A 461,373-nucleotide genomic window follows, 5' to 3' on the forward strand; every position below is an offset into this window, starting at 1 on the left:
ACCGGGAAGATCTTTCGAAGGTAACGGTTCCATCTCTTATTCTCCAATGTGCAGATGATATCATCGCACCTGCAACAGTAGGTGATTATATGCATAAGCATCTGCCTTATAGCAGTCTGAAACAAATGGTGGCCCGCGGACATTGCCCTCATATGAGCCATCCAGATGAGACGATACAGCTGATCGGTGATTATTTAAAAGCTCACGTGTGATAGCGGAACAAAAAGGATAGAGGTGACCCTCTTAATGGACAAACAATTGAATGATGCACCATGCGGTTTCCTCACTTTGTCAGAAGAGGGGTCGATCATAGCTGCCAACCGTACCCTTATCAATATTCTGGATTATGAACCGGAGCAGGTTATCGGCCAGCATATGAATACGATGTTGACCATTCCCGCACAGCTTTTCTGCCAGCTTTATTTTTTTCCGCTTTTGAAATTGGAGCATCACATCGAAGAATTATACATTTCCCTGAAAGCAAGAGATGGAGAAGAAGTCCCCGTCCTTATCAATGCTATTGCGAGACACAGTAGCGGGGCCTCTGTCTTTGATTGTGTTCTTATTCCAATGCGAAAGCGAAATGAATATGAAAATGAGCTGCTGATAGCCAGAAATGAAGCTCAAGAAGCGTTGCTTGCCAAACAGAAAGCCAATGCGGAGTTAGAGATTGCCTTGGAAACGCTGAAAGCAAAACAAGAAGAACTTCTTGAGATCAATAAACAAAATCAACAATTTAAATTAAACACCAAAAGAGAGCTTGAACTCGCCAGAAAGATCCAGAAAAACTCGTTGACTGAACCGATTGTAAACGATCAGGTGCAGATTGACTCTTATTACAATGCATCGAGTGATTTGTCAGGGGATCTTTACGGATTCTATCAAATCGATGAACACCGTTACGGCATTATTATCCTTGATGTGATGGGGCACGGGATTTCATCGGCATTGATTACGATGTCACTTCATCCTTTGTTTCAGCGCCAGATCACGCAAGGTCTCAGTCCCGTTAATGTCATGAAAGAATTAGACCGGCACCTTCACAGCTTGTTTCAAAATGATGAGGAAGCAAGACATTATTGCACTGCTATTTATCTCGAGATTGATATAGCACGGCAAAGCATTGATTATGTCAACGCAGGGCACCCGCCGGCACTATGGCAGGACGACAGCGGAACTCAACATCTGCTTCATGCGACCTCCCCTCCGATCGGGATGTTTGAAGACTTAGTGTTTGAGTCAAGCAGCCTTTCATATACGGATGGCGGAAGACTGCTTCTATACACGGATGGCGTCATGGATCCTACGGCTTCATGCTATTTATTTGATTTACTAAAAGAGCATCCTGATTCGCCGATCACTGACCTGAAGGAGAAAATCCTTACATCGCTCCAGCATCAAAAGGAAGCTCATCATAAGAGTGATGATGAATGTTTTATATTAGTGGATGTAAAATAAAATGATCCATGAGACATAACAATGATTTGTTACATCTCATGGATTTTTTTGTTTCAGCGTTTCTTTGGAATATGGCCTGATTCCGCATATTGAAACACTTGCAAGGAAGGCAGCGGATGACCATTAAAATCAAACAAAGCTTGATTATCTACAGCACTTCCCCCATACCACTTCCCGGCGTCCTCAGGATCGTATTCTGCGGCATAGCTTGAGGCCCACCCTGACCCGTATGTTTCCCATAACACTTTGTTTTTCTCTATCTGCGTCTTCGGCCCGACTGGAATCCACGCCGGCTCCCAATAGAAAACGCCAAGTCCTGCTTTACCCGTATTCGCTACTGCCGCCATTACATCTCTTACTGCAGTTGCCTGGCCTTGAACAGAAATGGGATATGGCAGCGTCTGCCCGCTTTTTGGCGCTGTATTTCCATGCCCATCACCGTCCTCAGCGGTATAGGTGTACGACGTCTCCGCCACCATGACTTTTTTGCCGTACGTATCGGCAACAGCCTTCAGCACGGAGGTCAAATTTTGTAATGTGCCATGCCAGAAAGGATAATAGGAGCTCGCGAACACATCATAATCTACTTTGTTTTTGCTGAGTGTTTCTGCAATAAATGAATACCTTCCAGCCGTTTCAGGATTGGTAAAATGCAGGGCGACCAAAATGCCTGGATTTGTCTCCCTGACCGCTCGGCTTCCTTCATGAAATAATTGGCACATCTTCGTCCAATCGGTTTCGCCGGCAAATCCTCCTGTTGTTTCATTTCCGACCTGAACCATGCCGATGTCAACGCCTTCCTTGATCATCTTTTGCAGACTTTGTTTCGTATACTCATAGAGCTTGGCTTTTTTTGCTTCAAAGCTGAGATTCGCCCAAGCTTTGGGCACCTTTTGTTTCGCGGGATCTGCCCAAAAATCAGAATAATGAAAGTCGGCAAGCACCTTCATTCCGTTCGCTGTCGCTCTTTTTCCGATTTCGATGGCTTTTTGAATATCATTGTTTCCCCCGCCATACCCGTTGCCATTTGAATCATACGGGTTATTCCAAATGCGGACGCGAACATAGTTGACCCCAGCCTGTTTTAAAGTTGTAAAGATGTCCTGGCGTTTTCCGCTTGTATTGTAAAAGGTGACACCGCTGTTTTCCAAAGCAATAACGCTGGACACATCTGCCCCTTTAATAAAGTCTTTGTTCATTCCCTCTACTTTTTTAACAAAAAGATCCTCTGCCCGAAGCTCTGGCATATGCTTCTCCTTCTCAACGGCAGCGGCAGATCCCGGTGAACTGAATGCACTCCACACGATGGCAGCCGCTAAGCACATTTTCACTCCATTCCTCATGATTCCACCCCTCACGATTTAGTAAGCGTTTTCTAAAATGCAGAAAAAAGAATCCGCCCATATCGAGCGGAGCATCAGCCTAATGTGTGTTTACGACGATTCTTACTTCATACTTTTCCATCGTCAGGTCGCCTGACAATATCTCTCCTGTCATCATGTCCTTCACACTCTGCTCAAACGTGACCAGCTGTTTTTCTTCCGTAAAATTCATGACAAAAATATAATCATTGTCCTGATCCTGCCTCGCTTGTACGGAGACGCCTTTTCCGTGCCGAACCGGAAAAACAGGTGAGAGAGACAGGTCTGTGATCAGACCCTCATAGAAATCACGGTGAAATTGATCCTCCAAACGCGCGCCGATAAAATACGCCTTGCCCTGCTGATATTGATGGCTTGTGACAGCTGGCGTACGGGCGTAAAAATCCTCTTGATACACCGCTTCTGTTGAAGCAGTTTTTACATCAATCACGGTTGCATAATCCTTCATTTCGTATGTTTTGCCGCGGTATGTGACAGCATTTCGATCCTTCGGATACAGCGTGTCAGTCTCAAGAGGCTCAATTCCGAAAATTTCTTGAAGATCCGGATGCCATCCGCCTGTGTACGTTAAATCATGCTCATTCACAATTCCGCTAATATACGTCATGACTAAGATGCCGCCATCAGCTGTAAACGCTTTTAAACGGGAAATGGTGTCCTCGCTGATTAAATAAAGCATCGGGACGATGAGCAGTTTATATGGTGAAAAGTCTTGTTCTTTCGTGATGACATCGACAGGGATATCGTGTTCCCAGAATGTGCGGTAATGCTGCTGAAGCGTTTGCGGATAACGTTTTGTCGCCTTCGCAAACCCCTGAGCATCCTCGAGCGCCCAATGATTTTCCCAGTCATATAAAATAGCGGTTTGTGCCGGCCTCTTCGTTCCGACAACCTCGGACAGCCATTCCAATGTCTCGCCGACCTTGGCCACTTCTTGAAAGACGCGGTTCTTAGGGCTGTTGTCATGATCCACAACCGCCCCATGCAATTTTTCTGATGACCCGCGTGATTTGCGGTATTGGAAATAGAGAACGCTGTCCGAGCCGTGGGCTATCATTTGCATAGATGACAGCAGATTCATGCCCGGGCGCTTCGCCTTATTGACGTTATGCCAATTGACCGCGCTTGGCGTACACTCCATTAATAAGAAAGGCTGCTGCTTCAAGCTTCGGTACAGGTCATTGATAAAGCCGACCTTCATCGCCAAATCAGCTGTGCTTTCCCAGTCATTGTGCCAGACAGGATAAGCGTCCCAGCTGATGGCATCGACATGTTTCGCAAATTTGCTGTAGTCGAGACCCTGATACGGAATTAAATCCGGTGTGTCAGCCATAAAGTTCGTTGTGATAGGGACATCAGGCGTCAGTTCTTTCAGCGGAACGATTTCATTTTCATAAAACGAAATCGTTTGATCGGTGACGAACCGGCGCCAGTCTAAGTTCAAGCCGTGCAAGCCGTTTTCACCGATCGGCGAAGGGCTTTCAATTTGTGACCAGTCATTGAATGTATGGCTCCAAAAAGGAGTCCACCACGCACGGTTCAATGTTTTGAGGCTGTTGTCGTATTTTGCTTTCAGCCACTCCCTGAAAGCATGCTGGCATAGATCACAGTGGCAATCTCCCCCGTATTCGTTTGAAATATGCCACATTAACAGCGCCGGGTGATTGCCGTATCGTTCTGCTAATAGGCGGTTGATATGCCGTGTTTTATCTCGGTAGACTTTAGATGTGAGACAGTGGTTGTGCCTTCCGCCGTGCAGCTGTTTGACGCGGGAGGCATTGACGCGCAAAACTTCCGGATAGGCTTGTGATAGCCAGGCCGGACGGGCTCCGCTCGGCGTTGCTAATATGACCCGGCCGCCTATACTGTGAATCCGCTCAAAAATATCATCCAGCCAGTCAAATTGATATACGCCCTCCTCCGGCTCAAGTGCGCTCCATGCAAAAATGCCGACAGAAAACGTATTCGTATGAGAAAGCTTCATCAGTTTGATATCGTCAGCTAAAATATCAGGCCGATCCAGCCACTGATCGGGGTTATAGTCTCCCCCATGAAGCATAAAATTCGCTTCGGTTACGTGCGTTTTTTCAAGCTTTGACATCACATTCTCCTCCTTATTCTCTTAGCCTTTCGTTCCGCCTGCGGTTAATCCGGACACAAAATTCTTTTGCAGTATGATAAAGATGACGGCAACCGGAATGCTGATAAGCAAGGCTCCGGCCGCAAATGTCGTATAGCTGGCCCCCATAACATCATTCACTAAATTGAATAGGCCGACGGGCAATGTATATGATTCAGGCGTTCTCAATATCGTTGATGACAGCACAAAATCTCCGAGCGGTCCTGTAAAGCTGTTCATGGCCACCACTGCCGCCATCGGTTTTGATAATGGCAGAATGATTTGGAAGAAGATTCGGGTGCTGCTGGCCCCGTCAATCTTGGCGCTTTCGTCTAAATCCATCGGAATCGAATCCATGTACCCTTTCATCAAATACGTATTCATCGGGATCAGGCCGCCGATATAAAGCAAGATTAACAGCCAGTGGCTATTGATCATGCCCAAGATTTGCGCCAATACAAACAAAGCGATTAAAGCCGAAAACTGAGGAATCATTTGCAGCAATAAAAAGAGGGTTAAAGCGTATTTCCTGCCTTTGAAGCGAAAGCGCGAAAACGCATAGGCTGTAAACGTCACACAGAGTAAAGACCCTGCCATTGTAAACAGGCTGATCTTCATTGAGTTGACATACCACTGCACATATTGAAGGCTTTCTTTGCCCGCAAATAATTCCTTGTAATGGTCGAATGTCGGATGCTTCGGAATGATGGATGTACTGATTAAGCTGTTGCCGGGGTTAAAGCTTGCGCCTGCCGTCCAAAGAAGAGGATAAACAATGATGACCGCCATACAGGCTAACAACAAGTAAGAGAAAAGGAGACGGAAATATTTTCTGACCTTCATATCTGCCAGCATGCCTCATGCCTCCTCTTTAAAAGACTTTGTCTGTCTGAACTGCCACAATGCGATGGAGATGACAAACACAGATAATAAAATCGTTAAAGCCGCAGCAAGTGAATATTGACTGGACTGCATTGTCAACTTATAAATCCATGAAACGAGGATGTCTGTCCCGCCGGCTGTCGATCCGGTTACAGCCGGACCTCCGCCATTAAATAGATAGATAATATTAAAGTTATTAAAATTAAACGTAAACTGAGTAATGATAATCGGCGCCATGGCGATGAACACCATTGGAAGCGTAATGTATCTCAGCTTTGAAAAGACAGAAGCGCCATCAATCGTAGCTGCTTCATACAGATCGTCCGGGATGGATTGCAATACGCCTGTTGAGACGAGAAAGATGTACGGAAATCCGAGCCAGCCCTGCATGAGAATCAACGCAAGCCTCGACCAATTAGCATCTGTCATCCACGGAAGCGGATCTATCCCGAAGAAAGCCAAGATGTCGTGATTCATCGCACCAAAGCTATCATTAAACAGCCCCGCAAAAATTAAAATCGTCACAAAACCGGGAACGGCCCATGGCAAAATCAGTATCGTCCGGAAAAAGCGTTTAAACCGAAGGTCTTTCTGGTTGACAATGATCGCGAGAAAAATCCCCAAGCTGACTTGCAGTGTGGATGCAGCAAGTGTCCAAACCACCGTCCAAGCCAGTACATCAAAAAAGGTCGACCTCCAAATATCAACTGTGAAAATATTTGCGAATGTTTGAAAACCGACCCAATCAATTAATTTTGCAGGAGGAGAATGATACAAATCATAGTTTGTGAACGCTAATGCAAAGCTGAATAAAATGGGGAAGATCACGGCGAAAATTAAAATAAACAAAGATGGGCCGCTGACGACATAAGGATAGCCCTCAGAAATGATATGCCGGTATTGTTCTTTTAAGGAACTTAATGGCTTGTTTTCGTCACGCTGTTTTCCGCTTTGAAACGCATCGCGAAGATTCACATAATACACCGCAAGGCCAAAGCAGGTCACGATGACAGCGATAATTCCTTCTGCCAGCAAGAAAACGGAATTATCCCGCGGCACTTCTGTTCCCAGTGTAAAGATTCCCCAAAACCCCATATTGAGCAGATCTCCAAAGACCGCAAAAAACGATGCGCCTAAGAAAAGAAAGACAAAGCCTTTTATCCATTGCTTGTTATAAAATTGCCCGAGCCCCGGGATGATAGACAGCAACAAAGCGATTTGACGATGCTGCACCGTTTTCACCTCTCTTACAATACAAATCTAGCTTTCTCTTTATTTTCCGCTGTGCTTTGCCTTGATTTGTCCTTTGGCCGTTTCAGCTGCTTGATCCAATGCTTGTTTCGGATCCGCCTTCCCTGTTGCAACTGTCTGTAATGCTGAATCAGCCGGCGTCCATATTTCATTCATTTCCGGAATATTTGGTGTTGGCTCTGAGAAACGGGATTGTTCAGTAACAGCCCGTGCCGCCTCACTTTTCATAATAGCCGGGTCATTGGCTAGGGATTTCACAGCAGGAACTTCTTTCGTCTCTTCATATCGTGTTTTAGAATTTTTTTCATTTGCCAGGAATACGGCTAATTCTTGCGCCAGCTCCGCATTCTTTGAAAATGCGCTGACGTTGTAGCTTTTAACGCCGATAAAGGAACTCATGTTTTTCCCATTTTCAAGCTTCGGCAGTTTCGTAATGCCATAATTGATTCCTGCTTTCGAAAAGGCTTCTACATTCCATGGACCAGAAATAATCGCGGCGGCTTTTCCTTCTGTGAACAGTGATTCCAACACGTTAATCCCTTGTTCTCCAATAATGCCTGCCGGGAATAAGCCCTCTTTGTAAAACTTCTGCATCAGCGCCGCACCTTTGACAGCGCCTTCATTATTGATTCCAATGTCTGACGGGTTATAGCTGCCGTCTTTGTCCTTTCCAAAAATGTATCCGCCGTATCCGCTCATTACACTTTCCGCATAATAAATTTGATCGAATAAGGCTAAAAAGCCAAATTTGCTGCCATCAGCAGTCTTTTTGGAATAGTCGTACCACTCTTCCAGCGTTTTGGGCAATTCCTTTTCTGAGATGAGATCTTTGTTGTAAAACAGCACAGTCGTTTCAACTGCTTTTGGCAGTCCATAAAGCTTTTGATCGACCATTTGAGACTGAATGGAAGCGTCAGTATAAAGTGATTGAACGTCTTTTTTGACATGTAATTCCTTGAGTAATCCTTCCGTGACAGCCGTTCCGATTTGGTCACCTGGCATTGTTAACACGTCAGGGCCTGTGCCGGCCGGTCCGTCCATTCGCAAATCTTCAATCTGCTTGGCATACGGTTTTTCAACGACTTTGACCTTCACATCATGCTCTTTTTCAAATGCAGCCACGGCGTCTTTAATGCCGTTGCTCTTTTCTTTATCCTCCCATACAACAAGCTCTGACCCTTTTGAACTCGATTTGGCGCTGCTGCTTTCCTTTGGGCCGCAAGCCGCCAAGGATAAACTGACAGCTGCGCAGAGCATGAACACGGAACACCTTTTTGCCTTTTTCATTGATTGTCACCCTTCCGGTAGAAATGAAAGCGCTTTTAAAATAATATAGCACGCTTGAGAAAATGTGTAAACAAACTATTTACTACTTTAGGTAAATTATTTTACCTAATTAAAAAAACGGCTTAGTATCCTAAGCCGTTTTTAATTCATACTCTTTCTAACGATTAATTCCGCGCCCACATATAAAGTTTTTACCGTCTTTCTCTTGTCCTGCACTTGTTCAAGCAGCAATTGAACAGCGTTTTTACATAATTCATGTATATCAATATGAAACGTCGTCAGAGGAGGCGAGACATACTTCGCGAAGCTGATGTTGTTGATACTCACAATACTTACCCTGTTCGGTATGGCAATTCCTTTTTCGTTCAGGGCTTGCAGACAGCCCACTGCAATCGGGTCCGCTGCGATCATAAAAGCAGTCGGAAGCTGGTCGCCTAATGTCTCGATCGCCTCTGACATCAGGCGGTAGCCGTTTTCTACAGAGAATCCGCGATGACAGAAAATATATCGCTCGTCCAGCATGCCTTTTTCCCTCATATAGGCTCTGAAGGTTTGTTCACGGATGTCCATTTCATCCTGATTGGTGTTCGGATTTTTGTATGTGCCGCCGATAAAACCGATGCTCTTATGCCCCTTCTCAGTCAGGATGTTTACCGTCTTCCTTGTTATTTGTGCTAAGTCAGGCCTTACCGAGTCAAAATGATCGGGATCAGGAGTTGAATCGATAAAGACGCCGTTTCCAGTGAGATTTCTAAGGAAAGCCAGCTCTTCATCTGAAAATGTGCCGACGGCAATAAACCCTTCCGTATGTTCAGGAATGCACTCAATTCCATCTGATATTTTATAAGTGGTCATATCGATATTGAATGCTTTCGCCAGTTTCTCTATTTCCAATCTCATCGTTTTAAAGTAGACATCTTCCAATTCTTCTTTATCTGTCAGCCAATATAAAAACGCAATATGTTTCACCAGCGGCCTTACTGTTTTTTTGCGGTAATTGAGTTTCTCCGCCGCTTCATAGATTTTCTCCCGTGTCTCATCAGGAACAGAAAGGCTTTCATCGTTATTTAAAACGCGGGAAACGGTTGAGATTGAAAATCCCGCTTCCTGCGCGATATCTTTAATTGTCGCCATTGCATCTGCCTCCATTATGCAGCTCGCATTCATTTTAGTAAAATATTTTACTTTCTTTTTCAAAAATGTCAAGCGTACAAAGCCCCTGGCTGCCTCATGTAAAAAGACTGAACCATTTGCGGCTCAGTCTCAGTTGTTCGTATCATCCGGAACCGGCAGAATTGCCCGGGAAATGAGTTGGTTATTGCACATTTTCCTCGAAATATCCCGAAAGCACATCTTCCACATTCGTCAAGTGCGCCAGCATGGCGGCTTCCGCCTGTGCACCGTTCCCGGCAGCCACGGCATTGTAAATCCGTTCGTGCTCCTCATACAGCCGCTGAACTGAGGTCTTCTTGGAAAACAGCCAGATTTTCCGCGTTTCTCTCATTGTTTCCAGCAGCAATGATGATACGTGATTCATCAAGTGTTTAAGAAGTTCATTTTGAGAAGCGTCCGCAAGCGCCAGATGAAATGCAAAATCTGCTTTCTCTCCCAACTCCCCGTCTGCTTCAATGCTCCCCATTTCCTTTAGTGCATCATGAATTCTTTCGAGATCTGCTTCTGTCCTTTTTTCAGCAGCTAATGACGCCACGCCGAGTTCAAGCAGTTTTCTGACCTCGAGCAGCTGCTTGACGTCCTCTTTTTTCATGAGAAGGGCGGCTGAGAGCGGCTGAGAAATTTGATCGAGCTCAAATTCCTTCAGGTACGTGCCTTCCCCCTGTTTCATTTCGACAAGCCCCATCGCTTTTAGCGCAGAAAGTGCTTCTCGAACCGCTGAACGGCTGACTTGAAAGTTCTCAGCAAGCGCCTGAACAGAGTCCAGTTTATCTCCAGGCTTCAATTCGCCGTTTTTGATCATATCTAATAGTGCATCCGCTACTTCTTCATATATTTTTTTTGTTTTAATTTGTTTGTATTTCATGCAATTCACCCCGTAACTTGTAGGTCTGGCTGTTTACGATCTATTATACTCTGTTTTATGGGCCGCCAAAAGATTTTGACTATTTTGTCAAAAAGTCTTGTACTTTGATTTTTTTCAAAATATAATGCTAGGTAACTGGTCTTATTACCCAGTCATCAGATGATCATATCATCTATAGAAACCGCTTACACACAACGCCAGTTTATGTTTCAAGGAGGGGTTTGGGATGCAATGGACACAGGCATATACGCCTATAGGGGGAAATTTGCTTTTATCAGCGCTTGCCGCACTTGTACCGATTATTTTCTTTTTTTGGGCACTCGCGATTAAACGGATGAAGGGGTATACAGCGGGCTTGGCCACATTGGGGATCGCCCTTGTCATTGCTGTATTGGTTTATCGGATGCCTGCGGAAAAAGCGCTGATGTCGGCGACACAAGGAGCCGTATACGGCATATTGCCGATTGGCTGGATCATTGTGACGTCTGTTTTTTTGTATAAAATCACTGTGAAAACGGGGCAGTTTGATATCATTCGCAGTTCGGTTCTCTCGATTACTGATGACCGGCGGCTTCAAGCCCTCTTGATCGCTTTTTCATTCGGGGCTTTTTTAGAAGGGGCTGCAGGCTTCGGAGCGCCTGTCGCCATTTCTGCCGCGCTTTTGGTCGGTCTCGGCTTTAATCCTCTTTATGCGGCGGGGATCTGTTTGATCGCCAATACGGCGCCTGTCGCCTTTGGCGCAATTGGAATTCCAATTACAGCCGTAGAAGGGCCGACAGGGATTCCGGCGATGGAGATTTCACAAATGGTCGGGCGGCAGCTGCCGTTTTTATCCGTATTTATTCCACTTTATTTAATCATCATTATGAGCGGGTTCAGGAAAGCCTTGGAGGTCTGGCCGGCGATTCTCGTATCCGGTGTTTCCTTTGCTGTTGTTCAATATCTCAGTTCCAATTTTTTAGGGCCTGAGCTGCCTGATGTTTTGTCAGCGCTTGTTTCAATGGCTGCGCTTGCTGTGTTTTTGAAATGGTGGAAGCCGAAAACAACATTCCGGTTTGCCGGTGAACAGGAATCGGCCGCTGCGATTGAAACGGCGCAAATGAATCCGACAGCGCCTGCGTACAGCGGCGGACAGATTTTCAAGGCTTGGTCGCCATTTCTGCTGCTGACGGTGATGATTTCCGTATGGGGCATTCCATCTGTCAAATCCGCGCTGACCGGGCATTATGAAGGCTCTGCTGTGTTCTTGACATGGTTGAATGCTGTTGGGGAAAAACTGACTTTTGCCCCTGGTGTGCCTTTTTTGAACAATCAGATTGCCAATGCTGACGGTACGCCGATTGAAGCGGTTTACAAGCTTGACGTGCTCGGTTCAGCCGGCACCGCCATCTTGATTGCCGCTGTGCTGTCAAAATTCATCACGGCAATTTCGTGGAAAGACTGGGGAGCCGTTTTTAAAGAAACAATCCAAGAGTTGAAGCTTCCGATTTTGACCATCGCATCTGTGGTTGGTTTTGCCTATGTCACAAACTCCTCAGGAATGAGCACGACACTCGGGATGACACTCGCGCTGACGGGTTCGATGTTTACCTTCTTTTCGCCTGTTCTCGGCTGGCTCGGCGTCTTTATTACCGGCTCGGATACTTCTGCCAACCTGCTGTTCGGCAACCTGCAGAAAGTCACCGCGTTATCGGTCGGCATGGACCCTGTTCTGTCTGTCGCCGCCAACTCCTCAGGCGGTGTCACAGGAAAAATGATTTCGCCGCAGTCGATTGCGGTGGCATGCGCCGCGGTAGGACTCGCCGGAAAGGAGTCAGATCTTTTCCGCTTTACCATTAAACACAGTCTGTTTTTGCTGCTGCTCGTTTGTATCATCACCTTTTTGCAGCATCATGTGTTCAGCTGGATGATTCCTTAAAAAAACCTCCCAACACGGGAGGTTTTTATTTATACCGTTTTCTCGCTGCCGAAGACGGAATGTTCATCTGATCGCGGTATTTAGCCACGGTGCGTCTCGAGATTTGGATGCCGTGCTGTTCATATAGCAATTCGGCAAGCTTTTGATCTGAGAGCGGTTTTGTTTTGTCCTCTTGATTGATCAGGTCTTCAAGATGCATTTTGACTGCATAATTCGACGCATCTCCATCTCCTGAAGCCTCGGCTTTTGCTGAGAAAAAGAGTTTCATCTCAAACAGCCCGTAAGGCGTTTGTATCGTTTTCCCTTTAATGGCCCGGCTCACAGTTGATTCATGAAGGCTTAAGCAGTCTGCTATCTCCCTGAGAGTCAGCGGTTTCATTGCGCTTCGCCCTTTCAGAAAGAAATCCTTTTGGCGTGTGATCAGCTCATTGATTATCCTCGTGATGGTCTGTTTTCGCTGTCGCAGCGCGCGGCTCAGCCAGCGCCATTCCTGATATTTCGCGGATAAATAAGAGACAGTATCCTGACAGGAGCCTGATGATAAAAGCGTACTGTACTGCGGATGCAGATCGATTTCGGGAAACGAGCGGGTATTCAGCTCCGCTGCAATGTGCCCGTTTTTTACAGTGATAAAAATGTCAGGCTCGATATACACATCTTGCTCTGGCCGGGCAAACAGAAGACCCGGTCTTGGATGAAGAGCCGCTATATCATCTGAGATATCCTGAATGGTATCAAGCGGAATTCCAGTCTCCACTGAAAGCGCTTTCCACTTTTTTTGCGCAAAAGCATCAAAATGAGCAGAAACAAGCATTTCCGCGTGTTCATTTCTATTCGGCAGCCGCTGTAATTGAAGAAGGATGCATTCCTGCAAAGATCTCGCGCCGATTCCAGCCGGCTCTAGTGACTGGAGTTTTGCCAAAACAGCCTCTGTTTCCTTGGCCGATACAGATAAGCGCTGTGCCGCCTCCTCCACATCTTCTTCCAAGTATCCGTTTGAATCAAGCGAATAAATCAGATAATTAAAAATCTTTTTTTCAGTGTTTGACAGATTCATATCGAGTGACTGCTGTTTTAACGCATCCTGCAATGTTTTTTGCGGATCACTTAATTGAAGGCCCGCTTCCTGTGCATTCATCCTGTTTTTATTTGTTTTATGGTAAGATAGTGGCGGTGTGTCTGTTTCCTTTCGTTCAATAAGAGGGTTTTCCAGTGAGAGCTCATCAATGTACTCGGCAAGCTCTGCCGAATGATAGCCAAGCAGCGTGATGGCCTGCCTGAGCTCCTGTGTCAGTTGAGGCTTTAATACTTGTACTTGCTGAAGTTTCATATCCATCTTGCTCACTCCCCTTTCTTCATTGTACATGATTGAGATCACACCGTATACATTTATGAAAAAGGAGCTGCCAAAGAAATGTCTGAACTTTTTTCCGTCCCTTATTTTATTGAGAATTTAAAACAGCATATTGAAATGAATCAGTCTGAGGATAAAATCCACGCGATGAACAGCTACTACCGTTCCGTCGTCTCAACGCTCGTGCAAGACCAGCTGACGAAAAACGCTGTCGTCTTAAAGCGGATTCAGCATTTAGATGAAGCATACAACAAAGTCAAACGTGGAGAATCAAAATAAACCTTCCGCTCACACGTGAGCAGGAAGGTTTTCCTTCTTTGAGGCGTCCTGGATGAGCTGGGTGCTTGGCACTCCTTCCATCCAGGTATGAAAGTAATTGGCGTTTTTCCCATAGGAATTATCAATGACCGTGTTTTCTTTTTGAAGAAGAGAAGACAAGATGTGGCCGTGCAGCCTTGATGTTTCCACCGATTCGTAACGGCTGAAAAACCGAATGGCTTTTTTGACGATATAATCCGAGTATTTTCCCCATATATACGCAATAGGCAAAGGGTTGCCCGCTTTTTTGTTCAGGACGTTGAGCGTTTGCAGAAAAGCGATCGTCCGGCGGTCTGAAGCTGACAGGACCGTGCGCCAGTCGTAGCTCTCCGCTTTTGCGTGTTCCTGAAGCTCCTGGTTTGCTTCATGATCTGTTCGGATAAATCTCAGCTTTTGATTAGACGGCTGCTGCGTGGGAATGACGGGAAACAGCTGATGAGCCATATCAGGCAGAAGCTGAATGCGATTTCTTGAAAAATAAGCCTGCGCCGTAGCATAGGAGGCTTTTTCCCTTGTCATGATGTGGAGATTCGCATGCTTAGAAAATATCTCCGCCGTCCGCTTGAGGTTGTCTTTGTTTTGAAAATAAATCGATTGCGGTAGGATCACAATTTTGTGGTTCGGATAGGTTTGGATGATTTTCTCTCTAAAGCCTTGATAATACGGATACAGATCCCCGAAGTTTCCGCCTCCCTGGCAGACGATGATAAGATTAGGGTCCAGCTTTCGCCCGACTGGAAAATTGTCAGGATTCCAGCGTTTTCTGACCCGAATCCCGTGTTCTTGAAAGAAGGCTTCTGTTCCTTTCATAATAAATAAATCCCCTACATTCCCATATAGAGGATAGTCCGCATATACGATCTCAGATTGTTTCGGAATGACGTCGAGCAGCCCGGACAATTTCTGTTTCAGGCTGATCATCGAATGCTTGCTGTCCATTTCTTCACCTCGGCATTTTGGAATAAGTGCAGTAGCACGTCAATGACCCGATCTTGCTCATCTTCTGTCATATTTGACCCGGATGGGAGACAGATCCCTTGCTTGAAAAGCTCTTCGCATACGCTTCCTGTATCTTCATGGGAATAAAACAAAGCAGGATCGAACAGCGGCTGGGTATGGAGCGGCTTCCACAGCGGACGGGCTTCAATGTTTTCTTCAGCAAGATGTTGAACTACGTCATAGGGGCTGAGCCCGTTATCAAGCGTGAGCGTGGTGAGCCAGCGATTGGATACGCCTGCTGCGTACTCCGGCATAAAGCGGACGCCGGCTAAGTGACCGAGTGCATTTTTATATCTCGTAAAAATGGTCCTTCTTTTCTCTACGCGCTCATCCAGCACCTCGAGCTGGGCAATGCCCACACCGGCTAAAATATTGCTCAGCCTGTAATTATGCCCCATTTCACTGTGCTGATAATGAACAGCCGGCTCTCGAGCCTGCGAAGCGAGAAATCTTGCTTTTTCCATTGCGGCTTCATCATTTGAAACGAGCATCCCTCCGCCTGATGTGGTGATGATTTTGTTCCCGTTAAATGAATAAATGCCGAAGCGCCCGAATGTCCCGCTTTGCTTCCCTTTGTAGACTGTTCCGAGAGATTCGGCTGCGTCCTCAATGACAGGAACTCCGTATGCATCACACAGGCTTACAATGTCATCCATTTTCGCGCTCTGCCCATATAGATTGACGGCAATAACGGCTTTTGGCAGAGTTCCGTTTCTTTTCGCTTCCTGCAATGCTCTTTCAAGGGCTTTCGGCGACATATTCCATGTGTCAGGCTCAGAATCAATAAAGACGGGCACCGCTTTTTCATATAAAATCGGATTGGCGGTTGCTACAAATGTGAAGGACTGGCAAAACACGCTGTCTCCTTCTTTTACCTCAAGCAAACGCAGCGCCAGATGAATCGCAGCCGTTCCAGAGCTGACCGCAGCTGCTGCTTTTACACCGACGCGTTCTGCCAGCTGTTCTTCAAATAAATTCACGAGCGGCCCAAGCGGCGCGATCCAGTTTGAGCGAAAGGCTTCCGAAATATAGTGCTGCTCCCTGCCGCTCATGTGAGGGGGAGATAAGTAGATTTTTTTATGCATAGAATCATCCTTTGTTTGATGTTTGAATGGAAGAAATGATGCGTGCCGGTGCCCCGGCCGCCGTTACCCTATCCGGTATGGAACGGATTACCGCAGAGCCGGCGCCGACAATGCTCCAAGCCCCGATTGTGATCTGCGGTATGACGGACGCACCGGTTCCAACGTGAGCGCCTTCCTGAACGGAAACCGCTCCTGACAGTGTGACACGCGGGGACAGATGAACGTAATCGCTGATTTGATTGTCATGCTCTGCCACTGCGCCCGTATTGATGATGCAGTGGGCGCCGATTCGCGCATCCGCCTGAATGATTGCGCCCGCCATAATCACTGTCCCTTCCCCGATAGAAGCCGATTTGCTGATAATGGCTGACGGGTGAATCAATGTAATAAAATCATCTTTCTTCAGTCCCAGTCGTTCAGTCAGCTGTTTTCTGACACTGTTATTTCCAACAGCAATCAAAAACAGCACATCGGGAATGAGCCTGCGCAATTCACTAATAGCTTCCGGCGGGCCTGTGTACCATTCTTTTCCGCCTTCGAACGTTTTGAATTTATCATCCAGCACCGCGGCTAAACGCGTATCTGCGCGGGCGTTAATCAGCTCTCTGATCACCTTTCCGTGTCCGCCGTCACCCACAATGGCCACGTTTTTCATGAGGACACATCTCCGCTTCCGGTAAACCGTTCCGCGGTCACATGATTGGTTTGCTGAATCCCTTCTGAAACAAGAACCTTTCGCACCGTCAAACATAGAATTTTCAAATCGAGAAAAAATGATCGGTTGTCAACGTACCAAACATCTAATTCAAATTTCTTTTCCCAGGAAATCGCGTTTCTGCCATTGATTTGCGCCCAGCCTGTGATACCCGGCTTCACCTCATGGCGCCGGGCCTGTTTTTCTGTATAAAGGGGCAGATAGTCCATCAAAAGCGGCCGCGGCCCGACAAGGCTGAGATCGCCCTTCAGAACATTCAGAAGCTGCGGAAGCTCATCAATGCTTAGCTTTCTGATCAGCCTGCCTGTTTTCGTCAGCCTAACTTCATCGGGCAGCAGATTTCCTTCACTGTCCCGTTCATCCGTCATTGTCCGGAACTTATACAGGGTGAACGGTTTGCCGTGCAGGCCCGGCCTTACTTGCTTAAAGAAGACAGGTGATCCTATTTTCAGCCTGACAACGGCGATGGTGAACAGAATGATCACACTCGTACAGCACAACAAAAAAATGGCGGCCGTCAGATCAAAAAGTCGTTTCAGGATCAAAGATTCACAGCTCCTTTCGTTTTTCGAAACCGTTTTAGTACCAGCTGTCTTTCCTCTTTTGTACAAACGAGCATAAAAGCGAAAACAGCATAGCAAAAGCTGACTGTCACTCCCGTCACTATCAGTGACGTCCAGCCGTCAATCTTCACAACAAACTGCATGGCCTTACAAACCGTCCAGGCAAACACAGCGGCTGAAAGAGGCCCGATGATGCCTTTAAAGAACACGTGCTTTTTACAGCCTGTAATGCGGGATACGTAAAGCGGCGTAAAGATGGCATTCTTTAAAATAAGGGAAATCGCCCCGGCCAATGTTATGCCGTACAGACCGAGATGAGCCGGCCCGCTCAGCGTGACGGCCAGCACCACATTCACTGCGCCTAACAGCAGGGTAACAATCGCCGGTGTTTTTTGTTGATTAAAAGCGGTCCAAATATAAAACAGCGGCATAAAGGCGAGACTGATCACCAAGTATCCGGCATGAATAAATAAAAGCGGTGCTATCGACGAAAAGGACGGTCCGAGCCAGATTGTCAGAAAAGGCCCCGCCAACCCGCCCAATAAGGCAGCAGGAAGTGCAAGCAAAAGGCCATTCAGCCTCACTGCCTTATTGGCGTAATTCATCAATCCGTCCATATCGCCTTTTGAATAATATGAAGTCATGATAGGCGCAAACAGGGATGCGACCGTTCCGGCCAAGCTGCGCAAAAGCAGCGGAAACTGGATAATCGCCGCGTATTTCCCGGATGCGGACGCTCCAAGCATCAAATTGGCGGTTAACAGATCAATCTGCAAAAAAAGCAGGACGCCGATTTGATTGACGGAGCTCCATGCGCCCGCTTGAAACAGCTCCTTGCTTGTGCGGAATGAAAGATCTTTCATACGGAACGAAAACCATGGAATCAGCTTTTTGAAGAAATAGAAAGACAGTACAGACGCGATGACAGCACCAGCTAAAGCGGCAAGCTGGATCTGCCAGATTTTTGGCGCAAAGCATGCAAACAGGAGCAGCACAGACAGCACGCGTACAAGCATTTGCACCGCCTGAATGGAACTTGTGATGTAAAGGCGGTTGGCATAAAATGGTGCAGCCCCGAAACCAGCCGTCAGAAACGTTAAGATAAACAGCAGACTGCCGATCAAAATCGACACACGCACATCAGCCAAAAGCGCTTGCGGCACATTCATAACGCGGTCAACAAAAGAAGCCGAGCCCGCAAGCGGCAGCAAGAGAAGAAATGAAATCAAAACAGAGGCCGCTAAATAATTGCTGATATACGCATTTGCTTTCTCCCGCTCTCCCCTGTGGGCAGCAACAGAAAAGAAGCGAACGACAACCGAGCTGAGAGCCACGGTGATAATCGAAAAGTAATTAATCACATTTTGTGTCAAGTGAACAAAGCCGAACGCTTCCACACCGAGCGTTTTGACAATAAAAGGCGTCATCCAAACCGATAGGAAAACAGACAAGAGAAAAGCCGTGAGATTCGCGCTGAAGTTTATCGTGAATTTCATGCCTGCTTCGCACTGCCTTTCATCGTCCCCCGCTGCTCGAAAAACAGCTTGATGAGAAAAGTGAGCCGCCATTTACACAGTGCCAATATCAAACGCTCTCCTCTTAATAATTTCTCATGCTGAAACGGTGTATGTCTGACAGCCTGCCGCACCATGTCATAGGACAAAATCTGTCTGATCTTTTTTTTGATGTCTTTCGGCGAATTCGGAGAAGCACAGGCATTTGCCAAAAGCATCGGAAGCTGGTGCCTGCAAATGTACACATTCAGATCTTCTTGGCATGCGCCTGCTAAGCCATAGTGATTGTAGAATGCGATTTTAGCCTGATATTGTTTTTGAAGATGTTCATCCATCGCCGGCTTATAAGGAATTTCTGTCAGGCTGTTCGGGTTTTCACGATAAATGTACAATCCTTCATCAAGCATTTTCACCCTCTCCGCTTCGCGAAAAGCGGACAAATTAAAGGGAGAGTCTTCAGCAAAACGGATGTCTTCCTCAAACATCAGATTCGCCCTATCAAAAAGCTCACGGCGGTAAAGATAACGCCATACATACCAGATAAATCTCGTTTCGTGAGCATATTTAAGCCATTCAGTCATTTCTTTTTTTGTCAGCACGCGGTTTGCCTCAAGCTGCGGCGCCACATATGTCCGCCTGTCCGGTGACTGCTTGTAAAAACCGCATCCGGCGATGTCGAGCCGATTTTGCTCCGCTTCTTCAGCCAGCCTCTGGAACATGGCTGATGATACATAATCGTCTCCGTCTACAAAGCCGATGTAAGTGCCCCGCGCGGCCTTTATTCCCGTATTTCGCGCTGAACTAAGCCCGCCGTTTGCCTGATGAATGACCCGGATTCTCGCATCCCTTTTTGCATAATCCTCTGCAATTTCGCCTGACCGATCCGGTGTTCCGTCATTCACGAGGATGATTTCAATATCAGAAAGCGTTTGGCCAAGCAAAGAATCAATGCATTCCCCTATAAATGGTTCAACATTATACAACGGGACAATAATGCTGACGAGCGGGGTCATTGCGCTTCACCGCTGATTTTGTCACGCAGACCTTTAAAATACACATCTCTCGGAAAGCCGCCACGGGGTGTTTCTTTTGTTAAAAGCTCATTGACTGCGGCTGTTACACGCTCCGGCTCCGGATCTTCAATCAGCTTCATGAATGGGATGTCTTTGAGCCATTGATAGCCTTCCATCACCTTATGGTCAAAGGAGCGAATAACAACACACGGCGTTCCTGTCAGCGCGCAAAAAATCATGCCATGAAGCCTGTCTGTGACGACGGCTTCTGCGCTTTGCAGCTTAGACCACAGTGCTTCAAGCTCTTGTTCCCGTGTATCGCGGCTGACCCGGCGCCCAATCGTTGTCGTAAAGGCATTGATCTCGCCGAATTCCTCATATAGCGCAGCTTTGAGCCGGTTTCTCTGCTCCTCCTGAAGCACGCTTTCCCGGTCCTCGCGCAAACACATATAAACCCCTTCGCGCTCTGCGGGGGCCTTGCTTCTGTCTAAATACAGCACCATGTCCGGCTGCTTCAGAATTGTTTTTTCTTGAAAATGCTGTTTCATAAATTGATACGTTGTTTCATCCCGCGCCATCAGCAACAGGCCCGGGTGCGAATTATAAATTTTCTGTGCCCGCTTCAGCTCTTTCCGCCCTTTTTTCGTGTCGGAAAAATGAGCCGTTGCCGGAAGCTGGACAACCCGATAGTCATGAAATGTTTTAATGATGAAGCGGCGTGTCCACTCCTCATAACGGTATAAATCCCCCATGTTTCCGCCGCCGATGATAAAGACCATATCCTCCGGATGGCGCGAGCGGATCAGGTTTTTTGCTGATTTGTAAATGTCCTTCATATCGACCTCGATGATGTCAAAGTCCGGGTATTCTTGCTCAAGAAATGTCTTGCTGGCATAAGCAATTGCGTGATCTCCCAAATTGTCATGTGACGGCAGCAGGGTCAGTATGATTTTTTTCTGATGTGCTGCGGCCTTTACCGGCTGGTCTGCCGCTCCCAGCCAATATTGGGACGGGTATTTGACCTTAAGCAGCAGCCATTCTGCAAAATTAATTTTCAACGATTGTAACGACATGTCCTCACCCTCTGTTTCTCATTTTGTACTCGATCACCCGCTGATACACAGCCGATGCCATCGCGACGAACGGAATCATTCTGTATTTCGCCATCAGAAGCAGGCATGACCGTTTTGCGTCAAAAGGCGCTGTTCCCGTTTTTGAAAGACTTTCTTGAAACACCGGGTCCGCGCATATCACGCCAACATTTCTAAGCTTTTCAAACAGCCGGCGGCTGCCGCTCGTTTTCCATTCATTCAGCATACAGATGCTGCTGTGAAGAACGATAAAGGTATCAAGCTCCTTGCGGTACTCCTCCAGTTTGTTGTTCTCCTGTAAAAACGCCGCATTCGCCTCATACAGCGCAAGCCCTGATTCAAACAGTTTTTTCTGATAGCGCTGCACAATGGAGGAAAGGTGAATTCGGTAATGATAGAGCGGCGCTTTTACATAGGATACCGAGCGGGCGAAAAAATGAGCCCTGAAGCTGAAAAACTGATCCTCGACATGCTCCAGCTCGCCTCGGAGCGGAAACGACAGCCGATGGGCTTCAATCATGCTTCTTCTATACAGTTTGTTCCATGAAAACCCTCTGACCTTCCCTTCGAATAATGCCTTGATATAATGCTCCTTCGGCTGATCCTGATAGGTTTGGGCAATGTCTGAGTCCATGGTTTTGCCAGTATCTTCAAACTCCGCGGCGTAATTGCAAATGACCAGATCAGTTTCATCGCCTGCTGCGCGGAGCATCTGCTCGCAATAATCAGGCTCGATCCAATCGTCTGAATCGATAAACGCGATAAATTCGCCGCGTGCAGCTTCAATGCCTTTATTCCGAACCGCACCGAGCCCCTGGTTTTCCTGATGAATCACCTTAAACCTGTTGTCCATTTTGGCGTATTCTTCCGCGATATCCGGGCTGGCGTCAGCTGAACCGTCATTGACGATGATGATTTCAATATTGTCCACTGTCTGGTTCCGCAGTGATTCGAGACACGTTCTGATATATGTTTCTGTGTTATAAACAGCGACTAACAGACTAACCGCAGGTGTTTCCATAATGACCGGCTCCTCGTGCATAAATTACCGGGAAAAAATCGTTCTGTAAGGCAGAACCGATGAATCAACCGGCATAAGCAAATAACTGTAAAGAAAATAACAAACAACGATAGCAATATAGATAAGAGCGTTCGATTTTTCATCAAATATCCTGACGAAATAAGGGACTAGGATCATTTGATACAGGCCGAAATAAATATTGAATCTGGCAAAAATCACGTCCTTTGTGGCCAAAAGGCCGAACAAAAAACCTAGCAGGCACAAATTGACGACAATATCAATTTGCGGCCACAGACTCCGCAGTCGTTCTTTATAGCAAAATGCAAGGAACAGCGGCAGAACCAAAACAGCGATTTTGATCACATTCATTCCATTTGTGTTTGTCATGAGCCATTTTTCATAATGGCTGTATGAGCTGTTTTCAAGTACAACGACAAACACAGAAATAAATTTTTGATATAAAAAGGTCATGCCGAGAAATAAAGCGGATAGGCCGAATATCGCCGGAGACCAGGCTTTTCTTCTGATAATAAAGTACACTGGAATCATAATCAGCGCGGACGAATGAAAGAGCGAGCTGACCAGCACAATCAGGAAATATCGCTTCCAGTTCCCGCTGATGATATAACGGAGCGCCCAAAACAAAACAGCTGCCACCATGTATTGCCTGATGCCGTTAAAAGACGCGTAATAATGAAAGGTTCCCAAAAATAAAAAGACACTCAGCTCAAACGGCCTGCCATAGTCGGCGAGTGTCTTTATAATAAAGCTATAGGTCACGACCGCAACCGTAAAATACATGATTTGCGGATCTTCTGTGATAAAATTCATCAGCCAAAGGAGTGCGGTAAACCCCGGATCTGTCGCTGTTTTCGCTGTGCCGAAACCGAATATCTGCCACACATTTTGATAATCGCCCGCCAATTCGTACAGCAGTGTGTACGTCTGAAAATCCGTGCCAACTCGGTAGCGGAGACCTGACACGAGCACAAGTGAAGCTAGCGGAATCCAGATCAAAAGCTTATTCGGCCGATACCCTGTGGCAAGCGAATCGTCACGGCCGCCGCACATTTTAGCGAACCAAGACCAAACAAAGACAATCCCCATATTGACGGCATATACAATCATCGGTTATTGTCCTTTTCCGTGCTGATGTTGTATACATTCAGCAGCGCTCCTACATTTTGCTGTGCATCGTAGCCAAGTTGGGCGAGTGTTTCCTTGATGAGCTCGCGCTTCGGCCTGCCTGCGGCGGCCGCTCTTGCAATGGTTTCAGCCCAAACGCTGATCGGCTCAGAGAGACTTAATCTTGTGACAAGCCCGAGCCCGGCGTCGACTTTTTCTGTAATGCTGTCTGAAATGATGCATGGAAGCCCCGACGCCTGCGCTTCCACAAGCACAACCGGCAAGCCTTCGTACAGAGACGGCATGACAAATACATCGAATGTACGCATCAATTCATGAATGCGGTCTTCAGTGCCTAAAAAGAGAACCTCTGACAACAGATCCTGCCGCCGCGCCTCCTCTTCCATTTTCTCACGCAGCGGCCCGTCACCTGCGAGAACAAGCTGAAAGCGAACGCCTCTTTCTTTGAGATGTGCGGCAAGCTTCAGGAGAAACGCATGGTTTTTCACTTCATGAAACCGGGCCACATGGCCAATGATGAGCCGGTCAGCTGCAATACCGCGGGCTGTTTTTTCTTCATCAGCCGCCTGCCCATTTGGGACGAACAGCTCAAGATCAATCCCGTTCGGAAGGAGGTGAACACGCTCCCGCTCCATGTTGGACTGTCCAAATAAAAACCTGCCCGCATCCTCTCCGCAGGCACACAGCGCTGTCGCATTCGCCAAGATGAGCCGCCTGAACACCATCAGCTGCAAGCGATCCTTCCAATTGAAGCCGGTCTTCCAAGACGTATTGTGGGAATGGCAGACCCTGATCGGCACTCCGGCGAGCCTTGCCGCAAGGGCGATAAAACCCGTTTGGAAATCTGTATGCGCATGAACGGCGCTGAACGGCCCGTTTTCTTTTATCGCGTTACTCACATTCCTCACAAATGTAAGCGGATTGCTTTGCCCAATGCTCGGGACATAAAAAAGCCGCCCGCCTAAGGATAAAATCTCTTCATCGTAAGCGCACGGATCATTTCGATACGTTAAAAAATCAAATTGTACTTTGCTTCTGTCCATTTTCCGATATAAATTCATCACCATGGTTTCCGCACCTCCCCTGTTCATGCCGCTGAGAACATGGAGCACGCGTTTTTGGCCGCTATTCATGCTTGACAAGCCCTTCCTTTTGGTTCATTACTCTTTTTTTGTGGTAGCGATTCATCACGGCTGCGGGCATAAACGCGCGGATTAACGGTTTTGCGATATATATGTAATCAGATATAGGAAGCTTCAAGCGTCTGCACGCCTGATAGACAAGGATGGCATTGTCGATCGAATACGTAAATGACCGCCGTTTGAATGCATCGCTGTCTTCCCTCACTTTATACAAGGCTTCCTGAAGATTATAGCCCCTGAAGCCCTCTTCAAAAAAGCGAAGCCACAAATCGATATCCTCCATTCGTCTCGTCCTGCGCACCGACCGGTAGCCTTTCAGCGTGCGGTAGGCACTCGCTCTCATCATAATCGTGCCGTGGCAAAATGGGGTCCCTTTTGCCATGACGCCCGGCTCCGGAACAGAAGGCAGGATGCGGGTGCCTCTTACGCCAAATTCATCAAACACAAGCATGCCGGTGCCAACCACCTGATAGTGGCGGTGTTTTTCTAAAAACGCGACCTGCTTTTCCAGACGGCGCGGAAACGAAAGGTCATCTCCGTCCTGACGTGCGATATAATCGCCTGTCGCATGCGAAAGACAATGATTTAATGATGCGGCAAGCCGCTTGTTTGTTTTGTTTCGAATCAGTTTGATGCGGTCGCTGTAATGCGCGGCATACTGCTTCGCGATGCGGAGCGTGCCGTCTGTTGACGCATCATCGCACAAAATCAGCTCCCAATTTTTATAGGATTGGCTGAGTATGGATTCTATGCTTTCTGCCAACGTGCGCTCGCAATTATAAATGCCCATAATGACAGAAACTTTCGGTCCTGAGTTCATACGCTTTTCTCCTTTGTATCCATATCCATGTACGCGGAATAAATATCTGCCATTTCTTCCACCGTTCGCGCCTCCGAAAAGCGCAAGGCTGTTTTTCGGCCTTCCTGTCCAAGCTTTCGGCAGAGTTCCGGCTTGTGGTAAAGCTGTTCAATCCGGCGGGCAAAAGCAGCACTGTCACCGATTTTGACCAGAAAACCGTTTTCTCCGTCGCGGATGATTTCCCGATGCCCGCGGTTATCTGTGGCGATCGCCGGTTTTTCTGCCGCCATTCCCTCAAGCACATTCATGCCAAGGCCCTCTCTCGTGCTGGATGCAACAGATACATCTGCAAGCTGGATCAGCTCATGTATGTCGCGGCAAAAGCCGTAAAAACGGACATTGGCGGAAGCGCCAAGCTTTTCAGCTAACGTTCGATACGTTTGTTCCATTGCCCCTTCCCCGGCAAACACAAGGCGGAGCGAAGGAATGTTTTCTTTTAGCAAGGCTGCGGCTTCAATTAACAGCTTCTGATTTTTGTTCACATTAAGCTCAGCCGGATAAACCAATATAAAATCATCTTCACGGAATCCGTGTTTTTCTCTGAGTCTTTGCTGCTCTTTCGGGCTAACAGGCCGGAAACGCTCGGTATTGACGCCAATGCCGTGTATTTTCTGCGTCCTTCCGCCCGGCCTTTGAAGTCCTTTCGCCCGTGTATAATCCTCTTCATTGATCGTGATCAGGCAGTCCGTATATGCTGAAAGCCACTTTTCGACCGGATAGTATAGAAGCCAATTTTTCATCGGTGCCCCTTTGCAGAAGTGAAAGCCGTGCGCTGTGTACAGCACCTTCGTTCCGCACCGCCGCGCCTGCCGCGCCGCCAGCCTGGCGAGAACGCCGCCTACCGGTGTATGGCAATGAACCATGTCGTATTCATGGGTGTCGATCACTTTCTTCAGCTGCCTATAAACGGACAGATTCTGAGGGTGAAATGGTGACCTGCGAATCGGGATGGAGAATTTCTCATCCACATACGGCAGCTTGGTTTGTCCGCTCGCGGCGACATGAACCTCCCAGCCCATTCGCTTGAACCATTTAAAATAAGGGAGGTGAAAGGCCTTAAAATGATAATCAACAGTCGCGCAAAACAATATCTTTTTCGTCATTTTCACTCCCCCTAATGAACACTGGCAGCCGTCATGTTGTCTGATGTATTGATTGCCGCAAACAGCCTCGTTCTCAGGTCGGCTTCCGACAGTTCAGTGAAATCCTCGATAAAGCGCATCAGCACCGGCCAATCGCCGTCTACTGCTTTACCGATATGAATTTTTGGAAAGACTTGTTCAGCGTGGACTTCATTTTTGTTCAGTAATTCTTCATACATTTTTTCGCCGGGACGAATGCCTGTGAATTCAATTGGTATCTGCTCTGTCGTGTAGCCTGACAAATGAATGAGGTTTTTGGCCAGATCCACAATCTTTACGGGCTCTCCCATATCGAGAACGAAAATCTGGCGCCCTTTCGCCAATGCCCCAGCCTGAATCACAAGCCTTGATGCCTCGGGAATCGTCATGAAATAGCGGGTCATTGCCGGATGTGTTACTGTCACAGGGCCGCCTTTTTCAATTTGTTTTTTGAAAATCGGAATGACGCTGCCGCGGCTCCCGAGTACATTGCCGAAGCGGACAGCAACAAATTTGGTACTGCTGACTTTTCCAAGATTCATAATAATCATTTCCGCGAACCGTTTTGTCGCCCCCATTACATTGGCTGGATTCACCGCTTTGTCCGATGAAATCAGCACGAATGTCTCAGTTCCCGACATATCGGCTGCTTCCGCGACATTTTTTGTTCCGATAATATTGTTTTTGACCGCCTCTTCAGGATTGTGTTCCATTAAAGGGACATGCTTATGGGCAGCTGCATGGTAGACAACATGCGGCTCGTACTTTTTCATCAAGGTAAACATTTTATCGCGGTCCTGCACATCAGCGATTTCCGTATGGAGCACAATGTGTTTGCCGAATCGTCCATTCAGCTCTGTATAAATCGAATGAATGCTGTTTTCCCCATGGCCGAGCAGAATGATTTCCTTAGGCAAAAACGCGCTGATCTGCCGGCAGATTTCCGAGCCGATTGATCCGCCCGCTCCCGTGACGAGAACTGTTTTTCCTTTGATGCGGTTTGAAATTTCGCTAGTGTCGAGGGTCACCGGCTTTCTGCCAAGCAAATCCTCAGCTTTTACATCTCTGATTTGTCCGGCAGTTCGTGTGCCGAGCAGCATTTCATCAAAATGAGGCATAATTTTAATGCTAACTCCGGTTCGCACACATTCTTTATATAACACCTGAAGCTCATGGGTGCGGAGTGAAGGAATGGCAATAATAATATAGTTAATTTTGAGCTTTTGCACCGCAGGCATGATACTTTCTTTTCCGCCGATTACAGGCAGACCCATAATTTCTAATTTATGTTTCGTTTGGTCGTCATCAATAAAAGCGACAGGTATGATATCAGGTTCATCTTTCGAAAGCAGCTGCCTGACCATCAGAGTCCCGCCTGAGCCCGCCCCGATAATCAGCGCGCGGGATGAGGCGCAGCGTTTTTTTCTAATGCTTTCGTTTAATACTCTGGATAAAATACGCGTCCCTCCAATGGACAAAAGCTGAAGCACCCAGCACGCGGTTAACAGACGGAAGAACATCGTATGATACACAGCATACTGAATGACGCCGGTCACAGCGGCGGAAAGCGTAATGCCCTTAAGCAGGACAAGCAGCTCGCCGAGCCCGGTGTATGTCCACACCTGTTTATACTGATTGAACAGGAAAGCACACACATGATAGCTGAGGAGCAAGCTGACAGCGGTAAGCAGTAATGCTCCGGAGTCATAAAATTGATAGGAATCTTTTAAAAATTGATATCCTGCAATAACTGAATTTAAAACGAGGTAAGTATCCAGCGCAATAATCATTGACAGTCTTCTCCGGTAACTCAACCTATTCCCCCCTAATTCTTTTATCGGTTTAGCTGCGGCGGTTTTCGTCTCTCCAAAACATCGGCAGCAGCTAAACCGACAACACGTCCTATGTATATATCAGATAAGTGGGCATTTAACCCATCCTCACGCCCCGCCAGCGACGACCAGCATCTAAGGCAGCAACTTCAGCTGCCCACAGCAGAGCCGAGTGCCTCCATTGATACAGGTCAGGAGACATCACCTTTCCAAAAACTAGTAGGAATAGTGTTCCGATTTTTTCATTTTCTTTTTGTTTAAAAGAGCGCCTAACAGCTTCGCATTGGATTGTTCCAGTGCATCCTTTGCTTTCAGGACGGTATCGGTTTTTGTTTTTCCGCTTAAAACGACGAGCACGCTGCCGTCTGTCTGATTTGCCAGAATCTGAGCATCGGCAACAGCCAAAAGCGGAGGGGAATCAAAGATGACGAGGCTGAATTGTTCATAGATGTCAGATATTAAATCTCCCATTGCTTTTGAAGACAGCAGTTCTGCCGGATTTGGCGGGGTCGGGCCGCTTGTCAGGATGTATAAGTTATCGATCGGCGTCTTTTGCACCGTCTCACTGAGTGAAGCATTACCGACCAGCACATTTGTCAGCCCGGTTACATTCTCAACCTGAAACGTCTGATTGATGGTCGGCTTTCTTAAATCGGCATCCACCAGCAGCACTTTCTTTTCCTGCTGCTGCGCAAAGACAGCCGCAAGATTCGCTGCACTGAACGATTTACCTTCACCAGGCACAGAGGAGGTGACGAGGATGGATCGCAAGTTGGTCTGGACAGATGAGAACTCAATGTTTGTCCGGATGGTGCGATATTGTTCCGCAACAACTGATTTATTGTGTAAAACAGATATTTGAGCCAAACCCCGCCTTGCTTTCTTTTTTCTAAAGATCACTCGCTTCACTCCCCGAAATGTTTTATCCCGCGATTCCGCCCTTTTTGAACATCAGGAACGGAGCCTAAGCATGGCAATCCGGTTCTCTCGCTGAGCTGCCGTGCGCTTTTGCACGTATCATCGAGAAAATGCAGAAAAAATGCCAGTGTAATGCCGCCCATGACAGCAGCGCCAAGAGCCATGACCATATTTCGCAGCCGGGCCGGCTTGATCATCGGGCTTTCCGAAGCCTTCGCCTCTGATAATATATGTACGCCTTGTACATTCATTCTTTCATCTACTGCTCTTTCAAACTTGTTCACTAATGTGTTCGCAATCTCAGCCGCTTTCGCCGGATCGTGATCCTGGACGGCAACGGTGATAATTTCTGATTCATTTTCACTGCTGGTGATTACTTTTCCTTTCAGCGAGGAAGCCGATTCAGATAGGTGCAATTCCGCCTTGACCTCTTCCATCAAGGCAGTGCTTTTCATAATCGATTGGAACGTGCTGCTATACTGAAGATTTCGCTGGATGTCACTGAGATTCGAGTTTTCTTCACCGTCTGATTCATGAATCAGCACCTGTGTCGACGCCTGATAGGTCGGTGAAATAACCTTAAATTGCACAAAACCCGTAATCAGGGTAACGCCGATTGTGATGAGCAGAATCAGCACGAATCTGTGTCTGACAATCGCATATAATTCTTTAAAACTCATATTCTCATTCATGTATTCATAGCCTTCAGCCTTCCCGCGGCTGGCTTCCCGCGCCCCTTTCTGTTAATGATTGGATTATAAAAGAAAATAGTATTATTTAAAAATTGCAAAATAAGCCAATAAGTTCTCTTTAGAGAACAAAATCATGATTTTCCTCTAATTTACTGCACTTCCCTTATTATTTTAAATTTTATAAAGAACGAATAATTCCTTATAATGAACGAAATAACGACAGGAATAGAGGAGAATTTCACATTATGATTGGAAGAATTATCCGTTTATACCGTAAAAGAAAAGGCTATTCTATTAATCAGCTGGCGGTTGAGTCAGGCGTATCCAAATCCTATTTAAGCAAGATTGAAAGAGGCGTTCACACGAATCCATCCGTTCAATTTTTAAAAAAAGTTTCAGCGACACTTGATGTGGAATTAACAGAATTATTTGACGCAGAAACAATGATGTATGAAAAAATCAGCGGCGGTGAAGAGGAGTGGCGCGTACATTTAGTGCAAGCCGTACAAGCCGGAATGGAAAAGGAAGAATTGTTCACTTTTACGAACAGACTCAAGAAAGAACAGCCTGAAACGGCTTCTTACCGCAACCGTAAACTGACGGAATCCAATATAGAAGAATGGAAAGCGCTGATGGCGGAAGCAAGAGAAATCGGCTTGACTGTCCATGAAGTCAAATCCTTTTTAAAAACGATGGGAAGATGATGATCGGCTAGAGGGCTAACGTTCGCATCTTTAGGGTAAATCTGTTTATAATGGGTGAAAAAGGGAGAGGACACAATGACTCATCAAACAGTAACGACTCATTACGGCAAAGTAAAAGGCACAACGGAAAACGGCGTACATATATGGAAAGGCATCCCCTTTGCCAAGCCGCCTGTCGGACAATTGCGTTTTAAAGCACCTGAGCCGCCTGAAGCGTGGGAAGATGTACTTGATGCTACAGCCTATGGCCCTGTTTGCCCGCAGCCGACTGATTTACTTTCACTATCGTATGCTGAACTGCCGCGCCAGTCCGAGGATTGCTTGTATCTCAATGTATTTGCGCCTGACACTCCAAGTCAAAACCTGCCTGTCATGGTGTGGATTCACGGCGGCGCTTTTTATCTTGGAGCGGGCAGTGATCCATTGTATGACGGATCAAAACTTGCGGCGCAGGGAGAAGTCATTGTCGTTACACTGAACTATCGGCTGGGGCCGTTTGGCTTTTTGCACTTGTCTTCATTTGATGAGGCGTATTCCGATAACCTTGGGCTTTTAGACCAAGCCGCCGCACTGAAATGGGTGCGGGAGAATATCTCAGCGTTTGGCGGTGATCCCGATAACGTAACAGTATTTGGAGAATCCGCCGGCGGCATGAGCATTGCCGCGCTGCTCGCAATGCCTGCGGCAAAAGGCCTGTACCAGAAAGCCATCATGGAAAGCGGCGCTTCTCGAACGATGACGAAAGAACAAGCGGCGAGCACCGCGGCAGCCTTGTTACAAATCCTTGGGATTAACGAGAGCCAACTGGATCAATTGCATACGGTTTCTGCAGAAGATTTGCTAAAAGCGGCGGATCAGCTTCGGATCGCAGAAAAAGAGAATATCTTTCATCTGTTTTTCCAGCCCGCCCTTGATCCGAAAACACTGCCTGCTGAACCAGAAAAAGCAATAGCAGAAGGGGCTGCTGCCGGCATTCCGCTATTAATCGGAACAACCCGTGATGAAGGATATTTATTTTTCACCCCTGATTCAGACGTTCATTCTCAGGAAACGCTTGATGCTGCACTCGAGTATTTATTAGGGCAGCCGCTGGCCAAGAAAGCCGCCGATCTGTATCCGCGTTCTCTGGAAAGCCAGATTCACATGATGACTGATTTGTTATTTTGGCGCCCGGCCGTTGCCTATGCATCCGCACAGTCCCACTACGCCCCGGTTTGGATGTACAGGTTCGATTGGCACCCGGAGAAGCCGCCGTACAATAAAGCGTTTCACGCATTAGAGCTTCCTTTTGTCTTTGGAAATCTGGATGGGTTGAAGCGGATGGCAAACGCGGAGGTTACGGATGAGGTGAAACAGCTTTCTCACACGATACAATCAGCATGGATCACGTTCGCCAAAACAGGAAACCCAAGCACCGAAGCTGTGAATTGGCCGGCGTATCACGAAGAAACGAGAGAGACGCTGATTTTTGATTCGGAGATTGTGATCGAAAACGATCCGGATTCTGAAAAAAGGCAGAAATTATTCCCTTCAAAAGGAGAATAAACATGAGGAAAACAGGATATATTGGTGCTGTCATTGTTGTGGCAGCTTGTATCATTATTTTATCGGCCGTGTTATGTTTACGGGACACAGCCTATTACCAGCCTATGCGCTGGACTGGCATCACACTGTTTTTCGCGGGAATTATGATGGTTCCCACATACTCAGCAAAAAAAAAACCCGGGAAAGAGAAGTAATTCTCTTTTCCGGGTTTTGATGTTTCTTATAATTTTCCCGCACGAATATCGTCTGTCATTCCTTCATAAGGAGCCTTCGAAATCACTTTTTCATTGTCGACTCCCTCATTTTTCAGAAATGTAATTTCCGCAAATTCAGGTACAACGTATTTTGGATACGTTTCATATTTTTCGCGTGATTCTTTCATCAAGTCAATGTGGTCATTTTGGAAGCACACTGTAATTTCAGGATGTTCATGCACCCATTTCGGGAAGAAAATAATGCCGTGCATGCGTTTTTCATTTGGCATAAAGTTTAATGAAACATCCGTGCCAGTCGGCTCTGTCCAAGACACTTTATATACGCCTTCTGTCAGTTTGACAATATTCACTTCCTGATCCCGAACCCAGCGTCCGGCAACCATTCCGCTATGAATTCTATAATCAATTGTATGGTCGTTTTTAATATAAATCTCGTATTCCCAACCGTTTTCATACGTATAAATCATGTGGCTTCCGATAAAGTTGTCCATCTTTCACACTCTCCTTAGTCTTTTACTGTACTTCATAAATGTCTAGTCGAACGTAATCAGGGGTTCTTTCTGCGGAACCGATAAACAAGCGGTCATGCAGCCATTGATAGGCTTCACTGCCTGTTTCAAACGTCGGTACCGTACGAAAATAAACATGCTCCGGATCAATGATTTCCCCGGCTGCCGCTTGTTTTCGAAACGGCTCGCTGACTTGCCGTATTCCATTGTTTTCAATGTAAATCAGTTCATGATCTGCTGTTTCGATTACATACCTGGCAGATAAATCGGTTCTGCCGTCAGCACGAATCATTTGCGAATCGACGCCGCCCGGCAAAACACGTCCCTTTACTTCCCCGGTTATTGTTCCCGAACGAATCGAAATAAATCGTCTCAGCCCCAGGCCTGTCTCACCAATTGTGATAGGCGGATCAACCTTGATTTCTAAAGAGGCGAATGGTTTTAAAACCGGCTTCTTCAAGAGCACCACCTCACCTTCAGAAAAAATCATGTAACTATTTACATGTTCACTTTAACACCATTGCAGTTAACTGTCAAACAATAGGAACAAAAAAAAACAAGGACTGTTTGAAGACAGTCCTTGTCTGAAGCTAGCTTTGATACGCAAGATATGTGCTGACAGTGCTTTTTGCAAGACAGGCAGAGGAATCTATCATCGGAATCTCACTTTGAAAATGATCTAACACCGCATTTAAATCCGTGCAGGCTGAAATGATGATGTCTGCATGCTGACTGATTTCTTCATATAGCGTCTGCCACAATGCTTGTGTATGCTGCATATGATTTGGCTGTTTGATTGCGGCAATAAGCCGGTTCACAGCGTGCTGCCAATGGTCCTTGTGAACAACTTCTTGTCCATTTGCCTTCAGCCCATTTTGGTAGATGGCGGATTGGATGGTTGGCTCTGTTCCTAACACCACCGCTTTTTTTGCAGGATGCGGAATCTCTTTTATCGTTTCCTCAACGATATTTAACAAAGGAACCGACAATGACTGCTAAATCTCTTCATAGTAGACATGCGCCGTATTACAAGGCAGCGCAATGAAATCAACGCCTGTTTTCTCGAGCTTTACCGCTCCGTCGATAATCGCTTTTTTCATCTCATCATGGTCAATCGGACGATCTGCATAGAAGGGAGTCGGGCATGAATAGATCATCATGTGCGGATAGTCAATGTCGTTTGAAGCCCCATACAGCTTCTGACAGTAATCAATCACCTTATCAATAAACGGCGAGGTCGATTTCGGCCCCATTCCGGCTAATATTCCGATCATCTAGTTCATTCCTTTCTCATTCGTGCGGACCGCTTCTTCCTCTGAGCCATCCTCATAGAGGATAAAGCTTTTCGCAGCATCCTCGCCTAACATAAACTCGACTTCAACAGACAATGCTCGCAGAAAAAAACGCGTTTCCGAGGAAGGAAATAACTCCAGTCTCAGCTGCCCGGTGATCTCCAAATAAAGCCGTTCATTCTCGGCTGTCACCCGTGCAGCCGTCCCATCCTGAAGCAAGTAGCTGCCAACATAGCGGCTGTATATCGCCGTATCAATTGCTTTTTTCTTTTTATCAGCAGGACGTTCCGGGACCTCATATGGCTGGCCAAATAGAATATGTTCCGCCGCCTTCAGAATCGCTTGTTCATATTCAGTATCCTCTTCCTTATTACTCAAATAGATCAGCGTTTTACGATGATCGATATATCGGATCATCATCGTTGAATAGCCGGGCCATCCTCCGCTATGGCTGACAACCCGCCCTTTTTCAGGACTGTTTTGCAGTACCCAGCCAAAGCCATAATCAATTGTTTCTCCATTATTGAGGCGCACTGGAGAAAACGCGGATTCCTTAGAAGCCTTGCTGATGAATTCGTCCTGGTATAAAGCCTGATCAAAACGAAATAAATCGCTTGTGACAGAGTTCACCGTCCCATCCCCTTGTATGCCATCAAGGTACACAACATAGTTCGTTTCCTCCAGGTCGTCTGGAAGGACGTATGTTTCGGAGTGTACATCATACACATATCCATATGCATAATGATCAATTCGCTCAGGCAAAAGCCTCCTGTTATACACTCTTGTTTCATTCATGCCGATCGGTGAAAAAATACTTGTTTTCATAAAATCCGCATAACTCATGCCAGATGCTTTTTCAATGATAACCGCCAGCAGAACATACCCTGTATTGCTGTACAGCCAGCCTTCATTCGGTTCAAAATAACCGGGCAGCCCCTCATTCATCAGCATATCGACAATATCCTGATTCACCGCAATCTTGTTTTGATCCCAATTGGCAAAAAACCAACCTATATAATCAGGAAGCCCTGACGTATGGTTCAATAAATGCCGAATCGTTACGCCCTGATACGGAAAGCCAGGCAGCCAGCGCCCCACTTGGTCTTCATAGCTGAGAATCCCCTTCTCCTCCAGCAAGATGATTCCCAAAGCTGTAAAAGGCTTCGACAGAGACGCTAACTCAAACAAAGAGTTGGTTTGCAACGGGCGTTTTTCCGTCATTTCCGCATAACCAAAAGAGTGATGATATAAAATATCGCCACCCTCCGCAGCCAGAACCGTCCCGTTAAACTGATGTTTTTCGCCTAATGTCTCAAATAACGTCTGAAGATGCTTTCTTTTATTCTGCTTCATTTCTCCACCTCCCATAGCTTTGTACGTTACCAGGCTATGAACGTTTCAAATATTTTGAAATATCCCTCAGTTAGAGATCCTTTTTAATCGATCACGTATACACGCTGTATACTTTTATTTAGTGGAATGAAATCTTGTGCAATTTTCTGAATGATTATAAAAAAGGCAACTTTATGCCTATGCGACAGAGGCAATAAAAAATGCAGAGAACGAAAAGAAATTGATAGATATTTTAGTTCCTTAGACCTGTAATATTATAATCCGTTTATGTTTTTCTATCAAACAAAAGAGGAAAATAGACCAGTTGCAATCCAAACGAGAGTCTAATAGAATGAGGTCGAAAAGTAAATCACGCAGGTTTGTTACTGATAAAGCAGGCAAGACCTAAAATGTGTAAAGGGCAAAGTGTATACTTTGGCGTCACCCCTTACATATTTTAGGTCTTTTTTATTGTGCGTAACTGACTTGCCAACTTCAAACAGGAGGGCTGGAAGAAGCAGACCGCTAACACAGTACATACAAAAAGGAGACATGAACGATGAACATCAAAAAGTTTGCAAAACAAGCAACAGTACTAACCTTTACTACTGCACTGCTGGCAGGAGGCGCGACTCAAGCGTTTGCGAAAGAAACAACTCAAAAACCATATAAAGAAACTTACGGCATTTCCCATATTACACGCCATGATATGCTGCAAATCCCTGAACAGCAAAAAAATGAAAAATATCAAGTGCCTGAATTCGATTCGTCCACAATTAAAAACATCTCTTCTGCAAAAGGCCTGGACGTTTGGGACAGCTGGCCATTGCAAAACGCTGACGGCACAGTCGCAAACTATCACGGCTACCACATCGTCTTTGCATTAGCCGGAGATCCTAAAAATGCGGATGACACATCTATCTACATGTTCTATCAAAAAGTCGGCGAAACTTCTATTGACAGCTGGAAAAACGCTGGCCGCGTCTTCAAAGACAGCGACAAATTCGATGCAAATGATTCAATCCTGAAAGAACAAACACAAGAATGGTCTGGCTCAGCGACATTCACATCTGACGGTCACATCCGTTTGTTCTACACTGACTTTTCCGGTACACATTACGGCAAACAAACACTGACAACTGCACAAGTTAACGTATCAACATCAGACAACTCTTTGAACATCAACGGTGTAGAGGATCATAAATCAATCTTTGACGGCGATGGCAAAACGTATCAAAATGTACAGCAGTTCATCGATGAAGGCAACTACAGCTCAGGCGATAACCATACGCTGAGAGATCCTCACTACGTAGAAGATAAAGGCCACAAATACTTAGTATTTGAAGCAAACACTGGAACTGAAGATGGCTACCAAGGCGAAGAATCTTTATTTAACAAAGCATACTATGGCAAAAGCACATCGTTCTTCCGTCAAGAAAGTCAAAAACTTCTGCAAAGTGATAAAAAGCGCACTGCTGAATTAGCTAACGGCGCACTCGGCATGATTGAGCTAAACGATGACTACACACTGAAAAAAGTGATGAAACCGCTGATTGCATCTAACACAGTAACAGACGAAATTGAACGTGCGAACGTATTTAAAATGAACGGCAAATGGTATCTGTTCACTGACTCCCGCGGATCAAAAATGACAATTGACGGCATCACGTCTAACGATATTTACATGCTTGGCTATGTTTCTAATTCTTTAACTGGCCCATACAAGCCGCTGAACAAAACTGGCCTTGTGTTAAAAATGGATCTTGATCCTAACGATGTAACCTTTACTTACTCACACTTCGCTGTACCTCAAGCGAAAGGAAACAATGTCGTGATTACAAGCTACATGACAAACAGAGGATTCTACGCAGACAAACAATCAACGTTTGCGCCAAGCTTCCTGCTGAACATCAAAGGCAAGAAAACATCTGTTGTGAAAAACAGCATCCTTGAACAAGGACAATTAACAGTTAACTAATAAAAACGCAAAAGAAAATGCCGATATCCTATTGGCATTTTCTTTTATTTCTTATCAACATCATAAAGGTGAATCCCATATGAACTATAAAAAAGCAGGCAAATGGCTAACCGTATTCCTGAGCTTTTTAGGAATATTGCTGTTTATCGACTTATTTCCAAAAGAAGGACATGACCAAAAAACAAAATCAACACAGAAGCCGGACTACCGGGCGGCATATCATTTTACGACGCCGGATAAATGGAAAAATGACCCTCAAAAACCGATCTATTTTGATGGCAAGTATCATTATTTCTATCTATATAACCGGGATTACCCAAAAGGCAACGGCACAGAATGGCGCCATGCCGTCTCAGAGGATTTGGTGCACTGGACCGATGAAGGCGTGGCGATTCCGAAATATACAAACCCGGACGGTGATATTTGGACCGGTTCCATCGTGGTGGATAAAGAGAACACAGCCGGCTTCGGGAAAAATGCGCTTGTCGCGATTGTGACACAGCCCTCAGCCAAAGACAAAAAACAGGAACAATATTTGTGGTACAGCACAGACAAAGGAAAATCATTCAAATTCTACAGTGGCAACCCCGTTATGCCTAATCCGGGCACAGACGATTTTAGAGATCCGAAAGTGATATGGGATGACCAGGATAACAAATGGGTCATGGTCATGGCTGAAGGATCAAAAATCGGCTTTTATGAATCCGATAATCTTAAGGACTGGCATTACACAAGCGGATTCTTCCCAGAGCAGGCGGGAATGGTCGAATGTCCTGACCTCTACATGATGCGGGCAAGCGACGGAACGAATAAATGGGTTCTCGGTGCGAGCGCGAACGGTAAACCGTGGGGCAAACCAAATACGTACGCCTACTGGACCGGAAGCTTCGACGGAAAAGAATTCACAGCGGATCAGACTGAAGCCCAATGGCTTGACTATGGTTTTGACTGGTACGGCGGTGTGACGTTCGAAGACAGCAAAAGCACAGATCCATCAGAAAAGCGGTATGCGCTTGCCTGGATGAACAATTGGGATTATGCCAACAACACCCCGACAATGAAGAACGGCTTTAACGGCACAGATTCTGTCATACGCGAACTCCGGCTGCAAGAGCAGGACGGAACATACAGCCTCGTCTCACAGCCGATTGAAGCTTTGGAGCAGCTGACTGTTTCAACTGACAAAATAGAGGATCAGGATGTGAACGGATCAAAAACATTGCCGATAACAGGTGATACGTACCAGCTTGATACGGATCTTTCTTGGTCAGAGCTAAAGAATGCAGGCGTCAGGCTCAGAGAATCTGAAGACCAAAAACGCCATATTGATGTCGGCATTTTCGCTGAAGGCGGCTATGCATATGTCAATAGAGCAGCCACAAATCAGCCTGACAAAAGCAATACCTATGTCGAAAGCAAAGCTCCTTATGATGGAAGCAAACGTAAGGTGCATTTGAAAATACTTGTTGATAAAACAACGATAGAAGTATTTGTTGGTGACGGGAAAACCGTTTTTTCAAATGAAGTCTTCCCAAAGCCTGAAGATAAAGGCATTACTCTTTTTTCTGATGGCGGCACAGCCTCCTTCAAAAATATAACAGTGAAACACTTTGATTCAATTCATGAATAAAAACAGGTGCAGCGCAGGCTGCACCTGTTTTTTTATTAAGGGCGGTATTCTCTGTTACATATTGGGCATTGTAAGGAATATAAGGCTGGTTTCGAAGGAGGAAGCGAATGTCTAAACAAGGAAATTTTCAGAAATCAATGTCTCTGTTTGATCTGATTTTAATTGGGATGGGAGCCATCTTTGGATCAGCGTGGCTGTTCGCTGTCAGTAATGTCGCTTCAAAAGCTGGGCCCTCCGGCGCTTTTTCCTGGATCCTCGGAGGAGCCATTATTTTGTTAATCGGGCTCGTATATGCAGAGCTCGGAGCCGCTCTGCCCCGTACCGGAGGCATCATTCGATACCCCGTTTATTCACATGGCCACCTTGTCGGCTATTTAATTTCGTTTGTCACGATTGTCGCTTACACAAGCTTGATTTCCATTGAAGTGACCGCTGTGCGCCAGTATGTGGCTTATTGGTTTCCCGGCCTGACCATTAAAGGATCTGATTCACCGACCATTTCCGGCTGGATCTTGCAGTTTGCCTTATTATGCTTGTTTTTCCTGCTGAACTATTGGAGCGTCAAAACCTTCGCTAAGGCGAATTTCATCATATCGATTTTTAAATATATTGTGCCGATTACCATCATTATCGTGCTGATCTTTCATTTTCAGCCGGAGAACTTATCCGTTGAAGGATTTGCACCGTTTGGATTTACAGGTATTCAGGCCGCCATCTCGACAGGCGGCGTGATGTTTGCGTATCTCGGCCTGCATCCAATTGTATCTGTAGCAGGTGAAGTGCAAAATCCAAAGCGTAATATCCCGATCGCTTTAATCATTTGCATCATCGTTTCAACCATCATTTACACTGTTTTGCAGGTCACCTTTATTGGTGCAATTCCGACAGAAACGCTGAAGCATGGCTGGCCGGCAATAGGCCGGGAGTTCTCATTGCCGTTTAAGGATATTGCGGTCATGCTCGGGTTAGGCTGGCTTGCAACGCTTGTCATTTTAGACGCCATTCTGTCTCCCGGGGGAAACGGAAATATTTTTATGAATACGACATCTCGGCTCGTTTACGCCTGGGCGCGCAATGGGACATTATTTGGCATTTTCTCAAAGGTCAATAAAGAAACGGGGACACCCCGCGCTTCACTTTGGCTTTCGTTTGCCCTGTCCATTTTCTGGACACTTCCCTTTCCTTCGTGGAACGCGCTCGTCAATGTCTGTTCAGTCGCACTCATTCTTTCATATGCGATTGCACCCATTTCTTCTGCTGCGCTGAGGGTTAATGCGAAGGATTTAAACAGGCCGTTTTATTTAAAAGGAATGAGTATTATCGGTCCGCTTTCCTTTATATTTACAGCGTTTATCGTGTACTGGTCAGGATGGAGAACAGTCTCCTGGCTGCTCGGTTCACAGCTCGTGATGTTTTTGATCTATCTCTGCTTCAGCAAATATACACCTAAAGAAGATGTCAGCCTCGCTCAGCAGCTGAAATCAGCCTGGTGGCTTATCGGGTTTTATATTATGATGCTGATCTTTTCCTACATCGGTTCTTTCGGACATGGCTTAGGGATCATCAGCAATCCCATCGACCTCATTTTAGTCGCAATCGGCTCACTTGCGATTTATTACTGGGCCAAGTATACCGGGCTCCCAAAAGCCGCCATTGATTATGATAAATAAAGAAGCAAGAGGTTTTCTTGCTTCTTTATTCTTTACAAACATACATATACGCGATAAAATGAATGAGAGTCAGTCATTTCTAGGAGGTGTTCCTCTTGCCAAAACAAACATCGGGCAAATATGAAAAAATTCTGCAGGCAGCCATAGAAGTCATTTCTGAAAAAGGCCTGGATAAGGCTTCTATTTCTGATATTGTCAAAAAGGCCGGCACTGCACAAGGAACATTCTATTTGTATTTCTCATCTAAAAATGCCCTCATACCGGCTATTGCAGAAAATCTTCTCACCCATACACTTGATCAAATCAAAGGCAGGCTGCATGGGGACGAGGATTTTTGGACCGTTTTAGATATATTAATTGATGAGACATTTCTCATTACAGAACGCCATAAGGATATTATTGTCCTCTGTTATTCCGGGCTTGCGATCGACCACTCCATGGAAAAATGGGAAACGATCTATCAGCCTTATTATTCCTGGCTTGAAAAAATCATCAATAAGGCCATTGCAAACCATGAGATAACGGAAGGAATCAATTCAAAATGGACGGCCAGAACGATTATCAACTTGGTCGAGAACACTGCGGAACGATTCTATATCGGATTTGAACAAGATGAAAATGTTGAAGTGTATAAAAAAGAAATCTTTACTTTCTTAAAACGAAGTTTAGGTACTGCTTAAAAAATGACTGGGTAACACCGCTCATTTTTTAACGCCCTGAAAATGACTGACGTTCATTCATAAATTAGAGAGGTGTTTCATTTGAATTGGGTTCTTGTTTTGATTGCAGGACTTTTAGAAGTTGTTTGGGCCTCTTCCCTCAAACATGCCGATTCGCTTTTGGATTGGGTCATCATTTTTATCTTGATCGCGATCAGCTTTCTCCTGTTGATCCGCTCTTATCGAAAAATCCCCATGGCCGCCGCGTACACTGTGTTTGTCGGAATCGGAACCGTCGGAACATATATGACCGGAATTGTTCTGGGCGAATCCTTCTCAGCAGCCCAGATGTTCTTTTTAGCTTTGTTGCTGGCTGGCATTTTAGGAATGAAATTATTTACGAAAGAAAGCAAATCTCAGCCGGGAGGTGAACAATAATGGCATGGTTTTTATTAGTGATTGCCGGCATAGAAGAAATTATAGCTGCCGTTGCCATGAAATATATTGATGGGACAAGAAAAAAATGGCCGATCATTGTGATGACGCTTGGATTCTGCTTATCCTTTTACTGCCTGTCCCAAGCGATGATCGTCCTGCCTGCCGGAGTCGCTTATGCCGTCTGGACCGGCATTGGCAGCATTGGCGTTTCGGCGGTCGGGCTCATTTGGTTTAAGGAGCGGTTTCAGCTCTCACAGGTGATTTCTCTTTGCCTTATCCTAGCCGGCGTCATCGGCTTGCGTCTTACGTCTTCTTCATAAAATAAAGGCATATACAGCTGTATATGCCTTTGCCATTAAGCGTCGTGATGTTTTTGAAGATGAAGCGGCGGCGGGATGAGCCAGCCTTTGTTTTTTAGCAGCCTTAAGTATTTTGCGCCGGTTGCCGCTTTTGATATATGAAATTGCCCAAACATCATGGCAATATCCTCACGAATCGATTGCCCCATCATTTTGCTGCATGTCACAAGACCTGCAGCATTTTCCGCTGCCGCGGAGGCCGCCACATCCGGATCGAGAAACCGTGCACCAGGCGGAATATCGTTAAGATCTGCTGTCGGCGGTTCAGGAGAAGCCGGCGGCAGCGCCACCCCGTTTTCTTTCAGGATCGTGCTGACCTGTTTGATTTCATCTTGGCATTTCTCAATAGACTCACGAAGCAGCTTCTTCAGGTCGTCATCACCGACATGATTCAATAGCATCTGGTAATTGCCGACCATTTTATTGCCCGCCATCACATAACTCCACAAGCCGAATATCTCACCATAATGCATCGGTTCATCCTGCGGGTTTCCGCTTAAAATACCCATGTTCATCCTCCTCGCAAATTCAATATCGCACATCTCATAAACTGCCCGAGAGGAGGAAAATATATGTTGCAGCAAGAAAGATTTATGAAACAAAAAAGACAAGAGCGGCAAAATGCCAAACCCTTGTCTTTCCTGTTGTTCTATTGGACGCGCTCGGAGGGATTCGAACCCCCGACAGACGTGGTACCGGAAACCACCGCTCTATCCAACTGAGCTACGAGCGCATATGGACTGCGTTATGAGAACGTCAGCACAACTAATTATACGATAATTCCATTCAAATAACAACCCTCTATTTCGAGACACCACTTTTAAAATAGACACAGCATCTTAATTGGCAATTTGACATAAGATGGTTTGAACCCCTGTATTTTTGGGGAAAATGGGAAAAAGAGACGACTTTGCATATCAGGCCAGCTTTTTGTTTGACCTTTATTGACCAAAAATGTATCATGTAACTACATACTTACCTAAAAGGTGAAGGAGGAGCATTATGAATTTAATACCTACAGTCATTGAACAAACGAACCGCGGGGAAAGAGCGTATGACATTTATTCTCGTCTATTAAAGGATCGTATCATCATGCTTGGATCTGCGATTGATGACAACGTTGCGAACTCCATCGTGTCACAGCTTTTATTCTTAGCAGCAGAAGACCCTGAAAAAGAAATTTCTCTTTACATCAACAGCCCGGGCGGCTCTATTACAGCCGGTATGGCGATCTATGATACCATGCAGTTTATTAAACCGAAAGTATCTACAATTTGTATCGGTATGGCTGCGTCAATGGGCGCGTTCCTGCTTGCAGCCGGTGAAAAAGGCAAACGCTATGCGCTTCCAAACAGTGAAGTCATGATTCACCAGCCTCTTGGCGGTGCGCAAGGTCAAGCGACAGAAATTGAAATTGCCGCGAAACGCATTCTCTTGCTTCGCGACAAATTAAACAAAGTCCTTGCTGAACGTACTGGCCAGCCGCTTGAAGTAATCGAGCGCGACACAGACCGTGATAACTTCAAGTCTGCTGAAGAAGCGCTTGAATACGGCCTGATTGACAAAATTTTGACTCACACAGAAGACAAATAGTCACAACAAAACCTGCAGGAGCTGCGTCTCTTGCAGGTTTTTTATTTAAACACTTTTGATTCTATACTGCTCCCATTCCCCGTGTAACAGCTCAAGTGTCAGATCACTCGTCTGCCTCACAACCAGGTCAGCACCAATCATCGACTGTTCTTGACCGACTCCAACCGCAAACATCCCTGCGGATTTGATTGCGGAAATGCCTGCTTCTGCGTCTTCTATTGCCGCGCAATCAGCCGGGGAAACATCGAGCAGCGCTGCAGCTGTTAAAAAGATTTCAGGATCGGGCTTCCCCTTCGCAAGAGCTGCCGGGTCAACAATGGCATCAAAATCATCAATAATTGCCAAATGTCTTAAAATCTCGGGGGCATTGCGGCTAGAGGATGCTAACCCGATTTTTATATTTTCGTTTTTTAATTGACATAGAAGCCTGCCGATCCCCGGCAAAAGATCTTCCGGCGTCAATTTGCTGATCAGCGTTTGATAATATTGATTCTTTTGATGCATGAGTTCTTGTTTCTCAGCATTTGTATACTTTTTTTCCGCTCCGCCAAAAATAAGTATCCTTTCAAGTGACGCTTCTCGGCTGATTCCTTTTAGCCTTTCATTCATGTCTCTGTCAAAGGGGATATCGATTTGTTCTGCGATGTGCTTCCAAGCAAGAAAATGATATTCAGCTGTATCTGTTATCACTCCGTCTAAATCAAAAATGACAGCTCTCATATGCTAATGCCCATCACAGCTTCATAAGGTTTGAGGCTAATACTTTTCAAGTCAGCCGGCTCCTGCGGATAGTTCGAAATCAACACTTTCCAACGCTCATGAATCAGTTCCGGAGGCGCTTCGAACAGCGCCTTTTCTTCCGACAAATTCACAACGACGAGAAGCTTTTCCCCTTGATATTCTCGGAGGTAAGAAAAAACTTGCGGATCATTTTCCTGCAGCAGCTGATAATCGCCATATATGATGATCTTATATTGCTTTCGTAATTGAATGAGCTTCTGATAGTAATAGAAAATGGAATCTTGATCTTCCAAGGACTCTTTCACATTGATAGCTTGATAGCGGGAATTTACCGGTATCCACGGGGCTCCGGCTGTGAATCCCGCATGTTTTCCAGCATCCCACTGCATCGGTGTTCTCGCATGATCCCGTCCTTTTGTCATCACGGCTTTGAGAAACTCTTTTTCTGACATCGTTTTGTTTTCAACGACTAGCTCACGAATTGCATTTTTTATTTCAAGATCATCATACATCTCCAGCGGCATATCGCTGTTAACCATACCGATTTCTTCTCCCTGGTAAATAAACGGCGTTCCTTTCATGCCGTGCAGAACGGTTGCAAATGCCTTCGCACATTCCTTACGCAGCTTCCCGTCATTGCCCCAGCGGGAAATAACCCTCGGTTGGTCATGGTTTTCAAAATACAGGGTATTCCAGCCGACATTCATTAACCCGGTCTGCCACCTTGTCATCGTCTTTTTTAAGGCAACCAAATCGAACGGTTTGATCTGCCATTTCCCATTTGGCGAGTTTTGTTCTGTATCAATATCCATATGTTCAAATGTAAAGATCATATTCAGCTCTTGCCTGCTTGCGTCTGTATATTTTTTCGCCTCTTCAATATCAGAGCCGTTTGCCTCTCCGACCGTCATGCAGTCGTAATGAGAAAGCACTTCCCTGTTCATTTCTTGAATAAACTCATGAAGACGGGGGCCGTTAGAATGATAACGGCCGACGATATAGCTGCGGGTGTGATCCGTTTCGTAGTCCGGAAAATCGGTGTATTTGGAAATGGAGCCGATCACATCCATTCGCCAGCCGTCAACGCCTTTATCCATCCAGAATCTCATTACATCATAAACTTCCCGGCGAACGGCGTCATTTTCCCAATTTAAATCAGGCTGTTTTTTCGAAAAGTAGTGCAAATAATACTGTCCTGTCCTTTCATCGTATGTCCACGCCGAGCCTGAAAAGATCGATCCCCAATTATTCGGCTCTGAGCCGTCCGGTTTAGGATCTTTCCAAAAATAATAATCCCGGTAAGGATTGTCCTTCGATTTACGGCTTTCAGCAAACCAGGCATGTTCATCCGACGTGTGGTTCACAACCAAATCCATGACGATTTTCATTCCGCGTTTATGCACTTCATCTATCAGCTGAAACATATCTTCATTTGTCCCAAACTTTTCGTACATGTTTTTGTAGTCACTGATATCGTAGCCGTTGTCATCCTGCGGGGAATCAAACACCGGGGAGAGCCAGATGACATCCGCCCCGAGATTTTTGATGTAATCCAGCTTTTGAATCACACCTTGCAAATCCCCGAATCCATCTCCATTGGCATCATAAAAACTGCGCGGGTAAATTTGATAAACGACAGCTTCTTTCCACCATTCACTCATTAGGGATTCTCCTTTCACATCGTCCCTTTAGGACAACCGGTTCCGCATAAACTTTCATATGCAGCGGCTCGCCTTTTACAAGCTCAAACACGGCGCTCCTTTCGTCAACCGTCACATTGAGTAATCGGTTTCGATAATTGATGTTGAATGAATAGCCGTCCCATTCCTTCGGCAAAAACGGATGAAATGACAGCGTCTCATTCGCGGTGCGCATGCCCGCAAAACCGTGAACAATTGCCAGCCAGCTTCCCGTCATTGAAGTAATATGCAAGCCTTCTTCCGTATCATGATTGTAATTATCAAGATCAAGCCTTGCTGTGCGCTTATATAATTCGAGCGCTTTTTGTTCCAGCCTGAGTTCGGCTGCGAGAATCGCATGGACAGATGGCGATAGGCTTGATTCATGAACAGTCATCGGTTCATAAAATTCAAAGTGTCGCCGTTTTTCTTCCATTGTAAAACGGTCATTAAAAAAATACATGCCTTGGAGAACATCTGCCTGCTTAATAAAATTGGAGCGGAGAATTTTGTCCCATGACCAATTCTGATAAAGAGGCCGATCAGCTGGATCTAATTCATCAACTGTTTGCAGGTCTTTGTCCAAGAATGTGTCATGCTGAACGAAAATCTGCAGTTCTTCACTATACGGATAGTACATGTGCTGGATGATTTCTCTCCAGACGCTCAATTCTTCTTCCTGTATATCAAGAAGGCGGCGTTTCTCCGCTGAGATACTTTCGAGACTTTCTAATGTATACTCCAACGTCCAAGCCGCAATGACATTTGTATACCAATTGTTGTTAACGTTGTTTTCATATTCATTCGGCCCTGTGACGCCATGGATCATATACTTGTTTTTTCGTTTCGAGAAGTGAACGCGGTCGGCCCAGAATCTGCTGACTGCCACAAGAACGTCTATCCCATATTTCTCCATATAGCCGCGGTCGCCTGTATAATTGATATAATTGTAGATTGCATAGCAGATCGCGCCATTGCGGTGAATTTCTTCAAAGGTGATCTCCCATTCGTTGTGGCATTCATCCCCTGTAAACGTCACCATCGGATAAAGGGCCCCCTTCATCCCCAATTTTTCGGCGTTTCGTTTAGCAGGCTCCAACTGATGATAGCGGTACAAAAGCAGGTTTTTCGTCACCTCTGGCTCGGCTGTCGCCAAATACATCGGAACAGCGTAAGCCTCTGTGTCCCAATAGGCGGCACCTCCATATTTCTCGCCAGTAAATCCTTTCGGCCCGATATTCAAACGGGCATCGCCCCCGTAGTATGTCGAGAATAACTGAAAGATATTGTAGCGGATTCCTTGCTGAAGCTCCTCATCCCCTTTAATCTCAATGTCCGCTTTTGACCATCTTTCCTTCCATTGATCAGTGTGCCTCCGTTTTGCTTCTTCGTAACCGTTCTCAACAGCATTCGCCAAAAGCTCCTTAGCTTTCGTTAACAATTCTTCTTCCCGAAAATCACGGGAAGTCGTGACGATAATAAACTTTTTCAAAGATGCCTTCGTTTGGTAGCTGTAGCGATTCTCAACATACATCCCGGCTGTTTGAGAGCTTTCACTGACAAAGCCATCTGTCACGTTTGCCATTGCGGCTAAAACAGTAAAACGCGGTGTTCTAAATGGATTTTCGATCGTTTTTGCCGCTAAATAGCCGCTGTGGGAATCAGCCCCTTTCACTTCTTCCTGCCAAAACTGTTCTTGGTAGTTAGAATCTTCATTTGCCACATTTCCATCCAGGTATGGAACAAGCGTAATGACAGCATCTCCCGTCAGGCACTCCGCTTCATAATGAATCGCGCAAAGTTCTTTTACAGCAAGGCTAAGAAATCGCTCCGAGCTGATTCTGACGGTTTTATCCTGAATGCGGACAACAGCGCTTCGCCGCAGAATCCCCTCTTTCATATTGAGTTCCACCTCAAATGATTCGATTTGATTTTGATAGAGATCAATTTTTTCACCGTCAACATATAAGCCTATGCCCATAAAGTTCATCGCATTGATTACTTTACCGAAATATTCCGGATACCCGTTTTTCCACCAGCCTACTCGCGTTTTGTCAGGGAACCACACGCCTGCAATATATGTGCCTTGGTGACTGTCGCCTGAATATCCTTCTTCAAAATTCCCTCTGACCCCCATATAGCCGTTGGCAAGAGACGTCAGGCTTTCCAGCAGCCGCATGTGCTCCTTTTGAAATGTATTTGTTTTGATTTTCCATTCATCAATCTCAAATAACCGCTGATTTATCATCATTTCCTCCCGAATGTAAGTTTCCATTATCACGGCGGGTTTTTGTCAAATATCTAAATGCCAAAGTGATCATCAAAGTGACGCCGCACGAATGGATCATCAATACAGTAATTAAGTCAAAATGAACCAGGCCGATAGCAGCTGCCGCAAATGCCGGCAGTGCTGAAGCGCAAATCGCTATAGATGCCGCTTCCTTGAATGACGCAATAGAGACCATGTTTGATCTTTTTGTGATCCAAAGGCCTCCGGCAAGAACAACCGTTACAAACAGCTGGATCATAACAATCACCGCATATGCCAGGAGCATAATCATCGGCTTATACTGCGCCAACCACAATGTATCGATCAAAACCTCTACATCATGGGCGTTTGGATTCTCGAGCTTAACGTCCATTTTTGCATAGCCAACAGAAAACCCTGCTCCGTTTTGATCGGTCATTACCAGTCGATCAGGCTGAAATACGATGGCGTTGTCAAATCCCTTCACTTTCAATCGCCCATTTTCACCGCTTGTCTCATATTCATGCTTCATATCGACCGCCATCACATTCTGCCCATCTTCAATCCTCTCAGAGCTCTTCACGCCTGTTAGTTTTCCGTTTCTGATTTGAACACCTTGTAATTGATCAGCAAATGTATCATTCACCTTTTGAATCGCTGACGGCACGAAAGATGCAACGCTGAAACGATCCATTTTCAGAAACGAAACTGTCAACGGTGCCATCAAGGAGGCCGTTACAAACATAAAGAGAAAAGAGAGCTGCAGCCAGCTGAAGGTATTCCCCCAGCGGCAAACACCTGATGGAGATGCAACCGCCTTCAGGCAGCGGATGATAAAGCTTTTATTCTCCAGATTCTTCATTGAATTACCCCTTTGTTCCGCCGGCTGTCAAACCGGACACAAAGTTCTTTTGGAGAAAAAAGAATAGAACGCATATCGGCAGTGCGGCAAGGATGGCACCAGCCGCAAATAGAGCGACTTTTTGCTGCTGCGGATTTGAAATAAAGGACTGCAGCCCTACAGCAATGGTCAGCCTTTCCGGTGAGCGAAGCAAAAACTTTGCCAGCAAATAATCGCCAAACGGTGCCATAAACGCCCAAAGCGCTTGCACCGCGAGCATTGGCTTAACAAGCGGCAGAACGATTGAAGCGAAAATCCTCAGATGGCCCGCTCCGTCAATTCGCGCGGCTTCATCAATTTCTCTCGGCACAGTATCAAAATAACCTTTCATCAGCCACGTGTTCATCGGTATTCCGCCGCCGATATAGATGGCTGTCAAAAACCAGTATTGATCGAGTGCGCCTATCAGCATCGCCAAGACATAAAAAGCAGTCAGCGCTGCCATCGTTGGCACCATTTGAACGATTAAAAAGAATATCAGGCTCTTTTTTCTGCCTGCAAACCGATAGCGGCTGTACGAATACCCGGCAAGCGTCACGATTGTAACCTGCAAAACCATAACCGATAGCGCGATGACAAGTGTATTGCTGTACCAATTGAGATAAAGCGTTTCGTCAAATAGCCGCTTAAAATGATCCAATGTCCAAGCCCCCGAAAAATCGAGCTGAAAAGCCGCCGAATTCCCCACACGGAAGGCTGATGATGCCGTAATCAGCAACGGATATATAATGACAATACTTAAAAGCGTTAAAAACAAATACGTACAGATTCTACTAAGGAATCTGGCAGTTCTCGCGTTCACCTACATAACCTCCTCATTGCCAAAAGCATTCGATTTTTTGAAAGCAATCAGTGAAATTCCAATGACAATGAAAGAAATTAACAGTGTCACAGCCGCCGCAACAGAATATTGGGGTGATGTGCCTGTTGTCAGTTTATAAATCCACGAAATTAAGATATCGGTCGACCCGGCCCCGGCTCCCGCACTGCCTGGCCCTCCCTCATTAAATAAGTAGATGATCGAGAAATTATTGAAATTAAACGTATACTGAGTAATCATCACGGGTGCTGTCGCAAATAAAATCATCGGAAATGTAATATGCCGAAAACGCTGAATAAAAGTGGCCCCGTCAATCTTTGCCGCTTCATATAATTCACCTGGAATCGCCTGAAGCACTCCCGTTACCATGACATAAATATATGGAAAGCCGAGCCACGTCTGAATCATAATGAGGGCTGTCTTTGTCCAGAAAGGATCGGTCTTCCACGCGATCGCAGGCAGCTCAACAAACGGCAGATGATTGAATAGTGGAATCACCTGTGCATTCACCGCTCCTATGCTGTCGTTAAACATGTTGGAAAAACTCATGATTGTAATAAACGCCGGAACAGCCCATGGAAATAAGAAAATCATTCGAAATATCCGCTTGCCTTTGATAAAATCCTGATTGACGAAAAGGGCGGTCACAATACCTAAAATGATTTGCAGCGTTGTTGCGCAAATGGTCCAGATGACCGTCCAGCCGAGTACATTTACAAATGTTTCACGATAGGAGCCGAGGAAAAAAATATTCAAGAAATTCTTGAAACCGACCCAGTCAATCAGATGATTAGGCGGTATATGATAAAAATCATAGTTTGTACATGCAACAAACAGAGTCACCAAAACCGGAAAGATAATCACAAATACCATCATGATATATGCCGGCAGTGTAAAGAGATATGGAAACCCTTTATCACCCGCATAACTGAGCATATCCTTGGCCGATGTATTGATCTCCAAACCCGCCGCTTTCATTGCGGCGGTCTTACGCGAATCATGAATATTAAAGATATAGAACATGAGGAAAATCACCGTCACGATCAATTGCAGCGTGCCTTCAATCAGCATAAACAGCGAGTGGTCTTCACCGGCAACACTTCCCAATGTCATCAATCCGGTTAGCGCCTGAATACCGAAAACGCATAATTCAAAAGCAAACAAGCCTGTGATGGCAAGAAATAAGAGCCCCTTTGACAACTGCTGATTCGCAATCTGCCCAAGTCCTGGAATGATCGATAAAAGCCCTGCCTTTCGTTTTTGCTTTGCAAGTGTATGATGTTTATTCATTTTTCCGCCCTCTATTCTCCGGACGCTATCCCGCCGTTTTATTTCACATACTTTTCTTTAATATTTTCCTTTATGGTGTTTACAGCATCATCCGCTGCTGTTTGTGTGGATTTTTTTCCTGAAGCTGCATCAAAAATCAAACTTTCCGCTCCTGTCCATACCTCAGCCATTTCTGGAATATTTGGAGTCGGCGTTGCTGTTTCATATTGTTTAATCACAGCTGACGTCAGTTCATTCTTTTGCTCATCAGCTTTCTTCCTTGCAGCAGTGTTGGCTGGAACTTCGTTTGTATCCTCATAAAAAGCGTAAGCATTGGCATCATTTGTAGCATACTCAATCCATTTTTCAGCCAGCTCGGGTTCTTTTGTATATTTCGAGGCAACCCAGCCCTTCCCGCCGGCAAAAGGGGCGTATTCTTCTCCATTTGGCAATGTCGGAATGGGAGCCGCTCCGTAGTTCAATTTAGCTTCTTTATAGTTGGCAGCTGACCACGGTCCGCCAATGATCGCAGCCGCTTTGCCTTCTAAAAACATCTGTTGAATAAAGTCGTCTGCGCTTGAATTGTCTTGCATTCCTTTCGGCCAATAGGTTTTAAACCATTTCTCTGCATATTTCGCCGCTTCCACAGCCCCTTTGTTGTTCAGGCCGATGTCCCCGGAATCTGTGCCGTTTTTTCCAAATACATATCCGCCGTATCCAGCCAATAAGCCGTACGACATATAAAAGTCAGTCCATTTTGCTAAAAATCCGGTTGATTTTCCTTTTTCCGAAGCAAACGCGAATCGAGGATCCTCCATTAACTTTTCAAGGTCTTTAAATGTTTTGGGTGCTGTTTTTAAAAGATCTTTGTTGTAATACAAAATAAGTGTCTCAATGACTAGCGGCATTCCGTACACTTTGCCGTCAACTGTCACCTGCTGCATTTCTTTCTCTCCAAAGCTCTTTGTATGAGAGGGCTTAATGTCGAGCAAATGCCCCTGCTGTCCCAAACCGCCGATCCGGTCATATGCAGCAAGCATAACATCAGGCGCGTTACCCGCCGGGCCATCAAGAGGAAGCGCTTCCAACTGTTCGAACATTTGCTTTTCAACAATTTTTACTGTGACATCATTCTCTTTTTCAAACTTTGCTTTGATGCTTTCAATGTATTCTTTATACGTTTCCTCGACAGACACAGTCAGCACCTTTTTGCCATCAGCGCTTGCTGGATTTTTTGAACTTGAGCAGGCGGCAAGGCTGATTGCCAGAAATGATGCCGCCAATATGGCGAACCCCTTTTTAAAAAGAATCATCTCTTTTCCCCCTTCTATTTACGAAACTATAACAATTGTATTGCCCTTCAGAAAGCGGTTACAACAACTTTCGATTTGTTACCGATAACAGAATGTTATACTGGGGCGGCAGCACTCAAAATCAAAAATTCCCCCGGCTGAACGGCAATGACATCGTGATGATGAAGCGGCTGCTCTGTCCATGCATCGCAGATTTTCTTATTCCTTTCAATATTCAATTCTAGTAAACTGACGTGTTGAACCGCATTCCCCTGATTAAAGAAATAAATCAGTATTTTTTCATCGAGAGTCCGCGAAAAGCTGATAAAATCATTTTTGTCATCCAGCAGATTCCACTCAAGATGTCCTTCAGTCAACAAAGTGTTTTCCTGCTTGCGTAAAGCAATTAACCGTTTCATAAATCGCAGCATGTCCTGGTTTTGCTTTTCCGTTTCCCAAACCATACATTTCCGGCATAATGGATCATTTTCGCCGTCCAGCCCGATTTCCGTTCCGTAATAGATGCATGGTGAGCCTGTCTGGGCAAACATAAAGGCCAGCAACGCGCGTGCTTTCTTCTCATCATTGCGGCATCTGGTCAAAAGACGCTTTGTATCATGGCTATCCAGTAAATTAAACATCACCTCATTGGCCTGCTTCATCCCATTCATCAAATGTGCATTGACAAGGTGAGCCATACGTGAGGCTGGGATCGTCTGGTCAGCAAAGTATTCATTCATAGGTTCTGTAAAAGGGTAGTTCATCACCGCATGAAATTCATCCCCTCTAAGCCAGGGTTCGGCAGAATGCCAGATCTCACCTAAAATATAAACATCAGGCTTTTCTGCTGATACAGCCTTCCTGAATGTCTTCCAAAAAACATGATCCACTTCATTTGCGACATCCAAACGCCAGCCGTCAATGTCAAATTCCCGAATCCAGTACAAAGCAATATCAAGCAAATATTTCTGCACCTCGGGATTCGCCGTGTTTAGCTTCGGCATATCAGCTGTAAAAGCAAACCTGTCATAATTGTCTTCTGTGACAGGAAAAGAGTGAATATGGAACCAGTCTTTATAGCGGGATTGAGCTCCGTTTTTGAGGACATCCTGCCATTGCGGAGATGCGCTTCCTATATGGTTAAAAACCGCATCTAGCATAATTCTCATCCCCCGCTGATGAAGCTGGCTGACCAATGTACGAAAAAGCTCGGGATCCCCAAAATGAGTATCAATAGAAAAGTAATCCAGCGTGTCGTATTTATGATTAGAAGGCGCGGAAAAGATCGGCGTCAGATAAATGCCGTTCACCCCTAAATCCTCTAAATAATCAAGCTTGTCAACAATCCCTTGCAAATCTCCTCCAAAAAAATCATTGACGCCCGGGTCCTTGCTCCCCCACGGCAATGCATTCTTCGGTGACAAGTCTTCTCGTCCATTTGCAAACCGCTCCGGAAAAATTTGATACCAAACCGTTGACTTGACCCATTCAGGCGCTTGAAATGTATCAGCCTCATGAACAAATGGAAATTTAAAATAATAATGGATCGTCTCCAATGTTTTTTCGTTATAAGGGCATACACCCGAGCTTCCGAAAAAGATATCTTCATGATCGTCTGTTACAACAAACGCATATTGTAAACGCCTAAATGGCGGCACCACTTCAGCAAACCAATAGTCATGCACGTCTGTTGCGGCAATTTTCTTCATCGGCTGCTCGTTTGCAGACCAGCTGCCGTCGTTGTACTCATAGGGATCACCCCAAATGACTCGAATGTGATCTGCATCATCTTTTTTCGTCCGAATCTTGATATGCACTGTCCGCCCATCATAAGAATAAGCATCAGTACTGAATGGCTGATGGTGAATCGCTGCATATTCCATCATGTTTCCCCCTTTGATTTCCGTGTTATTGAAGCCGGCTCATAGTTTGAAAGTATCATGACGGAATAGCAGGAACAATCCTTTTCCCCCTGTTACCGATAACAGAATAAGGCGCTTACAGCGTTGATTCTCGTACAATTAACTCTGGTTCAAAAAATAGGCTTCCTTGAGCAGCACCGTCTTCATTCATTTTTTTCAGCAACATTTTCGCACAGGCTTCTCCCATTTCAACAACAGGCTGTCTGACCGTAGTCAACCGCGGTGAGGAGATGCGATCAAGAAACACACCGTCATTCCCGGTAACCGCCACATCTTCTGGAATTCGCTTTCCAAGCGATTGTGCCGCACGAATGACGCCGAGCGCGATTCGATCAGATGCGCAGACAAATGCCGCCTGATTGTCCATGGATGTCAGCAGTTCTCTTGCAAGGCCTTCACTTTTCGTAGAACTGTTGTCGACCCGAAACATATTCGTCTTTTTAAAGCTTTTATTCATCGCCCGTATATACCCCTGTTCTCTTGCACGTTCGAAAGGCTCATCTAAATCAATGCCAAAAAAGACCACCTCCCGCTCACCCAGCCCCATCACATGTCGGGTTGCCATAAAAGTGCCTTTCTCGTTATTCACATCGATAAAGTCATAGCCCATTTCATTTTGCCCGAATACGACGAGCGGCTTCTCAAACGCTTTTATTACACCTTCAAAATCAGTCCTTCTCAAGCCGGTGGCAATAATGCCGTCACATTGGCCAATATTGAGAGAATTTCTTGTCACAAGCTGGAGAGCATAGTGATTGCGATCCAGCTCCCTGCTGATTCCGGTCAGCAGGTTCATGTAATATGGTTCTGTCGTATCCATTTCCTCAAGAATCAATAGTTTTACAACCTGTGTTCTGTTTTGCACGAGCGCTCTTGCCGCATAATTAGGGATGTAATTCAGCTCTTTCATCGCAGAATGAACAAGCTTTTTCAATTCATCTGTCACCGTCTCAGGGTGATTGATCACTCGTGATACCGTCATTTTCGAAACATTAGCTTTTTTTGCCACATCTGACAACGTTGCCATTTTCATCCCCTCCTTAACTGTGCTTATTATCCAAACTAGTGAAAAAGTCCTCTATTACTGCTAAATATACAATACAGGCAAAAGAGAAATAAAAAAGAGATTTCCTTCTGGAAACCTCACATTGTTAAAAAACTCGGTTTTTAATACATTCTCTGCCCGGCAATTAGACCAAATACGCTATTCACAAGAAAGGACCTTTTTAAATTTCCGTCCACTTTTTCTCTAAAATCGGATAAGAATAATTTTGCATTTGCTCAATTAACTCATCCGGCCGTGATGAGCTGTGAATCAGCTTTAGGTGCGATTCGTTAGAAAACCCTTCTTGTATGCTGTATTTCACCATTTTCATCATCGGTTCAAAATATCCATTTACATTGTACAGTCCGATTGGTTTTTGGTGGATGCCGATCTGCGCCCAGCAAAGCACTTCAAATAATTCTTCATATGTACCGAACCCTCCCGGCATCGAGATAAAGCCGTCCGCCAGTTCGCTCATTTTGGCCTTTCGTTCATGCATCCCGTTTACTTCAATCAGCTCAGTCAGGTTTTGATGAACAACCTCCCCGCTGAACAAACCGCTCGGCATGACCCCGATTGCAGTTCCGCCGTTTTCCATAATCGCGTCAGCAATCGTGCCCATCAAGCCTACGCGGGAGCCCCCATAGACAAGCCCGATTCCCTGCTCAGCCATGTACGTGCCAAGCTCTGCCGCTTTTCTTTTATACGCTTCATTTCCCCCTGGGTTTGACCCTGCAAATACACAAATGGTTTTCATCTTGTCATCTCCGCATCTATATATCGTGTTAAATATCCCGAAAGACACTATATATTGTCCCATCTTCATGTGATAATATCAATATGAAATACATAAAGAATGCAGGAGTGATGATGTTGCAGCTGGCTGATGCAGAAAAATGGATGAAAGAGTTTTACGAAAAAAGAGGCTGGACAGAATACGGGCCGTTTATTCGGGTCGGCTTTTTAATGGAGGAAGCCGGAGAACTGGCCCGGGCTGTGAGGGCGTATGAAATTGGCAGAGACCGGCCGGATGAGAAAGAATCGTCACGCGCTGAGAAAAAACAAGAATTGATCGAAGAAATGGGAGATGTCATCGGAAATATCGCCATTCTTGCTGATATGTATGGTGTCTCTTTAGAAGACGTCATGAAGGCCCACCAAGAAAAACTGACAAAACGATTTGAGCATGCATAAAAAAAGCGGCCGCAATGGCCGCTTTTTTTAACCTGTGATTTCATCATGGTGATCAAAGAAATGCTGTTTTCCTATTTTGTGAAAAAGGCCTGTTTTATGCAGCAGCTCCTTCGGCTGCGATTGTAATCCTACAATCATCAGCTTTCCATTGTGGCGCTTAATTCGATTCATAATGTTCCCTAGCACCGCTTCAGCTGACGTATCCATATAGTGCACCTTATTCATGAGCAGGATGAGGGTTTTCGGTTTTTTCTGTACATGCTCCAGCAATGACGATTCAAGCGAATCAATTGATCCGAAAAACAGCGGCCCTTCTATTGCATACATGCTGACAGATGGATCTTCTCTCTTCGCCAGAACAGGATGCGATTCCTGATTGTGGATGCGGGTCGCTTCGCTCATTCTTCTGATAAAGAACACGAATGCAAGCAGCAATCCGGTTGCCACACCGATGATTAAGTCAAACAGAACCGTGAGGGCGAAGGTCGCCGCCAAAATAAAGGAATCAGCGTTTTTCAGTCTCAGCATATTTGCGACTTCCTTGCGCTCACTCATATTCCACGCCACCACCATAAGAATCGGTGCCATACTGGCAAGCGGCACATGGGAGGCATAAGGCGCGAATACAAGCAGGACAAGGAGAACGACTACACCGTGAACGACGCCGGAAACGGGGGAAACCGCTCCGTTTTTTATATTGGTCGCCGTTCTCGCAATCGCTCCTGTAGCCGGGATTCCGCCAAACAAGGGCGCTGCCATATTCGCAATCCCCTGGCCGACAAGCTCTTTGTTGCTGTCATGCTTTGAGCCCTTCATGTTATCAGCGACCATTGCCGACAAAATCGACTCAAGTCCTCCAAGAAGCGCGATGACAAGCGCTGCCGGAAACAGCATGACCATTTTATCCAGAGTAAGCTCAGGAAACTGAAATTCAGGCAAATGGCGGGGGATTTCTCCATAAGTTGACCCAATCGTTGCCATGCGGTCAGGGAAAAAGACAACCGCGACCACTGTGGAAATAAGAAGCGCCAACAAAGCGCCCGGCACTTTAGGCATCACCTTGGCGGATACAAGCAAAATGACGAGCCCGATCACAGCTGTCAAAATGGCATACACGTTAAAGGTGCCGAGCTGCTGCACAATTTCAAACATGTTGTGATGAAAGTTCTCATGTTTTTCAACATTTCTCAATCCGAGAAAATTAGCGATTTGTTCCGTAAAGATCAGCACGGCAATTCCGGCTGTAAAACCGACGATAACGGGTTTCGGCACGAATTTCATTATTTTTCCGAGCTTAAACAGCCCGAACAGCACCAGCATCACTCCTGCCATAAACCCCGCAATCAGCAGATTTTCCAAGCCATACTGCATGATAATGCCGAAAAGAATCGGGACAAAGGCGCCCGTCGGACCGCCAATTTGATATTTGGATCCTCCAAACAAAGAAATACAAATCCCAGCTATAACAACAGTGTACAGCCCATATTCAGGCTCGACTCCCGAGGCAATGGCAAACGCCATCCCTAATGGAATTGCCACGACACCTACTACGATACCTGCAATTAAATCTTTCTGAAATTTCTGTAAATTGTATCCCTTGAATCTCCCTGAGAATCGCATATTTTGCTATAACCTCCCTTATAAATGTGTGTTTATGAGCTCAGTTTCATAACCGTTAATGACCACATCTAGTTTTCCTGTTTCAGGATGAATGACAAGCCCGTGTACCGGCACCTTTTTCGGCAGCAACGGATGGTTCTTGATCAGATTCACACTGTGGGAAACGCTTTCTTCCACGCTGTGAAAACCGGTCAGCCACGTTTTCAAATCAAGTCCGGCGCTCGTCAGCAAATTCAGGCAGCTATCCTCTACTCCGCGTTCCTTTGCTTTCTCAAGAATTGAGGAAGCATTCAGTCCTGACATTCCGCATTCATGATGGCCGATAATGCATACCTCTTCAGCCTGCAATTCATAAATCGCCACCAGTATGCTTCTCATCACGCTTCCAAATGGGTGAGAAACGATGGCTCCCGCGTTTTTTACAATTTTAGCATCACCGTTTCTAAGCCCCATTGCTTGCGGAAGAAGTTCTGTAAGCCTTGTATCCATACAAGTGACAATGACGAGCTTTTTTGAAGGAAACTTTGTCGTTTTGTACGGTTCATACTTCTTCTCTCTGACAAACCGCTGATTGTGTTCCAAAATTGATGTTAAAGAAACCATTTGATTCATCTCCCATCCATATGATTTTGCAAGCCTTCTTCCCCAGCTTACAGTAAGGAATTATAGCATAGGAATTCACTGCGAAAAGGCTTTCAAAAAAAGACACTATAATTGGACTGTAGAATCAAAACATAAACATTTATATCTTTCAAAGATAATAAAATTTATATTTATTGAATCCTATAATCTGGCTCCAACTCGATATTGATGATTTGTCTGACAAAAAATATAGGTGAATTCTGATAATTAAAAAACTTTTTTAAGCGAATTTAGCTGTCCGATCTCCATTTTAAGTTCAAAAGAACCAGAAATTGAAATAGACGCAGCCATATTTTTAACATTTATTTATTTCCGATATAATAAAATGGACAACAGCAATAAAGGGGGAGCCTTGTTGAAACCATTTGTATTTATTACAAAACCGATTCCTGAAGAGATTGAAGCATTCATCGGTGAACATTGCCGTTATGAAGTATGGCAGGAGGATACGCTTCCGAGTGATGTGCTATTTGAGAAATTAAAAGATGCGGAAGGGCTTTTAACGTCAGGAACGTCCGGACCGTCAATCAATCGTGAATTGCTGGAACACGCGCCTAAGCTCAAAGTGGTCAGCAACCAATCAGTAGGCTACGATAACTTCGATATAGAAGCAATGAAAGAAAGAGGAGTCGTCGGCACTCATACACCTTATACACTGGATGACACAGTAGCAGATCTGGCCTTTTCTTTGATTCTGTCTTCTGCCAGACGTGTTGCCGAACTGGACCGTTTTGTCAGAGCGGGAAAATGGGGAACCGTTGAAGAGGAAGCGCTTTTCGGCATTGACGTTCATCATCAAACGTTAGGCATTATCGGCATGGGTAGAATTGGCGAACAAGCAGCGAGACGCGCCAAATTTGGTTTTGATATGGAAGTGCTTTATCATAACCGCCATCGCAAACAAGAAACGGAAGACAGCATCGGCGTTAAGTACGCTGAGCTTGATACATTGCTGGAGCAATCTGATTTTATTCTGCTCATTACGCCGCTAACAGATGAAACGTACCATATGATAGGCGAACGTGAATTTAAGATGATGAAGGATTCAGCAATTTTCGTCAATATTTCCCGGGGAAAGACAGTTGATGAAAAAGCGCTGATTCGCGCCCTTCAGGAAGGCTGGATCAGAGGAGCCGGCTTAGACGTATACGAAAAAGAGCCTGTTACCCAAGATAACCCGCTCTTACAGTTGGATAATGTCACGTTGCTTCCTCACATTGGTTCAGCAACAGCTAAAGTGCGCTTCAACATGTGCAAACAGGCTGCCGAAAATATGATCGCAGCCATTCAAGGACAAACACCGAAAAATCTCACAAGAGAATTTCAATAAATCAAAAATCCGGTCTGATACAGACCGGATTTTATATTACATACGCTGAAGAACAGCACGCTTATAAATATGGCGGGTAACGATATAATAAACAGCCTGGAACACAAAATAAATGAAGATGACAATTACTGCCTCAAAAAATAAGTTGGAATTCAGCATATTGCTTAACGCAGCATACGCAAAGCCGGCGTGAATTGTGCCCGCAATAAATGGGATGAAGAACAAAAATCCAATTTGTTTTCCAAGGATCGAGTGAATCTCTCTGTCCGTAATTCCCATTCTCTTTAATGCTAAAACTTGCACTCTTGTATCTTCTATTTCTGTAAACATCCGCAAATACAGCATGCTTCCTTGCACGATAAAAAACAGCACGCTGACAAACAGACCAATAAACAGCATTAATGCAACTCCCTGCTTCACGATTTGATAGCTTGGAGCACGCGTTTGAAAATCAGATGTATGTTCTTTCGGCACCATGTTTTCAAGCTTTTCAGAGACATCCACCGTCTCCTGCCAATTCTCAAGCTCATAACCTACCACTCTCATCTGTTCCTTCAGCGGCACATTCTGTGACAGACTGTCAAAGCTCTTTTCGCTGACGACCAATAAACGGCTGACTCCATCGACTGACATCAATATCCCTTTGTTTTGCTGCTTTTTCATTGTGTAGGAAAGTGTTTTTCCTGACTTCATATGAAATGCCGCTGTTTCCCCTTCTCCAAATGTGTCTTTCACCATCATTTGAAAAGGAACATTAATAAATGCTTCATTTTCTTGTAAATGAATAACTGGAAGCCCTTTTTCCTTTGCGACTAGATTATAGATATTTGCTGGAATCAGCAAGGCTTCCGTTTCTGTTTTCTTGTTTCCATACGGCAAATCTGATTGGAAAGTGACCGGAATCCCTGTTGTATCCACCTTATACTTGATAACAGCATGAGCTTTTTTCAATGTATGCTCAGCCGTCTCAGGCTTCATGACCTGAAATCGCGACGCGTCTTTTTCCACCCAGGAAACAGACTGAGGAATGCTTTGCTCCTCCTGCGTTTGTAAATCGGAATAAAACATATAGATGACACCTGTAGCTGTGAGTATGACCGCCGTAATGACAGAGGTTAAAAACAGCATGCGTGCATGATCCTTCAGCCTGAATATCATGTTGGAACGCACAATAATATTCGTGCCTTTATAGAAGCTGTTTTTCTTTCTGTACAGCATGCGGAAGAACGCCACACTGCTTTGGGTAAAAAAGAAATACGTCCCGATCAATACTAAGATCAAAATTGGAAAGACACGAAACATCATGTCGATCGCATTGGCTGTTGCAGATAAGTAATAACCGCTGCCAAGACATAGCAAAGACAGCACAGTGAGCAATTTCGAATAGACCGGCAGGCTTTTCGGCTTTTGGGCCGATTTAATCAGTTCAATGATTTCCAGCTTCCGAATCCGCCCCAGTGATAAAATGAGCAGCGTCTGAAACAGGATGAGAAAACCGACAGCTGTCATCACAAACGCTTTCGGTACAATGGCAAACGAAATCGGCACCTTCACGCTGAGCATCCATGTCATGATCATAAAAAACAGTTTTGAAAATAAAAGACCTGCTCCAATGCCGGCCGCAATCGCTGCAAGAGAAATGAGTGATTGCTCATAATAAATCATTTTGCGAAGCTGCTGCTTTGATGTGCCAAACAGCGTCAGCAGGCCAAACTCTTTCTTTCTTGCCTGCAAAAAAGCCGAATTGGAATATGTGATGAAAAATATACAAAACACAATGATGACGACAAGAGCTGCACTCAAGCATGTTTTGACAAGGCTTCCGCCATATATATTGTCTTCATTGACATCAGGATGAAAAATAAAAGATGTGAAGACAAAAAACACCGAAACGGCAAACACACAGCTTAAAAAGTAGGCGACATATCGTTGCAGATTCCCAAGAATGTTTTTACGGGCGATGGTTCTCAAATTCATGAAAATCGCCTCCCAACACACTCAAGGTATCCAATATACTTTGATAAAACACCTGCCTGTTTGTTCCTCTGTGAATCTCTGAAAAGAAACGTCCGTCTTTAATAAACACAATCCGTTTACAGAAGCTTGCCGCTGTAGCATCATGCGTAACCAATAAAATCGTCGCTTCCTTTTCTTCATTCAGCTGAGCCAGTGTGTTCATCACTTGCTTTGCCGATTTTGAGTCGAGGTTTCCTGTCGGTTCATCTGCAAGAATGAGGGCCGGATTGTGAATAATCGCTCTGGCACAGGCTGCCCGCTGCTGCTGCCCGCCCGACACTTCGTATGTCCGGTGGTCAAGAATATGCTTAATTTGCAGCGTATCCGCCAGTTCATCCAAACGGGCTTCCATTTCTTTCAGCTTTACCTTATCTAATGCGAGCGGCAAGAGAATATTTTCACGTATTGTCAGCGTATCAAGCAGATTAAAGTCCTGAAAGACAAAGCCGAGTTCTCTTCTGCGAAACATAGCCAGGTCCTGATCCTTTAACGTTTTCGGCTGAATGCCGTTGATCATCATCTCGCCCTGCGTCGGCTTATCAATGGTAGCCAGCAAATTCAGGAGCGTGGTTTTTCCGCTTCCAGACGGCCCCATAATCCCGACAAATTCTCCTTTTGCCACACTGAGATCAAAGCCGCTGAGCGCTTGATATGAGATTGTCCCTTTATTTGAATAATACGTTTTCGATAGGTTCGTTGTTTGCAACACGTTCATGTTCTGCTCCTCCTTTTTCTTTATTATAAAAAGGAAGTCAGCATCCTCCCATCGAACTTTCTTGCAATTCCGCTCCCCAACCTTACAATGCTGTCACATTCACGAGGGTGTCACTTGAAAACACGATGGTCATCACAGTGCCAGCTCCTTCTTCTGATTCCGCATACAGCTTATGGCCGAGACGGCTGCACACCTGTTTTGCTAAATAAAGGCCCATTCCAGTTGCCTCTTTCATGGTTCGTCCGTTTTCTCCGGTGAAAAACGCGTTAAAAATCCGCGGCAAATCCTGCGGCGGTATGCCGATTCCTTTGTCAGCAACCGACAATCGTGTCTCATGTCCCTGTGTTTCAATCCGAATTGTAATAGAGTCTCCCACACCTTGCTTTGAATATTTTAAAGCGTTGAAAAGGATTTGCTCGACAACAAAGGAAAGCCACTTTTGATCACTGGAAATCTGAACGGCATTTGGCGGTACATGTAATGTTGGAAAAAGGCGCCGTTTAATAAACTGACGTTTTTCCTGATTGATCAGTGAACGAACCATTTCGGCCAAATCAAAGGTTTGCGGCTTTACATCAAAGGCGAATTCCTCCAGCCGGGCCGTTTGCAGCATCATATCAAGACCGTGGCGAAATCTCTCATTCTCATCCTCCAGCTCCTCTAAAAACGTCGGAAAAGAGGGTGCGGTTCCGCTTTTTCCTTCCTGAATCATTAAGGAAATGACGGATACCGGTGTTTTCATATGGTGGACCCATTGATTGGTGAAGGTATAATGCTGCTTTTGCTGATTGATATATTGTGAGAGCCTGCTTTCGTATTGCTGCCCGAGTGCGTTGATCATTTTCGTCCAAAGCGCTTGCTCTCCTGTTCTTGGCTTTCGGGCTTTCAAAGACTGTCCGATGTCATTTGCAGCAGACGCTTGTTCTGCAAGCTTTTTGACATAGGTGAGAAAGGAAAATTGCCGAACGTAATCAGCAGCAAAACCTGCGACTAAAAGAGCACCAGGCAAAATCCATATGTATATCATATTTTCTTTGGAAGGTTCTGCGCCGCTCTCTATGATGCTTAAATACGCAATCAGCATGCTGGCCCCTATCCCTAATAATGAAAATAGTATAATGGCGAAACGGTCAATGAGATACGTCTTTAACACTCCGCTTCATCCTTCCGATTGACTTGAAATTGATAGCCCTGTCCTCTGATTGTTGAAATACAATCTTTCAGTCCGGCATTCTCCAGTTTTCTCCGCAGCCGGTTGACATTGACCGTTAACGTATTGTCATCGACAAAATCAACGTCATCCCATAACGCCTCCAATAGCACATCACGGGAGACAATTTTTTTATGCTCCCTCACAAAAATCGAGAGAAGCTGGAATTCTTTTTGGGAAAACAAAATCCGGACACTGTTCCACTCCGCTTCATTCTGATCAGGATAAATCGTCAGCCCGCCAAGTTCCACTATTCTTGATTCCTGCGGCAAAGAGGGCGAATATTCACCATATGTGCGGCGCAGGACTCTTTTGATTTTGGCCATCACTACCTCTAGATGGAACGGCTTTGTGATATAATCATCGCCGCCATTTTCAATCGCCATTACCTGATTCAGCTCATCGGTCCGTGCTGATATAAAGATAATCGGCGCATTAGAAATCGTACGTATTTGCCTGCACCAATAAAACCCATCAAAAAAAGGCAGGTTGATGTCAAGCAGGACAAGATCAGGCTTCATTTCTGCAAATTCCAATTTTATATCATTCAGCTGTTCAGCAATTTTTACTTCATATCCGTATTTTTGAAGATGACCGCCCAGCAAAGAAGCAATCCGCTCATCATCTTCCACAAGCAAAATCCGATACACGTTGATCCCCCTTATATGTACATCACGATGATTTTTCTAGAAGATTCCAAAATTATTATAGCATAAGGGAAACCAAGCGATTGTCTATAGAAAGCAGTCAAAATAGGTAAAGTTGTAAAAGCCAATAAAGTGATATTTTAACCGAAATATATAATATAGTTGACAGTTTTTAGTAAGTTCTCTTTTTCAATTAATAAAAAATTCATATGATTTTTTATTGCCTTTGGTTAAGTTATGTGCTTTTTATAATAAAAAAAGCTTGTGACTAAATCCAAACAAATGGATATAATCAACAAGCGAAAAAGTCTATAAAATATTCTAACAAAACCAAAATAAAAACTATTTTCCTGTAGTACCGTTAGTAGCTACTAACTTACCATTCACGATCCTTACTAGACTACCTTGTTTAACCATACTTCTTAAGACACTGCTATATTTTACGCTACTATATGTATAATAGTTTTCAGTAGCAAGAAATCTCCCAGTTTCATTGTTCATAAGATCCATCTGTTTATCTAAACCTGAAGACTTTGATTCATGTGCCGTTGCCCATACTTTTGCTCTATTATACCCATGGCTTGGTCCTCCGCCAAACGATTGTACTAGACGTGCATTCCAATAACTATGGCGAAATGCATCTCCATTTCCTTTCCCAAGTTGTTCTTTACCATAATATTTTTCCGCTTCCGCTTTAGCTTCTTGTGCAGCATTACCATACTTCACAAATTCAAGCGGATTACTTTTTGCTAAACGAATCTCTGCATCAGTTAAAGCTCCAAAACCGGGAATACTGTAATCCATAGCTGAAAAAGAAGTTGATTTATTTTGAATTGCTTGCTGAATTGCTTTAGCAGCAATTTGATTAAGTTCTTCTTCTGTATAATTCTTGTTAGCAATCTTTTTTTCTAGTTGATCATTTACTTTACTTAACATATTGAAGTCCGTATTTCTGAGTTCCTGTTCAGTTAAATATAATTTATTCTTTTTTGTGTGTTCGGTCTTTGAATATTGTAGTTTATCTGGTGAATACTCTTTGGCTAAAGCCGTTGATGAAGTAAAAATTGTTGCTGAAATTACTACACTTGATAACAGAATTATACTCTTTTTCACAAATTAAACCTCCAAATAATGTAATAACATGTAAAATTTTATCATATCAAAAGTGTATTATCAACAATTATTTTCACAAAAGGTATTTTTTGATATAGTTGAAATAAACTGTGAGAGGGTGATTAATTTGAAAAAAATGTTAATGTTAATTTCTGTCCTCTGTATAATTTCTGGTTGTGAAAAAAATTACACAGGTAAATTCACTGAATGGGGAGATACAGTAACAGAAGATAACAAAAAATGCTTTAAAGAAAATCAAATTCCTTATAAGATTGACAACGGTAAAATATATATTCCCGAGGATGCTTTTGATATGGCTATTAATACTTGTTCCTGATAGGTCACAACTATCTTCTTTGTTCACAAAAAAAGCTTGCAGATAACCTGCAAGCTTTTTACGTTACAAAAAATGAGTATTTAATTTCTCTTCAAATTCTGAAGGGCCGATATCCCTTTTTTGAATGTCACCGCCGTTTTCATGAATCGTGAAATGGCGGTCTGACATGACCATCCTTCCGCTCGGTGTCAGCTTTGAGGCAAGCGGTGATTTGTTAAAAGGAGATTTTTCATGAGAGTGAATCATGTCCTTCATGTTATCTAAATCACAGAGATCGCTCTCTTCAAGGGTAAAGGCGTACCCAATTTGCCAGCCTTCTCCTTTGTCCATCAGCAGCAAATGGCTGCCCATTTCTGTCTCTTCTTTTTTGATTCGGAATGACCCGACTGGTGACTGTACCGTTTCTCCGGAAAGCGGTATCGGCTGAAGCGCCAGGTTGATGCCGAAGCCAATATCAACGAGGTAATCGCCGTTTTCCGCAGACAGCAATACAGCAGCATGCGTCCCTTCTAGCGCCCATCCCTCTTGATTGCCTGCATAAACCGTTCCTCGAATGAGCTTCACATGAAACCCGGCATCACGCAAGACAAAATAAAGGAAGCCATTTAAATCGTAGCATAGGCCGCCGTGCTGTTCTTTGACCAGGCGGCGCCACAGATCTTCTTTTGTTACCCTATAATTCTCTTTTGCGAGTACGGCACGGTTTTCAAATGGAAAACGGTATGCCATTGCTTTGAGAAAAAGAGGAAGATCGCCGAAGCTGACATGGTCTTTCTCCCAGCCGATTTTCTGAAAGCAGTCTTTTAGAAAGTCACTCATTTTTATCACCTAAACTTCTTCTTGAACGTAAGCAGCCAGCTTCTCCAGCGCCTCTTGTTCATCTTCTCCCTGGGCAATCAAGGTAACCTCAGTGCCTGTGCTTACCGCCAGGCTCATCAGCCCCATGATGCTTTTGGCGTTTACTTTTTTCCCATCCTTCTCAAGAAACACATCTGACGTAAACCGGTTTGCTTCTTGTACAAACAAAGCAGCAGGACGTGCTTGCAGTCCTGTCTTTAATCGAACTTCCACTTTCTGTTGAACCATAAGATCTCCCCTTTTCTTTACGGTTATTTTAAAGTGACGGTTTGCCCTGTCCGCAGCTGTTCTGCGATTTCGTCAAGTTTTCTCAGCCTGTGATTGATCCCTGATTTGCTGATTTTCCCGCTTGCTACCATTTCCCCCAGCTCTTTCAGCGTCACTTCCTGATAATCAATCCGCAGCTGCGCGATTTCCCGAAGTTTTTCAGGAAGCGCCTCCAGGCCGATTCTTTCATCGATGTATTTAATATTTTCCACCTGTCTCAGCGAAGCGCCGATCGTTTTGTTTAAGTTGGCTGTTTCACAATTGACGAGGCGGTTGACCGAATTTCTCATGTCCCGGACGATTCTGACATCCTCAAATCGCAGAAGCGAGTTGTGAGCGCCGATTACGTTCAGAAACTCTGTAATCTTTTCAGCCTCTTTTAAATAGGTGATGTAGCCTTTTTTCCGTTCAAGCGTTTTGCTGTTTAACTGAAACTCATTTAACAGGTCACATAATGAATCGTTATGCTCCTTATAAAGAGAGAAGATTTCTAAATGATATGAGGAGGTTTCCGGGTTATTGACCGAACCTCCTGCTAAAAATGCTCCTCTCATATAAGAACGCTTGCAGCATCTCTTTTTGACCAGCTCTTTCGAAATACTTCGTTCAAACACAAAATTCTCCCCGAGTATTTTTAAATCCTCTAAGATCGCTTTTGCATTTTCTGAAAAACGCACAATATAGACGTTGTTCTTTTTCAGCCGCATTTTCTTTCTGACCAGCAGCTCGACCGACACGTCATATTGTTTTTTCAGCAATGTATAGATGCGGCGGGCAATCGCCGCGTTTTCGGTTTGAACATCGAGTACGAGATGGCGGTTTGTAAATGATAAAGCTCCATTCATCCGGATGAGTGCAGACAGCTCGGCGTTAATGCAGCAGTCTTTCACTTCCAGATTGGTTAATTCTTTTTTTGTTTCTGATGCAAATGACATATAGCCACCTCATTTCAAGGCTTCATTCTTTCAGTAAATCAACAAGAAGAGAGGCCACTTTATGTGTATCGTGACGAATTACGTCATTTTTATACGTTACGATTTGGTCTCTGATGACTTCAAGCCCCATCGCTTTCAGCTCATCAATATCAAAATCAACAGGACGTGCGGATTCCATTTCGTACTTACGCTTTATTTCGTCGGGAATGTCTTCACTGTTCACTAATATCGTATCAATAAAACCGCAGCCCATATGCTGATTGAGCGCTTTCACATGATCAGCAGCGGTGTAATGGAGCGTTTCACCGGGCTGAGTCATCACGTTGCAAATGTATACTTTTTTCGCCGGCGCCTTTATCACTTCTTCCCCAATTTTTGGGACGAGCAAATTGGGAAGAATGCTTGTATAGAGGCTTCCCGGGCCAATAATAATCAAATCCGCTTCCCTGATCACGTCTATCGTTTCCGGCAGCGGGTCAATCTGTTCAGGCGTGAGAAAAACACGCTTAATGCGCTGTCCGTATGCCGGAATCGTTGACTCGCCTGAGACCACGCGGCCGTCCTCCATCTCAGCATGCAAAACAACACTGGTATTTGCAGCCGGCAAAACCTTCCCTCTTACATTCAGCACCTTGCTCATTTCTGTGACAGCGTGAAAAAAATCACCGGTTATATTTGTCATCGCTGCCAAAATCAAATTCCCGAGAGAATGGCCTGTTAAGTCATTCCCTTTATTGAAGCGGTGCTGAAAAAGATCTTCAACAAGCGGCTCCACATCGGATAAAGCGGCAAGCACATTTCTGATGTCTCCGGGAGGCGGAATTTTCAGTTCATTCCGCAGACGACCAGAGCTTCCCCCATCATCGGCAACTGTTACAATGGCCGTGATGTCAACGGGTTTATGTTTTAGGCCCCGAAGCAATACAGAAAGTCCCGTACCGCCGCCAAAGATTGCGATTTTCGGTTTTTGTCCCATCTTATTTCCGGCTTCTCTTTTCAATGTCCCGGTGAGTAACATGAGTATAGTAATCCTTTTTGAAATAATCAGCTAGATTCTCGGCAAGTGTCACAGAGCGGTGCTGGCCCCCTGTGCAGCCGATCGCAATGACGACCTGGCTTTTTCCTTCTCTTTTGTAAGATGGAAGCATAAAGCTCAGCAGATCAATTAATTTCTCATTGAACTTTTGCGTTTCATTCCACTTCATGACGTAAGAGGAAACCTCTTCATCCTTGCCGGTCAGCGGCCGCATGCTTTCGATATAGTACGGATTCGGCAAAAATCTGACATCAAAGACGAGATCTGCGTCAATCGGGATACCGTATTTAAAACCAAATGACATCACATTTACGGTAAATGTCTCTCCTTGGTTTGAGGCAAAGTGCTTTACAATTTTTTCGCGTAAATCACGCGGCTTCATGTCAGATGTATCGTAAATGATTTGAGAACGGCCTTTTAATTCCTCAAGCAGCTCTCGTTCCAGCGCAATGCCTTCAAGCGGCAGGCCAGTCGCTGCCAGCGGATGCGAGCGTCTCGTTTCTTTATATCTCGTGACGAGAATGGAATCCTTCGCGTCCAGGAATAAAATTCGCGGTGTGATCCACGGATTCTCGGCCATTTCATCCAGCGCTTCAATCAGCCTGTCAAAAAATTCGCGGCCGCGCAGATCCATCACGAGCGCAACTTTGCTCATTTTCGAATTTGATTCCTTCATCAGCTCTAAAAACTTCGGAAGCAATGAAGGCGGAAGATTATCGACGCAGAAATAGCCGAGATCTTCAAAGCTTTGAATGGCGACAGTTTTCCCCGCTCCCGACATTCCGGTTATAATGACAAGCTGAATATCATGTGATTCACTAACACTCATCTTTCTCCCCCCTGACTTGTCTTTCTATTTGATATGCTGCGGGTCTAAACGATAACTGAGCAGCTCAAAGTCCGGTGTATACGTAAATGTGCCGTGCAGCAGCCCTTGTCCCTTCATCATAAAATCAAGGATATGGCCGTCTCCAGGGGCCATAGGCAGGCTCTGAATGTCATTGACATCATGCCACTGCAGCTTGCCTTCCTCGGATTCTGATACATTTTGTCCTGTATAAGAATCAGCGACAAACGTAAACATCATCCACTCGGAGACAATGTGGTCACCGTCTTTAATAATAAAGGTAAAAACGCCTTTTAATTGAGGATTTATGATATAGATACCAGTCTCTTCTCTGTACTCTCTGATGACGGAGTCTCTGACTGATTCTCCGCTCTCCATCTTGCCGCCCGGCGCGACCCACCAGCCGCGTCTCGGCTTTTGCAGCAGAAGAACTTTGTCATCCGTCTGAAGCACACAATTTGTCACTCTTTGCAAGTACGTCACCTAACCTTCGTCCTGTCATCGTCTCTTTATTATACCGCTTCAAGATGCCTCCCACAATGAAGAGACATTGACAATCTTTTCTTCTATTTTACAGCATATTCTTTCGTTAATTCAGATGATTTTGCTGTAATCGGCATTCATCTTTTATTTTTGGACAAAAAAAGGACACGGATAACTGGAGAATCCGTGCCAAAAAAGTGTATTCATTATAAAAAGGGGGTCAATTACTTTATTAATCATAACCGAAAAGCATTACACATGTGTTACAGCGGAATTAAAACCCAGTAACGTAATGTGAAACTCGTATGACAGCCCTTTTTATTTTAAGGTTTTCAGCGTTTCTTGAAGCTCTTCGACATAATGCTGAACGCTTTGTGCCGCAATGCTTCCGTCTCCTGTAGCCGTTACGATTTGACGCAGTGATTTTTCGCGAATGTCTCCGGCAGCGAAAATCCCTTCAACCTTAGTTTCCATGCGGTCGTTTGTTTCGATGTAGCCTTCTTCATTCGTAATGCCCAGGTTTTCAAACGGTTTAGATAGAGGAAGCATGCCGATGTAAATGAATACGCCATCTGTTTTGAATTCACTTTCTTCACCGGTTACCGTATCGACAAGCGTTACGTTACCGACTTTGCCGTTTTCCTCATGAATTTCTTTCACGGTTTTGTTCCATAGGAAGTCAACTTTTTCATTATCAAATGCTCTCGCTTGAAGAATGCTTTGCGCACGGAGTTTATCACGTCTATGAACAATCGTTACTTTTGAAGCGAAACGTGTCAGGTACACACCTTCTTCAACAGCAGAATCTCCGCCGCCGACAACAACAAGCTCTTTGCCTTTAAAGAAAGCCCCGTCACATACCGCGCAATAAGATACACCGCGTCCGCCCAATTCCTTCTCGCCAGGCACACCGATTTTTTTATACTCCGCACCTGCAGCAATAATGACGGCACGCGCTTTATATTCTTTTGAACCGGCTTTGACCACTTTGTACTCTTTGCCGTCAACGACTTCTTTAATATCGCCATAAGCGTATTCAGCGCCGAATTTTTTCGCGTGTTCAAACATTTTGTTAGAAAGCTCAGGCCCAAGGATACTTTCGAATCCAGGATAGTTTTCTACATCTTCTGTATTGGCCATTTGTCCGCCGGGAATTCCTCTTTCAATCATTAATGTCGATAAATTCGCTCTTGATGTGTATACAGCGGCCGTCATCCCAGCAGGGCCCGCGCCGATTATAATCACGTCATAAATTTTTTCTTCTGACACACTATTCACTCCTTAAACCATCTTTTCAAGTTTGGGCTCTTTCTTATAAGATAAGAATCCCCATCAAACGTATTCCTTACCCATATCCTATAAAATCTCATGGTGATACGCTATTTTTTTGCTCATTTTTTTTGAAACGCGATTAAATGTATTTCAAAAGGGTATGTATATATTAAAGAAAGAGCCTTCTGTCCATAGAAGGCCCTTGTCTTATTTATTATTGAACAACACGTCTTACATTACCATTGAAGTATTTTTTCCAGTAAGGGTTATTCATAGAATCAATTGAAACACCATGTGAAGAATTGTCATTAAGGAACGTTCCGTTTCCTAAATAAATCCCAACGTGACCGTTTACTTTGTATGTGTCAAAGAAAACTAAGTCTCCGCGCTTCATTTCTGACGGGCTGACAGCTCTTCCTTTATTAATTAAAGTGTCAGTGCTCGTTCCGCTAACAGGTCCAAGGTTAACACCTGCAGAAGCGTATGCCCAGCGTACGAATGATGAGCAGTCAAAAATACGATTGTTGATATCAGACTGAGTGCGCCCGCCGCCAAACTTGTATGGAGATTGTCCTACAATGCTTGAACCAACGCTGATCGCGCCTTCAATTCCGCCGGAGTTGCTGATAACAGTGCCGCCTGAATTGCTGTTTGAGCCGCTGCTCTTCTTAGAAGATGAGCCGTTAGACGAACTGTTTGATGAACCGTTAGAAGAATTGTCTGAAGAATCATCAGATGAGCTTGCTTTCGCTGATTCAGTTGTAGCCGTTTGGCTGTCATCTGTTTGTGTTTCATCAGATGCTTTTTGTGCTTCTTCCTGCTTTTTGATCAAAGCAGCAGCTGCTTCTTGTTCTTTTTTGATGCGAGCTTGTTCAGCTTCAGTATTTGCTTTTTGATTTGCAAGTTCAGACGCTTCTGATTTTAATTCGGAAATCGCTTTAGCCGTTTTCTTTTGGCTTGCTTTTGCTTCGTCGAAAAGCTTGTCTTTTTCATTAAGCTGTTTATCAAGGTCTTTTTGCATTGTTTCTAATTTAACCAATGCAGCTTGAACTTCTTTCAGCTTGTTATTCAAATCCGCTTCAGAATCTTCGAGCTTCGCTTTATCCTGCTCTTGCTGTTTGATTAAATCTTTGTCTGCGTCCACAATAGATGAGACCGCAGTCGCACGAGAGATAAAGTCACCAAAGCTTGTTGATCCTAAAAGAACATCTATGTATCCTTGAGATCCGCCGCTTTCCTGTAAAGAACGAACGCGTTTTTTCAGGATTTCATTGCGTTTTTCGATGCGTGCTTCTGTTTCTTTAATTTCTTTTTTCAGTTTTTTGATTTCTTCTTTTGTTTTATCATTTTCTTCTTTTTTATCTTCGATCTTGTTGCTTGTATCAAGCGCCTTAGCGTTAATGTCTTGCAGTTCTTTTTCAATCTTTGATTGATTTTCCTGAAGCTCAGTTAATTCTTTTTCCTTCGCTTCAATGCTGGATGCAACCTCAGATTGCTTGCTTTCGATTTTTTGTTTCTTTTCATCTAATGTTTCCGCCGATGCAGTTTTACTTGTAAATGGGATCAAAAAACTGCTTGTCCCGATGACGGAAGCCAAACCAAGTGTAATTAAACTCTTTCTCACTTTTTATATCCTCCCTTTTACTGTGAACCTGTCCTCATTTGGAATCGTATTTTGAACATCAAGTTTCGTTCCTCATACTCTACGAGGAATGATGGTTGTTTATGGTTAATTATTCTGTGCATCTCTTATTCTGGTTGTATAGCGTTTATTTCACATCATATGTAAAAAACACTAATTCCTTATGTACGAGAATCATTATACCATCAAGTTTCGACAAATTAGCGATAAATTTTATTACATTTATGTTTCAAACAGATGTCAAGCCACACATCATTTGTCATTTTTCTTAAGCGTGTAAAAAAACTGTCGATATTATTTTCTTAATATAATCTATCAAACAAAAAAAGAGTCGATTAAACAAATCGACTCTTCAAAATATACTATTCTAGAATATCATCAATATATTTCATATATTTCGTCAACGTTGCCGGAGAGATGCCAAATCGGGCTGCTGTGTCTTTTTTCGTGTCTTGCTTGCCATGGGCTTCTTTCCAAATATAACAGATCGCTGCCGCCCAGCCTTTCTCATTCTTCAACGGAGCGGCTGCGCGGATTTGCTGGATGACATGGAAAACCCAGCAGCTCATGACTTCTGTTGTCATCTCTTCTTTTTCAGCTTGCTCTAATAATTTGACCGTTTGATAGGCGAACAGCGCATCCTCTGAAACGTCAGCTGCCACAGAGTCTCCATTCAAAAGCAGCTTTACAAAGTGATTTTCAAAAGGAGCGGTAATTCTCTTTGAGCGTATTACCGCTTCAAGATGCTCCGTTTCTCCCTTTGTACTGCTGATATAATAGGCTGCGAGACGCTGTTCTACAGATGAAGGAAGTGCTTCCCTTCGCTCAACCCAAGGCGCAGGGCGGTCTTCTCCGGGATATTGCGACTCGACTTTTCTCCAGATCGTCTCGGCAAAGTCGGTATGCCCCGTAAAATAAGCAGAGCACGAGAGCCAGTAAAAGAATGTGTCGTCACCTTCAAAGCCGGTTTTATATAATGATTTGAGCCATTTATACCCAAGCTCGTAACGGCCGACAAGCGCCAAGGTAGCACCCAGTTTATAACGCTGTTCCAACAGCATTGGATAGACATTAGAAAGCTGCTCACTCAATTCCGCCACTTTTTCATCTTCTCTTTCATAATAGTAGAAAACGAGAAGATTGCATAAAGCGTGAAGATTTCCTTCATTATGAGAAAGCACTTCATACGCGGTTTGCTTCGCTTTTACAACGTTTCCGGAATAGAAATAGGCAAGCGCCAGATTGTTGTATGCTGACCAAAGCTCCGGATATTCAGCTGTGATTTCCTCAAGCGCGGCAACCGCTTCAGCAAGCTGGCCGCTTTCCAGCAATGATTTTGCCCGATCCTGTTTCATCAGCAGTTCATCCTGATCATACAACGAATCCTCAATGCCATCGTCCCCTAGATCGAGCAAATCAAGCAGACTATCGTTTTCTTCCGCGAATTCACCGTCCGGGTCCGCATCAGAATATGCGGCCGCTTCTTTATAAGCTTCTTGAAAGAGCCCCAAGTGGGCAAAGTTGTTCGCTTTAAAGTAATGGCACTCCGGCATTTCGGCCTCCAGATTAGCCATGATATAGTCAAGAAGATCGTTCGACTCTTGATACTGGCCCATTTCCGAGTAAATGACCGCAAGCTGTGAAAGCATCTCTGAATCCTCCGGCTCCAAATGAACCGCGCGCTGAATCAGTTTGCTTGCCCGTTTCAGATTGCGCTCTTTATACGCTTTCAAGCCTTTATGAAAAAAATATTGTCCATCTTGAAGCAGCTGGACAATTTGTGCGTGATTTTTATGTTCAGAAGTGTGTTTTCCCACAACTACCCTCCGTTTTATACAATATTACCGTCAGTAGTATACCATAAATCGTAAGCCCCTCAATAGTTCAAAAGGAAGGATTGGGAAATTCCCTCCTCTTTTTTATTGGCTGATTCGACCAAAATTTACCCGGCTTTGTTTTCTAAATCCGCGTTCATTTTCAGCTGCTGTTCAGCAAAATCCCTATAAAGATCATGGGAAGCCATTAATTCATGGTGTGTGCCACGACCGGTAATTTCCCCTTTTTCAACAAACAAAAGCTGGTCCGCGTCTACAACGGTAGATAGGCGGTGAGCGATAACAATTGTTGTGCGGCCCTCCATCAGCACCTCAAGCGCCTGCTGAACTGACTTTTCAGATTGGCTGTCAAGGCTTGAAGTGGCTTCATCAAGCATAAGAATGCTTGGGTTACGGAGAAGCGCTCTCGCAATCGCGATTCTTTGCCTTTGTCCGCCTGACAGCATGATGCCTCGTTCGCCCACTTCTGTATCAAGCTGATCCGGCAGCTCCATTATAAAATTGAGCGCATATGCCATTTCCGCGGCTTTTTCGATCTCAGCATCTGTTACATCTCGTTCTAATCCGTAGCAAATATTTTCTCTGATAGTCCCCGACATTAAAGGGCTTTCCTGTGATACATATCCGATGTGCTCCCGCCACGATTCAAGCGAATAAGTGTCAATCGGCTCGTCCCCCAGCCGAATAGCCCCTGCAGTCGGAGAATAAAAGCGTTCAAGCAGCTTAAACAGCGTCGTTTTTCCCCCGCCGCTCGGGCCGACGATCGCTGTCACTTTCCCTGCTTCAATGACGGCGCTGATCTCTTTTAAGATCAGCTGATCGGGCTTATATCCAAAAGACACGCGATCAAGCTGGATAGGCAGATGCGCATTTTCGATTTGTTTTCCCGTCACTGTATCTTCCTCTTCCTCTGCCAAGATCTCAATCATTCGTTCTGTTGCACCGATTGATTTTTGCAGCTGTGTAAAGAATGTTGTAATTTGGCCCATCGGCATAATAATTTGGAACAAATATAAAATAAAAGCCACGAGCGCTCCGGCCGTGAGCTCGCCTGAAGATACCTGCATGCCGCCATATCCGATGACTGCGACAAGGGCTGCCATTAACACGAGTGAGATAAGTGGGCCGACAAGTGATTGAACCTTAGCTTCACGAACGCCAAGCTTAAATAATGAGGAAATCCCCATTTTCCCGCGCCCATATTCGACATCCTCCGCATTTGAAGCTTTAACAAGTCTAATTTCCGGGAGAATTTGATTCAGCAGGCCTGTAAAACGAGCCGTTTCATCTTGTGTTTCCCGTGAAATGGAGAACATTTTCCGTCCAATCGGCACCAAGATAAGAGCGGCCAGCGGAACGACCACTAACACAAGCAGTGTCAGCTTCCAGTTCATAATAAACAAGATTGTCAATGATCCAATGACAGAAATGATGCCTGTAATAAATCCGCTGATATGGGTTGTAATCAATTCTTTGACAACCATCGTATCGTTCGTTACACGGCTGACTGTTTCTCCGGAAGCATTTGTATCGAAATAAGAGACAGGCAGCTTAATTAATTTCTTCCATAATAAATCCCGCAGCCCGGAAATGATTTTTTGTCCATTATAGTTAAGCGCATAGGTGGCATAAGCGCTTAAACCCGCCTGAACGAAAAACACCAGCGCGATCAAACCGATTTGCGTGCCTGACAGATTTGACATAGAAAAACCATCGACAAGCTGCTTCGTTAATAATGGAATGAGCAGGCTGACCAGCGTGGTTACTACACTGAGGGCAAGCGCAAAGGCGAGCTTTCCATAAGAAGGATTGGTCCGTCTTACTAAGGCAAAAAAGGGTTTCAATTTACTTTTAGATTTTTGTTTCTGGGTTGGCATATATTTTCCTCCTGTTTCAGCGTTCAGAAAGGTGAAAAGTCATAGCAAAAGGATGATTTTTACTCTTTCTCAATCATATCAATGGCGAGAGACTTTTTCAGTATATTTTTGCCGTGGTGAAAATAAAAGATCTCCCACTCATTGTTTGAATAGGAGATTTTTTATGTTAGACATCTTTCACTGGCTTCTTTTTTCTGTAAGTCAATGTTACATCCTGCTGCCGCAGGTCTTCAATTATCATTTTGTACCGATCAACTTTTGCGGTATGTTCTTCTTTTATCATCTGAAGGGCAGCTTTTCGTTTTTCGCTTTTCGACTCAAGTTCTTCTTTTATTTTTTTTACAATCAACCCTTTTTGCCCCTTGATTTCCTCTTTTAATGAAGCCTCAAATTTCTTTGTCAGGCTGAGAAAGTCGTTGATCGGTTGATTGAGGGCGCCCGCTTTCCCCTTCATTTCATCTTTGGTCAGAAACATATAGGTGGTTGATACAATTTCTGTTTCACTTTCTGAAAATAAGGAAGTCACTCTTCAAATTCCTCCTAAGGCTGAAAATCAAATAACTGAGAAATCATTTCTTCTTTTTCAAACAGCTTTTCAATACTCTCGCGGATATTTTTGATAAAATCTCTTTTTTCTGTTGTCTGTTTTTTTAATTCAGCAACAATTCCATCATTAGCAGGAAGCGCACCTGTGTGGAATGATTCATGAACTGAGATTTTTTCCAATTTATCGAATGTGTGGCTGAAACCAGCTGCAAGCCGGAATTGAAGGTCGAAGGCATAATGCGAAGGGTTTTCTTCCATATGATGAATCGCCGTGGTGATCGCCTGTTTTTTGTCTATGAAGTCTTCATCTATTTCCTGACTGTAAACCTTCTGGTACTGAGAAATCGCATCTTCCATATCTTCAACGATTTTCATACCGTTTTGATAGATTCTGACAGCGGATGAGAGATTGACTTGAATCGTTTCTCCCGAGCCGCTCTTGCCTGTAAAATAAATATCTGAGCCTTTATAGCTGAAGCCTTTTTCCTTCGACAAGGCGTTGAGCATTTGAACGATGCTGTGGCCGTCGACGATGAGTTTTAGTGCATCTTTTGTTTCTGTGTCGAGTGTTTTCACCGAGGACAAAATTGATTTAACATAGTCCACTATTTCACCAACGTCTTTTAAAGCTTGCATAAATTGGCCATGCTTTAGATGGTCAATGAAATGTTCGTAGCGTGATTCTATGCCTCGCATACACGCGTTAATATTCGTTAATTCTTTTTTGATGACTTTCTTTTGAGTTTCATCAATATACCCATTTTCAGCTAACTGATCTACGACCGGTCCGCTGTTTCTCAACAAGGTATGAAGAAAACCTAAAAACGACGGCAGTTCCTCTTTTATTCGGCCATACATTTGCTTTACATCATCAAAATGCTCATATAGGACACTTACTTTCTTTAAAGCACCGTCTGTGTTTTTCACTCTTTCTATTAGGTCTATGTCTATCCCACTGGCTGCCTTTATAAAACCGTTTAAGCCGTCTTTTTCATAGTCATCCTTATATTTTTGAAGGTATTTTTGAATTGACCTCACATCTTCGTCAGGAATCCCATCCATAATGTTTCGGATGCCTTTTACACTTGTATTAGTATCTGCCATCTTCACATCACCGAATGTAATGAAATCGGCCTTGCCGCTGACTCCATACAGCGGGTCATCTTTTGAGATGCGTTGGGTGATGTTTGCTGTTACGCCTTTGTCTTCATAATATTTTTGGATTTCTTTTTTTAACTTTTCTGGTGTGATATCATTAATATCTTTTAAGCGTCTAATATGAAATTTATGCATTAACCTATCTCTCAAATTCAAATCAGTTGCTAGTAGGTGGTCAACGCTTATTTGAGCTCCGTTAACCCCATAAACCTCATCAAATTCTCCGTCAATTAATTGAACCATCACCTGATTATTATTTGCCAGTGAGTGTCCCATAGCAAAGGTCTTTAAATCATTAGAATTCTCTGTTTCTCTTTTGGCATTTCTTACAAACTCTTTTGTCGCTTGGTACTGGCTGTCATCTATCCCTAAAAAGAGACCAAAGAAATTGTATGACCAGTCTTCGTTATCAGCACTACCCTCTGAAATAATATGAAGTTGATTAACGTGTTGTTTATCATCCTTAATATAAATAGCTGTTCCATCATAACCGGACTCTCTTATTGATGTATCTATTTTCGAATTTTTTTTAATAAGTTCATTAGATGTGTAAATTTCCACACTTTTTGGAAGGTCTCGATGTGTTTCTTCTTTGTATATTCGACGCACCTCGACTTCAAAATCTGTTTTAGCTCTCTTTATTTCACTTTCAATATCAGAAGCAAATCTTTCTTTATAATCGTACTCCAAGTCAATTAAACGCAGCTTTACATTTTCATTTTCAAATATATTCTTATTTTCCATTTTCTCTATTTCTCCTTTTTAACTTTTAAAAAGGTAATAGAATCTATTATTTTTCGCACTTTTTTTTCTGCTTCTTCTTTCTTTAATGAACAAACCTCTTCGTCCTTATAGCAAGAAAATCGAAAAGAATACTCTATTCCTAAATAATCCTCTTTTTTAGATTTAACATAACCAAAAAATCTATAAGAAAAATTATTCTTTTCATCCACATCATCAAAACTGCTTTTCTTTTGAGCAGAATATACAATTTTATCAGATAGCTCTCTTTCTTCGTATTTTCCTTTATAGCTATTTCTTCCGCTTACAATGTCAAGCATTGTATCCTTGTCATTCGCAAAACTTTTTTCTTGATGATAATCTAATTGCCCGTCATATTGAATGTTAGTTTTTTTATTGAAACTATCAAATACTATTGTTTCCTCATTTTCACCTTTACTTGAAAGATCAGGTACGTACTCCCCATCCTCGGGAAACAACATCCTAAACCCTTTCAGCTTAGATTCAAGCAAATAATACCCCGGCTCTTCTTCTTTCGTTGACACCATGTACTCTCTCGTTTTCTCGTCCTGAAACGCCGGAACTTGCGGCAGGTCTTTTGGATCCATGTCTTTTGGTTTTACGGCTTCTGTTTTATTGTCATTTTTGGTGTTTTTATCGTTGTCATGCATACTGCATCCTCCTGTCAGGGCAAGTAATAAGCTGAAGCAAATACATATGATCTTTTTCATTACGAACCTCCACGGGTTTTGTGAGAATAGAATTCTATTTTCGTCCCGAAAATAATTCTATTGACCTGGTTAAGAAATGATTATTTTATCCTCTTTCATGTTACATCATGGCTGAATTTGGATAAATAGGAAATCTGACTCTGTTTCGTTCTCTTTTCATTAACAAATCAAGCAAAACATCACAAACACATCAAAATACCTATTTCTTTTTTCATAATGTCGTTTATCATACGGCTTTTACCTTAACCTCTTCATCTTTATAGTAGGAAAATCGAAACGAATACTCTATTTCCCGATAATTCTCTATAAGAAAAACTATTCTTTCCCTCTACATCATCAAAAGCCTTTTTCTTTTGAGCAGATATCTCTCTTTCTTCGTATTTTCCTTTACATATCGCCAAAGGTAGTAGAGTTTATTATTTTTTTGACCTTTTCTTCATCGTCTTTCGGGTTTTGTTTACATGTATTTGCATTGGAGGAGCAGCTAAACATAAAAGAATATTCCATCCCTAAATAATCTTGTTTTTTCAATTTTATATAACCAAGGAAGATATAAGATGGTTTCTCTTCTTTGTCAAAGTTTTCTTGTTTTGAGGCAAAGTAAATATCTTTATCCTTCGTTTCTAATTTCTCAAAATCACCTTTGTATTCATTTTTACCGCTAATAATATCCAACATATTCTCCGGTTCGTTTATAAACGATTCATTTTGATAGAATTTTACTGAAGCATTCATTACTATATTCGTTTTTTTATTAAAGCTATCAAAAAATAGTGACTCGTTTGTATTTGAAGTTTCAGAGTCGGAATACTCCGCATCCTCCGGAAACAACATCCTAAACCCTTTCAGTTTAGACTCAAGCAAATAATACCCTGGCTCCTCTTCTTTCGTTGACACCATGTACTCTCTCGTCTTCTCATCTTGAAACGCCGGAACTTGCGGCAGGTCTTTTGGATCCATGTCTTTTGGTTTTAGAGCTTCTGTGTTATTGTCTTTTGTGTTGTTTTTTTCATTGTTGTTCATACTGCATCCGCCTGTCAGGACAAGTAATAAGCTAATGCTGATCAAGATGGTCTTTTTCACGACAAACCTCCAATAGGTTTAACTAATCAATATTACTGACCCGATTGAAAAGTGATTCTGTGTAAACTTTTCTTTATAGTCATACTCTAGGTTAATTATACGGAGCTTTATATTTTCATTCCCGAAAACATTCTTATTGTCTATCTCTACTTCCCTTCTTATAAAAGGTAATAGAATGAATGAGAGTATCAGTTCTTTCTCTTGCTTGATCTCCATTCAAAGCACAGGGTTGATCAACCTTTTTACAACGAACTATAAAAGAATATACTATTCCCAAGTACTCTTCATCACTAGATTTTATATATCCAAAATAACGAAAGGAATAATTGTATTTACGATCACTGTTTTTAAAAGTGCTTTTTTTTGATGCAGTATATACTATTTTCCCGTCAGTTTTTTCTTTCTTAAATTCACCTTTGTAACCATTCTCATTACTAATTTGGCGCAACATTGTCTCTGGATTATTAATAAAAGAAGATTTGTTATAGTAGCTAATTTGTGCATCTAAGAGTATATTTGATTTTTCATTATAGCTTTGAAATCCTATCGATTCGCTATTCTTTCCATTTGATGTGGAATAATTAGGAAGATACTCGCCATCCTCCGGAAACAACAACCTAAACCCTTTCAGTTTAGATTCAAGCAAATAATACCCCGACTGCTCTTCTTTCGTTGACACCATGTACTCTCTCGTTTTCTCATCCTGAAATGCCGGAACTTGCGGCAGGTCTTTTGGATCCATGTCTTTTGGTTTTAAGGCTTCTGTGTTATTGTCTTTTGTGTTGTTTTTTTCATTGTTGTTCATACTGCATCCGACTGTCAGAGCAAGTAATAAGCTGAAGCAAAGCAAGATCATTTTTTTCATGACGAACCTCCACGGGTTTTCGGCTAATTTGCCTAAATCATTTTATGACCTTAATTACAAAGTGATTTTTAGCTTTCATATTTTTGTATTCATTTTATTTCTCCTGTTTGTTGTAAAAAGATGATTGATTTTACGTGTTTTTTAACCTGGTCTCCTAAATGATCTTTATCTAACGTACAAGACTTTCTATTATTTGGACATCTAAACATAAACGAAAATACGATACCTGCTTGTTTTTTCTCGGGTGAGTTAATATAACCGAAATATCTGTATGAAAAGTTGTATTTGTTTTTATCATTTTGAAAATGATTTTTCTTATAAGCAATATAAATATCTTTATCTGCGTTCTCTAGCTTTTCAAAATTGCCATTATAACCATTTTCACTCCTAACTTGCCCTAACATTGTCTCAGGATTATTAATAAAAGATGTTCCTTGGCAATACTCTATTTGTGCATTTAACATTTTATTTTTTGTTTTATCATAACTATCAAATGCGATAATTTCTTCATTTTCATCACGGCTAGACAAATAGCTTGAATACTTCCCATCCTCCGGAAACAACATCCTAAACCCTTTCAGTCTAGACTCCAGCAAATAATACCCCGGCTCCTCTTCCTTCGTTGACACCATATACTCTCTCGTCTTCTCGTCCTGAAATGCCGGAACTTGCGGCAGGTCTTTTGGATCCATGTCTTTTGGTTTTAGAGCTTCTGTGTTATTTTCTTTTGTATTGTTTTTTTCATTGTTGTTCATACTGCATCCGCCTGTCAGAGTAAGTAATAAGCAGAAGCAAAACAAGATGATTTTTTTCATGACGAACCTCCACGGGTTTAACTGATAGATTGTTACAACATGATTATTTAGTTCTAGCCGTATTACAATATAGAATCATACTGAAAAAAGACCGCCGCGTTCTATCGGCAGTCTTGACCAGACATGATTGTTACTCTTTTTTCGAATAAAATACTCTGGATATAAACAGGCCAATGACCCCTAACAAGATGAATAAGACCGCTCTCCAAACAATATCAATCGAAGCAGAATCTATTAAAATTATTTTGGCAAGTGTAATGAATAAAAAGATCAGCCCAATTCGGTTCCATGTCTTGTCTTTGGTTGCGTAATAAACAGCATACATCACAATGACAAATATAAACCAAGACAGGGATACTCCGACGTTTACTGATACGCCGTCAATCCTATCCGACATCCATATGGATAATTTGCTGAAGAATACAAGCAGCAGCAATGAAACAGCGGACGAAACAACGATTGTGATTTGTTTATAATGTATTTTCTTCGAATACAGATAGCCGCCAAATAGTGAGCAGATCAGCAGCAGCCAAGAGACAATGCTGAGAACGTGTAATGAACGTGCCGGGTATTGTATGAGGCCGCAGGCTGCCTGTAATAATACAATCACTCCGGCAATGCCGATCAACCAGCTTTTTTTGCGGTATGACACGTAACACATCATGATTCCTTGTAAGGTGAATATGATGTACAGCAAGCTCACATTTTCAGCTAATCCATCCGCTGCCAATACATTAAAATAAATCATAGAAATGAGAAAAAACGTAAGTTTGATTTCGGCAAATTCTTTACTTTTCCATAAGCTTAACAACAGGTAAAACACAAATGCAGCAGTATAAAAAGCGTATAAGGCTGTATCGTTTTTCATGTACAGGACAACCCCTGTAATGAAAACGACAAAAGCTCCGATTGTAACAGCTGTGAGATAGACAGCTTTTTTAAATTGGCTGTTCGATCGTAAGGCTGATAGGATCGTAATCGCCTGCTGTAGGATAAATACAGCAAGTGTCCAACCCGTCACCTGCGCATCTGTAAATGATAAGAAAGCAAAAATCGCTAATATGAAAGCATAGTTTGCTATATTCCATGCTACACTGTACTTTTGTTTAACTGTCTCATATATTAAGCCTGCGAAAACCAATGACTCATATACATAAAAGATGTATTCATTTCCTTGTTTCCCGCCAAATAAAAAAGGATACAAGTAAACACCTGCGACGATAATCGCAATCAGTGTTTGTGATCGGTATTTTCTTGATATGTACACACCACCCGCAACGCCTGCAGCAAGAAGGATCATCGTAAGCGGCGTCGGTATAATCTGGTACAGCATGTTACCCGCAAACAAAGAAACAATATAGACAATATTACTGCCCGCCAATAATGAACTGCCCAATACACTGGCATTTTTCTTATGTGACCTGCTACCGAGAACATATAGCACAATAGAGACAATAAGTCCCGCCCCTACCCTCATATATGCGTTGATCCAGCCTTTTTCTGCAGCTGCCACAAATGCCCAAATCATACCAAGAAGAAAAACAAAAATAAAGATCTTCGGAAGCCAATTTCCCGCCATGTTTTCTAAAGTGCGGTTCTCTTTTCGCGGAGCCGGCGTCTTTTGTGGAACTTCGGTTTCCTTGTTGATTTTTGGATGCTCTTCCGTTTTGACTACTGCTTGTTCTTTCTTGCCAGCAGCGAGATATGCGATCTCCCTTTTGACACTTTCCAGTTCTTGTTCCAAACGTCCAACTTTTTTGTTCAGTTCATCAATTTTTTCGTTCACCATTCTCTCCTCATTTTTCGAATAATTAGCAGCCGCTTTTTCATACTATGTCTTTTCCTCACTATCCTGACCGGTTTGTATAAAATAATCCTAAAGACCTGATATCCATTTGGGATTTTCATTCTTAGTCATGTTACATCATGGGAAATTTTCGTTAAATAGGAAATTCGATTGGTTTTTTCATTTCTTCTATTAGGACAAGACAAATGGTTCAGCTGCCACAAATACATAAAAAAGGAGCTGACATATGAGCAGCTCCAATCCTTTTATTTTTCAGAATGGCGTTTTTTCAATACATCAAGCACATCATCCAGCGGCAAGGCTTGTTCTCTGAGCAGGACAAGCAGGTGATACAGCAGGTCTGCCGCTTCCCATTTGAGTTCCTCATGATCCCGGTTTTTCGCGGCGATGATGACTTCGGATGCTTCTTCTCCAACTTTTTTCAAAATCTTATCGACGCCTTCACGGAAGAGGTACGTGGTGTAAGCTCCTTCAGGCATTTCCGCTTGGCGTTCGGCGATTACGCGCTCCAGTTCGTTCATGATGCCGAATCGGCCCGCGGCCTGTTCTTCTGTTTGTTCCTTTGTAAAACAGCTGTAGCTGCCAGTGTGGCATGCCGGGCCTGACGGTTCTACGAGTACGAGCAACGCGTCCTGGTCGCAGTCATACCGGATACCTTTGACGGCTTGCGTGTTCCCTGAGGTATCTCCTTTATGCCATAGCGCTTGGCGTGAGCGGCTGTAAAACCATGTTTCCTTCGTTTCCAGCGTTTTTTCGTACGATTCCTTGTTCATATAGGCAAGTGTCAGCACTTCTTTGCTTGCCGCATCCTGCACGATGGCAGGAATTAATCCGTCCTCATTAAAACACAGTTCATCTGCCTGTTTCATCTCACATTCACCCCGTACTCTTTCAAGTATGATTTCACTTCTTTAATTGATGTTTCTTTATAATGAAAAATTGAGGCGGCCAGCGCAGCGTCGGCTTCCCCTTTTGTAAAAGCCTCAAGCATATGCTGCGCGTTTCCCGCGCCTCCCGAGGCGATAACAGGGACGGGGACAGCTTCAGAAACAAGCTTTGTCAGCCTGTGGTCAAACCCTTTTTTCTCACCGTCAGAGTCCATGCTTGTCAGCAATATTTCTCCTGCCCCGCGTTTGACGCCTTCTTTTGCCCACTCGGTGACCTCCCAATCTGTTTTCTTTCTGCCGCCGTGCGTGTAGACCTTATATGTGTCAGACTCTTTGTCATACTTGGCATCAATGGCAAGAACGATGCATTGAGAACCGAAAAACTCGGCTCCTTCTGCAATCAGCTCAGGGCGGAGAACGGCTGCCGTATTAACCGACACTTTGTCCGCTCCTGCTCGCAGAATCGTTTTCATATCACTGAGCTGATTGATGCCGCCGCCGACTGTAAACGGAATCGCAAGCTTCGCGGCAACATGCTCCACGACGTCAACCATCGTTTTTCGTCCTTCATGCGAGGCGGAGATATCAAGAAAGACCAGTTCATCCGCACCTTCTCGGTCGTACACTTCGGCAAGTTCAACCGGATCACCGGCATCCTTCAATTCGAGAAATTGAATTCCTTTGACAACGCGCCCTTCTTTGACATCAAGACATGGAATAATTCGTTTTGTGATCATTTGCGCTTCACCCTTTCAAGCGCCTCGCTCAGCGTAAACTGATTGATGTACAGCGCTTTTCCGATGATCGCTCCAGAGACGCCATCCGCCTGATAGCGGGCGAGGGCTTCGAGATCCGCGACAGAGCTGACTCCGCCGGACGCGATCACCGATTTCCCCGTTTCCTTAGCAAGCTCGACCGTGCTTTGAACATTTGGGCCTGACAGCATTCCGTCTGTTGCGATGTCAGTAAAAATAAAGACTTCCGCACCTTCATTGGCCAGCTCTTTGCCCAGTTCAGCTGCCTTAAGGGTTGATGTTTCCAGCCATCCCTCTGTTGAAACAAAACCGTTTCTAGCATCCAGTCCGATGGCAATCTTCTCACCATATTGTTTCAGCATTTTTTTGACAAACGGAGGATTAGAAACTGCTGAACTTCCCAGGATCACCCGATCGACTCCTGCTGATAAATATTCATAGACGTCATTTTCAGAACGGATCCCGCCGCCGATTTCAACTTTCAGATTCAGCTTTTGCGCAATCTCAATCACATGGCGGTCATTCACTCTTTTCCCTTCTTTGGCCCCGTCGAGATCAACGAGATGGATCCATTCGGCACCCTCTCTCGCAAATAACGCAGCCATGTCGTACGGTGAATCGCCATATATCGTTTCCTTATTATAATCCCCTTGAACAAGGCGGACACATTTGCCGTTTCTCATATCAATTGCCGGATATAATGTAAAAGCACTCATTTTTTCACCTTCTGTTCTGCTGCCATTTTCGTGAATTGGGTTAAGATGGACATTCCGACCGTGCTGCTTTTTTCCGGGTGAAATTGGGCGCCGAAGATGTTCCCTTTTCCGACTACTGCAGGCACTCGCACACCATAATCGGCGCTTGCCAGAAGCGCATCCCCCTCCATCCCGTCAATGTAATAAGAATGAACGAAGTAAGCGTAGCCTTGTTCTGTTTCAGACAGCAGCGGAGATTCGTTATGAAAGGAAAGGCGATTCCAACCCATATGCGGAACCTTCAGCTTGTTTCCTTTTTCATCTTCTGCTTTCAGCCTGACTGCTTTTCCTTTTAGCAGCCCGAGCCCTGAAGCGGTGCCGTTTTCTTCACTTTCTTCAAATAAAAGCTGCATGCCAAGGCAGATCCCGAGAAGCAGCCTTCCCTCTGAGACCATATCGTGAATCAATTGATCGAGCTTCGTGTGGCGCAAATTGTCCATCGCGTCTCCAAATGAACCGACTCCCGGCAAAATGAAGGCATCGGCTTCTTTCAGCGCCTCGAGGTTTTCAGAAACAAAGTACGGTACGCCGACACGCTCAAGCGCCTTTGAGACACTGTATAAATTGCCCATTCCGTAATCTATTACGCCGATCATTTACAGCATCCCTTTCGTTGACGGTATTCCTTTAACACGCGGATCGATCATTGTCGCTTCATCAAGCGCGCGCCCCAGCGCTTTAAAAACAGCTTCAATCATGTGGTGTGTGTTTGTGCCGTAATGAACGATGACGTGCAGGTTCATCCGGGCTTCAAGCGCCAGCTTCCACAAAAATTCATGTACAAGCTCCGTATCGAAAGTTCCGACTTTCGCCGCCGGGAAGTCAGCGCGCATTTCCAAGTGCGGCCGGTTGCTTAAATCAATCACAACTTGAGCAAGTGCCTCATCCATCGGCACAAACGCCGAGCCATAGCGTTTGATTCCTTTTTTATCACCCAACGCTTCAAGCAGCGCCTGTCCTAAGCAGATGCCGATATCTTCAGTCGTGTGGTGATCATCTATATCAACATCGCCTTTTGCGTTTATGGAAAGATCGAATTGGCCGTGTTTCGTGAATAAATCCAGCATGTGTGTCATAAACGGCACGTCTGTTTTGATATCCGCTTGTCCCTCGCCGTCTATTGCGAATGCCAGCTCAATATCTGTTTCGTTTGTTTTTCTGGCGCGTTCCGCTTTTCTCATTTAGAATTCCTCCGTTCTCTCGCTTCAATTGATCTGGCATGGGCTTCTAACCCTTCCAGTCTGGCAAAAGCCGCGATGCTTTCGGCATGCTCTTCAAAGGCTGATTGGCTGTAAGAAATAATGCTCGATTTCTTTTGAAAATCCGTTACGTTTAAAGGACTTGAAAATCTGGCTGTTCCGTTTGTCGGGAGCACATGGTTTGGCCCGGCGAAATAATCACCGACAGGCTCAGGGCTGTATCTGCCTAAGAAAATCGCACCCGCATGTTTGATACTGCCAAGCAAAGCTTCCGGAGACTGTGTGAGGATTTCTAAATGCTCTGGCGCGAGCGTATTGACGGTATCAATCGCTTCATCCATTGTGTCTGCCACATAAATACAACCGTAATCACTCACCGAAGCTTCCGCTATTTCTCGTCGCGGCAAGGTTTTCAGCTGCTCATTCACCTCGGCTGAAACCGCCTCGGCCAGTGCCATGGAATCTGTGACAAACACACATGAGCTGAGCTTATCGTGTTCCGCCTGCGAAAGCAGGTCGGCCGTAATTTCATGCGGTATCGCTGTTTCATCAGCCAGCACGACGATTTCACTAGGTCCAGCAATCATATCGATATCGACATCACCGAACACCTCCCGTTTGGCAAGCGCGACATAAATGTTGCCGGGACCCGTGATTTTATCCACTGGCTCAATGGTTTCTGTTCCGTATGCTAACGCCGCGATTGCCTGAGCCCCGCCCATTTTGTAAATGTCTTTTATGCCAAGCTCAGCAGCAGCAACCAAAACCCCCGGAGACAGCCGACCGTCTTTTCCCGGAGGCGTGACGAGAACGATTCTTTCAACGCCCGCTACGAGCGCCGGAATCACATTCATCAAAACAGATGAAGGGTATGCGGCCGTTCCCCCTGGCACATATACACCGGCGGAATCAAGCGCCGTCACCTTCTGTCCCAGCATTGTGCCGTCCTTTCTGTGATAAAACCAGGAGGATTGCAGCTGTCTTTCGTGATATTCCCTAATATTTTCGATTGCCTGCCTAATCACTTGAAGAAGATGTGAATCCAGCGAGGTGTATGCCTCCTCAATTTCCTCTTTTGTGACGAGCGGGCTGTTTATGTCGATGCCGTCAAATTTCGCTGTATAGCTGCGTACCGCCTGATCACCGTTTGCCTTCACATCTTCAATAATGGACCGGACCGCCTTTCTTTGCTCTTCCGTTCCGGCATCGATGGAACGCTTGAGAGAAAGCCGCTCCGCTCCGCTGATGGTTTTGATCTTCATTTTGCGGTTTCTCCTTCCACAACAAGAGATAGGCGGGATGCCATTTCGTCAATCACATCGTCTTTCATTCGATAGCTTACCGGGTTGACAATAAAGCGGGAGGTAATGTCACAAATGTGCTCCATTTCTACAAGCCCATTTTCCTTCAGCGTCTGTCCTGTGGAAACAATGTCCACTATCCGATCTGCAAGTCCAATGAGGGGGGCCAGCTCAATTGAACCGTTGAGCTTAATGATCTCGACTTGTTCTCCCTGCTCTCTGAAATAACTGGAGGCCACATTCGGATACTTTGTCGCGATTCGTGGCGCTACGCCGCTCGAGTCTGTATTCGGAAGTCCGGCGACTGCCAAGTGGCATTTGCTGATATTCAAATCCAGGACCTCGTACACATCGCGCTCTTCCTCCAGCATGACATCCTTGCCCGCTATTCCGACGTCTGCCACGCCATGCTCCACATACGTGGTTACGTCCATCGGCTTCGCTAATATGAAACGGAGATTTTCCTCCGGCACATCGATGATCAATTTTCTTGAATCTTCAAACTCCTCAGGGAGCTTGTAGCCCGCCTGCCTCAGCAGCCCTGCCGCTTCTTCAAATATCCGGCCCTTTGGCATCGCCATTGTGAGTAACTTACCCATTTTGCTCTTCCTTTCTGGCACCGATAAAATAAGTGACGTTTGCAAAAGATTTTGTCATCTGGTCGATATTTTCTATTCCCGATAAATCTTGAAGAACCACTTTTTTCCCTTTCATCCGTTCTTCATTCGCATAAGCGATGGCTTGCGCCCGCTGCTCTTTGCTGAAAATAACAGCATCTATATCACAAGGTTCGTCTTTCATATGAAGGGCTTCAATCAGCCGGTCGATCCGAAGCCCAAAGCCTGTTGCCGGAGCAGGTGAATCAAAATGGCCCAGCAGCTTGTTATAACGGCCGCCGCTTCCAATGACAAAACCGACATTCTCAGCGTACACTTCAAATAAAATCCCTGTGTAATAGCTCATGTGGCTGACCATATTCAGATCCAGGCGGACATTTTCCGTACATCCGTAATCCTCAAGAATATCCCACAGCGCCTTCAGTTCATCAACCACGCTTTTTCCTTGTGCAGAATCGACGATTTCCTCAGCACGTCCGCATACTTCTATGCCGCCCCGCAATTCGAGGAGCTCAAGCAGCCTGCTTTTATCAATGGAGGAAAGCGGGAGAGATTTGACATGCTCTCTGTAGCCGACGTAGTTCTTTTCATATAAGAACCTCCGCAGCACATCAGCCCGTTCAACGTTTCCGAGCACCTCAACAAACAAAGCATCCGCAATACCGGCATGGCCGATGGCAATTTTAAAGGATGCCAGCCCAGTGTTTTTTAATGCACCGACGACTAAAGCAATAACCTCCGCATCCGCGCTCGTCGTGCCGTCACCGATTAACTCCACTCCGATCTGTTCGAACTCTGCAGGACGTCCGCCTTCACGCTCCTGAGCTCTGAATACATTTGCCGCATAGCCGACTCTGAGCGGATGATCGTGTTTCAAAAGCTTTGATGCTGCCACCCTTGCAATCGGCCCCGTCATATCCGGTCGAAGCACCAATGTCTTGCCGTCCTGATCAAGAAGCTTAAACAGCTGCTGCTCTTCTATTGCTGATTGGACGCCAACGGTATCGTAAAACTCCAGTGTCGGCGTTTCCATAAATTGATATCCCCATTTATCAATCAAATCGGTTAACGATCGTCTCACCTTTTTTTTCGTTTCGTATAAACCGGGCAGTGTATCTCTCATGCCGTGCGGTTTTTCAAACATAAACATCAACCCGCGCACCTCCGTTGTCATCTTATGAAGGAAAATTCCGAATCCTTTAGTTCGCTAATATGATAATATGTTAGCAGATGAAAGAATGAAAATCAATGCTTAACTTCAGCCAGAATTTTTTTAGTCCAAATATCCTTCTCCTCATTATGAAAAAATCATGAACAATGTATTAAAGGTACGTAATATCTCAAATTCTTTATGTTTGGCATGCTATAATACAAATCAAATAGAGAACAAGGAGATAAAGATGAAAACACTGCGAACTCTATGTGTCCTGATGATTCTTTCAGGCGTTATTTTTTTCGGACTTAAAATAGATGCAAAAGATATAGATATTCCTTTTTTGAACAGCCTTAAAAAAGCGGTTTCTGACAGCGATACAGATACAGGTGCGAATAGCAAAAAGGAGCTGAAGGGAAGCGCAAAGCCGCTTGATGTCATCCTTTACAATCAAATGGACGCGCCCCGGCTCTATAACGGCTGTGAAGTAACAAGCCTTGCGATGGTGCTGAATTACGCGGGATACGACGTGACAAAAAACACCCTGGCAAACCAGATTGCCACAGTGCCTTTGACATACAGCAGCGGATTAAAAGGTAATCCGAATAACGGATTTGTCGGGGATATGGCAAATGGCCCTGGTCTCGGTGTCTACCATCGACCGATCTATCAGCTGGCGAAAACCTATGCCGGAGACAAAGTATCAGATCTGACTGGAAAAAGTATTTCCGCTGTTTATCAACAGCTTGAAAAAGGCAATCCAGTTTGGGTCATTACGACCGCCAGCTTTGCGCCAGTTGACAACATGCAGACATGGAAAACGCCAAGCGGAACGATAGAGATTACGTACAGCGAACACAGCGTCGCCGTTACGGGATATGATGAGAAATATGTGTATCTCAATGACCCGTATGGCTATAAAAACAGAAAAACCGATAGGACGAGCTTTGAAAAAGCGTGGAAACAAATGGGCAGCCAAGCCGTCGTTATTCAAAAATAAACATTTTGAATCCCCACTTTGCTCTATCCTGAGCAAACACGACGATATTCATGCTTTTTGTTTCAATCGGTAAGATTGATTCATTTTCCATTTACTTTCCAAAATTATCTTTACTTTCAGGCTGTCTGTTTTTATGATTAAAACAGATTCAGCCTTGCCCCGATCTATGTGAGAGAAGCCGGTGCAAGTCGCTGACGCTTCTCTTGCAAAAAATGAAAGATATCCGGGGAGGATTTTATCATTGAAAAAAATCGTGTCTATCCTATTTATGTTCGGTTTGGTTATGGGTTTCAGCCAGTTTCAGTCATCAACTGCTTTTGCAGCTGACAAAGTGGTTCACGAAACAATGATCGTACCAAAAAATACAACATATGACGGGAAAGGACAGCGGTTTGTGGCAGGGAAAGAACTAGGTGACGGAAGCCAGTCCGAAAACCAAAAACCTGTTTTTCGTGTGGAGGATGGAGCAACTCTGAAAAATGTGGTGCTCGGCGCACCTGCTGCTGATGGCGTGCACACTTATGGAAACGTTAACATTCAGAATGTGAAGTGGGAAGATGTTGGTGAGGATGCGTTAACCGTGAAGAAGGAAGGTAAAGTGACCATCGACGGCGGCTCTGCTCAAAAAGCGTCAGATAAGATTTTCCAAATCAATAAAGCCAGTACATTCACAGTGAAAAATTTCACGGCAGACAATGGCGGGAAGTTCATTAGACAGCTTGGCGGTTCAACCTTCCACGTTGATGTGATCATTGATAAGTGCACCATCACAAACATGAAGGAAGCGATATTCCGGACGGACAGCAAAACAAGCACGGTCAGAATGACAAACACACGCTACTCTCATGTCGGTCAAAAATGGATTGGCGTTCAGCATATTTACGAAAACAACAATATTCAATTTTAACAAAAAAGTCCGCTGATGTTTATTCAGCGGACTTTTTCAATCTTTCTTGCATTTCTTCCTTCGTATAGATGATCCTCATCGGATTCCCGCCGACAAATGCCCCGTCAGGCACATCCTTATGGACAAGCGTTCCGGCGGACACAACTGCGCCATCCCCTATTTCCACTCCAGGCAGAATGGTCGTGTTGGCACCAATCATTACTTCGTCTCCGATCAGAACTTTGCCGATCCGGTATTCCTGAATCAAATACTCATGGGCCAAAATGGTCGTATTGTACCCGATGATTGTATTCGTTCCGACTGAGATTTTTTCCGGAAACATGATATCTGGCATCACCATGAGGGCAAAGGATGTCTGTTTTCCAACCTTCATCCGCAGAAATGTACGGTACAGCCAGTTTTTCATCCCTATAAACGGTGTATATCTCGCAATTTGTATGACAATGAAGTTTTTAACGACCTTTACAAAAGGGACCGTTTGATAGACATGCCAAAGTGAGTTAGCTCCTGAGACCGGATGACGATCTGTTTTTCTCACAGATTACTTCACTCCAACAATTTGTAATAGATCACTCATTTTCTCAAGCATAAAATCAGGCTCATGCTTCGCCAGCATTTCCGGCCCTTTAATCGTCCATGCGACTCCTGCGGTTTTTGTTCCGGCGTTTTTCCCTGCCAGCACATCATGGTAATTATCACCGACCATAATGGCTTCCTCAGGCTTGCTTCCTAGCTGTTTCAGCGCTAACAGCACAGGCTCGGGATCAGGCTTCGCATTTGTCACATCATCAAGGGTAACAACCGTTTCAAAGAATTCGCCGATTCCCGTGAGCTTGAGGCCCATATTGACAGTATCTCTTAATTTTGTTGTCACAATCCCTAGTTTAAAGCCGGATTTTTTTAATGCATCCAGGGTCTCATATACCGTTTCATATTCAGTGACGAGTGAATCATGCATGTCATGATTGTATGCTCTGTACATAGCGATCATATCATCGCATTTATCAGGGTCCATCGAGGAGAACGTTTCAAAAAGAGACGGCCCGATAAACGCAAGGACATCTTCTCGTTTATACTTGCTCGGATAATAATGCTCCAGTGTATGCAAAAAGGACGCGATAATTAGTTCATTCGTATTAATAAGCGTTCCGTCTAAATCAAACAGAATCGTCGTTACTTGTTTGTCACTCATATTGCTTCCTTTCCAACCGCTGAGGGTTTCCACTTTTTCCATGTATGCGCAATAGCCATGGTCAGCAGAACTGCTGTGGTGACACGAATCAAAAGAAGAGGCCAGACCGGTATGCCGAGCGGAATAAAGACAAGTGTATCTTCCACGACCGCATGGCAGGCAACGAGAAATATAAATGCCAAAGTCATGTCCCGCTTGCTCACGCCGTCATCCTCGACAGCTTTGATCATGACACCCGCTCCGTAGGCCAGACCAATCGTCAGTCCCGCCACCATCGTCATAGACGTATTTTTATTCATGCCAAGCAGCTGCGTAAACGGCGAGAGCCACCTGGAGAACCGATGCAGCCAGCCTAAATCTCTTAAAAACTGGATGATGATCATCAGCGGGATTACTATTGCCGCCAGCTGCAAAACACCAAGCCCGGCTTTCGTTAAGGCTTCTGCCAGCATTGCCAGCCAGCTGTCCGGCGCAACGCTCTTCGCAGCGATAAAACCGTACTGTGCCGTTTCCTGTCCGCCATGCCAAATGAGATTGATGACGATGGCTGATACAGCGGCCAAACCGATGCGCACCGCCAATATAACGCCAATTCTGATGCCAACCTTTGCGGCAACTGTCGATTCGATAATCAAGTTATGACAGAATGAAAGCATAACAGCTAAAATAAAGACTTCTTTTACAGACAAATCCAATGTCAAAATCCCGGCAATTCCCGCATACAGATTCAGCATATTTCCCAGTACAAGCGGAATGGCCGCTTCACCGGAAAGCCCGAAGAGACCCATTACCGGTGTGATCAGCCGTACAAGCCAATCCATGACAGGCGTATGCTGAAGCAAAGTGACCAATAGTGTTACCGGGAAAATGACTTTACCGAGTGTCCATGTTGTTTGAAGACCTGCCGCAAGACCGGCCAGAAAGATCTTCTTCATCCCCCATCCCCCTTTGTTGACGTCTACTCCGCGTACCGCTCCTTCGAGTATCCCTTGACGCGTCTGAAGATGATGGCTGCCACAGCCAAAACAATCAACACGATTGAAATCACCTGAGCAATGCGAAGTGATTCTGTCAGCATTAAGCTGTCAGTCCGCATTCCTTCAATAAAGTATCTTCCGATTGAATACCAAATGATATAGATCAAGAACATCTCGCCTCTTCGCAAATTCGCTCTGCGCAGAAGCAGTAAAACAATAACGCCGACAAAGCTCCATAGTGATTCATATAAAAAGGTAGGATGATAATATTGCCCATTGATGTACATTTGATTGATGATAAATTCAGGCAGGTGCAGGCTTTCTAAAAAGGCTCTGCTGACAGCCTCGCCGTGCGCTTCCTGATTCATGAAGTTCCCCCAGCGGCCGATCGCTTGGCCGAGCAAAATGCTTGGCGCGGCAATATCCGCAAGCTTCCAGAACGAAAGGTTTTTCACTCTCGAAAACACATAACCAGTTAAAATGGCGCCAATTAGCCCGCCGTGAATGGCAATGCCGCCCTTCCAGATCTTAATGATCTCTCCCGGATGTGCCGCATAATAATCCCATTCAAAGGCAACGTAATAAATTCGTGCACAAATAATTGCAATCGGAATGGCAAACAAGACAAGATCAATAAACGTATCTTTCTGCAGCCCCCGTTTCTCACTTTCCCTCATCGCAATCCACAGCCCCAGCAAAGCGCCGAGACCGATAATGATTCCGTACCAATGGACGGCTAACGGCCCCAGCTGAAAAGCTATGGGATTGAGTGGTTCTATCGCTTCATTCATTTAACGCCAACTCCTATTCCTCTTGTTCACCGTCTTCAATGACGTCCGCCAGCTTGTTCGTAAATTGCTCAGCGGCATTCAGCCCCATCCGCTTCAATCTAAAGTTCATTGCTGCCACTTCGATGATGACTGCCAGATTTCGGCCAGGACGGACGGGAATCGTCAGTTTTGTGATTTCTGTATCAATGATTTTCATGGTTTCTTCCTCAAGCCCGAGACGGTCGTATTGCTTGCCCTGCTCCCAAAGTTCAAGGTTCATGACAATCGTGATTCGTTTATTGCTTCTGACCGCGCCGGCGCCAAACAGCGTCATCACGTTGATAATGCCAAGCCCCCTGATTTCAAGGAGATGCTCAATTAATTCCGGAGCGTTTCCGACAAGGGTATCCTGATCCTCCTGCCGAATTTCAACGCAATCATCGGCGACAAGACGGTGCCCCCGTTTCACAAGCTCCAGCGCTGTTTCACTTTTCCCGACGCCGCTTTTTCCTGTAATCAGCACGCCGACACCATATATATCGACAAGAACGCCATGAATCGCCGTGGTAGGCGCCAGCCGGCTCTCAAGAAAGTTGGTTAATCGGCTTGACAGTCTTGTCGTTTTTAGCGGCGATCTGAGGACAGGCACCCCATTTTTCTCAGAAGCGTCAATCAGCTCCTGCGGGATTGGCATATCTCTAGAAAGAATAATAGCTGGTGTTACATCAGTGCACAGAGACTCCATTCGCTGCTTTTTATCCTCTTCCGGAAGCTGTTCAAAGAAAGAAAGCTCTGTTTTTCCAAGAAGCTGCACGCGCTCTCTCGGGTAATATGTAAAATATCCGGCAATTTCAATGCCTGGTCTTGATAGGTCACTCATTGTAATCGGGCGGTTAATTCCTTCTTCTCCGCTGATTAATTCCAAATTGAACTGTTCCATTACGTCTTTTGTGCGAACCTTTGCCACGATATGTTCCTCCTGTTCCGGGCTGCCCCGAGCTTGCTCACAATACTTTCATTTTATCACTTTCGGGCTTGAACCTAAAACAGATTTTATAAAAGGCGGGAAAACACCTCAGCTGGTCTAGATCACTAGTCTGAAAAAGAGTAAAATAAAGGTATTCAAATTACAGAAAGGCGGATCATCTATGGCAGAGAGTCTTCTTATCAAAGGCATATCGATCGTGACAGAAAATGAAGTAATCAAAAACGGCTATGTCGGAATCAATGACGGAAAAATCAGCACAGTCTCAATAGAACGGCCCAAGGAGTCATATTCAAAAGAGATTCAAGCACCTGCGGATTCCGTTTTGCTTCCCGGCATGATTGACATTCATATCCACGGGGGCTATGGAGCGGATACGATGGACGCAAGCTTTTCCGCCCTTGACATCATGTCGTCAAGACTGCCCGAAGAAGGCACGACGAGCTTTTTAGCCACAACAATTACCCAAGAGCATGGGAACATTTCTCAAGCGCTGGTGAATGCAAGAGAGTGGAAAGCGGCTGAAGAGTCCTCTTTATTAGGTGCGGAACTGCTCGGCATTCATTTAGAGGGTCCCTTTGTTTCACCTAAAAGAGCCGGAGCCCAGCCAAAAGAGTGGATCAGGCCTACTGATGTTGCGCTGTTCAAAAAGTGGCAGCAGGAGGCGGGCGGACTGATCAAAATTGTTACACTTGCGCCGGAGGAGGATCAGCATTTTGAACTGATCCGCCATTTGAAAGACGAATCGATTATTGCGTCCATGGGGCACACAGATGCCGATTCCGCATTGCTGTCGGAGGCCGCCAAAGCAGGCGCGACCCATATGACCCATCTGTACAACGCGATGAGCCCGTTTCATCACCGAGAACCCGGAGTAATTGGAATGGCACTGGCTCATGATGGATTTGTGACAGAGCTTATCGCCGATGGCATCCACTCCCATCCTTTAGCGGCAAAGCTTGCTTTTCTGGCAAAAGGCAGCAGCAAGCTCATTTTAATTACTGATTCCATGAGGGCAAAAGGACTGAAGGACGGCGTATATGAATTCGGCGGCCAAAGTGTGACGGTAAGAGGACGAACAGCTCTTCTTTCAGACGAAACCCTTGCCGGTTCGATCCTCAAAATGAACGATGGCGCACGGCATATGCGTGAGTTTACAAATTGCTCTTGGATGGATATAGCTAATATAACTTCTGCAAACGCGGCCAAACAGCTGGGCATCTTTGACCGAAAAGGCAGTGTGGCAGTGGGAAAAGATGCAGATCTGGTGATTGTCAGCAGTGATTGTGAGGTAATTCTCACCATTTGCCGCGGAAACATTGCATTTATATCCAAGGAGGCTGACCAGATATGAAAGTAATGGAATGTCAAACGTATGAAGAGCTAAGCCAAAAAGCAGCCAGAATAACAGCAGCTACAATCAAAGATAAGCCTGATGCCGTTCTCGGTTTAGCGACAGGCGGCACGCCGGAAGGCACATATCGCGAGCTGATCCGCCTGCACCAAACTGAGAATCTCTCATTTCAAAACGTCACTACAGTTAATTTGGATGAGTACGCCGGACTTTCAAACAACGATCCGAACAGCTATCATTTCTATATGAACGACCGTTTTTTTCAGCATATCAACATCAAGCCTAACCGGCATTTTATTCCGAATGGAAATGCAGACGATTTGGAAGCCGAATGCCGACGGTATGAACAGCTAGTCGAATCCCTGGGCGGCACTGACATACAGCTTCTCGGCATCGGGCGAAACGGACACATCGGCTTTAACGAACCGGGAACGTCCTTCAAGTCGCGAACTCATGTTGTGACATTAAATGAGCAAACCCGCCAAGCGAATGCCAGATATTTTCCTTCCATAGACAGCGTGCCGAAAAAAGCACTGACAATGGGAATTCAAACAATACTCTCAAGCAAGCGCATTCTGCTGATCATTTCTGGAAAAAGCAAAGCGGAAGCTGTAAGTAAGCTGTTAGAAGGAAACATAAGCGAAGAGTTTCCCGCATCTGCTTTGCACCTGCATTCCGATGTTACGGTTTTGATTGATCGTGAAGCCGCGTCATTAAGACCTTGAAAGGAACATGCTGACTTATGCATATCAATAAACAATCGCCTATTCCGATTTATTATCAGATTATGGAGCAACTAAAAAACCAAATTAAGAACGGAGAGCTGCAGCCGGACATGCCTCTTCCTTCTGAGCGCGAATATGCCGAACAATTCGGGATCAGCCGGATGACGGTTCGCCAGGCGCTTTCTAATTTAGTTAATGAAGGCTTGCTCTATCGCCTGAAAGGGCGGGGCACCTTTGTCAGCAAGCCAAAAATGGAACAAGCCCTCCAAGGACTGACAAGCTTTACCGAGGATATGAAAAGCCGCGGAATGACACCGGGCAGCAAGCTCATTGATTATCAGCTTATTGATTCAACTGAGGAGCTCGCGGCTATATTAGGCTGCGGGCACCCCTCCTCTATCCATAAAATCACTCGGGTGCGGCTGGCAAATGATATTCCGATGGCGATTGAGTCCTCACATATTCCGTTTGAGCTTGCGGGTGAATTAAATAAATCGCATTTTCAGTCGTCGATTTACGAGCATATTGAAAGGTACAACAACATACCGATTGCCCGTGCCAAACAGGAGCTTGAGCCAAGCGCTGCCACCTCGGAAGAAGCACACATTCTTGGTATCCAAAAGGGAGCGCCTGTCCTATTAATCAAACGAACAACATATCTGCAGAACGGAACTGCTTTTGAGCATGCAAAATCCGTATACAGAGGCGACCGTTATACATTTGTCCACTATATGGATCGTCTTTCATAAAAAAAGCCTCCAACCCTTTTCAAGGATTGGAGACATGGCGAAAATCAAACTGGTCTGGTGCCGGACGATATGTCTCTTTTTTCGTCTTGAACTTCCAGATCGGTGATTTCGTTTTGCCGTTAAAACTGTCTTCCACGATAATGTACCAATAATAAACAGACTGCGGTTCAAGATGATCCCAGTGGAATTCAGCTGTATCCCCGCTCTTCACTTGCTCTCGTTTTCCGAGCTCTTCATTGGTATATACGTTACATTCAAAATAATCGGTTTCCACCTTTTTGATTCTTGGCTTCAAATCAAGCGAAAGGGAAAATTCATCCTTGTTGCCATAGGTATCCGTATCATAGTAATTCTTATCCTTTACATACGGAGAGTACGTCGATACGTGCACCATGTCATTGGCCTGGTCAAATTGAAGCAAACGCAAATACCCTTGCCCGCCTTCTGGCCCGCCCTGATAATCGGCCAACATTTGATGCACAAGACGATCCGGTTTTCCATCACCATCATCATCCAGCTCATCTGTTTTTCTCATCGCACTATGATAATGCCCGCTCAACACCATCACCACATTCGGATTCGGCTTCACGATTTCTTTGAATATTTTCTCTCCGATTGGGCTTCTGTTTCCGCTGACCAGCAAATACTCATGAAAAGCTAAAATAGCCATCCGGTCAGGGTGCTTCTTCAGTATCTGATTCATCCACGCGATGTCTTCATCCGTAATGCCCCATCCCATGTAAAGCATGATATAATCGTTGCCGTTGCTCGAAATCAGGTCATAATGTCCGCGGTTGTTTTTATAGGAACCGCCGTAATGCAATTTTTTATCAAAACGATCGCTGCCAAAATATTTGCCAAACGCCCTGTAGGAACCATCCTTATGCCCGACATCGTGATTACCGGCCAGCACGCCGTATGGAATTCCGTTCTTATCCAGAACGGACATTGACCGATCAGCGTTTTTCCACTGTCTGATATCGGCAGAATCATCTACAATATCACCCGTGTGGAACACATATTTGATATTGAGCTGCTTTTGATTATCTTTTATCCATTCGGTCTGTTTATCAAAAATATGCGGATAGCTTTCGGCGTAATACTGTGTATCAGACATCCAGACAAATGTGTACATATCCTTCGCAGGAGGAATTTCATCCTGTACGATCACGTTCATTTTCGACTCCCGTACAAAATCGGAGGCGATCACAGACGCTTTCAGCGTAAATGGTTTGTCATCCTTCGCGACAAAGCTGTCAACGGGCTGCCATTCATTGGTCCGATAATTCCAAGCATACATCGTCACCTTTCTCCCCGGCAAAGAACTGCCCTTCCAAACTGCTTCCGCCAAATCATTCTCATCCACGGATTGATCAACAGTCACTTCAAAGCGATGATAAGGGAAAAGCTCTTTCTTTTCTGTCGATACTGTTTTTCCATCAGCAGCAGATACCAGCTCCAATTCTTTATTCGTAAACGGAGTCTCACTTTCCGGCACAAAGCTTTTCGGCGGTTCAGTCAGTGACGCATGCTTAAATATTTTCACATGATTGCGCGCTGTATATTGAAATCCCCTATAAAAACCAACATCCATGGCATCATTCGTCGGATCCTTCACCCGCACAGAAAGCTTCGCCTTATGCGTGTCAGCTTCGGTGTCTATCACCTCCGGCTGGTCCGGATGCTCTCGTTCAATTTTAAACGTCCTCTCAATAACTGTTTTATTGCCCGCAAGATCCGTTGCCGTCACTTTTAGAGAATGTTTTCCCGGCAAAAGTTCAGAGGATGACGTATGATATGGAAGTGTAATGCTTTCCCCATCTAAAAACGCTTCCGCTTCCTCAATTTTGCTCCATTTATCATACATATCCGCCTGCAGGATAAGGTTTCCTTTATATGTTTGCCCCTCGGTAATATTCGGCTCAATGTGAGGCCCTGAATTATCTACCCTTACAACCAGGCTGACATTTTCCTTGCCGTTGCTTGCTTGAATATGGTGAGCGCCTTCAGAAAGCTTTGATGTGTCCCACTCCAGCAGCTGTGATGTAAACAGTCCGTCAGGCAGATTGAATTGAAATTGCCAGCTTTTATTCGAGCGCTGATTATCGCCAATCAAGAGTTCCTTCTCAGGGGAAACCCTCTCATCCCTGATTACCGTTCCATCCGATAACACCAATCGGGCGTTTTTGACTAAGAAGTCATCTCGGTTTTCAGCCGTATCAAACGGTGACACCTTTGAACCCGATCGTATTGTAATACGCTGCAGCTGCTTCCCTTTGCGCAGCAGCGTCTCCGGCAATGGAACAGAATAGGTGCGGTATTTATTTGTCGTATCATCGAACACTTGTAATACTTTGCCTTCCATCGTTACCGCGTTTTTAAAATAAAGATTCGTTTTCCTCGTATCAAACGCAAAATACACTTCTTTCTCCATCGCGGGCTCTGTCACTTGTTTTTTTCCGTCAATCCATAGCTTAATGCTGTCAGCTCGCCCGTCTGTCGTGGCTTTGAGAAACTGAGTTCCCGACAGCGTGTCTCTGTTTTCAATGTTCATCCGCAAACCATGCGACTTGCTTGTTTGTTTAATATCAATCATTTTAACAGGCGTTCTTGCTTCATTAATCCCGTCCCCGGCCGCCACGTAATACTCAAGCTGATCCTTCCCAATCAGTTCAGGCGAATACACAATATAATGGTAAAGATTATCGTTGCGGTCTTTTTCAGCAAGAATTCGCTTAAACGGTTTGTTTTCATCCGTCCGGTAGTAAAAAGCTGCTGTTTTCACCAGACTGCGATCCCTTATGTCAGCCCGCAGCTCAATGCTTTCAGCAGGGCGGACAGGCTTGCGGTCAGTCAAATCCTCAATAACCGGCTTTTCTTTATCCAGCTTGATTTTCCGTTTCTGCTCGGGTACCTGTGCCTGTAATACGGTTCCGGGAGACGGATTTTTTTCCCCGATTGAAATGTTCAAAAGTTCTGCAGTTCCGTTTAGCGGATACTTGTAAAGCACAGATGACAGCCGGCGCAGCGCATGTTTCCGATAATGCGCTGCCGAAATATCCTTTCCTGTATTCGTTGATATTACAACCGCCCGCGGCCTCGTATTGGCCATACCCTCTGTCTCGTCTATCACCGCAAGATTTTTTCCTTCTATTAATTGTGTCTGATAATACCGATTGAAATCCTCCGGCGTCAATTCTGGATGCCCGGCAGGCTTCAGCCAGATGACAAACGTTTCGCCGGATGGTATCAAGATCTTTTCATCAGGTCTCCAAATCAAATCGGAGTCTGGCCCTTCTTTTGGGTAGCGGTAACGGATATGGTAGTCTTTAAAATCAATCGTTCTGTCAGTCGTATTATAAATCTCAATAAATTCATAACCGTCTGCGCGTCCTATGTTCTTTGTATCAACCGCCAGCTCTGTGATCAAAAGCTCTGGAATATGCGCAAGGTCAGCCTGATATCCTTCAAGCTTCAGTTTCTGCGTCTCCGACTCCACCCGCTGCTTCCCATTCGACATCACAATGTAATACTCAAGCTCGCTGTTCCAAATCAAACGTTTCGGAATTTGCGCCAAAAACTTGCGGACCGCTCCGGGTGTCGGATCCATCGGCACCATTTTGTAGCCCAGCTCATTACTTTGTTTGTAAAAAAGAAAGGCGGAAAATGCTTGATACGAATTGTCGCGAACTTGAGCCTCAATCATTAGGTTGCTTCTCATTTCAGCTTTCACATCAATTTGAGGAGGATTTTCAAGCAAAGGTATGTAATGAGGCGTTTGAAATAGTTCCTGCTGTATAACAGGAAAAACTTTCGATTCATGATGGCCGCCAGACAAAACGGATAGAAAAGACAATAGCACAGAAGCGATAACTGTGTATTTCCTCACCAAAACACCTCCCTTTTCATGTATTTTGCGTCTGAACAGGGAAGCTTATGAGTTCATTTTTAAACAATGTCCAATCTGACAAAGCAACAAAAAGCAATTACTTCACTAATTTTTTAAGAAGGCTGCAGAACATGTAAAAAAGCTGCCTTTGCGGCAGCTTTTTTTTATTTTTTTCTAAGTGGCTCTAAAATGCCTTTTTGAATCAATAAATGAAACACCGACAGGATAACGGATGCCCATATCGCTGTGCCGAAGCCGTCGATTTGAAAACTGTCACCCATGATGGACGCAGTCATCATCAGCGTGATGGCGTTAATCACAAACAAGAAGAGCCCAAGCGTCACCATGGTGACCGGCAGTGTAAAAATAATTAAAAGCGGTTTAATCAGCACGTTTAATATCGATAAAATGAGGCTGGCGATAATCGCTGCCCCAATGCTGCTGATATGGATGGAGTCAATATATCCATCAATGACGATTAATAACAATGCATTGACTAAAATGCTGACTGCCCATTTTACCATGTCATTTCATATCCCTTTCTGACGGGACGATAAAAATCCAAATGATATAAATGAGCAAAACCGGTAAGACACTTGTCATAATTGCTAAGATGACAGTTATGACTCTGAGGAGTGATGCATCCCAATTGAAATATTCCGCGAGACCTCCAATGACACCAGCGATTTTCTTGTCTTTTTCTGAGCGATAAAGCTTATTCATTCGATCACCTCTGTGAGTACTTTAGTTTGATGGCGCCTGTTAATGATTCTGAGAAGACGGTGATGTTTTGATCATGTGCCTGATTTGAAGTGAACATCATTTCTTTTTGAATGGTTTCATTTTTTTCCTTCAGCATCTCAACATCCATTAATTCATGGGACAGCGAACCAAGATTGCTTTTCAGCTCTGCCTTCACTGCGAGATCGTCCGGAATCGCAAGCTCCACACTCCCAGTCGTTGTTTTTGCATAAATGGAGCGGCAGTCTGATTCTGTTACGTTAATCGCAATATTTCCGTTAAAGCTTTGAACGTCAATGGATTCGCTTTTCCCTCGGAGATCGATCAATCCGTTAATGGTTTCCGCTTCTATCGTTCCGCAGCTGTGGCTGGCGAGCTTAATTTGCCCGTTGGCCGTTTCAGCAATGGCTTTTTCAGCTGTTAAATGCGAGAACGACAGCACGCCGTTTGTCGTTTTCGCTGAGAACTCTTTTACATGTAAATGTTCCCCTCTGATCGGTCCATTAAACAGCTTCACCCGAATCTTATCATACTCCTTTTGAGGAATATACAAAGTGACATTCGTTTTCATCGTCTTTTTCTCAGTACGGATAAAAAACTTATTTCCTTTGATTTCGCATTCAATATGCTGAAGAAATGCATGTCTCGCCGCATCCTGGCTGTCAGCGCGATATACCTTTGCCTGGCATTCCGCTCTGATATCCTCATCTTCCCAAGGGACGATATTCACGCTGCCATTGGCAATTTGCAGCTCAACACTGGAAAAGTCAGTATCTTTAAATTGAAAAATGTGCTGAACATCATATGCATGGCCGAAGTTTAAATCAAGGTCAACTTCCTTGACCTTTTTCACAGCAGAATCAATCCAGTCAAATAGCTTGGCTCCTAAAGACGGCTTACCGCTCTCTTTTTTTGCCGTTGTAAATGGCTCTTCCTCGTCATGAACGTGAACTGAGAGCGCTGTGATTTTCTCTTCTTTTTCCTTATAGTCGCTGTCAAGTTTTTCAATCAGTGTCAAAGCCTCTTGTGCGGTAAGCTTCCCTTCCTCAACAAGCTTAAGGATTCGTTCCTTTTCTTGCTTCATTACGATCTCCTCCCCATTGTCTACTTATGCTGCACGCAGGACCTTAATGCCCTGAATCACATTCCAAATGATAATGCCAATGACAACCAAGAAATAAATAACCGCTCCCCCAATGATTACAAATACGGGAAGAAGGCTGTCTCCATCAATCGCAATAGCTCCGCCAAGTAAAGCAATAAAAAGGAACAGCCAGCCGACAAACGGAACAATGTGAGAAATAAGAGAACGTATCGCATGGCGTTTTGTTTCTTTCTCATTTACTACAAAATAAGCGACAATCGGCACAATGATTGGCGCAATGAACACACTGAAGTAACAAAGTGATGCAATAATAGCTTGATTACGGTTCAATTCATTCCACACTCCTATTGTGAATTGTCCATGACAAAAGATCAGGGACGTTTTACTTATTTATACGTTTAAAATCTCTTCAGGTTTCAAATTCATTCTTTAGACATGCTCCGATTTACGGAAATTGGATTTTAAAAAGTTTTAGAAGTAGAATCTTCCGGCTATACCGATTACAATATGTAAAAAGCTTACGGCAACCAAGGAGGCTGGACAAGCAATGGAGAAAGATACCAGTGACTATACAGTAACACAAGAATCCGTGTTAAAGCTGATTCATGAACAAAAAAGAATGAATCGTGAAATGATCGCCGAGCTTGAACAAATTCACGGACCCTTCCCGATCTCTCACGATATCCAATATATAAAAGTGCTGCTCGATAGCAGCAGCACGCATATTGTTCAAGATTTAATGAGTGTAAGTAAGCAGCTGTATAAGAAGACTTTATAATTGCGGAAAACATTTCATCATTATAACTGAAACAAAGCTAAAGGTTAGATGACAATATCTTGCCTTTTTTGTTTTGAAAAAACAAGTGATTCCCTGGCTGTCACACTATGATTGTAACAAAAAAAGCCTGCCGGCACATCCAGTTAATGGACTCTGTCGGCAAGCTGTGACTATCAGAAAGAGATAGCTTTTCAGAAATTAACGTAACAATTGAAGTACGTTTTGCGGCTGTTGGTTTGCTTGAGCAAGCATCGCCTGAGAAGCTTGAGAAAGAATGTTGTTCTTTGTGAACTCGCTCATTTCTTTCGCCATGTCAACGTCACGGATACGAGACTCAGCAGCTGTAAGGTTTTCAGAAGAAGCACCAAGGTTGTTGATTGTGTGCTCTAGACGGTTTTGTACCGCACCAAGTTTAGCGCGTTGAGCAGATACTTGATTCGTTGCTGCGTCGATAGCTCCAAGTTGATCGTCAAATGAATTAGTTGTGAAATCTGTTACTTTAATATCTTTGATTTTGATAGCGTCTGAACCTAAGTCAGCAGCTTTCATGCTCTCAATGTTTACACTTAACTGCTGTCCGCCATTCGCTCCAATTTGGAATGTAAGCTGTTTACCGCTTGCTTCTGAAAAAGAACCGTCTAACAGGTTTTTACCGTTAAATTGTGTACGGTCCGCAATACCTTTACTTCCGTCTTGCCCACCGATCTCTTCAATTAAAGAGTCCATTTCGTCTTGGATCGCTTGAAGGTCAGTATCATCTTGCGTACCTGTGTTACCAGCTTGAACAGTAAGTTCACGCATACGTTGAAGGATTGCATGAGTTTCAGTCAATGCACCCTCAGCTGTTTGGATAAGAGAGATTCCGTCTTGAGAGTTTTTAGAAGCCATTTCAAGACCTCTGATTTGTCCTCTCATTTTTTCAGAGATCGCAAGACCCGCTGCGTCATCTCCCGCACGGTTGATACGAAGGCCTGAAGACAGTTTCTCCATGTTCTTTTGGCTCGCACCGTTGTTTGAAGACAAACGGTTCAGTGTGTTAAGTGCTGCGATATTGTGGTTAATTCTCATGTGTAAATTACCTCCATGTGTATTTATTCTGAAATCAAAGACTTCCTTTTCTTTGATTTCTGGCGTATGAGATTCCAATAAAGCTTCTAACCTATGTAGATTCAGTTATTGATTAAGGATGCCTTTAAACCCCTTAATAGGGTTTGTCTGCTTGATTTGGAAATCATCATCCGCCTTTCAATTCATATATCGACAGCAATTTGTAAATGTTTAGGCGTTTTCCCAAAGAAATTTTACCCAAAGACGATTCTAAACCTATTATGCCGTAAAGAAAAAGCTTGCCTGCTAAGCCCCTGGATGGACTTGCTGACAAGCTGTTCTCTCTTAATAAAGTTTTTAAGATGTAGCCGTTTCTTTCGCTTCCAAGAGCGATTTCATGCGTTTTTTGTCACGCTCCATAACAGGCTTCAAATAACGGCCTGTATACGATTCTTCCACTTCGGTGATTTCCTCAGGCGTTCCTGACGCGACAATGGTTCCGCCTCCGGCTCCACCTTCCGGGCCCAAATCCACAATGTAATCGGCCGTCTTAATGATATCAAGGTTGTGCTCAATAACCAGTACAGTGTCTCCGTTGTCTACCAACCGTTGCAACACGACAAGAAGTCTGGCGATATCGTCGACATGCAAACCTGTCGTCGGCTCATCTAAAATGTAGAGCGTGCGTCCGGTCGAGCGTTTGTGCAGCTCTGATGCGAGCTTCACGCGCTGCGCTTCTCCGCCCGACAAGGTCGTCGCCGGCTGGCCGAGCGTAATATAACCTAAACCAACATCATAAAGGGTTTGAAGCTTGCGTTTGATTTTCGGGATATTTTCAAAGAAAGAAAGAGCATCTTCAACCGTCATATCAAGCACATCAGAGATGCTTTTTCCTTTGTACGTCACTTCAAGCGTTTCCCGATTATAGCGTTTGCCGTGGCATACCTCGCATGGAACGTATACGTCAGGAAGGAAGTGCATTTCAATTTTAATAATCCCGTCTCCGCGGCAGGCTTCACATCGCCCGCCCTTCACGTTAAAGCTGAAACGGCCTTTTTTATAGCCGCGGACCTTCGCTTCATTTGTCTGCGCAAATACATCGCGAATGTCATCAAACACACCGGTGTATGTCGCAGGGTTGGATCTCGGCGTTCTACCGATTGGCGCCTGGTCAATGTCGATGACTTTGTCTAAATGGTCCAAACCTTTTATCTCTTTATGGCTGCCGGGCTTCGCTTTCGCTTTATGAAGCTTTTGCGCCAGCGCCTTATGCAAAATTTCATTAACGAGTGTACTCTTTCCTGAACCGGAAACACCTGTAACTGCTGTAAACGTCCCAAGCGGGAACTTGGCATTCACTTTTTTCAGGTTGTTTTCTGAAGCGCCTTTCATTTCAATGTAACGTCCATCCGGCTTTCTTCTTTCAGGAGGCAATGGGATAAACTTTTTCCCTGATAAATAGCTGCCAGTTAATGAGTTCGGATCTTCCATCACTTCTTCCGGCGTACCTGCAGATGTCACCTGTCCGCCGTGAATGCCGGCACCCGGTCCAATATCTATTAAATAATCCGCTGCCATCATCGTGTCTTCATCATGTTCGACAACAATCAGCGTGTTCCCGAGGTCTCTCATATTTTTCAGTGCGCTGATCAAGCGGTCGTTATCACGCTGATGCAGACCGATAGACGGTTCATCTAAAATATAAAGCACACCGGATAAGCGCGAGCCAATTTGAGTCGCCAGCCTGATGCGCTGTGCCTCTCCACCGGACAGCGTTCCCGCTGCCCTGCTCAATGTCAGGTAATCGAGGCCGACTTTGTCCAGAAAGCTTAAGCGCTCCACAATTTCGCGCAAAATCAAATTGGCGATCTGCATATCCTTCTCAGAAAGGGTAAGGCCTTTGAAAAAGGCGAGTGCATCGGCTACAGACTGCTCGGTAATTTTTCCGATGTGGCGTCCGTCAACCAATACGGCAAGCGCCTCTTTCTTTAACCGATAGCCTTTGCACGTCGGACAAGACTTCTGAGACATATACTGCTCCATTTGTTCACGGATAAAATCAGAGCTTGTCTCCTTATAGCGTCTTTCAATGTTGCGCAATACGCCTTCAAATTGAATTTCACCTTCACGGATTTGTCCAAAATCATTTTCATATCGGAAATAAATCAGATCATCTCCGCTGCCGTACAGCACTTTATCCAGTTGATGCTTCGGCAGATCTTTGACCGGCACATCCATATCAATCCCGTAGTGGGTGCAGACTGCCTCAAGCAGCTGAGGATAATATTGTGAACTGATTGGTGTCCATGGGGCGACCGCATTCTCCTTCAATGACAAATCTTGATTGGGGATGACAAGGTCGGCATCCACTTCAAGCTTCATTCCGAGACCGTCACACGTCGGACACGCCCCGAACGGACTGTTAAACGAAAACAGGCGCGGCTCAAGCTCACCAACTGAAAATCCGCAGTGCGGACAGGCATGATGCTCGCTGAACATCAGCTCTTCCTCACCGATGACATCAATCATAACCCGTCCTTCACCTAAACGGAGCGCCGTTTCCAATGAATCTGACAGCCGGGCTGCCACGCCTTCTTTCACCACAATCCGGTCAATGACAACCTCAATGGAATGCTTCTTATTCTTTTCTAATTCGATATCGTCGGAAAGCTCAGCCATCTCGCCGTCAATTCTGACTCTGACATAGCCTTGTTTTCTAATCTGTTCAAGCACCTTGACATGAGCGCCTTTTCGGCCCGAGACAATCGGCGCCAGCACCTGAAGCTTCGTCCGTTCCGGATATTCCAGAATTCTGTCCACCATTTGCTCGATGGTCTGGGATGTAATCTCAATTCCGTGCTCCGGGCAATGAGGCTTCCCTACTCTCGCATATAAAAGACGCAGATAATCATAAATCTCCGTTACCGTACCGACAGTAGACCTCGGATTGCGGCTCGTTGTTTTCTGATCGATGCTGATGGCGGGAGACAGTCCCTCAATTGCATCAACATCAGGCTTATCCATTTGCCCTAAAAACTGGCGGGCATAAGCAGACAGCGATTCGACATACCGTCTCTGTCCTTCAGCATATATCGTGTCAAAGGCAAGGGAGGATTTACCTGATCCGGACAAACCCGTGACAACGACAAGCTGATCTCTTGGAATCGTTACATCTATATTTTTCAGGTTATGCGCCCTGGCTCCCTTCACCTCTATCCGATCCATAGCCATTTGTTCATCATCCTTCCGCTTTTAGCTCTAAAAGTAAATCGCGAAGCTCCGCGGCTCTTTCAAAGTCAAGTGCCTTGGCGGCTTCCTTCATTTCATGCTCCATCTGTTCAACGACTTTCTGGCGTTCTTTCTTCGTCATTTTCGACAGCTTCGGCGCGGCTTTTGCTTTGTATTCCGCTTTATCCTCAGCTGCTACTGTGGCACGAATGACATCGCGAATTTCTTTATTTATCGTTTTCGGCGTAATGCCGTGCTCTTCGTTAAACCGCTCCTGCTGCTCGCGGCGTCGTTTTGTTTCGTTAATCGCAATTTCCATAGACTTCGTTATTTTATCGGCGTACATAATGACGCGGCCTTCCGCATTTCTCGCTGCCCGTCCAATAGTCTGGATCAGCGAACGCTCAGAACGAAGGAAGCCTTCCTTATCCGCATCCAAAATCGCAACTAAGGATACTTCTGGAATGTCCAGCCCTTCCCTCAGCAGGTTGATGCCGACAAGCACATCGTACTTGCCAAGGCGCAGGTCACGAATAATTTCAATCCGTTCAAGCGTCTTAATCTCAGAATGCAGATAGTTTACTTTAATGCCGATTTCCTTTAAATAATCGGTCAGATCCTCTGACATCTTCTTCGTCAGGGTTGTCACAAGCACCCGTTCATCCCGCTCGATTCTTGCTTGAATTTCGCCGATCAAGTCGTCAATCTGGCCTTCGATTGGACGCACATCGATAAGCGGGTCAAGAAGCCCCGTCGGACGAATGATCTGTTCGACCATTTCATCTGTATGTTCAATCTCGTACGGCCCTGGTGTTGCTGATACATACACGATATTGTGCATATGCTTTTCAAATTCCTCAAAACGAAGCGGACGGTTATCAAGCGCTGATGGAAGCCGGAAGCCGTGATCAACAAGCACCTGTTTCCGCGCCTGGTCTCCGTTAAACATGCCGCGCACCTGAGGAATGGTCACATGCGACTCATCCACTACGATCATAAAATCGTCTGGGAAATAATCAAGCAGCGTATAAGGCGTTGAACCTGGAGGCCGCAGCGTCAAATGTCTTGAATAGTTCTCAATGCCGGAGCAGAAACCCATTTCACGCATCATTTCAAGATCATATCTTGTCCGTTGCTCTAAACGCTGCGCTTCAAGCAGCTTGCCGTTTTCGTGCATAACCTTCAGCTGTTCCTCAAGCTCTTTCTCAATATTTTGAATCGCTTTCTCCATTTTCTCGGCCCGCGTTACGAAGTGGGACGCCGGGAAAATCGCAACATGATCACGGTCGCCGAGAATTTCTCCTGTCAGCGCATCCACTTCCCGAATCCGTTCAATTTCGTCACCGAAAAATTCAACTCTGATACAATGCTCATCACGGGATGCCGGGAAGATTTCCACTACATCCCCGCGCACACGAAATGTACCGCGCTGAAAGTCGATATCGTTGCGGGCATATTGAATGTCTACAAGTTTTCTGAGCAGCTCGTTGCGCTCAATTTCCATTTCACTCCGCAATGAGACGACCATTTCCCGGTATTCCTCAGGCGAACCGAGGCCGTATATACAAGACACACTCGCAATAATAATGACATCTCTACGCTCAAACAGAGACGATGTGGCGGAGTGTCTCAGTTTATCAATTTCATCATTAATACTAGCGTCTTTCTCTATAAATGTATCCGTTTGAGGCACATACGCCTCCGGCTGATAATAATCATAGTAACTGACAAAGTACTCGACAGCATTGTTCGGAAAAAATTCCTTGAACTCACTGTAAAGCTGTCCAGCAAGGGTTTTGTTATGGGCAATCACGAGAGTCGGCTTATTGACTTCTTTAATCAAATTGGACACCGTAAATGTTTTCCCAGTTCCTGTCGCACCCAGCAGAGTCTGATGCTTCTTGCCCTCCTGAATTCCTTTTACAAGCTTTTCAATGGCTTTCGGCTGATCTCCCTGGGGCTGATATTTCGAGACTAACTCAAAGCGATCTTTCACAAAAATAAGCCTCCGTTTCTTTAACGAAATCTTCCTATAGATATAGTAACACAATGGAAAGCAAAATCACTAAAAATACGAACTAAAGTTCGGTGGTTTTTTATTTCCATTTGTTTTTGTGTATAAAAAACCTGCTTTTTAAACGTAAAAGCAGGTATTCGGTCTTTATATTCATTATGTCCGATTTATTCTTCTTTTTTCTCTGCAGCTTTTTTGGCCATATACAGTCCGCCAGCCACAAGTGATACAACATCCAATCCTACAATAAAATACGTTTCTGTATAGCCTTTTAAATAAGAGGCAAACAGCAATGCAGCTGTTAGAGCGATCGCCACATAATGATTAAAAGTGACTCTAGTAAATAGAACGACAAGCATAAAAGGGAAAAACAATGCAAAAACGGCTTTTGTAATCAACAAAAACCCTCCTCAGGGATTCTTCATCTGATCTGATTATAGTAAAAAATGAAGAATCGGACAATCATGCATTCGCTCCCTCTCCTACACAATACCCCTTTTCATCCAAAATCAATCACCATATTTGCATTTTGGTGCCGGACATTGTGCTGCTGTTCCACACAGCGGCACTTTTTTTGTTACATCATCAAGTCCGCCGCCAGATTCCTAGAATAAAAGAAAATAGGTATACAGCACCAGTTCATCCGTATATTTCATGATAATATAACTAACTTAACTATTCATTTTATTTAGGACTTTCTGCGTTTGACAGCATTTTCCTGAAAACCTACAATGGAATGATAGTGTTTACTATCATTTTTAAACACAGGCTCCGCCATAAAAAGACTAGAGAGAAAAATAAAATGAAGGAGAGAGGGGTTTCAACTATGTATTCTGTTTTATTTCGCCAGGCAGAAGAGTCCAGCCAGCTGGCTGGAGCAAAAGGAATGAATTTGATTAAATTGACCAAACACGGTCTTCCTGTTCCGGACGGGTTTATTATTCAAACGAACGCGCTCGCACGTTTTATGGAGGACAACCAGCTTCAAGAGACTAGCAAGAGCGTCGAAAGCGGGATCATTTCCGGAACATTTTCGGAAGAGCTGAAAAATGAGCTGACTAGTTCTTTTTATCAGCTTAGAGAATCATATCGATCCGTAGCCGTGCGTTCTTCATCTGCTTCGGAAGATTTAGAAGGCGCCTCATTCGCGGGTCAGTATGAAACCTACTTAAATATCAAAACAGAGGAAGAGTTTCTGGCTAAAGTGAAAGAGTGCTGGGCCTCATTTTTTTCAGGGCGGGTCAGCAGCTACAAGAAAAAAATGAACAATCAAATCACAGAGCCGTTAATGGGAGTGGTCGTTCAGGGGCTGATCGATTCAGAAGTGTCAGGTGTTATTTTCAGCCGCAACCCTGTTACCCATGATGATAGAGAGCTTTTAATCAGCGCCAGCTACGGGCTGGGTGAAGCTGTCGTTTCAGGAAGTGTTACCCCAGACACGTTCATTGTTCATAAATCTTCGTTTGAGATTCAGAAAGAAATAGGGGCAAAAGAAATCTACATGGAGTCTGCGGCAGAAGGAATTGCTGAAAAGGAAACGAGTGAAGACATGCGCAGCCGTTTTTGCCTTACAGATGAACAAGTGATTGATTTGGCTGAAATCACAAAAAAAACTGAAGATCTATACGGGTATCCTGTTGATATAGAATTTGGAATTGCTGATCATCAAGTATACCTTCTGCAAGCTCGCCCGATTACAACCATTGAACAGGACAAAAAGGCGGCAGAAGAAAAACGCAGCTTCATGATTACCGACGCTGATATGAATGACTTCTGGCTTAACATGGAGTCTAATATTGAAGGTCCGGTGAGTCCATTATTTTCATCCTTCATCGTGCCGGCATTGGAATATGGCCTAAAGAAGAGCATGCAAAAGTTCCCGATTGGTGTTGTTGTTGATGAAGTAAAACTTTATCGCGGACATATTTATTCCAAAAATCAAGGAGGGCAGCAGCCTCCTTCTGAAGACTGTGGCAAAGAGCTTTTCCCTATTTTATCGGAGCGTATGTATGACATCATCAATCACACCTATCTTCCTTTTTACCGGACACTGGACCAGCTCGCACAAACTGAGCATACTGCAGAAAGCGCACTGGATGCTTTTCGACAACTAAAGGCCTTTTATCTCAAGGCTTATGAAGAGCACTTCAATATCGTTTTCCCGCAAATCCTTTTAACAAACAAACTGCAAGCGATGTATCAGGAGATTCAAGGAGAGTCCGAAAACGCTCATTTTTACGAGATGCTGACAGGAAAAATGAACAAATCACTGGAAACTGACCGTTGCCTATGGCTTTTTTCCGTTGAAGTTCAGGAGAACCCGCACCTTCTGGCCATTTTTGAAAACAACAAGCCTGAACAGCTCCAGGAGAAATTGGAACAAACAGATGAGGGAAGGCGCTTCCTGAAGAACATCCATGAATTCTTGCAAGAATACGGATGGAGATCTGTTAAAAGTCATGATCTGATTGAACAAATCTGGGCGGAAAATCCGTATTTTGCTCTGGCCAATATTCAAAATTATGTCCGTAATGGCTATCACTTTGACAATGAATTTCAGAAAACGAAAGAAAAACGAGAGAAATTATACAATGAATTCTTGGAAAACATAGAAGATCCCGATTTACGCACAGAATTTGACCGCCTTTATCAATGGACGCTGAACGCTGCAAATATAAAAGATGATCACCACTTTTATATTGACGCCATGCTGGATGCCAAGGCGAGAATCTTTTTGCTGAAGGTAGGTGAATTGCTGGCGGAAAACGGTGTTATTCAAGATCGTGAGGATCTTTGGTTCTTATATGACGATGAAGTGGAACACGCGCTTCTTCACCCTGTATCCCTGCAAGAAAAGGCTGAAAAACGCAGGCATACCTTTCATGAGTATGAGCTGGCCCAAGCCCCTGCCTATCTCGGCACTCCGACAAAAGAACAGCTCAAAGCGGCTGAAGAAATCGTCGGCGCTGTGATAGAGGATGAAAAAAACACAGAGAATCATATTTTTGGCATTGCGGCGTCAAGCGGCATTGCGACAGGTCCGGTGAAGATCATTCGGGACGCCAATGAATTTTCTCAATTCGCGCCTGGGGACGTACTCGTTTGCAAGATGACCACACCGCTATGGACCAGCCTGTTTCAAGACGCCAAAGCGGTTATTACAGACACGGGCGGCATTTTGTCTCACGCTGCGATTATCGCCCGTGAATACGGCATTCCAGCCGTTCTCGGCACACGCACGGCAACAGAAAGACTGCGAGACGGAGACATCATCACGGTTGACGGAAGCAGCGGCAAAATCACAGTTGTCAGCCGGTCCTGATGCGTCCCCTCTTTCTTATACAAGCGGGGCGGGTGTATACTTGTCCTGCCAGTATATTCGTGAGGTGAAACGTATTGAGACCGACAAACAAGAGAATCCTTGACGCTGCCATGCAGCTGCTCGTCAAAAAAGGATATCGCGCAACGACTACAAAAGAAATCGCAGAAAAAGCAAATGTAAGTGAAGCGACGATTTTCAGAAACTTTAAAAACAAACAAGGACTAGTTGAGGCTTTGCTTTCTCAGCATTCTACAAACAGAAGCAGCATTTTGGAACAAACCGAAGGGGATTTGTACAAAGACCTGCTTCATATCGGAACCTGTCTCTTGGAGGAGCTCGAACATAGAAAAGATATCATTAAAATCAGCTTTCGTGAACCGGCCATGTTTCAGGATGTCATTAACCACGTCACTGAATATCCCCAATCTATGAAACAGCTATTGGTTGATTATCTCAAAACAATAGGTGAAAAAGGGGTTATTCAGACTGGAAATGAAGCGGAGCATGCCGACGTGTTCATGTCGATTATCTTCGGTTATTTTATTCACCGTCTCCATTTAGGAAACCGGGTCATATCAATGCCCCAGGAAAAAATGCTGAAGCACAGCACAGCTTTATTTGTCAAAGGAATTTCTGCTGATTAACTCCTTGGCATAATAAAAAGGAGGATCCTAATGAGCTCAAGAAAAGAATGGGCGCTGATCGTCTCGCTATTATTGGGGGCCATTCTGGTTCCCATTAACTCAACGATGATCGCGGTCGCGCTCTCATCTATTTCCCATACGTATAACGAATCCCTCGCAAGCATCACTTGGGTGGTTACTGTTTATTTAATCGTGATGGCAGTCACACAGCCGATTGCAGGAAAGCTCGGTGACATGTACGGCAATAAAACAATGTACTTATGGGGAGTCGGCCTATTTCTATTCGCATCCCTAGGCTGCGCTCTCTCACCAAGTCTGCTCCTGTTAATTGTCTTTCGGGCATTGCAGGCAGTCGGCGGGGCATTGCTTACGCCAAACAGCATTGCCATTATCCGGCATGTGGTTTCTGAAAAACGCCTGCCGAAAGTGTTTGGATTTTTCGGACTGGGCGCGGGACTTGGTGCAGCACTCGGGCCTTTTATCGGCTCTATACTGATTGACAGCTTCAGCTGGCATTCGATTTTTTGGGTCAACATTCCGTTCCTCGCCATTGCTTTATTTACGGCATTAACGATGTTTCCTCAATATAAAGAAAATAAATCTGACGCGCCGCTGGATATCATCGGCTCTCTCTTGCTTGCAGGCAGCATCGTTTCCATTATCCTGCTGACGAAAAATGAGGCTTCGTGGGGTTATGCGGTATACAGTGTATTAATACTTCTTTTTGTTCCGCTTTTTTTCAGAAGAGAAAAACGTACGCAGTATCCAATCATTGACTTTGCACTGTTTAAAAGCTCAACCTTTACAAATGCCAATCTATCAGTCTTGTTAAGCAATTTAATGATGTATGCCGTCTTATTGATCATGCCGTTGTTCATGACGAACCAATTTGGGCTTACTACGTCTAACAGCGGGATGGCGCTTTCCGTATTTTCGATCTTCATGTCAGCCAGCAACTGGGTGGGCGCACAGTTCCATCATAAGTGGGGAGCAAAAAAAATCATTTTTCTTTCATTTGCTATGATGGCTGGAGCGAATCTATTATTTTTGCTGTTAAGCAGCTCACATTCCGTCTTGTTTCTCATGCTGTCTCTTATCCTTGGCGGGCTTGCTTCCGGAGTCGGCCTGACCAGCATGCAGGTGTCATCCCTTGCCACAGTAGATCCTAGTATGTCAGGAGTGGCATCCGGCATTTTCTCGACCTTCCGCTATTTCGGAAGCATCATTTCATCAGCCTTAATCGGCCTGATTTCGGGATATCACACCCTATTTATGATTCTCTTTGCTGTATCCATTATCGGCGTTTTTGTTTCATTGGGCATCAAATCTGATGAAACGGCACGGATTGAAAAAAACTCAGCGTAATACAAAACAGCCCGGCACCGCATCTTCCTGCGGTGCCGGGCTGCCTTTTATGATCCCGAAGCGGCTGCTTCGTCTTCACGTTCATCCTTTACGAAGAGGATGCCCAATTCATGATGTTCTCCTTCATAAGAAGCTCGCTGGTCAAAACGAATTTCTCCATTCAAACCGATAATTTCAAGCTTCACATATGCACGGTTATGCTGGAGCGCCTCATAGAAATCGGAAACGTTCTTAACCGGTATCCCATTAACTTTTGTAATGATTTCTCCGATTTTCAATTCCAGGTCCTCAGCCGGCGTATTGGGGATAATCCCAAGCACCATCAAGCCCTGATCCCGTTTCGAGAAATAAAACGGAGCCGCGTTATCATTCACCCTTTGCTTTATAGACAGAAAAATGCGTCCTAACAAAGCTGTACAGACGGCTGCACCCGCAAGCGGCGTCCAAAGCAAGCTTGCTGCACCAAGAACTGTGACGGCAAGGCCGAGAATACAAACGCGTTTCGCTGTAATCCTTATACTCGTTTCAGGAAGCGATCCCTGTACCCTTTGTCCGAATCCGACAAAGTAAGGAATCCATAGAAAATGGAATGAGCCGCCGGGAACAGTAAACACGGGCCACCAGCTAAGATGCGATTCTAAACCATTACCGGGCACGAGAAGGAACAGCGGCAAAAGCCAAACCCGGTTTGCCAGCTGCTGTCCGATCGGCAAACCGCGGCTGCTTACGACAAGCGCCGGTGATGTTCTCACATGCGCAGAACGATAAGCAACCGCTCCTTCAATGATAATCAGCAAACCTAGAAACACAGCCACAGCCGGCCAAACAACTGCAAATCCTTGCGGAAATCTCTCCAGAAAGGGCTCAGCCTGATAGACTTGCAGTCCAAAACCTATCAGCATACTCACACTGACGATATATGCAGCAGACATCCAGTTTGCGCGAAGAGTGAACGCTGCCGCTGCAGTGATAACGGCAATAATCGCAAGTAAACCGAGAGGAATCGATATTCCGAGTCCACCTAAAACAACTGACAAAAGAAAACCTGGAATCAGTCCCTTTGTATATGTAAATTTCAGATCATCATAAATATCTGCTATTCTTGTATGAAAGGTTTTGCGTTCCCTTTTGATTCTTACATAGCCGAAAGCCAGAGTTATGATGATAAAAAACCAGAAAAGCGGGTGTAAGAAGAACAGGCCCGCGCTTTTTAACAGTTCAATTCCCCATTGAACAGACACTATCTCTCACCGCCTCAAGCCAAACATGTTACTCATATTCTATCAAATATTAAATGGCTTGGATATCCTCAGAAGAGTTTATCTCTCTTGCGTCATCCACAGCGTGACATTCGATAGTGAAAAATCCTTTAAATAGTGGTTTACGTCCACATCCAATAACCCGCTGATTAGATGCATCGACCTTTTTATATCTGTCAGATTAATTCCTAATCGCTTATGGTTTTTCATTAAGTAGTTAAAATAATGTTTGGCACATTCCTCATTAATGTCATTTACTGATTCGACATTGGTGTAATTGACCAAATATCTGCTGAACAGCATAAGAAGACTTAGTGCTTTTGTAGCTGAAAATGTTACGTCTTGTGTTCTGTCTTTTAATTGTTCCACTAATTCATAATATTTTTTCTCACGCACAATACTTGCCCTCTTCAATTGTGAACCCCCATTTTCTTTATCCAGATAAGCACGGGCCAGTATACGCAGCAGTACTGGAGTGCTAACAAGCATTCTCGCTAACGTTACTCTTTAAATACCTGTCGTTCAGCTGCCATAAACCTGATTACTGTTCTTTTTAGAACCTTCTTATATTGTATGAAGTAAACAAAGACTAGGCAACTTGCAAAAGTTTCATTTTAAATGCATATTAACTCGTTAGAAAGTCTCTCTCATATATTGATATCGGGTAATAACAGTCCTTTATAAATGTTTATTTGTGAAAATTTTTTTAATTTCTTGTCAAAAACTCATTTTTTATGTGACTTATGATCCATAATCTCTTTAAGCATAAAGAAACAGGAGATGGAATACCATCTCCTTTAATTGACAAATAATGATTTCAATGCTGTTTGAAGCTGCAAATCATTTTTTTCATCTGATTTTTTCTTTTCTATCTGCTGATTCAGTGCCTCTGCAGTGCGTGTGTCGATTACACCCGTTTTATTCAGCTTGTTTTGATCCTGAAAGGCCATAACCGCTTTTTTCATGTCTTTGCTGAAATAGCCATCCTCACGTCCCGGATCAAAGCTGAGACCTTTTAACAATACCTGCGCATGCTTGACATCTTCATTGTTCATGTCCACTTTAAGCGGCTCTTTCAGCTGCAACGGCCCTGCGGAAAAATAATCGGGCTGCTTAATCGCAATGGTCGGCTCAATTCCTTTCTTATGAATCCAGTTTCCATTTGGCGTCAGCCACTTGTAGAGCGTTAATTTGATGTTGCTGCCGTCCCCCATTGGCACAGCCTGTTGAACCGTTCCCTTGCCAAAAGACGTATCGCCTACAACATCATAATGGCCAGCCTCCTTTAACGCGCCGGCAAGAATTTCTGATGCGGAGGCACTTCCTTTATCCGTAATCACGTTGACAGGGTACGCTTTTTTATGGGCCAATGTTGAGAAATAACGTTTTTTATCTCCATTGCGTTCAGCAATCTGTATATACGGCTGATCCTTTGTAACGAAATGCTTAAGTATTTCTTCCACACTTTGAAGATATCCGCCCGGATTGCCCCGTACATCAATGACTAGTCCTTCTATTTCTTTTTTCTCAAGCTCTCTCAATGCTTTTGCAAAATCCTCTGCGGTATGCTCAGAAAAAGTAGAGATAGCGATATATCCGACAGAATGCCCCTGCACTTTTTTCTTTGATGCAAAAACAGTTTCAAGCGGAATCTCAGCTCTTTTGATCCGGAATGACAGCTGTTTCTTCGTTCCGGGCCGCTGAATCTTCATTGAAACACTGGACCCTTTCTTTCCTCTTATTTTTAACACAGCGTGGTTTAAATCCTTGCCGGCCATCGATTCTCCATTGATGCTGATAATTTCATCATTAGGCTTCAACCCGGCTTTTTCCGCTGGCGATTTCTTGAATGGGGAAACGATAATAATTTTGCCGTCTTCCATGCCAACCTCAGCCCCGATGCCTTCAAATGAGGAATCAAGAGAATCAGAAAATTGCTTAGCTGTCTGCTTGTCCATGTAAACAGAATAAGGATCATTTAGCGTAGACAGCATTCCCTGGATGGCTCCCTCGAGCAGCTTTTCTCTATCAACTTTTTCTACGTACTCATTCGAAATTAACTCATACGCTTTTTCGATTTTGTCCATAGCTTTATCCCGTTCAGAGTCAGCTTGTGCCGTCGCGGGAACTGCTGCAGTCTGGGGCTTATCCATCTCAAGCAGGTTGATTCCCGCATATACACCGGCGCCTCCAAACAGCATGCTCCCTGCTGCTATCACAGCCATTATTTTTTGATTCATCCTTTACTCCTCCTGTATGCCAGACTGTCTTTATCAAAACCTAGAGATAGTATATGTAAAGGATGGAGATTTCATGTAATCATAGAAGAAAAAGAAGGCAAATGAAAAGCCGCCCCGAAAGCGGGACGGCTTTTTCACTTTATACTCGCAGAAACTTGCGGATGGAAGTCAGACTTCCCCATACTCCAATTACTGCACCGATTGCAATCAGCACTAACGAAACTTGGAATACAAATGGATTATAAGGAAGAAGAGAGACAAATGATCCTTGAACCTTTGGAACGACCCATCCGATGACGTATTGGTACGTACTCAGCACCAATGCAATCGGGATCACAGAACCGAATACGCCTAGAAGCAACCCTTCAAGGAAAAACGGCCAGCGGATAAACCAGTTTGTCGCGCCGACAAGCTTCATGATTTCAATTTCTTTTCTTCTTGCGAAAATTGTAATTTTAATGGTGTTGGAAATTAAGAACATCGCCGTAAATACCAGTCCGATAATTAACGCGATTCCGATGTTGCGGGAAACGCCGACTACTTTAAACAAACGGCTGACCTCTTCTTTTCCGTAAGTGACTTTATAAACATGATCCATTTTTTCGATCTTTTTCGCCACGTTCGGCGTATCATGCGGATCTGTCGTTTTGACGACAAACGCATCATTAAGCGGGTTTTCCTGATCCTTCATCGTCAGGGATTTTCCGCTGTCGCCAAAGCTGTCAACCAGCTGGTCAAGCTCTTTTTCTTTAGATGAAAACGTAACACTCTGAATGCCCTTCAGTTTCTTAATATCGTTCTGAAGCTTGTCCTGCGCCTTCTGATCTGCAGTCAAATCAACCAACACTTTGATTTCGACTTGTTTCTCAGCATTCGTAGCCATGTTATTCAAATTCAGCATAATCACTAAAAACACGCCGACCAAAATCAGCGTAACGGTTACAGCACTAATGGATGCGAATGTCATCCATGTGTTTCTCCCGAGAGATTTAAAACTCTCACGCAAGTGGCGCCCGAGAATTTTAATCATATGAACCATACTCCCCTCTTGACTCATCACGCACAATGATACCATCTTCGATTGCAATGACACGTTTCTTCATGGTGTTTACGATTTCTTTATTATGTGTCGCCATCACGACTGTTGTCCCGCGGTTATTAATTTCCTCCAGCGTCTTCATGACTTCCCAAGACGTATCCGGATCAAGGTTCCCTGTCGGTTCATCAGCAATCACAACATCAGGGTTGTTCACAATTGATCTGGCAATAGATACACGCTGTTGCTCCCCGCCTGAAAGCTGGTCAGGAAATTGTCTCGCTTTATGCTTCAGCTGCACGAGATCAAGCACTTCAAGCACCCGTTTTTTAATGACAGACGGCTGTTCTCCAATTACTTCAAGGGCAAATGCCACATTTTCAAAAACAGTAAGTTTCGGCAAAAGCTTGAAATCCTGGAAGACAACGCCGATTTTACGGCGCACGAAAGGTATCTCTTTTTCTTTAATTGCCGCGAGATCTTTATGATTGATTAAAATTTGTCCTTTTGTCGGTTTTTCTTCTCTGTAAATCATTTTAATAAAAGTAGATTTACCCGCTCCGCTCGGACCGACAACATACACAAACTCGCCGGGATGAATGGCAACAGAAACCCCATTGAGCGCTTTTACGCCGTTCGGATAGGCTTTATATACTTCCTTCATTTCTATCATGAAATCACCTAATCTTTTATATCATTTTATCTATCACACGGTCATACTCTTCGAATGCATTCGACAATTTATGACCCATTCATTTGTAAAAAGATGAAAAATCTGAAAGTTTCCTTTTTCAATACACTTCATTATACGTCAAATTTAGACATAATACTATTACAGTTTCTTTTCATTCATATTGTTAAGGTATAAAAAAATCCTTGCCAGCACTCGGCAAGGATTTTCTCATCTTACTTTTTTTCTGACAGCCATTTGGCAATAACAGCGGCTTCATTATCATTTACAAGCCCCTTTGGCATATTGCCGCGGCCGTTTTTAATAATGCTTTCAATTTTGTGTTCGTCATATTTGCCTCCGACCTCTTGGAGATTAGGTCCTGACACACCTTCTAAATCCTTGCCGTGGCAGCCAACGCAGCTTTGCTGATATAATTCTTCCCCTTCAGATGCAGTGGCTTCCGTCTTGCTGCCGGTGTCTGTCTTCTCTTCTTTTGCATCGTTTGAACCGCAGGCAGCCAACAGAACAGAAAGCGCAAATCCAAGCATTAGTATCGATAACTTTGATTTCATGTTGAGAAGCACAACTCCTTTACGATCTCTTCCATATTATAACCTCGTTTAAGCGCGTTTGAAACCCTCGCCCAGCACCTCGCTCGCGTCTGCTACAATCACAAAAGCAGACTCATCAATCTGTTTGACGATTTGTTTCAATTTGGTGAATTCAGTTTGCCCCACCACGCACATTAAAATCGGACGGTCATCGTCGGTATATCCGCCAACTGCTGAAATTTTCGTCACGCCTCTGTCAATCTTCTGTAAGACAGCCTCCTTGACCGCCTGCTCCTGCTTTGTAATAATGAGTGCCATTTTGGAACGATTAAAGCCGACTTGCACAACATCAATGGTTTTGCTGGACACATAGACGCCAAGCATGGCATATAAGCCTTGCTCAATATTAAATACGATCATAGCGGTAATAACGATCATTCCGTCAATGATAGCAAGACACTTCCCCAATGACAGGCCGGAGTACTTATGAATGATCTGTGCAGCCAAGGCTGTTCCTCCTGTCGAACCTTTCCCTAAGTACACAATGCCAATTCCGACACCTATCCCGACACCGCCAAAAATTGCCGCTAAGAGTTCATGGTGAGTGGCTGGCTGAATATCCCTTGTCAAAAACACTACTAGCGGCAAAAAAACAGAACCTGCAAGCGTCTTTAGCCCAAATTTCCCGCCGAGCAAAATGACACCCGCAATAAATAAAGGAATATTAATAATCCACTGTACATACGCTGCTTCAAAACCGTATGATTGTAAAATCGTACTGATCCCGCTGACCCCGCCGGCGGCGATCTTGTTCGGAAGCAAAAATACATTAAAGGACACGGCTGTAATCGCTGCTCCTATCAGTATGTATACATAATCCCGCAAAATCCATAATGTTTTATTCCGTACGTCCATCAAAATATCCTCCGTTTCTTCCAATGCTCTCCGATAGCATTTTAATCCTTCCCTGATTAGATGTAAATAACACCCAAATACAGTGGTAATATGCTAAAGCAGCAGTGAAATCAAGGATATGAGGAATAAAAAAACACACCCGTATGCATCAGGTGTGTTTTTCAGCTTAGGAAAGCTTAGAACGCAGGTAGGCATCAATAAATGTATCAATGTCACCATCCATTACAGCTTGAACGTTCCCCATTTCTGTATTAGTCCGATGGTCTTTTACCATGGAATACGGGTGGAATACATAAGAACGGATTTGGCTTCCCCAGCCGATTTCTTTTTGTTCACCGCGAATTTCATCCAGCTCTGCCTGCTGCTCTTCAATTCTGCGCTGATACAGCTTGGCCTTCAGCATTTTCATGGCTCTTTCACGGTTTTTAATTTGTGAGCGCTCCGTTTGGCACGTCACAACCACATTCGTTGGCAAGTGAGTAATCCGAACGGCTGAATCTGTCGTATTGACGTGCTGTCCGCCCGCTCCGCTGGCACGGTACGTATCAACTTTAATATCCTCCGTACGGATATCAATATCGATCTCATCGTTAAATTCAGGCATGACTTCACAGGACACGAAAGACGTGTGGCGGCGGCCTGATGAATCAAACGGTGAAATCCGCACGAGACGATGGACACCTTTTTCCGCTTTGAGATATCCGTAAGCGTTGTGTCCTTTGATTAGCAATGTCACTGACTTAATTCCCGCCTCGTCACCTGGAAGGTAATCGAGCGTTTCCACTTTAAAGCCGCGGCGCTCTCCCCATCTTGTATACATTCTAAGAAGCATAGAGCCCCAGTCCTGTGACTCTGTACCACCAGCACCTGGGTGCAATTCTAAAATCGCATTATTTTTATCATACGGCTCGCTGAGAAGAAGCTGAAGCTCAAACTCATTGAACTCTTTTGTTAATGATTTTAGTTCTTTTTCAAGCTCAAGCTGGATATCTGAGTCCGGCTCTTCTTTCAAAAGATCATGAGTCATTTGTAATTCTTCGTGGGATTCATTCAATTTTTTATACGAATTGACATAATCCTTTAAACCATTTGCTTCATTTATAACCGTTTGAGCTTTTTGCTGATCATTCCAGAATTCCGGGTCAGCCATTTGTTCATCTAGCTCAGCAATGCGGGCCTCCTTTGATTCGAGGTCAAAGAGACCCCCTAAAGTCCGCTAAACGAGAAGCCATATTTTCGAGCTCTGCTCTGATTTCTGATAATTCCATTTCATTCACCTCATTAAAAGATCCGCAGGCGCCTGCAGGCGCCGCGGTCAATAAACGTGCCGGAACGAACTATTCAGTACGGCCGCAGCAATTTTTGTATTTTTTCCCGCTTCCGCAGTGGCATGGGGCATTTCGGCCGATATCAACCACTTTTCGAACCGGTGCTTTCTTTGCTTTTTTGTTATCGTCGCCTTCTTGCGGCTGATGGGCCGTGGTTTGGCCTTGTACAACCTCTTCACGCTCCAGATTGTTTTCAATCTCAGCTTTCATCACAAATTTTGCGACTTCATCCTCAATTGATTCAATCATATGCTCAAACATCGCAAAGCCTTCCATTTGATACTCACGCAGCGGATTCGTCTGCGCATAAGCACGAAGGTGAATCCCTTGGCGAAGCTGATCCATCGCATCGATATGATCCATCCATTTAGAATCAACGGCACGAAGAACGATAACTTTTTCGAATTCACGCATTTGCTCTGTGCCGAATTGCTCTTCCTTCGCATTATATTTCGTGATGATGCGATCCATAATGAGTTCAAGCATTTCATCCGGCTCTTTGCCGAAGATGTCGCTCTTCTCAAGTGCGCCTTCATCAAGATAAGTCGTGTTGATGAGCTCAACTAGACCGTCAAGCTTCCACTCCTCAGGAAGCTCTTCTCTTGGCGTGTAGGCTGCAATTGCGCGTTCGAGAGAAGACTTAATCATATTTTCAACGATTTCACGCAGGTTTTCAGAGTCAATGACTTCAAAGCGCTGCTTATAAATGACCTCACGCTGCTGGCGCAGAACATCATCATATTGCAGAAGTTGCTTACGCGAATCGAAGTTATTGCCTTCAACTCGTTTTTGAGACGATTCAACCGCGCGAGATACCATTTTGCTTTGAATTGGGGTAGAGTCGTCCATTCCGAAGCGGTCGAGCATTGCCATTGTCCGCTCAGCTCCGAATCTGCGCATCAATTCGTCTTCCATAGAAAGATAAAATTGAGTGATCCCCGGGTCTCCTTGACGTCCGGAACGTCCTCGAAGCTGATTGTCAATCCGGCGTGATTCATGTCGTTCTGTTCCGACAACAGCGAGTCCGCCAAGCTCTTTTACACCTTCGCCAAGCTTAATGTCCGTTCCGCGCCCCGCCATGTTAGTCGCGATCGTAACTGCGCCTTTTTGGCCGGCCTCTTCAATGATCTGCGCTTCACGTTCATGGTTTTTGGCATTTAACACTTGATGCGGGATTCCTTTGTTTTTAAGCAGCTTAGAAATCAACTCAGATGTTTCAACGGCAACCGTACCGACAAGAACTGGCTGTCCCGTCATGTAACGCTGTGCGACATCCTCCGCAACCGCCTTAAACTTTCCTTCCATCGTGCGGTAAATTAAATCCGGGCGGTCATCACGGACAACAGGCCTGTTGGTAGGGATCGTGACAACCTGCATGTTGTAGATATTGCGGAATTCTTCTTCCTCTGTCTTTGCCGTACCGGTCATACCGGCAAGTTTTTCGTACATCCGGAAGTAGTTTTGGAACGTAATTGTCGCCAAGGTCATGCTTTCGTTTTGGATTTCAAGCCCTTCCTTCGCTTCAATTGCCTGGTGAAGCCCCTCACTGTAGCGGCGGCCTTTCATCAGACGTCCCGTAAAGGAATCAACAATAACAACCTGTCCGTCTTCCACTACATAGTCAACGTCCTTTTGCATCGCAACGTGAGCTTTTAGGGCCTGGTTGATATGGTGGTTGAGCGCGACATGCTTCACATCAAAGAGGTTATCGATGCCGAACGCTTTTTCCGCCTTCGTCATTCCTTCTTCAGAAAGCTGTACAGCTTTTGTTTTGATATCGTACGTGTAATCCTTCTCCGCTTTTAACGTACGGACAAAAGCATTTGCCTGTACGTACAGCTTAGTGGATTTTGCAGCTTGTCCAGAAATGATAAGCGGTGTTCTCGCTTCATCAATTAAAATAGAGTCAACTTCATCTATTACCGCAAAATGAAGCGGGCGCTGAACCATCTGCTCTTTATAAAGAACCATATTGTCACGCAAATAGTCGAAGCCAAGCTCATTGTTTGTGGAATAAGTGATGTCAGCGGCATAAGCTTCCCGTTTTTCGTCTTTTGACATTGAGTTTAAATTCAAACCGACAGTCAAACCGAGAAACTCGAAAATTTTACCCATCTGCTCAGCATCACGGCTTGCCAAGTATTCGTTGACAGTCACAATGTGTACACCTTTACCTGTTAGCGCATTTAAATAAACAGGCAGAGTTGACGTTAACGTTTTCCCTTCCCCTGTTTTCATTTCCGCGATATTTCCGTCATGAAGCGCAACGCCCCCCATGAGCTGGACTTTGAACGGGAACATGCCTGTTACGCGGCGCGAAGCTTCCCGAACAACAGCGAATGCTTCAACAAGAAGATCATCCGTTGTCGCCCCTTTTTCAAGGCGCTCTTTAAATTCAATCGTTTTATGTTTCAACGCGTCGTCAGAGAGATTTTCATAGTCTCCGCGAATCGCATCAATATCGTTAGCAATTTTTTCGTATCTATTCAGCGTACGTTTTGTTGGATCAAACATTTTATTTAAAATTCCAAGCATTTATAACGCTCCTCTATCATCACATGCCTATTTTAGAGGCATGTATAAATAATTTACTAGTCCATGTATACCTCTCATTATCATATCATACCTTTTGTTATTTCCAAAGAATTTGCAAATAAGAAAAACAAAAACCTTCCGCGGACATCACGGAAGGCTTCTCTTCATTATTCAGTCGGTTCAATTAAGCCATATTTCCCGTCATTTCTGCGGTACACGACATTTGTAAGGTTTGTTTCCGCATTTGTGAAAACAAAGAAATTATGGCCGAGCATATTCATTTGCAAGATCGCTTCTTCACTATCCATCGGCTTTAAATTAAAGCGTTTCTGACGGACGATGTCCAAGCTCTCCTCCTCTTCTATATCATCTTGAACCGCAATATCTGTATCAGAGCCAAAGCCGCTGGCTAATAAATATTTCGGAGAGCCCTGCTCACGGAATTTACGGTTTACTTTCGTTTTATGCTTACGGATTTGACGTTCCAGTTTGTTTGTTGCGAGATCAATTGCGTTGTACATATCCTCGTTATGCACCTCGGATCGAAGCGCCAGATCTGTCATCGGAATCGTAACTTCAACCTTAGACTCCTTGTCATTGTAAAACTTCAAGTTGACGTTCACATCGGCATTCACGCTATGGTCAAAATAACGCTCCAGCTTGCCGATTTTCTTTTCGACATGATCCTTTAACGCAGGTGTCACTTCAATATTTTCTCCTCTGATGTGATAGTTCATCAAAGAACGCCTCCCTTTTATTAAGGATATGTATCTATTTCTCTTTTACCCTTTACAATTCCTGCTGAAACATAAATCTTTTGTGAAAATTCAGTGAACTTTGTCGAATATTGTTTGTATTTGCTGCTAATGGCGGTTCGGAGGTATATGTATATGCTGATTGAACAAAACAAATACCTCACACACGCCTAATTGATTAAAAAGGGTTCCATACATTGATGAATAGACAGCATCCATTTTCTATAGTGAATCAGAAAATGTTCTTTTAAATACTCGCAGAACTCATGAGAGGGAAAAGAGAAAGAGACCAATTGATCAAACTCTGCAAAAATTTGGTCAAATGCTTTCACACAAATTTCAGCACATCGCGTATCCATAATGAAGAGAAGCGTTGAATGTGTTGAATCCAAATAAAAAAAGGCTTGGATCAGATCTTGATAGATCCGATCCCCTTCTGTTTTTGATAAATTCTCTTCAGCCTCTATCAAATAACATAACCCTTCTTCAATGGTAAAAAGAAGATGATAATAAGCTGATAAAAGCGTATAATCTTCAATGCTCTTCAAGGCACTCACCTATTTACGCTTGTCATAATATGTGCCGTCAATCGTAATGTTGTTATATGGATTTAAATACGTCGTATGCATCACACGTTTTCTTTTCATCTGCTGAAGTTCTGTTGCGATTGACTGCTTCAGTCTTTCCATTTCCTTCACAATCAGCTGATCCCATGTCAAGATAAGTTTCATCTGCTTTCGCTCTTCTTCTGAAAGCGGCAGAGATATCTCCTGAATCAGTTCAGACCGTGTAGCCACAAAGTCTTCAATTTGCTTTAAAAGTTCATCGCTTTCCGGCGTATTTTGTATGTGTGGCAGCATACTCTTCGTCTCAGTGTATAGTTGATCTATGTTATTCATGCGATCCCGCCTGATCCGTGCCGGTCCTTCCGTTCACTTTGAATGGCTTGTTTCCAAGCATCGCGAAAATCTGTTACATAACCTTCAACCTCAGCCAGCATGCCCGTATCATTTTTGATATTTGCCTGTACCAATCTGCGATACATATAATCGTACATCGCACCCATAGAAGCGGAAAGCTCTATATTACGGTTAAGTGTAAAATTTAATTCCTGAATAATATTTTGCGCTTTAATCAGATTTTCATTTTTACGTTCCATATCATCATTCTCAATGGCCTGAGAGGCAAGTCTTATAAATTTCAAACAGCCATTATACAGCATAAGCGTCAGCTCACCGGGTGTAGCCGTATTCACTGAATTTTGCTGATAGGCTGTATAAGGATTTTGGATCGCCATGTGTCATCCTCCAAATTACATTTATTGTGCAAGAAGCTGTGATAAATAGGACGATTGTTCGTTCATTTTTTGAATCGCAGAATCCATCGCACTAAATTTTGTATAGTAGCGGTTTTCTATCGCGTTCAACCGGTCCTGCATTTTGATGATATCAGTGCTGATTGTGTTTAAATTTTTACCGATCGAGTAGTTATCGGCGCCCATTGTCGAGTTGCCGGCTTTTGCTTCAATGCTTTTCACCGTACTTTTCAGTGTGTCACCGATGCGTTTCATAATCCCTTTATCACTATAGGCGCTGCTGTTCGTTCCGTTTGTAAATAAAGCGGCGACACTTTGCGGATCTTCTTGTATTTTGGCTTTCAGTTTGTCTTCATTAATCTCCAAATGTCCTCTCAGTTGGTAAGTACTTGAAGTTGTGATACCAAATTCAGTTAATTGAAGGTTTTTACCATCAACATTTACTTGAGTATAAAAATCCGTCCGCATTTGGTTCGTACCTGTGCTGATGCTGCTATCATTTCTCAGCAAACCGCTTTTTGCCTTCTCTTCCCAGAGTTCTACCTCTTTATCGGACATGGCTTCTTTTTGTTCACTCGTCAGCGGCGTATAGTCTCTGTATTTTTCTTCTTGCAGCTTTTCGTTCAGGCTGTCAACCAATTCATTGTATTTATCCACAAACTCTTTAATTTGGTTGTAAATCCCGTCAACATCAGTTGAAACAGATGTGGTAACAGGGCCTGTGGCTGCAGTTGTATTTTTGATCGAATACGTAACGCCATTAACTGTGAAATTATTTGACAGCTTCTCCATTTCAAAGCCGTTGATCGTGACTTTTGCATTCGTTCCTTCTTTGTAAGCAGTAATCTTATTATCAGCGTCCAAAGAAAAACCTAGCTGACCGGACATAAAATCTGCTGTAGAAGCGTCTGCTGCCTGTATGCTGCCTCCTGCGCCTGTTGCTTTAGAAGAGAATGCAATCGTTTCCACATACTCTGTTCCATTCCAAATTTTATCTTTAAATGCTGATACGCCTAGATCTGAGCTGTTCAGTTTAGAAATCACATTATCAATCGTATCAGCGCTCGTCACACTGATGTTCACTGTTTTTGCCGTTGTCTCGCCAGGCGCAACAACGTTAAATGCCAAATTATAATCGCCTTGTGTGTATCCCGTATAATTATTTGCCTTATACGTTGCTGCGGTTGCCAAGCTCGCTACTTCAACAGTAGAAGAAGAGTTTGGCGCACTTGAGCTTCCTGTAGCAGTTAACACAGATTCATTTGAGCTTGTCACAGTTTTGCCCTGATACGTACTCGGATATGTCAGCTTATTTTTAGACATATAATCTTGGAATTCTTTTATTTTTGTATTTACTTCACGATAGCTGTCACGCTGCCATTCAAGAGTCTGTTTTTTTTGTGTCAGCCTGTCAAGCGGTGCTCTTTCTGTCTTCATCAGCTTTGAGACGATATCATCTATATCCATTCCTGACGCCAGACCTGTTATTCTCGTGACCATTTCAAACCACTCCTAATCTACTTTTTTTCATCTACAAATAACCCAAGATATTCAGTCATAGCCGCATAAAAATCAAGCCACCGTTTTGGCGGAATTTCGCGGATGACCTCATTTGTAGAGTCCTCTATTACTTTTACATAGTATTCATTTAACTTCTCATGAAGCTCAAACTTGAGGTGCACTTGCGAAGGTTCCAAAAGCTTGTTCATTTCCCCAACCATTTCAGAAAGGTTGGTAAATGAAACTTGATGAACAGGAACTGCATTCTCATTGTCTTTCTGATTATGTATTTGAGTATCGTAACGATCCCAAACAGGTTGTAACGTAGTGAGCCTTTCAATGTTCAATTGATCATCCCCTATGCCCCAATCTATCGTTTATATCGACTGAGTTGAGATAAGATTACACATATTTTTGGAAAAAAACTCATCTGTTTTAATTTCTTGTTCGGAAATGCATTTATAAAAAATCAGTGGAGAGAATCCAGTTATTATATCATGAGTTAGAGAAAGCAAGGAGAATGATTCGGAGTTAGAAATATAATAAAAGACCTTGGCAACGCCAAGGTCTTCTTTAAAATTAACGTAACAATTGAAGTACGTTTTGCGGCTGTTGGTTCGCTTGAGCAAGCATCGCTTGAGAAGCTTGAGAAAGAATGTTGTTCTTTGTGAACTCGCTCATCTCTTTAGCCATGTCAACGTCACGGATACGAGACTCAGCAGCAGTTAAGTTTTCAGAAGAAGCACCAAGGTTGTTGATTGTGTGCTCTAAACGGTTTTGCACTGCACCAAGTTTACCACGCTCAGAAGATACTTTGTTAATTGCAGAATCTACTTTAGTTAGAAGCGCATCTGTGTTAGCTGCCGTAGCTGTTGTTACTTTGTAATCTGCTTTTAACATGTCAAGACCTGTAGCAGCAGTACTCATATCTCCAATGCTAACTGTTAATTGTTGACCTTTGTTGGCACCGATTTGGAAAGTGAATCCATTTGTCTCCGTACCATCAAGAAGGTTTTTACCGTTAAAAGCTGTACGTTGAGAAATTCCATCTACCTCATCAAGAAGGTTATCAATTTCATCCTGAATTGCTTGAAGGTCTGTCGTTGCATCTTGAGTACCAGTGTTACCCGCTTGAACAGTTAACTCACGAACACGTTGAAGAATTGAGTGAGTTTCAGTCAATGCACCCTCAGCTGTTTGGATAAGAGAGATTCCGTCTTGAGAGTTTTTAGAAGCCATATCAAGACCTCTGATTTGTCCTCTCATTTTTTCAGAGATCGCAAGACCTGCTGCGTCATCTCCCGCACGGTTGATACGAAGACCTGAAGAAAGTTTCTCCATGTTCTTTTGTGCTGCACCGTTGTTTGAAGACAAACGGTTCAATGTGTTAAGTGCTGCGATATTGTGGTTAATTCTCATTTTTATTTCCTCCCTGAATATGTTGTTTAGGCACGTCCTTGTGCCTCAATTTTGTAATCGGCGGAGCCATTTGTACCCTCTCCCGGCTACATCATTAATATCGGATTGTCTCTGATTTTGTTAATACAAAAATAAAAAAATCCTCACTTTTTTTGTGAGGATAATGCGGAGATCATATCGCTGGATAACGACGCCGCACGGTTATTTTCTTCCTGAATGGTTAAATAAATCTCTTTCCGATGAATATCAATATGCTTTGGGGCTTCAATTCCAAGCTTCACTTGATCCCCCTCAACCGCAATCACTTTCACTTCAATATCAGTGCCTATTTGAATCGCTTCGTTTATTTTCCGCGATAAAACTAGCATGATTCTCCTCCAATCAGATGCTTTGTCGTATATGAGGAGTCGTGTAAAACGACTTGCTTAGCCATCATGTTCTTGCGATTCACAATTATGGGAGCCAATAAATTCGCAGTAGACTTTTCGAATGGCTCTGCCATGGTCAGTATTGTCATGACTTCTACGTCTTGAATATTATCGATCTCCAAAAGTTCAGCAGTTGATTCATCAAGGTCAAATTCATAATTCTTAAAGAAGATAAACGGACTTACAACGATGAACGCAAGATTTTCTGAAGTGACGGACTGCAGTGCCACGAATGGAGAGTCTTCTGAAAGCGGAAGAATGACGAACTGTTTTTCTTCTAAAAAACCTGGAATTCCGTTTTCAAAAAGAATGATTTGTTCTTCTTTTACGTTCATTTGGCCATGGTACTTCGTATGAATGATCATTGTTCACGATCCTTTTCTTTTTACTTTTCGGGTGATTCTTTCGGGTATTCTACATCTATATTTAAATCAGGGTATTGGAGCATGTCAACCTTAACATTTCCTGGCGTATATTCAACAATAGGCTTATGCGGCTCGGCCTGAATAACAGGCTTTCGCGGCGTAATCTGAACATCGAGCTGTGACGGAGTATATTGTATTTTCACTCTCGAAAGAGAAGGAGCATAATGTTCGCCTAATTGAATTTGGTGCATCTCAGAGTTCCTCCTTGCTTGTGAAGCGATTGGGTTCCCCTTATTTTCAATTCTCATAAGCTCGTCTCCCTCTTCGGCAGTACGGGCTATCCCCTCCATTACATCCTCATGTCCTTGTTGGGCGGCTTCTTCAATTCTCTTGAAAACATGCTTTCTGTCTAATTCTTCCCATGCTTGTGTCTGGTCAATCGTGAGTTTTCCAGGTGTCACCGATATTTCCATTTCCGCACTCGGCTGTTGGATCTCAAGATCGGCTTGCGGCTGCTCCATTTTTAAGCTGGCGGGCGTCGTTGTTAAACCTATTTTCCCTTGAACACTATGCATAATCAATCTGGGAATCTGCATCACTCTACCTCCTGAACTATAAAAAAAGCGAACTCCTAAGAGCCGCTTACTTTAAAAAGTCAATCAATGTAGGCTGAACAATTTGCGCATTAACAGCCAGAGTTGCCCTGTGCACACTTTGCTGCGCAATAAATTCAGTTATTACTTCTTCCAGTTCTACATCTTCATTGTCTGACAACACTTTGGTAGCTGTTTCTTCTTGAGCTGAAAGTCTTGTATTAACCAGTTCAAGACGATTATATCTCGCTCCAAGATCAGAACGTTCAGCGCTCATGCCGTCAGAAAAATGATCAATATCATCTAAAACACTGTCCATGCCATCTAGCGAGCCAGAACTTAGTGCTTTCTCAAAAGAATCAAGCATTTCAAATACATTCTGTCCGCTTTCAGAAGTGCCTCCAAAAGCTGACTTTGGATCTGAGTTCACTTTCAATGACATATTATTTGATATATTGACTACGACATCAGCTGTATCAGAAATTGTATAAGTTCCGTCTCCGTTATCTGTAACCGGAGGCTTATCTGAATTTGTCCCGTTAAAGATATATCTGCCGTTCACTTGTGTATTCGCAATATTTAAAAGCTGTTCCTTTAGCTGCTTCACTTCTACGCCAATCGCTTGCCGCTCCGCCTCGCCGTTTGTATCATTTTGAGCTTCAACCGCTAATTCTCTGACCTTCGATAGGATGTCAATTCCTTCTGTAATGTTTGTTTCAGTGTTTTCGAGCCAGGTAAAGGCTTGAGAAGCATTGCTTTTATACTGCTGCACTTGAGACAGTTGCGTATTATACTTTAAGCTTTTCATTGCTACTACAGGATCGTCGGAAGCCTTTGAGATTTTTTTTCCTGAAGAAATCTGTGACTGGAGTTTATCCAGCTTCGAGTAGCTCGAACCGATATATCTCAGTGAGTTTTGCTGTATCATGCCTTGTGTTACTCTCATATGACTTTACCTACCTTCCCCCAACACCCATGCCGTTGATCACTTTATCAAGCAATTCGTCTTGTAAAGTCACCATTCTTGCAGCTGCATTGTATGCGTGTTGGAATTGAATCATATTGGTCATTTCTTCGTCTAAAGAAACTGCGCTCATTTGCTGACGGTTTATGTCTGCATCATTCAGCTGTGTTTCTGTATTAGACGCCAGCCGATTAGCCTCTTGAGCTTCGATCCCTAGCTCGCCAATCAGACCCGCATAATAATCTAACACACTAGTTTCTTTGCCGTTAATGGTTATTTTGCCGGTTAAAACATTTGCTAATTTTGTAGCATTGGCGTTATCGTTTGCTGAACCAGTCAGTGAGAAAGCAATGTTTGCGCCTTTTGAATCTATTATACTGTCAGCCACTTTAATCTTGCCCGCCGCTCCCTTTGCAGGTTCAGTTTCACCGCCGGTAAAATCAAAAAAGTCTCCGCCTTGTTCACCGCTCTTGGTCAAACCATTTCTGTGCACTTCATTGAAAGCTTTGGCAAATTCAAGCGCCATATTGTCAAGATCAGAAAGCATTTCTGGGTATACGCCCTTTTCTTGACCGTCTGCTGTTATATACCCGTAAGACTCTATAAATCCTAAAAGAGATCCCTTGCTGCTGAAGGACTCCGCCTGCACAGCTTTATCTCCGATTGAAATACTTGATACTAAACCAGTTTCATTATCATAGTTGGCTGTAAGTTCTGAAACCTCGTAATTTTTACCGTCCAAAACAGTTCCAAGCGACTGTTTATTTTTATCAAGGATTTCAATTGATACAGTTCCCTCAGCAGACGAAAGTGCATTCCCGCCTGATTTGTTATAGCTGACTTTGATATCAACCATTGAGGATAATTTATCGATCAGTAAATCTCGCTGATCATATAAACCATTCGGAAGAAGCCCGACCGGTTCTACTTGTGCAATTTGCTTATTTAAACTGTTTAATTGAGAAAGCAGAGAATTGACATCCAACACAGTTGTATTTAACTCCGCTTTTAAATTCGATTGAACATTTGTAAGTGATTCAGAAATATAATTAAACGTTTCAGCTACAGCTTGTCCTTTTCGAGCAACAACAGAACGTGCACTTTCTTCATTAGTATTATTCGATAATTCCTGCAGGGAATCCCAAAACGAATTCAGCACACTGTTCAAGCCGCTGTCATCCGTTTCATTTAAAACGCCTTCCATTTGCGACAGCGCTTTAGCTTTCGTGTCATAGTATCCGGCACTGTTGTTTTGAAGACGGTATTGATAATCAAGAAAGATATCCCTTATTCTCTCAACTGACTTTCCTTGAACACCTGTACCCATTTGTCCAGCTGTTTTTTCTGCATTTTTGGATACCGCAGGGAAATAGTCAGTTGCCTCCAATGAGACCCGCTGTCTTGTATAACCATCAGTATTGGCATTTGCCACGTTATTTGCAGTCGTGCTTAACGCTGCCTGCTGAGCGCTTAACGCCCGCCTTGCAGTTTCAAGCCCCATAAAGGTAGATGTCATTTTCTGAATTCCTTTCTGCTAAGCTTTTGAATCAAAAAGTTTCATTCGGCTGCTCTTCGGCAGCTCAGCTTTAATTGATTTGCTGTAATTGAAGTTATTTTCCTTAGGAACCAGCATATCGTACGAAATAGAGATGAATTGCAGCGCGTCTCTTGTCAGCTGCCTATTCATCTCATTTACTTTTTTCAGACGTCCGAGAACTGTAGAAAGAGATTCGTATAGTTGTTCCAGCTCTTCCCTTTCGCTGCCTGAGGTTTTGGCGATACATGCGGTAATGGTGTTATTTTCGCTGTATCCGAGAAAGGCGGAGGTTGCTTTGATCCGGTCATCTTCTGTCTGCGTGATCGCTTGAATATATTTTTGCTCTTTTGTCAAAAGGTTTGAAAGCTCCTTTGTTTTGCCGGCTTTGAGCGCTTCCGTCTTTTCTTCAGACAGCGTGAGCAGGTGCTCATGCAGAACGCAAAGTCGCTTCAATTGTTCAATAATGGCCTTTGCTGACATGGGCTTTCTCCTTTTTATTGTTTTTTATAAAAATTAATCATATTTTTCGCTATGTGATTTGCGTCTACTTTGTATGACCCGTTTTCGATTTGCGCTTTAAGCTGCGCAATTTTTTCCTGTCGTGAACCAGCGACTGCGTCGGATGCATTTTGCATTTCTTTAGCCTGTGACGAAATTTCAATTTTATCTTGAGGCTGTGCAGCAGTTTTTTGCACCGCTTGCTTTTCATAATTTTTTTGATATGGATTAACGGATTGTGTTCCAAATTGATTGATTTTCATAGGATTCCTCTCGCTTTCCGTTGCAGTCTTTAAACAATCTTAACCCTTTTATCGACTGCGTTTTCAGTTAGTTTAGGGAATCAGCTGTTTTTGGTATTATAGGCATAGTATGTGTCTTTTTTACTATTTTCTTTCTCGATTTTCAGAGCGTCCTCGTGGTTCAAATGATCCATTTGAGCCTTGATATCGGACTGGCAAGCCTTGCAGAACTTGCCTTCTCGAATCGATGTTCCGCACCTTTCACAAGGGTATGCCAAATTAGGAAGATGAGTGATCTGAATTCGCTTCTGCCTGATGAATTTCAATATCAGCTCTTCTTCCACACCTGTTTCCTCAGTTATCCGGTTCAAAGTTGATTGCCGATTTTCCTGCTTTCTTAAAAATTTATAAACAGTCTCAAATGATTTTTCTTCTTCCTTAATACACGCCTGACATACGGTTTGCAGCTTTGTCTTTAAAAATAAAGTATTACATTTCGGACAATTCGCCAGTTCTCCCATCTTTTTTTCTCCTTATTCGATAATATGCCTGTGTCAATTTCTAGTGATTATATCGGCATAAAAACAGAATCATTTAGCTTCTGATTAAGGTAAAAGATGCCACTGAAGCGGCTTTTCCTTTTTCTAATAAGCAGCGCGCTGCAAAATGCAAAGTGGCGCCTGTTGTATAAAGATCGTCTATTAAAATGATATTCATACCTTCTGCTGAATTGTTTTTCGTATCAAAAATACGCGCGGAAAGCAGGCGTTCTGTTTTCTTTTTCTTAGACTGTTTCTCATTATTCAGGCGGATGAGGGGATGGTGGATGGGCCTGCCTAAACATTCTGCCAGGAGCTGTGCCTGGTTAAATCCGCGCTCCTCTTCCCGTTCCTTGCTTAGCGGAATAGGAACAAGAACAAAATGCTTATCGGGGTAAACCTTTGAAAAGGTTGAAGAAAAATCGCTTTTAACAGCATTTATAATTTCTGCATCTCCTCTAAATTTAAAACGGGAGAGCGTTTCTTTCATCATATCATTATATGTGTAAACTGAACGATTTTGGCGGAGCAGCAAGCTGTGACTGATCCTTAATTTCCACGCCTTACAATCCCTGCATACCGCATAAACGGATTGAGGTCTGCCGCATATGGTGCAGATATGTCCTGTAATTTTTTTCAATTTGCTTCTGCAGGAATGACAGACCTTTTCGTCAGGCTTTAATAAAAAAAGAGCTCTCCATGTAACAGCTTGAGAAAATTGCGAATCGCATAGCAGACAGATCAGTTTATGAATGCCTCCTCCTGCTTTGTTTGGCATAAATCGCTTGGACTCTCTGATACCACAGCTGCAGATTCAGCCAAAATGACAAGCATAGCCGTATTTTTTTGTTTATCTACCATCTCTGCTTTCGTATATGCGATCTTTTTAAGATCAGTAACGTAGGATGGTCTCACTTTGTTTAAAGAAAGTGCCAGTACATCGTTTTGGCATACTTGGCACGTGCAGGCCATGTGAAGCTGGTCCATATAACGGTCGAGCAGTTCTTTCATTACGATTTCTTTTGAATTGACAAGCATTTTTACAGCTCCTCATCATCGGTTATATGAGTATACTGTACCACGTTTTCAAATAATGGCTAGTCTGTTCATTCATTTTTTGCTGCCAAGCCGTTCATTTCTTTTATATGCTTTTTTGCATCGAGCATACTCTTTGTTTTGCCATAGTGAAAGAAAATGACATCGCCGTCTGCATGCTCTTTATGCCGGCCAGTTCTTCCTGCGATTTGAATAAGTGCGCTTTCCGTAAAGATAGGAGATTCCGCTCCTAGTACACCTGTTTGCACCTTGGGAACCGTAACGCCTCTTTCCAGTATTGTTGTTGTGATTAATAGATCGAGCTGACCATCTCTGAATCGCTGCACTTTCTCCTTTCTATGCTTGTCTTCCGCATGCACCGTCGCGGTTCGGCAATTAACATCTTTAAAGCTCGCAGCAGCCTTTTCTAGAATAGAAACGGAGGGAACGAATAAAAAAACAGGCGTCCCTTCTTTCACATGAAACTCTATCCATCTTTTCACCGCTGGCGGAATTTTATTTCGGTTTAATTTCTTCTTCCAGTTTCCACACCATACAAAGCGCGGTTCGGGTAAAGGTTGCCGGTGGTGTCTTGCGGGGATGCGAACTGAATGTAACTGTCCGTTCCGCGCTTTTCTTTTTAATTCTTTAGGAGGTGTTGCACTTAAATAAACGAGGGTGCTGTTTTTCTTTCTTGCTTTTTGAACAGCGAATTGAAGGGTTTGATCAGCAGAATACGGAAAAGCGTCAACCTCATCAACGATCATAACATCGAATGCATCTTTATATCGCAAAAGCTGATGCGTGGTGGAAATCATGAGCGGAGATAGCCGCCCTTTGTCATCGCTTCCTCCGTAAAGCGCTGAAATGTCAGCACCCTGAAAGGCAGCCTTGAGTCTTGGAGCAAGCTCTAATACAACATCGGTGCGAGGAGTTGCAATACATACACGCAGTCCTTGATTTAACGCTGATTCTATACCAGGAAATAGCATTTCTGTTTTGCCAGCGCCGCAAACCGCCCAGATGAGGAGCTCTTCTCTTTTTGATATTGCTTCAATTAAAATATTGGCGGCTTTTTGCTGTCCGCTTGAAAGCTTGCCATCCCATATCAGCTTAACAGACTTCCAGTTTTGTTTATCTCCATCTTTCCATGAATATAAAGGAACCTCCTCACTCACTCTACCCATCATGACACAGGAACGGCAATACAGCTGATCTTTTCCAAATGAGTGATAAAAAGAAAAATACCACTTATCAGTTTGGCCGCACCTATTACATCTATAGCCCCGTTTATTTATTGATATAGAATTTTCAGCGGTGATATAGCCATTCTTGATATGCCATTCAATCATCTCATCGGAAAATGGGAGCTCAGTCCTGAGCAAATGACGGCTTTGAAGCGTCTGCTGCAATTCTCTAGAAAAGGAAATGTGCTTTTCAGTTGGCACCTTCACATAGCACCGCCTCCTTTCGAGACAGTATGCCTGAATGAATAGTTTCTGTCGAACAATCAAAATAGAAATATAAAAAAATCTCCGTTGCTAAAACGGAGATTTGGCCTTATTTAAAACACCAGCAAATTCCTAGCGCACCTTCACCCAAATGAGTGCCGATTACCGCGCCAAAATAGCTGTTATAAAATTCAACATGAGGATATTTTACAGAAAGCTCTTCAATGATTTTCGCTGCTTCTTCCTCGCGATTAGCATGGATAACAGCAGCGCGCATAGGCAACCCTTTGCTCGCATCTTCGTCTAAAAGCTCATAAATTCGCGAAATTGCTTTTTTACGTGTGCGAATCTTCTCAAAAGGCACAATTACCCTATTGTCAAAATGAAGGATAGGCTTTACCTTTAGAAGACTACCAATGAAGGCTTGGGCGCTGCTTAATCGCCCGCCGCGCTGAAGGTGAGCTAAGTCATCTACCATAAAATAAGCTCGAACTGTTTTTTTCATTTCTTCCAGTTCTTTTATAATATCTTCCGGCGATGATGCTCCGTTTTTAATTAATTCAGCGGCTTTAAGAGCATAAAAGCCTTGGGCTAAACAGCTTATCTCTGAATCAAATGGATACACATCAATATTGTCGACCATTGAATCAGCCGTTGCCGCACTGCTGAATGTTCCGCTGATCCCGCTGGAAAGATGGATACTGATGACCGCATCATAAGATTTGCCAAGCTCTTCATACAACGCAACCAGCTCGCCGATTGGCGGCTGAGAAGTCGTCGGGAGCTCATTATGTTTTTTTACTTCTTCGTAAAAGCTTTTCCAGTCCAACTCAATTTCTTCACGGTAAGTCTCCTCCCCAAAAACAACCTGGAGAGGGATCATATGTATCTGATGTTGTTCACGCATTTCTTTCGGAATATATGCCGTGCTGTCTGTTACGACTGCAATATTCATAGCTTCGATACCTGCCTTATTGCTTTATAACTCTATTGTAAGGGAAACGGCAGCCTAAAAAAAGACCTGCCTAGAAAAAGGCAAGTCTCCTAATATACTATCTCATTTCTACCCAGCCATTTTTAATGGCGACCACAACGGCTTGCGTCCGGTCGTTCACATTCATTTTTTGTAAAATATTGCTCACATGGTTTTTAACGGTTTTCTCACTGATAAACAATGATTCACCAATTCCGCGGTTGCTTTTTCCGTCTGCAAGCATCTGCAGCACTTCACATTCCCGCCTAGTTAGAATATGTAATGGTCTGCGGATTTCAGGGTAAACCTCGTGTTGAGGATGTGCAGAAACTCCGCTTGTTGCAAGACGGCGGAATTCGTTAACGAGGTTATGCGTAACCTTCGGATGAAGGTAAGAGCCGCCCTCGGCAACTACTTTAACCGCTTCAATTAATGTATCAGCATCCATCTCTTTCAGCAGATAACCTCTTGCACCTGTTTTCAGGGCATGTGTTACATAATTTTCGTCATCGTGAATTGATAGAATAATTACTTTAGATTCAGGATACAGCTCAACAAGCTGTTTTGTAGCTTCCACACCATTTACGTTTGGCATATTGATATCCATGATCACAACATCAGGATGATAGTGCTCAACAATACGAGCCGCTTCGTCTCCGTCATCACCTTCGGCTACCACTTCAAAGGTAGGTTCAAAATCCAATATCCGTTTAACACCTTCACGAAATAACTGATGGTCGTCGATAATAACAATGTTTACTTTAGTCACAAGCCACGCCTCCTTGTATTATTGTTCTATATACTCTAGCATTCGGTCAATATGCCTTTTGGCTCTATTTTACAAATCATAGTCAAAGAGATAACGGAACCTTAATCATAATAAATGTCCCAAGACCTATTTTCGAATCTATTGTCATCGTTCCTTCCAATAAATCTACTCTTTCTTTCATGCCCAGCAAGCCGAATGATTTGTTTTTCTTCTCTTTCGCTTCCTTCAGGTCGAACCCTTTACCGTTATCTTTTATCATTAAAATCACAAAATCATTTGTGATTTCAACTTTGACTGTAATTTCTTCAGATTCAGAATGCTTTAGCGCATTAGACACAGCTTCCTGTGCGAGCCTGAAGAGCGCAACTTCAAACTGAGGCGCTAGCCGCTGATCCTCTGTTTCTCCAATACACTGAAAATGTATTTTGACCTTCCCGTTATATTCTTCGGTTGTATATAGATATTTTCTTAAAGTTGGAATCAGGCCTAGGTCATCAAGGGCCATCGGTCTTAAATCATATATAATCCTTCTCACTTCGTAAAGGGCATTCCGAACATTTTGACGGAGATTTTTAATTTCTTGGAATCCGTCCTCTGCACCCCGGTCACGGAAAATCCGCTCGATTAATTCCGATCTCATCATAACATTCGCCAGCATTTGAGCGGGTCCGTCATGGATTTCTCTTGAAACTCTTTTTCGCTCTTCTTCCTGCGCCTCAATAATTCTTAAGCCGAAATCCTGTTTTGCCTGAGCATCTGCAAGAAGCAGTCCGACTTCGCGCAGATCCTGATTCAAGTAATTAAGCACAACTGTAATTTGGCTTACTAATGATTCTGACCGCTCGATGATTTCCTGAAGCCCTAGCAATCTGCGCTCCAAATCATCCCGCCGTTCGCGCAATTGCTTCTCACGCTGCTGGATCATCGTCAATTCTACCTGCAGCTTATGGGCTTTTTCATAAGCATTGCGGATTTCCTCTTCACTGAATCTATGAAAATTACGGCTGACCTCGGATAAACGGTTTCTCGCATGGCGGGTTTGCACTTCAAGTTTATCTCCAAGCTCGATCACTTCATACACCTGCTGCTTAATTTGTTTCAGTTCTTCAACCAGCTGTTCATACTGCTGGCGTGACTGCTCCCCGATTTGAAAAACCTCGTCCTTGCTCCCGTCAACGGTTTTCAGCATCTTCATCAAAATAGAATCCAACACTTTGGAATCCATCTTTGTTTTATTCATAATTTCCCTCCGTCACGGCGTTGTCATATATTTTTATTATAAATGTAATTGATCTGCAAATTATGTCGAATTATAATGAAAGAATGCGTATATTCTAGAAAAAAACATTTTTATATACTATCTACTCTTTATGATACCAAAATACGCACAAAAATTCTAAAGACTGTACGAATTTGTATGGGCAGTCTTTTATGCTTAGCAGGAGGGTCAGCTAGCATGCTGCACAGCTATTTTACTGTGAAAGAAGCAGGAGAACACGAGATTGTTATAGAAAAATCGCGTTTTATCTGTCATTTAAGCCGTGTTTCTACCGAACAAGAGGCACAGGAATTTATACAGAAAATAAAGAAACAGCACTGGAATGCGACTCATAATTGCTCAGCTTACGTTATCGGCGAGAATGATCATATCCAAAAAGCCAATGATGACGGAGAACCAAGCGGTACAGCGGGAGTGCCGATGCTTGAGGTATTAAAAAAACGCGGACTTAAGGATACTTGCGCCGTCGTTACACGATACTTCGGAGGTATTAAGCTTGGGGCTGGCGGATTAATTCGCGCTTATGGGAAATCAGTGTCTGAAGGATTAAATCATATAGGTGTGGTAGAACGGAAGCTTATGCGTATCATGCATACTTCCGCAGATTACACATGGCTTGGCAAGATTGAAAATGAATTAAGGGAGTCACAATTTCTGTTAAAGGAAATCCATTATTCAGAAAATGTTGAATTCGAAACATACGTGGAAGAAAAGGAAACAAATGCTTTTTCTGAATGGATGACAGAACTGACAAATGGAAAGAGTGATATTAAAGAGGGAGAGTTGACGTATCTTGAAAAAGCCGTCAATCACATAAAGGAGACTGAATAATGGCTGAACGCGTTAGAGTGCGGGTGCGAAAAAAGAAAAAGAGCAAACGCAGGAAAATTATAAAAAGAATAATGTTATTGTTCGTCCTCGCATTATTAGTAGTTGTAGGGCTTGGCGGATATAAACTTTATAAAACCATTAACGCTGCCGATGATTCGTACGATGCCCTATCTCGCGGGAATAAATCAAATCTTCGCAGCGAAGTTGTAGACATGAAGAAAAAACCGTTTTCTATTTTATTTATGGGAATAGAGGATTACGCGACTAAAGGACAAAAAGGGAGATCAGACTCTCTTATTGTAGTTACCCTAGATCCTAAAAATAAAACCATGAAAATGCTGAGTATTCCGCGTGATACACGTGTGCAATTAGCCGGTGACACAACCGGAAGCAAAACAAAGATCAATGCCGCTTACAGCAAAGGCGGTAAAGATGAGACAGTTGAAACTGTTGAAAACTTCTTGCAAATCCCGATCGATAAATATGTCACAGTTGATTTTGACGGATTTAAAGATGTGATAAATGAAGTCGGCGGTATTGATGTAGACGTGCCTTTCGATTTCGATGAAAAAAGTGACGTAAACGAAAGCAAACGGATTTACTTCAAAAAAGGCGAGATGCATTTAAACGGCGAACAAGCCTTGGCGTATGCCCGAATGAGAAAACAGGATAAACGCGGAGACTTTGGCCGTAATGACAGACAGAAACAAATCTTAAACGCGCTGATTGACCAAATGTCAAGTGCAAGCAACATTGCTAAAATTGATAAAATCGCAGAAAAAGCCAGCGAAAACGTTGAAACCAATATTCGTATTACTGAAGGTTTAGCGCTTCAGCAGATTTACAGCGGCTTTACCAGCAAAAAAATCGACACGTTGAGCATTACAGGGTCTGATTTGTATTTAGGTCCTAACAACACGTATTACTTTGAACCTGATGCTACAAATCTCGAGAAAGTCAGAAAAACGCTTCAAGAGCATTTAGATTATACTCCAGATACAAGCAGCACTGGCACTTCCGGTACCGGAAGTTCAACAGATGGGACTGACAGTTCAAGCGGTTCTGACAGCAATGGCACAACAACTGACGGCACGACGAGCGGAAGCAGCTATTCGAATGACAGCAGCACAAGCTCAAACGGTACAACGAATTCAACAACTGGTTCATCCTATTAAAAAATGCCCGGTCCTTTAGAGGATCGGGCATTTTTGCGCAGAAAAAAAATCCGGCACATAAGCCGGAGTTTTTAATTCCTTTTCACCAGCCGTTTATAAAATTTCGTAAACGGTTTGAATTTTTCATTCACGAGTCCTGTCACTTCTGCTATGATTTGCATAAAAATGATTAAAATGAAGATAATAAACAAAGAGAGCCAAATTGTGGCAGTTTTAAGCACAATCGCACTGATACTGAAAATAAATCCAATCATATAAATAACTAAGACCGACATCCGATGTGAAAGGCCAAAGGCCATCAGTCTATGATGGATATGTGACTTATCAGGCGCTGAAATCGGCTGTTTGTTTAAGATTCTCCTGATAATAGCAAATGTTGTATCAAAAATCGGTACGCCTAATATAATAATCGGGATAACGATACTGAACAATGTGACACTTTTATACAAGCCTAATAATGAAAGAATCGAAATACTATACCCTAAAAAAAGTGAGCCCGTATCTCCCATAAAGATTTTTGCCGGATGAAAGTTGTAAAACAAAAATCCAAGCGTGCTGGCAATAACAACTAATGAGAGTGACAGAATGAGCACTTTTCCGCCGGATAGCGCCATGACAGCGATCGTTGACAGGCCAATAACAGAAAGACCGGCAGCAAGGCCATCCAATCCGTCAATCAGGTTAATTGCGTTCGTGATGCCGACAATCCATAATACGGTCAGCGGATAAGCCATCCATCCTAATTCAAATCGTTCTGTTAAAAAAGGTACTGAGAAAAAGTCCATTTTTAAGCCAGTGCTTACAATCATAATGGCTACACCTAATTGAATCAAAAACTTCACTTTTGCACTTAATTGATATTTATCATCAAGAATACCTAACACAATTATGATGAATGCTCCGACTGTAATAGCCGTCATCCTTGTTTCAGTGTATATACCGGATGCAAGCACGCCTGCAACCACCCCGATAAATATGGCCAGCCCGCCCATCCGGGGCATGATTTTGTCATGTACTTTTCGATTGCTGGGCTGGTCAACTGCACCTATTTTAATCGCAATCCTTTTTACGATTGGGGTTATGATTAAAACTGTCAGCAGCGAGACAATAAACGCAACAACAATGCGAATCATGCGTTCGTCAAGCATAAAGAAGTCTCCTTTGGAATTAAATAAAGTCTTTATTTATATAGAGAACCGTTCCTTCCATTATACCTTCTCCTTAGTTATTATAACAAGCTTCATCAAAAAGAAACACGTATAATCAAAAAACGCGCATCCCAATTTATAGGACTACGCATGTTTTTGAATCCCTGTATATTTCATAATTTGTCTAAATAAGCAATCCCAATCTTGGGTGCGGGCGATGTTTCGGCGCATTTCTTTATAGGTCTCGTCTCCGTTTTGTCCGAGAACTTTTTCACAAGCGGCTATAAAATCAATCGGATGATCGCCCTCTACATATTCGTATACATAAGGCTTTTGCATTTTTGAGGTTGACGGAAGATTAGTGCCTACAACAGGTTTTCCTGCTGCTAAAAATTCAAATAGTTTCAGTGGAAACACAGCTTGGTTATACGGTGATTGTTTATATGGCATGATGCCAATGTCGATAAGCTCCATAAAATGAGGCACTTCTTTTGGATCTGCCGGACCGGTCCATATAACATTGGGAAGTCTCAGCAGCTCTTGAAACGAAACGTCACCATTAGTGGCATCCGGGCCAACCCATAAAAATGTCCAATCAGGCTTTTGCAGGGCGGCGGCTTCAATCATTTTAAAATCGAGCTTCGGTTTAATCCCGCCAATAAAACCTAACACCGTTCCTTCTCTCCCCTGCAGTATACTGCGATCGGGAGCTTGTTTATGTGCAGAAAACAGCTCAAACTCCACACCGTTTTCCACAGTATGAACCTTTTCTCGTCCCGCAGTCAGTTTTTTGCCTACTTCCTTATGAAGATAATCAGATGAACAGGTAATTGAATCTGCTCGTTGTATAATTCTCAGCTCTGCCGATTTTATGACTTTTCGCCGGAATTCAGACAGCAGATTTGAACGCCCGCTGATCGGCGCAGCCCATAGGTCACTGCAATCATAAATGACCTGATCCCAAGAATACAGCCAAGACAGCAGCGGGAATCCCGGAAACGTGTACCATAAACAGCAGCGTTCACCGTTTGAAGAAGCAGATGCAAGCTCATCGAGTAATGGCGAGAGCTTATGTCTGTAAAAAACATCTGTATATCGTCCAAAACGAAACATTTTTTTCTGCAGCAGGTCTTTGACAGCGAATTGCCTGATGCCAGAATGAACTTCTTGAAATTCTTTCCCTTGGGCACGCGGAGCCGGACATACCCAAATGACTTCCTTCGTTTCCTCTTGAGCAGCTAAAAATTCTGCCAGCCGGTGCCTTCTGTATCTCAATTGGTCTTTTCCCCATTCAGCAGTGGCAACGATGACATGAATGATTGCTTCTTTTGTTTCCACCTTCATCACCTTTTCTCTCTGTTTGCGGCTATAATCTTTTTTTCACCGCGTTTTTTGCATATTGAACAAAACACCATGTCGCTTTCATGAAGTGAAGCCGTTCGATTTCCCTGTAGACAAACCACGTTTTTTTCGCAGCCTTCCATTTGTTGCTGGATATTGAGTTGTCGACAAGCCGATATTCAGCAAGGCATTCATTCATTCCATAGGCAGTAAATCCTTTTTTTAAAAGAGACAGCCATGTGGCTAAGTCCTGTCTCGTTCTTATATTTGGCATTTGGATCTGTCCCGTTTGCTCCCTGTCAATCATCACCGTCAAGCAGCCGATAATTGTATTTTTCAGAGCGTCATCGTACGTCAGACTTTCAGGCGCATGAATGAATTTATCGAGCGGGGTTCCGTCCTGCTCCATTAAGCTGTAGCCTGTGAAAGAAAACGCACAGGAGCGCTCCATCATAAACGCGAGCTGCTTTTCCAGTTTGTCTTTTTTCCATTTGTCATCACTGTCCAAAAATGCTACATAGCGTCCTTGGGCGCGTTCCAATGCTTTGTTGCGAGCAACCGCAGCTCCGCAGTTCTCTTCCAGATACACCACTTGAATTCTTTCGTCTATTTTTTCATACTGCTGTAAAATGTCGCGGGTCCCATCCGTTGAGCAATCATCCACGATAATCATTTCCCAATGAGGATGGCTCTGATCTAAAACCGAATGAACCGTGTCTTCAATATAGTCACGTGCATTATAGGAAGGTGTAATGACAGATACGAGAGGTTTCCAATTGGTCATGATCACATCTCCATCGTATGATTTTAAAAGGATTCTCTGAAAAATTCAGGAATGACAACGAACATAAAGGCAATCGTAAGGCCAATCATAACGCCGAGAACTGCTTTCTTTTTCGGAGACATTCCGCCGCCTGCTGTCTCACTCACGGTTTCAGAATCTGTAACACTGGCCGCTTTTAGATTAAGCTGAGTATTTTTAAGTTCATACAAAAATCTCTCTTTATCCACTTTGGAATCCTCGCTCACCTTCTCGCCTTCAAGCGCATCGATGCTGCTGCGGATGACGGCTTCTCTTTCTGCATACAGCTTTTGATCGTTTTTGAGAAAGGTGGAGGAAATGGCGTTTAGGACAGATTCAGTTCGATCCTTATCCTCGTCGCTATAGTTTAAAGTCAGTAACGATTTAGATTCTGTTTTGATTGTAAGCTTCTCTTTGATTTCTGCTATATCTTCATCCTTTTCATCAGGAAGCGCCTCCTTCAAAAAAGAATCGCTCTTTAGCAGAAGCGGAATCTCTTCTGTGCTGTTATAAACCGGATGATCATAGCTCCCCACAGCCAAAGTATCTTCAGCTGTATAGCTCTTTTGACCAGCGATTTGTGACGGCAGGATATACCCCGCCGCACCTAATATAATTGGCACCGCTATGATCCAAATGATATTTTTTTTTATGCGACGGGCTATTCTTATCAATATATCGTTCATATAAGTCTCCCTGCTTTTTGTAGTCTGTTTATCTGTACATCGGCTCAGGCATTTGTCTGGACCGCCTTAACACATTCACGGCGGCGATGACGAGCGCCATAAACACCCAATGGAAAAATAAATTTGAAACAGAGCTTGGGCTGATACTTGATACCAGGAAACTGACCATAGCGGTAATAAGCCCTTCTGTGATCAGTTTTGACTGATTTTCTAATTTTCTTTCATAAAACTTGTAAAGCACCCATATGAGGTAGGCATAAATGGACAGATATCCCAGCATGATGAACAAGCCAAAATTAGCAAGAATTTCAACGAGCCAGTTATGCACCTCTGCCACATTGTCCGTATCATATAAAGCATAATGCTCAAGATAATAGGATACATTTCCTGCCCCGACTCCGAATCCGTATGAATCCAGGAAGAAATGCCAAGCGTTTTTCAGCAGATTGGCCCGGGCCACATTTGATGGAAGCCTGTCATGAAATGAATGCAGCGTCTGCGGGGCCAGAAACAGCTCCCAAAACTTCGAATACATTTTGCTGGCGAAAAGAACTGCGAAAAGAGCAATTCCCGCCGCCGACAGCCAGATGGCCATTTTCTTTAAAATAGGCGGCAAAACAATGAAAATGTAAACTGCAACACCTGCAAAAATCCCCAGAAGACTGGCTCTTGAACCAGTAGCAAAAATTAAATACAACGCACAAAGCGAGAGCACAAGGCCAATCGCCTTGATGTATCCATTCTTACTGTTTTTCATCATTGTGATGTAAAAAAAGAAGCTGATCGATAAAAAGGTCGCAAAGTCATTTTGATTAAAAAAGACTGATGTCGGATAATGCTGCTTATACTCCGGTCCGCTGTACAATGTGGAACTCGCAAGATGATGGTGGGTGATATGATTGTAAAAACCAATGATCATCAGAAATACTGTCATCACCAGCCAAATGGCATAAACAATCATCAGCCGCTCGATTTTTTGCACGTACATGACAATGAGATAAATGAAGAAAATGCCCATTGCCAATAAGGCCAAATATTTGAGTCCGGCTGTTACCGATTTGGCCCACAGCAGAGAAACAAGGCCGTATATAAACCAAAAGGCGAAAAAGAGCAATATCCCTTTCACTTGCAGCCCATTCCATCTTTCGATATGGGTACGATTCCGAACCATGCCAATAATGTGAAGGCACCCGGCGGCAATGAGTAGAAGCCTGTAAAGGAACAAACTGAAAAATCCAAGATGAATGGCGAAAAATGCATTATTTAAAAAAGTGCAGGCGATCAAAATATAGATTACAGCCATAAAGAGCCGTTCTTTTGTTGTAAATGCGGTTGCAAGCGCCAGCGCGAACAGACCAATTGCCAACACCGCAAGCACAGCGGCCATCTGCACGAAACCTATATCTTTATGGATGGCTCCCACTAATAGAACGACTCCTAATATAGCAGCGGCCAGTAACGCTAGCGTATGGACCGCTGATCGTTTGATACTCACATGTTTAACCCCTTTCCTGATGTTTCAGGAGCCGGCGGCCGAGCCTAGCAGCCGGCAGCTTCAGCCAAGTAATACTTTTTCTTTTTATAAATTGACGCTCCCAAAGTCTTTAGCCAATTCCTCAAGCGGCAAACCCGGAAAATACTTGTCAGAGGGTTCCGTTCCTCGAACAGCGGGACGGCCGATAGAGTGGTAAATGTATCCGGCTGCCTGCATCTCTTCAAGTGAAAATAAATTTCTGCCGTCGATGATGATGGGCTGTTTTAAGAGGGTTTTCACTTTCACAAGCTCCATTTCTTTTACTTCCGGCCAGTCTGTTAAGATGAGACATGCATCTGTCTGCTCAATCGCAGCATACACATCTGTGTAATACTCGACCTGTTCGCCAAGGATTGCTGAAGCTTCAGGAATGGCAATCGGATCGTATGCTTTTACATGGGCGCCCAGCTGCTGCAGCATCGGGATAATATCAAGCGCTGGAGCAGATCTCACATCGTTCGTATTCGGTTTGAAGGCCAATCCAAGGACTGAAATGGTTCTTCCCTTGATGCTTCCCATAACAGTCAAAAGTTTATCTACAATATGAACACGCTGCTTTTCGTTCGTTTCAATGACAGCTTCAATGAGCTTGAATGGATAGCCGGCCGATTTTGCGATTTGCAGCAGCGCAGTTGTATCCTTAGGGAAGCATGAACCGCCAAACCCAATACCAGCTTTAAGGAACTTTCTGCCGATCCGGCTGTCAAGCCCAACGCCATCAGCAACCTTTGAAACGTCTGCGCCGACTCGCTCACAGATGTTTGCAATATCGTTGATAAAGGAAATCTTTGTTGCCAGAAATGCGTTCGCAGCGTATTTAATCATTTCTGCACTTTCTAGATTTGTTTTAATGACAGGAGCATGGAATGGCTGATGCAGATCCTCAATGATGGCAGCGGCTTTATGACTTGTTGAACCAATCACGGCACGCTCCATATTCATCGTGTCATGAATTGCTGATCCCTCCCGAAGAAATTCAGGGTTAGATACAACATCAAAAGAGTATCTTCCCCTTGAGGCTTTTTGAACGATAGATTGCACCAGTTTCCCTGTTCCGACCGGGACTGTGCTTTTATTTACGATCACTTTGTAGCCGTTAAGATGCTCACCGATTGTTTTCGCCGCCGCTTTTACGTACGTTAAATCAGCTTCACCTGTTTTTGACATAGGCGTTCCGACTGCAATATATATAATATCTGAGGCTCGAATGGCGGACGGGATATCGTTCGTAAAGGTCAGGCGCTGACCCAGCACATTTTTTTCAACTAAGTCTGCAAGCCCTGGTTCATAGATTGGGATTACTCCATTTTTCAGACTTCTGATTTTTGATTCGTCGATATCACAGCAAACAACTTTATTGCCGATTTCCGCAAAGCAAGTGCCTGACACGAGTCCCACATAACCTGTTCCAATCACAGCTATTTTTTTCACAGCGCTCATCCCTCTCCTGTAAAATGATCTTCCTATTTATATTGGTCGCAGTTTCTGACGATTAAACGGACGTTTTCATGACCGTCTGATACTGATGATGCAAGGCCTTGGCATTTTTTCCTGCGTCAAATTGAGCCTGCACAGTTTCATACAAATCATCTGCCACTTCAGGCTTCCATACTTGCTCATGTTCGTACCGAGTGATCGCTTCCGCCAAGGCTTGAGCGGATTTTGGCTTAATCAGCAGATGCTGGTGCTTTCCGAATAAAGATGCCACTCCGCCAACATCTGTACAGATGACAGGAATCCTTAACGCCAGCGCCTCAATTACAACAGTCGGCATTCCCTCACTGTAAGAAGGAAGCACGAATAGGTCTGCCGCAAGCAAATAGTCTCTTACCTGATGATTTGGGACTTGGCCTGTGACGATATGCCCCTTCTGCGTCAGCATCAATTTTGCGGGACCATCCCCAACAAAGACTGCCTGAGGAGGGTCCTGCAGGGATTCGATGGCTTCGGACAGTTCAAAAATGCCTTTCTCCCTGACCAGCCGGCCGACATAGACAGCCAGACGCTGATCGAGTGGCAGCCCGAGTTTTTTTCTGAGTTCTTCTTTCGTCTGCTCATTTTCCTGAAAGCGGCTGAGCTGTATGCCGATCGGCAAAACCGAGCTGTCAAAGCCCGAAAGCTTTTTGGCTTCTTCCTGAAGTTTGTGGCTGACTGCTAAAACGGCTGACGCTGAACCTACGGCACGCTTGAAGGCTTTAAACGCTCCTTTGCTGTAATGCGGATAGACATTCACATCACTGCCATGCAAGGTCAGGACATAAGGAATTCGCATTGACTCTGACACGACTGCCGCAGCCCCGCCCGATGGCATGGCAAAATGCGCATGGATCAGATCCGGATTTAGGTCGCGTTGTTTCATGGTTTTTATAACCGCTGATGCAATTCTCCGGTGAGGCTGCGCCCACTTCAGCTGGCCGGGAACTGCCCGGTAGAAAGGCCGGTAAACCGGTATCCCCTTCCTAATCTCATACTCCGGTCTGGCATCCTTTTTACGATATGTCTTTTTCAGCATACGGACAGGTGCTGAATGAAAAGGCCTTGGGCATATCACAGTGATATCAAGCCCGAGTTTCTGCAGCTCTTGCACCTGTGTCTCATGGAACACACCTTCACCAGGTTTCAGACTGCTCGGATATACGCTTGTGATCCACAAAATCTTCATGACAAACGTCCTTTTCTTAGTAGTTTGCTTTTCATTTGAGGGTACGCTTTTACCAAAAGAAAGAGATAGCACAGCGCCCCGGCCGCAACTGAAATGGCCAGCCGCATTTCTGCCTGCATACTGAAGTGTTCCGTACTCAGGCTTACACCAAACGCGATGATGCCCATCGCCGCAGTAATCAGAAACGGCTTCATAATCGACTGGAAATAAGCTGAAAGGTTAAGCTTGATGACATATGCCAAAAGCCAGCGCCCGATCAGGAAATTAACAACGCTGATAATGGCATACACCCATGCGACTGTCAGCAGGCTTCCCGTCTGTACAGCTGCAAACAGTGATAAGCCGTACAGCAGCAGCACGCCGGAATCCCAATAAAACGCTAAGTCAGCTCTTCCTTTAGCCAGCAGCACAGATCCATTTGGATTCATAAGCACTCTTAGTATTCCGACAATCGCCAGAACATTTAGGATCGGAACAGCAGCAAGCCATTTTTCTCCGAAAACCGCTGTGATAAAAGCGTCGGACACAGATACGAGCCCGATTAACAGCGGAAACGAAACAAGCGCCAGCATTTTTGTCATATTCAGAAAGCCTTCTCTGATCACGCTGTTTTCATATTTGTTTTTTGCGAAAACAGGGAATGCCACCCGTGTGACAATCGGATTGATCTTCAAAACCGGAATGGTGACTATCTGATAGGCGAGGTTATAAATCCCCAATGCTTCAGCACCAATAAACCGGCCGATCAAAATCATATCGATATTAGCTCCCAGCCTGTTCACAAGACGGGAAGAAAGCTGAAAGGCTCCAAAAGAAAAGAACTCCTTCATGCCTCTCAAATCAAAAACAAAAGCAGGATGCCACTTTTTCCGATATACAGCCCAATATAAAATCCCTTTACTGGATTGGAGCAGGACCTGAGAAATGACGTACGCCAAAATCGCATCCATCATAAAAACCGCAATCGCTAAATATCCGAATGACAATACATTTGAAAAAATCTCTATTTTGCTTAACGTATTAAAATGCAGCTGCTTTTGCAGCATATACTGGTACTGCTGTCCAATCGGCGCGATCAAAAACATAATCGCCAGAATCCGAACTAGAAACACCAGCTCTTCTCTTTGATAAAATCCCGCAATGACAGGACTGCTCACATATAAAAGAACAAACAGCAAAACGCCCGTCATAATGTTAAGCCAATACAATGTGGATAGCTGACGCTCCGTCGCGTCGTCTCTCTGAATTAACGCTGCGCCAAAACCCATATCAAGCACAATCTGGGCGAAAACTGTAACCGTTGTGATCATGCCGACGAGCCCAAATTCTGTTAAGGTCATCATATTTCCAAGCAGGGCAAACTGAACAATTTGTATGATTGTAATACACATAGTTGAAATACTTGTCCACTTTGCGCCGCTCATAATTTGTTTTGTAATACTTGGCATCATATTCCCTACTTCTTTTTAAGCTCAGATTGATGGTGAATACCGGCATTCCATTTTATCTTGCACCATCACCTGTCCAGACTACTTTACAAGTTTTTAACATAATTTTTAATTCTAAAGTGAAAGTCAGGTTGCGAATGTAATATAAATCAAATATCAGCTTTTCCTTCGGCGTCATATCGTAACCGCCGTTCACCTGAGCCCAGCCGCTCAATCCCGGTTTAACAGCCAGACGCTGCGTAAAGCCCGGAATCTCATTCTGGAATTTTTCCGTAAAAACGGGACGTTCCGGACGAGGGCCAATCATACTCATATCGCCTTTCAACACATTAAACAGCTGAGGAAGCTCGTCAATTCTCGTTCTTCTGATAAAAGCTCCGATCCTTGTCACCCGCGGATCTTGCTTCTGTGCCCAAACCGCACCAGACTTCTCGGCATCTATTTTCATGGAACGAAGCTTATAAAGCTTAAATGGTTTCCCGCCTTTCCCTACGCGTTCCTGCGTATAAATGGCAGGCCCCGGCGTCTCCAAACAAATCAATATTGAAAATACCGCAATCATTGGCAGCGCAATCGCCAACCCAATGAGCGCAAACCAAATATCCATTACGCGCTTTATTGCCAAATAACGAGCCGTCTTTTCAGATAATGTAAAAGAATGTATTTGCTGAACTGAGAATTCACGACTCACATTCATGCTTTTCTCTGCACTCACTGACACACACCTCACGATTTGTTTGGGATGTTATGATGACCTATGCCAGTCAGTTTAGCAGACGGATGTTAATTGGATGTAAATGGTATGTTAAGAAGTGTGAATTACGTGTTTTTTCTGATAAATGTTGTTAATACTCTTTTACTATTTTATATACAAGTCCTATTTGTTTTAATCATTTCATATAAAAAAGAGACAAATCTGTGATTAGATTTGTCTCTTTCGATTATCTGTAATAAGATACTGTGCCGTCATGAATAGCTTGTGCAGCTTTATCTTTATAAACCGCTTGCTTCAATTTACTCGCATCGGATGCATTAGTGATAAAGGCAGTTTCAACTAAAACACTCGGCATTTTAGAATATTTAATAACGTAGAAAGCAGCTGTTTTTACTCCCCGGTCTCTCGTTCCAAGATTAGTAGCTAACTTGGGTTGAATTTGTTCAGCTAGCCTCCTGCTATTTGTTGCTTGATATGTTGCATCGTAGTACGTCTCACTTCCATCTGGTGAGGAGCTGTCATTAGCATTAGCATGTATACTGATAAATAAATCTGCTTGTGCTGAAGCTGCTTTATTTACTCTCTCCTGTAAAGAATAAAACGTATCATTAGATCTCGACATGACTGGAAGAGCACCTGAAGCATCTAGCTTTGTATTGACTCTTTTCGCTATATCAAGGTTGACTTCTTTTTCGAGGAGTCCATTGCCGATTGCTCCTGAATCTTGATCACCGTGACCCGGGTCAATAAAGATTGTTTCACCAACTACCGGATTTTTTAGCTGATTAGCAACCTTGGTGCTTACAGCAGGAGTGTTTCCGATAATCGTGAAGTTTGACATGTTTTTACTTCCAATGATTTTACGGGCTCCTGTAGATAAATTTTCACCATTTGTAAGGATAAGAGATTGCTTCTTCTTAGCTGCCAGTGTAGCTCCTGCAATAGAGTCAGGATAGCTGAATCCATTGCTTACATATACGGTGCTTGTTGATAAATTAAGTTTTTGTACGATATTTGCAGCAAGCTCATATCTGTTTGAACCGCTAATTCTTGTAGGAGAAGGTAACTTGTTGTATACCGTATTGCTGATACTTCCAGTTCCTCCAACAACAACGGTACTCGAAATTCCCTTATCTTTTATCACGGACGTTGTCGCACTATTTATAGATGTTTTATTTGTAAAAAGAATTGGATACCCGTTTTTCGCTGCATAAGGAATGACGGCCGGAGCGTCTGCATATAAAAAGCCATTCAAAATAACAGCTTTTGAAGTCGCACCCATCGCTTTTGCCACCCGTGCAGCCGTATCATAACGGTTGCTTCCTGCAATTCGTTTAATACTTATCCCCAAACTTTTAATCTGGTTAGCAGTGTTGGAAGAAACAGCAGGTGTTCCGCCTACAATAATTACATTTTTAGTCTGCATCTCTTTCAATCTTGTTTTCGTTTCATACGAAAGCTTATCAGAGTTAGTGTAAAGCAGTGGCGCATTCTTCTGATAAGCAAGAGGAGCTGCTGAAATTGCATCTGCATAAGAACTCCCACCGACAATTACAGCTGTACTTGCAGTTGAATACATTTGCTTTGATATTTGAACAGCAGTGCCGTATCTATTGCTTCCCCCGACTCTTTTCACCGAGTTATCAGCCAAAGCTGTTGGTACAAAAAGTATGAGTCCCAAAAAACACATTGTTAGGACTTTTATATAAGAACGCAATTGATTTCCTCCTTAAAAGGCGTTTATCCTAAAATAATTAATAAGTTGTCAGAGTTGTACCTGGATAGTAAAATTTCAAAATTGAACTATATGAATCTCCAGCTTCTGCTCTTGCTTTTGCTCCATATTGACTCATTCCGATCCCGTGACCATATCCTTTACCGCTTATTGTGTACTTTGAAGTATCTTTTTTTACAGCCACATAAGTACTTTTAAATACAGTCGCTCCAATCATTGTTCTTAACTCACTCGTTGGTACACTTATGGTTGTAATTTTGCTCAAGTTATAGGAGCCAGTACTGCTTTTAACAAAATACTTCACTTTCATTGATGCTGTTTTAGCGCGCTGCCCCTGCGTCGTACCGCTAAAGCTCAAATCTTCAATACTTGCAATTTTGACAGAATCAGCGCTTGTTTCTTTATTTTTCAAGATCCAGTTCTTAACTCCAGAAAGTCTTGCAGAATCAGTTTCAGTTGCTGAAGACCACCAAGAAGAAGGCTTCGTTAAGTCCAGAGAATTCGTATCTAGCTGTTGTTTTGCTAAGGTAAGCGTCCAGCCAATTTGAGGATCCTTTGTATCTTTTTTTGCAATCAAGTAAGGTACGCTTGACGACCATACTTCATTACTAGCTTCTGTGTAACCTCCATTACTGGAAGAATAAGCTGCAGTTATAAGTGATCCATTATATTTCAGAACTTTCCCTTTCGTTTGCTCAACCGCTTTATTGGTATTTGAATTCCAACTGTATCCTCCATAAACTTGAAAAGCGGTTGTATCAGGTACAGTAGCTCCTGTTTTTGTTATTGAGTACGTTCTTGCAGCAACAGTTTGTGCTTTAAGAGCCTCAAGTGACCAGCTAGCAGGCATTTCATTCGGAATCACTCCTTTTAAGTAATCCTCAAATGGAATATTTTCATTTACCGGTCGGATATATTTAGTAGATTCAATTGAGAAATTAACCGTGCCAAGATACTGCTTTCCATCAAGACTAATCCTGTTTGAAGTAGAATAGTTTTCTGGTTTAATTCTTAGAGAGTTTCCGTAAGTTTTGATGTTTGCAAGATTTAATTTTCCGCTGCTGATTTTTAAATTATAGGTGTTACCGTTAGCTAAATAAAATTCATCAGCAAGTGAATTCTCAACTTCAGCAGAAATTGAACTGGTACTTCCAATAAAGTCGTATGCATATGTGGCTTTATCTTTCGTTATACTTTTAGCCGCAGCCGGAACGCTATCTTGTTTAATATATAAAATTTGGCTGTTTTTCTTCGAGGCAAGCGTTGCGCCTACCAATACGTCTGCATATTTTGTCCCGTTCGTCATTACGACTTTATCAGCCTTCAACTTTAGTTGTTTAATTATATTTGCCGTGAGTTCATATCTGGTCGATCCAGGAATCCTTTGCACAGTTGAAGTTTTTTTAATTTGGTTTTCTACACTATCACTGACGCTAAATGAACTGCCTATAATGATGACTTGTTTTGGCAAATCATAATCCGGAAGCTTGTCTTTATCTGTAAGCAAAATAGGATATCCGTGTGCTGCTGCATATGGAGCAATGGCTAAAGCGTCTTGAAAAACTCTTCCGGTTACAACGATCGCTTTATCATAGCTGCCCATTTGCTTTGCAATGTTTTCTGATAATACATATCTATTTTTTCCGCTTATTCTTTTTACAGCGCCATATGATTTCAGCTTGTTTTCTACATCTTTTGAAATGCTTCGCGCTCCCCCAATGATTAAAATATTATCAGGGCTATACTTAGCAATTTGTCTTTCAGTAGTCTTTGTTAACGTATCAGGCTGAGTAAATAAAACTGGCGCATCCAGCTTTTTTGCCAACGGAATAACAGGCAATGCATCAATAAAAATATCTCGGTTTACCAATATCACTGTATTAGGATTTTTCCACTGACTGCTGGATGCAAGAGTTGCAGTTTCATAGCGTGAAGCGCCTGCAAAGCGATTTGTAACAGCAACATTATCTCCAGTTACTTTATAAAATCCTGTAGGCGATAGACTGATGCTTGATTTATTTCCAATATAATTTGACAACTTAACTGAGATGTTTGAGTCTGCTGCAAAAGTAATTGATGGAATCAATAATAAGATTGCAGCAAGTGAACACACTATCAATTGTTTGCAAGATTTCAAAATTTCAGGTTCCTCCCTATATCTTAGTTGGCACGTTCAATATCTTTTAACAGAAGCTGACCCTCATTACTTTTCTCATATGTAATCGTGACCTTATCTCCATTGTTAAACTTATCAAGATCACTTGTCGATTCTTCAGTGATATCAAGACTAACCGCTTCATTATCTACTGTTACTTCTATTGTATGAGTATCAGCTAACCCTACATAAGTACCTTCTTTTGTTTCAATGTTACTGTCTGGCGATACATCTTCACCTTGACTCTTTTGACTATTAACCCCACAACCCGAGAGAAGCAATATAAAGAACAGTAAAGCAATAAATTTTTTCATTTTTTTCACCTCATTATATTTTATCGTCAACCTATTTTATATTTTAAAGAAAAATTAAGAAACAGTGAAACTTTTTTTTATAAAAAACGACTATTTTAGGATTTCATTCTTGTATTAAATAGAGTTGTATTTGTTGGAAATTTAACTCATAATGAAAATAATTTAACAGACGAGGTGCTAAGGATGAGGAACGAACGCAGAAAGAAGAAAAAAACTTTATTACTGACAATTTTAACGATTATCGGACTTCTTGTACTCGGAACTGGCGGCTATGCATACTACTTATGGCATAAAGCAGCATCAACCGTGGCAAGTATTCATGAAAGCATTGATAAATCGAAAAAGAGGGATAAAGAGGTCAGTATCAATAAAAAGGATCCTTTTTCCGTCTTAATCATGGGTGTGGATGAACGCGACGGCGATAAAGGCCGTGCCGATACGCTCATTTATATGACCGTTAACCCAAAAACGAATACAACCGATATGGTCAGCATTCCTCGTGACACGTATACAAAAATTATCGGAAAAGGCACAATGGATAAAATCAACCATTCATATGCTTTCGGCGGCACGCAGATGACGGTTGACACGGTTGAGAACTTCCTCGATGTTCCAGTTGATTATTTTGTAAAAGTGAACATGGAAAGCTTTAGAGACGTTGTTGATACACTTGGCGGCGTCACAGTAAACAGCACATTCGCGTTCAGCTATGACGGTTATTCGTTCGGCAAAGGAGAAATCACGCTGAACGGAAAAGAAGCGCTCGCTTATACCCGGATGAGAAAAGAGGATCCGAGAGGCGATTTCGGGCGCCAGGACCGACAGCGACAAGTCATAGAAGGAATCATTAATAAAGGCGCAAATATTTCATCCATCACGAAATTCGGAGATATGTTTAAAGTCGTTGAAAATAATGTGAAAACGAACTTGACCTTCGATGACATGTGGGATATCCAATCCGATTACAAAGGCGCGCGTAAAAAGATTAAACAGCACGAACTGAAAGGCACAGGCACGAAAATCAATGGAATTTACTACTACCAAGCTGATGAAAGCGCCCTTTCCGATATCACAAAAGAGCTGAAGGAAAGCCTCGAAAAGTAAAACAAAAAAGAAGCTTCGCACAATGTGCAAAGCTTCTTTTTTTATTTGCCTGTAAATGAATCCGGATGCTCTTTCCTATACCCGTAATGAAACAGTAATTCTTCCACAATCCGGCGGGAAGCCTCTCCATCTCCATACGGATTAGAAGCGTGGGACATTTTCTTGTACTCATCATGATCAGTTAACAGCTGTTTTGTCAGCTGATAAATGTTTTCTTCATCCGTCCCTGCAAGTTTCAGTGTTCCCGCCTCCACTCCTTCAGGCCGTTCCGTCGTATCACGCAGCACAAGCACCGGCTTTCCGAGAGATGGAGCTTCCTCCTGCACACCGCCCGAATCTGTCAGAATAAAATGCGATTTTGCCGCAAAGTTATGGAAATCAATCACTTCTAACGGTTCAATCAGATGCACTCTGTCCGAATCGCCAAAATGCTTCTGCGCCGCTTCCCGGACAACAGGATTCAGGTGCACAGGGTAAACGACCTGTACATCGTTAAACTCCTCAACAATTCTGCGGATGGCCTTGAACATGTTTTCCATTGGCTCACCCAAATTTTCCCGGCGGTGCGCGGTCAGCAGAATCATCTTATCATCGCCCACCTGATCGAGGACAGGATGTGAATAGCCGTCCCTAACCGTTGTGCGAAGTGCGTCAATCGCTGTGTTTCCCGTTACAAAAATAGAATCGGCTTTTTTATTTTCTTTTAATAAATTGTCTTTCGCCTGGCCTGTCGGGGCAAAATGCAAATCAGCAATCGCTCCTGTCATCTGGCGATTGAGCTCTTCCGGAAATGGGGAATACTTATTCCCTGTACGGAGCCCTGCCTCGACATGGCCGACAGCAATTTGATGATAAAAAGCGGCTAGGCTTCCGGCAAACGTCGTCGTCGTATCACCATGGACAAGCACAATATCGGGTTTGATGTCTTTAAACAGCTCATCCAATTTCACAAGTGCGTTAGACGTAATCTCTGCCAGTGTCTGCCGCTCCTTCATAATGTTCAAATCGAAGTCAGGCTTGATGTGAAACGCATCTAACACCTGATCGAGCATTTGTCTGTGCTGTGCAGTGACCGTTACGTATGAATCTATTTCAGGATATTTTTTCAATTCAAGCACTAGAGGTGCCATCTTGATCGCTTCAGGCCTGGTCCCGAAAACGGTCATAACTTTTAGTTTTTTCATATTTGTCACCTGATTTTCTGCTATAGTAAATAAATTCATACTACATATTCTACATGAAAATGTAGTATTTTAAATCATTTCATCCTTGATTCAAATAAAATGATATGAGTTTTTAATATTAAGGATAAAGCTTGTTTAAAAATGGTTTATCCTATATCATAAAAATGTGTAAAAACATAATGAAAAGGGTAAATAGAGAATAGTTTAACCATAAATTTTTTCGATCATAAGGAAGGTGCCTTTTAAATGAAAAAAGTACGTAAAGCCATAATTCCAGCAGCAGGCTTAGGAACACGTTTTCTCCCGGCTACGAAAGCAATGCCGAAAGAAATGCTTCCTATCGTTGACAAACCTACCATTCAATACATAATTGAAGAAGCTGTTGAAGCCGGTATTGAAGATATTATTATCGTAACAGGAAAAAGCAAGCGTGCAATCGAGGATCATTTTGATTACTCCCCTGAGCTCGAAAGAAACCTGGAAGAAAAAGGAAAAACCGAACTGCTTGAAAAAGTGAAAAAGGCTTCTAATCTGGCTGACATTCACTATATCCGCCAAAAAGAACCTAAAGGACTCGGACACGCTGTCTGGTGCGCGCGCAACTTTATCGGCGATGAGCCGTTTGCGGTTCTGCTTGGAGACGATATTGTTCAAGCAGAAACACCAGGGTTGCGCCAATTAATGGATGAATATGAAAAAACACTTTCTTCTATTATCGGTGTTCAGCAGGTGCCTGAAGAAGAAACACACCGTTACGGCATTATCGACCCGCTGACAAGTGAAGGCCGCCGTTATCAGGTGAAAAACTTCGTTGAGAAGCCGCCTAAAGGCACAGCACCTTCTAACCTTGCCATCTTAGGTCGTTACGTATTCACGCCTGAGATCTTCATGTACTTAGAGGAGCAGCAGGTTGGCGCCGGCGGAGAAATTCAGCTCACAGACGCTATTCAGAAGCTGAATGAAATTCAAAGAGTGTTTGCTTACGATTTTGAAGGCAAGCGTTATGATGTTGGTGAAAAGCTCGGCTTTATCACAACAACTCTAGAATTTGCGATGCAGGATAAAGAGCTTCGCGAGCAGCTCGTTCCATTTATGGAAGGTTTACTAAACAAAGAAGAAATCTAAACAAAAAGGCTATTGGACATTCATCCAATAGCCTTTTTTTATTTAGGTATCAAAGTCAGTGTATGTTTTTCATTATCAACTGCAAAAACCTGATCAGCGGCCCGCCGCAAAAATTAATAATATCTGACAAGTACACTGATTGTAGAGTTAAACAAACTAAATGAATGAAAAAATAAATACAAACATGCAGATTAAATAGTAAATATGTTGTATTCAATGCAAGCTAAGTAAACACCACTTGCTAAAAGAACAATGACTAAACAACCAGCATTACAAAATAATTAAATTAATTTGAAGCAATTACAACAGAAGGCAGTGAACTGAGCGAAAGTTCATTTTGGCTACCATATTAATCCCTTTTAATTTAAGAGCCAGGCCCTCAAATTCCTCTATTCGGTCGGCATGTCCAAATATATCCATCCATCATTTTTATGATTTGCAGAAATGTTCATTATCTCAATTTTCACGTTTAACCCTCCGTCGAAGAGTTAACTCTATAGACTTATTTTTTTAAACTGGTCAAAAAAATCAGTGTAATAATCCATTGTATAATGCACATAAAATTTGCCCCATGGATGGTTTTCAAAAGAATTATAGCTTTTATTTTTAAATAAATCTATCGCCTCGATATCATTGAAGCTATCTAATACATATGCGTCAAATTTATTCCAAATCTTATTATAATAATCAACATCAATTACTTTGATGTTCCCTCCATTTATAAGCAATTTTTTCTGATCTTCTTTATCAAAAAAGTGATGAACGTTTCTTGCACTATTTAAGATAATTTTGGTTTTAGGGCAATTTAATCTGACGTAGTTATAGAACAGATTAAATTTCTGTTTCCATAGTGCAAAATAATTTTCAAAATGATCTTCTATATTAAAACTTTGTTTTTTATTTTGAATTGTAAGTTTATAATAATTCGTTTTAGGGAGAGTCCATCTGTTATTTGTAACAAACTGGTTATCTGAAATTTCTACGTAGCCAAAATGCACATCTGCGAAAAAGTCCAAAATCAAAATATCTGGCTGAACAGATTTAATCTCGGTTAGAAAGCTATTCTCAAAATCCGTCTTTAAAGTGTTTTTTTCATGATTAGACATGTTCTCATTATCAATAACAATGTAGTTAGGTTTACTCATTGTTGAAATAATGGACGATTGGTTTTGGGTCAATACACAATCAAAAAAATTTTTATAATCAGCATTAAATTGAGAGTTAAAATTATCCCGTGTAACACAACTACCGTAAACCGCTACTTTTTTCATTTCTTTATTCCCTCTTTAATATTAGTTCCTAGACTAATAATTTGTTGATAAACACGTTTACAGTTTTCTTTATCCGTATACTTATAAAATCGATTTACTCTATCAATATATTTGGCATCCATTATACAATCGTTTTCCATACAATTTATCAGCTTATCGACTAAAGCATCTTTATCAGCAATTACTTCTCCAAACCCCATTGAATTGTAATCAAAATACCCTTTTTCCAAGTGATTTTTTTCGTATTGGAAGTAAAAAACAGGTTTTTTAAGATAAGCAAAGTCAAATGCAACGGATGAATAATCTGTAACTAAAATCGCACTATTATTGAAATGATCTCGATAACTTTCATTAATGTCCGCAATCCTCACTGAACTATTTTTGTTGAAATCTTTCAACTGCTGAACAATATTTGGATGCGGGAAGAATACGATCTCGTATCCTTTTTCATTAGCCTCATTAATAAGTTTAGCATCATTTATTAAATTATTAAGTTCATTAAAATAAACTGAGTTTTTAAAGAGTGGTGAGTAATCTCTTTTCCCTGTTTGCGGATTTATTTTTCCTACTAAATGATTTCTCCATGTTGGCATAATTAATATCTTTTTATGATTATGATTAACAAGCTTGTCAAATCTAGGAAATCCAGTTAGAATTACTTCTCTTTTTGAATAATTATAATGACCATTAATTATAGACTCATACTCAGGTTGAGCGGCTGTGATAAATAGTCTAATATTTTTCTTATACTTATTAAGCCATCCCGAAATATCATCTTTCGTAATTCCATGTTGAAGAAAAACAAAGTTAAATTTAAATAAGTCCTTATAATATTTCCTCATATTCACAAACGGGTTGACTACATAATCATCTGCATGTGAAGAGATAATTTCATCGGCAAGTAAATGTAAAAATTTGTGCTTAGGTGACCCGTATGCAACAACTGGTCCTATTTTTTTCAGCCTGTTATAATCTGGACTATCTTTACTGATAATAAAATATTTTTTGATGCCGTCATTCTGCTGCATTGCATATTCAAATAATGCTTCAGCATTATCATCTGCCTTGTTGATTCTATCCATAAAAAGCCATACTCTTTTATTTTTCTTTATTTTATAGAGGTGTTCCATAATCTTTCTTACATTTGATGCTTTCTCAGCACCTATTTTATTAAAGGTCTTAAAACGTCTTTGAGCCCGCTTTTCTTTTGCTCTAATAATCTGATTTTTATCTTTTAGAACTACTAAATTATTAAGTTTATGATCGAAATAAATCCCTATACCATTTTTGGTATAGAAATCAACTATATGTTTATCCAGCGGGAATAATCGTCCAAAGTTAATTTTTACTTTTATTAGTTTTCCATTTGATGAAATCATCATTTCAATATTCGAGTTACTTGCAAGCTCACCAACTGGGATATCAACCTTAAAGCCCAGGTACTCTTTAACTGGCTTATTTAAGCAATATAAGTTGTGTACTGTTCTATCAATTTTTTCGGCATGATATATCTTGTCATTGACACATGCTTTCACTTCTAATTCTGCGGCATCAAATAATGAACCAAAATTACCTTCAAGGGTTAAAATCCCCTTTTCAATGCTTAATAGCTCCATTGTTATAGCTTCATATCTCATAGAATTAATTAATTTCTCTTTAAAATATAAATTCACATTACGATTCAAAAAGATCTTTTTAAATACGTTTTTTTTATTTCGATATTTCAATTTGATTAAAAAATATTTTCTGTGCAAGTTTAGAGATTTTTGTTCAAAGATTATGTCGTCATCTATAAATGCAAGTATTCTTTCTAGCAAGTCAAAAAACTCTTCAACTTCCTTATCCGTCAAAACATCAGTTCTGTCTTCTATATTTATTCTCCACTGCAAGTCATAGGCAATCATATACTGAATGTATCTTGGAACGTATCCTAATATTGTAATACTATAATTAATTAATTCTCGAGAGAAATTCTTCAAATAATCTACATACCATTTTTTATCATTTTTACCTGTTTGAGTTGCAGATGACGCATCTTCTCTTCGTCGATAATTATATTGTCCTTCTGACACAATACCGTATACTTGGCGCTTCATTATAATTTTAGTCAGCCATTCACTATCTTCAGCGTAGGCCATATCTTCATTAAAAAAGTGATTTTTAACAGCTTCTTTTTTCACGAATGAACTTGGTGCTGATAATTGAATTCCTGTATGTTCTTTCAAGATATGAACTAGCCTAGTTTTATCAAATTTATAATTTAATAAGTGTGGACCACTTGTTTTACCAAACATCATCATTGGAATAGAAACTACATCGACTTTAGAATAATTCTTTTCAAAAAAATCATATACTTTTAAAAGGGTTGAAGGGGACAATGTATCATCAGGATCTAAGAAATTAATATATTTACCTTTGGCATATTTTAAACCCTCATTACGCGCACTACTTGCTCCGCCATTCTCCTTATCGATAAAGACTATATTGTCTGGATACGCTTCTTTATACTTTAAGCAAATTTCCCCTGATGCATCAACACTTCCATCGTTGACTAAAATCAACTGTATATGATGCTCAAAATCAAGTGCTTGATCAATTATGCTTGTTATTGCTTCATCTAAAAATTCTTCAACATTGTAAATTGCCATTATAATAGAAAAGAAAAAATTCTTTTGTTCCAAGTTTTCATTCTCCTTTAATTTATTTCTTTTTACTCAAGGGTATTAGATTCTAATCAACTTTTGAAATATTCTAGTTAAAACATTAACTTTTTGAAGATCAATTAAATTGTTGTCTTTTTCAACAATAAACCTAAAAAAAGTAACTCCTATCGGAAGTTTTAATTGATATGAAGAATATTTTCTATCCCTAACTGTGGTTCCCCAAATAACTATGTTCTTATGTTCTTGCTTGTTTATTAATTTTGCTTTTCTCAATTTTCTTCCATAAGAGATATAAACACTATTTTTATCGTTAATCACAGACTCTTCATTACTCAAACTTACCATTAGCTCAATTGAAAATTTATTGACTTTCCATGAAGTAATAACGATTTTTTCGTTTTCTAGTTTCCCTAATTGAATAAGTCTGTTGACAGGATAACCCCATCGTTTAAATGAAATGAGATACTCTTTTAAATATGTTTTCATGTTTTGTTTTACAATTAAATTCTCATCTATATATTTCAAAACGTGAAATAATTCCTTAAAAAACTCACTCTGTTCTATCTTATTTAGCACTTCATAAACCATGTTATTGTTTTTTTGAAATATAAATAATTTTAAATGATTAAGAATTAAACATTGAACATAAGGTATAACTTCGCTGTACTCTTCTAATGATCTTTTAACCATTTCACCATATCCATTTATAAGTAAAAAAGTATACCTGTTTTTTTTAGACCACGAAGTGTCTACTAGAGAATCCTCACTTTTTCTTTTTCTATAGAAATATTTAGCGGCAGGAATAAGGCCATATTTTTGTTCTTTAATTAAAAACGTATTAATAAATAAAACATCTTCCCAAAAATCCATTTTTTCATTAAAAGCAAGACCAAGACGTTCTATTGCTTTTTTTCGAAAAAATGTTCCACCTATGTGATAATGAATAGCAGTGTAATTATCAGTTATGTTTACAATGCTTTCACCACTTTTAAATCTATAATTAAGTGAGTGTTCTCCATTTTTATTATCGAAGAAAAATAGCGGCAGTACCGCTAAATTAATATCGGTATGCTTTTCAAAAAACTTTAATACCTCAGCAATAGCATTTAGTGAGACTTTGTCATCAGAATCTATAAACCCTATATATTTACTATTATCACAAACTTTTAATCCATTATTTCTTGCCATACTGACATTCGGTTCATCTTGATAAATAATTTTAATATTATTCGGATATGCAGTTGCGTATTGTTCACATATGTTTTTTGAATTATCTATGCTATTATTTTCAATCAATATTATTTCTATGTTTTTTTCAAAATTAATTGTCTGATCAATAATACTGTCAATGGCCTCTCTTATATATAATCCCGAATTATAAACAGGCATTACAATTGAAAACAACATCTCAAGTGCTCCTTTAAAATAATAAGTTTTTATCCGAGTAGTTCTTCCAACTTTTTTTGAATGAATCATCTTTTCCAACTAACAATTGATCATAAAATGAAGTAATGTTTTCATCCTGTTTATAGTCTCTTGTTTTATGTATGGCTTCAATTTACTTTTTATGTTGTTTTAAAAAGAGGTCCCGGAGCACACTTTTCAAAATCATAATAAAAATCTCTTAGTTTATCTCTATAAAATTTAATATCGGGAACATAACGCCTTTTTAAACCGACATAATAAGCAAATACTGAAGAATAGTCTGTTATTAATATATCTGATATTAAGTATAATTCTCTAATATCATTATGATCAGAAAAATCATAAGCAAAACCCATGTATTCAGTTAAGTTAATATTTTCAGATACAAGATAGTGGACCCTTAAAATAACAATATATTCATTACTTAATTGGTCTTTAAGACTTTCTAAATCCAACACCATATTAAATTTATATTTACCTTTAACATAAAATGAGTTATCTCTTTTTATTTTCAGCATTCCTTCATTGCTATTTTTTTTATATAAAAAATGGTTCCTTGGATAGCCCTATTCAATAAACATCTTTTTAAACTGAAACGCATTTTTGAAAATTTTCGTAGAGTAAGCATTAAGGGAAATGAGATAATCGCATTTACTGACTTCTATAAGAAAGTTTCTTTTATATTGTTCAGTCTTCATGCCGGGCATATGTACTTTATCCATGTCATTTGCATTTAGGGGAGTTCCGTGCCCAGTCTGCACATATGTAGTGTTTCTCGGTTTTGGGACCTATAGCGTCAAGCGACTGTTTGTTATCCAATATTTTGATGTAGCCAAATACAACAGCCATTTGAGAGAGATTTTTTCAAATATTTCTCATCTGAATCATCAAATAAATCTTTGTCTCTTTTATCTACACTCCAAAATATCCATATTCATATTTATTCTTATTTTCCTCAAGATACTCGAAAATTGCTCTTGGATTACAGCTGAATTGTTTGCCTGAATAGCTTTCGAAGATAAGTAATCTTTCGTTTCTGGGCAAAAGCCCAATTATTCTAAAAATAATTGAGTATACACTGACCAATAGTCTTCTATATTTCATTAAAATCTTTGATTTTATTTTAGACTCCTTAAATATCAAAGAATTAAATACTTATCTCAGCAAACAAGAAAAAAAGAAGCAACTGAATGATTCAAGCCTCTTTTAGTTAGTGCGTCTATAAACTAGCCATGTCTTTTTTGATTTGAGTAGTTGAAATGGCTTTTGTTCTTGAAAGGTAACCTTTCCAGCAGCTTCATATGTCCGTAGTGAAATAAATCAAATGTTCCGTACGTTATCACTTTCTTCATGAGATAACATCACCTTCCAACTGAGAGTACCAGAAAAAAACCAAAAACTTTAACAGGTTGTTTATCATTTCGACATATTATTTACGTACCATTAATAATGAACAATAATAGCATAAGTTCCTATAAAAGTTAAGACTCTTTAAAAATGTTAATCACCAGCATTTTTTGGTTATCATCGTCGAATTGTTGTATATTTTTTACAGTTTCGATATCTTATCTATACCCTTTATAACAAGTTTTCTTTTTCGGAAAAATCGATACTTTTGTCACGTTTTTAAGTGAAACGTTTTCTTTCTGCAACACCATTTATTTTGTACGCCCTTCTCATATTAATACATCGTCAAAACATGAAGGAATTGTAATGCGAATGTTAAAAGTTCCAAAAAGATTTTTGCGGTAAGATAGAGTAAAATGTTTTCAAGCTAAGAGACTTTAATCAAACTATACGAATGACACTTGTTTTTATAGACATATAGATGAAAGAGAAAGTGAAAAAAGCTTCTAACCTGGCTGACATTCACTATATCCGCCAAAAAGAACCTAAAGGTCTCGGACACGCTGTCTGGTCGCGCGCAACTTTATCGGCGATGAGCCGTTTGCGGTTCTGCTTGGAGACGATATTGTTCAGGCAGAAACACCAGGGTTGCGCCAATTAATGGATGAATATGAAAAAAACACTTTCTTCTATTATCGGTGTTCAGCAAGTGCCTGAAGAAGAAACTCACCGCTACGGCATTATCGCCCCGTTGACAAGTGAAGGCCGCCGTTATCAGGTGAAAAACTTCGTGGAGAAGCCGCCTAAAGGCACCGCACCTTCTAATCTTGCCATCTTAGGCCGTTATGCATTCACACCTGAGATCTTCATGTACTTAGAGGAGCAGCAGGTTGGCGCCGACGGTGAAATTCAGCTCACAGACGCCATCCGAAAACTGAATGAAATTCAAAGAGTGTTTGCTTAGATTTTGAAGGCAAGCGTTATGATGTTGGTAAAAGCTCGGCCTTATCACAACCACTCTTGAGTTTGCGATGCAGGATAAAGTGCTTCGCGAGCAGCTCGTTCCAGTTATGGAAGGTTTACTAAACAAAGAAGAAATCTAAACAAAAAGGCTATTGGACATTCATCCAATAGCCTTTTCTTATTTCGACATCAGTGTCAGCGTATGCTCTTCATTATCGACTGCAAAAACCTGATCAGCTGTGTTCACAAGAAAACGATTCTTGCTGCTGTCATACAATACATCGCTATCACTTAAGGATAGTGACGACGGGTTGATAGGTGAAATGTTATGAAAAATCAGTTCTGATGCTTTATCATTCTCCAGCACATAGCTGATTTTTTCATAATCAAAATCTAACGTTTTTCTGCCGTCAGTTGTATCTCCTTCAGTATATCCATTCAATTTCGATTGAATGCTGGTTCTGCTGTCTCCCAGGAATTTCAGAAAGTATTCATAGGAAGAAGCAGCGTTTTGCGAGACATAAGGCGTAAAGGCAGCGGCATGCAATTTAGCATGTTTCATATTAGTTGCAACAGCGCTCTTTTTCACAAAATAAGACTGTCCGTTAAACTTTATTTTCGCTGCTTGTTTGCCTTTTGCAGCTACCGTCACCTCTGTACCGAATGGCAGTGTAACGTCAGCCTTCTGTTTCAAATCCTGATCCTTATAAGCAGGCGCTTTTTTATTTGCTATAAACCCTTGCTTATTGACTGCAGTTAAGCGTTCTTCTGATTTGCCCTTTGCATCGCCATGATGGTTCTTCACTTCATTTTGCGGGATAGCGCCAAACGAAGCAATTGTGCGAAGCGGGGCATTAAAAAACATCGTTCCCGCCATGAATACAGTCAGGATAGACAAAATAGCAATTTGAACCGCATTAGCCAATGATTTTGGCTTTTTCTTCTTTTGGCGGAAACGGGCAAACGCTTCAGGATCTTCTTTCTTCCGCTCTTCCGTTTGCTCTTTTTTATATGTCTCTTTTTCTTTTTTCGAGAGCTTATTAAACCAGTCAATAAACGCTTTGTACTCTTTCACAACCGTTTTTGTTTCATCAAACATACGAAGCTCGCCGTAGTGCATCCAAGCGACGCGGTCACACATCTTTTCAATCTGGCCGATCGAGTGGCTGACAAAGAATATGGTTTTTCCTTGCTTTTTAAACTCATTTATTCTGTCTACGCACTTCTGATAAAACGTTTGGTCCCCTACGGAGAGCGCTTCGTCAATAATTAAGATGTCAGGGTCAATATGCACGGAAATCGCGAAACCGAGACGCGACTTCATCCCGCTCGAATAGTTTTTAACCGGCTGATTAATAAAATCGCCAATCTCAGCAAATTCAACGATGCTGTCATACATATCATCAATTTCTTTATTGGTTAACCCCATCATCAAACACTTGAGCCGGACATTGTCCCGGCCTGTTAATTGGTTATTTAAACCGGCAGCAATCGCAATCAGCGACGGCTGGCCGTTCATTTCAATTTCACCGCTGGTCGGCGGAATAATTTTAGCCAGCAGGTTAGACATGGTCGATTTCCCTGATCCATTTATCCCTACAAAACCGATTGTCTCTCCCTCATACACGTCAAAGGAGACATTCCGCACAGCAAAAAAACCATTATCCTTAGCCGGAAAAAACAACCCTTTAATCTTGTCCGATTGTTTTTTATACAAATGATATTGCTTTGAAACATTTCGAAACGAAACTTTTAGTTTCATCGTACAATCTCCTTACGTATTAAAGAAAGTCAACAAACTTGTCTCTGAATTTCATATGCAGGATAGAACCCACTAACAATAAAAGGAATGTGACCAACCAAAAGTACAGCGTGTACTTCATGTCATGGAAAAACCACGCCCCGTCTAAGAAGCTGTTCCGGAATCCTTCAATAATATAGAATAGTGGATTCAACTTCAGAACAGGCACTAATTCGGGGTGGCTATGGCCGAGTTTCGCATTAACATCCCAAAAAATTGGCAACAAGAAAAACAAAAGCCTTGTTACGGCCTGCAGCAAAAATTGATAATCCCTAATCAGCACACTGATCGTTGAGTTAAACAAACTAAAAGAAAACATAAAAGCAATCATACAGATGAAGTAATAAATATATTGTAACCAATGCACACTCGGGAAAACACCATTAACTAGTAGTACAATGATATAAATCCCCATCATAATCATATAACTAAATAAGTTAGACGCAATGGCCACGGATGGTAGAGAACTAATCGGAAAGTTCATTTTAGCCACCATATTAATGCGCTTAAATACACTGTTTGAGCCATCAAGTATAGTTGGACTGATGAAAAACCATGGGATTAATCCCGCCAGCATCCAAATAATAAAAGGCACTTCGCCCGCTCCGGTTGCCACAGGACCGCCCTTTCTAATCCCCATACCAAAAACGAACCAGTAGGCCAGCATTTGGATAAGCGGATTTAAGAACTGCCATAAGACACCTAAATAATTCATTTGATATTTAGACTTGGTTTCATAAGCCGCCAATCTTAAAATTAAAGGAAATGACGTTATTTGCTCTCTGAGTATTCGCAACAAATCATTCATTTTTTATCTTCCTTAGACTTAATTGTTTTTGGGAATCTTTCGTTTGAAAATTTGAAAGCACCGCTGACTATTGTAACAGATCCTGCATTTTTTTTCACTTCTCAACAAGTATCTAAAAAGCTGCCGAAATATCGACAGCTATACATTTTACAAAATAACGCAAATTATTCAGCTTTAAATACAGTATTAACTACCTTTTCTGATGAACGTCCTGACTCTAAATAGCAGAATTTCTCATAAAAGGGATCAAAAGAAACCGGAAGCTTATAATTAGGCGATGAGATTTGCTTAATAGCCTCAATCGTTTCTTCAGTAGTTTTTACCAATGGACCAGGAGCTTCTTTTTCAAAATCAAAGTAGAAGCCACGCAACTTATCCCGGTAGGTTTCGATATCAGGGACAAAGAAAAGCATTGGCCGTTTTAAATTTGCAAAATCAAAGAATACAGAAGAATAATCAGTAATCAGCAAATCAGAAACCATATACAATTCTCGAATATCCTCATAAGCAGAAAAATCATATGCAAATCCTTCAAAAGGACCTAAATCAAAATTCTCAGCTACCAGATAATGCATTCTTAAGATTACGATATATTCATTTCCAAGCTCTTGTCTAAGTTGATGCAAATCTAAATCAAGATCGAACTTATAACGCCCTTTTGCATAGAACTGATCATCTCTCCATGTAGGAGCATATAAAATGACCTTTTTATCACGAGGTATATTTAATCTACTCTTTATCAATGATATTGTTTCTTCATTATTATCATTATGAAGAAAATCATTTCTAGGGTATCCAGATTCAATCATTGTTTTGTTAAACTGGAATGCCCGTGTAAAGATCTCAGTTGAATAACCATTTGGCGAAATCAAATAATCCCAATTAGAAGCTTCCTTGATAAAATTCCTTTTATATTTTTTGGTGTTTGTACCAGGCATATGGACTTCTTCCATATCCATTGCCAATCTTTTTAAAGGTGTGCCATGCCATGTTTGTAAATATGTTGTATGACTAGGTTTCGGAATCCATAATGGAAGCCTGCTGTTAACAACCCAATACTCAGCTCTTGCCATAGCGAAGAGCCATTTTAATGAGAGGCGATTAATATAAGGAATTCCCTTTTCGTCAAATGGCGCTGAATATTGTTTGTTTACACTCCAATACATTTTATATTCAGGGTGGTTTTCCCGCATATATTCGTAAATCGCTCTCGGGTTACAACTGTATTGTTTCCCATTAAAACTTTCAAAAATGACTGTTTTCCTTTTAACTGGCATTCTGCTAGCCATCACGAATAGTGATTTGTATGTTTTAGTGATAATCTTGTTTCTCAATTTCGTGATTTTTTTTATTTTTGATACTAATCTCTTCTTCTTTCCTTTAACAAAGTATTTAATCCTTGTCTTAAGACTGTAGTCGTTTACTCTGATACCTAGAGTCTGCTTTTTCTTTTTCTTAAAGACCTCGTAACGAACTGGTGCGTTGTTTGTTTTTATAACACTTACTAGTCCTTTTAATTTGTTTTTTCGATTTCCTAGAACAAGAGCAGTGCTGTTAAACTGAATATCCGTTCCTTCATCGTCAATACATATATATTCCATAAAAAGACGATAAACATAACGTTTTTCATTTGAGAAAGGAATTTCTTTCAAAGGCACTTTCACTTCAAAATCATACAGTTCCGGGACAAAACCGTCTGCTCTCATATTTTCAAGCCCATGTGTTTTTCTTTCTAGCTTGATTGGAAACTTTTCCTCAATCGGTGTTTCTCCACCCTTTTTTAAAATAAGGTTCAAGTTTTTTATCCGGTATTGATTTTCAGAACTTAGGTAGCCCGCATAACCTGTTATGCTTATTTCTTTAGAGCTAATCTCGATTTGATCAAATCTGATGATTTTGGCCTCTCTTTTCACCTTAATAGAAAAGTTGCCTTTATCAGTTGTATAAGGTAAAATCAAAAGTTCTGTGGTTTGATCGACATGAAAGGCGCGCTCAATTGATTTTACTTCAGTAGTAAGACGCTTCAAGAGTGGTTCCTGCTCCGCATCTTCATGTTTTTGTCGAAATTCAACATAAAAATCATATGTTTGTCCCATTTCAACTGGCATAGGCAATACATGAGCATTTACCTCAGCTTTATACTCCAATGAGCCAGTGTTTTGAAGTGGAAATTCAGATTCTGTTCCTGAACGTCTCTCTTTCAGCTTTAAAAATAACTGGTGATCTTCTAAAAACTGGTGTTCTGAATCAATTGAGATCAACAATTCAAGATTTCCTAAATTGTTTTTCAAGCTTTTCAAAATACATTTAATCACAGTGTTTTCAATCATTACTTTTTTCTGCTCCTCTGTATAAAAGCTCTTTCCTTTTTGCTTCCTTTTATTAGTATCAACTACTAAGGACATACCCAAAATATTAACTCTCTTTTATTTCTGTGACCCTCCAAGAGAAATTGCCTTTTACTGTTGTATAGGACTCTACTCTATAGCCATTCGTGTCTATACTGTTTCCTGACAACTCTGTTTCTTCACTCGAAAGTCTTCGCATTGTTTTAATATGGTTATTTGCATTGAAAAGAATATAAAAATCAATGACTTTGGTTTTATTAGCCGCTATCTTTTCGATATCCACATCTTTTTCCAGATCAATTGCAAACAGTTGATCATTTTGTAAGTTTGTTGAAATAATTTCGGCCTTATTCTTTCTGTCCAAGCCCACTAAACTTATTTTTTTAATATCATCATGATCAAAGTTCTCAATGTCAATTTCTATTTTAGTTTTATCAAAATCCTCAGTATAGGAACTAATAGAAGGATCTTTTTTTCCAACCTTTTTAGAGAACTTCTCTCTCTCTACACGCACTTCAATCATCTGATTAAGAGCGAAAGCCCAATTTTCAATATAGTTGGGTCTTGAATATTTTTCAGCCATTTTAAAGGCTTGTTCTGAAAATTTCTGATGAGTACTTTCGTCTTTCATCAAAGAAATAATAGCTTGACCCAATTTCTCTATATTATACTGTTCAATGACATACCCATTTACTCCGTCAGTCACTAAACTCCTTGCTCCATAATCATAATCGTATGTTACAACTGGACACCCATTGCTCAGTGCCTCCATATTTGATAGACCGAATCCTTCAAAGTGAGAGGTTGAAATGGTTAGCCAAGCTTTTTGAAACTCTGCGTCAGGGTTATCTGTATAGCCTTTCAAAAAGACATTATTCTGCAGTTTAGTATCTTCAATCTCTTTTTTTATTTTTTCGAAATCTTCACCCGATCCAAATATATCTAGTTTTGCTTCAGGAATTTCTTTCACGACTAGACTAAATGCTTTTACTGCATGTATCAGATTCTTCATAGATGCAAGTCTTGAAATAATTACAGCTTTGTATTTTTCACTCGGCACATTCAATACAGCGGGATCAAGGGGCTTATCAATTGTATGCGGAGTAAAGAAAAACGTCTCTTGTTCCCCTGAGATCAATTTAAAATCTTCTAGCTGTTCCTCAGTTATAAAAAAGATAGCGTCTAAATTATACATCTGGCTAAATACTTCTTTATAGCGGCCTTTAATTTGATATTTATTGTTGCCGTAATGCTTGTTATGAATAATTGCTCCATAATAGGAAGAAGGTGATTTTTTCACTTTAAACACATGTTTGTCTTGCGGTCTGCTGTCCACTAAAAACAACTTAGGTTTATCATTTTCTTTTTGCAGATATTCTATCCAATATTGACGCAGTTCCGATTCATCTTTTACTTTTATCTCACCTTCAAGGGAGTACCATATAATATGAGATAATTGAACATCTTTTTCTTCATTGTTCCATACATAGAGTTTGTCTAAATATACTTGATTTTTGTCATTAATATATTCCTGCAGATACATCTTGTTTAGCTGCACATCATAATGAGTAACGAGAACTAAGTTTCCGTTCTTGGTATATTCCTCTCTCTTTATAAGCTGGTTTTTATCGTTCCAATAGTCGACATAACGGATAGTCTCTCCATCTCCATAATAGGATACAGAAATTTCATTACTATTCTTACCAAGTAATCTTGACACGGCTTTCGCAAACTTCCCCATGCCGGCTTGCTTTTTCACCTGGTCAAGGCCTATCCTTTCGTCATATGATCTTTTCTCATTTGTTCTTTTACTTAAAAAATCATCGAATAGATTAATAACTTTTGTGAATTTTTCATCAATCTTACCGTTGCTGTACAATTCATCAATCTTTGAAGACAACTCTAAATCAAAACGAAACGTTAAGAAAAAGGTGCTTTGGTTACACTCTTCTCCGAATAATTTAGAACGCAATAATAATGATTTCGTCAGACCGCCATAATTACTTGGCAGTCCGCCAGAGATAAAATAATAATCCATGTCAGGAATTTTTTTTATATTAGATTCACTCACCGCATGTAATGACAATTTATTACTCCCTTTCGGCATCTAGAATAAATGATCATTGAAATTTATATCTACCCGGACACTTTAGCCACAAAAACCAATGCAAGCATCAAAAAGTACTTCTTATTTCAATAAGAAGTACTTTAATTAGATATTGAACCAATGATATCAGGATCCTAAATTATAAACCAGCAATTTCCTCTTTGATCTTTGTTGTAGAGATGCCTTCAGTTCTTGGGAGGTAAACAACCTCACACTGATCCTTGAGAAAGTCAAATTTACCTTCCCAGTCATCCCCCATAACAAAAACATCAATATTATGATCAATAATATCTTGCTTTTTTTGTTCCCAGTTTTTCTCAGGGATTACTTCATCCACATATCGAATGGTTTCTAAAATTAATTTACGGTGCTCATAGCTGTGATAAGCTTTTTTTTGCTTTTGTAAATTGAATTCATCCGTTGAAATAGCAACAACTAAATAATCACCAAGCTGCTTTGCACGCTCAAGCAATTTAATGTGACCCCAATGCAATAAATCAAAAGTTCCATATGTGATAACTTTTTTCATTTAAAGAAACTCTCCTTCCTAATGTTAAACACTATTAAAAACACTACTGACGTTAGCGATTAAATTCTAAAAAACCTGTTTGTGTTCCTTATATCGACATATTTCTCGTATGTCTTCACTGATCATTAATTATAGCATACCGCCTAAAAAAGGTTAAGTACTCACAAGGAGAAAAACATTCCAAAATATGTAATTACATTCAGACCCCATTAGCACCAAGGACTGTTGTTCATTCGTTCATTCAATTGTAAAATTGGAAACATATTTAAATTTAATGTAAAGATAATGTTAATCCTTTGTTGAAGATTTGTGTTAAAATATAAGATAGCTTGATTTTGCTTTCAGAAACTCTCGGTTTTTAACTATATAAATAGAATCTTAAAGGAAGGAGGAGCCAGACATGCAAACAGAGACTATTCACAATATTCCTTATGTTAACAGTAACTTAACATCATTTATCAATTACTTAGAGAAACATTATATTGATCAAAAGATCGGTGCTGTCATTTCCACAGTCAACCCTGAAATTGCATTTGCAGCTAGTAAAGATCGGGACTACTTTGATGTACTATCTTCTTCAAACTTCATCTTGCCTGATGGGATCGGTGTAGTCATGATGTCACGTTTGACTAACAACAGGCTTCAGTCCCGAATTGCAGGTTACGATGTTTTTAAAGAGCTTCTTGGCATTGCTGACAAAAAGAAAAAACGTATATTTCTGTACGGTGCGAAGAAAGATGTTATCAAAGGTGTTGTATCCAAAATTTCTTCCGAATACCCTAACATTAAAATCGCAGGTTATTCAGACGGTTATGTTCAAGATCGCACCCTAGTGGCAAAACAAATCGCCAAAGCAAATCCTGACATGGTATTCGTAGCTTTAGGGTATCCTCATCAAGAGAAATTCATTCATAACTACAGACATTTGTTCCCTAAAGCCGTATCTATCGGTCTAGGAGGAAGCTTTGATGTATTTAGCGGTAATGTCAAACGCGCTCCTTCCTGGATGATACGTTTAAATTTAGAATGGTTCTACCGTTTAATCTTGAATCCATGGCGATGGAAAAGAATGCTAAGCATCCCTAAGTATGCTTTAACAGTTTTAAAAGAAGAAAAAAACAAAAAAACTTTCTATCCAAAGCCTGAAAAAGATCATACAAAACAGATATAAAACGAAAACTTTTTTATAAATGGATTGATAAAAATGAAAATAAGATCATTACTGGCGAATTGCTACTTGTATTTTTTATCGGCAATCGCCTTTTTTCTGCAATGGGTGAAACCCGAAGGCAAAGTGACCCTCCTGATCTCATTCCAAGCAAACGCAAAAGCGATTCTGGAGGAATATGAACAAGGACAATACTCATATAAACTTAATATCCTGTATACCCAACAGGCCTCGTCTATTGCCGAGAGCTTCCCTAATGTAGATGCGTATTTATTACAAGAAAAAAACCCTTTCCATCTCATTAAAGCTGTATACCTAATGTTTAACAGTAAAGTAGTTATAACAGATAATTACTTTCTATTAACAAGTGTGTTAAATAAGCGGAAGCAAACAAAATGCATTCAGGTATGGCACGCAAATGGCTCACTCAAAAAATTTGGTTTAGAAGACATTACAAATCTGCAACGGACAAAAGCTGATATTAAAAGATTCAAAAAAGTATATAATTCGTATGATTATTTAACTGTTGGATCTGAAGAAATGGCAGATATCTTTAAGAAATCTTTCGGTGTAAAAGATCATCAAATTTTAAAAATAGGTATGCCTTTAACAGATCCTTATTACAAAGAAAACAAGAAGAATAATTCGGCTACTCTAAACAAACAAAGAAAGAAGATAATCCTATATGCACCGACGTTTAGGGACTATGATATGCAATCAATTCAATTGCCCTTTACAGAAAAACAATTAATTCATCAGTTAAAAGAAGAATATGTTTTATTTGTTAAGTTGCATCCCGCCATTCAAAACAATATAACTATTAAATATTCTAGTGATTATATTAAAGATGTTTCTAATTATGCCTTGTTTGATCTGCTCGTGGCTGCAGACATATTAATTACTGACTATTCTTCCATTCCATTTGAATTTTCGATTTTAAATAAACCCATTCTTTTTTATACTTATGATTTAAAACTTTATCAAGAGAAGCGGGGATTGGTTGATCATTATCTTTCCTTAATACCTGGAAAGGCCTGCTGTGACAGGGAAACATTAATAAATGAAATACAAACACCATTTAATTATTCCAAAATAAAAAATTTTTCCGATAGATGGAATAAGTATTCTAAAGGAAACTCAAGTGGAAACTTATTGCTGTTCGTCGAAAATTTAATGAGCTAAATCCTGACACTTGTTCAACACAGAACAAGTGTTCTTTTTTCTCTTGACTAGCGAACGTATGTTTGGTTTAATGTATTTAGTTGCTTATGGCAGCAAATAATTATAGAGGTGGTAAATTCATGAGAAAAAAAGAACTGTTTGATTTCACCAACATCACACCAAAATTATTTACTGAACTTCGTGTAGCAGACAAAACCGTACTTCAATCATTCAATTTTGATGAGAAAAACCACCAAATTTATACAACCCAAGTCGCAAGCGGATTAGGAAAAGACAATACCCAAAGCTATCGCATAACTCGTCTATCTCTTGAAGGATTACAATTAGACAGCATGCTGTTGAAACATGGAGGTCATGGTACAAATATAGGAATTGAAAACCGTAATGGCACCATTTATATTTGGTCACTATACGATAAACCAAACGAAACAGATAAAAGTGAATTAGTTTGTTTTCCATATAAAGCAGGCGCGACTTTAGATGAAAATTCTAAAGAACTTCAGCGATTCTCGAATATGCCTTTCGATCATAGGGTTACACCTGCTCTTGATATGAAGAATAGACAGTTGGCAATTAGACAATACGATACAAAAAATAATAATAATAAACAGTGGGTGACAATCTTTAATCTGGACGATGCAATAGCAAATAAAAACAATCCTCTTTATACTATTAACATTCCTGACGAACTTCATTATTTACAAGGTTTCTTTTTAGATGACGGTTATTTATATTGGTATACAGGAGATACAAACAGCAAAAGCTATCCGAATCTCATAACTGTATTTGATTCCGATAATAAAATAGTGCTGCAAAAAGAAATTACTGTTGGCAAAGACTTGTCCACTAGATATGAGAATAACTTCCGTGAACCGGAAGGGATCTGTATGTACACCAATCCTGAAACCGGGGCAAAATCATTAATGGTAGGAATTACAAGTGGAAAAGAAGGAAATCGTATAAGCAGAATTTATGCGTATCATTCTTATGAAAACTTTATGAATCATGTGCCTATGCTTCGGTCCCCTTTATTAAAAACGGTGGGGCACCAAGATACACCTCCTGAAAGATTTCAACCATTTATTCAAACCTTCATTTTAGAATATAATGCTCAAAACAAAAAATGGATGGTTCCGACTTCAGGTTATTTACCATCTTACACATCAAATTTAGTCCGAAATATTACTATCAATGCAGATGGAAACTTGCAAGTCACATTAAATGAACGCTATATTAGTTTACTGCATCAATCGATAGAAGGAGATTTCCGATTAAAACAAAAGGATATCCGAATGGGGTCCTGGTATTTTGCCGGCGGAGAAAAATCAAATGTACTTGAAATAGGTTTTATGAAAGGGAGTACAAAAATTAGACCTGATGATGCAGCCATCTCAAATGCTTCAAGAATGAGTACTTTTATGATTGTTGCGGACAAGATTGAGGTGTGATGAACAAATAGGCTGTAGCTATTAAATAGCTACAGCCTATTTGCAACTTTCTTAGTTTTTATTGATATTCCGGAACATCAAAGTAAAGTGTGTAACCGTCCAGCAATGAGTACAGGCTGTACATGCGGTTTACTTGTTTGTACGCCCAGCCGATGTCTGTTGCGTATTGGTGTGTCGCTGTAGCTGACCATCTCATTTTGTACAGTGTGTCCTGATTGTATGCTGTGTTGTGAATATACGATGAGCCTATGAATTTGGCTCCGCCGATAATGGCCGCTTCTGGTGTGAACCAGCCTTGCTCGTACGCGTATTTAGCGCCGTAGTAATTTGGGTTGCTGTCGTAAGCGCCAATTCCGTACATGTTATATACGGTTTTTCCGTTATAGGTTAACCCATTGGCTAAATCAGATGTTCCATTGCCTGTTTCAAGGAGAGCGTGTGAGATTAAGTACAGCTCGTTGATGCCGTATTTATTGGCGGCATCGATAAATGCTTTTGCTTTCCCTGTCAGGATGCCTTTACCCGCAAGCACTTTCTGATTGACTTCAGTAGCGTTTAGTCCGGCCGTCTGTGACAGCTTGAGAAATTGGAAGTAGTATTTGCTGTCTCTGGAAAAGTTATTCGGGTCCACGTATTGAACCACTTCATCACTGCTTGCGTTTCGCCAGCCTAAATTAATTTTGGCCCAGCCGTTTGTCTGGCCGATGATTTTTACCTTATCGCCTTTTTTAAATTGCCCGATCACGTTCGTCGGGCTGACTTCCGGCGTTGACCGGATATTTAGTGCATCAGCCGTAACGGTTGATGTTGCTGTATTAATGTACGTGAGCGATACGTAAGCCGCCCCGTCTGTTTGCGGACTTACTGTCATTTGTTTTTGGACCATATCACGAAGCGAGAGATTGTAATTTGTTTTCATGATTTGCGGGCCGTTTTTGACTTTCACGATAGATGATGCCCATCCGTATAATTGTTTTAGCTTCGATGATGCCGCAGCAGCTGTATCATTGCCTGTGAACTGTTCGTTTACGCTGATTTTATAAAGCGTATTGCTTTTCGTTGTGTAGCTCGGAGTTAAACCTTGCGATTTAAGATAGGTTAACCCATTGTTCAATGCAGTTTTGCTGCTGAGCTGGGCTGTCACGATTTTGTATTGTGTATATGCCGTTTCACTTGTTTTTGCCGTTGTGCCGGAGGTATTGTTTTGTTTAAAAAATGCTAAAACGCGGTCAATGTCTTCTTGGCTGATGATGGCTTCAGTTGTGATTCGATAGCTGCTTGCTGCCGACTGGCCGGTTTTCTGGCTTGCTGCTGATATATGATTCGACTTGTTGAAAAACGTGAGTGCCTGATTGACTTTCGTTTGATCAAGCAGAGATTCAGTTGTGATCTTGAATGTGTCAGCTATTTGTTTTTTGACTGATTTCGCAGAAGCACTCAGCTGATTTTTCTTTAATAAGTTCAATCCCTTTGTGACTTTTGATTGGTCTGATGTTTCTTCTGAGATGAGCTGATATTGATTTTCTGCTGTAGTTCCAGCTGTTGTTTTTGTGGCTTTTACTTTTTTCTGAGCAAAGAAGGCTGCTGCTTTGTTTGCTTGCTGCTCGCCTAACATTTTTGCTGTCGTGATTTGGTAAGCCGCAGACGTTGTTGTTTTTTTGACGCTGGATGACGTATAATGCCATTTTTTCTTTTTAAAGAAAGTATCTACTTTTTGGAGCTGCTGTTTTGTTATCCCCTTCATATTCACGGTATATGATGTGCTTTTTCCAACCTGTTGGTAACTGCCTGATAAGCCGGTGTTTTTCTTGATCTGGCTGATGGCGTCCTTTACTGTATTCAGGCCTTTGAAATAAGCTGATTGGACATTGTATGACTCAACGGTTGTTTTTTGATTGATTGACTTGTAGCTGCCTGTGATGCCAGTGCTTTGTTTCAGCTGCTGCAATAGAGTTTTGGCATTCGCTTCACCTGAAATGGCGGCAGTTGTAAACGTATAATAGGCTTGTCCTTTCACCGTTTCCTTTAATGATGCCTGCAGCCCCGATTCCTTTTGAAAGGCGCTTTTGATCTGCGCTGCTCTGCTGTCTCCGACGATTGTGCCTGACTGGATGGTTGTGACAGACACCGAGTGTGTGATGGGCTGATACGAGCTTTTAATCCCCGTTTGCTTAGCCAGGCTCTGGATAAGCGCCTTGACTTTTGTCTCATCAGCAATGTCTGATGTCATGACATTCATATAGGGCTGAGGTGCTCCGTACGCTTTTACAGCGCCAGCTACTCCCGTCTCCTGCTTCAGCTTTGCCAGGATTGTGTTGGCCTGTTTTTCTCCGGAAATGGCACCTGACGAGATGGTGACATATGGCTGTTTGCTTCCGACAGGACTTGACTTTCCGGTAATCGATGTCTGTTTGGTGAGTCCGCTCAGTATTGCTTTCGCTTCTGAGTCGCTATGAATGCCTGAGGCGGAAATTTGGTAGGTCGTTGTTGTGCCTGAAGCCTGATAGGATGCATCCCAGCCAGTATCTTTTTCCAGTTTGGCGACAGCTTGTGAGGCTTGGCTTTCTGTACTGAACGTATTCGACGGCTCTACCTTATATATGGAGTAGTCGGTATACGCGGCGGCCTGGGCGGAACCAGACATGGCAAAAAAGGCAAGGGACGCGGCGGATAGAAGCATAGGTGCGATTAATCTCTTTTTCATTCCTTCTCCTCTTTCTTCTTCTATGAGTATATAAAACTAGTTTATTTATCGGCACGCGCATGCTTCATTTATAGGTGAATCACTTCCATTTTCTAATAAAAAAAACTTAATCTCGAAGTGAGATTAAGTTTAAATATGAGATACGATAAGCGTACAAGTTCCTTTCATCGTAAAATCGGGCATTTGAGCCGGCAAAATAAAGTGATCGCCTTTTTTGAGCGGACATGTTTCGCCCTCATACATCAGCAAACCGCTTCCTTCTGTCACGCTGCAAATCAGAAAGGATTCATCCTGAGCCATTTCAGCTTCGCCATTGATGTCCCATTTATATACCGAAAAATATTCCCCTTGAACAAACGTTTTAATGGTTATTCCTTTTCTTGATTCGGTCGATTCATCTATATACCCATCCACATGGGGAACTGTGGCGGCATTGACCGCTTTGGCAAAATGAAGCTCTCTCGGATTCCCGTTGCTATCAAGACGGTCATAATCGTACACCCGGTATGTGGCATCTGAATTTTGCTGAGTCTCTAAAACTAGTGCCCCCTTGCACAATGCGTGCAGCGTTCCGCTTGGCACATAATAAAAATCACCCGGTTTAATTTTGATCCTTCGCAGCAGGCCCTCCCAGTCACCACTGTTGATCATTGTGACAAGTTCGGTTTTTGAGCGGGCCGTATGACCGTAAATGATTTCCGCGTTTTCCTTACAGTCGATAATGTACCAGCATTCCGTCTTGCCGAGTTCTCCCTCTTCGTATTCTCCGGCATAGTAATCATCAGGGTGAACTTTAATTGACGTATCTTCCTTCACATCCAGCAGCTTTGTCAGAAGCGGAAACCGATCCCCCTCTACGCCGCCGAATAGTTCACGGTGCTCTTCCCAAAGCTCGATCAATGTCTTTCCTTTATACGGGCCATTCGCAACAGTGCTCGGTCCTTTTGGATGAGCGGAAATGGCCCAGCATTCCCCCGTTGATTCTGAAGGAATACCGTATCCAAATCTATCTCGTAAAGCGGTTCCGCCCCAGATTTTTTCTTTACACACAGGCGTTAGAAAAATTGGTGATTGCGTCATGATCCGTACCCCTCCCCTGTAAATAACTGATCATCATTTTCCCGGTGCGCCCCTCTTACAAACGCCCGTATAAGCTGCTTTTTTCAGATGTCAACATATGTACAAAGCATCATCTTTTCATGACCCCTTCAAAGAAAACGCTTCCTTTCTATTATATCACGTTGAAAAGAAGCTTTGTTTCAGCCTTTTCCTCGATAAGAATAATTCTCCTTTTTTGATACAAATTAATAAAAACCGTCAATCTGTTTATGAAGGAGAGAAACTATGCAAATCGACTCTGATCTCCAGAACAATTTAGACACACTGAAAAAAACATTGGGACAAAACGACGATATGATGTTTTATACATTTGCTTTCGGAGATAGCAGACGGAAGGCGTGTTTACTGTATATTGACGGTCTGACAGAGAATAAAATGCTGGCGCAATATGTCATTTCTCCTTTACAAAAAGAGGCTTTAGCCCATAAGGAATGCTCGATTGAAGACTTATCTGCCTTTTTTTTCGGCTTTCATCATAGCGTTGTTTCAACAATGAAAGAAATAGAGCAGCTCGTTTTTACAGGGCAAGCCATTTTGCTAGCTGATGGCTATCGCGGAGGATTAGCTTTTGACACAAAGTCAGTTAAAACACGCAGTCTTGAAGAACCCTCCTCCGAAGTTGTGGAACGCGGTCCTAAAGTAGGGTTTATTGAAAACCTGCGGACAAACACGGCGCTTTTGCGGGAAAGGACGAGTGATCCTAACCTTATCATCAAGGAAATGACACTCGGAAAAAGGACGAAAAAGAAAGTCGCTGTCGCTTATATTCAGGATATCGCCCCAGATTATGTCACCAAGGAAGTGTTTAAAAGGCTGAAATCAGTCAATATAGATGATTTGCCAGAATCGGGGACGCTTGAACAGCTGATTGAAGATGAACCATTTTCAATTTTCCCTACGATTTTAAGCACAGAACGGCCAGATCGTGTAGAGGCTGCACTGTTAGAAGGACGAGTGTCCATATTAGTGGATGGTACGCCGTTTGCTTTGATTGTGCCGGCTACGGTTGACGAATTTATTCATTCTCCCGATGATTACAGTCAGCGCTGGCTTCCAATGTCAGTTGTACGCCTTCTTCGTTATTCCAGCGTTCTGATCACCATTTATTTGCCCGGCCTGTATATATCTCTCGTTTCTTTTCACACCGGGCTATTGCCGACTAGAATGGCCATTTCCATTGCAGGCAGCAGGCTAAACGTACCGTTCCCGCCTTTTGTAGAGGCCTTTATCATGATCTTTACGATCGAATTGATTCGAGAAGCCGGATTAAGGCTTCCTAAACCGATTGGACAGACGATTGGCCTTATCGGCGGCGTTGTCATTGGGCAGGCAGCTGTTCAGGCGCAAATCGTCAGTGCCCTTATGGTCATTGTCGTTTCTGTCACTGCACTGGCATCCTTTACTGTTCCTTCATACGCTTATAACTTTCCGCTGCGGCTGATACGCATAGCTGCAATGATCAGCGCAGCAGTACTTGGCATGTATGGCGTCATTATGGTCTTTCTGTTTGTAATCGGTCACTTAATGCGCCTGAAAAGCTTTGGCGAGGATTACATTATCCCGATCATGGCGCAGCCTGGACAGGATTTGAAAGACACGGTCATCCGTATTCCTACGATGTTTTTAAAAAGAAGACCGACACGAAACGATCCCGAAGATAACATCAGACAAAGGTGATGGCTATGAGGAAATCAGAGCATAAACTGACATTTATGCAGACGCTCATTATGATCAGCAGCACATTGATCGGTGCCGGGGTGCTGACCCTTCCCCGCTCAGCCGCCGAAACCGACAGTCCGAGCGGATGGCTAATGATACTGATCCAGGGCGTTATTTTTATTATCATCGTTCTGCTTTTTTTGCCTTTTCTTCAAAAAAACAGCGAAAAAACCCTTTTTAAGCTCAACAGCATTGTAGCTGGAAAATTCATCGGCCTTCTATTAAATTTGTATATCTGTCTTTATTTCATTGGGATTGTCGGCTATCAAGCACGGATTTTAGGGGAGGTTGTCGGTTTCTTTTTGTTGAAAAATACGCCAATGGCAGTTGTGGTGTTTATATTTCTTGCAGTTGCCATCTATCATGTGGGCGGAGGCGTTTATTCCATTGGAAAGGTATACGCTTATATTTTTCCCATTACCCTTATTATTTTTATGATGCTTCTAATGTTCAGCTTTCGCTTGTTCCAGCTTGATTTTATCCGGCCGGTTTTTGAAGGAGGCTATCAAAGCTTTTTCTCTTTATTCCCAAAAACACTATTATATTTCTCAGGATTTGAAATCATTTTTTACCTGGTCCCTTTTATGAGAGATCCGAAGCAAGTGAAAAAGGCTGTTGCTCTGGGCATCGCGATTTCCACAGTGTTCTACAGCATTACTTTGCTCATTGTGATTGGCTGTATGACTGTGGCTGAGGCAAAAACGGTGACATGGCCAACCATTTCCCTTATTCACGCATTAGAGGTTCCGGGTATTTTTATTGAACGATTTGATTTGTTCTTACAGCTGACTTGGACAGCCCAGCAATTTGCCTGTATGCTCGGATCGTTCAAAGGCGCCCATATCGGGTTAACGGAAATCTTTCATCTGAAAAATAAAAATAATGCATGGCTGCTGACTGCAATGCTGGCTGCGACGTTTTTCATAACGATGTATCCTAAGGACTTGAATGACGTGTTTTATTACGGGACACTTCTTGGATATGCTTTCTTAATTGTGATTACAATTCCATTCTTCGTCTGGTTTTTAAGCTGGATACAGAAAAAATTAGGGAGGGGTCAGCTGCAATGAAAACAGCCACAAAGCTCGCAGTCATGTTTTTTATGCTGCTGGCCCTCTGCGGGTGCTGGGATGTCAAAAATATCGAGAAACTATCCTTTGCCAGAGGGCTGGCAATCGATGAGACAGATGATCACCAGTACAAACTGACGTATCAAAACCTGCTTCCCCAAAGCGAAGACAGCCAATCATCCGGAAAACCCGAATTCGTTAATGTGACGTCCCACGGGAAGACGATCCTGGAAGCAGTCAGTGATGTAGCCATCAAGGACCCTCCTGTTTACAGCGATCATTTAAAAGTGATTCTTCTGGGAGAAAAACTGATGAGGAATCAAAATGTTGACCAAGTCTTCAACCACTTTATCCGGGATGATGAGCTGCGGCGAAGCAGCTATTTGATGGCGGCCAGAGGGAAGGCGGCTGATATCTTTACAAAAGGAAAAACCAATCAGCAGCAGCCAATGCCTTCAGAAAAACTGATTGATTTGACAACTCACAGCGGGTATAACGGTAAGATTATGATACCGCTGCGCATCGGAAGAGCTTCTGTCTACTCTCAGAACGGGTACAGTTATCTTATTCAAGCCGTGAAAAACGAAAAGGGAAAAGCCAAGTATGACGGAGCAGGCATTATCAAAAGAGGCAGCAATAAACTCGTTGGATTTCTTTCAGCTGATGAAACCCAGACACTGACATGGGTCATGGGGACGATCCAAGGCGGTGTCATGCCGACGACAGATAAAGGGCATCCGATTACGTTTGAAATCAAAAAGTCGAAAACGAAAATTAAACCAGTCATTAAAAACGGAAAGCCTGTCTTTCAGATTACTGTTAAAACGAAAGGCATCCTGACAGAAGACCAAAACCCGAATGAAAATTCCTTCAGCAAAAGATATTTGCACAGGCTGGAAAAGATTTTTGAGAAAAAGCTTGAACGAGATGTAAAGCAGGTGATGGAAAAACTGCAGCACGAGTATAAAACCGACCCAGTCTTTTTCTCAGACCATATAAGGATTCAATATCCTGACTACTGGAATAAAGTAAAAGGGCATTGGGATGAAATATTTACTGAAGCTGATTTTAGGTACAATATTTCTTTTAAAATCATTAACTTTGGCTCGGTTGGAAAATGAGCAATCAAAAAGGTGCGCGTGATCGCGCACCTTTTTTTATGTTCCGACCGTTTGCTGTTTTCCGGCCTGTCCTCCTTGTCCGTTTTTGTCCCGTAAATCCTGCTCAATTTCTTCAAGGCTTTTTCCCTTTGTCTCTGTCACTTTAAATCGGACAAATAAGAAGGCCATGATACCGATTGCGGCATAAATCAGGAATAAATAACTGATTCCGATCGCTTCCATTAACATTGGATAGGTTAGTGAAACAATGAGTGTCCCAACGTGCAGCATTAAGGTCGAAACACCCGTCCCGATTCCTCTGACGTGAAGCGGGAACAATTCAGGAAGCATCACCCAGACAACCGGCCCCCAGCTGACCGCAAAGACAACGATAAACACACCTAAACAAATGACGGTCGTCCATGAGGCAGCCGGAGTGTCACCGAAAAAGAGATTTACTAAAGCGAGAACGATCAAGCTGATCACCATCCCCGCATTCCCGAATAGCAATAACGGCTTTCTTCCGATCTTGTCGATGACTTTAATCGCTACTAATGTCATGAGAACATTGACTGTGCCGATTCCGACCGTTCCTAAAATTGAAGCGGAGTTTCCGAACCCGACGTTTGTAAAGGTTTTTGGCGCATAGTAGATGATCGTATTCGTTCCGATAAATTGCTGCAAAAATGCCAATCCCAAACCGGCAATCAGGGCTGGGCGCACCCATGGATCGAACAGCTCCTTCAGGCCGCCTTCATCCTGCTTTTCCGCTTCTTTTATATCATGTATTTCCTGATCAATATCTGTTGTGCCACGCAACTTTTCAAGAATTTTCTTCGCTTTGTTTTCTTCGCCATTCGTGAACAGCCACCGCGGGCTCTCCGGCATAAACAAAATGCCAATGAGCAGGAGCAGTGACGGTACAGCAGCCAATCCAAGCATCCAGCGCCACGCTTCAGCATCGGCAAATATGTAATTGACAATATAAGAAAGAAGGATGCCGACCGTGATCATCAGCTGATTCAGTGATGACAGCGCCCCGCGCTTATGCTTTGGCGCCAGTTCAGATAAATAAAGCGGCACGATTGTTGTCGATGTTCCGACTGCAAGTCCCAAAATGATGCGAAACAGCACCATGACTCCCGTATTTGGGGCCAGTGCCACACCAAGACCGCCTATACAAAACAACAGCGCGGCCGCCATAATTGCTTTTTTTCTTCCGAAACGGTCAGTCAGCTTGCCGGCCGCTCCCGAGCCTAGTATCGCCCCAACCAGTAAGGAGCTGACAACAAGCCCTTCTGTAAACGCATTCAATCCTAATTCCTTTTTCATAAATAAAATAGCTCCGGAAATCACTCCGGTATCATAGCCATATAACGCGCCACCAAGAGCTCCGAAAAAATAAAGCCATATATTTGACTGCTTTTTCATAAAAATGACTCCCTTTCTCCATCAGCTGCAATGAGATAGTCTGTGGGATTTTTTTAGAAATCTTTTAGCCTCTTTTTCCGGTCATTAAACCTTTTAATTTTGTAGATCATGAGTCTTCCAATCATTTACTTGGATTTTTTTCAATGTCACCGAAACATTTTACCTGTTCCAGCGTCCAATATAAGGTGATTCAGCACATCATCGTTATCAATTTTCAAAAACAAGAAATTATAAATATAGGAATATTTATCGGAAAATGTCTTTCGAGGAGTTGCCCCATGGCAAAATGAATGGTACGCTTCAAATATTAAAGAAACGTGAGGTATTGATATATGGAAGAACGATCACAGCGCAGAAAGAAAAAGAGAAAACTGAGAAAATGGGTGAAAGTCGTTGTCGGTTTAATGGCTTTCTTAGTCATTGCGGCAGGCTCTGTCGGCGCCTATGCTTTTGTAAAGCTGAACAATGCTTCTAAAGAAGCGCACGTCAGCCTAGCACGCGGAGAACAATCAGTAAAACGGATTAAAGAATTTGATCCTGGTAAGGATTCTTTTTCTGTATTGCTCTTAGGGATTGATGCCAGAGAGAAAAACGGCGAGACCGTCGATCAGGCAAGAAGTGACGCGAATGTGCTGGTTACATTTAATCGGAAAGAAAAAACAGCTAAAATGCTGAGCATCCCGCGTGACGCCTATGTCAACATCCCCGGCCACGGGTATGATAAATTCACACATGCTCACGCCTACGGCGGCGTTGATCTGACTGTGAAAACAGTTGAAGAGATGCTGGATATTCCCGTGGATTATGTCGTAGAAAGCAATTTCACGGCTTTTGAAGACGTCGTAAACGAGTTAAATGGCGTCAAAGTAACAGTAAAAAGCGATAAGGTCATTCAGCAAATCAAAAAAGATACAAAAGGTAAAGTCGTTCTTCAAAAAGGAACACATACGCTTGATGGGGAAGAAGCGCTCGCTTACGTAAGAACACGTAAAGCGGACAGTGACCTTTTACGCGGGCAAAGACAAATGGAAGTGCTGAGCGCTATTATAGATAAATCAAAATCATTGAGCTCAATACCAGCTTATGATGATATTGTCGATACGATGGGGCAAAACTTGAAAATGAACTTATCTCTTAAAGATGCCATCGGCCTGTTCCCGTTCATCACTTCATTGAAATCAGTTGAGTCTATTCAGCTGACGGGTTATGATTACGAACCTGCCGGCGTTTATTATTTCAAATTGGATCAGCAAAAGCTGCAGGAAGTGAAAAAAGAGCTACAAAATGATTTAGGTGTATAATGAACGGGATGGCGATTACGCCATCCCGTTTTACATATTTCCTTGTTGAAAATTTTCAAAGTAACGTTTAGCCTTGGTTTATATGGATTATGTTTCGCAGACAAGCTGAACATACTACACGAAGCAGCTTCATTTTTAAGGAGGTTCCCCCTACATATGAAATGTATTGCGATTGATTTAGATGGAACATTGTTAAATAAAGAAAGCGTCATTTCTGCGGAAAACAGAGCGGCGATCAAGCGGGCCGTCGATGTCGGCATCCTCGTCACCATTTGCACGGGAAGAGCAACATTTGATGTAAAAGCGCTGTTGGATGACTTGGACATCCCTATTATTGCGGCTAATGGCGGCACGATCCACGACACGGGTTACCGTTTGATCAGCCGGACATTAATGGATCAGGAAGCCGGCAAAGCGATTGCTGATTACTTACTGTCAAAAAACATTTACTTTGAGGTATATACAGATGACCATCTGCTTTCTCCTTTTGACGGCGAAGCTAAGCTGCACGCGGAGCTAGACATTCTAAAGAGCGCAAATCCAAACGAACAGACAGATGAATTGTGGCAAGGGGCCATGACTCAATTCAAGCAGTTTGGCATTAAACCAATCCCTCATATCGAATCTGTTTTTGAGGGCGGTGAAAACATTTATAAGCTTCTTTGCTTCTCCTTTGATATGGACAAGCTGAAACAAGCGAAGGAAGAGCTGAAGCATCATAAAAAACTGGCGCAAACCTCTTCCGGAAAACATATTATTGAAATCCTGCCGGCCTCTTCAGGAAAAGGACGCGCGTTAACAAAGCTGGCTGACATATACGGAATTGAAACACAGGATATCTATGCGATCGGCGACAGTCCGAACGATTTGTCCATGTTTGAAGTCGCCGGACACCGTATCGCCATGGAAAATGCGATTGATGAATTAAAAGAAAAAAGCACCTTTGTCACAAAAAGCAATGACGAAAATGGTGTGGCCTACTTTATAGATCAGCTTCTTTCAGGGCAATATGCATAAAGAAAAGACTCCAGAGATTCTGGAGTCTTTTTTTTATTGCACCCGTATACTTCCTGCGTATTTATCCTTCCAATACGTGCTCGTGTTCATATTGGTGATGGTCACGCCGTTTGATAATGTGACATGAACAACTTGTCCGTTTCCGATATAGATGGCGGGATTTAAGCTTGTTGATTGGAAGAACACAATGTCTCCCGGCTTCAGGTCCGCCTTCTCAATCTTAGTGCCGGCTGTGTACTGGCTTGTTGCGTATCGAGGCAGGGAAATACCGGCTGCTTTCTGGTATACATACTGGACAAATCCAGCTGTATCAAATCCTGTCTCTGGAGACACTCCGCCCTGTTTGTAAGGCACTTCTCCGACATAAAGCGTAGCTTCGGATACAATCGGATTTTCTTTCGGGATTGTCAGGTTGTCAAATCGGCGAATGCCCGTCATTTTCGATTTCCAGTAATCCTCTGATAAATAGGAAATGGTTACTTTTTCTGATCGGCTTGCCTGAATAAACCTGCCCCCGCCCGCATAAATGCCTGCATGCGAAATTCCTGTTTTATACGTATTGCTGAAATAGACGACATCACCTGGCTTTATATTCTGAGTGGCTACCTTCTCGCCCACTGCCCACTGCTGTTCGGCTGATCGCGGCAGATAAATGCCGAGTGCCTGTTGAAACACATATTGCACAAGCCCCGAGCAATCAAAGCCCTCTGACGGTGTGCTGCCGCCAAACACATATGGAATGCCGATATATTTTTCAGCCTCCTGAACGACAGGAACATCAGCCGTTGCCGGATCGGCAGCGATTCGTCTCGCCCCGATATAAGACCCGCTCCAATAGCTGCTTTTTTTGTAATTGGTGATGATAACCCCTTTTGACTGTGTACTGTGAATCATTTGGCCGTCTCCGATATAGAGAGCGTTGTGTGTCGGAACAGTGCCGCTGCTTCCCTCTTTCTTGAAAAACAAAATATCACCCGGCTTCAGGTCTTCCGGTTTTACAGCTGTTCCGATTTTATACTGGTCGTTTACAGATCTCGGCAGATGAATATCAGCCTTACTGAAAACATATTGTATTAATCCTGAAGGGTCGAAGCCCTCTTTCGGCGATTCACCGCCGTATTTATACTGATAACCAAGCAGGCTTTTTGCTTCGCTGATGATCAATTCAGATGATGTATCAGCCTCCGCAATCTCCGCTTTTGTCATAATGGGAACCAAAAAACAAATGATAACCGCCACAAGCAAAAACTTCTTCCAGTTTGCTAGTGAGTTCACTTTTCGTATCTCCTCCTCTTTTTGCAGTTTTAACATCGGTATTTTTTTGAATATGTTAAGCAACATTTTGAAATTTTTACAGAATGAATATGCTGGGTAAATAAAAAGAGAGTGTCTCATCAGACACTCTCTTTTTTGAATTATTTATTGGTGCTTGCCGTTTCTTCCTGCTGTTGGATTTTATGCATCTCTGTATCAATCTTCTGTTTTTCCTGATCTGTCAGCTGATCATTGAATTTAAAAGCTGACATAAACATGAACACGATGGCTACGGCAACAAACGGCCAGATGGCTTTGACAAATTTCATCTTTATCACTCCGATTATTTAGATTTTAGTTTGTCACTATGATCAACATCAAACGTCAGTTTTCCGTCTTCTACTTTCCAAGCGAAATTAGAGTCTTTCGTCAGTTCGCGAATAATTGTTTTCTGTTTAAGGCTGTCTTTTTTCACAGGTGCAGGTGTCGCTTCATGGATATCGATCGGTGTCACTTCAAAGCGGCCTGTTCCATTTTTCTTCAGGTGATACTGAACAAGTGCACTGTCTCTCGTTCTCGTCCAGCCCTGGTCAAAGACAAAGTTTCCGAGACTGTAGAAAATAACGGTTCCGTTATATACTTCAATCGGTTCTAAGACGTGCGGGTGATGGCCGACGATGATGTCAGCTCCCGCATCGGACATGGCTCTTGCAAGCTGGCGCTGGCGGTCGTTTGGATCATTGTCATACTCTTGGCCCCAGTGTGACTGCACAACCACGATGTCCGCATATTTTTTCGCTTCTGAAATCATAGGGATGAAGATTTCAGGATCTGCGGGAAGCACGCCAGGTGTATTCTTTTTAGCTGCGAAGCCTTTCCCGGACACATCGGTAAAGCCAAGCGTCGCAATCGTTATCCCATTGACTTTCTGGTACGAAATTTTCTTTTTCGCATCACTTAAGCTGTACCCCGCTCCAACGATATCAAGGTTTTGCTTCGCAAATTCTCCAAGTGTATCTTTCATCCCCTGAACGCCGTAATCCATGGCGTGGTTGTTTGCGCTGTTGAGAACCGTGAAATTCATATCCTTCAATACTTTCACCGATTCTTTATTCGTCTGCAGATGAATCTCTTTATCTGCTTGTTTATAATTCTTTTGATAGGTTACCGGGTTTTCAAAGTTTCCTGCTACATAATCCGAGGATTTAAAGATCGGTTCAACATATTGAAAAATACTGTCTGCCCCTTTTTGCTCCGTTACTTTTTCAACATAGCGGCCCATCATAATATCGCCGACAAATGAGGCGGAGAGTACGTCGTCAGAATACGTTTTGACCTTCGGTGTTTCTGCTTGTCCCGCCCACATGAAAGCGAACATGAGGACAAAAACGATCGGAATGGCAATAAATACGTGCTTATTGGTTTTCTTTTTTTGCTGTTTTGTCAGCTTTAGCAGCTTTTCATGAAAGCTCAGTTCTTTTTTCATCGTTTGACACACCTTACATTAAATTAAGTAGTAAACAAACATGATAGCAAAGGTCGCTCCGCTCAATAGCAGCGTGCTTCCGAACGTAATCGTTAAACCTTGTTTCTGAATGGTATTGGCAATTAAACCTGGCACGATGATGCCGATTCCTCGAAATTCTGCGATTTCAAATGGTACAATCGGGTATAGAAAATCAAATGCGATTTTCAGTACGATCCCTGTTATCAGCATGGCAGCGAATTTTCTGCGTCCGTACAAAATCATAAATTTGGATAAACCGTATTTCACAATGACATACGTGAGCAAGCTCACTAGCAAAACAAGTAAAATAAAGACCGGCTGATTAAACACAAGTCCTAAATATCCCGGTACAACCAGTCCTGCCGGCACGATCCCTGTTTTTTCCGCGAAAATTAAACTGAGTAGTACACCTAAAATGAGTGCGATGTATAAATCTGATCCGAACATGTCTGCATTTCCCCCTAGCTTACGAGCTGCTTAACCTTGTATTCGTGGATTTTTTCAATTAAAGGCTCTGCGGCACCATGAATATTGCCGACGCCATATATGACACGATTGTGCATTCTTTTCTTTAATAATTCCATAATTTCATCTGTTGACTTATACTCTAGATCATGCAGTTTGTCTGCAGGAATTTTGCCTTCTTCATAGGCTTTTACGATCGGTTCTGTTGTTTCACCGATTAAGATCAGTTCACTTGCTTCAATATAAGGCAATACGTCATTTGCGAATTGCTGTGTCCGATCGACACGGTCTGCGCGGCAGTTCATGATGATGATCGGATCATCGGTCGGGTAACCGATTTCTTTTACACGTTTCCATATATTCAAAGTAGAAGAAGCGTCGTTTGCGGCAAACCCATTAACAAAGTGCCCAGGCTCGCTCGGACTGATCAACGGAAGAATTCTCATTGCTCCCGGATCTGGCGGCGCATTCAGCATTCCCTTAAATGCTGTTTCTTCATCAATGCCGAGTGCTTGAGCCACACCCAAGGCCAGAGAAGCGTTATCAGGGAATACCATGTATTCAAATTTACGTAAATATTCATCTGTAATTTTTGAGTTATCAGCAATGATGACTTTTGTGTTTCGTTCTTTTGCTTTTTGTTTAAAGAACTCGGTATATTCACTATCTGTAATGACAAGATGGCCATTATAAGGAATAGTAGCGGTAAACGCTTCCGCAATTTCATCCAGCGTCGGCCCCATGACATCCATATGATCCTCTAAAACGTTAACAATGACGCCGATATTGGCCTGCAGAAGTTCTTCCTGAAAGATGATTTGATAATCCGGGTTAACAGCCATGCACTCACTGACAATCGCGTTAGCCCCTCTTTCTACAGTTTCTCTCATGACTTCTTTTTGCTCTCCGATATTCGGCCCCTGTGGTTTCCGTTTAATCGGCTTTTCCTCCGGTGTGTCCCAGTAAATCATTCTTGCATCTGTACCTGTTGTTTTTCCAACAGTCTTGTAACCGGCTTCTATTAATATTCCGGTTGTCAGCCTTGTCACAGTCGATTTTCCTCGGATGCCGTTAATATTCACCCGAACAGGGAGGGCATCAATGTTTTTCTGATGTCGTCGTTTTTCTAATATTCCGATGACCAGTATGACAGCACAGGCTATAATGAGTAACCACATTGCTTTTCGACATCTCCTTCTATATTGTTGTAAATTCATTCATCAGTATATAGAATCACTATGAATTCTCAATCGGCATTATGTAACATAATCTCCCCTCATCGACTAAGCCAAAATTCTCTTTTGAAAGAGATTTTATACCTACAAACTGTTTTCTATTTTTGGTAAACAGCAGGACTTATACCTTATCTCTTTTTTTAAAAATCAAAAGGAATGCGCTTTCATTTTTCTTCTGATATCCTTCTGTACGTATAGTCACAGCCTGCTGTTTAAATTTAATATGCATTTCAAATCAATCTTTTTTTCAGCCTGTATTATCAAACTTCTCCCGCTCTCATGCATGTTTCCGGTTCTTATGAACACAAAATAGTTTGATCCTGTTTCTTAAGGATAAGGTCATAATGTCATCCTTTCTGCATGGAATAAGCAATATGAGGCCCATTCCAAAATGACTAAGGAGTTCCAAGATGAAAACGCTAAATTTACGAGTCCGAATTCTCTAACATAATTAAACATTTTCTGGGCTGATAGTCTTTCCTGTTTCTTTTCATTTACAGGTCTAAACGCATGACATTGAAACAATTTTAATAAAACTTAATATTTGTTCAAGAAATCTTCATCCATATTTGTGAAGACTTTGTCAAAAAAAGAGTGAAAACCTTAAATTTTTCAATTATATATACAATTTACAAATAGATTTCTTTTGATATTTTTATTGCCAACTTCGGATCACCCATGATAATCTATCTATGTAAACGGTTACATAAACGAGGAGGAGCTGTTTTGGCTACAATTAAAGATGTCGCCGGAGCGGCGGGCGTTTCAGTTGCGACGGTTTCCCGCGTCCTGAATGATAACGGCTATGTACACGAAGAAACGCGAACCCGTGTCATAGCGGCGATGGAGAAGCTGAACTATTACCCGAATGAAGTCGCCAGATCTTTATATAAAAGAGAATCCCGGCTGATCGGACTTTTGCTCCCGGATATCACAAACCCTTTCTTCCCCCAGCTTGCCCGCGGTGCGGAGGATGAATTGAACCAGGAGGGCTATCGCCTTATATTCGGCAACAGTGACGAGGAATTGAAAAAAGAACTTGAGTACCTTCAAACATTTAAGCAAAACCATGTTGCAGGCATTATTGCCGCAACGAATTACCCGGATCTTGAGGAATACAGCGGCATGAACTATCCGGTCGTTTTTCTGGACAGAACTCTTGAAGGGGCCCCTTCTGTGTCCAGTGATGGCTTTACAGGAGGAAAGTTAGCCGCCGAAGCTATCATTCACGGAAAAAGCCGGCGCATTACGCTCTTGAGAGGCCCCGCTCACCTGCCGACCGCTCAAGACCGCTTTAACGGCGCTTTGGAAATTTTACAGCAGGCTGAAGTTGATTTTCAGGTGATTGAAACTGCTTCATTTTCTATTAAAGATGCACAATCAATGGCGAAGAAGCTGTTTGCTGCTTATCCAGCGACAGACGGTGTGATTGCGAGTAACGATATTCAAGCCGCTGCAGTTTTACATGAAGCATTGCGGCGCGGAAAAAAAGTGCCGGAGGACATTCAAATTATCGGCTATGATGACATTCCGCAAAGCGAGCTGCTGTTCCCGCCACTGTCTACAATTAAACAGCCATCATATGATATGGGGAAAGAAGCAGCCAGACTGCTTTTGCGTATCATCAAAAAACAGCCGCTGGCAGAAACGGCCATTCAAATGCCTGTCACCTATATAGGAAGAAAGACGACAAGAAAGGAAGATGATGATGCGTAATATTTGTGTGATTGGAAGTTGTTCTATGGATTTAGTGGTCACCTCGGACAAACGCCCAAAAGCCGGTGAAACGGTTCTTGGCACGTCGTTTCAAACTGTGCCGGGCGGCAAAGGAGCAAATCAGGCGGTTGCCGCAGCAAGACTTGGGGCTCAAGTATTTATGGTCGGGAAGGTTGGAGACGATCATTATGGAACAGCTATTTTGAATAACTTAAAAGCAAACGGTGTTTGCATTGACTATATGGAACCGGTTACACACAAAGAAAGCGGAACCGCCCACATTGTGCTTGCTGAAGGTGATAACAGCATTGTCGTTGTCAAAGGTGCGAACGATGACATCACTCCAGCGTATGCGATACATGCGCTTGAACAGATTGAAAAGGTCGATATGGTCCTGATTCAGCAGGAAATCCCAGAGGAAACGGTTGATGAGGTGTGCAAATACTGCCATTCCCACGATATCCCGATCATGCTAAACCCGGCACCGGCCCGCCCGCTGAAGCAGGAAACAATTGATCACGCCACCTATCTCACGCCGAATGAACACGAGGCTTCGCTCTTATTCCCTGAGCTTACCATTTCTGAAGCCCTGGCGCTTTATCCGGCAAAACTCTTTATTACAGAAGGAAAACAAGGCGTCCGCTATTCAGCTGGCAGCAAAGAGGTGCTCATCCCGTCCTTCCCTGTTGAGCCCGTGGATACAACCGGAGCCGGTGATACGTTTAATGCAGCGTTTGCCGTGGCTCTGGCTGAAGGAAAAGACATTGAAGCTGCATTGCGGTTTGCCAATCGTGCCGCTTCCCTTTCTGTCTGTTCCTTCGGTGCCCAAGGCGGCATGCCGACAAGAAATGAAGTAGAGGAGCTGCTGTCATGAAAAAACACGGTATACTAAACAGCCATCTTGCCAAGCTTTTAGCTGACCTTGGCCACACTGATAAAGTTGTCATTGCAGATGCCGGATTGCCGGTCCCTGACGGCGTTTTGAAAATTGATCTTTCATTAAAGCCGGGTCTCCCGGCTTTCCAAGATACAGCGGCAGTGCTCGCTGACGATATGGTCGTCGAAAAAGTCATTGCCGCAGCTGAAATAAAAACATCTAATCAAGAGAATGCGAGATTTCTAGAAAATCTTTTCTCTAAACAAAAGATTGAATACCTTTCGCACGAGGAGTTTAAGCTGCTGACAAAAGAAGCAAAAGCCATCATTAGAACGGGTGAATTCACACCATATGCCAACTGCATCCTGCAGGCGGGTGTGCTTTTCTAGAAAGGAGGAGGAAACATGCAGATTGAAATGAAAGACATTCATAAAGCATTCGGAAAAAACCAGGTGCTATCAGGCGTTTCCTTTCAGCTCTTACCTGGCGAGGTTCACGCGTTAATGGGAGAAAACGGCGCCGGCAAGTCCACGCTTATGAACATTCTGACAGGCCTGCACAAATCGGATCAAGGTCAAATCAGCATAAATGGAAACGAAACGTATTTTTCCAATCCAAAAGAAGCGGAACAGCATGGGATAGCCTTTATCCATCAGGAATTGAATATCTGGCCGGAAATGACTGTTCTGGAGAATCTATTTATCGGTAAGGAGATATCCTCCAAGCTGGGCGTTTTACAAACAAGAAAAATGAAAGCGCTAGCAAAAGAGCAATTTGATAAACTCTCTGTCTCTCTTTCTCTCGATCAAGAAGCTGGTGAATGTTCTGTTGGACAGCAGCAAATGATTGAAATCGCAAAAGCGCTTATGACAAATGCCGAAGTGATCATTATGGATGAGCCGACCGCTGCTTTGACCGAACGAGAAATCAGCAAGCTCTTTGAGGTCATTACAGCATTAAAAAAGAACGGCGTCTCCATTGTCTATATTTCTCATCGCATGGAAGAAATTTTTGCGATTTGCGACAGAATTACCATCATGCGTGACGGAAAAACGGTGGATACAACAAACATCTCAGAAACTGATTTTGATGACGTCGTCAAAAAAATGGTCGGACGGGAGCTGACTGAACGATATCCAAAACGCACTCCTTCTCTCGGTGACAAAGTATTCGAGGTGAAAAATGCCTCCGTAAAAGGGCGTTTTGAAGATGTCAGCTTTTATGTTCGTTCCGGTGAGATCGTCGGTGTATCAGGATTAATGGGAGCCGGCCGGACAGAAATGATGAGAGCGCTGTTCGGCGTTGACAGGCTGGACACGGGCGAATTATGGATCGCTGGGAAAAAGACAGCTATTAAGAACCCGCAGGAAGCGGTGAAAAAAGGACTCGGCTTTATTACAGAGAACCGCAAGGATGAAGGGCTTCTGCTCGACACCTCGATTCGCGAGAATATTGCCCTGCCCAATCTGTCCAGCTTTTCACCAAAGGGTCTCATTGATCACAAGCGGGAGGCTGAATTTGTCGATCTGTTAATCAAACGCCTGACTATCAAAACAGCATCACCGGAAACGCACGCACGCCATTTGTCAGGTGGAAACCAGCAAAAAGTGGTGATAGCCAAGTGGATCGGCATCGGACCGAAAGTGCTTATCTTGGATGAGCCAACCAGAGGTGTGGATGTTGGAGCCAAACGAGAGATTTATACGCTGATGAATGAGCTGACCGAACGCGGCGTCGCTATCATCATGGTGTCATCAGAGCTGCCGGAAATTCTCGGAATAAGCGATCGGATTATCGTGATCCATGAAGGCAGAATCAGCGGAGAAATCGATGCGCGAGAAGCAACACAAGAACGAATTATGACACTTGCCACGGGAGGGCGGTAATATGAAAACGGAACAACTGCAAACAGAACACAAACGGATTCACTTCGACGGAGTCATGCAAAAACTCGGCCCGTTTCTTGGTTTATTTATTCTCGTAATCATTGTATCTATTTTAAATCCCAGCTTTCTTGAACCACTGAATATATTAAACCTGCTTCGCCAGGTCGCCATTAACGGATTAATCGCGTTCGGCATGACGTTTGTGATTTTGACAGGCGGCATTGATCTTTCTGTCGGCGCTATTCTTGCTCTGTCCAGCGCTTTAGTTGCGGGAATGATTGTATCCGGTGTTGATCCGGTTCTCGCGATCATCCTTGGCTGTATCATTGGTGCCATGCTCGGCATGATCAACGGATTATTGATCACAAAAGGAAAAATGGCGCCCTTTATCGCCACACTTGCGACTATGACTGTGTTTCGCGGACTGACGCTTGTGTATACTGACGGAAATCCAATTACCGGACTTGGCACAAACTACGCTTTTCAGATGTTCGGACGCGGTTACTTTTTAGGCATTCCTGTACCGGCAATTACGATGGTTCTTGCCTTTGTCATCCTTTGGGTGCTTCTTCATAAAACACCATTTGGACGCCGAACATACGCTATCGGCGGCAACGAAAAAGCCGCGCTCATTTCAGGCATCAAAGTGACACGCGTGAAAGTGATAATCTATTCTTTAGCCGGACTTTTGTCCGCTCTTGCAGGTGCCATATTGACTTCCCGCCTGCATTCAGCCCAGCCGACTGCCGGGGAATCGTACGAACTTGATGCTATCGCGGCAGTCGTCTTAGGCGGGACAAGCCTTTCCGGCGGCCGCGGCCGCATTGTCGGCACGTTAATCGGGGTGCTGATCATCGGCACACTTAATAACGGGCTTAATCTGCTTGGCGTCTCATCATTTTATCAGCTGGTTGTCAAAGGGATTGTTATCTTAATCGCGGTATTGTTAGACCGCAAGAAGTCAGCATAGGAGGGTTTTTACATGAAAAAGGCTGTATCCGTCATTTTAACGTTATCATTATTTTTGTTAACCGCCTGTTCGCTTGAGCCTCCTAAATGGGCAAAGCCATCAAACTCGGGGAACAAAAAGGAATTCACCATCGGCTTGTCCGTCTCAACGCTTAATAATCCTTTTTTTGTCTCATTAAAAAAGGGCATCGAAAAAGAAGCTGAAAAACGGGGAATGAAAGTGATCATTGTGGATGCACAAAATGATTCATCGAAACAGACAAGTGACGTGGAAGATTTAATTCAGCAAGGCGTTGATGCATTATTAATCAACCCGACTGATTCTTCGGCGATCTCAACGGCAGTAGAATCTGCAAACGCAGTCGGTGTGCCCGTCGTCACAATCGATCGATCCGCCGAACAAGGAAAAGTTGAAACTCTCGTTGCTTCCGATAATATAAAAGGCGGTGAAATGGCCGCGGCGTTTATTGCCGACAAACTTGGAAAAGGAGCAAAGGTAGCAGAGCTAGAAGGCGTGCCTGGCGCCTCTGCCACACGGGAACGCGGCTCCGGATTCCATCACATCGCAGACAAAAAGCTCAATGTCGTCACAAAACAATCAGCTGACTTTGACCGCACCAAAGGCCTGACAGTCATGGAAAATCTGTTGCAGGGCCATCCTGATATCCAAGCTGTTTTTGCTCACAATGATGAAATGGCGCTCGGTGCCCTCGAGGCAATTAACAGTTCGGGGAAAGACATATTGGTGATCGGTTTTGACGGCAATAAAGATGCGCTCGCTTCCATTAAAGACGGGAAGCTATCAGCCACCGTCGCTCAGCAGCCTGAATTAATCGGTAAACTGGCTACAGAAGCAGCAGATGACATTTTGCACGGAAAAAAAGTAAAAAAATCAATATCCGCGCCTCTCAAACTAGAAACACAAAAATAATAGTCAAGGATCAGATTTTTATCTGATCCTTTTTCATGTTTAGAAACCTGCGATAACGTGAATAGGGATATAGAGTGAATTATTTCTCTTACGTGAGGAGAGGAACGACATGAACAAACCAATAAAAATATTTTCAACTTTAGCACTTGCGGCTGGAATGACTGCGGCTGCTGCAGGCGGCGCTGACACGATCCATGCTCAACAGCCAGAAACAACTGTAAGCATTGATGATTTATACAGTTATCCGATTGATTCTTATTTGGTGTCAGCAGAGGCTCTAAATGTCAGAACGAAGGCTTCCGCATCAAGCCAGAAAGCCGATACACTGCACTTAGGCGATAGCTTAAAGCTGATTTCCTTCTCAAATGCTGACTGGGCAAAGGTTCATTATAAAAACGGAAAAACAGGCTTTGTCTCCACTCATTACATTGTAAAAGCAGCAACAACAGTAAAAACCAAAACAAAAACGAAAGTATACACATCCGCTGACGGAAAGAGCATCAAGACTCTCCCAGCAAACACAAGCGTTTCTTTTTTAGGCTGGAGTAAAACGAATAAAGGCGGTTTTGATTTTGATTGGGTATTCGTTGATTACGGCGGTGCGACAGGTTATATGAAAACACAGGATTTACACATGACAAAATAACTGAGAGGGATTCCGTATTTGTGCGGAATCCCTTTTATTATGAATGGATTTGTCACATTCCCACGATATTTCTCAGGAAATATTGTCGTATGCTGTGTCAAAACCTTACATGATCATCGACATTTTTGTTCACGCTAAAAAGCGGAGGTGTAAATATGGATCAATTTGAAGCAGCATATGAATCGTATAAAGCCCGGCAAACAACTGCCGATCAGGAAAATGTTCCATCTGGAAAAGAAGAAATTATTGCGGTTAGAAGAAATGAGGAAGACAATATTATCGCAGTGAAAACCAATACAGGAAGAGAGCTCGATTACCCTACAGCGCTGTCAGAAGCAAAAGCAGGAAAGCTCGCTCATGTTGATGTCTTTCATAAATACGGGCGTGACATTTTGCGAAGTGAACCGGACGGCACGAAGGAAAATAACCTGTCTGAACTGCCGGATTTTTAATCACAAACAGCCCTGCCATGTCGGGCAGGGCTTTCTTTTAAACAAAAGGCTGCTGGATGTATTCGGCTAATCGTTTTGCACTGAGAGAAATATCCTCTGAAGTTGCATAATTCACGCCATAGAACACATATGGAGGCAGATACTTCATACCGATCAGATTACTCGTGGCCTGAAATGGTTTCAATAGCTCACTGATCGAGTAATGATTGGCGCCGCCGGCTTGATATTTTTCCGCTTCGCTTCCTGTTGACACAGCCAGCATCAGCTCCTTGCCATGCAAAGCATTTCCTTCTGAACCAAAAGCCCAGCCGTAAGTCAGCACAAGATCCTGCCATTTTTTCAAGAGCGGCGGAGAGCTGTACCAATATAGCGGGAATTGAAAGACAATCCGATCGTATTGCTCGCACAACTGCTGTTCCTTCGCAACATCTATCGCTTCGTCCGGGTATTCCTTATAAAGATCCCGTACTGTGATATTGTCATGTTTGCTCAATTCTTCAGCCCACGCCTTATTAACAACTGACGTCTCCATATGAGGATGAACTGCCAAAACCAATATTTTCATCAGACCACACCCTTACTGTTTTGATGTTATTTTATCTAAAATCAGGAAAAGAGCCAAATAAAAAGAAAGCCCTGCAAAAAGGGGCTTTCTTTTTTTCTTTTATTCAGGGCTTCCTTCAGTTGTTTCGATATCTTTCGCAAAATCAGGGTTATCCAGATTCGCATTAAAGAAATCCGCTGTGTTCGGAAGTCTGAGATTCATGTTCATTTTTTGAGAAATCGTAACCGTGCAATCCTCTAGCACATAGTCAAAAACGTGTCCGCCTGAATTGCGTCCTTCGTCAATGAAGTGCAGATGATAGCCAGAAACGGCGATTCCGTTTGCATAAGCTGGCGTCAAGAAACCTACGATCGTTCCTCGCACGTTGTCGAAGTTGAAGATCGGCTGTGTTTTGACCGCTTCAACCATTGGCACGTAAGGTTTTTCTTGCAATTCTACCGTCCTTGTCTGCACCTTTTTAAACAGTCCGTCAATACGGATTGCGTAAAATAAGTTTTTGCTTGGCAGAATGCTGTTGATCTCTTTTTCAAACTCTTCACGTGTCATTTTCGCATCAATTTTGTGCGTCATGTCCAGTGTAAAGAATGTAAATGAACAGAACGGTGAACGGTCCCCTTTTTGGACCGGTGTCGCGGTTCCGTCTGAGCGGAGACGGTAAAATTCTCCGTCAAACCCAATCAGCTCTCCGTCAAGCTTGTTAAAGGTTCCGATACCGAAGTCACCATGTTTCGGAATCTCTGACAGTTCAAAATCCCCGTCATATACTCCGTCTAATAGAGAAGTCATTGTTGATACTTGATAAATCTGGCTCACAGGCTGATCTTTTTGGCCGCGGTGGAGCACTTGAATGTTGCTTTCGCGTTTCATATTTCCCTTCACTCCTTTTAATTAGTGCTGTTCATAAAACAGTGTCGTGATGCGCAGAGTGCTAGAGAGCTTTCGTTTTCATGAGTTCCCCGAATTCTTTCGGAAGCTTGTCACTTGCTAAATTAATGTTATCACTATAGTCAACCGGGACATCAATGATAACAGGACCTTCAGCGTTCATGCCTTGACGCAGAACATCTGCCAGCTGGTCTGGTGATTCTACGCGCAAGCCAGTTGCCCCGAAGCTTTCCGCATATTTCACGATATCGATATTTCCGAAATCGACCGCAGATGTACGGTTATATTTTTTCAATTGCTGGAATGCAACCATGTCATATGTGCTGTCGTTCCATACAATGTGTACAATTGGTGCGTTTAGTCGAACTGCTGTCTCTAACTCCATTGCTGAGAATAAGAAACCGCCGTCACCAGAGACAGAAACCACTTTTTCTCCCGGTTTCACCAATGAAGCGCCGATTGCCCAAGGAAGCGCAACGCCGAGTGTCTGCATACCATTACTGATCATTAATGTTAACGGCTCGTAGCTGCGGAAATAACGTGACATCCAAATCGCGTGTGAACCGATGTCACAGGTCACTGTAACATGATCATCGACTGCATTACGCAATTCTTTAACGATTTCAAGAGGATGCACTCTGTCTGATTTCCAATCTGCAGGCACCTGCTCACCCTCATGCATATATTGTTTTAAATCAGAAAGGATTTTCTGCTCACGTTCTGCAAAGTCCACTTTTACAGCATCGTGTTCGATATGATTGATCGTGGACGGAATGTCACCAATCAATTCAAGTTCCGGCTGGTAAGCATGGTCAATGTCAGCAATAATCTCGTCTAAATGGATGATTGTCCGGTCTCCATTGACATTCCAGAATTTCGGATCATATTCAATTGGGTCATAGCCGATAGTCAGAACGACATCCGCCTGCTCAAGCAGCAAATCGCCAGGCTGGTTGCGGAATAAACCGATCCGGCCGAAGTACTGATCCTCTAAATCTCTTGAAAGGGTACCGGCAGCCTGATATGTTTCAACAAATGGAAGCTGAACCTTTTTCAAAAGCTTGCGAACCGCTTTAATCGCTTCCGGTCTTCCGCCTTTCATGCCGACTAAAACGACAGGAAGTTTTGCTGTTTGGATTTTTGCGATGGCCGCACTGATTGCATCATCTGCTGCAGGACCGAGTTTTGGCGCTGCGACAGCACGCACGTTTTTCGTATTTGTGACTTCATTCACAACATCTTGCGGAAAGCTCACAAAAGCGGCCCCAGCCTGCCCTGCTGACGCTATCCTAAATGCATTTGTAACAGCTTCCGGTATATTTTTTACATCTTGAACCTCTACACTGTATTTTGTAATCGGCTGAAATAGCGCCGCATTATCTAAAGATTGATGTGTCCGTTTTAAACGATCTGAACGGATCACGTTTCCAGCAAGCGCAACGACAGGGTCTCCTTCAGTGTTCGCTGTCAGCAAACCTGTTGCCAAGTTAGATGCACCCGGCCCTGATGTGACTAACACGACCCCCGGTTTTCCAGTTAAACGGCCGACTGCTTGCGCCATAAATGCTGCATTTTGTTCGTGCCGGGCAACGATAATTTCAGGTCCTCTATCTTGTAAAGCATCGAATACCGCATCAATTTTTGCACCCGGAATGCCAAATACATGTGTGACACCTTGCTCCACTAAGCAATCAACAACAAGCTCCGCCCCTCTGTTTTTCACAAGGGATTTTTGTTCTTTTGTTGCTTTTGTCAACACCCTCACTCCTTATTATGCATTTTAACGTAAAATTTTAAATGACTTGTGATACGTTTCACTATACACTCTTTGGAAATTGACCTCCAATATCGATTCGCCTTATGATTAATATGTAATACGAATTATTAACCTATGGAAAGGAATGCATATTGAATGGAGCTTCGCCATCTTCAATACTTTATCGCGGTAGCCGAAGAGCTTCATTTCGGAAAGGCTGCCCGACGGCTGAACATGACGCAGCCTCCTCTCAGCCAGCAGATCAAACAGCTGGAGGAAGAAGTCGGGGTGACGCTTTTGAAAAGGACAAAACGATTTGTCGAGCTTACCGCAGCAGGAGAAATCTTTTTAAATCATTGCCGCATGGCATTGATGCAAATCGGACAAGGAATTGAACTGGCACAGCGGACGGCACGCGGCGAGCACGGCCATCTCGTAATCGGTTTTGTCGGATCAGCTACATATGAATTTCTGCCGCCGATTGTCCGGGAATATCGCAAAAAATTCCCATCTGTAAAAATAGAGTTACGTGAAATATCCTCGTCTAGGCAGCAGGAGGAGCTACTAAAGGGCAACATTGATATTGGTATACTTCATCCTCCCTTACAGCATACAGCTTTGCATATCGAAACCGCCCAAAGCAGCCCTTGTGTTTTAGCTTTGCCTAAGCAACACCCATTGACTTCTAAAGAATCAATTACGATTGAGGATTTAAGAGATGAACCAATTATTACTGTAGCTAAAGAAGCATGGCCTACTCTATACATGGATTTTATTCAGTTCTGTGAGCAAGCGGGCTTCCACCCCAACATCGTCCAGGAAGCTACAGAATACCAAATGGTGATTGGTTTAGTCAGTGCTGGAATTGGCATTACATTTGTTCCTTCCTCAGCCAAAAAATTATTTAATTTGGATGTAACTTATCGAAATATGGACCAAATACAGCTTAATGCAGAATGGGTTATCGCTTACCGCAAAGACAATCATAATCCGCTTTTAAAGCACTTTATTCATATTTCAAATTGTCAGCAGACAAGAACTAAAGAGAGTGATGCAGGTACATGAACGATACTTGCAATCTCTTTTTTCTTTTGGGATTCTTATGGAATTTTTATTAATATAATATAATCGCTTAGTACAACTTCATATCAGTATACGTATACATACAGTACAAATAGTTGGCAAGGACATTAGTAAGCGCATGACAATCGTCTGATTTTAAAAATGAAAGATAGAGAGGTGAAGTAAATTATTGAGTTCACCAGCATATTAACATTGCTCGCTTTTTTCGCAACACTGATTTTTATTTACTGGAGGCCAAAAGGACTAAATGAAGCTATCCCCGCAACATTAGGCGCTTTAATGGTTTTATTGTGCGGAAGTGTGTCATTGGCAGACTTAGGGGAAATAGGAACAAAAGTCACGGGTGCATCGGTTACAATCCTTGCCACTATGATTATGGCCATTGCACTGGAAAGCTTTGGTTTCTTTTATTGGGTGGCTGCAAAACTGCTCCAACAATCCAGGGGTTCTGGCATCAAGCTTTTTTGGCTAACCAATTTGCTCTGCTTTCTCATGACCATTTTCCTAAATAATGATGGGAGCGTTTTGATTACAACCCCAATCCTTTTGCTTGTACTAAAATATTTAGGTTTAAAAAAACATCAAAAAACCCCATATTTATTAAGCGGTGTTTTAATAGCCACAGCCTCTAGCGCACCGATTGGCGTAAGTAATATTGTGAATTTAATTTCTCTCAAAATCATTGGAATGGATCTTTATCTTCATACCGCCATGATGTTTGTCCCTAGTATGATGGGACTCATTTTTATGACTTGTCTACTGTTTATGTTCTTTTATAAACGTCTTCCCAAAAGCCTGCCAGATATACCGGGCCATTTTCAGTCTCTGCAGCATAGAAGGTACCATCCTCTTCATTCGCCGTCAGCTCCTTTACGAGAACGAAATCAAACAAAAATCATGCTGTTTGTGCTTGCATTTGTTTTTCTCGTCAGATTGAGTCTATTTGCAGCATCATATACCGGTATTTCTGTTCCTCTTGTCGCTGTCATCGGGTCTGTTATTCTTTTGGGCTGGAGATGGATTTATTTCAAAACCCCCCCAAAAGACTTGTTATACAAATCTCCTTGGCACATTTTTATATTCGCTTTTACTATGTATGTCTTAATTTATGGTCTGCATAATATCGGATTCACTGAGTTGCTTGTGAGCTATTTTGAACCAGTGGTTTCTGGAAGCCTCGCCCATGCAACTTTCGCATCGGGTATCTCTACTTCAGTCTTTTCTAATCTATTTAACAACCATCCAGCTTTAATGATCAGTACTTTTACCTTAACTGAAATGCCACTGAATCCTTCAACAACAAAAATCATCTACTTGGCAAATATTATCGGCAGTGATATCGGTTCATTATTATTGCCTATAGGAACCTTAGCAACGCTTATTTGGATGCATATACTAAAACAGCATGATGAAAGTATTTCATGGGGCGAATATATCAAAACGACCATTATCATCATTCCGCTGACTGTTCTTTTTACGTTGGCATGTTTATATGTTTGGATCAGTTGGTTATTTCTTTAGCACAGGATGAAACAAAAAACTGCCTTCTGTTTTTCGAGAGGGCAGTTTTGCATACACTAGGGTAGATGCATTGTCTTTAGATGATTTAACTTCCAAATGACCGGCTCTCCACTTGCGTTAATCAGCTCAATTATATTATTGGAAACATCTTTTAATAGTCCGACTTTTTCTGGCACCTCTCCCATATCGAATATGACCAATTCACCAATATATTTTTTGATCTGCTCCTCAAAATTACGGACAAGAGGAACATTGGAAGGCACGACAGGCAATTGTGAGTTATCAAGAGTATACGGTGTTTGTTCAGTTGAATAAGGGGTAAACCACTTTAAATGATGCATAGATATAAAAAGGATTTTAAATACGGGTGAGAAAAATACAATATAATCGTTTAAAACGTTTGTAACATACCCATGTATCGAACGACCCCCAGTTACATAAACTTCAATAAACTGGCCTTTGACCTTGTTTAATGTATTTCTATATGAAAAAGCTTGAGTTTCTGCCTCCGTCATAGAATCTTCTGGATTGATCAAAATTGATTTCTCAGTGTTGGTCATTATTTTCGCCTTGTTCATTTGATGAAGATGCAGCAATGGAATATAAAGATAATTGCAGCCATCAAATATAACAAAAATATCCTGTCCGACATCTATGAGGGTGCCAACAAACCTTGTATCTCCTGAAATGACAACCTCAACATCTGTGTCAAGTAATTGATTCAAACCTTTCACTATTCTCCTCCTTTAACTGAAAAAGGGCATCACTCAATCTGATGCTCCCCGTTATCAATTAAAATTTGCGTTTCCAGTGATAGTCTATCGTTCTGACAATCGTTTCATAGCTATAATCTTCTTTTTGTCTTCCTGAATTTTTGAAGGAACTTGAATAATCTGATGATCTTGGTGATCGTTTAGATGATTTTGACGAACTTTTTGAACGTGACGAACGACCAGATTTGGATGATTGATAATCTGAAGATTTTAGTGATCGTTTGGATGATTTTGATGAACTTTTTGAACGTGACGAGCGACCAGATTTGGATGATTGATCATCTGAAGATTTTAGTGATCGTTTGGATGATTTTGACGAACTTTTTGAACGTGACGAACGACCAGATTTGGATGATTGATAATCTGAAGATTTTAGTGATCGTTTAGATGATTTTGATGAAATGAACGAACTGCTGTCTTTATCATGATTGTCTTCTTGGTTTTGCTCATTCTTTTGATCCTCTTTTTTGTGCGACCCTTTTGGACCTAAGCTGATGCTTTTTATGTGAAAAGGATAGATGCGAAGCACCTCTTGATTTTTCACTAAAGTATAATGGCCGTCAGCATTATCTACAAGGATACCCTCAATTGCTTCCGGACCTCCACGATTAATGGAAACCCATTTATGAGTTAGGCTCTTAAAAACCTCGCTTAAATCATCAGCTTCCAGGACACCTGCTAGCGTCTGTTCTTCTATTTTCAAATCGGGCTCATGTTTACTTATGCTTTTGATGTGATGGATATTAAAATACACTACTCCATCCTCATTTGTGTGTAACGCAGCGTAATCATCTCCCAGCCAGACCAATCTCCCTTTTTTAGATTCTGGACCCCCTTGATTAAATTGAACTGATTGGTTCATTAATTGTCCGATTAAGCTATGAAAATCATCAGCGTCGGGCATTTCCTCAGTCTCAATTGTTGTGGTGCTATTATTGGTATCCTCAGTAATGCTTTTCACATGATCCAACTGATAATAAATTATTTTCTTTTCAGCTTGTAAAGCAATATAATCTGATTTTACAGCTACTAATTTTCCTTTTTTAGATTCCGGACCTCCACGATATACAGTAACAATTTTATCTTTCATTGAGTGCAAAAAGTTATAATAAGATATTTCATTATTTGAATGATATTTCATTCTCCTCTTGCTCATTCAAATTCCTCCTAGTCACTTATACATAGATGATAAACATACTGCATATATACGTGTCACATTTATTTGTTGAACTAATTCAATAGCCTAATTGTCGCTTTTTCAGCGGATACCCATTTTCACACATTTATAAAATACTTAAATGATTATTGAGGTATTGTGAACGGTTTATAATATACTCGCAGATCACATCCGGCTCACGGTCAAAACGCTCAATATCATTCTTTTTATACGGGTCCATCAGGACAAACGGCCTAATCCGTTCATACATCGCCATGATTTTCGGTTTCATATATTCTATTGTAAAAAGAGATTGGAGCGTTTTTTCTAACAGGCGCTTGTAAGACCTGCGAAAATCGGGTTCATCCAATATACGGGCGGTTAGTGTATTAAATCCTTGAATCCTTACATAATCGGCAGCCATCCGCTCTCCATGGATATCCCTGCCCCAGGTCGCGTCATAATCCCAAGGAATCACCTCAAATAATCCGGTTTCCCCGCTTCTGTATAATGCGTAGTTGTGGACAAACCCGTCATAGTTTGAGGTGAATACAATACCGGCAAGCCATCGCAAATACTTATCGACATCCACATGCTTTGTCACTTCTGATTTAAACTGAGCTTTAGGGACAGTATTAATTTTAAAAATCATATCCTGTAAATAAAAATCATCCTCCTCAGTCCCTGTCTTCTTTTCATATCCAAGCTCCAGCGAGGTCTTCGTTTCTCTTTCCAAATCGCTCATCAGAGAAAAGTTAGCATCATCATCCACCGCGTAAAAAATCGCACCGTCCGCCAGCTTCCTTTTTGCTAAGTAATATTCATCAACGGATTCTAGTTCAAGATAAATCCCTTCATTCTTCCCATTCAGCTTTACAAACACAAACTCTGCCTTTGGAGACAGTGTCCCTAGCTCTGAGAAAAAATCCAGAGACAATTTGTTTCTCATCAAGGAAGGATCTTTATACTCCGCATTTAAGTGAATCTCTCGTGCGCCGCGGAATAACTTAGGCTGATAAAAGGAAATATGGTATGACTTCTTTTTGAAGTCTCTGATATGTGATCCCCGATACGCAATATCAATATCCAGCCTTTTTTGGTTTACCTTCATCACAGCCGGCACCGGATCATCGTCCCATATATCCTTTTTTAATTCACGCAAATCTTTTGGATGAACAAACAGCTGATAAAGCGGTAAATTGGATTGATTCTTCATCCATAATCCCCCTTACAAATTTTAGGCGTTTATTTTTATGCGATCTCAGCGGAACACTTATACACTTTTTAAAACCGCGCGTACTATGAGGGTAGTAAGGATCTTCATCCTTAACATATTTTTAAAAAGGAGGATTTCAAATTGGGCCACTACTCCCATTCTGACATCAAAGAAGCGGTGAAATCCGCTAAAAAAGAAGGTTTAAAGGATTATTTATACCAAGAGCCTCATGGAAAAAAACGCAGTCATAAAAAGTCGCACCGTACTCACAAAAAATCACGCAGCCATAAAAAATCATACTGCTCTCACAAAAAATCTCGCAGTCACAAAAAATCATACTGCTCTCACAAAAAATCTCGCAGCCATAAAAAATATTACTGTTCTCACAAAAAATCTCGCAGCCACAAAAAATCACACCGTTCTCACAGAAAATCTCGCAGCCACAAAAAATCACGCAGCTTCAAAAGATCGTTCTGTTCTCACAAAAGATCTCGCAGCTTTAAAAAGTCACGTCGCACACACAAAAGATCTCGCAGCTTTAAAAAATCATGCCGTACACACAAAAGATCTCGCAGCTTTAAAAAATCATGCCGCACACACAAAAAATCTTACCGTTCCCATAAGAAACACTGCAAAAAGCACGATGATTATGACAGCAAAAAAGAATACTGGAAAGACGGCAATTGCTGGGTAGTCAAAAAGAAATACAAATAATTTAAGTTTCCATTGTTTCAATAGGCTGCCGGCTGAGGTACGGAAGCCTATTTTTTCATTTCCCCTGTATTAGATATATGTCATGACATAACATATGCAACCCGCATCATTTGGTTTCCTCGAAACCATTTCGTTATAATCAAGATATCCTAACGATAAAGGCGGTTGTTGCCATGTACATATTTCAAGCTGACCAACTTAGTGCCAAAGACACATACAAGCTATTGTCAGGTACCGTTATTCCCCGCCCCATTGCATTTGTGACAACACTTTCTTCAGGAGGAACGGTAAATGCCGCGCCTTTCAGCTTTTATAACGTCGTCAGCTCAGATCCTCCGCTCCTCAGTATTTCTGTGAACAGGGCGGGAGGGCGCCAAAAAGATACAGCGCGAAACGCAGTGGAAAACGGAGAATTTGTCGTTCATGTCAGTGATGAAGACATCATTGAAGATATCAATGAAACGGCTGCAAACTTAGGGCCGGATGAAAGCGAGCTTACGCGCACCTCGCTTCACCCTGTTGAAAGCAACGCTGTTTCGGTTCCCGGCATTCAGGAAGCCCGTGTTCGCTTTGAGTGCACATTAGAGCGGCATATTACCTTTAACAATGATCAAGGAGTCACTACAGCAGATCTGCTCATCGGAAGAGTCGTCTGCTTCCACCTAGACGAAAAGGTGTATGATGCAGAAAAGGGATATATTTTGACAGATGAATTAAAGCCAGCCTCACGATTGGCGGGAAACCATTATGCCAAGCTCGGGGAAGAATTCACACTGATTCGTCCCAGCTGAACAGAAGGACTATTTAAATAGAAGAAACTAGTCAAAAAGACCTTGTGATTACATAATGTTACCTATAAAAAAAGAACACCCGGAGAAAGCTTCGGGTGTTCTTTTATGAAACGTTTTTCCTTTTTCTTCGTATAAAGGTAGATTAGGAGGAATTGGAATGACAAACTTTTGGATTTTAATGCTGATCGCTATTACCACCAGCATGGCCTCTCAATTTTTTATAAAGAAAAAATACGGTATTGATAATTCCGGCTGGCGATATAAACATGTCAGCAGTACACACAAATGGATCGAAATCATTTTACTTATTTTGTTTGTGTTTTCACTCTCCTTTTTTCCAGTTGAATATTTGCTTCTCTTATTTTTTATTGTGATTGACTCAATACGTATTTTTGTGGAGTGGAATTATAGACCTGAAGATAAACAGTATATGTACCACATTGTAGAGGTCTCCCTCCTGTTTATGCTTTTGATTTATATTTGTATCCTATAGTTATTTAAACCCCCACAGCCGCTCCGTCTCCCCGGGGATCAGCTCCGCCTTGGAGAAATCCTTCTTCATCAACTTTGATTGCTGCCGCATGTCCCATCAGCGGATCATAGTCACCGACAACCTCCACGAGATGTCCGCTGTCTTTCAGTTTTTGGATTGTTTTCTCTGTGAATCTACCCTCGACTCTGAGGCCTTCGTATTCCTCTCCCCACGTTCTGCCCCATACCCAGCGCGGTTCGCTGATTGCCTGCTGTGGATCCATTCCGTAATCCAGCATTCGGGTAATGATGGCCGTCTGGGTCTGCGGCTGGCCTTCGCCGCCTTGTGTTCCGTACAGGATTTTCGGCTTTCCGCCTTTACAGACCATAGCCGGCATCAGCGTATGGAAGGTGCGCTTTCCCGGTTCAAGTGTGTTGACATGATGTTCATCCAATGAGAAAAATGACCCGCGATTTTGCAGCAAAATGCCTGTATCACCGGCAGTGACTGCAGAACCAAATTCAAAGTACAGGCTTTGAATGAATGACACTGCGTTGCCATCCGCATCGATTACGGCCGCATATGCCGTATCGCTTCCCACCGGCCTGCTTGCAGCCGGTACTGCGAGATAGCCGATTTCTTCTGCCAATTGTTTTGCATAACGTTTGTCCAATAGCCTTTCAAGCGGGATGTCTGCAAACGCCGGATCAGTCAGGACGGCATTCCGATCTAGAAAACTCTTTTTCAATGCCTCCACAAGCACATGATAATACGTAAAAGATCCATGTTCGATTTTGGTGAAATCATAGTTTTCCAAAATGTTCAGTGTTAATAAACCGGTAAATCCCTGAGAATTCGGCGGCGCCTGATACACACTGTATCCTCGATAATCACTTGATACAGGCTCCGTCCACTCGCCCCGGTGCGCTTTAAAATCATCGAGTGTCATGTAACTGCCGTTATTTTGTAAATACGAGACAATCCGCTGAGCGATATCTCCTTCATAAAATGCGCTTCTTCCTTTTTTGGCAATCATGTTCAAGCTCTCTGCAAGCTCTTCTTGCACAAACCGCTCTCCCGGAATAGGTGCTTTGCCTCTTCTTGTAAAAATGTCAGTTGTGTAAGGCGTGGAGACGAGCAGTTCAAGATTCGTTTCTGTGTGACGGCACTGATCGGCTGATACAGGAAACCCATTTTGGGCATAATCGTGTGCCGGCTCCAACACGTCCTCAAGAGACATGCGACCATACTCCTTCAGTACCGCATCCCAGCTATCAACCATCCCGGGCACAGTAATGGCACTGTCAATTCCCCGCAGCGGAATCACGCTTTTTCCCTTATATACATCTCTCGTTACGTTTTTTCCTGAACGTCCGGTGCCATTGTAGACTTTTACTGATTTTGTTTTCTGATGAAAGGTCAGCCAAAAGGCATCCCCGCCAAGTCCGGTCATATGCGGATACACAACCGCCAGGCAAGCACTCACCGCAACGGCGGCGTCAAATGCGTTACCTCCCTTGTCCAGTATGCGGTTTCCGGCCTGAGAAGCAAGATAATGCGGACTAACGACCATTTGCTTTGTACCGATGACAGATTTGTTCATCACAAGTCCCCTTTTTAAGAGATTTTCTTCAGTATAGGGAGCCTGATTTTTCACATCTACTGATCCGGCAGAAAAACTGACGAACTTTCTTCTTTTCGCAAACAATAAGATATTTATTCATTCATTTCGAAAACAAATAAAAAATTTTTCGTTCGAAACGTAACTTTTTATGATAAAATGATGGCTAAAAGGCTACGAAAGCAGGTGGAGCAATTGAGTCATGAATATCAAATCCCAAACCTTGTACTTGATGAGACTGATAAACAAATTCTCACCATTTTGCATGAAGAAGGAAGAATTTCTTATACGGATCTTGGCAAAAGAGTCGATTTGTCCCGGGTCGCCGTCCAGGCTCGTATCAACCAATTAATTGAAGCCGGCGTTATTGAAAAATTCACCGCGGTCATCAATCCCGCTAAAATCGGCATCCATGTATCCGTGTTTTTCAATGTCGAGGTAGAACCGCAATTTTTAGAAGAGGTCGCTCTTAAGCTTGAGGAAGAGCCTGCGGTCACCAGCCTTTATCACATGACAGGTCCGAGCAAGCTGCATATGCATGGGATCTTTGCCAACGATCAAGAAATGGAAGAGTTTTTAACAAAACGGCTGTATCCATTGCGAGGCGTCGTCAGTGTTGATTGCCAGATGCTGATCAAACGATACAAAAGCCGCATGGGAATGAAGCTGTAAAGGAGAGAAACAAATGAAAAACCATCCTTATCGGGATATGACGGCTGCAATGGTACGCACCGGCATATTAGGATTCGGCGGCGGACCTTCCGTGATTCCGCTGATCCGCCATGAAGCGGTCAATAAATATAAATGGATTGACGATGATGAATTCGGAGAAATATTAGCAATCGCTAATGCGCTTCCCGGGCCGATTGCCACAAAAATGGCTGCGTATCTGGGCTTTAAGCTTAAAGGCACATTAGGTGCCATTGTGGCGACACTCACCCACATTCTGCCTACATGTCTGGCGATGGTGGGCTTGTTTGCGGCAGTAAATGTGTTAAGCCATTCAGCAGTTGTTGCCGGCATGATAGGCGCCGTCACGCCGGTGATTGCAGTAATGCTCGGAATTATGGCGTACGAGTTTGGCCAAAAAGCGCTTAAAGGTTTCGGCTGGGTCACCGGAATCCTGTTTTTTATCATCGCTTTTATCGGCCTGCAAACGTTTCAGATCAATCCCGGCCTTGTCATTATCATTTTCTTAGCGTACGGGGCATTTCATTTTAAACTGAAAGACAAAGTCACAAATAAACATGATAAAGGAATGTCGGCCTCATGATATCGATCTATTTATTTATGGCGTTTTTTATCGCAAACCTACTGGGATATGGCGGCGGACCTGCATCTATCCCGCTAATGTTTGAAGAAGTCGTAAACAGATACAGCTGGCTTTCAAACGATCAATTCTCAAATATGCTCGCACTTGCGAACGCATTGCCGGGCCCCATCGCCACCAAAATCGCCGCGTATGTCGGCTACAGCGCAGGCGGTTGGCCCGGCTTCCTGATTGCCCTGATTGCAACCGTTGTACCGTCGGCGCTCGCATTGATCGTCCTGCTGCGCATCATCCAGCGCTTCCGTCAATCCCCTGTTATCAAAGGCATGACCCTGTCCGTTCAGCCTGTCATCGCGGTCATGATGCTCATTCTTACCTGGCAAATCGGCGCAGACGGCATCAAAGCAATCGGATGGATCCAATCTATTGTAATTGCGGGGATCTCCCTCCTTGCCATGACAAAATTCAAAATGCATCCGGCATTTTTGATTATTGCGGCGTTTTTATATGGAGGCCTTGTAATTCCTCATTTGTAGAAAAAAGCACCCTGAAAGGTGCTTTTTTATTTTGGACCAGAAATGCCGTTCGATATGACAGCTGTTTCTTCTCCTGCGTCACTCTTGATGATGTACTTGACTTGCAGCGTGGTTCCTGCCATTCTCACAGATTTCTTCAACTGGGGTGAATCGGTTTCAACATGTATCCAAACAGGAGGCTGGACCTTCCAAAATAAAAAGAATGCAAGAATCAGCATGCCAGCAATGACCGACAGCAAAAACTTCATATCGCATCGCTTCTTTTCAGTAAGCGGCTCGCAACGGACAGCGCCTGATGATCACGAAGAATATCGCCTGGACGATTGCCTTCTCCCAGCACATAACCTTTAAATGGCATTCCCATAAAATGAAAAATATGTTCAAATTGCTGAATCAGCGGCAGCCCTTTTATTTTTGGGTTGTCTCCGCCCACTGCTGTTACATATGCCTGTTTCGCTGACATTTGCTGTTTAAAATCAGGAAATCTCGGATCTCTCAACGTCTGTGACCAGCGATCAATAAACAGCTTTAATGTCCCTGACATGCCAAACCAATAAATTGGGGTGGCGAATACAAGAATATCGCACGGCAATATCCGCTCAATGATAGAATCGTAGTCATCTTGAACAGGACGAAAGCCGTCTTGGTCGTGGCGCAGATCTTCAATTGGCTGGATTCGATATTTCCGCAAATGAATGTGCTCTGCATCAAATCCTTGAACAGCCTTCTCCGCAAGAATATCCGTATTTCCGCCAGACCGAGTTCCGCCATTTATAACCGCAATTTTCATGATGCATCTGCTCCTTTGTTTACGAATGATTTTCTTCATTTTATAATGGATTCATCAATCAATACAGATGATTATTTCGATTAATCCAATCGCTAAAACCGATTTAGAAAGGAAGAGAACAAGTGGAATTGAAGCAGCTGATCACCTTTATTACGGCGGCAGAACATGTAAACTTCACCCTAACCGCCAAAATGCTTAATTATGCACAATCAAGCGTTACCTCTCAGATCAAATCACTTGAAGAAGAAATCGGGACGCCTTTATTTGAACGGCTCGGCAAGCGGCTTATCTTGACAGAAGCAGGAAAAACGTTCAAATCTTATGCACAGAAGATTATTGCGTTAACAGAAGAAGCGAAAATGGCCGCAAATCAAGTAAAAGAAACAACCGGAACCTTAAAAATCGGGGCGACGGAAAGCCAGTGCACATACCGCCTGCCGCCTATCATAAAAGAATTTAAACAGGCATTTCCCCAAGTAAAGCTCATATTCAAACCATATATCTCCAATGAACAAGCGAAAGAACAGCTCTTACAGGGCCAGCTTGATATCACCTTCATCTTGGATGTAAACCGGACGGAAGACGCACTGCACGTTGAATCTTTGATTCAGGATGAGATCAAAATGGTGGCTGCTAATGACCATCCTTTTCCTGCGGATTTACCAGTAACATTGAAGGATCTTCAAAACGAAACTCTTCTGCTGACAGAGGACGGCTGCTCGTATCGCACGCTCTTTGAGAACAATTTGCATGACTCCGGTGTCTATCCTAACAAATTGGAATTCGTCAGCATAGAAGCCATCAAACAATGCGTAATGGCCGGACTTGGGATTGGAATCTTGCCTGAAATGACAGTAAAAGATGATATTGCAGCAGGCCGAATGAAAGAACTCAATTGGCAGAGTGATTGCCCCGTTTTCACTCAATTAGCATGGCATAAGGACAAGTGGATGTCTGCGCCATTAAAGGCTTTTATCGATTTGACGCGGAAAACATTCAAATAAAATCTTTCCACAAGGACAAGGTTTTTGAGATCAGGAAAGCACACAGCATACAAAAAAACACTTGATGGCTTAGAGCCCCAAGTGTTACCCGTGATTTTTCTGATAAAACGTTCGCAAGACATGTGTTTCAAGGTCAGCCAGGCGGACAGGGATCGGCAGCCTGCTTTCTTGATTGATTAAGCTCATCGTGATCTGATAGCTGCTTTCTAAATCAATATAATTACCGCAAGACAAGAAAATAGGCTTCACGTCCCGCCGCGTCCGCAGCGCCCGGCCATATACCTCGCTGTCAATGAGAATATCGGTGTATGCGCCTACTTCATTTTCAGGCATCACGAAATCACAGCCTTTGATTTTGAGATAGGTTTTCGCAATCCCAATCGTCGGCTTACCCAGAAAAAAAGCCGCATGGGTGGCAACGCCCATATGATTGTAATGCAGATATCCGTTGCCATCAAACAAGAAGACATCCGGCTCCGTCTCCAGCTTTTTCGCTGCCTCGATGATCAAAGGCAGCTCACGAAACGCAAGAAAACCCGAAACGTACGGTACGCTGATTTTCCCCATGCTATGCACTTTTTCAATGACTTCTTTTGTATCAGCGTCAACCACGATAATACTGCACACCCCGTATGGTTCTCCGTTCTGCTCCCAATAGGCGAGATCGACGCCTGCGCAGGTGTTGATGGAGTCTGGATGGATCGTGTGGGATAGGTTGATACGATTTTTAAGGAATTGTTGTGTTTGAACAAAATCCGATTCATCTTTTAGATGAAAATCGTGAATTTGATGTATTTCCATTTTACTTGTATCCCTCTTTTCGCGCTCAATTGTCCTGCATGTCGATTTTAGCAATGACTCCAAATTATATCATTGAAAAAAGCAGATAGTATAATCTGCTTTTTTATTAATATTCATTTTTCATTTCTTTCATAAAAATATAATCCAATTGTTTAATTAATTCTTTAAGTTCAGTACATATAATATCCTCTAAAGGATTTTCCCAATCTCCGTTTTTTATTAGTTCAATCCCGTAGCTTCCGGCTTGATCACCTTCTGGGTACCACCCTACGTCAAGCAGCAATTTTTTTGTCTTATGAGAAATCTGTAGGAGATCTTGATTAAAGTCAAATAACCAAGCATCGTCATTTGCCTTTAGAGTCTTAGGATCAGTATCTTTTAAAGTAATATAATCAACGGTCCAACCAGCCGGTATCTTTAGCCTTAAGAAATTGGGAATCTGTTGGGTTAGCGGCTGCAAATTTTCTAAAACCCCGCTTCCCACATTCCAGATTTGATATTCTAACTCAACTAATAATTGTTCTATCTCATTAAAAGACTCATCTTCATAAATCTTATCTGTATGTAAGCCAGCTACTTTGATATAGTATTGATTATTTTCATAACTTACCTTAATAAAGGCCTTACGTTTTTCATTTTGCAGTATTAGTAATTCACATTTTTCTTGCATTCTTTTTTCTGAACATAAATTGTTCAGTACTACAGACCAGCCATTACAGATTTTTAATGGCTGCAATTGAGAAATATGGTCTCTTTTCATCCCGCTTCTCCTTGCACTCTACATTGTTATACTTTCTATAAAAAAACTTGCCGATGACAACACGGCAAGTTTTTAACTATAGCAATTCTAATACATCAGTAAACAAGGCATCTCCTAATGTTAATCTCCTGTTGAAAGGCTGTATATGCGGCAATTCACTCCACTCATACACAGTATCGTAGTAATCATACAAATAACTGAGTTCAATAAACCCTTTCTCTTGCATTATTTTATTAATATAGTTCGTTCCCTGAATGAATTCTAAAGATTCAGCGGTTCCTACAATGTCATAAGCGCCATCGATTAAATCGTGTCTTAGGGAATAACTATAATCTAATACATAAACAGGAACCAATTTAGATACTTTCATATTGATTTGCTGTTCTAAATGAAAACCATTTTCCCCAGAAAGACCTTGCAAATGGATATCAATTTCTCCTGAAGGATTGTTTAAATCTCTAACTTCAATTTTTTTCAAACCTTTTATTTGATTAAATTCATCAGGTACTTTTATTTTCTCTGCGCATTTGCTCTTGTACCATTCGTCTAATTCCCTATTTACAAATAGACGATGAAGCAATTCACCGATTTCAGGGTATTCATTAATAAATCTGATTCCATGTTCCATATTTTTTAACCATCCCATCTTCTTGAAGGCTCGCCTTTTTTCGTCTGCTTACCAGTTACAGGATCAAACTCTCCTAAATGCTCTGTTCTTCTGCGGTTCCACTTTTCTAATTTGCCATGCTGGGAATCCCATTGCCAATTAAATCCATCTCTATCTGTCCAAGATTTTCTTTTTAATCTTTCTTTTATTTGTATCATACCTCTATCTTCCATCCAGTTAGTTGGTTCCTTTAAACGATATCCATTTGAATTGTCTCCAACTATCTTCTCTCTATCAGCTATCGCAGCATTGTATTCTTCAGTCCGTTTCTTTTTACTGTAGTTAGTACCATTATGAGCAACGTAATCATTTTGAGTCATCCCCTCAGGTTTTTCCAACCATTGGGGTTTTTTAGACTGGCTACTCGCCATCTTCACAATCCCAAGATCCTTAACAGCCGTCTTTTCCACATCGACACGGACTGTCGGAATTCCGAATGTGAAGCCATCCGGAGTTACTGGGCGTTCTGCGTATACACGCACGTTTGTTGGGACTTTGAATTGTTTTACTTTTTCTAATGTCTTGTTAGCTGTTTGAACTTTTGAATGGGTTGCAAGCGGGATGCCTTTATCAATGTGTTTCGCCAATGCGCCGGCTCCAACTAAGCTCAGTACAGCTTCGAGCGCCCCCTGTTTCCGCTTCTCCTCAGACACTTTGTTTCCAAACATATCCCGTCCCGTGACGGCTTCTGAGAATCCGTTTGACGCAACAAGGCCGTATGCACCCATTTCTGTCATTTTGAGAATGTCTAAGGATTTGCCTGTTTTGTAGGCGTCTAAAGCGTGTTCAGCAGCGATAGCTGCTTTTCCGGTTTTGTAGATGGCTTTTCCGCCTTTGAAGGCCCGGCCTGCCCAGCCGACAACTGGTATGAATCCGGCAGCGGCCATAGCTCCTGCTGTCACACGTTCTGCGGTGGAGAGTTTTTCTCCGGTAACCGGATCAACGCCTTCGGTTGCTCTTTTATAATCATAATAGCCAGTGACTTCTCCAGTAAAGTTGCAAACTCCATCCCATGTTTTTTCGTACCATGGTTTGTTTGCTTCTTCCTCGGCTTTTTCCTGGAGACGTCTTGCTTCTGCTTGCTGGGTTTTTGCATCGATATAGGTTGTTCCTTGATTTTCTACTTCAATGACGCTTTTGTAGACTTCATTGCTGTGGAAGGCTTTTTTGTCATAGTACATAGGGGATGCGCTCTTGCCATTGCTGGTGGCCTGCATGAGAACAGAATATTTGGTGAGCACTGCGTTGTCCAGAGATTCTAAATTTTGATATTCAGTGGTCAGGGATTCATCAAGCTTATCGACAGCTGTGATCGTGTCACGTCTGATTTTTTGGGCATCGCCCATCTTATCTGCATAGTCGTCAAGCGTATACATGTCGAGATCAATAATATCGCTGATGCCTGACAAAATAGAATCGATTTCTTCTTTATGAGCGGAGACAATCTCTGAAGCCTTCAGGTCTCCATTGGGCAGCTCATGATCCAAAAATGAAGTTTCCACATATGAATCATTCAGTTCTTGATCTTTAATATCGCCTGAAATGCCATTTAAAAATGCAATTTGAGCAGAGACAAGCGTCAGCCAGCTTTCGACGATTTCGGCCTGCCCCTGAAAGAAATCTTTAATATTGTCCGCGCCTTTTCCTTTAAAATTATCGCCTAAATCTGCAACTCCCTGAAACGCTTTTTTCAGCGTGTTCAGCTGCTCCTCAAGCGTCTCATATTGCTTTTTTCTGCTCTTCGCTTCTTCGATTAAAGATTTTGATTCAAATACTTTACTCATCGCACTGCCCTTTCTGTTCTATTTTACCGCTATCGCCTCGTCCTGCTCTTTGAGTGAATCTACGTTATCCTTTGTATCCTCAATATTTTTCTGTACCGCTTTTTTGTAATCTCCGAGCATGGTTTTGATGTTCTCCTCACGCTCATGATATTTTTTCGTATAATCGAGTTTGTTTTTTCCATTGGACCCCGCGGCGCCGATTGATACGTCAGCAAGCGCATCTTTGACAGAATCTAATGTTTTGATTACAGTATCGTATTTCAATTTAATTTCTGACATAAAAAAGATCACCACAATTTAATAGATTTAATTTGATTAACAGCATCCTCCAAGAATTCTTCACCCTTAGCAAGAGTATGACCAGCAAAATTCGCTAGCTTTAATTCTTTGTCATAGAGAAATTTCTTAGATTCCAAATGAATAATCTCCATCTGAATCGAAGCCATATACTCGTTATATTTATCATTCACAATCTTGGATGCTTCCGATTTCGCCTCTTCTCTTCCCTTGTCGAAATCATCCGCTTTTGTTCCCGTCCAGTGCTTGCCCAATTCTGGTTTTACAATTTCTTTGATTTCAGTGATTGCCTCTTCTTGCAGTGTGTCTATGTCCTTTTTTGCTTTTTTCAGCTTTTCGATCTTGTCTTCCACGTCGGAAATTTTTCCGTTAAGCGAACTTTTGATATCCGCCAGCATACTTTCATAACCCATCTGAATCACCTCTTAATACTCAAAAAGTCGTATGGAGGGGCTGATGAAGATAGACTTTTCCATACTTTATTTCCATATATTATATTTTAAAATAGCCAGAAGGCGGCTTAAATAGGGTAAATGGCTTAATTTAGGCTTATAACACTCTTAAAACATAGGTATATGCTCTTGTTTTTGTTCGTTATACAGCTAATAAAAGCGTTTTACAAAATGGAAATATCTAAAGTCATAGTAATAAAGGCACTTGAAAGAGGCAGATGTTGTTGATCTGCCTCTGTTCATGTTTATGTTCTTCATCGGTTCGGCCACGTCTGATTTTGTCATTTGGCTTATATTATTTCCGCTTCTGATCAGGTATGACCCTTTGGATCAAAAGCTTGTATTAGCTGCAGTCCCAGTTGTACAGAACGTTTGAAAAATCTTTTTTCCTTAAATCGTCAGGTGTGATGAAAAAATTGGCGATGCCGACGTCTCCCCACATTGAATCGATATCATCGTCTGAATCAATTTGCAAAAGCATGATGGTGTGTTCTTTATATGCGTATTCCCGCGGATCATGCTGGGTAAAAGAAGCGTAGCCGCCAATTTTATGGCCAAATCCGTTTTCAGCCAGTTCATTATAAACGTCTTCTTCATCCTCGCCGAACTGGCCAAAGAACTCCATTGTTTCCATGCCCGTATACTGCTCAAATTGAAAATCTGTCGGCAGGACCCATTCCGAAGATTTCACAGGCTCAACTGCTGCTTCTGATAAAATCGGAAAATCACATTCGCCTGTGCCAATAAATGAAAAATCAGAAACAAGCTCGTCTTCGTTTTCTATGATATTTTCAAAATAGATCACTCTGAAATCCTTTTGTTCACATCGATCGTCAAAATTCAAGCCATAAACATCATCATGAACAGAAATGTAGAACTGCAGGATACCCGAAGAAGGATAGCCGTCAAGCTGGGGAATGTGCGAGAAATTAATCTGCGCCAGAAGCTTCATCGGCTGGCCATTTTCATCAGTCGGGTATGTTTCATGCTTGGGGAAATAGGGATCACCGGCAATTTTACTGTCATATCGTCCTGTTTTCCCTTTTCGGACATTCAATTTTACGTATTCTTTCGCTGATTTCTCCAGCAATTCGCGGTACGGTCTCATTTTTTCAGGCAGATGATTCATCAGATGACTCTCCTTTTCCGGCATCTCCAATAATTTTTGAAAGATTTTATTTTCTGGTTTTCTTCGTTTCTTCTAATGTTTTATCAAACGATTGTGTAAAGAAGCCCTAATTCTGCATACTTTTCCAAACAATAGTTAAATAGTAGCAAATGTATTCAGCACCCCGCAATAGACGAAAAAAAGACTGGTGCGCAACCAGCCTTTCTTTTTCAATTATTGAATTAAACCTGACGGCACAACCGCCTTTCGTCCGACAGAATAATACTCCACTCCTGCAGCCAAAGCTTCATCCAATGTGTAGCAGTTTCTGCCGTCAAATATGAGCGGCGTTTCCATCAAATCCGGATAAGCCTCTAACGGGAATTGTTTAATGTCAGACCAGTCGGTTAAAATCATGACGGCGTCGGACCCTTTGACAGCTTCCTCGATCGTCTCTTTATATTCAACAGCTTGCGGGAGAACATGCTTTGCATGGCTAACTGCAATGGGATCGTAGGCTCTAATACGGGCGTCGAGCGCAGCGAGACGGTCTGCAATGACAATTGACGGCGCTTCCCTCATATCGTCCGTATTCGGTTTAAATGACAGGCCTAAAAGGGCAATCGTTTTTCCCGTCACCCCGCCAAGCCTGTTCAGCGCTTTATCAACCAGCATCGCCTGCTGATTGTTGTTGACTTTGATAACCGATTTCAGCAGTTCAAAATCATGCTCGACATTGCCGGCAATTTGCACGAGGGCGTTTGTGTCCTTTGGAAAACAAGAACCGCCGTAGCCAATGCCCGCTTTTAAAAACTGGCTCCCGATCCGCTTATCCTGTCCCATCCCGTAGGCGACCGCTTCGATATCGGCGCCGACCTTTTCACATATATTCGAAATTTCGTTTATAAAACTGATCTTAGTGGCCAGAAAAGCATTTGAGGCATATTTGATCATCTCAGCGCTTCTGATATCCGTTTTGTAAATCGGGATTTGAAACGGACGGAAGAGCTCCTCAAGCGTATCGGCTGTTTTCTTATCGGCTGTTCCGATCACGATCCTGTCTCCATGAAACGTGTCAAAGATCGCCGACCCCTCACGCAAAAATTCCGGATTGGATGCGACCGATATACTGATAGGCTCAGCTAGATGTTCAGTGATCAGTCCATTAATCAAATCGTTTGTCCCGACGGGCACTGTGCTTTTCGTTACCACGATGGCATCTCGTTTGACATGCTGTGCGATGCGTTTGGCCGCATCTGTAATTTGCTCCAGATTGGCGTGTCCGTCGCTTTTCTGCGGAGTGCCGACCGCTATAAAAATGATGTCTGCCTGTGCCAAGCCTTTCTCATAGCTCGTTTCAAAGTTCAGCCGTCCATCAGCTGTATTTTTTCTCATCAGCTCTTCAAGACCAGGTTCAAATATGGGGGAAATGCCCTTTCTCATTTCATCAATCTTGTGAACGTCAATATCAATGCAGGTTACATGATGTCCAATCTCAGAAAGAGAAACACCTGTCACAAGACCGACATAGCCTGTTCCGATGACTGTAATATTCATTGTTTCCCTCCAACAGTTAAATTGCTGCTTTGCAGCTTCCGTAATATCGTATGAGAACATCCTATCATGAATGCGAATGATCTCCCGCATAGCCTGTCGGGTACAGAAAGTACAGATTTCTGAAATGTGATTCAATCATACAATACACTATTATATCGCTCTCAAAAAGAAAGTGGTGAAATGAGAATCGGCTGTTAAAAGAGACCAAACAATTTTCTTCTTTTGACCGGTTGCGGAGGCTGTCTGAAGATGGTCTGGTTCCGCAGGAGAAGCTCCGCATTTTCCGTCAGCATGTAAGGAAGGTCCGGGCCGAATTCTTTCTGTAAAACATAAAGGGCCTCTTGAGTGTGAAAATTTCTCGTTTTCACATTATGGGCATCTGAGGCTACGAAATGGATCAAATTGGCTTCAACCAGCCGGAGAGAAAATGCTTTCAGCTGCTTGCCGAAGGTCCCCGCAAGACTTCCTGAAGTCATCTGAGATGCTGCTCCTTTTTCCACAAGATGATACAGCAAGGAAGGGTTTTCGCGAATTCCCCTGTTGCGTTCAGGATGGGCGATAACCGGAATATATCCTTTCAGCTGCAAATCATAAAAAAGCTGCTCCGCATATCGAGGAACGTGATCAAACGGAAACTCAATCAAGATGTATTTTGTGTCATTCAGCGAAAGAAGCTGGCGTTTCGCAAGGTCTTGTTCCACATCGCCGTAGATTCTGATTTCCTGTCCCGGAAGCACATGTAAAGGGATGTCTTCTTTGATTAAACGTTTGTTTAACTGATCTGCTGCTTCTTTGACTGCAGCTGGCTCATTTTCATACACACCGTTTTTATGATGAGGTGTCGCAATGATCGTCCGGATTCCCTGACGAACAGCGGCCTTTGCCATTTCTATGCTGTCAGCTGAATCACCTGCCCCGTCATCCATTGCCGAAAGAATGTGACAGTGAATATCGATCATGTCCTAGCCCCCTTTTTCACAAAAATAAATAACGGGCACGATGCACGTTATTTATTTTGCATGAAATTGTCTTTGTTTCCGTAATAACCGTATTCAGAGTGCTTTGAAAGCTTTTTGCCGTTCATGATCGCTCCAAGGAGCTTGCTATTGCACGATTCAAGTGCTTCTTTCGCTTTTGCGGCTTGTTCTTTTTCTGTTTTTCCGCTTGAAATAACCAGAACAGAACCGTCTGCCACGTTGCCTAAAATCTGTGCGTCTGCTACGGCAAGAATAGGCGGCGTATCAAAAATCACCATATCATATGCCACACTCGCTTCGTCAGCAAGCTCCTTCATCCACTTCGAGGAGAGAAGCTCGGCCGGGTTTGGCGGGATCGGGCCGCTCGTCAGCACGTCAAGATGTTTTTCATTTGAGGCTTGCACAGCTTGCTCCATTGAGCTTTTCTTTAATAAAACAGATGTTAAACCAACCGTGTTTTCAAGAAAAAAGGCCGTATGTACTGTTGGTTTCCGCAAATCAGCATCAATCAGGAGCACTTTTTTTCCCTGTTGGGCAAATACGACAGCCAAATTGGCGGCCGTTGTTGATTTCCCTTCCCCCGGACAAGCCGATGTGATCATAACTGATTTCATTTGCCGGTCCACTGAAGCAAATTCGATATTCGTGCGAATCGTCCGATATTGTTCAGAGTTCAAGGATTTCGGTTCTGTCATTGCAATGACATTCCTGCGCATCCAAGAGCCTCTGCTTTTTCTAAGCGCCAAAATGTCCACTCCCCGCTTTTTCAGATTGGAAACCCTGTATGGCCTTTGCTGTTTTCTGCTCATTCGCAATGGTGGAAACCGTCCCTAAAACAGGTATGTCCAGCAGGGATTCGAGCTGCTCTTCCGATTTGATCGTATTATCCAAATGCTCAAGCAGGAAGGCCAGTCCGATGCTTCCCGCCAATCCGGCCGCAAACGCGATGGCGATGTTTAGAAGCGGCTTTGGCGATACAGGCGACGGATGTTCTGATACCTCGGCTTTTGACAAAATGCTGACATTATCAACATTCATAATGGATGTGATTTTGTCTTGAAAAACAGATGCTATAGTATTGGCAATATGAGCCGCTGTTTCCGCGTTTTCATCCCTGACCGATATGTTGACCACTTGGGAGTCCTGTTCGCTGGATACGGTAATTTTGTCATTCAGTTCTTGGGATGTCATCGACAGGCCCATTTCTTTAATGACTTCATCTAAGATGGCAGGGCTCTTAATGATGACATTGTACGTATTGATTAACTGAAGGTTGGTTTGAACATCGTTAAATTGGACTTCTTTTCGGTCGTTTTTCGATTGATTGACTAGAATCTGAGTTGAATTTTCATAGATGGGTGTAAGTGCGAAGAAACTAATGAGTCCGCCTGCAGCAGTGGCAGCTGCGGTTACAATCATAATCAAAAGTATGCGTTTTGTTAACGTTGATAATATCTCTTTTAAGCTAGTAGATTCTCCCATGATACCTCCAAATCTCTTATAACATCCTTTTCCATCTACGATTATACAACGTTGAAACCGCATTTCTAAAGCTTTTCACGTGACATAATTCGACATTATTTTACAAAACGTTATGTTCCTTCATTTTATGTAAGCGCTTCACCAACTGTCTTGACACTGCTGCCTCTTTTTCTCTTATTCAGGCAGTCACGTCATCTCGCATAAAAAAATCCCGCAAAAGGCGTGCGGGATTTTTATGTTGCATATCCATTTTTAATATGAGAAATCAAATTTTCAAGCATTTCCTTCGTCGTCATTTCAGATGACTGCTCACCAATTTCATGTGCATGCATCAAAATTTTCAGAAATTCTTCTTGATTCAATTTCTTTTCACTCATCTTTTTTTTCCTTTCAGCTTCCATAAGTTGAAAACACGATTATTATATGATGCCGGTTATCAATTTGCAATCTCTAATACATCATTCGACACATCCCATTTTTTATGTCCTTTTTTAGGAAAAACTTTTTAAGGCCGATGTGTTGCGATATAATAGAGAAATTGGATCTTTTTATTACGTGACTCGGTTAGGAGCGATAATCATGCTTCAGAATATGATTTCCAAAGACGATGTGCTGGCATCTGCTGAACAGTTAAAGGAACTTCTTCCTTACAATGAGGAAAATGTTCAGCTGATCAAAAAAGCCCTTATTTTATATCGGCAGGATTCAGTCTATCGTTTACAAGCAGTGAGTCCGACGGAAATTACGGCTTACGTGCAGGATGTTGTGCCTGTGCGGGTCACATTGAACTTGTTTGTCATAGTCAAAAGCGGCTGTTCATGTCCGTCCGGAAGAATCTGCCGCCATATGCTGGCTGTGTTTTTATATGTATATGCAATGTTCGAGCGAGTGGGTACTTTTACAGAGTATTGGCTGGAGAGGGAAAAGCTTGAGGAAAACAAGGAGCTCGTCCGCCGCCAGTTTCAGGAAAAGGTGCTGCCGAATGAAGAATCGCTTTCAAGCTGGCTCACTTTTTTTGATTCAGAGTTTTCTCTCTGGCAGGCACGCACGCCAGAAGGCAGCCAAAACATGCAGGGCCTCTATTACGGCTACCTGTCCGCATTAAAAAAACATGCGCCGAACAAACCGGAGCTGAAAAGCCTGTATCAGATTCATTCTGCGATTGCGGTTTGGCTTCGCATGTTCACATTGATCGAAGCAGGCAAGCTGAACCCCGAACAAGATTTTTATTCCCTCAATCCGTACGTTGAACAGCTGATGGATACAATCTACAGCTCTATTGATAAATTAAAAACGTACGCACTGTCTTTTGCGCTCGATCCATTTTTGGATAAAACACCGGATGTTATCCGGCATTTGCTGTTGAAAGAAGAAATTTTCCAATATGAACGCATCCGTGTCTTTGGTGAAATTTGGAGTGCGCTGCTTTCGCGTCCAAAATGGGTGACACGCGAACAGGAGATATTGAAAAAAGAAGCAGGACGGCGTTTTTCTCCTGAATTGCAATTCGGGCGCCTGCATTTGGAGTTCCTGCAAAAGAATGATGACGTTATTTTTGCGGAAGTTGATCAATTCCCGCCGGAAGCGCTCCCTTATACGTTCCAATGGCTGAGTGAAATGACTGCCAAGAAGGACTGGAAACGGCTTAAAACATGGTACCAGCAAATTGAACCGATTGCGATGGGTTATACGAAGCTGGATAAGCCGTTTAAAGAGATTCGCGATGTGATCGGCGAGCTGTTCCTTCTGCTGAATGCCTATGTGAAGCAAACCAATGATCAAGCGCTGTTTGAACGCTATGCCGCGGGCTGTCTGCCGTATACGTTCACAGAATACAGCCATCATTTATATGAAAAAAAACGCTATGCCGAGTGGATTGAAATTCACAGCCTTGTCGGCTTTTCCATCAATGAAATGGATAAAATCATGCTGAAGGAAATTGGAGCGAGCGACCCAGAGGCGCTTATACCCGCTTACCATAGAGAAGTGTCCTTTTTTATCGATCAGAAGAACCGCAGCTCGTACAAGGAAGCCGCACGGTATTTGAAAAAACTGCGCACCCTGTACAGAAAAGCGAAGAAGCTGAAGGTGTGGGAGCGGTATATTCAGCAGCTGAGCTCACATTACAAGCGCCTGCGCGCGCTTCAAGAAGAACTGCAGAAAGGAAAGTTGATTGATGGCGAGTCTTAAAGAAATTCTCATCCACGTCGAACAAATGGAAGATGGATCATTTACGCTCTCGGCCTTTGATGAGAATGAGCAGCCTCTTCCCTACACCCATATGAAAAAGCATTTGTTCCAATGGCATGAATCCTCATTTTATGGAACCTTTCTTGAGGATGTCAGCTTCATCGGGACGACTGCTGTTCTGCTATCTCCATGGATGACTGTAGAGCTTCTCGGCAAAAACTCGTTCAACTCATTCAGCTCCGTGCAGCTTACAAAAGAAACGGAGCCGCTGATCGAGGCGGCATCGACCATCTATGAATTTATCGCAGACGGCGATTTTATGCCTGACTATGAAGCATGGACAAACGGTGTTTTTCGCTGGAAGGACCGCGACAATATATTGGAAGGCTTTACTGCGGAATGGTTTTCCGCTGCCGTTCAGGATTACATCCAATATGACGATGACCTGCGGGAGAAATGGGAACACATCAAGGAGAAATCGCCTGCGGTTACGACATTCCGCGGCCATTTTCTTGATGAAGAGGATTTTTTGGAGGGGATTGGCTGGATTGACGATCAATCTCCATTTACAGTCGGCTTGCGCTTAAATGAACCGGACTTTGACGGAGACGATTGGAAAATCGAAATGTTTTTACGTGATAAAAAGAGCGGTGCTGTAGAATTTTTTGACGGGCTGAAGAGCCTCAAAAAATCGTGGCAGGCGTACAGCGATAAAATTGCGCGTGAGCAGGACCGCTTTCACAGAACGGTTCCGTGGCTGTCATTTGATTCAGGGACAACGCTGATCTCTGAGGAAGAAGCCTGGATCTTCCTATCAGAAGCAAGTGAGACGCTTGTCGATATGGGCGTTGAAATTCTGCTCCCATCCTGGTGGCAGATCGTCAGAGACAGCAACATGATGCTGAAGGCAAAAGTGTCGTCGGCCCCGCGCGGCGAGTCATTTGTCGGCATGAATGCGCTGCTTGATTTCAATTGGCGGTTTGCGACAAATGGAATTGAGCTGACCGAGGCTGAATTTAATGAGCTCGTCGCCAGCAACAGGCGCCTCGTTAATATACGGGGGCAATGGGTAAAAATCGATCCGCAGTTTATCAAACAGATGAAACGCCTGATGGAAAAAGCGGAATCGGAAGGACTCCACATGTCTGATATTCTGGCGCGCGAACTAATGGATCAGGGGGAAGGCGGGCTTGAGGATTCAGATCTGATTGATACATCCGCTTTTGCCGGTATTCAATTTGATCTGTCCAAACAGCTCAGGTCACTGATTCGAAAGCTCACTGCCGCAGAAAACCTGCCGGAGCACGAAGTCAGCCCTTCTTTCCAAGGGACACTCCGCCCTTATCAGAAATACGGCATGAACTGGCTGCTATTTCTGCGGGAAAGCGGTTTTGGCGCCTGTCTGGCTGACGATATGGGGCTTGGGAAAACGATTCAAATGATCGCCTATTTCCTGCACGTGAAGGAAAGCGGCCGGCAAAAAACGCCTCATTTGATTATCGCGCCGACATCCGTACTCGGCAACTGGCAGCGGGAGCTTCAAACCTTTGCCCCTAATCTGTCTGTCGCGCTCCATTATGGGCCGCGCCGTATAAAGGGTGATGATTTCGCCGCTCATTACGAAAACGCAGACGTGGTGCTCACTTCATACGGATTGTCTCATGCCGATTCGGAAGAGCTTTCTTCTGTGACCTGGAGCACGATTTGCCTTGATGAAGCGCAAAATATTAAAAACGCGCATACGAAGCAATCACGCGCAATCAGAAAGCTGAAGGGGCTTCATCATATCGCACTGAGCGGCACGCCGATGGAAAACCGTCTGACTGAGCTGTGGTCCATTTTTGACTTCATGAATAAAGGCTACCTCGGCAGTTTGACAGGCTTCCACAAACGCTATGTGCTGCCGATTGAAAAAGACCGGGACGAAAAGAGAATCGGACAGCTTCAGCAGTTAATCCGGCCATTCCTTCTCCGACGGACGAAACGTGATGAAGAGGTCGCGCTTAATCTTCCTGAAAAGCTGGAAGAAAAAGAGTTTATTCCGCTGTCAGCAGAACAGGCATCACTTTATGAGCAGCTTGTCAAAGACACGTTTGACCATATGACATCACTGACCGGCATGCAGCGAAAAGCACTGATCCTCAGCATGCTCGGACGGCTTAAGCAAATATGCGATCATCCCGCGCTCTATTTAAAGGAAGAGCAAACCGAGCTGCTGGCTGGCAGATCAGTCAAGCTCGAAAAATTGCTGGAACTGATGACAGCGATCCGCGCCCAAAACGAAAGCTGCCTGATTTTCACGCAATACATTCAGATGGGGAACATGATGAAGCGGCTGCTTGAAAAAACGTTCGGGGAACCTGTGCAATTTTTAAACGGGAGTCTCTCCAAGCAGGAGCGGGATACACTCGTTGAGAAATTCCAGAGGAAAGAATATCCGACACTGATACTTTCACTCAAAGCTGGAGGTACGGGACTTAATTTGACCGCCGCCAATCACGTCATCCATTATGACAGATGGTGGAACCCAGCGGTTGAAAATCAAGCGACTGACCGTGCATACCGCATAGGCCAAGAGCGCTTTGTCCACGTTCATAAAATGATTACGACTGGAACAATCGAAGAAAAAATTGATGCCATGCTCGAATCGAAGCAAACCCTGAACGATCAAATTATCCAAAGTGAAAACTGGATTACCGAGCTTTCCACACAGGAGCTCGAAGAACTGTTTACATTAAGCGCAACAGCGCAATGATCATGACTAAAAAAGCTGGCTCTATAGAGCCAGCTTTTTTCCGTTCATAGCCGTCACGCCGAATTTCCAAGAATCCGTTACGCCGGTTATCAACAAGGATGCACTTTTGGTGCAGCACCTATACCTATAGCAAATGCTTAATCATATGTGCAACACCATGTTCGTCATTGGTCAAGGTGACAGCGTCGGCTATCGCTTTAATATCTTTCCGGGCATTGCCCATCGCTACCCCTTTTCCCGCAGCCTCAAGCATCGATTTGTCATTTAAACTGTCACCTACAGCCGCGGTTTCCTCGAGCGGAATGCTCAGCCGTTCCGCAAGCCTCTTCAGCGCCTGCCCCTTGGAAGCTTTGCGGGAAGAAAGCTCAAAGTTGTGCTCAGCCGAACTGACAAGCGTCAAATCTTCAGCGTGCTCATATCTTTTCCAGCCTGCCTCAAGCTTTTCTTTAAAGAAAGAAAAGCCGAGAATATTATAAAAATCGATTGGCTGATCCGCTTCAAACAGCTCTTGAAAGGAATTAATGTAAGCAAAGCCCGATTGGCTGTATTGCACCTCGGCCGCCTGCATAAGAACAGAAAGATCTGCTTCCGGATTTGCGCTTCTGAATCGGTCCAGTTCAACGTCTAGAAGTTCTCTGCCGTTTTGCGGTGTATAAATGGCTGAACCTGAGAATACCTCGTAATAATAGTTTTCTGATTCAAGCCATGAGAGAATGTCATACGCCCTTTGCTTATCAATGGTTTCGTGATGATAAAGCCTGCCGTCGGGATCGTGAATGACGGCGCCGTTTGCGCTGATGACCCACGTTTTGATCCCCAGCGGTTCAAAAATTGACCTGACATCAAAATGAGCGCGCCCAGTTGACACCACTACTTCAATGCCGTCCCGCTGCGCCTGCCGCAGTGCGTTTTCATTTTCCAAGCTCACCTGATGCTTGCTGTTGAGTAAGGTTCCATCTAAGTCAATCGCAATTAATTTCATGTTTGTCAGCCCTTTCCTTCATCCTGCTCTGTCACGAGAAGCTCCACGCCGTTGCGGTCAAGCAAGTCACAAAATGCCTGATTCGGCAGCCTGTCTGTGATCAAGAGATCGATTTCATTCAGCTCTGCATACTGATAAAAACTGGTGCTGCCCAGCTTCGAATGGTCTGCAAGCGCGATTACCTGCTTTGCCTGCTGAATCATTTTCCGCTTCACCATGCCATCTTCTTCATGCGCAATGGTAATGCCGTGTTCGGAAATACCGACCACACCGATCACCGCTTTATCGACGTGGTAGCTTGAGAGCTTTTCAATCACAGAGGCGCCGTACAGAAAGCGGTGCTCCTTTTCCAGCTTGCCTCCCAGCAGATAAATTTCAATTCCTTCTTTATCGGACAGCACATCCGCAAGATTAATTGAGTTGGTGATTACGGTACAATCAACCGCTTGCAAATGCTTTGCACAGGCCTGAACGGTTGTCGAAGCATCTAAAATCACCCGGTCACCATCATGAATAAGCGATGCTGCAAGCCTGCCGATCTTGTTTTTTTCCTCTGATACTGTTTTCAAGCGGCCGGAATAGCTTTGAATTTTCTGATGAACAGTCGGCAAAATGGCGCCGCCTCTAGTGCGGATGATGACATTCTGTTCCTCCAGCTTTACTAGATCGCGTCTCGCTGTATCCCTTGACACTTTCAAGAGCGTACAGATTTGCTCTGTTGTAATTCGGTTATGCTGTTTTAAAAAATCCAAAATCGCTACTAATCTTTCTTCTTGATACACGCCCTCATTCCTTTTCTTAGCAATCATCTTTAAGTAATTATAAGTTTTTTATCGATTTTATTCAACACTATTAAGTGTTTTTAAGTGAAAATGCATCATATGAACCAATTTTTCCTAAATAAACAAAAAGAAAGAACCAGTCTGGTCGACTGGTCATTTTCGAGGGGATGATGCGGAGATCCGACTGAGTGAATGGATAGAAAACGGGAGGAGCGGGGGTTGTCAATCAGCAGCTTTTTCCCGGGGTTTAGGGTCCATAAAACGAACAGTGTCAGCCAATACTTCTGTTACATACACGTTAACCCCTTCTGCGTTTTCATAGCTTCTTGTCTGAATCCGTCCGCTTACGCCGACAAGAGAACCTTTTTGGCAATACAACGCGGTGTTTTCAGCTGTCTTTCTCCAAAGTGTGCAATTGACGTAATCAGCTTCGATTTCACCTGAAGCATTTTTGAAGCTGCGGTTCACCGCGAGCGTAACGTGGGCGACTGCCGCACCGGCGGAAGTATAGCGAAGCTCGGGATCTTTTGTAAGACGTCCGACAAGCATGACCTGATTGAACATGCGATTCCTCCTCTCCTTGCGGTTGTATGTATTGTAAATGATGCAACAAGAAAAGAAAAACGCTTAAAAATGGCTTTCAGCCTCTGTTTTTATCTTTCGTTTTCATTTTCCCTTCAGCTAAAAACATCTTTTGCTTTTTCCCTTTAAAGAAATATGTACTTTTTAAAAAACGGAAAAAGATTTGCTTCGTCAGCCAATTTTGCGTATTCATGCGCACATAGGAAGAACCATCCCACGCAAACCACTGAAAGCTCAACTTTTTTTCCGGCATTGACAGCTTGATTTTATACTGCTCCATGCCATCTTGTGTTTCGTATAAAAAACTTATCCTTCCTTTTTTGTTCAGATGGACCTCAAACACTTCCTTACGGCTTAACATATATGTTACTTCCTTTTGAATCAAATGGTTTTCAGAAGGAGCGCCGTCAATATAAATTTCCTTTAAATGAAATTGATTCATACCACATCTCTCCGTAATCCATAGTCAGTTACAGTATAATGAAAAAATAGAAATTATTAAATGTTTCACTCATACAAAATTCTTTAGCCTTAGCATTGCAGCATTTTTTCCTCGAAAACGTTTATGTTATAATGGAAGGCAAGAAATCTTTGGAAGTAATCGGGGTGAGAAGAAATGAAAACCTTTAAACTGGTTGACCTGAATGTGGAACGAGTGGACAAGGAAGAACAATCAATTGAACAGTTTCCTCTTATTGACGGACTGATTATCAATAAAGAAGACGGTGAAAATCACTGGCTGATTGAAGCGCTTGTACAGAAAGAACATCTTTCTTTTTTTGAACAGCTTCAAAACAGCCAATCTGAAGCCAAAGTATTTGTAACGATTACGAAAAAAAGCAATCGCCCCGCCCAGCTGACAGCAGCAGTGAAAAATATCGTCAAGCTGGAAGAAAGCATACAGGTTTTACTCTACGGACAAATGGTCACAAGAAAACAGCAGGGAACTGAGACCATACTCGAATCCCTTGTAAAAGAGGGCTATACAGGAACAAAACTTATTGAGGCATTTAAGCAAAAAATATAAAAAAGAAGCGAAAAAGCCGCCGTTCTAAAACGGCAGCTTTTTTTCACTCTAGCATAATTAATTGGTATGGCCAAAAGAATCAACCAATTCCCCTTTCACAACGAGGCGCCCTTCGGTTTTGACCGCCTTGTCACATGTGATTAACGTAATCTCCTTTTTGTTTGTCTCCTCAATTACATCTGCATCCATTTCCGATATGATGTCTTTAGATGTCACAGAATAGATATAATCCTTTTTAAAATCCGTGATAACAATTTGGGCACCTGTTTTTACGTTTTCCAGAGGCCCGAACAGAAGACTCTTTTGCTTCAAATGATGGCCTGCCAACGGATAATTCCCCTCGCCCATTTTTTGATCCGGGCGCATTGTTGCCGCCCCTATCAATAGATTTTCGTTGGTTGTTCCTTTTACGATCGGAAGCTCCAGATCGACGCTTTTAATCGTTATCCGTCCAATAACCGCTTTTTGATCGTGTTCAAAGCCGGCCTTTATGGCATCCATCAACTCAGGCGGTTCGATTGAATCAAATTCAAATTCCGCTTCTCTCTCATTATTTTTTTTCAGCTGCTCTACAGTTAAGGCCGACTCACTTTGGCTTTTGCTAAGATAGGCTATGATTCCTCCTTTGATATAAGGAGAAGAGATCAGCAGCAGTCCTAAAAGAATGAACACCGTAATGATCATTTTTTTGTACATGCAAAAAACCCTTTCTTATGCTTCCTTCTAAAAATGCGCCTTGTCAGTTTCACTTTTAAAAAAGCACCTGATCTGTTCTTCATTGATCAGGTGCCTTCCTATTTATCCTTTTTTTTGCTTCTTTCTTGAGGCAACAGCTAAGCCTCCGCCTGCCATAAGCAGCAGGATGCCAATCATGGCCGTCAGCATGCTGTCTGTATCTCCGGTTTTTGGAAGAGTGTTGTCTGTGTTCGTCTGACCATCCGAGCTGCCAGCTGTACCATTGGTTTTCGAATGATCTCCATCATCTTTACCATTTCCGCCCGGTGTAGGTTTATCAGGATGATCATGTTTATCTGGCGTTGGTGTTTTCACTTTTTGATTAGAAACAACGATCTCAACAGCTTTTGACTGTCCTTTTTCAATTGTGAATTCAATCGGTGTTTCATCAAGTTTGTAACCTTCGGGAGCCTTTGTTTCAATCAACTGATAGCTTCCAGGCGCAAGGCCTTTTACAGTGAACTGCCCAGTTTGATCCGTTTTCCAGAGTTCAGAAAGCTCTTTTCCATATCCGTCAGTTTTTACAGGCTTGCCGCTTTCATCCAATAACTTGAATTCAGCGCCTTCCAAAACGGTATTTTTATCATCTTGATCCACTTTTTTCACATTTACGTCACCTGGTGCCAAAATGTTTTCCGCGGTGATTTCGACTGTTTTCGTGTCTGTGTTTGTGATCTTGAACGATATAGGAGTTTGGTTCAACTCATAATCTTTAGGCGCTTTTGTTTCAACAAACTGATATTCGCCAGCTTTAAGGCCGTGCACCGTGATTTGTCCTTTGTCATCGGTAACCAAACCGGACTTCAGCACTTTGCCGTTGGCATCTGCCAAATTGAACTCCGCACCTTGCAGAACTTTATTTTTATCATGCTGATCCACTTTGGTGAGAACGACAAGGTTCTTTGTATTAACCGCTGTCACTTTCACTTGCTCAGGTTTGCCGCCATATTCTGCTTTAATGGTGAATAGCACTGGTTTTTCGGATAAAAGATATCCATCTGGCGCCTGTTTTTCAACAAATTGATAGCTTCCCGGCGCTAACCCGTCAACTTCAATTTTACCGCCTTCTTTTGAGACTAGATCGTCCCTCACAGTGTTCCCATCGCTGTCCGTGATTTTGAAAACCGCACCTGCTAAGCCTTTTCCATCTTGGTCTTCCTTCGTCAGCTGAACCGATCCTTGATAGTTCACGACGATCCCGGCATCTGCGGATTTTGGCTTTCCTGCGCCTGATTCAGAAATGATAAACTCTTTTTTCTCCGTGTTCAGCACATAACCGTTTGGCGCTTTCGTTTCAACAAAGGCGTAGCGTCCCGGTGCAAGACCCGTAGCCTTCACTTTTCCGTCTTTATCGGAAGTCAGCTCTTCTTGAACCGTATTTCCTTTTTCGTCGACAATGTTGAAAACTGCACCTTCAAGCTTCTTGCCTTCAGCATTTTCCTTCGTCAACTCAACGGAGCCTTTATGGTTAATAGCGATTCCGGCATCTGTAGCTTCAGGCTTTCCTTCAAAGGAATCAGAGATCTCAAACTCCATTTTCTCTGTATTCAGCACATAGCCCGCTGGCGCTTTCGTTTCAACAAAAGCGTAGCGTCCCGGTGCAAGGCCTGAAGCTGCGACTTTCCCGTTTTTATCCGAGGTCAGTCCTTCTTGAACCGTATTGCCTTCCTTGTCGATAATTTTAAAGACGGCTCCTTCAAGCTTCTTGCCATCGGCATCTTCCTTCGTCAGCTCAACAGAGCCTTTATCGTTAACGACGATTCCGGCATCTGCGGCTTCAGGTTTTCCTGCTGCAGATTCTGAGATGGTAAATTCTTTTTTCTTTGTATTCAGCACATAACCCGCTGGCGCTTTTGTTTCAACAAAGGCGTAGCGCCCCGGAGCAAGGCCCGAAGCCTCAATTTTACCGTCTTTATCTGAAGTCAGCTTCTCTTGAACGACCTTCCCATCTTGATCGACAATGTTGAATACTGCGCCTTCAAGTTTTTGGCCTTCAGCATTTTCTTTCGTCAGTGAGACTTTCCCTTGATAGTTGGTCATTTTCCCCAAATTAACATCAGAAACTTGATTCTTTTCATTCTTTGCGATTGAGAAGTGAATCGCTTTTGTATTTACGATAAAGCCTTCAGGAGCTTGTGTTTCTGTCAAGCGATAGTATCCCGCCGGCAAACCGTTCATTTCTACTTTTCCGTTTTTATCCGATTTGATATCTGTTCGTATGAGAGTATAGGTGCCGTCATTTGACTTTTTCTCCAGCTTGAAAACAGCACCTGCCAAAGGGTTGTTTTGTTCGTCTTGTTTGATAAGCGTCACCTTGTTCTGTTGATTTACGACTTTGTACAGCGCTCCTGTCTTGGAGGAGTTGCTGTCTATTTTCACAGAGACTCCTTTTGCATAAGCATCACTGATGGTATATCCGTCAGGCGCTTTTACTTCTTTTAATACATAGGAACCATAGCGAATATTTCCAAATGCAAGCTTCCCGCCGGCATCCGTCGTGCCAGTGCGGAGGAGCTGTTTGGAGTCCTCAGACCATAACTGGAATTCTGCTCCTTCTAGAGCTTTATCGTCCTCTCCAGTCTTAAAAATCGTCAGGCTTCCTTTTTCTCCAGATCCGGAACCGTCACCGCTTGAAATGGCAACAAAGATCGAGCTGCTGTTTTCTTGAGTCTGCTCCTTCACATTAGTTCCTGAAATGGACACCTTATTTTTAACATGGCCGCTCGTGCCGGCTATGTTAATTAGAGACCGGTATTTAATCACATAGGCACGGTCAATTTGTTTATAGCTTCCTATAAATGTAAGGACAAATGATTGTTCACCTGTTGTATTGTCCGTTTTGATGTCTAACGTGTAATCCTTGTCTTTTTGAAGCTCAAGATCGCCCGCGGTCAGATTTCCGCTGCTGTCTTTGACCACTCCGTTTTCATCATATTTTGCTTGATATACTTTAAAAGAATCTGCATCTAAAATTTGATTTTCATCCGGCGTGTCTGTGACTTTTACATCATCCAGCGTTGATTGGCTGGAGTTGACATTGATGTTCCAATCGATGTAGTTTCCATTTTGTTTGCCGCCTTTGAAAACCAGGCTTCCTCCGTTCGTAACTGAAACAGAGCCCGTCAACGTACGGTCTGCATAGCCGTCATTATAGTAGGTTGCCTTGTTTGTGTACTGATTCTGATCAATGACCTGTCCTTTGAGTGATGTCTTAAACTCAATCAGATATGGTACAGAATCGCCTGTTTTAAGATGTACCGTCAGAGTGCGTTCATTATTCGCAGAAGGCTCTTCGACATCATACTTGGAAGGATCAAGCGCGTCTCCTTCTGTGATCGAGCCGTTTTTATTGATCGTATAACTCTTAACGACAACGGAACCCGGCACAAATTGCTGAGGATCTGTTATGGCATCTTTGATATAAGGATTTTTCGTCGGCTCGCCGTTATAGTTGACGCCGATTTTCCACGTGATTTCCTTTGAAACCGCGTTGTATGAACCGTTTTTAAACCCATTATTTGATGTCTGGTGATTCGGCGTAAAACCGCTTGATACTTTATTCGTGCGCTCATTGCCGTTTTGATCAGTCCATGTCGACTGAGCTGTATTCTTAACGATTTCGTTAGAATAATCGGCATTGAATGTTGCCGTATAAGTGATCTTAAATTGACTGTCTGTTTTTGCATAATCCCCGATCAATGCCAAAGTAAAGCCTTTATGATCCGGTTTTTTTGTTAACGTGTAGTCTTTGTCTTTCTGCAATGTTTTGTTGTTCGTTATGTCTTGAAGCTTGAACGATTCATCAAGCAGAACCATTCCGCCGCTTTCAAATTGATCATTCAAAGTCCAATTGTTCATCAAGTATTTATTTTTATTAACGGTAATCGTCCAATCAACCGTCTTCTTTTCATAATCTACGTTTGAATATCCTTTGATGAGATTCTGCTGAATGGCTATTCCGGAAGCTTCTTTTGAATCCCCTGTTCCGGTCACCACGCTATTGGTGTATGTTGTAGATTTATCAATGATCACTCCGCTGTTGACCTTTGTTTGATATGTGATTTTGTAAGCGCTGGTAATGGTTTTATTAAATTTGATTTCAAATCCGTTTCCATTATCGATCAGCGTGTAGTCTTCGCCTTCCTTTAAAGGCGTTCCCGCTTGCTCGCCGCCATTCTGTCCGAAGGTAATAGGAACAACCTTCAAGGAATCTTTTACAAGATGCAAATCGCCAGTTCCAAAAGAATCTTTAATGCTGGCCTTGGATTGGTCGATCTGTTTCTCACCGTAGTTGTATGCAAGAGCCCAGCTGAATGTTTGAGATTCTCCATCATAGCCTGTTGATGATTTCGCGATCATTTTTCCATATTTGGCTGCAACAGTGGCTTCTGCAGAAATGGGCTCCAGTTGATCTCCGCTGAATGCTGCCTTGTTCGTCAGCGTTATATTTCCGCCTTCACTCGGCTTCGCACTATTGTCAATGTCGGTTTCGTATATAAGGCGGTAGGCTGAATCAATTGTTCCGTCAAATGTGACATTTCCTTTTGAATCAACACTGTAGCCGGAAGAAACTTCATTTCCTCTGCTGACAGAACCATCAATGTTCACATTGAGTTCATACACTTTAACTGAACGGTAGATTACGCCATCTGGAAGGCTTTCCGTGAGCTTGGCATTTTTGACTTGATCCAACTTTTTATTGACATCGACCGTCCATGTTACTTTACCAGGGTTGATGCCTTTATCCAGCGCACCTGATTTATCAATGGTTTTACTCACATTGGGTTTAAAATAAACTGTTGTTTCAGGCGTATCGGCATTCACAGGGAATGGAATCTTTTGTGTTGTCGAACCCGTAATTTTTTTCTCGTTGAACTGCGTATTGATAACCAAAGTACCTTTGACATGAGAACTTTCTTTTATCTCGCCGTTAAATGTCATCACCACATGTCCGTTCGTATCAATAGAAAATGTCCCGAAGGTGGTGTCTCCGGCGCTTAACGGCAGGTTCACAATGTCATTATGCATAATAAATTCTTTAGGCAAATCAAATTCATATTTATCGCCGGCATTGATTGTTTTTCCTAAATCGTCAGGAATGGCCCAATCAATTGAAATTTTCACCGGAGAATTCGTATTGGCGCGATTGCCCTTGTCATATGGCTCTCCGTTTTCGTCCGTCAATGTCACGCCAGTTAAAATATTTTGCGTGATTTGTTTTTCTTCAGTTTGCAAGCTTTTGAAAGCTGATTGACTTGAGGATGACACTTTTTTTGAGTCATCACTCTTAGAGGATTCGCCGCTCTTAGAGTCCGCTGACGGCTGTTGTTCTTCCTCTTTTTGCTCCTTGCTGGCTGAAGGTGCAGATTTGTCATCTGCTCCTTTCTGATCACCCGCAGTATCAGAAGAGTCGTTTTTTGGCTCTTCCTCCTCATCATCTGGTGTCTCCTCTTTCTTAACTGGGATGATCACCTGCTGGGTTTTGCCTCCCCCTAGCTGAAAAAGAGCTGCTGCTGTATGTTCATCGTCTTTTACATCTGCAGTAAACTTAGCTGGCAGTGTCATGGTCCCCTTGGCATCAGGAGAATCCGCGGATGCAGTTGTTAATTTTACCGTCATGGTGCTGCTGCCCGCCGGCACTTGATAGCTGCCGATGACCTGATCAGCAGATTTGATCTCACCTTCTGCACCTTTATCAAATGTAAAGCTTTTAGGTATCTCCACATTGATATCCTGTTCGCTATCTGCTTTTTTGACTTTTTCCAATGACCATTCATATGTCAGTGTCACGTCGTCCCCCGGTGTTAGTGCCGGTTCGCTTCCTTTTGATCCGTCAACAATCCGGCCCTTGGCGTCCTTAACTGTTACCGAATCGAAGAATTGACTGTCACTTGGCGTTACACCTACAGCCTGCGCTGTAAGAGTATAGCTGACGATCTGGCTGAAGAAGAAAAAGATGGCAAGGCTTATGATCATGACGATCCGCCCGCTTTTTTTCAGCCCTAAGGGAAAACTCCTCGTTCTCAACTTTTCATTCCTCCCTCTCATATCTATTTTTCACTTGCCGATTGATCCGCGAGACCATAACATCATGTCTCATCCCCCACAATGAACTGCTAATACCGAATGTGCTCCAAAACTAAGATTTGCCATCCGAACCAAACTACATTGTATGAAATGGAACTATACAATTTCTGTACAACTCAAAAATCATGTATGATTGAAGTGAATTGGAGAGTTGAAGATTCAACCAGGAGACATATGGCAAGCTGACATGTACAAAAAAACCAGTGTGCATCGAAAGGTAATCGACACATACTGGTTTGAGAGTTTTTTAATTAATTTGATCCTTCATTTGTTTGTAACGCTGATATTCTTTTATCGCCTCTTCTACCTTCCCGTTTTTGTTAAATAGCTGCAGCTTGTATTGCATAATTTTATGATCGCAAGGCTCAATTTTCTCGGCTTGCAGGCAAACGTCCATCGCTTGATGATCGTTCATTTCCTGAATATGATAATCGATCAGTTCATAAGCCTTTCCAAGCCAAAGCTGGGAAAGACGCGCCTTTTCCGGTTCTGCCCAAAGATAGCCGTGCTCCATTAGATAATGATTTTGATAGGACATGAAAATATCCATGTGCAGATGTAATGTAGCTTCATTGAGCGGAGGCGCCCCTTTGAGTAATTTTTCCCATTCCACAACATCGATTTTTGCGTCTGAAAGCCGAAGAATATATCCAGTATCAGTCTTCTCGATTGTTTGGCTGAAAGGGATCTGGCTGAATAATTTTCGTATTTGATAAATGGTGGAGTAAAGCTGGGTGCTTGCTTTTGAAATATCATAATGAGGCCAAAAAAGATCGATCAGCATGTCTTTACTGACCACACGGCCGTGATTGTGAAGTAAAAATAAGTATATTTCACGTGCTTTCGACGTTCTCCACTTGACTGGAATGTTTGTTTTGGCACCCTTTAAGATTTGATGAAACTGCAGGCTTCCAAAGCATTGGATCGAAAAATGCGCCTCGGTGTTTTCTGCATTTTGTCTGAGCATATGATTCGTTTTGATTCGTTCAACAGTAGTCTCAAGCCGCTTGTATACGACAGGCTTCAGCAAATAATCAATGGCATTCAGCTCAAACGCTTTGATAGCAAACTCATTATAAGCCGTGATGAAAACGACTTGGATGTTTTCATTCATCGATTGAATGGCCTCAGCAAGCTCAATGCCATTTACCCCCGGCATTTCTATATCAAGAAACACCGCATCTACAGCAGGAGTCTCAGGATGCTCCAAGGCTTCAACCGGATCTTGATACGCCATAATAGATTGAAAGGCGTTTGTTCGTTCAAGCATTTTCTTAAAATGAAGCAATGCCAAGTGCTCATCATCAACAATTAACGCTTTCACAAAACATCCCACCCTATATGTAAAATCGAGATATCAGTAAATAACTTCTATTATATCATGACAAATAACCCCTTTATCTGGATTCTTTTTCTTTCTATTGTAGTTTTTGAAATTTTGCACTTACAATATTTATAAAAAAATAGGAATTTAGAATGATCTGATCCTATTTGAATAAAGGAGCCATGATATGAAAGAGAAATTCATCTTTACTTCGATTATTTTCGGTTACGCTGCATTCTTTATGGTTTTCATTGCCATTGACCATTCTTCCGGGTCAACGCTTCCTGAGGCAAGGCATGGGGTCATGAACTTAGAGAATTGGGATTTTCAGAAGGATGGGAATGTACAGCTGAACGGAAAATGGACATTGTATCCAAATCAGATTCTGTCACCAAAAGAGATCGCTACAGCAAAAGGAAAAGATCCTCTCTTCGTTGATGTTCCCAGCAATGTAAAGCTGTCCAAACAAGGTATGAATGTGGATTACGGAACATATAAGCTAACCATAAGATCAAAGCAAGACCATCAGGTATTTGGGATCAGCACGTCGTTTATTTACAGCGCCAATCGCATCTATTTTAATGGACAACGCATTGGCCAAAGCGGAAGCCCTACAGATAACCCTGATTTCGCGGCACAAAACCGCCCATATACGAGCTTTTTTACGCTTCACAAGGGTGACAATGAACTTGTCGTACAATTTTCGAACTTCGGAAAAACGCCCGGATGGGGAATCGCAAAGCCAATTACTTTTGGCACTCAGGACCAAATAGTGCGGGAAAACAAAATTTCCTTTCTTAATGATACGATCATGATTACAGCTTTTTTCATTACTGGATTATATTTTCTGGGCTTTTTCCTGCAAAGAAAAAGAGATAAACATTTGTTGTTTTTTTCTGTTATGTGTCTTCTGTTTTCGTTCATTATTCTGATGATCGGAAAAGAGCGGATTATATTTCTCCTTTATCCGTCAATCTCATTTTCATTGCTAAATTCATTGAGGGCCATCTCTACAGTGTTTGTCAGCATTGCGGTTTTTCTTTATCTCTATTTTGCTTACAGAGAGATTGTTTCAAAGCGTTTTATTCGCATAGCCACCGTCTCTTCCGGACTGGTCTTAGTCACAGATTTTTTAACCGTCGGTTTTATCGGCCATACCTCGTACATCTTACATTCTGTGCTAGCCGTCTCGACTCTGGTTTATATTACATATATTTTTACGATTGCTGCGATCCGCAAAATGGAAGGAAGTCTGTATCTGACCATCGCCTCTATATCAATGAGTGCTTTTGTCATTTTAACCACCATATCAGCTTATAGCGGCAAAACAGCCTTTTCCTTTAATTCGATTTATTCATTGCCAACAGTTATCGCTTTGCTGGCGATCGTTCTGCTAATGGCACAGCAATTCGCCGGGGCATTCCGTGAAAATGAAGTGCTCTCGTGGAAATTGCTCAAAAGTGACCGTTTAAAAGATGAATTTATCGCCAAAACTTCACATGAATTCAAAACACCGCTGAACAGCATCATTAATATATGCCAGACCCTGCTGGCCGGCAAAAGAAAAAGAACAATAGAAGAAGAGAAGGAAAATATGCAGCTCGTCATCCGCATGGGCTACAGGCTGTCCAATCTCGTAAATGACATCTTGGATTTAGAAAAAATAAAGCAGGGCATGCTTCAAATCCACCCGGTTCCTGTTGATATTTATACTTTAGTTTGTTCGGAAATGAATTTCTACAATCTTTTATCGAGACATAAAAACTTGAATATGGTGAATCATATCCCGGACGATCTTCCTTTAGTGCTCGCGGATGAAAACCGCTTCCGCCAAATATTAACCAATTTAGTCGATAATGCAATTAAATATACAACAGAGGGCCAAATCACACTTTCTGCTTCAAGACTGAACGACAGCATGATCAAAGTGACAGTAACGGATACGGGAAGCGGCATTTCAGAAGCTGATCGCCAAACCATCTTTGAGTCTTTTCAGCAAGCCGAAGCGAATAAAGACGATGGTGCCGGTCTTGGCCTTAGCATTGTCAAACAGCTGGTTCAGCTCCAAAACGGAGACATTTGGGTCGAATCGAAAGAGGGAAAAGGTTCGGCATTCCATTTCACATTGCCAATCGCCCAAAATGAATCTGTATCTGAAACAAAGAAACGTCTTCCTGAATTGCATTCCAGGAAAGATCTGTCGGATATCTCATTTAGCACACCTTATTACTCTGAGCGTATTGACGCTCCAACCATTCTGATAGTCGATGATAACATTGACAGTTTGAAAATTTTGAGCGATATGCTTGAAGGTGTACCCTACAATGTGATTGCTGCGAAGAATGGAAAGGAAGCATTAGAAATCATCTCTTGCACGAAGCTTGATTTGGTTATTTTGGACTTGATGATGCCGGATATGACTGGTTTTGAAGTCTGTATGAAAATTCGCGAACGATTCAGCATGGTCGATCTCCCGGTTCTGATGATTACAGCAGCCATTATCGGCCATGACAAATACAAGGCGTTTCATGCCGGAGCGAATGATATTTTGCAAAAACCTTATCATTACTCTGAATTTATGGCGCGTATTCAAAACCTGATCATGATGAAACATACAGCAAATCAAGCGACAAGAATGGAAATGGCATTTCTCCAATCGCAAATCAAGCCTCATTTTCTTTATAATGTCTTAAACACGATTATTTCTCTCACTCATTTGGATATTGAAAAGGCCCGGGAGGTAACAGAGGAATTTACCAACTATTTGAGAATGAGTTTTGACTTTCAAAATACATCTGCCATCAGTTCCTTCAGACATGAGCTTTCGATTATCAATTCCTATCTTTCTATAGAAAAAACGCGATTCGGCAATCGGCTTGAGGTTCTTTTTGATATAGATGAAGACATTGACTTTATCCTTCCGCCTTTAATGATTCAGCCCTTGGTGGAAAATGCCGTTCTTCACGGTGTCAGCAAGAAAAGAGGCGGAGGATGGATTAAACTGACAGCTAAAAAACAAAGCAAAAATGAGTATTACATTAAAGTAGAGGATAACGGTGCGGGGATGCATCCGGAAAAACAAAAAGATCTCTTATCTGCGGATTTCGATCGCAGCGTCGGATTAAAGAATATCAATCAGCGGCTGAAACATTTTTGCGGAAGCGAGTTGATGATCAGCAGCAATCCGGATGCAGGCACCTCAGTCTCAATGCTCATTCATCTCGCTGAAACAACGGAAAGCCCCCCGGGACTGAAGGACATAGAACGCACCTAAACGAAAAAAGAGATAAAAAAAGACGCCGTTTCTAACGGCATCTTTTTTATTCCGGCGACTTCGTTTGCTGCTTCAGCAGGTCTCTGATTTCTTTCAGCAGCTCCTCCTGCGCATCCGCAGCTTCCTCCGCCGCCTCTTCTTCTGCTGCTTCTTTTTTGCGCCTTAATCCATTCAAAGTCCGAATGACGATAAAAATGGAGAACGATATAATTAAGAAGTTCACAATCGTCTGTATAAAGCTGCCATACTTCACTACAGCGTCGCCAAACGTAAACGACAGGCCTGAGAAGTCAAGCCCTCCCAGCAGCAAACCGACCAAAGGCATAATGATATCATTTACTAGAGATGTGACAATCTTGCCGAAAGCGCCGCCTATCACAACACCAATCGCTAAGTCTACGATATTTCCCCGCATGGCAAAGGCTTTAAATTCATTCCACATACAATCACCTGCTTTTCTATTTTTGTAAAGAAAAAGACAAATGTGCCCCTGGCCATCTGCCTTTTTTCATTTATTCTCCGAGGGCAAAAGTCAGTTCAACTTCGCAAACGACTTCGCCATCAACTGTGGCAACGCCTTTTCCGCGCCCGATTGTGCCGCGGGCACGAATGATTTCAACCTCTAGGTGAAGCTGGTCACCAGGCTTGACTTGTTTTTTAAAGCGGCAGTTATCAATGCCTGCAAAAAAAGCCAGTCTGCCGCGGTTTTCTTCTTTAATCAGCATCGCAACAGCTCCGACTTGAGCAAGCGCTTCTACGATTAATACGCCGGGCATAACCGGATACTGAGGAAAATGTCCGTTAAAGAACTCTTCATTTGCGGTTACATTTTTATAGCCTTTCGCCCGTTTGCCTTCTTCAACTTCCGTAATCCGATCCACAAGCAAAAACGGATAACGGTGAGGAATAATTTCTTTAATTTGCTGAGTATCAAGCATTGTCTTGACATCTCCTTCATCTGCATTAGTATGTATAGCAATCATCAAAGATCCAATCTGTACATTTGAAAAGTATATTATGAATTAATCTCTTTTTCAACTGCGCTAACTATGTAACCAACTGTCAATGAGAGCCGTCAAAAGTTATGATATGATAATTATAGATTTTACCAATAGCAAAGAGGTAGGAAAATGATTTCGAAGTTTATTGAAAAAAGAATGCTAAACATGTTAGACGAGTGGTATTCCGCAATGAGCAAACGCAAAATGAATCACGTTTGCACACTGAAAGAGAAAATTGACCAGCACCTTCCGAAGATCAAAAAGAACACAAAGCTTTGGATGCGTTATCAATTGTTTCAGGCCCGCCATCAGCTGCTTTTTGAAAACCAGAACGGACTCGATTCATTGTTCGATGACCTATATGGCTTGGAAGACAAAATGGATGATGAATTGAAGTACTATCTGTATTTTTTCTCTGGATTATATGAGATGGTCAAAACAGCTCCGAAACATGCAGTACATCATTTTAAAAAAGCTGAACAGTACCTGGCCGCCATTCAAAATACGTTTGAAGCCGCTGATTTATATTATCAAACCGCCGGCGCCTATTACTTGATGAAATCACCGCCGCTTTCCATCCAATACGTCAAAAAAGCATTACACATCTATTTGCACCAATTCGGCTATATCAAAAAGGTAATCACCTGTAAACTTTTGCTCGCCGTGAATTATATTGATCAAGAACGCTATGAAAAAGCTGAACAGCTTTTCAAAGAAATCATTAACAAAACCCAGCAACTACATGACGAAAACCTGCTATGCCACGCTTATTATAACCTTGGCTTTTTAAAAGCGACCGAGAAAAAAGACCAGGAGGCGCTTCTTCACTTTAGAAAAGTATTAAAGAATCAAGAATTTGAATTGAATTCACCAGTCTCATATCTTCATTGTGTGTACGAGTCTGTCAGAGCGCTGTTTAAAACAGGTAACATCACAGAAGCTAAAGCCGTCCTTCAAAAAGGAAAAGAATTATCTGAAAAGGTAGACATTCAAACCATTTATTTAAAATTAAAAACGCTTGAAGCCCTCTACACATCAGCGGAAGATCCCTATGAGCAGCTGCTCGAATATGTGATTGAATTAGAAAAAATCGAGGCGTGGGTGGATTTAGAAGTCCTGCTAGAAGATATTACGGAATACTACAAAAAAAAGGACGATTTCGAAAAAGCCGCTTTTTTTATCATGCGCGGCTGATTGAAAACGCCCATTTTCTTATTATCTGACTGAATTGACTAAACCGAGCATTTGATCTCCCATTGTGATCGTTCTGCTGTTCAGCTGATATGAACGCTGGGACGTAATCAAATCTGTCATTTGTTCTGAAATATCGACATTGGACATCTCAAGTGAGCCCTGCTGCATGCCAATGTTTTGTCTATTTGCGCCATTCAGCTCTTCAAAAGCTGCCGCATTATCAATAGAGAAAAGGTTATTCCCTTCCGATTTCAGCTCTTGAGGGTTATTCACTTGGACAACCCCAAGGTTAAACCGCTGAACCGCATTTCCGTTAGAGGCGGTTAACGTGCCGTTCTTATTGATGGTGATATTCTTCATTGAACTGTCGATGTTCACTGTATTGCCTTTTTCATCAAGAACCGGATACCCATTTCCAGTAACGAGCTGAAGCTGGTTGGCATTATTGGCTGAAGGCGTTAAATATAATGCTCCGTCTCTCGTATACTGGCGGTTTCCATTTACATTCACCTGAAGATATTGGTATGGTGACGTAAACGCGATATCAAGATCACGATCCGTCTTCTGAACGCTTCCTTGATCAGAGACAAGGCGTGAATTCATCATCGCTCCGACGCCAAGGCGCAAGCCGGGCGGCGTTTTTCGGGCTTTTGCCACTTCCTCGTTTTTTTCATCAACCTGATCGAATTGCTGTCTGACAAGCTCAGAAAAATTCGTATCTTTTGCCTTATAGCCGGTTGTGTTGCTGTTTGAAAGGTTGCTGCTGATTGTGTCAATCTGCTGCTGCAGCTGGTTTAAGGTTGTTGATGCCGTTAGCATTGACCTGAGCATGGTTCATGTCCCCCGTTTTTTTCTTCCGTTATCTTAAATTTTTCCGATTTCATTCGCTGCTTTATCCATACTTTTATCGTAAGCCTGAATAACCTTCTGATTCGCCTCAAACGATCTGTACGCTTCAGTCATTTCTGTATAGGCGCTCGTCACATCCACGTTTGAAAGCTCTGAGATGCCTTGTTTTAATGAATAGGATACTTGATTATTTCCAGCTGCGCTTGGCAGATCATTGCCGTCCGCCGTGCTGTACAAATCGTTTCCGTCCCTTTTCAGATTGCGGACATCTTCCGCCATTCTGACATCAATCTGGCCGGCTGTCCGTCCGTTTGTTGTCACAGTACCATTTTCAGACACAGTGAAATTCTCATTATCAACAGTAATTGGCTGGCCATCCGTCGATAAAACAGGGCGTCCGTTGATCGTCAGCTGATTATTCTCATTTAGTGAAAATGTGCTGCTTTTTGAATAACGGATTCCATCCGCTGTTTGAACCGGATAAAAAAGAGCCGCGTTTTCATTGGTTTCCGCATTGATCGGAACTTGATTTTCGACCAATGCAATGTCTGTAGGCTGTTCTGTAGACTTCAGGCTCCCCTGTGTAAGGAGTGGCTTAAGCTCCTGCATGTACACTCCCGTATTCACGGAACCGATTTCCGTCCTCGATGTTCCGGCCGGAGATTTTGATTCAATTCTGCTGAGCAGCATCTCAGGGAACGCTCGCATCGAGCCTTGATCAGCTTTATATCCTGATGTATTTGCGTTTGCAATGTTATTTGAAAGCATTTCCGTTCTTCTTTGCTGGGCAATCATTGCGGATGTTGCTGTATATAATCCTTTTAACAAATTTTCCACCTCTAAAAATGGCATTTTTTCCAGTTGTCATATAGGAACGTTTGTTCTATAATGAAAATCAGTATTTTATCCTATTATCGTCATTTAATATCTTTTCGTGAAGGCTTTTCATAAAAAAACCTCATTCTTTTTCAGAATGAGGTTTGTGAAATCAGCTTAGTTTGCGTTTAGGAAGCTTGTCCATATTATCAAGCATGACACCTGTGCCGATGGCTACGCAATCCATAGGATTTTCAGCAACGAGGACCGGTACCCTCAGCTCTTCGGCAAGCAGCTGGTCAAGACCGTTTAAGAGCGCGCCTCCGCCGGTAATAATAACGCCGCGGTCGATAATATCAGCAGAAAGTTCAGGCGGTGTTCTTTCAAGCACTTGTTTCGCAGCCTGAACAATAACAGCGACAGATTCACGAAGGGCTTCTTCAACTTCTTTACTGTTGACTGTAATTGTTCTTGGAAGACCGGAAACCATGTCCCGTCCGCGAATGGAAATTTCCTCGTGACGTGCGTCTGGGAAAACCGTTGCGACTTTAATCTTAATATCCTCCGCAGTACGTTCACCGATCAGCAGCTTGTACTCGCGTTTGATATAATTTAAGATTTCCATGTCAAACTTGTCCCCAGCCATTTTAATAGAAGAGGAGGTGACAATATCGCCCATTGAAATAACCGCGATATCCGTCGTACCGCCTCCGATGTCTACAACCATGTTACCGCTTGGCTGGAATATTTCCATACCCGCGCCGATAGCGGCAACTTTAGGTTCTTCTTCAAGGTATACATGTTTCCCGCCGCTTTTTTCTGCAGCTTCTTTGATTGCTTTTTGCTCAACAGATGTAATATTCGTCGGGCAGCAAATGAGCATGCGCGGCTTTGAAAACAGGCCTTTTACATTTAGCTTGTTAATAAAATGTTTCAGCATTGCTTCTGTTACTTCAAAGTCAGCAATAACTCCGTCTTTCAGCGGGCGAATCGCAACAATATTCCCAGGTGTACGTCCAACCATTCGTCTTGCCTCTTCGCCAACCGCCAGCACTTTGCCGCTGTTTTTATCAAGTGCAACTACGGAAGGTTCATTCAGAACAATTCCTTTACCTTTAACATGGATCAGTACATTTGCAGTACCGAGGTCAATACCAATATCCCTTGCAAACATCTATTTATATCCTCCTTGAAAATCTGTTTCACAGTAAATATCCACATTGTGCCCTAATTATATATATTATCATAAAATATAGAAAAAAAGTTGGAAGCACATTAAGTTCTTTACAAATTTTTGCGGATGTTTTATGAACGATTTCAAGAAGACAACGCCAGGCGATTACGATTGCTGAACAGGCTCTCCCTCGAGTATTTCATCTTTTTTATATTTGAGTTTTGTCGCTTCTCCTCCTCTTAAATGCCTGATGGATTTATGATAATCGAGTATTTCTTTCACTTCGTTTGCCAAGTCAGGGTTAATTTCAGGCAGACGCTCTGTTAAATCCTTGTGTACTGTACTTTTGGAAACACCAAATTCCTTCGCAATGACACGAACGGTTTTCTTTGTCTCCACGATGTACTTCCCTATCTTGATTGTTCGCTCTTTGATGTAATCGTGCACACCACTCGACCTCCCTAAAATGGATGTGAGAAGTGTGAAATGAGATCCGTATTCTGTAAAGAGTCATTCATTATGCCGCTTCTTTGTTGTATGGTTTTAAAACTAAGTTTGTGAAATATGCCCACGATCCCTCACCTCAAACACTCTCTTTGTTAGGTTTGTAACAGTGTATTAGCATTCTTTTGGGAATATGCTAAAAACTCAATAAGGACAAGGGGTGAAACGAACTTTTTCAGCATCAGCAAACTATTTCGCGTCACTAAATTTTCATCTTTACATCTATTCATCGCTCCTGTAGAATGAAATAAGCAATTAGTTACTTAGGTAAGTTTTTTAGAAGGAGACAGACATGACCTACGTCAACAGACACCTCATTCATCAAATCAACCAAAGCGCCCGCCTGATTGCCAAGAAAGCCAATGAACAGTTGGAGCCATTCGGCCTTTATTCATCTCAATGGTCAGTTTTATATTGTTTGCGTACGATCGGACCAATGACTCAAAAAGAGATTTGGTCCTATTTAAATGTGGAAGCGCCGACTGTCACACGGACGATCAAACGCCTGGAGGAGAACGGCTGGGTCCAGAGACGGCAAGGTGAAGACAAACGGGAAAAACTTGTTGTCCTCACCAAAGAAGCCGAGAAAAAATACGAAGAAATCAATGTGAAAATGCTGAAATTCGAGGAAGAGCTGCTTGCAGATTTCCGGGATGAAGATAAAGAAGCCTTTTCTCATTTATTCCGCATGTTTTTACAACAATGATAATAAGGAAGTGACATACATTTGAAAAAAGCGGATGCGATATGGACCAAGGATTTTATTATGGTCCTGCTTGTCAATTTATTTGTGTTTGTGTTCTTTTATACATTTTTAACTGTATTGCCGATCTATACGCTTCAAGAGCTTGGCGGCACAGAATCACAAGGCGGGCTTTTAATCAGCCTGTTCCTTCTGTCTGCGATCATTACTCGGCCATTCTCCGGGGCCATTATTGAGCGTTTCGGAAAGAAAAGAATGGCGATTGTATCGATGGCGTTATTCGCCCTATCATCTTTTCTGTATATGCCGATTCATAACTTTTCCCTGCTGCTCGGATTGCGGTTCTTCCAAGGGATTTGGTTCAGCATTTTAACGACTGTCACAGGTGCAATTGCCGCTGATATTATTCCAGCCAAACGGCGCGGTGAAGGGCTTGGATACTTTGCCATGTCCATGAACCTGGCTATGGCGATCGGGCCTTTCCTTGGCCTGAATTTGATGAGGGTGGTCAGCTTCCCTGTATTCTTTACAGCCTTTGCGCTGTTTATGGTTGCGGGCTTACTTGTTTCGTTCTTAATAAAAGTGCCGCAAAGTAAAGACAGCGGCACGACTGTATTCCGTTTTGCGTTCTCGGATATGTTTGAAAAAGGCGCACTCAAAATTGCGACGGTCGGTTTGTTTATTTCTTTCTGTTATTCAACTGTTACATCATATCTGTCTGTATTCGCCAAATCAGTTGATCTTTCGGATATCAGCGGATATTTCTTTGTTTGCTTTGCGGTGACAATGATGATTGCACGTCCGTTCACAGGGAAACTGTTCGACAAAGTCGGACCTGGCATTGTCATTTACCCATCAATCCTGATTTTCTCTGTGGGACTCTGCATGCTGTCCTTCACACACAGCGGCTTGATGCTTCTGCTTTCAGGAGCGGTTATCGGGCTTGGATACGGATCAATCGTTCCATGTATGCAAACATTGGCGATTCAGAAATCTCCGGCTCACCGCTCCGGTTTTGCAACGGCAACGTTCTTTACCTTCTTTGACAGCGGAATTGCTGTAGGATCGTATGTATTCGGATTGTTTGTAGCATCTGCCGGCTTCTCTGCCATTTATTTAACAGCGGGGCTGTTCGTTTTAATTGCCCTGCTCCTCTACACGTGGAGCCAGAAAAAACCTGCAGAGGCTGAAGGAAAAGTGTCTATTGCAGAATAACTTGTCAGACTGCCGGGAAATCCCGGCAGTCTTTTTTGCATCTAAAAAAAATGTTCCGCTCGATTGAACGAGAGAACGCCGCTTATAGCAATTATTCAATGACTTTCCGCGCAGGTGAATCAGGATCTAGCGTAAAGTCATACGACTCTTCATCACGATACATCGGATCGGCATAAATGGATTGCGAATCGTTATTTGTTGCTTTTCGATACGACGAAAACGAATCATATTCTTTCTTTTTCCACATCCATATTCCGTCTTGATCCGCTTCCTTGTGGTACACGTTATGATTGACCGTATTTCCTTCATTTTCTGTAAAATCGTTTCCGATAAATAACCTGGAATCACCGGCCGTCAAGATATTCTTTTCAATAGTGTTGTTTTTCGTATCGTACTGCAGCAGCAGCTGTCCGCCGTACAGTCCCTTTGTGTCATTCCGGTACATAATATTGCGGGCAATCAGAGAATTGCTGGTGCCGCCCCGCTTTTTGTCATATCCTCCGATTGAAATACCGGTGTACGCATTGTTGTACACTTTGTTATCTGTGATCTGAATGGCATTTGCATACTTTCCTTTGTGTTCAGATGTTGCTTCAATCCCAATATCGTTATCGTAAACTGTGTTGTTCTTAATCTCGATACCGTTTCCGCCATCGACATAAATCCCGCCCGCTGAGTAGTCGTCCCCATAGGCAGGATTGCCGTAAGTCGAGTTTTGATAAACCGTATTGTTTTCCACGACACCGTTTCGCACGTAATCGTTTTTATCTGCGGTTCCCTCATAACCAATTAGGTCAATCCCGATGTTGTTATTATTGCGGACCACATTGCCTGCAACAGTGAAGCCATCGATATTACCGTTCAGCACAACTGCTTCACTCGCTCCAAGCGTCAGTTTCTCAACTGTATTGTCCTCGATTCGGATGTCCTTCATGCTGCCAGTCCCATAAACTGCGATTCCGTGGGCATTTCCTTCATCCGCTGTTGTCTTAATACCCTGGATATGATTATCCTTAATGGCGATATGACTGCTGGACCCTGACACATAAATCCCCATAGCAGTTGCTTTCTCAGATGAAACAGAAAGATCTTGAATCGTTAAACCGCTGATGGCAATGTCATGTTTATCGTGAATGCGAATCAGCGGTGTTTCATATTCAGCGTTCGCAACGGATTCACCGGTAATCACGACGTTTTCATTTTCATAGTTTCGGAACGTGATAGGCTTTCCGTCCGTACCGCTGTGCTTCACATCAAGGATTTCATGATATGTGCCCTCCCGAATCATGACGGTTGTGCCGGGAGCTGCCTTCTCAGATGCGTGTGCCAATGTACGAAACGGTTTTTCTTTTGTTCCTTCATTTTGATCACTGCCATTTGGCGAAACATATAGGCAGTCTTCATCTCTTTCCTCATTCGCTTTTGTCTTATCAAACACGAAAGCAAGGATGCCCAGCGCTAAAACACCTGCCAAAAGAATAAAATACCTTTTTCTCATTTTCGATTCCCATTTCGTTTTAGAATAGATTTCTAAAACCATTATAAATGCTCTATTTATGGAAAACCATTTCAAAAATATGAAAATATACCGTTTATATAGATCTTATTCAGCCTGGCGGACCTGTGCAGGTTCAACCGTTTCAATCGCCGACGATGCAGGCGGGTGAACACGCATCAGAACAATGTAGAAAAGAAAGGAGATCAGCACACCTACAAACCAAGAGATATCGTATAAGCTCTTTAATGCAGGAACATACATGCCAATCAGCGAAATCAGCGCGCCTAACATTGTGGCTGCGAACGCACGGTAATTGTAGCCCTTCCAATACACATACCGTCCTGTTTCGGAATACAAGTCATCTACCGAGAGCTCACGTTTGCGAATGATAAAATAATCGGCCATCATCACGCCTGCCACCGGTCCAAGCATGCCGCCTATTAAGCCGAGAAACGCATACACGCTTGTCGCACTCTCCATCAGCTTCCACGGAATCGTAAATAAAGCGAGCAACGCTGTGATAAAGCTGCCGCGTTTGAAATTAATATATTTCGGCAGGGCATTCGCTATATCATAAGCGGGCGATACGATGTTCGCCGCGACGTTTACAGAGATCGTGGCGATGCAGAGCGTGATGACGGACAAGACGATGACATAAGGGTTATCAAACCGCGCCAAAATATCGACAACATCCCAAATCGGTTCTCCGAACGCGACCTGCGAGCCGGAGGTCACCGTAATACTGGCGAAAGCGAACAGCGCGAATGTTCCCGGCAAACCGTAAAATTGCCCTTTGATTTGCTCCTTTTGCGTTTCAGCAAACCGTGTAAAATCAGGTATATTTAAAATTAATGTCGCCCAGATGCCGATGATGCCGGTCACTCCGGCAGCAAACGGCCAGAATGTTTCTGAGAACGTATGGAACTTTCCTGGCTGAGAGTATATCGGTCCCAATCCTCCGGCAATATCGACGGCCCACCATACCATGCCGCCAAATACCAGATACACTAAAGGCCCTGCCCATACCTCAAAACGTTTAATTGACTCCATGCCGTGATGCAATACGAGTAAATGAACGGCCCAAAAGAATACAAAAGAAAGCAAACCAGACAAGTGAATGCCGAGAATGTTCCACTCGCCGCCAATTTCACCCCAGCCCGGCCACATATTCAAAAGCAAAATGTTCAGTGCCGTGCTGCCCGCAAAGGTCTGGATGCCAAGCCACATGATGGCTGTAAACGCCCTCAGAAGAGCGGGGATATTTGCGCCGTATATCCCGTAAGAAGCCCGGATGATCACTGGAAACGGCAGCCCGTATTTTGTCCCCGCATGGCCGTTTAAGGCAAGAGCGCAAAATAAGATAAGCGATGCCGTAATAATGATCGCCAGCACCTGCCAAGGCGAAAGGCCGATCGCGATTAATCCTCCCACCGTCGCGTATGTCGGTATATTATGTATACATCCCATCCAAATGGACGCAAAGTTCATTGCTCTCCATGTCCGTTTTTCCTGCCCCAAAGGCACCAGATCTTCATTGCTCAACCTGTTGGATTGCTGCTGACTCTCTTTTAATTTCATAGCCGGCTCCCCTTTCGATATTGTCTGCTTTCCATTTCATGTACAGTTTTCTGACATTCGATGTCACTTAATATAACTGAAGAATCAGACAATAACATTGGCTATGATGTACAATTTTCTTATTTGTATTTGAACAGCCTAAACAAGAAAAAGAGACAGACCCTCAGAGCCCGTCTCTTTCTCAAGATGCAATTTTCATTAATGCAGCAAATCTCACAGCCATTAACAGGCTTGCTCCTCCCGTGATGATCATAATGATTCCCATCATATCAAAATGGGCTGCCGTGATTTCCTCACCAAAAAGAATGCCAAGAATCACCGAAGACAAAATCGATCCTAGGTAACGGCAGGTTTGAAACAGGCCGGAAGTCGTTCCTACCATGTTGGAAGGACTCGTTTTCAGCATTGCTGCCTGAAGCGCGACATTTCCCAGTCCGTAGCCTATGCCCAAGAGCGATAGAATGAGGCCTTTCCCGATGGTCTCGACATTGATAAAAAAGATGGTTAAGAGCACAGCTCCAGCCGTCATCAAAAGCGCTCCAGCAAAGATTGGCTTGACAACACCTGATCGGTCGATCCATTTGCCCGTAACAGGTGACACAATGATGCTCATTCCAGACATAAACAGCATAAACAGGCCGCTCGTTTGAACAGAAAGGTGCATTTCATCCTGAAAATAACTTGGCAGGCCAAAAAATAAACAATAGAAGAAAACATTCAGCAAAATAAATTGAACATATACAGCTGACAGGTTTCGCTGTGTTTTAAACAGACGGACATCAATGAAGGGCTTATCCGTTTTCAGCTCGCGCCAGACAAACGCACAGAGCAGAAGCACGCCAAGCACACCTTCAACCGCATGCGGCGACGTGCTGAACGACAGCAGGAAGGATAGAAGGAAAATGATTCCCCCGGCAAATAAAACAATTCCAAGAATGTCGAGCTGCCGAATAATCGTTTTGATTCCTGCCCCTTTTTTCTGATCCTCCGGGAACATATACAGGCCCAAAAAGAAGCTGAGGATAATAAACGGCAAATTAACGATAAAGATCGCCGGCCAGCCGCCCCACACAATCAAAAATCCGCCGACTGTCGGCCCCAGCGCCGTCATGGCGGACGCAAAGATCGAAAGTACAGCCAGGACTGAAGCTTGGCGCTCATGAATATGATTCCGAATCAATCCGACACCTGACGGATAAATCGCACTGCTCCCCACCGATTGAAACAGCCGCATGACCAATAATGTCATAAATGTTGGCGCAAACGGCGCTCCGATGGCTGAAACCGCTACAAGAATAAGCCCGAATAAAAACAAGCGTTTCCGCCCAATTAAATCACCGAGCTTTCCCGTTACAGGCTGCGCTACGGCACTTGCCAGGTAAAACGAGGAAATCAGCCAAGAAACCGTTGTAAACGAGAGGTGAAACTCATGCTGGATGCTATGGAGCGCGAGAGAAATCATAGACGAGTTCAGCGGATTCAGCATTGTTCCAGAAGCCACCGCTGTTAAAAAAACAGCCCGGCTTTTTTTCGAAAACATCATTTCACTTGTTCCAGAAATTCTTCCGTTGTCCGCGATTTACCGATTCTCGGGAAAATAAAGCGCAGTGTGGCTTCATGTTCTTCCTCGCTGAACGTGGACATCGCATCTGTGATGAAAACTTGCTGATAGCCAAGCTGGAACGCCTCGCGCGCTGTACTTTCCACCCCGATGTTCGTTGCAATGCCGCACAATACAATCGTATCAATGCCGCGGCGTCTCAGCTGCAAGTCTAAATCCGTGCCAAAAAACGCACCCCACTGCCGTTTTGTCACCGTGTAATCTCCATCCTGCACACCGATTTCCGGAACAAATTCGGCCCAGTCCGCCGGCATCTCCCTTGAACCTTCCTGCGCGGGCTCATCCGTTTGCGGCTTTAGAGCGTCGGCTCCATCGTGAAAGGCTACATTTACAAAGCTGATGAACCCGTTCTGTTTCCGAAATTCATCTACAAGCTTTTTCGCATTCGGGACAACCTGGCCGCTTTGATCAATCGGCACAATTCCCTTTTGTAAATCAATGATCACCAATGCTGTTTTTTGAAAATCAATGTTGAGTGTATTCATCATACGTCTCCTCCTGATACTGTTAGTGTTTCTCACATCGCATATTTTACTCTTCACACTGCCTAAGTTCTTTTTTGATGCTTGTGAAATTCTCAGAAGGAGCGTTTTCTCATGATTTTTCTTTTATGTAATAGTAACAGGTTGTGCATACGAACAAACCGGCAAGCACTGTAATCATAAGGGGCGTCATCACTTCATCACCTGCCTGCCGTCTATCGGTTCCTGCCTGAAAATGCCTATGAATTTGCGGCGATCCACCCAAAGCAAGATGAGACACATAACCATTAATATCGTGCTAAGATCCTGCACGCCAATATCAAAACAATAGTTAATCAAGACGATGTTCACTATAATGGGCATAAAAATAACTGCCCCTAATGCAGCCGTTCGCGGAATCAGTAATAAAACAGCTGCTAGGATTTCACCAAAACCTATAAACAATTCATAGACATGAGAATAACAGAAAAATGTCCACGCGATGGTAAACCCCTTCCCGGCAGCCGCCTCGATTTCAGGCGTCACCTCGCCAAACTGGCCAATCACCACTTTCGCCAAACCATACACGAAAAAATTAAAGGCTAAAAACAATCGGAACGTCGCGGGAATCGACTTACATACCGTTCTCCTCAACCTGCCGCCTTTATTCATCATACATCCCCCTCAGTGTATTATTTGATGTAGTACAATTAATACAGTATAGAGCTTTCTAATCAATGTCAATTCCCTTTTCCGTTCATATGAACAGCTTCTTTTATAGATATAAAGTCTTATATCATAAAAAATGCTGTTCTTCTTTCTTTCCATCCCTCGATAACATTCCCTGAAAAACCATGTTAGGAAATCTTACATGAAAATGTTTTATCGTTCTTTTTTCTCTATAATGAAGAACTATAATAATTGCTTTTTATTCTGAAAGATACGGAGGAATGAGACATGCAAATGGGCGATACAGTTTTTATGTTCTTTTGCGCTTTACTCGTGTGGCTGATGACCCCGGGATTAGCGTTATTTTATGGAGGGATGGTAAAAAGCAAAAATGTGCTGAGCACTGCCATGCACAGTTTCTCTTCCATTGCCATCGTTTCCATCGTTTGGGTGCTGTTCGGATATACACTTGCCTTCGCACCAGGCAATTCCATCATCGGCGGACTGGAGTGGGCAGGCCTCAAAGGGGTCGGATTTGATCCGGGAGATTACAGCGATACCATTCCCCACTCGTTATTCATGATGTTCCAAATGACGTTCGCTGTCCTGACTACAGCGATTATTTCCGGGGCTTTCGCAGAGCGGATGCGATTCGGCGCTTTTCTTTTATTCTCGGTTTTATGGTCCTCCTTGGTTTACACACCCGTAGCGCATTGGGTATGGGGCGGCGGCTGGATCGGCCAGCTTGGGGCGCTCGATTTCGCCGGCGGCAACGTTGTTCATATTTCCTCCGGTGTGGCAGGACTTGTTCTTGCTATTGTGCTAGGCAAACGGAAAGATGGCACAGCGTCTTCTCCGCATAACCTTATTTACACCTTCTTAGGAGGAGCCTTGATTTGGTTCGGCTGGTTCGGCTTTAACGTCGGCAGCGCTTTGACCTTAGATGGCGTGGCCATGTATGCCTTCATCAACACAAACACCGCGGCAGCAGCCGGAATTGCCGGCTGGATCTTAGTTGAGTGGATCATTAACAAAAAACCGACAATGCTCGGAGCAGTATCCGGCGCGATTGCCGGGCTTGTCGCCATTACGCCGGCAGCCGGATTTGTCACACCGTTTTCTTCCATTATTATTGGCATCATCGGCGGGGCCGTCTGTTTCTGGGGTGTATTCTCGCTGAAAAAGAAATTCGGATACGATGACGCGCTTGACGCCTTTGGCCTGCACGGGATCGGCGGGACATGGGGCGGAATCGCGACAGGATTATTCGCAACAACCTCTGTTAACTCAGCGGGAGCAAATGGGTTATTCTACGGTGACGCAAGCTTAATCTGGAAACAAATTCTCGCGATAGCCGCCACTTATGTTTTTGTATTTATTGTCACTTTCGTTATTATTAAATTTGTAAGCCTCTTCCTTCCCCTTCGTGCAACCGAAGAAGAAGAATCACTTGGGCTTGACTTAACGATGCACGGGGAAAAAGCATATCAAGATTCTATGTGAGGAGTGACGTTATGAGCGGTCAAATGTTCAAGGTAGAGATTGTAACGCGTCCGGCAAATTTTGAAAAGCTGAAGCAGGAACTCGGAAAAATCGGTGTCACCTCTCTCACCTTCTCCAATGTTCACGGCTGCGGCCTTCAAAAAGCACATACGGAGCTCTATCGAGGGGTAAAAATAGAAAGCAATGTATACGAGCGTCTAAAAATTGAAATCGTGGTCAGCAAGGTGCCTGTTGATCAAGTGACTGAGATCGCTAAAAGGGTGCTGAAAACAGGATCGCCGGGTGACGGTAAAATATTTGTCTATGAAATCAGCAATACGATCAACATCCGCACAGGCGAAGAAGGACCTGAAGCACTTTAATGGTTTAGAAGAGATCCGAAATTCCGGGGTCTCTTTTTTTGTCCCCCATAAACACTGCTCCCTCTTCGAATTCTCTTCAAGCGTCATTCTTTCTGACAAACTCTTTTTGATTTGAAACTTTTTATGAGTATAATGAGTCTATTATTAAAAATGTAAAAGGTGATTATTTGAACTACGAAATTTTTAAAGCCATCCATGGTCTATCTCATCACAATTCCGTTCTCGATTCTATTATGGTCTTCATCACGGAATATGCCATTGTCGCCTATGCCCTTATCCTATTGGCGATCTGGCTGTTCGGGAACACACAAAGCAGAAAAAATGTACTTTACGCAGGCATCACAGGAATTGCAGGTCTTGTGATCAACTATTTGATTACACTTGTTTATTTCGAACCGCGCCCGTTCGTTGCGCATACTGTGCATACATTGATACCGCATGCTGCGGATGCTTCATTTCCAAGTGACCATACGACAGGTGCATTAGCGATTTCTATCGCGATGCTTTTCAGAAACCGTAAAATCGGCTGGCCGCTTGTCATTTTCGGGCTTTTGACAGGCTTTTCGAGAATTTGGGTGGGACATCACTATCCGGTAGATGTATTAGGCAGCCTCGTTGTCGCCATCATTATCGGGTTCCTATTCTTTAGATTTTCAGAACTGCTTCGCCCGTTCGTCGATTTGGTCGTGAGGATCTATGAAGCCATGATCAATAAACTGACGAAAAAACCAACCGATCAAAATTTCTAAAAAGACAAAAGCCGGCGTCTTTAACCAAGACAGCCGGCTTTAATATTTTTCATACATCTCTTGTTTTCTCCGCTTCGCCAACACATATAATCCATAAAACAATCCAATTCCAACAGCATCGATGAGCACATCTCGAATGCATCCATTCCTGCTGAAGAAGAGCTGAAGAACTTCTGTGAAAAAAGCAAACGCGAATGAGCCAACTGCTGCTGATCTTATGCTGCCCCGCTGTTTCCACAGCAAATAAGTCAGCACAAAGAAGGAAAACGCGTGCCCGATTTTTTGAATACACGCTTCAGGTACAGTAAGCTCAGTAAAATCCATAACGAAAAATTGAGACAGGTCAGGGTGCGGCTGAAAATGAAAAGCCACCGTTTGCGATACGACCATACCACTGAAGCTTTCCGTACAAACAGAAAGCAGGATAAAAAAGATCCAGCCTGCGAGCAATAGGCGGTTCATGACATAACCTCCTTTATAGTCTACGTGCTTATGTGTAACTACATAGACGATTAAATAAAGCAGAAAGTAACAAAAAAAACGCCCATCACACGGATAGACGTTTTCTAGATTAAGACTGTTCAGTGTCTTCTGTTGTGCTGCTTTCTTTAGAACCAGATTTGTCAGTTGAATCGTCCTTTTTCTCACCGGACTTTTCTTCTGTTCCTTTTTCAGTTGATCCATCCTTTTTTTCGGAAGATTGCTGAATGGATTCTTCTGTTTCTTGTGTGGCAGCTTTTTCTTCAGCAGCTGCTGCTTTTTCAATAGAAGAAACCGGCTTGTCCATAAAGTTTAACGGATTCATTGCGACTCCATCTTTACGGATTTCAAAGTGCACGTGGTTTCCGCTGTCTTCACTGTAAAGGTTCTTGCCAGATTTTCCGATCACTTGGTTTTGTTTTACTTTGTCACCTTGCTCAACACTTGCTTCAGAAAGGGATTGATACACAGTCGACAAACCGTCGGCATGTTCAACTTCCACAACATATCCCAGCACTGGATCTTTTTCAGCTTTGACAACCGTACCGCTCAGAGAAGCAGAAACATCGAAATCTTTTCCGTCTTTCTCAGCTAAGTCAATTCCTTTGCTTAGGCTGTACGTGTTATTATAGGTAACGAGTGCTGCTTCTTTCTCTTCTTTTGCGGCATCGGTTTCATAGAACTTTTTCACAACAGAAACGTTTTCAGAATCAACAACCGGCATTGCGACATTTTCCATTGACTTTCCTACTTCAACTGCATCGTCGTTGTTGTCATATGCAGAGTTTCCGCCGTTATCAGCTAACTGATCCTTTACCTCATCATTTGATACTGATTGATACCAAAGGACAGCTGTTAAAATGACGGCCGCACTGACTAAGTAAATTGCAGGGAACACCCAGCGTTTACGAAAAAACTGCTGAAGTTTTTTGACTTGAGAAGTTTTCTTTTCTTCCTCTCTCATTGTTTCATCACCTCAGCAACATTCTGAACACTTTTCTGAAAATATATACACCTATCCAAAAAAACTTTTTTTAGATGTAGTTTGCGCAGACTAATACGAAAATATGTCATTTTTTTTGAGAGGAGTGCCAAATACGCATGAACATGACATTGCGTCTTGCTGAACATAAAGATCTGGAGGCTGTTGTTGCGATTTATAATTCAACGATTGCTTCTCGAATGGTAACAGCCGATACCGAACCGGTAACTCCTGAAGATCGGATGGAATGGTTTTTGGGACATACAGAGTCACGTCCGCTCTATGTTGCCGAGGACGAAAACGGAAACGTCGCTGCCTGGATCAGTTTTGAAACATTTTATGGAAGGCCGGCCTATAATAAAACTGCGGAGGTCAGCATATACATTGACGAAGCATGCCGCGGCAAAGGTGTTGGATCATTTTTGCTTCAGGAAGCGCTCTGCATTGCGCCGGATCTTGGCATCCGCTCACTTATGGCCTTCATTTTCGGACATAATAAACCAAGCCTGAAGCTGTTTGAAAAGCACGGGTTTGCAGAATGGGGACTATTCCCCGGCATCGCCGAAATGGACGGGAAAAGATACGATTTAAAAATTTTAGGGAGAGAGCTGTCATGATTAGTTTGGATAAAGATGAAAACGAAATGGAAAATCATAATGAAGAAAACAGCCCCGTTGAGCAGGAGACTGCGCCTGCGGAAAATGAGATCCGCCAGCTGAGCGCCTCTGCTGTCAAGTCGCTATCCGCCATTGCCAAGTGGGGCAAAATTTCCGGCATCTTGTTCATTATTATGGGATCGCTTGTTACTCTGTCTGCTTTAATGACAGTGATTGGTGCCATTCCGGGCGTACTGCTCATTATTTCAGGCGTATTTTTAATGCGCTCTGCAAAAGCAGCCGCTGAAGCCGAAGGAAATCTAGCCGGCAGCGCTGGCGAAAGCATGCTTGAAAATTACGCGACATTTATTAAAATGCAGCTGTTTTACGCAGCATCCAGTATCGTCACCTGCCTGATCGGAATCATTGTAGCCATTTTCGTGCTGGTAATAATCGGCATTGCTGCTTTTGAAAATACCCCTTCGTATGATGATCCGGATTCTTACTATTATGAGGACGATCCGGTGTTTGAATAATGATGAAACAGGACAGGGCATGAGTTCCGGATCAAATGGAACCATGCCTTTTTTATTTGTCGATTTCCGTAAAATTGTCAATCAAAGCAGGCTGGCGTAAACACCAAGTATTGAAGCAAGCATACAATCAGACATCATTAGTAGAGGAAAATCAACCCAGAAATAAATAACAAAAAAACTGTCCATGAGGTCTGGTATCTGCATACAAAAAAACACCCGGATTGTCTGGAAAATCCAACAATCCGGGTGCAGCTTTTATTCATACATTTTCTTGCGTCTGTCTTCCTCAGTCAAAAATTCAACAAAACTCCGCATCGCAAACGGTTCTTCCTTTATCTGTCGTGCGTAGGAGTTTTTCCGTTCTTCTGAAAGGATGTCGCTCTTTTTGATCCTGTTCAGCATATAGATGTGAACCGTTTTTTGGATTTGTTTGTGCTGATAGCCTGCCTCTTTAAAAAACGCCAGCCCGAGCGCCGCCAAAAGAGCGAATATGCCCGCACTGATCAGGGATCCCCTGTCAGCTGAAGCGTGAAATAGAAAAGCAGCTAAATTAAAGAGAGAGAATGCAGCAAGCGGAATAGCAAGAAAACGGTAAATGACGGTTTTTTTCATGAAAGGCTGTACAGCCTTTTGAATTTTTTGCATTTCTGTTTTGATGAACCCCGGCATTTGTTCGACTCTGTAAAAGTTCATGTTATCCTCCCCCTTTATTTGTTGTTGCAAGGCTTCACGAACGTTATCATATGTGTTTATTTTAACGCAGGTGCAAGCCGGTTTTAAAGAAATCTGCCCGTATTTTTCACGAAGAATCTGGATCGCCGCTCTTTATTCTTTTAAAATGTGAGTGTTATAATTTGTAATGGGAATCAGATTACTGTTATTCATGGAATACTAATGGCAATCTTCTTGATAAATATGAATGAGCGGGGTTACAAAGTGAGTATTTCTTCCATCCTTTTATCACTTTTTTTCATTTTAAATATTCTTTTGGCGATCGTTGTCATCTTCAAAGAACGGCGCGATGCCAGCGCATCTTGGGCGTGGCTGCTTGTTCTTTTCTTTATTCCCGTTTTAGGCTTTATTTTATACCTATTATTCGGCCATAATCTTAGACGCAAGCATTTGTTTCAATGGGAAGACCGAAAAAAGATTGGAATCGAAAGGCTGCTGAAGCATCAGCTTGAAGATTTAGAAACTAAGCAATTCCAGTTCAACAACCGGGCAACCTTTGATAACAAAGATTTAATTTATATGCTGATCATGAATAATCATGCTGTGTTTACAGAGGATAATTCAGTTGACGTCATTACAGACGGACGGGATAAATTTCAGCGGCTGCTGAATGACATTTCAAAGGCTAAGGATCATATCCACTTACAGTATTATATTTATAAAGGTGATGAATTAGGCAAAAAATTGCGGGACGCTCTCATCCAAAAAGCGAAAGAAGGTGTTCAGGTCAGAGTGCTTTATGATGAACTCGGGTCCAGAACGCTGAGAAAAAAGTTTTTTAAAGAGCTTCGCGAGGCTGGCGGGCATGTGGAGGTCTTTTTTCCTTCAAAGCTCAGGCCGATTAACCTGCGGCTGAATTACCGGAACCATCGAAAGCTTGTGATCATAGACGGCATGACCGGGTATGTCGGAGGTTTTAATGTCGGAGATGAGTATCTGGGGCTTAATCCGAAATTCGGTTATTGGCGGGATACGCATATCAGGCTGCAAGGGACGGCCGTGCACGCCATCCAAACACGGTTCATCCTTGACTGGAACCAAGCTTCACATCACCATACGCTGACATATATTCCGAATCACTTTCCTGATTACGGCCCAAAAGGCAACGTCGGGATGCAGATTGTCACAAGCGGCCCTGATTCGGAATGGGAACAAATTAAAAATGGCTACATTAAAATGATATCGAACGCCAAGCGTTCCATTTTGATTCAAACGCCTTATTTTATCCCGGATGCAAGCCTTCTGGATGCATTAAGGATCGCTTGCCTTTCGGGCATTGACGTCAACATTATGATTCCGAACAAGCCTGATCACGCCTTCGTATACTGGGCCACGCTTTCATACATCGGCGATCTGCTGAAGGCCGGAGCGACTGTCTATATTTATGATAACGGCTTTATTCACGCGAAAACCATCGTGGTGGATGACGAAATCGCTTCAGTCGGCACAGCGAACATTGATGTCCGAAGCTTCAGGCTGAATTTTGAGGTTAATGCATTTATTTACGATATCACCATTGCTAAAAAACTGGTTTCAACTTTTAAAGAAGATTTGCTAGTATCCAGAAAATTCACCTACGAGGAGTACCTGCAGCGCCCATTGTGGATTCGAATAAAAGAATCCGTCTCGCGGCTGTTGTCGCCGATCTTATAAGATGCGCCAAAAACCCGGCCTTTACGGCCGGGTTTTGTCTTGATGGTCACAGTAAATAATGATCGCCTCCCGCAAAAAAGCGGCAAGACCTTCTCCATATTGATCGATCGAATCAGTAAATCGCGCGTCAGTGATATACACTTCTCCAAGTCCCCTGAAAATGTCGAGTGTGCAATCGTAATGATATTGGCAAATATGATTGCGAAATGCCCCCACTGCGTCCTGAACCTCTGCATCATCGGGCCCATGTTTCATTCGTGCCGCAATTCGTCTGTAAATCGAATCGAATTCAGACATGATCGAGCGCCAATCATCTGCCGAGTAAGAAGACGTCCTTTTCTCTGTTTCTTCTGCGATTTCCTTTCCATACAGCTTTCTGACTTCATCAGCGTATGTCTGCTGGTGCTCTTCAATGTCTTTCATGCTTAATCCGGCAAATAAATCCCGTTTATTCATCGTTTCCCCTCCATCAACGGACAAAAGCGTCCTGTCTATTGTTTGAATCATTTCTTCCATTCTTTGTTTTTTCTTCATCAATATTTCCTTTTGCGACTGAAGCGCCGCTTTCCGGTCAAAATTCGGATGATCCAGCATCTCTTTAATTTCATCCAGACGAAACCCAATTTCCTTGAAAAATAAAATCTGCTGCAGTCGTTCCAGATCTGCGTCACTGTACAATCGATACCCAGCATCAGTAAGCGCTGAAGGAATCAGAAGCTCAATATGGTCATAGTGATGAAGCGTCCGAATGCTGACGCCCGATATTTCCGCCACTTGTTTGACTTGATATTTCATACATAACACCTCCTCTTTTTTATCGTAAACAATCACGCAGCGTTAGGGTCAATCCCAAAAATGTTGTTTTCTATATACAAAACTTCTCACAAATAGTGTATAAAAGAAAAGTGAGTATTTTTTTGTAAAGGGGAGCTACTATACATGAATCCTGAAACAATGAACAAAACCCTCATCAGCATTTCAAAATGGGGAAAAGCTACAGGCATTTTATTTATTATTATGGGCGCAATTACCGCGCTTTCAGGCGCGTTCTTTTTTCTAATCGGTGCCGTGCCGGGCGTGCTTCAAATTATTTCCGGCATCTTTTTGATGAGGTCAGCTAGAGAAGCAGGCCAAATGGCTGAACACAATAGCGGACAGTCTGAAGACTTAATGCTGGAGAATTACGCGAAATTCGTAAAGATGCAAGGGATTTATTTGATCGTAAGCATTGCTGTATCCATTCTTGCGATCATCGCCTTCTTTATCTTTTTCATGCTTGGGATTGCTGACGGCATATTCAGCGATACGTACAGCACTTATTAATGAGAAAAACCCGGAGCTGGCTCCGGGTTTTTTATTATTCCGCTTCGCTTACCACTGTGAAGCGTTCATTTTTGTGTTCGGGATTTTCAAGCTCATCCAATACGGCAATGGCATAATCTGCATAGCTGATATAGCTGTCGCCTTTGGCATTTACGATGACATTGTCTTTCCCTTTTTGGTAAGAGCCAGTCCGTTTTCCTGCCGGATCAAAAAATGCCGCAGGACTGAGGAATGTCCAGGAAATAGAGTCTGTCTGCTGCAAGTCTTTCAGGTTCTCGCCTTGATTTGATGCAGTTGGCAAATATTCTTTCGGAAATTCCGGCGTATCCATTAAACGGGTTGTTTTGGCTTCATCAACAAACAGGCTTCCCGCTCCGCCAACAACAAGCAATCTTGTGTGCTTCGCGTCTTTTAAGATGCTGATGAGTGCTCTGCCTGCTTCTACATGAAGATGCTCCTGGCCAGGCGCTGCCCCAAAAGCATTTACGACCGCGTCAAAAGGCTTGATGTCTTCTGCAGTCAGTTCAAACACATCTTTCTCCAAAACCGCTACGTCCTGTTCCTGCACTTTTGAAGCATTTCGGACGATGGCAGTCACTTCATGGCCTCTTGTTTTCGCTTCTTTCAAAATCTCATTTCCTGCTTTTCCGCTTGCCCCGATAATTCCAATTTTCATTTTTCATTTCCTCCTTGTTTGTAACAATTTTAGTTACATGTTAGCGGTGAGAAGTCATCCCTTTTGTCTAAAAGAGATGATTCATAACATCTTTTAATGACTTGCTTGTCAGTTCATTTTCCATCGCTCTTTGGACACTTTCAAACGTTTCATCCAGGGCGTTCTGAATTTTTTTCCCTACCGGACATTTCGGGTTTGGGTTTTCATGAACCGCAAAGAGTTCTTCTTGCTTTTGGACAGCCCGGTACACTTCTAAAAGAGAAATATCAGCCGGATCTTTTCTGAGGCTTGCACCAGGCACACCTGCGCGTGAGGTGAGAATATCAGCTTTTTTCAGCAGGCTGATCATTCTTCGGACCACTACCGGATTCGTGTTGACACTGTCAGCAATGATTTCTGAAGATGTTTTTTCATCCATCGAGATGAGGGATAAAATATGAATGGCAACAGCAAGACGGCTGTTAATCATGTTTTTTCACCACCGTTGTAACTATAATAGTTACATTTAGTTCGTTTGTCAACATCTAATATACACTAAATACACGTGTTTTGTGCACCGTTTTTAGTCAATAGAACGGCCGGATGCACTCCGGCCGCGTCTTATCAGAATAAAAAATATCTTTGTCCAAGTGGAACATAATCGACAGGCTGGCAAGACAATTCCTCCCCGTCAGCGAAGACCTGATAGGTTTTTGGATCAACCTCGATTTTCGGCAAAGCTGAGTTCAATTTCATATCCAGCTTGCTCAGCTTTCTGATATTTTTGACAGGAGAAATTCTTTTTTGCAACCCTAAGCTTTCCGCCACACCCCGCTCTATGCTTGCCTGTGACATGAATGTAATCGAGGTTGAGTTGTTGGCTTTTCCGTAAGACGCATACATTTGGCGCATGAAAACCGGTTCAGGAGTCGGGATGGAAGCGTTTGGATCTCCCATTTGCGCACGTGCAATCATGCCGCCCTTTAAGACCAATTCCGGTTTTACACCGAAAAATACCGGGTCCCACAGAACGAGATCGGCAAGCTTCCCTTTTTCTACCGAGCCGACTTCATGGCTGAGCCCGTGCGTAATTGCCGGATTTATCGTGTATTTGGCAATGTACCGTTTTGCGCGCACATTGTCGTTCCCATTTTCGCCGGCAAGAGCGCCTCGCTGCTTTTTCATTTTATCGGCTACCTGCCACGTTCGGATGATCACTTCACCGACCCGTCCCATCGCTTGGGAATCCGATGATGTCATGCTGATCGCACCGATATCATGGAGAATATCCTCCGCGGCAATCGTCGCAGCCCTGATTCTGGAATGGCTGAACGCCACATCTTCAGGCACTTTCGCATCTAAATGGTGACAGACCATCATCATATCAAGATGCTCATCCATCGTATTAACGGTATAAGGAATGGTTGGCGTTGTAGATGACGGCAGAATGTTCGCGTAAGAGGCGAGCTTCATAATATCCGGGGCGTGGCCGCCGCCTGCACCTTCAATGTGATAGGTATGAATGACCCGGTCCCCAATCGCGTCGAGCGTGTTTTCCAAAAACCCCGCTTCGTTAATCGTATCTGTATGGATGGCAACTTGAATATCAGCCTCATCCACGACTTCCATACACGTTTTAATGGCGCTTGGCGTCGTGCCCCAATCTTCATGAAGCTTAAGGCCGATGGCGCCGGCTTCCACCTGCTCGATCAGCGGCGCTTTATCGGATGCATTCCCTTTCCCTAAGAAACCGACATTGATTGGAAACGCTTCGGCCGCTTCCAGCATTCTCGCCATATACCATGCGCCGGATGTACAAGTGGTCGCTTTGCTGCCGGTTGCGGGTCCTGTTCCGCCTCCCAAAAGGGTCGTCACACCTGAAGAAAGCGCAACTTCCATCTGCTGCGGACAAATAAAATGAATGTGTGTGTCCACTCCCCCGGCTGTTAAAATTTTGCCTTCACCGGAAATCACCTCTGTACCCGCTCCGATGACCATATGCGGATCGACACCATCCATGATATCAGGATTTCCGCTTTTTCCGACGCCGACAATCCGGCCATCCTTCACACCGACATCAGCTTTGACAATGCCTGTGTAATCCAATAGCACGACGTTGGTGATAACCAAATCCAAAGCGCCGTCCTTCCCTGTAATTCTGCCGTTTTGGCCCATGCCATCGCGGATCGTTTTTCCACCGCCAAAGATCATTTCTTCACCGTAGACTGTGAAATCCTTTTCGACTTCGATCCATAAATCCGTGTCGCCCAATCTGATTTTATCGCCCGTTGTCGGGCCAAACAGCTCCGCATATTCCTTCCGTGACATTTTCATCGGATTACACCCTCCATCCAGCCGGCTTGTTTTAAGTTGGCCAACGTTTTTTCTTTGCCGCGTTCATCGATAAACGTGTCAGCCATTCCGTTCAGGCCTCTAATTGTCTTGCGTCCTCCGATTTCCACAAGTGTGACCGTTTTCTGCTCTCCAGGCTCAAAACGGACCGACGTGCCCGATGGAACATCAAGGCGCATGCCGATCGCCAGCTCACGGTCAAATAATAAAGACCCGTTTGCTTCCGCAAAATGAAAATGCGAGCCGACTTGAATGGAGCGTGATCCGGTGTTTTTTACCGTAATCTCCCGTGTCTCACGGCCTTCATTAATCGTTATCGTTCCCTCAGCAATTTGAAATGCCCCCGGCTTCATGACTTCACCTCCGCAGAAATTGGCTGATGTACCGTAACAAGCTTTACTCCATCCGGGAATGTGGCCTCTACCTGAATGCTGTCCAGCATCTCAGGCACACCCTCCATCACATCTTTTTCCGTTAACACATGGCGGCCGGCTTCCATCAGCTCTGCTACTCCCTTCCCATCACGCGCGCCTTCCATAATAAAGCAGGTGATATAAGCGGCAGCCTCAGGATAGTTCAGCAGAACGCCCCGCGCCTTTCGCTGTTTGGCTAATTCCCCCGCTGCAAAAATGAGCAATTTTTCTTGTTCAACCGGTGTCAGTTTCATCTGTAATCCTCCTTCTTTTATCATATAAAGCGGATGCGGTTACTACGAATTTTTGGAGCATGCAGGCGGGACATCACCTCCCTTTCTTCAAGTACCGGGTCATACGGTAAGATGCCTTTCAAAGCGGCGTGCCGTTTCTTCATCGGCCTTTCCATGGTCGACAACCGTTCCCCTGTCGATCACATAAAGGTAGTCAGCACATGTTAACGCGTTTTCCAGACTGTGCTCGACTAAAACAATGGAAATGTCTTTTTTTCTGGAAATTTCTACGATAACTTGTCTGATTAGTTCGATAATTGATGGCTGAATTCCTTCCATTGGTTCATCAAGTAAAATAATTTTTGGATTTCCCATCAGCGCTCTGGCAATTGCAAGCTGGGTCAAGCATCTCCTTCAAAACGGGAAACCACTAAAAAAAATTTCTCCCTTGACCTGCCCCGCCCGCTTCTTCCAGTTAAGGAGGAAAAAATGTATCTTCCCTGCGGAACATACGCAATACCCGCTCCTGCCCGTTTTTCCGCCTTTTCGTTTTGAACAAACGTTTGATGAAACAGATAGCCTCCTGTTGGCGGAAGCAGCCGTATCATTGATTGTAACTAGACGTTACACTCCTGTCCGCAATCAGAACAGCTTACAGATGTCCATCCTTCAAAAACAGCAGCTGCTTTATCCTGCTGAAGAAGTTTTTTCATTTTTTCGCATATGTGGGCCAGCCTGAGGCGCCGTCTTCCATGATGGGTTCAAGCTTTTTATCAAGAACTCTGCCTTTTTGATTTCACCAACTGACGTTACAAAAGTTAACAACTCATGTCATTATTATATAGAAGAGGTTCATCAATTCAAATAATATTTGAAAAATTTAGATATTTTGACCAAACCAGCTGCTTTTTTTGTTATATTTATTCACATCAGAAAAAGTGAACAAAAAAAGACAAGAAACATATCGTTTCCTGCCTCTTCCGTATGATTAATCTTTATCTGAGAATTTATCCTTGGCTTCCCCGATATCCTTTTGGATTTCGCCTTTCGCCTTATCTTTTTTGCCTTCAGCCTTCATGTCCGTTCTGTCAGTCATATCTCCGGCTTTATCCTTCACTTCTCCTTTGGCTTTATTAAAGCCGCCTTTCATTTTGTCTTTTACACTATCGTTACCCATGTTGATTCTCTCCCCTCATTTATGTGTGTACTTGTTACCTTCCCGATCTGAGAGGCACTAAACATTCCAATGTTATTTATCGATTTCGTAGCGCTCTCCGTAACGGAGCACTTTATATATCGCCAGCCCGTCTGATGACTTCTTCTCTGAATACCGAACCGGCAGAAGGGCAAAAAACACGTAATACGTAGAAAAATAGACAAACTGATAGAAAAACACATTCGGCTTTAATACACTGTGTATAATCAGCAGATTGACTGCAAAAATCGTAATCAGATTAAACAGGCAGCCTCCGGCATACACGAGTGCATTTGAGAATCGATTGTCAATCTTCAAATCCCCGTATCGGCAAAAAGAATCGATAAAATAAATCGTTCTGAACCGTATTGGCCCAATCTTAAGCAGTGTTTTTCCCATTCCAATATCCAATGAGCCTTTTCCGCCAAAAATAAAGGCCATAAAGCTGTGCCCCGAAACATGTATGATCTGTACAAGCGGCAGAACAATGAGGAAAGACCATAGAAACTTCACCATATCATTGAAACCAAACATCGAATTCCCCCTCAATCAATCATGTATATCTGCATCCCAAAACGGCTTTTGTACAAAAAACAGTGCTGTAGCGATTTTTCCTGTTCTCCCCGGAAATAAACGTTCCGATGCTCCCCTTTTTTTGCATATAAAAAAACCATCTGCCCGCAGATGGTTTTGTTTCATACTTTATATAAACAATCGTTCCTTTGAATCATCTCTCTCATGCTGACCGCTTTTTCATAAAAATACACCGCTTCTTTATATTGCTCGCGATGACTGAAATAGGAGGCTGCATCTAAAGCAAATTCTTCAATATATACGTACAGGCCTTTTTCTTCCATATAATCAAATACTTCTTGAATCATATCCAAATTGACAGATTCCACATATAAGGCCTGCAGAAATTTATATTTTGCCAGACTGAAGAAGTCGTTACGCTTTTTGGCGATGGCAATTCCCTTTTCATAGTAGTGCATGGCAGCCTCGGCATCTTGTTTTTTGAAAAGAACGCGGGTCAGGCTGAAGAGCGTTTTTGGAAGCTGTTCCAGCTGATAATCCTCGAAGACAGGAAGCGCTTTTTCAAAGTATTCGGCGGCTTGATCCAGCTCCCCCTTGTCATCATAGCAATTCCCGATATTATAAAGGGCTGATCCGATCAAACGGGGCTGTCCCTCCAATAAAGCAAGACGGTATGCGTCATCCAAATGCTCAAGCGCTTTTTCATAATTTCTGTAGTCTATGTAGTTTCCTGATATGACGAAATGACATTGAATTCTTCTGACTCTGTAAAAATCATTAGCCTTATACGTCTCCAGCGCCTGTACGGCGTGGTTCATGGAAAAGTGCGTCTGCTTCATAATATAAAAGACTTCTGCCACTTTAAAATGAAATTCCGCTCTTTCAATTTCATCTTCTACAAACGCAAGCATCTTCTCAGCTTTCCGGTAAAAGGATATAGCGGAGATGTAATTGTTCTGTTCAAATTCGTACATTCCTCTAAACAAGTGAAAATAATACTCAGATAATCCGGAGATGCTGTCCTGATTGCTTTCCAGCCTTTTGATCAATTCACGATATTGAAGCTGAGATTCCTCGTGCAGGTCGGGCTTTACATAATCCAGCATAATCTGGTGCCTGTAGCTGATCAGCTGATAATACAAGAGAAGCAGCTGATCCTCTTCCATCTGTTCTATGTCTTGATCAATTTCTTTCTTCAGCTTTACGGCATCAGCCACTTGAAATGCTAAAATGTGCTTATACCACTTATTGATTTTCACTCCTACTTGAGATGACGGGATCTCGTACGCGGCCATGCCCCTCCAACCCTTTCTATTTTCTAATTGGTTATATTTTATCATAATGTATGGCTTTGGAATTAATTTTTCTTACAATGAATCCTTCTTTATGCCTATCCTTATATATTTCGGTTTTTATACGAATTTTTTGCACTCAGATTTTGATAAAAAAAGCTTACCGGACAGCGCCGATAAGCTTTTGACTTCATATTAACCGCCAATATAAGACATTTCCACTTTCTTTTTGCCTGATGCTTTTGATAGCGTACGATCGACTGAATACTGATCGATCCGGTTTTTCCAGACTGTGCCGATCATTTCTGACAGTTCGTCATCACTTAGTTCCTGACGAACCGGAGCTCTGAGGTCAAATCCGCTTGAAGCAAATAAACAGGTGAACAGCTCACCCCTCGCAGAAAGACGGGCCCTGTTGCAAGATCCACAGAACGCATCAGATACAGATGAGATGACGCCGATTTCTCCGGAGCCGTCCAAGTAGCGGAATCTGGAAGCCACTTCGCCTGTATAATTAGGTGCTATCGGCTCAACCGGCATGTGTTCATTGATCAAATCTATGATTTCCGCCTTCGTCATAACGTCTTTCTTTTCCCATTGGTTGGTATTGCCTACGTCCATAAATTCAATGAATCTCAGGATATGGCCTTTTTCTTTAAAATAACGGGCCATTGGCAGTATATCTTTTTCATTGACGCCCTTTTGGACGACCATATTGATTTTAACACCGAGCCCCGCTTGCTTCGCCGCTTCAATGCCTTCCAGCACCTTGCTGACAGAAACGCCGCGCCCGTTTATCTTTTTAAAACGCTCATCCTCTAAAGAATCAAGGCTGATCGTAACCCGTTTCAGCCCGGCTTCCTTGAGCCTCTCCGCATAAACAGGCAGCAGTGAACCGTTTGTCGTCATCGCAATATCACGGACACCCGGAATGCGGGCCAGTTTTTTGATTAGTTCCGGCATATCCTTTCTCATGAGGGGCTCTCCGCCGGTCAAGCGGATTTTTTCAACGCCAAATCTTGTGACAAAAAGTGTCGCAAGCCGTTCCAGCTCCTCAAATGAAAGCAGCTCCTCTTTCTTTAAAAAAGGATAGTCCGGACCGAATAATTCGGCGGGCATACAGTACGTGCATCGGAAGTTGCAGCGGTCTGTAACAGAAATGCGAAGGTCTCTCAGCGGTCTGTTTCTCTTATCCAACATCTGACGCGACTCTGTAATCATAGCTACAGCCCCTTCCTATCCCCCGATTCTCTCAGGGTGTGTATATACATTAAATGATTCGTTTCTGACAAATCCGATCGCTGTGATATTCAATTCTTCCGCCATTTGAATCGCAAGCTCCGTCGGGGCCGATTTGGAAATGACAATCGACACGCCGATTTTTGCCGCCTTTAACAGAACTTCTGATGAGATTCTGCCGCTGAACACAATCAGTTTGTCACGGACGGACATCCCATTTAGAAGGCAATGTCCGTATAATTTATCAAGTGCGTTGTGCCGGCCGATATCTGTGCGCATCAACAGCAGTTTCTCTGTGTCGCATAGCGCCGCATTATGGACGCCTCCCGTCTCCTGAAACGTCCCGCTCCTTTGCTGCATGTCTTTCATAAGCGCCATACATGCATCAGGCGATATCTTGATTTGGCTGACAGCCGTCTTGGCTGTTTTGACATCCTGCTGAAAATAAAAATGACGGCCCTTTCCGCAGCATGAGCCGATCACCCGTTTCGTATAATCCTTTTGATCCAACGTCTCAGGATGAACGAGGTCGACATAAACAAAACCGAGACTTTCATCTATTGTAAACCTTTTAATCTCTTTTTGAAATCGTATAACACCCTCTGATGCGAGAAATCCGATGACAAGCTCTTTGATATGCTCAGGCGTGCAAACGAGCGTCACAAATTCACTGCCATTCAGTATCACTGTCAAAGGGTATTCCGTCACCATCCGGTCTTTTATTTTGCTTATTTCCCCTTGTTCATAGCGCCATACATCCCTGACCGCAGTTGCTTTATCGTTCAATGTCTCTTCCCCTCCGCAATGTTCCTGCCTTTATATTTTTTCACACTCCTCGGATTTTGTCGAATTCTGAGACATAAAAAAGAGCCCTCTGTACAAAGGACTCTATGTTTGATTATGCTGATTCTTTCTCAGGACCGTAAACAGCACGATAGCTGCGATCAAGGTGAGAATGCTGACAAAAAAGAAGGCTGCCAGTTTTAGAAGAACACCAATCAATATGAATGCCACGGTGGCTATAAGAAAAATCATTCCTAATAATTTCATATGTTCAACCCCTTTTAAGGGTATCATTCCCGCCCAAGCTGTTTTTAAACCAATAAAAAAAGGCGCCTGGGGGAGCGCCTGATCATTAGGTTCCTTACTCAGTAAATTTTTGTGCTTCTTTTTCCCAAGCCTGTTCAAACTCATCCGCACTGTTCGCTGAAATGTATTCTCCGCCTCCAGCTACAGCCGCTTGTTTCATCTCTTCATTGCCTTTAACATCAAAGTTGAAGCCAATAATATTTACGATCGTGTCCACATTCGATGCACGAAGCTTTTCGATTTCCGCCGCAGGGTCTCCGCCGCACGTTTCTTCACCGTCAGTGATTAAGTACACCACATTTTTCCCGTCCGCGCCAAAAGCTTCAAATTCTTTTCTTGTGTCTGAAAGTGCTTTGGCAATCGGTGTCCAGCCAGTCGGCTTGATCTCACTCAATGAATTGTCAAACAGCGATCCTTCATATGGATGAAGGCCGTAAATGGTTTCCGTCGTGCTGCATGAAAGAGCTTTGCCGGACAATTTATTGTTTCCAGCATGTCCGAAAACGCGAAGCATGAGATTTGTATCCTTCGGAAGCAGCTCGGCAAAAGACTTTACTGATTTTTTGGCAATGTCTATTTTGCGCTCTCCCCCTGTTTTTTGAATCATGCTTCCGCTTCCATCAAACAAAACAGCTACATTTGTGTCAGTCTGTTTCTCAGCTGCAAAAGACGGGGAGGCAAAGGAGACAGTCAGCAATCCAATGATGCCGGCAGCCAGCAGTTTTTTTTTCATGTTTTTCTTCCTTTCTTTATCATATTTTCCAACTATAGTTGGATTCTTCTTTATGCTAGAATATGAAAATGCAAAAAGATATAGGGCAAGCTGCCTTTTGTGCTGCTTTCACTTCCTGTTCAAAATCACTTGAAATTCCGTTGATATGTAGCCTTTTTCGCCCAAAAAGCATATGCATATTGTGACATGATTCATTCTTTTTTCGCCTTGATCATCACAGAAAAACGGAAATCTGCTACTATGCTACAGGCTGATACCTGATTACTTTTGAACATTATGTTACATACCAAAAAGAGGCTGACCGCTATCAGCCTCTTTTTTTCTTATTTAGATAACATCAATGATTGCTGAGTGAAGATTTTCTCAACATCTTTTTGAGTATAAGCAGGGAAGTATTCACCGCCGCCTACTTTCGCAATCGCGTTCAGCTGTCCTTTGTATCCCTCTTTATAATCAAAACCGATCACATTCACAGTGATATTGTCTTTTTGCAGTTCCTTTGCTGTTTTAATCGGATTTCCTCCGCACGTTTCCTCACCGTCTGTCAACAGATACACCACTTTTTCCCCTTTTTCGTCAAGCTGGTCAAAAGAAGATTTCGCCTCATTCAGCGCTTTGGCAATTGGCGTCCAGCCAGTCGGTCCAATTGTATTGAGAGAATTGAGGAAGCTTTGCTCATTAAAGCTTTGGAAGCCGTATACGTTGCGAATGGCTTCACATGATTGAACTTTTCCGGAATTTTTATTGTTTCCTTCAGAGCCAAACACACTCATTTTCACCTGAGTTCCTTCTGGCAGTGAGCTTGCAAACTTTGAAATTTCTTTTTTGGCTGAATTAAATTTAGAGACACCGTCTATTCTTTTCGCCATACTTCCGCTGGCATCAAGCAAGACTGCCACGTTCGCAGGAGCTTTAGCCTCCGTTTCTTTCTTTTCAGCTGCAAAAGCAGGTGAAGTTAATCCAAATAACAATCCCGTCATCATGATCAGTGAAAATCTTTTCTTCATGTTCGTACCCCTTTACCAATTTGTTTCTGCGTGCAGATGTTCAACGCTGAACATAACCTATCGTAATCGACAAAAACCGAGAAATAAATAGGGCGGGCTTCCCCATTGCTGTTGTTTACTTTTGCATAGAAACCTATGTTTTTATTAGTGATTTCCACCTAACGCTCCTATGAAAAAAGAAGATTGTCCGCCTTTCGGCTTTCGTTATATGAGTCTGTCGAAGTCTGTCGACAAATGTGGATGACTTTACCACAATCTTAAAACCTGCAATCAGGAAAAAAGGACTGGTCCTCAAAGACTGCCAGAAGCTCCTCTAAACCGTTTCAACCGCCCTTAGATAAAAGACATTCAGGAATAGAAAAAGACGCTCAATGAGCGTCTTTTTTACTTTTTCGCCATATATTTATTCAAAAACGAATCGGCCTCAGAAATTTGTGTGCCCTGATAATAGTACTTCACGATGTCATCAACCGTTTTTCCTTCTTTCGCCATAAAATTCGCTCCGTATTGGCTCATCCCTACACCGTGGCCAAATCCTCTCGTCGTGACTGTAATTGTGTCTCCATTTCGCTTCCATTCAAAATCGGCGGAGTTGAGACCCAGCTTTTCACGTATGTCTCTTCCTTTCAGCGTCTTGCCGTTAATGACGGCTGTTGCGACCTGGTGGCCCGGTGTCTCTCCGGTAATCCTTCCTACTGCGCTAGACCCATCCAGCTTGACGCCGAGCTTTTGCTCAAACTCTGCTGCTGTAAAGGTTTTTGTTGACTTATATTTCGGAGACTTTTTATCCCATGGGCTTTTGACGCTTTTTAAATATGGGATAGCACTTGTCCAATAAGCTTCTGCATTCTCTGTGTAGCCATTGCTTGTGGAGAAAAAGGAGGCTTCAATCGGCTGGTTGTTGTACGTTAGGATTTTGCCTTGCGTACTGGCAACCGCATCTGTGATTTTCTTCAGTTTTGCTTCATAGCTTGTGCCCCACTGCTTTTTTAGCTCCGCTTTGTTTTTATACACCTGGAACATTTGTGTATCATCCACCAGTGAGCCTTTAGGGGCCTCAACCGCTGAATTTGACACCATCAGTCTGACAATAAATGTTCTGGCGGCGAGGGCCTGGGCTTTCAGCGCTTCAGGTTTAAAGGTTGCCGGCATTTCGGAGGCGACGACTCCAATCACATACTCTTCAAGCGGAATGTTTTCTACGGATTGATTTGCGGTTCGATAGACGGGAATAGAAACAGGTGATGCTTTCAATGTTTCTGCTCCTTTCGATGCTGGTCTCGTGCTGACTGCTGTCTTTTCTGATTCTACACTGGCCCCCGCTTCCTTATTATGCTGGAACGGTATAACCAAAAGGGTGGGAACCAAGAGAATCAATGCACATAGTACGGATAGTGTGATTGCGAATTGTTTCATATTCAGCTGCCTCCTGCTCGGGATTCGACTCTAGTCTAGTCTATGGGCAGGGACAAGCTAATATGACTCTCGTTTTGGACAGAAACTTTATTTGTCATTTACGTATTCTTTTTTGCTATTTTGCGCATAATGATGATAATACACAAAAAATAAAAAACCAGTATGCCAGAGTGACATACTGATTTTCAAGTAAGTTTATGCATTTAAGTCAGAAACGACTTCTTTATTCTCTTGCTCAGAAGCAGACTCATCATTTACACGTTCGATGTCTGCGCCCAGAGCGGCAAGCTTCTTATGGAAACCAACGTAACCGCGGTCTAAGTGCTTCAGTTCAGTAACACGTGTGTGACCTTCAGCCACTAACCCCGCAAGAATCAGCGCTGCACCTGCACGCAAATCAGTCGCTGCAACTTCAGCTCCCTGAAGCTGTACAGGACCGTTAATGATGACAGAACGTCCTTCAATCTTGATATCACCATTCATACGGCGGAATTCTTCCGCATGCATAAAGCGGTTTTCAAAAACAGTTTCTGTAATCATGCTTGTGCCGCTTGCACGAAGCAGAAGCGCCATCATTTGTGACTGCATATCAGTCGGGAAGCCCGGGTGAGGCATTGTTTTGATATCAATCGGTTTCAGTTCTTTCGGGCCGATGACACGCAGGCCTTCACCTTCATCCTTAATTGTTACACCCATCTCTTCCATTTTTGCGATTAAAGAGGTGAGGTGCTCAGGAACCGCTCCTTTTACTAATACGTTTCCTTCAGTGATTGCAGCAGCAACCATAAATGTGCCCGCTTCAATACGGTCAGGAATAATATGGTGTTTTACGCCGTGAAGCTTTTCGACTCCTTCAATTTTGATGGTGCCGGTGCCAGCTCCGCGGATTTTTCCGCCCATGCCGTTGATATAGTTTGCTAAATCAACGATTTCGGGTTCTTTTGCCACGTTTTCCAGCGTTGTTGTTCCTTCAGCTAAAGCAGCTGCCATAATCAGGTTCTCTGTAGCTCCTACACTTGGGAAGTCCAGATAAATTTTTGCGCCTTGCAGTCGGCCTTTTACTTCAGCTTCAATGAAGCCATTACCGACTTTGATTTCTGCGCCCATTGCTTCAAAACCTTTTAAATGCTGATCAATCGGTCTGGAACCAATTGCGCATCCACCCGGAAGCGCAACTCTTGCATGACCTGTACGCGCAAGAAGCGGCCCCATGACAAGCACAGACGCACGCATTTTACGAACATATTCAAAAGGTGCTTCAGTTTGCAAAGCGTATGAAGCATTCACAGTCACTTCATTATTCTCAAAATGCACATCTGCTCCTAAATGACGCAACACTTCGTTAATTGTATATACATCGGAGAGCGTAGGTACATCACAAATTACGCTTTTTTCTTCACTTGCTAATAAAGATGCAGCGATAACAGGTAAAACGGCATTTTTAGCGCCTTCAACTTTGACTGTGCCGTTTAACTTCTGACCGCCGCGGACGATGATTTTTTCCAAGGTATTCCCCTCCGCGTCCCTAAATTCTCTATATTAATATTCAGTCGTAACGATTGGTGTGCCAACCGTAACGGTATGTTTTCCGCCCATTCCTGCACTTCTAAGTGCAATTTGCAAATTCATCTTATGTTTCGAGGTCATAATGTACTCTTCCCACTCATCTGTAAACGCAGAAATAGAAACGAAATTTGGCTCAACTACATGTTCTACTGATCTTGCTTGAAATTCATTTAATAACTGATTTGCTTTTTTTTGCAAAACAATATTCATATTATCATCTAAATGACCATTTAGACAAGTAAAAATAACTACTTTTTCTTGGAATATCCCAAGTGTCTCCCGTTCAAACTGTTCATATGTATCATTCCAGCTATCCGGTGTCTCAAGACTCATTTGCTCATATAATAAATACGAAGTTGGGTTGTGTTTTTTGAGGGTTGTGACAAGCTGCAGTCTAAAAGAAGTGCGATTTTTTTTGTCAGTATATGTGCCAATTGCCTTTACGACTTTATCTTCCTGCGCAATCGTCCAATCATATTGACGATACTCTGATTTTAAACGTTGCACTTTTTGATCAAATTCTTTTTCGGTCAGTGACATGTTTTGTTTTGCATGCAATGTCCACTTATCTATTGACACATCTTGGCGTTCCATCCCCTCTGCTATTTGTGCCAACGGCGTTAATTCACTCGCATGAATGGTATGGAAAACAGCAATGACGAAGCTTAACATGACGGAAATCATAATGGCGTGGCTTACTTGTTTTTTCTTCATGTTCATCTCTCCCCCTTATCCCCAGTTTTACCGGAGGCAAGAGGCGCCATACGTAAAAATCTTCGTCAAAACTCGAGCTATTGCTTCAACCCGCTTCCTCCAACCATTCCCATGATGACGATAGTCAAAACCTATTAAAATAGATAGGGAAGCTGCTGTGAATAATTGAGGTAATCTAAAAAGAAATTCGCAACCGCCGTTCCAATAGCGATTGTCAGCAAAATCATAAGGAGTCTTGCCTGCACGACTTTGCCTTTTTTGATTAACGGATCTATATTGACGGCTTGCAGCGCCCACCAAGTCACTGCTATAAAAATCAGGTGAACGACAATGCCGATTGCAGCCTGCTGTCCCAATACACTCATCTATTACACTCCTTTCTCTGCGCTCATACCCTTTCTTATTATATAAGAAGCGCAGATAAAGATGATACATTTTATACAGAACGGAATAATCAGCCAAATCTAGGGCTAACCCCCACTTAAAGTGTGATTCTTTTACATGATATACTTTATTGGAAAGGAGCTGGCAAATGTGAATCATTCTTTTTTTCAGCCTGAAAAGCAATATGGTGAGGACCTGCCAATTTTTGAACAGGAATGGGAAGCAATTGCATTCTATTATGATTATAGACAGTCACAGATTGAAGAACTGAATGAATTGTGTCAGTTTTTTAACATTTCTCTTACCTATACGAGAGAAAGCCTTGAAGAGCTGGAAAACCTCTATTTTCAAAGTATACAAGAGCTTTTGCTTGCTGATTGGAATCTTCCTATTGAAGAATTCGAGAAAATGATCAGTGTTTATCTTATAGATTGCGTGATTGCCCGCCATGAAGATGCTGAATGGGTTGTAAAACCTTATCCGTATAAAGACGGCGCTTATACACTGGGCTTTAGAAGACATCGCAAATCGTGGCATACAATGAATACCTGTGATGGTTTATACTTGCGCCAAAAAGAGGATCGCCCGCTGCTGTCGCTGTTTGATTCTCTAGTGCGTTCATAAAAAAAATCCTTCTCATAAAGAGAAGGATTTTTTTCTTATTTCCCTGCTACATCCAATCTGTTCAAAGCCCGCTGTAACGCAAGCTCAGCCCGACGAATGTCAGTATCATCTGATTGAGAATTCAAACGCTCCTGCGCCCGCTGGCGTGCAGCTTCAGCGCGCTCTTTATCGATGCCTTCCGCTGTCTCGGCAGCCTGGGCTAGGATGGTGACCTGATCAGGACGGACTTCTACAAATCCGCCGCTGACGGCAACCATTTCAGTCTGTCCGTCTTTTTTCAGACGGACAGCGCCGATTTTAAGAGGAGCCACGGTTGGAATATGACCTGGCAAAATACCGAGATCGCCGCTTTCGGCTCTCACACTCACCATTTCGATATCCGCATCGTATACTGGGCCGTCGGGAGTAACGATATTGACTTTAACGGTCTTCATGCTTTTACCCTCCTAGGACCAGATTAAACTTCTACACCCATTTCTTTTGCTTTCTCAACAACTTCTTCGATACGGCCTACGAGACGGAACGCATCTTCTGGAAGATGGTCGTATTTACCAGCTAAGATTTCTTTGAAGCCTTGTACCGTCTCTTTTACAGGCACGTAAGAACCTTTTTGTCCAGTGAACTGTTCAGCCACGTGGAAGTTTTGAGAAAGGAAGAACTGGATACGGCGTGCGCGTTGAACGACAAGCTTGTCTTCATCACTTAATTCATCCATACCGAGAATCGCAATGATATCTTGAAGCTCTTTGTAACGCTGAAGCGTTGACTGTACTTCACGTGCAACAGCATAATGCTCTTCTCCAACAATTTCAGGAGCAAGGGCGCGTGATGTAGATGCCAACGGATCAACCGCAGGGTAAATACCCATTTCAGTTAATTTACGCTCAAGGTTTGTTGTCGCATCCAAGTGAGCGAACGTTGTCGCCGGCGCCGGGTCAGTGTAGTCATCGGCAGGCACGTAGATCGCCTGGATAGATGTAACTGATCCAACGTTCGTAGACGTGATACGCTCTTGGAGCTGACCCATTTCAGTTGCAAGCGTCGGCTGATAACCAACCGCTGAAGGCATACGGCCAAGAAGGGCTGAAACCTCAGAACCCGCTTGTGTGAAACGGAAAATGTTATCGATGAAGAACAGTACGTCCTGTCCTTGTACATCACGGAAGTGCTCAGCCATTGTTAGGCCTGTCAAAGCAACACGCATACGTGCGCCCGGCGGCTCGTTCATTTGTCCGAATACCATGGCTGTTTTGTTGATTACGCCAGAGTCACTCATTTCATAGAAAAGGTCGTTCCCTTCACGAGTACGCTCTCCTACGCCGGCGAATACAGAGATACCGCCGTGCTCTTGCGCGATGTTGTTGATTAATTCCTGGATTAATACGGTTTTACCTACACCGGCACCGCCGAACAATCCGATTTTACCGCCCTTGATGTAAGGAGCAAGCAAGTCAACAACTTTAATACCTGTTTCAAGAATTTCAACTTCTGTTGAAAGCTGATCGAATGAAGGCGCCTGTCTGTGAATCGGATCCTTTTTCGCATCCGCAGGAACCGGCTCATTCAAATCAATATTTTCTCCAAGAACGTTAAATACACGTCCGAGTGTTACATCACCAACCGGTACTGAGATTGGCGCTCCTGTATCTACAGCTTCCATACCGCGCTGAACACCATCCGTAGATGCCATTGCGATTGTACGGACTGAATCATCGCCTAAATGAAGAGCGACCTCAAGCGTTAAATCAATACCTACTTCGTTTTCACTTGCAGCTGGCTGTGAAATTTTAATCGCATTATAAATTTCAGGCAAGTGACCGTCTTCAAAACGCACGTCGACGACCGGTCCTAATACCTGGCTAACGCGTCCTTTCTTCATCGCTATCCCTCCTGACAAAATCTTTCTATTCTAAAGCGGCTGCTCCGCCGACAATTTCCGTAATTTCTTGTGTGATGGCTGCTTGGCGAGCACGGTTGTATGAAAGCGAAAGTGAATCGATAAGTTCCTTCGCGTTATCTGTCGCATTTTTCATCGCCGTCATTCTTGCAGCGTGCTCACTTGCTTTACTGTCAAGAAGCGCACCGAAGATTAAGCTTTCTGCATATTGAGGAAGCAAAACCTCCAGAACCTCCTCTTCAGATGGTTCAAATTCATAAGACGCCGTTCTTTTTCCGCCGCTGCTGCCCAAATCAGATAACGGCAGAAGTTTTTTCTCCGTTACTTCTTGAGAAATGGCGCTGACAAAATGGTTATAAACAAGGTGCAGTTCATCAAACGCACCGTCTATAAACATTTGGATCGTTTGACGGGCAAGATCCTTAATTTCTGTAAACGTTACTTCATCTCCAAGCCCTGTTAACTCGGAAATGATCGGAATCTCACGTTTCCTAAAGAAATCACGGCCCACTCTTCCGATGGCAATCACCGCATACTCATCCTTAGACTGATGACGTTCCTGCATGGCCTGATAAGCACTTCGTAAAACCGAACTGTTAAAAGCGCCGGCAAGACCGCGGTCAGACGTAATGACAAGGTATGCCGTTTTTTTCACTTCTCTGCTGAGAAGCATCGGATGCTTCACGTTGCCGGAAACTCTCCCGACGTTTGACACAACCTCTTGGATTTTATCCATATATGGCACAAATGATTTTGCATTGTTTTCAGCACGATTCAGCTTAGCCGCAGATACCATCTGCATGGCTTTTGTAATCTGGCTCGTTTTTTTCGTTGACGTGATCCTTGACTTAATATCGCGTAATGAGGCCAAAGATTTCACCACCTTTTCTCTTCATCTGCGTAAAAAGAGAGAAAAAGAGAACCTTTTTCTCTCATCAGCATTCGAGTTAGTTGCTTGGTGCAAATGTGCGTTTGAAGCCTTCGATTGCAGCTTTGAAGTCTTCATCAGCAGGAAGGTTTCCTGTTTTCGCAATTCCGTCAAGCAGGTCTCTATGGTTTTGGTCAAGGTACATGTAGTACTCTTCTTCAAAACGTCTGATATCCGCCACAGGAATATCATCAAGATATCCTTTTGTCAGCGCATAAAGAATGGCTACTTGGTTTTCAACCGGAAGCGGCTTGTTCAGATCCTGCTTCAGCACTTCAACTGTACGCGCACCGCGGTTCAGTTTTGCCTGAGTCGCTTGGTCGAGGTCAGAACCGAATTGAGCGAATGCTTCCAGCTCACGGTATGACGCAAGGTCAAGACGCAAAGTACCTGATACTTTTTTCATCGCTTTGATTTGCGCTGAGCCGCCGACACGGGATACAGACAATCCGGCGTTGATCGCTGGACGTACGCCTGAGAAGAACAAATCAGATTGCAGGAAGATCTGTCCGTCGGTGATGGAAATGACGTTCGTCGGAATATAAGCAGAGATATCTCCGGCTTGTGTTTCTACGAACGGCAGAGCTGTAATTGATCCTGCGCCTTTCGCGTCGCTAAGCTTTGCTGCACGCTCAAGCAGACGGGAATGAAGATAGAATACATCCCCAGGGAATGCTTCACGGCCTGGCGGACGGCGAAGAAGCAAGGACAGCTCACGGTAAGCAGCTGCTTGTTTAGAAAGATCATCATATACAACAAGAACGTGCTTGCCGCTGTACATAAATTCTTCTGCCATTGTAACCCCAGCATACGGTGCCAGGTACAGAAGCGGTGCCGGCTGTGACGCAGACGCCGTTACAACAATTGTATAATCAAGCGCGCCGTGTTTACGCAATGTTTCTACTACGCCGCGGACTGTTGATTCTTTTTGACCGATCGCAACATATACGCAGATCATGTCTTGGTCTTTTTGGTTCAGGATCGCATCGATCGCAACAGATGTTTTACCTGTTTGACGGTCACCGATGATCAGCTCACGCTGGCCGCGGCCGATTGGAATCAGTGCATCGATCGCTTTGATACCGGTTTGAAGCGGTTCATGAACGGATTTACGGTCCATAACGCCTGGTGCAGGGCTTTCGATCGGACGAGTTTTGCTTGTCAGGATCGGGCCAAGTCCGTCTACCGGCTGCCCTAGCGGATTTACGATACGGCCGATTAACTCTTCACCAACAGGGACCTCCATGATGCGGCCTGTTCTTTTTACTTCGTCTCCCTCACGGATCTCACTGAAAGGTCCTAAGATGACGATACCTACGTTTGATTCTTCAAGGTTTTGAGCCATACCCAAAACACCGTTTGAAAATTCGACAAGTTCACCGGCCATACAGTTGTCAAGGCCGTGCACACGAGCAATACCGTCACCGACTTGGATGACTGTACCTACGTCTTGAACTTCAATATCAGATTGATAATTTTGTATTTGCTGTTTTATCAGTGTGCTAATCTCTTCAGCTTTGATGCTCACTTAGGTTTCACCCCTTCTATCGATTTTCCCCGGCTAATTGACGTTCGATGCGCTGAAGCTTCCCGCTTACGCTGCCGTCATAAATCCGGTTTCCAATGCGGACTTTAATGCCGCCTATTAAATCCGTCTGCACTTCATTTCTGATTCTTAGTGAAGCGACTCCGGCTTTTTTTGCAAACACTTGTGATAATGGTAACATTTCTGCATCCGTCAGCGGTTTCACTGAATATACGATAGCGTCTTCTGTTTGACGGGCCACATTTGCGAGTTTGATAAACTCATCTGTGAACTCAGGGACAATCGCGGCACGATGGCGGTCAATCAAAAGAAAAATCGTATTGAGTACGGACTGTGACAAAGAGCCAAATGCATGTTGAATCAGCTCTTTTTTCTTCGCAGCCGGCACCTTCGGATGGTTTAACACATCATTCAGCGCTTTTTCATTTTGAAATACTTGTTTTACAACAATTAGCTCTTCTTCTACTTGATTCAGCTGAGCGGACTCATTGGCTATATCAAAAAGAGCTGATGCATATCGTTTAGAGACAGCTGATCCACTCATCGGCTTTCTCCTACCTCTTTAAGATAGTCCTGGATTAATTTCTCTTGAGCTTGTTCATCCAGTTCTTTTTCGATCACTTTCGACGCAATCATGACAGAAAGAGACGCTACTTGCTCACGGAGAGCAGAAACCGCCTGTTCTTTTTCCTTCACGATTTCAGTTCTTGCTGCTTCTTTCAGACGTTCAGATTCTGCACGTGCAGCCTGAATAATCTCTTCTTTTTGCTTCTCTCCCAGTTTCTTTGCGTTTTCGATAAGAGTTTGGGATTCTTGTCTTGCTTCTTTTAAAAGAACGCGCTGCTCTTCAATCAGCTGCTGCGCTTCTTTATTTTTTTCTTCAGCAGACGTAATTTCTCCAGCGATGTGGTCTTCACGCTGTTTCATTATGTTTAATAGCGGCCCTAAAGCGTATTTCTTCAGAAGCGCTAATAAGATTAACATAGCTAACAGTTGGAACAGGATATCTCCGCCGTTAAACGACAATCCTAGTTCAAGTGGTAATTGAGACATCTACTACGGCAACTCCCTTCTGCAGGTTTTTCTTTGCTGATCCAGCAGCCGCACTTGTCTCTTTTCAGCCGGCAAGGCGGGATGCTTATCAGACATAAAGCAATGGCGAAGGTTCTCTTGGAATGATCTTCGCCATTTTTAGTTCATATAAGGCTTTTATGCTTAGCCAAAGAACGCTAAGAATGCGATAACGACAGCGATAATAGGAAGGGCTTCAACTAATGCGATACCCATGAACATAAGAGTTCTTAGTTCTTTACCTGCTTCCGGTTGACGGGCAATCCCCTCTACCGTACGTGAAACAATCAAACCGTTACCAATACCTGCACCAAGTGCGCCTAAACCAATTGCGATCGCAGCTGCTATTAAATTCATGAAAAAGTTCCTCCTTTAAAATGTTATCCGTTTGGATATAATGTTTTAATGATCATGACTGATTTTATGAGACATGTACACCATCGTCAGCATCGTAAAGATAAATGCCTGGATGGCACCAATAAATAAACTGAATGCTTGCCATGCCAGCATCGGCAGAATCGCGCCGACTGTACCGACAAGACCTAGAGCCACGCTTTGCGAATAGTGGCTTGTCGCTAATCCTGCAAGCAGGCCGAGAAGAATCTCTCCGGCGAAGATGTTACCATAAAGCCGCAAACCGAGAGTCAGCGTATTCGCAAACTCTTCGATGATTTTCATCGGGAGCATGAATGGCACAGGTCTCAAATAGTCTTTGGAATATTCCTTGAGCCCTTTCATCTTCACACCATAGTAGTGGGTTAAAGCAACAACCATCACGGCTAGCGTTAATGTAATGGCAGGATCCGCTGTCGGAGACTTCCACCAGAGCTCATGTCCGATTGTAATAGAAAACGGCAGCCCCAGCATATTCGACACAAATATGTACATCAGCAATGTGACACCAAGTGCCAAGAAGTTAGCCCCTGTTTTTAAATCCATTGTACTGCCAATAATATTGCGGACGAAATCAACAATCCATTCCATAAAGTTCTGGGCTTTTCCAGGACGGATCGAAAGCGTTCTTGTCGTTAATATAGCAATCAATAAAACAATCACACTCGCCACAGTAATCATCAGAATGTTTGTCAGATTAAAAGTAAGACCTAGAAATTCTATAGTTCTGTAACCATGATTCAAAGGGTTTTCACCTCTCTTCCATTGATGAACGTTTAAGCTGGATAAAGGAATCTATCATAATGACAGGGTATATTGTCATTAATCCAATAACTGTACTTGCCATATGAAAATATTCGGGATTTTTATAGGCGACAGCCACAGCAAGAATCGCATTGCACCACCGCGCTGCGCTCCCGAGAGATCGTATGGACTTTCCTTTCTCAACAGCTCTGTCAAAAGCATTCATTCTCCTGACGAGCAGTAAAAAATTAAACAAACTGAAAACAGTTCCCAGAATAAGGCCTAAAAAAACGGTTTTATACGCTGTTAAACCATAACCCAGTACATACACTGCCAAAATGAACAATAAATATTTGCGTTGTCTGCTAAATGTAAGCTTGGGATCGTCCATCAATTATCTGTCTCCTGATGAAAAAATAATGTATAGCTTGGATACGGCAAAAATCAGCGGTTAACCCTTAGTAGAAGACCTTTTTTGACCGGCAAAAAACGGGCCTGTTCGAAAAAATCATTCATCCGCAAGCCTTGCAGGGATGCTGTTTCATTCGCTTAAATAAATCCTCATAATACGGGTTTGCTGAGAGGATTTACATTGGGGATGAGGACTATAATGAAAGCTATGAAAACCTTCTCATAATACCCTCGTTTAGCATACAATAGCCCCTAACATGTGTCAATCTGTTTAAAGTTAAAAAACTTTTTATACTTTACGTCTCCACAGAATGTTCACATTTTCACCTATAATTGTATACAAATTGACCGAATATCAAAAAACTGGATAAAAAAAAGAACCCCTTTATTTTGGGGTTTTCTTTTTTATTTTGTTCCAAACATGCGGTCTCCCGCGTCTCCGAGACCTGGAACAATATAGCCTTTTTCGTTTAATTTTTCATCAAGCGCCGCGATGTAAATATCAACGTCCGAATGATGCTTCTGCAATTCTTCCACACCCTCCGGCGCTGCTACAAGACACATGAAACGGATATTTTTCGCACCGCGTTTTTTGAGGCTGTGAATGGCTTCAACTGCGGAACCGCCTGTAGCGAGCATCGGGTCAACCACGATGAATTCACGCTCTTCCACATCAGAAGGAAGCTTGACATAGTATTCCACGGGTTTTAAGGTTTCAGGATCACGGTAAAGGCCGACATGCCCCACTTTTGCCGCGGGAATCAGCTTTAAAATGCCGTCAACCATTCCCAATCCTGCTCTTAGGATAGGAACCACTCCGAGTTTTTTCCCTGAGATGACTTTCGATTTTGCAGCCTGAACCGGTGTATTGATGTCCACTTCTTCCAAAGGAAGATCGCGGGTAATTTCAAATGCCATAAGTGTGGCTACTTCATCTACTAACTCTCTAAAATCCTTCGTACCTGTATTTTCATTCCGTATATATGTCAGCTTGTGCTGAATTAAAGGATGATCAAATACATAAACCTTTCCCATACTGTGTTTCAGCTCCTTTTTTATTGTCCCATCAACAATTACACACTTCTATTGATTCTACAAAAAAAGACATTGAGTTTCAAGAACATCGTCAAAAAACCCGCCGGGCATAAGCGCCATGCGGGTTTTTTGGATCTTAATAATCTAATTCTTTATATAAAGGAAATTTATCAGTCAGAGCAGCTACACGCTGTCTTGCTTCTTCAAGTTTCCCTTCATCTTCGTGGTTTTTCAATGCAAGCGCAATGATAGCGCCGACTTCTTCCAATGCGTCTCCGTCAAAACCGCGGCTGGTTACAGCAGCTGTACCAAGACGGATACCGCTTGTAACGAAAGGTTTTTCAGGATCGTATGGAATCGCGTTTTTGTTAGATGTAATACCGATTTCATCAAGTACGTGCTCTGCAACCTTACCAGTCAGTCCGAGAGAACGAAGGTCAACAAGGATAAGGTGGTTGTCAGTTCCGCCTGAAACAAGCTGAATGCCCTCTTTCGTTAACGCTTCAGCCAAACGTTTCGCGTTTGAAATGACGTTTTGTGCATATGTTTTGAAATCGTCCTGCAATACTTCGCCGAATGAAACAGCTTTTGCGGCAATAACGTGCATCAGCGGGCCGCCTTGAATGCCAGGGAAGATTGATTTATCAATTTTCTTGCCAAACTCTTCACGGCAAAGGATCATACCGCCGCGAGGACCGCGAAGTGTTTTATGTGTTGTTGTTGTAACGAAATCAGCATAAGGAACCGGGTTTGGATGAAGGCCTGCCGCAACAAGTCCTGCGATATGCGCCATATCCACCATGAAGTAAGCGCCGACTTCATCAGCAATTTCACGGAATTTCTTAAAGTCGATTGTACGAGGATACGCACTTGCTCCTGCTACGATAAGCTTCGGTTTATGAGCGAGGGCTTTTTCACGCACGTCATCGTAATCAATATATTGAGTTTCTTTATCTACGCCGTACTCAACAAAGTTATATTGAACACCGCTGAAATTGACTGGGCTTCCGTGTGTTAAATGGCCGCCGTGGGAGAGGTTCATCCCAAGTACAGTATCGCCTTGCTCCAAAATCGTGAAGTACACTGCCATATTTGCTTGTGCGCCTGAATGCGGCTGAACGTTTACATGCTCCGCTCCAAAGATTTCCTTCGCGCGGTCACGAGCGATATCTTCAGCGACATCGACGTGCTCGCATCCGCCGTAGTAGCGTTTGCCCGGATATCCTTCTGCGTATTTATTTGTCAAAACAGATCCTTGTGCTTCCATAACCGCTTCACTTACAAAGTTCTCAGAAGCAATCAATTCGATCTTAGTCTGTTGGCGTTCACGCTCATTTTTAATGGCGTTAAACACTTGTTCGTCTTGCGCAGGTAAATGTTTCATCAGCGAGATCCTCTCCTATCCGTATCCTGTTCTTTGTTTTACCATCACTATTGTACATGGTTTTTAAGGCCGATGTAAAAGATTATTTTTAAAAAATCTAAATTTTTATTGGTAAAAACGAATAATGATAACTTAAATTTAATTTAAAGTTCGGAATTTATATCACTGTCTTAAAATAAAAGAAAAGACTGGCCATGCAGTCCTTTCATTCGCAATCATAAACCGCCCGCACTCCGCCGATTAGTTTCGGCCGTGTACGCGCTAATGTCACATGGGCTGAACCGAGGCTGTTTTGAGAGACACGCACAGGGACAGCCACCGGCTTCAGATGCATGCCGATAAACGTATCGCCTATATCGATTCCTGCGTCAGCCTGAATGGTTTCAACAAGAACGGGAGACTTCATCTGTTTAAACGCATAAGACGCCATCGCGCCTCCCGCTTTTGGAACGGGCACGGCAGAAACGGTTGGAAGCCTGAACAGCCGGGCCGTGTCTGCTTCGACAACAAGCGCTCTGTTCAAATGCTCGCAGCATTGAAACGCGAGATGGATTCCCGTTTTTTCCCGAAGCTCGGCAAGTCCGCTGTAGATGCTTTCTGCAATGTCTACACTCCCTGATGTGCCGATCCGGCTGCCAGCCACTTCACTCGTGCTGCATCCAAGGACGAAAAGCTGATCTTGTTTCAATTCAGCCTGTTCCTGAAACTCAGACAGCATCGCCTGCCACGTTTGTTTCATCTCATTCATTAAACAGCACCCCTACAGGTTTTTCTCTTCATAATCTGAGATTTTTCCAATACGCGTTTGGTGTCTTCCTCCGGTAAACTCAGTGGTCAGCCAGATTTTTGCGATTTCCCGAGCCAAACCAGGGCCGATCACCCGTTCACCCATCGCAAGGATGTTTGTGTCATTATGCTCCCTCGTCGCCTTGGCGCTGAAGGTATCGTGCGCCAGCGCGCAGCGAATCCCTTTTACTTTATTTGCGGAAATGCTCATGCCGATGCCTGTCCCGCAAATTAAAATTCCTCTGTCAACTTCGCCGCTAACCACTTTTTCGGCCACCGGAAAAGCATAATCCGGATAATCGACAGAGCCGCTGCCGCAGTCGCAGCCCATATCAATATATTCAATTTGCAATTCGTCCATTAAATCTTTGATTTCATTTCGAATGTGAACGCCGCCATGATCCGATGCAATGGCTACTTTCATCTGCTTTTCCTCCCAGCGTGTGTGATGCGGCCCGCCCGCTTTATTGACCGCGCAGCCTGTCCGCTCTTTGATTCACACCATATGATGTGCTTTTCACTATATTCTACTCCTTCACGCAGGATTTGCAAATGACCTGTTTGCAGATATTCTGGCAACTTACCTGCCTTCTTTTTTCAGCTGTTTTGCCAGCTGCCGAAGAAGTTCTTCAAGCTCATCTCGCGTTTGTTTATAGATGTCAATTGAGCCGCCGAACGGATCGATAACATCCCCATGGCTGCCTGTGACATATTCTTTTAATGTAAACACTTTATCACGATAACGTCCAAATTGGCTGGCAATGATCTGTTTGTGCTGATGGGTCATAGCCAGAACCAAATCTGCCGATTCCATATGTTCTTCAGTTAATGGAGAAGACACATGATTAAGGGCAATGTGTTTTTCAAACAGCGCTTCGACTGCATGAGGCGTCGCTCTCCCATTAGGCGAAGCAAACACGCCTGCCGAGCGGACACTGACATTCAGCCCTTCCGTTTCTGCAATTGATTTAAAAAGCGCCTCAGCCATTGGGCTGCGGCACGTATTTCCAGTACAGACAAAAATAATATCCATGTCAGTCACCCCTTATTTTTCTCTATTATATATGAAGAAAAAAGAAACGGCGACTTCGTTTCTTTTATTGGTATATTAAATTGGCAATAGCAGCTTTAGCCCGAATACGATTAATATGATGCCCCCGAGCGCTTCGCTGTACGTGCCAAGCCATGACTGCACTTGTTTTCCGATCAGCAGGCCCAGCCATGTCAGCATCATGCTGAACAGCCCAAAAAGGGTGATTGTGAGGAGCGGATGCGAGCCGTATATTCCCAAGCTCAAGCCGACGGAAAAGCTGTCAAGGCTGACGCCGACGGCAAACAGCAATAAGCCCGGCCCTGCCGGCGACATCAATCGTTCTTCTGACTGTTTAAAAGAAGCCATAAGCATTTGAACCCCAAGAACAAAAAGCAGCGCCCCTCCGATATAAACCGCTAACACGCCGAGGAGCCCTGACAGCATGTTACCGGCCGCCATCCCCGCGAGAGGCATGATAACGTGAAAAAGGCCGATGATGAAACCGATATAGAATATCTGCTTCTTTCTGAGTTTGACCATGCCCATTCCAAGGCCGACAGAAAAAGCATCCATCCCTAAAGCAAACGCCATGATGCTTAATGTCATCAGTTCGCCTATAAACAAATCCGACATACATAAATAACCCCCTTGGACACGCCCCGCTTTTTTAGCCTATGCGTGTCCAAAAAGGGTTAGAACATCCGACTGCTTTCAGCGAATCACTCTTCCTCCGGCGGCTTTCATCAGCCTGTTCATAATGGCGAGACCGACACCTGTGTCCGGAAAGGATTCCGAGATAATAACATCCACATTATTCTCATCAAAGCTGCGTAAAGCATCATACAGCCCTGCCGCAACAGTCTCAAGCTGAGCACGTCTTCCGCAGCTCTTTACATAATCAGCGGAATAAACGCCCGCGTTTTCTTCTGTTGTCAGGACACCGACCCGTTTTCCGCCCTGTTGATATTCTTGAATGAGGTGCTGCATGCGCTCTGGGCTGCCTTCGCAAATCGCAAGCGGCGCTGTCGGCGCATAATGTGTATATTTCATCCCTGGAGAAATCGGCTTCTCATTTTGGTCGCTGAGCCCTTTATCCACATGGATCGGTCCGATCACCATTTCAATTTGTTCCTTCGTAATGCCGCCCGGGCGCAGGAGAACAGGGACGTCGCCCTCACATGAAAGCACGGTTGATTCGACTCCGATTCCGGTAGGGCCTCCATCCATAATACCGGCTATGCGGCCATCCAAGTCGTGAGCCACATGCTCCGCTTTTGTAGGACTTGGCTTGCCTGATAGATTGGCGCTCGGTGCTGCAATCGGCAGTCCCGATTCACGAATCAATGCAAGGGCAAGCGGATGATCCGGCATTCTAATAGCAACTGTTTCAAGACCTGCCGTTACACGAGGTGAAAGCGCACCGGGTTTGCAAGGCAAAATGAGCGTAAGTGCTCCCGGCCAAAACCGCTTCATCAATGTTTTCGCCTTTTCAGGCGCTTGGCCCGTTAAATCCTCAAGCTGACTGATATCCGCAATGTGGACAATCAAGGGATTATCGCTCGGCCGCCCTTTTGCCTCATATATTTTTTGGACGGCATCCGTATTTTTCGCGTTTGCGCCTAGGCCATATACCGTTTCTGTCGGAAAGGCAACGACCTCATTTTCTCGAAGCAAAGCGGCTGCTTGTGCAATTTGTGGATCATTTGTGGATAACTCGTCAGTTACATCCACAAACCATCTTTTCGTTTTCATTTCTGACCAAACTCCTTATTCACAACAATAAAACGATTGTTTTACGCGTGTAATCCTTTTGAAAGTATAAAAGATGTCCTGTAATAAAACAAGCGTTATCCACAAATTGTGGACAACGCTAATAAAGAAGTGGATAAGTATGTGTATAAACTGCATTTATCCAGACGTTTTTTTCATCAAAACGGCCCCTTCTGTTTGCCGCGATTCACAGAAATGATCAGAAGAGAACAGTTCTTCCGGTACACTTTCAGCTCTTTCAAATCCCATGGCCGTCAGAAAGTCCGCAGAGGAATGCTGATTCGCTACTAGATATACGGTTTTGATTTGATGCTTTTCGCACAGCACCTCCATGCTTTGAAAAAGCGTGACAATATGGCCTTGGTGAAGCTTGTCCGATATGACCAGCGATCGCAGCAGCCCCTGGTCACAGCTTATTTTTTCAATTCCGAGGCAGCCGGCAATGTTTTTCTCATTGTCCTCCAGCATAAGAAATTGAGTGAAGCCTTCTTTCACGCCTTCATAGCTGGTTTTCGCCTGTTTTAAAAATTCCTCAAGCACATCTCCGTCTTTTTCCCTTGCCACCCGCAGTTGATAAAACATCCGTTCACCCCGTTTTTCGTTCTTTCTTCAAATCTATGAGGCAAATCTATTTTTAGACCAGATGATTAGGAAAAAAGGTCGGAAATCCATTCGACTAAGAAGAATTTCACTTCTGTGCCGTCTTCCTTCTCTTCTTTCTCTTCTTTTTTTGCTTTCTCTGCTTTAGCGGTTACGTCCTCAAGCACTTTTTCAGTCTGCTTTTTTGAGGCTTCTTTATCTTCTTGCTCTTTGACGGCTTCCCCGTTAGAAAAATCGAGAAAGCAGAGGGGCGGGAACAGCACACACCACCAGTTGGCGCCGTCGCCGTTTCCAAGCGTGATCAAAATCGCTTCATACTCACCGGCTGGATAAACCATGTTGCCGTAAAGCTTTGTCGGAAACGAGATTTTGTCAAAATCAACGGATATCGACTGATTCGCTCCTTCTTTCTCCATCGTTTCCTTTGCAATCGCTTTGATTTCAGGCAGCTTTGAGCGAATCACACGACGCGCTTCTTCAATAGAAGTAATATCCTTTACCCAAGTTGTGATTTCTTTATTCACCGCATCTCTGATATGACGTTTTAATTGCTGGTCTTGATCACTATCGCTGTTTGCCAATATTCTCAAACGAATCGCCTGATCCGGTATGACCACCGGCTGATTTTCCGATTGCTGTGCCGTCTCTTCTTTCGCAAGCCCTACGAGCGCTCCGGATAATAAAAGAAAGATATATATACAAATGATTACTGTTTTTTTCATCGGTCCCCACCGTTCCTCTCCGTGCTTTGTTTCTAGCCCTATTATGGACAAGGAGAACCTGGGGTAAACGTGCAGGGTGAAAAAAATCTAGCAAGCTGTTAATCTTATTTATGGTACGATAGTGCTTTAGGAGGTTTAAGATGAAATACAATTATACAGTGCTCTTATCAGCATTCACGATGTCGGTTCTTTATTCGGTTATTTATATTCATTCATTTATTATTGCCGCTCTCATCACAATGGCATTTTATTTTCTGTTTCCTTATTTGATCTTCGCACTGCCGCTTCAAATCATGATGAATAAAAAGCCGAAACGGTTCAACCCTTTGTACCTGCTGTATTACCTTGCCGCTGCTTTTATTGCCAACGCGATCATTTTCGGCGTGCTTCAGCCTTCGGGACAATCTCTTTTTCAAAATACAGCCTTTTATCTTTTCGCTGTATTAACAGCTCTTGTCTATTGGATATGGGACTCTGTTTTACTGCAAAAAAAGGAAGCCTAAAAGGCTTCCTTTTTTATTAAAACAAAACCGTCAGCAAATAACATAGAATGGAAGGTATCGCCGCAACAAAAAAAGCGGCTGCCATTTTTAGACGTGATGTACGGCCTTCTTTGGTTTCTGAATGGTAGTTTGCCCGCTGATCGCTTCCGCTTACAGCCAAACCCGATGTGATGATCGCGAGCCCGACTAAAACGAGAGACGCAACGCCAAAAATCGCTTCATATGAAGGAGCCTGTGAAAAAATGGTGCCAATCATGCTCTCAATCGCGATGAGCAGGATTCCTGCTGTCAGGGCCTTTTTCATGTTTACATCCCCTTTGCTGGTGTTCAACAGCTTGATCCATTCACTCGCCGGCAAGCTGCTTATTTATTTTTATGAATCAGAGCGCATATGGTTCTGTCTTTTCCATTAATATCTTTCAGCACTTCCACTTCCGCATCCTTAAACGCCTTGAGGATCAAGTCTTTGACCGCCGCCCCCTGTTTCCAGCCGATTTCAAAAACGACAAATACTTTCTCCTTCATGACAAGCGGGATGTCTTCCATAAACCGCTTATAAAATTTCAGCCCGTCTCCGCCATCGGTGAGCGCGTGCAGCGGCTCATGAAAACGGACAATTTCAGATAGATCAGCCATTTCTTCCTCTGAAATATATGGCGGGTTCGAGACAATGATATCTGCTTTTTTTCCCGCCTTAATAAAAGGCTCAAGCAGATCGCCCTGATAAAAGCGCACATTCGCTCCAAGTTTTTCTGCATTGGCAGAGGCGACTTGCAGCGCCTCTTTCGAAATATCGACTGCTGATACAGAAAAGCTTTGGTTTTCAAGCGCAAGCGTGACGGCTATCGCGCCGCTCCCTGTACCAACGTCAACGACTTCGAGCCGGTCATCTTCAGAAAAGACATTACGATATTTTTCAAGCAAATGAAGGACAACCTCTTCTGTTTCCGGCCGCGGGATCAGCACATCATCATTCACCATAAATTCCCGCCCGTAAAAAAACTCTTTTCCGATAATGTATTGCACCGGCACGCCCTCTTTATGCATCTCAACGTGACGCGTAAAGCGATACAGTTCGTCGTCGCCAATCGGTTCCTGCAAGCTGGCGAGCAGCCTGCTTCTCTCCATTCCAGTATCATAAAGCAATAGCAGCTCGGCAGCATTTTCTTCTCTTCCCGCTTCGGTTAAATAAGAAGAAGCCCATTTCAGGGCTTCGAATATCGTCTTCATCTTAACCTTCCGACTGCTGAAGCTTGCTCGCCTGATCTTCTACGATCAGTGCTTCAACCACTTCGTCAAGTTTTCCTTCAAGAATCTGATCAAGCTTTTGAATCGTCAAACCGATTCTGTGATCCGTCACACGGTTTTGCGGGAAGTTGTATGTGCGGATACGTTCAGAACGGTCACCAGATCCGACTGCTGATTTCCGTGTTTGATCATATTCAGCCTGGGCTTCCTGCTGAAATTTATCATAGATTCTGGCACGAAGAACCTTCATTGCTTTTTCTTTGTTCTTGATTTGAGATTTTTCATCCTGGCATGATACAACAACACCTGTCGGCAAGTGCGTCAGACGAACGGCAGACATTGTTGTGTTGACGCTTTGTCCGCCCGGTCCGCTTGAAGCAAACGTATCGACGCGGATATCCTTCTCATGGATGTCAACCTCTACCTCTTCCGCCTCAGGAAGACAAGCTACCGTTGCAGTGGATGTATGGATACGTCCGCCCGATTCTGTTTCCGGAACACGCTGTACGCGGTGGGCGCCGTTTTCATATTTGAGTTTAGAATATGCGCCGCTTCCCGTAATCATAAAGATGATCTCTTTGTAGCCGCCTGTTCCGGTTACATTCGCTTCCATGACCTCTGTCTTCCAGCCTTGAAGCTCAGCGTAACGGGAATACATTCTGTACAGGTTGCCAGCGAATAAAGCGGCTTCCTCGCCTCCCGCAGCTCCGCGAATCTCCATGATAACGTTTTTGTCGTCATTAGGATCTTTCGGGATCAGGAGCACTTTCAAGCGTTCTGACAGTGTTTCCGTTTCCTTCTGAAGTTCAGAAATCTCTTCCTTCACCATGTCGCGCATCTCAGCGTCCAGCTTCTCTTCAAGCATTGCTTTTGCATCAGCCAGCTGTTCTGACGCATCTCTGTATTGTCTATATACGTCAACTGTTTCTTGTATATCAGATTGCTCTTTTGAATATTCTCTCAGCTTTTTCGGATCGTTGACTACTTCTGGATCGCTTAAAAGCTCATTTAATTTTTCGTATCGTTCTTCGATTGATTTTAAACGGTCTAACACGGTCTTCACCTCTGTTTTCCTGTGCGTAACATTCTCATTATAGTATAGTGATTAACCCCAGTCAAAAGCATTTCAATCCCAGCTTTAAAAGCCTCCTCTGCTATACTGGGAATCGAGGAGGGATATTGTTGCTGAAATCCATACATCATATTGCAATCATATGTTCAGATTACGAAAAGTCGAAAGCTTTCTACGTACATAAGCTTGGTTTTCAGGTGATTCAAGAAACGTACCGCGAAGAGCGCGGCTTCTATAAGCTTGATTTGTCGCTTAACGGCTCGTATGCCATTGAACTGTTCTCGTTTCCCGACCCGCCCGAACGCCAAACCCGGCCTGAAGCCGCAGGGCTGCGTCACCTCGCCTTTACAGTCAGCAGCTTGGATGAGGCGGTTCAGGCGCTTCATGAAAAAGGAATTGAAACAGAGCCAATCAGAAAAGATCCGCTGACCGGCAAGCGTTTCACCTTCTTTTTTGATCCTGACCAGCTTCCATTAGAACTGTATGAACAATAATATTTTTTGAAGAAAAAAAGGAGATACCCACTTTCTTTGCCGAATCTTTTCTTGTTTTGTCTAACGGGAAGGGAACCGCATTCTATGGTCGAATACCTAGCTAAAAAGGAGGTATGGGATCATGAATACAAATATGGTAGCAAGTGAACTCGGCGTCTCCGCAAAAACGGTGCAGCGGTGGGTGAAGCAGCTGAATCTCCCGGCCGAACGCAATGAGCTCGGACATTATTCGTTCACGGCAGAAGACGTGAAGGTTCTAAAATCTGTTCAAAAACAAATCTCTGAAGGCACGGCGATTCAGGATATTCATCTGCCGAAAAGCGCTAAAAAGCGCACAGGCTTCCTTGTCCAAAAAACAAATGGCGACACAGAACGAAGAATCGAGCAGCTTGAACAAAAGCTGGACACCCTTTTACAGCAAAGGCAGGACGAAAACGAACTGATAGCAAGGATTTCGGAGCTGGAACGCCAGCTGAAACAAAAAGCCGATGAAGGTGTATCTTACCAGCTGCTTCAGCACCGCAGAGAAATTGATGATATTCTTGTAGACCTGCAATCACTGACCTCACAAATGAGAGAATTCACCGCTCAGCCGATCCCCGAGACCGCTGCTGCTTCTGAAAAAACCAAAACAAGAAAAAAACCGCTGCTGTCACTGTTCAAATTTCAAACCTAAAGCAAAAAGCTCCCCGTAAAGGGAGCTTTTTTTGTTACGCAGTAAGCGCGATAATGATTGGAAGTGAAATCAAAGACAGAATCGCACTGACCACAAACGCAGTCGCAGTTTCTTCTTCTTGTTTCTCGAAACGAGTCGCAATCATGGCTGCAACGGCAGAACCAGGGAATGCAACAAGAAGGATCGCTTTTGTCATTTGGTCAGCTGGAAGTCCGACTGCAAGAGCAATCAGGAACATTAACGCAGGCTGAACCGCAACTTTTAGTAACGCAATACCGATAGCCGGCATACTGAGTTTAATTTTACGAATACCAACGGTAACACCGACAGCAAAGAGAGCAACACCAGATGTTGTGCTTCCAAGCTGATCGAGCATTTTAACACCCAGCTCAGGAAGAGTGAAGTTGAACACCAACACTAAGATCATACTGATTAACGGAGCAGCTGCAAGCGGCTCACAAAGACCATGCAGGATTGATTTTCCTGTCATCTTCCAGAAGCTGTCGCCGCCCTCTTCGTTTTTCTTAGAAGTCTCACCTACAGTAGCAACAATGATCGCGAGCGGATCAAGAATCGCGTTTACCACGATACCTGTGACCGCGATCGGAATCGCAACTTCATTCGCTCCGAATAAGCTTCCCAATACAGGAATACCCATAAACGCGAATGTCGGCTGTGCAGAGTTCAAAGAAAATACAGATGAGTTCGTTAAATCATACTTGAAAATAAATCTGCAAACCAAAAGAATGATGATGTAGAAACCAACAATCCCAATAATTAAAGAAATCATTAAAGGAACTTGTGATAAAAATTCACTTCTGGAAGTTGTCAAAATACCAGCGATAAAGTGAGCTGGAAGTGCGTATTTCGTTACTAACGTACTTACCCCTTTTGCCGACTTGGCATCATAACTTCCAAAATGTCCTGCAAACCAACCCAGCACGATAACAAAGAAGATCGGCGCCAGGAGGATTAAGATATCTAAGATGCTCAAAATATTCTCCTCCAAATCCTATGTCCGTATACTTTAGCTTTACAAAAAGCTTTCCCTCGGACAGAAAAATTTACTCGCTAATTATTTCGCGATGATTTTTTTGTATTCCGGTGTCCACATTGCATCAAGAACCGCTTGTTTCACATCTTCAGGCTGACGATTTGCCACGCCATCTTTAATTGCTGCTTCAGCAACGGCAATCGCAACTTGAATAGAAACCTCTTGAAGCTTATCAATGCTTGGAAGCAACCCTGCTCCGGGTGTTTCAAGATCAACCATTTCAGCAATCGCATCAGCAGTTGCAGCAAACATAGCAGGCGTAATGATACGCGCTTCAGCTACAATTGAACCAAGTCCAAGACCAGGGAACGCGAATGCGTTGTTAGATTGTCCGATTTCATAAGAAACACCGTTGTATTCTACATTGTCAAATGGGCTTCCTGTTGCAATAAGCACTTTTCCGTCAGTCCATTTGAACAGGTCTTCAGGAACTGCTTCAGCAAGGTGAGTCGGGTTAGACATCGGCATGATAACCGGACGGTCTACGTGAGATGCCATTTCTTTTACAATTTCCTCTGTGAACGCACCTGAAACCCCTGAAGTGCCAATCAAGATCGTTGGTTTCGCTTGGCGAACCACTTCATCGAATGGAATTTGACCTTTTTCATCGCGCTTCCAGTCTTTCACTTCATCCGCATTGCGAAGGTAAGGTTTTTGGAAATCAAGGATGCCTTCGATGTCTTCAGTCAGCAAGCCTCTGTAATCAAGTGTGTAGAAACGTTTGTTAGCTTCTTCTTCAGACAATCCGGCAAGCACCATTGTGTCACGGATTTGGTCAGCAATACCGATACCGGCAGAACCAGCACCGAAAATAACAACACGCTGATCTTTAATAGAAGCGCCTGTTTTCTTCATAGCGGCAAGCACACCAGCAAGTGTAATCGCGCCAGTACCTTGAATATCATCATTAAATGTCAGGATTTCATGATTGTATTTCTTCATGATATTGCGTGCATTTTTGTTGCCAAGGTCTTCCCAGTGAAGAAGCGCTTTAGGGAAGAATTTCAATGCAGCTTTTACATATGCGTCAATGAAAGCTTCATAGCGTTCACCTTGAACACGTTCATGCTTGTTCCCAATATATAAAGGATCGTTTAGAAGTTTTTCGTTGTTCGTACCGACATCAAGCACAACCGGGATAACACGGCTAGGGTCAATACCAGCTGCAGCAGTGTAAACAGCTAATTTACCGATTGCGATGTTAATACCGCCTACACCCCAGTCACCGATACCGAGAATGCTTTCAGAGTCAGTAGCAACGATAAGATCAATATCGCCTGCTGTCGCATGAAGGTTTTCAAACGCTTTTTCAATACCGTCAATGTTGTCGATTGACAAGTAGATTCCTTGAGGTCTTCTATATTCATGGCTGTACTCCTGAATCGCTTCACCAACTGTTGGTGTGTACACAACAGGAAGCATTTCGCGAAGATGGTTTTGCAGCAATTTATAGAAAAGAACTTCATTGCGGTTTGCAAGATCACTTAAGTAAACATTTTGACGAAGGCGGTCAGGCTGCGCTTGGAACTGCTCGTACGCGCGTTGTGCTTGTTGATCAAGAGAAAGTACAGTTGGCGGAAGAAGCCCTTCTAAGCCAAGTTCTTGTCTTTCTTCTAGTGAAAAAGCAACGCCTTTATTTAAAGTAGGAATAGATAAAACTTCTTTTCCTCTAAGAGTTGTTTCTAAGTGCCCTTCTTTGGTTTTTTTTATGTTATTCAAGCAAATCTCCTTCTTTCTTGAAATAGTTAACCAAGTTAAGTAATAACCCATCTAAAATATGACCGATCATGATCTTTATGCGACTTTGTGACAATTATTCGAACAATGTCTCAAAACTATTTACATTACGTAAGCTATTGTATGCCTGTCAAAATCAAAATTCAAGGGAAGAAAATTACTTAATTTTTTAATATACTTAATTAAATTTTTTAATTGAATATTATCAGAATATAAAAAAAACACCGGTGTTTTCAGCCGGTGCTTTCTATCTTTATACCCATGTTTTGGACTATTTTTTAGATTTTCCTGGGACTTCATGATGATGTCTGCATCTGGCTTCATACGATTCAGAGGCACCAACCAAAATGACCGGATCATCGTAAGAAGCAGGTTTGCCGTCAATGAGGCGCTGTGTTCTGCTCGCCGGTGATCCGCAGACAGAACAAACGGCTTGCAGCTTTGTCACACTTTCTGCAATCGCCATAATGTTCGGCACGACGCCGAACGGCTCTCCCCTAAAATCCATATCGAGGCCCGCTGCTATCACACGGTAGCCTTTATCGGCAAGAGATGATAAAACCTCAACAATTTCCTGATCAAAAAACTGCACTTCATCAACCGCAATCACATCTGTACTTTCACTGATGTGATCCCAAATGTCAGCAGCAGACGAAATGGCGTAGCTCGTCATTGATGTTCCATTATGGGAGACAACAGCAGCTTCGCTGTATCGATTATCAATCACAGGCTTAAATACCCTGACTTCCTGCTTGGCGTAAGTCGCTCTCTTCACTCTTCTGATCAGCTCTTCAGATTTCCCCGAGAACATGCTGCCGCAAATCAGCTCAAGCCACCCGCTTTGTTTCATTATGTACATAGGCTTCGCCCCCCTCTCTCTGCCAGCTGTGCTTTAGACAATATAAAAAACAGGCAAGATTGCTTCTTGCCTGTTGAGAAATCTATTATTACTTAAGACCGTATTTTTTGTTAAAGCGATCAACACGACCATCAGCAGAAGCGAATTTTTGACGACCAGTGTAGAATGGGTGGCATTCAGAGCAAATCTCAACGCGTACCTCTTCTTTTACTGAGCCTGTTTCAAATTCATTTCCGCAAGCGCATTTAACTGTTGCTTTTTTGAAATTAGGATGAATTCCTGCTTTCATTGTATCCATCTCCTTCCGCCCTGAATCCCGTGTGGAAACAGAGTTATTATTTCGGAGCGTTGTCCGAAACGCATATGAGAAAATTATATCAGTGATTTACTTCTTTTGCAAATACAATTTACCTTCTTGCAGATGATAGATTTGCCTGTTTCCATTCTTGATTGAGAATATCGAAAAATTCCTGGTTTGTTTTGGTTTTTTTCATTTTTCTCATGAACTTTTCTGCGAAATCAGGTGAATCAGACATCGTTTTGCGGATCGACCATAGACGATCAAGATGCTCTTTAGGCACAAGCAGCTCTTCTTTGCGCGTTCCAGAACGGCGGATATCAATGGCAGGGAAGATGCGGCGCTCTGCCAGAGAGCGGTCAAGGTGAAGCTCCATGTTGCCTGTTCCCTTGAATTCCTCATAAATGACATCATCCATACGTGATCCTGTATCAACAAGAGCCGTAGCAAGGATGGTTAAGCTGCCGCCTTCTTCGATATTTCTCGCAGCCCCGAAGAAGCGTTTCGGACGGTGGAACGCCGCTGGGTCAATCCCCCCAGAGAGCGTTCTTCCGCTTGGCGGAATCACTAAGTTGTAGGCGCGGGCAAGCCGAGTGATACTATCCATCAGGATGATGACGTCTTTTTTATGTTCAACGAGACGCATCGCGCGCTCAAGCACAAGCTCGGCCACTTTGATATGGTTTTCCGGCACTTCATCAAACGTTGAGCTGACGACATCCCCAGCTACAGAACGCTCGATATCGGTTACTTCCTCAGGTCTTTCATCAATTAAAAGCACGATTAGCTCTGCTTCAGGCTGGTTCGCTGTAATGCTGTTGGCAATTTCCTTCAGCAGCATCGTTTTTCCGGCTTTCGGCGGCGCCACAATCAATCCGCGCTGTCCAAATCCGACCGGCGCCATCATGTCCATAATTCTTGTAGACAAGAAGTTCGGCTTTGTTTCAAGCACCATTTGGCGATCTGGATAAAGTGGCGTAAGAGCAGGGAAATGCACACGCTCTTTTGCTGATTCGGGATCATCCCCGTTCACTGCTTCAACGTGCAAAAGTCCATAGTAACGCTCATTTTCTTTTGGCGGGCGAACCTTGCCGGATACTTTGTCTCCGTTCCGCAAATCGAAACGGCGGATTTGTGAAGCTGAGATGTAAATATCTTCTGAGCTTGGAGAGTAGTTGATCGGTCTCAGGAAGCCGAAACCTTCAGACTGGATGATCTCAAGTACGCCTTCCATAAACAACAGGTCTTCCTGTTCTGCATTCGCTTTCAGAATGGCGAAAATGAGTTCTTTTTTTGTCAGTTTACTGTAATAGGAGATTTTATAATGTCTTGCAAGTTCATAAAGCTCTTTCAATTTCATATTTTCCAATGAGGAAATAGATACGTCTTTCATAAAAACACCACGCTTTTCATAGTCAATATCTTACTCTGAACATGTCATCTGCTGCTTTTGCACAACATCCGCCAAAGCACATTCTTTTTTTAACATAAAGGAACTTCTATCGGTAACACTTCCACCCATGATCGGCGCTTTTGTTAAAAGGATTGTCTTAATGAGTTTTGAAGGAAGCGAGGACAAAAACATGAGAAGATCAATACTTATATCGTCTGTATGCGGTAGAAATTGAAACTTTCCTAGTGCTTAAAAGAAGGTATTACGCAGTAAAATTCGCAGCACTCTTTATTTTTACCTTATTTCAAAAAATTATTCAACTGAAATAAGGTTTTGACATGGAATTGATAGAGTTGACGCTTTTCTGCAAAAGTTAAAGCGGGCTCTCACCCGCTTTTTCTGTTTGTTATGGACGGATTACAAGATTTGGTTTCTTTTTCAAGCTGTGTCTGCCGTCAACGAAACGGACAGTGCCTGATTTTGCACGGATAACTAAGCTTTCAGTTGTTCCGACAGAGCCTTTAAATTGAACTCCTTTTAACAGCTCGCCGTCAGTAACCCCTGTAGCTGCAAAAATCGCGTCATCACCCTTCACAAGGTCTTCCATGCGAAGGACTTTGCTTAAATCAAGGCCCATTTTGTGACAGCGTGTGATTTCTTCTTCGTTTTGCGGAAGAAGTTTACCAATGATTTCTCCGCCGAGCGCTTTTAGCGCGACAGCGGATAGCACACCCTCAGGAGCGCCGCCTGATCCGAACAGGATGTCAACGCCCGTGTGGTCGAAAGCCGTGTTGATGGCGCCAGCGACATCGCCGTCATTGATCAATTTGATTCTGGCGCCGGCCTCACGAAGCTCGGAAATGATTTTTTCGTGTCTTTCACGGTTTAAAATGGTGGCAACGACGTCCTCAACGTCCTTGTTTTTTGCTTTTGCCACCGCTTTAAGGTTGTCAATGACAGGTGCTTCAATATCTATGCAGCCCACAGCCTCCGGGCCGACTGCAATTTTTTGCATATACATGTCAGGAGCATTCAGCAGCGTGCCATGGTCTGCTACCGCGATCACCGTCAGCGCGTTCCAGCCGCCGCTTGCTAAGATGTTTGTGCCTTCAAGAGGGTCAACTGCGACATCAACGCGCGGGCCGTACCCGTTTCCGAGTTTTTCCCCGATATACAGCATTGGCGCTTCGTCCATTTCTCCCTCACCGATTACAACGGTCCCTTTCATCGGCACTGTATCAAAAACGTCTCTCATTGCACTTGTTGCCGCTTCATCAGCCTCGTCCTTTTTTCCCCGGCCCATCCATCTCGCCGATGCTAATGCCGCAGCTTCGGTTACACGTACCAATTCCATTGATAAACTTCTTTCCATTTCAACACGATCTCCTCTCACAAGAAACCATTATGAATTTTGAAGCTGTTCTATTTCTTCGTCTGTCATTCTTTCACGCCAAATTGTAGCTCCAAGCCCCTCAAGCTTCTTCTCAAGGCTGCTGTAGCCGCGGTCAATATGCTCCAGTCCTGTAATTTCCGTGACGCCGTCAGCCATCAGTCCGGCTACCACCAAGCAGGCACCGGCACGAAGATCGCTCGCCTTCACTTTTGCGCCTTGAAGCTCGACAGGACCTGTGATGATGGCGGATCTGCCTTCCACTTTCATATTGGCACCCATCCGTCTCAGCTCATCAATGTGCTTGAACCTTGCCGAGTAGATGGTGTCTGTAACGACGCTTGTCCCTTTCGCCCTTGTCAGAAGCGCCGTCATCGGCTGCTGTAAATCCGTCGGAAACCCTGGATATACGAGGGTTTTGACGTCAACCGGCTTTAAGTTCTTCTGCCCGCCGACAATAAGAAGCTGGTCGTCGCTTGTTTCGATATGATAGCCCATTTCTCTCAGCTTTGCCGTTAACGACTCAAGATGAGTGGGAATGACGTTATCGATAATGACTTCCTTGCCCATTGCAGCGCCCGCAATCATAAATGTCCCGGCCTCAATTCTGTCCGGTATGATCGTATGCTTGCAGCCGTGCAGTTCCTGAACGCCGTCGATTCGGATCACATTGGTGCCCGCACCTTTGATTTTGGCGCCCATGCTTGTAAGCAATGTCGCGACGTCAATAATCTCAGGCTCTTTGGCAGCGTTTTCGATAATCGTTTTCCCTTCTGCCAAAACAGCGGCGAGCATAATGTTAATCGTTGCTCCTACGCTTACGACATCTAAATAAATCCGTGCGCCTCTCAGCCTTTCAGCTCGCAAATAAATGGCGCCTTGTTCATTGGTTACTTCAGCTCCGAGCGCCTCAAAGCCTTTGATATGCTGATCAATCGGGCGGGGCCCTAAGTGACAGCCGCCAGGCAATCCAATGACTGCTTGCTTGAAGCGGCCTAGCATCGCCCCCATTAAATAATACGACGCGCGAAGCTTTTTTACTTTCCCGTTAGGAAGCGGCATGCTGATCATCGACGTAGGGTCAACAACCATTTCCCCATTCTCAAAATGCACGTTGCCGCCAATTTCCTTTAACAGGTCACGCAGCGTTTCAATATCTGAAATCTCTGGAAGCCCTTCAATTGTCACCTCGGAATTTGCCAAAATGGTTGCAGGTATTAACGCAACAGCGCTGTTTTTAGCGCCACTGATATGTACTGTACCGTTTAACGAGTCACCGCCGGCAATATTCAACTTTTCCATGATAGTCTCCTTCCATAAGAAGATAGCTGCGGAGCTAAATAAAATGTCATTTTATTCTGTCTCTGCAAATAAAGCTCATGTCCAAAATCTAGCCAATTCGAAGAGAAAGAATACAACACATTGTAAAATATCAGGAAGAAAATAGCGAAGCTTTGCGGGGCACAGGTTTCAAAAGTTGCACAGAGACCCGCCGGCTTAAGAGACATCGTCTTCATCCGGCAAAAGCAGTACGCAAACCCTTCATTCCGATATCAGCTTCTGCAGCCCAATGATTCCTTCTCTGTAAAGCGGCGTCAGCATCTGAAGGTCCGCTGTATCAGGTCGGTGAAAAACAAAGGCCGCGGCAAACAGGCATAAAGCTGTTTGCCGCCCCTTTCATTATTTGTTCCAGTCTGCCAGGAATTGTTCGATTCCTTTGTCTGTTAACGGGTGTTTAGTGAGCGCATGAATGACTTTCAGCGGCATTGTGCCGATGTGAGCCCCTCTTAAAGCGGCTTCTGTCACGTGCTGCGGGTGGCGGATAGACGCTGCAATGATTTGCGTGTCAAGTCCGTGAATGTCAAAAATCTGTTTAACTTCTGAAATCAGGTCAAGTCCATTGTGGCCGATGTCATCTAAACGTCCCAGGAATGGAGATACATACGTCGCCCCCGCTCTTGCAGCAAGAAGCGCCTGGTTGGCATTGAAGATCAATGTAACGTTTGTTTTGATGCCTAAGTCAGTAAGTGCTCTCACCGCTTTTAAACCGTCAGACGTCATTGGAATTTTGACCGTAATGTTCGGAGCGATTTTCGCCAGTTCTTTTCCTTCCTCGATCATTTCCTCAGCTTTCAAAGAAATAACCTCTGCGCTTACAGACCCTTTCACGACGTCTGTGATCTCGCGAAGACGGTCGTGGAATGATACGTTAGCTTCCTTTGCTACTAAACTAGGGTTCGTCGTTACACCGGCGAGAATTCCTAATTCATTCGCTTCTTTAATTTCATCGATATTGGCTGTATCAACAAAGAATAACATTTTCAAAAAGCCTCCCTGATTAAGAAATTTTCTGAACTGTGAAATATGATTGCGCTTTCTATAGATAGACGGAAAACCGCCTGTCAAGCTGTCAGGCGGCTATAAAAAGTTCCAATTGAATTAAGCTTGGTTTGAAGAACCAAATTCACGCATTTTACCGATAACTGTTTCTTTGATCGCTTCACGAGCTGGTCCAAGATATTTACGTGGATCGTACTCGTCAGGCTTAGCTGCCAATGTTTCACGAACAGCTTTTGCAGAAGAAATTTGGTTTTCAGTATTCACGTTGATTTTAGCTGTACCAAGTGAAATTGATTTTTTGATGTCAGCAGTTGGAATTCCAGTACCGCCGTGAAGAACTAGCGGAAGACCAGTTGATTTCCCGATTTCTTCCATTTCTTTGAAGCCAAGGTTTGGTTCGCCTTTGTAAGGGCCGTGAACAGAACCTAATGCAGGTGCAAGGCAGTCGATGCCAGTGCGCTCAACAAGCTCTTGGCACTCTTTAGGGTCAGCGTAGATTACGCCTTCAGCGATAACGTCATCTTCTTGTCCGCCGACTGTTCCAAGCTCAGCTTCTACAGATACTCCGTGGAAATGAGCAAGCTCAACAACTTTAGCAGTTGTTGCTACGTTTTCTTCAAATGGATGGTGAGAAGCGTCGATCATTACAGATGTGAAACCTGCATGAATCGCTTTCGCACAAGATTCAAAGCTTGAACCGTGGTCTAAGTGAATCGCAACAGGAACTGTCACTTTGTACTCTTCCATAAGTGCTTTTACCATAGCAACGACTGTTTTGAAGCCGCCCATGTAGCGTCCCGCACCTTCGGAAACACCAAGGATCACTGGAGATTTTTCTTCTTCAGCTGCTTGTAAAATCGCTTGAGTAAACTCAAGGTTGTTTAAGTTAAATTGTCCTACAGCGTACCCTTTTTCTTTAGCTGTATTCAACATTTCCGTCATTGAAACTAAAGGCATGTCGAATGTCCTCCTTATGTAGCCTGATTGTCTTCTAGCGAAAAAAGCTTTCCACCCTAGCATGACCCATAATTTGCTGTCATATGTAAATCCTCAGATCGCTTTTTCTCCATAACTAGAATACCAACTTTTCGACAAATCGGCAACACAATGAGCTCATTCAATTGTTTCTTCTTTTTGTCAGTTAGACTTCAGGGGCAGATATTTTTTGACGGCGTCTCTGATTTCGTCGATGTCAAACGGCTTCGCAAAGTGCGTCAATGCGCCCAATTCCTTTGATTCCTGGATCATGTCGAGCTCTCCGTATGCCGTCATGATAATGACCCGGATGTTTTCGTCAATGACCTTCATCCGTTTTAGGATTTCGATTCCGTCCATGCCGGGAATTTTCATGTCTAAAAGCACAAGATCGGGCCGTTCTTTTGTCACAATGTCAAGCGCCTGCAGGCCGTTTGCAGCCTGAAACGTCTGGTAGCCTTCTTTATTGAACACTTCATTAAGCAAAATACGAATGCCGTATTGATCATCAACGATTAAAATTTTTTCATTCATCATTTTACACCCCAATATTATGATTTTCGTCAAAAGTAAGCAGTAGTGTATGTATTCTGTTTGATTTTCCTATTTCCTTTAATTATAATAGTCTACTTTACGACATTTTCTGAGCATTTTCTCTTTTGTTGTATACTGATATTGTACGTTATAAAGGAGGATTCACTTATGTTGAAAATATTTACGACGCAGTTAACAGGTATTTTTTCCCGCATTCAGGATAAGGAATCTGACGCGATTGAAGATGGGGCGCGGCTGCTTGCTCAAGCGGTGATCAGCGGGCATTCCATTTATTTATACGGAGCGAATGAACTTCAGGGCGTCTTTTATGAGGCCACTGAAAGCAAAGAACCCTTTCCATCTGTCAAAGCCTTTCCGGAAAGCGCTGAAGAAGTGACAGAAAGCGACAGGGTGCTGATGTTTTGCTCGGGGCCGGGCACAGCCGAAGAGCAGGCGCTCGCAAAAGAGCTGTATGAAAAAGGCGCGGGAGTCGTATGCGTTTCGCCCGCAGCCAAAGATAGCGCGGGAATAGAACAGTATTGTGATGTGCATATTGATTCTAAATTAAAAATGCCGCTTGTTCCCGATGAAGACGGCACCCGTTACGGATTTCCCTCTTTAATGACGGCACTGTATGTCTATCACGCTTTATCGTTTACCCTAAAAGAAATTCTGCAAGAGTATGCATAATATCTTATTGTACATGCTTGATCTTGCCGGAAACAAATAAAAAAGACTTGCCCGCTTTTGACAAACGGCAAGTCTTTTTTTGTTACTTCTGATTCGCAGCTTCGACAGACGCTCCGATAAAGCCTTTAAATAGAGGCTGAGGTCTTGTCGGTCTTGACTTGAACTCTGGGTGGAACTGAGAAGCCACGAACCAAGGGTGGTCTTTCAGCTCGATGATTTCAACAAGGCGTCCGTCAGGGCTTGTGCCTGAGAATACGAAGCCTTGCTCTTCCATTTGCTGTCTGAATTCATTGTTAAACTCATAGCGATGGCGGTGGCGCTCGTACACCACTTCATCCTGATACACTTCAAAGGCTTTCGTGCCTTCTTCAAGCTTACAAGGGTAAAGGCCGAGACGAAGCGTTCCTCCGAGATCCTCAACATCCTTCTGTTCAGGAAGAAGGTCAATGATCGGGTATTGAGTTGACGGATCAATTTCCGCTGAGTGAGCGCCTTTTAAGCCCAATACGTTTCGTGCGTATTCAATAGACGCCACCTGCATGCCCAAGCAAATGCCCAAGAACGGAATATTGTTTTCGCGCGCGTATTTTGTTGCGACGATTTTGCCTTCAACACCGCGGTCTCCGAATCCGCCCGGCACAATGATGCCGTCAGTTCCGCTTGTGAGTTCTGCGATATTGTTTTCTGTCACTTCTTCCGCGTTGATCCATTTCACTTTTACATCTGTGTCAAACGCATAGCCCGCATGGCGAAGGGACTCGACAACAGAAATGTATGCGTCAGGAAGCTCAACGTATTTGCCGACAAGGCCGATTGTAATCGTTTGAGACAGGTTGCTGACCTTGTTAACAAGCTCTTTCCACTCGGACATTTCCGCTTCTTCGCATGCCAATTTCATGTGCTCGCAAACAAGCTTATCAAGCCCTTGTTTTTGAAGCTCAAGCGGAATGGAGTAGAGGTTGTCCGCATCTTCACATTCAATAACCGCTTTTGTATCAATGTCGCAGAATAGCGCGATTTTATCTTTCATATCTTGAGAAATCGGCATTTCTGTACGAACGACGATGATGTTTGGCTGAATGCCCAAGCTGCGCAATTCTTTTACGCTGTGCTGTGTCGGTTTTGTTTTTAATTCCCCAGCAGCTTTAATGTAAGGGACAAGCGTACAGTGGATGTACATTACGTTTTCACGGCCGATGTCGCTCTTCATTTGGCGGATTGCTTCAAGGAATGGCAATGATTCGATGTCTCCGACAGTACCGCCGATTTCTGTAATAACGACATCTGCGTTTGTCTCTTTTCCTGCGCGGTAAACACGGTCTTTCAATTCGTTTGTGATGTGCGGGATGACCTGTACGGTTCCGCCAAGGTAATCTCCGCGGCGTTCTTTTTTAAGAACTGTTGAATAGATTTTACCTGTTGTCACGTTGCTGAATTTATTCAGGTTGATGTCGATAAAACGCTCATAGTGACCAAGGTCCAAGTCTGTTTCAGCGCCGTCATCCGTTACGAATACTTCACCGTGCTGGTACGGGCTCATTGTTCCCGGGTCAACGTTGATGTATGGATCGAATTTTTGAATCGTCACGTTCAGTCCGCGGTTTTTCAGCAAACGTCCTAATGAAGCTGCTACAATACCCTTTCCAAGTGAGGATACAACTCCCCCGGTTACAAAAATATATTTCGTCATTTCGTTTGCTCCTCTCTTCGCTCTTAGCTACATTTTTAAAATGTACTATTTTATAAAAAATCATTTAGCCTTTTAAATGATTTATAAGAAAAATGAGGGGTGAAAATAAGAAAGCTCCCTTTCAATTTCTTGAAAGGGAGCATAACGTACTATGTTCTCTCTTCGTTTTTGAAGAGCCCAAAATACATACTACATAGTTCGACTATGAAAGTCAAGATCGTTTTGAAGATGAAATCTTATACTATTTAACTTCCTCTTCTTCATCGTCATAGTCTTCATCATCTTCATCAACAATATCTTCTTCGATCTCAAGATCGTCGTCGTCTTCGTCAAGATCTTCATCGTCAAAATCGTCGGCTTCAAGATCGAGTTCTTCCTCAACTTCATCCAAATCAAGGTCGTCTTCGTCGATCTCTTCAAACTCGTCAAGATCAAGATCCTCTTCGACTGCTTTCTTCGCTTTTTTCTTTTTCGCCTTGACTGTCGGCTGTGTTTCTTCGTCAAGCTGATCATAGGGATACCAGCTGCGAAGCCCCCACGTCTGGTCAGAAAGTGCCAGGAAGCGGCCGTCAATGTTTAAATCTGTATAAAATTGAGCGATGCGGTCTCCAAGCTCTTCTTTTTTCACGCCGAGCAAAGATGCAATTTCATTTAAAAGCTCCTGAAAAGGAACTGGTTTTTTATGTTCTTCAAATAATTCGTGAGCGATTTCAACTAAAGCCATTTCCTTTAGCTCTTCCTGTGAATATTGTTTGATACCCAAGGTCGGACACTCCCTTTCTATTACTTATATGTATCTGTTTTATCAATAATGAAAGCGATTTTGTATCGTTCTTATACAAACCATACCTCTCATTATAAACAAAATAAAACAGAATATGCTACCCTTAACAGCGTTAATTTAAATAATTTTACAAGAGTGATCCGACTGAGAGATGTTTTCCGTTAATCCGCGAGCATTCTGGAGATGACAAGTCTTTGAATTTCTTGAGTGCCTTCATAGATTTGCGTGATTTTCGCATCACGCATATAACGTTCTACTGGGTAATCTTTTGTATAGCCGTAGCCGCCGAAAATCTGCACGGCTTCAGTCGTCACCTTCATCGCCGTATCTCCAGCCATCAGTTTGGACATGGCGGAAGCTTTTCCATATGGAAGGCCTGATGATTCTAACCATGCAGCCTGATAGGTCAGTAGCCTTGAAGCTTCTATCATTGTAGCCATATCCGCGAGTTTAAAAGCGATGCCCTGCTGCTCAGCGATCGCTTTTCCGAATTGCTTTCGCTCTTTTGCATATTGAAGCGCCGCATCAAGCGCCCCTTGAGCGATACCCACGGCTTGTGCGGCGATGCCGTTTCTGCCTCCGTCAAGCGTCTTCATCGCGATTTTAAAGCCTTCTCCTTCTTCTCCGAGACGGTTTGATGCAGGGACTACACAATCTTCGAACATGATTTCCGTTGTCGGTGAAGAACGGATGCCCAGCTTCTTTTCTTTCTTGCCTGTAAAAAATCCTTCAAAATCCTTTTCTACTATAAAAGCGGTAATGCCTTTTTTCTTTTTCTCGGGATCGGTGACTGCAAAAACAATATAAATATCAGCAACACCGCCGTTTGTGATAAACACTTTTGAACCATTTAACACATAGTCATCGCCGATTCGTTCAGCAGTTGTTTTCATGCCGCCGGCGTCAGAGCCTGACCCTGCTTCGGTCAAAGCGAATGCGCCGATTTTCTCTCCTAGGGCCAGCTGTGTTAAGTACTCTGTCTTCTGTTCCTCCGTCCCAAAGGCAAACAGCGGCCAGCTGCAAAGAGAGATATGGGCGGAAAGCGTCACACCGGTGGAGGCGCACACTTTTGACAGCTCCTCCACCGCAATGACGTAGGCCAAATCATCACTTCCGATTCCACCGTAATCTTCAGGCCACGGAATACCCGTCAGCCCCAGATTTGCCATTTCCCGAAACAGCTCGCGATCGAAGCGTTCTTGTTCGTCTCGTTCTGCCGCTGTCGGAGCCACCTCATGTTTCGCAAAATCGCGCACCAATTTTCGTATCATCTCGTGTTCTTCTGATAATGAAAAATTCATTCCTTCTCCCCCATTTTCAGATCAGCGCCTAAAACGGATTGAGCCAGAAGCTCGACAACGTCGTATGTTTTGACTTGGTCTTCGGCTTCCTTCGCCTTTGTGCCGTCCCCAAGCATCGTGAGACAGTACGGACAGCCGGAACTGATCACCGATGGGTTGACTGCGAGCGCTTGCTCAGTCCTGGCGACGTTAATCCTGTTGCCCGTTTCCTCCTCCATCCACATTAATCCCCCGCCGGCTCCGCAGCACATGCCGGTTTCCCGGTTCCTCTCCATTTCAATCAGCTGCACGCCCGGAATGGCTTTCAAAATCTCTCTCGGCGGATCATAGACTTCATTGTACCGGCCCAAATAGCACGAATCATGGAAGGTAATCGTCTCATGAAGCGGATGCTGCGGCTTTAACTTTCCGTTTTTTACAAGCTCGGCCAGCACCTCTGTATGATGATAAACCTCGCCTTCAAATCCGAAATCCGGATATTCGTTTTTAAATAAATTGTATGCATGGGGATCGATCGTAACGATTTTTTTGACATCATTTTTTTCAAATTCAGAAATATTCTTCTCAGCCAGCTCTTGGAACAAAAATTCATTTCCGAGGCGGCGCGGCGTGTCTCCTGAATTTTTTTCTTTATTGCCGAGGATCGCGAAGGACACGCCTGCGTGATTGAGCAGCTTGGCAAAGGAAATCGCGATTTTCTGGCTTCTGTTGTCGTAGGACCCCATGGAACCAACCCAGAAAAGGTACTCAAACTCTTTTCCTTCTTTTTTCATTTCTTTCACGGTCGGAATCTCAGCATCCGGCGCCGCGTCACGCCAGTTTTCGCGTTCCTTGCGGTTGAGTCCCCACGGATTTCCCTGCCGCTCGATACTAGTCATCGCGCGCTGGGCGTCACTGTCCATTTTTCCTTCAGTCAGTACGAGGTAGCGGCGGAGGTCAATGATTTTATCCACGTGCTCATTCATGACCGGGCATTGATCCTCACAGTTTCGGCAAGTGGTGCACGCCCAAATTTCTTCCTCTGTGATGACGTCGCCGATCAAGCTTGGATTGTAATCCAGCGCTGCTGCGGCTTCCTGCGACCCGCTGCCCGCTGACGCTGCCGCCAGCTGATTGCCTCTCGTATGTTGGAACGCTGCCGCGGGCACCCATGGCGAGCGCGAGGTGACGGCGGCGCCTTTTTCCGTGAGATGGTCTCTGAGACGCAAAATCAAGTCCATCGGAGACAGCATTTTTCCGGTGCCTGTTGCAGGGCACATATTGGTGCAGCGGCCGCACTCGACACATGCGTACAAATCAAGCAGCTGGGACTGCCTGAAATCTTCAATTTTCCCCGCTCCGTAGCTTTCTTTCGTTTCGTCGGTAAAATCTATTTTTTCAAGTTTTCCGGCAGATTCCATTCGATTGAAAAAGACATTTGCCGGGCCGGCGATTAAATGGGCATGCTTCGACTGAGGCACGTACACTAAAAAGCTAAGCAAGAACAGAAGATGGATCCACCATGCGATATAGAAAATCACTGCCGCACCTGTTTTCCCGACTCCGCTAAGCATAAACGCAATACCTGAAGCAATTGGCTCGCTCCAAGAAAGCCCATGCTCATGCCAGATCAGATTCATCCCATTCCCAAGCAGAACGGTCAGCATTAAACCTCCGATGAAAATCAGAACGAGTCCGGCTTTGAAATTGCGTTTCAGCCTCACGAGCTTTTCGATATAACGTCTGTAGAATGCCCATCCCACAGCAATTAAAATGAGAAACGTAACGATTTCCTGAAAAAAGGTGAAAGCGGGATAGACCGGTCCAAGCGGCAGATTACGGCCAGGAGCCAGTCCTTTGATGATAAAGTCAATCGCTCCGAACTGAACCAAAATAAATCCATAGAAAAACATGACGTGAATAATACCGCTTTTCTTGTCCTTAAGCAGTTTTTTCTGTCCGAATACATTCACCCATATGGCGCGAAGCCGTTCCTTGAACCGTTGATCAAATTGTTCTTTCTGGCCGAGCTTGATGTAGGCCAGTCTCGTTTTGACCAAGTACACAAACAAATAGACAGCGTAAGCGGTTACAATCAAAAATAATAATGCATTTGCGATGAGAAAGCCGCTCATTCCAATTCCCCCTTTTTACTGGATAAAGACCGCGATCCCCTACCCCCGAATCTGTATAAGATTACCTTTATGATAAATAATGAATGAGTGTTCAGTCAATAATTAAATTCCCGCTGTTCGGGCACACTACCTTTACTACGGAAAGGAGTGCCGGTATGAAGGTATTTATCGTGATTATGATCATTGTCGTTATTTTTTTTGCTTTGATTCTGCTTGATATCTTCATGGGCCGTGCTGGATACAGAAAGAAGGCGTACGAGCCTGTTTTTTCAAAAAAGAAGAGTGACATCGAATTGATCCACTGCGGATCTGATCTCGTTGAGCGGATGATGAAGGATATTCGCCAGGCCGCCTCTTCTGTTCACATGATGTTTTTTATTATGAAAAATGATGAGGTCAGCCACAATATGTATACCCTGCTGAAAACAAAAGCCCAGGCTGGCGTCTCCGTTTATTTGCTTCTGGATTGGGCGGGCTGCCGGGCAATTAAAAAAACGGCGCTGCAGACGATGAAAAATGCCGGCGTCCATGTCCATGTGATGAATCGTCCCCGTTTTCCTTTTTTCTTTTTTCACATGCAAAAGCGGAATCACCGGAAGATTACGGTGATAGACGGAAAAATCGGTTATATCGGCGGGTTTAACATCGCCGAAGAATATCTTGGAAAGAAGGCGAAGTTCGGCAATTGGGAGGATTATCATCTGCGTATAAAGGGAGAAGGCGTACATGATCTTCAAACGCTTTTTGCTTCCGATCTAAAACGAAATACCGGAATCACATTGGGTTCGGATGTTTGGCCAAAGCTTCAGCAAGGAAATATTTCACACAAGATATATGCGACCGACGGTTATTCCCTTGAAAACATATACTTGGCTAATATCGCCCAAGCGAAGAATCGTCTTACGGTTTGCACGCCTTATTACATTCCATCAAAACCGCTCCAAGAAGCCCTCCTCAATGCAAGAAAAAACGGCGTATCCGTGAGAATCATTGTACCGATGAAATCAGACCATCCGCTGGTGAGAGAAGCGGCTTTTACGTATTATTCGGAGCTCTTGGATGCCGGCTGTCTTATTTATCGTTATTATCAAGGGTTTTATCATGTAAAAGCTGTCATTATAGACGACCATCTCAGCATAATCGGAACAGCCAACTTCGATAAACGAAGCCTGTTTCTAAATGAAGAGGTGAATGTCGAAATTGATGACGAAGCGTTTACAAGTGAAGTCTATGCCACGATTGAGGAGGATATGAAAAAGTCGGAGCTGCTGACGATGGAGGATTTCAGCAAGCGCACATTCAGGCAGCGACCGGCGGAATGGCTCGGCAAGGCGTTATCTTATTTCTTATAAAGGAGAGTTCCTATGATTTTCAGATTCGGGTTCGTTTCAAATGCGATGAGCCTTTGGGATGCGTCTCCCGCTAAAACATTGACATTCGCGCGTTATTCAAAGCTTTCAAAGACTGAAAGAAAAGAAGCGCTTCTGACTGTGACAAAAGCCAATTTACACAATACGATGAGAACCCTTCACTATATCATCGGACACGGCATTCCTTTGTACCGTTTTTCCAGTTCGATTGTGCCGCTGGCTACGCACCCCGAAGTGATGTGGGATTTTGTAACACCATTTCAAAAAGAGTTTCGGGAGATTGGAGAGCTTGTGAAAACACATCAACTGCGAACAAGCTTTCATCCAAACCAATTCACTCTGTTTACGAGCCCGAAGGAATCTGTCACAAACAATGCGGTAACCGATATGGCGTATCATTACCGTATGCTTGAAGCCATGGGCATTGCTGATCGCTCCGTGATCAATATTCATATTGGCGGCGCTTACGGCAATAAAGACACCGCGACCGCACAATTTCATCACAATATAAAACAGCTGCCACAGGAGATCAAGCAGCGGATGACACTTGAAAATGATGATAAAACATATACGACGGAAGAAACGCTTCAGGTCTGTGAGCAGGAGGATGTTCCGTTCGTCTTTGACTTTCATCATTTTTACGCCAATCCAGATGATCACGCCGACCTGAATGAAGCGCTGCCCCGGATGATCAAAACGTGGGAGCGGATCGGCCTTCAGCCAAAGGTTCACTTGTCTTCCCCAAAATCGGAGCAAGTCATACGCAGCCATGCCGATTATGTTGACGCCAACTTTTTGCTGCCGCTGTTGGAACGCTTTAGGCAATGGGGAACAAATATAGATTTCATGATCGAAGCAAAGCAGAAAGACAAGGCGCTTCTCCGCTTGATGGATGAATTAAGCTCCATCCGCGGTGTCAAACGCATCGGCGGCGGCGCGCTGCAATGGAAGTCATAAATGTGCAAAAACAGGTTTACGGCTTGCTCGCTCTGGGAACATAGGCTATATAAGACAACAATCGATGGAGGAGAAAGATCATGAAAAACATCAAGTCTCTGAAAGTAGCCGCACAGGCATTTACTTTAAGAAATTTGATTCATCTTTATAAAATGTGCCATTCCGGAAGTCACGAGGTTTATATTTACTCAAAGAAAACGATGTGCAAAATCAAAAGCTTAATTGAGCTTGAAACATTCCGCATGGCTCATAACGAAAAGGAATATCTGATCGTAGTGGAAGGAACAAAAGCGCCACAGCTGATTGAGAAATTCCAAAATCTCATCGAGCCTGCTGAAAGAGAAGCGCTCTGACTTACATACAAAAAGGATAGACATCTGTCTATCCTTTTTCTTATGATCTTACAAAATGGAGCTGAACCGCTTGTCCAAATTGTTTCATCCCTTTTAGCCGCAGCTTTGTTTCGTTCGTTAGCTCTTGAAACAGCGGGATGCCGCTTCCTAACACAACCGGAATAATGGTGATGATGAATTCGTCGATGGCATCTTCTTTCATAAAGGCATTCACCAGCTCTGCCCCGCCAGCTATCCAGATGTTTAAGCCTTTTTCCTGTTTCAAACGGTCAGTGAAGGCTCTGGCTCCCTCATTGATAAACGTCACATGTTCATCCTGATAACTGTCGGGCGATCCTGTAAAAACATAGCAGGTTTTATCCTGATACGGGAAAACGGGGGTTAGCACTTTAACGTGCTCATATGTGCTCCGCCCTAAAATGACTGTATCAACTGTCTGATAAAAATCACTGTAGCCGTTGTCGCCTTCACCTTCAAATTCCTCAAGCCAATCAATGCTTCCATCTTCTCTTGCGATCATTCCGTCCAATGAAACAGCAATGTACAGCACATTTTTTCTGTCCATGTTCTCCCCCTATCGCTGCACCATTTGCCCGAATTGCGCTTGATGCAGCCTGCTGTATAGGCCTCCGGCTTCGATCAGGTCTTGATGACGGCCTTGTTCTTCAATCCCGTTGTTTGTAACGACTACAATTCTGTCCGCGTCTTTGATTGTCGCCAGCCTGTGGGCGATGACGAGCGTCGTGCGCCCCTCGGACAACTCTTGAAGCGCCTTTTGGATCGCCGCTTCCGTTTCCGTATCAAGGGCTGAGGTGGCTTCGTCGAGAATCAGGATCGACGGATTTTTCAAGAACATCCGCGCAATTGACAAACGTTGTTTTTGCCCGCCGGAAAGCTTCACGCCGCGTTCGCCAATCATAGTATCCAATCCATCCGGCATACTATGGACGAGATCTTCCAGATGCGCCTGCTTCACAGCCTGCCAAATGTCTTCTTCTGATGCGCCTAATCGGCCGTAGGCGATATTTTCTCTAAGCGTACCCGCGAATAAGAAAACGTCCTGCTGTACGACGCCAATTTGCCCGCGCAATGAAGAAAGCGTCATGTCTTTTATGCTGATGCCGTCAATTGTAATGTCGCCCTCCGATGCTTCATAAAAGCGCGGAAGCAGGCTGCAAAGCGTTGATTTTCCCGCACCTGACGGACCAACGAACGCAACCGTTTCCCCCGCTTGAATGGATAGGTTAATGTCATTGAGGACGTTGTGATGGTCATCATAGCCAAACGAAACATGTTCATAGCGGATATTGCCCTTCAGGCCAGAAACATCTCTCGCATCAGGTAAATCCTGAATATCCGGCTCGGTCTCCATGAGTTCCATATAGCTTTTGAAACCGGCGATCCCCCTCGGATACATTTCAATAATGGCATTAATTTTGTCAATAGGCCTGAACAGCACATTCGTCAGAAGCACAAACGCCACAAATTCCCCGTACGATAAGGAGCCGCGAATAACAAACCACGTCCCGCACAAAAGGACAAACAGCGTGACAAACCTGGTCAGCATATAGCTGATTGAACCGTTTTTCGCCATGATTTTGTAGGAAGAAAGCTTTGTGACACGAAAACGCTGGTTGTTGACGGCGAAGCGTTCTTTTTCAAACGCTTCATTGCCGAACGCCTGCACAAGCCGGATCCCGCCGATATTATTTTCTACCCGCGCGCTGAAGTCCCCGATATCTTTGTTCAGTGTGGTAAATGCTTTGGTCATCTTTTTGTTGAAATAAAGTGCCAGCCAAATGACGATCGGCATAATGATAAACGTTAATAATGCCAGCTGCCAGTTAATAAACAGCATCACTCCGAACGCACCGAGTATGGTCATGACGGCAATGAATAAGTCTTCCGGACCGTGATGGGCAACTTCACCGATATACATTAAATCGTTCGTCAGCTTCGACATCAGGGTTCCCGTCTTGTTGTTGTCGTAAAATTTAAACGGGAGCTTTTGCAAATGGTCAAAAAGCGACTTTCTCATATCCGTCTCGATATTAATTCCGAGCATGTGCCCCCAGTAGGTCACAATATACTGAAGAGCCGAGCTGAGCGCGTACACCGCAAATAAGCCGATTGAGGTCGCGATGATCAGCCCCCAGTCCCTGCCCGGCAGCAAGGTATCAATAAAATAATTGACGATCAAAGGAAAGCTAAGCTCCATTAAACCTCCCGCGATCGCTGAGAAAAAGTCGAGAAAGAACAACGTTTTATATGGTTTATAATATGAAAAAAATTGCCGCAGCACCCTATCTTCCCCCAATGTATAAATAACTGATAATATTTCTCAATTATACTATACACAGGCCGTTTTGAAAGATCAGATTTCTTTTTTCTTACAGAACCCCTGAAAACAAACGGGCAAATGACTCTTTTGTCCGGTCAGCCACGCCTCTTTTATAAAAGCCGACAGGGCTGAGCTTTTCACTTTCCTGCATATCCTCTTCAAAATGGGCCTCGAGGGTGCGAATCGCTTCAGCATCCGTAAAGAACACATTCACTTCAAAGTTGAGCTGAAAGCTGCGCATGTCCATATTCGCCGTGCCAACGGAGGCGAGATCGCCATCAATGATCATGACTTTTTGATGCATGAAGCCTTTTTGGTAGGAGTACACTTCAATCCCCTCAAGAAGCAGCTCCGGGAAATAGGATCTCGACGCGTATTGGGTCAAAAAGCTGTCGTTCCTCTCCGGCACCATAACCCTTACCTCCACGCCTTTTGTCGCTGCTGCTTTCAGCGCTGTGCGAATGGATTCATTGGGGACAAAATAGGGCGTGGCGATCCAGATTGACTTCTGTGCGGAAGAAATCATTTCATAGTATAGGTCGCTCATGCTTTCCTTCATGTCAGGGCCTGTCGCGACAATTTGATAAATGCCCCCTCCCTCCACGGGCACAGGGGTATTGTACTCTTCTTGATCAATTAACACTTCATTGGAGACGTATTCCCAATCCAGCATAAAGATAGCGTGAAGCGTTTGCACAATCTCACCTTCCAGCCGCAGGTGCGTGTCTCTCCAAAACCCGATGTACGGATCCCGGCTGATATATTCCTTCCCGACATTTAAGCCGCCCACGAAGCCGGTTTTTCCATCGATGATCACAATTTTCCGGTGATTTCTGAAATTCAGCTTCTGGTTGAAGAACCCGTATTTCAGCGGAGAGAACGGAACGATATTCACTCCCGCTTGTTTCATTCTCATAATGTCTCTTCTTGCCAGCTTCATGCTCCCTGCCGCATCGTATAAAAACCTCACCTCGACACCCTGGCGCGCTTTTTCCATCATAATGTCCATCATGCCGCGCCCAAGCATGTCTGATTTAAACATGTAGTATTCAATATGTATGTAAGACTCCGCTTTTCTCATCGCTTTGAAAAGTTCAGGAAAGGTTTCTTCGCCGTTTTTCAGCACTTTGATCTTGCTTTTCGTATTGATATTCATATGGGCAGCCCTGATGGAATATGTAAAGAACCTCTCTTGATTGTCCTTCAGCCCTGTCACTTCGGGCGTTTCCTCCTTGTCAAACAGCTTCCTGAGCTTCTCCCTGTTGTACATTCGTTTTGTCTTAAACAGCTTTCCCTTTACATAAAGCTGTCCGGAAAAGAGATAAAACACGTAGCCGACGATTGGAAAAAAAACAAGAATGTGGATCCATAACAGCGTGTGCTGCGAGGTGCGATTTTCAAGAATTAATGAATAGATGCTGAACAAAATAATGCTTATATAGCAAAGCAATCCTCCGTAAAACTCAAGTCTGGAAACCGGAAAAAACCATATGACATATGCCCCGATGAGCATCATATATAAAAAGAAAAATTCCAGTCTCCTTTTCAGCATCCTAATTCTCTCCTATCTGATTCGATTACCTCTGTATTACCTCTTTTTTCTAGTCTGTAAACCTTCTATGCAAAAAGCCTCACCGCAAAAAGCGGAAAGGCTTATGATGAGGCTTCCTGAGATTGGCCGGGTGTCATGTTCTTGAGCAAAACCGGATTGAGGGAGTAGCTGCTTTTGATTTTATTTTTGAAGAAGCCGACGATCAGGCCCGTGACCGCGATGGACACTAAGGAGCAGAGCCCTTTCAGCAAGCCGACTGAGAAAATGCCGGCCAGCACTGCGGCAAAATCGAAGAGAAAATTAACTGTCCCGGGGTTCCAGCCGCATCGTTTTTGCAGAAATAAAGCAAGAATATTGGCACCGCCGAGTGAAGCCTGATGGTAAAACATGAGCGACAGGCCGAGCCCGATCAGCGCCCCGCCGCAAATCGCCCCGGCAAGCGGTGAAAAAGAGGCAGACGGCAGCCAGTGATCCGCGCTTGTAAACAGAGTCAGCGCCGTGACTGCAAATACGGTAGATAGAGTGAATCTGATGCCCATTCTGATGAGAGAAAACACATAAAACGGGATATTGATCAGAAAGAAGATGATGGCAAACGAGGAGTGAAACCAGTATGTGAGGCTTAGTGACAGTCCAGCCGTGCCGCCGGTTAATACATGAGAATGTCTGAGTGTCAGGATTCCGGCGCTTGTCATAACACAAGCCATTAAAATGAGTAAAATCCGCTTCATTCTTCACTCTCCTTTTCAGATGATGCAATACAAACATAACAAGACTGCCGGCCGCCCAGCCATTATCTTGGCAGAAAATATCTTATGTTTTCATCAAGATAAAAAAATCCCCCTCTTGAAGGGGGATTTTTACGAGCGTTTCCGATACACGACATAGCTTCGAGTCAGATACTTGAGCGGCAGACTGAACACATGAACCAATCTTGTAAACGGCCACAGGATAAAAACAACGTAGCCTATCACAATATGAAACTTAAACCATAGCGGGACACTCTCCATCAACGAGGGGTCAGGCCGGAACAAAACGATTTCCCTGAACCACGGCCCGACTGTTGTCCGGTAATCAAAGCCTTTTGAATCAATGTTGAGAAACGTGGCCGCAACACCCGACAGCATCATGAAAAGCAGCAGGATGAGCGTAAGGATATCCGATGGCGAGCTGGTTTTGCGGATTCTTTTGTCAAACAGCCGTCTGTACGTCAGGATGACAAGTCCGGTACATGCCGCAATCCCCGCCGGCAGGCCTGCACCAATCGCCATTTTGTGATACATGTGCTCTGAAATGCCAATTGCACCATATACACCTTCCGGGATCAGAATTCCCATGACATGCCCGCCGACAACGCACAGCAGTCCCCAATGAAAAAGAGTGCTGCCCGCCGCAAGTTTTTTCTTTTCTAACATCTCGCTTGATTTCGCCGTCCAGCCAAATTGGTCATGCTGGTATCGGTAAATATGGCCGCCGATAAAGATCGTCAATACAATGTATGGCATCACGCCCCAGAGGATCTGTCCGTTCATGCCTGAACAGTCCCTTCAATGCTTTCACGAACGCCGAAGTTTTCCAGCGCGGCCAGCAGCACGTGCAGCAGCTCAGCGTATATGCTGTCATTTTTTTCGAGGCGGGATGCCAGCTCCCTTACATTTGACAGATATTTCTCAAACACACTTCTCGCTGCTTCAATTTCTGCAACTGCGGCAAATTCCAGCATCAGCGGCAGGTAATCTGGCAGTTCCTTCTCTGTCGGCAGGAAACCGGATTGCTGATAGGTGTTTTTTAAATGCAGCAATTCGATGCCGCGTTCCCTTTGCTCGCCTGAGTTAAAGTAGGTGACATACATATTTGTTTTTTTCCCGAAGTCGAATGTATAGACATAGTGTTCAATCAGCGCTTCCGGAGAAAAGCTGGCTGACGTCTCGAAAAAGTGCAGCAGCTTCTCCCGGATTTGCCGGTTGCCGATTTCTTGGATAAGAGCCTTCCAATCGGGAAGCTCGGCTCTCCACTCTTCATCCGGATAAGAGAGAAGACAGGAAAGAGCAGAGAACGTGATTTGCCGGTCTGTGGTGTTCATCTTGTTACACCTCATTTATCAAAAGTTAGAAACAGGAGCCGGGGCCGCCTGAAAATGATAAGCCGCAGCTTCCTTGTTCAGCGTATAAATCTGATACTTCTTCTCGATGGCTGCTCGGAATCACAAAGCGGTCATCATATTTGGCAATCGCAAGCAGCCGATACATGTCTTCAATTTGCTGTTCTGTTAAGCCGACACTGGAGATCAGTTCCGGATCGATTGATTTATTCGTCTGGACCGCTCTCATATACTGGCGCATGACAGACATTTTCTTTAATGTTGACCGAATATGATCCGTATCACCGGCTGTTAACAGCTGCGCCAAATAATCTATCGGGATTCTCATTTGGTCGATAGCCGGAAAAATATCTTCCGCCGTTTGCCGGCTGCCTTTTCCTTCAAAGAGATTCATAATCGGGCTGAGCGGCGGAATGTACCACACCATTGGCAGCGTGCGGTACTCAGGATGAAGCGGCAGCGCGATCTTCCAGTCAATGATCATTTTATAGATCGGTGATTGCTGCGCGGCCTCTATCCATTCAGCCGGAATGCCTTGTTCTTTTGCCAGTTTGGCAACCTCAGGATCATTCGGATCAAGAAAAACGTCCAATTGGGAATGGTAGAGATCCTTTTCATTTTCAACAGATGCCGCTTCCTCCACTTTGTCCGCGTCATACAGCATAACGCCGAGGTAGCGGATTCTGCCAACACACGTCTCGGAGCAGATGGTCGGCAGTCCCGCCTCCAAACGCGGAAAGCAGAGTGTGCATTTTTCCGCTTTGTTCGTTTGCCAGTTAAAATAGACTTTTTTATAAGGACACGATGAGACGCAATATCTCCATGAACGGCATGCGTTTTGATCCACAAGCACAATGCCGTCCTCCTCGCGTTTGTACATGGCGCCGGACGGACAGGATGAAACGCACGCCGGGTTGATGCAGTGCTCGCAAATACGGGGCAGATACATCATAAAGACCTCATCGAATTCTGTTTTAATTGATTCCTCCATCTTTTGCACGTTTGGATCTTCAAGTCCCGTTATGTGGCCGCCTGCGAGATCATCCTCCCAGTTCGGCCCCCATTCGATATTCATGAAATCCCCTGTCAAGGACGATTTCGGGCGTGCCACTGGCTGGTGTTTTTTCTGCGGGCTGTTCGTTAATGTTTCATAATCATAGTTCCAAGGTTCATAGTAATCATCAATCGTCGGCTGGTTCGGATTGTAGAAAAGGCCCGCAAGCCGGTTTGTTTTCGAGCCTGATTTCAGCTCGAGCTTTCCTTTTTTCAATGTCCAGCCGCCTTTATATTTGTCCTGGTCCTCCCATTGCTTCGGGTAGCCGATGCCCGGCTTTGTTTCTACATTATTGAAGTACATATATTCCGCACCGGTACGGTTTGTCCATGTGTTTTTACAGGTGACGCTGCACGTGTGGCAGCCGATGCATTTATCCAAGTTCATGACCATACCGATTTGCGCTTTAATCTTCAAGCCAATCGACCTCCTTCAGCTTGCGGATGACGACATTCAGGTCGCGCTGATTCCCCGTTGGGCCGTAATAGTTAAAGCCGTAGCTGAGCTGGGCGTAGCCCCCGATCATCTGTGTCGGCTTGACGTGAATCCTTGTCGGGCTGTTATGGGTGCCTCCGCGGTTATTTGTCAGTTTCGTGCCGGGCACGTTGATGTGGCGGTCTTGGGCATGGTGCATAAACGCCATTCCTTTAGGAATCCGATGAGACAAAACCGCTCTCGCGACGACTACGCCATTTCGGTTGAAGCATTCAATCCAATCGTTGTCTTTAATATCCGTGTCCTCTGCATCATCTTTATTCATCCATACGGTCGGCCCGCCGCGGAACAGCGTCAGCATGGGCAGAGAATCAAAATACATGCTGTGGACGGACCATTTGTTATGCGGCGTCAAATAATTAAGGACGATCTCTTTTCCCTCTTGATCAGGCCGCTTGCTTAGAAACGGGCGGTGCTGGAGGATCGGTTTAAATGTCGCCATCGTTTCACCGAATTCCATCATCAGTTCATGATCGACATAATAGGATTGTCTGCCTGTCAGTGTCCGCCACGGGATTAATTTTTCAACATTCGTCGTAAACGGCGAATACCTGCGGCCTCCTTTTTCAGAGCCGGTAAATGCCGGAGACGTGATAACCGTTTTCGGCTGGGCTGTAATTTGTTCGAACGTAAAGCATTCTTCCTCGCGCTCTTCCGCTAGGTCTTTCAGCTTCAGGTTTGTGATGTTTTCAAGTGATTCCCATGCTTTTACGGCGACCTTTCCATTCGAAGTGGATGATAGGGTTAAAACCGCTTCTGCCGCCTGCTTTGCTTCACTTATATTTGGACATCCCTTTGCCACGCTGTCTGAGGTGATTTCTCCCAGTCTCTTTTTGAGTGATTCATATTCATCGGCTATTGACCAGCTCATCCCTTTTGTTCCGCTCGGCTTTAAAGCAGCGTTAGGACCGAGTGCGGTCATTTTATGAAAAATGTGTTTGTAATCCCGTTCAACGACTTGGATGTTCGGCATCGTTTTTCCCGGAATGGCTTCACATTCGCCCTTGCTCCAGTCATTGATTTTGCCGAATGGCTGGGCCAATTCCTGCATGGTGTCATGGAGGAGCGGCGTCGCAACCACTTCTTTCACCGGCTCCAAATCGACTTCTTCTGCCAGATCGGAAACGGCTTTTGACAGCGCCTTGAAAATATCCCAGTCTGACTTCGATTCCCACGGAGCCGAGATCGCCGGAGCAAATGGATGAATGAACGGATGCATATCCGTGCTGCTGAGATCGTGTTTTTCATACCATGTCGCCGCCGGCAGCACGATATCGGAATACAGCGCCGTACCCGCCATTCGAAAATCAAGATTGATTAATAAGTCGAGCTTTCCTTCCGGCGCCTGCTCCCGCCATTTGATTTCTTCTGGGCGGATGCTGTCGCTGTCGTCATTCATTAAACCGTTCGTTGTCCCCAGCAAATGCTTGAGAAAATATTCATGCCCTTTTCCTGAGCTTGAGATCAGGTTTGCCCGCCATACAAAGAGATTCCTTGGGAAATTCACTTCATTGTCAGGATCTTCAATCGCGAATTTCAGTTTTTTCTCTTGGAGCTGTGAGGCCACGTACGCACCTACGTCTTCAGGTGTTGCTGCCCCTGCTTTTTCAGCTTCTTTATACAGATCGATGCCATTTTGATTGAAAGTCGGGTAAGACGGAAGCCACCCTAGCCGCGCCGCCAGCACATTGTAATCAGCGTGGTGCTTGTAGCGGGATGACACAGCAATCGGTGATGCCAAATCACTGATCGGCTGGTCCTCATAACGCCACTGATCTGTCGCAAAGTAGAAAAATGAAGTGCCGTTTTGCAGCTTGGGCACGCCCTCCCAGTCCTTTGCAGTTGCAATCGTCTGCCATCCTTCAGCAGGTCGGAGCTTTTCCTGCCCGACGTAATGGGCCCAGCCTCCGCCATTTACGCCTTGGGCGCCTACAAGCAAAACAAGATTTAACACTGCTCGGTAGATCGTGTCGGAGTTGAACCAGTGGTTAATGCCGGCTCCTACGATAATCATGGACCGGCCGTCTGTATCGATCGCATTTTGAGCAAACTCTCTGGCAATCTTAACGACAGCTTCTTTTTTGATTCCTGTCATTTGTTCCTGCCAGGCAGGCGTAAACGGCTCAGGATCATCATAGGAGACAGCTTGTTGTTCGCCGATGCCCCGATTTACGCCGTAGTTAGCCAGTATCAAGTCAAACACGGTCGTGACGTACGTCTCTTCACCGTTCAGGTTCATTTTTTTAATAGGAAGATCCCGCTCGAGCACTTTGTTTCCGTCATTTGAAAAATAAGGAATGCGCACCGTGCCGATTTCATCCTCTATTCCGAGCACAGAGAGACGGGGTTCAATCGCTTCCCCTGTTTCTTCATCGATCATATGCAGGTTCCATTTCTGCTGCCCATCCCAGCGGGAGCCCATTGTCCCCTGCGGTATGGCAAATGCGCCTGTCTGTTCATTCCAGACCGCGGGCTTCCACTGATCATGCTTTGTCTGCCGCCCGATGTCCTTCGCATGCAAAAACCGGCCCGCTGTGTATACGCCATTTTCTTTTGATAAGGTGACGAGAAATGGAAAATCAGTGTATTGCTTCGCATACTCAATAAAACGTTCAGTTTCTTGGTTCACGTAGAATTCCTGAAGAATGACGTGACCCATGGCCATCGCAAGCGCCCCGTCAGTCCCTTGGCGGATACTCAGCCAGTCATCCGCGAACTTTGAGGATTCCGCAAAATCCGGACTGATCGAAATGACCTTAGCGCCTTTATAGCGGGCCTCCGCCAAAAAGTGCGCGTCAGGGGTTCTCGTTAACGGCACGTTGGAGCCCCATGTGATGATATAGCCTGAATTGTACCAATCACTGCTTTCTGGAACGTCCGTCTGGTCACCCCAAATTTGCGGGGACGCCGGCGGAAGATCCGCATACCAGTCATAAAAACTGAGCATAGGGCCGCCGATTAACGACATAAACCGGGAGCCTGACGCGTGGCTGATCATGGACATGGCCGGAATCGGAGAAAAGCCGACATTCCGGTCTGGCCCGTATTTCATCACTGTATACAGCAGAGAGGCTGAAATCAGCTTCAGCACCTCCGGCCATTCAGCACGAACAAAACCGCCTTTCCCTCTCGCCTGTTTATAGGACTTCGCTTTTTCAGGGTTTTCAACGATCGATTTCCAGGCATCCAGCGGATTTTGATGCGTCTGCAATGCTTCCCGCCACAAATTGATCAGCACACCGCGCACGTATGGATATTTCACACGGAGCGGGCTGTAGATATACCATGAAAAACTGGCCCCCCGCGGACAGCCTCTCGGTTCGAAATCAGGCATATCCGGGCCTGTTGATGGGTAATTCAAATTTTGTCCTTCCCACGTGACAATTCCGTTTTTCACATAAATATTCCAGCTGCAAGACCCCGTGCAGTTAACGCCGTGGGTGGAGCGAACGACTTTGTCGTACTGCCATCTGTTTCTGTATACATTCTCCCAATCGCGATCTTCGCGGGTGGTTTGGCTATGTTTATTTGAATGGTGTTCTATAGGAGAGAAAAAATTCAATCTCCTAAACAACGGACTCATTTTCTTTTTCTTCATGAGAGTTCACTCCTTCCGAGTCAGGTGGTGCTAAGTTCACTATAAACAGAGACAGCGTGTTTCCTTGTGAACTATGTCACACACTCTGCTTTTTTCACAAAATGTTCACACAAAGGAGAAGGAAGGATTTTCACAGGATGTGAGGAAGGCCGCGTTCGCAGGACGCCTGATCATGAGCCGCCTTTCATTCAAAGATCAAAAAACCCGGCTCTATTTAAGAACCGGGCTCAGCATTTTCGTCTTGTGATGTATGCAAATACCGCAAAAATAATTGATAGGAACAAAAAACATTTTGCTGAAGCATGGCCAAAAAGTTCATTTGCAGCTGAGGATTGTAAGACATCATTTTTTTAAATATGTAATAAGGGATATTGAGAATCAAAATGTCTGAAGTGGCATTGACTGAGATAAAAGGCGATAAATAAAGCCCGCCTTTTTCATCAATCGGAAACACATCGCCTTTTTCCCACAGCGCAACGGTTTTCGACCCTTCAGGGAGCCTGGTGTCCATAAAACGGACACTGCCTTTTAATACAATATAAACAGATTGTGAATGAAGAAAGGATGGAGTTTGATCACATGAGCCGCTGATAAACGTGCCGTTTTTCAGCAAGGTTTCGACAATGGATAGAGGCACTTCATTAAACATGGGAAGTTGTTTCAGAAATAATAAATAGTCACACTGATTCATAAGAAAGCCTCCTGTGCTAAGGATAGCTTTAGTGTAGCTCGACTGAGCCTGTACAGCAGTGATGTATTTCACAGCCTGTATGAGAAATGTCACTTATCAGGAGGGTGACTGCATTTATAATGAAAGAAAAAAGGAGGGTTTCGATGAAGGCGCTGATTCCGAAGCAGCACGGCGCATGGGCGATGCTGCTGATCCCATTTTTACTAGGCATGGTCAAGGGAGGCCCCGTTATCTGGCATATCCCGCTCTTCCTTGGCTGGCTTTTCCTATACTTAGCGGTTTATCCCGTTACACTTGCCTTAAAAAAGAAACAAATCAAACCATATCAAAAGTGGATGTGTTATTACGGTTTTCCCGCCTGCTGCTTTTTGATGATCCCTCTCTTTCATAAGCCGCCTCTCATCTGGGTGGGCGTTTCTTTACTGCCGCTGTTTCTCATCCATATGTATTTTGCCCGCCGAAAAAATGAACGAGCCCTATTGAATGATGTTGCGGGTGTTTTGTTCTTTTGTTCGGGAGGTCTTGCAAGCTGCTGGCTGGGGATGGGAACCCTTGACGGCTGGGCTTGGTTTATTTTCTTGCAGTCTGCTTTATTTTTTATCGGGAGTTCCTTTTATGTGAAATCGGTGATCCGCGAGAGAAAAAACAGGGCATTTGCATACTGGTCATGGGGATACCACCTGCTGCTCCCCTTTTTATCCGCTCTTTTCGGAGCAGGATGGGCGTTTCTCGCTTTTATCCCAAGCAGCTTGCGGGCATGGTTTTTTCATGGCAGGAATTGGCCTGCGAAAACGATTGGCATTCTGGAAATCGTAAATGCCTGCTTCTTTTTTGCCGTCATGTGCTTCTTTATGACAAGGTAAAAAAACAAGGACACCGCTGTCCTTGTTTTTTTCAGTCAATATTGCAAATCTCCAGCGGACAATTTTCACACTCAATTTCACACCGCAAATAGTCCCGCTTGTGCAAAATAATTTTTCCAGATTCGTCTATCGAAATAACCCCTTGTTTGCGGAGATCTCCGAGCATACGGTTGACGCTTTCCCGTGCAGCCGCGCAAAACTTTGCCAAATCCTGATTTGTCAGGACAATATTAATCAGAATGCCGTCGCTTCGCTCCACTCCGTAGCTGTTTGATAAGCGGATAAGGGTGGAATAGAGCGCACCCTTTTTGCCGTGAAGAAGCAGATCCCTGATTTTGGACTGAATTTTCCGGAGATGGGTGCTCATCCATTTCATGAACTCAAATGTCAAAGCGCCGTTTTGGATTAATTCTTTTTCCAGCTTATTTTTATTAATGACGAGCACCTCGCCATCCTCTAGCACTTTTGCACTGAGCATATACCTCGGTTCTTCAGTGAAAAGTGTTAATTCACCGACGATATCGTTTTTTTGGCAGATTCTAAGCGTCAGGTCTTTTCCGTCAGATGTCAGCTTGCCGATTTCAATGAGTCCTGATTGAATCAGATAAAGCTCTTCTGCATCCATTCCTTCTCGAAACAAATACGTGTGTTTTTCCATTTTTCTTTTCGTGCTGATCGATTCCAGCAATTCATGCAGATCACTGGATATAAGATCACTATCAGATGGTCGAACAGAGAGAAAATTCATGAGCTCACCTCGAAGAAAGTCACGTTGTGTGTTTATTGTAACGTGAATTGATTTGTACCCATCGAGAAAAAACTAACAATCTTGTGAATGCTCCAGTGTTAGTTGATGCTCTGACTGTTTCTCTCCGTGTGCGTTTTCATTCTTTCCTGCCAATACATCCAGATCACAAGGACAAAGCTGGCTAACGCCACCTCTGAAAGCGCCATAAATCCGATCGCATATTGGCCTGTTGCCTGAAATACACTCGCCAATATCAGCGGAGGAAAAAAACCGCCTAATCCGCCCATGGCAGACACAATACCATTTGCAATCCCCGCTTGCTTCGAAAAATAGAAAGGCACCAGTTTAAAAACCGTCCCGTTTCCTATACCTGAGCAGACCGCCACAGTTAATGACCCAAACGTATAAAGGCCGATTGTCGGCGAGAACGATAAGATAATGCCTGATAATGTAAGCCCCGCAAAAACGAACATCAAGATGCGGAGCGGGCTTATTTTATCAGCCAGGAATCCGCCCGCAGGCCTGAGCAGCGTAGAGACCGCAATAAAGCCAGCCGTCCGCAAACCGGCATCCGCCGGACTCAGTCCAAAGTGCTCCACCAGAAAGTTCAGCAAATAGATGGTGAAGGCGACAAAGGCACCAAACGTAATAAAATAAAACAGGCTCAGAAACCACAGGACATGATTTCGGTAAACGGCTTTGATTTGAGTCTTTACAGAAACTTTGACCTTCTTCTCATGCCTGTCGCCGAATAAAACATGCAGTAAGGCAAAGACAGCCAGCAAAACCAGATACATCTGCACGGTTGCTTTCCAACCGACAGCTTGAGCGATAACCGGCGCCGCAAATGTCGTAACGGCTGTCCCGATATTTCCTGCACCGTAAATCCCATTAACGACACCATGCTTTTCCTTCGGATAATATTTCGGAAGAGAGGTCACCCCAATGGAGAATACCGCTCCCCCGATCCCTAAGAAAAAGCCGCCGGCGATTAAATCAAACAAAGAATCCGCAATACTGATCCAAAATACAGGAAACAAAAGCAAGATAAAGCTGATCATAAACATCAGCCGCGCGCCAAACCGGTTCGTTAAATACCCTAAAGGAATGCGGAGAAGCGACCCGAGGATCACAGGAATCGCCGTCACCAAAGAAATCTCGCCCTTGCTTAAATGAATATCTAATGTGATTTGGGAAATGAGTGATGAAATCAGCACCCAAACCATAAACCCTGCCACCAAGCTTAATGACTGTAACGATAATTGAATGTGTTGACGGTTGATCATTTGGCTTGCCCCTTTCAATGATTCAATAATCAGTCTTATCATACAAAAACTCGGCAAACAGGATTGTGAAATACATCACACGTTTTCCTCATAAAAAAAGGACAAAGCCCGAAGACTTTGTCCTTTGATCATCATTACATTTTTTCCGGAGCCGATACGCCAATCAGCTGAAGCGCGTTATTCAGCGTAATTTGCGTTGCCTTCATTAAAGCCAGGCGCGCGCGGCTTTTCTCTTCATTTTCAGGATCGATGACTTTCTCTGCGTTGTAGAAGCTGTGCAGAGCGGAAGCCAGGTCATAAATATAGTTTGTGACACGGTGCGGAATTCGTTTTTCCGCTGCTTCCGCCACTGCCTCTGGGAAGCCGCCGATCGTTTTCAGCAGATCATATTCTTTTTCTGATTGGATATGGCTGAAATCAAGGTCTGCCCCAGGTGTAAGTCCCTGCTCCTCCCCTTGGCGAAGCATGCTGCAAATACGGGCATGCGCATATTGTGCATAATACACAGGGTTTTCGTTAGATGTTGATACAGCAAGATCTAAGTCAAAATCCATATGTGTGTCCGCACTGCGCATCGCAAAGAAGTAGCGCACGGCATCCAAGCCAACTTCTTCAATCAAGTCACGCATCGTTACGGCTTTACCGGTCCGTTTGCTCATTTTCATTTTCTCGCCGTTTTTGTAAAGGTGAACGAGCTGAATGATTTCTACTTCAAGCGTTCCTTTTTCATAGCCCAGCGCTTCGATTGCCGCTTTCATACGCGGGATGTAGCCGTGGTGATCGGCGCCCCAAACGTTGATCAGCTTATCAAAGCCGCGGTCAAGCTTGTCCTTATGGTACGCGATATCAGGAAGCAGGTACGTGTACGTGCCGTCCTTCTTGATCAATACGCGGTCTTTATCATCGCCAAACGTCGTAGAGCGGAACCAAGTCGCGCCGTCTTCTTCATAGACATGGCCTTTTTCGCGGATCGCTTCAAGCGCCTTATCGATTTTTCCGTTTTGGTACAGAGACGTTTCGGAATACCACACATCAAACGGCACACGGAAGTTTTCCAAGTCCTTGCGCAGCTTATCCAGCTCGTATTTCAGGCCGTATTCACGGAAAAACGCGAGGCGTTCACTTTCCTCTTCATTAACAAAACGATCGCCGTATTCCTCAGCGAGACGCTTTCCGATCGCAATAATATCCTCGCCGCGGTAGCCGTCCTCCGGCATCGGTTTTTCCAAGCCGAGCGCTTCAAAGTAACGGACTTCAACAGAAAGCGCCAGATTGTTGATTTGGTTTCCCGCATCGTTAATGTAGTATTCGCGGCTTACATCATAACCCGCTTTTGAAAGCACGTTGCATAAGGAGTCACCGACAGCCGCACCGCGTGCATGCCCGAGGTGAAGGTCTCCCGTCGGATTCGCTGATACGAATTCGACCTGAACTCGTTCGCCGTTTCCGATGTTCGTTTCCCCGTATGCTTCCCCTGCTTCCAGTACAGACGGAATCAGCTTTGTTAAATATTGATTGTTCATATAGAAATTGATAAAACCCGGGCCGGCGATATCCAGTTTTTCAATCGAAGCCTTTCCTTTATCAAAATGAGCGACAATCTCTTCAGCGATTTGGCGCGGCGCTTTTTTTGCGACTCTCGCCAGCTGCATCGCCATATTTGTAGAGTAATCGCCGTGTGTTTTATCTTTCGGTGTTTCTAAAACGACATTAGGAAGCTGGCTTTCTTCAGCCAGTCCCGCTTTCAGAACGGCCGCTTTGATTTCTTCTTTCAGCACGTCCTTCATTTGTTCCGCAATGTTCATGCGTGAGTTCCTCCCTCATACGTGATCGTCATATTATGTAAATGCTCCTGCTCGTCTCCGACATGCATGTCATATGCGATGCTGATACGGCCATTTTCTTCACCGAGATCAGATTGAATCGATTTTGTGCTTGTTTTCAGCTCAAGCTCACCAAATGACATTTTATATTTAGCAATTGTGGAAGCTCCCGTTACGAAACGCTGATTCATTTTGACAGCGCCTGACCTCATGACCAGGACTTCGCCTTCGCTTACTTTCACAATCGTTTTGACTTTGCCTAAGTCGTGTTCTTCATAATAAGATAGATACACTTTATTTTGTTTTACATAGTAAAATCCGGTGGTGCGGAATTCGATGACCTCTTGGTTTCCGTCATCCTCAATCACAGACTTCACATGGAGTGTTATCGGTGTCTCTTGCTTCATTCTGACACGTCCTTTTCATCATTCCACTTTGACTTGAATAGTATAATCATTCGGTTTGTAAACTTCAACTGCTTCTATCTTACCATCATTGCTCATCAGATTTGAAGATAAACCTCATAAAAAGCATTTCCTTAATAGAAGAGAAAATCATATCACTAATTACCTTTAGGAAATGTTACATTTTTCCGAAATCTATCATTTCCATTTCACATTTTTTTCAAAATATATGTATTGAATTAGTAATTTGATAGTTTTAAGATAAAAGTACAACATAGATCTGCTAGAAAAACAAAAAAAGGGAGGATTCAATTATGAAAAAAGCTGTCATTGTAGAAAACAAAGGTTGTGCAACATGCTCGATCGGAGCCGCTTGTTTAGTGGACGGCCCAATCCCTGATTTTGAAATTGCCGGTGCAACAGGCCTATTCGGTCTATGGGGATAAGGTTCTCCAAAAAGGGCATAGTCTTTCTACTATGCCCTTTTTAAGTAAATTACAATTTTTAACTAAAATCTACCTCTTGAATATACATACACAATCGTTTTTCATTTGAATCATAGATATAGGGGATGGTATTTTGTTTATAGAGCAGATGTTTCCATTTATTAATGAAAGTGTAAGAGTTCACCAGCTTCCTGAGGGTGGCGTGTTAGAAATCGACTACTTGCGCGATAATGTCTCCATTTCTGACTTTGAGTACTTGGACCTCAACAAAACGGCTTACGAGCTTTGCATGCGCATGGATGGCCAAAAAACAGCTGAACAGATTTTAGCTGAGCAATGTGCCGTGTATGATGAATCTCCCGAAGACCATAAAGACTGGTATTACGACATGCTCAACATGCTCCAAAACAAGCAGGTCATCCAGCTTGGCAACCGGGCCAAACGCCATACAATCACCACGAGCGGAAGCAATGAATTTCCAATGCCGCTCCACGCCACATTTGAGCTGACGCACCGCTGTAATTTGAAATGCGCCCACTGTTATTTGGAAAGCTCACCTGAAGCGCTCGGCACCGTGTCGATTGAGCAATTCAAAAAAACGGCTGATATGCTGTTTGATAACGGTGTATTGACATGCGAAATCACGGGCGGGGAAATTTTTGTCCATCCAAACGCCAATGAGATTCTTGACTATGTGTGTAAAAAGTTCAAAAAAGTCGCTGTATTAACAAACGGAACACTCATGCGAAAAGAGAGCTTGGAGCTTTTGAAAACTTACAAGCAAAAAATCATCGTCGGCATTTCTCTTGATAGTGTCAATTCCGAAGTTCATGACTCCTTTAGAGGGAGAAAAGGCTCTTTTGCCCAAACTTGTAAAACGATAAAATTGTTGAGTGACCACGGTATATTTGTCAGAGTCGCCATGTCCGTCTTCGAAAAAAACATGTGGGAAATCCACGATATGGCCCAAAAGGTTCGGGATCTTGGAGCGAAGGCGTTCTCTTACAATTGGGTTGATGATTTCGGAAGAGGCAGGGATATTGTCCATCCAACGAAAGACGCCGAGCAGCACCGCAAGTTTATGGAATACGAGCAAAATGTAATTGATGAGTTTAAAGATTTAATTCCGATTATTCCCTATGAGAGAAAACGCGCGGCAAATTGCGGCGCTGGCTGGAAGTCCATTGTGATCAGCCCGTTCGGCGAAGTACGTCCGTGCGCCCTCTTTCCAAAGGAATTTTCATTGGGAAATATTTTTCATGATTCCTATGAAAGCATCTTTAACTCCCCTCTCGTCCATAAACTGTGGCAAGCGCAGGCGCCGCGGTTCAGCGAGCATTGCATGAAAGACAAATGCCCGTTCAGCGGCTATTGCGGAGGCTGTTACTTAAAAGGGCTGAACTCTAACAAATATCACCGGAAAAACATTTGCTCTTGGGCGAAAAACGAACAATTAGAAGACGTGGTCCAGCTTATTTAGGAGGGAAACGATTTGTCACCAGCACAAAGAAGAATTTTACTGTATATCCTTTCATTTATCTTTGTCATCGGCGCAGTCGTCTATTTTGTCAAAAGCGATTATCTGTTTACGCTGATTTTCATTGCCATTGCCATTCTATTCGGGATGCGCGCGCGGAAGGCTGACTCGCGATGAGCATTTTGGATATACACGATGTATCCGTTTGGTATGAACGGGACAACGTCATCTTAGAACAAGTGGATTTACATTTAGAAAAAGGCGCCGTTTACGGCCTGCTTGGGGTAAACGGCGCCGGAAAAACGACACTGATTAATACGCTGACAGGCGTGAACCGCAACTTCAGCGGGCGCTTTACGCTGTGCGGAATTGAAGCGGAGGCCGGCATGCCCCAGAAAACATCAGATCAGCTGAAGATTCACCGTTACTTCGCCGCCGATTATCCGCTGCTGTTTACAGAAATTACGGCGAAGGACTATGTGTCTTTCGTCCATTCGCTTTACCAAAAGGATTTTTCAGAGCAGCAGTTTGCCGGTTTGGCCGAGGCCTTTCATTTTTCAAAATACATCAACAGGAGAATTTCAGAGCTGTCCTTGGGGAACAGGCAAAAGGTTGTGTTGATGACAGGCTTATTGCTGCGCGCTCCCCTGTTTATTTTGGATGAGCCGCTCGTCGGTTTGGATGTGGAATCGATAGAGGTCTTTTATGAGAAAATGCGCGAGTACTGTGAGGCAGGCGGAACCATTTTGTTTTCTTCTCATCTGCTTGATGTCGTGCAAAGATTTTGTGATTATGCGGCCATTCTTCACAACAAACAGATCCAAAAGGTCATTCCGATTGGAGAGGAGACCGATCTGCGGCGGGAATTTTTTGAGGTGATCGGCCATGAATAGCATAATCTCCATCATGTCTTTGCTGTTCAAACAGCTTTACAGCCGGCAAGGGAAAAAGGATGCCATCCGCATTGCCGCAGGCCTTGTCATTCTGGCCGTCTTTGAAATCGGGCTGATCCGACAGGCTGGCATTAACGAATCGGTGTTAGGGAAAACGTATATCATACTCGCACTTCTCTTGATGAATGCGTATATGGTGTTTCTTTCTGTAACATCTCAATGGAAGGAATCTTATATGAAGCTGAGCTGCCTGCTGCCGATTTCTTCACGGAGCTTTTGGGTTGCCCAGAGTGTCGTTCTGTTTGTCGACACTTGTTTGAGAAGAACATTATTCTTTTTCATTTTACCGCTGTTCTTATTTGGAAACGGAACGCTGTCAGGGGCGCAAACATTGTTTTGGCTCGGCAGATTTTCGTTTTTTACCGTTTACTCCATTATTTTCGGGATTGTGCTAAGCAACTATTTCGCCAAAAAGAAGAACTGGATGTTTCTGCTGCATGCGGCGATATTCGCCTGTGTATGCCTCAGCGTCGCTTTTATGCCGGCCGCCACGATCCCGCTTTGCGCGGTTCATATCCTGTGGGCGGTGGTCATTGACTTTCCTGTCTTTCTGCAGGCGCCTCCGCAGCAGAGCAAGATGCATTCATTTTTGCGGCGATCTGAATTTTCGTTTTACAAAAGAGAATGGAACCGATTTATCTCTTCTAAAGCGATGCTGTTAAATTACGCGGTGATGGCGGCGTTCAGCGGATTCTTTTCGTTCCAGATGATGAACACCGGCATCTTCAATCAGCAAGTGATTTATATCGTGATTTCCGCCCTTTTGCTCATCAGCTCACCGATCGCTCTTTTGTATTCGATTGAAAAAAACGACCGGATGCTGCTTATCACGCTTCCGATCAAGCGGAAAACAATGTTTTGGGCAAAATATCGCTTTTATGCCGGTCTATTGGCAGGCGGATTTCTCCTTGTCGCGATCATTGTGGGTTTCATCAGCGGCCGTCCGATTTCAACTCTCACTTTTTTGCAGTGCATTGAGTTGCTGCTGGCGGGAGCGTTTATCAGGTTAACCGCGGATGAAAAAAGGCCCTTTTTCAGCTGGCAGACGGAGCAGCAGCTATGGAGCGGTTTCTCAAAATATCGGTCTTATCTGTTTTGTCTTCCCCTATTCTTAGCCACATTAGCCGGCACCGCTGTCTCCCTGGCGGTCGTTCCGATAGCCGGTCTGATCATAGTCTATTACCTGCAAAAACAGGATGGTGGTTTCTTTGATACAAGCAAAAGAGAACGGCTTGGAAGTTAACCTGCTGAAGACTCATCAATTTTCAACTATTTCAATCGCCGCGAGCTTTCTGAAACCGATCGAAAGCGCGGCGGAACCTGAGGAAGAAACAATTTATTTTTACGGCGCCGCCGCATACCTGAAGGAGCAAATCATTGACGCTTTCGGTTATGCTGCCGGCAGCCGTTTCATGTACTCGGCGAATCTCTTTTTTGATCAGCAGCTGAAAACCTGCGGGACCCGTTTGATTCACCCATTGTATAACGGGATTCTTCATGTTGACGCCCTAATGAAAACTTTTGCAGACATGTCTTTCCCTTCTTCCCTTTCACCCGAAGCCGTTGAAAAGGCCAGGAATAAGCTGCTGCTGAGAATCGAAAAGAAATTCACTGATCCCTTCTCCTACTCGGCGGCGCGCTTGGCTGAGGAGGTCTTCGGAAACCCGATGTACGGCACAGGCATGTTTGGCCGGAAAGACAGGATAAAGGCGATTCATCCTAAACGGTTTCTTGACGCAGCTGACTTTATCGTTGATTTAATGTCCCAGCAAAAACAGCTGAACATATTGGGACAAGTTCAAGCATGTGATGCTCAGGGACATGCCCCGCAAACGTCCGCTGTAACGTCCGGAAGAATACCCGTAAACCGGCATGTTTTTGAAACAGAGACACGCAGCGCTGCAGGCCCTTCCGTCTTGACACTCGGATTTGATTGCGGAGAAATGAAAGATGCCAGCGATTATATCAAAATCCAGCTGATAGACGGACTACTGGGAAAGTACGGCCATTCCGCTTTATTCAAACATTTCCGAGAGAAGGATCTGGCAGTCTATCACGTCATCACCCGTTACGATGTCATGAACAATTTGCTGCTTGTTTCTATATGTACGGATCAGCTTCATGAAAAGGATATACCTCCGCGCGTTTTGGAAGCTGTCTCAGCTTTTCAAACGAATGAGCGGGAACTGGAACAGGCAAAGCAATTTTTACGGAATGAAATGCTGCTGCAATTCGATTCTCCCGAAGGTCTGTTGGCCTATATGGGGATTCTTCGCCGCTTCTCCTGCACGAAAGAAGCCTTGCTGGATGGCATCTCAGCGGTAACATGCCGTGATGTATTGCAATTCATAGCGACTATCAATTATATCGGAGCTCATGTAGTAAGGGGATGAAGAGATGGAAAAGAAAGCCTTTTTTCAACAGCTGGATGAACGAACCGATATCAAATACACAGAAAGCGGGCTGAAAATATTCAGATTAAAATTTCCCCGCGCCCATCTGCGGCTGTGCAATGTGAAAATCGATTTCGGAAGCCGCGATGTCTGCTTACAGGCAGAATCCGGCGACACGCTGCTCCCGTATGGCACAGCGCATTTTTTAGAGCACCTTCTCTTCTGGCATAATGGCCGCAACCTGTACAATGATTTTTTTGCGCATGGCGCGCTTTTAAACGCATTCACTACCTACACCGATACCAATTTCATGTTTACCTCATTACCGGATCGGCTCAGACAAACGATCCCCATCCTGCTCGATGCTTTATGGAACCACTCATTTGACAAAAAGATTGTCGCTCAGGAAAAAGCTGTGATTACAAGCGAAATTCAAACAGCACACCTTAACCATCAGCTCTCATATCATTATCAGCTGATCAGCATGCTTTCTCCCGCCTCACCTGCAGCCGTTTTCCCCGCAGGCAGAATCGAGGATATTAACGCGCTGAGCATCGGTGATTTACAAAAAGCCTACAAAGCCGCCTACAAAGCCCATCGGATGACGCTGTTTTTGATTGGGGGTTCAGAAGATACGGAAATGCTTTTACCTCCTCACCTTCAGCTGCAGAAGCGTCCGCATGATCAAGCTAAAAAGAAAATCATCCCGGCGTGCCCTCCACCCCTTTCACAAAAAATGGTGCTGGGTGATGAGGAGCGGATGGAAGATACATGGACCGGATTACAGATCGGCGCACTTCCCGGGCAAAACGATCTGTTGACCGTAAAGCTTTATTGGGATATCGCGTCTCGTATTCTATTTCAATTAGATTCACCGTTTTTTCAAGAAATTCAGCAAACGTATCGCCTGGAAATCGATCGCTTGTCAGCCGAGACACATATATATGAGGATGGCGGTTTCTTGATCCTTCACAGTCAAGGGACCCATTCTTCAGCTTATATTGATGTCGCATCATACTACGTCACGCAGCAGAAAGAACAGGTTGCGTCCTGGCTTCAATACGGCAAGAACTCTTTGACGGACGCGATCATTTATGACAGCGATTATGTGCGTAAATGCTTCGAATGGGCGGCCGAGTGTGACAGGAGCGATTGCTCGTTTCTTGACATGTACCACATCATTCAAGATATGGATACGCAGATTTTCATGTCTCTCATTGATGCATTGGCATCTTCTAACAAAGCGATCATTCATGTTTCCCAGAAAGAGGCGATCAAACAATGAGAAAAAGCACTGTCTTTACCTTGTTATTGCTGCTTGTCGGTATGGCGGCTTATTCCTTCGGCTGGGTTCAGGCCGCCGCCGAATCCGCCGCCCAATATGTACAGATGATCAACAGTGATGCCGTGCGGCTCGGACTGCTGGCTTGTACCGCCGCCGTCCTGATGCTGCCTGCTTTTCTCTATCTTCACTATGTCACCCAATCCGTGAAAAACATGACAGCAGCTTTTCAGAAACTCACACAGTCTCATCAAAGCTGCTGTGACTTTCAGCAACACAACCTGTGCAGCCGCTATGCAGAAGACGTCAAATCGCTGCGTGACAGCTATAAAAACGTCCGCCAAACATACGTGATGGCTGCTGTATTATGCCAAGTCGTCATATTCGGCTGCATGTTTGAAATCGTCAAAGCCGTCCCTTTCCGCCTTTACACGCCCCCTGCCGTTTCAATGGGGCTTGCGCTGTTACTGATCTTGTATTTATTGTTTTGCATGCGAACGTATTTGCTGCAGCTTTTGCAGCACGGCAGCCTGTTCAGAAAAATGTTTGCGGGAGCGCTTGCAGCAGCCGGGATATGGTGGATGCTCAGTTTCACTATAAGTGAACTGCTGTTTCTGATCATCGTAGCGGCGATCCAGCAGATCGGATCATCAATATATAAGCACATCTCTGATCGCCGCCCCGCTTCTTTCGAACTATAAAGCTTCTACATTGCAATCGCAGACGGACCCGCGCCAACCGGAATCACCGTCACAGCTGTATAATCGCTCGTGCGGTACACGGTCACAGCATTGTCGTTGGGCTGTGCCGCATAAATATACTGATTGTCCGGCGTTACGGCGAGGTCAAAGGCGCCGGGCAGAGACACGTTTGCAATGATCCTCTGTCTAGCCGTATTAACTACGTATAAGTTTTTTATGAGAAACGGTTCACTATAAGGCTCTAGAAAATAAGCTCTAGTGCTGTCCAAAGAAAATACAATCGTTCTCAGAGTTTCAAATAAACGGTTAAAGTCGCTTCCCCTGCTTAATGGTGACAGACTGATCTCCGTTACACCTTTCGGCCACAGCTCGCCATTCAACACGTACGCAAAATTTCCAGCGTAAGGAGTTGCAATTAAACTGGGGAATTCAAATGAATCGATGATACTTTCTGCCAACTGACCTGTACTTACATCATATTTATCAACCGACCAACTGATTGCATTAGCGGTATAGACATACTGTCCATCCGGATCAAGAGCAAAGTCTAACGCGCCGGGTATCGGAATGACATCAATGACCGATTGAGAGGCTATGTTAATCATATATATAGATCCGGCGGCCATCACGTACGCGAACTCATCTGTTGAATCAAATTCGATCTTTCTCGGCCCTCCTCCAACAGTAATGGTATTTATGATACTCAATGTTTTATTATCAATCACTGAGACAAGGTTGGTATTCCCATGGAGGACATACGTGAATGCTTTATCGAAAGTAACGCCTAGATTAGTTGGCACGTCAGAAAAAGGGATTGTTTTTACTACCGTGTTTAAATCTGCATCAATAACCGAAACCGTGCTGTCTCCAGTATTAGCAGTAAACACATATGATTGAGGGTCTGGTGATGGCGGTAAAACAAGTGTACCGGTCACCGTAAGCGGACTGCCGTAGAAAGGCGGTACAATGAGAAGGTCTTCCACTGTTATTTGACTAAAATCAGGACAGCGGCCAGCCTGCGCTGCATAATAAACAACTTGGTCAATCTCTTCAGAATGAATCACAGAAACCGCCCCATTGCCTTGTCCATATTGATTTCGCACAGGCGACACACTGACAAGAAGAGTAACGGTCCCTTGTACTCTCACAGCATATCGAACACCGATATCTTCTGTTTCAGGCCCAGTCTTGATTAAGCAAGGCTCACTGGTGCAGGACAAATTGTCTGTACTCCATGTAACAGCCGCTGACGCTTCAGCCGAATCAACCTTAAAGCCCTCAGGGATATCTATAGGCACTTGAAACGGCACTTCCCGGCCGATTTCCTCATCACAAAAACAGAAACAATTTTCCTGTAAAGCAGAAAGATCATTCTTTTTCATGATTTCACGTCCTTTTAGAAATGCACAGCATTCAGTTGATTAGATCGCAATAGCTCCCGGTGAAACCCCAAGAGATATGATAGTTTCCACAGAATAATCATCCGTGTTGTAAACAGTGATGTTCTGCTCTAAAAAATGGGTTGCATACAGAAATTCGCCATTCGGAGTAAACGCAAAGTCTCTTGCCGATTGCGGAATATTTCCTATAACGCCTGCTCCATTCGGACTGACAGAATACAAATTGCCAGTGAAGCTGTCATGTAAATACACCTCTGATCCACTCGTAAACATTGCATATTGGCCGTCAGGCTCCAGTTCTTGGGTAATGCTGATCGTAAACGTATTTAGATCAATAACCGTCAAATAATTGAATAAGAATTCTTGTTCTAACACATACGCATACCTCTCCAGAGAATCTGTTTCTATGGATGATACGATAAGATCTCGTTCAATCGTTCCTATGACTTCACCAGTGAATAGGTCCACTTTTTGCACTAAACCAAAATTAAGAACATAGGCGAATAACCCATTGGGGTCGATTGCAACATCAAACCCTTCTACAGGAATCGACCTATCAACAGCCAGCGTATCAATTCCAATCACATAAATTGCAGTACCGGCGAAAACATAAGCAAACTCATGATTAGGGATACATTTGATCGATCGAGGCGGCTGATCCAGCATTATGGATGCTGTCACTGTTAATGTGTCATAATCGATGACAGAAATCACATTGTTGTTGAAGTGCAAAACAAACACAGCGCTTTTATCCGGGGTCACTTCAATATCTGTCGGCCTATATGGAAGAGCAATCGTTGTCACAACGGCATGAGTGTTTGTATCAATCACAGAAACTGATTGATCATTTGGATTCGCTGTAAACGCATAAACAGGCTCCGGTACAAGCACAATCGTCCCCGTCACCGATAAAGGACTGCCGTAAAAGGGCGGAACAACAACAAGGTTTTCGATCGTAATGTCACTGATATCCGGGCAATCTTCCGGTTCATCGGAATAATAGACGACTTGATCGATCTCTGCATTGTGAATGACGGAAACAGCCCCATCCCCTTGTCCATATTGATTTCGCACAGGTGAGACACTGACAAGAAGCGTAACGGTTCCCTGCAGGCGCACTGCAAATTGAACACCGACCTCATCAGGCTCAGGCCCCGTTTGAATTAAGCATCGTTCACTGACACAGGAAAGGCTGTCCGCATTCCACGTGACACTTGCAACAGCTTCAGCCGGATCAACGACAAACCCTTCAGGTAATTCAATCGGTGCTTGAAACATGGCCTCGCGGCTTGCTTCTTCCTCACAAAAACATAAACATTCTTCTTGTGCGGCTTCTGCTTTTTCTTTAAAGGAAAGCTTGTTTTTTCTCATATCTTCACTTCCTTTTCAGACATACACTGCTCACGCAGATATAACAGAATATGGAAGGTGAATCTGTTTGCTTGTACAAATTGCCGAGGGTAAAAGCGGTTTTTTGAAAAAATTCCCTCTGATATGCGGTGTAACGAAAGAAAACATTGCGGTTTTTTTGCGCTTCTCACAAGAATGAAGATGATAAAATATGACATATATAGAATAATGAAGGGAGGGATTTGCAAACGTGACAGGTGTCATATCTTCTTCTTCCATCGGAGAAAAGATTAACGAATGGTATATGTACATACGCCGATTCAGCATACCCGATGCAGAATATTTGCGACGAGAAATCAAGCAAGAGCTGGATCATATGGAAGAAGACCAAGATCTTCATTTGTACTATTCACTGATGGAATTCCGGCACAACCTGATGCTTGAGTACCTTGAACCGTTAGAAAAAATGAGGATTGAGGAACAGCCAAGACTGTCTGATCTGCTGCTTGAGATTGATAAAAAACAGGCTCGTTTAACTGGAGTCCTTGATTATTACTTTAATTTCTTCAGGGGCATGTATGAACTGGACCAGCGGGAATATCTGTCTGCTATTAAATTTTTCAAGAAGGCTGAAAGCAAGCTGATATTCGTTAAGGATCGGATAGAGAAAGCTGAGTTTTTCTTTAAGATGTCTGAGTCTTATTACTACATGAAACAAACGTATTTTTCAATGGACTATGCACGGCAGGCATATGAAATATACAAAGAACATGAAGCGTATAATATAAGGTTGCTTCAGTGTCACTCTTTATTTGCTACTAATTTCTTAGATCTGAAACAATATGAGGATGCCATATCACATTTTAAAAAAGCTTACTCTATGGCGGAAGCTGAGAATCAGCCCCAATTGATGGGGAGAACCTTGTACAATATCGGGCTTTGTAAAAACAGCCAAAGCCAATATGAGGATGCCGTAACATATTTCAAAAGAGCAATAGCTGTTTTTGAGGAATCTAATATTCTTCCTTCCCTGCCCCAAGCCTATTTTTTGATTACACAAATTCATTATAAATTGGGAAAAATGGATAAAGCCCATGCATATCATAGTAAGGGAATAGCTTATTCTCAAGAGGCCGGGGATTCAATCTATTTATCAGAGTTTGAATTTTTGAAATCTTTATACTTATCAGGCCCTGATGAAGAAGCAATTCAAAGGTTCTTTGATTTCCTCGAAAGTAAAATGTTGTATGCCGATCTTGAAGATTTCGCTCTTGATGTGGCAAAATATTATCACGAACGTGAAAATTTTCAAAAAGCTTCTGCTTATTTCTTGAAGGTGGAACAAGTAAGGCAACTTATTCAAGGAGGAGTGAGATTGTATGAAATTGAAGTCTAAACTATTACTCTCTTGTCTGGCCCTAAGTACTGTTTTCATCGCAACGAATATTGCAAATGCACCTACACACCAAATTGAAGTTGCACAACGAGGAATGATTTAACCGCCGTCCATCGGCGGTTTTTTTGTCCCCTCTTTACCCATCCTCCCAATCCATGCTATGATTCTTTCAATAATCTTGAAGAGGATGGCAATACAGTATGTCTCTGGAAAGTGTGAAAACCCACTTTACACAGTGGAATCGAGAAAATGATGTGATGGAGTTCGAAACATCGAGCGCGACAGTTGAACAAGCAGCTGAGACGATCGGCGTGAGCCCGGCTAGAATCGCCAAAACCCTGTCCTTCAGAGGGGAAGGAGATCAGGCGATTCTGATTGTGGCAGCCGGAGATGCCAAGATCGACAACAAAACGTTCAGGCAAACATTTGGCTTTAAAGCAAGAATGCTCTCTCCTGATGAGGTGCTGGAGCAGACAGGCCATGAAATTGGAGGTGTTTGCCCGTTTGGGTTGGCTTATGATCTTGAGGTTTATCTAGATGTATCGCTGAAACGGTTTGAGACTGTTTTCCCGGCTTGCGGCAGCAGAAACTCCGCTATTGAATTAACAACGGAAGAATTATCCGAATTTTCTTTCTCAAAAGCATGGATTGATGTTTGTAAAGGCTGGGAATAAAAAAACATCCAGACATCGTCTGGATGTTTACCTATTTCACAAACCCAAGCAGCATCTCACGGATGATTTTGCTGGCTGTGTTTGCCGTTTGCTCTGAGTGGTCATAAACCGGTGCGACTTCCACTAAGTCAGCGCCCTTTACATTTACCTCTGAACGCGCGATTTCATGGACGGATGCAAGCAGTTCTTTAGACGTGATGCCGCCGGCGTCAACCGTTCCTGTTCCTGGTGCGTGGGCAGGGTCTAATACGTCAATGTCGATTGTGACATAAACCGGACGGCCCGCGAGCTTCGGAAGCACTTCTTTCAGCGGTTCAAGCACTTCAAATTTTGAGATGTGCATGCCGTTTTCCTTCGCCCATTCAAACTCTTCCTTCATGCCGGAACGGATTCCGAATGAATACACATTGTGCGGTCCGATCAATTCTGCCGCTTTGCGGATCGGCGTAGAGTGAGAAAGCGGCTCTCCCTCATAATCAACGCGAAGATCTGTATGTGCATCAAAATGGATAATCGCAAGATCTGGGTATTTCTTGTACATCGCTTTAATGACAGGCCATGACACGAGGTGCTCCCCGCCCATACCCATTGGGAACTTCCCTTTTTCTAAAATGCTGTCCACGTACTCTTCAATCATATCCAAGCTTCGCTGCGGATTACCGAACGGCAGCGGAATGTCGCCGGCGTCAAAAAAGTTCAAATCAGCCAGATCACGATCTAAATATGGGCTGTATTCTTCAAGGCCGATTGATACCTCACGGATTCTGCTTGGGCCAAAGCGTGAGCCCGGGCGATAGCTGACTGTCCAGTCCATTGGCATGCCGTAAAGAATGGCGTCCGCCTCTTCCCACTCGGGACGGCTCGCGATAAATACTTTTCCTGAATAAGCTTCATCAAATCTCATCTATAATACCCTCGCTTTCCTGTAAAAAAGCGCAAGATTCGCTCCTGCGCCATACCATCATTATTTAATCAGGTCACTCACAAATTTCGGCAGTACAAACGCCGCTTTATGAATATCTTTTGTGTAATATTTTGTCTCAATATCGAAGAAACGGCTGTCTTCCACTGCAAGCGGATCATATTTTTTGGAGCCGATTGTAAATGTCCACAGACCGCTTGGATATGTCGGAATGTTCGCCGTATACAGCTTCGTAATCGGGAAGATTTCCTTCACGTCGCGCTGTACATTTGTGATTAATTCCGGTGTAAACCATGGGTTGTCCGTCTGTGCGACAAAAATACCGTCCTCTTTCAGCGCTTTCGCGATTCCTGCGTAGAATCCTTTTGTAAACAGGTTTACAGCCGGTCCGACTGGTTCAGTTGAATCTACCATGATGACGTCGTATTGATTTTCAGATTTTGCAATGTGCATAAATCCGTCATCTACCTGCACGTCAACGCGCGGATCATCCAGTTTGCCTGCGATAGAAGGAAGGAACTTTTTAGAGTATTCGATCACCTTGCCGTCAATATCTACAAGTGTCGCTTTTTTTACGCTTGGATGCTTCAGGATTTCTCTGATAACGCCGCCGTCACCGCCGCCGACTACCAGAACGTGCTCCGGATTTGGGTGCGTGAATAATGGCACATGCGCCACCATTTCATGATAGACGAATTCGTCTTTTTCAGATGTCATCACCATGCCGTCCAAAAACAGCATGTTGCCGAACTCTTCTGTTTCCACCATTTCTAAATGCTGAAACTCCGTTTGTTCTGTATGTAACGTTTTGTTAACCTTCATCGTAATGCCAAAGTTTTTCGTCTGCTTCTCTGTGTACCAAAGTTCGCTCAATTGTCATCTCCCTTTCCAGGCTGTATTCATTTATTGTAAGCGTCTAATCAGCTTTTATTCTCGGTTGAAATCTCATTTTCACCTAAGGAAAAAGTATAGAGGATGGCGGGAAAAAAGTAAAGATGCGTCCTGTTCAGCAATGTTTAAAAACGATCTTTTTTCCTCATAATAGTAGAAACATAAAAAAAGGGGGAACCCGTTGTGGATGCAATGACAAATAAACGGCTGAGACTGACGCTGAAAACCGTTCGCGCCTTTATCTTTTTAGGGGCTTTTGCGGCCTTTGCGGCAGCCGCCGTGTTTATGACTGTCATTTTGATAGCCAAATACCAGGGCGCTCCCTCGGTGCAGGTGCCGCAATCCACGATTTTGTATGCGAGTGACGGATCAAAGCTCGGGGAAACGAACTATGGCGAAAAGCGCTATTGGGTCCCCTTAAAGGACATGAATCCGACGATCGTAAAAGCGACAGTGGCGATTGAAGACCAGAATTTCTACGATCATCACGGCTTTGATTATAAACGCATGGCAGGCGCGGCGCTTGCTGATCTGAAAGCATTTGCCAAGGTTCAGGGTGCAAGCACCATCACCCAGCAATATGCGAGAAACTTATACCTTGAACACGACAAAACGTGGAAACGGAAATGGAATGAGGCATTCTACACGATCCGTCTGGAACAAAACTATTCTAAGGACGAGATATTAGAAGGCTATTTAAATACGATTTACTACGGTCATGGCGCCTACGGCATTGAAGCCGCTTCCCGCCTGTATTTCGGCAAGCATGCCAAAAACCTGACGGATGCGGAGGCAGCGCTTTTGGCAGGAATCCCGAAAGGCCCTTCCGGCTATTCACCGTATGTCAATGAGACGAAGGCCAAGGAACGCCAGAAAACGATTGTGCGGATGATGGAAAAGCAGCAGATGATCAGCCAAAAGAAAGCGGATGAACTGATCAAGGAACCTCTTTCCTATCAGCCTTTGAATAAACAAGTTTCCAAGAGAAAGGCCCCTTATTTCTATGACAATGCGATGAGAGAGCTGGAGAAAAAGCTTGGCATGACGCGGGAGCAAATTGAAACGAGCGGGTTAAACGTCTATACAACGGTGGATAAACGGATGCAGCGCATCGCCGAGGAGACCATTACCAAAACGGTTAACGCGGGCTCTGACATTCAAGTCGGATTTTCAGCCATTGATCCCCGCACCGGAAACGTTCTCGCCCTTGTCGGCGGCAGGGATTATCAAAAAAGCCCGTTTGACCGGACGACACAGGCGAAGCGCCAGCCTGCTTCGACGATCAAGCCATTGCTGTATTATAAAGCGATTCAAAGCGGATTTACGCCAGTCACTTTGATGAAAAGCGAAGAAACCGAGTTTCAAATTGATGCAAAGGGAGAAACCTATTCTCCAAGTAACTATAACGGATACTACGCCAACAAGCCGATTACGCTTCTGCAGGCGCTGGCGCTTTCCGACAACATTTACGCTGTGAAAACGCATCTTTTTCTCGGCACGAACAAACTCGTAAAGGCCGCAAAGGAATTCGGCATTACCGCCCATCTTCAAGCACTGCCGTCCCTGGCACTCGGCACTGAACCTGTGCGCCCGATTGAGATGGTCAACGCCTATGCCATGCTCGCAAACGGCGGAAAGAAAATCGAACCGACTTTTATTTCGCGAGTTACGGACGCGGCGGGCCATGTGCTGTACGAAAACCCGAGTCAGCATAAACAAGTTCTTGATGAAAAAGCCGCTTTTGTCACGGCGAGTATGATGACAGGCATGTTTGATACCGATTTAAACGGATATACATCGGTAACCGGACGAACGATAGCCAACCGCCTGACAAGAACGTATGCCGGAAAATCAGGAACCACCAGCGCAGACAGCTGGATGATCGGCTTCAATCCGAAGTTGGCCGCGGGTGTTTGGACTGGTTATGACAAAAACAGCACCATCGACTCGGTCGAAGAAAAAAGCTATGCTAAAACCATTTGGGCGGACTTCATGGAGAACGCGCTCAAGGGCGATCCGGAAACCGCGTTCAAGCCGCCAAAAGGCGTAACCGGCGTATACATTGATCCAAAGACAGGCTACTCATCAGGTCCCGGCTGCGCCGCAAAGCATTACACATATTTTGTGAAAGGCACAGAACCATCAAACGTGTGCTACGGGGCAGAACCCGCAAAACAAACAAAAGACCGGCTTCCAGCCAAAGAAAAGCCCGCTTCCGAGAAAAAATGGTGGGACAAATGGCTGGGGCGAAATCATTGAAAATAACCCGGCTTCTCGGAGGCCGGGTTATTCGTATGGTTCGTTCATAATCCATGGAAGCATTGTGATGCAATCGAGCTGAACAACCGGTTTCGGGAATCCATCGGGAATAAAGTGACCATCTCTCGGCAATTCAAATGATATCGTCCAGTTACGGTCCGGGTCCCATTCTTTTTTCCCTTCTATAATACGTCCGACAATAAAATAGCTGACCACATAAAGATGTCGGTCACCCTCAGGGCCAAATTCATTAATATCCGGACAAACTGACGGCTGAAGACCTAAATCTTCAAAAATCCGCACCTTATCAGGCGGCAGTGTTTTCATCACTTCCCTGTAATTTTGACAGAGCAGACACTCACACATATCAATTTCTTTCTCATACTGCTTTCTCGTTTCTTCTACGTCGGCTTTTATCAACCAGTCGCCGACTCGAATGGTTTCGTACATCATATCCCCCTAAAAATGAAAAACCCCGAGTCTTGTTTCGGCTCGGGATTTTCCATGTCCTATTTCTGTATCACCAGTTTACTCAATGTTCACGAAAAATATCTCAAATATTCTAAAAGTTCACAGAAAATTCACAAATTAATTGTCTTCCGGAAGCAGGCTCGTTTTTAACTCATCTGAGGAACGGTCCCATAGGCCCTGATCATGCTTTTTCAGAAATTCGCCTAGTACACGCTTCGAGCTGTCGTCCATTTTATCGACGATGATTTTCCGTTTCATGGATTTATCCATCAGATTCACATGCTCAGGCAGTGACTTGTAGCCTCTTCTGATGCTCCTGTCGACCGTCATTTCACAGGCTGTTACCCCTGCGTAATAAGGGCCCTCTTCTCTTCTGTCAATCGTCACCCACACAAGCCAGTATGGTTTGCCGTTTGGAACTTCTTCTTTATTCGGGAGAAATTTAATTCCTTTTTCAACGGTGCTGCGGGCATGCATGGCACCGATGTCTACGAACGCTTCTTTTTCCTCTACATCGACGAACACGGGAGAAATGTTATCAAGGCTGAGTGCCCCTACGCCAAAACCGCCGTGTCCGTCTGTCGGATCACTTTTGATAATATTAAACCCGATTGATTTTTTCTTTTTTTCTTCCATGAAGTTCTACCTCCTACAAAAGCGGTTGAAATATCGCTGAAAACAGCTTTAAAATCGAATCTCTTCCTGCATTAAGCAGCGGCCACAGCACATAAGATCCGAGCGGTGTCACAAACAGAACCAAAAACACGATAAAGCCGTAGTTCTCCGCTTGCGTCATTTTGGCACGCACGCTCGGCGGAACGAGATCTTCTATAATTCGATAGCCATCGAGCGGAGGAAGCGGCAGCAGATTAAATAAAAACAAGACAAGATTCAGCTGTATCCAAATAGAAAAAAACTGATCCAATCCCGTGCTGAATGCCGCAAGCATTTCCATTCCGTACGCATGCATCAACACTAACAAAAAGAAACCGATAAAGGCAAGAATCAGGTTACTGACAGGCCCGGCTATAGATACGAGCACACCGGCAAGCCGGGGTTTCTTAAAGAAACGGCGATTAACGGGAATGGGACGCGCCCATCCAAAGCCGGCCACCAAAATCAAAATGGTACCGAACGGATCAAGGTGCTTAATAGGATTCAGCGTCAGTCTTCCTTGTTTTTTCGCCGTATCGTCACCAAATTTGTATGCGACATAAGCATGGGCAAGCTCATGCATTGTAAACGACACAATTAGCGTGATGACGAGGTATGGCATTAAAGACAACGGATAATATAAAAAACGGTCCAAGTGAGATATCCCTCTTTCTCAAAATGCAAGAATTTACTTTATTCAGTATACTATAAGAAGCCTCTTTTTCTAAAGAGAGGAAACGAGATAAAGGAGGATTCAGCACACATGCCATACGTAACTGTCAAAATGCTCGAAGGCCGTACAGACGAGCAAAAACGCAATCTTGTTGAGAAAGTAACAGAAGCCGTAAAGGAAACAACCGGCGCTTCTGAAGAAAAAATTGTTGTCTTTATAGAAGAAATGAAAAAAGACCATTATGCCGTTGCAGGCAAACGCCTGAGCGATATGGAATAATCTCTATAAAGCCGGCGCTTCGCGCACCGGCTTTTTCTATCTCTATTGAGCCAGCTTCGCAATAATCGCCAAGAACGTCTTCTTCTCTTCGGCTGTTAAACGTTCAAACATCCCGTCAATCAGCTGCTGGCGGTTTTCAATCATTTGTTCAGCCGCTCCCCGGCCCGATTCAGAAAGCGTAATCCATACAGTGCGGCGGTCATTATTATTTCTGGATCTCTCAATAAACCCTTCCTGCTCTAAATGATTCAGAGCTGTAGTCGTGGCAGAGGGAGACAGTGTGACCTCCTTCAAAATATCCTTTATGGTGCAGCTCCCATGTCTGTATATGATCCGCAGAATAAATCCTCTTACATTATTCACGTGTTTCGGAACGGTGGCTTCATCTAATTGCTTCGTGCTTTTCAAATATTTTGTAAGTGCGTGATCCAGCAAATTTGCTTCCAGTTTGTCATGGTCCATGTCAATTTCCCCATTTCGAGATGCATTCATAACATACGAACGATATGATTTACTTATTATTTTACTGATTCCGAATAGGGAAAGTCAAAAAAGCAAAATGTGAATTCACAGCTTTTATCCTACATGCCTCGATTTTCCACCTGTTTCACAAGCTTATCTTTGAATGTCTGAAAAGAAACGTGTTCATTCTGCTGATGTCCGAATTGGCGGACGTTAACCGCATTCTCCTGCTCCTCTTGATCTCCAAGCACCAGCACGTACGGGATTTTCTGCATCTGCGATTCTCTGATTTTATAGCCGAGCTTCTCATTGCGCTCATCAATGCAGGCTCTTATCCCCGCCTGCTTCAGCTCCGCCTGCACCTTTCTGCAATAATCCAAGTGTACGTGCGAAACCGGTATGATTTGAACCTGGATCGGTGCGAGCCAGACTGGAAAAGCCCCGCCGTAATGCTCGATCAAAATACCGAAGAAACGGTCGATCGAGCCGAAAACCGCTCTGTGGATGACAACGGGACGAACCTTTTCATTGTGTTCGTTGATATATGTTAAATCAAATTTTTCCGGCATTTGAAAATCAAGCTGAATTGTCGCACATTGGTGGCTCCGTTTTAGGGCATCTTTTATGTGGAAATCAATTTTTGGCCCGTAAAACGCCCCATCGCCTTCATTGATCTCATAAGAGAGGCCAAGCTCCTCAAGGACGCGTGCTAAGGCACGCTCCGACGCCTCCCAAAGGCTGTCATCGCCTAATGAATCCTCCGGGCGAGTCGAAAGCTCAACTGAATACTCGAAACCAAATGTCCGATATACCTCATCAATCAGCCGAATCGCTTCTTTGATCTCACTCTCAATCTGATCCTCCCGAACGAAAATATGGGCGTCATCCTGACAGAACGTCCGAACGCGAAGCATTCCGTTTAAAGCCCCGCTGTATTCATGGCGATGCACCTGTCCGAATTCCGCCATGCGAATCGGCAGATCCCGGTAAGAATACAGGCTGTTTTTAAAGATGAGCATGTGGCCTGGGCAATTCATCGGCTTCATTGCAAACCTTGTATCATCCACTTCTGAGAAGTACATATTGTCGCGATAATGATCCCAATGGCCTGACTGCTCCCATAACCGCTGATTCATCATAAACGGCGTACGCACCTCATCGTAGCCGGCATTTGTTTGCAGTTCACGCGAGAAGCGTTCCAGCTCATTGCGGACAATCTGCCCTTTCGGCAAATAAAACGGCATCCCCGGCGCTTCTTCAGAAAACATAAACAGCCCTAACTGTTTGCCCAACTTGCGATGGTCTCGTTTTGCCGCTTCTTCCAACATATGCAGGTGCGCATCCAAATCTTTTTTCTTTTGAAACGCAACCCCGTACACCCGCTGCAGGACTTCATTTTTGCTGTCTCCCCGCCAATAAGCGCCTGATACTCTTGTCAGCTTGAACGCCTTGATCATTCCTGTAGAAAGAAGATGCGGCCCGCGGCACAGGTCAATGAATTCTCCTTGCTGGTACAGCGTGATATCCTCCCCGCGCGGAATATCCTTTAAAATCTCAAGCTTAAGCCGCTCGTCTTTTTGTGCAAACAGCTCTTCAGCTTTTTCGTAAGAAACCTCTATACGTTTGATTTCAAGGTTCTCATTTATAATGTGTTTCATTTCTTTTTCGATAGCCTCTAAGTCTCCTGATCCCAAGCTTTTCTCCAGCTTCATGTCATAGTAGAAGCCGTCTTCAATCACAGGCCCTACCCCCAATGACACTTCGCCGTACAGCCGTTTTACTGCTTGAGCCAGCACGTGCGCTGATGTGTGGCGAAGCACCTGCAAGCCTTCTTGTGAATCGAGTGTGACAATCGAAAGCTCAGCATCCTCCTCCAGCTTGAAACTGAGATCAACAAGCTTGCCGTTGACCTGACCTGCAGCCGCCTTCTTTTGCAGACTGGAACTGATCGAACCAGCTGCTTCCCTGATTGTGATGCCTTTCGGATATTCCTTGATCTGTCCGTCCGGAAGCTGAATGTGCACATGTTTACTCATTTTAAAACACTCCTTATTCATTGTTGTATATAAAAAAACACACCCGTCCCGCAGATAGGGACGAGTGTGTCATTAACCCGTGGTTCCACCCAAGTTCCCGACAAACACGATGTTGTCGGCTCGGTGCTGTAACGCAGCATAGACGGCATTGGATACTTTAGTTCCCCAATGCTGCTCCAAGGCGGTAAATGATATTCCTAAGCTGGGAAGCTCTCACCTTTTCTTCCCTCTCTGAAAACCGTAAAAATCATTCATGTCCTTTTCATCGCATATATTCAATTCATAAAAAAACACACCCGTCCCGCAGATAGGGACGAGTGTGTCATTAACCCGTGGTTCCACCCAAGTTCCCGACAAACGCGATGTTGTCGGCTCGGTGCTGTAACGCAGCATAGACGGCATTGGATACTTCAGTTCCCCAATGCTGCTCCAAGGCGGTAAATGATACTCCTAAGCTGGGAAGCTCTCACCTTTCCTTCCCTCTCTGAAAACCGTAATTATCATTCATGTCCTTTTCATTGCATGTATTCAATTCATATAAAAAAACACACCCATCCCTCTAAAAGGGACGAATGTGTTGATCATCCGTGGTTCCACCCAAATTCCCGATCAATTCAATTACACATGGTGATCGGCTTGAAGATGCTGTAACGCAGCATGACGGTATCAGATACTTGTTTTCCCCGATACGGCTCAAAGGCGGTAAGCTGCTTTCTCTGCGTTAGGAAGATTTCAGCTGTCCTTCCCTCTCTGGAAACCGTAAAAAGCATCTCATGTCCTTATCAGTGCCTGTTGTTTCAATAATTTTTTATATCTTACTATATATTCCCACAAAGCGCAATCAGTGATTTACATTTTTTCTGACGCGGCAGTCCCGTTATGGGCAGCCAGAAACAGCCATACAAGCAATGCAGCGAGGCTGTACGCCGCCCCCATCATCAAAAATGTAAACCCGGCACCGGCGTACCAAGTGGCGGACAGATGAATGATCACCCCGGTTATCGCTACGCCGACCAAAGCTCCGATTTGCCGGTTTGCATTTAACGCCGCACCGGCAATGTTCGCATGCCTTTGCCCGGCAGCCTGCATGATCACAGTTGTCATGGCAGGAACTGTAATACCGGTACAGAGGTTCATGACAGACATCAAAACCGCCAGCTGCCAATAAGGAAAATCCGGAGAAATCAGCACAAACAACAGCAATGCAATGATACAGCTGACCGCCATTGAGACAAACATAAGCTGCCCGGCTTCAAATCGATTCGCCAGACGGGCGAACAGCAGATTGCCGATCACAAAGACCGCCATCATCGGCAGCAGTTCAACACCGGCCATGAAGGAGTTTGCGCCTCCTGCTTCCTGCAAAAAAAGACTCAGCATAAACATGCCGCCAAAAAGAGCAAAATTCAGCAAAAACCCGATAAATTGGGCCGCTGAGAAACGGCCGTTTTTATATAAGGACGCCGGCAGGATAGGTGTTTTCGCAGAAACTTCCCGCAGCAAAAACAGCACAAATGCCAAAATCGCTGCAGTACATGCTAGAAGAATCACGGGCGAGCGCCAGCCCGCTGATGGCCCCTGTATCAATGCATAGGAAAGAAAGCCGAGAGCCATCATGCCAAGCAGATGCCCGGTGATGTTCACGCGGCCGGTTTTTCCCGGGACGCGGCTGAGAATTCGGTAAGCTGAAATGAGCGCAGCAGCCCCCAACGGCACATTGATCAGAAAAATACTCTGCCAGCCTGCCAACTGTACCAGCACACCCCCAATAAAAGGCCCAAGGGCTGAAGCGGCGGAAACAAGCGCGGCCCACAGTCCAAACATTCTCGCCCGCGCCCGTTCATCAGGGTAAGAGGCAGCCAAAAGGCTGAGTGAGCTAGGCATGAACAAGGCTGCGCCAATTCCCTGTATAAGGCGTCCGGCAATCAGCATCTGCCCATTAAAGGATGCAGCGCATAGACAAGAGGCGAGAACAAAAACAGCTAAACCCAGGATATAGATCGTCTTCGATCCGAAACGGTCGGCCAAGGCTCCGCCCGCCAGCAGAAGCGACGCAAAAGTAAGAATGTACCCGTCCACAACCCACGTTACACCTGAAAGTGACATTGAAAGAGTGTTTTTCATATCCGCCATCGCCACATTCACAACGGTTACATCAAGAGTAGCCATGAGAAAACCCAGAGCGAGCACGATCAGTACAGATATTCCTGTTGATGAATCTGTTTTGTGTAAAGATCCGCTGTTTTTCATTGCAATTGCCCTTTCATTTGCTCGTTTATCCAATCATCTATTTTTTCAAGATCATACAATTCCCCGACTCTGTCCATGACATGCTGCAGGGACTCTTCTTTCATGAGATTGGCCCATTTATCCTCGATTTCCCCCATGACTGTCTCCAGCACACAGTTTTCACCTTCGAATACAGATTGCAGCAGACCTTTTCCCTGATACATCGAACCTCTGCCTTCGACCGCTTGATAAATATCATAAAGCGTAATGTCCGCCAAAGGCTTCGTCAGGGTAAAACCGCCCTTCGTCCCTGGCAAGGATTCTGCCAAACCTGCTTGAACCAATGTTCTCATCAGCTTCTTCAAATAAGACGGAGACACGCGCAATCGCTGGCTTATTGCCTCTGACGTCAAAGAAGCCTGTACAGGCAGCCGTGACAATAAAAGCAACACAGAAACCGCCTGCTCCATCCCGGATTTCATTTTCATCATACACACTCCCAATTCATTATGGATAACTATTATCCACAATAGATCCCTTATCGGCTTTTGTCAATAAAAAAAGCAAAAGAAACGGTTCATTTCTTTTGCTTGGTATCCTTAACAAATCTGCTTCAGTTCCTCTATGTATTGAAGCGCTTCGTCATATTCTTCATTTGTATATTTTTGCTTGCTTTTGATTGTAAAGACTTTTTCTTTCTTTTCCTCATCCTCAAGCCCGTCAAAGTAAAGGATCGTGGAAACCAGCTCTAAAAACCGTGATGAACGGCTGTTTACACTGTCGATATAGCCTTTCATATCCGGCATGTTCAGATCAGCATGGTCTAAAAATGCGGAGCCTGTCTCAGTCAGCGAATACCGGTATTGAAAGTAGCCGCCCTTTTTTTCCTTCACCTCATGCAGAAATCCAAGGTTGCACAGCTCTTCAATCTGGAGCGTCAGTTCCTCTGAATATGGTCCGTAAAAGTGAAAATCATATTTCTCATAGAAAGGAAACTGCATTTTCTTGGCGATATAAATCATTTTCTGCAGCTTCTTTCGCCCGATGATTTCTCCAGAATCCGAGAACACCTTCATCAGTTTTGCATGTTCTTTCAACAAATTCCCGACATCTCCTTTTTCCTTCTTTCCAATTTCTATGTCAGTCCCAGCAGCTGCCGGATTTTCATTTTCGCTTCCGGATGTTTAGAGCCGTCACAAATCAAGTCCTTTGGATAGTACAGCTTGTGGTCCGTCCGCCGTTTACCGGAGATAGATTCCACAATAGCCGACTGCCTGGACAGCTCTTTAATTTGGCCGTTTTGCGTCAAGAGATGGATCGGCAGACGCTCCTCTTCCTCTCCCGGCCGGTAAAAATCGTATGGCAGATCTGAAGAAGAATCAACGACCAAATAATAGCTCGGATCGATCCCCGCCTCTTTGAACAATGACGTCAGCTCAAAATAAGCCGACATTTCTTCATTCGGATTGAATTCAACGTATTGGAACAGCTGGCGGTTAATGAATCTGCGGCACAAGTCGGATAAAATCGCGTCTTCTTCATCCTCCCAGGCCTGGAAGTAATACAAAATAATAGATTCATCCAGCTTTACATAATCCTCCAGTGTCAATTTCCCTTCAAAAATAGAATAAAAATGAACCGGAGCGTGAGTGAAGACATAGCCTTCATCGTGCAGCTGCTTCGCCCTGTGAAGAATCTTCGTTAAAATGACCTCTGCACTTCTGGTCACAGGATGGAAATAGACCTGCCAGTACATTTGGTAACGGCTCATGATATAGTCTTCGACAGCATGCATTCCGCTTTCTTTAATGACGATCTGATCCTCGCGCGGCCGCATCACCCGAAGAATCCGCTCCATATCAAAATGGCCGTAGCTGACGCCCGTATAATAAGCGTCACGCTGCAGATAATCCATCCGGTCTGCGTCAATTTGACTCGAAATGAGGCTGACCACTTGCTTGTTTTTATATGTTTTGGCAATGACTTCAGCAACATCCTGGGGGAAATCCGGGCTCACCTTTCTGAGCACCTGGTTAACCTCCGTGTCTCCCAAAATGATACCTCTTGTAAAATCTTCGTGGTCAAGGTGAAAGACCTTTTCAAATGAATGCGAGAACGGCCCGTGCCCGAGATCATGAAGCAGCGCCGCGGCCAAACAGAGTTCGCGTTCACTGTCATCCCATTCAGGGCGGCCTTTAAAGACGTCATCAACCATTCTCCTGACAATTTCATAGACACCGAGAGAATGGTTGAACCGGCTGTGCTCAGCCCCATGGAACGTCAAATAGGTCGTGCCGAGCTGCTTAATTCTGCGGAGACGCTGAAATTCACGGGTTCCGATCAAATCCCATATCAGCTTGTCCCGAACATGAACATAGCGGTGCACCGGATCTTTAAACACTTTTTCTTCTGATAATTTTCCATTTGGATACGCCATCGTCATTCCCTCTTTTTTTTAGCCGTGTTTCTATTATATCGACTCTATTCTTTGAAAACATCCTTGAATTTGCCCGGCGATTTGTTCCATCTTCATGAAAAACACATCTTGTGAAGCAAAAAAGCCTGACCTGAGGGCCGAGGCTAAGAAAAAATATGTTTTTACTTTTTTATTTTCTTTTTTACTTTGTCAATCAGCTCATCCTCTGTCGGAGCTGACAGCGGACGATTGTTCACAAAAGCAAATGATTTTTTCCGTCCGGGCCCGCAATAAGATTGGCATCCTACCTCAACCTTTGCGTCCGGGTCCACTTCTTTCAAACGCGGCAGCAATGTTTTGATATTAGTGGCTTGGCAATCATCACACACTCGAAATTCATTAGCCATGACGTACGCTTCCCTTCATTTCTATGTTCATCTATGTGAATAACCTAAAATCACGTTTCAAAAAAAATCACATCACTCTTCATTTTACAAGGATTCGACTGTTCCTGCAAGCCGCTCCATCCTTCGTATCTCCTATTCTTTCAGCCAATTTGTATAAATATTTTCCAACCTGGACATTCTAATACCATGAAAAGAAAAATGGGAGTTGAGATAAATGACAAAACAACGACAAGACGCTTGGTCAGAGGAAAACGATCTGCTTTTAGCCGAAACAGTGCTTCGGCATGTGAGAGAGGGAAGCACTCAATTGAATGCCTTTGAAGAAGTCGGCGATAAATTAAACCGGACATCCGCAGCCTGCGGATTCAGATGGAACGCGGTGGTCCGCCATCAATATGAAAAAGCGCTTCAGCTTGCGAAGAAACAGCGAAAACAGCGGATGAGAGCGCTCGGAAACGGGCAGCCTGCGAAAAAAAGATTATTATATCAGCCTCCTGCCGTTGATCCTGAAATCATTCAAGAAACCGCTGCAGAGGAACCAGTCAAAACGGATGCACCATCTGCCGAAAATGAGCAGCAGACTTTAATGTCTGGCGAACATATGCCTTTTGTTGATGAAAGCTTTAAGGAAGAGTTAGCTAGTCTATCACACTTATTGTCTCCTCAAACGCCTGCAGCTGCGCCTGAGATGACGATGAATGATGTGATCCGCTTCCTGCAGAATTACGAAGGCAATAACGAGCAATCATCAGCATTAAAAATGGAAAATGAACGTTTAAAGAAAGAAAATCAGGAATTGCAAAGCAAGACGGAGCAGCTTGAGGCAGAAGTTCAAAAGCTTGAAAAAGACCAAAAAACGATCCAAGAAGATTATGAAACCTTGGTGAAAATTATGAACAGAGCCAGAAAGCTAGTTTTATTTGAAGAAGATGAACATGCCTCTCCGTCCTTCAAAATGGACAGGAACGGCAATTTAGAAAAGTTAGCAGAATAACATAGTGAAATCCCAAAACGGGCAGCGGTTTTGGGATTTTCGCCATGTACAAAATCCCCCTTTTCTATTGAGAAAAGAGGATTTCCTCATTTTGCAGCCGGATCAGCTATTCTTGTAAAATGAGGCCAAGCTTATGTGAATCTATTAAGACATGTGAGCTGCCTCGGCCGTTTTATGTTTCCGAGGCGCAGCAGAAATGACCAAAAGCCCCAGCATCATAAGTGCAATGCCAATCCACGAGGAAGGCGAAAGCATTTCTCCTATGAAAAACACGCCAAGCAATGAAGCAGTCAGAGGTTCGGCTAAAGACAGCGTGACCGCCGCCGAGGCCGGAACCCCGGTAAGCCCTTTCGCAAACAAAAAATATGCGGCACATGTTGCAATTAACCCGATGTAAAGGCTCGTTCCCAGTCCTCTAGGGGTCAATATCCACGAGATATCTGACTGCCATAGTAGCGGCGTCAGCAAGATGGCGCTGATCATAAAGACAACGGCGGAAGTCGCTCGCGGAGGCTGGGTTTTCATCATCGCTTTACTGATGAGCGTATAGCCCGCAAAAGAAGCACCCGCTCCAAGCGCCATAAGAACACCACCCACATCAATCCGAACATTGGAACTGTCGGAAAACAGAAGCCAGCAGCCCGCTAAAGCCAGCACGGTCGCAATCCACCAGGAGTTTCGCGGGCGTTTCTTCAATACGGCCCACTCAAGGCTCCCGGCAATGATAGGCGCACTGCCGATGGCAATCACAGTTCCCACCGCGATTCCCGTTTCTTTAACAGCTGTGAAAAACAGCGGCTGGTAACACGCCATACAAACAGCGGCTAAACATATGAGCGGCCATGACCAATTTTCCACGTGAAGCTCCCGGCTGATCCAAACCGCAAGCAGCATGGCGCTTCCTCCTATTAATAACCTGAACGCGCCAAATGCCAGCGGTGTGGAGCTTTCTGGAGCCAACGCCTGAACGGTTCCCGTGGTCCCCCAGAAAAAAGCCGCAATCAATACAAAAAGGCTGTAAATATTCCCTTTCATCTGCCTCTCCCCTTTAATATGGATGCTAATGTCATTTTATCGTTTTTCTATTTGTCACGGTTATCTGTATGTAAGAAGGATTTATCTGAAAATAAGATTATTGGGGTAAAATGCCACTTGAGATAAAAAATGCATGCCGGCATATACAGCCGGCATGCGAAGAATGTTCACCCAAATACCTTTGCATTCCGCTCAGCCATCCGGACGAGGTTTTTCTCAAATTCCATTTCCTCGTCAATGGACAGGCCCGCTGCGTATAGATGGGTGCTTAACGCTTTTAGTTCTGTCAGTAAAGCGAACATTAAGTCTTGTACGGAGATGTCTGTTTGCAGAAGCTCACTTAAGGACGCCATCGTTTCCGGACGTATTTCCGGATAGACGCCTTTTTTATCATTTTCTTTATCCTTCAGCGCCGCTAGGTAGAATCGTCTGATCAAGTCGGCCCTTTCACTGCCGCTTTTATCCGCGCAGAGATAAATTTGAACAGCGACTCCGCCGCGAACGCGTCTCTGGGAGATGCCGGCGAACTTTTTGCCATTTATGCTAAGATCATAGCTGCCGGGACAATAAGACCCTTCAATTTCATAGGCTTCGATCTTTGCGTTGTACGGTTTCAGCATTCGTCTCATCAGCTCAACCATCGCTTCATATCCTTTGTCTATATCGATGCCTTTCTTTTCGTCCTCGAATATGAGAGAGATATTTAAAACACCTTCATCCAATACGACAGCAAGACCGCCGGAATTGCGTACGATCACACGGTATCCTTCACTCTCCAGCAAGGAAATGCCATCCTGCAAAAACGGAAGACGTGTATCCTGTATTCCAAGGACAATTGTATTGTGATGAACCCATGAACGCGCTGTCGCCGGCGACACGCCTTTTCCGACAGACATGCACAGCGTATCATCCATTGCGAAGGATTGCTTCGCATCAAATAAAGGGCCGAGACTGGATTGGTCAATGACTCTCCATTTCGGCTGCATCAGTAAATCAATCGGTTGGTTTGCCATCTATGTAAAACCCTTTCATGTTAGGCTTATGAACAAAAACTATTATATCATTTCAGTCGCTGCGATTGATAATTGCTTTTCAGCATCGTAATAAAAATTTCTTTGTTTTTGGTATTCTCCATGAGAGGAGAATGAATGTAAGACAGCTTGCGCTTTAACGAGAAATCTTTAATATGCAGAATTGAAATGTCGCGGTGAATCAAATCCTTATGGAGCACGCTTCTGGATAGAACCGAGAGTCCCATGCCGCTGATCACCGCTTCCTTTACACCTTGGTTGCTGCTGATGGTGAACATTGATTTCGGCCGAAGTCCATTTGAACTGAGCACATGATCGAGAAATTCTCTCGTCCCGGAGCCTTTCTCCCTTGTCACCCACGCTTCGTTTTGCAAGTCGCTGATTGAAATATCTCTTCGTCCGGCCAGCGGGTGCTGATTTGGAGCGGCAATGCACATTTCGTCCTCCATGAACGGCTCAATTTCCAGCTCATTCTCGTTTGTATGTCCTTCGATCAGCCCGATATCAGCCTGAAGCATCCGCACACGCTCGCTGACCTCCTCTGTATTGCCAATCATGACATCGAGATTCAGCTCTGGATACAGCTTTTGCAGCTGGGCCAATAGCGGCGGAAGAATATACTCTCCGATTGTAAAGCTTGCAGCGATTTTCAATTCACCCTTCACATAGTGATGATGTGCATAGATTTCAGCCTTGGCTTGTTCGTAGAGAAACACCATTTGCTTTGCTCTTTGATATAAAATGTCTCCTGTCGGCGTTGTCGTAAAGTGTTTTGGCGACCTGTTCAGAAGAGCGGTTTGAAATTCTTTCTCAAGATTTTTGATATGCAGACTGACGCTGGGCTGGGAGATCATCAGCTTTTCCGCCGCTTTTGTGAAGTTTTTTTCTTCTACCACCGCTATAAACGTTTTCAGCACGTCGTAATACAAAAACCCCACCCCTGTCATTAATGAAATATATGGTTATGATTAGTTTTCTTTATTGTACTCATATCATCTGTCTTGGTAAAGAAGGCTATACGGAAGCGCAAAAAAGGCAGCCCTCAGTCGAGAGCTGCCATCGTCTTCATTTTTATTACAGTGCTTGCACCGCTGTAATTAATGCGAGATTGTAAACATCTTCAGCGTTACATCCTCTTGAAAGGTCGTTTACAGGCATATTTAAGCCTTGCAGGATTGGTCCTACCGCTTCAAAGTTGCCCAATCGCTGAGCGATTTTATAGCCGATGTTTCCCGCTTCAAGGCTTGGGAATACGAATACGTTAGCGTCCCCTTTGATCTCGGAATCCGGCGCTTTTTTCTCAGCTACAGATGGAACAAATGCGGCATCAAATTGGAATTCGCCGTCAAGTGTCAGTTCAGGCGCTTTTTCTTTCGCAATTTTCACAGCATCCGCTACTTTTTCTGTTTCATCAGATTTTGCTGAGCCTTTTGTAGAGAAGCTGAGCATTGCCACGCGAGGCTCGATGTCGAACATTTTTGCCGTATTGGCACTTTCGATCGCAATCTCGGCAAGATCTTGGCTGTCAGGCGCAATGTTGATCGCGCAATCTGCGAATACGTATTGCTCTTCTCCGCGAGCCATGATGAACACGCCGGATGTCTTTTTCACGCCTTCTTTTGTTTTGATGATTTGAAGAGCCGGGCGGACAGTGTCAGCAGTTGAGTGAGCCGCTCCGCTTACGAGTCCGTCTGCAAGGCCTTTATACACCAGCATTGTACCGAAATAGTTCTCGTCTAATAATGCTTTACGAGCCTGTTCTTCTGTCGCTTTGCCTTTGCGGCGTTCTACGAATGCTTGTACAAGGTCTTCCATGCCTTCATATGTATGAGGATCATAAATCTTAACGCCGTCCAGCGTAAGATTCAATTCTTTTGCTTTTGCTTGGATCTCATTTTCATTGCCGATCACAATCGGATTCAGCACTTTGTTTCCTGCAAGCTTGCTGACCGCTTCTAAAATACGCTCGTCTAAGCCTTCAGGAAATACAATTTTAACGTCTTTTCCAGCTACCTTTTCTTGCACTGTTGAAAATAAATCTGCCACTATAAAACCTCCTCAAAAAGTTACAAAAACGCTTTCTTTTACTAGCATACTCTTCTTCCAATCAAATTCAAACAGCCAACTTTCATTATAGCGCTTTCATAAAAAAATCTTATTTTTCTAACTAATTTAAGTGACTCACTCTTCCCTTATAGGTTCTTCTATTTTGATGGAGTTATACGGAAGGGATGTTCAAGGTTTCTCCACAGTAGAATCGGATAAACTATGGTATAGTGAAGGCAATCATGAAAAGATAATAGGAGTGAAGATAAATGAGTGAACAGCAAATGACGAATGAAGCGGCAAAAACGCTTGACGGCTGGTATGCGCTTCATGATTTCCGCACAATGGACTGGACATCCTGGAAGCTGCTGTCCAGTGATGAGCGCCAATCTATCATACACGAATTCACCGGGTTGCTTGAAAAATGGGGCGTAGCTCAAAAAGAAGGAAAAGGATCGCAAACCCTTTACAGCATCGTCGGCCAAAAAGCTGATTTTATGCTGATGATCCTTCGTCCTACAATGGAAGAATTAAATCAAATCGAGCTTGAATTCAACAAATCAAGACTTGCTGAGTTCACCATTCCGGCATACTCCTACGTATCAGTGGTAGAGCTTAGCAACTACTTGGCAAGCGGTGACGGTGATCCTTACGAAAATCCGCATGTGCGCGCGCGCCTTTACCCTGAACTGCCGGAGTCTAAATATGTATGCTTCTATCCAATGGATAAAAGAAGATCCGGCAATGACAACTGGTACATGCTTTCTATGGAAGAACGCAGAAACTTGATGAGAAGCCATGGCTTAATCGGCCGCAGCTATGCGGGGAAAGTCAAACAGATCATCACTGGCTCTGTCGGTTTTGACGACTACGAGTGGGGCGTTACATTATTCAGCGATGATGTCCTTCAATTCAAGAAGCTTGTGTATGAAATGCGTTTTGACGAAGTCAGCGCCCGTTATGGCGAATTCGGTTCATTCTTTGTCGGCAATCACCTTTCGCTTGATACACTTCCTCAATTCCTATATGTATAATATCCCCTCCCGCCCTATTCGGCGGGAGTTTTTCAACCCATCTTTATCAGAATTTAAATAAAATTTGCTATTTTCCCCGTTTTTTCTTACGATGTAGGTAATAATCCAATTTTTTCAAAGGGGTGCAGTGATTTGTCAAAACGAACCGCATTTGTTATGGGAGCCAGTCAAGGGATCGGGAAAGCAATCGCTCTGAAATTAGCAGACCAGCATTTTTCCCTCGTCATTAATTCACGAAATTTGGATAATATTGAATCTGTCAAAGAAGATATTTTGGGCAAGCATCCTGAGGCGAGCGTCATTGTCCTTGCGGGGGATATGTCTGACCAGCATACGAGAGCGGGCATTTTTCAGGAAATCGATTCTCAATGCGGACGGCTTGATGTTCTGATTAATAATATACCGGGCGGCGCGCCTGACACATTTGATAACTGCAATATAGAGGATATGACAGCCACTTTCACACAAAAGACCGTTGCCTATATTGACGCTATCAAGCGTGCTTCCTCACTGATGAAACAAAATGAGTTTGGCAGAATCATCAACATCGTCGGAAATCTGTGGAAAGAACCCGGGGCCAACATGTTCACAAACAGTATGATGAATGCCGCTTTAATTAACGCCAGTAAAAACATTTCCATCCAGCTTGCTCCTCACAACATTACAGTCAACTGCCTGAACCCTGGTTTTATCGCTACGGACCGTTATCATCAATTTGTGGAAAATGTGATGAAAAAAAACAGCATATCCAAACAGGAAGCAGTGGAACAGATCGCTTCCGGGATTCCGATGAAACGGGTCGGATCAGCCGAAGAAACCGCAGCGCTCGCCGCGTTTCTTGCCTCTGAGGAAGCCTCCTACATCACAGGACAGCAAATTTCCGCTGATGGCGGCAGCATGAAAAGCATATAAAAAACATCCCGCTTTTTAGCGGGATGTTTCTTGTAATGACCCGAACGGCAGGTTCAGTTTTTGAATCCGCATAACAAATTCCCGCAGATCCTCCTGCTTCGACACCATTGAGATTCTGACATGCCTTTTTCCGTTGCTTCCGAAAATTTCGCCCGGTGTGACTACGACATGGGCATGCTCCAGCAAGTAATCGGAAAATTGGTGAGATGTCTCAAACGTATTCGGAATTTCAGCCCATATGTAAAAGGTTCCTTTTGGCTTCTCCATCTTCCAGCCCAATTCCTTTTCGCAAAGCGCCGTAAAAAAGTCAATTCGTTCTTTATAAATTCGTTTCAGCGATTCCGTTTGCTCCGGATCTCCGGAAAGCGCCGCACTCGCCGCCTGCTGCAGCCCGCCGAACATGCCGACAAATACATGATCCTGAAATTCATTGACGGCCTGAATGATCTTTTCATTCCCAACCGCAAACGCCATTCTCCAGCCTGCCATATTAAATGTTTTTGAAAATGAATAAAGCTCTGCTCCGACAGCCTTGGCATCCTCTGCCTCAAGAAAGCTGGCCGGTTTTTGATCGAATTCAAACGCCCCGTATGCAAAGTCATGAATCAAATGGATATGATGCTCTTTCGCAAAAGCAGCCGCTTTTGCATAAAAAGCCGCATCGGCCACAGCTCCAGTGGGGTTGTTCGGATAGTTTAAAAACATAAGCTTCGCTTTTTCCAGCACGGCTGGATCAATCTTTTCAAAATCCGGCAAATAGCCATTTTCTTCATACAGCGGCATTTCGTAAAGCTCAGCTCGCGCCATCGTAATCCCTGATAAATATTCAGGGTAGCCTGGATTCGGGACTAAAGCGATGTCTCCCGGATTGAGCAGGCATTGTGTCAGCACATACAAACCGGCTTTCCCGCCTCCGAAAAGGGTGACCTCCGTTTCAGGATTGATTGTCACGCCGTATTCTCTTTTATAGAAAGCAGCGATTGCTTCCTTCAAAAAAGGATAACCTCTGAATGGGCCGTATCCATGAAACGAAGGATTCAGAGATGCCTCCCGCAAAGCCTCGACGATATGCGGCGGAGTGGGAAGGTCAGGGTTTCCTTGTCCGAGATTAATGATGTGGGCCCCCGTTTTTTCCAATTCCTTTACCTTTTGAAAAACGAGAGAAAACTCCTGCCTTGGAAGTGTCTTGATGACATCGGACGGTGTTATTTCCATCTAAAAGACTCCTTTTTGCTCCGTTTTATTATCCCGTTCCAAAAACGATTTGTTAACAAGCTTCGTATGCAGAAACAATCCGCATACAATCACAACAATCAGCCCCATAATGACCGGAGCGCTGAAGACGTTGATTAACATTGAACCAACAGAAATGCATAATCCGATAGACGCTTCGGCTACTGAAAAAATGCGCCCTTGAATCTGGTTTGCCGCATTCTCCTGAACCTTCACCTTTGCAAGCACTTCCCCGTATTCCATCGCGATGAAAAAGAGGATCGCCGCGATGATAGAAACAGCGAATATCGGCGTGAATAAAAACAGCGCCAGCGAAACAATCGATAAAACGGTAAAGTACGTCAGGCCTCTATTGTTGTTAAAGCCCCATTTGCTGACAAGCGCCGCCCCGATAAAGCCGCCGAAGCCGATGCAGAATGTGAGGATAAAGTTGCCGATTTCTCCATCACCAAGAAAGCGGCTGACAATCGGAAAATAGCTGTACACAATTCCCCACAGCACAGCCATTGTAATCATCGTAAACATGGCGTTTAATACGAATGCATTGCTTTTGATTTCCTTGAGTCCTTCTTTAAAAGACTGAAAGGCCTCTTTGATGTTTTCAGATTGAATCGGCACAAATTGCAGTTTGATACGGCTGATAAAAAATGCCGAAATCAGGTATGTCACACCGTTAAAGGCCACAGCCAGCTCCACAGATCCGCCTAACAGAAAGAGCCCTCCGGCAGCCGCCCCGACGATAATGGAGATGGTTGTCGCTTTTGCAAATAACGTGTTGATGCTTTTAATATCTGATTCCAAGGACGACATGACGGCAAGACGGGCCGGATTAAAAAACACGCCGCTTCCATAAGAAATAAACAGCAGAGCCAGAAAAATGAGCGGATATTCGCCTTTTGGAAGAAATGTGAGCCCCAAAAAAATGATGCCTCTGATAATATCCGTCCACAGCATGATCTTAATTCTGTCTAACCGGTCGACCAGAACCCCCAAAAACGGCTGGAACACCATCGGAATGCTTCTGACCACGATGACCCCGGACGTCACCCAATAATCGTGATAATATGTAGACAAAATGAGCAGGGCAGGGAGAACACAATAGTCTCCCATGAAAGATAGCGCCTGCCCGTAAAGCAAGTATTTAGAGTTTGGCTTCAGCTGTTTCATACTGGCAGCACATACTTTGCCGTCAGCTTCGCATGCTGCTGAATTTGTCTGATTGATTCAGCGACATCCTGTGAATTGCTGCCTTTCAGTTCGAATGCAGCGATGGAGTTGAAAGCTTCGAACAGTGTCAAATCAACTGAAGTGCCTGGCGCTGCGGCCGAAAAAGAAACGATTTCAGTATCCCCTTTTAAAAGCCCGTCAGGCAGATCGATCGCTTCAATGACCAAATCCTCAGCAGTTTCTGGAATCTGGCCATTTTGTTTGAAATGCTGCGGGTACAAATGGCAGTCGGCGACATAGTAAGGCTCTTGATCCAATAATCCGTCAGGCAGATCGGCCTCTTTTCCGAAACAAAGGACATCTAATAATAATTGCGCCATATCAAGGCCGAAGACCTTTTTAATATTAGGGATCATATTCCAGCCGGCGAATCTGGCTGCCGATTCAATTAAACCCGGTTCTCTGTTTTTCATTAGCTTGATCTCTGTATGTGTTGCGCAATTTTGCAGGCCAAGACCTTCATTTGCCTTTTTGGCGGCTTCGACAATTTTCTTTTTCGCCTCTTCATCCAGAATGGACGGCGTAATGTGGGATGTTTCTGTAAATCCGATTTGCGGCGTTTTGTCATGAATGGCGATCGGGAAATACTCACCGTCGGCCATGATGCCTTCGATGCTGATATAGTCGGAGTACCCTTCTGTTTGATACCAGTCTCCATACTCACCCTGTAAAAATTCTTCAGCGATAAACGGCGCTTCAAACGTAACCGCCTTTGGCACGTTAATCGACTTCAGATAGTCATTGACTCTGTTAAATTCTGCTTCTGCCGTCTCAGTGTCCGTAATCAGCGTGACGCCGATTGAACTCGCTAAGTATGTAGGCTTTAAAATAAGAGGTGTGCCGATCTCTTCAAGTGCGGCACGGAAATCCTCAAGAGTTGTAACACGTTTGTTTTTGATTGATTTGACGCCAGCCTTATTAAAAGCGTCTCTCATTTTATTTTTATCTCTGGCATTTTCGGCAGCCTGCACGCCGGCACCTCTCAGACCCAGACGTTCACAGGCTTTCGCCATCGGGGCAATGAATAATTCATTGTTTGTTGTGATGGCATCCACCCCAAACATTTCGGCAACCTTGACGATTTGCTCGACAACCTCTTCTTCAGGCTTGTCATGGTCCTCATGCGCCCAATAAATGGAGTCAGGATGCTCAAAATCAGCTAAACTCTTAAAATAGTCTTTATCTTTTATGACCGCGACCGAGTATTTTTCAATCAATGCTGCGTGGGAGGCTGTAATTGCAAAAGGCCTTGGAATAAAGCTGACCAGGTTATATTTTTCAGCAGCACTTTTATAAAACATGTGAGGCGGGCAGCCTCCAAGATCAGCAATGACCAATACTGTTTTTCTCTCCATATGTAAAACACTCCTTCTCTATTGTGCGGTGTATCCTCCGTCTGCGGTGATGGCGCTTCCGGTCATATAGCTTGATAAATCCGAGGCTAAAAACAGCATCACATTTGCGATTTCTTCGGGTTTCCCCAGCCTCAGCAGCGGATTTACCTTTGCCTTTTCTTTTTTGATCTCTTCAAGTGTGCCTTCATTATTTTCAAGGAATGATTTTTCATTCAGCGGTGTGTCGATAATCCCCGGGCATACGCAGTTCACGCGAATTTGATGCTTCGCATAATCAATGGCCATTGATTTAGTCAGCTGCAAAACGCCGCCTTTGCTGGCATTATAGGCAGGAATATCAGGCCATGCCACGAGTCCGCCGACTGAGCATGTATTAATGATGTTGCCCTTGCCGGCAGCCAGCATATGCTTAAGTGCGTGTTTGCTCATTAAAAACGTGCCGGTCAAATTGACTTGCAGCACCTTGTTCCAATCGCTGAGCTCCATCTCGTGAATGGGCGCCACGATTTCGATGCCTGCATTATTAATCAATACATCCAGCCCGCCAAATGTATCGACCGCCGATTCAACAGCGTGCTGACAGGCAGCTTCGTCTGTAATGTCCGTTTGCACAAAATGCAGCCTGTCATTATTTTCTTTCCGTACCATTGCTTCTCCCTGCTTCTCGTCAATATCCGCCACAACCACATTGGCCTGCTGGTTCAAAAAAGCCTGAACCGCCGCATAACCAATCCCTGATGCGCCTCCTGTTATGAGGACGGTTTTATCGGTGAGGTTCATGATTATTCATCCGCCTTCATTTTTTTTGCTTTTGCCCTGTTATAGCGCGGCGGGAAGAAGATATTAATCGATTTTGATTCTTTTTCTGAACGGTTGATGGCACCATGATCTTCGCGAGGCTCACAGAAATAAGCTGTGCCGAATTCCATCCCGACTGTGCAGCCTTCGACCGTCATGTCATAGCCGCCGCCGATGCAGATGCCGATTTGTTCATTGCGATGTTTATGGAAAGGCATTTCTCCGCCGTTTCCAGGGATTTTGGCAAGCATAATCTCTACCCAATCCTCAACAAAGAACGTGACTTCCATGCCCGGCAGCAGGTCTCTTGTTTTGAAAATATCCAAAAAATAGTCCTCAGGACTTGTATACGTTTCATCAGCTTTCAGCCGCTTGATATCAATAGCAATCACTTCTTGGTCTGTGTCGTTTCTTGCCCCGTGAGGCACATGCGGCGGCGCGATATAGGCAGATTCCAAGGCTGTCATTTTTCTTGTCACATCTCCGACAGTCATCATCAGCTCGCCGGAAACGACCATGCCGATTTGAACCTCCTTATGCTGATGGGGTTCAACATTGGTATGCGGCGGGACGTAAGACATTAATACTTCAGTATCTCCTCGTACGGTTGAATACTGCCTCACTCCGTTTTCCCATTCAATTAATTTCGGAGTCGGGAAATAAAGCTCCTGCATATCTTCTTTAGTTTTCATCATCAACGTCTCCTTTTCCAAATAATGACCAGCTCATCGGAATGCTTTTGAATGTTTTTACAAAGGTTAGCCCGTACTTTTGCCTTGCAAGCTCATTGGTTAAGGCAATATCATACAAGCCTTCTTTTACTTTTCTTGCAGCTTGGCTGGTCGAATTGACCAGTTTGAAACGTACATCTTTGCGGGTAAAATATTTGATTAAATTAATAGGTGATGGATGTGAAACAACAACAGATGTATCAAGCATATCGTCTCTGAATTCAAAGTCAGGACGAACAGCCAGGCCGTACATCGGTGTATCGCACCTGAAGATCTGCAATAGCTGCAAATCCGGCCTCATGTAGAAATGCTTAATGCCGTCATAAGCGTGTGGGACGATGGTATATTCCAGCGGGCTTTGGAGTGTCCTTTCAATGCATGATTCAAAAGTATCATGCAAGGACAATTTACTGTTCAGCCCTTGTAGAAGAGTAAAATTGGAAATGAAATGCTTTGCTGCGTACTCACTGCTTGTCCCCTCAGGGCCGAGCGTGTTGACTGTAATGAGTTTGGATAGTGAATCAGTTCTTTTTTTTGTCTGAATGCTATTATCCAATATAATCATGAGCACCAACCAATCTTTTAAAATTTTAAGTAAATTTTATCCAGCGGAAATTGAACTGTCAATGTTTTTTGAAAATATTGATAATTATTCCCATACAAACAAAAAAACCCTTTAAAAAGGGTTTTTAATTATAGGAATTTAGAAACTTTGTTTATTGGGATAAGGACTGATCGGCCTTCTGCTCATGCTTGCCGTATTTTTTATATGCGAATACACTGAGTACAAATCCGAGCACTGTGATGGCGGCGCAAATCCATCCGACGGCCGCATAGCCGTATGCCACATAGACAGGTCCCATCAAAGCAGATCCTAATGTCACGGCCAGATTCGAGGCGAGACTGTAAAACACCATGATTTTTCCGCGATGACGCTCTGAGCAATCACTCAAAATGGTGCTGAGCAGCGTCACCGTCAAGCTTTGCATTAATCCCCATATAAATAGGCTGACAATTAACAGAAACATTGACGCCGGCGCATATGGTAAACATGCCAGCAGAACGCTGATGACCCCCAGCGCAATCAAAAGGGAGCGCATTTTTCCGACGCGGTCGGCCACCTTTCCTGTAATGACACTCATGGAAAACCCGATTCCGTAAATCATGATAAATAAGCCCGCAGCTGTGTTTCCTCCGGTAAAAACGTCCTGAAGATAGGTGCCTAAAAAGGAATACATACCGTAAAATCCAATCATATTACAAAAGGTTATCGTGATATAAACAGGTACACGCGGGACTTTCAGCGCATCCCGGAATGTTCCTGCCGGCTCTTCTTTTTCTTCCTCGCCGCTTGTTTGATGCTGGGCATGACGGCGCATTTCAAGGAGAATCAGCAGGACGACGAAAATGCCCATCAAGGCGAAAATCCAAAATGTCCATCTCCAATGCAGGACTCCGCCGATAAATGATCCGAGCGGCACTCCAAAAATCAGCGCCAGCGACCAGCTTGAAACGATCAGCCCCATCACTTTGCCCCGGTATGTATAAGGAACACGATCACCGACAACGGCGTAAGCGGTCGGCACAAACGCTCCGGCAGCCAATCCCGAAAGCGCCCGGCCTAAAAAGAAGAAAAAGATATTTTGACTCAAAGCGCATATCACTGTTCCTATGATAAAGATCATAAGCCCGGCCAATAAACTCAGTTCTCTGGAGTATTTATCGCCTAATGGAACCAAAAGCGGCGCACCGATAAAAATCATAATGCCGTAAATACTGATAGATAATGCAAGGACACTGACATCTGAGCTGAAGGCTTTTGCTAAATCCGGCAGCAGCGGTGAGATCACAAGCTCTTCTGATCCGGCCGCAAATACCCCCATCGTTAAAGCCAGTGCTAACAATAGCGGAAAATGATGTTTTGTTTTGATGTCATTGTTTTGATTGCTGTTCATTCTTTCTCAAACACCTCTTCCATAATCTTCTTATCATAAAGTTGTATTATAGTTTAGCATTGTTTTTTCATCATTTACAATTCGAACGAAACCTTTACATTTTTAATTATTTTCATTTAAATCCCAATATAGATTTCCTCGTTTCATTTTGAAAATCAACTGATTTTAACATACCAAAAAGCTCTCCGTTCTCCCGGAGAGCTTTTCCTATTGCGCCTCTGCCTGTTCTTTTTCTGCAGGTTCATGATTGATACGCTTTTTGATGCTCAGATGATAGTACGCATAGCAGAAAATAATGATCGGCACGCCGCAGTACAAGCCGATCCTTTGATCCGGAATGAAAATAAGGCTGATCAACACGCATCCGTATAAACAAAATCCGAGAATCGGGACTAGCGGATAAAGCGGCGTTCTGAACTCCAGATCATTCACGTTTCCGCCTTCAGCGAGGAAACGTCTGCGAAAGAAAAATTGCGACGCACAAATGGACATCCACGCTACAACTGTCACCATGCCCGAAATTGAGATACACCATAAATACACTGTTTCTGCGGCCATGACACTTGTCAGCAGCGAGCAGCCGGAAATGCCGAGGGTAATCAGCAGGGCATTCATCGGCACGCCTTTTTTTGTCAGTCTGGTGAGAAAGGAGGGGCCCATTTGATTTGATGAAAGTGACCACATCATGCGCGACGCCGCATACAAACCCGAATTGGCAACAGATAAAATCGCCGTTAAGATGACAAAGTTCATGATATCTGCCGAAAATGGGATGCCGATTTGATCGAGCACCGCTACAAACGGGCTTTCAATAACGCCCGCCGTTTTGTACGGAAGAATGGCAACCAAGACGAACATTGCCAGCACAAAGAAAAACAGCGTGCGCCAAATGACATTCCGAATGGACTTTGGCAGTGTTTTTTCCGGACTTTCACTTTCCCCTGCCGCAATGCCGACAAGCTCCGTGCCCTGAAAGGAGAAATTCACCATGACCAGCGTAAACATAACGGCCAGCACCCCATTAGGGAAAAGTCCCCTGTCAGTCATAAAGTTAGACAAAAAGGGTGTTTCGTGTCCGCCTTTAAAGTCAATCAAGCCAAACACAGCGGCTCCGCCAATCACGATAAATAAGATGATCGCCGCCACTTTGATGCTTGAAAACCAAAATTCCATTTCTGCAAAGCTTCTGACAGACAGCGCATTAATCAAAAAGATGACAATCCCAAACACGAGACACCATATCCAAATCGGAACGGAGGGCAGCCACCTTTGCATCAAAATGCCTGCTGACGTCAGCTCCAAACCTACTGTATTCGCCCAGCTGAACCAATACAGCCAGCCGATCATAAAGCCTGTTGACGGTCCCAGAAATTTAGTGGCGTAGGCCTGAAACGATCCGGCCACCGGCATGGCAACAGCCAATTCTCCTAAACAAAGCATGACGAGATACATTAAAAATCCGCCGATGATATACGCAGCAATGGCGCCGAGCGGTCCCGCCTGGCTAATGGTAAAGCCGGAGCCTAGAAACAGCCCTGTGCCAATCACCCCTCCCAAAGCAATCATAAACAAATGCCTGCTTTTCATGCTGCGCTGCAATTCATTTTTATGATTCTGCATCATCCTTCCTCCTTTGATTCTTTTGCCGTGATGGTCATCCGGTAGCTTTGCAAAAGATGGACGGTGGTTTGTTGTATGAGGAAAGGCAATACATGAAATGTGTATGGTTTATAGACTCGTTCCGTCCATTTATGGCCGTCTTTTCCATACACGCCCATATTAATGGATGGAATATTCAGCTTGCGTATGTCTTTAAACGGAATGGTTCCAATCATATTCCACCCAGGGAAGTTTCTGATAAAAGAATCAATTTCGTCATCGGTTTCATGCAGCGATAAGAAACTGCCGTCTGCCAAGTAGGGGAAAAACTTTTTGAAGACAAATGTTTCGCCTGTCGATGCAGCGGTTTTGTCAGCCGCTTCTTTAATCACATGCTGCAAAAGCTGATCTCTTGTGCTATCTTCTTTCAAATAGTTATGCGGCAGGTAAGGAGGTGCGTAAAATAGAATGACTTTTGCGCCTTGATCGGGGTCAAGCTTTTGAAGCTCTTCAATTGCCTGAAAGCATCTCATACGAAGTTCTAGGTGCTCGTTGGCTTTGAATGTCTGCTCGATACACTGTTCGGGGTCTATTCCCCGGTTTCTCAGCTTTTCTAAGTATTGCTCCAGACTATACACTTGGATGCCCCATGATAAATGTTTCTTTGGCAGGTTGGCTCTTTTTACATATTCTTCATAATAGTCTGATAATTTTTGTTCTGTTTCCCGGCATGCTTCCTCAGTGACTTCAATAAGCAAATCCATCATTTCCTTTGCTGTTCTTTCATAAATAAAACAATTGAAATACAAGCTTGTGCTGACAGCCGTTTGCACATTATAGGATTCCTTGTTATCACGCTGATACAAACAGGATGGGGGCAGAACCAACTCTCCTTCAACCTTTTCCGCCAGATGAATGTTATTGTGGAGACGGCTTGTGATTTCAGCTGAAATGAAATTCGGGTCAATCCCTGCCAGTGTATCGCCAACATGGACTTCACGGCCGTAAATGTAAAAGCAAGGCAGTAGTTTTCCCGCGGCTCCAGTATAGATATATCTTGTCTGATCACCATCGTAAAGCGGGGTAATAAAATCTGTATTAATGGCAGCCAGATAGTGAAGCTGTTTTTCTTTTTTTAACCGATTCAGCTCTGAAATGCTGGCGAGCACGCCCGAATGCTGGCTCTCCTCATCGGGATTTGCCATAAACAATACATTTCCCGGCAATGTTTCAAGGTTCTCCGAAAAATGCAGGAGATTGGCTAAATGTACGGCGATGCCGCTCTGCATATCGACAGATCCTCTTCCGAACATCCAATCGCCTGATTTGGCATCCCGCTGAACATCCTGATCGAACTCATAGCGGCTGAAATACTCCGCCAATTTCTCACAATCAAAAGCGATATCCTTTAAAGGGCCGAAATCTTCAATTCCGACTGTATCCAGATGGGCATGGTAAATGACTGTATTTCGGCTTTCTCCACATCCTTCAATAAACGCAAAAATATTTTTGCGATTGTATGGGTCATTTGGAATGGCCTGTTCCCACACATGACTGGGGTGTTCCTGAAAATAAGGATAGCTCGTGATCACTTCTTTGATAAAATCCGCTTTTGTCCCTTCTCCAACGGTGCCGTTCACACTGCTGAGGCTGACCAGAGATGCTGTCAGCGCCTCCACTCTTTCAGCCGGATTCATGTGACTGATTTTTGTATACTGCATAAATTGTCCTCCTGATCAAAAAGTTGAAATCGTGCGATCCGCTCAAGAATCGCACGATTTGATTTCTCTCAAATCAAAAAGCTTCGGACGTTGTTTTGGCTTGCATATGAAGAATTAAGTAATCGGGACCGCCTGCTTTTGAGTCTGTTCCGGACATATTAAAACCGCCGAACGGCTGATAGCCGACAATTGCTCCGGTGCAGCCTCTGTTGAAGTATAGGTTTCCGACATGGAAATCCTCGCGTGCCCGTTCAATGTGCGCACGGTTTTTCGTCAGAAGCGCGCCTGTTAATCCGTATTCCGTGTTATTGGCAATCTCCAGCATATGATCGAAATCACGCGCTTTGCAAATCGCAACAACCGGGCCGAAAATTTCTTCCTGCATTAAGCGCGCGTTTTCATCAACATCTGCAAAGATCGTCGGCTGAATAAAGTAGCCTTTTGAATCATCGCCTTCTCCGCCGGCCAATAGCTTGCCTTCAGATTTGCCGATTTCAATGTATTTCATCACTTTGTTGTAGGATGCTTCATGAATCACGGGTCCCATATACGTATTAGGATCTTCTGGATTGCCGACAGTCAGCGTTTTGGTCAGCGCCACAGCTTTTTCCACCACTTCATCATAAACATCCTGATGGATAACTGCGCGGGAGCCCGCAGAACACTTCTGTCCTGAATATCCAAATGCTGAGTACACGATAGAGGATGCAGCAAGGTCAAGATCAGCGTCCTTGTCGACAAGCACTGTGTCTTTTCCGCCCATCTCAGCAATTACCCGTTTGAGCCATTTTTGGCCCGGCTGCACTTTGGCGGCTCGCTCATAAATCCGGCAGCCGACTGCACGGGAACCTGTAAATGAGACAAATCGTGTCTTCGGATGCTCAACTAAGAAATCACCGATCTCCGCTCCATCTCCCGGAATGTAATTCAGAACACCGTTTGGCAGGCCCGCTTCCTCCATGACCTCGACAAATTTCGCTGCCACTACCGGTGCTGCGTCAGCCGGTTTTAAGAGAATCGTATTTCCTGTCACAATCGCTGCCGCCGCTGTTCCCGCCATAATTGCAAGCGGGAAGTTAAATGGTGAAATGACGATGCCGACGCCAAGCGCTTCGTAATGATATTGATTGAACTCGCCAGCACGGCTCTTCACCGGAGCCCCTTCCTTAAGGTTTAACATTTGGCGCGCGTAGAACTCTAAAAAGTCTATCGCTTCAGCCGTGTCCGCATCCGCTTCCTTCCACGGTTTTCCCGCTTCCTTCACAAGATAGCTTGAAAATTCATGCTTTCTTCTGCGCAAAATAGCCGCTGCCTTAAAGAGAATATTCGCACGGTGCTCTGGTCTTTGTTTTTTCCAGGATTCAAATGTCTGCAATGCGGCTTGCATCGCTTTTTCAGCAAGCTCTTGATCAGCTGTAGACGCGTACCCAATCACCTCTTCTTTGTTAGCCGGGTTAATAGAAATGATTTTGCGGTCCGTTTCAATTTTTTCTCCATTGATAACAAGCGGATAATGCTTGCCAAGCTGAGTGTTTACAAAGGCCAATGACTCCCCAAATGCTGTTTTATTCATTGCTTCCGTAAAATCTGTAAATGGTTCGTGCGCGTATGTGACTGTCATATGTAGTCCCCCTCGTGTTATGAAAATATATCTTCGCATATGAATAAAAATGCAAGAATCATGCCATTTTCTTGTCTTTTGCTGAAAAAGCTTGTTGAATCGAACAGAAATTTGTCTAACAGGTGATCACCTTTCTCTTTTTCCGAGCTTGAAAGCAAATTATTTTTGCGGTTTTTGCCCTTCCCACAAAGAAAAACGCAAAATTATTTTGCATTGGCTTCAAATCCGAAAATTACACCCATCCGCGGAAACGCGATGCTTCTGCCGATTTTCTGATGCCCGTCATGTAAGCCGCCAAGCGCATATCCACTTTATGCGTTGCCGCTGTCTGATAAATCGTTTCGAACGAGCTGACCATGACGCTTCTCAATTTTTCTGCAACCTCTTCTTCCGACCAATAATATCCTTGGTTATTCTGCACCCATTCAAAATAAGAAACCGTGACGCCGCCGGCACTCGCCAGGATATCCGGCACAAGCAGCACGCCTCTTTCATTCAGGATCTTAGTGGCGTCAATGGTTGTCGGTCCATTCGCTGCTTCGACGACGATTGACGCCTGAATGTTATGTGCGTTTTTGGCTGTGATTTGATTGGAGATCGCGGCAGGCACTAAAATATCGCATTCCTTTTCAAGCAGTTCCTCATTTGTGATGACATCAGTAAATAAGTTGGTGACCATGCCGAAGCTGTCCCGTTTATCGAGCAAATAAGGGATATCAAGGCCGTCCGGGTTGTAGAGCCCGCCATGGGCATCAGAAATCCCGATCACCTTCGCGCCCGCATCGTGCATGAATTTGGCCAGGAAGCTACCCGCGTTTCCAAAGCCCTGTATGATGATGCGTGCGTTTTGCAGCTTGATCCCTTTTTTCTTCACCGCCTCTTCAATACAAATCGTGACGCCCTGTGCCGTCGCCGTTTCCCGACCTTGCGATCCGCCTAAAACGAGCGGCTTGCCTGTAATAAAGCCCGGAGAATCGAATTCCCGCAGTCGGCTGTACTCATCCATCATCCACGCCATAATCTGCGAATTGGTGTATACATCTGGAGCTGGAATATCCTTTGTCGGACCGACGATCTGGCTGATAGCACGGACATACCCCCTGCTCAGCCTTTCCAGTTCTCCAAATGACATTGTCCGCGGATCACAAATGATACCGCCCTTCCCGCCGCCGTAAGGAAGATTGGCAATCCCGCATTTGAGCGTCATCCAAATGGATAATGCCTTTACTTCCTCTTCATTGACTTCTGGATGGAAGCGAACGCCCCCCTTTGTCGGACCGACAGCATCATTGTGCTGTGACCGGTAGCCTGTGAACACTTTGACGCTCCCATTGTCCATTTTGACCGGAATGCGGACAGTGAGCATTCTCTGCGGCTCTTTCATGAGTTCATACATATCGCCCGGATACCCCAGCTTCCGAATGGCCTCCTTAATGATCGTTTGGGTAGACAGAAATAAGTTAAGAGCTTCTTTTTCTTCATCTTTTGAGACTTGCTTTGCTGACATCTTTTTCACCTCATTGTTTTTTTGGCCGGCTGTAATGTAAGCGCTTTAAAAAATCAGCCCGCCAATTCCTTTCTTCATTGGATTCACCATATGATCATGCAAGATCCGTACCAGCTTTTGAATCCACAAAAAAAAGAGACTGAAAACATCTCAGTCTCTGACTACAAATCTATCGATTAACGGGGATCAATCACCAGTTGCGTTTCAGCATAAAAACTGCCGATTCCCAAACCGTTTACTACATCGCCTTTAATCGTGTAAGTGCCTGCGCGAGGAAGAGTTTTGCGCACCATGACGAGGTCAAATTCGGATGCGCCTAACAAATCAAGCGTAAGCGGGAGTCTGACTGTTTTTCCATCGTTTAAAATCTGTGTTTCTTTCAGTGTTCTTCCATTTACTGAATCTCTTGTCGTAGCATGAAACCCGTCAGGAAATTGAAATACTACCGCTCCAAGAGAAAGCACCGCATTTGGTTTATATGTCACTTCAATATCAGAAGTGGTCCACTCTTTTGTGCTGTTGATCGTTTTTGCCTCGATTGATGCAGACTGTGCATGAGCTTGGCCTGAAGGAAGCAAGATTGATAGTAAGACAGCTGAACTGATCAATAATGAAGATACGAATGAAGTTCTTTTTAACATGACATTTCCTCCTCAAATCACTGTTGAAATTGGCCAGAGCGTCCTCTGCAGAAAAAGCGTTTTTTTGCAATTCGCGAATTACCAGTTCTTTTTCTTAAAAATTAATCTATCATCATTTTCCATGGAAGTAAATGCTTTTTCAGGAATATTAACACTTGGAATCACTTGTGAATTCCTTCCTGTTTATACAAGGTTCAAATGGAGGATTTCCCACTCTTTTTCTAGTAACTTATACCTTCTGATTTCTATCTTTTATCCTATTTTAAAAAAGGACAAAAAAAGTCGAAGATGCCTCTGCTCTTCGATTGATCACGTTCTTATTTTTATCTGAATTCAGTGTTCCAGTTAAAACCGATCGTCTCATCATTCCAAGGAATTCTTTTTTCATCAGGCTGATCCGGATTATACGACATGGTGGTAAAGTAGATAATTGTCAGCGGCGTTTCTCCCAGCACTCTGTATCCGTGGGCCACCCCTTTTGGGATTAATAACAGCATCGGGTTGTCTTCGCCCATATAATAGACGTCCGTTTCTCCTTTTGTCTTTGAGTCGTCTCGAAGATCGTAGAGGACAACCTGAGCGTGACCGGTTGGGAAGAACCAGAGATCATCCTGCTTCTCATGATAATGAAATGCCTTAATCACACCCGGATAGCTTTTCGACCAAGAGGCCTGCCCGAAATGCTCAAGAAGATTCTCATCATCCCGGACCAGCTCAGCAAAAAAGCCTCTGTCATCGCTATGCTTCGTCAATTTTTTCACCTTGACTCCATCAATCATGCACACTGCTCCTTTCCTGCAAATACTCCCGTAACGCTTCCCGCCAGTGGCGGGGGCGGATGCCGGCTTCTTCAATAGCCCGATGGCTCAGCACAGAGTATGCCGGGCGGGGCGTTTTGTTCCCGTATTCCTCTGTTGTGACAGGCAAAATGACTGTTTCCAGCCCGCTTTCTTCCATAATTGCCTCCGCAAACTCATACCAGCTGCATATGCCTGAATTGCTGACATGATAGATGCCCGGCGGATAGCTGAACAGCTTGATGACCGCTTCTGCTAAATCCTTCGTATAAGTCGGCGAACCTATTTGATCGCTGACAACCCGCAGCTCTTGTTTCGTTTCAGCAAGCTTCAGCATGGTATGAACGAAATTGCTGCCGCCATGTCCGTACACCCATGATGTTCTGATGATCGTGCTGTTTTTTGTTGCCAAACGAATCAGTTCTTCTCCGAGCTTTTTGCTTTTGCCATAGATGGTGCTTGGATCAAGGGGATCGTTTTCCTTGTAAGGCTGGTTTCCTTTCCCATCGAATACATAGTCCGTGCTGATATGAACATATTGAGCGCCGATGCGGGTTGCCTCTAGCGCAGTATAATAAGCGCCGATTCCGTTGATCAAGTACGCTTTATCAAGCTCTTTCTCACATTGATCAACCGACGTAAAAGCGGCGGTATTGACCACAATATCCGGCTGATAATGGCCAAACGAATGCCGTACTGAGCGCTGGTCAGCAATGTTCATCATCTTCTTTGTTAACGCAATGACCTCGTATCCGGCTTGCTTCAGCTGGCGGCACAGTTCCAGTCCAAGCTGTCCTCCCGCCCCAGTCACCAATACCTTTGTCAATCAGATCACCTTCTTATCGGTCATTGTCTGTATACCACTGAATCGTACGCGCAATGCCTTCTTCAAACGGCACTTCCTGCCGCCAGCCAAGTTCGTTTTTCAGTTTTGATGCATTGATTGCATAGCGCCGGTCATGCCCTTTTCGGTCTTCCACGTGGGCGAACAATTCCTCACAGCCCAGGTGCTTCATGATGATGCTCGCAAGCTCTTTATTCGTGCGTTCATTTCCGCCGCCGATGTTATACACCTCGCCTACGGTTCCTTTTTCTAAAATCAGCTTGATGGCGCGGCAATGATCCTCCGCAAACAGCCAATCTCTAATCTGAAGTCCATCTCCATACAGCGGAACCGGCAGGCCTTGCTTCGCATGACGGATAATCGTCGGAATCATTTTTTCGCTGTGCTGATAAGGGCCGTAATTGTTGCTGCATCGTGTAATGATCGCCGGAAGCTTGTGGGTTTTCACATAAGACAATACGAGCAAATCAGAGCTTGCTTTGCTGGCTGAGTAAGGATTATTAGGAGAAAGCGGCGTCGTTTCTGTAAATGCTGGATCATCCGCTTCTAAATCTCCGTACACCTCATCCGTTGAAATATGAATCAGCTTCTTGGCTTTGCCTTGCAAAACCGCTTCCGCCAATCGGTAAGTCCCCATGACATTTGTGGTGATAAACGGCTCTGCTTGGGAAATGCTTCTGTCCACATGCGATTCTGCAGCGAAGTGAATAACCCCGTCATAGGTCTCGTCAAACGCGCGGTCGATATCCTCCTGAACGCTGATGTCCCCTTTTATAAAGCGAAAGCGGCTGTTTTGCTTTAATGTTTCCATTTCTTCCGGGTGGCTGGCGTACGTCAGTTTATCTAAAACGGTAATGCGCGCATCCGTTTCCCTCAGCATGAGCTTTGTAAACGTGAGCCCGATGAAGCCGGCCCCGCCCGTAATTAAATATGATTTTGCCATCACTTTTCGTCCTGTCCTTTCTGTAAAGCCTTGTGTACAAGCTGGGAAGCGAGATAAAGCGATTCGTGAGTTCCGGCATCTACCCACCAGCCTGATAACACATCATACGTAAGCTGGCTGTTTTCGATGTATAGATTATTCACATCGGTGATTTCCAGCTCGCCTCGCTTTGATGGTGATATTTGTTCAATATACGAAAATACCTCCGCATCATACATATAAATGCCGGTAACGCAAAGGTTGGTCGGCGGCTGTTTGGGCTTCTCGATGATGGAACGAATCCGTGTGTTTTCTTCATCAATCTGAGCGATTCCGAAGCGTTCCGGGTCATCCACTTCTTTCAGCAGCACCTTTGCCCCTTTCCCCTGCTGTTCAAAGCGTTCTGTATAAGGCTTTAATGAATCTTCAAATATATTATCACCTAATAACAAAATGAAAGGCTCTTTTTTCGTAAAGCGCTTTGCATAAGACAGCCCATCCGAAATGCCCGATGCTGCAGGCTGTACCTGATAAGTGATTGTAACGCCAAGCTCTTCCCCGTTTCCAAGCAGTTTATAAAATTGCGGCATATGCTCTTTTTGGCTGATGAGTAAAATGTCTGTTATTCCGGCTTCCTCCAGCTTCATAATCGACCAGTATATCATCGGATACGGGCCTACAGGAAGCAAATGCTTGTTGACGGCTTTCGTTAAGGGCATAAGGCGTGAGCCGTTTCCTCCGGCTAAAATAACACCTTTCACATTAACACTTCCTTACATGCATTTTTATACCTTTTGTTCATGTAATTCTTGAAGAATAGCTGTTACCCGCTTGATGCCTTTTCCATCCACGAACGGCCTTCCTCCTTTGTGCAAAGAAAGGCGAAGAGGATAGCTGCTCACAATGCGCGACATCTGATAAATGAGTGTTTCACCCGGTACAAGCTCACCCAAGCCAAGATCAAGAGCGGCACCTTGCCCGGCAAATGTTTTGGCTGTTGCCGTTTGATGTTCAACCTGAGAGAGAACAAGGCACGGCACGCCGATGCAAATGGCTTCATACAGTGAGATGCCGCCGGCGACAATGGCTGCGTCCGCTTGTTTCATCAAACCCGCCATATCATTTGTCTGTTCGATCACCTTGTACTGCGGCTTCTTTTCGATCTGCCTTCGGACTGCCTCTTGATGCTGTGAAGCGCTCCCCATCACAAACATCATGTTTTTGTCTTTTATGGCGGGGACTTGATCAGCGGCAGCCAGCACTTTAAAAATAAGCTGCTTCGGATCACTTCCTCCTAATGCAACAAGGATAGTGCGGCAGTCTTTCTTAAGTGTGTAATTCTCTCTTGCGGCCTGAAAGGCGGGGTGAAGAATAAGATAGTCCGGGCCTTCATAGACGCGTGTGTTTCCCTGAACGTACACCCTGCTCCTGATGTCACCGTAAATGCCGTTAATGACCGCGTCACTATATTGAATCGATTTACCATTTTTCTCTTCAAAAAGAACAATTTTCGCATCTGTTTCCGTCTTTATTTTCTTTAACAGCTCTGCAGGCGCACCTAGAATATCAAATAAAAGCAAATCAAACTTCTTGCTTTTTATTTCCCGGAGAATAAATTCGTGCTGCTGCAGCTCCGGTTTTACGATGACACGCCAATGCTCTTCATGAAGAAACGCTTCAGACTCCTGATTCGTGTAAAACGTAATCAAGCAGCTCTGTTTGAGTTCTTCCGCAAGTCTCTTCATCCGGACAACATGGCCCATTCCCTTTTCATAGCCACCGTCTGCAACGATCCCAACACGCATGGCTAGTCATCCTCTCGTTCGATCGCCGCATCAGAGTTTCGGTTCAGAATGCTGATGAGCTCAGAGGCTGATACATCGGGGCGCTCGCCTGCTTTTTGATAGAGGGCCTTTATCGATTCATAGTCTTCTTTTGTATCAATGGTCAACCGGTATTGAGGGGCGCGAAACCGTTCCGGTGCTTCTAAAAACTGGACGTGATAAAGAGCTGGGTGATCTCTCACATATAATGTGACATGCTCCTGATATTGATCCTCCAAGGCCTGAATGCGGCTGATGTCTGTTAACAGCTTGGCGTTGACCACTTCGCCGCAAATCCCTAATGGGGCATTCAGGAGATACGTATAATCCGCGCCTTGATCAAAGTGCGCCTTAATCATTACATCGAGCAGCTCTGGATCAACAAACGGATTATCACCCGTTAACCGGATGATAACTGACGGTTTGACAGCCTCTATGACCTTGACAAACCTATCGAGAACACGTTCTTCGCTCCCGCGGAAAACGCGATAGCCATGTTTGATGCAATGCGCCTCTAATATGTCGTCGGTTTCTTTGTCAGACGTGGCAATGACAAGATTATCCCGATCCTTTTGGTAAAACGCGCTTTTCCGGACGCGATGAACGAGAATATCAAGTAAACGATCCGATCCAATCGGTCGAAGCACTTTTCCCGGCAGCCTTGTTGAACCCATTCTCGCTTGAATGATAAAGAGAATGTCATTCATGAAACGGGCTGTCCTTCATTAAAATGTCATCCCAGGCAATGCCTGTGTCGGCGGGGATGTCTCTTACAGCCCGAACACCGCCGGTCAGCAGTTCAAAAAATCTCGGGTGCAGTCCCTGCGGCTTTTGTCCGGGCCGAAGCACTGCGATATTGTCTTCACTAAAGACCTCACCTTTTTGAATCGGAGCTGTTGTAAAAATGCCTCTGTATGCAAAATTTCTGATTTCTCCTTCGATGGCGGTTGTTGTTTTGTATGAACTGCCAAGCAGTTTTTCAGAGATCGGCTTTTTGATCCCCTGTTTCAGCTCAGCCTCCGTTTTCCTGATGCCATCGACCATTTCTTTCAATTCATCCGGATTTAATGCAAACGAGTGGTCGGCACCCGGCAGATTTTTATCGACCGTAAAATGCTTTTCTATCAGTCTTGCTCCAAGCCTAACCGCGGCACATGGCGCTTCTGTCGGATGCTCGCTATGATCCGAGAAGCCGATCACCGCCTCAGGAAAAGCGGCGGCAAGCATCGGAATGACGCTAAGGTTGCTGTACTCCGGCGGTGCAGGGTATTTCGCCACACAATGCATTATGGCAATTTGATTGTTTCCCTCTGCCCTGATGGTGCTCCAAGCTTCTTGAACATCAGAGATTTCAGCTCCGGCTGTCGAGAAAATCATCGGCCTATTCAGCCTGGCAACATATTTGAGCAGCGGGAGATGGTTAATTTCATAGGATGCGATTTTAAAAGCGCTCGGTGAGGTGGACTGAAGCAGATCAGCTGACCCTTCGTCACATACCGTGCTTAAAAAGATTACCTGCTTTTCGCGGCAGTAATCCAATAACGGTGAAATCCACTCAGCGGGCATTTCCATAGATTGAACCAAAGAAAAAATAGAGACGTCCTTGCCCGCTGCCGTTTTGTACAAACCAGGATCTTTCTGATACATCCTATCAGCCTGGAACATTTGAAATTTCACGGCATCCGCTCCCGCTTCCGCCGCGGCATCTATCAGCGCAAAAGCCTGATCAAGCTTCCCGTCATGATTAATCCCCGCCTCGGCGATAATAAATACAGGAGCGTCATGGCCTACAGTTTTATTCGCAATCTGAAACTTTGCCATTATTTCGCCTCCTTGCCCGGCCAAATATGATAATAGTAATACGATTGTTCAGCGGTGAAGCCCATTCGTTCATAAAGGCGGATCGCCCTTACATTGTGAAGCTGCGTCCCCGCTGTTACCGTTCTATGCTTCTGGGTCTCCGGTTGTTCTATGAGATTCGCCAATAAATGAAAGGCAATGCGTTTTCCTTCAAATCCCGGCTTTACAGCCATCAAATCGAGAATGCACTCATCATCCCTTGATAAGCCCTGAAGATAGCCGATGACCTCGCCATTGTGTTTAGCGACAATATTAACCGCCGCCCTTCCATTCAGATTGTTTCGTGTCCACTCCTGAAAAATGTTGTTTGCTGCATCGCGGCTGAGATGAGGGTCCTGAAAATATCTGCTTTTTGTAAACGAGTCTCGGGCCAGCTCACATATCGCTTCTGTGTCTCCGGGCTCAGGCGGGCCCAGTTCAAAAAATGGCGGGGTTTTGTCATAAAAAGACGGAGGCATCGCCAGCTTCAGCAAACTGCCGACAAAGTAAGAGGACGGCTGCTGCTGTATCACATGCGCGGCTCCGATATCTTCAGCCGGAACACGGACAAAGATAAAATCCGTTTCATCCATTTGGCGTACAGAATAAAAAGCTTCAAACAGCCTCTTCAGCTGCCCGGTGCTGTTCGCCGCAAGAAGTTTGACATTCATGACTTTCTTCTGAAGCACCTTGCTTTCCCACAAAGAATCTTCGTAAAGCAATACGCCTTGGAGCCTGCTGTTTTCAAAAAGGCCGAGGGAAAATTGATACGGAACATCCAATGTAAGCTGTCTGCTTTGGAGAAATTCCTCAATCACCTCTTTGGAGACATGTTCTTTTACCGTATACACTTAACCAGCCCCTTTTACGATATCCCGCACAGCTTCAATGACATCATGTACATCGTCGTCAGACATTGACGGATAAAGCGGGAGGGAAAGGGTTCGTTTATAGTAATTCATGGCATTCGGGAAGTCCGATTCCTTAAATCCAAATTGTTTTTGATAATACGGATGAATGTGTACTGGAATAAAATGAACGCTCGTGCCGATATTGTATTCATCCTTTAGAGCCGTAATCATTTCGCTTCGCGTAACCCCAGCCTTTTTTTCATCAACTTGCAGAACATATAAATGCCAGGCGTGTCTGCCGTCATCATGAACAAACGGTGTGATCAGCCCCGGAATCTGCTGAAAAGCGGTTTGATAGCGACCGGCAATCTCTTCTCTCCGTTTCTGCATATCATCCAGCCGTTTCAGCTGATGAAGTCCAAGAGCCGCCTGCAAATCAAACATATTCATCTTATAGCCGGGCGATTCGACTTCATAGTACCAGCTGCCATTTGAAGAATAACGGTTCCATGCGGCTTTACTCATGCCGTGAAGGCTTAGCACACGAATCTTATCAGCAAGCTCCTCATCATCTGTCGTGAGCATGCCACCTTCCCCTGTCGCCAGGTTTTTGGTGGCGTAAAAGCTGAATGCCGTCGCATCCCCGATCGAACCGATCATTCTGTGCTTATAAGTCGTATATACCGCATGCGCCGCATCTTCCAGCACGAATAAACCATGTTTTTGGGCAATTGCCAAAATCGCATCCATATCGCAGGACTGCCCGCCAAAGTGGACAGGTACAACTGCTTTCGTTCGCGGTGTGACGGCTGCCTCAAGCTTTACCGGGTCAATATTGAGCGTGTTTTCGTCAATGTCCGCAAACACAGGCGTCGCTCCTGTATGAATAATCGTATTGGCGGTCGAGCTGAACGTAAGCGGGGAGGTAATAACCTCGTCCCCAGGGCCGATTCCTTTTGCTTTCAAAGCCAAAAATAAAGCTGCGGTACATGAATTCACCGCCACGGCGTGTTTCGCCCCGACAAATGCGGCAAACTCTTTTTCAAACTGCTGAACCTTCGGGCCTTTGGAGAGCCATCCCGATTCAAGCGTTTCAGTAACCTCCTGAATTTCTTCCTTACCGATTAACGGCAATGAGTAAGGGAGAAAATGATTTCTCTTTTGCACCATTTCTTTGCGCTCCTATCATTTTATTCAGTATCTTCCCGCCTATAATCAACCCCTGTTTTGGCTTTCAGTTCCGTAAATAAAGCGTTTGTTGATTCTGCCACCGGATAATTAGCCGCTATGAATGCCAGACGCGCCTCTTCCGCTTTTTGATGCACGTCAGGGCTTCGAAGAACCTCAACCAAGGTGTGTGCCAGTTCATCCGGCTGGTCAAACATAAAATCGCCAAGAGATTCATAGTACGGATACGAACGATTTCCGGATGATTTGCCGATCAGCACAGGCTTTTGAAACAGCATGGCTTCGAGCCCGACTGTTGAGGTTTGCGTCACTGCGGCATCAGCATACGGCAGCAAGTCATAAAGGTCGAGCTCCTTTTTGATGACTCTGCATGCTTGATGTTTTTTCGCCGCTGCGTGATACAGATCAAGCTTGTTTTTCCCAATTTCCCACGGATGGGGTTTGATGATGATTTGCAGCTGCTTCTGATCAGAAAGCCCTTCCAGCACACCGGAATAAAAATCTTCTGAAAAGGGCTGAGTGGCAATGAGCACAATTTTTTTAGACGGGTGAAAAGCAAGTTTTCGATAGAATATGGACATATCCATTGGTGTTCTGTTAAAAATCTGATCGAAGCGGGGATGTCCCGTTACTAGAATCTGCTCGGGTTTACAGCCTTTTCGTAAGAACCACTCTGCTTCATACGCACCGAAAACTGCTTGATAGGTTGTAAAAACAGGAATGAAGGCTTCATCTCCCATCAACGCGCCATGCTGAAGACAAATGCTGACGGTCCCTTTCCTTTGACACATGAGAGCGAGCACCCTGCTGTAAATATCTTCTGCCGTACCGACAATAACAGCTGAAATCTTTTCCTGTTCAAACAGCGCATCAACTGTATCAATAGCCTCTATAAATAAAGGAATGTCTTTGAAAAGCCGGTCACGAAACGCTTGATCACCAAATGCCGGGTGGTCATCATAAGGGGCGAGAATCGAACAGGCTGTTTCGAGATAAGGCTTCGAATCGCCTTTTTGGCATGATTCGGCAATCTCCCGCTTGCTAATCACAGGCAGATCACAATAATGCGGCAAACTCCATCTGGCCAGAACAGCGGTTTTTTCAGGATCAAATTGATAGTAATTTTCGTTTGAAAAACGCAGGTAATCAAAGTGCAAAATGACTTTCCCTTTAACAGGTTCGTCATTTGTTTTAACGATGTTTTGGATTCTTTCTTCAAAAAACGGCTGAATCTGCCCCTCATCAATATGCTGATCCACCGGTCCGAATAACTCCGGTTCTTCTTCCATCATCACCCTCAGCTCAGGGCTGATGTATTGATAAAAATTACTGATAAGCCCAAGCGGAATCCCTTTGTAGCGAAGTTTGTCAAAAAGCTCGACATACTTCCGGTACAGCACCCAATAATTGCTTAAATAGGCCGACAAGCTCTCACCCCATTCCAAGCTTTTTTAATGATTCACGCAGCTCTCGGCAATTTCGCTGCGAAGGCAGGTTCCTGACAAATTCGTTTTTTTCTGATTCAAACAGCTGAAAGTGAATCGATTGGTCGGTAATATAATTCAGGTCCAGCTCCTCATCCAGCGGGTAAAATGGATAAAAATGATTGACTCTCCAAAAGAACCGGGCATCTCCTATACGGTAAAACGCCGGGCTTTCATCCCAATAGGAGCCAAACTTCTCCTTCACCTTCTCAAGCACCGAATATCTGTGCATCACCGAGCAATGATCGATGGCGCACGGCGCGTTCCATGTCACTTGAGCGGCAGGCCTGACCGTTTCTTTTACAATGTCGCGATGCTCGTTTAAATGATAGGTTTTGGAGGCTGAGTAAATCACAGCCTTCTCAGGATGGGCATCGAGCTCCCGCACCATTTTCAGGAGCCGGTCCGGCATATAGATGTTGTCATCCGTCGCATAGGTGATATATTCACCTTCCGCCATCTCAATTGCCTGATTGATCAGTGCCGCGTACCTTGTTTTTTCTGTTCTTTCCTTTACTCCAGATACATCGCTTTGATAAAAACGCACTCGGTTATCATTCAAAAAAGGACGGATTACATTCAGCGTCTCTTCATTGGAGTTGTCATCCATAATAAACAATTCAAAATCTGAAAACGTTTGTGAGAGTATGCTAGAAATGGACTTTGCCACATAATCGCTTTTGTTATAGCTCGTCATAATGACTGACACTTTCGGCAAATCCTACACCTCCTTCTTGGAACTTCACACCTGAAACTATCGTTATCTTATGTTGCTTACGCTCAAGTTGCGCTAGGGATACAAACCAATATGCGAAAAGTTTGTGTATGTCTATGAAAAACAGCGGCTGCCCAGAGTGAAATCTGATCCGTCCGCTGTTCTTTTTCAGCATATTCCAAGCATCAGCCTCATAAGGTGAAAGAGATAAAAATCGCACCAGCGACTAAGATCGTTTTCCATCGGAGGTGAGTCATCGCGGAGCGTTCACCTATACATCCAGAACATGTTTTGAATGGCTTTCATAAAAAGGAGGAACGATATGAAACCGAAAAAAAATCAATACCAGCAAATGCAGGGATTTGATAATATGCAGGGGTATCAGCCTCAGTTTGGCGCCAACCCTTACCCGCAGCAAGGCCAAGGGTCACAAATGCAGACGATGGGGATGCAGCCAATGATGCCAATGCAGCAGGGACAGCAAGGACAGCAGGGATTTGGATTCCCGGGCCAGCAGCAGGGCAGCGGGTTTCAAATTCCTTCGGGGCCTACACCATCAGCACCAGGCCAAAGCGTTCCCGGCATGCTGCCTGTTGAGGAATCTTACATCGAAAATATTTTGCGACTGAATCGGGGAAAAACGGCCACCATTTATATGACATTTGAAAACAGCAAGGAATGGGGCTCGAAGATCTTTCGCGGCGTCATCGAAGCAGCGGGCCGGGATCACATCATTATCAGCGACCCGAAATCAGGAACACGCTATCTTCTCCTGACAATCTACCTCGATTACATTACGTTTGATGAAGAAATTGCTTATACGTATCCATATTCCATGGCGTCCTATTCGCCAAGATAAGAAAAAAGCCAATCACTCATATATGAGGATTGGCTTTTTTTATTTAGAGATATTTGACGGCTGCGACAACAACCATAATCCAAGAAATAATAAACGCCACACCGCCGAGCGGAGTGATCGCGCCAAGAATGGAGATTTGCGTCACACTTAGAATATATAGGCTTCCAGAGAACAGCACGATTCCCGCAAACATCAGCCATCCGGCTGTCGTGACGCTGCCTACGCCGGATAATTTATCTGCCAGAAACGCGACAACGAAAAGCCCCAGAGCGTGATACATATGATACTGCACGCCTGTGTGCCAAACCTGAAGATATTTATCAGGTATTTTCCCTTCTAATCCGTGAGCGCCAAATGCTCCGAGCCCCACAGCAAGCAGGGCGTTAATGGCCCCTAATATGATAAAAACTTTCATCTATCTCTCCCGCCTTTTCGTTAAACTCATATCATTTATCTTATCGCACCTGCACCAAAATTCAATGTTTGTTCTCCGTTGACACGAGATTGTCGGATTTTCTCCTGCGCCAAAGCTGGAACTGGTCAGCCCCTATTGCAGCAAGCGTCCCTAATACGAGCCCGTTGCTTAACAGAGAAATAAATACCGGATGCAATCCTTTTAACGCAGTTTCAGGAACAAACATGATACCGACCCCTGTCAGCAGCGAGATGCCGATGACAGACCGCACCCTTTTTAATTCTTCTTTCTCATATGAATCAAATTCGGCAAAGGCCAGACCGCCCATTGCGGAGAAAACAACAAAATTCACCGCGAATCCGACAGGTGACGGCAGGCTCGCAAACGTATTCATAAAAAACGGAATCACGCTGATCACGATAACCAGAATACTGCCGAGCATAAACGGTTTTTTAGAAGGCATTTTGGTTGTTTCAATAAAACCTGCGGCTCCCGAAATCGGAACCGGGGCAATGGCACCCGTCAAGCCGCTAAGCAAATGGCTGAATGAAGCGGCAAAACCGGCATGGCGTTCATGATGCTTTCCATCAGGCTGTTTGCTGAATTTTTTCACGGCGATGTCCACGACCTTCATGCTCGCCAGCATATTCACGATCAGCAAGATGGTAATAAATATAGAAGTGATGATCAGGCCGCTGTTAAATAACGGAGTCCCAAAAGGAAACAGGGAGGGCAGCTGAAACAGCCGGTCCGGCATTTCAATCGGCTTTGCCGCCCCGGCAGCCGCAAACAGCACCCATCCGCCAAACAAGGCTAATAAAATAGAATATTGCTTGAAAAACATGATATTCGAATTTGTCATCATAAAGGCGGCTGCGATCACAACAAGCGCCAAACCAAATACAAGACCGTCCACCCCGTCCTTTCGATAGCCGATCCCGAGAATTCCTTTTATAATGGGCTGACTCAGCTGCATCACAAGAAGCAATAAATAGACGCCCGTGACAACCGGAGTAAACAATTTTGCAAGCCGGTCAATGACCTTGAAAACACTTAACAAAAAGAAACATACAGCGCTTACAAGAAGAGCTCCCTGCAACCCCCGCAGTGTGTCTCCATATGTCGCAAACACAGTTCCCGTCAGCCCTGCGTAGATCGTATACACTCCCCACCACAAACCGGCGGGGCTTTCATTGATCGGCAGTCTGTGGCCTTTCAAACACTGAATAACGGCGGCAATTCCCAGTACAAAAAAAGTGCTTTGAATCAATCTCGCAGAATCTGAGTGATCCAGATGAAACGACTGGGCAACCGCCACCGGAACAACAATCGCCGCAGCAATGATAAACGCTGTCCATTGCAGCGCGCCAAGAACCAATTTCACGTAAGCTCAACCTCTCTCTTTAAAAATCAAATAAAGACTCTCCGTTTCCGTCCTCTTCCTGCTTCTCTTTTTCTTGCTTTCGATATTTGTTTAATCCCGCGCTCCCCATCATTTTTTCCATCATCAACTGGTCTGTCGATGGCGGCGAGGCAGGACTTGGCGTAACGCTCGGCTGTATGCGGGGCGCGCTCGCGGTCTCCGGCTGATCAAGCACGACATCACACAGAGAACGGACAACCGCTACATAACGCTTCAGCTCCTCATCTCGTTCAGCCGTTTTTGCTTTTTTCAGCTCTTCTTCCATCTTTTGAATCAAAGCAGATATATGAATGTTCATGAAGCACCCTCCAAAAAATAAATGTTATCTTCCTGCATTTTATCAAATTCCTGCCGTGAACGCAGAAATGAGTTTGTTATTTTTTCTGACAAACCTTGCGCAATTGACAAGCAGAAGAAATTTTTCACATAATAAATCACCATACCTTACAAAAAGGAGAGACGGAATGAACAGCATCCCCTCTATCATCAGCAAGCACAAAGCCTATTTTGCAGCGGGACATACGAGACCGCTTGAATCGAGACTGAACATTTTGCAGAAGCTGAAACAAGCTGTCAAAACTCATGAGGCCGATCTCATAGCCGCTCTCTACCAGGATCTCCACAAATCTGAGCAAGAAGCGTACTCAACAGAAATCGGAATCATCTTGGAGGAAATCAGCTTTGTCATGAAACGGCTGAAAAAATGGTCCAAGCCGAAACGAGTCAAAACGCCACTGACTCATCTAGGCTCCAAGAGCATCATCATCCCTGAGCCGTATGGAACCGTTTTGGTGATTGCGCCTTGGAACTATCCCTTGCAGCTGGCGCTTTCCCCGTTGATTGGAGCCATTGCGGCGGGGAACACGGTCGTTCTCAAACCGTCAGAATATACGCCGGCTGTTTCCGCTGCACTTTCGAAACTCATCAGCAGCGTTTTTCCGACCGATTATGTCGCTATGGCAGAAGGCGGGCCCGACGTCAGCACGGCATTATTACAGCAGCCCTTTGACTACATTTTCTTTACAGGCAGCGTAGCCGTGGGAAAAGTCGTCATGGAGGCCGCCGCCAAACAATTAATTCCCGTAACCTTGGAGCTCGGCGGAAAAAGCCCCTGCATCGTCCATAAGGATGCTGACATACGGCTTGCCGCAAAACGCATCGTCTTCGGGAAATTTACAAATGCGGGACAAACCTGCATCGCACCGGATTATTTATTTGTCCACGAGGACATCAAAACGAAGCTGGCGGAAGAAATGAAGCATGCAATCAGAGAATTTTACGGCCCTCAGCCTGAACGAAATCCGCAGTACGGGAAAATCGTCAGTGAACGGCACTATCAGCGGCTGCTCAGCTTTCTGAATGATGGCATCCCGCTCACAGGCGGACAATCCGATCCTGATCACCACAAAATCGCGCCGACCATTCTCGAACAAGTGAGGGATGACTCTCCAGTGATGCAGGAGGAGATTTTCGGGCCGATTCTTCCGCTCTTTACATACCGTGATATCGGGGAAGTCATTGAGAAAGTCCAATCGCGCCCAAAGCCGCTCGCCCTGTATCTCTTCACCACAAACAAAGAAACTGAGCGTGCTGTTTTAGAGAATCTGTCGTTTGGCGGAGGCTGTGTCAATGATACGTTAATGCATGTTGCGACGCCGTATTTGCCATTCGGCGGCGTCGGGGAAAGCGGCATCGGCAGCTATCACGGATTTGACAGCTTTAACACGTTTACGCACAAAAAAAGCATCGTCAAACAAACGAACCGCTTCGACTTCGCATTTCGTTATCCTTCCTCCAAAAACGGGCTGCGAATGATTCGAAAAATACTCAAATAAAAAAGCGCAGATCACCTGCGCTTTTTACAAATCCTTAATACACCAATCAATCGGCGCCTCTCCCATTTTCTCCAAATAAGCATTCGCCCGGGAAAACGGTCTGCTCCCGAAAAATCCGTTTCTTGCAGAAAACGGGCTGGGATGTGTTGATTCAATGATAAAATGCTTGGACGTGTCGATCCGTTCTTTTTTCATTTGAGCATGCCGTCCCCACAAAATAAAGATAACCGGCCGCTCTCTTTCATTCAGCACATCGATAATCCGGTCTGTCAGACGCTCCCAGCCTTTTCCCTTATGGGAATTCGCCTGTCCGCGCCTTACTGTCAGCACAGTATTCAGCAAAAGAACCCCTTGCTTTGCCCAGCTCACAAGCGATCCGTGATTTGGGATGCTGCACCCGATGTCCTGCTGCAGCTCAAGAAAAATATTTTTTAACGAAGGCGGCTGCTTTACACCCGGCTTTACGGAGAAGCTTAAGCCTTGAGCCTGTCCTGGCCCGTGATACGGATCTTGCCCCAGAATGACGACCTTGACATCATCATAGGACGTATAATGCAGCGCATTGAAAATGTCCCGGCTGTCCGGATAAATCGTTTGCTCCGCGTATTCCCGCTTCAGCATTTCTCTGAGCTCTTGATAATACGGTTTCTCAAACTCTTCCTTTAGCTGATCCCACCAGCTGTCTTGTAAAAGCTGTTTCAAGATTCAGGCCTCCTTACGAACGATGAAGTCTGGAATAAACAGGTTCGCCATCCCAAACCATTTCACTTTTTGCTTCCCGCCTTTTCATCTCAGGCTCTTCAAGCAGGACGGCAAAGTTTTTCGTCGGCAGCTCTCCGAGTCCGTGCTTTTCACTTAACCGATCCAAATATTGCTTCCGCTTGGCGCCAAGGTCCGCAGACTGATTGTCTCCCGCGTCACTGAAGGCATAAATCACACTGGCGCAAGGGACACGCTTCACCCGGTAATCCTTGGCCGCGCGTAAATAAAAATCCCAGTCCCAATAATTGTGCACATCAGCATCGAAATACCTGATTTCATCATGCAAGAAACGTCTGTACATGCTGCCCGACGGCACATATGTAGAGAACACTCTCATATCCTCATAGTCAGCGGTATAAGCAAACAGCTTCCGTGAAACAGGATATCTTGTTCCGTTTTTCTCTTCAAACGAGACAATTTCCGCATCAGAATGAACGAAATCTGCCGTTTCTATTTCCTTCGCCATTCTCTCCACATGCCCTGGCGTAAAGAAATCATCGTCATCACATAGCATAATGCAATCGCCAGACGCCTCTTTTACACCGGCATTTCTCGCAGCCACATGCCCCGAGTTCTTTTCTAAATTGATGACAGCAATCGGCAGCTCCGGATACAGTGCTTTGACTGGCACGACCGATTCCCCCGCATCATTCACAATAATAATTTCATACGGCTTCAAGGTCTGGCGGGAAATCGACTCCAAAAGCTCACACAAAGCCGGAATCCGATTATAGGTCACAATTACGATAGAAATCTTCATGATGCTCTCCTTCTCATTTTCATAGTCATGTACTATTAAAACATATATTGGACAGGAGATCAGTGGGAATATCCTACTGAAACTAGAATGATAGAAACAGCAAAGTGGCTCCAATCAGAAGTACCATGATCAGCATCAGATCTCCCATGACATGAAAGAGATCTTTCAGACGGACGCCATTCGGAAGGATAAGTCGCCACAGCTTAGATTGATATACTGGCAGCAACACCAGTGCATAAGAAAAACACAAAAACGCAAATGCCGGGGGAACAAAAGCACAGCCTGTATCGTCCCAATTCCGGAGTATGTCTGTCATACTCGATCCATCGAGTAAAAACAAAGAGACTATGAAGGCCAGTAACAGAAATGACCCTAATTGAACCTCGAACAGACGCATTTTCTGGTTATATGCAAACCGAACCGCCAAAAACCAGACGTAAGCATATGAGCATAACAGCAAAAGAATAGTACCCGCTATAAATACGGTATCCGGGAGCCAATCAATCAGAAAAACAAAAGGCAAGCTGGCTGCCATAGCCAAGAGCATACAGCCGCCAGTAAATAAAAATACTGCCCCATGAGCGACAAAACCATATAAACAAGACCTAAGCTTCAGAACAAACACCACCTTTACATAGAAATTCTATGTATAATATCAAAAAATCAGGCAAGCTGACGCCTGCCAATATAACAGCCCATTCGGCCAAATAGAGGAAATAACAGTGTTGCACAAGCGCAAGTTCCGACAAACCAAGGAGTCAGCAAGGATTGAAACAGCGCACCAGGAATTACATTGAACAAAAAAACAAGCATAAAAATGACGTTTGGCACCATTGAAATCAGAATCGTATGTAAAACAAGCTTTTCTCCGCGTTTTCCAAACTCCCTTACCCCTTGATACCCAATCAGCACCCAGTAGATGATATATGCAGCTAAGATCATCCAAACAGAAACAGAAATGCCTTTCCATACCGCTTGAACAAACGGTGATTCAAGCCATACATGCATGATTGTTATCGCAATGCCGACAGCGAATAGGGCACAGTTAAAGAAAAGATGGAACATCAAAAACGCACGGAATGTTACTGGCTGTTTTTTCTTAAACGAAGAAACAATATCAGTTGGTGTTCCAAATGCCTGCAATAAAGTCTGCATAGCTTCCTCCTCACTCTTCCCTGCCTGAAAAGAGCGAAACAGATGCTGTTCAATATGGCTCTCAATTTCTTCTATCATCGCCTCGGCTTCTGGAAGCCCTTTAAGCCCGTTTTTGATTTCAGATAAATACGTTTCTTTATCCATTCTGCCCGCTCCGTTTCAGCAATCGGTCCATCATGGCCGAAAATACGCTCCATTCCTTCGTACGTTCCGCCAGCACCTCTTTGCCTTCATCTGTAATCCGGTAATATTTGCGGTCCGGCCCTTTCTCCTGCTTCTCCCAGTATGAAGAAATATATCCTTGGCGTTCAAGCTTATGAAGAGAAGGATACAAGGTCCCTTCTTTCATCTGCAGCTCATTTCCGCTGCGGTTCCCCATTTCTTTTACAAGCTCATAGCCGTACATCGGCCGCTCGTTCAGAAGCGTCAATACCAATATAACCGTGCTTCCCTTAACCAGCTCACGATTTAACATCACAAAACCCCTACCTAGTTTTCTTATGTAGCATTTTACGAAAGCCCCTCAGTATTGTCAAATGATTCCTATAGACCTTCTATATTGTGATACAGAGAAAATCTAACTATAATGAAAGACAAAACACGATGGAGGTTCAAGACATGTCTATGCATAAAGCACTCACCATTGCCGGCTCAGATTCCAGCGGCGGTGCTGGGATTCAAGCTGATTTAAAAACATTTCAAGAAAAAAACGTATACGGGATGACCGCCTTAACGGTGATCGTTGCGATGGACCCGAACAACAGCTGGGACCACCAGGTATTCCCGATCGATACGGATACAATCCGCGCCCAGCTTGCAACGATTACGGACGGCATCGGTGTGGACGCCATGAAAACAGGAATGCTGCCAACCGTTGACATTATCGAGCTTGCAGCAAAAACAATCAAAGAAAAACAATTAAAAAATGTGGTAATTGACCCGGTTATGGTTTGCAAAGGTGCTAATGAAGTCCTTTATCCAGAGCATGCCCAAGCCCTGCGTGAGCAGTTGGCTCCGCTAGCCACTGTCATTACGCCAAACTTGTTTGAAGCCAGCCAGCTCAGCGGCATGGATGAACTAAAAACAGTTGACGATATGATCGAAGCCGCGAAAAAAATTCATGCACTCGGCGCTCAATATGTCGTCATTACAGGCGGAGGCAAACTCAAACATGAGAAAGCCGTTGATGTTCTCTATGACGGTGAAACAGCGGAAGTTCTTGAAAGCGAAATGATCGATACGCCTTATACACATGGCGCAGGCTGTACATTCTCAGCAGCCGTGACAGCGGAGCTTGCCAAAGGTGCGGAAGTCAAAGAAGCCATTTACGCAGCGAAAGAATTCATCACAGCTGCCATTAAAGAATCCTTCCCGTTAAACCAGTATGTCGGACCTACGAAGCATTCTGCGCTGCGCCTGAATCAACAATCATAAAAAAAGCGGCTGCCTTACTGAGAGGCAGCCGCTTTTAAATCACCGAAGACTTTTCACAGAAAAAACTGCCGATCCCCTCGGCAGCCTGTTTATTTGATTTTTAAATTATTTGCAGATTTCCTCAAAAATGCTTCTATCGACTGAACAAAAAGTGCATATTCCTTCATTTGTTCATATGCCCGCGTGAGAATTTCCGCCGTTTCACTGTGCGGTGTTGTTCCGCCAAGCATTTTTTTCAGCTGAAGCAGCACATCCTTATATTCTTCCCGCTTATCTTCAACTTGGTCCGCAGCCTTTTCCAAACATGCCGGTGTTATCTTCTGTTCATGTATATTCAAGAAAACAACTCCTTTTACAGAAAAAAATAGTAGGTTATCGTTGAAGAATAGCACAGATGGCTTAGATTTCACATAAGAAAATAGAAGGATTTTCTACACAAGGGTCCAAATTCTGACATTCATTTCAGATTTCCCGGTCGAACTGGCTGTTACTTTATGATTTCCCGGGAAAGGAAAATATCTCGCACTAAAGACCTCTTCTCCGTTATTGATAAAGATTTCAACAGAGGATGCGTCGATAAACATGTGCACGGTATGCAAATCCTTGATGCGGCAATGTCTCGACTCTTTTCTTTTTCCGTCGAAGCTCGTCCGTTCCAGCGTAACAATCCCCTCGTCTTTATGGAAGGAAAACGAAGCCGTTCCGCGGATACTGATTGAAAAACCGGACTCCGTATAAATGTCTTCCAGCAAGATCTCAGCTCTTTCAGCGTTTTCCACTGGAAGTGTGCCAGATGATTCGTGCATGTGGATTTGTAATTTCTTCTCGTTCCTACGCATGGCTTTCAGCTCAGGCAGCGGCTGCTGAATCAGCTTCTCGCCTGATATTGTCAGCTGTCTCGGCAGCGTCATGCAGTGAATCCAATGATAGTCAATCGTCGGATGAGATCCTTCATCCTGGTCAGGCACAGCCATCCATGCAAACAAAATTCGTCTGCCCTGATCATCTTCAAGTGTTTGCGGCGCGTAAAAATCAAAACCTTGATCAAGCTCCCTAAAATCACCATGCTTCAGTTCAGGCTTGTTATAATCGAGACGCCCGACAAAATAACCTGACTGGTACACGTTCTGATAAAGGAAATCGTCAGCCTCAAGCCCTTGAGGCGAGACAATCAGCACGTCGGATCCTTGAAGGGTAAACAAATCAGGGCATTCCCACATGTATCCAAAATCGTCCAGCCCGTTGAATCCCGTGCCAGTTATCGGGCCAAGAAATCTCCACTCCTTCAGGTTATCAGAAGCAAACAATACAGCCTGCCCTTTCAAATTTTCCGTTTGCGCACCAATCACCATATACCATGTACCTTCATGCTCCCATACCTTCGGGTCGCGAAAATGGGGCGTGTATCCTTCCGGGAGACGGGCGACAACACCCTTTTTCTCAAAGGACAGCCCGTCGTCAGAAACAGCAAGGCATTGATACGTTTCCCGATTTCCCTCCTGGTCCCTGACATTTCCTGTGTAAAACAGATAGAGCTGATCATCTTTCGGAACAGCGCTGCCCGAGTAGCAGCCGTTTTTATCGAACCAATCACTCGGAGCGAGCGCAATGTCTTCCCGCTTCCAATTCACAACATCCTGTGTCGTATAATGCCCCCAAAATTTCGCGCCGTGCCCCGTCTGAAACGGCTGCCACTGAAAGAATACATGATAGGTGCCCTTCCAATAAATCACGCCATTCGGGTCATTCAGCAGCCCAACCGGCGGCATGATGTGAAAATGCTGGCGATGCGGATCGCTGTCAGCGATAGGCTCTTTTTTCTCCACCTCTTCATAAGCCCGGCGACGAAGCTCCTGATCATGTGCTGTCATTTTTTTCTCCCCTCATCCTCATTAATCTTCATAACAAATGCTGCAATGAACGCTGACACTGCCGCAATGGCCATCCCAATCAGATAGTGAATCAAGTTGCCCATGCCAAACGGCGCAGCAATGGCGATCATCGGAATACCCGTTAACCCATAAGCGTTTGCAGCAACATGAGTAAAGACGACATAAGCACCGCCCAATGCGCCTCCGATCATCGCGGCGATAAACGGTTTTCGGTAGCGAAGGTTGACTCCGAATATGACGGGCTCAGTAATGCCGAGAAAAGCGGAAAATGCAGCCGGAAGCGCGATTTCTTTTGTCTTTGCTTTTTTGGCCATAAAGAAGACGGCAAGGCCGGCCCCGCCCTGTGCGACATTCGCCATTGACCAGATCGGCAGCAAGTAGTTTTTGCCTATATCTGCAATTAGCCCCGCCTCAATCGCATGGAAGCTGTGATGAACACCTGTCAGCACGATGAGTGAATACGTGCCCCCGAAAATCAAACCTGCAACAAAACCGGCATGGTCATACACATAAGTTAAAGCAACCGTAATCCCGGAGCCAAGCGCTCTCCCCAGAGGGCCAATCGCGATAAAAGCAACAAACCCGGTGACAATTACAGTAACAAAAGGTGTAACAAGCAAATCCACCGCATGCGGAACCACTTTTCTTGTCCATTTCTCTACCTTGCTCATTACATAAACCGCCAGCAGAACAGGGATGACAGTTCCCTGATAGCCTAGAAGCGCGATATCCAATCCGAAAAGATGCATATAATCAGGTGTCGCTTCAGCCAAACCCCATGGATTCAAAAGGTTTGGATGAATCATGATTCCCCCAATGACCGCTCCCAAGTACGGGTTGCTGCCAAATTCTTTTGAAGCGCTTACTCCAATTAGAATCGGCAAGAAAATGAATGCTGCACTTGAAAACATATCAAGCAGCTGAAAAACCGCAGAATCCTTGCTCATCCAATGAAACGCATTGATCATACCCAGCAATCCCATTAACAGGCCGCTGGCCACAATAGCCGGGATAATTGGGACAAAAATATTAGAAAGCGTTTTCGCAAATCTCGCAGCGGGATTCAGCTTTTCTTTTGCCGCATCCTGATGATTGACGTGTTCCTCACGCTCAATATCAGCTTCTTTAGAAAAAGCATCGAATACTTTATTCACAAGACCTGTTCCGAAAATGATCTGGTACTGGCCAGAGCTGCTGAAGGCCCCTTTGACACCATCAAGCTCTTCAACCTGTGCTTGATCTATCTTTGATTCATCTTTCATCACTAAACGCAGTCTTGTTGCACAATGAGCCGCGCTGATAATGTTATCTTTCCCTCCGAGAAGCTCAATGAGGCGTTTTGCAGTCTCTTTGTAATCCATCTGTTTCTCCCCCTTTTATTTAAACAAAAAAGACCTAAAATTCGCCAACGAATAAAGGACACAGTGATCCTTTTTTCATTTCGCAAATTTTAGGTCTTGCCTGCTTTACCAGTCACAATCCCGCTTATTCAGATTGAGAATACGCTTTCATCATAAAACATGACAGCGTTTTCGTCAACTACTTTTTAGTTAAATAGTTTGATAAAACATGTAGACAAAAATTCGTAAAAAATATTTGTGAAATAGTTCACAATATCATGCTATACTATGCTCAATCATGATAGAAAGCAGGAAAAGACCATGGAAACTCAAGCATTGCAAAAGGTTGAACAGTACGCTTTGAAAAAACAAAACATATTCGCTTCAAGCAAAATCCGTTATGTGCTACGGTCCATTTTGGCCAGTATGTTTATTGGTTTTGGCATTACAGCCGCAAGTAAAACCGGCAGCTATTTCTTTATGGCTGATTCTCCATTTGCCTTTCCGGCAGCCGCTGTCACTTTCGGGGCCGCTATTGTGCTGATCGCTTACGGAGGCGGAGATTTATTTACCGGCAATACCTTTTATTTCACCTATACTGCGCTCCGAAAAAAACTCCGCTGGCGCGACACCCTGTACTTGTGGATATCAAGCTATGCCGGCAATTTAATCGGCGCCATTTTGTTTGCCATCCTGATCAGCGCGACAGGGCTTTTTGAGGAGTCTTCCGTACATTCCTTTTTGATTCATCTGGCAGAACACAAAATGGAGCCGCCGGCTTCCGAGCTGTTTTTCAGAGGATTGCTGTGCAATTGGCTTGTGTGCCTCGCCTTTTTCATTCCAATGGCTCTCAAAGGGGAAGGCGCAAAGCTCTTTACCATGATGCTTTTCGTTTTCTGCTTCTTTATTTCCGGCTTTGAACACAGCATTGCCAATATGTGCACATTCGCCATCTCACTTTTGGTCGAGCACCCTGATACAGTGACACTGATGGGAGCAGTCAGAAACTTAATTCCCGTTACGCTCGGGAATCTGACCGCTGGAATGGTCATGATGGGCTGGATGTACTACACACTCAATCCTGATCAATAAAAAAAACTTCCAGAGATCACTCCCTGCAAGTCAAAGCGGTTATTCCGAGAGATCTTGAAGACGCTGGACATGCAGCGTGATATAGCCGGCCTCGGATTCCGGCAAATGTAATTGATATTCATTTTTCAAAAACTCCGCCAGCTCCAGCGCACATTGATAGGCAAATGAATACTTTTTTTGGATGAAATAAAGCATCTCCTCGTCCATATGATGGAGCGCTTCATTTGATTCCAACCGGCTGACCGCGTATCGCAAATGCGTGACAAGGCGTTGATAGGAAATGCTGTTTTCATCCACCTTTCGATTAAAGTATTGTTCTATTTTCTCTATCATTTCTTTGATCATGGTCGTATGCTTCAGCGCTGAATACATGCTCTCCGCATCCATCTTGGCCGTATGGATGTGAAGGGCAATATAACCCGCTTCATCTTCAGGCAGAGACACGCCCAATGTCTCTTTTACATGTCCGATCGCCCCTAGGCCGATCTCGTATTCTTTTTTATAGAGCGCTTTTATCTCATGCAGCAATTTATTCTGCACAAGCAGCCCATTTTGAACCCTTTCGATCGCAAAGGATAAATGGTCAGAAAGCGCGATATGAATGTGGTCGCTCAGCGGCGCCGCGAGCTCCCCTTCCGCATAGCTGATGATATCCTCAGCTATCTCTATATGCTCCTCCGGCAGTGTTTGCAGGATTTGTTTGAATTTTTCATTCTCGTCGCGCACGACAAAGATTTTTTCCACTTTATTCATAGGGATGAGATCATTTTTCTTTTTTTGAAAAGCGATTCCAGGTCCCATCACGATTTTTTCCTGATCATCCTCTTTTATTAAAGCCGCATTGTTGTTTAATACTTTATAGATTTTCAAGAGGTTATCTCTCCCGCCAATTTGCTTTTGACTGGGATTTTACCTCCTTTTGACCGCCATGTAAAGATGCGGGCCCGCTCTCTCCTGCTTTGGCGATTCCTTGAAGGCTTGCAAACACCTTCTTTTATAAAGCGCGGCGGCTTTCGCTTTCTGTTTTTCTTCCTCATTCACAGCCATCCGCCATTCATAAAACGAAACAAGTCCCGCGGCTTGCACCGCCGCCTTTCTTTGGTATGTACGCTGAGCCGAGTAGACCGCGGCAGCCGCAGTTTTTCTGTCCGGCGTCACCCAGTTCATCAAAAAGACCATCCACACCCGTAAAGATACAAGCAAACGTTTCATAGAAAAACATCCCTCCGCTTCTTTTTGGCAGGCAGCCTTTTTTAGCAGCCCGTTTTCTCAGCCGCAGCCCGCAGGAAAAGACGGCCGATTTCTTTTCTCGCAAACTAGCAGCTCTAGCAAAACTCATGACTCTATGATAGACCGTTGAAAGAGAATTCTTTGTCACAATATGAGTGAAAAAACCAACTAGTTTTTAGAAGTTTTGTTGAAAGCTGAAAGAATTGAAATGAAAATTGGAGAACGGCTTTGAAAACTTTATACACAAGTTATCCCAAAGATAAGAACAACTTAATCACAAGAGATATCCACATGTCCACAAACTCTATCTATATTTTGTATACGAACATTTATTCCCAACTATATATATACACAGGTTTATTCACTTATGCACAGGGTTCTGTGTATAACTCCTTCCTTATACACAAACAAAATCCAATAAATGGTCCAAATGACACAAGGATTTTTTTGAATTTTCAAGAAATATATACTAGATCTTTCACATTTTTTCTAAATACAAAGGGGGAAACACATTGAAAAAGGGGATCATTCGCTTTCTGCTTGTCAGTTTCGTCTTATTTTTTACGTTATCCACAGGTGTTACGGGCGTCAAGGCAGCACCGCCGTCTTCAAAAACGTCGGCTGACCTGGAAAAAGCCGAGATATTCGGTGATATCGATATGACAACAAGCAAAAAAACAACCGTTATAGTGGAATTAAAAGAAAAATCCTTGGCAGAAGCGAAGGAAGCTGGAGAAAGCCAATCGAAAAGCAAGCTGAAAACCGCTCGCACAAAAGCAAAAAACAAAGCAATCAAAGCGGTGAAAAACGGAAAAGTAAACCGGGAATATGAGCAGGTATTCTCAGGCTTCTCTATGAAACTCCCAGCTAATGAGATTCCAAAACTTCTCGCGGTAAAAGACGTGAAGGCAGTATACCCGAACGTCACGTATAAAACAGACAATATGAAGGATAAAGACGTCACGATCTCCGAAGACGCCGTATCTCCGCAAATGGATGACAGTGCGCCTTATATCGGAGCAAACGATGCATGGGATTTAGGCTACACAGGAAAAGGCGTCAAGGTGGCGATTATCGATACTGGGGTTGAATACAATCACCCAGATCTGAAGAAAAACTTTGGACAATATAAAGGATACGATTTTGTGGACAATGATTACGATCCAAAAGAAACACCAACCGGCGATCCAAGGGGCGGTGCAACGGACCACGGCACACACGTAGCCGGAACTGTGGCTGCAAACGGAACGATTAAAGGTGTAGCGCCTGATGCCACACTTCTTGCTTATCGTGTGTTAGGCCCTGGTGGAAGCGGGACATCGGAAAACGTCATTGCGGGCGTGGAACGCGCTGTACAGGACGGAGCAGATGTGATGAACCTGTCTCTCGGAAACTCTTTAAACAACCCGGACTGGGCGACAAGCACAGCACTTGACTGGGCCATGTCAGAAGGGGTTGTCGCTGTTACATCAAACGGCAACAGCGGACCGAACGGCTGGACAGTCGGATCGCCTGGCACATCAAGAGAAGCGATTTCTGTCGGTGCGACTCAGCTGCCGCTCAATGAATACGCCGTCAAATTCGGCTCCTACTCTTCAGCAAAAGTGATGGGCTATAACAAGGAGGACGAAGTCAAAGCACTCAATAACAAAGAAGTTGAGCTCGTCGAAGCGGGAATCGGCGAAGCAAAGGACTTTGAAGGAAAAGACCTGACAGGCAAAGTCGCCGTTGTCAAACGAGGCAGCATTGCATTTGTGGATAAAGCGGATAACGCTAAAAAGGCCGGTGCCATCGGCATGGTTGTGTATAACAACTTCTCTGGAGAAATTGAAGCCAATGTGCCGGGCATGTCTGTCCCAACGATTAAGCTTTCATTAGAAGACGGCGAAAAACTCGTCAGCGCCCTGAAGGCTGGTGAGACAAAAACAACATTCAAATTGACGGTCTCAAAAGCGCTCGGTGAACAAGTGGCTGATTTCTCATCACGCGGCCCTGTTATGGATACGTGGATGATTAAGCCTGATATTTCCGCGCCAGGCGTCAATATCGTCAGCACGATCCCCACACACAATCCTGAGCATCCTTACGGCTACGGATCAAAACAAGGAACAAGCATGGCATCGCCTCATATCGCCGGAGCAGTTGCCGTCATTAAACAAGCCAAACCAAAATGGAGCGTTGAACAGATTAAAGCTGCCATCATGAATACCGCCGTCACTTTAAAGGATGGCGATGGGGAAGTATATCCGCATAATGCCCAAGGCGCGGGCAGCGCAAGAATTATGAACGCGATCAAAGCCGATTCGCTCGTCTCACCTGGAAGCTATTCATACGGCACATTCTTGAAGGAAAACGGAAATGAAACGAAAAAAGAAACGTTTACGATTGAAAATCAATCTTCCATTAGAAAGTCATACACACTGGAATATTCATTTAATGGCAGCGGCATCTCCACATCCGGGACAAGCCGTGTTGTGATTCCGGCACATCAAACCGGAAAAGCCACTGCAAAAGTAAAAGTCAATACGAAGAAAACAAAAGCAGGCACCTATGAAGGTACAGTTATCGTCAGAGAAGGCGGAAAAACGGTCGCTAAGGTACCTACACTGCTGATTGTGAAAGAGCCCGATTATCCGAGAGTCACATCTGTCTCCGTCAGTGAAGGGTCTGTACAAGGCACCTATCAAATTGAAACCTACCTTCCTGCGGGAGCGGAAGAGCTGGCGTTCCTCGTCTATGACAGCAATCTTGATTTCGCAGGCCAAGCAGGCATTTATAAAAATTCAGATAAAGGTTATCAGTACTTTGACTGGGACGGCACGATTAATGGCGGAACCAAGCTTCCGGCCGGAGAGTATTACTTGCTCGCCTATGCCGCGAACAAAGGCAAATCAAGCCAGGTTTTGACCGAAGAGCCTTTCACTGTTGAATAAGAAGAAGCCCTGCCGATTGGCAGGGCTTTTTAACGATCAGTCAGCTAACGCCTCCTGCAATAAACGATACGAGCGGAGCTTATCTTCAAAATGATGTGTAATGGTCACCACCATGATTTCCTCTGTTTCATACGCTTTACTCAAAGCTAGCAGCTGCTCCTTAACCTGTTCTTTCGTACCAACAATCATTCGATTTCGATTATCAGCAATTCGTCTCTCTTCATAAGGAGAATACGAGTTTCCCCGAACAGCTTCATACGAAGGAACTCCCTCTAAAGGAATCCCCTGCTCTCCCGCCAAAAGCGTAAAATCGAGGACAGCCCCAAGCTCCTCTGCCTTCTCCTCTGTGTCAGCACAAAGAACAAAAACAGCAACTGCCGCTCGAGGCGTATCTCCTAACACAGACGGTTTGAATCGTCTCTTATACTGTCTGACAGTATCCTCTCCGCCTTCTCCATTGATAAAATGGGCAAACATATAGCCGGCACCAGAATCAGCGGCGAGCAGCGCGCTTTCTCCAGAAGAGCCTAGCAGCCATACATCCGGAGCAGTTGAAATATGCGGCGCAGCCGTCAGATTCGGAAAACGGTGTTTGTCATCCGCCAAATCATGCAAATACATGGTCAGCTCCTTAATTTGCTGCGGATACTGATCAGAATTGCGCTTACCGCCGTCATTCAGCGCCCATGATGCAATCGGCATTCCCCCCGGTGCTCTGCCAAGCCCCAGGTCAATTCTTCCCGGTGTCAGCCCCTCCAGAACACGAAAGTTTTCAGCTACTTTATAAGCACTGTAATGCGGCAGCATAACTCCTCCTGATCCAACGCGGATTCGCTTTGTTTTCGCCGCTATATGACTGATGAGCACCTCAGGACTAGACCCTGCCAGCCGTTTTGAAAAGTGATGCTCAGAAACCCAAAATCTCTTATATCCAAGGTCCTCAGCAGCTTGAGCAAGCGCAACGGTTTGCTGTAAGGCCATTTCTGCATTGCAGCCCTCTGATACTGGAGATTGATCTAATATACTTAATGAAACCATCCCTACCACCTCATCCTCATCGTATCACTGATCCCCTAATTTTTCTTCAAAGCCGCTCACACTGCTTATCAGTGTCTCCCATCATTCACCGTTTATTTGTGAAAGCATGTCCCTATTTGTCGGAATATGTTACACGTGAAACATAAAAACCCCTCCTAGACGGAGAGGTTAGCTTTAGTTTTTATTAAAGCCCTTTTCTTTCACGTAGTCATTTAAATACGTACGCGGCTTCTGCTTCATAAAGTTCAGTATTTGATCGGACCACGTTTCTTCCCGCTGTCCGTTTGTTCTTTCTCTATAGTAATCAGAAATGGTTTTGTCATACGTATTCATAGTATGACGGAAATCGTCTGCGTTCACATTATACGCATTCTCATGATAAACGGCCTGCTTTGGCAGTCTCGGTTTTTTGCCGGATAGATTCGCTGGATGACCTACTGCCAGCCCGAATAGCGGGAGCACATGGTCAGGCGTTTGCAGCACCTCTGTCACCTTGTCCAACTCATTCCGAATGCCTCCGATATAACAAATGCCAAGCCCCATAGATTCAGCCGCAATGCTCATATTTTGCGCTGCGAGCGCCGCATCAATCAAGCTAACCATAAACATTTCCGTATTCTCGAGCAGCTCAGAAATATGTTCCCCTTTTTCCTCAGCCAGTTGTTGATGGCGGTACAAATCCGCACAAAATACAAAAAAGTGCCCGTTCTTCTCAACGTAAGGCTGATTCCCAGCAAGCACAGACAGCTCACGTTTTTTCTCAGGATCAGAAACCCCGATAATCGAATATGCCTGCACATAACTGGATGTAGACGCAGCCTGCGCACTTTTCACTAATGTATCAATTTCTTCAGCTGTCAAAAGCTGATCAGTAAAAGACCGGATTGACCGATGATTCAAAATGGTTTCGATTGTGTTATTCATCACAAGAACCTCCTTATCTCTTTTTATCATATCCGAAAAAAAGTATTCCCAAAAGTGAAATGCTCTGCACAAAAAAAAGACAACCTCTGAAAAGGCTGTCTTCATCTTAAGAATTAAAGAGATAACTTCTGTATTTCGTCAGCTGCACACTCGCGTTATACACAATCCCAAATCCAATTAACGTGGAAAGTGTCGAGCTTCCCCCATAGCTGACAAACAGCAGCGGAATCCCGGTAACAGGCATAATGCCGATGTTCATTCCGATATTCTGGAATGTGTGGATAACAATTAACGCCGTATAGCCAACGCAAAAGAAGGAAGCAAAACGGTTAAACGGATGTATTTTATCTATCAGAACGACAAGCCTGTAGATTAAGAAGAAGAACATGATAACAACAATTGCACAGCCTATAAAGCCAAAGCTTTCACCCAAAATGGCGAAGATAAAGTCGGTCTGTCCTTCTGGTACATACACCTTCAAATTGTGAACGCCATTTCCGACAATGCCGCCTGAGCCGATAGCCATAACAGCCTGATCAACCTGCCAGCTGCTATTTGCATCTTCCTGAGTTGTTCCATTTGTATCAGAAACCCAGGATGTTACCCTCTTTATTTGATACTCTTGAATCCCAACTGATTTAGCAGCATCAGGAAAATTAATCATTACTAACAAGATAAGAGAAATAAGTAAGATACCAGAACCACCAATGATTGCGATCAGCTTCCAGTTTACTCCTGACATAAAGATCATGACAATCACAATAAACATACATATCCCGGCTGTACCAGCATCCTGAAGAAGGATAAGTCCGATCGGCACTACCGATACACCTGCAATCTTAAGCAAAAGATGCACATCATCTCTGAGCGTTCGGATTTTTTTAGGGCTTGCTTTTGAAATCACTGAGGCTACCATCATCATGAGCCCGATTTTCATAAATTCAGAGGGCTGTAACGTTACAGAACCAAACTGAAACCAGCTTTTTGCACCGTTTTTCACTGGTGCAATAGACTCAGGACTGACTCTCAATATCAAAAGAAGCAAAATCCCGAATAAAAATACATATAAACTCAATTTTTCAAGCTGCTCCAAATCGAAATACAGCAGTACCGAAATGGCAATAGCCCCCAAAGCATAATAAATAATTTGTTTCGTCCAGGCATTATCTCCATACTGCCCAAACTGACCGGCAGCATAAATCGCCAATACGCTTATAATAAAAAACACACCAAATATAAAAATCAAATCCCCCTGGTAAAAGGGACTTTGCTGTTTCTTATATCGACTCATTCTATCCCGCCTTACATTTTCATCGGAAAATCACTAATGTTTATTATACATGAACCACGTTCAAGATGACACGTGAAGCTCGCTTCCTTTTAAGTTTTTTCCGCACTTGTGGCGCTTTTCAGCTACACGACATATGACGTATGATAGACCGAAATGTTTCGATTGACACAAAACTTTTCAAATAAAAAAGCCCCTTTTAAATAAGGGGTTAAAAGAAATCCATAAGAAATGGAGGTTTTAGTTGAAAGTCGTCATCAAGCCGTTTGATTTCCGATACCGGTCCTTTTATCATGCCTGCTTCAAAAAGGAAACGGGCACTTCTGGCGCCTAGGAAGAAAGCGGTTAAAGAAGATATGCTGCATTCTATTAGATGGTCAGATGACTCTTCTGAAACGATCTGCACCTGCTGCGAATCGACGCGGAAAGTCTGTTGATTCCACGGTGCCCATTGATCCGTTACCTTAAAGTCAAAGGGAGCTGTTACCCGAGATTTTGGATATTCCCGTAAAAAACCTTCAACGTCAACGATGCGCGCCATACTATAAGGATATATATCTTGTTTGACCCGGGGTTCGGCAGTTAAAAAATCAAGATCTTCCTCCATCCGTACAGTCAGTTCCGCTTCATTTAGCATCGAATCATGCTGGCAAATAAAATTCCACAAGCCTCTCTGTGCCTCTCTGTTCAAATAAACAAATTCCTCAACCCGCATCGTTTTATTTTTGATGTCATACACAAGATATCCACAGGGCACCCCATCTTCAGAGATGTACATAGCTTTCATTCCATGGATCTTCTCTGTCCAATGCTCCTTTGAACGCTTCATCAGCCCATTATGCTTCGTTCTGTACTGATTATAGATGGCATTCACTGCATCTGTTTCATCCTTTTGAAGCCTCCTCACGTCCCCAGGGGCATCGCCTAGTTTTTGAAACTGTTCTTTAAGGTAAGTCAGGCGTTTTTGATAGAAACAGAGTTCCCAGCCAAATTTGCGGTAAAAGGAGATCAGGAATGGATGCAAAAAGCTGATGGTTTGGTTTCTTTTCTTCATAACCGTTAGAGCGTCTAGAATAAGTTCCTTTACTGTTCCTTTTCTTCTGTATTCAGGCCAGGTTGCTACCCCGGCAATACCTCCCATCTTCATCTCCTGCTCTTCCAGCATGACAGAAAAGGGAATGATGTGAAGCTTAGAAAGGAGTTTCTCTTGTTCTTTGATTCCGATGATGTAATGGTTCTCTAAAGCTTTTACTTTCTCTTCTCGTTCCTCAACACTAAGTTCTTTCTGAAAAGCATATTCAGACATACTGATTACTTCCCGCCAGTCTTCTTTTTCAAGCTTTATTACCTGATACATCTACATTCCCCCTGTTCTAAAAGAAAGCTCCGTACAATCTCCTATCTTATAAAGCTTAAAAATAAGACAATAGGTCTAACTCATTTTCACGAAAACGTGTATCAATTTCTGGAAAACATGGTATAATAATTGTAACAGAATGTTCACAAAACAACCACAAAACAGACACAACTCAGTTCCTCTATTTCATTTTTGTAAACGCTGTCACAAAATGAAAGGAGACGGGTATGATGGACATGTTTTTCGCTTACTTATTGGTTGCCAGCGCAACGCCTCTCTTTATTTGGCTTGATAACAAAAAAGTCGCACTCTCAGCTATTCCGCCAATCATCTTAATGTGGGTATTCTTCTTCTTTTACGCAACAGAAAGCCTTTCTCCACTAGGACATACTCTCATGATTATCTTGTTTGCCGTCAACGTCATAGTCGCTCATATCGCTGCATTTATCATTTACGGTCTTCCGTATCTTCGCAGAAAGCGAAGCAGCTGAAGACAGCAAAAAACCCTCTTCTCACGAAGAGGGTTTTTGTATTATTCGTTGTGGCCTGAGTGCTCTGAGTGTTTAGCGCCTCCAGGAGGATTTCCGTCCATGTGGTCACCATGGTGATAGTGAGCCGCGAAAATCCAGATGGAGCCAAGTACGATAACGATCGCGCCAAAGAATCCGAACAGCGTGTTTCCGACTTGGATCGTGCCGTTTTCGCTCTCTGTCATGTGCATGAACATGAGAAGCTGCAGCGCCGCCTGAATGAAGGCGAAACCGAAGATAATCCAAAGTTTTGCTGATGAGCTCAGGTCAGTATACACTGCAACCCATAGAGCCAGCAGGGTCAAAACGATAGACAGTGCAAAACCTACAATGTGCTTCCATGGAAAGTGACTGTGTTCAGCAGATTTGTTTGCCATTTTACAGACCCCCCAATCCCATGAGATAGACACCTGTAAAGATGAAAATCCATACAACATCTAAGAAGTGCCAGTACAAGCTTGAGATAAAGATTTTAGATGAAGTTTGCGGAGTTAAGCCGCGTTTCTTCAACTGAATCAGAATTCCTGTAATCCAGAAAATACCGATTGTTACGTGAGTTCCGTGAGTTCCAAGTAAAACAAAGAATCCAGACCAGAACGCACTTGTACTGAGAGCCGCTCCTTCATGTACATAGTGAACAAACTCGTTAATCTCGCATCCGACAAAGCCGGCACCGAGAAGAAGAGTGATAATTGTCCAAATGACGACGCCTTTTAAACTTCCGCGGCGCATTTCATGAACAGCGATCCCGCAGGTAAAGCTGCTGATAAGCAGCAAGAACGTCATAATCATTACCAGATTGACTTCAAAAAGTTCGTCTGGCAAGACACCTCCAGCTGTTCTGTTTTTAAGAACGAAGAAGGTTGCAAATAGTGTTGAGAACAACACAATTTCTGCCCCTAAAAAGATCCAAAACCCGAGAATATTAAGTCTGCCGGTTTCAGATTGATATTCCATAGGCGCGTTAGAATTGCCGTGTTCTGCATGTTCCATAACTCACGCCTCCTTATTCGGAAATCTTTCTTTCCGTCTCTTTTATTTCATCAACACTAATGTAGTAGCCGTTGTCGTATTCGAATGAACGCAGAACCATGCAGAGCAGGACTCCGATCAATCCGACTACGCCCATCCAGTACCATTCAAAGACAAGTCCAAAGCCTGCAAGACCGAAGGCAACAGACATAAAGAACGGTCTGCCTGAGTTGCTTGGCATATGGATTTTCTTGAATTTGCTTTCAGGGTATAATTCAGTTTTTTCTTCTTTCATATGCAGGAATGCATCTTGAGATTTGACTTCAGGAAGCACCGCAAAGTTGTAATGCGGCGGAATCGCAGAAGAAGTCGCCCAATCAAGCGTACGTCCCACACCCCATGAATCTCCGCTGATTTCACGAGTAGAGTAACGGAAGCTGTAGTAGATGTTATAGCAAAGGATTAAGAATCCTACACCCATCATGAAAGCTCCGACAGTTGAGATAAAGTTCAATGTTGTCCAGCCGTCGTTTGGCCCGTATGTGTAAATACGGCGAGGCATGCCTTGAAGCCCCAAGAAATATTGAGGGAAGAAACATACATTGAAACCGATCATAAAGATCCAGAAGAACCATTTTCCGATTCTTTCGTTCAGCTTGTGGCCGAACATTTTTGGATACCAGAAAATAAATCCGGCGAAACAAGCAAATACAGTACCCGCGATCAGCACATAGTGGAAGTGAGATACAAGGAAGTACGTATTATGGTATTGATAATCCGCTGCTGCCATCGCAAGCATAACCCCTGTAACCCCGCCGATAACGAAGTTAGGAATGAACGCAAGCGCCCACAGCATAGGTGTTGTAAAGCTGATTCGGCCTTTATACATCGTAAAGAGCCAGTTAAAGATTTTAACCCCGGTTGGGATTGAGATTGCCATTGTCGTAATTGAGAAGAATGAGTTAACGGACGCACTGTTCCCCATTGTGAAGAAGTGGTGAGTCCAAACTAAGAAACTCAATACAGAGATGGCGATAATAGAACCAACCATCGCTTTGTAACCAAACAATTGTTTTCTTGCAAAGCTTGAGATGATTTCTGAGAAAATACCAAATGCCGGAAGAATAACGATATATACTTCAGGATGTCCCCAAATCCAGAACAAGTTAGCCCAAAGCATCGGCATACCGCCTGCTTCCAATGTGAAAAAGTGAGCGCCGAACAAACGATCAAATGATAAAAGTGCTAATGCTACTGTAAGTACAGGGAACGCAAACACGATAATAACCATTGTGATCAGTGTTGTCCATGTGAACATTGGCATACGCATTAATGTCATGCCTTTTGTTCTCATTTTTAAGATTGTTACCATAAAGTTGATCCCTGTCATCAGGGTACCGATACCGGCAATCTGAAGTCCGAGGAGGTAGTAGTTCTCACCCGGCCCAGGGCTCATGTCGTTACTTGCAAGCGGCATATAACTCGTCCAGCCTGCGTTCGGAGAACCTCCGATTACGAAAGAAATATTGAAAAGCATCGCACCTACAAAGAACGTCCAGAAGCTCAGGTTGTTCAAGTAAGGGAACGCAACGTCGCGAGCACCGATTTGAAGAGGTACAACAACGTTGATAAGACCGATTAAGAACGGCATCGCCATGAAGATGATCATGATTGTACCGTGTGTTGTAAAAATTTCATTATAGTGGTTTGAGTCTAAAAAACTGTTATTCGGAAGCGCTAGCTGGGCACGCATCATCAGACCGTCGACACCGCCGCGGAATAACATAATTACAGCAGATATAATATACATGATTCCGAGTTTTTTATGGTCAACAGTAGTTATCCATTCAGACCAAAGCCATTTCCACTTTTTGAAGTAAGTCAGTACAACAATGATGGCAATGGTTGAAAGCGCAATGGAAACTTGTGCGCCCAGAATTAATGGGTCACCAGTTACGAAAAATTCGTCCCATTTCATTTTCATGCGGGCTTCCTCCTTTCCTGATCAATATCATTCTTCTGTATCATCAGACTTCTTAAATTCGTTTTTCTTTACGTTTTCAAACGGATCTGTTTTAGAGTGCGGAGAAACGGCTTGATAGCCAAGGCGTTTGCGCGCCTCCATCGCGTACTCAGCGTCTTGTCCGTGATCAACGTATTTCAGGTGAGTAGAAGAGAACGTTAATTCGTCCACATTTTCAGGAAGCATCAATTCATCATACTTCTCTTTTGTCAGCTTAGGAGCCTCGTTCTGAGTCTTTTTCACCCAGCTGTTAAAGTCTTTTTCTGTGACTGCATTCACATCAAACTCTTGGTCTGCAAAATGTTCACCTGTGAAGTTCGCATTGCGGCCTTCGTAAGTACCCACTTTATCAGCCTGTAAGTATTGATCCATCAGCATTCCGGCCATCGCATATTTTTGTCCTCCAAGCTGAGGAATCCATAGCGAAGCCATTGAATCTGCAGATGAGATTTTGAACAAGATCGGGCGGTCGACAGGAATGTTTAAGTAGTTGACCGTTTCAATATCCTGTTCAGGGTAGCTGAATACCCATTTCCAGTCTACCGAAGTAGCATAAACAACAAGAGGCTCTTTGTCTTTTGTTGCTTCAGGAGCTTTTTCTAACGAATATATCGTCTGTACTGTTGGCACAGAAAGTGCAATGACGATTAAAATTGGGATCACTGTCCAGACTACTTCTAAAAACGTGTTACCGTGAATTTCTGGGTTATAAGATCCATTATCTTTGCCTTTACGGTCGCGGTATTTTACTAAAATAATGGTAAATAGAACAAAGACGACCCCGACGATAAACAGCATAAATCCGATAGATAACAGGATTAAATCACTTTGCTGTTCAGCTACAGGCCCTTTCGGATCTAGTACTGAAGCATTGCTGCATCCCCCAAGGACGAAAACCACAGTTAACAGCGCTAATACAAGCAACGGTTTTAATGCTCTGAACAAGAAGATCACCATCCTTCCTATTGATGTAATAAATCTGAAGTGCATACTTCCTCAAAATCTTTTCTCTACTTTGTTATGCTATCAAAAAGTTCACTTATTAGCTTTATTTTTTTATAAACTTCATCCCATTTTCGCTTAAATGTCATAAAATCGACAAAAATTGCTCCAACTTTATTCACATCTATCGCTTAAGATGAAAAGTTTCTAGTTATTTCCGCATATAAAGTAAAGAAAGATGATGAAGAACTAATTCTGACAAATTAAGGTTTACCACAATAAAAAACTTAGGTCAATCAAAAGTTTCATTTTGTTAAACTTTCTAGATAGGAATTATTTTTTCCTTGTCTAGCATCTTTTCACATGGTTACCATTTTAACGCATCAAATATTGAAAGAAAAGGCTCAATGAAGAGCCAATATGCTCTGAATTGTCCGCATTTTTCAAAGAGAGCATCCAGTTGTTTATCTTATACAAAAATGAGGAATGATATAAGCAAATAATAAAAAATAGGATGTGTTGCATGATGAGTTTTCTTATTTCACTTATCGTAGCTATTATTATCGGATGGCTTGGAAGCCTTTTTGTAAAAGGAGATATGCCCGGAGGAATTATTGGGTCTATGATCGCAGGTCTTATTGGCGCCTGGATCGGACATGGGCTGCTTGGAACATGGGGGCCGCACCTAGCCGGATTCGCCATTATTCCAGCGATAATCGGCGCAGCCATTGTTGTCTTTCTAGTAAGCCTGTTAACCAGAAAAAGAGGATAAATGCAACAGCACCCGAAGCGTCAGCGCTTTGGGTGTTTGTTTTGCCATAAAAATCGAAAAAGCCTCAACCCTAGCGGTTGAGGCTTTTGACTGGTTTGGCGCCCAACTGATCGATGAACGTTCTGAAGGCCTGTTTTCCCTCTGTTGTCTGCTTAAATACACCGGCGTGTTCAAGAATGCGAATGAATACATGTCCCAGCTCTTCCTTTATGACTAGATCTGCATTCTCTTTCGTTATGGTTCTTTTTTCCATCACTCGAAGAGCCCATTCACTATGTTTTGCCGTGAGCGGATTTTGTTCTAAGGCTGTTTTCGGATCAGCAGAGCATAGCGCCGCTGCCGTTTCTTTCATTTCCTCCTGTAAGCGGCCAGGCAATATCGCCAATCCCATGACCTCAATCAGGCCGATATTTTCTTTTTTAATATGGTGGACTTCCTGATGAGGATGGAATATTCCTAATGGATGCTCCTCATTCGTCCGGTTGTTCCTCAGGACGATATCGAGTTCGTACAGGTCTCCCCTGCGCCGCGCAATCGGTGTGACCGTATTATGGGGCGTATCGCCTGTATAGGCGGCAATGCCGGCTTTTTCATCGGAATACGTTTGCCACGTGCGGAAGATATGATCAGCAGCTTCAGCGACACGATCCGGTTTGTCTCCTCGGAGCCTGAGCACAGACATCGGCCACTTCACTAAGCCCAGCGACACGCCGGGATAATCATTTAAGTCATAAACGTCTTCCGCTTCTGCACGTGCCATTGGAAAGTCATGTGCGCCGCCTTGGAAATGATCATGGCTTAGGATGCTGCCTCCGACAATCGGGAGATCCGCGTTTGAACCGATAAAATAATGCGGATACTGCCCAAGAAACGACATCAGCCTTTCAAATGTTTTTTTGCTGATCTCCATCGGTTCATGTTCACCTTTTAAGACGATGCAATGCTCTGGATAATAGACGTATGGCGAGAATTGCAAAAACCATTGTTCGTCTTCAAGGATGACTGGAATGATTCTGTGATTTTGCCGGGCTGGATGGTTCACGTTTCCCTCAAACCCGACATTTTCTTTACACAACAAACACATCGGATAATTTGTCTGCGCCTGCTCTTTTGCAGCCGCAATCGCTTTCGGGTCCTTTTCAGGCTTGGATAGGTTAATGGTCATTTCCAGCTCGCCATATTCGGTCGGCACTGTCCAATGAACATTTTTGGCGATTCTGTCTGTCCGTATATAATAGACATCCTCTGAATATTGATAGAATTCCTTTGTCGCCTGTTTTGGACCGTATAATGCTTTTGTTTCTTCAAACTTGCGAATGACCTCGGATGGAGCAGGTACAAAACAGCCCATCAGCTTTGCGCTAAGCAGGTCACGGTACGTATCTGTATCCGCTTCCATTCGGCCGGTTTCCGCAGCCCATTTATAAATGGGAGCGAGTAAGTCCGGAAGGCTTTGTGACTGCTTAATAGAGGTGCTGGAGACCGGCTCGGGATGTGTGATGCCCAGCGCTTCATAAAGACGGTTTCTCGTATATTCCCGATCCCAGATTGAAATCAGTTTTCGTTCTAGGCCATACTCAAGCAGCTGTTCTAGATGTTCAACAATACTCATGTGTCACTCCCCCTTTAGTTCTCTTGCACCTTCTCCGATATCAGCGACATAAAAATCCGCTTGGAGCCCTGTTTTTTCTTGATATCTTTCTCCAACTTTTTGAATAAAATCATCAATAAACGCATCTTTTACAATGCTGATGGTGCAGCCGCCGAAGCCCGCGCCCGTCATTCTTGATCCAATTACACCTTCGTGATCCCACGCCGCAAACACAAGCTCATCAAGTTCAAGGCATGTTACTTCATAGTCATCCTTCAATGAAAGATGGGATTCCTTCATTAAACGCCCGATCTCATCTATATTGTTTTCTTTGAACATATGGGCTGTCTTGATGGCACGGTGATTTTCGTATACAGCGTGCTTTGCCCGTCGTCTGTTCGTTTCATTTTGGATCAGGCTGGAATGCGCATCGAAATCAGAAGGCGTGACGTCGCCCAGCGAGGCAATATCGAGGCCTTTTTGCAGATCAAGCAATGCATCGTTGCATTCTTGGCGTCTCGTATTATAGCTTGAGTCTGCCAATGTCCTTTTTTTGTTCGTATTCGCGATGACCAGCGCGAGGCCAGAGACATCGAGCTTGCTATATTCATAGTCAAGCGTGTCGCAGTTCAGCAGCATCGCATGATGTTTTTTCCCCATTCCAATTGCGAATTGGTCCATAATCCCGCAATTGACGCCGATAAAGTGGTTTTCCGCATGCTGCGCCATTTTCACAAGCTCAAGCGCATCTACTTCAGGATGAAAATAGCTTTGGAGGACGACTCCCATCAGCAGTTCAATAGAAGCGGACGACGACAGCCCCGCCCCGTTTGGAATATTTCCTGAAAATACAATGTCAAAGCCATGGGGAACAGAATAGCCCCTCTGCTGGAATTCATAAATAACGCCTTTCGGGTAGTTCGCCCAGTCGTCTTCTTTTTGATAGTGAATGTCGCCAAGGCTGCACTCCTTGATGCCTGCGTTTTTAAAGTTATCTGAATACATCCGGACAAGCCCGTCGTTTCTTTCTGCAACAGCAGCATATGTACCAATTGTCAGCGCGCACGGAAATACATGCCCGCCGTTATAGTCTGTATGTTCTCCAATCAAATTCACTCTTCCAGGTGCGAAAAAAAACCGTAACCCCTCTTTTTCTCCGAATACACTTGCAAATATCCCCTTTAGCTCTTCCCGCATGTGCAATCACCTTTCTGGTTTTTATTTTTTATTCCCTTTATTTCTTCAGAGAAAACGGTAGATCATATGCTGCTGTCCTCTGTCATACCCCTTCTTCTTTTGTTTTTTTGAAGACGAGCCATTTGCTCGCAACATAGTTGACGACAACAATGACTGCGTTGTCGAGTATTTTGGCCAAGGTTTCATTTGTATTGAACTGGCCGACAAGAATGATCATCATGCCTAAATCTATGCCGAGAGACAGGACCCGAACGCTGAAAAAAGCAGTGATCTCTTTCAGCAGGCTCTGCAGATCATGTGTTTTTTGCTGAAACACATATAATTTATTTGTTATGTAAGCAAACAGCACGGACAAAATCCAAGCAGCGACAGTGGCGGCTTTGTAATCCATATTCATCATCTCTACCAATATATAAAAGCTGGCGATGTTCACAATAGTCGTGAAAACCCCCATAATGACATACATAATCATTTCTCTATACTTCACTGATGTTCCTCGCTTTCTGAAAAACTTTTCAAAATTCTTGGCCTCTCGTGCTCTCTGTCTAAGGTGAAAAATGCCGAAAGTGCGTCTAAAAAGCTGCGGAAGGTGGCGGGCTGGCCCAATACATATGATTGTTTGATGATTCCGTCGAGGACTGCACATATTATTTTAGCCGTATATTCCGGATCAATACAGGCGTCAATCAGCTTTCTCTCCTTCAGCCAATTAATAAACAACACATTTTCTTCCACCCACAATTCGTACAGCCGGACATAGGCCTTGCATTTCTGTAAGACTTTATATGTCGGCATGTTCATGGCAAACGAGGTAATGTCCCACGACGGTTTATTTATGTAATAGGAATAAAGCAGTTCTGCAGCGTGTTTTGCAGCCTCGTCCAATGTCAGCGATTTCACTGATTCCCGCTCCATTTGATCAAGGTACCCTATAATGATCTTTTTTTTCATCTGGCGTTTTTCAAGAAGATACAGCAGAAAATCGTCCTTGCTGACAAAATGAACATAAAACGCTCCTTTGCTGTATCCGGCGGCTCTGCTGATATCTTCTACAGAAACCGGATCATACGCTCGATCAATCAACAAATTCACGCCAGCTTCTATAAAACTTTCAAATGTTGCTTCTCTTTTGATTTGAAATTTGTTTTTTTTCATATTTTTCTCCTGGCGGTAATGATTACCCTTATCTTACACCGGATCAATCTTTAGCGGTATTTATTTCTTTGAACGGTTATGCTATTCGGTTTCCCAGGGGTCATTTTTAATAGGCTAATTGATTTATTTTCATTTACATACTATCCAGTCAGTATTTAATTGTTTATTATTATAATTAAGATCCATTGGTTATATTAGTCATTTTTTTAGGGAATAGGTAGGTGGTTTTTCCTTCAGTTTGTGAACACCGAGCAACTATGTGTGAAATTTGTTGTACTCGCCTCATCATCGCGCCGGCTTGTCTTTTATTGCCCGCATGTTGCAGGAAAACATTTTATACAATTGGAGGTTACTATGAAAACTCATGTTAAAAAAGATTTGGACAAAGGTTGGCATATGTTGATTCAAGAAGCTAGATCCATTGGATTAGGCATTCATGATGTGAGGCAGTTTTTAGAATCTGAAGCAGCATCGAGAAAGAAAAACCACAAAAAAACCGTCCGCCAAGACTAATCCGAACAGGCGGATCTATTTACCTCTGGCTTTTCTATCACCTGATCTGAGTTTTCACCATATCCTCTATTTCGAAAGCACATTGCTGCGCTTAGCTTGAGGACAAACGGTGTGTCAGCTAACTACGACAGACAGCCGGTGATGCGATCACCTCTTGGCACATGCATTGTCATAAAGAGGTGATGCGAATATGATAACCGTGCTCTGATAAACAGCAGCTTTGCTGAGAAGAAGCTGCATTCGGTGAGGTTTTGAAAGCAAACTCGTTTATACACGGCCGAGCTTGAAAACCTTCGCCTGTCTTTATACCACTGTGTTCACCTCTTCACGACTTCCTTCTTTTTTCATCCTCCAGGTATAGTTCAACGCATAAATCAGACTTTCAGTACATACCTATTGGTGTACCTTTTTGCTTACGTATAGCGAATAAAAGGAGGAAAGCCATGTACAAAGCTGATTACAAACAGATTGCTGCAACGCCGTCTTTCCAAGCTTTTTTAAAGCAGAAACGTGCTTTTATTGTTCCTTCTGCGATTTTCTTTTTTGTCTTTTATTTTTCACTTCCTGTTTTGACATCTTATTTCACCTTTTTGAATGCGCCGGCCATTGGAGCTGTTTCATGGGCTTGGCTGTTCGCCATCGCCCAATTCGCCATGACTTGGATACTGAGTACGGTGTATTCCCGAAGAGCAGCTCATTTCGATCGGTATGTGAGCGCTTTAAAAGAAGGTCTAAAGGGTGAACAGACATGAATATGACCGCTTTTTTATTGTTTTTGGCGATTGTCGGCCTGACGCTTATTATCACGTATTTTGCCGCGAAGAAGACAAAAACGACAAGTGAGTTTTATACGGCGGGCGGCGGGCTCACCGGTGTTCAGAATGGACTGGCAATTGCGGGTGACTACATGTCTGCCGCCTCGTTTCTTGGGATTGCCGGAATGATTGCGTTATATGGATTTGATGGTTTCTTTTACAGCATCGGTTTTCTTGTGGCTTATCTCGTTGTCTTGTATATCGTGGCGGAACCGCTTCGGAATCTTGGAAAGTATACAATGGCAGACATGATAGCCGCTCGCTTTAAAGAAAAGAAAATCCGCGGAGTTGCGGCGCTCAATACCATTGCCATCTCTACTTTTTATATGATTGCCCAGCTCGTGGGGGCGGGCGCGCTGATCAAACTGCTTCTTGGACTGGATTACACCGCGGCGGTTCTCATCGTCGGAGTGCTGATGACCATTTATGTCGTGTTTGGGGGCATGATCGCGACAAGCTGGGTTCAAATTATTAAAGCCGTTTTGCTGATGGCCGGCACACTCGTGATTTCGATCATCGTGTTTTCAAAATTCGGCTTTAGCCTTAATACCATGTTTGAACAGATGAAAACGGCTACTCCGCTTGGCGCTGATTTCTTGAATCCCGGGAATAAATACAAGGTGCCGCTTGAAACCTTATCGTTAAACTTGGCACTCGTGCTGGGAACCGCCGGGCTTCCGCATATTTTGATCCGGTTTTATACCGTTAAGGATGCCAAGACGGCCCGTACATCTGTTGTGTCAGCGACATGGATTATCGGCGTGTTTTACATTATGACGGTGTTTCTCGGCTTTGGCGCTGCTGCATTTGTCGGTTTTGATGCGATTACGGCAGCTGATCAAGCGGGAAATATGGCGGCTCCGCTTTTAGCAAAAGCGCTCGGGGGAGACTTCCTATTCGCGTTTGTATCAGCCATTGCCTTTGCTACCATTTTGGCTGTCGTCACAGGATTGGTGCTGTCTGCCGCCTCAGCATTTGCCCATGATATTTACAGCCAGATCATCAGAAAAGGAGAGGCAACTGAAAAAGAACAGATGAAAGCGGCCAGATGGGCTTCAATCGCCGTGTCAGTGCTCTCGATTCTCCTAGCGATTTTTGCACAGTCCTTAAATGTGGCGTTCCTTGTTGCCCTTGCGTTTGCGGTAGCCGCCAGCGCAAATCTCCCGCTGATTGTGTTTACGGTCTTTTGGAAACGATTCAATGCTTCAGGCGCTTTATGGGGGAGTCTGACAGGCCTGATCAGCGCGCTTGTGCTTGTGTCGATGAGCCCTAGCGTGTGGGACCCGGCCGGAGGTGCTATTTTCACCGGCGATCCGCTCATCCCGCTGTCTAATCCAGGGATTATTTCCATCCCGCTTGGCTTCCTCGGCGCGTGGCTCGGAACGGTGCTGTCGTCTGATAAAACAATTGATGAAGATACGTTTGCAGAAATACAGGTGAAGGCGCATACTGGCATTCATATGGAACAGGAGTAAAAAAGCTCTCTTTATCGAGAGCTTTTTCCTTACTTTTTCTTCTGCTCGTCAGAAATCGCTTTTTCAAATACATCCTTGCCGGCCGCACCCGGAATGACAGTGTCGCCAATAATAAAGGTTGGAACGGCTGTGATGTCAGCCTCTTCATAGGCGTGCTTCAAGGCTTGTCGCTGCACGTCCTGATATGTTCTTGCTTCCAGTGCTGATTGAAATGATGCTCCGTCTAATCCCACTTCCTCGGCGAGCTTCTTCAAGATGTCAATGTCGCCGATATTTTGGCCCTCTTGAAAAAATGCCTGAAAGACACGGGTGTTGTATTCATGTCCTTTATTGAATTCCTTCGCAAAATGGAAGCCTTCAAACGCGAGATCTGTATACGGATGGGGCGAGACGTTTGGAAAATTGATCTCGACTCCTAATTTCTCCGCCATTGGCAGAATGGATGTCTGCCACATGTATTGTTTGGAAGGATCATTGACCGGATCAAGCTGAGGGGATGGGCTTGGGCGCAGTTCAAACGGCATCCACTCGACTTCAACATCCTTTCCTTTTATCGCTTCTTCAAAAGCGGCTTTTCCAACGAAACAAAATGGGCAGACGTAATCTGAATAAACTTTGATGTGTACTGTCATGATAATTCTCCTTTCGTATAAATTGATTTTAAACTGTAACAATTAAAGTTACAACTGTTTTTTAATAAAGAAGCCAATTTAGGCTTCTTTTATGATTCCAGCAAGCGCTGGGCAATATATTCTCCTTTTTTGCAGCCGCCTGGGCATGCGTATAAAGCAGAACCGATTGTTTGTGTATATTCATTTAACGCATCCTTTGCCGAAAGAGCCTTCAGCATCGGGATAAACTGATTGTCGGGATTTTTTTGAAAACTGATAAACAGGAGACCTGCATCCATATAGCCGGTTTTCGGATCAAGTCCTTCTGTGTAAGAGAAAGCTCTTCGCAAAATTTGTTTTCCAGTAGATTTCGCTAGACTGACGTGCGAATTAGACGGAATTTGATTCAGCTTCACGGGATCTGTTTCCTTTTTCTGTCCGAAAGGCGCCCCTGAGCTTTTTCTGCGGCCGAAGGTATCCTCTTGGTCCTTGAGGGAAGAGCGGTCCCATATCTCAAGGAACATTTTGATTTTCCGAAAAGCCATATAGGTGCCGCCCGTCATCCAGTCAGGCTCACCGGACTGAATCCACACGATCGAGTTCATCAAGCTGTCATCCTCCGTGCTCTGATTGCCTGTTCCATCTTTGAACCCGAAGAGGTTGCGCGGTGTTTCACCATTTTTTCCTCCGCTTAAAAAGCCTTTGTTCACAAAGCGGACCTCACAAGTGCCGACCGCTTGATTTAGCAGGTTGCGCAGCGCGTGAAACGCCACTTGCTCATCGTCTGCACACACTTGAATGCAGATGTCTCCGCCTCCCTGCTTTTCATCCAGGTTGTCATTCGGCATCGCTGGAAGAGCGGCCAGGTGTTTCGGTTTTTTGCTTTTCAGCCCGAAGCGGTCCTTTCCGTCTTTTTCAAAAAAGCCAGGCCCGAATCCGAATGTGACCGTTAAGTTGGAAGGGGGTAAATCAACAGACTCACCTGTATCCTGCGGCGGCAGATATTGGTTTTTCTGCTCAGCCGACATTTTCTTGCCAGACGTCAGCATCTGTGTGAGACTTGTCCAGTTTCTAAATAATGTAATGATGTCGCTTTTCTCTTTTGCTGTCACATCCAGCGCAGCAAAGTAGACATACGTTTGATGGGCAGTTGTGATTCCGGCCTGATGCTTTCCGTAAAACGGAACGACCTGGTCATCCTCTTTTTCATCCTTTTTCGATGGCTTAGCCGCGGTCTGCACAAGCGGAGCGAGTCCGCCGAGTCCGCTGGCACCGATCGCAACGGCTGCCCCCGCCATTGCCCCCCATTTTAAAATGTCCCGTCTGTGAATTTGTTCTGGCTTTTTTTGTTCATCGCTCATGATGTTACAAAACTCCTTTTATAGCACATTCGCAATCTTCGACATGGTTTCAGAAAGAGTCGTCAGCTTAGTGCTCAGCTCTCTGATTTGCTTTTCACTTAATTTATCATAAGACGTATAGGACTGATCATTTGTTTTGTATTTTGCCATTAAAACTTCAAATTCGCTGAATTCCGTATCCAGTTTTTCCGTCAAGTCGGAGTGATCTTTTACAAGCGCGCTTTTCACTGTTTGATAAACGGCTTCGGAGCCTTCCACATTTGCCATAAGGTCGACTAAGTCGATTCGTGAGTAGCGCTCTTCTTCTCCCGTGATTTTCGAAATCCCGGCTTCGTTCAGAAGCTCCATCGCGCCTGCTACAATTTGTTCAGGTGTTAATTTCAGTGATTGAATTGAACCGTCAAGCTTTTTTACATCTTTGAGAAGCTGGTCAGCTGTTGCCTTTTCCCCGGAAATATCTTGATCCTTCCAAATGGCCTTCTCAAGCTTATGGAAGCCTGTCCATTTGGCTCCTTCTTCAACATCGTTTTCTCGTGCATCGATTTTCGGGTCAAGATCTCCAAGGCTTTCAGCGATCGGCTCGATTCGCTCGTAATAAACACGCGCTTTCGCATATAACGTTTTAGATTTTTCGATATCGCCGGATTTCACAGCGCTTGTAAATGCTTCAGTCGCTTTGACAAGCTGGTCACTCTGCTCTTTGACATAGCCTTTATATTCATCCGCTGCTTTTGCCAGCTGATCGCTAGCCTTTTTGCCGCTCTTCTTTGCTTCTGTCAGGTCTTCTAAGGATGCTTTCAGTGACTCGGATTCTGTCTTGATTTTTGCTGTATCCGGTTTGTCTTTTTGCGCTTCTGTGTAGATTGGCTGAAGATGCTTTTCGATTTCTGTATATTCGAATGGATAGTCGCTGCGAATATCGTTTTCAAAGGAAAGCCAGTAGCTGTTTAACTCTTTCCCTTTCTTTTCAATCTCTTTTTGGTCTCCTTTTTCCGCTGAGTCATTCAGCTTGGAAATGATGGTTTCCATTTTATTTACCGAAGCGGAGATCTCTTTTGTGACCCCGCTTTTCTCAGATGAAGCTTTTTCTTTAGTTGAAGATGTGTTGTTGGCTCCGCAGCCCGCGCACAGCGCAAGGATGCATCCGGCTGATACAGCGATTTTTGTGAAATTCATTTTGTCAGTTCCTTTCCGTTTGTAAAATGTTTTGCCGCTTCTGAAACAAGCACAATCAATAAAAAGAGTAAAATCAGCAATTGCGGAATCGTGCTGTACACGGACGGATAAATTCCTAACACCGATACAGACGGCAGCCAGCTTTCTGCATCAGACGGAAGAATGCCCGCCAGCTGAAGGCTGTGAACGCCGGTGCCGAGAAATTTCACGCACATATACAGGACAACCGCCATTGATAGAAGAAAGAACGGCTTCAATGGAATGCGCATCCCGAGCTTGATCATCAGAACACCGACGATAACGAGAACGATAAGCCCTGCGGCAGTTCCGCCGATCAGTTCAGTGAGCGGAAGCTTCCCGACAAGCCCGATGAAAAAGATGACCGTTTCGAGACCTTCTCTTACAACGGCCAGAAATGCAATGAGCGCAAAGGAAAGCAGGCTTCGTTTTTTCAGTGCCTGGGACTTCTGGATATTGATTTTCTCTCTCCATTTATCCATTGAGGCGTTTCTGTGCAGCCACACCCCGACATACAAAAGCATGACAGCGGACAATACGCCGGTCACACCGCCAAGCAAGAAATTGTTTTCTCCGAATACACTGGAGGAGAACAAAACCGTGACACCGATGCCCGCTGCTAAGGAAACAACCATGCCGGCGGACGCCCCGCCCCAGATCCATGCCGAGGAGCGCGTGACCCGCGCTTTTTTTGTCATGGTTAGCAGCGCTCCGATGACAAGGAGGGCCTCCATTCCTTCACGAATCGGGATCAGCGCCGCGTCCCACCAGCTGTAGCTGCTTGAAGCGATCGGCTCGAGCAATTGAATCATTTCGTCAATTTGCTTTGATACCTTTTCGGGATGGCTGCCGATCTCAGCTTTCATCAGCGCCAGATTTTCCTCTGACGTCGTATAGGCTTCTTTCGATTGGGAAACGACGTCTCCCTCTACGGCGAGCCAGGATGTAACTAAATTGTCGATTGCGGATGATGCTTCATCCAATTGTTTTTTTTCTATTAACTGCTTCGTGTCTTTCAAGCTGTGTATATAGGCTGTTAAGGATGCCCTTGATTGACCTGAGGATGTCTTTTTCAGCACGACAGCCTGCTGATAGGTTTCTAAATGAGACGAAAGCTCTTCAAGCTGTGTTTTGAGCTTGTCTGCATCTTGATTGATAAAAGAAAGAGAAATCATTGCGATATTCGCGTCCATTTCGCTGTGAGAAGAAAGGTTTTCCTTCTTAATAGAAGGTTCTTCTTTTTTCCACTTCGCCTTGAAGGTTTCAAACGTTTGTTGTGCCGAGTCTATATCTCCGTCTTGTACGGATTTGATCATTTGCTTGTTTAATTGAATTAATGCAGCGATCGGATCATCTTCCGCGTGTGCCGCAGAACCGAAAACCATCAACAAGCTGAATAAAATAAGTGCCAGCCCCCGAGCCATCATGTTCCTCCTATAACTGAAAATGATTATCATTGTATAACATAATCATAGCCAGTTCCTGTCCTTTGTCAATTAAAATTTGAAGGTCTGAAAACCTTGATGGAAAGCAAAAAAGCTGTCCTTTTACAGAACAGCCTTTTGAAGAAAGATGAACGGTTATCTTCCTGTTTTATATGTTTGAATTTCCTCACAAAACTTGCGTGCAGCACTCTCAGGATCCTCCGCCTGACTGATGGCGCTGATCATACTGACACCATCGGCCCCCGCTTGGATAACAGGTGAGGCATTATCTATTGTGATGCCGCCGATGCCGACAATTGGGATGCTGATGCCTTGGCGGCGGACTGCTTCGATAAGAGATACCCCTTGTACCGTTCTCGTATCCTTTTTCGTTTCAGTCGGATAGATCGGCCCGAGTCCGACATAATCCGCTCCGTCTTCTTCGGCTTGCTTCACCTCAGACATCGTATGGGCGGAAACGCCGAGAATCATATCACCTATAGCAGCTCTTACCTCTTTCGCGTTTGCGTCTTCCTGGCCGATGTGGATACCGTCAGCTTTCAGCTTCAGAGCCAATTCCACATCATCATTGACAATGAACGGAACACCAGCTTCGCGGCAGGCTGCCTGCACTTTTTCAGCAAATTCAGCCCGAGCCTCTCCAGTCAGTGCATCCCCGCCCTTTTCACGGAATTGGTACAGGGTGGCACCGCCTTTTAACGCTTTTTGTACAACTGTGACAGGATCAGCTTTCGTATTGTTTGACCCCATAATGAAGTAAACAGATAATAACTCTTTCATCATTTCCCGAGAAATACGAGTCATGAGACAGTCACCCTTTCAATTGTCGCCCATTCTTGGACGTCTTGTTCAGTAACAGACGAAAGCTTGTTCAGCAATTCAATCTGAAAGCTTCCCGGACCTTTGTCAGCTGTTTGTTGTGCGGCAAGCTGAGCTGCGACTCCATACGAGGAAATAGCAGCGATAGCAGCAAACAATGGATTTTCTTCCACAGCGCAAAACGCACCGACAACGGAAGTCAACAGGCAGCCGGCGCCTGTTACTTTTGTCAGCAGCTTGTGGCCATTATGAAGGGCATATACGTTTGATGTGTCGGCAATGACATCGACTTCGCCAGTAATCGCAATGACCGTGTTTAGCTTTTGTGCCGCTTGCTGAGCCAGCCGGATGATGTCGCCTCCGCCTTCACCCGCATCAACACCTTTGATCAGCCAATCCGTCACACCGACGGTATGGGCAATTTCCGCCGCATTTCCTCTGATTGCAGCAAGGCGCACCTCACGAATGATGTCACGTGCCGATTCAGTTCGGAACGGTGTTGCTCCGGCACCGACAGGATCAAGAATGACGGGGACGCCATGTTCATTGGCTGATTTTCCCGCGATGATCATCGCTTCGACTGACTCCTTGCTTAGCGTTCCGATATTCAAAACGAGTGCCCCCGCAATCTTCGCCATATCGGCAACCTCTTCTTTCGCGTACGCCATAACGGGCGATGCGCCGAGCGCGAGCAGACCGTTTGCTGTGAAATTCGTTACAACATTGTTGGTTATGCTGTGCACCAGAGGGCTATGCTGGCGGACAGCAGTCAGGCATTTTGCTGCTGATTGTGCATCCATGTTTGCATCATCCTTTACTATCTTTTTTCGGGTCCCATAAATACGATTTCGTATGTTCGAGCCAAGCTCTGGCGGCAAACGGCAAGTAGCGGTCCTTTCTCCAAATAATGGCGAGATGCCAAGGGATGACCGGATCGATAAGCGGAATGACTTTCACTTTTTCCGGGTCAAGTCCGCGGCAAATTCGTTCCGGCAAAAGCCCGATTCCAAGGTTGGCTGACACCATCTCACTAATAAAATCCCATTGTGAGGTTTCATAAATGATATGAGGCCGGAATCCAGCCTTAATACATTCCGTCATAATTCGGTTGTGCAGGACAAAATCCTCCCTGAAGAAAATAAAAGGCTCGTCCTTCAACTCACGCAGCTGACATTCCTTCTCATCAGCCAGCCGGTGGGAAGGGTGAACGACAAGCATTAAGGTTTCTTTTACGATTGTAAACGAATGAAAGATGTCTTCGTTTGCGGGAAGGACCACAACGCCGATATCAAGAGAGCCGTCCCCGACACCTTCTTGGACTTTTATAGAACCGTCTTCGACTAGTTGAAAGGTGACATTCGGATAGTTTTCACGGAAATCGCCAAGCACTCTCGGGAAAAAACCCGAGCCGATCATTGGCGGCAGTCCAATCCGTACGTGCCCTTTCTTGACTTCCATAATATCATTTAATTCTGACGTCAGGTTTTGAAATGATTTAATTATTTCCTGCGCCTGCACATACATGCTATGGCCGGCGTCTGTCAGTTCCACCTGCCTGCCATTTCGGTAAAACAGTTCAATCCCGAGCTCTTCTTCTAAATTTTTGATCATTTTTGATATCGTCGGCTGAGAAACATAAAGGGATTGGGAAGCCTTCGTAAAACTTTTTAAACGGGCGACTTCCAAGAAATATGTTAAATGGCGGATATCCATGTGCTTCACCCTTTCTATAGACAAAAGGAATACTTCTTATTCTTAATATATATTTTACCTATAGCGAGACCTTATGTACAATATGAATATAAGGGAGGCATCAATATGAAAAAACTGTTGCTAACCGTTATTCAAATCGCTCTGTTATTTATATTTGCTAGGCTGATTAATTGGGTGACAGCCCTTCTTCATATAAATATTCCCGGCAGTATAATAGGGATTGTGATTCTTTTCACATTATTGCACTTTAACATCATCAAGCTGGAATGGATAGAGCTTGGTGCAGCGTGGCTTCTCGGGGAGCTGCTTTTATTTTTTATCCCGTCTGCCGTCGGAGTGATTGAATACGGAGACATTATGTCGAAATTTGGTGTCAGCATTCTGCTTGTTGTCATCATCAGCACGTTTGTCGTGATGGTGTCTACAGGAACGCTTACACAACTCATTGCAAAGAGAAAGGAGAAAAAGCATACGTGTTCATCGGAATTGTAAGTTTGTTTTTAACGGTTTTGGTGTATTTAGGAGCAAAAAAGGTCTATCAACGCTTTCCGCGTGTTTATACGTCGCCGCTATTGCTGACGCCCGCTGTGTTAGTCGGTCTGCTGCTGCTGGTGAATGTCCCGTACGAGTCCTATAATCTCGGCGGCGGTTTGCTGACCGATATGCTTCAGCCGGCCACCGTGGCATTCGCGATCCCGCTATATAAATATTTCCCTGTTTTAAAGAAATACGCAGTGGAAATTATTTTGAATGTGGCCGTCGGTTCATGCATCGCGATTATTTCTACCGCTCTTATTGCGAAATGGCTTCACCTCGGCACCGGCTTAATTGACAGCCTCGTCCCGAGATCAGTGACAACGCCGATCGCGATGAACGTATCTGAAATGATCGGCGGAATGCCTGCCGTCACTGCCGTGTTTGTGATTTTAACCGCTTTGTTCGGCACAGTGATCGGCCCGATGGTCATCCGCTATTTCCGCATTGATAACGAAATCGCACGAGGCGTGCTGCTCGGCACAAGCGCGCATGGAGCGGGAACGTCAAAAGCATTTGAGCTCAGCTCTGTGTCCGGCACGATTTCAAGCGTGTCGATGATCCTAGCTGCGATTATGACGCTTTGCGCGGCGCCGTTTTTGCTTTCATTTATGTAAAACTGTCCTTTCACGGGCAGTTTTTTTATGTGCTTCCACTTATTGAAAAGCTGGCGAATTCCAATATAATGTATTTGTGGATACCAAAGGAGGCACCCTGATGCACAACTTGCAGGTGAGACGGCATTATGCCGCGTTAAAAGGATTTTATTTGTTTGCTTTTCTCGGTACGGGCAGCATGATTCCCCTACTCAGCATGTATTTAACGAAGGAACAGCATTTAAGCGGATCACAGGTCGGCTTGATCATGTCACTGGGCCCGATTGTGATGATTTTCTTTCAGCCATTTTGGGGCATGCTGAGCGACTATACACAAAAAACGAAAAGCCTGCTGGCGGTTTGCACATCAATCACAGGCATCATTGGACTAGGCTATATTGCATTTGACAGCTTTCCTCTGTTTATTTTGATTGCGGCCTGTTTTGCAGCCTTTCAAAGCACGATTATTCCACTTTCGGACAGCATTTCACTAAGGTACACACAAGAAACAAACGGCAATTATGGCGGAATCCGCCTGTTTGGTTCTCTCGGCTTCGGCGTCGCGGTGTTTGTGATGGGACAGGTGACGAATCAGCTGTATCCCATTCATGTGATCTTTATCTTCGGCTGTGCCTTTCTATGCATTGCCGCCATATTGGCTTCTCAAATGCCGGGCCAGCAGAAAACGAAAACAAAGGTCAATATCCGCAAAGGATTCCGGGAGCTTATCAGCAACAAAACCTTCCTCATCTTTATGATCATCACTTTTACGACATTTGCTCCAAACTTAGCAAACAATACGTATTTTAGTCTTTTTCTGGACAAAAGCGGCGCGTCACTTTCCGCTATCGGCATTTTATTTTTTATCGGCGTCATTTCGGAAATACCATTTATGCGATTTGCCCAAACATTTATAGATAAAATGGGGCTGCTCAACGTCATTATGCTGTCAGGCGGGGTTTCATTATTCAGGTGGGCGCTCTATTTCACGGCGCCTTCACTATGGATCATTTATGCGACGGTCTTTCTTCAAGGAGTGGCAATCGGTTTATTTATCCCGGCAGCACTTCAATATGTGAAAAAGATTACGCCAAGACACGTTGAAGCGACGGCGCTGACCATGTACGCCGCCATCGGCAACGGGTTCGGCAACTGGTTCTGCACATTTGCGGGCGGGTATATTTTTGACTACGTATCGATCTTCGCAGTCTACTTGCTTTTTGGCATTCTGAGCATAGCAGGCTTTGGCTTGACATTATATTTAATGAAGGCTGAAAAAAACAAAAATACACTCCATCAGCCGGCTGTTACTTTTAAACCATAATGACTATAATGAATAAAAGAAAGGATGAGCGTTATGAACGGGCAAGAGCGAAACAGCATTTCGAAAGGGTTGCAGGTTGATATTGTATTGAAAGCGGATCAAAAAACAGGAAAACTGACGCGAGGGATAGTGAAGGATATTTTGACGAAATCAAGCTTTCATCCGCACGGCATTAAAGTCCGGCTTGAAGATGGCCGTATCGGCCGCGTCCAGCAGATCATTTCTACATAAAAAAGCTGCCCCCGAAAAGGGCAGCTTTTTCGTTATTTTTTCTGCAGAAAGACCACTTTCAGATAGTTGCCTTCCGGAAATGCCGAAATCGTTTTGAAATCCTCCGGCAGTGTAAATTCCTCAATAATCGTGTAGCGTTCATTTGTTTCTTTAAAGGCGGCATCGATAAAGCCTTTGAACTTCTTCATCCCAAAGGCGCTGCTGTTTGTAGAGGCTACAATGACACCCTTGTCAGCTGTGATGGCGATCGTATCCTTCAGCAGGTTTTTATAATCCTTGGCCGCGCTGAAGGTGCGTTTTTTTGTACGCGCAAAGGAAGGCGGGTCGAGAATAATGAGATCAAAGCGCAAATCCTTTTTTGCAGCATATGAAAAATAGTTAAACACGTCCATCACTTTAATGTCGTGCGCTTCGTAATCCAGCTTGTTCACGCTGAATTGCTCGATCGTTTTGGCCAAGCTTCGGTTTGCCACGTCCACGCTTGTTGTTTTCTCCGCTCCGCCAAGCGCCGCTGCCACGGAGAATGCACCCGTATAAGAAAACGTATTTAAAACTGTTTTCCCTTTTGCATAGCGGTCTCTGATTGCCTTGCGCACATGTCTTTGATCCAAAAAGATGCCCGTCATGGCGCCCTCATTCAGATCCACCGCATATTGAATGCCATTCTCCTGGATGATGATCGGGAACTCGCCTCTTTTCCCTTTCACGAAGTCATCGTCTTCAACGTATTGTCCAGCCGTGTCGAATCGTTTTTTCTCGTAAATCGCTTTATAATCAAGATTCATTTCATCCAAAGCGGAAATCAGCATATCTTTAAAGGTGTAAATGCCCTTGCTGTACCATTGTACCAGCAGATAGCCGTCATAATAGTCGATGGTGACGCCCCCGACACCGTCGCCCTCACCGTTGAACAGGCGGAAAGCCGTTGTATCTTGAGCCTCAAATAGTTTGGCGCGCGCTTGGGCCGCTTTTGTTAATTTGGTGAGAAAAAAGGCTTGGTCAATCTGTTCATGTTTATTGCGGGTAAGCGTCCAGCCGACCCCTTTGTTTTGCAGGCCATAATAGCCCCGCGCGAGAAACTCGCCGCTCTCAGACACGATATCAACGAGGTCTCCTTCTTTCATGTGCCCCGCACTCCCTGCGAGAGCTTCTTTTTCGATAAGGGGATAGCCTTTTTTGATTTTGGCAGCGTGTGCTTTCTTTAGGGTGAGTAGCTTCATATATGTCGTCCTCTTTCTGTTTGCTTTCTCTTATCGTACCACAAAACGCCAAGATGTCTGCATTGACAGAAAGGAAAGGTTTTTCTACGATAGACAAAAAGAGTTACGAGGAGGAGCAGCATGCCAAAACGAATTGACCATACAGGCATCATGGTAAGAGATATTAACGCGTCCATCACATTTTATGAAGAGGTACTCGGCATGAAATTGAAGGATCGCATCACACACACGAACGGTGTAATCGAGCTTGCTTTTCTCGGCTTTGAAGACGGCCCGGAAACAGAAATTGAACTGATTCAAGGCTACAGCAGTGAGCTTCCCTCCGAAGGAAAAGTGCACCACATTGCCCTGCTGACGGATGACATCGCGGCTGAATATACAAAAGCGGAAAGAATGAACGCAAAATTTATTGACGAGGAGATCACAACACTACCAAACGGATACCGTTATTTCTATATCGAAGGCCCTGATGGTGAGTGGATTGAGTTCTTTCAGCGGTAAAAAATAAAGAACGTACATTTTGTGATGTACGTTCTTTTTTATCTGTACCAACTGATATACGTCGACTCATCGCAAACCATCGCTTCCCAGCCCATACGCTGAACCAGGTCATTGATGTTTTTATCTTTTGCTAAAAAGACATTAATGAATGAGTCATATACACTCATAAACATAAAGTCCATTTTCTCATCAGTCAAAACGAGCTCTGCCGCGGCTTCATCAAGAACCGTTCGCAAGTTCGCCTCAGTTATGTCCAAAAAGCCACTGTTTTCCACAATCGGTTCTGCGTAATAAAACCGATTAGATCCGTTCATACCTAACACCTTTATCAAACCCGGAATGTGGAAATTTGAAATATGATCCTCACTGGGATAATAGAGGTCTCCATTTATGTTTTCATGTAAAAGCTCAGCCAAATCCTCTCTCGCGCACTCGTCCCTTAAGGCGCCTATCGATGTCATTAAAGCCAGCGCCAGCTCAGCATGTGTTTGCAAGCCGCAAGAGGACATAACCTTCTCCCAGGAAACAGCCTTGCCTTTTCTTCTTATTTCATCATCGTTTGGAGAAATATGCTCGTAATCATGTTTTCTCCTTGCTTTCTCCCATCTTTCAGGCATTTGGATAAAAGGAGAAAAAATAAGAGCAGCTGATGAGTATTCAACAGGTATTTGTTGTAAGATCGGTGATTCGTCATCGAACCATATATAATCTAACATGCGCACCTCCTTTACATATTCTAACATTTCCTTTCGTTTGAAAGAAGATGATCAGCCCTATGACAGGCTGATCGTCTATCACGTCACATTCTTATCTCCGGATTCAACCGCACTCTCTTCCCGCCATTTTTGATGATCCCATATTCTGAAAAACGGATAGTAGATAGCACAGGTGATCAACAGATTCACCAGCTGCATAACGGCGCCCGAGACCTTGCCGCCTGTCGCCAAATAGCCTGATATGAGCGGCGGCATCGTCCATGGCACGGCGATTCCGGCCGGCCTCGCCACCAATCCGGTGCTCATGCCGATATAAGTTGCGGTAATCGTGAGGAGCGGCGCGATGATGAATGGAACAATGAGCAGCGGGTTCATGACAATCGGCATGCCGAAAATAATCGGCTCGTTGATATTAAAAAGCGCGGGCCCAATCCCTAATCGGCCAAGCTGCTTCATTTGTTTGCTGCGAGACCGGACAAGCATCGTCAAGACAAGCGCCAGCGTCGCTCCGCTTCCGCCGACATTGATCCAAATTTGAAAAAACTGAGTCGTAAAAATGCTCGGCAGCGCCTCGCCCGCTTGGAAGGCGAGACGGTTGGCATCCATCGCGCCGTACCAAATCGGCGCCATGATTCCGCCAATGATGGAAGCCCCGTGAATCCCGCACGACCAAAGCAGCATCTGCACAAATTCAGCAATCAGGCTTCCGCCGAGACTGCCGCCGAGGATGGAAAGCGGTGTGCCAAGCAGGTCTCCTACGACATTGTGCAGGCTCTGAAAAGGTGTCATTTCAATCAGAAGACGCGCCAGCCACACGAGAAACACAATGATAAAGCCCGGGATCAGCGCGACAAACGATTTGCTTACCGCAGGCGGCACACCGTCTGGCATTTTGAAGACGATATTCTTTTGAATAATATATCGATAGATTTCGGTTGAAAACAAAGCGATCAGCATGGCGACAAATAAGCCTTTGCTGCCGAGCAGCGTGATCGGGATTCCGCCCCCTACCATGATGGACTCCGTTGAGCCATCCGGCGTAAACGGCACCTCAAACGGCGTTGCCAATAGAAATGCGGCAATTGAAATCGCTCCGGCCGAAAGGGCATCAACATCATAGCTTTCCGCCAGCCGATAGGCGATCCCGAAAGCGGCGATCATCGCCATAATATCAAACGAAGCATTGACGGGATATCCGAGCTTATCAGCCCACTCCTTCCCAAACACACTCGCCATGAAATCAGCATACCCCGGAATCGGCAGGCTCGTTAAAATCAAGAAGACAGACCCGATAATAATCAGCGGCATGGTCAGGATAATTCCGTCACGCAAAGCGCTGAGGTGCCGCTGTCCGGCAATTTTCCCGGCGACAGGCATTATTTTTTCTTCCATTACCCGAGTGAATGCGCTCATCTGAAAAGCCCCCTTTTCTCATTGCTTTGTAAACAACCTCCGCAATGTTTTCTTTATCTTATTTTGAAAACGCTTACAAATTCATTTGGAAAATTTCCTCTTCCTGCGGAAAAAATCTGCATTTTGCTAAACAACCCTGCCCATGAAAATTTTTTCCCTTCTTACTATCAATCTCTCTTTTTTTCTCCGATATATATATCAAACATCATAGAAAAAGGAGATTAATCATGAAAAACATGTCTTGCAAACTTGTTGTATCAGTCACTCTGTTTTTCAGTTTTCTCGCCATAGGCCCTCTCGCTCATGCGCAAAACAGCAGCGAGAAAGAGGTCATTGTGGTTTATAAAAACAAGGCCGGAAAGGAAACCATCCTGGACAGCGATGCTGATGTTGAAAAGCAGTATAAGCATCTTCCCGCAGTAGCAGTCACAGCAGATCAGGAGACAGTAAAAGAATTAAAGCAGGATCCTGACATTTTGTATGTAGAAAACAACGTATCCTTTACCGCAGCAGACAGCACGGATTTCAAAGTGCTGTCAGACGGCGCTGACACCTCTGACAACTTCGAGCAATGGAACCTTGAGCCCATTCAGGTAAAACAGGCCTGGAAGGCAGGACTGACAGGAAAAAGTGTCAAAATTGCCGTCATTGACAGCGGAATCTCCCCCCACGATGACCTGTCGATTGCCGGCGGGTATTCAGCTGTCAGTTATACCTCTTCTTACAAAGATGATAACGGCCACGGAACACATGTCGCAGGGATTATCGGAGCCAAGCACAATGGCTACGGAATTGACGGCATCGCACCGGAAGCACAAATATACGCGGTTAAAGCGCTTGATCAGAACGGCTCGGGGGATCTTCAAAGCCTTCTCCAAGGAATTGACTGGTCGATCGCAAACAGGATGGACATCGTCAATATGAGCCTTGGCACGACGTCAGACAGCAAAATCCTTCATGACGCCGTGGACAAAGCATATGAACAAGGCGTTCTGCTTGTTGCAGCAAGCGGGAATGACGGAAACGGAAAACCAGTGAATTATCCGGCGGCGTACAGCAGTGTCGTTGCGGTTTCGGCAACAAACGAAAAGAATCAGCTTGCCTCCTTCTCAACAACTGGAGATGAAGTTGAATTTGCAGCGCCGGGAACAAACATCACGAGCACTTACGTAAACCAATATTATGCGACAGGAAGCGGGACATCCCAAGCGACACCGCACGCCGCTGCCATGTTTGCTTTGTTAAAACAGCGTGATCCTTCCGAAACAAACGTCCAGCTTCGCGAGGAAATGCGGAGAAACATCGTTGATCTTGGTACCGCAGGCCGCGATCAGCAATTTGGCTACGGCTTAATCCAGTATAAAACACAGGCAACAGATTCAGCGTACGCGGCAGCAGAGCAAGCGGTGAAAAAAGCGGAACAATCAAAAGCACAAACCGATATCGACAAAGCGCGGGAACTCGTCAGCCAGCTGCCGGACTCCGACGCCAAAACTGCCCTGCAAAAAAGACTGGATAAAGTACAGTCATACAGAAATGTAAAAGATGCGAAAGACAAAGTCGCAAAGGCAGAAAAGTACAAAACACAGCAAACCGTTGATACAGCACAACCTGCCATTAACAAGCTGCCGAACGGAACAGACAAAAAGAACCTGCAAAAACGGTTAGACCAAGTTAAACGCTACATCGCATCAAAGCAGGCGAAAGACAAAGTTGCGAAAGCGGAGAAAAGCAAAAAGAAAACAGATGTGGACAGCGCACAATCAGCAGTTGGCAAGCTGCCGGCAGGTTCAGAAAAAACGTCCCTGCAGAAACGCCTTGCCAAAGTGAAAAGCACCAATTTGAAAACAGCGCAGCAATCCGTCTCCTTCGCTGAAAAGACATCAACTGATGCAAATGCGGCAAAAGCACAATCAGCTGTCAATCAGCTTCAATCAGGCAAGGACAAAACAGCATTGCAAAAACGGTTAGACAAAGTGAAGAAAAAAGTGGCGGCAGCTGAAGCAAAAAAAGTCGAAACGGCAAAAGCTAGGGTAAAGAAAGCGAAGAAAGACAAAACAAAGAAATCGAAGACATCCGCTCAGTCTGCAGTGAACCAATTAAAAGCATCCAATGAAAAAACAAAGCTGCAAAAACGGCTGAACGCCGTCAAAGCGAAAAAGTAACCAAAACCCTTTAAGACTTGCATACCAGGTCTTAAAGGGTTTTTATCTTCTTAGAACACCGCACACAACCTTTTTCCCATCCATCGCACAGGCTTTTCATACTATTGCTATACAGCCATGAACAGCATAAAATGAACGTTATTACAGTTATCACCACATATGGCGGGATTGTGACTGGGCAGGCAGGCAAGACCCAATGATGCAAAGGGAGTATTAGTGCCTAAAAAAGCAGGGCATTTTAACTCTTCTTTTCGTGTTGGTCTCATAACGGCGCCTTGGACAACAATTCCTATACTAATGCTCCGTCACCGACGCGGGCATTTTTGCCATTTTCAACCGGTATTTCTCACTTTTTTCATTTTGATTGTCAACTTTTCATTTGATACGATGAACAAGCCGACTTTTCTTCAGCAAAGGAGGTTTTGATTGCTTGCATAATGAGATTGCAAAAGACTTACTGCTGCTAGCAGGAGGAAAAAACAACATTATCAGCATCAGCCATTGTACGACCCGTCTTCGTTTTGATGTAAAGGACGAGACGAAAATTGATATACGTGCCATTGAGAACCTGCAAGGTGTGCAGGGCACCTTTTTCCGATACGGACTATTCCAGATTATTTTCGGAGCAGGCGTCGTCAACAAAATATATAAAGAAGTCGTTCAAGTATGGGAGGCCGCGCCTTCTGAAGAGCCTGTTCACCAGAAAAAAGCCAGCCGGAAGCTGAACCCTGCCGCAGCTTTTGCGAAAACACTGTCTGATATTTTTGTGCCGATTATTCCGGCAATAACAGCAAGCGGCCTGCTTATGGGGCTGATTGGCATGATTAAGGTGTTTCACTGGTTCGCTGCCGGCAGCCCATGGATTAAAATGCTCGACCTCGTGTCCAGCACAGCCTTTATTTTGCTGCCGATTTTAGTCGGCTTCAGTGCCGCACGGCAATTTGGCAGCAACCCATATCTAGGGGCAGTGATCGCGGGGCTTTTAACGCACCCTGATCTGCTGGACCCGTCTATGCTCGGCAGCAAAACCCCGTCTTCTTTAGATATATGGGGGCTTCACATCCCGATGATGGGCTATCAGGGTTCCATCATACCGATTCTTCTCTCCGTTTTTGTCATGAGCAAAATTGAGAAGCTATTAAAAGCGATTGTGCCGAAGTCACTTGATGTCGTGATCATTCCCTTTATTACGGTCATGGTAACAGGGTGCCTCGCGCTGATTGTGATGAATCCCGCCGCTTCTATCGTCGGCCAAATCATGACACAATCGATAGTCTATATTTATGATCACGCCGGCATTGCCGCCGGAGCCCTTTTCGGCGGCATCTACTCTACTATCGTCCTATCTGGCTTGCATCATAGCTTTTATGCGATTGAAGCAACGCTGCTTGCGAATCCGCATGTCGGTGTCAACTTTTTAGTGCCGATATGGTCGATGGCGAATGTGGCCCAGGGCGGAGCGGGGCTTGCGGTATTCCTCAAAACGAAACAATCAAGCCTGAAAAAAATTGCGCTCCCCGCTTCTCTGACCGCGTTTTTAGGCATTGTTGAACCGATTGTATTCGGGGTGAATCTCAAACTGATCCGTCCCTTTATCGGTGCAGCCATCGGCGGTGCTATTGGCGGAGCGTACGTGGTTGCGGTACAAGTTGTGGCAAATTCCTACGGGCTGACAGGCATTCCGATGATTTCAATTGTGCTGCCGTTTGGCGCCGCGAATTTTGTTCATTATATGATCGGTTTTTTGATCGCCGCCGTCTCTGCTTTTATAGCTACATTGTTTCTCGGGTTTAAAGAAGAGACAGAATAACTGGATTTATTCGTTTTCATTCATAAAACGGGGGATGAAAGGACAAAAAAGCTATGAAAATTAAAAGAATCTTAAATCATAATGCTATCGTCGTAAAGGATCAAAATGAAGAGAAGATTCTCTTGGGTGCAGGAATTGGGTTCGACAAAAAGAAGAATGATATTGTTGATCCGTCAAAAATAGAAAAAACCTTTATCAGAAAAGATACAGCTGACTATAAGCAATTCGAAGAGATTTTAGAAACATTGCCTGAAGACCATATTCAGATTTCTGAGCAAATTATCTCTCATGCCGAAAAAGAGCTGAACATCAAAATCAATGAGCGCATTCATGTCGCTTTTTCAGACCATCTTTCCTTTGCGATTGAACGCCTGAGCAATGGGATGGTCATTAAAAATCCGCTGCTAAATGAAATCAAGGTCCTTTATCCGAAGGAGTTCCAGATCGGCTTATGGGCCAGAGCACTGATTAAAGATAAACTGGGGATTCACATTCCAGATGATGAAATCGGCAATATTGCCATGCATATCCACACAGCAAGAAACAATGCCGGCGATATGACTCAAACGCTAGATATTACAACAATGATCCGTGATATTATCGAGATTATCGAAATTCAGCTGTCTATCAATATCGTGGAAGATACCATCTCCTATGAACGGCTCGTGACCCATCTCCGCTTTGCCATTCAGCATATCAAAGCGGGCGAATCCATTTATGAGCTGGACGCAGAAATGATCGACATCATTAAAGAGAGGTTTAAGGATGCTTTCCTGTGCGCCCTTAGCATCGGCACCTTTGTGAAAAAGGAATACGGCTTTGAGTTTCCTGAAAAAGAATTGTGCTACATCGCCATGCATATTCAGCGGTTCTACCAACGGTCAGTCGCACGCTGAAGCAAACAAAAAAACGCTTTTGATCATCTCAAAAGCGTTTTTTATATCTATATTATTGGTTGATCGCCGGGTTCCCAATCGTATTCCACTTCGTATACGACATGTAATGGAAATACTCATCGCGATACGGATGTTTTGTATTGGAGTTCCAAGGCTTTTCTCCGCCGCAGAAGTGAACGATTGCCGGGTTTTCTCTCGTTTCATTATATTGCTTCCGCCCTAACAGAGTCGGTGGGGTTTTCAGCTTTAACATGATATAGGTTTGAGCGTTCCAGCGCGGATGAAGTTCATACCACTGATCATACAAGATCGCATTCAGTGCATCTTGGTCGTGCAGCACAAGAAAGTCTTCGTCTGGGTGTTCATTGATAAAGTTGATGACTTTTTCTGTGATGTTTTGCTTTCTCCAAGACTCACAATCAATAATCATGATACCTGAGTTAAAATACTTCCCTGTATCAGTGATGTCCATTTCCTTCAGGCGTTCATGCTGCCCCGCATCCTCAACAGCGGCAACGGTGTATGGCGCAATGTCCAAGTCCCATAACTTTGAAATATCCTCTAGGACAAGCGCATCGCAATCGATGTAAATCATTCGTTTGATGCTTTCATCCTTAATTAAGTCGGGAATCGAAATGCGGTAATACGCTGCTTTTGTAATATGGCTGCTCTCTACAGCATGTTCATACATGTTGGTATCCACCTCTAAAAACTCAATCGGCACGCCGAATTTCAAAGTAGTTTCTTCCAGTCTTTTTTTGTTATCAGGCTGAATTCCGCCATCAATGACGTATAATTTAACCTCTCTCTCCTGATCCATATTGGTCAATAAAGAAACGAACATCCCACCCAAATGACGAGCATAATTATCATCTGCGCATGATACGATATGCATGATTTCATCTTTCCTCAATGGTATTCATCTCCCTTTTTGTTGTACAAGTTACATACCCTTTTTCAAAAAAATAAACACGTTCTCCGACATTTTTTAAAACAGAATGTGTAATACAACAAAAAAGGTGTCATTTTTTGAAGATGCGATAAAGCCAATAAAGAATGAAAAAGCTGGCGATCGTGATAGCTTCAGCTGAGACGAGATACCATGGCCATGGCCCGAGAACATCCAAGAGAGAGGATCCTCCCGGTTTTTTCGTCAAATACATATAATTCGCCCCTAGCCAGCGATCAATCAGGTAAATGCAGACGCCGTACACATTAACAAGCAGGACAGTCACCCATAACGAGCGCTGGCCTATTCTGTAGGTGCCAATCACCGCCATCAGCAGACAGGATAAAAACACGGACCCGTGCGAAATAAAAAAGAGGATATATCGGATATGCGGAAAAGAATACATGCCGAGGTCGGGAGTAACAAGAGCCTGAATTGAACTGCCAATGCCGGCAAAAAACAAAAATACAAACAGCTTTCTGCTTTTTGTCACTAGCATAATGGCTGACAAATACACCGACAGGTCACTAAGCTGGAGAGGCAATGAAGTGCGTACTGACCACCTGCCTGTGGCGATCATCCATATTTGATAGCCGATTTGCGAACCAAGCAAAAGAAACACAAACAAAAAACGCAAAAACCGGCTGGCCTTAGACCGTTTAATCCCATCTTGAAACAGAAACAACAGAACGGCCAAAAGAGCGATAATCGCTAGCGTTACCACATGCTCTGTCGAAAACAGATGAAATGGATCATGCTTATAGACAGATTGAACATACTTTTGCAAAACTGCACCCCCGTTTGTGGGTTTTTGTTTATTTTGGCGTTGTTTGGGCTTTTTTTATTCAACCGATATATGGGCTTGAAGTTCACATCAGACTCTGTTACAATTCGTTTCATAGCTAATGATTCTGATAATTTAAGGCAGGCCTAAAAAATGGAACGTTCACATCAACATCAGCAGCTTCGGAAGGAAGAACACGATACACTTTCTAAGCTCAAACAAATGCCCGTCGAGTCACTCAACCTGGAAGCCATTTCGATCGCTACGAATCTGTATCGGTCTGCACAAAGGCTCCGTGTCAAAATGGAGACTGAGGTTCTTTCTTCCTATAACCTTTCTTGGACCGCTTTCTCCATTCTTTATGATCTATGGGTATGGGGAGCGCTCGAAACAAGAAAAATCGCTGAGCTGTCAGGGATATCTACAGCTACAGCAAGCAACGTGATCAAAACGCTCGAAAAAAAGAGTTTTTGCCGTAAAAGCATCGACACAAGAGATCGGCGACTCGTGTTTGTCTCCATCACCGATTCCGGCAAACAAGCGATCGACGAACTCTACCCTGAGTTTCACAAAGGGGAAACAGAGCTCATAGCGGGAATGACAAAGGACGAACAGAAAACATTGACAGGGCTGCTTAGAAAGGTAGCTGACAATCTTCATACACCATAAGCTTTGACGGGAATCCAGTAGGGTTTGTCTCCCTGTTCCAGAGAGCCGGCGGAAGGTGCGAGCCGGCGCACAGGCAAACGTGAATTACCTCCCCGAGCTTTCTTTGTGAACCTTAAAAGTAGCAAAGAACGGGAAACCGTTATTCGAATGAGCGGAAGACGATGTCTTCAACCAGGGTGGTACCGCGTGCATTGAGCCACGTCCCTTATCGGGATGGGCTCTTTTTTGTGTTTTAAAAAAGGAGGAAAAGTGATGAAAACATTTGAACAGCTCACAGCAGCACAGCAAAAAGAAGTCGAAAGACAGCTTCAGCTATACATGACAGGCGCCCACGAAGTCATACCGCCGGAGGAATTAAAGACAAAGCTCGTGAAATCGATTTCGACAGGCACGCCGCTTAAAATTAAGCTCGGATTAGATCCGTCTGCACCGGATGTACATTTGGGCCATACGGTTGTGTTAAATAAGCTTCGCCAATTTCAAGAAAACGGCCACATTGTCCAGCTGTTAATTGGGGATTTCACAGGAAAAATTGGTGATCCGACCGGAAAATCAGCAGCAAGAAAGCAGCTGACTGATGAAGAAGTTCAACACAACGCCAAAACATATTTTCAGCAATTCGGAAAAGTGCTGGATCCTGAAAAAGTCGAGCTTCACTACAACTCGAAATGGCTGAAAACATTGAATCTGGAGGATGTCATTAAATTGGCAGGCAAAATAACCGTAGCCCGCCTGATGGAGCGTGACGACTTTGAAGAACGCATCGCCATGCAAAAACCGATCTCGCTTCATGAATTCTTTTACCCATTGATGCAGGGATACGATTCTGTCGTTCTCGAAAGCGATATTGAACTTGGCGGAACAGACCAGCATTTCAATGTCCTCATGGGACGGCATTTCCAAGAACGATACAACAAAGAAAAACAAGTTGTCATCCTGATGCCGCTCTTGGAAGGCTTGGATGGCGTCGAGAAAATGTCGAAGTCGAAACACAACTACATCGGCATTAACGAACATCCAAACGACATGTACGGAAAAACGATGTCACTGCCCGACAGCCTGATGAAAAAATACATCCACTTGGCGACAGACTTAGAGCTTGAAGAGAAAAAACAGCTGGTAAAAGACTTAGAAACCGGCGCCGTTCATCCGCGTGATGCTAAAATGCTTTTAGCTAAAACAATCGTCCGAATGTATCACGGCGAGAAAGCCGCAGAAGCTGCCGAACACTCGTTTAAAACAGTCTTTCAGGAAAACAGCCTGCCAGAGGATATACCGGCCGTAAACTGGAAAGGCGAGAAAACGATAGCGGTGATTGATCTGCTCGTCAAGCTGGAACTCCTCTCTTCGAAGAGCGAGGCGCGCCGCATGATTCAAAACGGCGGTGTCCGCATCGACGGAGAGAAAATAACAGATGTTCACGCCAAAGCAGAGATAAGAGAGAATATGATCATCCAAGTCGGCAAACGCAAGTTTTTAAAGCTCCATTAGTTTGATATTCCGAAACGCTTATGATCCTTCATTCATAAGCGTTTTTTCGCAGGTATAAAGCACTGTCTTTTCAAAAACGCTCTTCATCTTGCAGGAAACTCCTTTAGCATCCCGAAATATTCCCCAACCATATATTTAGGGGAGGTTTATTTTTGATGAAAAAGCTTTTGACTGTCATGACGATGGCTGTTTTAACTGCCGGCACACTGCTCTTGCCGGCACAGAGTGTTACCCCTGCCGCGCACGCTGTACAACTATCAGATAGCGAGCGCGAGCTTCCATTCAAAGCAAAGCATGCGTACTCTACCATTTCTCAGCTAAGTGAAGCAATCGGCCCCAGAATAGCCGGAACTGCAGCTGAAAAAAAGAGTGCCCTATTGATCGCTTCATCAATGAGAAAATTAAAGCTTGATGTAAAGGTTCAACGATTCGACATTCCTGACCGCCTTGAGGGTACGCTGTCTTCAGAAGGACGCGATATTCTTCTCCAAGCGGCGTCCGGCTCGGCTCCGACTGAGGAACAAGGACTAACGGCTCCGCTTTACAATGCAGGCTTGGGCTATCAAAAGGACTTTACCGCTGACGCCAAGGGCAAAATCGCCTTAATTTCCAGAGGAGACCTGACTTATTACGAGAAAGCCAAAAATGCCGAAGCCGCTGGAGCGAAAGCTGTCATCATTTATAACAACAAAGAAAGCCTCGTGCCTATGACGCCAAACCTGTCGGGAAATAAAGCCGGCATTCCGGTCGTCGGCATTAAGAAAGAAGACGGCGAAGCACTTACCCAGCAAAAAGAAGCCACTTTAAAACTAAAAGCATTCACAAACCAAACCTCCCAGAACATCATCGGAATCAAAAAACCAAAGAATATCAAACATCCAGACATTGTATACGTGACGGCCCATTACGACAGTGTTCCTTTTTCGCCCGGAGCAAATGACAACGGCTCAGGAACCTCTGTTATGCTGGAGATGGCGCGTGTCTTAAAAAGCGTTCCATCTGATAAAGAAATCCGCTTCATCGCTTGCGGCGCTGAAGAGCTCGGTTTGCTCGGCTCCTCTCACTATGTAGATCATCTATCCGAAAAAGAGCTGAAACGAAGCGAAGTGAACTTCAACTTAGATATGGTAGGCACAAGCTGGGAAAAAGCGTCTGAGCTGTATGTCAACACATTGGACGGCCAATCAAACGCTGTTTGGGAATCCAGCCATACGGCCGCTGAAAAAATAGGGTTTGACAGCCTGTCTCTGACACAGGGAGGATCATCTGATCACGTGCCATTCCATGAAGCCGGCATTGATTCCGCCAACTTTATTTGGGGAGACCCGGAAACAGAAGAAGTTGAGCCATGGTATCATACCCCCGAAGACTCGATCGAACATATCAGCAAGGACCGCCTCCAGCAAGCAGGCGATCTTGTGACAGCCGCTGTCTATGAGGCTGTGAAAAAAGAGAAGAAACCGAAAACCAATAAGAAACAAATGAAGGCCAAAGCATCTGACATTTATGAAGATATCAAATAAAAAAAGACGGCACTTGGGTGCCGTCTTTTTTATAATGATCAGCTGTTTAGACGTCTATAAGTAAAGCTTTCAGTTTATCAACTGTATTTTCTTTTTCTAACGGCCGATAAATGGTCAGTTTCAAATCAGGAGAGTCATATATTTGTAATGTCATATGCTCCATCACCATTGTTCCGGCTGCCGGGTGATGAAGTACTTTTTCTCCTGCGTGTGTGCCTAATACTTC

449 protein-coding genes, 1 tRNA gene, 8 pseudogenes and 4 other annotated features (2 of these 462 only partly in view) are annotated in these 461,373 nt (G+C 44.0%); of the genes and pseudogenes, 118 read left to right on the forward strand and 340 right to left on the reverse strand.

Annotated features, from left to right (window positions below):
- Positions 1 to 212, forward strand: the 3' end of a protein-coding gene (gene rsbQ / locus CDO84_RS16545; RefSeq protein ID WP_014665433.1) for a sigma factor SigB/phosphatase RsbP regulator RsbQ. It extends 598 nt beyond the left edge of the window; 212 of the gene's 810 nt are visible here — the last part of the coding sequence; its start codon lies beyond the left edge, outside the window; it ends in the stop codon at positions 210 to 212.
- Positions 213 to 246: 34 nt separating this feature from the next.
- Complete coding sequence (gene rsbP, locus CDO84_RS16550) at positions 247 to 1,458, forward strand: phosphoserine phosphatase RsbP (protein ID WP_040081771.1); 1,212 nt, start codon at positions 247 to 249, stop codon at positions 1,456 to 1,458.
- Positions 1,459 to 1,511: 53 nt separating this feature from the next.
- Here rsbP and ganB read toward each other — a convergent pair whose 3' ends face one another.
- The 7 genes from ganB to lutR form a co-directional block, all read right to left on the reverse strand.
- On the reverse strand, positions 1,512 to 2,801 hold the full coding sequence (ganB, locus tag CDO84_RS16555) for an arabinogalactan endo-beta-1,4-galactanase (protein WP_040081770.1): 1,290 nt from the start codon (positions 2,799 to 2,801) through the stop codon (positions 1,512 to 1,514).
- A 79-nt stretch (positions 2,802 to 2,880) separates the two neighbouring features.
- The gene (gene ganA, locus CDO84_RS16560; protein WP_082032947.1) at positions 2,881 to 4,944 is read right to left on the reverse strand and encodes a beta-galactosidase GanA; all 2,064 of its coding nucleotides are present in this window, start codon (positions 4,942 to 4,944) and stop codon (positions 2,881 to 2,883) included.
- Between the two features lie 18 nt (positions 4,945 to 4,962).
- A complete protein-coding gene (ganQ, locus tag CDO84_RS16565) occupies positions 4,963 to 5,814 on the reverse strand; it encodes a galactooligosaccharide ABC transporter permease GanQ (RefSeq protein WP_040081767.1) in 852 nt (283 codons plus the stop codon).
- Between the two features lie 3 nt (positions 5,815 to 5,817).
- Positions 5,818 to 7,074, reverse strand: a complete 1,257-nt coding sequence (gene ganP, locus CDO84_RS16570) for a galactooligosaccharide ABC transporter permease GanP (protein WP_040081765.1) — start codon at positions 7,072 to 7,074, stop codon at positions 5,818 to 5,820.
- Positions 7,075 to 7,113: 39 nt separating this feature from the next.
- Positions 7,114 to 8,379, reverse strand: coding sequence for an arabinogalactan oligomer ABC transporter substrate-binding protein GanS (ganS, locus tag CDO84_RS16575; RefSeq protein ID WP_040081764.1), 1,266 nt, complete (start codon positions 8,377 to 8,379; stop codon positions 7,114 to 7,116).
- A gap of 141 nt (positions 8,380 to 8,520) precedes the next feature.
- Positions 8,521 to 9,513 (reverse strand): galactan degradation operon transcriptional regulator GanR, encoded by a 993-nt coding sequence (ganR, locus tag CDO84_RS16580; protein ID WP_040082508.1) that lies wholly within the window; start codon positions 9,511 to 9,513, stop codon positions 8,521 to 8,523.
- A gap of 181 nt (positions 9,514 to 9,694) precedes the next feature.
- Positions 9,695 to 10,417: an L-lactate utilization/bacilysin biosynthesis transcriptional regulator LutR gene (gene lutR, locus CDO84_RS16585; RefSeq protein WP_040081763.1), complete on the reverse strand. Its 723-nt coding sequence runs from the start codon at positions 10,415 to 10,417 to the stop codon at positions 9,695 to 9,697.
- Between the two features lie 226 nt (positions 10,418 to 10,643).
- On the opposite strand from lutR, the gene lutP reads away from it, so the two are divergent.
- Positions 10,644 to 12,335: an L-lactate permease LutP gene (gene lutP / locus CDO84_RS16590; protein ID WP_040081762.1), complete on the forward strand. Its 1,692-nt coding sequence runs from the start codon at positions 10,644 to 10,646 to the stop codon at positions 12,333 to 12,335.
- A gap of 25 nt (positions 12,336 to 12,360) precedes the next feature.
- Here the strand turns inward: lutP and rpoN are convergent, their stop codons facing one another.
- The gene (gene rpoN / locus CDO84_RS16595) at positions 12,361 to 13,671 is read right to left on the reverse strand and encodes an RNA polymerase factor sigma-54 (RefSeq protein ID WP_040081761.1); all 1,311 of its coding nucleotides are present in this window, start codon (positions 13,669 to 13,671) and stop codon (positions 12,361 to 12,363) included.
- Between the two features lie 78 nt (positions 13,672 to 13,749).
- Here rpoN and yvfG point away from each other — a divergent pair, with 78 nt between their 5' ends.
- Positions 13,750 to 13,968: a protein YvfG gene (gene yvfG, locus CDO84_RS16600; RefSeq protein WP_003219905.1), complete on the forward strand. Its 219-nt coding sequence runs from the start codon at positions 13,750 to 13,752 to the stop codon at positions 13,966 to 13,968.
- A 9-nt stretch (positions 13,969 to 13,977) separates the two neighbouring features.
- Here the strand turns inward: yvfG and CDO84_RS16605 are convergent, their stop codons facing one another.
- From CDO84_RS16605 to CDO84_RS16675, 15 genes are all read right to left on the reverse strand, one after another.
- Positions 13,978 to 14,946: a polysaccharide pyruvyl transferase family protein gene (locus CDO84_RS16605; protein WP_040081759.1), complete on the reverse strand. Its 969-nt coding sequence runs from the start codon at positions 14,944 to 14,946 to the stop codon at positions 13,978 to 13,980.
- Complete coding sequence (locus CDO84_RS16610) at positions 14,925 to 16,091, reverse strand: DegT/DnrJ/EryC1/StrS family aminotransferase (RefSeq protein ID WP_040081758.1); 1,167 nt, start codon at positions 16,089 to 16,091, stop codon at positions 14,925 to 14,927. Before CDO84_RS16610 ends, CDO84_RS16605 begins: the two co-directional genes overlap by 22 nt.
- A gap of 4 nt (positions 16,092 to 16,095) precedes the next feature.
- Positions 16,096 to 16,746, reverse strand: coding sequence for an acetyltransferase (locus tag CDO84_RS16615; RefSeq protein ID WP_040081757.1), 651 nt, complete (start codon positions 16,744 to 16,746; stop codon positions 16,096 to 16,098).
- Positions 16,743 to 17,351, reverse strand: coding sequence for a sugar transferase (locus tag CDO84_RS16620; RefSeq protein ID WP_014480945.1), 609 nt, complete (start codon positions 17,349 to 17,351; stop codon positions 16,743 to 16,745). Before CDO84_RS16620 ends, CDO84_RS16615 begins: the two co-directional genes overlap by 4 nt.
- On the reverse strand, positions 17,348 to 18,865 hold the full coding sequence (locus CDO84_RS16625; RefSeq protein ID WP_040081756.1) for an MATE family efflux transporter: 1,518 nt from the start codon (positions 18,863 to 18,865) through the stop codon (positions 17,348 to 17,350). Before CDO84_RS16625 ends, CDO84_RS16620 begins: the two co-directional genes overlap by 4 nt.
- On the reverse strand, positions 18,862 to 19,896 hold the full coding sequence (locus CDO84_RS16630) for a glycosyltransferase (RefSeq protein WP_040081755.1): 1,035 nt from the start codon (positions 19,894 to 19,896) through the stop codon (positions 18,862 to 18,864). Before CDO84_RS16630 ends, CDO84_RS16625 begins: the two co-directional genes overlap by 4 nt.
- Positions 19,893 to 20,969 (reverse strand): polysaccharide pyruvyl transferase family protein, encoded by a 1,077-nt coding sequence (locus tag CDO84_RS16635; RefSeq protein WP_040081754.1) that lies wholly within the window; start codon positions 20,967 to 20,969, stop codon positions 19,893 to 19,895. Before CDO84_RS16635 ends, CDO84_RS16630 begins: the two co-directional genes overlap by 4 nt.
- Positions 20,970 to 20,973: 4 nt before the next feature.
- A complete protein-coding gene (locus tag CDO84_RS16640) occupies positions 20,974 to 22,008 on the reverse strand; it encodes a glycosyltransferase family 2 protein (RefSeq protein ID WP_014665450.1) in 1,035 nt (344 codons plus the stop codon).
- Between the two features lie 24 nt (positions 22,009 to 22,032).
- On the reverse strand, positions 22,033 to 23,136 hold the full coding sequence (gene epsG / locus CDO84_RS16645) for a biofilm exopolysaccharide biosynthesis protein EpsG (protein ID WP_040081752.1): 1,104 nt from the start codon (positions 23,134 to 23,136) through the stop codon (positions 22,033 to 22,035).
- Positions 23,133 to 24,287: a glycosyltransferase family 1 protein gene (locus CDO84_RS16650; protein WP_040081751.1), complete on the reverse strand. Its 1,155-nt coding sequence runs from the start codon at positions 24,285 to 24,287 to the stop codon at positions 23,133 to 23,135. Before CDO84_RS16650 ends, epsG begins: the two co-directional genes overlap by 4 nt.
- On the reverse strand, positions 24,280 to 25,116 hold the full coding sequence (gene epsE, locus CDO84_RS16655; protein WP_040081750.1) for a glycosyltransferase EpsE: 837 nt from the start codon (positions 25,114 to 25,116) through the stop codon (positions 24,280 to 24,282). The genes CDO84_RS16650 and epsE overlap by 8 nt, the downstream gene beginning before the upstream one ends.
- Positions 25,113 to 26,258, reverse strand: coding sequence for a glycosyltransferase family 4 protein (locus tag CDO84_RS16660; protein ID WP_040081749.1), 1,146 nt, complete (start codon positions 26,256 to 26,258; stop codon positions 25,113 to 25,115). The genes epsE and CDO84_RS16660 overlap by 4 nt, the downstream gene beginning before the upstream one ends.
- Positions 26,259 to 26,269: 11 nt before the next feature.
- Entirely contained in the window at positions 26,270 to 28,090 is a 1,821-nt protein-coding gene (locus tag CDO84_RS16665; protein ID WP_197071813.1) for a polysaccharide biosynthesis protein, read from the reverse strand.
- A 234-nt stretch (positions 28,091 to 28,324) separates the two neighbouring features.
- A complete protein-coding gene (gene epsB / locus CDO84_RS16670) occupies positions 28,325 to 29,008 on the reverse strand; it encodes a protein tyrosine kinase EpsB (protein ID WP_040081747.1) in 684 nt (227 codons plus the stop codon).
- Positions 29,009 to 29,013: 5 nt separating this feature from the next.
- Positions 29,014 to 29,718 carry a YveK family protein gene (locus CDO84_RS16675; protein WP_014665456.1) on the reverse strand — a complete coding sequence of 235 codons (705 nt, stop codon included), beginning with the start codon at positions 29,716 to 29,718 and terminating at the stop codon, positions 29,014 to 29,016.
- A gap of 245 nt (positions 29,719 to 29,963) precedes the next feature.
- On the opposite strand from CDO84_RS16675, the gene slrR reads away from it, so the two are divergent.
- The 3 genes from slrR to CDO84_RS16690 all read left to right on the forward strand — a co-directional run bounded on the left by slrR (position 29,964) and on the right by CDO84_RS16690 (position 32,161).
- Positions 29,964 to 30,422 carry an HTH-type transcriptional regulator SlrR gene (gene slrR, locus CDO84_RS16680; RefSeq protein WP_014665457.1) on the forward strand — a complete coding sequence of 153 codons (459 nt, stop codon included), beginning with the start codon at positions 29,964 to 29,966 and terminating at the stop codon, positions 30,420 to 30,422.
- A gap of 75 nt (positions 30,423 to 30,497) precedes the next feature.
- Positions 30,498 to 31,967, forward strand: coding sequence for a para-nitrobenzyl esterase (locus CDO84_RS16685; RefSeq protein WP_040081746.1), 1,470 nt, complete (start codon positions 30,498 to 30,500; stop codon positions 31,965 to 31,967).
- A gap of 2 nt (positions 31,968 to 31,969) precedes the next feature.
- Positions 31,970 to 32,161: a hypothetical protein gene (locus tag CDO84_RS16690; protein ID WP_040081745.1), complete on the forward strand. Its 192-nt coding sequence runs from the start codon at positions 31,970 to 31,972 to the stop codon at positions 32,159 to 32,161.
- A 26-nt stretch (positions 32,162 to 32,187) separates the two neighbouring features.
- On the opposite strand, the gene padC is transcribed toward CDO84_RS16690, so the two are convergent.
- The 4 genes and pseudogenes from padC to CDO84_RS16710 all read right to left on the reverse strand — a co-directional run bounded on the left by padC (position 32,188) and on the right by CDO84_RS16710 (position 35,336).
- Positions 32,188 to 32,673, reverse strand: a complete 486-nt coding sequence (padC, locus tag CDO84_RS16695) for a phenolic acid decarboxylase (RefSeq protein WP_040081744.1) — start codon at positions 32,671 to 32,673, stop codon at positions 32,188 to 32,190.
- Positions 32,674 to 32,695: 22 nt separating this feature from the next.
- Complete coding sequence (locus CDO84_RS16700; RefSeq protein ID WP_040081743.1) at positions 32,696 to 33,151, reverse strand: DUF3237 domain-containing protein; 456 nt, start codon at positions 33,149 to 33,151, stop codon at positions 32,696 to 32,698.
- A gap of 130 nt (positions 33,152 to 33,281) precedes the next feature.
- A pseudogene (gene racX / locus CDO84_RS16705) lies at positions 33,282 to 33,965 on the reverse strand (broad specificity amino-acid racemase RacX).
- Entirely contained in the window at positions 33,966 to 35,336 is a 1,371-nt protein-coding gene (locus tag CDO84_RS16710; protein ID WP_040081741.1) for a serine hydrolase, read from the reverse strand.
- Between the two features lie 538 nt (positions 35,337 to 35,874).
- Here CDO84_RS16710 and sacB point away from each other — a divergent pair.
- From sacB to CDO84_RS16740, 6 genes are all read left to right on the forward strand, one after another.
- Positions 35,875 to 37,293: a levansucrase gene (sacB, locus tag CDO84_RS16715; RefSeq protein WP_040081740.1), complete on the forward strand. Its 1,419-nt coding sequence runs from the start codon at positions 35,875 to 35,877 to the stop codon at positions 37,291 to 37,293.
- A 79-nt stretch (positions 37,294 to 37,372) separates the two neighbouring features.
- Positions 37,373 to 38,923: a 2,6-beta-fructan 6-levanbiohydrolase gene (levB, locus tag CDO84_RS16720; protein WP_014665464.1), complete on the forward strand. Its 1,551-nt coding sequence runs from the start codon at positions 37,373 to 37,375 to the stop codon at positions 38,921 to 38,923.
- Positions 38,924 to 39,030: 107 nt separating this feature from the next.
- The gene (gene aspP, locus CDO84_RS16725; RefSeq protein ID WP_040081739.1) at positions 39,031 to 40,593 is read left to right on the forward strand and encodes an aspartate/proton symporter AspP; all 1,563 of its coding nucleotides are present in this window, start codon (positions 39,031 to 39,033) and stop codon (positions 40,591 to 40,593) included.
- Positions 40,594 to 40,688: 95 nt separating this feature from the next.
- Entirely contained in the window at positions 40,689 to 41,273 is a 585-nt protein-coding gene (locus CDO84_RS16730) for a TetR/AcrR family transcriptional regulator (RefSeq protein WP_014665467.1), read from the forward strand.
- An 81-nt stretch (positions 41,274 to 41,354) separates the two neighbouring features.
- A complete protein-coding gene (locus CDO84_RS16735) occupies positions 41,355 to 41,690 on the forward strand; it encodes a QacE family quaternary ammonium compound efflux SMR transporter (RefSeq protein ID WP_014665468.1) in 336 nt (111 codons plus the stop codon).
- Complete coding sequence (locus CDO84_RS16740) at positions 41,690 to 42,010, forward strand: DMT family transporter (RefSeq protein ID WP_040081738.1); 321 nt, start codon at positions 41,690 to 41,692, stop codon at positions 42,008 to 42,010. The genes CDO84_RS16735 and CDO84_RS16740 overlap by 1 nt, the downstream gene beginning before the upstream one ends.
- Positions 42,011 to 42,045: 35 nt before the next feature.
- On the opposite strand, the gene CDO84_RS16745 is transcribed toward CDO84_RS16740, so the two are convergent.
- Together CDO84_RS16745 and CDO84_RS16750 are read right to left on the reverse strand one after the other, a co-directional pair.
- Positions 42,046 to 42,558, reverse strand: a complete 513-nt coding sequence (locus tag CDO84_RS16745; RefSeq protein ID WP_014665470.1) for a DUF3231 family protein — start codon at positions 42,556 to 42,558, stop codon at positions 42,046 to 42,048.
- 148 nt (positions 42,559 to 42,706) lie between these two features.
- Positions 42,707 to 42,782, reverse strand: a tRNA-Arg gene (locus CDO84_RS16750).
- A 269-nt stretch (positions 42,783 to 43,051) separates the two neighbouring features.
- Here CDO84_RS16750 and clpP point away from each other — a divergent pair.
- Complete coding sequence (gene clpP, locus CDO84_RS16755; RefSeq protein ID WP_014665471.1) at positions 43,052 to 43,642, forward strand: ATP-dependent Clp endopeptidase proteolytic subunit ClpP; 591 nt, start codon at positions 43,052 to 43,054, stop codon at positions 43,640 to 43,642.
- A 45-nt stretch (positions 43,643 to 43,687) separates the two neighbouring features.
- Here clpP and pgmB read toward each other — a convergent pair whose 3' ends face one another.
- The 10 genes from pgmB to CDO84_RS16805 form a co-directional block, all read right to left on the reverse strand.
- Entirely contained in the window at positions 43,688 to 44,362 is a 675-nt protein-coding gene (gene pgmB, locus CDO84_RS16760; protein ID WP_014665472.1) for a beta-phosphoglucomutase, read from the reverse strand.
- On the reverse strand, positions 44,359 to 46,044 hold the full coding sequence (malL, locus tag CDO84_RS16765) for an oligo-1,6-glucosidase (protein ID WP_014665473.1): 1,686 nt from the start codon (positions 46,042 to 46,044) through the stop codon (positions 44,359 to 44,361). Before malL ends, pgmB begins: the two co-directional genes overlap by 4 nt.
- Positions 46,037 to 48,310 carry a glycoside hydrolase family 65 protein gene (locus tag CDO84_RS16770; RefSeq protein ID WP_040081737.1) on the reverse strand — a complete coding sequence of 758 codons (2,274 nt, stop codon included), beginning with the start codon at positions 48,308 to 48,310 and terminating at the stop codon, positions 46,037 to 46,039. Before CDO84_RS16770 ends, malL begins: the two co-directional genes overlap by 8 nt.
- Positions 48,288 to 49,172 (reverse strand): DUF1189 domain-containing protein, encoded by an 885-nt coding sequence (locus CDO84_RS16775; protein ID WP_014665474.1) that lies wholly within the window; start codon positions 49,170 to 49,172, stop codon positions 48,288 to 48,290. Before CDO84_RS16775 ends, CDO84_RS16770 begins: the two co-directional genes overlap by 23 nt.
- Before the next feature lie 4 nt (positions 49,173 to 49,176).
- Positions 49,177 to 50,013 (reverse strand): maltodextrin ABC transporter permease MdxG, encoded by an 837-nt coding sequence (gene mdxG / locus CDO84_RS16780; RefSeq protein WP_014665475.1) that lies wholly within the window; start codon positions 50,011 to 50,013, stop codon positions 49,177 to 49,179.
- Complete coding sequence (mdxF, locus tag CDO84_RS16785) at positions 50,014 to 51,321, reverse strand: maltodextrin ABC transporter permease MdxF (protein WP_040081736.1); 1,308 nt, start codon at positions 51,319 to 51,321, stop codon at positions 50,014 to 50,016.
- Between the two features lie 38 nt (positions 51,322 to 51,359).
- Positions 51,360 to 52,613, reverse strand: a complete 1,254-nt coding sequence (mdxE, locus tag CDO84_RS16790) for a maltodextrin ABC transporter substrate-binding protein MdxE (RefSeq protein ID WP_014665477.1) — start codon at positions 52,611 to 52,613, stop codon at positions 51,360 to 51,362.
- A gap of 95 nt (positions 52,614 to 52,708) precedes the next feature.
- Positions 52,709 to 54,478 (reverse strand): maltogenic alpha-amylase, encoded by a 1,770-nt coding sequence (gene mdxD, locus CDO84_RS16795; RefSeq protein ID WP_040081734.1) that lies wholly within the window; start codon positions 54,476 to 54,478, stop codon positions 52,709 to 52,711.
- A 112-nt stretch (positions 54,479 to 54,590) separates the two neighbouring features.
- Entirely contained in the window at positions 54,591 to 55,541 is a 951-nt protein-coding gene (locus CDO84_RS16800) for a LacI family DNA-binding transcriptional regulator (RefSeq protein ID WP_040081733.1), read from the reverse strand.
- Between the two features lie 199 nt (positions 55,542 to 55,740).
- Positions 55,741 to 56,316: an LOG family protein gene (locus CDO84_RS16805; RefSeq protein ID WP_014665480.1), complete on the reverse strand. Its 576-nt coding sequence runs from the start codon at positions 56,314 to 56,316 to the stop codon at positions 55,741 to 55,743.
- A gap of 116 nt (positions 56,317 to 56,432) precedes the next feature.
- Here CDO84_RS16805 and CDO84_RS16810 point away from each other — a divergent pair, with 116 nt between their 5' ends.
- On the forward strand, positions 56,433 to 56,753 hold the full coding sequence (locus tag CDO84_RS16810; RefSeq protein ID WP_040081731.1) for a MazG nucleotide pyrophosphohydrolase domain-containing protein: 321 nt from the start codon (positions 56,433 to 56,435) through the stop codon (positions 56,751 to 56,753).
- A gap of 27 nt (positions 56,754 to 56,780) precedes the next feature.
- Here CDO84_RS16810 and CDO84_RS16815 read toward each other — a convergent pair whose 3' ends face one another.
- Complete coding sequence (locus CDO84_RS16815; RefSeq protein ID WP_003228175.1) at positions 56,781 to 58,373, reverse strand: SulP family inorganic anion transporter; 1,593 nt, start codon at positions 58,371 to 58,373, stop codon at positions 56,781 to 56,783.
- Positions 58,374 to 58,391: 18 nt separating this feature from the next.
- A complete protein-coding gene (locus CDO84_RS16820) occupies positions 58,392 to 58,985 on the reverse strand; it encodes a beta-class carbonic anhydrase (protein ID WP_014665483.1) in 594 nt (197 codons plus the stop codon).
- A gap of 382 nt (positions 58,986 to 59,367) precedes the next feature.
- On the opposite strand from CDO84_RS16820, the gene CDO84_RS16825 reads away from it, so the two are divergent.
- Complete coding sequence (locus tag CDO84_RS16825; protein ID WP_081483646.1) at positions 59,368 to 60,345, forward strand: 2-hydroxyacid dehydrogenase; 978 nt, start codon at positions 59,368 to 59,370, stop codon at positions 60,343 to 60,345.
- A 36-nt stretch (positions 60,346 to 60,381) separates the two neighbouring features.
- Here CDO84_RS16825 and psdB read toward each other — a convergent pair whose 3' ends face one another.
- The 5 genes from psdB to CDO84_RS21595 all read right to left on the reverse strand — a co-directional run bounded on the left by psdB (position 60,382) and on the right by CDO84_RS21595 (position 66,046).
- Complete coding sequence (gene psdB / locus CDO84_RS16830; protein ID WP_040081728.1) at positions 60,382 to 62,322, reverse strand: lantibiotic ABC transporter permease PsdB; 1,941 nt, start codon at positions 62,320 to 62,322, stop codon at positions 60,382 to 60,384.
- Positions 62,297 to 63,076: a lantibiotic ABC transporter ATP-binding protein PsdA gene (gene psdA / locus CDO84_RS16835; RefSeq protein WP_014665486.1), complete on the reverse strand. Its 780-nt coding sequence runs from the start codon at positions 63,074 to 63,076 to the stop codon at positions 62,297 to 62,299. Before psdA ends, psdB begins: the two co-directional genes overlap by 26 nt.
- 82 nt (positions 63,077 to 63,158) lie before the next feature.
- Positions 63,159 to 64,229, reverse strand: a complete 1,071-nt coding sequence (gene psdS, locus CDO84_RS16840; RefSeq protein WP_040081727.1) for a two-component sensor histidine kinase PsdS — start codon at positions 64,227 to 64,229, stop codon at positions 63,159 to 63,161.
- On the reverse strand, positions 64,223 to 64,936 hold the full coding sequence (psdR, locus tag CDO84_RS16845) for a two-component system response regulator PsdR (RefSeq protein ID WP_040081726.1): 714 nt from the start codon (positions 64,934 to 64,936) through the stop codon (positions 64,223 to 64,225). Before psdR ends, psdS begins: the two co-directional genes overlap by 7 nt.
- 339 nt (positions 64,937 to 65,275) lie before the next feature.
- A complete protein-coding gene (locus CDO84_RS21595) occupies positions 65,276 to 66,046 on the reverse strand; it encodes a DUF6973 domain-containing protein (RefSeq protein WP_043940202.1) in 771 nt (256 codons plus the stop codon).
- A gap of 136 nt (positions 66,047 to 66,182) precedes the next feature.
- Here CDO84_RS21595 and CDO84_RS16855 point away from each other — a divergent pair, with 136 nt between their 5' ends.
- A complete protein-coding gene (locus tag CDO84_RS16855) occupies positions 66,183 to 66,383 on the forward strand; it encodes a hypothetical protein (protein WP_373569463.1) in 201 nt (66 codons plus the stop codon).
- A 63-nt stretch (positions 66,384 to 66,446) separates the two neighbouring features.
- Here CDO84_RS16855 and CDO84_RS16860 read toward each other — a convergent pair whose 3' ends face one another.
- The 26 genes and pseudogenes from CDO84_RS16860 to CDO84_RS16980 form a co-directional block, all read right to left on the reverse strand.
- Complete coding sequence (locus CDO84_RS16860; protein ID WP_082032946.1) at positions 66,447 to 67,211, reverse strand: arylamine N-acetyltransferase family protein; 765 nt, start codon at positions 67,209 to 67,211, stop codon at positions 66,447 to 66,449.
- Complete coding sequence (locus CDO84_RS16865; RefSeq protein ID WP_003219835.1) at positions 67,212 to 67,469, reverse strand: HPr family phosphocarrier protein; 258 nt, start codon at positions 67,467 to 67,469, stop codon at positions 67,212 to 67,214.
- A gap of 23 nt (positions 67,470 to 67,492) precedes the next feature.
- A complete protein-coding gene (gene whiA / locus CDO84_RS16870) occupies positions 67,493 to 68,443 on the reverse strand; it encodes a DNA-binding protein WhiA (protein WP_003243775.1) in 951 nt (316 codons plus the stop codon).
- 22 nt (positions 68,444 to 68,465) lie between these two features.
- The gene (gene mgfK / locus CDO84_RS16875) at positions 68,466 to 69,419 is read right to left on the reverse strand and encodes a gluconeogenesis morphogenetic factor (protein ID WP_040082505.1); all 954 of its coding nucleotides are present in this window, start codon (positions 69,417 to 69,419) and stop codon (positions 68,466 to 68,468) included.
- 1 nt (position 69,420) lies between these two features.
- Entirely contained in the window at positions 69,421 to 70,308 is an 888-nt protein-coding gene (rapZ, locus tag CDO84_RS16880; protein WP_003235371.1) for an RNase adapter RapZ, read from the reverse strand.
- Between the two features lie 24 nt (positions 70,309 to 70,332).
- Entirely contained in the window at positions 70,333 to 70,809 is a 477-nt protein-coding gene (locus CDO84_RS16885) for an 8-oxo-dGTP diphosphatase (protein WP_080478281.1), read from the reverse strand.
- A gap of 318 nt (positions 70,810 to 71,127) precedes the next feature.
- Positions 71,128 to 72,078, reverse strand: a complete 951-nt coding sequence (gene trxB, locus CDO84_RS16890; protein ID WP_003228139.1) for a thioredoxin-disulfide reductase — start codon at positions 72,076 to 72,078, stop codon at positions 71,128 to 71,130.
- A gap of 217 nt (positions 72,079 to 72,295) precedes the next feature.
- Positions 72,296 to 73,705, reverse strand: coding sequence for a peptidoglycan DL-endopeptidase CwlO (cwlO, locus tag CDO84_RS16895; RefSeq protein ID WP_040081722.1), 1,410 nt, complete (start codon positions 73,703 to 73,705; stop codon positions 72,296 to 72,298).
- A gap of 380 nt (positions 73,706 to 74,085) precedes the next feature.
- Complete coding sequence (locus tag CDO84_RS16900; RefSeq protein WP_040081721.1) at positions 74,086 to 75,540, reverse strand: tetratricopeptide repeat protein; 1,455 nt, start codon at positions 75,538 to 75,540, stop codon at positions 74,086 to 74,088.
- A 125-nt stretch (positions 75,541 to 75,665) separates the two neighbouring features.
- Complete coding sequence (gene bmrA, locus CDO84_RS16905; RefSeq protein WP_040081720.1) at positions 75,666 to 77,435, reverse strand: multidrug resistance ABC transporter ATP-binding protein/permease BmrA; 1,770 nt, start codon at positions 77,433 to 77,435, stop codon at positions 75,666 to 75,668.
- 166 nt (positions 77,436 to 77,601) lie between these two features.
- The gene (locus CDO84_RS16910) at positions 77,602 to 77,961 is read right to left on the reverse strand and encodes a hypothetical protein (RefSeq protein ID WP_040081718.1); all 360 of its coding nucleotides are present in this window, start codon (positions 77,959 to 77,961) and stop codon (positions 77,602 to 77,604) included.
- Between the two features lie 14 nt (positions 77,962 to 77,975).
- Complete coding sequence (locus CDO84_RS16915) at positions 77,976 to 79,883, reverse strand: DUF6792 domain-containing protein (RefSeq protein WP_040081717.1); 1,908 nt, start codon at positions 79,881 to 79,883, stop codon at positions 77,976 to 77,978.
- 5 nt (positions 79,884 to 79,888) lie between these two features.
- Entirely contained in the window at positions 79,889 to 80,611 is a 723-nt protein-coding gene (locus CDO84_RS16920; protein WP_040081716.1) for a hypothetical protein, read from the reverse strand.
- Between the two features lie 387 nt (positions 80,612 to 80,998).
- Positions 80,999 to 81,694, reverse strand: coding sequence for a hypothetical protein (locus CDO84_RS16925; RefSeq protein WP_040081715.1), 696 nt, complete (start codon positions 81,692 to 81,694; stop codon positions 80,999 to 81,001).
- Between the two features lie 63 nt (positions 81,695 to 81,757).
- Positions 81,758 to 81,838: pseudogene (locus CDO84_RS21940) on the reverse strand (hypothetical protein); the annotation flags it as partial.
- On the reverse strand, positions 81,828 to 82,559 hold the full coding sequence (locus tag CDO84_RS16930) for a hypothetical protein (protein ID WP_040081713.1): 732 nt from the start codon (positions 82,557 to 82,559) through the stop codon (positions 81,828 to 81,830). The pseudogene CDO84_RS21940 and the gene CDO84_RS16930, both read right to left, overlap by 11 nt.
- Positions 82,560 to 82,648: 89 nt before the next feature.
- Positions 82,649 to 83,374 carry a hypothetical protein gene (locus tag CDO84_RS16935; protein ID WP_040081712.1) on the reverse strand — a complete coding sequence of 242 codons (726 nt, stop codon included), beginning with the start codon at positions 83,372 to 83,374 and terminating at the stop codon, positions 82,649 to 82,651.
- Between the two features lie 130 nt (positions 83,375 to 83,504).
- Entirely contained in the window at positions 83,505 to 85,163 is a 1,659-nt protein-coding gene (locus tag CDO84_RS16940; RefSeq protein ID WP_040081710.1) for a DUF2339 domain-containing protein, read from the reverse strand.
- A 263-nt stretch (positions 85,164 to 85,426) separates the two neighbouring features.
- Positions 85,427 to 86,050, reverse strand: coding sequence for a bifunctional phosphoribosyl-AMP cyclohydrolase/phosphoribosyl-ATP diphosphatase HisIE (gene hisIE, locus CDO84_RS16945; protein ID WP_040081709.1), 624 nt, complete (start codon positions 86,048 to 86,050; stop codon positions 85,427 to 85,429).
- Positions 86,047 to 86,805 carry an imidazole glycerol phosphate synthase subunit HisF gene (gene hisF, locus CDO84_RS16950; RefSeq protein ID WP_040081707.1) on the reverse strand — a complete coding sequence of 253 codons (759 nt, stop codon included), beginning with the start codon at positions 86,803 to 86,805 and terminating at the stop codon, positions 86,047 to 86,049. The genes hisIE and hisF overlap by 4 nt, the downstream gene beginning before the upstream one ends.
- On the reverse strand, positions 86,802 to 87,539 hold the full coding sequence (gene hisA, locus CDO84_RS16955) for a 1-(5-phosphoribosyl)-5-[(5-phosphoribosylamino)methylideneamino]imidazole-4-carboxamide isomerase (protein ID WP_040081705.1): 738 nt from the start codon (positions 87,537 to 87,539) through the stop codon (positions 86,802 to 86,804). Before hisA ends, hisF begins: the two co-directional genes overlap by 4 nt.
- Entirely contained in the window at positions 87,536 to 88,174 is a 639-nt protein-coding gene (hisH, locus tag CDO84_RS16960; protein ID WP_040081704.1) for an imidazole glycerol phosphate synthase subunit HisH, read from the reverse strand. Before hisH ends, hisA begins: the two co-directional genes overlap by 4 nt.
- Positions 88,175 to 88,759, reverse strand: coding sequence for an imidazoleglycerol-phosphate dehydratase HisB (gene hisB, locus CDO84_RS16965; protein WP_040081703.1), 585 nt, complete (start codon positions 88,757 to 88,759; stop codon positions 88,175 to 88,177).
- A complete protein-coding gene (gene hisD / locus CDO84_RS16970; protein WP_040081701.1) occupies positions 88,756 to 90,039 on the reverse strand; it encodes a histidinol dehydrogenase in 1,284 nt (427 codons plus the stop codon). The genes hisB and hisD overlap by 4 nt, the downstream gene beginning before the upstream one ends.
- Complete coding sequence (hisG, locus tag CDO84_RS16975; protein ID WP_040081700.1) at positions 90,036 to 90,677, reverse strand: ATP phosphoribosyltransferase; 642 nt, start codon at positions 90,675 to 90,677, stop codon at positions 90,036 to 90,038. Before hisG ends, hisD begins: the two co-directional genes overlap by 4 nt.
- The gene (locus CDO84_RS16980) at positions 90,670 to 91,845 is read right to left on the reverse strand and encodes an ATP phosphoribosyltransferase regulatory subunit (protein WP_040081699.1); all 1,176 of its coding nucleotides are present in this window, start codon (positions 91,843 to 91,845) and stop codon (positions 90,670 to 90,672) included. Before CDO84_RS16980 ends, hisG begins: the two co-directional genes overlap by 8 nt.
- 250 nt (positions 91,846 to 92,095) lie before the next feature.
- Between CDO84_RS16980 and CDO84_RS16985 the strand changes: the two genes are divergently transcribed.
- Together CDO84_RS16985 and pelC are read left to right on the forward strand one after the other, a co-directional pair.
- Entirely contained in the window at positions 92,096 to 92,848 is a 753-nt protein-coding gene (locus CDO84_RS16985) for a C39 family peptidase (RefSeq protein WP_040081698.1), read from the forward strand.
- A gap of 241 nt (positions 92,849 to 93,089) precedes the next feature.
- The gene (gene pelC, locus CDO84_RS16990; RefSeq protein ID WP_040081695.1) at positions 93,090 to 93,755 is read left to right on the forward strand and encodes a pectate/pectin lyase PelC; all 666 of its coding nucleotides are present in this window, start codon (positions 93,090 to 93,092) and stop codon (positions 93,753 to 93,755) included.
- A 19-nt stretch (positions 93,756 to 93,774) separates the two neighbouring features.
- Here the strand turns inward: pelC and hprF are convergent, their stop codons facing one another.
- From hprF to hprK, 5 genes are read right to left on the reverse strand one after another with little or no spacing between them, the layout of a single operon-like run.
- Complete coding sequence (gene hprF, locus CDO84_RS16995) at positions 93,775 to 94,293, reverse strand: acyltransferase (protein ID WP_040081693.1); 519 nt, start codon at positions 94,291 to 94,293, stop codon at positions 93,775 to 93,777.
- 3 nt (positions 94,294 to 94,296) lie between these two features.
- The gene (gene ppaX / locus CDO84_RS17000) at positions 94,297 to 94,947 is read right to left on the reverse strand and encodes a pyrophosphatase PpaX (RefSeq protein WP_014665516.1); all 651 of its coding nucleotides are present in this window, start codon (positions 94,945 to 94,947) and stop codon (positions 94,297 to 94,299) included.
- Positions 94,944 to 95,882, reverse strand: coding sequence for a nucleoside recognition domain-containing protein (locus CDO84_RS17005; protein ID WP_014665517.1), 939 nt, complete (start codon positions 95,880 to 95,882; stop codon positions 94,944 to 94,946). Before CDO84_RS17005 ends, ppaX begins: the two co-directional genes overlap by 4 nt.
- 23 nt (positions 95,883 to 95,905) lie before the next feature.
- Positions 95,906 to 96,715 (reverse strand): prolipoprotein diacylglyceryl transferase, encoded by an 810-nt coding sequence (gene lgt / locus CDO84_RS17010; protein ID WP_014665518.1) that lies wholly within the window; start codon positions 96,713 to 96,715, stop codon positions 95,906 to 95,908.
- 13 nt (positions 96,716 to 96,728) lie between these two features.
- Positions 96,729 to 97,661 carry an HPr(Ser) kinase/phosphatase gene (hprK, locus tag CDO84_RS17015; protein WP_014665519.1) on the reverse strand — a complete coding sequence of 311 codons (933 nt, stop codon included), beginning with the start codon at positions 97,659 to 97,661 and terminating at the stop codon, positions 96,729 to 96,731.
- A 181-nt stretch (positions 97,662 to 97,842) separates the two neighbouring features.
- On the opposite strand from hprK, the gene nagA reads away from it, so the two are divergent.
- From nagA to nagR, 3 genes are read left to right on the forward strand one after another with little or no spacing between them, the layout of a single operon-like run.
- Positions 97,843 to 99,033 (forward strand): N-acetylglucosamine-6-phosphate deacetylase, encoded by a 1,191-nt coding sequence (nagA, locus tag CDO84_RS17020; protein ID WP_040081692.1) that lies wholly within the window; start codon positions 97,843 to 97,845, stop codon positions 99,031 to 99,033.
- Positions 99,030 to 99,758: a glucosamine-6-phosphate deaminase gene (nagB, locus tag CDO84_RS17025; protein ID WP_040081691.1), complete on the forward strand. Its 729-nt coding sequence runs from the start codon at positions 99,030 to 99,032 to the stop codon at positions 99,756 to 99,758. Before nagA ends, nagB begins: the two co-directional genes overlap by 4 nt.
- A gap of 17 nt (positions 99,759 to 99,775) precedes the next feature.
- On the forward strand, positions 99,776 to 100,507 hold the full coding sequence (gene nagR, locus CDO84_RS17030; RefSeq protein WP_040081690.1) for an N-acetylglucosamine utilization transcriptional regulator NagR: 732 nt from the start codon (positions 99,776 to 99,778) through the stop codon (positions 100,505 to 100,507).
- Positions 100,508 to 100,526: 19 nt separating this feature from the next.
- Here the strand turns inward: nagR and CDO84_RS17035 are convergent, their stop codons facing one another.
- The 5 genes from CDO84_RS17035 to yvlA all read right to left on the reverse strand — a co-directional run bounded on the left by CDO84_RS17035 (position 100,527) and on the right by yvlA (position 106,572).
- Positions 100,527 to 104,396: a lamin tail domain-containing metallophosphoesterase family protein gene (locus CDO84_RS17035; RefSeq protein WP_040081689.1), complete on the reverse strand. Its 3,870-nt coding sequence runs from the start codon at positions 104,394 to 104,396 to the stop codon at positions 100,527 to 100,529.
- Positions 104,397 to 104,560: 164 nt separating this feature from the next.
- The gene (locus CDO84_RS17040) at positions 104,561 to 104,920 is read right to left on the reverse strand and encodes a phage holin family protein (protein WP_003228066.1); all 360 of its coding nucleotides are present in this window, start codon (positions 104,918 to 104,920) and stop codon (positions 104,561 to 104,563) included.
- 1 nt (position 104,921) lies between these two features.
- Positions 104,922 to 105,119, reverse strand: a complete 198-nt coding sequence (locus CDO84_RS17045; protein ID WP_014665524.1) for a PspC domain-containing protein — start codon at positions 105,117 to 105,119, stop codon at positions 104,922 to 104,924.
- A 4-nt stretch (positions 105,120 to 105,123) separates the two neighbouring features.
- Positions 105,124 to 106,221, reverse strand: a complete 1,098-nt coding sequence (locus CDO84_RS17050) for a DUF4097 family beta strand repeat-containing protein (protein ID WP_040081688.1) — start codon at positions 106,219 to 106,221, stop codon at positions 105,124 to 105,126.
- A 24-nt stretch (positions 106,222 to 106,245) separates the two neighbouring features.
- Positions 106,246 to 106,572, reverse strand: coding sequence for a protein YvlA (yvlA, locus tag CDO84_RS17055; RefSeq protein WP_014665526.1), 327 nt, complete (start codon positions 106,570 to 106,572; stop codon positions 106,246 to 106,248).
- A gap of 217 nt (positions 106,573 to 106,789) precedes the next feature.
- Between yvlA and CDO84_RS17060 the strand changes: the two genes are divergently transcribed.
- On the forward strand, positions 106,790 to 107,020 hold the full coding sequence (locus tag CDO84_RS17060) for a hypothetical protein (RefSeq protein WP_040081687.1): 231 nt from the start codon (positions 106,790 to 106,792) through the stop codon (positions 107,018 to 107,020).
- A 198-nt stretch (positions 107,021 to 107,218) separates the two neighbouring features.
- On the opposite strand, the gene hag (CDO84_RS17065) is transcribed toward CDO84_RS17060, so the two are convergent.
- The 4 genes from hag (CDO84_RS17065) to CDO84_RS17080 all read right to left on the reverse strand — a co-directional run bounded on the left by hag (CDO84_RS17065) (position 107,219) and on the right by CDO84_RS17080 (position 113,707).
- Positions 107,219 to 108,088 (reverse strand): flagellin Hag, encoded by an 870-nt coding sequence (gene hag / locus CDO84_RS17065; protein WP_040081686.1) that lies wholly within the window; start codon positions 108,086 to 108,088, stop codon positions 107,219 to 107,221.
- Between the two features lie 336 nt (positions 108,089 to 108,424).
- A complete protein-coding gene (uvrA, locus tag CDO84_RS17070; protein WP_040081685.1) occupies positions 108,425 to 111,298 on the reverse strand; it encodes an excinuclease ABC subunit UvrA in 2,874 nt (957 codons plus the stop codon).
- 7 nt (positions 111,299 to 111,305) lie between these two features.
- Positions 111,306 to 113,291, reverse strand: coding sequence for an excinuclease ABC subunit UvrB (gene uvrB, locus CDO84_RS17075; RefSeq protein WP_014665530.1), 1,986 nt, complete (start codon positions 113,289 to 113,291; stop codon positions 111,306 to 111,308).
- A 185-nt stretch (positions 113,292 to 113,476) separates the two neighbouring features.
- Positions 113,477 to 113,707, reverse strand: a complete 231-nt coding sequence (locus CDO84_RS17080) for a CsbA family protein (protein WP_003228053.1) — start codon at positions 113,705 to 113,707, stop codon at positions 113,477 to 113,479.
- 428 nt (positions 113,708 to 114,135) lie between these two features.
- Here CDO84_RS17080 and CDO84_RS17085 point away from each other — a divergent pair, with 428 nt between their 5' ends.
- The 3 genes from CDO84_RS17085 (at position 114,136) to CDO84_RS17095 (ending at position 118,640) form a co-directional block, all read left to right on the forward strand.
- Positions 114,136 to 116,631, forward strand: a complete 2,496-nt coding sequence (locus tag CDO84_RS17085) for a PEP/pyruvate-binding domain-containing protein (protein ID WP_040081683.1) — start codon at positions 114,136 to 114,138, stop codon at positions 116,629 to 116,631.
- A 74-nt stretch (positions 116,632 to 116,705) separates the two neighbouring features.
- Positions 116,706 to 117,275 carry a TetR/AcrR family transcriptional regulator gene (locus tag CDO84_RS17090; protein WP_040081682.1) on the forward strand — a complete coding sequence of 190 codons (570 nt, stop codon included), beginning with the start codon at positions 116,706 to 116,708 and terminating at the stop codon, positions 117,273 to 117,275.
- A gap of 30 nt (positions 117,276 to 117,305) precedes the next feature.
- Positions 117,306 to 118,640 carry an MFS transporter gene (locus CDO84_RS17095; RefSeq protein WP_040081680.1) on the forward strand — a complete coding sequence of 445 codons (1,335 nt, stop codon included), beginning with the start codon at positions 117,306 to 117,308 and terminating at the stop codon, positions 118,638 to 118,640.
- A 47-nt stretch (positions 118,641 to 118,687) separates the two neighbouring features.
- On the opposite strand, the gene minJ is transcribed toward CDO84_RS17095, so the two are convergent.
- From minJ to degS, 30 genes are all read right to left on the reverse strand, one after another.
- A complete protein-coding gene (gene minJ / locus CDO84_RS17100) occupies positions 118,688 to 119,881 on the reverse strand; it encodes a cell division topological determinant MinJ (protein ID WP_040081678.1) in 1,194 nt (397 codons plus the stop codon).
- 78 nt (positions 119,882 to 119,959) lie between these two features.
- Positions 119,960 to 120,313 carry a swarming motility protein SwrAA gene (gene swrA, locus CDO84_RS17105; RefSeq protein WP_015251121.1) on the reverse strand — a complete coding sequence of 118 codons (354 nt, stop codon included), beginning with the start codon at positions 120,311 to 120,313 and terminating at the stop codon, positions 119,960 to 119,962.
- A 383-nt stretch (positions 120,314 to 120,696) separates the two neighbouring features.
- Entirely contained in the window at positions 120,697 to 122,139 is a 1,443-nt protein-coding gene (gene ctpB / locus CDO84_RS17110; RefSeq protein ID WP_040081677.1) for a carboxy-terminal processing protease CtpB, read from the reverse strand.
- A 139-nt stretch (positions 122,140 to 122,278) separates the two neighbouring features.
- Positions 122,279 to 123,169 (reverse strand): permease-like cell division protein FtsX, encoded by an 891-nt coding sequence (ftsX, locus tag CDO84_RS17115; protein WP_040082504.1) that lies wholly within the window; start codon positions 123,167 to 123,169, stop codon positions 122,279 to 122,281.
- Complete coding sequence (gene ftsE, locus CDO84_RS17120; protein WP_014665539.1) at positions 123,162 to 123,848, reverse strand: cell division ATP-binding protein FtsE; 687 nt, start codon at positions 123,846 to 123,848, stop codon at positions 123,162 to 123,164. The genes ftsX and ftsE overlap by 8 nt, the downstream gene beginning before the upstream one ends.
- A gap of 233 nt (positions 123,849 to 124,081) precedes the next feature.
- Positions 124,082 to 124,420, reverse strand: a complete 339-nt coding sequence (cccB, locus tag CDO84_RS17125) for a cytochrome c551 (protein ID WP_014665540.1) — start codon at positions 124,418 to 124,420, stop codon at positions 124,082 to 124,084.
- A gap of 48 nt (positions 124,421 to 124,468) precedes the next feature.
- Positions 124,469 to 125,314 carry a YitT family protein gene (locus CDO84_RS17130; protein ID WP_040081675.1) on the reverse strand — a complete coding sequence of 282 codons (846 nt, stop codon included), beginning with the start codon at positions 125,312 to 125,314 and terminating at the stop codon, positions 124,469 to 124,471.
- Between the two features lie 166 nt (positions 125,315 to 125,480).
- Positions 125,481 to 126,582 (reverse strand): peptide chain release factor 2 gene (prfB, locus tag CDO84_RS17135; RefSeq protein WP_156122879.1). Its coding sequence is split into 2 segments (ribosomal slippage): positions 125,481 to 126,509 and positions 126,511 to 126,582, totalling 1,101 coding nucleotides; the frame shifts between segments, so codons are not numbered across the junction.
- A 69-nt stretch (positions 126,583 to 126,651) separates the two neighbouring features.
- A complete protein-coding gene (secA, locus tag CDO84_RS17140) occupies positions 126,652 to 129,177 on the reverse strand; it encodes a preprotein translocase subunit SecA (RefSeq protein WP_040081672.1) in 2,526 nt (841 codons plus the stop codon).
- Positions 129,178 to 129,344: 167 nt separating this feature from the next.
- The gene (gene hpf, locus CDO84_RS17145) at positions 129,345 to 129,914 is read right to left on the reverse strand and encodes a ribosome hibernation promotion factor (protein ID WP_014665545.1); all 570 of its coding nucleotides are present in this window, start codon (positions 129,912 to 129,914) and stop codon (positions 129,345 to 129,347) included.
- A gap of 188 nt (positions 129,915 to 130,102) precedes the next feature.
- Complete coding sequence (locus CDO84_RS17150) at positions 130,103 to 130,480, reverse strand: DUF8042 domain-containing protein (RefSeq protein ID WP_014665547.1); 378 nt, start codon at positions 130,478 to 130,480, stop codon at positions 130,103 to 130,105.
- A 9-nt stretch (positions 130,481 to 130,489) separates the two neighbouring features.
- Positions 130,490 to 130,831 (reverse strand): flagella biosynthesis regulatory protein FliT, encoded by a 342-nt coding sequence (gene fliT / locus CDO84_RS17155; RefSeq protein WP_040081670.1) that lies wholly within the window; start codon positions 130,829 to 130,831, stop codon positions 130,490 to 130,492.
- Complete coding sequence (gene fliS, locus CDO84_RS17160; RefSeq protein ID WP_014481041.1) at positions 130,828 to 131,229, reverse strand: flagellar export chaperone FliS; 402 nt, start codon at positions 131,227 to 131,229, stop codon at positions 130,828 to 130,830. Before fliS ends, fliT begins: the two co-directional genes overlap by 4 nt.
- A gap of 21 nt (positions 131,230 to 131,250) precedes the next feature.
- On the reverse strand, positions 131,251 to 132,747 hold the full coding sequence (locus CDO84_RS17165; protein ID WP_040081669.1) for a flagellar hook-associated protein 2: 1,497 nt from the start codon (positions 132,745 to 132,747) through the stop codon (positions 131,251 to 131,253).
- 17 nt (positions 132,748 to 132,764) lie between these two features.
- Positions 132,765 to 133,094, reverse strand: coding sequence for a flagellar protein FlaG (gene flaG / locus CDO84_RS17170; RefSeq protein WP_014665550.1), 330 nt, complete (start codon positions 133,092 to 133,094; stop codon positions 132,765 to 132,767).
- A gap of 232 nt (positions 133,095 to 133,326) precedes the next feature.
- Entirely contained in the window at positions 133,327 to 134,166 is an 840-nt protein-coding gene (gene hag / locus CDO84_RS17175) for a flagellin Hag (protein ID WP_014115342.1), read from the reverse strand.
- Positions 134,167 to 134,309: 143 nt separating this feature from the next.
- Positions 134,310 to 134,534, reverse strand: coding sequence for a carbon storage regulator CsrA (gene csrA / locus CDO84_RS17180; protein WP_014665551.1), 225 nt, complete (start codon positions 134,532 to 134,534; stop codon positions 134,310 to 134,312).
- Positions 134,528 to 134,959, reverse strand: coding sequence for a flagellar assembly protein FliW (gene fliW, locus CDO84_RS17185; RefSeq protein WP_040081668.1), 432 nt, complete (start codon positions 134,957 to 134,959; stop codon positions 134,528 to 134,530). Before fliW ends, csrA begins: the two co-directional genes overlap by 7 nt.
- Before the next feature lie 20 nt (positions 134,960 to 134,979).
- Entirely contained in the window at positions 134,980 to 135,555 is a 576-nt protein-coding gene (locus tag CDO84_RS17190) for a DUF6470 family protein (RefSeq protein WP_014665553.1), read from the reverse strand.
- 46 nt (positions 135,556 to 135,601) lie between these two features.
- Complete coding sequence (gene flgL, locus CDO84_RS17195) at positions 135,602 to 136,498, reverse strand: flagellar hook-associated protein FlgL (RefSeq protein ID WP_040081667.1); 897 nt, start codon at positions 136,496 to 136,498, stop codon at positions 135,602 to 135,604.
- A gap of 10 nt (positions 136,499 to 136,508) precedes the next feature.
- Positions 136,509 to 138,032, reverse strand: a complete 1,524-nt coding sequence (flgK, locus tag CDO84_RS17200; RefSeq protein WP_040081666.1) for a flagellar hook-associated protein FlgK — start codon at positions 138,030 to 138,032, stop codon at positions 136,509 to 136,511.
- A gap of 18 nt (positions 138,033 to 138,050) precedes the next feature.
- Entirely contained in the window at positions 138,051 to 138,533 is a 483-nt protein-coding gene (flgN, locus tag CDO84_RS17205; protein ID WP_014665556.1) for a flagellar protein FlgN, read from the reverse strand.
- Between the two features lie 14 nt (positions 138,534 to 138,547).
- Positions 138,548 to 138,814 (reverse strand): flagellar biosynthesis anti-sigma factor FlgM, encoded by a 267-nt coding sequence (gene flgM, locus CDO84_RS17210; protein ID WP_014665557.1) that lies wholly within the window; start codon positions 138,812 to 138,814, stop codon positions 138,548 to 138,550.
- An 80-nt stretch (positions 138,815 to 138,894) separates the two neighbouring features.
- On the reverse strand, positions 138,895 to 139,314 hold the full coding sequence (locus CDO84_RS17215; protein ID WP_014665558.1) for a TIGR03826 family flagellar region protein: 420 nt from the start codon (positions 139,312 to 139,314) through the stop codon (positions 138,895 to 138,897).
- Between the two features lie 73 nt (positions 139,315 to 139,387).
- A complete protein-coding gene (locus tag CDO84_RS17220; protein WP_040081665.1) occupies positions 139,388 to 140,110 on the reverse strand; it encodes an amidophosphoribosyltransferase in 723 nt (240 codons plus the stop codon).
- On the reverse strand, positions 140,074 to 140,370 hold the full coding sequence (comFB, locus tag CDO84_RS17225) for a late competence protein ComFB (RefSeq protein ID WP_014665560.1): 297 nt from the start codon (positions 140,368 to 140,370) through the stop codon (positions 140,074 to 140,076). The genes CDO84_RS17220 and comFB overlap by 37 nt, the downstream gene beginning before the upstream one ends.
- A gap of 68 nt (positions 140,371 to 140,438) precedes the next feature.
- A complete protein-coding gene (gene comFA, locus CDO84_RS17230) occupies positions 140,439 to 141,821 on the reverse strand; it encodes an ATP-dependent helicase ComFA (RefSeq protein ID WP_040081664.1) in 1,383 nt (460 codons plus the stop codon).
- A 106-nt stretch (positions 141,822 to 141,927) separates the two neighbouring features.
- The gene (locus tag CDO84_RS17235) at positions 141,928 to 142,773 is read right to left on the reverse strand and encodes a DegV family protein (protein WP_040081663.1); all 846 of its coding nucleotides are present in this window, start codon (positions 142,771 to 142,773) and stop codon (positions 141,928 to 141,930) included.
- A gap of 97 nt (positions 142,774 to 142,870) precedes the next feature.
- The gene (gene degU, locus CDO84_RS17240) at positions 142,871 to 143,560 is read right to left on the reverse strand and encodes a two-component system response regulator DegU (RefSeq protein ID WP_003219701.1); all 690 of its coding nucleotides are present in this window, start codon (positions 143,558 to 143,560) and stop codon (positions 142,871 to 142,873) included.
- An 82-nt stretch (positions 143,561 to 143,642) separates the two neighbouring features.
- Entirely contained in the window at positions 143,643 to 144,800 is a 1,158-nt protein-coding gene (gene degS, locus CDO84_RS17245) for a two-component sensor histidine kinase DegS (protein ID WP_014665563.1), read from the reverse strand.
- A 216-nt stretch (positions 144,801 to 145,016) separates the two neighbouring features.
- On the opposite strand from degS, the gene CDO84_RS17250 reads away from it, so the two are divergent.
- Together CDO84_RS17250 and tagV are read left to right on the forward strand one after the other, a co-directional pair.
- Positions 145,017 to 145,670, forward strand: coding sequence for a YigZ family protein (locus CDO84_RS17250; RefSeq protein ID WP_014665564.1), 654 nt, complete (start codon positions 145,017 to 145,019; stop codon positions 145,668 to 145,670).
- Positions 145,670 to 146,845 carry a polyisoprenyl-teichoic acid--peptidoglycan teichoic acid transferase TagV gene (gene tagV, locus CDO84_RS17255; RefSeq protein ID WP_040081662.1) on the forward strand — a complete coding sequence of 392 codons (1,176 nt, stop codon included), beginning with the start codon at positions 145,670 to 145,672 and terminating at the stop codon, positions 146,843 to 146,845. Before CDO84_RS17250 ends, tagV begins: the two co-directional genes overlap by 1 nt.
- Before the next feature lie 71 nt (positions 146,846 to 146,916).
- On the opposite strand, the gene CDO84_RS17260 is transcribed toward tagV, so the two are convergent.
- The 12 genes from CDO84_RS17260 to lytA all read right to left on the reverse strand — a co-directional run bounded on the left by CDO84_RS17260 (position 146,917) and on the right by lytA (position 161,385).
- Entirely contained in the window at positions 146,917 to 147,993 is a 1,077-nt protein-coding gene (locus tag CDO84_RS17260; protein WP_014665566.1) for an MraY family glycosyltransferase, read from the reverse strand.
- A 144-nt stretch (positions 147,994 to 148,137) separates the two neighbouring features.
- Positions 148,138 to 149,331 (reverse strand): teichuronic acid biosynthesis protein TuaH, encoded by a 1,194-nt coding sequence (gene tuaH, locus CDO84_RS17265; RefSeq protein WP_082032968.1) that lies wholly within the window; start codon positions 149,329 to 149,331, stop codon positions 148,138 to 148,140.
- Between the two features lie 28 nt (positions 149,332 to 149,359).
- Positions 149,360 to 150,118, reverse strand: a complete 759-nt coding sequence (gene tuaG / locus CDO84_RS17270) for a teichuronic acid biosynthesis protein TuaG (RefSeq protein WP_040081660.1) — start codon at positions 150,116 to 150,118, stop codon at positions 149,360 to 149,362.
- A gap of 23 nt (positions 150,119 to 150,141) precedes the next feature.
- Entirely contained in the window at positions 150,142 to 150,822 is a 681-nt protein-coding gene (tuaF, locus tag CDO84_RS17275) for a teichuronic acid biosynthesis protein TuaF (protein ID WP_040081659.1), read from the reverse strand.
- Positions 150,823 to 150,850: 28 nt separating this feature from the next.
- Positions 150,851 to 152,317, reverse strand: coding sequence for a teichuronic acid biosynthesis protein TuaE (gene tuaE / locus CDO84_RS17280; protein ID WP_040081657.1), 1,467 nt, complete (start codon positions 152,315 to 152,317; stop codon positions 150,851 to 150,853).
- Between the two features lie 84 nt (positions 152,318 to 152,401).
- Positions 152,402 to 153,787: a UDP-glucose 6-dehydrogenase TuaD gene (tuaD, locus tag CDO84_RS17285; protein WP_082032967.1), complete on the reverse strand. Its 1,386-nt coding sequence runs from the start codon at positions 153,785 to 153,787 to the stop codon at positions 152,402 to 152,404.
- A gap of 61 nt (positions 153,788 to 153,848) precedes the next feature.
- Positions 153,849 to 155,018 (reverse strand): teichuronic acid biosynthesis protein TuaC, encoded by a 1,170-nt coding sequence (gene tuaC / locus CDO84_RS17290; RefSeq protein WP_040081654.1) that lies wholly within the window; start codon positions 155,016 to 155,018, stop codon positions 153,849 to 153,851.
- Positions 155,015 to 156,466 carry a teichuronic acid biosynthesis protein TuaB gene (gene tuaB, locus CDO84_RS17295; RefSeq protein WP_040082503.1) on the reverse strand — a complete coding sequence of 484 codons (1,452 nt, stop codon included), beginning with the start codon at positions 156,464 to 156,466 and terminating at the stop codon, positions 155,015 to 155,017. Before tuaB ends, tuaC begins: the two co-directional genes overlap by 4 nt.
- Before the next feature lie 55 nt (positions 156,467 to 156,521).
- Positions 156,522 to 157,181 carry a sugar transferase gene (locus CDO84_RS17300; RefSeq protein ID WP_003242561.1) on the reverse strand — a complete coding sequence of 220 codons (660 nt, stop codon included), beginning with the start codon at positions 157,179 to 157,181 and terminating at the stop codon, positions 156,522 to 156,524.
- Between the two features lie 226 nt (positions 157,182 to 157,407).
- The gene (gene lytC / locus CDO84_RS17305) at positions 157,408 to 158,898 is read right to left on the reverse strand and encodes an N-acetylmuramoyl-L-alanine amidase LytC (RefSeq protein WP_040081652.1); all 1,491 of its coding nucleotides are present in this window, start codon (positions 158,896 to 158,898) and stop codon (positions 157,408 to 157,410) included.
- A gap of 37 nt (positions 158,899 to 158,935) precedes the next feature.
- Positions 158,936 to 161,053 (reverse strand): SpoIID/LytB domain-containing protein, encoded by a 2,118-nt coding sequence (locus CDO84_RS17310; RefSeq protein ID WP_040081651.1) that lies wholly within the window; start codon positions 161,051 to 161,053, stop codon positions 158,936 to 158,938.
- A 23-nt stretch (positions 161,054 to 161,076) separates the two neighbouring features.
- On the reverse strand, positions 161,077 to 161,385 hold the full coding sequence (gene lytA, locus CDO84_RS17315; RefSeq protein WP_040081650.1) for a membrane-bound protein LytA: 309 nt from the start codon (positions 161,383 to 161,385) through the stop codon (positions 161,077 to 161,079).
- A gap of 183 nt (positions 161,386 to 161,568) precedes the next feature.
- On the opposite strand from lytA, the gene tagU reads away from it, so the two are divergent.
- Positions 161,569 to 162,489 carry a polyisoprenyl-teichoic acid--peptidoglycan teichoic acid transferase TagU gene (tagU, locus tag CDO84_RS17320; RefSeq protein ID WP_040081649.1) on the forward strand — a complete coding sequence of 307 codons (921 nt, stop codon included), beginning with the start codon at positions 161,569 to 161,571 and terminating at the stop codon, positions 162,487 to 162,489.
- 41 nt (positions 162,490 to 162,530) lie between these two features.
- On the opposite strand, the gene wecB is transcribed toward tagU, so the two are convergent.
- Complete coding sequence (gene wecB / locus CDO84_RS17325) at positions 162,531 to 163,673, reverse strand: non-hydrolyzing UDP-N-acetylglucosamine 2-epimerase (protein WP_040081647.1); 1,143 nt, start codon at positions 163,671 to 163,673, stop codon at positions 162,531 to 162,533.
- A 246-nt stretch (positions 163,674 to 163,919) separates the two neighbouring features.
- Here wecB and galU point away from each other — a divergent pair, with 246 nt between their 5' ends.
- Entirely contained in the window at positions 163,920 to 164,798 is an 879-nt protein-coding gene (gene galU, locus CDO84_RS17330; protein WP_040081646.1) for a UTP--glucose-1-phosphate uridylyltransferase GalU, read from the forward strand.
- 116 nt (positions 164,799 to 164,914) lie between these two features.
- On the opposite strand, the pseudogene CDO84_RS21870 reads toward galU, so the two are convergent.
- The 7 genes and pseudogenes from CDO84_RS21870 to CDO84_RS17355 all read right to left on the reverse strand — a co-directional run.
- Positions 164,915 to 165,158, reverse strand: a pseudogene (locus tag CDO84_RS21870) (Teichoic acid translocation permease TagG); the annotation flags it as partial.
- A 134-nt stretch (positions 165,159 to 165,292) separates the two neighbouring features.
- Positions 165,293 to 166,069 (reverse strand): DUF6270 domain-containing protein, encoded by a 777-nt coding sequence (locus CDO84_RS17335; protein WP_040081644.1) that lies wholly within the window; start codon positions 166,067 to 166,069, stop codon positions 165,293 to 165,295.
- Positions 166,066 to 168,750, reverse strand: coding sequence for a bifunctional glycosyltransferase/CDP-glycerol:glycerophosphate glycerophosphotransferase (locus CDO84_RS17340; protein ID WP_040081643.1), 2,685 nt, complete (start codon positions 168,748 to 168,750; stop codon positions 166,066 to 166,068). The genes CDO84_RS17335 and CDO84_RS17340 overlap by 4 nt, the downstream gene beginning before the upstream one ends.
- A gap of 42 nt (positions 168,751 to 168,792) precedes the next feature.
- Entirely contained in the window at positions 168,793 to 170,139 is a 1,347-nt protein-coding gene (locus tag CDO84_RS17345) for a glycosyltransferase family 2 protein (protein ID WP_040081642.1), read from the reverse strand.
- 158 nt (positions 170,140 to 170,297) lie between these two features.
- A pseudogene (locus CDO84_RS21850) lies at positions 170,298 to 170,918 on the reverse strand (CDP-glycerol glycerophosphotransferase family protein).
- 151 nt (positions 170,919 to 171,069) lie between these two features.
- Entirely contained in the window at positions 171,070 to 171,261 is a 192-nt protein-coding gene (locus CDO84_RS21855; protein ID WP_225510048.1) for a CDP-glycerol glycerophosphotransferase family protein, read from the reverse strand.
- Between the two features lie 179 nt (positions 171,262 to 171,440).
- Positions 171,441 to 171,509 (reverse strand): annotated as a pseudogene (locus CDO84_RS17355) (adenylyltransferase/cytidyltransferase family protein); the annotation flags it as partial.
- Between the two features lie 482 nt (positions 171,510 to 171,991).
- Between CDO84_RS17355 and CDO84_RS17360 the strand changes: the two are divergent.
- A pseudogene (locus CDO84_RS17360) lies at positions 171,992 to 172,607 on the forward strand (UTP--glucose-1-phosphate uridylyltransferase); the annotation flags it as partial.
- 38 nt (positions 172,608 to 172,645) lie between these two features.
- On the opposite strand, the gene tagH reads toward CDO84_RS17360, so the two are convergent.
- From tagH to tagD, 5 genes are all read right to left on the reverse strand, one after another.
- Positions 172,646 to 174,229, reverse strand: coding sequence for a teichoic acids export ABC transporter ATP-binding subunit TagH (tagH, locus tag CDO84_RS17365; protein ID WP_040081640.1), 1,584 nt, complete (start codon positions 174,227 to 174,229; stop codon positions 172,646 to 172,648).
- 19 nt (positions 174,230 to 174,248) lie between these two features.
- On the reverse strand, positions 174,249 to 175,076 hold the full coding sequence (tagG, locus tag CDO84_RS17370; protein WP_040081639.1) for a teichoic acids export ABC transporter permease subunit TagG: 828 nt from the start codon (positions 175,074 to 175,076) through the stop codon (positions 174,249 to 174,251).
- Between the two features lie 164 nt (positions 175,077 to 175,240).
- Complete coding sequence (tagF, locus tag CDO84_RS17375; protein ID WP_040081637.1) at positions 175,241 to 177,481, reverse strand: teichoic acid poly(glycerol phosphate) polymerase; 2,241 nt, start codon at positions 177,479 to 177,481, stop codon at positions 175,241 to 175,243.
- Between the two features lie 10 nt (positions 177,482 to 177,491).
- Positions 177,492 to 179,510, reverse strand: a complete 2,019-nt coding sequence (gene tagE, locus CDO84_RS17380; protein ID WP_040081636.1) for a poly(glycerol-phosphate) alpha-glucosyltransferase — start codon at positions 179,508 to 179,510, stop codon at positions 177,492 to 177,494.
- Between the two features lie 160 nt (positions 179,511 to 179,670).
- Positions 179,671 to 180,060, reverse strand: coding sequence for a glycerol-3-phosphate cytidylyltransferase (gene tagD / locus CDO84_RS17385; protein ID WP_003227921.1), 390 nt, complete (start codon positions 180,058 to 180,060; stop codon positions 179,671 to 179,673).
- A gap of 400 nt (positions 180,061 to 180,460) precedes the next feature.
- Between tagD and tagA the strand changes: the two genes are divergently transcribed.
- The 3 genes from tagA (at position 180,461) to CDO84_RS17400 (ending at position 183,858) form a co-directional block, all read left to right on the forward strand.
- On the forward strand, positions 180,461 to 181,231 hold the full coding sequence (gene tagA / locus CDO84_RS17390; RefSeq protein WP_040081634.1) for an N-acetylglucosaminyldiphosphoundecaprenol N-acetyl-beta-D- mannosaminyltransferase: 771 nt from the start codon (positions 180,461 to 180,463) through the stop codon (positions 181,229 to 181,231).
- A 33-nt stretch (positions 181,232 to 181,264) separates the two neighbouring features.
- Positions 181,265 to 182,410, forward strand: a complete 1,146-nt coding sequence (locus tag CDO84_RS17395; protein WP_040081633.1) for a CDP-glycerol--glycerophosphate glycerophosphotransferase — start codon at positions 181,265 to 181,267, stop codon at positions 182,408 to 182,410.
- A 119-nt stretch (positions 182,411 to 182,529) separates the two neighbouring features.
- Positions 182,530 to 183,858 (forward strand): phage baseplate protein, encoded by a 1,329-nt coding sequence (locus CDO84_RS17400; RefSeq protein WP_040081632.1) that lies wholly within the window; start codon positions 182,530 to 182,532, stop codon positions 183,856 to 183,858.
- Between the two features lie 58 nt (positions 183,859 to 183,916).
- Here the strand turns inward: CDO84_RS17400 and lytD are convergent, their stop codons facing one another.
- A complete protein-coding gene (gene lytD / locus CDO84_RS17405) occupies positions 183,917 to 186,562 on the reverse strand; it encodes a beta-N-acetylglucosaminidase LytD (protein WP_040081631.1) in 2,646 nt (881 codons plus the stop codon).
- A gap of 129 nt (positions 186,563 to 186,691) precedes the next feature.
- Positions 186,692 to 187,642 carry a mannose-6-phosphate isomerase, class I gene (manA, locus tag CDO84_RS17410; protein ID WP_040081630.1) on the reverse strand — a complete coding sequence of 317 codons (951 nt, stop codon included), beginning with the start codon at positions 187,640 to 187,642 and terminating at the stop codon, positions 186,692 to 186,694.
- Positions 187,643 to 187,906: 264 nt separating this feature from the next.
- Between manA and gerBA the strand changes: the two genes are divergently transcribed.
- From gerBA to CDO84_RS17425, 3 genes are read left to right on the forward strand one after another with little or no spacing between them, the layout of a single operon-like run.
- The gene (gerBA, locus tag CDO84_RS17415) at positions 187,907 to 189,358 is read left to right on the forward strand and encodes a spore germination protein GerBA (RefSeq protein ID WP_040081628.1); all 1,452 of its coding nucleotides are present in this window, start codon (positions 187,907 to 187,909) and stop codon (positions 189,356 to 189,358) included.
- Positions 189,359 to 189,363: 5 nt separating this feature from the next.
- Complete coding sequence (gene gerBB, locus CDO84_RS17420) at positions 189,364 to 190,470, forward strand: spore germination protein GerBB (RefSeq protein ID WP_040081627.1); 1,107 nt, start codon at positions 189,364 to 189,366, stop codon at positions 190,468 to 190,470.
- A complete protein-coding gene (locus tag CDO84_RS17425; protein ID WP_040081625.1) occupies positions 190,467 to 191,591 on the forward strand; it encodes a spore germination protein GerBC in 1,125 nt (374 codons plus the stop codon). The genes gerBB and CDO84_RS17425 overlap by 4 nt, the downstream gene beginning before the upstream one ends.
- 36 nt (positions 191,592 to 191,627) lie before the next feature.
- Here CDO84_RS17425 and CDO84_RS17430 read toward each other — a convergent pair whose 3' ends face one another.
- Entirely contained in the window at positions 191,628 to 193,001 is a 1,374-nt protein-coding gene (locus CDO84_RS17430) for a sugar porter family MFS transporter (protein ID WP_040081624.1), read from the reverse strand.
- Positions 193,002 to 193,333: 332 nt separating this feature from the next.
- On the opposite strand from CDO84_RS17430, the gene tagT reads away from it, so the two are divergent.
- Positions 193,334 to 194,302, forward strand: coding sequence for a polyisoprenyl-teichoic acid--peptidoglycan teichoic acid transferase TagT (gene tagT / locus CDO84_RS17435; protein ID WP_014665604.1), 969 nt, complete (start codon positions 193,334 to 193,336; stop codon positions 194,300 to 194,302).
- A 156-nt stretch (positions 194,303 to 194,458) separates the two neighbouring features.
- Complete coding sequence (gene ywtE, locus CDO84_RS17440) at positions 194,459 to 195,319, forward strand: 5-amino-6-(5-phospho-D-ribitylamino)uracil phosphatase YwtE (protein ID WP_040081623.1); 861 nt, start codon at positions 194,459 to 194,461, stop codon at positions 195,317 to 195,319.
- Between the two features lie 33 nt (positions 195,320 to 195,352).
- On the opposite strand, the gene pgdS is transcribed toward ywtE, so the two are convergent.
- From pgdS to pgsB, 5 genes are all read right to left on the reverse strand, one after another.
- A complete protein-coding gene (pgdS, locus tag CDO84_RS17445) occupies positions 195,353 to 196,594 on the reverse strand; it encodes a gamma-DL-glutamyl hydrolase (RefSeq protein WP_040082502.1) in 1,242 nt (413 codons plus the stop codon).
- A gap of 140 nt (positions 196,595 to 196,734) precedes the next feature.
- Positions 196,735 to 196,902, reverse strand: a complete 168-nt coding sequence (gene edmS, locus CDO84_RS17450) for an extrachromosomal elements maintenance protein EdmS (protein ID WP_014665607.1) — start codon at positions 196,900 to 196,902, stop codon at positions 196,735 to 196,737.
- Positions 196,903 to 196,916: 14 nt separating this feature from the next.
- Positions 196,917 to 198,059, reverse strand: coding sequence for a capsular polyglutamate synthetase PgsA (gene pgsA, locus CDO84_RS17455; protein ID WP_040081622.1), 1,143 nt, complete (start codon positions 198,057 to 198,059; stop codon positions 196,917 to 196,919).
- Between the two features lie 18 nt (positions 198,060 to 198,077).
- Positions 198,078 to 198,527 (reverse strand): poly-gamma-glutamate biosynthesis protein PgsC, encoded by a 450-nt coding sequence (gene pgsC, locus CDO84_RS17460; RefSeq protein ID WP_003227889.1) that lies wholly within the window; start codon positions 198,525 to 198,527, stop codon positions 198,078 to 198,080.
- Positions 198,528 to 198,541: 14 nt separating this feature from the next.
- A complete protein-coding gene (pgsB, locus tag CDO84_RS17465) occupies positions 198,542 to 199,723 on the reverse strand; it encodes a poly-gamma-glutamate synthase PgsB (protein ID WP_003227883.1) in 1,182 nt (393 codons plus the stop codon).
- Between the two features lie 783 nt (positions 199,724 to 200,506).
- Here pgsB and CDO84_RS17470 point away from each other — a divergent pair.
- From CDO84_RS17470 to CDO84_RS17505, 8 genes are all read left to right on the forward strand, one after another.
- Positions 200,507 to 201,496, forward strand: coding sequence for a LacI family DNA-binding transcriptional regulator (locus tag CDO84_RS17470; protein ID WP_040081621.1), 990 nt, complete (start codon positions 200,507 to 200,509; stop codon positions 201,494 to 201,496).
- A complete protein-coding gene (gene rbsK / locus CDO84_RS17475) occupies positions 201,489 to 202,370 on the forward strand; it encodes a ribokinase (RefSeq protein WP_040081619.1) in 882 nt (293 codons plus the stop codon). The genes CDO84_RS17470 and rbsK overlap by 8 nt, the downstream gene beginning before the upstream one ends.
- Positions 202,367 to 202,762 carry a D-ribose pyranase gene (gene rbsD / locus CDO84_RS17480; RefSeq protein ID WP_040081617.1) on the forward strand — a complete coding sequence of 132 codons (396 nt, stop codon included), beginning with the start codon at positions 202,367 to 202,369 and terminating at the stop codon, positions 202,760 to 202,762. The genes rbsK and rbsD overlap by 4 nt, the downstream gene beginning before the upstream one ends.
- A gap of 15 nt (positions 202,763 to 202,777) precedes the next feature.
- Positions 202,778 to 204,259, forward strand: coding sequence for a ribose ABC transporter ATP-binding protein RbsA (gene rbsA, locus CDO84_RS17485; protein WP_040081616.1), 1,482 nt, complete (start codon positions 202,778 to 202,780; stop codon positions 204,257 to 204,259).
- A gap of 1 nt (position 204,260) precedes the next feature.
- On the forward strand, positions 204,261 to 205,229 hold the full coding sequence (gene rbsC / locus CDO84_RS17490; RefSeq protein WP_040081615.1) for a ribose ABC transporter permease RbsC: 969 nt from the start codon (positions 204,261 to 204,263) through the stop codon (positions 205,227 to 205,229).
- A 12-nt stretch (positions 205,230 to 205,241) separates the two neighbouring features.
- A complete protein-coding gene (gene rbsB / locus CDO84_RS17495) occupies positions 205,242 to 206,159 on the forward strand; it encodes a ribose ABC transporter substrate-binding protein RbsB (protein ID WP_040081614.1) in 918 nt (305 codons plus the stop codon).
- A gap of 109 nt (positions 206,160 to 206,268) precedes the next feature.
- Entirely contained in the window at positions 206,269 to 206,805 is a 537-nt protein-coding gene (locus CDO84_RS17500; RefSeq protein WP_014665617.1) for an SH3 domain-containing protein, read from the forward strand.
- Between the two features lie 155 nt (positions 206,806 to 206,960).
- Positions 206,961 to 207,257, forward strand: coding sequence for a DUF3892 domain-containing protein (locus CDO84_RS17505; RefSeq protein ID WP_014665619.1), 297 nt, complete (start codon positions 206,961 to 206,963; stop codon positions 207,255 to 207,257).
- 37 nt (positions 207,258 to 207,294) lie between these two features.
- Here the strand turns inward: CDO84_RS17505 and CDO84_RS17510 are convergent, their stop codons facing one another.
- The 3 genes from CDO84_RS17510 to alsS form a co-directional block, all read right to left on the reverse strand.
- On the reverse strand, positions 207,295 to 207,822 hold the full coding sequence (locus CDO84_RS17510) for an NAD(P)H-dependent oxidoreductase (RefSeq protein WP_014665620.1): 528 nt from the start codon (positions 207,820 to 207,822) through the stop codon (positions 207,295 to 207,297).
- 99 nt (positions 207,823 to 207,921) lie between these two features.
- Complete coding sequence (budA, locus tag CDO84_RS17515; protein ID WP_040081613.1) at positions 207,922 to 208,689, reverse strand: acetolactate decarboxylase; 768 nt, start codon at positions 208,687 to 208,689, stop codon at positions 207,922 to 207,924.
- A 61-nt stretch (positions 208,690 to 208,750) separates the two neighbouring features.
- Positions 208,751 to 210,463, reverse strand: a complete 1,713-nt coding sequence (gene alsS, locus CDO84_RS17520) for an acetolactate synthase AlsS (RefSeq protein WP_040081612.1) — start codon at positions 210,461 to 210,463, stop codon at positions 208,751 to 208,753.
- Positions 210,464 to 210,619: 156 nt separating this feature from the next.
- Between alsS and alsR the strand changes: the two genes are divergently transcribed.
- Positions 210,620 to 211,528 carry an acetoin biosynthesis transcriptional regulator AlsR gene (gene alsR, locus CDO84_RS17525; protein ID WP_014665623.1) on the forward strand — a complete coding sequence of 303 codons (909 nt, stop codon included), beginning with the start codon at positions 210,620 to 210,622 and terminating at the stop codon, positions 211,526 to 211,528.
- Between the two features lie 210 nt (positions 211,529 to 211,738).
- Positions 211,739 to 213,067, forward strand: a complete 1,329-nt coding sequence (locus tag CDO84_RS17530) for an arsenic transporter (protein WP_014665624.1) — start codon at positions 211,739 to 211,741, stop codon at positions 213,065 to 213,067.
- A gap of 56 nt (positions 213,068 to 213,123) precedes the next feature.
- Here CDO84_RS17530 and CDO84_RS17535 read toward each other — a convergent pair whose 3' ends face one another.
- The 3 genes from CDO84_RS17535 to cotH all read right to left on the reverse strand — a co-directional run bounded on the left by CDO84_RS17535 (position 213,124) and on the right by cotH (position 216,212).
- A complete protein-coding gene (locus CDO84_RS17535) occupies positions 213,124 to 213,801 on the reverse strand; it encodes a DUF2642 domain-containing protein (RefSeq protein WP_040081611.1) in 678 nt (225 codons plus the stop codon).
- Positions 213,802 to 213,859: 58 nt separating this feature from the next.
- Positions 213,860 to 214,996 carry a hypothetical protein gene (locus CDO84_RS17540; protein WP_040081610.1) on the reverse strand — a complete coding sequence of 379 codons (1,137 nt, stop codon included), beginning with the start codon at positions 214,994 to 214,996 and terminating at the stop codon, positions 213,860 to 213,862.
- Positions 214,997 to 215,123: 127 nt separating this feature from the next.
- Positions 215,124 to 216,212, reverse strand: a complete 1,089-nt coding sequence (cotH, locus tag CDO84_RS17545; RefSeq protein ID WP_040081608.1) for a spore coat protein CotH — start codon at positions 216,210 to 216,212, stop codon at positions 215,124 to 215,126.
- Positions 216,213 to 216,353: 141 nt separating this feature from the next.
- On the opposite strand from cotH, the gene cotG reads away from it, so the two are divergent.
- The 3 genes from cotG to CDO84_RS17560 all read left to right on the forward strand — a co-directional run bounded on the left by cotG (position 216,354) and on the right by CDO84_RS17560 (position 218,210).
- Positions 216,354 to 216,926, forward strand: coding sequence for a CotG/ExsB N-terminal domain-containing protein (gene cotG, locus CDO84_RS17550; protein ID WP_082032945.1), 573 nt, complete (start codon positions 216,354 to 216,356; stop codon positions 216,924 to 216,926).
- Between the two features lie 173 nt (positions 216,927 to 217,099).
- Positions 217,100 to 217,717: a flavin reductase family protein gene (locus tag CDO84_RS17555; RefSeq protein WP_040081606.1), complete on the forward strand. Its 618-nt coding sequence runs from the start codon at positions 217,100 to 217,102 to the stop codon at positions 217,715 to 217,717.
- A gap of 157 nt (positions 217,718 to 217,874) precedes the next feature.
- Entirely contained in the window at positions 217,875 to 218,210 is a 336-nt protein-coding gene (locus CDO84_RS17560; protein ID WP_040081604.1) for a DUF4181 domain-containing protein, read from the forward strand.
- Positions 218,211 to 218,214: 4 nt separating this feature from the next.
- On the opposite strand, the gene ggt is transcribed toward CDO84_RS17560, so the two are convergent.
- Positions 218,215 to 219,792, reverse strand: a complete 1,578-nt coding sequence (ggt, locus tag CDO84_RS17565; RefSeq protein WP_040082500.1) for a gamma-glutamyltransferase — start codon at positions 219,790 to 219,792, stop codon at positions 218,215 to 218,217.
- Positions 219,793 to 220,005: 213 nt separating this feature from the next.
- Here ggt and chrS point away from each other — a divergent pair, with 213 nt between their 5' ends.
- The 3 genes from chrS to chrA are packed head-to-tail and all read left to right on the forward strand — an operon-like array spanning position 220,006 to position 221,616.
- Positions 220,006 to 220,482, forward strand: a complete 477-nt coding sequence (gene chrS / locus CDO84_RS17570; RefSeq protein WP_014478181.1) for a chromate efflux transcriptional regulator ChrS — start codon at positions 220,006 to 220,008, stop codon at positions 220,480 to 220,482.
- 13 nt (positions 220,483 to 220,495) lie between these two features.
- The gene (gene chrB, locus CDO84_RS17575; RefSeq protein ID WP_040081602.1) at positions 220,496 to 221,083 is read left to right on the forward strand and encodes a chromate efflux transporter subunit ChrB; all 588 of its coding nucleotides are present in this window, start codon (positions 220,496 to 220,498) and stop codon (positions 221,081 to 221,083) included.
- Positions 221,080 to 221,616 carry a chromate resistance efflux protein ChrA gene (gene chrA / locus CDO84_RS17580; protein WP_014665634.1) on the forward strand — a complete coding sequence of 179 codons (537 nt, stop codon included), beginning with the start codon at positions 221,080 to 221,082 and terminating at the stop codon, positions 221,614 to 221,616. The genes chrB and chrA overlap by 4 nt, the downstream gene beginning before the upstream one ends.
- 26 nt (positions 221,617 to 221,642) lie before the next feature.
- Here the strand turns inward: chrA and CDO84_RS17585 are convergent, their stop codons facing one another.
- Both CDO84_RS17585 and CDO84_RS17590 read right to left on the reverse strand, forming a co-directional pair.
- Positions 221,643 to 221,864, reverse strand: coding sequence for a hypothetical protein (locus tag CDO84_RS17585; RefSeq protein ID WP_040081601.1), 222 nt, complete (start codon positions 221,862 to 221,864; stop codon positions 221,643 to 221,645).
- Complete coding sequence (locus tag CDO84_RS17590) at positions 221,861 to 222,406, reverse strand: flavodoxin family protein (protein ID WP_014665636.1); 546 nt, start codon at positions 222,404 to 222,406, stop codon at positions 221,861 to 221,863. The genes CDO84_RS17585 and CDO84_RS17590 overlap by 4 nt, the downstream gene beginning before the upstream one ends.
- A 122-nt stretch (positions 222,407 to 222,528) precedes the next feature.
- On the opposite strand from CDO84_RS17590, the gene CDO84_RS17595 reads away from it, so the two are divergent.
- Complete coding sequence (locus CDO84_RS17595) at positions 222,529 to 223,410, forward strand: LysR family transcriptional regulator (protein ID WP_040081599.1); 882 nt, start codon at positions 222,529 to 222,531, stop codon at positions 223,408 to 223,410.
- A gap of 84 nt (positions 223,411 to 223,494) precedes the next feature.
- On the opposite strand, the gene CDO84_RS17600 is transcribed toward CDO84_RS17595, so the two are convergent.
- From CDO84_RS17600 to CDO84_RS17655, 13 genes and pseudogenes are all read right to left on the reverse strand, one after another.
- Positions 223,495 to 224,211 carry an endonuclease V gene (locus CDO84_RS17600; RefSeq protein ID WP_040081598.1) on the reverse strand — a complete coding sequence of 239 codons (717 nt, stop codon included), beginning with the start codon at positions 224,209 to 224,211 and terminating at the stop codon, positions 223,495 to 223,497.
- A 106-nt stretch (positions 224,212 to 224,317) separates the two neighbouring features.
- Positions 224,318 to 224,971, reverse strand: a complete 654-nt coding sequence (locus tag CDO84_RS17605) for a hypothetical protein (RefSeq protein ID WP_040081597.1) — start codon at positions 224,969 to 224,971, stop codon at positions 224,318 to 224,320.
- A gap of 76 nt (positions 224,972 to 225,047) precedes the next feature.
- Positions 225,048 to 225,599: a hypothetical protein gene (locus tag CDO84_RS17610; protein ID WP_040082499.1), complete on the reverse strand. Its 552-nt coding sequence runs from the start codon at positions 225,597 to 225,599 to the stop codon at positions 225,048 to 225,050.
- Positions 225,600 to 225,604: 5 nt separating this feature from the next.
- Entirely contained in the window at positions 225,605 to 227,422 is a 1,818-nt protein-coding gene (locus tag CDO84_RS17615; RefSeq protein ID WP_040081595.1) for a T7SS effector LXG polymorphic toxin, read from the reverse strand.
- A gap of 18 nt (positions 227,423 to 227,440) precedes the next feature.
- Positions 227,441 to 227,701: a YwqI/YxiC family protein gene (locus tag CDO84_RS17620; protein WP_003227825.1), complete on the reverse strand. Its 261-nt coding sequence runs from the start codon at positions 227,699 to 227,701 to the stop codon at positions 227,441 to 227,443.
- An 8-nt stretch (positions 227,702 to 227,709) separates the two neighbouring features.
- The gene (locus CDO84_RS17625) at positions 227,710 to 228,132 is read right to left on the reverse strand and encodes a YwqH-like family protein (protein ID WP_040081594.1); all 423 of its coding nucleotides are present in this window, start codon (positions 228,130 to 228,132) and stop codon (positions 227,710 to 227,712) included.
- A 219-nt stretch (positions 228,133 to 228,351) separates the two neighbouring features.
- Positions 228,352 to 228,456 (reverse strand): annotated as a pseudogene (locus CDO84_RS21505) (hypothetical protein); the annotation flags it as partial.
- 58 nt (positions 228,457 to 228,514) lie between these two features.
- On the reverse strand, positions 228,515 to 229,300 hold the full coding sequence (locus tag CDO84_RS17630) for a YwqG family protein (protein WP_040081592.1): 786 nt from the start codon (positions 229,298 to 229,300) through the stop codon (positions 228,515 to 228,517).
- A 213-nt stretch (positions 229,301 to 229,513) separates the two neighbouring features.
- Positions 229,514 to 230,836, reverse strand: a complete 1,323-nt coding sequence (uglF, locus tag CDO84_RS17635; protein WP_040081591.1) for a UDP-glucose 6-dehydrogenase UglF — start codon at positions 230,834 to 230,836, stop codon at positions 229,514 to 229,516.
- Between the two features lie 194 nt (positions 230,837 to 231,030).
- Positions 231,031 to 231,795: a tyrosine-protein phosphatase gene (locus CDO84_RS17640; RefSeq protein ID WP_040081590.1), complete on the reverse strand. Its 765-nt coding sequence runs from the start codon at positions 231,793 to 231,795 to the stop codon at positions 231,031 to 231,033.
- A gap of 47 nt (positions 231,796 to 231,842) precedes the next feature.
- A complete protein-coding gene (ptkA, locus tag CDO84_RS17645) occupies positions 231,843 to 232,559 on the reverse strand; it encodes a tyrosine-protein kinase PtkA (protein WP_040081589.1) in 717 nt (238 codons plus the stop codon).
- A complete protein-coding gene (gene tkmA / locus CDO84_RS17650) occupies positions 232,549 to 233,295 on the reverse strand; it encodes a protein-tyrosine kinase activator TkmA (RefSeq protein WP_014665652.1) in 747 nt (248 codons plus the stop codon). The genes ptkA and tkmA overlap by 11 nt, the downstream gene beginning before the upstream one ends.
- A 233-nt stretch (positions 233,296 to 233,528) precedes the next feature.
- The gene (locus CDO84_RS17655) at positions 233,529 to 233,672 is read right to left on the reverse strand and encodes a YwzD family small protein (protein ID WP_003242876.1); all 144 of its coding nucleotides are present in this window, start codon (positions 233,670 to 233,672) and stop codon (positions 233,529 to 233,531) included.
- 202 nt (positions 233,673 to 233,874) lie between these two features.
- On the opposite strand from CDO84_RS17655, the gene CDO84_RS17660 reads away from it, so the two are divergent.
- Positions 233,875 to 235,485 (forward strand): SWIM zinc finger family protein, encoded by a 1,611-nt coding sequence (locus CDO84_RS17660; protein ID WP_040081588.1) that lies wholly within the window; start codon positions 233,875 to 233,877, stop codon positions 235,483 to 235,485.
- Positions 235,472 to 238,240, forward strand: coding sequence for a DEAD/DEAH box helicase (locus tag CDO84_RS17665; protein WP_040081587.1), 2,769 nt, complete (start codon positions 235,472 to 235,474; stop codon positions 238,238 to 238,240). Before CDO84_RS17660 ends, CDO84_RS17665 begins: the two co-directional genes overlap by 14 nt.
- A 124-nt stretch (positions 238,241 to 238,364) precedes the next feature.
- On the opposite strand, the gene ywpJ is transcribed toward CDO84_RS17665, so the two are convergent.
- From ywpJ to ywpG, 4 genes are all read right to left on the reverse strand, one after another.
- Positions 238,365 to 239,222: a phosphatase YwpJ gene (gene ywpJ, locus CDO84_RS17670; protein ID WP_014665655.1), complete on the reverse strand. Its 858-nt coding sequence runs from the start codon at positions 239,220 to 239,222 to the stop codon at positions 238,365 to 238,367.
- 5 nt (positions 239,223 to 239,227) lie between these two features.
- A complete protein-coding gene (gene glcR / locus CDO84_RS17675; RefSeq protein WP_040081586.1) occupies positions 239,228 to 240,004 on the reverse strand; it encodes a transcriptional regulator GlcR in 777 nt (258 codons plus the stop codon).
- Between the two features lie 222 nt (positions 240,005 to 240,226).
- The gene (ssbB, locus tag CDO84_RS17680; protein ID WP_014665657.1) at positions 240,227 to 240,568 is read right to left on the reverse strand and encodes a single-stranded DNA-binding protein SsbB; all 342 of its coding nucleotides are present in this window, start codon (positions 240,566 to 240,568) and stop codon (positions 240,227 to 240,229) included.
- Positions 240,569 to 240,644: 76 nt separating this feature from the next.
- Positions 240,645 to 241,028 carry a DynA interaction protein YwpG gene (ywpG, locus tag CDO84_RS17685; RefSeq protein WP_040081585.1) on the reverse strand — a complete coding sequence of 128 codons (384 nt, stop codon included), beginning with the start codon at positions 241,026 to 241,028 and terminating at the stop codon, positions 240,645 to 240,647.
- A gap of 174 nt (positions 241,029 to 241,202) precedes the next feature.
- Here ywpG and CDO84_RS17690 point away from each other — a divergent pair, with 174 nt between their 5' ends.
- Entirely contained in the window at positions 241,203 to 241,613 is a 411-nt protein-coding gene (locus CDO84_RS17690) for a YwpF-like family protein (RefSeq protein WP_014665659.1), read from the forward strand.
- Between the two features lie 57 nt (positions 241,614 to 241,670).
- On the opposite strand, the gene CDO84_RS17695 is transcribed toward CDO84_RS17690, so the two are convergent.
- The 3 genes from CDO84_RS17695 to CDO84_RS17705 all read right to left on the reverse strand — a co-directional run bounded on the left by CDO84_RS17695 (position 241,671) and on the right by CDO84_RS17705 (position 249,759).
- Entirely contained in the window at positions 241,671 to 242,309 is a 639-nt protein-coding gene (locus CDO84_RS17695; RefSeq protein ID WP_040081584.1) for a class A sortase, read from the reverse strand.
- A 102-nt stretch (positions 242,310 to 242,411) separates the two neighbouring features.
- The gene (locus tag CDO84_RS17700; RefSeq protein WP_040081583.1) at positions 242,412 to 248,375 is read right to left on the reverse strand and encodes a SpaA isopeptide-forming pilin-related protein; all 5,964 of its coding nucleotides are present in this window, start codon (positions 248,373 to 248,375) and stop codon (positions 242,412 to 242,414) included.
- A gap of 307 nt (positions 248,376 to 248,682) precedes the next feature.
- A complete protein-coding gene (locus CDO84_RS17705) occupies positions 248,683 to 249,759 on the reverse strand; it encodes a response regulator (RefSeq protein WP_040081582.1) in 1,077 nt (358 codons plus the stop codon).
- An 811-nt stretch (positions 249,760 to 250,570) separates the two neighbouring features.
- On the opposite strand from CDO84_RS17705, the pseudogene CDO84_RS21760 reads away from it, so the two are divergent.
- Together CDO84_RS21760 and CDO84_RS21765 are read left to right on the forward strand one after the other, a co-directional pair.
- Positions 250,571 to 251,884, forward strand: a pseudogene (locus CDO84_RS21760) (sensor histidine kinase); the annotation flags it as partial.
- A 177-nt stretch (positions 251,885 to 252,061) separates the two neighbouring features.
- The gene (locus tag CDO84_RS21765; protein WP_231560767.1) at positions 252,062 to 253,033 is read left to right on the forward strand and encodes a histidine kinase; all 972 of its coding nucleotides are present in this window, start codon (positions 252,062 to 252,064) and stop codon (positions 253,031 to 253,033) included.
- 46 nt (positions 253,034 to 253,079) lie between these two features.
- Here the strand turns inward: CDO84_RS21765 and mscL are convergent, their stop codons facing one another.
- The gene (mscL, locus tag CDO84_RS17715; RefSeq protein WP_014665664.1) at positions 253,080 to 253,475 is read right to left on the reverse strand and encodes a large conductance mechanosensitive channel protein MscL; all 396 of its coding nucleotides are present in this window, start codon (positions 253,473 to 253,475) and stop codon (positions 253,080 to 253,082) included.
- Positions 253,476 to 253,545: 70 nt separating this feature from the next.
- Positions 253,546 to 253,971 carry a 3-hydroxyacyl-ACP dehydratase FabZ gene (gene fabZ, locus CDO84_RS17720; RefSeq protein WP_003221796.1) on the reverse strand — a complete coding sequence of 142 codons (426 nt, stop codon included), beginning with the start codon at positions 253,969 to 253,971 and terminating at the stop codon, positions 253,546 to 253,548.
- Positions 253,972 to 254,163: 192 nt separating this feature from the next.
- On the opposite strand from fabZ, the gene rapD reads away from it, so the two are divergent.
- Positions 254,164 to 255,228 (forward strand): aspartate phosphatase RapD, encoded by a 1,065-nt coding sequence (gene rapD / locus CDO84_RS17725; RefSeq protein ID WP_040081579.1) that lies wholly within the window; start codon positions 254,164 to 254,166, stop codon positions 255,226 to 255,228.
- A gap of 21 nt (positions 255,229 to 255,249) precedes the next feature.
- Here rapD and flhP read toward each other — a convergent pair whose 3' ends face one another.
- From flhP to CDO84_RS17750, 5 genes are all read right to left on the reverse strand, one after another.
- Positions 255,250 to 256,059, reverse strand: coding sequence for a flagellar hook-basal body complex protein FlhP (gene flhP / locus CDO84_RS17730; RefSeq protein WP_040081578.1), 810 nt, complete (start codon positions 256,057 to 256,059; stop codon positions 255,250 to 255,252).
- Between the two features lie 33 nt (positions 256,060 to 256,092).
- The gene (flhO, locus tag CDO84_RS17735; protein WP_014665667.1) at positions 256,093 to 256,905 is read right to left on the reverse strand and encodes a flagellar hook-basal body complex protein FlhO; all 813 of its coding nucleotides are present in this window, start codon (positions 256,903 to 256,905) and stop codon (positions 256,093 to 256,095) included.
- 160 nt (positions 256,906 to 257,065) lie between these two features.
- Entirely contained in the window at positions 257,066 to 258,067 is a 1,002-nt protein-coding gene (gene mbl / locus CDO84_RS17740; protein ID WP_014665668.1) for a cell shape-determining protein Mbl, read from the reverse strand.
- A 165-nt stretch (positions 258,068 to 258,232) separates the two neighbouring features.
- Positions 258,233 to 258,514, reverse strand: coding sequence for a sporulation transcriptional regulator SpoIIID (gene spoIIID, locus CDO84_RS17745; protein ID WP_003221804.1), 282 nt, complete (start codon positions 258,512 to 258,514; stop codon positions 258,233 to 258,235).
- A 14-nt stretch (positions 258,515 to 258,528) separates the two neighbouring features.
- Entirely contained in the window at positions 258,529 to 258,639 is a 111-nt protein-coding gene (locus CDO84_RS17750; protein ID WP_082032944.1) for a protein usd, read from the reverse strand.
- A 224-nt stretch (positions 258,640 to 258,863) separates the two neighbouring features.
- Between CDO84_RS17750 and CDO84_RS17755 the strand changes: the two genes are divergently transcribed.
- Both CDO84_RS17755 and CDO84_RS17760 read left to right on the forward strand, forming a co-directional pair.
- Positions 258,864 to 259,277 (forward strand): MarR family winged helix-turn-helix transcriptional regulator, encoded by a 414-nt coding sequence (locus CDO84_RS17755; RefSeq protein WP_003235672.1) that lies wholly within the window; start codon positions 258,864 to 258,866, stop codon positions 259,275 to 259,277.
- Between the two features lie 21 nt (positions 259,278 to 259,298).
- The gene (locus CDO84_RS17760) at positions 259,299 to 260,489 is read left to right on the forward strand and encodes an MFS transporter (RefSeq protein ID WP_040081577.1); all 1,191 of its coding nucleotides are present in this window, start codon (positions 259,299 to 259,301) and stop codon (positions 260,487 to 260,489) included.
- Between the two features lie 91 nt (positions 260,490 to 260,580).
- On the opposite strand, the gene CDO84_RS17765 is transcribed toward CDO84_RS17760, so the two are convergent.
- The 5 genes from CDO84_RS17765 to CDO84_RS17785 form a co-directional block, all read right to left on the reverse strand.
- Positions 260,581 to 261,987, reverse strand: coding sequence for a right-handed parallel beta-helix repeat-containing protein (locus CDO84_RS17765; protein ID WP_040082497.1), 1,407 nt, complete (start codon positions 261,985 to 261,987; stop codon positions 260,581 to 260,583).
- A 105-nt stretch (positions 261,988 to 262,092) separates the two neighbouring features.
- The gene (pucI, locus tag CDO84_RS17770) at positions 262,093 to 263,565 is read right to left on the reverse strand and encodes an allantoin permease (RefSeq protein ID WP_040081576.1); all 1,473 of its coding nucleotides are present in this window, start codon (positions 263,563 to 263,565) and stop codon (positions 262,093 to 262,095) included.
- A gap of 181 nt (positions 263,566 to 263,746) precedes the next feature.
- The gene (locus CDO84_RS17775; protein ID WP_040082496.1) at positions 263,747 to 265,105 is read right to left on the reverse strand and encodes an MFS transporter; all 1,359 of its coding nucleotides are present in this window, start codon (positions 265,103 to 265,105) and stop codon (positions 263,747 to 263,749) included.
- Positions 265,105 to 265,674, reverse strand: a complete 570-nt coding sequence (locus CDO84_RS17780; RefSeq protein ID WP_040081574.1) for a hydrolase — start codon at positions 265,672 to 265,674, stop codon at positions 265,105 to 265,107. Before CDO84_RS17780 ends, CDO84_RS17775 begins: the two co-directional genes overlap by 1 nt.
- A 186-nt stretch (positions 265,675 to 265,860) precedes the next feature.
- On the reverse strand, positions 265,861 to 266,322 hold the full coding sequence (locus CDO84_RS17785) for a hypothetical protein (RefSeq protein ID WP_082032943.1): 462 nt from the start codon (positions 266,320 to 266,322) through the stop codon (positions 265,861 to 265,863).
- Between the two features lie 282 nt (positions 266,323 to 266,604).
- Here CDO84_RS17785 and amtB point away from each other — a divergent pair, with 282 nt between their 5' ends.
- The 3 genes from amtB to bcrC all read left to right on the forward strand — a co-directional run bounded on the left by amtB (position 266,605) and on the right by bcrC (position 268,930).
- The gene (gene amtB / locus CDO84_RS17790; RefSeq protein WP_014665677.1) at positions 266,605 to 267,819 is read left to right on the forward strand and encodes an ammonium transporter AmtB; all 1,215 of its coding nucleotides are present in this window, start codon (positions 266,605 to 266,607) and stop codon (positions 267,817 to 267,819) included.
- Positions 267,820 to 267,830: 11 nt separating this feature from the next.
- Positions 267,831 to 268,181, forward strand: a complete 351-nt coding sequence (locus CDO84_RS17795) for a P-II family nitrogen regulator (RefSeq protein ID WP_014665678.1) — start codon at positions 267,831 to 267,833, stop codon at positions 268,179 to 268,181.
- Positions 268,182 to 268,348: 167 nt separating this feature from the next.
- Positions 268,349 to 268,930 (forward strand): undecaprenyl-diphosphate phosphatase BcrC, encoded by a 582-nt coding sequence (gene bcrC / locus CDO84_RS17800; protein ID WP_014665679.1) that lies wholly within the window; start codon positions 268,349 to 268,351, stop codon positions 268,928 to 268,930.
- A 39-nt stretch (positions 268,931 to 268,969) separates the two neighbouring features.
- Here the strand turns inward: bcrC and CDO84_RS17805 are convergent, their stop codons facing one another.
- Positions 268,970 to 269,392: a VanZ family protein gene (locus CDO84_RS17805; protein WP_014665680.1), complete on the reverse strand. Its 423-nt coding sequence runs from the start codon at positions 269,390 to 269,392 to the stop codon at positions 268,970 to 268,972.
- Between the two features lie 109 nt (positions 269,393 to 269,501).
- Positions 269,502 to 270,374 (reverse strand): stage II sporulation protein SpoIIQ, encoded by an 873-nt coding sequence (spoIIQ, locus tag CDO84_RS17810; protein ID WP_014665681.1) that lies wholly within the window; start codon positions 270,372 to 270,374, stop codon positions 269,502 to 269,504.
- Between the two features lie 143 nt (positions 270,375 to 270,517).
- Here spoIIQ and CDO84_RS17815 point away from each other — a divergent pair, with 143 nt between their 5' ends.
- Positions 270,518 to 271,009, forward strand: coding sequence for a GNAT family N-acetyltransferase (locus CDO84_RS17815; RefSeq protein ID WP_082032966.1), 492 nt, complete (start codon positions 270,518 to 270,520; stop codon positions 271,007 to 271,009).
- Positions 271,006 to 271,524 carry a DUF5362 family protein gene (locus CDO84_RS17820; protein ID WP_040081570.1) on the forward strand — a complete coding sequence of 173 codons (519 nt, stop codon included), beginning with the start codon at positions 271,006 to 271,008 and terminating at the stop codon, positions 271,522 to 271,524. The genes CDO84_RS17815 and CDO84_RS17820 overlap by 4 nt, the downstream gene beginning before the upstream one ends.
- A gap of 255 nt (positions 271,525 to 271,779) precedes the next feature.
- Here CDO84_RS17820 and CDO84_RS17825 read toward each other — a convergent pair whose 3' ends face one another.
- The gene (locus tag CDO84_RS17825) at positions 271,780 to 272,217 is read right to left on the reverse strand and encodes a DUF5392 family protein (protein WP_014665686.1); all 438 of its coding nucleotides are present in this window, start codon (positions 272,215 to 272,217) and stop codon (positions 271,780 to 271,782) included.
- Positions 272,218 to 272,460: 243 nt separating this feature from the next.
- On the opposite strand from CDO84_RS17825, the gene cls (CDO84_RS17830) reads away from it, so the two are divergent.
- Positions 272,461 to 273,909, forward strand: a complete 1,449-nt coding sequence (gene cls / locus CDO84_RS17830; protein ID WP_040081569.1) for a cardiolipin synthase — start codon at positions 272,461 to 272,463, stop codon at positions 273,907 to 273,909.
- A gap of 21 nt (positions 273,910 to 273,930) precedes the next feature.
- Here the strand turns inward: cls (CDO84_RS17830) and mta are convergent, their stop codons facing one another.
- Positions 273,931 to 274,704, reverse strand: a complete 774-nt coding sequence (gene mta, locus CDO84_RS17835) for a transcriptional activator Mta (protein WP_040081567.1) — start codon at positions 274,702 to 274,704, stop codon at positions 273,931 to 273,933.
- Between the two features lie 144 nt (positions 274,705 to 274,848).
- Here mta and CDO84_RS17840 point away from each other — a divergent pair, with 144 nt between their 5' ends.
- On the forward strand, positions 274,849 to 275,232 hold the full coding sequence (locus CDO84_RS17840) for a DUF5362 family protein (protein WP_040081566.1): 384 nt from the start codon (positions 274,849 to 274,851) through the stop codon (positions 275,230 to 275,232).
- A gap of 34 nt (positions 275,233 to 275,266) precedes the next feature.
- Here the strand turns inward: CDO84_RS17840 and CDO84_RS17845 are convergent, their stop codons facing one another.
- From CDO84_RS17845 to CDO84_RS17935, 18 genes are all read right to left on the reverse strand, one after another.
- A complete protein-coding gene (locus tag CDO84_RS17845) occupies positions 275,267 to 275,908 on the reverse strand; it encodes an NAD(P)-dependent oxidoreductase (RefSeq protein ID WP_014665690.1) in 642 nt (213 codons plus the stop codon).
- 67 nt (positions 275,909 to 275,975) lie between these two features.
- Positions 275,976 to 276,377, reverse strand: a complete 402-nt coding sequence (locus tag CDO84_RS17850) for an Rrf2 family transcriptional regulator (RefSeq protein WP_040081565.1) — start codon at positions 276,375 to 276,377, stop codon at positions 275,976 to 275,978.
- Between the two features lie 134 nt (positions 276,378 to 276,511).
- Positions 276,512 to 278,221, reverse strand: a complete 1,710-nt coding sequence (gene ureC / locus CDO84_RS17855) for an urease subunit alpha (RefSeq protein ID WP_040081564.1) — start codon at positions 278,219 to 278,221, stop codon at positions 276,512 to 276,514.
- The gene (ureB, locus tag CDO84_RS17860) at positions 278,218 to 278,592 is read right to left on the reverse strand and encodes an urease subunit beta (protein ID WP_040081563.1); all 375 of its coding nucleotides are present in this window, start codon (positions 278,590 to 278,592) and stop codon (positions 278,218 to 278,220) included. The genes ureC and ureB overlap by 4 nt, the downstream gene beginning before the upstream one ends.
- Positions 278,589 to 278,906, reverse strand: a complete 318-nt coding sequence (gene ureA / locus CDO84_RS17865) for an urease subunit gamma (RefSeq protein ID WP_003227724.1) — start codon at positions 278,904 to 278,906, stop codon at positions 278,589 to 278,591. Before ureA ends, ureB begins: the two co-directional genes overlap by 4 nt.
- 99 nt (positions 278,907 to 279,005) lie before the next feature.
- Positions 279,006 to 279,290 (reverse strand): urea ABC transporter ATP-binding protein, encoded by a 285-nt coding sequence (locus CDO84_RS21945; RefSeq protein ID WP_231560757.1) that lies wholly within the window; start codon positions 279,288 to 279,290, stop codon positions 279,006 to 279,008.
- Between the two features lie 583 nt (positions 279,291 to 279,873).
- A complete protein-coding gene (locus tag CDO84_RS17880; RefSeq protein WP_014665700.1) occupies positions 279,874 to 280,062 on the reverse strand; it encodes a stress response protein CsbD in 189 nt (62 codons plus the stop codon).
- 72 nt (positions 280,063 to 280,134) lie between these two features.
- Entirely contained in the window at positions 280,135 to 280,614 is a 480-nt protein-coding gene (locus CDO84_RS17885) for a hypothetical protein (protein WP_014665701.1), read from the reverse strand.
- A gap of 161 nt (positions 280,615 to 280,775) precedes the next feature.
- Complete coding sequence (rapB, locus tag CDO84_RS17890; protein ID WP_040081561.1) at positions 280,776 to 281,909, reverse strand: response regulator aspartate phosphatase RapB; 1,134 nt, start codon at positions 281,907 to 281,909, stop codon at positions 280,776 to 280,778.
- A 192-nt stretch (positions 281,910 to 282,101) separates the two neighbouring features.
- Positions 282,102 to 283,127 carry a GTP 3',8-cyclase MoaA gene (gene moaA / locus CDO84_RS17895; RefSeq protein WP_040081560.1) on the reverse strand — a complete coding sequence of 342 codons (1,026 nt, stop codon included), beginning with the start codon at positions 283,125 to 283,127 and terminating at the stop codon, positions 282,102 to 282,104.
- Between the two features lie 15 nt (positions 283,128 to 283,142).
- The gene (gene fdhD, locus CDO84_RS17900) at positions 283,143 to 283,931 is read right to left on the reverse strand and encodes a formate dehydrogenase accessory sulfurtransferase FdhD (RefSeq protein WP_040081559.1); all 789 of its coding nucleotides are present in this window, start codon (positions 283,929 to 283,931) and stop codon (positions 283,143 to 283,145) included.
- A 102-nt stretch (positions 283,932 to 284,033) separates the two neighbouring features.
- Positions 284,034 to 284,195 (reverse strand): hypothetical protein, encoded by a 162-nt coding sequence (locus CDO84_RS17905; protein WP_014665707.1) that lies wholly within the window; start codon positions 284,193 to 284,195, stop codon positions 284,034 to 284,036.
- A gap of 94 nt (positions 284,196 to 284,289) precedes the next feature.
- Positions 284,290 to 284,967, reverse strand: a complete 678-nt coding sequence (locus tag CDO84_RS17910) for a vWA domain-containing protein (RefSeq protein WP_014665708.1) — start codon at positions 284,965 to 284,967, stop codon at positions 284,290 to 284,292.
- A gap of 323 nt (positions 284,968 to 285,290) precedes the next feature.
- Entirely contained in the window at positions 285,291 to 285,974 is a 684-nt protein-coding gene (locus CDO84_RS17915) for a vWA domain-containing protein (RefSeq protein ID WP_040081557.1), read from the reverse strand.
- Positions 285,975 to 286,358: 384 nt separating this feature from the next.
- On the reverse strand, positions 286,359 to 287,390 hold the full coding sequence (spoIID, locus tag CDO84_RS17920; RefSeq protein WP_040081556.1) for a stage II sporulation protein D: 1,032 nt from the start codon (positions 287,388 to 287,390) through the stop codon (positions 286,359 to 286,361).
- 195 nt (positions 287,391 to 287,585) lie between these two features.
- The gene (gene murA / locus CDO84_RS17925) at positions 287,586 to 288,896 is read right to left on the reverse strand and encodes a UDP-N-acetylglucosamine 1-carboxyvinyltransferase (protein WP_040081555.1); all 1,311 of its coding nucleotides are present in this window, start codon (positions 288,894 to 288,896) and stop codon (positions 287,586 to 287,588) included.
- Positions 288,897 to 288,929: 33 nt separating this feature from the next.
- Positions 288,930 to 289,670 (reverse strand): YwmB family TATA-box binding protein, encoded by a 741-nt coding sequence (locus CDO84_RS17930; protein ID WP_040081554.1) that lies wholly within the window; start codon positions 289,668 to 289,670, stop codon positions 288,930 to 288,932.
- A gap of 134 nt (positions 289,671 to 289,804) precedes the next feature.
- Positions 289,805 to 290,035 carry a DUF1146 family protein gene (locus tag CDO84_RS17935; protein WP_003227691.1) on the reverse strand — a complete coding sequence of 77 codons (231 nt, stop codon included), beginning with the start codon at positions 290,033 to 290,035 and terminating at the stop codon, positions 289,805 to 289,807.
- 169 nt (positions 290,036 to 290,204) lie between these two features.
- Here CDO84_RS17935 and CDO84_RS17940 point away from each other — a divergent pair, with 169 nt between their 5' ends.
- Positions 290,205 to 290,678, forward strand: coding sequence for a hypothetical protein (locus tag CDO84_RS17940; RefSeq protein ID WP_040081553.1), 474 nt, complete (start codon positions 290,205 to 290,207; stop codon positions 290,676 to 290,678).
- A 35-nt stretch (positions 290,679 to 290,713) separates the two neighbouring features.
- Here the strand turns inward: CDO84_RS17940 and CDO84_RS17945 are convergent, their stop codons facing one another.
- From CDO84_RS17945 to spoIIR, 18 genes are all read right to left on the reverse strand, one after another.
- The gene (locus tag CDO84_RS17945) at positions 290,714 to 291,112 is read right to left on the reverse strand and encodes a F0F1 ATP synthase subunit epsilon (RefSeq protein WP_014478254.1); all 399 of its coding nucleotides are present in this window, start codon (positions 291,110 to 291,112) and stop codon (positions 290,714 to 290,716) included.
- 23 nt (positions 291,113 to 291,135) lie between these two features.
- Positions 291,136 to 292,557 (reverse strand): F0F1 ATP synthase subunit beta, encoded by a 1,422-nt coding sequence (gene atpD / locus CDO84_RS17950; protein WP_014665715.1) that lies wholly within the window; start codon positions 292,555 to 292,557, stop codon positions 291,136 to 291,138.
- Between the two features lie 25 nt (positions 292,558 to 292,582).
- The gene (gene atpG, locus CDO84_RS17955) at positions 292,583 to 293,446 is read right to left on the reverse strand and encodes an ATP synthase F1 subunit gamma (protein WP_040081552.1); all 864 of its coding nucleotides are present in this window, start codon (positions 293,444 to 293,446) and stop codon (positions 292,583 to 292,585) included.
- A 76-nt stretch (positions 293,447 to 293,522) separates the two neighbouring features.
- Positions 293,523 to 295,031, reverse strand: a complete 1,509-nt coding sequence (gene atpA / locus CDO84_RS17960) for a F0F1 ATP synthase subunit alpha (protein WP_040081551.1) — start codon at positions 295,029 to 295,031, stop codon at positions 293,523 to 293,525.
- A gap of 16 nt (positions 295,032 to 295,047) precedes the next feature.
- On the reverse strand, positions 295,048 to 295,593 hold the full coding sequence (locus tag CDO84_RS17965; protein ID WP_040081550.1) for a F0F1 ATP synthase subunit delta: 546 nt from the start codon (positions 295,591 to 295,593) through the stop codon (positions 295,048 to 295,050).
- The gene (gene atpF, locus CDO84_RS17970; RefSeq protein ID WP_003244051.1) at positions 295,590 to 296,102 is read right to left on the reverse strand and encodes a F0F1 ATP synthase subunit B; all 513 of its coding nucleotides are present in this window, start codon (positions 296,100 to 296,102) and stop codon (positions 295,590 to 295,592) included. Before atpF ends, CDO84_RS17965 begins: the two co-directional genes overlap by 4 nt.
- Before the next feature lie 162 nt (positions 296,103 to 296,264).
- On the reverse strand, positions 296,265 to 296,477 hold the full coding sequence (gene atpE / locus CDO84_RS17975) for a F0F1 ATP synthase subunit C (protein ID WP_003151167.1): 213 nt from the start codon (positions 296,475 to 296,477) through the stop codon (positions 296,265 to 296,267).
- A gap of 45 nt (positions 296,478 to 296,522) precedes the next feature.
- Positions 296,523 to 297,257 (reverse strand): F0F1 ATP synthase subunit A, encoded by a 735-nt coding sequence (atpB, locus tag CDO84_RS17980; protein WP_014665720.1) that lies wholly within the window; start codon positions 297,255 to 297,257, stop codon positions 296,523 to 296,525.
- 7 nt (positions 297,258 to 297,264) lie between these two features.
- On the reverse strand, positions 297,265 to 297,648 hold the full coding sequence (atpI, locus tag CDO84_RS17985; RefSeq protein WP_003243159.1) for an ATP synthase subunit I: 384 nt from the start codon (positions 297,646 to 297,648) through the stop codon (positions 297,265 to 297,267).
- 425 nt (positions 297,649 to 298,073) lie between these two features.
- Positions 298,074 to 298,703: a uracil phosphoribosyltransferase gene (upp, locus tag CDO84_RS17990; protein ID WP_003227670.1), complete on the reverse strand. Its 630-nt coding sequence runs from the start codon at positions 298,701 to 298,703 to the stop codon at positions 298,074 to 298,076.
- Between the two features lie 136 nt (positions 298,704 to 298,839).
- A complete protein-coding gene (gene glyA / locus CDO84_RS17995; protein ID WP_014665721.1) occupies positions 298,840 to 300,087 on the reverse strand; it encodes a serine hydroxymethyltransferase in 1,248 nt (415 codons plus the stop codon).
- 205 nt (positions 300,088 to 300,292) lie between these two features.
- Positions 300,293 to 300,835: a TIGR01440 family protein gene (locus CDO84_RS18000; RefSeq protein ID WP_014665722.1), complete on the reverse strand. Its 543-nt coding sequence runs from the start codon at positions 300,833 to 300,835 to the stop codon at positions 300,293 to 300,295.
- Positions 300,836 to 300,847: 12 nt separating this feature from the next.
- Positions 300,848 to 301,297, reverse strand: a complete 450-nt coding sequence (gene rpiB / locus CDO84_RS18005; RefSeq protein WP_014665723.1) for a ribose 5-phosphate isomerase B — start codon at positions 301,295 to 301,297, stop codon at positions 300,848 to 300,850.
- Positions 301,298 to 301,453: 156 nt separating this feature from the next.
- Positions 301,454 to 301,906 (reverse strand): protein arginine phosphatase PrpB, encoded by a 453-nt coding sequence (prpB, locus tag CDO84_RS18010; RefSeq protein WP_040081549.1) that lies wholly within the window; start codon positions 301,904 to 301,906, stop codon positions 301,454 to 301,456.
- A 75-nt stretch (positions 301,907 to 301,981) separates the two neighbouring features.
- Positions 301,982 to 302,539, reverse strand: coding sequence for a manganese efflux pump MntP (locus tag CDO84_RS18015; protein ID WP_040081548.1), 558 nt, complete (start codon positions 302,537 to 302,539; stop codon positions 301,982 to 301,984).
- A gap of 78 nt (positions 302,540 to 302,617) precedes the next feature.
- Entirely contained in the window at positions 302,618 to 303,658 is a 1,041-nt protein-coding gene (locus CDO84_RS18020) for an L-threonylcarbamoyladenylate synthase (RefSeq protein ID WP_040081547.1), read from the reverse strand.
- A 156-nt stretch (positions 303,659 to 303,814) separates the two neighbouring features.
- The gene (locus tag CDO84_RS18025) at positions 303,815 to 304,258 is read right to left on the reverse strand and encodes a GNAT family N-acetyltransferase (RefSeq protein WP_040081546.1); all 444 of its coding nucleotides are present in this window, start codon (positions 304,256 to 304,258) and stop codon (positions 303,815 to 303,817) included.
- Positions 304,259 to 304,323: 65 nt separating this feature from the next.
- Complete coding sequence (spoIIR, locus tag CDO84_RS18030; protein WP_040081545.1) at positions 304,324 to 304,998, reverse strand: stage II sporulation protein R; 675 nt, start codon at positions 304,996 to 304,998, stop codon at positions 304,324 to 304,326.
- A gap of 140 nt (positions 304,999 to 305,138) precedes the next feature.
- Here spoIIR and CDO84_RS18035 point away from each other — a divergent pair, with 140 nt between their 5' ends.
- Positions 305,139 to 305,501 (forward strand): UPF0715 family protein, encoded by a 363-nt coding sequence (locus CDO84_RS18035; protein WP_040081544.1) that lies wholly within the window; start codon positions 305,139 to 305,141, stop codon positions 305,499 to 305,501.
- A 16-nt stretch (positions 305,502 to 305,517) separates the two neighbouring features.
- Here the strand turns inward: CDO84_RS18035 and CDO84_RS18040 are convergent, their stop codons facing one another.
- Genes CDO84_RS18040 through prfA form a run of 3 tightly spaced genes read right to left on the reverse strand, consistent with a single transcriptional unit; the run spans position 305,518 to position 307,803 of the window.
- Complete coding sequence (locus CDO84_RS18040; RefSeq protein WP_014665731.1) at positions 305,518 to 305,805, reverse strand: DUF5316 family protein; 288 nt, start codon at positions 305,803 to 305,805, stop codon at positions 305,518 to 305,520.
- 59 nt (positions 305,806 to 305,864) lie between these two features.
- Entirely contained in the window at positions 305,865 to 306,731 is an 867-nt protein-coding gene (prmC, locus tag CDO84_RS18045; RefSeq protein WP_040081543.1) for a peptide chain release factor N(5)-glutamine methyltransferase, read from the reverse strand.
- A 1-nt stretch (position 306,732) separates the two neighbouring features.
- Complete coding sequence (gene prfA / locus CDO84_RS18050; protein ID WP_003227645.1) at positions 306,733 to 307,803, reverse strand: peptide chain release factor 1; 1,071 nt, start codon at positions 307,801 to 307,803, stop codon at positions 306,733 to 306,735.
- A 125-nt stretch (positions 307,804 to 307,928) separates the two neighbouring features.
- On the opposite strand from prfA, the gene gloA2 reads away from it, so the two are divergent.
- Together gloA2 and racA are read left to right on the forward strand one after the other, a co-directional pair.
- On the forward strand, positions 307,929 to 308,315 hold the full coding sequence (gene gloA2 / locus CDO84_RS18055) for an SMU1112c/YaeR family gloxylase I-like metalloprotein (protein ID WP_082032942.1): 387 nt from the start codon (positions 307,929 to 307,931) through the stop codon (positions 308,313 to 308,315).
- 121 nt (positions 308,316 to 308,436) lie between these two features.
- The gene (gene racA, locus CDO84_RS18060; protein WP_040081541.1) at positions 308,437 to 308,991 is read left to right on the forward strand and encodes a chromosome-anchoring protein RacA; all 555 of its coding nucleotides are present in this window, start codon (positions 308,437 to 308,439) and stop codon (positions 308,989 to 308,991) included.
- Positions 308,992 to 309,025: 34 nt separating this feature from the next.
- Here racA and CDO84_RS18065 read toward each other — a convergent pair whose 3' ends face one another.
- From CDO84_RS18065 to spo0F, 11 genes are all read right to left on the reverse strand, one after another.
- Positions 309,026 to 309,985: an AEC family transporter gene (locus CDO84_RS18065; protein WP_014478268.1), complete on the reverse strand. Its 960-nt coding sequence runs from the start codon at positions 309,983 to 309,985 to the stop codon at positions 309,026 to 309,028.
- An 81-nt stretch (positions 309,986 to 310,066) separates the two neighbouring features.
- The gene (gene malS / locus CDO84_RS18070) at positions 310,067 to 311,764 is read right to left on the reverse strand and encodes an oxaloacetate-decarboxylating malate dehydrogenase (protein ID WP_040081540.1); all 1,698 of its coding nucleotides are present in this window, start codon (positions 311,762 to 311,764) and stop codon (positions 310,067 to 310,069) included.
- 289 nt (positions 311,765 to 312,053) lie between these two features.
- The gene (locus CDO84_RS18075) at positions 312,054 to 312,641 is read right to left on the reverse strand and encodes a thymidine kinase (RefSeq protein WP_014478269.1); all 588 of its coding nucleotides are present in this window, start codon (positions 312,639 to 312,641) and stop codon (positions 312,054 to 312,056) included.
- Positions 312,642 to 312,729: 88 nt separating this feature from the next.
- The gene (rpmE, locus tag CDO84_RS18080) at positions 312,730 to 312,930 is read right to left on the reverse strand and encodes a 50S ribosomal protein L31 (RefSeq protein WP_003151132.1); all 201 of its coding nucleotides are present in this window, start codon (positions 312,928 to 312,930) and stop codon (positions 312,730 to 312,732) included.
- 118 nt (positions 312,931 to 313,048) lie between these two features.
- Positions 313,049 to 314,332, reverse strand: a complete 1,284-nt coding sequence (rho, locus tag CDO84_RS18085; protein WP_003221939.1) for a transcription termination factor Rho — start codon at positions 314,330 to 314,332, stop codon at positions 313,049 to 313,051.
- 30 nt (positions 314,333 to 314,362) lie between these two features.
- Entirely contained in the window at positions 314,363 to 314,524 is a 162-nt protein-coding gene (locus CDO84_RS21510) for a hypothetical protein (protein ID WP_003227632.1), read from the reverse strand.
- Positions 314,525 to 314,738: 214 nt separating this feature from the next.
- Positions 314,739 to 315,704, reverse strand: a complete 966-nt coding sequence (glpX, locus tag CDO84_RS18090; protein WP_040081539.1) for a class II fructose-bisphosphatase — start codon at positions 315,702 to 315,704, stop codon at positions 314,739 to 314,741.
- 30 nt (positions 315,705 to 315,734) lie between these two features.
- The gene (locus CDO84_RS18095) at positions 315,735 to 317,024 is read right to left on the reverse strand and encodes a UDP-N-acetylglucosamine 1-carboxyvinyltransferase (RefSeq protein WP_014665738.1); all 1,290 of its coding nucleotides are present in this window, start codon (positions 317,022 to 317,024) and stop codon (positions 315,735 to 315,737) included.
- A 378-nt stretch (positions 317,025 to 317,402) separates the two neighbouring features.
- Positions 317,403 to 318,041: a fructose-6-phosphate aldolase gene (gene fsa, locus CDO84_RS18100; RefSeq protein ID WP_014665739.1), complete on the reverse strand. Its 639-nt coding sequence runs from the start codon at positions 318,039 to 318,041 to the stop codon at positions 317,403 to 317,405.
- Between the two features lie 120 nt (positions 318,042 to 318,161).
- Positions 318,162 to 319,019 carry a class II fructose-bisphosphate aldolase gene (locus tag CDO84_RS18105; RefSeq protein WP_003243339.1) on the reverse strand — a complete coding sequence of 286 codons (858 nt, stop codon included), beginning with the start codon at positions 319,017 to 319,019 and terminating at the stop codon, positions 318,162 to 318,164.
- A 180-nt stretch (positions 319,020 to 319,199) separates the two neighbouring features.
- Positions 319,200 to 319,574 (reverse strand): sporulation initiation phosphotransferase Spo0F, encoded by a 375-nt coding sequence (gene spo0F / locus CDO84_RS18110; RefSeq protein ID WP_003227621.1) that lies wholly within the window; start codon positions 319,572 to 319,574, stop codon positions 319,200 to 319,202.
- A 165-nt stretch (positions 319,575 to 319,739) separates the two neighbouring features.
- On the opposite strand from spo0F, the gene CDO84_RS18115 reads away from it, so the two are divergent.
- Positions 319,740 to 320,261, forward strand: a complete 522-nt coding sequence (locus tag CDO84_RS18115) for a DUF2529 domain-containing protein (protein WP_014665740.1) — start codon at positions 319,740 to 319,742, stop codon at positions 320,259 to 320,261.
- An 82-nt stretch (positions 320,262 to 320,343) separates the two neighbouring features.
- Here the strand turns inward: CDO84_RS18115 and pyrG are convergent, their stop codons facing one another.
- The 4 genes from pyrG to CDO84_RS18135 form a co-directional block, all read right to left on the reverse strand.
- Positions 320,344 to 321,951: a glutamine hydrolyzing CTP synthase gene (gene pyrG, locus CDO84_RS18120; protein ID WP_014665741.1), complete on the reverse strand. Its 1,608-nt coding sequence runs from the start codon at positions 321,949 to 321,951 to the stop codon at positions 320,344 to 320,346.
- Positions 321,952 to 322,192: 241 nt separating this feature from the next.
- A complete protein-coding gene (gene rpoE / locus CDO84_RS18125; protein ID WP_040081538.1) occupies positions 322,193 to 322,714 on the reverse strand; it encodes a DNA-directed RNA polymerase subunit delta in 522 nt (173 codons plus the stop codon).
- Between the two features lie 182 nt (positions 322,715 to 322,896).
- Positions 322,897 to 324,036 (reverse strand): acyl-CoA dehydrogenase AcdA, encoded by a 1,140-nt coding sequence (gene acdA / locus CDO84_RS18130; RefSeq protein WP_040081537.1) that lies wholly within the window; start codon positions 324,034 to 324,036, stop codon positions 322,897 to 322,899.
- Positions 324,033 to 326,150, reverse strand: a complete 2,118-nt coding sequence (locus tag CDO84_RS18135) for a heterodisulfide reductase-related iron-sulfur binding cluster (RefSeq protein WP_040081536.1) — start codon at positions 326,148 to 326,150, stop codon at positions 324,033 to 324,035. Before CDO84_RS18135 ends, acdA begins: the two co-directional genes overlap by 4 nt.
- 155 nt (positions 326,151 to 326,305) lie before the next feature.
- On the opposite strand from CDO84_RS18135, the gene cls (CDO84_RS18140) reads away from it, so the two are divergent.
- The 3 genes from cls (CDO84_RS18140) to CDO84_RS18150 all read left to right on the forward strand — a co-directional run bounded on the left by cls (CDO84_RS18140) (position 326,306) and on the right by CDO84_RS18150 (position 328,830).
- Positions 326,306 to 327,502: a cardiolipin synthase gene (gene cls, locus CDO84_RS18140; RefSeq protein ID WP_014665746.1), complete on the forward strand. Its 1,197-nt coding sequence runs from the start codon at positions 326,306 to 326,308 to the stop codon at positions 327,500 to 327,502.
- 12 nt (positions 327,503 to 327,514) lie between these two features.
- Positions 327,515 to 328,477, forward strand: coding sequence for a UV DNA damage repair endonuclease UvsE (gene uvsE / locus CDO84_RS18145; RefSeq protein ID WP_040081535.1), 963 nt, complete (start codon positions 327,515 to 327,517; stop codon positions 328,475 to 328,477).
- Positions 328,478 to 328,557: 80 nt separating this feature from the next.
- On the forward strand, positions 328,558 to 328,830 hold the full coding sequence (locus CDO84_RS18150; protein ID WP_014665748.1) for a hypothetical protein: 273 nt from the start codon (positions 328,558 to 328,560) through the stop codon (positions 328,828 to 328,830).
- 40 nt (positions 328,831 to 328,870) lie between these two features.
- Here the strand turns inward: CDO84_RS18150 and CDO84_RS18155 are convergent, their stop codons facing one another.
- From CDO84_RS18155 to arfM, 9 genes are all read right to left on the reverse strand, one after another.
- The gene (locus CDO84_RS18155; protein WP_040081534.1) at positions 328,871 to 329,395 is read right to left on the reverse strand and encodes a dihydrofolate reductase family protein; all 525 of its coding nucleotides are present in this window, start codon (positions 329,393 to 329,395) and stop codon (positions 328,871 to 328,873) included.
- 9 nt (positions 329,396 to 329,404) lie between these two features.
- A complete protein-coding gene (locus CDO84_RS18160; RefSeq protein ID WP_040081533.1) occupies positions 329,405 to 331,132 on the reverse strand; it encodes an ABC transporter ATP-binding protein in 1,728 nt (575 codons plus the stop codon).
- Between the two features lie 88 nt (positions 331,133 to 331,220).
- On the reverse strand, positions 331,221 to 332,723 hold the full coding sequence (cls, locus tag CDO84_RS18165) for a cardiolipin synthase (RefSeq protein ID WP_040081532.1): 1,503 nt from the start codon (positions 332,721 to 332,723) through the stop codon (positions 331,221 to 331,223).
- A gap of 101 nt (positions 332,724 to 332,824) precedes the next feature.
- A complete protein-coding gene (locus CDO84_RS18170; protein ID WP_040081531.1) occupies positions 332,825 to 333,454 on the reverse strand; it encodes a YitT family protein in 630 nt (209 codons plus the stop codon).
- Positions 333,455 to 333,583: 129 nt separating this feature from the next.
- Positions 333,584 to 334,255: a respiratory nitrate reductase subunit gamma gene (narI, locus tag CDO84_RS18175; RefSeq protein WP_014665753.1), complete on the reverse strand. Its 672-nt coding sequence runs from the start codon at positions 334,253 to 334,255 to the stop codon at positions 333,584 to 333,586.
- Positions 334,252 to 334,806, reverse strand: coding sequence for a nitrate reductase molybdenum cofactor assembly chaperone (narJ, locus tag CDO84_RS18180; RefSeq protein WP_040081530.1), 555 nt, complete (start codon positions 334,804 to 334,806; stop codon positions 334,252 to 334,254). The genes narI and narJ overlap by 4 nt, the downstream gene beginning before the upstream one ends.
- Before the next feature lie 25 nt (positions 334,807 to 334,831).
- The gene (gene narH, locus CDO84_RS18185; RefSeq protein WP_014665755.1) at positions 334,832 to 336,295 is read right to left on the reverse strand and encodes a nitrate reductase subunit beta; all 1,464 of its coding nucleotides are present in this window, start codon (positions 336,293 to 336,295) and stop codon (positions 334,832 to 334,834) included.
- Positions 336,285 to 339,971 carry a nitrate reductase subunit alpha gene (locus tag CDO84_RS18190; RefSeq protein ID WP_040081529.1) on the reverse strand — a complete coding sequence of 1,229 codons (3,687 nt, stop codon included), beginning with the start codon at positions 339,969 to 339,971 and terminating at the stop codon, positions 336,285 to 336,287. The genes narH and CDO84_RS18190 overlap by 11 nt, the downstream gene beginning before the upstream one ends.
- A 214-nt stretch (positions 339,972 to 340,185) precedes the next feature.
- Positions 340,186 to 340,662 (reverse strand): Crp/Fnr family transcriptional regulator ArfM, encoded by a 477-nt coding sequence (arfM, locus tag CDO84_RS18195; protein WP_040081528.1) that lies wholly within the window; start codon positions 340,660 to 340,662, stop codon positions 340,186 to 340,188.
- A 143-nt stretch (positions 340,663 to 340,805) separates the two neighbouring features.
- Between arfM and CDO84_RS18200 the strand changes: the two genes are divergently transcribed.
- Entirely contained in the window at positions 340,806 to 341,525 is a 720-nt protein-coding gene (locus CDO84_RS18200) for a YwiC-like family protein (RefSeq protein ID WP_040081527.1), read from the forward strand.
- A 31-nt stretch (positions 341,526 to 341,556) separates the two neighbouring features.
- Here the strand turns inward: CDO84_RS18200 and fnr are convergent, their stop codons facing one another.
- From fnr to CDO84_RS18220, 4 genes are all read right to left on the reverse strand, one after another.
- The gene (fnr, locus tag CDO84_RS18205) at positions 341,557 to 342,273 is read right to left on the reverse strand and encodes a fumarate/nitrate reduction transcriptional regulator Fnr (protein WP_014665760.1); all 717 of its coding nucleotides are present in this window, start codon (positions 342,271 to 342,273) and stop codon (positions 341,557 to 341,559) included.
- 98 nt (positions 342,274 to 342,371) lie between these two features.
- The gene (gene narK / locus CDO84_RS18210; protein ID WP_040081526.1) at positions 342,372 to 343,559 is read right to left on the reverse strand and encodes a nitrate transporter NarK; all 1,188 of its coding nucleotides are present in this window, start codon (positions 343,557 to 343,559) and stop codon (positions 342,372 to 342,374) included.
- A 134-nt stretch (positions 343,560 to 343,693) separates the two neighbouring features.
- Complete coding sequence (argS, locus tag CDO84_RS18215) at positions 343,694 to 345,364, reverse strand: arginine--tRNA ligase (RefSeq protein ID WP_014665762.1); 1,671 nt, start codon at positions 345,362 to 345,364, stop codon at positions 343,694 to 343,696.
- Complete coding sequence (locus CDO84_RS18220; protein WP_040081525.1) at positions 345,361 to 345,789, reverse strand: YwiB family protein; 429 nt, start codon at positions 345,787 to 345,789, stop codon at positions 345,361 to 345,363. Before CDO84_RS18220 ends, argS begins: the two co-directional genes overlap by 4 nt.
- A gap of 311 nt (positions 345,790 to 346,100) precedes the next feature.
- Here CDO84_RS18220 and sboA point away from each other — a divergent pair, with 311 nt between their 5' ends.
- The 9 genes from sboA to CDO84_RS18265 are packed head-to-tail and all read left to right on the forward strand — an operon-like array spanning position 346,101 to position 353,038.
- The gene (gene sboA, locus CDO84_RS18225; RefSeq protein WP_003222002.1) at positions 346,101 to 346,232 is read left to right on the forward strand and encodes a subtilosin A; all 132 of its coding nucleotides are present in this window, start codon (positions 346,101 to 346,103) and stop codon (positions 346,230 to 346,232) included.
- Complete coding sequence (locus tag CDO84_RS18230; RefSeq protein WP_081483650.1) at positions 346,189 to 346,341, forward strand: bacteriocin biosynthesis protein; 153 nt, start codon at positions 346,189 to 346,191, stop codon at positions 346,339 to 346,341. The genes sboA and CDO84_RS18230 overlap by 44 nt, the downstream gene beginning before the upstream one ends.
- Positions 346,342 to 346,365: 24 nt before the next feature.
- Entirely contained in the window at positions 346,366 to 347,712 is a 1,347-nt protein-coding gene (gene albA / locus CDO84_RS18235) for a subtilosin maturase AlbA (protein WP_014665764.1), read from the forward strand.
- A 12-nt stretch (positions 347,713 to 347,724) separates the two neighbouring features.
- The gene (gene albB / locus CDO84_RS18240) at positions 347,725 to 347,886 is read left to right on the forward strand and encodes an antilisterial bacteriocin subtilosin biosynthesis protein AlbB (RefSeq protein WP_003222006.1); all 162 of its coding nucleotides are present in this window, start codon (positions 347,725 to 347,727) and stop codon (positions 347,884 to 347,886) included.
- Complete coding sequence (locus CDO84_RS18245) at positions 347,883 to 348,602, forward strand: ATP-binding cassette domain-containing protein (RefSeq protein WP_040081524.1); 720 nt, start codon at positions 347,883 to 347,885, stop codon at positions 348,600 to 348,602. Before albB ends, CDO84_RS18245 begins: the two co-directional genes overlap by 4 nt.
- The gene (locus CDO84_RS18250; protein WP_040081523.1) at positions 348,595 to 349,905 is read left to right on the forward strand and encodes an antibiotic biosynthesis protein AlbD; all 1,311 of its coding nucleotides are present in this window, start codon (positions 348,595 to 348,597) and stop codon (positions 349,903 to 349,905) included. Before CDO84_RS18245 ends, CDO84_RS18250 begins: the two co-directional genes overlap by 8 nt.
- Positions 349,895 to 351,055: an antilisterial bacteriocin subtilosin biosynthesis protein AlbE gene (albE, locus tag CDO84_RS18255; protein WP_082032965.1), complete on the forward strand. Its 1,161-nt coding sequence runs from the start codon at positions 349,895 to 349,897 to the stop codon at positions 351,053 to 351,055. Before CDO84_RS18250 ends, albE begins: the two co-directional genes overlap by 11 nt.
- A gap of 4 nt (positions 351,056 to 351,059) precedes the next feature.
- Positions 351,060 to 352,340, forward strand: coding sequence for a M16 family metallopeptidase (locus CDO84_RS18260; protein ID WP_040081521.1), 1,281 nt, complete (start codon positions 351,060 to 351,062; stop codon positions 352,338 to 352,340).
- Complete coding sequence (locus tag CDO84_RS18265) at positions 352,337 to 353,038, forward strand: hypothetical protein (protein WP_040081520.1); 702 nt, start codon at positions 352,337 to 352,339, stop codon at positions 353,036 to 353,038. Before CDO84_RS18260 ends, CDO84_RS18265 begins: the two co-directional genes overlap by 4 nt.
- 5 nt (positions 353,039 to 353,043) lie before the next feature.
- On the opposite strand, the gene CDO84_RS18270 is transcribed toward CDO84_RS18265, so the two are convergent.
- Together CDO84_RS18270 and CDO84_RS18275 are read right to left on the reverse strand one after the other, a co-directional pair.
- Positions 353,044 to 354,420 (reverse strand): YncE family protein, encoded by a 1,377-nt coding sequence (locus tag CDO84_RS18270; protein WP_040081519.1) that lies wholly within the window; start codon positions 354,418 to 354,420, stop codon positions 353,044 to 353,046.
- A 39-nt stretch (positions 354,421 to 354,459) separates the two neighbouring features.
- Positions 354,460 to 355,809, reverse strand: a complete 1,350-nt coding sequence (locus CDO84_RS18275) for a YncE family protein (RefSeq protein ID WP_040081518.1) — start codon at positions 355,807 to 355,809, stop codon at positions 354,460 to 354,462.
- A 229-nt stretch (positions 355,810 to 356,038) separates the two neighbouring features.
- Here CDO84_RS18275 and rapF point away from each other — a divergent pair, with 229 nt between their 5' ends.
- The 3 genes from rapF (at position 356,039) to CDO84_RS18295 (ending at position 357,858) form a co-directional block, all read left to right on the forward strand.
- Complete coding sequence (rapF, locus tag CDO84_RS18285) at positions 356,039 to 357,184, forward strand: response regulator aspartate phosphatase RapF (protein WP_040081517.1); 1,146 nt, start codon at positions 356,039 to 356,041, stop codon at positions 357,182 to 357,184.
- On the forward strand, positions 357,168 to 357,287 hold the full coding sequence (gene phrF, locus CDO84_RS18290; protein WP_003222023.1) for a phosphatase RapF inhibitor PhrF: 120 nt from the start codon (positions 357,168 to 357,170) through the stop codon (positions 357,285 to 357,287). The genes rapF and phrF overlap by 17 nt, the downstream gene beginning before the upstream one ends.
- Positions 357,288 to 357,384: 97 nt before the next feature.
- Positions 357,385 to 357,858, forward strand: a complete 474-nt coding sequence (locus tag CDO84_RS18295) for a YbaK/EbsC family protein (RefSeq protein WP_040081516.1) — start codon at positions 357,385 to 357,387, stop codon at positions 357,856 to 357,858.
- Positions 357,859 to 357,889: 31 nt separating this feature from the next.
- Here CDO84_RS18295 and speB read toward each other — a convergent pair whose 3' ends face one another.
- Positions 357,890 to 358,762, reverse strand: coding sequence for an agmatinase (gene speB, locus CDO84_RS18300; RefSeq protein WP_003227545.1), 873 nt, complete (start codon positions 358,760 to 358,762; stop codon positions 357,890 to 357,892).
- A gap of 60 nt (positions 358,763 to 358,822) precedes the next feature.
- Positions 358,823 to 359,653 carry a spermidine synthase gene (gene speE / locus CDO84_RS18305; RefSeq protein WP_003227543.1) on the reverse strand — a complete coding sequence of 277 codons (831 nt, stop codon included), beginning with the start codon at positions 359,651 to 359,653 and terminating at the stop codon, positions 358,823 to 358,825.
- Positions 359,654 to 359,854: 201 nt separating this feature from the next.
- On the opposite strand from speE, the gene CDO84_RS18310 reads away from it, so the two are divergent.
- The gene (locus tag CDO84_RS18310; protein WP_040081515.1) at positions 359,855 to 361,930 is read left to right on the forward strand and encodes a transglycosylase domain-containing protein; all 2,076 of its coding nucleotides are present in this window, start codon (positions 359,855 to 359,857) and stop codon (positions 361,928 to 361,930) included.
- A gap of 27 nt (positions 361,931 to 361,957) precedes the next feature.
- Here CDO84_RS18310 and CDO84_RS18315 read toward each other — a convergent pair whose 3' ends face one another.
- The 3 genes from CDO84_RS18315 to CDO84_RS18325 form a co-directional block, all read right to left on the reverse strand.
- A complete protein-coding gene (locus CDO84_RS18315; protein ID WP_040081514.1) occupies positions 361,958 to 362,380 on the reverse strand; it encodes a hypothetical protein in 423 nt (140 codons plus the stop codon).
- 138 nt (positions 362,381 to 362,518) lie between these two features.
- Positions 362,519 to 363,037, reverse strand: a complete 519-nt coding sequence (locus CDO84_RS18320; RefSeq protein ID WP_015714898.1) for a YwhD family protein — start codon at positions 363,035 to 363,037, stop codon at positions 362,519 to 362,521.
- 13 nt (positions 363,038 to 363,050) lie between these two features.
- Positions 363,051 to 363,710, reverse strand: coding sequence for a site-2 protease family protein (locus CDO84_RS18325; RefSeq protein ID WP_040081513.1), 660 nt, complete (start codon positions 363,708 to 363,710; stop codon positions 363,051 to 363,053).
- Between the two features lie 108 nt (positions 363,711 to 363,818).
- Between CDO84_RS18325 and CDO84_RS18330 the strand changes: the two genes are divergently transcribed.
- The gene (locus CDO84_RS18330) at positions 363,819 to 364,007 is read left to right on the forward strand and encodes a 2-hydroxymuconate tautomerase (protein WP_040081512.1); all 189 of its coding nucleotides are present in this window, start codon (positions 363,819 to 363,821) and stop codon (positions 364,005 to 364,007) included.
- 42 nt (positions 364,008 to 364,049) lie between these two features.
- On the opposite strand, the gene CDO84_RS18335 is transcribed toward CDO84_RS18330, so the two are convergent.
- From CDO84_RS18335 to CDO84_RS18370, 7 genes are all read right to left on the reverse strand, one after another.
- Positions 364,050 to 364,469, reverse strand: coding sequence for a MarR family transcriptional regulator (locus CDO84_RS18335; protein ID WP_003242889.1), 420 nt, complete (start codon positions 364,467 to 364,469; stop codon positions 364,050 to 364,052).
- Between the two features lie 119 nt (positions 364,470 to 364,588).
- Positions 364,589 to 366,505, reverse strand: a complete 1,917-nt coding sequence (thrS, locus tag CDO84_RS18340; protein WP_040081511.1) for a threonine--tRNA ligase — start codon at positions 366,503 to 366,505, stop codon at positions 364,589 to 364,591.
- A gap of 53 nt (positions 366,506 to 366,558) precedes the next feature.
- Positions 366,559 to 366,780, reverse strand: a binding site (T-box leader).
- A 31-nt stretch (positions 366,781 to 366,811) separates the two neighbouring features.
- Positions 366,812 to 367,033: a binding site (T-box leader), on the reverse strand.
- A gap of 33 nt (positions 367,034 to 367,066) precedes the next feature.
- Positions 367,067 to 367,300 (reverse strand) — a binding site (T-box leader).
- A gap of 54 nt (positions 367,301 to 367,354) precedes the next feature.
- Entirely contained in the window at positions 367,355 to 368,755 is a 1,401-nt protein-coding gene (locus CDO84_RS18350; RefSeq protein WP_014665783.1) for an MFS transporter, read from the reverse strand.
- Complete coding sequence (locus tag CDO84_RS18355; protein ID WP_040081510.1) at positions 368,752 to 369,222, reverse strand: Rrf2 family transcriptional regulator; 471 nt, start codon at positions 369,220 to 369,222, stop codon at positions 368,752 to 368,754. The genes CDO84_RS18350 and CDO84_RS18355 overlap by 4 nt, the downstream gene beginning before the upstream one ends.
- 111 nt (positions 369,223 to 369,333) lie before the next feature.
- Positions 369,334 to 369,834 (reverse strand): YwgA family protein, encoded by a 501-nt coding sequence (locus CDO84_RS18360; RefSeq protein ID WP_040081509.1) that lies wholly within the window; start codon positions 369,832 to 369,834, stop codon positions 369,334 to 369,336.
- Positions 369,835 to 369,869: 35 nt separating this feature from the next.
- A complete protein-coding gene (locus CDO84_RS18365) occupies positions 369,870 to 371,171 on the reverse strand; it encodes an HD domain-containing protein (protein WP_014665786.1) in 1,302 nt (433 codons plus the stop codon).
- A 161-nt stretch (positions 371,172 to 371,332) separates the two neighbouring features.
- A complete protein-coding gene (locus tag CDO84_RS18370) occupies positions 371,333 to 371,557 on the reverse strand; it encodes a YuzB family protein (protein ID WP_003222050.1) in 225 nt (74 codons plus the stop codon).
- A gap of 214 nt (positions 371,558 to 371,771) precedes the next feature.
- Here CDO84_RS18370 and rsfA point away from each other — a divergent pair, with 214 nt between their 5' ends.
- Complete coding sequence (gene rsfA, locus CDO84_RS18375) at positions 371,772 to 372,551, forward strand: prespore-specific transcription regulator RsfA (protein WP_040081508.1); 780 nt, start codon at positions 371,772 to 371,774, stop codon at positions 372,549 to 372,551.
- 144 nt (positions 372,552 to 372,695) lie between these two features.
- Here rsfA and CDO84_RS18380 read toward each other — a convergent pair whose 3' ends face one another.
- The 4 genes from CDO84_RS18380 to pta form a co-directional block, all read right to left on the reverse strand.
- Positions 372,696 to 373,586, reverse strand: coding sequence for a carboxylate/amino acid/amine transporter (locus tag CDO84_RS18380; RefSeq protein ID WP_040081507.1), 891 nt, complete (start codon positions 373,584 to 373,586; stop codon positions 372,696 to 372,698).
- A 167-nt stretch (positions 373,587 to 373,753) separates the two neighbouring features.
- Positions 373,754 to 374,599 carry an octanoyl-[GcvH]:protein N-octanoyltransferase gene (ywfL, locus tag CDO84_RS18385; RefSeq protein WP_014665791.1) on the reverse strand — a complete coding sequence of 282 codons (846 nt, stop codon included), beginning with the start codon at positions 374,597 to 374,599 and terminating at the stop codon, positions 373,754 to 373,756.
- Positions 374,600 to 374,646: 47 nt separating this feature from the next.
- Positions 374,647 to 375,546: a cysJI operon transcriptional regulator CysL gene (gene cysL, locus CDO84_RS18390; protein WP_014665792.1), complete on the reverse strand. Its 900-nt coding sequence runs from the start codon at positions 375,544 to 375,546 to the stop codon at positions 374,647 to 374,649.
- A gap of 145 nt (positions 375,547 to 375,691) precedes the next feature.
- Positions 375,692 to 376,663, reverse strand: coding sequence for a phosphate acetyltransferase (gene pta / locus CDO84_RS18395; protein ID WP_014665793.1), 972 nt, complete (start codon positions 376,661 to 376,663; stop codon positions 375,692 to 375,694).
- Between the two features lie 269 nt (positions 376,664 to 376,932).
- Here pta and hemQ point away from each other — a divergent pair, with 269 nt between their 5' ends.
- Together hemQ and bacG are read left to right on the forward strand one after the other, a co-directional pair.
- Positions 376,933 to 377,697, forward strand: a complete 765-nt coding sequence (gene hemQ, locus CDO84_RS18400) for a hydrogen peroxide-dependent heme synthase (RefSeq protein ID WP_003227507.1) — start codon at positions 376,933 to 376,935, stop codon at positions 377,695 to 377,697.
- Between the two features lie 132 nt (positions 377,698 to 377,829).
- Positions 377,830 to 378,609 (forward strand): NADPH-dependent reductase BacG, encoded by a 780-nt coding sequence (gene bacG, locus CDO84_RS18405; RefSeq protein ID WP_014665795.1) that lies wholly within the window; start codon positions 377,830 to 377,832, stop codon positions 378,607 to 378,609.
- Positions 378,610 to 378,624: 15 nt separating this feature from the next.
- On the opposite strand, the gene bacF is transcribed toward bacG, so the two are convergent.
- From bacF to spsA, 23 genes are all read right to left on the reverse strand, one after another.
- Positions 378,625 to 379,824: a transaminase BacF gene (gene bacF, locus CDO84_RS18410; RefSeq protein WP_040081506.1), complete on the reverse strand. Its 1,200-nt coding sequence runs from the start codon at positions 379,822 to 379,824 to the stop codon at positions 378,625 to 378,627.
- On the reverse strand, positions 379,825 to 381,009 hold the full coding sequence (gene bacE, locus CDO84_RS18415; RefSeq protein ID WP_040081505.1) for a bacilysin exporter BacE: 1,185 nt from the start codon (positions 381,007 to 381,009) through the stop codon (positions 379,825 to 379,827).
- On the reverse strand, positions 381,006 to 382,424 hold the full coding sequence (gene bacD, locus CDO84_RS18420) for an alanine--anticapsin ligase (RefSeq protein ID WP_040081504.1): 1,419 nt from the start codon (positions 382,422 to 382,424) through the stop codon (positions 381,006 to 381,008). The genes bacE and bacD overlap by 4 nt, the downstream gene beginning before the upstream one ends.
- A gap of 18 nt (positions 382,425 to 382,442) precedes the next feature.
- The gene (gene bacC / locus CDO84_RS18425) at positions 382,443 to 383,204 is read right to left on the reverse strand and encodes a dihydroanticapsin 7-dehydrogenase (protein ID WP_040081503.1); all 762 of its coding nucleotides are present in this window, start codon (positions 383,202 to 383,204) and stop codon (positions 382,443 to 382,445) included.
- A 2-nt stretch (positions 383,205 to 383,206) separates the two neighbouring features.
- Positions 383,207 to 383,914, reverse strand: coding sequence for a 3-((4R)-4-hydroxycyclohexa-1,5-dien-1-yl)-2-oxopropanoate isomerase (bacB, locus tag CDO84_RS18430; RefSeq protein WP_014665800.1), 708 nt, complete (start codon positions 383,912 to 383,914; stop codon positions 383,207 to 383,209).
- Positions 383,904 to 384,518 (reverse strand): prephenate decarboxylase, encoded by a 615-nt coding sequence (gene bacA / locus CDO84_RS18435; protein ID WP_040081502.1) that lies wholly within the window; start codon positions 384,516 to 384,518, stop codon positions 383,904 to 383,906. The genes bacB and bacA overlap by 11 nt, the downstream gene beginning before the upstream one ends.
- Positions 384,519 to 384,669: 151 nt before the next feature.
- Positions 384,670 to 385,908 carry an MFS transporter gene (locus CDO84_RS18440; protein ID WP_040081501.1) on the reverse strand — a complete coding sequence of 413 codons (1,239 nt, stop codon included), beginning with the start codon at positions 385,906 to 385,908 and terminating at the stop codon, positions 384,670 to 384,672.
- Positions 385,909 to 386,115: 207 nt separating this feature from the next.
- Entirely contained in the window at positions 386,116 to 387,528 is a 1,413-nt protein-coding gene (locus CDO84_RS18445; RefSeq protein WP_040081499.1) for an amino acid permease, read from the reverse strand.
- On the reverse strand, positions 387,528 to 389,228 hold the full coding sequence (locus CDO84_RS18450; RefSeq protein ID WP_040081498.1) for a M20 family metallopeptidase: 1,701 nt from the start codon (positions 389,226 to 389,228) through the stop codon (positions 387,528 to 387,530). The genes CDO84_RS18445 and CDO84_RS18450 overlap by 1 nt, the downstream gene beginning before the upstream one ends.
- Before the next feature lie 73 nt (positions 389,229 to 389,301).
- A complete protein-coding gene (gene pruA, locus CDO84_RS18455) occupies positions 389,302 to 390,849 on the reverse strand; it encodes an L-glutamate gamma-semialdehyde dehydrogenase (protein WP_040081496.1) in 1,548 nt (515 codons plus the stop codon).
- Between the two features lie 232 nt (positions 390,850 to 391,081).
- Complete coding sequence (gene rocG / locus CDO84_RS18460; RefSeq protein ID WP_014665807.1) at positions 391,082 to 392,356, reverse strand: glutamate dehydrogenase; 1,275 nt, start codon at positions 392,354 to 392,356, stop codon at positions 391,082 to 391,084.
- A 176-nt stretch (positions 392,357 to 392,532) separates the two neighbouring features.
- Positions 392,533 to 392,997, reverse strand: coding sequence for a biofilm surface layer hydrophobin BslB (bslB, locus tag CDO84_RS18465; RefSeq protein WP_040081494.1), 465 nt, complete (start codon positions 392,995 to 392,997; stop codon positions 392,533 to 392,535).
- Between the two features lie 323 nt (positions 392,998 to 393,320).
- Positions 393,321 to 393,776 carry a dTDP-4-dehydrorhamnose 3,5-epimerase family protein gene (locus CDO84_RS18470; protein ID WP_014665810.1) on the reverse strand — a complete coding sequence of 152 codons (456 nt, stop codon included), beginning with the start codon at positions 393,774 to 393,776 and terminating at the stop codon, positions 393,321 to 393,323.
- Positions 393,769 to 394,620: a dTDP-4-dehydrorhamnose reductase gene (gene rfbD, locus CDO84_RS18475; protein WP_040081492.1), complete on the reverse strand. Its 852-nt coding sequence runs from the start codon at positions 394,618 to 394,620 to the stop codon at positions 393,769 to 393,771. Before rfbD ends, CDO84_RS18470 begins: the two co-directional genes overlap by 8 nt.
- A 13-nt stretch (positions 394,621 to 394,633) precedes the next feature.
- Entirely contained in the window at positions 394,634 to 395,581 is a 948-nt protein-coding gene (gene rfbB / locus CDO84_RS18480; protein WP_040081490.1) for a dTDP-glucose 4,6-dehydratase, read from the reverse strand.
- Complete coding sequence (locus CDO84_RS18485; RefSeq protein ID WP_014665812.1) at positions 395,581 to 396,321, reverse strand: sugar phosphate nucleotidyltransferase; 741 nt, start codon at positions 396,319 to 396,321, stop codon at positions 395,581 to 395,583. The genes rfbB and CDO84_RS18485 overlap by 1 nt, the downstream gene beginning before the upstream one ends.
- Before the next feature lie 24 nt (positions 396,322 to 396,345).
- Positions 396,346 to 397,365, reverse strand: coding sequence for a PseG/SpsG family protein (locus tag CDO84_RS18490; protein ID WP_040081489.1), 1,020 nt, complete (start codon positions 397,363 to 397,365; stop codon positions 396,346 to 396,348).
- Positions 397,366 to 397,367: 2 nt separating this feature from the next.
- Positions 397,368 to 398,090, reverse strand: a complete 723-nt coding sequence (locus CDO84_RS18495; RefSeq protein ID WP_040081487.1) for a glycosyltransferase family protein — start codon at positions 398,088 to 398,090, stop codon at positions 397,368 to 397,370.
- The gene (locus CDO84_RS18500; protein WP_040081486.1) at positions 398,083 to 399,204 is read right to left on the reverse strand and encodes an N-acetylneuraminate synthase family protein; all 1,122 of its coding nucleotides are present in this window, start codon (positions 399,202 to 399,204) and stop codon (positions 398,083 to 398,085) included. The genes CDO84_RS18495 and CDO84_RS18500 overlap by 8 nt, the downstream gene beginning before the upstream one ends.
- A complete protein-coding gene (locus CDO84_RS18505; RefSeq protein WP_040081484.1) occupies positions 399,204 to 400,073 on the reverse strand; it encodes a GNAT family N-acetyltransferase in 870 nt (289 codons plus the stop codon). The genes CDO84_RS18500 and CDO84_RS18505 overlap by 1 nt, the downstream gene beginning before the upstream one ends.
- Positions 400,074 to 401,243: a DegT/DnrJ/EryC1/StrS family aminotransferase gene (locus tag CDO84_RS18510; protein ID WP_014665817.1), complete on the reverse strand. Its 1,170-nt coding sequence runs from the start codon at positions 401,241 to 401,243 to the stop codon at positions 400,074 to 400,076.
- 20 nt (positions 401,244 to 401,263) lie between these two features.
- The gene (locus tag CDO84_RS18515) at positions 401,264 to 402,688 is read right to left on the reverse strand and encodes a CDP-glycerol glycerophosphotransferase family protein (protein WP_040081483.1); all 1,425 of its coding nucleotides are present in this window, start codon (positions 402,686 to 402,688) and stop codon (positions 401,264 to 401,266) included.
- Positions 402,689 to 402,692: 4 nt separating this feature from the next.
- Positions 402,693 to 403,463 (reverse strand): spore coat dTDP-glycosyltransferase SpsA, encoded by a 771-nt coding sequence (spsA, locus tag CDO84_RS18520; RefSeq protein ID WP_040081481.1) that lies wholly within the window; start codon positions 403,461 to 403,463, stop codon positions 402,693 to 402,695.
- 319 nt (positions 403,464 to 403,782) lie between these two features.
- Here spsA and gerQ point away from each other — a divergent pair, with 319 nt between their 5' ends.
- Positions 403,783 to 404,319, forward strand: coding sequence for a spore coat protein GerQ (gene gerQ / locus CDO84_RS18530; protein WP_040081480.1), 537 nt, complete (start codon positions 403,783 to 403,785; stop codon positions 404,317 to 404,319).
- A gap of 43 nt (positions 404,320 to 404,362) precedes the next feature.
- Here the strand turns inward: gerQ and CDO84_RS18535 are convergent, their stop codons facing one another.
- The 3 genes from CDO84_RS18535 to CDO84_RS18545 form a co-directional block, all read right to left on the reverse strand.
- Positions 404,363 to 404,734 carry a DUF423 domain-containing protein gene (locus tag CDO84_RS18535; RefSeq protein WP_040081478.1) on the reverse strand — a complete coding sequence of 124 codons (372 nt, stop codon included), beginning with the start codon at positions 404,732 to 404,734 and terminating at the stop codon, positions 404,363 to 404,365.
- A gap of 61 nt (positions 404,735 to 404,795) precedes the next feature.
- Positions 404,796 to 406,118 carry a purine/pyrimidine permease gene (locus CDO84_RS18540; protein ID WP_040081477.1) on the reverse strand — a complete coding sequence of 441 codons (1,323 nt, stop codon included), beginning with the start codon at positions 406,116 to 406,118 and terminating at the stop codon, positions 404,796 to 404,798.
- 19 nt (positions 406,119 to 406,137) lie between these two features.
- Positions 406,138 to 406,455, reverse strand: a complete 318-nt coding sequence (locus CDO84_RS18545) for a YwdI family protein (protein ID WP_040081475.1) — start codon at positions 406,453 to 406,455, stop codon at positions 406,138 to 406,140.
- Between the two features lie 166 nt (positions 406,456 to 406,621).
- Here CDO84_RS18545 and CDO84_RS18550 point away from each other — a divergent pair, with 166 nt between their 5' ends.
- Complete coding sequence (locus tag CDO84_RS18550) at positions 406,622 to 407,992, forward strand: aldehyde dehydrogenase (RefSeq protein WP_040081473.1); 1,371 nt, start codon at positions 406,622 to 406,624, stop codon at positions 407,990 to 407,992.
- Between the two features lie 24 nt (positions 407,993 to 408,016).
- Here CDO84_RS18550 and CDO84_RS18555 read toward each other — a convergent pair whose 3' ends face one another.
- From CDO84_RS18555 to CDO84_RS18575, 5 genes are all read right to left on the reverse strand, one after another.
- Positions 408,017 to 408,694, reverse strand: a complete 678-nt coding sequence (locus tag CDO84_RS18555; protein WP_040081472.1) for a uracil-DNA glycosylase — start codon at positions 408,692 to 408,694, stop codon at positions 408,017 to 408,019.
- 13 nt (positions 408,695 to 408,707) lie between these two features.
- Complete coding sequence (locus CDO84_RS18560; RefSeq protein ID WP_040081471.1) at positions 408,708 to 409,514, reverse strand: glycosyltransferase family 2 protein; 807 nt, start codon at positions 409,512 to 409,514, stop codon at positions 408,708 to 408,710.
- A gap of 82 nt (positions 409,515 to 409,596) precedes the next feature.
- Positions 409,597 to 410,130: a hypothetical protein gene (locus CDO84_RS18565; protein ID WP_040082493.1), complete on the reverse strand. Its 534-nt coding sequence runs from the start codon at positions 410,128 to 410,130 to the stop codon at positions 409,597 to 409,599.
- 47 nt (positions 410,131 to 410,177) lie between these two features.
- Positions 410,178 to 410,813, reverse strand: a complete 636-nt coding sequence (locus tag CDO84_RS18570) for a permease prefix domain 1-containing protein (RefSeq protein ID WP_040081469.1) — start codon at positions 410,811 to 410,813, stop codon at positions 410,178 to 410,180.
- Positions 410,806 to 411,144, reverse strand: a complete 339-nt coding sequence (locus CDO84_RS18575; protein WP_040081468.1) for a PadR family transcriptional regulator — start codon at positions 411,142 to 411,144, stop codon at positions 410,806 to 410,808. The genes CDO84_RS18570 and CDO84_RS18575 overlap by 8 nt, the downstream gene beginning before the upstream one ends.
- Positions 411,145 to 411,287: 143 nt before the next feature.
- Between CDO84_RS18575 and CDO84_RS18580 the strand changes: the two genes are divergently transcribed.
- Positions 411,288 to 412,103, forward strand: coding sequence for a bifunctional hydroxymethylpyrimidine kinase/phosphomethylpyrimidine kinase (locus CDO84_RS18580; protein ID WP_014665830.1), 816 nt, complete (start codon positions 411,288 to 411,290; stop codon positions 412,101 to 412,103).
- A gap of 89 nt (positions 412,104 to 412,192) precedes the next feature.
- On the opposite strand, the gene CDO84_RS18585 is transcribed toward CDO84_RS18580, so the two are convergent.
- The 3 genes from CDO84_RS18585 to scrA form a co-directional block, all read right to left on the reverse strand.
- Positions 412,193 to 412,441 (reverse strand): hypothetical protein, encoded by a 249-nt coding sequence (locus CDO84_RS18585; protein ID WP_014665831.1) that lies wholly within the window; start codon positions 412,439 to 412,441, stop codon positions 412,193 to 412,195.
- Between the two features lie 93 nt (positions 412,442 to 412,534).
- Entirely contained in the window at positions 412,535 to 413,974 is a 1,440-nt protein-coding gene (sacA, locus tag CDO84_RS18590) for a sucrose-6-phosphate hydrolase (protein WP_040081466.1), read from the reverse strand.
- On the reverse strand, positions 413,971 to 415,356 hold the full coding sequence (scrA, locus tag CDO84_RS18595) for a PTS system sucrose transporter subunit IIBC (RefSeq protein WP_040081465.1): 1,386 nt from the start codon (positions 415,354 to 415,356) through the stop codon (positions 413,971 to 413,973). The genes sacA and scrA overlap by 4 nt, the downstream gene beginning before the upstream one ends.
- A 300-nt stretch (positions 415,357 to 415,656) precedes the next feature.
- Here scrA and CDO84_RS18600 point away from each other — a divergent pair, with 300 nt between their 5' ends.
- Complete coding sequence (locus CDO84_RS18600; RefSeq protein WP_040081463.1) at positions 415,657 to 416,427, forward strand: formate/nitrite transporter family protein; 771 nt, start codon at positions 415,657 to 415,659, stop codon at positions 416,425 to 416,427.
- Between the two features lie 39 nt (positions 416,428 to 416,466).
- Here CDO84_RS18600 and sacT read toward each other — a convergent pair whose 3' ends face one another.
- Together sacT and CDO84_RS18610 are read right to left on the reverse strand one after the other, a co-directional pair.
- Positions 416,467 to 417,297, reverse strand: a complete 831-nt coding sequence (sacT, locus tag CDO84_RS18605) for a sac operon transcriptional antiterminator SacT (RefSeq protein WP_040081462.1) — start codon at positions 417,295 to 417,297, stop codon at positions 416,467 to 416,469.
- A 39-nt stretch (positions 417,298 to 417,336) separates the two neighbouring features.
- Positions 417,337 to 417,639 carry a hypothetical protein gene (locus tag CDO84_RS18610; RefSeq protein ID WP_003222155.1) on the reverse strand — a complete coding sequence of 101 codons (303 nt, stop codon included), beginning with the start codon at positions 417,637 to 417,639 and terminating at the stop codon, positions 417,337 to 417,339.
- Positions 417,640 to 418,169: 530 nt separating this feature from the next.
- Here CDO84_RS18610 and vpr point away from each other — a divergent pair.
- The gene (gene vpr / locus CDO84_RS18615; RefSeq protein ID WP_040081460.1) at positions 418,170 to 420,590 is read left to right on the forward strand and encodes a serine protease Vpr; all 2,421 of its coding nucleotides are present in this window, start codon (positions 418,170 to 418,172) and stop codon (positions 420,588 to 420,590) included.
- Between the two features lie 36 nt (positions 420,591 to 420,626).
- On the opposite strand, the gene CDO84_RS18620 is transcribed toward vpr, so the two are convergent.
- The 4 genes from CDO84_RS18620 to CDO84_RS18635 all read right to left on the reverse strand — a co-directional run bounded on the left by CDO84_RS18620 (position 420,627) and on the right by CDO84_RS18635 (position 425,197).
- Entirely contained in the window at positions 420,627 to 421,628 is a 1,002-nt protein-coding gene (locus tag CDO84_RS18620) for an LLM class flavin-dependent oxidoreductase (RefSeq protein ID WP_040081459.1), read from the reverse strand.
- A gap of 174 nt (positions 421,629 to 421,802) precedes the next feature.
- On the reverse strand, positions 421,803 to 422,552 hold the full coding sequence (nfsA, locus tag CDO84_RS18625) for an oxygen-insensitive NADPH nitroreductase (protein ID WP_014665840.1): 750 nt from the start codon (positions 422,550 to 422,552) through the stop codon (positions 421,803 to 421,805).
- 106 nt (positions 422,553 to 422,658) lie between these two features.
- Positions 422,659 to 423,843, reverse strand: a complete 1,185-nt coding sequence (locus CDO84_RS18630) for an FtsW/RodA/SpoVE family cell cycle protein (RefSeq protein WP_040081457.1) — start codon at positions 423,841 to 423,843, stop codon at positions 422,659 to 422,661.
- Between the two features lie 208 nt (positions 423,844 to 424,051).
- The gene (locus CDO84_RS18635; RefSeq protein WP_040081455.1) at positions 424,052 to 425,197 is read right to left on the reverse strand and encodes a GNAT family N-acetyltransferase; all 1,146 of its coding nucleotides are present in this window, start codon (positions 425,195 to 425,197) and stop codon (positions 424,052 to 424,054) included.
- Between the two features lie 227 nt (positions 425,198 to 425,424).
- On the opposite strand from CDO84_RS18635, the gene ywcE reads away from it, so the two are divergent.
- Positions 425,425 to 425,688: a spore morphogenesis/germination protein YwcE gene (gene ywcE / locus CDO84_RS18640; protein ID WP_003227411.1), complete on the forward strand. Its 264-nt coding sequence runs from the start codon at positions 425,425 to 425,427 to the stop codon at positions 425,686 to 425,688.
- A 41-nt stretch (positions 425,689 to 425,729) separates the two neighbouring features.
- Here the strand turns inward: ywcE and qoxD are convergent, their stop codons facing one another.
- From qoxD to qoxA, 4 genes are read right to left on the reverse strand one after another with little or no spacing between them, the layout of a single operon-like run.
- On the reverse strand, positions 425,730 to 426,104 hold the full coding sequence (gene qoxD, locus CDO84_RS18645) for a cytochrome aa3 quinol oxidase subunit IV (protein ID WP_014665842.1): 375 nt from the start codon (positions 426,102 to 426,104) through the stop codon (positions 425,730 to 425,732).
- 1 nt (position 426,105) lies between these two features.
- On the reverse strand, positions 426,106 to 426,720 hold the full coding sequence (qoxC, locus tag CDO84_RS18650; protein ID WP_003227409.1) for a cytochrome aa3 quinol oxidase subunit III: 615 nt from the start codon (positions 426,718 to 426,720) through the stop codon (positions 426,106 to 426,108).
- Between the two features lie 13 nt (positions 426,721 to 426,733).
- On the reverse strand, positions 426,734 to 428,683 hold the full coding sequence (gene qoxB / locus CDO84_RS18655; RefSeq protein WP_014665843.1) for a cytochrome aa3 quinol oxidase subunit I: 1,950 nt from the start codon (positions 428,681 to 428,683) through the stop codon (positions 426,734 to 426,736).
- A gap of 27 nt (positions 428,684 to 428,710) precedes the next feature.
- A complete protein-coding gene (gene qoxA, locus CDO84_RS18660; protein WP_010886637.1) occupies positions 428,711 to 429,676 on the reverse strand; it encodes a cytochrome aa3 quinol oxidase subunit II in 966 nt (321 codons plus the stop codon).
- A gap of 514 nt (positions 429,677 to 430,190) precedes the next feature.
- Between qoxA and CDO84_RS18665 the strand changes: the two genes are divergently transcribed.
- Entirely contained in the window at positions 430,191 to 430,436 is a 246-nt protein-coding gene (locus CDO84_RS18665) for a GlsB/YeaQ/YmgE family stress response membrane protein (RefSeq protein ID WP_040082491.1), read from the forward strand.
- 70 nt (positions 430,437 to 430,506) lie between these two features.
- Here the strand turns inward: CDO84_RS18665 and galT are convergent, their stop codons facing one another.
- From galT to slrC, 4 genes are all read right to left on the reverse strand, one after another.
- Complete coding sequence (galT, locus tag CDO84_RS18670) at positions 430,507 to 432,048, reverse strand: UDP-glucose--hexose-1-phosphate uridylyltransferase (RefSeq protein ID WP_040081451.1); 1,542 nt, start codon at positions 432,046 to 432,048, stop codon at positions 430,507 to 430,509.
- Between the two features lie 3 nt (positions 432,049 to 432,051).
- Positions 432,052 to 433,224, reverse strand: a complete 1,173-nt coding sequence (locus CDO84_RS18675) for a galactokinase (RefSeq protein ID WP_040081450.1) — start codon at positions 433,222 to 433,224, stop codon at positions 432,052 to 432,054.
- Between the two features lie 82 nt (positions 433,225 to 433,306).
- Positions 433,307 to 433,690, reverse strand: coding sequence for a GtrA family protein (locus CDO84_RS18680; RefSeq protein WP_014665847.1), 384 nt, complete (start codon positions 433,688 to 433,690; stop codon positions 433,307 to 433,309).
- A gap of 17 nt (positions 433,691 to 433,707) precedes the next feature.
- Positions 433,708 to 434,379, reverse strand: a complete 672-nt coding sequence (gene slrC, locus CDO84_RS18685; protein WP_014665848.1) for a transcriptional regulator SlrC — start codon at positions 434,377 to 434,379, stop codon at positions 433,708 to 433,710.
- A 354-nt stretch (positions 434,380 to 434,733) separates the two neighbouring features.
- Here slrC and slrA point away from each other — a divergent pair, with 354 nt between their 5' ends.
- From slrA to CDO84_RS18700, 3 genes are all read left to right on the forward strand, one after another.
- On the forward strand, positions 434,734 to 434,892 hold the full coding sequence (gene slrA / locus CDO84_RS18690) for a transcriptional regulator SlrA (protein WP_014665849.1): 159 nt from the start codon (positions 434,734 to 434,736) through the stop codon (positions 434,890 to 434,892).
- A gap of 443 nt (positions 434,893 to 435,335) precedes the next feature.
- On the forward strand, positions 435,336 to 435,644 hold the full coding sequence (locus CDO84_RS18695; protein WP_040081448.1) for a DUF485 domain-containing protein: 309 nt from the start codon (positions 435,336 to 435,338) through the stop codon (positions 435,642 to 435,644).
- On the forward strand, positions 435,641 to 437,182 hold the full coding sequence (locus tag CDO84_RS18700) for a solute symporter family protein (RefSeq protein WP_014665850.1): 1,542 nt from the start codon (positions 435,641 to 435,643) through the stop codon (positions 437,180 to 437,182). Before CDO84_RS18695 ends, CDO84_RS18700 begins: the two co-directional genes overlap by 4 nt.
- A gap of 29 nt (positions 437,183 to 437,211) precedes the next feature.
- Here CDO84_RS18700 and CDO84_RS18705 read toward each other — a convergent pair whose 3' ends face one another.
- From CDO84_RS18705 to cidR, 7 genes are all read right to left on the reverse strand, one after another.
- Complete coding sequence (locus tag CDO84_RS18705) at positions 437,212 to 437,814, reverse strand: DsbA family oxidoreductase (RefSeq protein WP_040081446.1); 603 nt, start codon at positions 437,812 to 437,814, stop codon at positions 437,212 to 437,214.
- 89 nt (positions 437,815 to 437,903) lie between these two features.
- A complete protein-coding gene (efeB, locus tag CDO84_RS18710; RefSeq protein WP_014665852.1) occupies positions 437,904 to 439,154 on the reverse strand; it encodes an iron uptake transporter deferrochelatase/peroxidase subunit in 1,251 nt (416 codons plus the stop codon).
- An 18-nt stretch (positions 439,155 to 439,172) separates the two neighbouring features.
- The gene (gene efeM, locus CDO84_RS18715; RefSeq protein ID WP_040081444.1) at positions 439,173 to 440,330 is read right to left on the reverse strand and encodes an iron uptake system protein EfeO; all 1,158 of its coding nucleotides are present in this window, start codon (positions 440,328 to 440,330) and stop codon (positions 439,173 to 439,175) included.
- Positions 440,327 to 441,772 carry a ferrous ion permease EfeU gene (gene efeU, locus CDO84_RS18720; protein WP_040081443.1) on the reverse strand — a complete coding sequence of 482 codons (1,446 nt, stop codon included), beginning with the start codon at positions 441,770 to 441,772 and terminating at the stop codon, positions 440,327 to 440,329. The genes efeM and efeU overlap by 4 nt, the downstream gene beginning before the upstream one ends.
- A 156-nt stretch (positions 441,773 to 441,928) precedes the next feature.
- On the reverse strand, positions 441,929 to 442,597 hold the full coding sequence (gene thiE / locus CDO84_RS18725) for a thiamine phosphate synthase (protein ID WP_040081441.1): 669 nt from the start codon (positions 442,595 to 442,597) through the stop codon (positions 441,929 to 441,931).
- On the reverse strand, positions 442,594 to 443,412 hold the full coding sequence (gene thiM, locus CDO84_RS18730; protein ID WP_040081439.1) for a hydroxyethylthiazole kinase: 819 nt from the start codon (positions 443,410 to 443,412) through the stop codon (positions 442,594 to 442,596). The genes thiE and thiM overlap by 4 nt, the downstream gene beginning before the upstream one ends.
- Before the next feature lie 7 nt (positions 443,413 to 443,419).
- A complete protein-coding gene (cidR, locus tag CDO84_RS18735; protein ID WP_040081438.1) occupies positions 443,420 to 444,325 on the reverse strand; it encodes a cidABC operon transcriptional activator CidR in 906 nt (301 codons plus the stop codon).
- A gap of 105 nt (positions 444,326 to 444,430) precedes the next feature.
- On the opposite strand from cidR, the gene CDO84_RS18740 reads away from it, so the two are divergent.
- The 4 genes from CDO84_RS18740 (at position 444,431) to CDO84_RS18755 (ending at position 447,010) form a co-directional block, all read left to right on the forward strand.
- Complete coding sequence (locus tag CDO84_RS18740; protein ID WP_003227375.1) at positions 444,431 to 444,817, forward strand: CidA/LrgA family holin-like protein; 387 nt, start codon at positions 444,431 to 444,433, stop codon at positions 444,815 to 444,817.
- Positions 444,799 to 445,476 (forward strand): CidB/LrgB family autolysis modulator, encoded by a 678-nt coding sequence (locus CDO84_RS18745; protein WP_014665858.1) that lies wholly within the window; start codon positions 444,799 to 444,801, stop codon positions 445,474 to 445,476. The genes CDO84_RS18740 and CDO84_RS18745 overlap by 19 nt, the downstream gene beginning before the upstream one ends.
- 100 nt (positions 445,477 to 445,576) lie before the next feature.
- Positions 445,577 to 446,779, forward strand: a complete 1,203-nt coding sequence (locus CDO84_RS18750; RefSeq protein WP_014665866.1) for an MFS transporter — start codon at positions 445,577 to 445,579, stop codon at positions 446,777 to 446,779.
- A 33-nt stretch (positions 446,780 to 446,812) separates the two neighbouring features.
- Positions 446,813 to 447,010, forward strand: a complete 198-nt coding sequence (locus tag CDO84_RS18755; RefSeq protein WP_040081435.1) for a YwbE family protein — start codon at positions 446,813 to 446,815, stop codon at positions 447,008 to 447,010.
- A gap of 32 nt (positions 447,011 to 447,042) precedes the next feature.
- Here the strand turns inward: CDO84_RS18755 and CDO84_RS18760 are convergent, their stop codons facing one another.
- Positions 447,043 to 448,230: a class I SAM-dependent rRNA methyltransferase gene (locus CDO84_RS18760; RefSeq protein WP_040081433.1), complete on the reverse strand. Its 1,188-nt coding sequence runs from the start codon at positions 448,228 to 448,230 to the stop codon at positions 447,043 to 447,045.
- Between the two features lie 120 nt (positions 448,231 to 448,350).
- Between CDO84_RS18760 and glxA the strand changes: the two genes are divergently transcribed.
- Positions 448,351 to 448,731, forward strand: coding sequence for a glyoxalase GlxA (gene glxA, locus CDO84_RS18765; protein WP_014665869.1), 381 nt, complete (start codon positions 448,351 to 448,353; stop codon positions 448,729 to 448,731).
- 38 nt (positions 448,732 to 448,769) lie between these two features.
- Here the strand turns inward: glxA and CDO84_RS18770 are convergent, their stop codons facing one another.
- Positions 448,770 to 449,447: a DUF2711 domain-containing protein gene (locus CDO84_RS18770; RefSeq protein ID WP_040081431.1), complete on the reverse strand. Its 678-nt coding sequence runs from the start codon at positions 449,445 to 449,447 to the stop codon at positions 448,770 to 448,772.
- Between the two features lie 78 nt (positions 449,448 to 449,525).
- On the reverse strand, positions 449,526 to 450,860 hold the full coding sequence (celB, locus tag CDO84_RS18775; protein WP_040081429.1) for a PTS cellobiose transporter subunit IIC: 1,335 nt from the start codon (positions 450,858 to 450,860) through the stop codon (positions 449,526 to 449,528).
- Between the two features lie 227 nt (positions 450,861 to 451,087).
- On the opposite strand from celB, the gene epr reads away from it, so the two are divergent.
- The 3 genes from epr to sacY all read left to right on the forward strand — a co-directional run bounded on the left by epr (position 451,088) and on the right by sacY (position 455,731).
- Positions 451,088 to 453,025, forward strand: coding sequence for a minor protease Epr (gene epr, locus CDO84_RS18785; RefSeq protein WP_040081428.1), 1,938 nt, complete (start codon positions 451,088 to 451,090; stop codon positions 453,023 to 453,025).
- Positions 453,026 to 453,455: 430 nt separating this feature from the next.
- Positions 453,456 to 454,835, forward strand: a complete 1,380-nt coding sequence (sacX, locus tag CDO84_RS18795; RefSeq protein ID WP_014665875.1) for a SacY negative regulator SacX — start codon at positions 453,456 to 453,458, stop codon at positions 454,833 to 454,835.
- A gap of 53 nt (positions 454,836 to 454,888) precedes the next feature.
- Positions 454,889 to 455,731, forward strand: coding sequence for a transcription antiterminator SacY (gene sacY / locus CDO84_RS18800; RefSeq protein WP_040081426.1), 843 nt, complete (start codon positions 454,889 to 454,891; stop codon positions 455,729 to 455,731).
- Between the two features lie 52 nt (positions 455,732 to 455,783).
- Here the strand turns inward: sacY and CDO84_RS18805 are convergent, their stop codons facing one another.
- Together CDO84_RS18805 and CDO84_RS18810 are read right to left on the reverse strand one after the other, a co-directional pair.
- On the reverse strand, positions 455,784 to 456,644 hold the full coding sequence (locus CDO84_RS18805) for a glycosyltransferase family 8 protein (protein ID WP_040081424.1): 861 nt from the start codon (positions 456,642 to 456,644) through the stop codon (positions 455,784 to 455,786).
- A 109-nt stretch (positions 456,645 to 456,753) separates the two neighbouring features.
- Complete coding sequence (locus tag CDO84_RS18810) at positions 456,754 to 457,467, reverse strand: YwaF family protein (protein WP_040081422.1); 714 nt, start codon at positions 457,465 to 457,467, stop codon at positions 456,754 to 456,756.
- A gap of 150 nt (positions 457,468 to 457,617) precedes the next feature.
- Here CDO84_RS18810 and ywaE point away from each other — a divergent pair, with 150 nt between their 5' ends.
- The 3 genes from ywaE to ywaD all read left to right on the forward strand — a co-directional run bounded on the left by ywaE (position 457,618) and on the right by ywaD (position 461,147).
- A complete protein-coding gene (gene ywaE / locus CDO84_RS18815) occupies positions 457,618 to 458,133 on the forward strand; it encodes a tyrZ transcriptional regulator YwaE (protein WP_040081420.1) in 516 nt (171 codons plus the stop codon).
- Positions 458,128 to 458,342: a binding site (T-box leader), on the forward strand. It overlaps the preceding gene by 6 nt.
- A 40-nt stretch (positions 458,343 to 458,382) precedes the next feature.
- Positions 458,383 to 459,624, forward strand: coding sequence for a tyrosine--tRNA ligase (gene tyrS / locus CDO84_RS18820; RefSeq protein WP_082032964.1), 1,242 nt, complete (start codon positions 458,383 to 458,385; stop codon positions 459,622 to 459,624).
- Between the two features lie 155 nt (positions 459,625 to 459,779).
- On the forward strand, positions 459,780 to 461,147 hold the full coding sequence (gene ywaD, locus CDO84_RS18825; RefSeq protein ID WP_040081416.1) for an aminopeptidase YwaD: 1,368 nt from the start codon (positions 459,780 to 459,782) through the stop codon (positions 461,145 to 461,147).
- A 46-nt stretch (positions 461,148 to 461,193) separates the two neighbouring features.
- Here ywaD and CDO84_RS18830 read toward each other — a convergent pair whose 3' ends face one another.
- Positions 461,194 to 461,373 carry the end of a helix-turn-helix transcriptional regulator gene (locus CDO84_RS18830; RefSeq protein WP_040081414.1) on the reverse strand. The gene runs 660 nt beyond the window's last position, so only the last 180 of its 840 coding nucleotides appear in the window; its start codon lies off the right edge, out of view; it ends in the stop codon at positions 461,194 to 461,196.

It is taken from the genome of Bacillus sp. MD-5 (genome assembly GCF_002201875.1).
GTDB lineage: Bacteria > Bacillota > Bacilli > Bacillales > Bacillaceae > Bacillus > Bacillus stercoris.

What these genes read in the sequence shown, in the direction of transcription:
- rbsD (WP_040081617.1), top strand. Translation starts at nt 202,367, where the DNA reads ATGAAAAAACACGGTATACTAAACAGCCATCTTGCCAAGCTTTTAGCT.
- CDO84_RS16675 (WP_014665456.1), bottom strand. Translation starts at nt 29,718, where the DNA reads ATGAATGAGAATATGAGTTTTAAAGAATTATATGCGATTGTCAGACAC.
- ureA (WP_003227724.1), bottom strand. Translation starts at nt 278,906, where the DNA reads ATGAAACTGACACCGGTTGAACAAGAAAAATTGCTCATTTTTGCAGCG.
- CDO84_RS17040 (WP_003228066.1), bottom strand. Translation starts at nt 104,920, where the DNA reads ATGGTAAAATGGGCAGTCAGCATTTTAGTCAATGCATTGTTATTAATC.
- CDO84_RS16770 (WP_040081737.1), bottom strand. Translation starts at nt 48,310, where the DNA reads ATGATAAATCAGCGGTTATTTGAGATTGATGAATGGAAAATCAAAACA.
- CDO84_RS18000 (WP_014665722.1), bottom strand. Translation starts at nt 300,835, where the DNA reads ATGAATGAGATGAAACAAACGTGGCAGGCGATGCTGTCTGAGTTTCAG.
- flgM (WP_014665557.1), bottom strand. Translation starts at nt 138,814, where the DNA reads ATGAAAATCAATCAATTTGGAACACAATCCGTTAATCCATATCAAAAA.
- flgL (WP_040081667.1), bottom strand. Translation starts at nt 136,498, where the DNA reads ATGAGAGTAACACAAGGCATGATACAGCAAAACTCACTGAGATATATC.
- ganB (WP_040081770.1), bottom strand. Translation starts at nt 2,801, where the DNA reads ATGAGGAATGGAGTGAAAATGTGCTTAGCGGCTGCCATCGTGTGGAGT.
- CDO84_RS16940 (WP_040081710.1), bottom strand. Translation starts at nt 85,163, where the DNA reads ATGGTGAACGAAAAAATTGATGAACTGAACAAAAAAGTTGGACGTTTG.
- budA (WP_040081613.1), bottom strand. Translation starts at nt 208,689, where the DNA reads ATGAAACGCGAAAGCAACATTCAAGTGCTCCACCGCGGCCAAAAAGAT.
- prmC (WP_040081543.1), bottom strand. Translation starts at nt 306,731, where the DNA reads ATGAAGACGATATTCGAAGCCCTGAAATGGGCTTCTTCTTATTTAACC.
- CDO84_RS16635 (WP_040081754.1), bottom strand. Translation starts at nt 20,969, where the DNA reads ATGTCGTTACAATCGTTGAAAATTAATTTTGCAGAATGGCTGCTGCTT.
- bslB (WP_040081494.1), bottom strand. Translation starts at nt 392,997, where the DNA reads ATGTTAAAAAGAACTTCATTCGTATCTTCATTATTGATCAGTTCAGCT.
- pgsA (WP_040081622.1), bottom strand. Translation starts at nt 198,059, where the DNA reads ATGAAAAAAGAACTGAGCTTTCATGAAAAGCTGCTAAAGCTGACAAAA.
- CDO84_RS18580 (WP_014665830.1), top strand. Translation starts at nt 411,288, where the DNA reads ATGTCTATGCATAAAGCACTCACCATTGCCGGCTCAGATTCCAGCGGC.
- fliW (WP_040081668.1), bottom strand. Translation starts at nt 134,959, where the DNA reads ATGATCATTCATACGAAGTACCATGGCCAAATGAACGTAAAAGAAGAA.
- rbsB (WP_040081614.1), top strand. Translation starts at nt 205,242, where the DNA reads ATGAAAAAGGCTGTATCCGTCATTTTAACGTTATCATTATTTTTGTTA.
- CDO84_RS17220 (WP_040081665.1), bottom strand. Translation starts at nt 140,110, where the DNA reads ATGCCAAACAAAGCAGGAGGAGGCATTCATAAACTGATCTGTCTGCTA.
- CDO84_RS17850 (WP_040081565.1), bottom strand. Translation starts at nt 276,377, where the DNA reads ATGATTAACAGCCGTCTTGCTGTTGCCATTCATATTTTATCCCTCATC.
- lutP (WP_040081762.1), top strand. Translation starts at nt 10,644, where the DNA reads ATGCAATGGACACAGGCATATACGCCTATAGGGGGAAATTTGCTTTTA.
- CDO84_RS16820 (WP_014665483.1), bottom strand. Translation starts at nt 58,985, where the DNA reads ATGAATCAAATGGTTTCTTTAACATCAATTTTGGAACACAATCAGCGG.
- CDO84_RS17840 (WP_040081566.1), top strand. Translation starts at nt 274,849, where the DNA reads ATGAATCCTGAAACAATGAACAAAACCCTCATCAGCATTTCAAAATGG.
- CDO84_RS17345 (WP_040081642.1), bottom strand. Translation starts at nt 170,139, where the DNA reads ATGTTGTTTTCAATTGTAATGCCTGTTTATAATTCGGGATTATATATA.
- psdA (WP_014665486.1), bottom strand. Translation starts at nt 63,076, where the DNA reads ATGAACGTGTTGCAAACAACGAACCTATCGAAAACGTATTATTCAAAT.
- ywpG (WP_040081585.1), bottom strand. Translation starts at nt 241,028, where the DNA reads ATGAATCAATTTCATTTAAAGGAAATTTATATTGACGGCGCTCCTTCT.
- rsbP (WP_040081771.1), top strand. Translation starts at nt 247, where the DNA reads ATGGACAAACAATTGAATGATGCACCATGCGGTTTCCTCACTTTGTCA.
- gerQ (WP_040081480.1), top strand. Translation starts at nt 403,783, where the DNA reads ATGAAACCGAAAAAAAATCAATACCAGCAAATGCAGGGATTTGATAAT.
- CDO84_RS18370 (WP_003222050.1), bottom strand. Translation starts at nt 371,557, where the DNA reads ATGGCTAATGAATTTCGAGTGTGTGATGATTGCCAAGCCACTAATATC.
- rsfA (WP_040081508.1), top strand. Translation starts at nt 371,772, where the DNA reads ATGACAAAACAACGACAAGACGCTTGGTCAGAGGAAAACGATCTGCTT.
- CDO84_RS18445 (WP_040081499.1), bottom strand. Translation starts at nt 387,528, where the DNA reads ATGCAGAATCATAAAAATGAATTGCAGCGCAGCATGAAAAGCAGGCAT.
- rbsA (WP_040081616.1), top strand. Translation starts at nt 202,778, where the DNA reads ATGCAGATTGAAATGAAAGACATTCATAAAGCATTCGGAAAAAACCAG.
- CDO84_RS21765 (WP_231560767.1), top strand. Translation starts at nt 252,062, where the DNA reads ATGCTTGAAGGTGTACCCTACAATGTGATTGCTGCGAAGAATGGAAAG.
- CDO84_RS17625 (WP_040081594.1), bottom strand. Translation starts at nt 228,132, where the DNA reads ATGGGTTATGAAAGTATGCTGGCGGATATCAAAAGTTCGCTTAACGGA.
- CDO84_RS17190 (WP_014665553.1), bottom strand. Translation starts at nt 135,555, where the DNA reads ATGCAGATTCCCAGATTGATTATGCATAGTGTTCAAGGGAAAATAGGT.
- CDO84_RS18630 (WP_040081457.1), bottom strand. Translation starts at nt 423,843, where the DNA reads ATGAGTCGATATAAGAAACAGCAAAGTCCCTTTTACCAGGGGGATTTG.
- CDO84_RS18680 (WP_014665847.1), bottom strand. Translation starts at nt 433,690, where the DNA reads ATGTATGTCATTATGGGGGTTTTCACGACTATTGTGAACATCGCCAGC.
- CDO84_RS16615 (WP_040081757.1), bottom strand. Translation starts at nt 16,746, where the DNA reads ATGAAAAACGTGGCCATTGTGGGTGACGGCGGACACGGAAAGGTGATC.
- CDO84_RS16690 (WP_040081745.1), top strand. Translation starts at nt 31,970, where the DNA reads ATGAGGAAAACAGGATATATTGGTGCTGTCATTGTTGTGGCAGCTTGT.
- lutR (WP_040081763.1), bottom strand. Translation starts at nt 10,417, where the DNA reads ATGAAATACAAACAAATTAAAACAAAAAAAATATATGAAGAAGTAGCG.
- ggt (WP_040082500.1), bottom strand. Translation starts at nt 219,792, where the DNA reads ATGAACAAATCTGTCATCGGTACAAAGCAAATGGTCGTTAGTCCGCAT.
- alsR (WP_014665623.1), top strand. Translation starts at nt 210,620, where the DNA reads ATGGAGCTTCGCCATCTTCAATACTTTATCGCGGTAGCCGAAGAGCTT.
- CDO84_RS17235 (WP_040081663.1), bottom strand. Translation starts at nt 142,773, where the DNA reads ATGAATATTGCAGTCGTAACAGACAGCACGGCATATATTCCGAAAGAA.
- CDO84_RS18495 (WP_040081487.1), bottom strand. Translation starts at nt 398,090, where the DNA reads ATGAATGACATTCTCTTTATCATTCAAGCGAGAATGGGTTCAACAAGG.
- CDO84_RS18190 (WP_040081529.1), bottom strand. Translation starts at nt 339,971, where the DNA reads ATGAAGAAAAAGAAAATGAGTCCGTTGTTTAGGAGATTGAATTTTTTC.
- scrA (WP_040081465.1), bottom strand. Translation starts at nt 415,356, where the DNA reads ATGGATTACAAAGAGACTGCAAAACGCCTCATTGAGCTTCTCGGAGGG.
- glyA (WP_014665721.1), bottom strand. Translation starts at nt 300,087, where the DNA reads ATGAAACATTTACCTGCGCAAGACGAACAAGTGTTTAACGCCATTAAA.
- CDO84_RS18355 (WP_040081510.1), bottom strand. Translation starts at nt 369,222, where the DNA reads ATGAAAATGAAATCCGGGATGGAGCAGGCGGTTTCTGTGTTGCTTTTA.
- CDO84_RS17660 (WP_040081588.1), top strand. Translation starts at nt 233,875, where the DNA reads ATGCTTCAGAATATGATTTCCAAAGACGATGTGCTGGCATCTGCTGAA.
- bacF (WP_040081506.1), bottom strand. Translation starts at nt 379,824, where the DNA reads ATGGAAATAACACCGTCCGATGTCATCAAGACACTTCCAAGGCAGGAG.
- CDO84_RS18170 (WP_040081531.1), bottom strand. Translation starts at nt 333,454, where the DNA reads ATGAAGCGGATTTTACTCATTTTAATGGCTTGTGTTATGACAAGCGCC.
- CDO84_RS17945 (WP_014478254.1), bottom strand. Translation starts at nt 291,112, where the DNA reads ATGAAGACCGTTAAAGTCAATATCGTTACTCCCGACGGCCCAGTATAC.
- qoxD (WP_014665842.1), bottom strand. Translation starts at nt 426,104, where the DNA reads ATGGCAAACAAATCTGCTGAACACAGTCACTTTCCATGGAAGCACATT.
- lytD (WP_040081631.1), bottom strand. Translation starts at nt 186,562, where the DNA reads ATGAAAAAGAGATTAATCGCACCTATGCTTCTATCCGCCGCGTCCCTT.
- chrB (WP_040081602.1), top strand. Translation starts at nt 220,496, where the DNA reads ATGAAAAACCATCCTTATCGGGATATGACGGCTGCAATGGTACGCACC.
- epsG (WP_040081752.1), bottom strand. Translation starts at nt 23,136, where the DNA reads ATGATTGTATATGCCGTCAATATGGGGATTGTCTTTGTTTGGTCTTGG.
- CDO84_RS18365 (WP_014665786.1), bottom strand. Translation starts at nt 371,171, where the DNA reads ATGGCGTATCCAAATGGAAAATTATCAGAAGAAAAAGTGTTTAAAGAT.
- ftsE (WP_014665539.1), bottom strand. Translation starts at nt 123,848, where the DNA reads ATGATAGAAATGAAGGAAGTATATAAAGCCTATCCGAACGGCGTAAAA.
- CDO84_RS17775 (WP_040082496.1), bottom strand. Translation starts at nt 265,105, where the DNA reads ATGTTTTCGAAAAAAAGCCGGGCTGTTTTTTTAACAGCGGTGGCTTCT.
- CDO84_RS17905 (WP_014665707.1), bottom strand. Translation starts at nt 284,195, where the DNA reads ATGAAATTATTAGGAATGATTTTTCTTATAGCCACCGTGGCATTCATA.
- CDO84_RS17820 (WP_040081570.1), top strand. Translation starts at nt 271,006, where the DNA reads ATGATTAGTTTGGATAAAGATGAAAACGAAATGGAAAATCATAATGAA.
- CDO84_RS17690 (WP_014665659.1), top strand. Translation starts at nt 241,203, where the DNA reads ATGAAAACCTTTAAACTGGTTGACCTGAATGTGGAACGAGTGGACAAG.
- acdA (WP_040081537.1), bottom strand. Translation starts at nt 324,036, where the DNA reads ATGAATTTTTCATTATCAGAAGAACACGAGATGATACGAAAATTGGTG.
- argS (WP_014665762.1), bottom strand. Translation starts at nt 345,364, where the DNA reads ATGAACATTGCGGAACAAATGAAGGACGTGCTGAAAGAAGAAATCAAA.
- CDO84_RS18545 (WP_040081475.1), bottom strand. Translation starts at nt 406,455, where the DNA reads ATGAACATTCATATATCTGCTTTGATTCAAAAGATGGAAGAAGAGCTG.
- glpX (WP_040081539.1), bottom strand. Translation starts at nt 315,704, where the DNA reads ATGGAAAGAAGTTTATCAATGGAATTGGTACGTGTAACCGAAGCTGCG.
- CDO84_RS16815 (WP_003228175.1), bottom strand. Translation starts at nt 58,373, where the DNA reads ATGCGATTCTCAGGGAGATTCAAGGGATACAATTTACAGAAATTTCAG.
- CDO84_RS18610 (WP_003222155.1), bottom strand. Translation starts at nt 417,639, where the DNA reads ATGAAACGTTTGCTTGTATCTTTACGGGTGTGGATGGTCTTTTTGATG.
- CDO84_RS18315 (WP_040081514.1), bottom strand. Translation starts at nt 362,380, where the DNA reads ATGTACGAAACCATTCGAGTCGGCGACTGGTTGATAAAAGCCGACGTA.
- CDO84_RS21855 (WP_225510048.1), bottom strand. Translation starts at nt 171,261, where the DNA reads ATGAAATATAGAAGACTATTGGTCAGTGTATACTCAATTATTTTTAGA.
- CDO84_RS18015 (WP_040081548.1), bottom strand. Translation starts at nt 302,539, where the DNA reads ATGTCGGATTTGTTTATAGGCGAACTGATGACATTAAGCATCATGGCG.
- CDO84_RS18335 (WP_003242889.1), bottom strand. Translation starts at nt 364,469, where the DNA reads ATGGACCATGACAAACTGGAAGCAAATTTGCTGGATCACGCACTTACA.
- tagU (WP_040081649.1), top strand. Translation starts at nt 161,569, where the DNA reads ATGAGGAACGAACGCAGAAAGAAGAAAAAAACTTTATTACTGACAATT.
- CDO84_RS16740 (WP_040081738.1), top strand. Translation starts at nt 41,690, where the DNA reads ATGGCATGGTTTTTATTAGTGATTGCCGGCATAGAAGAAATTATAGCT.
- CDO84_RS18450 (WP_040081498.1), bottom strand. Translation starts at nt 389,228, where the DNA reads ATGCAGTATACAAAAATCAGTCACATGAATCCGGCTGAAAGAGTGGAG.
- CDO84_RS16610 (WP_040081758.1), bottom strand. Translation starts at nt 16,091, where the DNA reads ATGCATAAAAAAATCTACTTATCTCCCCCTCACATGAGCGGCAGGGAG.
- qoxB (WP_014665843.1), bottom strand. Translation starts at nt 428,683, where the DNA reads ATGAAAATGAAATGGGACGAATTTTTCGTAACTGGTGACCCATTAATT.
- ftsX (WP_040082504.1), bottom strand. Translation starts at nt 123,169, where the DNA reads ATGATTAAAATTCTCGGGCGCCACTTGCGTGAGAGTTTTAAATCTCTC.
- upp (WP_003227670.1), bottom strand. Translation starts at nt 298,703, where the DNA reads ATGGGAAAGGTTTATGTATTTGATCATCCTTTAATTCAGCACAAGCTG.
- hisB (WP_040081703.1), bottom strand. Translation starts at nt 88,759, where the DNA reads ATGAGAAAAGCGGAACGCGCCAGAAAAACAAACGAAACAGATATTGAG.
- CDO84_RS16855 (WP_373569463.1), top strand. Translation starts at nt 66,183, where the DNA reads ATGTTAATGTTAATTTCTGTCCTCTGTATAATTTCTGGTTGTGAAAAA.
- sacB (WP_040081740.1), top strand. Translation starts at nt 35,875, where the DNA reads ATGAACATCAAAAAGTTTGCAAAACAAGCAACAGTACTAACCTTTACT.
- CDO84_RS17260 (WP_014665566.1), bottom strand. Translation starts at nt 147,993, where the DNA reads ATGCTTGACGAACGCATGATTCGCATTGTTGTTGCGTTTATTGTCTCG.
- CDO84_RS17085 (WP_040081683.1), top strand. Translation starts at nt 114,136, where the DNA reads ATGTATTCTGTTTTATTTCGCCAGGCAGAAGAGTCCAGCCAGCTGGCT.
- CDO84_RS16865 (WP_003219835.1), bottom strand. Translation starts at nt 67,469, where the DNA reads ATGGTTCAACAGAAAGTGGAAGTTCGATTAAAGACAGGACTGCAAGCA.
- malL (WP_014665473.1), bottom strand. Translation starts at nt 46,044, where the DNA reads ATGAGTGAATGGTGGAAAGAAGCTGTCGTTTATCAAATTTACCCGCGC.
- levB (WP_014665464.1), top strand. Translation starts at nt 37,373, where the DNA reads ATGAACTATAAAAAAGCAGGCAAATGGCTAACCGTATTCCTGAGCTTT.
- spoIIR (WP_040081545.1), bottom strand. Translation starts at nt 304,998, where the DNA reads ATGAAAAAAACAGTAATCATTTGTATATATATCTTTCTTTTATTATCC.
- tuaF (WP_040081659.1), bottom strand. Translation starts at nt 150,822, where the DNA reads ATGAACGATATATTGATAAGAATAGCCCGTCGCATAAAAAAAAATATC.
- clpP (WP_014665471.1), top strand. Translation starts at nt 43,052, where the DNA reads ATGAATTTAATACCTACAGTCATTGAACAAACGAACCGCGGGGAAAGA.
- CDO84_RS17630 (WP_040081592.1), bottom strand. Translation starts at nt 229,300, where the DNA reads ATGAATCATCTGCCTGAAAAAATGAGACCGTACCGCGAATTGCTGGAG.
- hisF (WP_040081707.1), bottom strand. Translation starts at nt 86,805, where the DNA reads ATGATCACAAAACGAATTATTCCATGTCTTGATGTCAAAGAAGGGCGC.
- CDO84_RS16800 (WP_040081733.1), bottom strand. Translation starts at nt 55,541, where the DNA reads ATGGCAACGTTGTCAGATGTGGCAAAAAAAGCTAATGTTTCGAAAATG.
- CDO84_RS17655 (WP_003242876.1), bottom strand. Translation starts at nt 233,672, where the DNA reads ATGAGTGAAAAGAAATTGAATCAAGAAGAATTTCTGAAAATTTTGATG.
- ywpJ (WP_014665655.1), bottom strand. Translation starts at nt 239,222, where the DNA reads ATGAAATTAATTGCGATTGACTTAGATGGAACCTTACTCAACAGCAAG.
- pgsC (WP_003227889.1), bottom strand. Translation starts at nt 198,527, where the DNA reads ATGTTCGGATCAGATTTATACATCGCACTCATTTTAGGTGTACTACTC.
- CDO84_RS17665 (WP_040081587.1), top strand. Translation starts at nt 235,472, where the DNA reads ATGGCGAGTCTTAAAGAAATTCTCATCCACGTCGAACAAATGGAAGAT.
- rfbB (WP_040081490.1), bottom strand. Translation starts at nt 395,581, where the DNA reads ATGGCAAAATCATATTTAATTACGGGCGGGGCCGGCTTCATCGGGCTC.
- tagV (WP_040081662.1), top strand. Translation starts at nt 145,670, where the DNA reads ATGGCTGAACGCGTTAGAGTGCGGGTGCGAAAAAAGAAAAAGAGCAAA.
- pgmB (WP_014665472.1), bottom strand. Translation starts at nt 44,362, where the DNA reads ATGAGAGCTGTCATTTTTGATTTAGACGGAGTGATAACAGATACAGCT.
- CDO84_RS18535 (WP_040081478.1), bottom strand. Translation starts at nt 404,734, where the DNA reads ATGAAAGTTTTTATCATATTAGGGGCCATTAACGCCCTGCTTGCTGTG.
- tuaC (WP_040081654.1), bottom strand. Translation starts at nt 155,018, where the DNA reads ATGAAGATTTTGTGGATCACAAGCGTATATCCGAGCAGTCTGAAACCT.
- CDO84_RS17910 (WP_014665708.1), bottom strand. Translation starts at nt 284,967, where the DNA reads ATGAAAAAAAAACTGCTGGCTGCCGGCATCATTGGATTGCTGACTGTC.
- sboA (WP_003222002.1), top strand. Translation starts at nt 346,101, where the DNA reads ATGAAAAAAGCTGTCATTGTAGAAAACAAAGGTTGTGCAACATGCTCG.
- CDO84_RS17610 (WP_040082499.1), bottom strand. Translation starts at nt 225,599, where the DNA reads ATGGAACATGGAATCAGATTTATTAATGAATACCCTGAAATCGGTGAA.
- CDO84_RS17825 (WP_014665686.1), bottom strand. Translation starts at nt 272,217, where the DNA reads ATGAACTTTTACAGAGTCGAACAAATGCCGGGGTTCATCAAAACAGAA.
- pgsB (WP_003227883.1), bottom strand. Translation starts at nt 199,723, where the DNA reads ATGTGGTTACTCATTATAGCCTGTGCTGTCATACTGGTCATCGGAATA.
- amtB (WP_014665677.1), top strand. Translation starts at nt 266,605, where the DNA reads ATGCAAATGGGCGATACAGTTTTTATGTTCTTTTGCGCTTTACTCGTG.
- CDO84_RS18620 (WP_040081459.1), bottom strand. Translation starts at nt 421,628, where the DNA reads ATGGTTTCATTAAGTATATTAGATCAATCTCCAGTATCAGAGGGCTGC.
- CDO84_RS18150 (WP_014665748.1), top strand. Translation starts at nt 328,558, where the DNA reads ATGAAAAACATCAAGTCTCTGAAAGTAGCCGCACAGGCATTTACTTTA.
- CDO84_RS18600 (WP_040081463.1), top strand. Translation starts at nt 415,657, where the DNA reads ATGGAAACTCAAGCATTGCAAAAGGTTGAACAGTACGCTTTGAAAAAA.
- efeU (WP_040081443.1), bottom strand. Translation starts at nt 441,772, where the DNA reads ATGGCTCGGGGGCTGGCACTTATTTTATTCAGCTTGTTGATGGTTTTC.
- efeB (WP_014665852.1), bottom strand. Translation starts at nt 439,154, where the DNA reads ATGAGCGATGAACAAAAAAAGCCAGAACAAATTCACAGACGGGACATT.
- atpE (WP_003151167.1), bottom strand. Translation starts at nt 296,477, where the DNA reads ATGAATTTAATAGCAGCTGCGATCGCAATTGGTTTAGGCGCACTTGGT.
- hisD (WP_040081701.1), bottom strand. Translation starts at nt 90,039, where the DNA reads ATGAAGATCAAAACCATCAGCGGAGCGGAGCGGCTTTCTCTCAAGCGT.
- rho (WP_003221939.1), bottom strand. Translation starts at nt 314,332, where the DNA reads ATGAAAGACGTATCTATTTCCTCATTGGAAAATATGAAATTGAAAGAG.
- CDO84_RS18500 (WP_040081486.1), bottom strand. Translation starts at nt 399,204, where the DNA reads ATGGCAAAGTTTCAGATTGCGAATAAAACTGTAGGCCATGACGCTCCT.
- galU (WP_040081646.1), top strand. Translation starts at nt 163,920, where the DNA reads ATGAAAAAAGTACGTAAAGCCATAATTCCAGCAGCAGGCTTAGGAACA.
- CDO84_RS18550 (WP_040081473.1), top strand. Translation starts at nt 406,622, where the DNA reads ATGAACAGCATCCCCTCTATCATCAGCAAGCACAAAGCCTATTTTGCA.
- rbsK (WP_040081619.1), top strand. Translation starts at nt 201,489, where the DNA reads ATGCGTAATATTTGTGTGATTGGAAGTTGTTCTATGGATTTAGTGGTC.
- CDO84_RS16745 (WP_014665470.1), bottom strand. Translation starts at nt 42,558, where the DNA reads ATGGGTATTTTAAGCGGAAACCCGCAGGATGAACCGATGCATTATGGT.
- CDO84_RS17815 (WP_082032966.1), top strand. Translation starts at nt 270,518, where the DNA reads ATGACATTGCGTCTTGCTGAACATAAAGATCTGGAGGCTGTTGTTGCG.
- hisIE (WP_040081709.1), bottom strand. Translation starts at nt 86,050, where the DNA reads ATGAAACAGGCAGATGAACTGTGTTTTAATGAGGACGGATTAATTCCT.
- CDO84_RS17425 (WP_040081625.1), top strand. Translation starts at nt 190,467, where the DNA reads ATGAAAACAGCCACAAAGCTCGCAGTCATGTTTTTTATGCTGCTGGCC.
- epsE (WP_040081750.1), bottom strand. Translation starts at nt 25,116, where the DNA reads ATGAACTCAGGACCGAAAGTTTCTGTCATTATGGGCATTTATAATTGC.
- bacA (WP_040081502.1), bottom strand. Translation starts at nt 384,518, where the DNA reads ATGATTATATTGGATAATAGCATTCAGACAAAAAAAAGAACTGATTCA.
- CDO84_RS16935 (WP_040081712.1), bottom strand. Translation starts at nt 83,374, where the DNA reads ATGAAAAAAATCATCTTGTTTTGCTTCTGCTTATTACTTACTCTGACA.
- ywtE (WP_040081623.1), top strand. Translation starts at nt 194,459, where the DNA reads ATGAAATGTATTGCGATTGATTTAGATGGAACATTGTTAAATAAAGAA.
- narJ (WP_040081530.1), bottom strand. Translation starts at nt 334,806, where the DNA reads ATGAACACCACAGACCGGCAAATCACGTTCTCTGCTCTTTCCTGTCTT.
- spo0F (WP_003227621.1), bottom strand. Translation starts at nt 319,574, where the DNA reads ATGATGAATGAAAAAATTTTAATCGTTGATGATCAATACGGCATTCGT.
- cccB (WP_014665540.1), bottom strand. Translation starts at nt 124,420, where the DNA reads ATGAAATCAAAGTTATCGATACTAATGCTTGGATTTGCGCTTTCTGTT.
- tagA (WP_040081634.1), top strand. Translation starts at nt 180,461, where the DNA reads ATGCAAACAGAGACTATTCACAATATTCCTTATGTTAACAGTAACTTA.
- sacA (WP_040081466.1), bottom strand. Translation starts at nt 413,974, where the DNA reads ATGACAGCACATGATCAGGAGCTTCGTCGCCGGGCTTATGAAGAGGTG.
- ssbB (WP_014665657.1), bottom strand. Translation starts at nt 240,568, where the DNA reads ATGTTCAATCAGGTCATGCTTGTCGGACGTCTTACAAAAGATCCCGAG.
- CDO84_RS17930 (WP_040081554.1), bottom strand. Translation starts at nt 289,670, where the DNA reads ATGAAGAAAAAACAAGTAAGCCACGCCATTATGATTTCCGTCATGTTA.
- fliS (WP_014481041.1), bottom strand. Translation starts at nt 131,229, where the DNA reads ATGGCGATCCAAAATCCTTATACAGCCTATCAGCAAAATTCAGTGAAT.
- mta (WP_040081567.1), bottom strand. Translation starts at nt 274,704, where the DNA reads ATGAAATATCAAGTCAAACAAGTGGCGGAAATATCGGGCGTCAGCATT.
- CDO84_RS18135 (WP_040081536.1), bottom strand. Translation starts at nt 326,150, where the DNA reads ATGAGCGGCTTTCTCATCGCAAATGCATTATTATTTTTGATTGTAACC.
- hisH (WP_040081704.1), bottom strand. Translation starts at nt 88,174, where the DNA reads ATGATCGGCGTAATAGATTACGGAATGGGCAATTTATACAGTGTCTCA.
- tuaG (WP_040081660.1), bottom strand. Translation starts at nt 150,118, where the DNA reads ATGACCAATTGGAAACCTCTCGTATCTGTCATTACACCTTCCTATAAT.
- lgt (WP_014665518.1), bottom strand. Translation starts at nt 96,715, where the DNA reads ATGAATGAAGCGATAGAACCACTCAATCCCATAGCTTTTCAGCTGGGG.
- CDO84_RS17130 (WP_040081675.1), bottom strand. Translation starts at nt 125,314, where the DNA reads ATGGACGTACGGAATAAAACATTATGGATTTTGCGGGATTATGTATAC.
- fabZ (WP_003221796.1), bottom strand. Translation starts at nt 253,971, where the DNA reads ATGCTTGATACTCAGCAAATTAAAGAAATTATTCCTCACCGTTATCCG.
- nagR (WP_040081690.1), top strand. Translation starts at nt 99,776, where the DNA reads ATGCATATCAATAAACAATCGCCTATTCCGATTTATTATCAGATTATG.
- rpiB (WP_014665723.1), bottom strand. Translation starts at nt 301,297, where the DNA reads ATGAAAGTAGCCATTGCATCGGATCATGGCGGCGTTCACATTCGAAAT.
- thrS (WP_040081511.1), bottom strand. Translation starts at nt 366,505, where the DNA reads ATGAGTAAACATGTGCACATTCAGCTTCCGGACGGACAGATCAAGGAA.
- CDO84_RS16980 (WP_040081699.1), bottom strand. Translation starts at nt 91,845, where the DNA reads ATGTTTATGTTTGAAAAACCGCACGGCATGAGAGATACACTGCCCGGT.
- bacE (WP_040081505.1), bottom strand. Translation starts at nt 381,009, where the DNA reads ATGAAACAGCTGAAGCCAAACTCTAAATACTTGCTTTACGGGCAGGCG.
- CDO84_RS17695 (WP_040081584.1), bottom strand. Translation starts at nt 242,309, where the DNA reads ATGTACAAAAAAATGATCATTACGGTGTTCATTCTTTTAGGACTGCTG.
- ppaX (WP_014665516.1), bottom strand. Translation starts at nt 94,947, where the DNA reads ATGAGTGACAAACAAGTAACGACGATTCTGTTTGATTTAGACGGAACG.
- CDO84_RS18115 (WP_014665740.1), top strand. Translation starts at nt 319,740, where the DNA reads ATGTTGAAAATATTTACGACGCAGTTAACAGGTATTTTTTCCCGCATT.
- CDO84_RS16630 (WP_040081755.1), bottom strand. Translation starts at nt 19,896, where the DNA reads ATGACCCCGCTCGTCAGCATTATTGTCCCGTTGTATAATGTTGAACCA.
- flgK (WP_040081666.1), bottom strand. Translation starts at nt 138,032, where the DNA reads ATGACATCTACCTTTATGGGGCTTGAAACTGCAAGGCGGGCGTTAAGC.
- gerBB (WP_040081627.1), top strand. Translation starts at nt 189,364, where the DNA reads ATGAGGAAATCAGAGCATAAACTGACATTTATGCAGACGCTCATTATG.
- CDO84_RS16660 (WP_040081749.1), bottom strand. Translation starts at nt 26,258, where the DNA reads ATGACGAAAAAGATATTGTTTTGCGCGACTGTTGATTATCATTTTAAG.
- ureC (WP_040081564.1), bottom strand. Translation starts at nt 278,221, where the DNA reads ATGAAAATGTCACGGAAGGAATATGCGGAGCTGTTTGGCCCGACAACG.
- galT (WP_040081451.1), bottom strand. Translation starts at nt 432,048, where the DNA reads ATGAGTATTGTTGAACATCTAGAACAGCTGCTTGAGTATGGCCTAGAA.
- mdxF (WP_040081736.1), bottom strand. Translation starts at nt 51,321, where the DNA reads ATGAATAAACATCATACACTTGCAAAGCAAAAACGAAAGGCAGGGCTT.
- flgN (WP_014665556.1), bottom strand. Translation starts at nt 138,533, where the DNA reads ATGTCAGCAAAGGCCATTATTGAACAATTGAAGCGACTTTGCGTTCTG.
- bacD (WP_040081504.1), bottom strand. Translation starts at nt 382,424, where the DNA reads ATGGAGAGAAAAACAGTATTGGTCATTGCTGATCTTGGAGGCTGCCCG.
- CDO84_RS17400 (WP_040081632.1), top strand. Translation starts at nt 182,530, where the DNA reads ATGAGAAAAAAAGAACTGTTTGATTTCACCAACATCACACCAAAATTA.
- CDO84_RS18155 (WP_040081534.1), bottom strand. Translation starts at nt 329,395, where the DNA reads ATGGACAGAAAAAATGTGCTGTACATTGCTGTTTCATTGGACGGAATG.
- CDO84_RS18320 (WP_015714898.1), bottom strand. Translation starts at nt 363,037, where the DNA reads ATGGAAGAAAAAAAGAAAAAATCAATCGGGTTTAATATTATCAAAAGT.
- CDO84_RS17590 (WP_014665636.1), bottom strand. Translation starts at nt 222,406, where the DNA reads ATGAAAATTGCGGTTATAAATGGCGGAACTCGGTCTGGCGGAAATACG.
- CDO84_RS18635 (WP_040081455.1), bottom strand. Translation starts at nt 425,197, where the DNA reads ATGTATCAGGTAATAAAGCTTGAAAAAGAAGACTGGCGGGAAGTAATC.
- CDO84_RS17765 (WP_040082497.1), bottom strand. Translation starts at nt 261,987, where the DNA reads ATGAGAAAAAGGTATTTTATTCTTTTGGCAGGTGTTTTAGCGCTGGGC.
- CDO84_RS17845 (WP_014665690.1), bottom strand. Translation starts at nt 275,908, where the DNA reads ATGAAAATTGGAATTATCGGGGCAAGCGGAAAAGCAGGAAATGAGATT.
- CDO84_RS18510 (WP_014665817.1), bottom strand. Translation starts at nt 401,243, where the DNA reads ATGGTGCAAAAGAGAAATCATTTTCTCCCTTACTCATTGCCGTTAATC.
- CDO84_RS17605 (WP_040081597.1), bottom strand. Translation starts at nt 224,971, where the DNA reads ATGAAAAGAGACCATATTTCTCAATTGCAGCCATTAAAAATCTGTAAT.
- CDO84_RS18200 (WP_040081527.1), top strand. Translation starts at nt 340,806, where the DNA reads ATGAAGGCGCTGATTCCGAAGCAGCACGGCGCATGGGCGATGCTGCTG.
- ctpB (WP_040081677.1), bottom strand. Translation starts at nt 122,139, where the DNA reads ATGAATCAAAAAATAATGGCTGTGATAGCAGCAGGGAGCATGCTGTTT.
- CDO84_RS18665 (WP_040082491.1), top strand. Translation starts at nt 430,191, where the DNA reads ATGAGTTTTCTTATTTCACTTATCGTAGCTATTATTATCGGATGGCTT.
- CDO84_RS17915 (WP_040081557.1), bottom strand. Translation starts at nt 285,974, where the DNA reads ATGAAGAAAAGATTTTCACTGATCATGATGACGGGATTGTTATTTGGA.
- edmS (WP_014665607.1), bottom strand. Translation starts at nt 196,902, where the DNA reads ATGAAATTTGTCAAAGCCATCTGGCCGTTTGTTGCCGTAGCCATCGTG.
- glxA (WP_014665869.1), top strand. Translation starts at nt 448,351, where the DNA reads ATGCCAAAACGAATTGACCATACAGGCATCATGGTAAGAGATATTAAC.
- flhP (WP_040081578.1), bottom strand. Translation starts at nt 256,059, where the DNA reads ATGCTCAGGTCAATGCTAACGGCATCAACAACCTTAAACCAGCTGCAG.
- CDO84_RS18295 (WP_040081516.1), top strand. Translation starts at nt 357,385, where the DNA reads ATGTCTCTGGAAAGTGTGAAAACCCACTTTACACAGTGGAATCGAGAA.
- CDO84_RS18270 (WP_040081519.1), bottom strand. Translation starts at nt 354,420, where the DNA reads ATGAAAAAGAATGATCTTTCTGCTTTACAGGAAAATTGTTTCTGTTTT.
- speB (WP_003227545.1), bottom strand. Translation starts at nt 358,762, where the DNA reads ATGAGATTTGATGAAGCTTATTCAGGAAAAGTATTTATCGCGAGCCGT.
- spoIIQ (WP_014665681.1), bottom strand. Translation starts at nt 270,374, where the DNA reads ATGAGAGAGGAAGAAAAGAAAACTTCTCAAGTCAAAAAACTTCAGCAG.
- fnr (WP_014665760.1), bottom strand. Translation starts at nt 342,273, where the DNA reads ATGAATTTTCTCTCTGTTCGACCATCTGATAGTGATCTTATATCCAGT.
- hag (WP_014115342.1), bottom strand. Translation starts at nt 134,166, where the DNA reads ATGAGAATTAACCACAATATCGCAGCACTTAACACATTGAACCGTTTG.
- thiM (WP_040081439.1), bottom strand. Translation starts at nt 443,412, where the DNA reads ATGGATGCACAATCAGCAGCAAAATGCCTGACTGCTGTCCGCCAGCAT.
- CDO84_RS18260 (WP_040081521.1), top strand. Translation starts at nt 351,060, where the DNA reads ATGGAAAAGAAAGCCTTTTTTCAACAGCTGGATGAACGAACCGATATC.
- CDO84_RS18750 (WP_014665866.1), top strand. Translation starts at nt 445,577, where the DNA reads ATGCACAACTTGCAGGTGAGACGGCATTATGCCGCGTTAAAAGGATTT.
- whiA (WP_003243775.1), bottom strand. Translation starts at nt 68,443, where the DNA reads ATGTCATTTGCATCAGAAACAAAAAAAGAATTAACCAATCTGGAAGTG.
- CDO84_RS17885 (WP_014665701.1), bottom strand. Translation starts at nt 280,614, where the DNA reads ATGTTTGGTTTCAATGATATGGTGAAGTTTCTATGGTCTTTCCTCATT.
- hemQ (WP_003227507.1), top strand. Translation starts at nt 376,933, where the DNA reads ATGAGTGAACAGCAAATGACGAATGAAGCGGCAAAAACGCTTGACGGC.
- CDO84_RS17540 (WP_040081610.1), bottom strand. Translation starts at nt 214,996, where the DNA reads ATGAGCAAGAGGAGAATGAAATATCATTCAAATAATGAAATATCTTAT.
- atpD (WP_014665715.1), bottom strand. Translation starts at nt 292,557, where the DNA reads ATGAAGAAAGGACGCGTTAGCCAGGTATTAGGACCGGTCGTCGACGTG.
- CDO84_RS18350 (WP_014665783.1), bottom strand. Translation starts at nt 368,755, where the DNA reads ATGAAAAACAGCGGATCTTTACACAAAACAGATTCATCAACAGGAATA.
- CDO84_RS17045 (WP_014665524.1), bottom strand. Translation starts at nt 105,119, where the DNA reads ATGAATAAGCTTTATCGCTCAGAAAAAGACAAGAAAATCGCTGGTGTC.
- CDO84_RS16650 (WP_040081751.1), bottom strand. Translation starts at nt 24,287, where the DNA reads ATGAATAGCGGCCAAAAACGCGTGCTCCATGTTCTCAGCGGCATGAAC.
- uvsE (WP_040081535.1), top strand. Translation starts at nt 327,515, where the DNA reads ATGATTTTCAGATTCGGGTTCGTTTCAAATGCGATGAGCCTTTGGGAT.
- ywaE (WP_040081420.1), top strand. Translation starts at nt 457,618, where the DNA reads ATGGAACGTTCACATCAACATCAGCAGCTTCGGAAGGAAGAACACGAT.
- CDO84_RS17555 (WP_040081606.1), top strand. Translation starts at nt 217,100, where the DNA reads ATGTACATATTTCAAGCTGACCAACTTAGTGCCAAAGACACATACAAG.
- hisA (WP_040081705.1), bottom strand. Translation starts at nt 87,539, where the DNA reads ATGAGTGCTTTTACATTATATCCGGCAATTGATATGAGAAACGGCAAA.
- pucI (WP_040081576.1), bottom strand. Translation starts at nt 263,565, where the DNA reads ATGAAATTAAAAGAGAGTCAGCAGCAATCCAACAGGTTGAGCAATGAA.
- CDO84_RS17510 (WP_014665620.1), bottom strand. Translation starts at nt 207,822, where the DNA reads ATGAAAATATTGGTTTTGGCAGTTCATCCTCATATGGAGACGTCAGTT.
- CDO84_RS18250 (WP_040081523.1), top strand. Translation starts at nt 348,595, where the DNA reads ATGAATAGCATAATCTCCATCATGTCTTTGCTGTTCAAACAGCTTTAC.
- CDO84_RS17505 (WP_014665619.1), top strand. Translation starts at nt 206,961, where the DNA reads ATGGATCAATTTGAAGCAGCATATGAATCGTATAAAGCCCGGCAAACA.
- CDO84_RS16775 (WP_014665474.1), bottom strand. Translation starts at nt 49,172, where the DNA reads ATGAAGAATCTGGAGAATAAAAGCTTTATCATCCGCTGCCTGAAGGCG.
- tagT (WP_014665604.1), top strand. Translation starts at nt 193,334, where the DNA reads ATGGAAGAACGATCACAGCGCAGAAAGAAAAAGAGAAAACTGAGAAAA.
- CDO84_RS16920 (WP_040081716.1), bottom strand. Translation starts at nt 80,611, where the DNA reads ATGAAAAAGATCATATGTATTTGCTTCAGCTTATTACTTGCCCTGACA.
- CDO84_RS18770 (WP_040081431.1), bottom strand. Translation starts at nt 449,447, where the DNA reads ATGTTAGATTATATATGGTTCGATGACGAATCACCGATCTTACAACAA.
- CDO84_RS17805 (WP_014665680.1), bottom strand. Translation starts at nt 269,392, where the DNA reads ATGAACCGCCTATTGCTCGCAGGCTGGATCTTTTTTATCCTGCTTTCT.
- CDO84_RS17600 (WP_040081598.1), bottom strand. Translation starts at nt 224,211, where the DNA reads ATGGAAATACATCAAATTCACGATTTTCATCTAAAAGATGAATCGGAT.
- CDO84_RS17060 (WP_040081687.1), top strand. Translation starts at nt 106,790, where the DNA reads ATGGAGAAAGATACCAGTGACTATACAGTAACACAAGAATCCGTGTTA.
- psdB (WP_040081728.1), bottom strand. Translation starts at nt 62,322, where the DNA reads ATGAATTTGAGAACCATCGCCCGTAAAAACATTCTTGGGAATCTGCAA.
- CDO84_RS18490 (WP_040081489.1), bottom strand. Translation starts at nt 397,365, where the DNA reads ATGCGTGTTGGGATCGTTGCAGACGGTGGCTATGAAAAGGGAATGGGC.
- CDO84_RS17500 (WP_014665617.1), top strand. Translation starts at nt 206,269, where the DNA reads ATGAACAAACCAATAAAAATATTTTCAACTTTAGCACTTGCGGCTGGA.
- rpmE (WP_003151132.1), bottom strand. Translation starts at nt 312,930, where the DNA reads ATGAAAGCAGGAATTCATCCTAATTTCAAAAAAGCAACAGTTAAATGC.
- narI (WP_014665753.1), bottom strand. Translation starts at nt 334,255, where the DNA reads ATGAACGGACAGATCCTCTGGGGCGTGATGCCATACATTGTATTGACG.
- ywcE (WP_003227411.1), top strand. Translation starts at nt 425,425, where the DNA reads ATGATGGACATGTTTTTCGCTTACTTATTGGTTGCCAGCGCAACGCCT.
- CDO84_RS16805 (WP_014665480.1), bottom strand. Translation starts at nt 56,316, where the DNA reads ATGAAAACCATTTGTGTATTTGCAGGGTCAAACCCAGGGGGAAATGAA.
- cotH (WP_040081608.1), bottom strand. Translation starts at nt 216,212, where the DNA reads ATGAAGAATCAATCCAATTTACCGCTTTATCAGCTGTTTGTTCATCCA.
- atpI (WP_003243159.1), bottom strand. Translation starts at nt 297,648, where the DNA reads ATGGACGATCCCAAGCTTACATTTAGCAGACAACGCAAATATTTATTG.
- ywfL (WP_014665791.1), bottom strand. Translation starts at nt 374,599, where the DNA reads ATGGCAAACCAACCGATTGATTTACTGATGCAGCCGAAATGGAGAGTC.
- CDO84_RS18380 (WP_040081507.1), bottom strand. Translation starts at nt 373,586, where the DNA reads ATGAAAGGGAATATTTACAGCCTTTTTGTATTGATTGCGGCTTTTTTC.
- CDO84_RS18760 (WP_040081433.1), bottom strand. Translation starts at nt 448,230, where the DNA reads ATGAAGCTACTCACCCTAAAGAAAGCACACGCTGCCAAAATCAAAAAA.
- nfsA (WP_014665840.1), bottom strand. Translation starts at nt 422,552, where the DNA reads ATGAATAACACAATCGAAACCATTTTGAATCATCGGTCAATCCGGTCT.
- CDO84_RS16640 (WP_014665450.1), bottom strand. Translation starts at nt 22,008, where the DNA reads ATGGAAACACCTGCGGTTAGTCTGTTAGTCGCTGTTTATAACACAGAA.
- sacY (WP_040081426.1), top strand. Translation starts at nt 454,889, where the DNA reads ATGAAAATTAAAAGAATCTTAAATCATAATGCTATCGTCGTAAAGGAT.
- CDO84_RS16710 (WP_040081741.1), bottom strand. Translation starts at nt 35,336, where the DNA reads ATGAAGCAGAATAAAAGAAAGCATCTTCAGACGTTATTTGAGACATTA.
- ganR (WP_040082508.1), bottom strand. Translation starts at nt 9,513, where the DNA reads ATGGCGACAATTAAAGATATCGCGCAGGAAGCGGGATTTTCAATCTCA.
- CDO84_RS16915 (WP_040081717.1), bottom strand. Translation starts at nt 79,883, where the DNA reads ATGGAAAATAAGAATATATTTGAAAATGAAAATGTAAAGCTGCGTTTA.
- bacC (WP_040081503.1), bottom strand. Translation starts at nt 383,204, where the DNA reads ATGAACCTCACCGATAAAACCGTCCTCATAACAGGAGGCGCATCAGGG.
- bacB (WP_014665800.1), bottom strand. Translation starts at nt 383,914, where the DNA reads ATGAAAACTAAAGAAGATATGCAGGAGCTTTATTTCCCGACTCCGAAA.
- qoxC (WP_003227409.1), bottom strand. Translation starts at nt 426,720, where the DNA reads ATGGAACATGCAGAACACGGCAATTCTAACGCGCCTATGGAATATCAA.
- tagG (WP_040081639.1), bottom strand. Translation starts at nt 175,076, where the DNA reads ATGAATGATTTGTTGCGAATACTCAGAGAGCAAATAACGTCATTTCCT.
- bmrA (WP_040081720.1), bottom strand. Translation starts at nt 77,435, where the DNA reads ATGCCAACCCAGAAACAAAAATCTAAAAGTAAATTGAAACCCTTTTTT.
- CDO84_RS17050 (WP_040081688.1), bottom strand. Translation starts at nt 106,221, where the DNA reads ATGAAGCAAGAAAAGGAACGAATCCTTAAGCTTGTTGAGGAAGGGAAG.
- CDO84_RS16685 (WP_040081746.1), top strand. Translation starts at nt 30,498, where the DNA reads ATGACTCATCAAACAGTAACGACTCATTACGGCAAAGTAAAAGGCACA.
- chrA (WP_014665634.1), top strand. Translation starts at nt 221,080, where the DNA reads ATGATATCGATCTATTTATTTATGGCGTTTTTTATCGCAAACCTACTG.
- CDO84_RS17755 (WP_003235672.1), top strand. Translation starts at nt 258,864, where the DNA reads ATGACCTACGTCAACAGACACCTCATTCATCAAATCAACCAAAGCGCC.
- CDO84_RS18570 (WP_040081469.1), bottom strand. Translation starts at nt 410,813, where the DNA reads ATGGATAAAGAAACGTATTTATCTGAAATCAAAAACGGGCTTAAAGGG.
- atpF (WP_003244051.1), bottom strand. Translation starts at nt 296,102, where the DNA reads ATGTCTCAATTACCACTTGAACTAGGATTGTCGTTTAACGGCGGAGAT.
- spoIID (WP_040081556.1), bottom strand. Translation starts at nt 287,390, where the DNA reads ATGAAACAATTCGCAATCACACTATCCGTACTATGTGCATTGATTCTC.
- rapZ (WP_003235371.1), bottom strand. Translation starts at nt 70,308, where the DNA reads ATGAGTGTTAGTGAATCACATGATATTCAGCTTGTCATTATAACCGGA.
- CDO84_RS17215 (WP_014665558.1), bottom strand. Translation starts at nt 139,314, where the DNA reads ATGGGAGAACTGGCGAATTGTCCGAAATGTAATACTTTATTTTTAAAG.
- rapD (WP_040081579.1), top strand. Translation starts at nt 254,164, where the DNA reads ATGATTTCGAAGTTTATTGAAAAAAGAATGCTAAACATGTTAGACGAG.
- secA (WP_040081672.1), bottom strand. Translation starts at nt 129,177, where the DNA reads ATGCTTGGAATTTTAAATAAAATGTTTGATCCAACAAAACGTACGCTG.
- ywaD (WP_040081416.1), top strand. Translation starts at nt 459,780, where the DNA reads ATGAAAAAGCTTTTGACTGTCATGACGATGGCTGTTTTAACTGCCGGC.
- CDO84_RS16930 (WP_040081713.1), bottom strand. Translation starts at nt 82,559, where the DNA reads ATGAAAAAAATGATCTTGCTTTGCTTCAGCTTATTACTTGCTCTGACA.
- CDO84_RS18025 (WP_040081546.1), bottom strand. Translation starts at nt 304,258, where the DNA reads ATGTTTTATCAACTGCGGGTGGCAAGGGAAAAAGACGGAGATGTGCTT.
- CDO84_RS18265 (WP_040081520.1), top strand. Translation starts at nt 352,337, where the DNA reads ATGAGAAAAAGCACTGTCTTTACCTTGTTATTGCTGCTTGTCGGTATG.
- CDO84_RS18440 (WP_040081501.1), bottom strand. Translation starts at nt 385,908, where the DNA reads ATGAACAGCAATCAAAACAATGACATCAAAACAAAACATCATTTTCCG.
- tkmA (WP_014665652.1), bottom strand. Translation starts at nt 233,295, where the DNA reads ATGGGAGAATCTACTAGCTTAAAAGAGATATTATCAACGTTAACAAAA.
- mbl (WP_014665668.1), bottom strand. Translation starts at nt 258,067, where the DNA reads ATGTTTGCAAGGGATATTGGTATTGACCTCGGTACTGCAAATGTACTG.
- CDO84_RS18755 (WP_040081435.1), top strand. Translation starts at nt 446,813, where the DNA reads ATGAACGGGCAAGAGCGAAACAGCATTTCGAAAGGGTTGCAGGTTGAT.
- CDO84_RS17585 (WP_040081601.1), bottom strand. Translation starts at nt 221,864, where the DNA reads ATGAAGTTTTTGCTGTCGGTCATTGCTGGCATGCTGATTCTTGCATTC.
- CDO84_RS18330 (WP_040081512.1), top strand. Translation starts at nt 363,819, where the DNA reads ATGCCATACGTAACTGTCAAAATGCTCGAAGGCCGTACAGACGAGCAA.
- efeM (WP_040081444.1), bottom strand. Translation starts at nt 440,330, where the DNA reads ATGAATTTCACAAAAATCGCTGTATCAGCCGGATGCATCCTTGCGCTG.
- CDO84_RS18470 (WP_014665810.1), bottom strand. Translation starts at nt 393,776, where the DNA reads ATGATTGATGGAGTCAAGGTGAAAAAATTGACGAAGCATAGCGATGAC.
- CDO84_RS18035 (WP_040081544.1), top strand. Translation starts at nt 305,139, where the DNA reads ATGAAATACAATTATACAGTGCTCTTATCAGCATTCACGATGTCGGTT.
- CDO84_RS18075 (WP_014478269.1), bottom strand. Translation starts at nt 312,641, where the DNA reads ATGTACATAATGAAACAAAGCGGGTGGCTTGAGCTGATTTGCGGCAGC.
- uglF (WP_040081591.1), bottom strand. Translation starts at nt 230,836, where the DNA reads ATGAATATTACAGTCATCGGAACAGGCTATGTCGGTCTTGTGACAGGT.
- mscL (WP_014665664.1), bottom strand. Translation starts at nt 253,475, where the DNA reads ATGTGGAATGAATTTAAAGCCTTTGCCATGCGGGGAAATATCGTAGAC.
- thiE (WP_040081441.1), bottom strand. Translation starts at nt 442,597, where the DNA reads ATGACTCGTATTTCTCGGGAAATGATGAAAGAGTTATTATCTGTTTAC.
- rpoN (WP_040081761.1), bottom strand. Translation starts at nt 13,671, where the DNA reads ATGGATATGAAACTTCAGCAAGTACAAGTATTAAAGCCTCAACTGACA.
- degS (WP_014665563.1), bottom strand. Translation starts at nt 144,800, where the DNA reads ATGAATAAAACAAAGATGGATTCCAAAGTGTTGGATTCTATTTTGATG.
- mgfK (WP_040082505.1), bottom strand. Translation starts at nt 69,419, where the DNA reads ATGGGACAAAAACCGAAAATCGCAATCTTTGGCGGCGGTACGGGACTT.
- CDO84_RS17785 (WP_082032943.1), bottom strand. Translation starts at nt 266,322, where the DNA reads ATGATGAATAAAGGCGGCAGGTTGAGGAGAACGGTATGTAAGTCGATT.
- hpf (WP_014665545.1), bottom strand. Translation starts at nt 129,914, where the DNA reads ATGAACTATCACATCAGAGGAGAAAATATTGAAGTGACACCTGCGTTA.
- phrF (WP_003222023.1), top strand. Translation starts at nt 357,168, where the DNA reads ATGAAATTGAAGTCTAAACTATTACTCTCTTGTCTGGCCCTAAGTACT.
- nagA (WP_040081692.1), top strand. Translation starts at nt 97,843, where the DNA reads ATGGCAGAGAGTCTTCTTATCAAAGGCATATCGATCGTGACAGAAAAT.
- tuaB (WP_040082503.1), bottom strand. Translation starts at nt 156,466, where the DNA reads ATGCCAAGTATTACAAAACAAATTATGAGCGGCGCAAAGTGGACAAGT.
- CDO84_RS18275 (WP_040081518.1), bottom strand. Translation starts at nt 355,809, where the DNA reads ATGAGAAAAAACAAGCTTTCCTTTAAAGAAAAAGCAGAAGCCGCACAA.
- CDO84_RS17965 (WP_040081550.1), bottom strand. Translation starts at nt 295,593, where the DNA reads ATGAGTGGATCAGCTGTCTCTAAACGATATGCATCAGCTCTTTTTGAT.
- CDO84_RS18095 (WP_014665738.1), bottom strand. Translation starts at nt 317,024, where the DNA reads ATGGAAAAGTTGAATATTGCCGGCGGTGACTCGTTAAACGGTACAGTA.
- uvrA (WP_040081685.1), bottom strand. Translation starts at nt 111,298, where the DNA reads ATGGCTATGGATCGGATAGAGGTGAAGGGAGCCAGGGCGCATAACCTG.
- CDO84_RS17560 (WP_040081604.1), top strand. Translation starts at nt 217,875, where the DNA reads ATGACAAACTTTTGGATTTTAATGCTGATCGCTATTACCACCAGCATG.
- mdxD (WP_040081734.1), bottom strand. Translation starts at nt 54,478, where the DNA reads ATGATGGAATATGCAGCGATTCACCATCAGCCATTCAGTACTGATGCT.
- CDO84_RS17095 (WP_040081680.1), top strand. Translation starts at nt 117,306, where the DNA reads ATGAGCTCAAGAAAAGAATGGGCGCTGATCGTCTCGCTATTATTGGGG.
- mdxE (WP_014665477.1), bottom strand. Translation starts at nt 52,613, where the DNA reads ATGATTCTTTTTAAAAAGGGGTTCGCCATATTGGCGGCATCATTTCTG.
- CDO84_RS17795 (WP_014665678.1), top strand. Translation starts at nt 267,831, where the DNA reads ATGAGCGGTCAAATGTTCAAGGTAGAGATTGTAACGCGTCCGGCAAAT.
- slrA (WP_014665849.1), top strand. Translation starts at nt 434,734, where the DNA reads ATGAAAACTCATGTTAAAAAAGATTTGGACAAAGGTTGGCATATGTTG.
- cls (WP_014665746.1), top strand. Translation starts at nt 326,306, where the DNA reads ATGAAGGTATTTATCGTGATTATGATCATTGTCGTTATTTTTTTTGCT.
- narK (WP_040081526.1), bottom strand. Translation starts at nt 343,559, where the DNA reads ATGATCAACCGTCAACACATTCAATTATCGTTACAGTCATTAAGCTTG.
- arfM (WP_040081528.1), bottom strand. Translation starts at nt 340,662, where the DNA reads ATGAATCAGTGTGACTATTTATTATTTCTGAAACAACTTCCCATGTTT.
- padC (WP_040081744.1), bottom strand. Translation starts at nt 32,673, where the DNA reads ATGGACAACTTTATCGGAAGCCACATGATTTATACGTATGAAAACGGT.
- pyrG (WP_014665741.1), bottom strand. Translation starts at nt 321,951, where the DNA reads ATGACGAAATATATTTTTGTAACCGGGGGAGTTGTATCCTCACTTGGA.
- CDO84_RS17005 (WP_014665517.1), bottom strand. Translation starts at nt 95,882, where the DNA reads ATGAAGAAGATCTTTCTGGCCGGTCTTGCGGCAGGTCTTCAAACAACA.
- rapB (WP_040081561.1), bottom strand. Translation starts at nt 281,909, where the DNA reads ATGGCCGCGTACGAGATCCCGTCATCTCAAGTAGGAGTGAAAATCAAT.
- fliT (WP_040081670.1), bottom strand. Translation starts at nt 130,831, where the DNA reads ATGAATAACATAGATCAACTATACACTGAGACGAAGAGTATGCTGCCA.
- comFB (WP_014665560.1), bottom strand. Translation starts at nt 140,370, where the DNA reads ATGCTTGTCAATTCAAAAGAAATCGTAATGAAAGAACTGCTCGACCGT.
- CDO84_RS17780 (WP_040081574.1), bottom strand. Translation starts at nt 265,674, where the DNA reads ATGATGAATACACTCAACATTGATTTTCAAAAAACAGCATTGGTGATC.
- CDO84_RS16625 (WP_040081756.1), bottom strand. Translation starts at nt 18,865, where the DNA reads ATGAAATTCACGATAAACTTCAGCGCGAATCTCACGGCTTTTCTCTTG.
- epr (WP_040081428.1), top strand. Translation starts at nt 451,088, where the DNA reads ATGAAAAACATGTCTTGCAAACTTGTTGTATCAGTCACTCTGTTTTTC.
- ganS (WP_040081764.1), bottom strand. Translation starts at nt 8,379, where the DNA reads ATGAAAAAGGCAAAAAGGTGTTCCGTGTTCATGCTCTGCGCAGCTGTC.
- CDO84_RS18740 (WP_003227375.1), top strand. Translation starts at nt 444,431, where the DNA reads ATGAAAAAACTGTTGCTAACCGTTATTCAAATCGCTCTGTTATTTATA.
- rocG (WP_014665807.1), bottom strand. Translation starts at nt 392,356, where the DNA reads ATGTCAGCAAAGCAAGTCTCAAAAGATGAAGAAAAAGAAGCTCTTAAC.
- CDO84_RS18245 (WP_040081524.1), top strand. Translation starts at nt 347,883, where the DNA reads ATGAGCATTTTGGATATACACGATGTATCCGTTTGGTATGAACGGGAC.
- CDO84_RS17880 (WP_014665700.1), bottom strand. Translation starts at nt 280,062, where the DNA reads ATGGGTAACGATAGTGTAAAAGACAAAATGAAAGGCGGCTTTAATAAA.
- CDO84_RS16605 (WP_040081759.1), bottom strand. Translation starts at nt 14,946, where the DNA reads ATGGACAGCAAGCATTCGATGATCAGCCTGAAACAGAAATTGTCCGGG.
- CDO84_RS17430 (WP_040081624.1), bottom strand. Translation starts at nt 193,001, where the DNA reads ATGAAAAAGCAGTCAAATATATGGCTTTATTTTTTCGGAGCTCTTGGT.
- csrA (WP_014665551.1), bottom strand. Translation starts at nt 134,534, where the DNA reads ATGCTAGTTTTATCGCGGAAAATAAACGAAGCGATTCAAATAGGCACT.
- CDO84_RS17620 (WP_003227825.1), bottom strand. Translation starts at nt 227,701, where the DNA reads ATGTCAGAAATTAAATTGAAATACGATACTGTAATCAAAACATTAGAT.
- CDO84_RS18695 (WP_040081448.1), top strand. Translation starts at nt 435,336, where the DNA reads ATGTACAAAGCTGATTACAAACAGATTGCTGCAACGCCGTCTTTCCAA.
- CDO84_RS18575 (WP_040081468.1), bottom strand. Translation starts at nt 411,144, where the DNA reads ATGTTAAATCGTGAGCTGGTTAAGGGAAGCACGGTTATATTGGTATTG.
- gerBA (WP_040081628.1), top strand. Translation starts at nt 187,907, where the DNA reads ATGCAAATCGACTCTGATCTCCAGAACAATTTAGACACACTGAAAAAA.
- CDO84_RS17165 (WP_040081669.1), bottom strand. Translation starts at nt 132,747, where the DNA reads ATGGTCACGAGAATAACAGGTCTGGCGTCAGGAATGGATATAGATGAT.
- CDO84_RS18675 (WP_040081450.1), bottom strand. Translation starts at nt 433,224, where the DNA reads ATGCGGGAAGAGCTAAAGGGGATATTTGCAAGTGTATTCGGAGAAAAA.
- CDO84_RS16985 (WP_040081698.1), top strand. Translation starts at nt 92,096, where the DNA reads ATGAAAACACTGCGAACTCTATGTGTCCTGATGATTCTTTCAGGCGTT.
- tagH (WP_040081640.1), bottom strand. Translation starts at nt 174,229, where the DNA reads ATGAAACTAAAAGTTTCGTTTCGAAATGTTTCAAAGCAATATCATTTG.
- CDO84_RS18220 (WP_040081525.1), bottom strand. Translation starts at nt 345,789, where the DNA reads ATGAAGCAAGAGACACCGATAACACTCCATGTGAAGTCTGTGATTGAG.
- ganQ (WP_040081767.1), bottom strand. Translation starts at nt 5,814, where the DNA reads ATGCTGGCAGATATGAAGGTCAGAAAATATTTCCGTCTCCTTTTCTCT.
- CDO84_RS18560 (WP_040081471.1), bottom strand. Translation starts at nt 409,514, where the DNA reads ATGAAGATTTCTATCGTAATTGTGACCTATAATCGGATTCCGGCTTTG.
- fsa (WP_014665739.1), bottom strand. Translation starts at nt 318,041, where the DNA reads ATGTTATTCTTTGTTGATACAGCCAATATCGATGAAATTAAAGAAGCG.
- CDO84_RS18105 (WP_003243339.1), bottom strand. Translation starts at nt 319,019, where the DNA reads ATGCCTTTAGTTTCAATGACGGAAATGTTGAATACAGCTAAAGAAAAA.
- yvfG (WP_003219905.1), top strand. Translation starts at nt 13,750, where the DNA reads ATGTCTGAACTTTTTTCCGTCCCTTATTTTATTGAGAATTTAAAACAG.
- prpB (WP_040081549.1), bottom strand. Translation starts at nt 301,906, where the DNA reads ATGGATATTATTTTTGTCTGTACTGGAAATACGTGCCGCAGCCCAATG.
- tagD (WP_003227921.1), bottom strand. Translation starts at nt 180,060, where the DNA reads ATGAAAAAAGTTATCACATATGGAACTTTTGATTTATTGCATTGGGGT.
- CDO84_RS17395 (WP_040081633.1), top strand. Translation starts at nt 181,265, where the DNA reads ATGAAAATAAGATCATTACTGGCGAATTGCTACTTGTATTTTTTATCG.
- hisG (WP_040081700.1), bottom strand. Translation starts at nt 90,677, where the DNA reads ATGGGTAAGTTACTCACAATGGCGATGCCAAAGGGCCGGATATTTGAA.
- racA (WP_040081541.1), top strand. Translation starts at nt 308,437, where the DNA reads ATGAATACAAATATGGTAGCAAGTGAACTCGGCGTCTCCGCAAAAACG.
- CDO84_RS18705 (WP_040081446.1), bottom strand. Translation starts at nt 437,814, where the DNA reads ATGACAGTACACATCAAAGTTTATTCAGATTACGTCTGCCCATTTTGT.
- wecB (WP_040081647.1), bottom strand. Translation starts at nt 163,673, where the DNA reads ATGAAAAAACTAAAAGTTATGACCGTTTTCGGGACCAGGCCTGAAGCG.
- ureB (WP_040081563.1), bottom strand. Translation starts at nt 278,592, where the DNA reads ATGAAGCCGGGGGCATTTCAAATTGCTGAGGGAACGATAACGATTAAT.
- cls (WP_040081532.1), bottom strand. Translation starts at nt 332,723, where the DNA reads ATGCTGAAAAGGAGACTGGAATTTTTCTTTTTATATATGATGCTCATC.
- celB (WP_040081429.1), bottom strand. Translation starts at nt 450,860, where the DNA reads ATGAGCGCATTCACTCGGGTAATGGAAGAAAAAATAATGCCTGTCGCC.
- CDO84_RS18020 (WP_040081547.1), bottom strand. Translation starts at nt 303,658, where the DNA reads ATGAAAACGAAAAGATGGTTTGTGGATGTAACTGACGAGTTATCCACA.
- lytA (WP_040081650.1), bottom strand. Translation starts at nt 161,385, where the DNA reads ATGAAAAAATTTATTGCTTTACTGTTCTTTATATTGCTTCTCTCGGGT.
- CDO84_RS17935 (WP_003227691.1), bottom strand. Translation starts at nt 290,035, where the DNA reads ATGAGTGTATTGGGACAGCAGGCTGCAATCGGCATTGTCGTTCACCTG.
- slrC (WP_014665848.1), bottom strand. Translation starts at nt 434,379, where the DNA reads ATGAAAAAAAACAAATTTCAAATCAAAAGAGAAGCAACATTTGAAAGT.
- nagB (WP_040081691.1), top strand. Translation starts at nt 99,030, where the DNA reads ATGAAAGTAATGGAATGTCAAACGTATGAAGAGCTAAGCCAAAAAGCA.
- tagF (WP_040081637.1), bottom strand. Translation starts at nt 177,481, where the DNA reads ATGTCCTTAGTAGTTGATACTAATAAAAGGAAGCAAAAAGGAAAGAGC.
- cidR (WP_040081438.1), bottom strand. Translation starts at nt 444,325, where the DNA reads ATGGATATCCGCCATTTAACATATTTCTTGGAAGTCGCCCGTTTAAAA.
- aspP (WP_040081739.1), top strand. Translation starts at nt 39,031, where the DNA reads ATGTCTAAACAAGGAAATTTTCAGAAATCAATGTCTCTGTTTGATCTG.
- rbsC (WP_040081615.1), top strand. Translation starts at nt 204,261, where the DNA reads ATGAAAACGGAACAACTGCAAACAGAACACAAACGGATTCACTTCGAC.
- CDO84_RS17615 (WP_040081595.1), bottom strand. Translation starts at nt 227,422, where the DNA reads ATGAGTAAAGTATTTGAATCAAAATCTTTAATCGAAGAAGCGAAGAGC.
- slrR (WP_014665457.1), top strand. Translation starts at nt 29,964, where the DNA reads ATGATTGGAAGAATTATCCGTTTATACCGTAAAAGAAAAGGCTATTCT.
- CDO84_RS17250 (WP_014665564.1), top strand. Translation starts at nt 145,017, where the DNA reads ATGCTGCACAGCTATTTTACTGTGAAAGAAGCAGGAGAACACGAGATT.
- CDO84_RS18700 (WP_014665850.1), top strand. Translation starts at nt 435,641, where the DNA reads ATGAATATGACCGCTTTTTTATTGTTTTTGGCGATTGTCGGCCTGACG.
- CDO84_RS17335 (WP_040081644.1), bottom strand. Translation starts at nt 166,069, where the DNA reads ATGAAAAAAGTAGCGGTTTACGGTAGTTGTGTTACACGGGATAATTTT.
- moaA (WP_040081560.1), bottom strand. Translation starts at nt 283,127, where the DNA reads ATGATTACAGAGTCGCGTCAGATGTTGGATAAGAGAAACAGACCGCTG.
- CDO84_RS21510 (WP_003227632.1), bottom strand. Translation starts at nt 314,524, where the DNA reads ATGTTTTTGTCCTCGCTTCCTTCAAAACTCATTAAGACAATCCTTTTA.
- manA (WP_040081630.1), bottom strand. Translation starts at nt 187,642, where the DNA reads ATGACGCAATCACCAATTTTTCTAACGCCTGTGTGTAAAGAAAAAATC.
- pruA (WP_040081496.1), bottom strand. Translation starts at nt 390,849, where the DNA reads ATGACAGTCACATACGCGCACGAACCATTTACAGATTTTACGGAAGCA.
- CDO84_RS18040 (WP_014665731.1), bottom strand. Translation starts at nt 305,805, where the DNA reads ATGAAAAAGGCCCTGACAGCAGGAATCCTGCTCATCGCGATTGAGAGC.
- CDO84_RS17640 (WP_040081590.1), bottom strand. Translation starts at nt 231,795, where the DNA reads ATGATCGATATTCACTGTCACATTCTTTCGGCAATGGATGACGGGGCA.
- hag (WP_040081686.1), bottom strand. Translation starts at nt 108,088, where the DNA reads ATGAGAATTAACCACAATATCGCAGCACTTAACACACTGAACCGTTTG.